Raw genomic sequence first — 461,373 nt, 5'->3', positions numbered from 1 at the left:
CTTTAAAGATGGCAGTGTTTCATTTGAAATTGAAACAACAGTCTCAAAAGGAACGTATATCCGAACACTTGCAGTCGATATTGGCAAGGCACTTGGTTATCCAACACACATGTCAAAGTTAACGCGAACGGCTACTGCAGATTTTAATCAAGCAAATGCTCTGACGTTTAAACAGTTAGAACAACTAAACGAAGAACAACTTCAATCTGCTTTATTACCACTGGAAGCGGGACTATCTCATTTACCAAATTATCAAGTAGACGAAGAAACAGCTAGAAAAGTTTCCTACGGTCAAAAATTAAATCGACCAACTCATTGGTTAGAAAATCAACCTTATAGAATCGAGTATAATCAAAAGACGTTGGCAATTTATCAAGTCCATGAAGATAATAAGACACAAATTAAACCGTTACGTGTTTTTAATTAGTCTTGTTCTAGTCGATTCAAATTAGTTTATCTAAATTCGGAATTTAATCTTATCGGTTTTCGTTTCTAACGTAAAAAGGTATGATATAGAGAGACGTCTTATGACAAAGTTAATCGAGGAGAAATATGATGAAAACTGTAGATTTAAAATATCCTATTCTAGACAATCAAGATCATACAGGTGATGCAGTCTGTGCGATTGGTTTTTTTGATGGGATCCATAAGGGTCACCAATATGTTTTACAGACCGCTAAGGACATTGCGAAGCGCTTAAATAAGAAATTAGCTGTGATGACCTTTACCCCGCATCCATCTGTCGTTATTAGAGGGAATCAAACTAAATTTACTTATTTAAATACATTTGATCAAAAAAAGAAAATCTTATCAGATTTTGATGTAGATATATTATATGTCATTCATTTTGATAGTACAGTTGCTCGTTTAGAGCCACAAGTATTTATTGATCAGTACATTGTCGGTTTAAATATCTCACAGCTAGTCTGTGGTTTTGATTTTACTTATGGTTATCGTGGTGCTGGCAATGTTAATACACTAATTAGCCATTCAAAAGAAAGATTCGGTATTCATGTTGTGGAAAAATATCATGAAGATAATGAGAAAGTTAGCTCTACACGAATTAGGAACCTGTTGACGGAAGGTAAAGTAGAAGAGGCTAGTATTTTGCTAACGAGACCATTAATGACCGAAGGAACTGTTGTACATGGCTATAAAAGAGGGCGAGAAATTGGTTATCCAACTGCAAATATCGCCGTAGATCCAGAGCAATTGATGCCTAAAAATGGTGTCTACTACGTTACCGTTATTATTAATGAACAAACGTATCATGGTATGGCGAGTCTAGGTCATAATCCAACTTTCGAGTCTATGGATAGTGAGATAAAATGTGAGGTTCACATTTTTGACTTTAACCAATCAGTTTATGATCAACGTATTACTGTTTGTTGGCAAAAATATATACGACCAGAGTATAAATTTGATCATGTTGATCAATTGATTGAACAATTAAAAGATGATGAGAAGCAAATTCGTCAGCTTTTTTAGTGAATTTGTTAAGAATACTTGCTTTTTTGTCTAAAAAGAGTTAATCTAATTATCGGAAGCCGTCAGCTTGGCTAGTCGAATCTCCAACGACAGCTAGGGGACTGGTGTTTTCAAATGAATATAGGAGGTGAAATGGATGGCAATTTCACAAGAACGAAAAAATGAAATTATTAATGAGTTCAAAGTACATGAGAATGACACTGGTTCATCAGAAGTACAAATCGCTATCCTAACCGAAGAAATTAACAACTTGAATGAGCACTTACGTACTCATAAAAAAGATCACCACTCACGTCGTGGTTTGTTAAAAATGGTTGGGAAACGCCGTAACTTATTAAATTATTTACGTAACAAAGATATCGCAAGCTATCGTGAAGTTATTGCAAAATTAGGTTTACGTCGATAATAAACATTAAAAGCGGGAGTATTCCCGCTTTTTCTGTATGTTTATTTTACAATTAAGAGACAATAAAACTGCCAATACCTTTTGCTCGATTCTGATCAAAGTGCAGTAGCACATACTGCATTTTGATCAGGATGGAGCACGATTTAATAACTTGTGCAAAGGTTATTGCAGTTACTAACATTAATTAGTTGTATAAATCTCTTTCTTTAGTCGTAAATTAATGGAAAACAATATAACGAGTGGGATAGCTAGTAAGAAGAGAGGGGTAAGAAAATAATATGTCAAATAAACAAGTTTTTAAAACAGAAATAGCAGGAAAACCATTTATTGTGGAAGTTGGAGAATTAGCTAAGCAAGCAAACGGTTCTTGTATGGTTCACTATGGTGATACATCGATTTTAGCTACAGCTACAGGCTCAAAAGAACCTAAGGACTTACCATTTTTCCCATTGACAGTAAACTATGAAGAACGTCTTTATGCAGTTGGAAAAATCCCTGGCGGATTTATCAAACGTGAGGGACGTCCAAGTGAAAAAGCAGTTTTAGCTTCTAGATTAATTGATCGACCAATCCGACCATTATTCCCAGAAGGGTTTAGAAATGATGTTCAAGTAATCAGCATGGTAATGAGTGTAGATCAAAATGCACCATCAGAAATTGCTGCGATGATTGGCTCATCAATCGCATTAGGTGTTTCAGATATTCCATTTAATGGACCGATCGCTGGCGTTAACATTGGCCGAATTAATGGAGAATTCATCATTAACCCAACAGTTGAAGAACGTGAAAAAAGCGATATGGAGTTAACAGTTGCTGGTACAAAAGATGCGATTAACATGGTTGAAGCATCAGCAAATGAAGTTCCTGAAGATGTTATGTTAGAAGCAATTATGTTTGCTCATGAAGAGATTAAGCGTTTAGTAGCATTCCAAGAGGAAATTTATCAAGCAGTTGGTAAAGAAAAAATGGAAGTTGCTCTCTTTAATTTAGATGAAGAACTAACTTTAGAAGTTGAAAAGTTAGCAAAAGATCGTCTAGTTAGTGCGATTCAAACGCATGAAAAATTAGAGCGTGAAGCATCGATCGAATTAGTTAAAAAAGAAGTTATTGAAACATTTGAAAATAACGAGGCTGATGAAGAAACGATCAATCAAGTTAAAGACATTCTTGATCAAATCGTTAAAGACGAAGTACGTCGCTTAATTACAGTCGAAAAAGTTCGACCAGACGGAAGAACTCCGGAAGAAATCCGACCATTATCATCTCGAGTAAATCTATTACCACGTACACACGGATCAGGATTATTTACACGAGGTCAAACTCAAGTATTGTCAGTATGTACTTTAGGTGCACTAGGAGATGTGCAAATTCTTGATGGTTTAGATTTAGAGGAAACAAAACGATTCATGCACCACTATAACTTCCCACACTTTAGTGTTGGTGAAACAGGACCAATCCGTGCTCCAGGAAGACGTGAAATTGGTCACGGTGCATTAGGAGAGCGTGCCCTTGAGAAGGTTATTCCATCTGAAACAGAATTCCCATATACAATTCGCTTAGTGTCAGAGGTTTTAGAATCAAATGGTTCATCTTCACAGGCAAGTATTTGTGCGTCAACATTAGCATTAATGGATGCAGGTGTTCCTATTAAAGCACCAGTAGCTGGTATTGCAATGGGTCTTGTAAAACAAGGCGATGATTATACTGTTTTAAGTGATATCCAAGGAATGGAAGACTTCCTAGGAGATATGGACTTTAAAGTTGCAGGTACTGAAAAAGGAATTACAGCATTACAAATGGATATTAAGATTGATGGTCTTGCACGTGAGATTTTAGAAGAAGCCTTACAACAAGCACGAGTTGGACGTTTGCATATTTTAGAGCATATGACAAGTGTTATTGCTGAACCAAAACAAGAATTGTCTACGTATGCACCGAAGATAATTACAATGACAATTAATCCGGATAAAATCCGTGATGTTATTGGACCAAGTGGTAAGCAAATTAATAAGATTATCGATGAAACAGGCGTTAAAATTGATATTGAACAAGACGGTAGCGTGTATATAGCATCTGCTGATCAAGAAATGAATGAAAAAGCTAAGAGCATGATTGAAGAGATTGTTCGTGAAGCTCAAGTTGGCGAACTATACTTAGCCACAGTAAAACGTGTCGAGAAATTCGGTGCATTTGCTGAGCTATTCAAAGGTAAGGAAGGACTTATCCATATCTCTGAATTAGATACAAAACGAACAAATAAAGTTGAAGATGTAGTTAAGGTTGGCGATCAAGTGATGGTTAAAGTTATTGAAATTGACCGTCAAGGCCGAATTAATTTATCAAGAAAAGCAGTCTTAGTAGACGAACAGAAAAAGCAAGACGAAGCTAAGAAGTAAAATAGCAAGTAACGACTCAATTGGTGATTCAAATCCAATTGTGTCGTTTTTTTATGGTTCAATGTCAAATAGTGTTGGTAGGTTTTATAATTAGTCGAGAATAAATTTATATTAGTTTTAATAAAGATACAACTTGTTCACCGCAGGTGAAATACACTCGCTTTCTTACGTTTAGTCAAGTGTTTAAATCCCTTTTTTTAATTAATTCCCGGAGGGGTACCCCTCCGGGAATTAATTAAAATTTTGCACTTCGAATAGACCTTGTGTTTTTTGTCTTTTTTCAAGGTCTATTGTGTTATAATTAAATCATAGTATGATTATTGTTGGCTTGAAGCTTTCTCATAATCATACAATAGGTCGTTTTGAATAAGATGAAATGTGACTTTCAAGAATTTATTCATACAAGCGACTACTGCAACCTTATGATGCTTATTATAGGGTTGTTTTTTTAATTTATAATAATAATCAACTAAATGATTTATTTGTTTTCCTTTAGCAGAAAGCATTGAGACAATCATAAAATACAAAATACCACGCAGTCTACTATTACCTCGTTTATTTATACGATCTTTATACTCCATATTTCCAGACTGATATCTTACGATATCTATACCGGCGTATGCATTTAGTTGTTTATTATTTTTAAAACGTGTTAAATCCCCTAGTTCAGCTATGATTCTACAGGCTAATTTATCTTTTATTCCGGGAAATGACCGAAGGATCCTGTATTCTTTACGGTCTTTTGACATTTCTGTCATTCTTTGAATGATTTCATCTTGCTCTTCCTCCATCTCTAATATTTTCTTGGCATAATCCCTTACTAACTCACAAGAATAGTCTGTTTCATCAACTGCTGGAAATGAATCCTTTGCGATTTCAATCAATAAAATTGCTCTTTCCTCTAACTTTTTTAATGAATAGTTTTTCTTAGTGCATTTTTTAATACGATTTTTAATAACTGTTTTAGATCGTTTTAATATCAAGTTTGGGTGAGGGAATACTTGTACAAGATTATAATAAAGTTTTGATTTGTTAATAAAAGCCGTATCAAAGTCTGGGAAAGATAATTGTAATGATGCATGTAGTCGATTTTTGTACTGAATCTTCTCTTTCATAATCTCATCATAGCGACGTGACATTGTACGCATCTGTTCGTAATAAGAATCTTCGCGATAAGTTTGGAAATAATCGTTTTTAAAATGATTCTTAGCCAGTTGATGCGCATCACTTATATCTGTTTTGTTTCTTCTTAGAGATTGGGTGTTAAGGTGTGCTAATAAAGGATTTAAAGAATAATAAACGAGATTATTCTCTCGTAAGAATCGTTCTAAAGCAGCCGAATATACTCCAGTCGCTTCAAAAACAAATTCTAAGGTATAATTATTCTTTTCACTTAGATCTTTAATGATTTTACTTAAATTAGAGAATCCCGTTTTTGAATGAATTAACCTCCCTTCAAATTCACAGTTACCTTGCTCGTTGTAAGCGGCCATGGTACTACTCTTTCGACTAACGTCGAAAGCAATAACGCATCTCATTTTCTTCTCCTCCTTAATATTTTTGTAGAAGTCTCCACTTTACCTTATCGATTCCACTTTCTTATACACGGTCTCTGGGGACCCAACATACTAAGCTGATTCAAATAAGGGAGTGAAGTTAGCCAGTTTCCGATCGTCGAACTCAAGGTCCTTAGCGTGATTCGGCTTTACTTCACTTCTACTATAAAAAAATAGTAGCACAAAACCTGGCCTAGGTCTTGTACTACTAATCTTAGTATGTTTCCGCGGGCACGGCTTTTAGCTAACTAAGGCAAGCATAGGGCGCTTACCTTAGTGGATCTTCAGCTCGTGCTGGGACTGCGATTACTCGTCCCACCGAAAAGATTTGTTCCCGCAGGAGTCTCGTGTATTTCACCTGCTGTTTTTCACTTCAAAATTAAATATACTTAAAATAAAAAATAACGTTAGTAAGTTTACAAACTCACCAACGTTATATATTGTATAACCTTTTTTATTCTGCAATTGTGTATAAGTCTAATTGATTGTTCCTATTCATAAAATGGTAATGGGAGGGATGAGATTGCGGTATCAAGAGCTAAGTGGAAAGGAAATTGTTAATTTAGAAGATGGTAGACGTTTAGGTTTACTCGGTCAAACTGATTTAGAACTAGACCCAAAGACAGGTCAGATTAAAGCTTTTATTATACCTAACTATGGTTTATTTGGCCTAAAAAGGGATCAATCACAAATTAGAATTAACTGGGATCAAATTGAAAAGGTCGGTAAAGACACGATTATTATTAGAAAGACAAATGAATAACACCATTTTTCCAATGACTACCTATTTAATTAGGTGGTCATTTTTTTATCTAGTGTTATACCTATTTGTGTTAATGTCCTGCACTGACTTAGACGATAAGCATAAAATAAAGCGAAGTTGTAAACTACATGTTAGTCATGATTATTAAAACATCGTTACACTTCTTATTTTTAAACAGCAGAGGTGAATGGAATGATATTAAAGAAACAAGTAGCGATAATAGGGGGCGATGCCCGCTACTTAGAACTAATAAAAAAATTAATCAGCAAACCTAATTACACTATTAAATTGATTGGTTATGATCAATTGGATCAGGGATTTTTAGGCGTACAATACACAGATTTAGAAGAATTAAATCCTGAAATTTTAGACGTTATCATACTCCCAATTACAGGTGTGGAAGAAGGCGGTTACGTAAAATCAACTTTTTCCAACAGATCAATTCGACTACCAGATGACTTTTTCGGAAAATTGAAATCATCTACCCTCGTGTTTACTGGAATTAACACTAACTATTTAAAGCAAGTCACTAAAGATCATCCTCTTACGCTTATTCCTATGATGGAACGTGATGATGTTGCAATTTATAACTCAGTGCCAACAGCTGAGGGGACGATATTACTAGCATTGCAACAAATGAAAATAACCCTTCAAGATTCAAATGTCATTGTATTAGGGCTCGGTCGTGTCGGTTTAACAGTAGCTGATAAGTTTGCCAAACTTGGTGCTAATGTATATGCGGGTGTTAGAAAAACGAAAGACATCGCTAAAGCTAAAACGTTTGGATTTGAGGGATTTCACCTAAGTGAGTTACCTGCATATATTAAAAAGTGTAATCTATTGATTAATACAGTACCAGCATTAATCGTTGATGAGCCTGAGTTGAACGCATTTTCAGCCGATGCATTAATTATTGATCTTGCGTCAAAACCAGGTGGAATTAATTTTGAATATGCTAAAAAACGAGGACTAAACACAATTCACGCACTAGGCTTACCTGCAAAGGTAGCACCAAAAACTGCAGGAGAAATTCTAGCAACTGTGATAGATCAACTGATTGCAGAGCACCAATAACAAGCAGGGAGGGGAACAGCTTATGTTAAAAGGGAAGGAAATTGGCTTTAGTATTACCGCCTCACATTGTACGTATGAGGAGGTATTTCCAATCATTGAAAAGTTGGTCGCGGCAGGTGCAAATGTTCGACCTGTTGTTTCATATAATGTTCAAACAACCGACACTCGCTTTGGCAAAGCAGAGGATCATTTAAAAAAGTTAGAGGAAATAACAGGTAATAAACCAGTAACAACAATAGTAGAGGCTGAGACATTTGGTCCAAATAATCCTGTTGATTGTATGGTTGTCGCACCTCTAACAGGTAATACTTTAAGTAAGCTTGCCAATGCAATTACAGACACTCCAGTATTAATGGCCACTAAGGCAACAATGCGTAATCAATCACCTATTGTTTTGGCCATTTCGACAAATGATGCACTCGGGTTAAACGGCGTTAACTTAATGAGACTAGTCGCAACTAAAGGAATTTATTTTGTACCATTTGGCCAAGATAATCCAATCGGAAAACCAAATTCAATGATAGCTAAAATGGATCTATTGCCTGAAACTGTAGAAAAAGCACTAGAAGGCAAACAACTTCAACCAATAATTATCACTTATTAGATAAAAATATTAAAATAGACTATACAAACCCCTCTTACCATTATAATATGTTAAAATAGGAACTAAATTTAATTATGCTTGTGGAGAGGGGTTTTTTTATGTCAAATACAGAAAAATATAATGTTGCACTATTAGGCGCAACAGGAGCAGTTGGCCAAAAGATCTTAGAGACCTTAGAAGCAAAAAACTTTCCGATTAAACAATTAAAATTATTGTCATCACCGCGTTCAGCAGGGACAAAAATAAAATTTAAAGATGAAATCATTGTTGTAGAAGAAGCCAAACCAGAAAGCTTTGAAGGTATAGATATTGCGTTATTTTCAGCAGGAGGGTCTGTCTCTAAACGACTTGCACCTGAAGCTGTAAAACGCGGAGCAGTCGTTATTGATAATACAAGTGCGTATCGAATGGATGAACAAGTGCCATTAGTTGTTCCAGAAGTTAATGAAGGTGATATTAAAAATCACAAAGGCATTATCGCTAACCCTAACTGTTCAACGATCCAAATGGTTGCCGCATTAAAGCCAATCGAAGAAAAATTCGGTCTAAAGCGTGTAGTTGTGTCCACATATCAAGCTGTATCAGGAGCAGGAGCTCAAGCTGTTGAAGAACTAAAGCGCCAAGCACAAGCCTTTTTAAATGGTGAAGCTGTTGATGCACAACTTTTACCTGTTAAGAGCGAGCCAAACCATTATCCAATTGCATTTAATGCTCTTCCACAAATTGATGTGTTTCAAGATAACGGATATACATTTGAAGAAATGAAGATGATCAATGAAACGAAGAAAATAATGAATCGAGAAGACTTACACGTAGCTGCTACTTGTGTTCGATTACCATTTTTCACTTCTCATGCAGAAAGTGTTTATATTGAAGTAGAAAAGGATGTAACTGTAGAAGAAATTCAACACGTTTTAGCTCATGCACCAGGATTAGTATTGAAAGATGATATAAAAAATCAACAATATCCAACACCACTAGATGCAGCAGGAAAAACAGATGTATTTGTAGGACGTGTCAGAAAAGATTTAGATAATCCATTAGGCATTCACCTATGGATTGTTTCAGATAATTTGTTAAAAGGAGCTGCATGGAATTCAGTACAAATTGCTGAATCTGTTATAAAAAATAATTGGCTCTAATGTTGGGGTGAGTTTATGGATATTTTAGTGCAAAAATTCGGTGGCACATCACTAAAAGATGCCGAATCTAGAGAATACGCAATTAATCATATCAAGCAATCGATCAATGAAGGCTATAAAGTAGTTGCCGTTGTATCAGCAATTGGACGTTCACCAGACCCATATGCAACGGATTCTCTTTTATCGCTGATTAACTATCCAAATGGCAAGCAATCAAAGCGAGAGCAAGACTTGCTCATGTCTTGTGGAGAAATTATTTCAGCAGTTGTTTTGTCTAATGAACTTAAGCAATCAGGGTTATTAGCGACAAGCTTAACCGGTGCACAGGCAGGCTTTATTACAACAGATGATTTTACTTCGGCAAAAATTAAAGCAATGGAAATCGATCGATTAGTGTCTGAGCTAAGGGCTCATGATGTAGTTGTGGTCGCAGGATTCCAAGGTCAAACAAGAGATCATGAAGTAACAACATTAGGAAGAGGCGGAAGCGATACATCAGCAGCGGCCTTAGGTGCAGCACTACAAGCAAAATATATTGACATTTTCACAGACGTTAATGGCATTATGACCGCTGATCCGAGAATGGTGAAAGATGCACGCACACTTGAAGTAGCTAGTTATACAGACATCTGTAATTTAGCTTATCAAGGTGCTAAAGTCGTTCATCCAAGGGCAGTGGAAATCGCCATGCAGTCAAAAATTCCAATTCGGGTCCGCTCGAATCGATCTAATGAAATTGGTACACTAGTAACTGGGTCAACTGACGATATAGAAGGAATAGAGATTCCTGACCGCTTAATTACGGGTATTGCCCATATGGCAAACATTACTCAAGTAAAAATTGAAGCAGATCAGCCATCTGGTTTACTGCATGCTCAGATTTTTGAAGCAATGGCATCAGCTAGTATTTCAGTTGACTTTATTAATATATTTCCTTCTGGAGTGATGTATACTATTCCAGAGATGTTAAGTGAAAAAGCAGAACGAATATTACTTGATTTAGGCTATCAACCTAAATTGATTCACAACTGCGCAAAAGTATCAATTGTAGGAGCAGGGATGACAGGCGTTCCAGGCGTTACAGCTAAAATGGTACAAAGCTTAGTCAGTGCAGGTATAGAAATTCTACAATCAGCAGATAGTCACACGACTATTTGGGTACTGATAAATGAAAAAGACCTTGTTACGGCAATAAATGCCCTTCATCAAGCTTTTGATTTAAACAATTGATCAGATATAAAAAAGGGGGCTATGTAGATGGATTTTGGTCAAATTATAACAGCAATGGTGACGCCCTTTGATGACAATAATCAAATTAATTTCCCAATGGTAACAGAATTAATGAATTATTTAATCAGTAATGGTACTGACGCTATAATTGTCGCTGGCACTACTGGCGAATCACCTACGTTAACACATCAAGAAAAAATTGATTTATTCAAACATGCAGTAAAAGTAGCAGATGGTAAATATCCAATTATCGCTGGTACAGGATCAAACAATACTAAAGAATCAGTCGAACTATCAAAGGAAGCAGAAGCAATAGGTGTAGATGGATTATTACTAGTCACACCATATTACAATAAGCCAAGTCAAGCTGGTCTATATGAGCATTATACTGCGATTGCTAAAGCAACAAAGTTACCAATTATGCTTTACAACATACCTGGTCGAACTTCTGTGCAACTTGATATTAATACGATTATTGCATTATCAAAAGTTGAAAATATCGTATCACTAAAAGATTCGAGTGGGAACTTAGATGCGTTATCACAAATTATTGAAGAAACTAAAGATAACTTCACAGTCTACAGTGGTGATGACAGTTTAACATTGCCGATCAAATCAATTGGTGGAGCAGGTGTCGTGTCTGTCTCATCTCATATAATTGGTAATGAATTTAAAGAAATGCTTGAATTGTATGAAGCGGGTGAAGTAAAGAAAGCGGCAAAACTTCATCGTAAACTCTTACCGATCATGCGAGGGTTATTCATGGCACCATCACCAGCACCCGTAAAAGCCGCATTAAAAATTAAAGGCCTGAATGTCGGAAACGTTCGCCTACCACTAGTTGATTTAACTGAAGCAGAACAAAAGCTAATTTACGATTTAATTGAATCAAATAAATAATCATTAATAAAGTACAATGTCATATTGATATTGTACTTTATTGTATTTTTAAGATTGTATATTGTATACAGCAAAATACATTCAGTATTTTTATCTTAGAATTCACTCATTTCAGAAAAGCGTGCGATTACTACAAATGGCTAATTTGCTGATATTTTTCCCACCGTATCAACTATTGTATGATATAATTAATTAATCAATTGTAAAAAGTAAGGGGTTTTTTCATGGCACGGAAAAGAAAAAAGAAGAAACTAAAAATTAGTCAGGCGTTTAAGTATGAATTATACGGTATTATCTGTGTATTAATTGCCATATTCGGTAGCGGGGCAGGCTCTATCAGTGATGGCATCATTACGTCTTGGTTAGAAAATAGTTTGCGCTTTTTGTTTGGTTTTTGGTATATGGCAGCGTCTATTACATTATTAATTATCGGGATTTATTTAATGATAAAACGCAAAATGCCACAACTCTTTACTCGAAAAACATTTGGACTACTCATTAGCTTCATTGGATTACTTCTCATCAGTCATATTGATCAATACAGTCACTACTTAACAGAAGAGAGCCAGTCAATTATTCGATTAACTTGGCAGAATTATATCTCTTTCTTAGATCATACAGCGGAAGCTAGTGTGCTTGGTGGCGGTATGATTGGTGCATTACTATATGCCTTTACATATGTGTTGTTTTCAACAACTGGTGCGGTCTTTTTAGCGGTATTTATGATTATAATAGGCACGGTCTTTTTCTTTGATATTTCAATTGATGCATTTATCAAAAATAGAGTCAAACAATTTAAGACTTGGCAAAAGAATAGAAAAAAAGAAAAACGTACAAAGAAAATAGAAAAACCTAAAATAGAACATCAATTACCAATTGAGATTGAGCCTGAAGAACCAATTGAGCAGGAAGGCCCTGTCATTGCGGCGTTTACTGAGGTTGCTTATTCAGAAGAAGTGGGGCAACAAAGTGATCAAGAAGATGATGAACAGGATGAAGACAGTCAGGAAATTGAATCATTAGAAGTAAATGCGATGACAGAGTTAGAAAATGAATCATATGAATTACCTTCGATTCAGCTATTAGATCAACCAAAAAATAAAAAACATCCACAAGATCGAAAGATGATTCAACAAACAGTTCGTAAACTAGAAACAACTTTTGAAAGCTTTGGTGTCAAGGCTAAAGTTGCTAAGGTTCATATTGGACCAGCTGTAACGAAGTATGAAGTTTATCCAGCTGCAGGCGTTAAGGTGAGTAAAATTGTAAGTCTTCATGATGATATTGCGCTTGCATTAGCGGCAAAAGATATTCGTATTGAGGCACCGATCCCAGGAAAATCAGCCGTTGGGATTGAAGTACCTAATCATGAAGTGTCAATTGTTACAATGCGTGAAGTTTTTGAGGCTTTAAATGATCAAGAAGGTTCAAAACTTTCCTTTGTCTTAGGACGTGATATTTCTGGTGACTCAATAATTGCTGAGTTAAATAAAATGCCGCATTTATTAGTTGCAGGTGCAACTGGAAGTGGGAAAAGTGTTTGTATTAACGGTATTATTACGAGTATTTTAATGCGTGCAAAACCTCATGAAGTTAAAATGATGATGATAGATCCAAAGAAAGTAGAGCTTAATATTTATAATGGGATTCCACACTTATTAGCTCCTGTTGTCACTGATCCTAAAAAAGCAGCACAAGCATTACAAAAAGTCGTTGCTGAAATGGAAAGACGCTATGATTTATTTTCAGATACGGGTAACCGTAATATTGAAGGTTACAATAATTTTATCAAGGAATACAATACAACAGCATCTCAAGTAGATCAACAGCCACTATTACCATATATTGTTGTATTAATTGACGAATTAGCTGATTTAATGATGGTTGCTTCAAAAGATGTGGAAGACTCGATTACTAGACTTGCACAAATGGCGCGGGCTGCTGGAATTCATTTAATTATTGCTACACAACGTCCATCAGTTGATGTGATCACTGGGGTCATTAAAGCAAATATTCCATCGCGAATTGCTTTTAGTGTATCTTCTCAAATGGACTCACGAACGATTCTGGATATGGGTGGAGCAGACAAACTTTTAGGGCGAGGAGATATGTTGTTCTTGCCTGTCGGATTATCGAAACCAATTCGTATTCAAGGGGCATTTCTATCTGATCACGAAGTTGAGAAAGTTGTAAACCATTGTATTAATCAACAAAAAGCAAAATATCAAGAAGAAATGATCCCGGATGATGTTGAGGAAACACAAGAAGAACCAGATGATGAGTTATTCGATGATGCTGTAGCTATGGTCATTGAAATGCAAAGAGCAAGTGTATCAATGCTACAACGCCGTTTTAGAATCGGTTACACACGCGCAGCGCGTTTAATTGATATGATGGAAGCTCGCGGAATTGTTGGTCCTTACGAAGGTTCTAAACCGAGAAAAGTACTCATAACAGAGTATCTAGAATCATAACGTAATTTTTTGTCGAAACTTAGAGAATAATATAGAAATTAGAGTTTATTTATTTAATTTAGATTTCAAGTTTAAGTTAGTCACTTAGACAAATTTATTTTTGTGATCTCACAAAGTTATATTGTATGAAATGACGTAAGTCATTTCTATCTTATGTTGGTTGTATCTGTTTGGACTTAAGTCCAAACAGATACAACATGCAACTTCGTTGCTATACCAAGTACTACAGCTGTTTAAGCTGCAAGATTTAACTGTAGTTTTTGCAACTCTAAGACAAATGCTTGATGTGGCGTTTTATAGTCTAGGTTCCTTCTTGGATAGTCGTTCATCCATTGTTGGATCCTTTTCACCTGAGCCTCTGTCACATCTTTTAATGACTGATGCTTTGGTAAGAAACGACGAATGATTTTATGTTGATTTTCACTGGTACCACGTTCAAAGGAAGCGTAGGGATGACAAAAATAGACGTCAATCGCTTCAGATATTTCAGATAAATTGCTAAATTCACTGCCATTGTCCGACGTAATCGTTTTGAAGATATCACCTTCAATACCATTTAACTAACTGAGAAATGTTTCTAAAGTATGATCAACCGATTCAGCTTGCTTGCCGTCTATTTTGAAGATTAATTCAAATCTCGTCTTGCGTTCAACAAGTGTAAGCAGAGCAGGTTCATCGGCATTCTTCTTGCCAATGACCGTGTCAATTTCCCAATGCCCGAATGTTTTTCGCTGATTAACCGATTCAGGACGATCTTCGATCGAGGTCCCGTGGACTTTTTTATTACGACGTGCTTTACCACGTGTTGAACGTGGTTTACGATCAACCTTTTCTAGTAAATCAATGTTCTTTGTCTTCATGATGCCACTCTCAATCCAGTGATAAAGGGTGGTCGTACTTGGAATAATCGATTCATGAAATAGTTCATTTTCTTTGGCGAAATTGACTACAATATCTGGCGACCACCTATCTTTTAGCATTTTTTGATCAGCCCAATCAACAAACTCATGCCCATCAGTCCATTTGGGCCGACGTCCGCAGTGAGAACGGTTCTTTTCATAGACGTCATAATTGACATCTGCGAAATAAACGTCTCTTTCATAAAAATAGGATTTGCCATTCTGTGTCTGCTTACTAACTTGAGTCACAGTCCCTTTTTTAACGTTATTATTAATGGTTTGATAATTTCGACCAAGCAGGCGACCGATCGCGCGGTTTGATAAGCCCAGCTTCTTATAAGCTTCAATTTGATTCATTTCAGCGAAGGTAAGGTGTGTTCCTTTGCGTGATTCTGTGTTATTATTTACTTGGGTCATGTGAATTCACTCCTTATATTGTTTGGTGGTACTCTCAATATAACATGGAATTCACATGCCCTTTTATTTTAGGTGACTAACTTGATTATATAATCTACGGTTTATTTATTTAATGTTAAGTGTTATATTAATAATAATTTAGTTATTCGAATATTTATTGGGGGATTTTAAATGGGGATAGAGGACAATAGCGAATTTATGCAAGCTTTAAGCAAGGTAAGACATGACATAGAAAGAGGTGTCTATTTACCTAACGAAAAGCTACAGCCATTATATGAATTCGCTAAGATATATCAAACTTCACAAGAAATGATGCGAGCAATCGTTGATCAACTTGTGGAAGAGCGTCTTGTTACAAGACGATTAGGCGTTGGGGTGTTTGTCAATCCTAAGCCAATTTATTCTTCAGGAATTGAAGAATTAGGCAGCGTATCAGAAATGATAAAAAAAGCAGGTAAAGTACCTGGAACTCAGTTTGTTGCTGCTGAAATTGTCGAACCGACAAAAAGCGATTATAACAACTTTAATTATTCCGATTTAAAATTAATAGCACGTGTTGAACGTGTTAGAACTGCTGACGGTGAACCAGTTGTCTACTGCATCGACAAAGTTGATAATGATGTCGTTCCCGTTGGACATATTCATAGACAAGATTCTATCTTTAATTTAATTCATACAATAACAGGTAAACAAATTGAATATGCTCATGCTTATGTGGAGCCAATCGGCTACCACGATAAAATTTCACAAATATTAAATTGTAGCCCTGATCAGTCATTGTTACTATTAAGACAAATGCATTACACTAAAGATGATGAGCCAATTTTATATTCAGAAAATTATTTCAGAAGTGATGCTTTTCAATTTCATGTTGTTAGAAAAAGAATGTAGCAAAAAAGCCGTCTAAATAGACGGTTTTTTGGTTGTACAAAATATAACGTTGGTGAGTTTGAGAACTTACTAACGTTATTTTTTTATTTTAAGAAACGAATTATGATTCACTTCAAGTTTAAATCAATAGAAACACGATATGAAGCAGCCATTTAATTTAGAAGTGAAAAACAGCAGGTGAACAAGTTGTATCTTAATTAAAATGAATATAAATTTATTCTCGGTTAATTACAAAATCCTCCAACACTATTTGGCATTGAACCTTTTTTTATTGTTTCGCCTAAGATCCTAAAATTCTGTTATATTATATAGTGGTAATTGTTACCTGAGTAATTATGTTGTAAAATATAATGAAGGAATAGAATATGGACACAATAATGAAGACATTTAGTAATCAAATCTCAATATCACATCAACTATTCCACTACGAAGGAGGCCATTTAAAATGGACATCAATTTAAAAACGATTGAAAAAAAAGGCTATAGATTACATATAGTTGATCATAAAAAATTTAAAACAATTCATTTTACAGCAAAGTTTCGTACCGCATTAAATAGAGAGGATATTACGAAACGTGCGTTACTTCCTTTTGTATTACAGCAGGGGACAGCAAAGTATCCAACCGCAAACCTATTTAGACGAGAATTAGATAATTTATATGGTTCAACATTTTCTATTGATGGTACTAAAAAAGGTGAACAACATATCTTAACAGCTCGCATGACACTAGCTAATCAAGCGTATTTGTCAACTGACGAAAATATTTTACAAGAAGGATTAACGTTTTTTAGTGAAGCAATCTTTAAACCAAAGGTAGAAAATAATCAGTTTGATCCGAAAATCGTTAACAAAGAAAAGCAAACATTGAAACAAAAAATTACATCTATAGTTGATGATAAGATTCATTATGCAAACATTCGCTTAGTTGACGAAATGTGTAAAGATGAACCTTATCAAATTCATGTGCACGGCTATTTAGAGGATATTGATGCAATTAATGAAACTAATTTAGCTCAATACTATGAGAAAGTTTTAACAGAGGATAAACTTGATCTGTATGTAATGGGTGATTTTGAATCAGTTAATGTCGAAGGAATAATTGGTGATTTATTCGATCGCAATCAAGTTTCGACGAATGATGAAGATTTAACGATTGAAGATCGCCATGTTAAAGAGTCTCAAGAAGTAATTGAAGAACAATCAATCCAACAAGGTAAGCTTCATCTAGGTTTCAGAACACATACACGATTTCAAGATCCTGATTATCCTGCATTACAAGTGTTTAATGCGATATTCGGTGGTTTTCCGAGTTCTAAACTATTCATCAATGTCAGAGAAAAAAATAGCTTAGCTTATTATGCTTCGTCACAATTTGAAAGTCATAAAGGTTTACTATTTGTATACAGTGGAATTGCCCCAAATGACTATGAAAAAGCAAAAACGATTATCATTGAACAAATGGATGCAATGAAACAAGGTGACTTTACAGAAGAGCAAATTGAAGAATCTAAACGACAAATTATTAATCAATATAAAGAAACGCTAGACGATCCATTTGGAATGATTGAGGTACTTTATAATCAACGAGTCGGTCAATCTGATCGATCAGTTTTTGAATTAATCGAAGCAATTCAAGAAGTTGATAAGTCAATGATTGTTAAGGTAGCAGAAAAAATGGAACTAGATACGGTATATTTCTTAACAGCGATGGGAGGCCAGAATCATGAATAAAATGACCTACGATCAATTAAAAGAGACAGTATATCGAGAGGTCTTACCAAATGGTTTACAAGTTATTTTAATTCCTAAGCAAGAGATGTTACAAACATATGGAATTTTCACAACACAATATGGTTCAATTGACCAAACGTTTGTCCCTTTAGGTGAGGATGAATTTATTACTGTACCAGATGGGATTGCGCATTTCCTTGAACATAAATTGTTTGAAAAAGAAGATTATGATGTTTTTCAATATTTCACGAAGAATGGTGCATCATCTAATGCCTATACTTCATTTACAAAAACGGCATATCTGTTTTCATCGACGACAGATATCCTTGATAATACGAAGATATTGTTAGATTTTGTTCAAGAACCTTATTTTTCAGATCAAACAGTAGAAAAAGAAAAAGGGATTATTGCACAAGAAATTAAAATGTATGATGATCAACCAGATTGGAGAGCTTTCTTCGGTATCATTGGTGCGATGTATGAAAAGCATCCTGTCAGAATTGATATTGCAGGAACAGTCGATTCGATTAACCAGATTACTAAAGAAGATTTGTATACTTGTTATCACACTTTTTATCATCCATCTAACATGATCTTAACTTTAGTCGGACAATTTGATCCAAAAGAAATGATTGATATGATTAAAGCAAATCAAGAAAGTAAAGAATTTGCACCTCCGACTACGATTAAACGACATTTTGAAGCAGAACAACCAAAAGTATATAAAGAAATTGAAAAAATTAATATGCCAGTTGCCGTACCTAAATGCATGATTGGAATTAAGGAACTGCCTGCAACTGATAGTAAACAATTTATTAAAGAAGAATTGATTGCTGATATGTTATTGGATTATTTTTATTCGAGATCGGGTACGTACTACCAGGAGCTTTACGATCTAGATTTAATTGATGGCGGATTAGGTTTTGAAACAGAACGTCAAAAAGAATTTTGCTACTCTATTATTGGTGGTAATACTCAATATCCAGATCAATTAGCTGAGAAAGTAAAAGAACAGCTTGCAACTTTTAAGGATTATCAAATTGCCGAAGAAGATTTTGAACGAATGAAACGCAAATCAATCGGTCAAATAGTAAGAAGTATGAATCGCGTATCAGATATAGCGAATCAAGTGACACACTATCAGATGCTTGATTTTGATTTCTTTAAATTAATTCCGACATTAGAGGAAATTACATTAGAAGAAACAAATTCGTTTTTAAATAACTGGATCAAAGAAGATAATGTTGCAGTTTTCCAAGTTATCGCTGAGCAAAAGTAATCAATTCAGAACTTATAATCATGTAACTTTTTGATGTTTAACAGAGTCTATTATATTAATTGGAACAAATTTTAGGTAATTGAGTGAAAAATTAGCTAGAATTAGTGAAAATTAAGATTTCCTCTTTAATATATGGAGAAAATCATTTATTATAGAAATAGTGGTCTGGACTTAGATACAGAAAGTAATATTGTTAAACGGATGGTGTTATAGATGCAAATTGGTGAAAAATTAAGAGAAGCCCGTTTGGAAAAAGGGTACAGCTTGGATGATGTTTCTCAAAGAACAAAAATCCAAATAAGACATTTGAAAGCGATTGAAGAAAATAACTTTTCAATGATTCCAGGTAATTTTTATGCCCGGGTATTTATTAAAGAATATGCAAATGTAGTTGATCTGGATTTTAAAGCTCTGTTGGATGAGCATCAGCATGAAATTCCGAGTTCTGAACAGCAAGTTGATTACACACAGTTATCTCGAACACGAAGAAAATCAACTTCGTCTAAACCATCACCATTTGCAACAATTATGCCAACAATTATTGTGTTTGTGCTACTATTTGGTGTAGTATTCTTTATTTGGCGCACATCTCTTAATCCAAATAATTCTGATCCGGGAATTACTGATCAAGTAGATAGTGATCAATCAGCAGGCGATAAAGTGTCAATTCCTTCAAACGATAGTGATGATCAATCTAATCAGGAGTCAGATGATACCAATGATGACACTAGCGAGAACGAACCAAATAAAGAGCTTGATGAGGAACCAGAGTTAGCGCTCATATCATATGAAAATGCTGAATCAAAGTATTCTTATAAATCAAATGAGGAATCAATTGAATTGATTATTGAATCCTCAACTAGTAATTGGCTAGAGGTTGAAAATGATCAAGGTGAACGGTTATATTATGCAACATTACAGTCAAATGCCTCTCCGATTACTTTTGATATTTCAACAGAAGATTTTATTTACTTAAGGTTCGGTAATCCTCAAGATATTAAAATAATGATAAATGATATAGAAGTTGAACTATCAGAAGAAATATCACCTACTGCGGTACAAGTTCTATGGCTTTATTTAAATGAGGAAACGGAATAAGTCGTCATGACCCCGCTCATCATGTGATGGGTGGGGTTTTATGATGATAATTTGATAAACATGAAAGGATGGATAAACATGAATATCCCAAATCGAATTACTTTATCAAGAATTTTTTTAATCCCAATTTTTATTATTTTATTAACAATTGATCTTGATTGGGGAAGTTGGACGATCGGTGCAACTACTCTTCCTATCGATCATTTTGTTGCTGCATTAATCTTTATACTAGCATCTGGAACAGATTGGTTAGATGGTTATTATGCTCGAAAGTACAATTTAGTTACAAATCTAGGGAAGTTTTTAGACCCGATGGCTGACAAGCTATTAGTAACTGCAGCTTATGTGTTGTTAATTGAACTTGGTTCAGCACCAGCTTGGCTTGTCATCATTATATTATCTCGTGAATTTGCAGTGACTGGGCTTAGAATAGTGGCTGCTGGAGAAGGTTTAGTATTAGCGGCTAGTCCTTTGGGTAAATGGAAAACGACATTTCAGTTATTATCAATCATTTTCTTATTATTGCATAACTACCCATTTTCTTATTTAGATTTTCCAATGGGTCAAGTATTACTTTATATAGCTTTAATTTTAACTGTGATTTCAGGTGTAGACTATTTTATTAAGAATTGGCATGTAATGAAGGAGTCTAAATAATGGATATGCAGGCTGAGATTGTTGCGGTTGGTACTGAATTATTACTCGGACAAATTGCTAACACCAATGGTCAGTGGATTTCATCACAATTAGCTACTAAAGGGATTGGTGTGTATTTTCACCAAGTAGTTGGCGACAATCATGAAAGATTAAAATCGGTGATTATACAAGCGCTAGAGCGATCGAATTTAATCTTAATTACGGGTGGTCTCGGCCCTACAGATGATGACTTGACGCGAGAAGTCGTTTCAGAGGTTGTAGGGAAAAAGTTAATTGAAAACGAAGCAGTTCTAGCAGATATAAAGGATTACTTTAATCGAACAAATCGTCCTATGTCAGAAAACAATTCAAAACAAGCACTTGTCATTGATGGTGCGGTTGTCATTCGAAATCCAATTGGAACTGCTCCAGGCATGCTAATTGAATATCAGCAATCGCTAATCGTTTTAATGCCTGGTGTACCAAGTGAAATGAAAAATATGGTGACAGATTCAATCTTGCCCTATCTTGAGGAAAAATATCAGTTAAATGATGTGATAGAATCTAAAATGCTTCGATGTATTGGAATAGGCGAGTCACAGCTTGAAACTGAAGTGAAGGATCTAATTGAAAATCAAACTAATCCAACAATTGCTCCACTCGCTGCAGACGGCGAAGTAGCTCTAAGAATTACAGCTAAAGCAAGTTCAAAAGAATCTGCAAAACAATTGATTGAAACGATGGAAACAGAAATTCATAACAGGATTGGTCAATATATTTATGGTTCCGATGATCAAAAATTAATTGATGTGATTATTAATCAATTAAAAAAAGAAAATGCAACAATTGCTGGTGCAGAAAGCTTAACTGGTGGAAAATTTGCTGATCAGTTTGTATCAATTCCAGGATCAAGTCAAGTTTTCAACGGTAGTTTAGTTAGTTACAGTAATAGTGCCAAAATAAACGCGTTAGGCGTGAATCAAGCAACAATTGATCAATATGGTGTCGTAAGTAAACAAACAGCCTACGAGATGGCAAAACAGGCCAAGCGAGCCTTTAATTCAACTTATGCACTAAGCTTTACTGGCGTTGCTGGACCAGAGCCATTAGAAGGACAGCCAGTTGGAACTGTGTATATTTGTTTATATCACAATGAAAATGACTATCAAACACATACATGTCATTTTTCAAAGCCACGTAATATCGTTCGTGAATTAGCTGTGAAGAGAGGATTGGAATTAATCTATAAATATTTAAAGTAGCCATTTTTATCGGCTGTTTTATTGGAATGAAAATAAAAATCAAGAAAACAGTGTAATTTTATATATAAAAATAAGAGAACATTCATTCGCATTTTGCTTGTGTAATTCTTTGAAAAAAGGTATGATAGGAGTAGCTTAAATTTGAGGAGGAATTCGGATGAGCGATCGTAAACAAGCCCTTGATCAGGCTTTGAAATCAATAGAAAGACAGTTTGGTAAAGGCTCAATTATGAAACTTGGTGATCAAGCTGAACATAAAATAGCGACGGTTTCTAGTGGATCATTAGCACTTGACATTGCGTTAGGAATTGGGGGCTATCCTAGAGGTCGTGTAATTGAAATATATGGTCCAGAGTCATCTGGTAAAACGACAGTATCCTTACATGCGATTGCAGAGGTACAAAAACGAGGTGGTACAGCAGCTTTTATTGATGCTGAACACGCTTTAGACCCAGTATACGCTAAGAACTTAGGCGTTAATACAGATGAGTTGTTACTTTCTCAACCAGATACTGGTGAGCAGGCTTTAGAAATTGCTGAAGCTCTAGTTCGTAGTGGCGCAGTAGATATTGTAGTAGTGGACTCAGTAGCTGCACTAGTACCTAAAGCAGAGATAGAAGGGGAGATGGGCGACTCACATATGGGGCTTCAAGCACGATTGATGTCTCAAGCCCTACGTAAACTTTCAGGTGCAATAAACAAATCACAAACGACGGCAATTTTTATTAACCAAGTTCGTGAGAAAATTGGTGTTATGTTTGGTAATCCTGAAACAACTCCAGGGGGTCGAGCATTGAAGTTCTACGCATCTGTTCGCTTAGAAGTACGTCGTGCAGAAACGATTAAGCAAGGTAATGAGATGGTAGGTAACAGAACAAAAATTAAAGTTGTTAAAAATAAAGTAGCCCCGCCTTTCAAGCAAGCAGAGGTAGACATTATGTATGGAGAAGGTATATCTCAAGAAGGAGAACTTTTAGATATTGCTTCAGATTTAGATATTGTGCAAAAGAGTGGTGCATGGTATTCATATAACGAAGTACGTCTTGGTCAAGGTCGAGAAAATTCTAAGGAATATTTACGTGAGCATCCTGAATTGATTGATGAAATTAATCGAGCAGTTCGAGCTCATTATAATTTAGATGGTGAAACTACAGAAGTAATGGATGAATTAATTCCAGAAGAATAAAAAATTGATCTATTGGTCGAGTTTGTTCATACAATCTCGACCAATTTTTTTCACGATTCGATACGAAAATTGTCGAAAAAAATTACTTGTTCATGTTTTCTTGACATTGCCTAATTACACCAGTAATATTAATAATGTATAATTATTTAAATTATACTATAAAATTAATGACGCATTTCAAATAGGTAATACAAAGTACATGCCGACTTAAAAAGACTTACAAATGAATAGCAAGAGGAGGTGAAACCATGAATTATGTGGATATTTTCGTTATCATCATCTCCAGTTTAGCTATCCTAATCGTCGGTATTGTTGTTGGCTATCTAATTCGTAAATCAATTGCAGAGAAAAAGATTTCTAGTGCAGAAGAGCTGGCAAAACAAATTGTAGCCGAAGGGCGTCGGAATGCTGAGGTTGCTAAGAAAGAAGCCTTATTAGAAGCGAAAGATGAAAATCATAGACTTCGACAGCAAGCAGAAGAAGAACTACGTGAACGACGTGCAGAGCAACAAAAACAAGAAAACAGACTCCTGCAAAGAGAAGAAAACCTTGATCGTAAAGATGAAACGTTGGTTAAACGTGAGCGTATGCAAGAAATGAGAGAACTAGCTCTAGCAGAAAAACAACAACAAATTGAAGAAATGGAAGGCAAAGTAGAAGCTTTGTTGGCTGAACAACAGGCTGAACTGGAGCGCATTTCTGGTTACACATCGGAGCAAGCAAAGCAAATTATATTAGAACGTGTACAAAAAGAAGTCAATCATGAATCAGCTCTAATTATTAAAGAAGCAGAAAATCGTACAAAAGAAGAAGCTGATAAGAGAGCAAAGGATATTTTATCATATGCGATGCAGCGTTGTGCGGCTGATCATGTCGCAGAAACAACTGTATCTGTAGTTAATCTCCCTAATGATGAAATGAAAGGCCGAATTATTGGTCGTGAAGGTCGAAATATTCGGACTTTAGAAACATTGACAGGAATAGATTTAATTATTGATGATACACCGGAAGCTGTAATTTTATCAGGTTTTGACCCAGTTCGACGAGAAATTGCAAGAATTGCTTTAGAGAAATTAGTTCAAGATGGCCGGATTCACCCAGCTCGAATCGAGGAAATGGTTGAGAAATCAAGACGTGAAGTCGATGATTACATCCGTGAGGTTGGTGAAGAGACAACCTTTGAGGTTGGGGTACACGGTCTACATCCTGACTTAATTAAGATTCTAGGTCGTCTGAAATATCGTACAAGCTATGGCCAAAACGTATTGAATCATTCAATCGAAGTGGCTCATCTAACTGGAATATTAGCTGCTGAATTAGGAGAAGACGTGACATTAGCTAAACGTGCTGGACTACTACATGATATTGGTAAAGCAATTGATCATGAAGTTGAAGGTAGCCACGTTGAAATAGGTAAAGAACTTGCGATTAAATATAAAGAGAAAGATGTTATTGTAAACGCAATTGCCTCACACCATGGTGATGAGGAGCCTACTTCTATCATTGCCGTTTTAGTAGCTGCTGCTGATGCTTTATCCGCTGCAAGACCAGGTGCAAGAAGTGAAACGTTAGAAAATTACATTAAACGACTTGAAAAGTTAGAAGAAATTTCTGAATCCTATGATGGTGTAGAAAAGTCATTTGCCATTCAAGCTGGTCGTGAAGTCCGAATCATGGTTAAACCAGATGAGATTGATGATTTAGAAGCTATTCGTATTTCACGAGATATTCGTAAGCGAATAGAAGATGAATTAAATTTCCCTGGACATATCAAAGTAACTGTAATTCGAGAGACTCGCGCAGTTGAATATGCAAAATAACTAATGTGTTAATAGAATCAGGGTGACCGTTAAAATTGACGGCACCCTGTTTCTTTTTGACAAGTTTTGATCATTGTGCAACACTAAATTTTATAAGGAATATATAAATGCGAGAATTTGTGAATTTTATGATGAAGGAGTAAATTTATGAGAATTTTATTTATCGGTGACATTGTTGGTTCTCTAGGAAGAGAACAGCTTGAGTCCTATTTACCGAAATTAAAACAAAAATATCAGCCTCAACTTACCATTGTGAATGGAGAAAATGCAGCAGCTGGTAAAGGGATTACTGAAAAAATCTATAAGCAATTACTTAACTATGGTGCAGATTTTATCACAATGGGGAATCACACATTCGATAAAAAGGATATTTTTGATTTTATTGATGATACAGATAAACTGATAAGACCGGCCAACTATCCAGAAGGTACACCAGGAAAAGGTTATGGGTTTGTCAATGTTAACGGAACGGAAGTAGCGATTGTCAATTTACAAGGGCGTACTTTTTTACCGGCAATTGATGATCCGTTTCGCTACGCAGATCAATTAATTGATGAGATTAGAAAGAGAACACCAATTATTTTTATTGACTTTCATGCAGAAGCAACAAGTGAAAAATTAGCACTTGCCTGGTATCTTGATGGGAAAATTAGTGCATTAGTTGGTACGCATACACACGTGCAAACCGCGGATAACCGTATTTTAGACAATGGAACGGCATATATAACAGATGTAGGAATGACTGGCCCATATGATGGGATTATCGGAACTGATCGAGACGCAGTTATTAAACGCTTTTTAACACAGATGCCAGTCAGATTTGAAGCAATTAAAAAAGGTAAAGCTCAATTGAGTGGTGTTGTTATTGATATTGATAACAAAACGGGTAAGGCAACGAAAATCGAGCGAATCTTAATTTCCGATGACCAACCATTTTTCGAGTAAACATTATTAGCTAACTGAATACTGGAATTTTAGTTTTTTTAAGGCCAAATTATTTGATCTTAGCATATCAGAAAATATCACGAATATAGTAAAAGTGGTAGGAACTTAAGAAACTAATGGGAGGTAGCAAAGATGGACGTATTAAAAGTGTCATCAAAATCAAATCCAAATTCAGTAGCAGGTGCGTTAGCGAATGTATTACGGGAAAGAGGTACGGCAGAAATTCAGGCAATTGGTGCAGGGGCGCTCAATCAATCTGTAAAAGCAGTTGCCATTGCTCGTGGCTTTGTAGCACCGAGTGGTGTTGATTTAGTTTGTATCCCAGCTTTTACAGATATTAAGATTGATAACGAAGAACGGACTGCAATCAAGCTAATAGTTGAACCGAGATAAAGTGAGATAAATCAGTGTGGTGGAGGTCATCCCCACACTGATTTATGTTGATATATAGATTGAAAAATTAATTGGGGGTGTTAGTTATGATAGATGCTCACTGTGATTTACTTTATCAATTGTGGCTTCATAACTATGATGTTAATTTTAGCGATAATCTTCAATTTGATTTAACTAAATGGAGAAATAGTCCAGTCAAAATACAAGCCTTCTCAACCTTTGTCCCCGATAATGTCCCCGCCAATCAACAATTTAATGTAGCACTGAAGATGGTAGAAATTTTTTATGAAAAAATTATTTACCCTAATCCTGATATTATTCCCATTCAATCAAAATCTGATATAGAAAACTTAGAAGAGAATCAATTAGGTGCGATTTTAACTCTAGAAGGTTGTCATCCGATTGGTAATGATATAAATAAGCTTATACGACTAATTGATGAAGGTGTACGTATTGTCGGTCTTACATGGAATAATAGTAACGCTGTTGCTGATAGTATCACAAGCCATAACAATAAAGGCGTGTCTCGATTTGGTGAAGATGTTATTCAACTGTTAAATGAAGAAATGATTTGGACTGATGTATCTCATCTATCTGTCCAAGGATTTTATGATGTCATTGAACAGGCTGATCATGTTATTGCATCTCACAGCAATGCTGCTCATATTTGTCCACATCCACGTAATTTAACTGATCATCAGATCAAATCAATCATCGACCGGGATGGACTTATTGGTGTCACATTTGTCCCTGAATTTACGAAAGAAGCAGATATCGTTACAATACCTGATTTAATACGTCATATTGATTATTTTATTGAGATGGGTGCCTCAGATCAGCTTTGCTTCGGTTCTGATTTTGATGGTATTACAAATACAATTGTCGGACTAGAAAATGTTTTAGGATTTCATCGTATTAAAAGCTACTTAACTGAACATTATAGTAAAAGTATTGTAGAAAAAATTACTAGGCAAAATTTTATTAACAAATTTCCTAGAATCAAATAATATCTTTAATTTCTACTCCATAAAGTTTGTAATCATGTTAAACTAAAAACAGAACTTAATCATATCAAATCAAAACAATTTGATGATAAATATACAGTTGAGGTGTAAGATATCATGGCTTATTCAAAAGAAGAAATCTTAAATAAAGTAGAAGAAATTACAAATCGATTAGATCAATTAGAAGAGGTTGAACGATATAAAGCACTAGAAGCAAGATTAAATGAGAATCAAAAAGTAAAAGACCTCATTGAAGAGATTAAAAAACTACAAAAACAAGCAGTTAACTTACAAGCTTATGGGAAAGTTAATGCGGTGAAGGAAATAGATCAGAAGATTGATGCTATTCAAGCTGAAATTGATGCAATTCCTATCGTCGATGAGTTTAAATCAACTCAAGTTGTCGTCAATGACCTATTACAAACGTTAATGTCAAATATCGATGTCAAAGTGAATGAAAAGTTTAGAGCGATTGAATAGTTTATAATAAATACAATAGTTTTTTTATTTTTTACCTCCAGTTTTGTAGCACATCTTAGGCAAATGCATAGGATGAATTAGGTGATGCGAGTCACTTCGCCTAGCCATCATGCATAAGCTAAAGTATCAAGAATGGAGGTTAAAAAAATATGTCATTTTTGGATCAAGACTATCGTGAAATAATTACCAAAGCGGTAATTGGTAAAGGTCGTAAGTTTAACGAAGATACACATATTGTAAATCCAACACATCAACCATCAAGTATTTTGGGCTGCTGGATCATTAATCATTTATATAATGCTAAACGTAAAGGTGAAGACAAGGTAGAAGTTAATGGTAGCTACGATATTAATGTTTGGTATTCATACAATGACCATACAAAAACAGAAGTTGTCACAGAACGAGTCACTTATACAGACGTGATTGATTTATCAGCAAGAGATAAGCAAACAGTTGGAAATAAAGTTGATGTCTATGCAAAAGTATTGCAACAGCCAAAATCTACATCATGCACAATCGACAAAGCCACAAATAAAATTAAAACAGAAGTTGAACGCGAATTCTTAGTAGAAGTTATCGGTGATACTAAAGTATCTGTTCGGGTTGATCCAACAGCAACACTTGGTAGTGACGATGACGATTGGATTGATGAATTAACTGATGAAGAGTTAATCAATTTAGACCCAGAATTAGAATGATAGTAGTTGTAAGCGTACAGTTACACTGTACGCTTTATTTTTTTGTATGAGTAAAATTATTGTGGGCGCAAAAATATATTAACCCCTTCACTAAGTGAAGGGGCCAGCAAGCGATAGCGCGGTAGGAAACAAAGCAAAAGTCATGAAAAAAGGGACACTCCTTGGTAAAATGATAGTCGACTAAAACACCATTACCGAAAGGAGAATCCCTCATGGAAAAGAATATCATAAAATACCCAAATTTAAAACAAATTGAGCAATTGGTTTGGAGACAATTACAAGAAACCTTTGGTTTCGTTATGAAACAGGTCTTGGAGGATATGGACCAACAGATTGCCGATGAACGTGATAAAAAGCGCTATCGTCTTATTGATAAAAGAAAGTTTAATATAGCTAGTCTCTTTGGTGAGATTGAATTATATCGCAATTATTACCTTGACCGATCAACTGGGGAATATGTCTATCTTCTTGATCGTTATCTAGAGTTTGAGGAGGCCGGTTCTTTTAGTCCATTGATTGAGGAAGCTGCCATTGAGCTAGCTGTTAAGGGTCGCTCCTATCGAAATGCAGCTAATACATTACAAACTCTATTAGGTTACCGGGTTATCAGTCATGAGGCAATTCGTCAACACCTATTAGAGGTTACGTGTAAACCTAAAAAGCGTGAACCTATACTCCAACCCGTCTTATTTGTAGAAGTAGATGGTTTATTTGTAAAACGCCAAGGTAAATGGAAAAAGGGAAAAGAAGAGAAAATAGCAGCTGTCCATCAAGGATGGGAAGTCAATGGAAAACGGGTTAGCCTTAAGAACAAACGTCATTTTATTCACAAAGGAAAGCAACCCTTTTGGGAGGCTTTTGAGGACTTTCTAATTGAAAACTTCGAATATGACCCGACTTTTCACAAGCTGGTTATAAATGGAGATGGTGCCAACTGGATTACATCCTGTCGTGAGTATTTTAAAGGTCGTGTATTCTTTTCTCTTGATCGCTTTCATGTGGCACGAGAGGTTAAGAGTATATTCAGTAAGCATCCTCGTTATCGGTCCATTCGTAAAGCCCTTGCGGCATACAAATACAAAACGTTCTTAACAGAGCTTAACAGTGCCGTAGGAACGCTTGAGGATGAGGAGAAGGAGGAACGACTTGTGTCGTTTATCCGCCAATTAGAAAAATATCCAGAAGCATTGGGAGATTATAGAATATGGTTAAAAGAACAGGGAATTGATACAACTGGTATGCGTCCAATGGGAAGCGCAGAGGGAACCATGAGTGTGTTTGCCAAAAGACTAAAAAATGGCCGTAGTTGGTCGGATAAAGGTGTAAGTGCCATGGGCACTGCATTAGTGGCCTTCTTGGATAATTTGTCCCTAAAGACTTTATTCGGGCGAATAGATAAATGGACAGAAATCGAGCTGGAAAAGAAACCACCAAGACATTATAAAGAAAAGGTTAAAAGAACCATTGGTCAGGTTACCAGAGACAATCTTATGTACCTAAAAGGAAAGGCAAATATTCCGATATACAACGTGTTAAAGGAGTTATCTGGTTTTTAAAAAAGGCAAAAACTTTATCAAGGGGTCACCTTAAAATGATGAATCCGCTTTCATTATTAACGTAGAAAAAATTGCCTACAAATACTTGACTCAAACTATTTTTTTGAATGATTTTATCCCCTCACGGTCTCTATGTTATAATAATAAGGCTACATGAAATAATAAACGCTTACGGATTGATTTTTCAATCATTCATTATAGTAAGTTTAAGGAGTATTTGTTTATGACTAAATATACGCCGATGATTGAGCAATATTTAAAAATTAAAGCACAGCACAAAGACAGTTTTCTGTTTTTTAGATTGGGAGATTTTTACGAATTATTCTTCGATGATGCCGTTAAAGCAGCTCGAGAATTAGAGATTACATTGACTAGTCGTGATGGTGGTGGGAAAGAACGGATTCCAATGTGCGGCGTCCCACACCATTCTGCAACAAATTACATTAAAAATTTAGTGGAAAAAGGCTATAAAGTTGCTATCTGTGAGCAAGTAGAAGATCCAAAAGAGGCTAAAGGCGTCGTCAAAAGAGAAGTTGTTCAGTTAATTACGCCAGGAACAGTGATGGACGGTGTTATGCTAGATGAGAAAGAAAATAATTATTTAGCTAGTTTAGCTAATTTTGATGAAGATACATATTCAATAGTCTACATTGATTTATCAACTGGTGAGACGAGTGGTGCGCTTGTTACGACAGGTTGGGCTCAAGTATTAAATGAGTTATATAATCGTCCAGTAAAAGAAGTCATTATTTCACCTCAATTACCAGAATTAAAAAGACAAAGTTTGATTGATCGTTTAAATATCACCATTTCATATGGAGAGCAAACAGAATTAAAAGCGTCATATGACCATTTAGTTGAACGAATCGATAGTAAACAGATCATAACGGGCTTCAGTCAACTCATTAGCTACTTAGAAATGACACAAAAAAGAGCACTAGATCATATTAAACCGCTAAAAGTTATTGAACTTCATCAATATCTTGGTCTTGATATGTACTCAAAACGTAACCTAGAGCTAACAGAAACGATTATTAAAAAAACTAAAAAGGGTAGTTTATTATGGGTGCTTGATCAAACTGTAACCGCAATGGGCGCAAGAAAGTTAAAGTCATTCTTAGAACGTCCTCTCTTAAATCAGTCAGCGATCGAAAAACGCTATCAATTTGTAGATGGTTTAATGGCAGATTACATTCAACGAGAAGAATTACGTGAGCACTTAAAATCTATCTATGACTTAGAGCGATTATGTGGAAGGGTTGCATTTGGAAATGTTAATGCACGTGATCTCTTACAATTAAAAATCTCTTTAACAAAGGTACCAGCAATTAAAGAGGTATTAGCAAAATTTTCAGAGATAGAAATAGTCAATCTAAGTCAAGCTCTCGATCCGATTACTGATTTAAAGCTATTGCTCGAGAAGAGTCTAGCAGATGATCCACCATTAACGATTAAAGAAGGTAACATTATTCGCGATGGATTTAATGAAGAATTAGATAAGTATCGAGATGCGTCGAGAAATGGTAAACAGTGGATCGCAGAGCTAGAAAATCAAGAAAAAGAAGCAACCGGAATTAAATCATTAAAAATTGGTTATAACAGAATCTTTGGCTATTACATTGAAGTAACTAAAGCAAATCTACATCTTTTACCTGAAGGGAAATATGAGCGTAAGCAAACATTGTCAAATGCAGAGCGCTTTATTACCCCAGAGCTAAAAGAAAAAGAAAACTTAATTTTGTCAGCAGAAGAAAAAAGTATCGAACTTGAGTATCAATTATTCCTTAAATTGCGAGAACAGGTACTTGAATATATTCCACGCTTACAAAAGCTAGCTGATCAGATTAGTCAATTAGATGTATTTCAAAGCTTTGCTACGATTAGTGAGCAGCAAGGCTACTGTCGACCACAATTAACAACTGACGGTAAAGTTGAAATTATTAAAGGAAGACACCCTGTCGTTGAAAAAGTCATGAATGATACAACATACGTTCCAAACGATGTCTATTTAGATCAAGACAATCAAATATTACTTATTACAGGACCTAACATGTCAGGAAAGAGTACGTATATGCGACAGGTCGCTTTAATTGTGATTATGGCCCAAATCGGCTGTTTTGTCCCAGCAGATAAAGCGGTATTACCGATTTTTGATAAAATATTTACTCGAATTGGTGCATCAGATGATTTAGTTGGTGGACAGAGTACATTCATGGTAGAAATGTTAGAAGCAAAACACGCATTAACTTATGCAACAAAGAACAGTTTAATTTTGTTAGATGAAATTGGACGTGGGACAAGCACTTATGATGGTATGGCGATAGCACAAGCAATTATGGAATATGTCCATGATCATATTGGTGCTAAAACATTATTCTCTACTCACTATCATGAATTAACGAGTCTATCTGAGCAATTAACAAGGTTGAAAAATGTTCATGTTCGCGCTGAGGAATTTGAAGGCCGTGTTGTGTTTTTACACCAAATAAGAAAAGGTCCAGCAGATAAGAGCTACGGTATACATGTCGCTAAATTAGCAGAATTACCAGATGTCTTAATTGAAAGAGCGAATGTTATTTTGGAACAACTAGAACAAAATAAACAATCGGAAATAAATACGAGTCAATCAGATCAGTTAAGCTTTTTTGTCAATGAGGCCGTTGAACAAGAACGCCCAATAGAACAATCAGCGGTTGAGAAGAAGCTTAAATCAATTAACATTATGGAATTAACACCAATTGAAGCGTTAAATGAACTTTATCGATTACAACAGCTGCTAAATAAGGAGGACTAAATCGTGAAAATTTATACGATGCCTGATATTTTAGCAAATAAAATTGCAGCAGGAGAAGTAGTTGAACGACCAGCATCGGTAGTGAAAGAACTCGTTGAAAATAGTATTGATGCTGGTAGTACAACGATTAAAGTTGAAGTGGAAGAAGCGGGACTGCGAAAAATTAAAATAACAGACAATGGTTCAGGTATGTCTGCTGACGATTGCGAGCGTGCTTTTTTACGACATGCCACAAGTAAAATCCGCTCAGAAAATGATCTGTTTCATGTTAAAACATTAGGTTTTAGAGGAGAGGCTCTTGCTTCAATTGCAGCAGTAAGCAGATTAACGATAAAAACATCAACTGGTGAAGAAGCAGGTACACAATTGATTCTAGACGGTGGGAAAATAGTTGAGAAAGATCGTACAGATGCCCGACAAGGCACAGAAATCTCAGTAGAGCACTTATTTTATAATACGCCTGCACGTTTAAAACATATGAAAACAATTCATACTGAATTAGGGCATATAACCGATGTTATGAATCGTCTTAGTCTTGCTAATCCACACATTAGATTTGAGCTTTATCATAATGATAAACAATTATTTCAATCAAATGGTCGTGGAGATTTAATTCAAATCATCGCCCAAATATACGGGGTGTCAGTAGCTAAAAAGATGCTAAAAATTGAATGCAAAACACTTGATTATCAGATAACCGGCTATATATCTAAACCTGAAGTGACTCGATCATCACGAAATTATATGTCAACAATTATTAACGGGCGATATATTCGAAGTATCCCGCTAAATCATGCCATCCTTAAAGGCTATCATACGTTATTACCAATTGGTAAGAGTCCGATCGTCGTTTTACAAATCGAGATGGACCCGATACTAGTAGATGTCAATGTACACCCAGCGAAACTAGAAGTTCGATTTAGTAAAGAAAGAGAATTGTATCAAGCAATTGAAGAAACTGTTCGAGAAGTATTTCGCAAGGAAACGTTAATCCCAAGAGTGTCGTTAAATACACCAAAACATACGCGAACTGAACAAGAAAGTTTCCAATTTGAACATAGAAAAACAACAATACAGGACGATTCAGCGACTCAAACTGTTCCTCAAAAGCTAGAATCACTAGATCCTGAACCAATAAGCGAACCAGAGTCAAACCAAGCAAATGAAGACTATCAAAACTATGACTTAACTGAAACTACACAACAGGTTGAAGTAGATATTGATACACCGCTAGAAAAACCGATTAACCGTGTACCAGTGATGTATCCAATTGGCCAGCATCATGGTACGTATATTATTGCTGAAAATGAACAGGGCTTGTATTTAATCGATCAGCATGCTGCGCAAGAACGAATTAAATACGAGTATTTTCGAGATAAGATAGGTGAAGTAGATCGTGAGCTTCAACAATTACTCGTTCCATTAACATTTGATTTCTCTCAGCAAGAAGCGTTAGTCATTGAGCAGTATCAGGCAGAATTAGAATATGTCGGCCTATATTTTGAGCATTTTGGACAATCAACTTATCTTATTCGTTCACATCCAACATGGTTTCCAGTTGGAGAAGAGGAAGAAATAATTAGAGATATGGTTGATCAGATCATTCGAGATGGTCAAATAAATATTAGTAAATTAAGAGAAGAAGCGGCAATCTTAATGTCATGTAAACGGTCGATTAAAGCCAATCATCATTTAAATAAAGATGATATGTTTAAATTACTAGAAGATTTACGAGGGACAGAAGATCCATTCACATGTCCTCATGGTCGACCAATTATTATCCATTTTTCAAGTTATGAGATGGAGAAGCTGTTTAAGCGGGTGATGTAAATGAAAGAGAAATTAGCGCAAGATCGTGTTCTTGTCATTGTTGGACCAACAGCCGTTGGTAAGACTGCACTGAGTATATATTTAGCAAAGCAGTTTAATGGTGAAATTATTAGTGGAGACTCGATGCAAATTTACCGAGGGATGGATATTGGTACAGCAAAAGTGACAGAGGAAGAAAAAGAAAATATTCCACACCATATGATTGATATTAAAGATCCAAGTGAGTCATTTTCAGTTGCAGAATTTCAAGAGAGTGTCCAAACTCATATTGCTGAAATTAATCGGCGAGGGAAGTTACCGATTATTATCGGTGGCACTGGACTATATATAAATGCAGTATTGTATGATTATCAATTTTCCGACCAAAAAAGAGACCTTTCATATCAAGCAAAAATTGAGCAAGAAATTGAGCAATTTGGTATCGAAAAAGTATACCAAAGATTACAGTCGCTTGATCCAATCCAAGCAAGTCAAATACATCCGAATAATGTCCAACGCGTTATTCGAGCTTTAGAGGTAATTGATCGGACAGGCCATACAATGACAGAGTTACATGTGAATCAACCTAAAATCCCACGCTACGATTCAACCATTATTGGCTTGAATATGGAGCGTACATTATTATATCCTAGAATTAATCAGCGTGTCGATTTAATGGTACAAAAGGGATTAATTGACGAAGCGCGCTTTTTCTATGATAATGGATTAAGAGATGCTCAATCTATGAAAGCAATTGGCTATAAAGAATTGATTCCTTTCTTTGAAGGTGAATGTAGCTTAGAAGAAGCAATCGAAATATTAAAAAGAAATTCACGTCGTTATGCAAAAAGACAGTATACTTGGTTTCGTAATAAACTAAATGTAGATTGGTATTCTATCACTCCTGACAATCAAGAATTAGTTTTTGAAAAAATTTCAGCTGATTTAGCAGGAATTTTTGAAAATATAGAGAATTAATAATATATAGAGAGAAAAGAGGAGGAAATACAATGGCTCAATCAGTAAATATTCAAGATCAATATTTAAATGCATTAAGAAAAGATTATATTCAGGTGACTGTCATTTTGACGAATGGTTTCCAATTAAGAGGACTAATTAAAGGCTTTGATAACTTTACCGTTTTAGTCGAATCTGATGGAAAGCAACAACTGATTTTTAAACATGCAATCTCTACATTTTCCCCGTCTAAAAATGTTACTTTAGACATTGAATAAACGTTAGTTTTCTTTGGGGGTTAATAGTTTCATAACAAAACAGGTGTAGATAAAGAAATAACTCTACACCTGTTTTGTCTATTTATAGCTGATTTTGAATCGAAAAATTTCCTTCTTCATGCGTATACATATATTATGAAGGAGAGTGATCGATCAAATGACATCAAGAGCTAACCGAATTAATATTATTTTACATGATACGAAACAAAAGCAAATACAAGAAAATGATCGTTTGAGTCAAGTATTTGTAGGCAATTTTTCTACGTTAATAATGAAAGCGGATTCATCATTTTAAGGTGACCCCTTGATAAAGTTTTTGCCTTTTTTAAAAACCAGATAACTCCTTTAACACGTTGTATATCGGAATATTTGCCTTTCCTTTTAGGTACATAAGATTGTCTCTGGTAACCTGACCAATGGTTCTTTTAACCTTTTCTTTATAATGTCTTGGTGGTTTCTTTTCCAGCTCGATTTCTGTCCATTTATCTATTCGCCCGAATAAAGTCTTTAGGGACAAATTATCCAAGAAGGCCACTAATGCAGTGCCCATGGCACTTACACCTTTATCCGACCAACTACGGCCATTTTTTAGTCTTTTGGCAAACACACTCATGGTTCCCTCTGCGCTTCCCATTGGACGCATACCAGTTGTATCAATTCCCTGTTCTTTTAACCATATTCTATAATCTCCCAATGCTTCTGGATATTTTTCTAATTGGCGGATAAACGACACAAGTCGTTCCTCCTTCTCCTCATCCTCAAGCGTTCCTACGGCACTGTTAAGCTCTGTTAAGAACGTTTTGTATTTGTATGCCGCAAGGGCTTTACGAATGGACCGATAACGAGGATGCTTGCTGAATATACTCTTAACCTCTCGTGCCACATGAAAGCGATCAAGAGAAAAGAATACACGACCTTTAAAATACTCACGACAGGATGTAATCCAGTTGGCACCATCTCCATTTATAACCAGCTTGTGAAAAGTCGGGTCATATTCGAAGTTTTCAATTAGAAAGTCCTCAAAAGCCTCCCAAAAGGGTTGCTTTCCTTTGTGAATAAAATGACGTTTGTTCTTAAGGCTAACCCGTTTTCCATTGACTTCCCATCCTTGATGGACAGCTGCTATTTTCTCTTCTTTTCCCTTTTTCCATTTACCTTGGCGTTTTACAAATAAACCATCTACTTCTACAAATAAGACGGGTTGGAGTATAGGTTCACGCTTTTTAGGTTTACACGTAACCTCTAATAGGTGTTGACGAATTGCCTCATGACTGATAACCCGGTAACCTAATAGAGTTTGTAATGTATTAGCTGCATTTCGATAGGAGCGACCCTTAACAGCTAGCTCAATGGCAGCTTCCTCAATCAATGGACTAAAAGAACCGGCCTCCTCAAACTCTAGATAACGATCAAGAAGATAGACATATTCCCCAGTTGATCGGTCAAGGTAATAATTGCGATATAATTCAATCTCACCAAAGAGACTAGCTATATTAAACTTTCTTTTATCAATAAGACGATAGCGCTTTTTATCACGTTCATCGGCAATCTGTTGGTCCATATCCTCCAAGACCTGTTTCATAACGAAACCAAAGGTTTCTTGTAATTGTCTCCAAACCAATTGCTCAATTTGTTTTAAATTTGGGTATTTTATGATATTCTTTTCCATGAGGGATTCTCCTTTCGGTAATGGTGTTTTAGTAGACTATCATTTTACCAAGGAGTGTCCCTTTTTTCATGACTTTTGCTTTGTTTCCTACCGCGCTATCGCTTGCTGGCCCCTTCACTTAGTGAAGGGGTTAATATATTTTTGCGCCCACAATAATTTTACTCATACAAAATGATCAGTACAATCCATTTGCGCATATTGAAAAAGTATTAGCTGATCTTATTGGTCTAGACTTTATTTATGATAAGATGAAAGAAATATATGCACTCATTGAGATGAATAAAAGGAGAGAAGCGGTTAATTTAAAAGTCGAACGTCAGAGCCTAAATATGCTATTCAAAGGTAATCCAGGTACTGGTAAAACAACAGTGGCACGTCTACTTGCTAAGTGGTTCGCTGAATTAGGCATATTGGAGAAAGAAAAAATAATTGAAGCAGATCGTTCAGATTTAGTTGGCGAATATATTGGCCAAACCGCACATAAGACTAAGGCATTAATTAAACGAGCCCATGGTGGATTATTATTTATCGATGAAGCCTACTCATTGGCTCGTGGTGGTGAGAAAGATTTTGGCAAGGAAGCAATTGATATGTTAGTCACCCATATGGATAATCAAAAAGAAATGTTTATTTTAATTTTAGCAGGGTACCCTGAACAAATGGATGAATTTCTCGAAACAAATCCCGGTTTACGTTCACGCTTTCCATTTATCATAGATTTTCCTGATTACGATGCTGATCAATTATTAGCTATTGCCAAAAATATGGTCAAAAATCGAGATTATAACTTAACAAAAGAAGCAGAAAATAAGCTATATAATTTGTTTACAAAACAATTACGCGAAACTAACATGGATAATTTTAGTAACGGTAGACATGTAAGAAATATAATTGAACAAACGATACGAAATCAATCGATACGTTTAATTCAACAAAGATTATATGATGTAAATGCACTCATTCAATTAACAGCAGTAGATATACCAACATAAGCAATATGTAATTGGAAGTTTAGAAATGAGGGAGTACAATTGGCAGAAAAGATTTTAATCATTGCTGTACAAAGACAAACTGATGACGATTTACACTTCCATTATTCAATGGAAGAAATAAAGTCATTATCAAAAACTGCACGAGGGGAAGTCGTTGACGTTATAACACAAAAACGTAATCAACCCCATCCAGCAACATATTTAGGTAAAGGTAAAATAGAAGAAATTGATTTAATCATTGAATCAGAGGAAATTGATTTAATTATAGCAAATGATGAGCTATCAGCTTCACAAATGCGAAACCTTCAAAATCGAACAGGTGTATCAGTAATAGATCGAAGTCAATTGATCTTAGATATCTTTGCAAGTCGAGCAACTTCAAACGAAGGTAAGCTGCAAGTAGAGCTTGCGCAATACCAATATTTATTACCTAGATTACACGGCCAAGGTTTGGCATTATCACGATTAGCCGGTGGAATTGGAACACGTGGCCCCGGTGAAACGAAATTAGAATCTGATCGCCGACATATTAATCGTCGTATTAATGAGATTAAACGTCGATTACAAACGGTTGTAAATCAACGAGAGCAATACCGAAAAAGACGACGCTTAAACCATACATTTAATATTGCTATCGTCGGCTACACAAATGCAGGCAAATCAACACTTTTTAATCGACTTACAGATAGTGATAGCTTTGAGGAGGATCAATTATTTGCAACGCTTGACCCAATGTCAAGAAAGCTTAAATTACCATCTGGCCTATCGGCTATCATCACTGACACAGTTGGTTTTATGCAAGACTTACCAACAGAACTAATCGCCGCCTTTAAATCAACTTTAGAAGAAGTATCTGAAGCCGATTTAATATTTCATGTAGTTGATGCATCCCATCCAGACCATGACCAGCAGCAAGCGACTGTATTAGAGTTGTTAGAGGAATTAAATGCTGATCATATTCCAATGTTGACGATTTATAACAAGAGGGATCAAATTGAGGGAGATTTTATCCCAATGTTAAAACCGTCAATTGTCGTTAGTGCATTAGTCGAAAGTGATCGCCAAGATATTTTAGTTGAAACAGAAAGACTGATTAAGAAAATCTGGAGAAAATATCAGATTACACTACCAGCAGATCAAGGAAAAATTCTACAACAATATAAACAACATTCTCTGATGATTAGCGAAGTGTTCCTTGAAGAGCAACAAGCCTACCAAATTGAAGGGTACTTACCAGAGGATCATCCACTAATTAGATAGATAAAATATCTAAAGAATGAAATTAATTATTTTCATTCTTTAGTTTTTTTTATTACAATAGGTAAGCATATACTTAAGCCCTTTAATGAAAAAGTGATAAGCTTATAGATGAGAGAAAAAAGGAAGTGAAATAATGACGCAAATTAATATTCCTGTTTCTGTGTTAGATTTAGCACCAATCAGACAAGGAGAGGATCAACGACAAGCCATTCAGTCAGTAGTTGATCTTGCAAAAGAGACAGAAAAACTAGGCTATGAGCGTTTTTGGATCTCTGAACATCATAACACACCAAATTTAGTTAGTTCAGCAACAGTTATTTTAATAAAGCATGTCCTTGAACATACTGAATCCATTCGCATTGGTGCAGGAGGTGTCATGTTACCCAATCATGCTCCGCTTGTTGTAGCTGAACAATTTGGCACAATGGAAACAATCTATCCTGGAAGGCTTGATTTAGGCTTAGGTCGTGCTCCTGGGACAGATATGCTTACAGCGAGTGCATTAAGACGATCAAAAGGTCACGATACAGTATATACATTCCCTAATGATGTTCAATCGTTATTAACATACTTTGGTCCAGCCGCCCAACAAGGCCATGTAAAGGCAATTCCAGGTGTAGATACAAAAGTTCCTATATATATTTTAGGCTCATCAACTGATTCAGCGAGATTAGCCGCTAATTTAGGTTTACCATATGTTTTTGCTTCACATTTTGCACCAAGACATATGGAAGATGCGATCTCTTTATATCGCGAAAATTTCAAGCCTTCACCATACTTAGATAAACCGTATGTGATGATTTGCTTAAATGTTGTTATCGATGAAAATGACCAAGCAGCAGAACGTGAATTTACGACAACACAGCAATTTTTCCTTAATGTCATTCGTGGTGCTGCCCAACCATTACAACCACCAGTAGACGATATTGATGCAATTTGGACACCACAAGAGAAATTAGCAGTAGAATCAATGACCAATGAAAGTTGGGTTGGCAGTAAAGATACAGTGAGAAATAAAATGATTCAATTCCAAAATAAATATAATGTAGACGAGATTATGGCAGTATCGTATATCTTTGATCGAGATAAACAATATGAATCATATCGTCAATTAAAAAACATTACTAAATAAATTTTGATTGCAAAAATTGTCGCCCCCTTACATAATTGTAAGTGAATATATTTAAAATGGAGGAAACATGATGAAAAATTTACTAGGAACAAATTTAATCACACAAATTGGAATTTTAGTTCATGACGTAGAAAAAACTGCTCAAGCTTATGCGGACTTTTTCGGGGTTGAAAAACCAGAAATTTATATGACAGATGTTCTAGAAAAGTCACAAGCAGTTTACAAGGGTGAACCAATGCCAGCTAGAGCTAAACAAGCATTTTTTGATTTTGGCCAACTTCAAATTGAATTAATGGAACCAGATCATAATCCAAGTACATGGCGTGATGAGTTAAATACAAATGGAGAAGGCCCACATCATATCGCATTTACGATTGAGGGCATGAATGAGAAGATCACTTTAATGGAGCAAAAAGGAATGAAGTTAATCCAAAAAGGTGAGTATCCAGGTGGTCGTTATGCATACTTAGATACTTTTGATCAACTTAAAGTGATGATCGAACTATTAGAAAACGATAAGGAGTAATTTTGATGAATATATTAATTACAGGAGCAAATCGAGGGCTAGGACTAGCTCTTGTTAACCATGCTTTAAGTAATGGAGATAATGTGATTGCGACAGCACGATCAATGAATGAAGATCTTGATAGATTACAGACAAAATATCCTGATAAACTTCATGTGTTACAATTTGATGTTACAAATGAATCCGCTATCATTACTGAAAGAGATCGAATTGCTAAAGAAATAGATTATATTGATGCCATTATTAATAATGCAGCAATTCTAAATGGTCGCGATCAATTAATCGAGAATTTAAGTATTGAAGATTGTTTACTAGCTTTTGATATTAATACACTAGGTCCAATTAGAATTATTAAGCATTTCCTACCGTTATTACGCAAAGGAAATGAAAAGTCTATTATCAATATTAGTTCAGAAGCGGGTAGCCTTACAAATGCTTATGCCGGCGATTATCCATACGGTTTATCGAAAGTGGCATTAAATATGTTAACGGAAAAACTAGTTAGAGAGTTGAAGGATGATCAGATTAATGTTATGTCTGTTCACCCAGGCTGGATGCAGACGGATATGGGTGGAAATCAAGCACCAACTAATCCAAATGATACGGCAAAAAATATCTATCAATTTATTACAAATCCACCTAAATCAACTACTGGATTCCATTTCTTCGAACATTCCGGTAAAATGATGGACATTTAAAAACAAAACTCTAGACATTATTTCGAATTCAAGATATAATAATAATTGTATTGAATTCGAGATAATTTTAGGGAGGAATTTTAGATGTTAAAGATAGGTATTGTTTTAGGTAGTGTTAGAGAAGGTAGAAATGGTGAAGCTGTAGCAAACTGGATGTATGAATTTGCTAAGAATAGAAATGATGCAGAATATGAAATTGTTGACCTTGCAGATTATCCTTTACCTTTACTTGGAGCTAAAGTTGACGAAGCAGACCAAGCAAAAGCAGAAGCAACAATTCAAGCATGGAAAGATAAAATGGCTTCATTTGATGGTTACATTTTCATTACGCCAGAATATAACCACGCAATTGGTGGTGCATTGAAAAACGCAACTGATTACTTAAATGCAGAGGTAAATAATAAAGCTGCTGGATTTGTCGGTTACGGAAGCTTAGGTGGTACACGTGCACATGAAAACCTACGCTTAATTTTAGGCGAATTACAAGTTGCTGATGTTAGAACTGCTGTAACATTCTCATTAATGAGTGATTTCGAGAACTTCTCAGTATTTAAACCAGCAGATTACCATGCGAATAATGCTAACGAAATGTTAGATCAATTAATCAAATGGAGTGGCGCACTAAAAACAATTCGCTAAATTTATATTTAAACAAACACTTAGTTAGAATTTCATTTTCTAACTAAGTGTTTTTTATTGAAAAAAATAGAATATTAGAAAAATAATTAAATTAAAAGACTACTATTGCCAATTTAAGAGATTAGTTTTATAATAGTATGTGAAGTGTTGAACAATCAAATTTAGAATTTGGAGGGATATTCATGAGAGCTGTCGTTGTTTCAGATTCAAAAGACAAATTAGTAGAGGTAAAAGAAGTTGAATTAAGACCAATCCAGAAGGGGGAAGCATTGGTTGACATTGAATACTGCGGGGTCTGTCATACTGACCTACACGTGGCTAAAGGGGATTTTGGAGCTGTTCCAGGAAGAATTCCAGGTCATGAAGGAGTAGGTATTGTAAGAGAAGTAGCAGATGACGTTACTAGTTTGAAAGTAGGGGATCGTGTTAGTATCGCTTGGTTCTTTGAAGGGTGTGGTCGTTGTGAATATTGCTTAACTGGCCGTGAAACATATTGTCGACAAGCAAAAAATGCTGGATACTCTGTTGATGGAGCGATGGCAGAACAATGTATCGTTAGTGCAGATTATGCAGTAAAAGTTCCTGAAGGATTAGATGCAAGACAAGCAACAAGTATTACTTGTGCCGGAGTAACAACATACAAAGCAATTAAAGAAGCAAAAATAGAGCCAGGCGAATGGATTGTTATTTACGGTGCCGGAGGACTTGGTAACCTAGCAATTCAATATGCTAAAAAAGTATTTAATTTTAAAGTTATTGCAGTTGATATAAATGATGATAAATTAGCATTAGCAAAAGAGACAGGTGCAGATTTAATCTTTAATTCAACAGATCAAGATCCAGCAGAATGGATTCAAAAAGAAGTAGGTGGCGCACATGCCGCAGTTGTAACAGCTGTTTCAAAAGTTGCATTTAAACAAGCTGTTGATTCAGTACGTCCTACTGCTAGAGTAGTAAACGTTGGTCTACCACCTGAAACAATGGATTTAGATATAATTAAATCAGTACTAGACGGCATTCAAGTAGTTGGTTCATTAGTTGGAACGCGTAAAGATCTTGAAGAAGCATTTATGTTTGGCGCAGAAGGTAAGGTTGTCCCAGTTGTCCAAACGCGTCGATTAGATGAAATCAATGAAATATTCGAAGAAATGGAAAAAGGAACTATTAATGGCCGTATGGTTCTTGACATGTCACTAAAATAATCTTAATCAAAAGAAGCAGGTTCAATGTCAAATAGTGTTGGTAGGTTTTATAATTATTCGAAAATAAATTTATTTTAGTTTTAATAAAGATACAACTTGTTCACAGCAGGTGAAATACACTCGCTTTCTTACGTTTAGTCAAGTGTTTAAATTCCTTTTTTTAATTAATTCCCGGAGGGGTACCCCTCCGGGAATTAATTAAAATTTTGCACTTCGAATAGACCTTGTGTTTTTTGTCTTTTTTTCAAGGTCTATTGTGTTATAATTAAATCATAGTATGATTATTGTTGGCTTGAAGCTTTCTCATAATCATACAATAGGTCGTTTTGAATAAGATGAAATGCGACTTTCAAGAATTTATTCATACAAGCGACTACTGCAACCTTATGATGCTTATTATAGGGTTGTTTTTTTAATTTATAATAATAATCAACTAAATGATTTATTTGTTTTCCTTTAGCAGAAAGCATTGAGACAATCATAAAATACAAAATACCACGCAGTCTACTATTACCTCGTTTATTTATACGATCTTTATACTCCATATTTCCAGACTGATATCTTACGATATCTATACCGGCGTATGCATTTAGTTGTTTATTATTTTTAAAACGTGTTAAATCCCCTAGTTCAGCTATGATTCTACAGGCTAATTTATCTTTTATTCCGGGAAATGACCGAAGGATCCTGTATTCTTTACGGTCTTTTGACATTTCTGTCATTCTTTGAATGATTTCATCTTGCTCTTCCTCCATCTCTAATATTTTCTTGGCATAATCCCTTACTAACTCACAAGAATAGTCTGTTTCATCAACTGCTGGAAATGAATCCTTTGCGATTTCAATCAATAAAATTGCTCTTTCCTCTAACTTTTTTAATGAATAGTTTTTCTTAGTGCATTTTTTAATACGATTTTTAATAACTGTTTTAGATCGTTTTAATATCAAGTTTGGGTGAGGGAATACTTGTACAAGATTATAATAAAGTTTTGATTTGTTAATAAAAGCCGTATCAAAGTCTGGGAAAGATAATTGTAATGATGCATGTAGTCGATTTTTGTACTGAATCTTCTCTTTCATAATCTCATCATAGCGACGTGACATTGTACGCATCTGTTCGTAATAAGAATCTTCGCGATAAGTTTGGAAATAATCGTTTTTAAAATGATTCTTAGCCAGTTGATGCGCATCACTTATATCTGTTTTGTTTCTTCTTAGAGATTGGGTGTTAAGGTGTGCTAATAAAGGATTTAAAGAATAATAAACGAGATTATTCTCTCGTAAGAATCGTTCTAAAGCAGCCGAATATACTCCAGTCGCTTCAAAAACAAATTCTAAGGTATAATTATTCTTTTCACTTAGATCTTTAATGATTTTACTTAAATTAGAGAATCCCGTTTTTGAATGAATTAACCTCCCTTCAAATTCACAGTTACCTTGCTCGTTGTAAGCGGCCATGGTACTACTCTTTCGACTAACGTCGAAAGCAATAACGCATCTCATTTTCTTCTCCTCCTTAATATTTTTGTAGAAGTCTCCACTTTACCTTATCGATTCCACTTTCTTATACACGGTCTCTGGGGACCCAACATACTAAGTTGATTCAAATAAGGGAGTGAAGTTAGCCAGTTTCCGATCGTCGAACTCAAGGTCCTTAGCGTGATTCGGCTTTACTTCACTTCTACTATAAAAAAATAGTAGCACAAAACCTGGCCTAGGTCTTGTACTACTAATCTTAGTATGTTTCCGCGGGCACGGCTTTTAGCTAACTAAGGCAAGCATAGGGCGCTTGCCTTAGTGGATCTTCAGCTCGTGTTCTTCCCGCAGGAGTCTCGTGTATTTCACCTGATGTTTTTCACTTCTAAATTAAATGACTGCTTCATATCGTGTTTCTATTTGCATTTTTTTACTCGAATTTGTTTCTATTGCTTTAAACTTGAAGTGAATCATAATTCGTTTCTTGAAATAAAAAATAACGTTAGTAAGTTTTCAAACTCACCAACGTTATATATTGTACAACCAAGAAGCAAAGGTATAATCATGCCTTTGCTTCTTTTTAATAGTAAGCTGAATAATTTATGAAAATTTCGGCAACCAATCTCCGTGTGCTTCAATTAAGTCATCACATAGCGAGATGATGTCGTCCATAGATAATTCTGCTGCCGTATGCGGATCTAATAATGCTGCTTGATAAATCTTTTCTTTCTTTTCAGTATATGCAGCTTCAATTGTTAATAATTGAGTATTAATATTCGTCCGATTTAGTGCAGCTAATTGTTCTGGTAATTCACCAACATATGTAGGTTGAACACCACTTGCATCGACTAGACAAGGTACTTCGACAACTGCTTTTTCAGGTAGGTTTGAGATTATGCCACCTGTATTTAATACGTTTCCACCAATTTTTATCGGCTGATCTGTCTCCATAGCTTCGATGATATATGATCCGTATTCATTCGTCCGAGTGTGCGTAAGGTCTTTATTATTAACAATGGAATCGCGCATTTCTTTCCAACCTTCAATTTGAGCAACACAGCGTCTTGGATATTCATCAAGTGGAATGTTTAACTTGTCAATTAATTCAGGGTAATTTTTCTTAATAAAGTAAGGGTGATATTCTGCATTATGCTCAGATGATTCAGTCACATAATAGCCAAACTTGTCCATCAGCTCAAAACGTACCATATCAAGGTGCTTTTGTTTTTGCTTTTCTTTAGCTCTGCGCTTAATTTCAGGATACAAATCTTCACCATTACGTGTAATTTCAAGCAACCAAGCCATATGATTAATTCCAGCGATATGCCATTGTACATTATCTTTTGACATGCCGAGAGAATCTAATAAATGATCAGCACATACTTGTACACTATGACAAAGTCCAACAGTCTTAATCCCTTCTTGGAGCATAACTGACGTTAAAACAGCCATAGGATTCGTATAATTTAAGAACCAAGCATCTGGACAAACCTCACGCATATCTTTAGCAAATTCACGCATTACAGGAATTGTTCGTAAATTTCGGAAAATCCCCCCGATTCCCAATGTATCAGCAATCGTTTGGCGTAACCCATACTTTTTAGGAATCTCAAAATCTGTAATGGTACATGGGTCATACCCACCAACTTGAATAGCATTAATAACATACTTAGCACCACGTAGTGCTTCTTTACGATCTGTGTAGCTTTTTATCGTTACATTTGAATTTAAATTTTTCTTTAGATGATTTAACATCATTTCTGATTCATTTAAACGTTCATGATCAATATCATAAAGAGCAAATTCGAAATCTTGAATCGCTTCAACTGTCATACAGTCTCCAAGTACATTTTTGGCAAAAACTGTACTACCAGCTCCTAGGAAAGTAATTTTACTCATCAAAGTCATCTCCTTTAACCTTGTTAACTATCATTTTAGCAAGAAGGTAATGCATTTCAACCGTAAATAAAACTAAAAAGGGTAATATATTGCTCTTTAATTTATAAACCAATGATCGACAGGCATAGATGAACGTGCATTACGATAAGACCTAGGAGATTTACCTGTATGTTTTTTAAAAACTTTAGCAAAATAGTTGCCATTTTGAAAACCAACTTTTTTTGCAACATCCTCAATAGGATCAGAATCATTTAACAATAATTCAATCGCTTTTTGGATTCGAATATGTGATAGGTATTGAATGGGCGTCATCCCAACATAACGACTAAATTGTCTGGTAAAATAGTATTTAGAAAGCTTAGATTGTTTGACACAATCATCTAAACTAATATCTTGATTAAAATGATCGTTAATAAATTTGAGTACATGATTGATAGACGAAGGTATTTTTTTATTAATTGATTGTTCTTCTGATGAATTTTCTAATAATGTCATTAAAAATTGATAGCTACGTGCCGATGCCTGGTAGCTATTGGTAATTTTATTTTGATTAACCTCGTTTAAAGTTGATTGAATTAATTGGATAACTGGCGATTGTTCTGCATAAGTTAGAATATGTCCATGTGTTTGAGTCAATTGCTGATATATTTGATGCACCGTATCACCAAATAACGTTATATAGAGAAACTCCCAATGATTAGAATCTTTCGGTAAGTAATAACAATGATCACTAGGCACTTCAATCCAGAATGCTTGATTTTTAGTTAAATGATAAATTTGATCGGCAATTTTTATCGCCCCTGATCCACTTAACGTATATTGAAAGACAAAGCAATGTTGATCAGAACGGTGCTTGCCATCCCAACGATAACTTATTTCTGTTTGGGTTTCGTGCCCTATAGCATACAAGCCAACAGATTGCTCTTGATGTTGTCCTTGAAGTTGAAAACCATATGTTAGATTCAATCAGAACACCTCCTAGTTGCATAATTGATTCTCATTTTAGTAGATTAATAAAAAAATGTATAGTAAGGCTTTTATCTTATGCAGCGAACCAGTTAGATTAATTCTAATTATAAGTGAATTGTATATAATTGGCATGATGTTACTATAAGACTAATTATCTGAAAATTATAGAATTATCTAAAAAGGTGTTGGCTATTTATTGTTTTATGCTTATACTAGTAATTAGACATTTATAGAGGAGGGAACAACATGGTAAAAAACCGTAATGTAGGGGTAGTGATTATTTTATCACTGATTACATGTGGGCTTTACAATATTTATTGGATGTATGCGATTACGGAGGAAATTAGTTACTTAATCGATGATCGCTCATTCAGAGGTGGGAAAGTGATTCTATTCTCACTAATCACATGTGGCATTTATACTTTCTTCTGGTATTATACTGTAGGCTCTAAATTAATGATTGCCCAAAGAAATCATAACAAAATGGTAAAAGATAATAGTATTATTTACTTAATCTTAGCTATCTTTGGATTAGGAATTATCTCAAATGCAATCATTCAAAGTGATATGAATAATTTCGCTCAATAATATTTATTAAATTGACTATTGTGACCCATTTACAACCTAATCGTTGAAGTATGGAAGCAGTAGTCAATTTTCTTTTAAAATGATATAGAAGGTTGGATAAGATGAAAGATATATTTATTAGATTTCAGAAAAAAATATTCCTTGGATTATTTTTAGTTGGTAGTGGAGTCTTTTATCTAAAAGTACTATCTCCTACGTTAGGTATCTCAATACCTTGTATTTTTAGAAAATTTACCGGTTTTTACTGTCCAGGTTGTGGCATGACACGCGCTAGTTTAGCGCTATTAGATGGTGATATTTATCAATCTTTTCGTTATAATATGTTAATTTACATATTAATTCCGTTAATGCTTCTGTTTTATATTTTAGATAAAAAGGGAAACAAAAAGTATAGTCAGATTATCATGACTTCTATGTTAATACTTACATTTTTATTTGGAATATTAAGAAACCTTGATGGATTTAGTTGGCTAGCACCAGTCTTAATTTAAGTCAAAGTTAAGGGAGTGTACGGTTATGACGAAAAGATTAGTTTTAATTTTATTAGTATTTGTCGGTATATTGATAGGTTGCCAAGATTCAGATTCTGTAACTGAAATAGACTATGAAGGTTATGGTGAGTATTGGAGAGCTGATTTGAACTACGAGGTAGAGCAGCGTAATAATGGCGAATATGCATATGAGATTCAACTAACAATTACTCAGAATGGAAAGTTAGGGGAACATATTAAGGCTGATCAGATGGGTTACATACTTACGCTAGGAAATGTAGCCATATATGAAAATCATGAAGAATATGATGAAACCCAAGAAGTTAGTGCATTGTATATAAAAGGTGAAGGTGTGAGTGATACGCCATTATCAGAAACTGCAGAAATAAGTTTGGAGGTATTCTGGGATCAACAAACTGAGATATTCCAACTAGATGTAGTAGAGGTGGAAATTGATAACTAATCAAAAATTAAAGGACTCACTCATGTGTGAGTCCTTTTCATTATTTTTAATATTTATATGATTGACCACCGTCAATTACGAGTACTTCAGCATTGATAAATTTAGCCTCATCCGATAGTAGAAATGCAACAGCGTAACCTAATTCCTCAGGTTCACCAAAACGCTTCATCGGGTTTGGTTTAACAAATTCCTTACCAACCTCTTCCCAATTATCTCCACCCATTTGACGTAATGATCCTTCCACCATAGCAGTCATAAATGCACCAGGTGCAATAGCATTAATATTAATGTTATATTGTCCATATTCAATCGCTGAGTTTCGAGTTAATCCGATAACGCCGTGTTTACTTGCAGCATAACCTGATTGGTTTCCAACGCCACGGATTCCACCCACAGATGCACAGTTTAAAATTGAACCGAAGCCTTGTTTTTTCATTACTTTCAAGACATAGTGCATACCATAGAAGACTCCATTCAAGTTAACGTCTAGAACCCATTTGAATTCATCTGAACTATAGTTTTCTGTTAAGTTTTGTTTACCTTCAACTCCAGCATTGTTGAAGAAACCATCGATCTTACCAAATTTAGCAACTGTTTCATCTACATAATTTTTAACTTCTTCTTCTACAGCACAGTTTGCTGTTATGAGAAGTGTCTCGCACTCAGGTGCTACTTCTAAAATTAATTCCTTTGTTTCTTTCAATCCATCTTCATTTAAGTCTACTAAAGAAAGACTTGCTCCTTCTTTTGCTAATTGAAGCGCAGCCGCTTGACCTAATCCTGCTCCTGCACCAGTAATAATTACAACCTTATTATCATATCTTTTTGTCATTTCAACAATCCTCCAAATTATTTATATAGTTTGTTAGTTAAAATGAAAATCTTTTTAATATGATGTATTTACTGAGCTGTATAGCCACCATCAATTAAGATGTTTTGGCCAGTGATTAATTCATTTTCACATAAGAAAATAACTGCGTGAGCAATTTCATCTGCTCGTCCAAGACGTCCAATCGGGTGTTTATCTACTAATTTATCATAGAACTTCCCTAGAGCCTCTTTGTTAACCATGCCTGAATCAACATATCCAGGGCACACAGAGTTAACGCGAATGCCTCGATCAGCATATTGTAATGCCAGTGATTTTGTCATTAAGTTTACTGCCCCTTTTGATGCATTATAAGGAAACGCTCCAGGTTCTCCAACAGAACCAAGAATGGAAGAAGTGTTTACAATCACGCCGCCACCTGTTTTCAGCATTTCAGTAATAGCATATTTAGCACCAAAGAACACTCCATCTTGATTGATGGCAATGACTCTTCGATATTCATCGTAAGTTAATTTGTGTGCTTCGCAAAGTATGCCAATACCAGCGTTATTAAACATGATGTCGATTTTCCCGAACTGTTTAACAGTCTCAGAGATTAAATGCTTCACATCTTCTTCTTTAGAAACGTCAGCCTTTATAAACATGACTTCTGCGCCACTGTTTTTTAAGCGTTCAGTTTCTGCTTGTCCATCTGCTTCATTATAATCAGATAGTACAACTTTAACACCTTTGTTAACGAATGCCTCTGCTGTTGCCAAACCGATTCCTGATGCGGCACCTGTAATTACTGCGACTTTACCTTTCAATTCCATTAAAGCACCTCCTTTAGACTTAATTTGTGATGAAGAGCAAATACATATATCCATAGTTATGTAGAATAATGATTAAGTTTGCTCAACAATTCACAATATAATCATATAACTAATTCTAGTTTCCGTCAATGGATTTCAATGTAATTCTATTACTCTGCTATTTTAAACATAAATAGCCTTTTAATTGAAATCTAATTAACTTATAAGAACCCATAAGTTGTTAACGATAGATAATATGATATACATTTATAAACAATGACGATTAGTGTGCTATTAAGTGAATTTTCCTTTATAATGTGAATAATAGTGTTTATTTTTGTGCAATTAACAGGAGGAGTAGTATTGACTAGTATTAATAAAGAAACTTTTGAAACAACAATTACTTACATTGATAAAAAAGGGGTAGGACGTGCAGAAGTATGGCGCGATACCGGTCAAATAAATCCGAAAAAATTAAAATTAAATATACCTCACACAATACCTGGTGAAAAAGTTAAAGTAACAGTCGAAAACCCAGACCGAAAATGGGCACGAGTAACGGCTGATGAAATCTTAGAACCATCAGCAGAGAGAATTGAAGCAAAATGTCCTCATTTTGAGCTATGTGGTGGATGTGTTTTCCAACACTGGCACTATAACGGACAATTAAGAGCTAAAACAGAATACGTGCAAAAATGTTTTCAAGATCAAGGATTTGATAAATCTCTAGTCCAAGATACGATTGGTACAGATTCACCATGGCGCTATCGTAATAAAATGGAGTTTACTTTTGGTAGTGATGGTTCTCTTGGTATGCATGAGCAAGGTAACTTCCGTCGAATTATCGACTTAGAAACGTGTCTGATAGCAGGGGCAACGACTGAAGCAACAATGTTAGAAATCTCTGACTGGGCCAAAGCACATCAACTGCCAGGATACAATAAAGACAAGCATGAAGGTTTACTTAGACATTTAATGATTCGTGAATCTTATGCTACAGGTGAAGTGATGTTAGGCGTATTCGCAACAGAACCACCAACTGGTAAACTACAAGCAATAGCAGATGATTTAACAAACCGAATCACTTCTAAATTTAAACAAGTTAAAAGCCTAATCTGGTTTGTTAATAAAGACTGGGCAGATCGTACACAAGCAGAAGAACAGTTTGTCCTAGCTGGTCGTGATTTTATATATGATGAAATGTCTGGTTACCGTTATCGTCTCTGGTATGATACATTTTTCCAAACGAATCCTAGACAGGCGGAAAAGTTAGTAGAGTTGGCTATAGAAATGGCTAATCCAACAGAATCTGAAACAATGATTGATCTGTTCTGTGGTGTCGGTACATTCTCATTACCTTTCGCTAGTCGAGTCAAAAAGCTTATTGGGGTTGAAATAGTCGAAAAATCTATCGAATCAGCAATTAGAAACGCTGAGGATAATGGCATTCATAACACGCATTTTATTGCTAAAGATGCTCGTCGTGGATTCGATCAAGTCATCGAAGAATTCGGTAGTCCTGACTTACTTATGCTCGATCCACCAAGATCAGGAGCAGGCGGAAAAGTAATGCGCAGAATCGGCCGCGCACAACCAAATCGTATCGTATATGTATCATGTAATCCAGAAAGCTTGGCTATTGATCTTAAAGAACTGATTCAATTTGGTTACCAAATAGATCAAGTCCAACCAATCGACCTCTTTCCGCATACGGTGCACGTTGAGTGCGTGACATTGATGTCAAGAGTGGAGAAATAAAATGCAACGAAAGCATTGATATATAAGGGTTTTCAAGTATTAGTGAAAATGCAGAGTTCATTTGTATGACGAACTAATCTTGAAAACCCTCATTTTTATTGTTTGAGGAAACAGGTCAAGAATTATAGAAATTTTAGGGTTGAGTATGTTAGTTAGATGAATTAGTGGGGTGGGTATACAAGATAGATGTAAATAGTAAAAATACGGACAAAAATGAATAAAAGGGGTTGCTAAATCAAACTTCATATGCTATACTTTTCAATATAAGATCAGAGCAAAGGGGCGTTATAATGCGTGGAGGAAAACGAAATGGTGCAGGAAGAAAAGTTATTCCTGACTCAGAAAAAAAGAAACGAAGAAGTATATATATTACAGATGATTTATACGATAAAGTAATGGAAACTACTATTGATGACTATAATACTTTTAGCCAAAAATGCAATTCGTTAATTGAGTTAGGTTTATCGACTATTGATAAAACAATTCAAGAATATGAAGTAGACAATTGTAATATTTTTGTTATTAAAGAGCATAAAAGTATTTTTGGTATCAAGGATAGGGATAAGAAAACTCAAAGTAAGTTTAATGTATTGAAATTTATTGACCTATTTGCAGGTATTGGCGGGATAAGAAAAGGATTTGAAGATGAATTTACCAAATGTGTGTTTAGTTCCGAGTGGGATAAATATGCGGTAAAAACATATGAGGCTAATTATGGTGAAAAACCACATGGCGATATTACTAAAATTAATGAAAAAGACATCCCTGATCATGATGTTTTACTAGCGGGATTTCCTTGCCAACCATTTAGCCATATTGGCAAACGAGAAGGGTTTGCACATGAAACTCAAGGAACCTTATTTTTTGATGTACTTCGAATTTTAAAAGAGAAAGAACCTAAGATGTTTTTACTTGAAAATGTCAAGGGTCTCTTGACTAATGATAATGGTGAAACCTTTCGAATTATCCTAGAAAACCTTAAGAGCTTGGGGTATTCAGTTTTTTACGAAGTTTTGGACGCACAGGATTTTGGACTCCCTCAAAGACGTGAAAGGGTATTAATTGTTGGATTCCATCCACAGTTAAAAGTGGATAGTTTTAATTTTCCCAAGGGCAATCCAGAGGTAAGAGTTCCAATTAATTCAATTTTAGAACATCAGCCGAAAGGGTATTCGATTTCTAAACATTTGCAAGAAAATTATCTATTTAAAAAGGATGATGGGAAGCCGCAAGTAGTCGATTTTAATAGTACGATTCAAGTAAACACCTTAGTAGCCACCTATCATAAAATCCAAAGATTGACAGGTACATTTGTAAAAGATGGAGAAACAGGACTTAGACTGTTTAGTGAATTGGAATTGAAACGCTTGATGGGCTTTCCTGAAGACTTTATAGTACCTGTATCGAGAACACAAATGTATAGACAGTTTGGCAACTCTGTTGCTGTCCCAATGATAAAAGCTGTTGCGGATGCTATGAAAAGTAGGCTTATTTCAGCTGAAATGGAAATTGAAAAAAAGAAAAACCCAATAGCACTATGAATAATAAAATAAGAAAGACTAATACCAATAACAATTTTTTTGAGTATTAGTCTTTCTTTTCTTAATTATTTGCAAACCCCTTAATTTGAATTTTTTGACCTCGCTTCTTGCTTGGATACGTCCATCTAAAAGGAGTACCAAACTGACCTTTTGTGCAATATTCATTTATATAGTAATCAATATACTCATCTTGACTCCAAATAGCAAAATTATTTGTGAAAATAATCAAATCTGCAATTTGTGCATTATTGTTTACTAAAGGACTGTGTAATCCAAAAATAAACAAACCAACAAGCTCTTTGTTATAATATTTAAGTTTTTCATCTAGAATTCTACAAGAATCTGGGTGCTTAAGTAATAGATTTTTTTTACTACCAACTTTCTCGAAATCTTTAAGTGCTTGAGTTAATGGATTACTCTCTAGTAGATTCAATGCCTTAATTATATCAGATACATTACCTTCATGAACTGTAACGGTCTTTTTACTTGTGTTTTTTACACTGATACTACTACATATCTTTAGTTTTTCAGTTTTTATTTTTACATAAATATCAGTTTTAGGTTTCCCTCTATTAGAAAGTAGCGGGATATTATCGGTAGCACTTACCTCTATTATCTTATCTATACCCTCAGAAAGGTTTAATTTTCCCAGTATTGATTTATATATATGGTAAGTAGATGATTTTACTGTATGCTTTAGAGCTTCATAATCATTCCACAAATTCGCATTTCTTTTATCGTTTAGTAAATTGACAATACTTGTCTCAGCATCACTTCCAAGGATATTAGAGCGCAAACCTTGTTCAATATTTTGTGTAGCCTTCTCAATTATTTTTTGTCTTAATTCATTTACTGTCAAAATATCCGTTAAAAAAGAAGTATAGGTCTGGCTTTTGATTTTTGTAGAATAATTGATTTTATTTCTCATTTCTTTTTCTGAAAGAGAATCAGGCACAATCACATAAATTTTAGAAACATTTTTATTTATTTGTCTAATGTTTTGTGCAAAAAATTCTGTTCCATATATACGATCTCTGATAGAGCTAGTTGATTTTAAAAGCCATTGCTCTTTGTTGAAATCTATAAATTCAATTAAAAAGTCCATTTTAAACTGTTTTTCTTGATTTGGATAACCAATAGAATACCCATTCTCAATTTTTACATTAATATCTAAATCATTTATTAAATCATATAACATTTCAGAAATGAGAATTTTAGCTTGTTTTCCGGATTTATTCTTTAACTTATTACCTATATCCATAGTAATATTATACCTCCATAAAAAGCATTAACCACGGTCGATCTCCATAATATCTTCTAGTTCACAATCTAGTGCTTTACATATCTTAAGTAGCACCTCTGTGGTGATATTATCACCTCTCCCAAGCTTGGCCATTGAAGCAGTACTAATACCAGATGCTTCTATTAAGTCTTTCTTTTTCATGTCTCTATCAATAAGAAGTTTCCAGAGTCTTTTATAACTTATTGACATATTATCACCTCGCTTAATAAATAATTGTATCACAAAAAGAAAAACGACACAAATTTAATTTACAATCACATAATATGTGTTTATTGTGATAAATATTTATTATGCTATAATTTACATATAGACTATTGCGAAAAATAAAAATATAGACTCTCATATTAAAAGGAGGTGTTGATAGTGCGATGGGATAAAGCAGGTGTTCCCCATAAGGGGTGGCAGTATATAGGTGTGGAGGATTTAGGAGAATATGTGGAAGCTGGAGAACCCATAAATTATGAACAATGCGAGATGTGTGGCAATGAAAAGATTCGATATGTACATCTATTAGAACATCCAGATTATCATGGAGAGATACGTGTGGGGTGTGTATGTGCATCTAATATGATAGATGATTATATTGACCCTAAAGAATCTGAAAGAGAACTGAGAAATCGAGCTAATCGGAGAAAGAATTTTATGAAGCAAGAGTGGCGTTTTAAATCAGATACAGGTAACTATACCCTTCGATATAAGGGCAACTATATTACCATTATGAAAAGTAAGTTTAATTCTAATTGGGGTGTTATCTTTAAAGGTAAGCAACTATGGAAATATAATGGAAGGAGAATTACTGATCTTCATACTGCAAAAGCTGTGGCATTTAATTTGTTTGATGAATTATATGAGTCTCATGAGCAAATACAGCCACATTGGGATGGTGAACGTTGGGTTTATTATTAATATTGCTATTTTAAATTAATCGTTATTGTAGGATGGGAGGATTATTTATGGCGAATACTCGATCATTTACAGAATACGTGGCAAAGACTTTTGACAATCAATTCTGGGTAGCAGCCGAGACGTATCTTGATGAAAATATAGAATCATTAGATATAGAATTGTACAGAATCCGTAAAGCTGGAGAACCAGAAATTGCTGATGTTAAGGTTGAACATGTATGGGTTGATGATTTGCCAGAAATGAAAATCCAGTTTGATGTGGCTTTGTCAGTTACATTTGAAATCCCTGAAGCAGATTATCACTATGATGATTCGGAGGAGAATACAATATGGCTAATGGTACGTTGTTCTGGTGATATTGGATGTAATCTAGAAGACTTTAATATTTTTGAAGTATCTTCATATACAGGAAAAAACTGTGCCAAAAATCCTTTAGATGATTCCCTTGTTCCTTATATCCCTTATGAAAAGCTAGATGAAGTGGCTACAGCATTTCTTGAAGAATATTATCCCGAGGCTCTTAAGATAACTCAATATGGACAAGACCCTATTTGGGTTGACCCTAATATTCTTACTGAGAGATTAGGCTTAACAATAAAAAACCAGCGAATAAGAGAAGATTCATCAGTATTTGGTCAGATTTACTTTGTAGATACTGAAGCTGAAATGTATGATTCAAATATTCAAAGCAATGTAACTATGCATATTGAAGGGAAAACTATTGTAGTCGATCCCTATATGTACTTGCTTAGAAATCTAGGTTCTGTTAATAATACAATAATACATGAGTGTGTCCACTGGGTAAAACACAGAAAAGTATTTGAACTGGAAAAACTATATAATGAAACAGCCTCTCATATAAGCTGTGAAGTAAAAGGTGGGGCAATTTCAACAGTATCAAAAAAATCTACAGAGTGGATGGAAAAGCAAGCTAACCAATTGACCCCACGGATACAAATGCCCGCAGAACCCTTTAGGATAAAGGCCAATCAATATATAGCAAAATTTATGCGTGAATCAAATGCGAGGCATACAGTAGATGTGATGGAGCAAGTTATCACAGCATTAGAGACTAGCTTTGCAGTATCTAAGCAAGCAGCTAAGATTAGGCTTGTAGAGTTAGGTTTCGAAGAAGCTATCGGTACATACACATATCTTGATGGTCATTATGTAAAACCTCATGGTTTTCGCAAAGGAGCAATTAAGATAAATCAGACTTTTTCTTTAAGTGCTCAAGATGCAGCCATTGAAAGATTTGTTAATCCTGAACTTCGTGCCTTAACCGCTAATGGTGATTATCTTTTTGTAGATAATCATTTTGTATATAATGCACCACTTTATGTAGAGTACGATGAAAATGGAAGATTAGCTTTAACAGGGTATGCTCGTTCTCATATGGATGAATGTTGTCTCGTATTTGACATGAGAATCACTAGCAAAATTGAGAACATTTATCATACGGCATGTTTCTTAAATCGTGAAGCAAGCGATATTACATTTGAAATAAAATATCATAATGGCTACCAAAATGCTCCGCAGGAAAGACAAATAGCCATGAGAAAAAAGCAACAGGAAGAATATATTGAGATTCGCAAAAGAATGACGGATGACCCAGAACAATGTATGCAATTGCTTCTTGATTGGAGAAAGATGTCATATACTGATTTAGGCTTGGAAATAGACCGTGATCCAAAAACAATAAGTCGTACAGTTAAAGGTTTAACATCACCAAAGGTAGAAACGGCCGCCCTTATATGCTTTGGACTTCGTCTGCCACCAATTATCAGTGAAAAGCTTATGTCTGTACTACAATGCCCATTAAATCATTTGAATACTGATCACCAATGGATTAATGAAGCCTTACATATTAAATATCCCGAACCTTTATGGGCAGTTCAAGAATATCTTTCACAATATGGAGTAGAAATTTAAAAATTATTTTATGAAAAACGGACATGGGATGTCCTTTTTAGTAGATTTTCATAAACAGACCTTTATTTTATTAAGGGTCTGTTTTTTATGTCGCAAACATCAAACTCATACTAGTGAATTGAAACATAATTCAATACATAAATACATATTGACGCATAGGTAAAATTATGATATTATATTGAAAAAGTAGTAGAAAGGAGTGAGTGGAAATGACGGAAGAGTTTAATAAAAAGATAATGTTAGACAACATTTCTTTCCTTTTAAATGAATCTGGGAAGAAAATAGGCGAGCTAGAAACAGAAGCAGGTGTAAGTACTGGATATATTTCGAGAATAAGTAAGGACGAGAAAACTAAACCAGGGATAGAATTTATTATGAAAGTCGCTGAGTCTTTAAATACTAGTATAGATACCTTATTAAAAGTAGAACTTGGAGAAATGACACCTACTGAGCGATATCTTGTATCTTTCCTTGAGAAATTAAACAAAGATACTTTGGATGATAGGCTAGATTGGAACATTGAATCTGCAGATGAATTACAGCGAGTAGAAACAGATATGAACGGTTATGTAGACCATCCTCTTTTAAGCTACGAAACTTTTTATGAAGAAAGTGAATGCGAGTATCCAGAAGAGGTTTCTAGAGTTGTTTTTATATCAAAATCATTTGACTGTAGAACGGCAATTAATGGTGATTGTTTTAACCTACGTTTAAAAAATAATTCATATCTCTATATAATGAATATAAGTAAGAGTGTCCACAATGTTAATGATTTGGATGCTTTTGCTAAGGAAATTTGGATGTACACACCTGGAGTAGGTGCGAGCTATTTATGTAGTAATAAAGATGTGTCGCCATTAGCGCTATTGGTAGAGAATCTATATCTAACAGTAAGTGAACGTACGAAACACCCGAGGATAAAAAATGAACTTAAGTATATCATTGATTCATTTATGGAAGATGACATAAGTGATGATGAAGAAGAACTTCCATTTTAATTAGGAGGGAGATGCATGATAAAACAACCCATTAGAGATTTAAGTACTTCTAAACCAGTGCCACCACGATTTTGTGATGTGGTTGTCGATGGTGATAAAGTTTACTTAGAACAAAAAATCAGTAAAAACAAATATGTAACAATTCATTGGGATGATATCGTTCATCAAGTAGAATCGGTTATAGAAAGAAGTAAAGTAAGATAATAAAGAGAAATTACCGCAATCTGCCCCGTAACCAATCGAGGAGCAAACAGCCGGAGTTATCTATAAAGCCTAAGAAAAGGCAGAATAGATAGCTCCGGTTTTTTGTTTTTATGGGACATAGCGTGTCCATTTTCAAAAAAATATTCGTGATATATCTATTAGTAAGCAAGTCCTAAAGACTTCTATATAAAAATTCAAAGTCCGAGATGGCCATCAGGACGGAGGATGCATAAAGAATTTTAAATATAGCGATAAAGGCTGTATTTAGAAGGAAATGCACCCACCGTTACTTCGTGTACCTATTTTTAGGAACTAGTAGCCTGTGGCCATCTTCATAATAGATTCTTTTTGCATCCTTCCGTCAAGTTTCGGACGGAAAGGATGAAAGATGAAATTAAAAATAAGATTTGATAAGTATTTTCAATCTATTGAGTTAAATGAAAAAGAAACTGAGGAAATGTGGATCAGCTTATCAATAGAAGAAGAGTATGACTCACAAGAAGACAAAGAAAAACTAATTCAAGAAAAATTCAATGAAGAATTTAATAAGCCTGAGTTTAATAATTGGAGAAAACACAATAGACGAATTTCTATGCCAGAGATGCCCTTTAGAAAAGACGATCAGGAGGAAGACCTTACGGACCATATGGACTATATTCCTGATTACACAGATTTAGAAAATCGAGACAGAAAAGCTGACTATGAATTTTACTGTGAACTACTTCGCAAGAACTTAACTACCAAGCAAGCAGAAGCTTTCATAGCTGTGCATCTTGACGGAGTACCAGCAAATGAGTACGCAGATAGCGTTGGCACTAGTAAAAGCAATATATCTCATCATTTAGCTGTAGCAAAAAAGAAATTAAAAAAGATTTTTCCAAACACCTCAACTTTCCCCTCTTCTCTTGGCTTATAAGTAGGGGCTAGAAATTAAAGCTCTCAGAAAGAGGTGAAACCTATGAAGCATAATTTAAAAATTAGTGTTTCAAAAAAACCTCAAGATGGAGGAATAGTATCCTGTCGGAATATCACCATTAGAGAACGACTTTTTCGTTTCTTCTTAGGTGAAAAACAGAAAATTACTATTCTAGTTCCTGGGGATACGGTACAGGAACTTGCCATTAGTGAGGCAAAGGAAGGAGGGGTGAAGCATGAGCAAAATAAAGCTACTTCTTGATGTGGTTTCAGATATGCGTTCGCTTGCAGATAGTATAGAGGTTGTTGCAAATGCAATAACCAGTGGTGATGGCGAAAATGTAGAGATAACCGCTACAAAAGTAAAAGAGGCAAAGCCAAAGAAGATTACTTTAGAAGAAGTTAGAGGAGTGCTGGCTAAGAAGAGTCAAGCAGGTCTAACTTCTGAAGTAAGAGATTTAATTAAGAAGTATGGTGGTGAAAAGTTAAGCGAAGTTGATCCTAGCCACTATGGTTCCTTACTAGAAGATGCGGAGGTGTTAGGTAATGGGTAAACACGCAATACTTTCAGCATCTGGAGCACATAGATGGTTAGAATGTACGCCTGCAGCTAGGCTTGAGTTAGAGTTTAAAGACCAAGAGTCAACTGCAGCTGCACAGGGCACTGCGGCCCATAACCTTTGTGAGCATAAGCTTAAAAAGGCACTCCATATAAGAAGTAAAAGACCAGTTTCAGAGTTTAATGATGATGAAATGGAAGAACACAGTGATGCTTATGTGGAGTATGTCTTAGAGCAACTTGAGGAAGTGAAGAAGAATTGTAAAGATCCACTAGTATTAATAGAAGAAAGATTGGATTTTTCCTGCTATGTTCCAGAAGGATTTGGTACGGCAGATACAATAATCATCGGTGATAAGAGTCTGCATATAATTGACATGAAATACGGACAGGGAATACTTGTATATGCAGAAGACAATCCACAGATGAAACTATATGCCTTGGGAGCTCTAGCATCTTATGAAAGTTTATATGACATTGAGGAAGTGACAATGCACATTTTCCAACCTAGAAGAGAGAATGTTAGTGCCTGGACTATTTCAGTAGATGAACTCAAAAAGTGGGCAGAAAATGATTTAGTACCGAAGGCTAAATTGGCCTTTAAAGGCGAGGGAGAATATCTTCCAGGTGACTGGTGTACTTTTTGCCGAGCTGCAGTTAAATGTAGAGCAAGAGCCGATGAAAAATTAAGACTAGCACAGTTAGAATTTAAACTCCCACCTCTACTTACAGATAATGAGATAGAAGAAATTTTATCCAAACTATCGGACCTTACTAAGTGGGCAAATGATATTGTGACCTATGCTACAGATGCTGCAGTCAATCATGGTAAGGAGTGGAGTGGTTTTAAAGTTGTAGAGGGTCGGTCCAATCGCAAATATAAAGATGAAGATAAGATAGCTGAGGTTGCTAAAGCCAATGGTTATAAGGACATATACCGAACCAGCCTTATTACTCTTACAGAAATGGAAAAACTCATGGGTAAACAAAAATTCAAGGATATACTAGGTGACTTTATTATCAAACCGCCTGGTAAGCCTACCCTAGCTCCATTATCAGATAAAAGACAAGCCTTAAATGTATCAAGTGCGAAAACTGAATTTAATAAAATTATGGAGGTATAAGAATATGATTAATCAAAGCAAAACAAAAGTTATTACAGGTGTAGATACCAGACTAAGTTACTTCAATGGATGGGAACCAGTATCCATAAATGGCGGAGCAGAAAGGTATAGCGTGTCAGTCTTAATCCCCAAAACTGATACAGAAATAATTAACGCTATCCATGTGGCGGTGGATGCAGCTATTGAAGAAGGACTTCATAAGTTCGGAGGAAAGAAGCCTAATAAGGCGGCTATAAAGCTACCCCTTAGAGATGGAGATGCGGAGCGAGACGATGAAGCTTATAAGGGGCATTATTTTGTAAATGCAAATAGTATGACTGCTCCTCAAATTGTGGACAAAGCAGTGAGACCGATTTTAGATAGAAGTGAAGTTTATAGTGGTTGCTACGCAAGGGTATCTCTTAATTTCTATGCTTTTAACTCTAATGGAAACAAGGGAGTGGCCTGTGGACTTGGAAACATTCAAAAGATTAAGGATGGTGAACCTCTTGGTGGCAGAACTAATGCAGCTGATGAATTCACCACAATAGAAGATGATGATTTCTTAGCATAAAAGTTAAGGCAAAATTATAAATAAGGTGGTGGTGTGTGCTGCCACCTTATTTATATTGGAAAGGACGGTAAGAGATGAAATCTATTTCAATAGATATAGAGACTTACTCAAGTATTAACTTAGGGAAATCTGGGGTTTATCGCTATGCCGAGAATGATGATTTTGAAATACTTTTATTTGCTTATTCGGTAGATGGTGGAGAAGTAAAGGTTGTAGATTTAGCCAATGGAGAGAAAATTCCTAGAAGTATTATAGATGCCCTTAAAGATGATGAAATTATCAAATGGGCCTTTAATGCCATGTTTGAAAGGGTGTGACTCTCTAAGTTTTTAGGCTTAGAAACAGGCAAATATTTAAATCCTTCATCCTGGAGATGCTCCATGGTTTGGTCTGCCTATATGGGTCTACCTCTATCCCTTGAAAGTGTAGGTGCAGTACTAGGTTTAGAAAAGCAAAAATTGACGGAGGGCAAAGATCTAATAAGATATTTTTGCATACCCTGTAAACCTACAAAAGCAAATGGTGGAAGAACTCGTAACTTCCCAAAACATGATAGAGACAGGTGGCAGAGGTTTAAAGAATACAATGCCCGTGATGTAGAAACTGAGATGTTAATTCAAGAAAAACTATTTAAATTTCCAGTGCCTGATTTTATTTGGAAAGAGTATGAGATGGATCAAATAATAAATGACCGTGGGATTGCCATAGATATGGATTTTGTAAAGCAAGCTGTTTATATAGATGGGGTTTCTAGTGAAAATCTAATGACTGTTATGCAGGATATTACCAAACTAGAAAACCCTAACTCGGTGCAACAGATGAAAGGGTGGCTTCTAGAAAATGGAATAGAAACAGAGAGTCTAGGTAAGAAGGCAGTTGCAAAACTTCTGGAAAGTGCCAAGGAGCCTTATAAAACAGTATTGGAACTTAGACAAAAGCTTGCTAAATCTTCTATAAAGAAATATGCAGCAATGGAAAATGCAGTATGTGGTGATGGACGGGCAAGGGGGATGTTTCAATTCTATGGTGCTAATAGAACAGGCAGGTTTTCAGGAAGGCTTATTCAATTACAAAACCTACCTCAAAACCATATGAAAGATCTAGGAGAAGCTCGGTCACTAGTTAGAAGTAAAAATACTGAGGCCTTAGAATTACTCTATGAAGATGTTCCAGATACATTATCCCAGCTTATTCGCACCTCATTTATACCTAAAAAAGATAAAAAGTTTATTGTTGCAGATTTTTCAGCTATTGAAGCTAGGGTTATTGCATGGCTAGCAAATGAAAAATGGAGAATAGATGTATTTGCAGATGGCGGAGATATATACTGTGCTTCAGCTTCACAGATGTTTAATATTCCAGTAGAGAAAAATGGGATAAACGGACACCTTAGACAAAAAGGTAAAATTGCAGAACTGGCACTTGGCTATGGCGGAAGCATAGGAGCCTTAGACATGGGTCTTAAAGAGGAAGAATTACAGCCTCTGGTATATGCCTGGCGGCAATCAAATCCAAAAATTACTAAGCTTTGGTGGGATGTTGACAGAGCAGCAAAGAACTGTGTTAAGGAAAAAACCCCTACTGAGACTCATGGAATAAAATTCATTTATCAAAGTGGAATGCTTTTTATTGTTTTACCATCAGGTAGAAAGCTTGCCTATGTGAAGCCTAGAATGGGCGAAAATAAATTTGGTGGGGAGGCTGTGACCTATGAAGGGGTCGGCGGAACTAAAAAATGGGAACGAATAGAAAGCTATGGACCAAAAAAGGTTACTATATTGTGGCCCATGTCCATGATGAAATAATAATAGAAGCAAACATGGATGCATCTCTTTCACAGGTTTGTGAGGAGATGGCAAAAACACCTAGCTGGGCAAAGGGTTTATTATTAGGTGCAGATGGCTTTGAGTGTCTGTTTTATCAAAAAGATTAAATTAAATTTTATAAAAGCTCAACTTTCCCTTCCTCCTGTGGCTATTAAGTAGAGGCACTTACCTCTAAATAAAATCGGTAGTGTAAAAAGTTCTATGAAAACTACCCGATAATAAAAACTCTCATCTATTTTGAAGGAGAAAAATAACCGCCATCGCCCTTGACAAACACGACAACGATTTACCTGTGGGGTGTCAAGGGCGAAGGGAACAAAAGTAGGCATGACAAATAGCCCTTGACTTTTACTAGTATAAATCGCTGTCTAGTTCGGTTTGTCAAGGGTTCGCTTCGCCGGTGGCTGAATGGTCGGGCTCAGCTAAACAAAAGCTAGGCCGCTTGCTGCTCCGCCAAAAAATCCTGAGCCATTGATATAAGTTTTGTCCATCTTTCAGGCATGTTGGGCATCATTTCAAGCTCTGGAATCATTACAGGAACTTTGTTTTCCAGTGAAGCATGTGGACGTAGGAAGTTAAAATAAGCCACAAATAACGTCACATAGGAAACAGATCCTTCTTGGGAGCCAAAGCCAGTTGTAGCTCTATAGTTGCCTTTGAACGAGCGATTGAGCCGTTCAATGATTTGTTTCAAGGGACGGTACTCCTTGGATACAGGGTCTTCATTGGTTAAGCCAATCACCTTGTGAATGTCAAAGTGTATCCCATGTTGCGCAAAATAATGTTGCGCCAAAATGTAGATGGGATTACCGTCTACGACAAACATTAAGTCTTCAGGAATCTCTTTAAATTTCTGAAGTACTTGATCCAAGGCTTTAATGGCTGATGGTGTATCCCGATTAGGTGAAACAGGATAAGACAAAATAATTTTCTTTACGGCATCAAAAAAGAAAAACAGATAGTGCCATTTCCCTTTTACACGAATGTATGTCTCATCTCCACAGAAGCTATTAGAGAGCTCATAAGGATAATGATCGACGAAGGGCTTTGTGATAAGGGCAACACTATTCATGTAGTTTAGGATAGTTTGATGCGATATTTTCACACCGTGAACATCGTACATTAATGCAGCCGTTTTACGGGCTGAAAGCCCATAGTTAACATGGTAGGTCAGAATAAGCCCCAACGTGTGTGGTGACACATAAATCTTTGAAAGATCTACTTTCGGGCTTATAGGTGACTCCTTCGCTAAAGGCTTAAAATCAAAGTTAAACTCACGGAAGATATAACGAACTTTAAACGCTTGAGGGTCATTTTTAAATTGTTGTTTCTCTTCCTTAGTCATCTTACGTAGATTTTTCTTATAAAAGGAACAGTTATTGTTTTTACACTTGTAAACGTAAAAATCTCTACGTTCCTTAATTCTCTCTAAAGTCTTTAAACAATGTGGACATTTGATAATGGCTTCCTTGAGGAAACGATTTTGTTTACTAAATAAGCACGCACACACTTTACATTTGTACTGTCCGCTATTACCGTTATTCGCGTAAAGGTATTCGGACGGCGCTGAACATTTTGGACACGTCAGTGTCTCTGGCACTGTAACCACACTATTTTTACGGCGAGTGATTGGTTTTAGGACTTTACCGTGTTCAACTTTGTAATCATGGATAAGCTTTTTATAGTCTAGCTTTTCAAGGGTTTCAATGACAGGCATATCATCAACTTGTAACTTTCGATAAGGTTTGTTGACAGGCTCATCGAATGGAGCTTTCGCAACGGATTTGCCTAGCAGAATCCCTAATAATGCATAAATTATTTTTTCTTGAAACTTGATAAATTGAAGCAAATAGGTTATAAATTGAGGGTACAACTTGTCACTTCCTATCTTGGATTTGGTGTGAGTCTGGTAACCTCATCAAACACCAAGATTCGGGGGGTGGCAAGTTTTTTGCATTTAAAGACTATTAAACCAAGGTTTTAACAAGTTTTTACTATAAAACTTTTGACAATACGATAAAATCACAGGAGGTTTTTTTATGAAAGAACTGATACCTAAAGACAAATATAGTGTGTTTGCTGACACCAATGATACAGCAAGAGTAGATAGTCTTTTTGTAGCAGAGTTTTTTGAAAAACAACACAAACACGTCCTGCGGGATATATCTAGAATTACTGAGCCCAAATCTGGGCTGAGTGAAGAATTTATTAAAACTAATTTTAAAGCTGGTTTTTATAAGGATTCTACTGGAAGAAAGCTACCTTGTTATTTTATGAGCAGAGATGGTTTCACTATGTTAGTGATGGGATACACAGGACCAAAAGCTATGAGATTCAAGGAGATCTACATCAAAAGATTTAATGAGATGGAGCAGTTTATCAAAACTCTTGTATCTGCTAGAAAAGAATTCCCCTTGCTTACAGATAATATCAAGTTACTTCATGAAAATCCAAAACCATATCATTTTAGTAATGAATGCGACATGTTAAATCGAATTGTAACAGGTATGTCTGCTAAACAATTTAGAATAGCCAACGGGATAGAAAAGGGAAAAAGTATCCGTCCATATCTATCAGAATCACAAATTAAGATGTTAGAAACATTACAAAAGGTAGATGTTGGACTTTTGGTAGCTGTTCCAGAATATCAGCAGCGAAAGCGTTATTTAGAGTGGTACAAAATGAAAATTGAAAACAGCGAGGAGGTTAACAAGGGTGACAAAAAAGATTAGTAAGTTTAATGCTGAGGGTTATCATGATCCCACTCCCCATGAAGCTTTAACAAATATTTCGAAGGAAGAAAAGAAATCTAAGTTTAGACCATTAGTATATATAGCTTCCCCTTTCTCAGGAGATATGAAAAGAAATGCGGAAAGGGCTAGAGGTTATTGTAGACTGGCAGTTTCTAAAGGCTATATTCCACTAGCACCGCATCTTCATTACCCTCAATTTATGGATGATGAGGACAAGGAAGAAAGAGAGCTGGGTCTGTTCTTCGGCCTTGTTCTCTTGGGAAAATGTAATGAAATGTGGGTCTTTAATAAAATTTCAGCTGGTGTAGCCAAGGAGATAGCTAAGGCAAAAAAGCGTGGTATGCCTATTAAATATTTCAACGATAGGTGCGAGGAGGTCGATGGTCTATGAAAATTGCTATAGGTAATAGTCGCATGGATAAAAAGTGGAAAAACAAAGATATTTCATGGACTGACTTCTGTGCCAGAGTAAAAACAACACAAAGAACAACTGAGACCGTTGAAGAATATAGAAAAATGAAAAAAGGCATGCAGGATGATATTAAAGACGTGGGCGGTTTTGTTGGAGGATATTTAAAAGGAGGCAGACGGAAAAAAGGCAATGTCTTATGTCGGTCTATACTTACTCTTGATATGGATTATGGCACTCCTGATATTTGGGACCAGATTACTATGTTCTTTGATTTTAAATGTCTTGTCTATTCTACCCATAGACATACTCCAGAGAATCCAAGACTTAGACTTATTATTCCACTTTCCCGTGAAATAAGTGAAGAAGAATATGCAGCTGTGGGTAGGATGGTTGCAAAAGAAATAGGAATAGACCTCTTTGATGATACAACCTATGAAGCACATCGTCTTATGTATTGGCCTTCAACCTCTTCAAATGGAGAGTTTGTATTTAAAGAACAAGATGGAGATTTATTAAATCCAGATGACTTTCTTTCAAAATATATAGATTGGAGGGATACTTCAACTTGGCCAGTATCGAGTAGGCAATCTGAAATTGTAAAAAGAACTGTAAAAGAGCAAGCGGATCCTTTATTGAAAGAGGGTATTGTAGGAACCTTCTGTCGTGCTTATGGAATTCGTGATGCAATTAAGAAATTTCTAGCTGCAGTTTATGAGCCATCTGCCTTAGAAGGACGCTATGACTATATTCCAGCGGATAGTAGTGCTGGAGTAATAATTTATGATGATAAATTTGCATATAGTCATCATGCTACAGATCCTGCTAGTGGTCTACTCCTTAATGCCTTTGACCTTGTTAGAATTCATAAATTTGGCTCTTTAGATGATAGGGTCTCTACAACCACATCCCCAGGAAGGATGCCTTCATTTAAAGCTATGTCAGAGTTTGTCATAAAAGATGAACTGGTAAAGGCTGAGTTTGTAAAAGAAAGACAAGCACAAGCCAAAGAAGAATTTAGCGATGAAGACTGGCAGACTTCTTTAGAACTAGATAGACAAGGAAAGATAAAAGACACCTTGGATAATTTTGTTTTAATCATAAGGCATGATGATGGCCTACAGCATATAGCTTTTAACTGCCATCGAGACGGGATTGATGCTAAAGGAGGCCTTCCTTGGGAGCAGATAAAAGGTGGCTGGAATGATTCTGATAACGCCTTGCTTAAAGTTTATCTAAGTAATAAATATGGAGTTTATTCACCTACGAAAACTAAGGATGCAATTCTAGCGGTTGCAACGGAAAGAGCCTACCATCCTATAAAGGATTTTTTAGAATCGCTTCCAAAATGGGATGGTATTAATCGAGTAGAAAATCTGTTAGTAGACTATTTTGGAGCTGCTGACAATTCCTATACAAGAGCAGTTATATGTGTTCATAATTCATGTCGAAGTCAAATAGCCGAGGCACTTGGTAAGCACTTTGCAGGAGATATATTTGAAAGCTACTCTGCTGGTACAGAAACAAAACCTCAAATTAACCAAGATGCTGTGCGCCTTATGAAAGAGCTTTATGATATAGATATGGAGAAAACTCAACATTCAAAGTTGATTGATGATATACCTCCAGTAGATATTGTTATTACAATGGGGTGTAATGTGGAATGCCCTTACCTTCCATGTAAACACAGGGAAGATTGGGGGTTGGATGATCCTACAGGTAAGAGTGATGAGGAATTTATAAAAATAATATCAACAATAGAAGCAAAAATAAAAGAGTTAAAAGCAAGACTAAAATCATAATAATTATAACGCCAATTACAAATCTAGTAGTTGGCGTTATAATTATATGTCGTTATGTTCCCGCCTACTGATAGTGTAAAAAAAGCCTTGATATAAGGGCAAGTCCAGGTTTCTACCATGAAAAACCTCGCTCGGGAACTGCCTTGTTTTTACTTTGTGCGAACAGGTTGAAATAAGCAAATTTCCTTTTGACAGAGAGATTTAGATGTCAGTGCTCGTCGAGTGTACAGGTTAGATGTACACATAATAAGATCAAAAATTGGCTAATCATCATTCTTATAATGTTTATTAGCCTATACAGTAGAATAGTTAAGTATGATTATGTAGGGGAGCGAATTAATAAATGCTACAATTCAGCTTTATTTCTAAAGAACCTATTAACAAAGGTTGGTCATGCGACAAAAAATATTGTGTTACAACAGCTACTGGTGTTAAATACCTCTTGAGGGTTACTCCAGAAGAAAAAAGCGCTAATCGTGCAGATATGTTTCGTCTGCAGAAGCAGGTAGCGGATCTCGGTGTTTCTATGTGTAAACCAGTAGAGTTTGGGAAGTGTGATGAGGGTGTTTACACTATTTTGACGTGGATTGATGGCAAGGATGCTGAAGAAGTTATCCCCTTTCTTGAAGAATCAGAACAGTATACTTATGGTCTTGAAGCAGGTAGAATACTTAAAGTAATTCATTCGATTCCTGCTCCAGAAGGTCTGCCTGATTGGGAATCTCGATTTAATGCAAAAATGGATCATAAAATCAAAATGTATAATGAGTGCCCCATCAAATTTGATGGAGCAGAAAACATCATTGCCTATATAAAATCTAACCGTCATTTACTCGCAAACAGGCCACAGTGCTTTCAACACGGTGATTATCATATCGGCAATATGATGATTGAAAATAATAATATAGTTATTATTGATTTTGACCGTTACGATTTTGGCGATCCTTGGGAAGAATTTAATCGTATTGTATGGTGTGCGCAAGCTTCCCCTATATTTGCTTCAGGTATTATAAATAGTTATTTTGATAATGAAGTGCCGCTTGAATTTTGGAGGTTGCTTGCATTATATATTAGCAGTAATCTTCTTTCTTCTATACCATGGGCTATTCCATTTGGTGAAAGTGAAGTATATACCATGATCAATCAAGCCAAGGATGTGCTGAGTTGGTATAACAATATGCAAAATCCTATTCCAACTTGGTATATCAAGCAGATATAAAAACTTTAGTATAATAACGTTTATATGTTATGTGTAATCTCGTTATATGGATGCAAAAAAATCTCACTAAAATTAAGGAATTACTTAAATTTTGAGATTTTGTGCAGTTTCTGTGTTAGGCATCTAAATCTCTACCACTTTTCGCTTCGGAGATTGGCTATAATAGATTCTAATAAAGACACAAAAAAGGAGTCAATAAAATGTCAGAAGCTAAGATGATGGAAAACGACAATAGTGTTATTGATTTTATTGAACAGATAGATAATGAAAAGAAAAAAGCTGATGCCTACAAGCTATTAGCCATTTTCGAAGAAACAACTGGTTTTGAGGCGGAAATGTGGGGATCTAGTATTATCGGATTTGGTAAGTATCATTACAAGTACGCATCAGGACGTGAAGGTGACGCACCTTTAGTTGGCTTTTCTCCTAGAAAAGCTAAACACAGTTTGTACTTACTCCATGAAAGTGAGGAAAGAGATAAACTGCTCGAAAGCTTCGGTAAACATAAGACAAGTAAAGCATGTATTTATGTAAATAAGCTTGATGATATTGATATTAATATTTTGAAGGAGCTTATCAAACGTACTGTTGAAACCTATCAAAATCTTTATCCTGAAAATTAATATGATGATCTAAATGGAATGGAAATATGTAGATGTCTAATTATTGTGTCTTCATAAAATTCTATTCGCTAAAGTAACGATATGCGTAAGTTAATCTTTATCGTGGCAGGTGATGTGATAATGCAATTTAAGCTGTATACAGATGTGCATGAGTTTTACCAAGATACCTACGATGTATTGATGCGTCATGAGGCGCAAAATATGATTCCCCTTGGTAATCTTATAATCGGGAATGAAGGAAAAGATAAGACAGATTGGCGTGATCCTAAAAATTGGTTGATGGCAACCATTTCGGATGATAGAGGTATAATACTTACAGCATTAATGACACCACCGCATAACATGACACTCTATGCAACGGACAATATAGTTGACCTAGAAGCAATTAATTGTCTGATTGATGGAATTGATGATTATGAAATTCCTGGTGTTACGACGGAAAAAATCCTAGCAGAATGTTTTGCTAAGGCGTATACCTCTCGTAAAGGATTGAGCTATTCTACAACTATGAGTCAACGCATTTATGAGCTTAAGGCTGTAAATCCAAACATCAAGCAAAATGGTGAGGTTCGTTTACTGGATGAAAGAGATATGTACTATTTCCCTTACTGGGTTGAAGCATTCTATGCAGCAAGTCATTATGGAAATACAGAGATGTCTATACCACAGAAAGAAGTAACATACCATTACCTATTATCAACAAAAAAACTCTACGTTCTGGAGGTCAATGGGGTACCTGTCTCAATGGCAGGATATACAAGAACAATGAAAACAGCGATTGGAGTAGCATTTGTTTATACACCACCATATTTTCGTGGTAAAGGCTATGCCAGTTCTTGTGTCGCTCAAATTAGTCAGATGGCGTTAGATAAAGGATTTACTAGATGTGTCTTATACACAGATTTATTAAATCCCACATCAAATAGTATTTATCAGAAAATTGGCTATGAGCCTGTTTGTGATTCTTTAATGCTTAAATTTGAATGATATTTATCAATAGCAACCTCTAACAATATTTAAGTCCTTGATATGTGTTTTAGTACATATCAAGGATTTTTTTATAAAAAACTGATACTACAGTATTGCAGATAGCAAAAAAATTATGAATGTGTATTGAGTAATTAAATTATTTAGAACTAATTAATAATACTTTGTTTACAATAGTGTGTGTCGCACACTATAATGTAATTGGAAGGTGATTGCATGGAAAATAATAAAGCTGATTTAGAAAATGGAATTATTCAAGAACTTAGGAGAGGAACTATTACTTTGGCTGTATTAAGTCAACTTAAACAGTCACAATATGGCTACTCCTTGATTGTTCTTATGAATGAAAAAGGCTTTGATATAGAAGCTAGTACATTATATCCTCTCTTGAGGAGACTAGAAAAACAGGGAATTCTAGAAAGCTCTTGGAATACTGATGGATCGAAACCAAGGAAGTATTATCAGCTAAGTGAGCTAGGCAAAGATGTATATTTAAAGCTTTGTACTGCTTGGTCTGATCTCAATACAGTAGTGAGTAACTTAATTAATGAGGAGGATGAATGATGATAGAAAGATACATTTACGCAGTAACTCAACAATTGCCAAAAAAACTAAAGGATGAAATTGGAATTGAATTGCGATCATTAATTAACGATATGATTGATGCGATGGATAATACGCTGTCTGAAGAAGAGAAAATAGATAAAGTATTGCGAGAACTTGGAGATCCAAAGGAACTAGCCAATCGATACAAAGGAAAAGAGAGATATTTAATCGGTCCAAATTACTATGATAAATATATTTTCGTAGTGAAAATTGTTGCTTTTGCGATTTTTATTGGAATATCAATTTCCACAGGATTAGGAATTATATTCTCTTCTAGTAGTATAACCGAAATGATTGGTGGATATATAAGCGTGCTATTTTCCGGTACAATACAAGGAATAGCGTGGGTAACAGGTATTTTTATTTTATTAGAGTATAAAGACATTCCTGTTGAAACTGGTTTTGAACATGATAAATGGGAGCCTAATCAATTGCCAGAATTACCTGATCAAAAAGCTGTGATTTCAAGAAGTGAATCTGTCTTCGCCATTATGGTATCAACAGCTGCTTTATCATTTGTTTTTTTCTTACCGGAGTTAATTGGCGTATATTATGAACCTGGAGAGGCAGTTAATATCATTTCGATTTTTAATATTGAAGTGCTGTCTTCATTTAAGTTAATTATTTTTCTAATCTTTGCAATTAATATTTTGGTCGAGCTAATAAAAATTATTAAAGGCAAATGGACAGTGAATATTGCTGTTATTACTAGCGTGTTAAATTTAATTTCTGCTGCTATGTTTATTTCTATCATTTATAAGGCAAATATTTGGAATAGTGAAGTTGTTCAAAAGCTTGAGCAATATACAACGATATCTTTCGAAAGATTACTATTTATAACAGCGGCAATTATTATCATCATTACGATCAGTGAGTCTGTAACAGCTCTTTATAAGGGAATAAAATATGGGGGTAAAAAATAATATAGAAGGTAAGTTTATTACCAATACATTGATGGGGATTTAGCAGTTGACATAGTAATGTATAAAATTAAATAAAAAACAAGGTAATGGCTAGTAGGTGAATTGAAGTATTTTACTTACTGGCCATTTTTCTCGCTTTATAATTGAAAGAAATGTAAGTATAATGATGAGCAAGAAGATAAATTGTTTTCATTTAAAGCTATTAAAATCATTTAGAGAGAAGTGAACGTATGAGTGAGTATAAAATAATTAAATTATCTAATAAACAAGAGCTTAAAGATGAAGCGGCAAAATGGTTTCATAGTAAATGGGGGGTCCCTCTAGAAGCGTATCAAGAAAGTATAGAAGATTCGCTAAAACCAGAAGCTGCTATTCCATCTTGGTACGTTTGTTTGGATAATCATAATATTATTGGAGGACTTGGTGTTATAGAAAATGATTTTCATAATAGAAAGGACCTCACTCCAAACGTATGTGCATTATATATTGAAAAGGACTATCGAGGTCAAGGGATAGCTGGTGAATTATTAAACTATGTATGCGCAGATATGGCTGAACAAGGGATCTATCAACTATATCTTTTAACAGATCATACAGAGTTTTATGAAAGGTATGGTTGGGAATTCTACTGTATGGTTCAGGGGGATGGAGAACCCAATCAGTCACTTATGTATATTCACAGATACAAAGAATAATAAAATTTAAGGATTGATCACAATGAATAGAATAATAAAAACAGTTACTGATGAATATAAATCGACACTTGATACATTTGTGAAGCGAAATATTGAAATTTTAGGTGAGAACCTAGTTGGCATCTACCTTCATGGTTCTGCGACACTAGGTTGCTTTAACCCAAATATTAGTGACCTAGATTTGATTATAGTCATTAACTCTAATATTTCAGATCAAATAATGAAGTTAGCAAGGAGAATAAAAATGCAAGAAAATAAATATGATCATCCTCTGTTCTTTGAAAAATACAGTCAAATGGAACGCTCTAAAAATGGTTTGGCTGGTGCTGGGGAATGGGAGACACTTAAACGAATTCTTCCTAAATTTCAAAATAAACACGTCCTTGATTTAGGTTGTGGCTATGGTTGGCATTGTATCTATGCGATGGAAAAAGGTGCTTCCTCAGTAATAGGTGTTGATCTATCACAAAAAATGCTGGAAGTAGCAAAGCAAAAAACCAAATTTAAAGAAGTTGAATATATATGCCAATCGATAGAGGATGTTGAGTTTCCAATTGATAGTTTTGATATCATTATCAGCTCATTAGTATTTCATTATATATCTGATTATAAAGCCTTAATAAAAAAGATTTATCAAATGCTTAAGCCAGGTGGAGAGTTGGTATTTACATTGGAGCATCCAATCTATACTGCGCATGGCTCACAAGATTGGTATTATAATGAAGCGGGAGAAAAAGCGCACTTTCCTTTGGATCATTACTTTTATGAAGGGAAGCGAGAAACGACATTTTTAGGTGAAAAAGTTTTGAAACAACATCGAACACTGACAACTTACTTGAACACGCTTATTTTAGCTGGCTTTACTATACAGCAGGTTGTAGAACCAGTACCTTCAGATAATATGTTACACGATCCTGAAATGAAAAATGAATTACGTCGCCCAATGATGTTAATTGTGTCTGCTATAAAATAAATGTTTGATAAAAGAGATTATTTTAATTAATAGAAATGGTTGGCTATGTATTATTATTGTGTTTTTATGTCATTTATTTTATTAGTGCAGAGTTAATTAGGTTCCGCTACCTCCCCTTGTCGACACTAGAGCAATCTGAATAAATATGTTAGTATGGTTAAGATATGTAAAATAGGAGGTGCAAGTTATGTCAGGATTACCAAACTGTCCAAGCTGTGGTTCTGAGTATACTTATGAAGATAGAGATTTAATTGTTTGTTCATTATGTGCACACGAGTGGAGTTTAGACGCTGAGTCAACTACAAATGAAGAGACGATAACTGATTCAAATGGAAATCCTTTAAATGATGGGGATACTGTTATTGTGATTAAAGACTTAAAAGTTAAAGGTAGCTCATCAGCAGTTAAAAAAGGTACAAAAGTTAAAGGAATCAGGTTAATACTTAATGCTAAAGACGGACACGACATTGATTGTAAAATTGATGGTTTCGGTGCAATGAAATTAAAATCTGAATTTGTGAAGAAATCTTGAGAAAAATTGAACTAAAAAAGGCTCCCTTTTTGTAAATTCTTTAATTAGTTAAGGAATACGAAAGGGAGTTTTTTTATCAGGATAAATAGGTTAATCGAAATGTAAACGTGTAATTTTTATAAAGGAGTAATGATTAAAAGTAAAATCATCAAAATTACAAAAAAATTTCAGTGTTATCGAACTAAGTTGTTAATATATTTTATGGATATTATTAGATAAGTGCATTTTTAGGAGAGTGACGGAATATGGATTAATGAATTAACTAAAATATTTATATGAAAGGTGAGTTTTATATTGCAGACTTGTTCAAATTGTAATGAGTTAAATGGTAAAAACCGAACGGAATGTTTTAGGTGTGGTGTTCCATTAAGTGCAGTTAAAACATATAAGAAGATTTGTCGTCAGTGCGGATTAATATTTCCATAAATAGCTGAAAATTGTAGTGAATGTGGTGGGAGATTGTCTGTGTATGCAGAAGAAAATCATTATAATCATGTAAGCGATGATGACAGTGGATGTTGGATGTATATAGTATCAATTTTTATTCCTTTCATAGGAATTATTTTAGGGTTGACATATATCGCAAAAAATGAAGATATTGACTTAGATCCATTGCATAAATACTTTTTAAATTAAATTAATTAATGTTATTGAACTATATAGATGAACATGCTAAACTTTTAATTAGTTTAATAGTAAGAACATGAAATAATTTTAATTAATAAGTGTGATTAAAGGAGGAAATGTAATGAGTAATAATGAGGTAAAGAAGTCATCAATCGCAACATCAAGAACAGCACCAGCAGTTCTGTCAGACGCTGAATATATGTTTCCAGCGTTTACAAATGATAAAGTACTTCTAAATAAAAAGAAAGATAGACTACCTGCGATGGGGTGGAATAGTTGGAATGCTTTTGGGAGCAAAAATAGTGAAGCGCTAACAAAAGCAATGGCAGATGCAATTATTGATTTAGAATTAGATAAGTTAGGTTATAAATACGTTGTTCTGGATGATGGATGCTATAAATCAGAGCGTGTCGATGGTTTATTATCAAATGAGACTGTGAAATTCCCGAGCGGTTTTAAGTCATTATCTGATTACATCCATAGTAAAGGACTATTATTTGGTATGTATAATGATATCGGTACAAATCTATGTGCAGGTGCAGCAGTGGGAACATGTGGTTATGAAGATGTAGATACACAGTCATACGTTGATTGGGGTGTTGATTTCTTAAAGGTTGATAACTGTTACTACCTATGGGACAATGCTACATTTTCTGATGAGACAAATGCTAAATATACATATGCTCCAAACATTAGAAGCATCACAGTATCTGGAGCTGATGTGGACCAAACATTAAGCGCAGTAAACGATGGTAAGCTTTTAGGAAATGGTGCAGTGAAGTCTGAAGATGATTATGTTACAAATATCGGAACATTTGATGGGACTCATGGTGATGTGACGCCAATAGGTGAATTATGGTCTGAACTTGCATTTACTGTAGATGTACCAGAGGCAGGAGAATATGCTATCACAGTTAATTATGCAAGCGGAGAAGAAGTTGGAACTGGTCGCTGGTTACAACTTGCTGTTGGTAATATCGAAAATGAAGTTAGATATTTTGATGATTTACTTCCTCTAACTGAAACAAAAACAAGCTTTATCAACTCAGAAGAGATCATAGTTTCTCTAGCAAAAGGGGAAAATGTTATTCGCTTAATGAATCATAGAAGACAGGAAAACACCTTAAATTCTTATGCAGCATTTTTAGAAGGATTAAATGCAGCTGATCCAAATCATGAAATCGTACTTTCTATTTGCGAATGGGGAAAAACACACCCACATCACTGGGGCTATAAAGTTGGTGATTCATGGAGAATTTTAAATGACATTACCTTTAATGTAGGATCAGACGGTGATCCAGGTAAAGCAGTTTGGAGTGATGACTATACAGCAAGTATTACATCACAATATAATAAAGCTGTTATTATGGATGAGTTCGCAGGCCTTGATAAAGGCTGGAATGACCCTGACATGCTCGTAATAGGGATGGATGGATTAACACAAACTATGAACGAAACGCATATGGCAATGTGGTGTATGATGAATGCTCCACTTATGCTTGGTATGGATTTAAGACGAGTGAAAAAAGGTGATGAGATCTGGAATATCATTGCAAATAAAGAACTTATTCAATTAAACCAAGATCCATTAGGTATTCAAGCAAAAAGAATTTACTGCTCACTTGATCAAGAAAATCCTGATACAGTATATGTAAAAGACAATAACCGTGTAGATATTTTAGCTAAACCACTAGCAAATGGGGATATTGCACTTAGCTTTATTAATTTAAGTGATGAGCTAGAATCAAATGTTCATCAAGTAGATGTCGAGCTAATTATTAAGTATATTGGAGATAAAATGGTTAATGCTGATCAATTTAAAAATGCACGTAACTTCACCGTAACAGATTTGTGGACAGGCAACCAAGAGACTAATGACAATGGCATTTTCTCAGTTAAAGATCTTAACGCTCATGATAATCTGACGGTAAGAGTAACGCCAAATTAATAGTGATAAATAATGACTGAAAATCTAAATCAATCCAATGCAGTAGATCAATTGTTTACTAGTGTAGATAATCCCTTAGAAAAAGAATCGATTTGTAAATTGGTCCAGCTTAATATTCTTCAGGAAAATGATCTAGCATTATATAAATCTGAAGAAAAAATTACAACTGAACAATTCGTTATTTGGCTGATAAGAAGTGTTGTATATTTTAAGGGGAAAGAAGAGTCAACACACGAGATTTATACACGTGATGCTATGGACTATTGTATTCAAAAAGGGATTATTGAAGATTATGACATGCTTAATCGGCAAAATCCAATTGAGCGTCGTCAAGTAGCTAGAATTGTTCATGATACGCTTAGACTTGAATTATATGAAAAAGATGAGCATGGCTGGTCAGCCGCGAAAAAATTAACAGATATTTACAGTTGTAGAACTTGCGTCCAGCATATCGCACAGGTCTATGAAAAAGGGATTATTGAAGCCGATCAGCCTAATATTTTTAATCTGATGGGGAATATAACTCAAGCTCAAGCTACGGCAATCATTTTGAGAATGGTCGATAGATCATATCGTAATCCAAAAACAAACGTTAGTTTAGTTAATAGTATTGAATTAACTCCTGAACAGGCTGATAATTTGCTTGTTAATAATGATGGCGTGTTATTAATTGATGTTCGTTCAAATGAGGCATATAAAAATGGACATATAGCAGGGAGCATCAATTATCCATTATTAATCATTAATCAAAACCCTAATATAATCAGTGATGATAAGAATCAACCAATTATTTTATACTGCCAAAAAGGGTACCAAAGTAAACTAGCTGCTGATCTATTAGTTAATGCTGGTTATACAAAGGTTTACACAATTCCAGGCGTTGAACAGAATGGTTATGATTTAGTTTACTGATGGTATATAATTGATTAATTTCAAACAGATGATAATCTTTTAAGGTGTTAGTTCATTTATACAATGACTAACACCTTTTTTCTAATGAGTATTTTCCGATATATAACAATCCATGCTTATGTAATAAAATTCAAAATAGAATTAATGATAGAAATATAGTATACTAACTAGGTTATTAACGTTTAAGGAGAATGTTTGACGATGTTTTTTTGAATAGTAGACAGAATAAAAAGTATTGTTAAAAAAATATTTGAACTGATCTTAGCAGTAATAGCTATCATCTTTGAACTGGGGTTCTATGGGACTATTGGGTTATTAATTATTGGATTTTTACTTGTAACTATTATTTCGTTATATTGGGCTGAAATAATAAAATACGGCGTTATCATTGTATCGATTATTATGGGGATATCTTTAATTGTAAGTACATATAGCAAGCGTAAGCGTCAATATGTGAGCCAAGGTGTTAATAAAATTATTAATCAGCGTTTTTCCAAGTATGAAAATGCTGTTTCACCATTGAAAGGCGATTTATCTATCATATTAGAAGGAAAATATAAAAGTCCTACTACAATAAAATTACCTTTAGATAAACAAGAAAACTTTTTAGCAAATCAAATACAAACTCTTGATAACATTGGTGTTGATAAGCTACGAAAAATAACAATTTATCTTGACCCGATTATGGAATACTATTATAACGCCATAATAGATAAGGCTATGAAGTTTGGGATGTCTAACGACTTTATCAAGTATTATGATCGTCATTTGAAAAAATTCACTGATTATTATCGTGAGATTTACAATGAACAAAGAGCTAAGCTTAATGGTGTCCAGTTGGGGAAAATAGGCGAGGACCGAATGGAAAAAGAACTAAAATCATTTGAAAAGGTACAAGGGTTTAAAACTTTATCAAATGTGCAATTACAGTTTGGTAATAAATCATTCGAAACTGACTTCTTAGTTTTTTCTAAGCATGGTATATTTTCAATCGAAGTGAAAAACATAGGAGAACATGCTAATTATTCAATTCAAATCAATCCTGATGGACAATGGCTTAAGGTATTTGATAACGGTAATAAAGTACCGATGCAGGATATATCTTCTCAAGTAAACTATCATATGAGTATGACAGATGGGCTATTTGCGCAATACATTGAGGAAACAGGTAATCAAGTTCCAGAAGTTAAACCAATTATCATTATTGCCAATAATAATGTCGTTGTTGATAATTTAGCGAATTTACCAATCTATCGTGTAAGTCAGTTTATACACATTATGAGAAATGAACCAGTGATCATGAATGATACTGAAATTGAACAGCTATACAATTGGATTTCACAATTCCAAGTACCGACAAAAAGTTATGAAGTATTAGACTACACAGAATGTATCAAACAAGGATATCAAGTCTTTGAAGAAATTAGCGTACACTTAAATGTAATTGATGAATTAGTCAATGATTTGGCATTTAATACAGATGATTATTTCAAAAAAGAAATAAAAAAATCGATTAAACATTGATATAGCTCATAAATCAAAGACTTCTCATACAATATGAGGAGTCTTTCTATTTAAATTACAGCTATTAAAGTTAGTCTAAAATGGGTATATAAAATATACGATGACAAACGAAACATAAAAGATGAAATGAACTATTTGAACTTTATTATGAGAAGTTTTTACAAACAGTCGTAATTTATTTCAAGAAATTTCAGATAATTTACTTGAAATTTTAAACTAAATCGTCATAATTGTTTTATAAGTCATTTTAATTTAAACTTATAAAAAATGAAATTGGAGGAACTGATTAGTGACACAAGATAATTATAATGCTTATCAAACAGCACAAGAACAATTTGATCATGTTGCAGACTTAATTAACTTAAACCAATCTGCTCGTGAAATGCTTCGTGAACCAAGTCGAGAATTTCATTTTACTATACCAGTGAAAATGGATGACGGAACAACAAAAGTCTTTAAAGGATACAGAATTCAGCATAACGATGCAAGAGGCCCTTCTAAAGGTGGGATTCGCTTCGATCCAAATGAAACAGTCGATACAATTCGTGCTCTATCAATGTGGATGACTTGGAAGTGTGCCGTCGTTGATATCCCTCTAGGTGGAGGAAAGGGTGGAATTGTCTGTGATCCAAGACAATTATCTGATGCTGAACAAGAACGACTCTGCCGAGGATATGTCAGACAATTAGCAAGAAATATCGGAGAAGTGATTGATGTTCCAGCTCCAGATGTGATGTCAAATGCACAACATATGTTATGGATGTTAGATGAATATGAAACAATTCGTGGTGGACATTATCCAGGAGCAATTACCGGTAAACCAGTCGGTATGGGTGGTTCATTAGGTCGAACAGAAGCTACTGGATTCGGTGTTATTTATACACTTCGTGAAGCACTAAAAACTCAAAATATTGATATTACAAAAACGACAGCAAGTATTCAAGGCTTTGGTAATGTAGCGGAATATGCAGCTCGCCTATATTCTGAAATGGGTGGTAAAATTATCGCTATTTCTACATGGGATAATCAAGATAAAAAAGCCTATACTTATCGCAATTTAAAAGGAATTAATGTTGAAGAATTGGTGTTGATCAAAGATAAGTTTGGAACGATCGATAAAGAAAAAGCTGTTCAAATGGGCTATGAAGTATTAGATGGAGATGCTTGGTTAGAACAAGAAGTAGACATTTTACTTCCATGTGCACTTGAAAATCAAATTACAGCTGACAAATTCCCATTAATTAATCAGTCTGTAAAAGTAATTTGTGAAGGCGCGAACGGTCCAACAACTCCTGATGCTGATAAATTAATTAAAGAACGAGGAATTTACTTAGTTCCTGATTTCCTTTGTAACGCAGGTGGAGTAACGTGTAGTTACTTTGAGCAAGTTCAATCAAATATGAACTATTTCTGGGATAAGGCTGAAGTACTTGAAAAGTTAGACAGTAAAATGACAGCTGCGTTTCACGCAGTTCATGAATTAGCAGAAGAAAAGGAATTATATATGAGAGATGCAGCATACGTTATAGCAATTGAACGAGTTGCAAATGCAGTAAAACTTCGTGGCTGGATCTAATTAATGATTGAAAACCTAAGTTTGTAACTAAACCAACAAGCTTAGGTTTTCTTGATATTATAGGAGGCTATATAAAATTGGGGTGAGTAACTAACGATATAGACTATTACTTTAAGTTGCTTTAAATATAACAATAATGATCATGATGAAAATAAAAAGATAATATTGGAGGTTAAACGATGTATATTTTATTTCTTGTAGGCCTTATCTTAATCTTATTGGGATTCATGGTTCATATATTAAAATGGTATTTTTTAATTTCAGGATACAACACAATGTCAAAGGAGAAACAGAAAAACGTTGATACTGAAGGACTTGGACGATTCATGGGAATATATTCATACGTAAATGGAGCCGTATTTATTCTAGCAGGAGCTTTGTATGGATTTGGTTATGAAAATTCCATAATACCAGCTACTATATTTATCATCGTGTCTACAATATACTTCATTATCAGAGCACAGAAATTTGATCATAACAAGACTAATAAAAGTAAATAATAATAGTACATAATAAATATCTGTCATATCATCATGCTTTCGATTGTCCCGACAATTTAGTGTGGAAAAATAATTAAAAAACTTGATCTCGGTCAAGTTTTTTTTGTTATTGTTCAGTTATGCTTAACTTAAATAAGTGAAAGGGGCAATGGATTATGACTAAGACATCTTTTACAAAAACTATTAACGATGATTTTCCATTACTAGAAAAATACACACCTATACTCGCGAGAGTTCATGGTGACGGACATCCTGAATTAGCTGAAGTGCGTGATATCTTTAAAGCAATCAATGATAAAGTGAAACAAAATGATTTTAGCCAAATAGATTTATCAGCTGATTTTAAACAATTACGGATAATAACGAATGACTATACGGTACCAAGTGATGGATGTGAAACGTATAAAGCAACTTATGAGATGTTAGCAAGAGCTGATCAAGCTTATCATGATTAATAATAAGATTAAGACGGTAAGATAATTAATGGAAATTATCTTACCGTTTTTTTATGTTAATTTTTCTTTAATAGGTCAAGATAATCACGATACTATCACGAAAATGAGATAGCATTTAGCCCGAATTTCTAGTAAGATTGAAGATGGACTTTTTGACTTGAGCGGATAGTGTGAAATGGTTAAGAGTTACTTTTTTGAAAATGAGGAATAGATTAGATGGATAATAATCAGACAAACATGAAAAAAAACTTAAAAACAATTGATTTAGTCTTATTAGGTCTTGGAGCAGTTGTTGGTACTGGTATCTTTGTAATTACTGGTACAGCTGCAAACGAATATGCTGGTCCAGGATTAGTTTTTTCATTTTTAATTGCTGGTATCGTCATCATTATGATTGGCTTATGTTATGCGGAGCTGTCATCACGGTTACCATTAGCAGGTGGGCCTTATGCATATATGCTTGCGATAGCGGGAAAGCGCATTGCATGGATTGCTGGGTGGTTGACGATTTGGGAATATCTGCTTGCATCAGCTTCAGTAGCTTCTGGTTGGTCAGGCTATGTAAATGGATTTTTAGAGGGTTTAGGTATGCCATTACCAACAATCTTTCAAGCTTCATTTAATGCAGAAGCTGGTACGTACGTAGATTTAATTGCCATTATCATGACGTTACTTGTTACTTGGCTTGTCAGTCAGGAAACGAAGAAAGCCTTAAGACTTAATAACATGCTATTTTTCTTAAAATTTATTATCATTGCCTTATTCATATTAATAGGTATGTTTTATATTAATCCAGAAAATTGGACACCAGTTATGCCTTATGGTTTATCAGGTGTCACATCTGGTGCTACATTAGTATTTTTTGCATTTTTAGGTTTTGATTCAATCAGTATGTCGGCAGAAGAAGTGAAAAATCCTCAAAAAAGCTTGCCAAGAGGTATATTAATTGCGATCGGGATTTCTACATTATTATATATATTAGTTACACTAGTCTTAACTGGAATCGTTCCATATACAAATCTAGGTGTAAAAGATCCAGTAGCATTTGCACTTCGTTATGTTGATCAAGGATTGATTGCTGCTGTTATTTCTGTAGGAGCAATTATTACTTTGTTAACGGTGTTGATTGCTATGTTATATGGATTAGCTCGACTTCTTTATGCAATGAGTAAAGGTAAGCTTTTGCCTAGTTATTTGAGTCAACTTAATCAACAAACCCAAACACCACAAAAAGCAACATGGGCAGCTGGGTTAATTGCGGCAGTATTTTCTGGTGTTATTCCATTGCAATCTTTAGCTGAGTTAACTAATTTAGTAACACTTGTTGTGATGATGATGCTAGCGATCGGGTTAATCTATCTTAGAAAGCAAAAAGGTGAGCCGACGAAAGATGAATTTAGAGTGCCTTGGGTACCATTTATTCCAATTATAACTGTTTTAATAACATTTTATTTAATTTTACAACTAAGCTACACTACATGGGTCATGTTTGGTTTTTGTATGTTGTTGGGCATCATGATTTATTTGATTCATGTTAAAAAAATAGATAATGTGTAAGCAATAGCGTATCATTCTGAAAGGAGCGATCATGATCGAAGTAAAAGAGATTGGTTGGCAATTTGAGGATAGCTATACTACTTTAGCAGACAAATTTTTTACCTTTACAAATCCCAATCCAGTTAAATCACCAGATTGGGTAATGATTAATGAGGATTTAGCAAATGAGCTCGGTCTAAACATTAATCATTTGAAGAATGTTGAGGGCTTGAGGGCATTATCTGGTAATCAGATTCCACGCGGTTCAAAGCCAATTGCGCAAGCCTATGCTGGTCATCAATTTGGTTATTTTACAATACTAGGTGATGGACGGGCAATCCTTTTAGGTGAACAGATTACACCAAATAAAAGTAGATTCGATATTCAGTTAAAAGGAGCAGGTAAGACACCATACTCAAGAGGTGGTGATGGTCGGGCAGCGTTGGGGCCAATGTTAAGAGAATATTTAATTAGTGAGGCAATGTATGGATTAGGTATTCCGACCACAAGGGCGCTCGCAGTCGTCACAACTGGTGAACAAGTGATGCGTGAACAGGCATTACCAGGTGCAGTTCTAACCAGGGTAGCGTCAAGTCACTTGAGAGTGGGAACATTTCAATTTGCGAGACAGTTTGGTACAATTCAAGAATTAAAACAGTTGGCTGATTATGCAATCAGTAGACATTACCCGCACCTGACTGAACTACGAAACAAATATATATTATTCCTGAAAGAAGTAATAGAAAATCAAGCAAAATTAGTTGCAAAATGGGATTTAGTTGGCTTTGTCCATGGCGTAATGAATACAGATAATATGACAATTAGTGGAGAGACAATAGATTATGGACCTTGCGCATTTATTGATCAATACAATCCGAGTACGGTTTTTAGTTCAATTGATCAACATGGAAGGTATGCATATAATCAACAAAAGCCTGTTGCAATTTGGAACTTAGCCCGTCTTGCAGAATCTTTATTACCCATTTTAGCTGAAGACAAGAGTCATGCAATAAATCAAGCTCAGTCTCTACTAAAATCTTTTTCTGACGTTTATGATCATGCTTGGACTGTTGGAATGAAAGCAAAATTAGGGTTTTTTGAAGTAACGAACGTTGAACAATCGTTTATTGAGGAATTTCTAAATCTGATGAATAAGTTTCAAGCAGATTATACAGATACATTTCGAGCGTTAACTGTAAATGATTTTAGTAGGCAAAAATGGTTTAAGTCAAAGGAATTTAAGCATTGGTTTAGTAAATGGGAACAAAAAATAGCTCAACAAACTGCTTCAAAAGAAGATATCACAAGATTGATGAGACGTTCTAACCCGATGATTATTCCAAGAAATTATTTAGTGGAAGATGTACTTGAGAAGGCTGTTAAAGATGGGGATTACGAACCATTTACAAAGTTACATCTAGCTTTAAAAAATCCCTATGCATATTCAAATGAGCAATTGGCGTATATCAATTTACCACCAGAATCAGATCAACGATACCAAACATTTTGCGGTACCTAATTTAGTAATTAGAAAAGACCTACTCAATTGTCAAAATTGACAACTGAGTAGGTTATTAGTCTTCAATAATGTCTGCTACAATTGTTTTAACTTCGGAGCGCGTCATTTTTTCGCGACCATTTTTCATAACAGATAATGTTTTATCAGCTAGCTTATATGGAATTAGACAAAAAATCTTGATATTGTTATTCGTAAGTGTTTCAATATATTGTTTTGCTAATTGGAGATTCTGATCGGCATAGTTAAATAAATCTCCTCGAGTCCAATCATTCGGTAAGAAATTCACGCCACGATCATAATCTTCATCTTGATTACGAAGAATATTCACGCATTGTAAAGCCCTGCCGAAGCCAATAGCGAGATCTTGATCAGTCTTAACATCGTCATACCATTGCCATATTTCTGAAAGCATCACACCTACAAGACCAGCAACATAAAAAGTATAATCATCAAAGTCTTCTTTCGTTATAATGTCCCAATTCCTCTTCGCCCATTTTGCCATACCATTTGCCATGACACCAGTATAATGCATAACTTTACCAACAACGTCATTCGGACAAAAGTCAAGCCAGTCTGCTAAGCGAATCGTAACCTCAGGTAATTTATCATGATATGGTTGAATTAATTCTTGATATCCTGATCGGCTAAAATGACTCTCGAGCATGTGACTGATTCGAGTGAGTAAACAGCTCTTTACGTCTATTGATAATTCTTCATGATCTTCAATTTCATCAATTGCTCGCATACAAAGATAAGCCGAAGCAACAGTTTTCTTTAACTTAGGCTTTAATAATGTAATAGGGATATAAAAAGTTCGACTCGTATCTTTTAATACGCGTAAAGCATCCTGATATAACTTTTTTGGTTCATTATTCAAAGATAATCCTCCTCTTGATACATACAAAAGCAATTATATATTAGTCTATCAGTTTAATCACAATAAACGCAAGAATGAGCTAGAATCGAAATTAAGTTTATTTGACTAAGAACATTTGAAAGTAACTTTTGTCTATCCAAGATAACAATCAAAACCTCAAATTTAACGTTATTAGGCAGGGGAGAAGCAAACTTTTCTGTATATAAAAAGGATCCGACAAAATAGTCAGGATCCTTTAATTAATTGAGTATTTATGATTCAAATCTTTCAATACTTAGATGTAATTTCTCCGCAATTGTTGCTAACTCTTTGGATGCTGCATAAATATCTTGCATCATAATTGTTTGTTCTTCACCAGATTGATTGATTTGACTTGTGTTTTTAGCTGAATGTTGAGCAATCGCCGTAATTTCATTAACTTCGAGTACTAAGCCATTAACTTGTTCTCTAATTAAATCAATTTCCTCTAATAGATGTGTAAGTTGTTCAGCATTTTGAGCCGTTGTTTTAGAAATTTTGTCAAATGATTCTGTAGTAAGAGCAATTAATTTATTACCTTGACTAACAGATTGATAACCTTGATTTGTTTTTTCTAATGAAACTTGAGTTTCTTTTTGAATTTCATTAACTAGTTGTGCGACTTCATCAACTGCAACGCTAGTCTGTTCAGCTAACTTACGGACTTCATTTGCAACAACAGAGAACCCTTTACCATGCTCTCCAGCTCGTGCCGCTTCAATTGATGCATTTAATGCAAGTAAATTAGTTTGTTCTGAAATACTAGTAATCAAATTAATAATTTGATCAATTTCCTTCGATTGTTCATTAAGTCGTTTTGAAATTTGGTTCATTTCATTCGTGTTTTCATTAATCTTGTCCATTTGTTCCATTGTTTCTTTGACAATTTCTTGTCCTGAGTTCGCGATTTGATCAGCGTTTTGTAAAGCTTGACTTAATTCATTAATCTCACTTGAGATATTTTGAATTGATTGAGCCATATTGCTTAGATTTTGATTAGCTGTTTCAGTTGATAGTGATTGCTTCTCAACGCCCGTGGCTAACTCACTAATAGCGTCATGGATTCGCTCCGTTGAATGATTTGTATCATCCGCTCGGGCAAATAGTTCCTCTGAAGTTGCTAAAATAACTTCAGAATTCTCTACGACTTCTTGAATTAATATCTTTAATGAATCAACCATCTCATTCACATCTCGAGCTAATTGGCCAAGTTCATCCTTTGTATTAATGTTTAAAGGTTCAAGATTCAATTTTCCTAATGATACAAGATTAACATGTTTACTGATGGCTTGAATCGGTTTAATTGTTCGTCTAACAAACAAGCTTGTTACAACTGCAGCTACAATTGGTAATAAAATGCCGATAATTAATGTTGGTTTAACCATTTGCCATGTTCGTTCGATGACAATTGAGCCTTCAAAATCAATCGCATTAATAGCTATGACCTCATTTTTGGGATTGTGATCTTTAAAAATTGGGGCATATCCAGTCAATCGCTTCATCCCGCCAAATTCATAAACTTCTGTATAGTAAGTATGTCCCGAAAGAATATGTTCAATTGCTTCATCAGGTAAGAAGAAATCATCTGACGCACTAAAACCTTGGGCTTTTAAATTGCTATCTGCTGCTAGCACCTTACCATCCAAAGATAATATGTAATGTGTTTCAAAGATTTCTTTTTGAATAACAGTCCATTCAATTTCTTCTTCAATTTGACTCAAGCGATCCTCATTACCGTTTACTAATTCATATAAGGCTTCGGAATCAATAATTCCTGTAGTAATATTAGCACAGCCTGTTAACTCGACTCCAGCTGCTTGCAGTACTTCCCGATAGCTAGATCGGTAATTCATGAATGATAGCGCACTTACACTTAAAAACACGATAATTGTTGCAATTATAGTGATTTTTCTAGTCACATTCATCTTCATCTTTTTTATATCCTTTCCGTATAACAATAATAAGTCTAATCAATTAATTATATCTATCAAATTTATAAACTGTCAAGCTAACCAACCTGGACAAAAGAACTACAAAATGAAACATAAAAAACGACCAATAAAAAGTAGCATTATCAGTCGTTTTAATAAATAAAAGTTTATGCACCGGTTTTTACAAAAGTCAACGAATATGTAATTAGAACCTATTGCTTAATTGGATCAGGATATTCTACACCTTTTGTATCAACTGTAATTGTTTTAATAAAGTAATCTTCTAGTGGTTTATCATTTTTGTCACGTTTTAAATACGCAATTTGATCAACTACACTCATACCTTCAATAACCTTTCCAAAGGCTGCATAGTCACCATCTAAACCAGGTACAGAATCTTGCATAATAAAAAATTGTGATCCAGCTGAATTTGGAGAGCTAGAACGTGCCATTGAAATGACTCCACGTTCATGAGTGATGTTATTTTCAAAGCCATTGTTTGTAAATTCACCAGGTATAGAGTATCCAGGACCACCTAAACCATTCGCATGTGGATCTCCACCCTGAATCATATAATTCGGTATTACACGGTGAAATGTCAGTCCATCATAAAAGTTCGATTGAATTAATGAAATGAAATTAGCGACTGTATTTGGTGCGATATTTGGATATAGTTCTATTACCATTTCTTGATCATCTTCCATTGTAATTGTGACAATTGGATTTTCTTCAACTACTGGGAAAACGACTGTATCGTCAATATCGTTATGATCTTCTAGCTTTGTATCACCAGAGTCACCACAGGCAGAAATAAAAATTAATAAGATTAAAAAGATAAATAATTTGCTCATTTTTTTCATAGAAACCATCATTTGTATCCTCCACATAATATCGTAAATATAGCGATATTATACACAAAAATATTAATAAAGTCATATGTGTATTAATAAAGTCCAAACTCTTTTTAATAAATTTCATATCAATACTATGAGAGGAGGTCAATTAATGAAAAAAGTGTTTATTGATCCCGGACATGGTGGGAAAGACCCAGGCGCTGTCGGGAATGGATTATTAGAAAAGAATATAACTTTAGATATTAGTCAAAGAATTAAGAATTATTTAGTTAGTAACTATGAAAATATTAGTGTGAAGATGTCAAGGACAAAAGATCAAACAGTCTCATTATCAGAGCGTACAAATCAAGCAAATCGGTGGAAGGCTGATTTATATGTTTCCATTCATATTAATGCTGGTGGAGGGCAAGGTTTTGAGAGCTTTATATATAATAGACAATTTAAGAATAAACCACAAACCGAAAAAATCCGTACAATGATTCATAACGCAGTAATGGATAAAGTTAACTGGACTGATAGAGGCAAGAAGCAAGCTAATTTCCACGTTTTAAGAGAAACGACAATGGCAGCAGTATTAACTGAAAGTGGTTTTATTGATAATCGTGGAGATGCAAGAAATATGAAGGATAGTAGTTGGTTACAAATTGTAGCTGAAGGTCATGCGATCGGGATAGCTAATGCACTTAACCTAAAGAAAAAGTCACTACCTGATAAAACTGGTCGATTATATCGTGTAGTATCAGGATCTTTCTTAGAGGAGGATAATGCAAGAAAGAGAGTTCATGCTTTAAAAAGAAAAGGATATGATAGTTTTATCGTGCAGCAGATGAGTCAAAAAGAGCGCTATTATCGAGTCATTGTTGGTGCGTTTAGTCAGTTTGAAAATGCTGAAAATAGAGTGAAAGATTTAAAGAAAGACGGCTTTGACAGTTTTATCGTTCAAATGTAAATAAAAATGGTTGTACAATATATAACGTTGGTGAGTTTGAAAACTTACTAACGTTATTTTTTTATTTTAAGTATATTTAATTTTATAACTCACGTTATAAACCGCAGTTAGCCGAACCTCCGCGTTCCATGGGCACGTCTTTTAGCTAACTCAGTCAAGCAAAGTATGCTTGCCTTAGTTAGCTAAAGGCCGTGCCCGCGGAAAGCGAGTGTATTTCATCTGCGGTGAACAAGTTCTATCTTTATTAAAACTAATATAAATTTATTCTCGACTAATTATAAAACCTACCAATACTATTTGATTTTTATTAGATTGTTTGTCTAAATAAACCGATCACTTTTCCTAAGATTGAAACAGAGTCCAAAATAATTGGCTCCATAGTTGCATTTTCTGGTTGCAGACGAATTTGGTTAGCTTCTTTATAGAAACGTTTAACAGTAGCTTCATCATTCTCCGTCATCGCAACAACTATATCACCGTTATTAGCAGTTTGTTGTTGTTTAACAATGACGATATCACCATCTAATATACCAGCTTCAATCATACTTTCTCCTACGATAGTTAGGGCAAAGACGTTCGCATCTGTATGTGACACTGAAGATGGAAGTGGAATAAATTCCTCGATATTTTCTACTGCAGTAATTGGAAGTCCTGCTGTAACCTTACCAATGACAGGAATGAAAGTTGTTTTTTCTCTCGGTATACCATCGAAATTGTCTTCTCTAATTATTTCAATTGCACGTGGTTTTGTTGGGTCTCTTCTAATATAACCTTTTTTCTCAAGTCGAGCTAAATGACCGTGCACAGTCGAACTTGACGCAAGGCCAACAGCTTCTCCTATTTCTCGGACAGCTGGAGGGTAGCCTTTTGTTTCAACATGTTCTTTAATATATTGTAAAATTGCTTCTTGACGCTTAGATAAGGATTGCACGATTAATACCTCCGTCCAAATTTTTATTTAATTATAGCATGTACGAACATATAAGGCAAACGTTAGTTCGCTGTTGATTTTGTTAATAAAATCATTGAAGTTGTACAAAATGTTTTATATTAGTTAAAATGTATAGTAGCAAATTTTAAAAATTATAAGGAGTTAACAATGTTATCAAAAAATAAATTAGCACGCATTAATGAATTAGCAAATAAAGCAAAACAATCTGGTCTAACAGCTGAAGAAAAGAAGGAACAACAGCTGTTAAGAGAAGAGTATCTTAAAACGCTTCGACAATCTTTTAAAAACCAATTAAGTAGTGTGAAGATCATTGATCCAGAGGGTACCGATGTGACACCAGAAAAAGTAAAGAACTTAAGGTTTGAAAATAAAGATAATTAAAGAAAGCGTTTAATATGACTTGTATATTATCCTATTTCATTATAGGATAATAAATGTAGATAAATGTCCGTACATATCTATGTACATAAATGAAAGGGGATACTTATTAAATGGTTAATCAAATTAAACAGACATCTATTAATACGATTCGTACGTTATCAATTGATGCTATTGAAAAAGCAAACTCAGGACACCCAGGTTTACCAATGGGAGCTGCTCCAATGGCATATACATTGTGGACTGAATTTATGGATCACAACCCAAAAAACTCTAGCTGGGTAAACAGAGACCGCTTTGTTCTATCAGCTGGACACGGTTCAATGTTACTTTATTCACTACTTCATTTATCTGGATACGATGTAACACTTGATGACTTAAAGAATTTCCGTCAATTAGGTTCAAATACTCCAGGACACCCAGAAGTAACAGATACTGATGGTGTTGAAGCAACTACTGGTCCATTAGGACAAGGTATTGCAATGACTGTTGGTATGGCAATGGCAGAAGCACACTTAGCTGCTAAGTATAATCGTGAAGGATTTAACATTGTTGACCACTATAGTTATGCATTAGTTGGTGATGGTGACTTAATGGAAGGTATTTCACATGAGGCAGCATCATTAGCAGGTCACTTAGGATTAGGTAAATTAATCGTACTTTATGATTCAAACGATATTTCTCTAGATGGTGATTTAGATAAATCATTCTCTGAACAAGTACAAAAGAGATTTGAAGCATATAACTGGCAAGTTATTCGAGTGGAAGATGGTAATGACGTTGACGAAATTGCTAATGCAATTAAAGAAGCAAAAGCAAATAAAGATCAACCTACATTAATCGAAGTTAAAACTGTTATTGGTTTTGGTTCACCGAATAAAGCAGGATCAAATACATCACATGGTGCTCCATTAGGTAAAGATGAAGTTCTACTTACAAAACAAACATACAAGTGGGAGCACGAAGAATTCTTCGTACCTGAAGAAGTATATGCTGACTTTGAAGAAAAAGTTATTAAGAATGGTCTAGATCAAGAAGAAAAATGGAACAAACTATTTGCTGAATATAAAGAAGCTTATCCTGAACTAGCTCAAGAATTTGAAACAGCTCAAAAAGGTGAATTACCTGACGGATGGGATAAGGATCTTCCAGTATTCACACCTGGTGAAGATACATTAGCAACTCGTGCATCTTCTGGTAAAGTATTAAATGCAATCGCTAAATCAGTACCAAATCTATTTGGTGGAAGTGCAGACTTAGCAGGTTCAAACAATACTCGTATGGAAGAAGACGAAGACTTTGATAAGACAAACTATGCTGGTCGCAACATCTGGTTTGGTGTTCGTGAATTTGCTATGGCTGCAGCACTAAACGGTATGGCTCTACATGGTGGTCTAAAAGTTTACGGTGGTACATTCTTCGTATTCAGTGACTATCTACGCCCAGCAGTTCGTTTATCTGCAATTCAGAAGTTACCAGTAACTTATGTATTAACTCACGATTCAATCGCAGTTGGTGAAGATGGTCCAACACACGAGCCAATCGAACAATTAGCTGCATTCCGTGCAATGCCAGGAATTACTGTATTAAGACCAGCTGATGGTAATGAAACACAAGCTGCATGGAGAATTGCAATGGAATCTAAAGATCGCCCAACTCTTCTTGTATTAACTCGTCAAGGTTTACCAACACTTGAAGGATCTAACTATGAAGGTGTTAAAAAAGGTGGTTACGTTGTTAGTCCATCTGAGAAAGAAGAAGCAGACGGTATTTTAATCGCAGCTGGATCAGAAGTTCAACTAGCTGTTAGAGCTCAAGCAGAATTGAAGGCTAAAGGTCATGATGTAAGCGTTGTAAGCTTACCAGCATGGGATCTATTTGAAGCTCAAGATCAAGCTTATAAAGATTCTGTATTACCAAAACATATTAATAATCGCTTAGCTATTGAAATGGGATCTTCACTTGGTTGGGATCGCTATGCAGGAGATGAAGGTGACATTCTAGCAATCGATCGCTTCGGTGCTTCTGGAGAAGGAAACCAAGTTATGGCTAAATTCGGCTTTACAGTTGAAAATGTTGTTGAGCGCTATCTAGCAGTTGCAAATAAATAATAATATTTTAAAGAGACTTAATTAATTAAGTCTCTTTTTTTGGTTCTACAATTTTTGGTGTTGGTGAGTTTTTTTCGAATTCATGGTCACCTTTAATTTGGAAGTGAAAAACAGCAGGTGAAATACACGAGACTCCTGCGGGAAGAGCACGAGCTGAAGATCCACTAAGGCAAGCGCTCTTTGCTTGCCTTAGTTAGCTAAAAGCCGTGCCCGCGGAAAGCGAGTGTATTTCACCTGCGGTGAACAAATTGTATCTTAATTAAAATTAATATAAATTTATTCTCGACTAATTATAAAACCTACCAACACTATTTGACATTGAACCCTTTTTTTATGTAATCGTTGGAATTGATGGTAATCTGACAAAAATAGATGATATTTATGACAGAGTGTGACACAATTTATCCATATATTACGCTATAATAGGGTAAAGGAGGTTGTCTTCGAATGATTCGTTATCATATATTTTTAGTAGAAGATGATGTATATTTTGATTTTTTCTATAAAACTGATCTCTTAAATCAATTCTTTACAAATTATATGTCTGATCCTAATCGAGAGGATTTAAGAAAACAATTTAATTACATAACCTGTCCAGTCCCTCGTGACCAAATTAATACGACAAAACAAAATATTTACATCACTGAACGTATCATTACTGTATTTTCAAATCAACAATTGATCTTGGACAACCATTTTTTAAACCAACTAGAGAAGTTAGACCGACATTGTTTTATTGTCGATCATACAAATAAAAAATATGGTTGGTTAACACCAAAAAAACTTAAATTTAATTGGTCAAAGCTTTCAGGAACTGATGAATTAGACAATTTATTAAATCAATCAATGTGAAATTAATGTCATTTAATACATGAAATTAGACTAAGCAATAGATAAATTCGAACATTATTACTTCTAATGTTGTAAAATAGGTTGATGTTTTATATACTAGAAAAGAGATAAATTGAAGGAGGCAAATGATTTATGGCAACAGGATGGGTTATACTAATTGCCGTTATTGCATTACTTGCTGGTGCGGCACTTGGTTTTTTTATTGCGCGAAAATATATGATGTCATACTTAGAGAAGAACCCGCCAATTAATGAACAAATGTTAAGAACATTAATGATGCAAATGGGTCAAAAACCATCACAAAAGAAAATTAATCAAATGATGCGTGCTATGAACGCACATACTAAAAAGTAAATCTGAATTAATAAATCCCTTATACCATATGGTGTAAGGGATTTGTTTATGAGAAGAAGAAATAATCACTTGGGATTATCTTGTTTTTAACGTATTTTATGACTATAATTAATTATAATCGTTATTTTCCGTCTTATTCTTAAGAATTTTATCAAAATTGGACTAAAATTACTAATAAACTCATAAAATGACTATATCTTTGATATGATTAAATAGTAGTGGTAGCTGATTTATGATCGAGAGGGGAATGTGTGTGTATTCTCAACGAAAAATTGAATATTATCACGTAAAGCAAGACGAAATTCGTTTGACGATGGACACGCAACTCGCAGACTACCAATTAGCCAATTTACCAGAGCAAACACTTAAATGGATTGAACATCATGGATTTGATTTTATGGGTGTGAGTAGTTCAAAAGGCGAAATACTCTATGTCTCATCGTCTGTGGAAAAAGTACTAGGTTATCAATCTGATGAGTTAATAGGTCAGTCATTTTTGAACTTCATACCAAAACAAGTCAAAAAAAGCTTTTTAGATACATTTCAATTAGACATATATTATCGCCAAAGATTTACCCTTCAGTTAAAAAGTTTCACTGAGAAATTGATTTGGGTCGATTTAATTATCAAACCGATCTACATTAATGATCCTAAATCTGTTGTTTACCTTTTCTTAGCGAAAAATATAACACCAAAGAAGGAATCAGAAGAACTCTTAATCCGCTCGGAAAAAATGTCTGTGTCAGGGCAATTAGCATCAGGAGTGGTTCATGAAATTCGTAATCCGCTCACATCGATAAAAGGTTTTATTGAACTTTTACAAGCTGGAATAGATCGAAAAGAAGAGTATTTTAAAATAATGATAGAAGAAATCGAAAAAATCGAAAAATTATCGACTGAATTATTGTATGTTTCTCGACCATTAACACAAGATCATTCCTATCAATGGCTGAAACAAATGATAGAAGATGTCATTGTGTTGCTAAATACACAAGCAATGAAAAAGGGAATCAATATCATACTTGATTGTCCTCAAGATGTCGTCGTATATGCTGATAAATCACAAATTAAACAAGTATTCATTAATTTAATAAAAAATGCAATTGAAGCTATGACGGAATCGGGAAATATTTATATTAAAGTCCAAGTTTCAGGAGAGTTTAGCTTAATTTCCGTAATTGATGAGGGACCAGGGATTCCTAAACATTTAATTCATCAAGTGAAAGAACCTTTTTTCACAACCAAAAAAGAAGGCACTGGGCTAGGATTGATGATTACAACGAGCATTATTGAAAATCATAATGGTATCTTTAGTATTATCCCAAATCAAGGTAAAGGAACAACTTTTAGTATAAAACTCCCACACTATGATTCAGCAATGATAGATTCATAAAATAATAGAAAAAGACAGGAAACTGTCTTTTTTTGTTCAGAACTTTTAGATTATTTAGTCTTTTAAACAAAATGTAAGCCCTATATATTTTACTTATTTGCCGTTTTACATTAAAATAGGGAAGTATATCGGTACGTTGCACTTGTATTTTATCTAAATATTCTGAACGTACACAGATTTAAAGGGGGTATGCATGATGTCATTGAATACCAAACGATCGTTTGAACTAAATGGCCAAAAGTATCATTACTATCAATTAAAAGCATTAGAAGATGCAGGGAAAGGGACAATTGATCGGTTGCCTTTTTCTATTCGAGTTTTACTAGAATCATTGATTAGACAATATGATGGCCGAGTTATTACTGAAGAACATATCGATGGATTAGTAAGATGGGGAAAAACTGAAAAAACAGATGTACCATTTAAACCTTCAAGAGTAATCTTGCAAGATTTTACTGGTGTACCTGCAGTAGTAGATCTAGCTTCACTTAGAAAGGCAATTGTTGACTTAGGTGGAGAGGCTGATCAAATTAATCCAGAAGTTCCTGTTGATCTAGTCATCGATCACTCTGTACAAGTTGATGAATTTGGTACAGCGACAGCATTAAGAGCAAATATGGAGCTTGAATTTGAGCGTAATAAAGAACGCTATGAATTCTTACACTGGGCTCAGAAAGCATTTGATAATTATCGCGTGGTTCCGCCAGCTACAGGGATTGTCCACCAGGTAAACTTAGAATACTTGGCAAGTGTCGTCCATCAAGCTAAAACTGAAGATGGAGAAATTGAAGTTTTCCCTGATACTTTAGTCGGAACGGATTCACATACGACAATGATTAATGGTATAGGTGTACTAGGTTGGGGTGTAGGTGGAATTGAGGCTGAAGCAGGCATGCTTGGTCAACCGTCATACTTCCCAGTTCCTGACGTTGTTGGTGTGAAGTTTACGGGAACGATGCCAAGCGGTATTACAGCAACTGACTTAGCACTTAAAGTTACACAAGTTTTACGTGAAAAGAAAGTAGTAGGGAAATTTGTTGAATACTTCGGTCCTGGTTTGAAAGAAATGCCACTAGCCGATCGTGCAACAATCTCAAACATGGCCCCTGAATATGGCGCAACATGTGGATTCTTCCCTATTGATGATGAATCATTAGATTATTTACGCTTAACTGGACGTAGCGAAGAGCATATTGCCTTAGTCGAGAAGTACTGTAAAGAAAACAATTTATGGTATGATTCAAATGCTCCAGATCCTGATTTTACTGAAATAGTAGAAATTAACCTTTCTGAATTACAACCAAGTTTAGCTGGTCCAAAACGACCACAAGACTTAATTGAATTATCTGATATGAAAAAATCGTTTAATGAAGCAATTACTGCTCCAGCAGGAAATCAAGGCTTTGGTTTAGACGAATCAGAATTCGATAAAGAAGTTAAGGTTAAGCATCCAAATGGTGAAGAATCAGTTATGCGTACAGGATCATTAGCAATTGCTGCTATTACATCTTGTACCAATACATCAAACCCTTATGTAATGCTTGGTTCAGGTCTTCTTGCTCGAAATGCAGTTGAAAAAGGCTTAACAGTACCTGAGTACGTCAAAACATCATTAGCACCAGGATCTACTGTTGTTACTCAGTACTTAGAAGATGCTGGATTAATGCCATATCTAGAGAAACTAGGCTTTAGTTTAGTTGGTTACGGCTGTACAACTTGTATTGGTAACTCAGGACCTTTAGCTAAGGAAGTTGAGGATGCAATTATTGAAAATGATTTAACAGTAGCCTCTGTCTTATCAGGTAACCGTAACTTTGAAGGGCGAATTCACCCATTAGTTAAAGCTAATTACTTAGCCTCACCTCCTTTAGTTGTAGCGTATGCTTTAGCTGGTACGGTTGATATTGATATTCATAAAGATCCGCTAGGCTATGACCATGATGGCAAGCCCGTGTACTTTGATGATATCTGGCCTTCATCTGCAGAGATCCGCGAGCAAGTGCATAAAGTTGTTACACCTGAAATTTATGAAAAAGAATATAAAAATATTTTCACATCAAATGAAAAGTGGAATGCGATTGAAACAACAGACGAACCACTATATGAGTGGGACGATAAGTCAACATATATTCAAAATCCACCATTTTTCGAGAATCTTTCAATTACACCTGAAAAAATAAAGCCGTTAACTGGTTTACGTTTAATCGGTAAGTTTGGTGACTCGGTTACAACTGACCATATTTCACCGGCAGGTGCGATTGCTAAAGATATGCCAGCTGGCCGTTACTTACAAGAACAAGGTGTCACACCGCGTCATTTTAACTCTTATGGATCAAGACGTGGTAACCATGAAGTCATGATGCGTGGTACATTCGGTAATATTAGAATTAAAAACCAGTTAGCTCCAGGCACAGAAGGTGGATATACAACTTATTGGCCAACAGGAGAGGTTCTTCCTATCTATGATGCAGCAATGAAATATCAGGAAGAAGGAACAGGTTTAGTCGTTTTTGCAGGACATGATTATGGCATGGGGAGTTCACGAGATTGGGCGGCTAAAGGTGCTAGCTTATTAGGCATTAAAACAGTTATCGCACAAAGTTATGAAAGAATTCACCGTAGTAACTTAGTAATGATGGGGATACTTCCACTTGTATTTCCTGATGGCGTTAATGCTGAAACATTAAATCTGACTGGTCGTGAAACGATTAATATTGACATTGATGAGTCAATTCAGCCTAATCAAAAGGTTAAAATTACTGCGACTGCAGAAGACGGAAAAGTTACAGAATTTGAGGCTATCGCACGCTTTGATAGTGATGTAGAAATTGAATATTACCGACATGGTGGTATTCTCCAAATGGTATTGCGTGAGAAGCTTAAAAAGTAAGTACTTGTCCTTACACGAAGCAATAATCAACCTATAATTTATTAAAACACCTTTTACTAAGTTTAAACACTTATAAAAGGTGTTTTTTCTTGAACCAAGTTTCTGTATGGCAAGTTTGAATTATGCTAAACTATATATTGAGAGAAAGGAGCCATCCAATTGACAAACCATTTAATTTTTTCAAAAGTTAAAGAAACTGAGTTACTTCAATGGACTAATATAGAAGAATCACCTCCATATACTGAAATAGAGGTTTTACGAGCGTTAGATCAATTACAGGCAGAACCAGATCATTACTCTAAAGAGGCTGAAACAATTTTGTACACAATGCTTGCTTATCACCGTTTAAGGAGAAATCAAGCTTCAGATAAATTAACGAAATTATTGTTGGATCGTGGAGAAAAACTAGGTGGCGATGTAACAATACAGAAGTCATTACATTCAATTATCTATTACCAAGCAGTTATGGATCATTTATCAACATTAGACTTGGAAAATTGGACGATTCGAGAAACTGATTTTGACGCAACGAAATTAAAGATGATTGAAGAATGGCATCAAGCATTAAATCAATATTTCATAGATGCTAAGCAAAATAATAATGACCGTAATGTGGTAAATATCGATCTAAGTAAAATCGATCAAACGATTCAAACAGAATTAGCAGAATTGAATCAGCTTTTAATTAATTCGATTGAAATGCTAGAAAATAGAAGATCAGGCGTACCAACGCGTGAGATTAACAAATCAATTCGAAGATTAATTGAATTAAAACTTGAATTTAATCAAGCTTTCCCAAATTTATTTAATACTGATATTGCTAGAAGCCCATTACAAAAGCTCGAAGGTATGGTTGGGTTAGAACAAGTTAAAAAATATATGAATCAATACTATCATTATTTAAAATATCAACAAGATCGAAAGCAAATTGGTTTTCAAATGATTGACGAGCCGGGATTACATATGATTATTACTGGAAATCCAGGCACTGGAAAGACAACAATTGCCCGATTACTTGCTGAGATTTATCATGAATTAGGCTTATTGGATTCAAATAAGATTATCGAAGTGAATCGTTCACATCTTGTCGGTTCATTTGTTGGTCAAAGTGAAGAAAAGACGATGAACTATATTAAAGAAGCAGTTGGTGGCGTACTCTTTATTGATGAGGCCTATAGCTTACACAGACAAGACGCTAGTGGAAATGATTACGGTCAAGCGGTTATCGATACACTTGTTTCAGCGATGACAAGTGGGGAACTTGCAGGAAAATTTGCCGTAATTTTAGCAGGTTATCCAGAGGAGATGAGACAGTTCCTCTGGTCTAATCCAGGGCTTAGAAGTCGTTTTCCTGAACAAAATATGATTCATTTACCAGATTTTAAGATCATTGAGCTATTAGATATTGCTGAAGCTACTGCATTAGATAATGATTACTTTTTTACAGAAACGGCTTTAAATAGTTTTTACGGTTTAATTGAGCGTGCAAAAGTTGATGATACTTTTGGGAATGCAAGAACTGTTAGAGATCTTGTTATGAAGGCAATCTTTAAAAAAGGAGCTGCAATCACAATCGAAGAAAGTGATGATTGGCTTGATCATATGCGAATTGAATCAAAAGATTTAGCAGTTATGACAGATAAAAAAGACGATATTGAACCAATTGAGCAATTAAATCAGCTAATTGGCTTAAATAATGTAAAAGATGAAGTGAAAAAACTTTCTTCATTCGTTAGAATCCAACAAGCAAGAAAGAATCAAGGATATCCAACTGTTCCGATCCAACTACACGCTGTATTTTCAGGTAATCCTGGTACAGGTAAAACAACTGTTGCAAAAATATACTCAAAGCTATTAAAAGAGTGTGGTTTGCTAAAGCGTGGCCATTTTATTGTGGCATCTAGAAGTGATTTAGTTGCCGGTTATGTCGGGCAAACAGCAATCAAGACTAAAAATAAAATTCGCGAGGCTTTAGGTGGCGTATTATTTATTGATGAGGCTTATGCATTATTCCGTGGTGAAAATGACTTCGGTAAAGAGGCCATCGATACATTAGTAGATGAGATGACAAAGCATAATGAGAATTTGGTTGTCATTTTAGCTGGATATAAACAAGACATGGTCCGTTTTATAAATAGTAATCCAGGTCTTGCTTCACGATTTAAAAAGTATTTTGAGTTCCAAGATTACGAAACTGAGGAATTATTACAAATCGCGAATTACCAAATTAATCGTTATAATTATCAAATGACAAAAGATGCAGAAGATTACTTAAAACAAGCATTTAACAGTGAAAAAGTTTCCGGTAATGCTAGATTTGTTGTTAATCTTGTTGATGAGGCGATTCAATTTCAAGCACTTAGATTAGAGGATATCATCATCCAAGCTGATGATACACAGTTCTTAACGCTAAATAAAGAAGACTTTAAAAATGCTTGGCAAGCAGTGAAGGGAGCAGACCATGATGAAAAGGATTAAAACGCCAATTCAGGTGCGCTATCAAGAAACCGATCAAATGGGTGTCGTGTATCATGCGAATTATCTCGTATGGTTTGAAATTGGTCGAACTGCATTCATCGAGGCTTTAGGACTATCTTACGCTGAAATGGAGCAAGAGGGCGTTGTATCACCAGTAACTCGAGTCGAAGCTGATTATAAGAAGCCAATTCGATATGGAGAGTCAGTATATGTTGAAACATGGCTTGATTATTATGATGGACTGAGAACGACATATGCATATCACGTACTTAACGAAAAAGGGGATATTGCTGTTAGTGGTAAAACAGATCACGTAATCGTCAATCTAGAAAATTTCCGACCATTATCTGTTAGACGAAGATTTCCGTTATGGCATGAAAAGTATTTAACTGCTTTAGGAGCTGAGGAGTAAATGGCATTTGGTATCAGTCGAAGTGAGTTGAAAAATTGGCAACAAGCAGTTTTAGCCGGTGAGATTGCATTTCTCACCCATTACTGGCTTGATGATCGTTTTCCACAATCGACTAGTGTAACTAAAGTTGGTTGTGCAAATCTCGATAAATTAATCGAGTGGGGTAAGCAGTACCAATTAGATCCTGCTTGGATCGATATGGATCCAAAGTATCCACATTTTGATTTATTTGCGCCGATTCAGAAAGAAATATTAGCAAAAGAAGGCTATACAGATCAAATTAAACGCTTTAACCTTTAGACATTTACGGTATCCATCAAACTGTAATAAGCATTAAGTTGCGATAGATAGAAAATATAGGTTGTAAAAAAACGTTGGTGAGTTTGAGAACTTACTAACGTTATTTTTTCATTTTAAGTATATTTAAATTTATAACTCGCGTTATAAACCGCAGTTAGCTGAACCTCCACGTTCCATGGGCACGGCTTTTAGCTAACTCAGTCAAGCAAAGTCACATACGGTTATCGTAATTTTTGTAATTTCAAGTAACAAATTATGATTCGCTTCAAGTATAAATCAATAGAAATGAATTCGAGTGAAAAAATGCAAAAAGAAACGCGATATGATGCAGCCATTAAATTTAGAAGTGAAAAACAGCAGGTGAAATACACGAGACTCCTGCGGGGACAAATCTTTTCGATGGGACGAGTAATCGCAGTCCCAGCACGAGCTGAAGATCCACTAAGGCAAGCGCTCTATGCTTGCCTTAGTTAGCTAAAAGCCCTGCCCGCGGAAACATACTAAGATTAGTAGTACAAGACCTAGGCCAGGTTTTGTGCTACTATTTTTTTATAGTAGAAGTGAAGTAAAGCCGAATCACGCTAAGGACCTTGAGTTCGACGATCGGAAACTGGCTAACTTCACTCCCTTATTTGAATCAACTTAGTATGTTGGGTCCCCAGAGACCGTGTATAAGAAAGTGGAATCGATAAGGTAAAGTGGAGACTTCTACAAAAATATTAAGGAGGAGAAGAAAATGAGATGCGTTATTGCTTTCGACGTTAGTCGAAAGAGTAGTACCATGGCCGCTTACAACGAGCAAGGTAACTGTGAATTTGAAGGGAGGTTAATTCATTCAAAAACGGGATTCTCTAATTTAAGTAAAATCATTAAAGATCTAAGTGAAAAGAATAATTATACCTTAGAATTTGTTTTTGAAGCGACTGGAGTATATTCGGCTGCTTTAGAACGATTCTTACGAGAGAATAATCTCGTTTATTATTCTTTAAATCCTTTATTAGCACACCTTAACACCCAATCTCTAAGAAGAAACAAAACAGATATAAGTGATGCGCATCAACTGGCTAAGAATCATTTTAAAAACGATTATTTCCAAACTTATCGCGAAGATTCTTATTACGAACAGATGCGTACAATGTCACGTCGCTATGATGAGATTATGAAAGAGAAGATTCAGTACAAAAATCGACTACATGCATCATTACAATTATCTTTCCCAGACTTTGATACGGCTTTTATTAACAAATCAAAACTTTATTATAATCTTGTACAAGTATTCCCTCACCCAAACTTGATATTAAAACGATCTAAAACAGTTATTAAAAATCGTATTAAAAAATGCACTAAGAAAAACTATTCATTAAAAAAGTTAGAGGAAAGAGCAATTTTATTGATTGAAATCGCAAAGGATTCATTTCCAGCAGTTGATGAAACAGACTATTCTTGTGAGTTAGTAAGGGATTATGCCAAGAAAATATTAGAGATGGAGGAAGAGCAAGATGAAATCATTCAAAGAATGACAGAAATGTCAAAAGACCGTAAAGAATACAGGATCCTTCGGTCATTTCCCGGAATAAAAGATAAATTAGCCTGTAGAATCATAGCTGAACTAGGGGATTTAACACGTTTTAAAAATAATAAACAACTAAATGCATACGCCGGTATAGATATCGTAAGATATCAGTCTGGAAATATGGAGTATAAAGATCGTATAAATAAACGAGGTAATAGTAGACTGCGTGGTATTTTGTATTTTATGATTGTCTCAATGCTTTCTGCTAAAGGAAAACAAATAAATCATTTAGTTGATTATTATTATAAATTAAAAAAACAACCCTATAATAAGCATCATAAGGTTGCAGTAGTCGCTTGTATGAATAAATTCTTGAAAGTCGCATTTCATCTTATTCAAAACGACCTATTGTATGATTATGAGAAAGCTTCAAGCCAACAATAATCATACTATGATTTAATTATAACACAATAGACCTTGAAAAAAAGACAAAAAACACAAGGTCTATTCGAAGTGCAAAATTTTAATTAATTCCCGGAGGGGTACCCCTCCGGGAATTAATTAAAAAAAGGAATTTAAACACTTGACTAAACGTAAGAAAGCGAGTGTATTTCACCTGCGGTGAACAAGTTGAATCTTTATTAAAACTAAAATAAATTTATTCTCGACTAATTATATAACCTACCAACACTATTTGACATTGAACCAATTTTTATTGATATACATACTCATTGTTTTTTAGATTTCTTCTCTGGAACCGGGTCATATCCGCCTGAGTGAAATGGATTACACTTTAAAATTCGGACAATGGTTAAATATGATCCTTTTATCGCGCCAAACCGTGATATCGCTGTTAATCCATACTCAGAGCAAGTTGGATGAAATCGGCAGCTCGGAGGTGTATTAGGACTAATATATTTCCGGTAAAATTGAATGATTTTTAGTAATAGCCATTTCATTATTGGATCGCTCGTTTATCAAACGAAATAGAAGCAATTGCATCATGGAGATGAATCGATTCATGGTTTTGACATCTTACTTGGAAAGCTACAACATCGTCAGATTCATAGAGATCAGCTGCTACTAATCTAACCATGTCCTCAACAAACCGTGGATTCTCAAATGCTTGTTCAGTCACCATTTTTTCATCTGGACGCTTTAATACAGGGTGTAATCTAGCACTAGCATTACTTTCTGCAGCTTCCAATAAGAATGCTTTCCAATCAAGCTTTGATTCATCGAAATCATCACGTAGTTCAATCTCCATTTTTACTTCACCGCGTTGATTATGCGCACTATACTCACTAATTTCTTTAGAGCAAGGGCATAATGTAGTAACGCTACCTTTTAAACCAACTATAATATTAAATTGATCTGGAGCTAAATAGCTTATCGAAACCTTAATATCGGCATAATTTAGTCCAGCTAGACCAGAACTAGGACCTTTACGCTCGAAAAACCAAGGTGCTTTAATCTCTAATTTGGCATCTTTGGTTTTTAATCGTTGTGCTAATTCTTTGGTAAATATTTTCAAGTTATTTAAATCAAATGATAATAAATTCCGTTCATAAAAGTCATGTAACTGCTCTGTAAATCGACTCATATTCGTACCTTTATTGTATTGATCTACAGTTGAGGAAAATGTAAACGAACCAACTGAAGACTGTTGATTCGGTAAAAGTTCACTATTTATGAGAATCGGATGCTTAACATTTGTGATTCCGACTTCATCAAGTTTAAATAAAAAATCAGCCTGTGTATTTTGTAAATCAGCCATATCTTCCTTGTTACTTGGCTTTGTTTTATGACCTGGTTTAACAGAACCAAATAACCGTAACCGATCTTCTTTATTCGGTAATTGACGGAATTTTCGCTCTTTATGATCCATATATAGCAAGCTCCTCTCAAAACAACTTTTAACAAGTATACTGAATATTTATTCACGATTCAATTGATTTGTTTATCGGATAAATGGATTCAGCGTCTTAGCTTATGGCCAAGGGACTTTCGGCTCTGTTTTATTAATGATTCGTTTAATATTTGCGCGATGTCGATAAAAGATAAATACGGTAAGTATAGAAGCAACAATTAAGAGCTCATATTCCTTTAAAATAATTGTCGTTAACACACCAATTACTCCAGCAGACATTGATGATAACGAAACATATTTGCTAATCATTAACATAACAAAAAAGCTCAATAGCACAATTAAAAATACAAGAGGATTAATCCCAAGTATTAGACCACCAGAAGTAGCAACTGCTTTTCCACCTCTGAAATTAGCGAATATTGGATACATATGCCCAATTACAGCAAATACTCCGACTATTAACGGATTGATTTCAGGAAAGCCTAAAATAATTGGTAACGTGACAGCAAGCGTTCCTTTTAATATATCAGCAAGAGTAACAATAAACCCTGCTTTTTTCCCTAATACGCGAAATGTATTTGTTCCTCCAAGATTTCCACTTCCATGTTCACGTATATCTGTTTGATAGAATAATTTTCCTACGATTAGCGCTGATGGAATCGAGCCAATCAGATAGGATAGAATAATTAATAGTACATAAGGCCACATAGTAAATTACCTCTTTTCATTTAGCAACATTAGAATGTCATTATTCTAACATGATTTAACCAATTGTGAAACAGTTTGTCAATTAACGATACAGATTATGAACTACAATTTAACGCTTCTATAAAAATTTGTCAGCTAATAATTAGTAAATTAAGTTTAGATTATCATCGAATTGATTTGTACTTATTCAATTTTGATTTGACCAAATCAGCTATTTAATCGTAAACTAATAGATAGACTGATCATTTATAAGGAGGATATATAATTGAAACCATATTACCCTAATCCTAATAAACTAAAAGAGATATTTAATAATACAAAAACAATTGCTGTAGTCGGATTATCAGATAACGAAGAACGGACATCTTATAAAATTAGTAAATATATGCAAGATTTCGGTTTCAAGATCATCCCTGTTAATCCTAAAGTCGATGAAGTATTAGGAGAGAAGGCATATACTAGCTTAGCAGAAATCCCAGTGCCAGTTGATATTGTCAATATTTTTAGACGTTCTGAGTTTCTCGCAGGAATTGCAAAAGAAGCGAAAGAAATTAACCCTAAAGTATTCTGGGCTCAAAAAGGGATTGTTGATGAATCGGTTTATGAAACTTATAAAGATGATTTTAGTATCGTAATGGATCGCTGTATATATGTTGAATATTTAAACGTTAACAAATAAATGCCGTTTATTTAACGGCTTAACTAAGTAGAATCTATTTCTATTTAGTTAAGCTGCTTAAATAGTGCAAGCGGTGAAAAGTTCTGTTATGATATATTATTTCAGTTGATACAGAATGAGTGTGGAACCAGAGCACGTTTTGGTATAGATGTTTGTAGAAGGAGAAGATGAGTTTTGAGTAGTAGAGAAACATTGTATACAGATGATTCAATTCAAGTATTAGAAGGTTTAGAAGCCGTTAGAAAAAGACCAGGAATGTATATCGGTTCAACAGATGCAAGAGGATTACACCATCTTGTTTTTGAAATTGTCGATAATGCTGTTGACGAAGCGTTAGCTGGTTTCGGAAATAAAATTACAGTCACCATTCATAAAGATAATCGCATTTCTATTTCTGATGAAGGAAGAGGGATGCCGATTGGTATGCACCAGTCTGGGAAATCAACGCCGGAAGTTATTTTAACCGTACTTCATGCTGGTGGTAAGTTTAGTGAGGGTGGTTACAAAACTGCTGGAGGGCTTCATGGCGTTGGAGCTTCTGTCGTGAATGCGTTATCAGAAGAACTTATTGTAACCATTCAGCGAGATGGGAAAATCGTTCAACAAAAGTTTATTAATGGTGGACAAGTAGCTAGTCCATTGACGCAAATTGGTACAACTAAAAAGACAGGAACTACTATTCAATTTAAGCCTGATGCGTCAATTTTTTCGACAACTAGTTTTCAATATGAAATATTAGCAGAACGGCTACGAGAATCTGCCTTTTTATTAAAAGGTATTCAAATAGAACTTAATGATGAGCGTACTCAAAATAAAGAGACTTTTCAATATCCAGAAGGATTAAAATCATTTATTGAATATTTAAATGAGGAAAAAGACAGCCTTCATTCGGTCGTCTATTTTGAAGGAAAGCAACAAAATATTGAGGTTGATTTTGCCTTTCAATTTAATGATGGTTATGCTGAAAATATGCTATCGTTCGTTAACAATGTGCGAACTAAAGATGGCGGTACTCATGAGGTTGGAGCAAAAGCAGCGATAACTCGAGTATTTAATGACTATGCAAGGAAAAATAATTTACTAAAAGAAAAAGACAAAAACTTAGAAGGAAACGACATCCGCGAAGGCTTAACTGCAGTCGTATCAGTTCGAATTCCAGAGGAAAGCTTACAGTTTGAAGGGCAAACGAAAGCAAGATTAGGTACTTCAGAAGCACGTTCTGCTGTTGATGCAGTTGTTTCTGAGCATTTAGCGTATTTCCTTGAGGAAAACGCTAATAAAGCTGTGGTATTAATTAAAAAGGCACTTCAAGCGCGAGAAGCGAGGGAATTAGCAAGAAAAGCTAGAGAAGATGCACGATCAGGCAAGAATCGGAAGCGACGTTCTTCTTTATTAAGCGGTAAACTTACACCTGCTCAATCCAGAAGGCCAGATCGTAATGAATTATATTTAGTCGAGGGTGATTCAGCAGGCGGTTCAGCTAAGCAAGGCCGAGATCGTAAGTTCCAAGCCATTTTGCCATTACGAGGTAAAGTAATTAATACGGAAAAAGCAAAAGTAGAAGATATCTTAAAAAATGAGGAAATTGCTACAATCATTCATACAATTGGTGCAGGAGTAGCAGGAGATTTTAATTTAGAAGACGTACAATATGACAAAATTATCATTATGACGGATGCCGACACTGATGGTGCCCATATTCAAGTGCTTTTATTAACATTCTTCTATCGCTATATGCGTGAGCTTGTTGAAGCAGGTAAAGTGTATATTGCCTTACCACCTTTGTATAAAATCTCTAAGGGTAAAGGGAAGAAAGAAGAAATTCACTATGCATGGAACGAAGAAGAACTTAGACGAATTACTAATAACATTGGTTCAGGATATACTTTACAAAGATATAAAGGTTTAGGAGAAATGAATGCTGATCAATTATGGGATACGACTATGAATCCAGAAACGAGAACGCTAATTAGAGTTACAATCGATGATGTTGCGCGTACAGAAAGACGTGTAACAACATTAATGGGGAATAAAGTAGCGCCAAGACGTAAATGGATAGAGTCAAATGTTGAATTTGGTCTCGATGAAGAAACAAATATTATTGATAATGAAAATATCCATAGTTGATTTTTGAGGAGGAAACATTTTGTCAGTAACAAGAAATTATTTAGATTTGTCTTTAGAAGAAGTCATTGGTGATCGATTCGGACGATACAGTAAATATATTATTCAAGATCGTGCTTTACCGGATGCTAGAGATGGTCTAAAACCAGTACAAAGACGGATATTATATGCGATGTATAAAGATAAAAATACACACGATCAAAATTTCCGTAAATCAGCTAAAACTGTTGGGAATGTTATTGGTAATTATCATCCACATGGTGATAGCTCTGTATATGATGCGATGGTTCGATTAAGTGCAGATTGGAAAATGCGTAATCCACTAATTGAAATGCATGGTAACAACGGAAGTATTGATGGTGATCCTCCTGCAGCGATGCGTTATACTGAAGCAAGATTATCAGCAATTGCTGGTCAGCTATTGAGAGATATTAATAAAGATACTGTTGATTATATTCCGAACTTTGATGATTCTTTAGAAGAGCCAGTCATTTTACCGGCGCGCTTTCCAAATTTACTCGTCAATGGTTCAACTGGTATATCAGCAGGTTATGCAACAGATATACCACCACATAATTTAACTGAAGTGATCGATGCAGTCATTAAATTGATCGACAAACCTGATGTCACTGTTGAAGAATTAATGAACGTCGTTAAAGGACCGGACTTCCCTACTGGTGGGATCATTCAAGGTAAGGATGGACTTCTAGAAGCATATCGAACAGGTAAAGGGAAAATATACTTACGAGGTCGAGCAGAAATTGAAGAAATGCGCAGTGGCAGGAAGCGAATTGTCATTGAAGAGATCCCATATGAAGTTAATAAAGCAAACTTAGTTAAGAAAATTGACGAATTACGTTTGGATCGAAAAGTAGAAGGTATTGCTGAGATCCGTGATGAAACTGACCGAACAGGAATGAGAATCGTTATTGAATTAAAAAAGGATGCAGATAGTACTGGTGTCTTAAATTATCTATATAAGAATACGGAATTACAGGTTTCATATCACTTTAACATGGTTGCAATCCAAGATAGAGCACCAAAACAGCTTGGTTTAATTCCGTTATTAGAAGCTTATCTTGAGCATCAAAAGGAAGTTATTCTTAGAAGATCGAAATTTGATTTAAAGAAAGCCAAAGAACGTGCTCACATTGTTGAAGGATTAATTAAAGCTATTTCAATCCTAGATGAGCTTATCAAGGTTATTCGTGCTAGTAAAAATAAAGCTGATGCTAAATCAAGAATTAAGCAGCAGTTTGGTTTTACAGAAGCTCAAGCGGAGTCAATCGTTAATTTACAACTTTATCGTTTAACAAATACTGATGTAACCCAATTAGAAAAAGAATCGGTTGAATTAAAGAATACAATTGAACAATTAAGCGAAATAATTAACGATGAGTTTAAGTTAGCTTCTGTAATCAAAAAGGATTTACAGCAAATCAAAAAAGATTTCCCAACACCTCGTCTTACTTCTGTAGAAGCAAAAGTAGAAGAATTAAAGATAAACCTTGAAGTAACTGTTGCAAGCGAAGATGTTTTAGTATCGGTTACGAGAGATGGCTATGTTAAGCGAACTAGTTTACGATCATATGCGGCCTCGAATGAGGAAGATCTTGAAATCAAAGAAGGCGATTATTTAGTTGGTCTTTATGAGATGAACACAACGGATGATTTATTGATCTTTACTAATCAAGGTAGATATATCTTTGCACCGGTTCATCAATTACCTGATATTCGTTGGAAAGATCTCGCTCAACATTTATCTAGCTTAGCAAATCTTGAAAAGGGCGAAAAAGTAGTTAATGCGATTCCGATTCGCGATTTTACAACTGGTCAATATTTAGTCTTCTTCACGCGTGAAGGCATGGTTAAACGTAGTGAATTGAGTTTATATGAGGCCCAGCGTCATTTTAGACCACTAGTTGCACTAAACTTAAGAGAGAATGATCAATTGATTCATGTTGCACTGTCTAATGGTTTACAAGATTTATTTGTTGTTTCAAATCGAGGGTTTGGCTTACGCTACAATGAAGCTGAAGTTACACCGGTTGGCCAACGTGCTGCTGGAGTGAAGTCAATTAATCTTAAAAAAGATGAATATGTCGTTAGTGGCCTTGTGTTAGAAGGTGAGGCGGTTGATACTCACTTTACACTTGTAACACAAAGAGGTGCAATGAAACGAATGAAAGTAACTGAATTTGAACAAGGTTCACGAACGAATAGAGGTCAAGTTATGCTTAGGGAATTAAAAGGCAAGCCTCATCGTGTTGTTGGTTTTATCGAAGTTCGACCTGAAGATGAAGTAAATGTCTTAACTGAAAATGGTGTTTTACAAACTGTTCATCCAATGGAACTAAGTATTAGTGATCGATACAGTAACGGCTCATTTATTCTCGATACTGATGAAGTAGGAGAGGTTACACAAGCTTGGAAAAAGGTAACATATCAAACACCATTTAAGCTCGAAAATTAGTTTATCTATTACAAACTGCTTACCTAGACTAGATAAGCAGTTTGTTTTTCAATTTATTTCTGTCATGCTATGCTTTCTAGTAATTATATTAAATAGACAAGGAGTTTTATAAATGATTGATTCAAAGTTATTCCGTAAGGCTATGGGACGATTTGCAACAGGAATAACAGTTGTAAGTACATTAGATCAGAAAACCGAAGAAGTTAAAGGAATTACAGTTAATGCATTTATGTCTATATCGTTAGATCCATATTTAATTGCAATTTCAATCAGAAATCAATCATCGATGATCACTCAATTAAACGAAAATGATCAATTCGGTGTTAGTGTTCTTGGAGAAGATCAAGAAAAGTATTCTATGATTTTTGCAAATCAGATCAAATCAGATCAACCAGTTGAATTTGACTGGGTCGATAATACCCCAGTTTTACCAGACGCGTTAGTTCAATTAGTATGTGAGAAAGAGTCTGAAGTTGTCGCAGGGGATCATACTGTATACATAGCGAAAGTGAAAAAAATTGTCACCAAAGAAGGCGACCCATTGATTTATTATAATGGAGAGTATCGAGAATTAAATTAATTAATAAACGGTTGTATTCACTTGAATGTAAGTACAACCGTTTATTTTATGTTGGAAAGATTATCGTTCAAATCACTTTATATTTATATAAAGAAATGCTTAATATTTCCAAAACCTCTTGCAATTGTTGATGATTCATGACTATCTGAACCAGGAATTAATCGTATACCTAACTGAATCGCTTTCTTAACAATTTGCGTATTAGGATAAATTGATTGGCATAATGGTTTGTATAGTCCAGCTGTGTTTAAATCTAGCGTGTAACCCTTTTGCTTAATCAATAACAATATTTCATCTATTAAATCATGATCATTGAAAGACGTTGGATATGTTTTTTTAAATTTTTCCACTAAACTTAAATGCCCAATTCGAGTGGGCTTATACTGGCCTAAATCTGACTTAACTGCTAATTTCACCGTTTGATAATAAGCCCTATAAACCGCTTCAATGGAACCGAATCGTTTAACTAGTCTACCAAACTCCTCATCGCTAAAATCCAAACAGAAATATTCATCATTATGTTTTAACATATGCACTGATAAAATCGCATCATCTATCATTTCACCATAATCATTTAAAAATTCCGTAATTTCTTTTTCATAACCTTCAATATAATCAACTTCGAATCCAATATTTACTTTTATCTCATTTTTATATGCTACTTTTAACTGTTGACCAACTTTAAAATACTGATCGAGATTGCTATAACTCATTGAACTATCTTGTTCTGGAACCGGATCAATAAAATTCCTCGGTAATGGAGCATGCTCTGTAAAACTAATTTCCTTTAATCCCGCTTCAATTGCTTTATTTATGTAATTCTCCCATTTATCATTTGAGCCGTGCGGACAAAATGGAGTATGTACATGATAGTCACCAATAATATTCATAAATATTCCTCCTTAAAACCATCATATAATGAACGCAATGAAATTAAAAGAAACTATTGACAAATATTAAAGTTAGTTGTAAAGTAAATCAAAAGACTTTATTACTTTATCGTAGTAAAGTGATAAAGAACGGAGTGAGCACATGTTTTTACCAGAGGGTAGTCAAGATCAAATCGGAGAAAAACTGGATGCACAAGCAAAGGTAAATGAAATATTCAGGAAGGTAGTCAAGCGCCGTAATTACTTGGCAATTGAAACGCCAGTCGTTGAATACGCACAAACCTTTACTAATCCAACTGTCGGTATGGAAGCAAATAAATTATTAAAATGGTTTGATAGCGATGGTGAAATTGAAGTTTTACGTGCTGATTGGACAATTGCAATAGCACGAGCATTAATGACTAAAAATCCGAAGAAAACGAAATGGTTTTATCAAGGATCTGTCTTTCATAAAGATGAAAATGGGATTGAGAGTCAACAGGCTGGGATAGAAATCATTAGAACAGATGTTTTACTTGGTGAAATGGAGACACTCTTTACAGCAATTGATGTGTTAAATGAATTAAAAATTAATGATTACTTAATTGAACTTGGTCATACTGGTATATTTGATTACCTGATAAAACCTTTATCATTAAGCCAAAGTGAAGAAGAAAAATTACGGATTGCGATGGATGATAAACAAGAGGATGTTGTATTTAGCATTGTATCTGAGCGTGGAAATAAAGCAATTGCTTATGAACTTGTTGACCTGATTCAAGCATATGGTGGCGACGATATTTTAGAAAAGTATCGTCAAAAGTGGAATGGTACAGATGATCTTGTCGAAATTATTAACCACTTAGATCAATTAATGACATCATTAAAAGAATTAGGAGTCGAAGATGTAATTGTTGATCTCGGGAGTGTAAGAAAACTTCGTTATTATAGCGGTACGATGTTTAGTGGATATTTAAAGCAAAATGGTGATATATGCTTCTCAGGAGGTAGATACGATCGCTTATATAATCAATTTGACCGTAATATATCTGCTGTTGGATTAGCGTTTTACGTTGATGTATTATCAAAAATAATTAATCCAAATGTTCAGCAAGAACAAATATGTATTGTAGCATCACCTCAAACACATGTTAAAGCAGAACGGATGAGAGCGAAATTTCCTAACGCGCAGATTGATATTCTTTATAATTATCCGACTGACGAACAGTATGATAAGATTATTAATTTAATAGATGAGGTGTCACTATGAAACCAGTAATAGCCTTAACTAAAGGAAGATTGGAAGCTCAATTTTTAGCCTTTTTTGAAGCTTTAGGCTTTGATATTGAACCATTAACAGAAAAAGGGAGAAAGCTTAGAGTCGAAACGGATCAATTTGAATTTATCTTTGCCAAAGGTGTTGATGTCACGACATATGTTCAATACGGCATTGCTGATTTAGGTGTTGTTGGTGGTGACATTTTAGCTGAATTTCAACCGGATGTTTATGACTTGTTTCCTTTACCATTTGGTCAGTGTCGAATGGCACTTGCTAAAGAAAAAGGCAAAGAATGGCCGGAAGGTAAAAAAACAATTGCGAGTAAATTTACGAATATCACTAAAGCTTATTTTAAAGAAAAAGGCGAATCAGTTGATATTATAAAGCTTGAGGGATCTGTAGAACTCGCGCCAATTTTAAATTTAGCTGATGGTATTGTTGATATTGTTGAGACAGGGACAACATTAAAGGAAAATGGCTTAGTTGTTGATCAGGAGTTTATGAAGTTTAGTGCTCGACTTATTGCTAATCGGTCCGCATTAAAAATAAAACGAGCGCAACTGCGGCCTGTTATAAATGTGTTAAATCAAAAGGAGGAGCTTTAAATGGTAACCATATATCAAGCGAAAGAGTTTGAAGAGTTTTTAAGTAAGCAAAAGAAAACGAGTTTACAATCAGACCAAGCCTATCAAGTTGCCAAAGAAGTGATTGCTGCGATTCAACAGGATGGTGATAAAGCATTAGACAAATATGTTGAAAAGTTTGACGGACGTGTACCTGATAATTATCTCGTGTCGGAAGCGGAACGTAAAGCTGCTTGGGAACAAATTAGTCCAAAAACGATTGATGCGTTAAAACGAGCTGCTGAAAATATTAAGGCTTTTCACGCAAAGCAAATAAGAGAATCAAAGTTTATGCAAACAGAGCCAGATATTATTTCAGGTCAAATTTATACACCAATTGATAAAGTCGGTATATATGTTCCTGGTGGTACAGCGTGTTATCCATCATCAGTATTTATGAATGCCATTCCTGCAATCATTGCAGGCGTAAAAGAGGTTGTGATGGTTACACCTGCAAGAAGTGGTGAACAGATAGAACCGATCTTATCTGTAGCTGCTGATATATGTGGTGTAACGAAAATTTATAAAATAGGTGGAATTCAAGCTGTTGCAGCTTTAGCGTATGGAACTGAAACGATCGAGCCAGTCGATAAAATTGTTGGACCAGGTAATGCATATGTTGCGGCTGCAAAGGCACTTGTCTATGGTGATGTTGGAATTGATATGATCGCTGGTCCTTCTGAAGTAGCTATTATTGCGGACGATTCAGCAAATCCTGTATATGTAGCAGCTGACTTAATCGCACAAGCTGAACACGATACACTAGCACGAGCATTTTTAATTACTACTTCAGATCAATTAATTAAACAAGTAGAAGTTGAGCTTGAAAAACAATTATCTGTCTTACCTAGAGTTGATATTGCTAGTGAGGCAATTAGAAATTATGGTGGTCTAATTAAAGTTGATAGTATCGAGGAAGCCTTTAGAATTTCAAATTTAATAGCACCTGAACACTTAGAAATTCAGTTAGATGATTCTTTAAGCTATTTAGGCTATGTTAAACATGCTGGTTCTGTCTTTTTAGGACACTATACACCAGAATCATTAGGTGACTACTATGCTGGACCGAACCACGTTTTACCGACATCAGGAACGGCTAAATTTTCTTCTGGTTTATCTGTTGCTGATTTTGTTAAATCAACAACATTCTTATACTACACAGAGAAGGCACTAAAGAAAGCAGCAGATGATGTCATTCAAATTGCTGAAGAGGAACAATTATCAGGTCATGCTCGAGCGGTATCAAAACGGTTAAATAACGAAAGTTGAAATGGGGATAACAATGAGAGAAGCTACAAAACAACGAAAGACTTTTGAGACAGAAGTTAATATAACAGTTAATCTAGATAATCCTGAACGAGTAGAGATTAATACGGGTGTTGGTTTTTTCGACCATATGCTAACGTTATTTGCTAGACACGGTCGCTTTGGTTTAATTGTCAAAGCAAACGGTGATCTAGAAGTAGATAGTCACCATACGGTAGAAGATGTTGGAATTGTTATTGGACAATTAATTAAAGAGGCACTAGGTGACAAACAACAAATTAATCGTTATGGGACTGCATATGTTCCAATGGATGATGCATTAGGCTTTGTGTCACTTGATATTAGTGGTCGTCCATATTTAGTTTATGATGTGGATGATTTAACTCAAAAAGTGGGCACATTTGATACAGAACTTGTACGGGAATTTTTACAATCATTTTCAACCCATGCTGGTATCACGTTACATGCCCGTGTATTGTATGGCGTTAATACACACCACAAAATTGAAGCGATATTTAAAGCACTTGGTCGTGCGTTAGGTGAAGCGATAACAATTAATCCAGAAATTAAAGGGGTCAATTCGACCAAGGGAGTAATAGAAAATTAACTAGAAAAGATAATAATTTACAGTTGATGAGGTGTTAATATGATCGTAATTCCAGCGATTGATTTGTTAAATGGAAAGTGTGTACGACTCTATCAAGGCGATTTTAATCAGACGGAAAAAGTTGCAGATGATCCGTTTAATCAGTTAGACCGATTTATTAATGATGGTGCTGAAATTGTTCATATTGTTGATTTAGATGGTGCACGTGACCAAACAAAAAGACAATACGAACTTATCAAGCAATTATGTGAAAGAGCGACAGTACCCATTCAAATTGGCGGAGGAATTCGATCAATTGAAACGGTGGAGCAACTAATTGAAGCTGGTGCGAGCCGTCTTGTTATTGGAACAGCTGCTTTAGAGAATTTAGCCTTTTTAAAAGAAGCCGTTAAAAAGTATCCAGATCAGATTGTCGTAGGTATTGATGCGAAAAATGAGAAAGTAGCAACGCACGGTTGGGAGACAGTTTCTTCAATTGACTATATTGAATTTGCCAAAAAGATTGAATCACTTGGTGTAAAAACAATTGTATTTACTGATATTTCTAAAGATGGCACGATGTCTGGGCCAAACTTAGATCAGTTAGATAAATTAAATCAAGCAGTCAATTGTAAGATCGTTGCATCTGGTGGAATAAGTCAATATGATGATTTAATTGCAGTTGCGAATCTTGGAATTGAAGAGGCAATCGTTGGAAAAGCCATTTACCAAGAGAAAATCACATTAAAAGGTGCGAGACAACTATGGACATAAAACGGATTATTCCTTGTTTAGATATGAAAGACGGTTTTGTTGTTAAAGGTACACAATTTATTGATTTAAGACAGCTAGGAAATCCAATCGAAATGGCTAAGAAATATTCAGATGCTGGAGCTGATGAACTGGTTCTCCTGGACATTTCTGCGACAGATGAAAACAGACAAACAAGGCTTGATCTCGTTAAAGAGATTAAGCAAGTCATCTCAATCCCTTTAATTGTTGGCGGTGGGATTAAATCTTTAACAGATATTGATGCTGTATTAAATGCTGGTGCAGATAAAGTTAGTATCGGTTCAGCTGCTGTAAATAATCCAAATCTTATTAATCAAGCATTTGAAAAATACACATCTACTCGCATCGTAATAGCGATTGATGCTAAGAAGCAGCAAAACAATTGGACAGTTATGACTAAAGGTGGGAAAAATGATACTGGGATTGATGCAATCAAATGGGCGCAGGAAGTTGAACAAAGAGGAGCAGGGGAAATATTACTAACGAGTATGGATCGTGACGGTGTCAAATCAGGATATGATATTGAACTGACGAAAGCAATTGCTAACGCAGTTGCAATCCCTGTTATTGCATCAGGTGGTGTTGGCTCACCTGATGACTTTGTTGAGGTATTTAAGCAAACAAATGCTTCAGCTGGACTTGCGGCATCAATTTTCCATGAAGAGACCTATACAGTAGCTGATGTAAAACGCTTATGTAAAGCAAGTGAGGTGATGATTCGTGAAGCCGGACTTTAGTAAAGGATTAGTCCCAGCCATTGTCATTGATAGTCGCACAAAAGCTGTGTTGATGTTAGCGTATATGAATGAAGAATCTTATCAGAAAACACTTGAAACAAATCAGACATGGTTTTATTCACGTTCAAGACAGTCACTCTGGAATAAAGGGGCGACATCAGGAAATACGCAAGAAGTTATCTCGATTAAACTTGATTGTGACCAAGACACATTACTGATTGAGGTAATTCCAAATGGACCAGCCTGCCATACTGGTGAACCTACTTGCTTCTATAAAGATGTTAAAGCAAATGATAATGAGTTAGATTATGATGAAGACATTATCGATCAGCTATTAGTAGAAATTAAGGAAAGAAAGCAAACACGAGTTGCTGGTTCTTATACTAATTACTTATTTGATAAGGGCGTAGACAAAATTGGTAAGAAAATTATTGAAGAAGCAGGGGAAGTCGTTATCGCTGCAAAAAATAATGATCAAAAAGAATTAATACTAGAAGTAAGTGATTTACTATATCACACGTTTGTAATGATGGAGCAGCAAAATGTAACCATCGTTGATATTAAAAAAGAATTGACACGCCGATTTGGAAAAAAAGGCAATAATAAAGGTGAAAGAGCAAATATTGAAAAATGGTAGTTTGTTTACGATAATAATATTATGTAAACTAGATAGAGATTATTAAAAAATAACTCCCAGACTATTAAAAATGAGTGAGGGAGTTATTTTTTTATGCTATGCTTGCCAATTTGCTTTAATAAACTGGTCACGACCCGATAATGCACGATCTTTTTCGTATTCAGTTTTATTTTTCTTATAAAAATCCTGGTGATAGGATTCTGCTGGATAAAATGTTGCGCTCGGTAATATTTCAGTCACAATTGGCTGGCTAAACCGACCACTAGCTTCAATTTGTCGTTTTGATTCAATCGCGAGCTGCCTTTGCTCCTCGTTATGATAAAATATCGCTGTTCGATATTGTGGACCACGATCATGGAACTGTCCACCAGCATCTGTTGGATCTATTTGTGGCCAATAGAGTGACAAAATTTTCGAATATGAGATTATTTCTGGATCATATGTGATCTGAACAGCCTCATAATGACCAGTTGCCCCGGTTTTAACTTGTTCATAAGTTGGATTTTCCACGTGCCCGCCTGTGTAACCGGATATGACTGAAATAACACCGTCCCATTGGTCAAATGGTTTCACCATACACCAAAAGCAACCACCTGCAAATGTTGCAATTTCTTTCTTTAACAATCAGAACACCTCAATTTTATGCTAAATGATTATCTAAATCTGAAAGTCTGTTTTTAAAATAATCAACCGTAAACTGATAGAAAACATATTCAGATGGAGCTAGTTTACGATGTTTTGATCTAATAAGTCCAATACTACGCTTTAAATCTGGAAAACTAATTGGAATAATTGTTGTAAATTTTGAATCAGTATTTCCGATCGCGCTCTCAGGTAAAATCGTTAAGCCCATACCTGCTGCTACCATCCCTTTAATAGCATCTAAATCCTCAGCCTCAGCAGCTACTTTAGGTTCGAAGCCAACTGAATAGCATGCATCAGAGACTAATTTTTCAAATATAGAACCTTTAGGGAATAGAACGAAGTCTTCTTCTTTGAGCTCATTTAAATAGAGACTCTTCCGCTTGGCTAAACGATGATGCTGTGGGAGCAGTAGAACCATTTTTTCATAGAAAAGTGGCTCTCCACTAATTAAAGGATCATCAAGAACAACGGGTCCCAGTATTGCGATATTCAGTTCTCGCTCCTTTATAATATCGATTAATTCATGATAAGTCCCTTGTTGTAATTGGATTTTTATATTAGGATAAGCCTGTTTAAATTCAGATAGAAGTTGCGGTAATACACTGTTTGCTAAACTAGTTGGGAAACCAATTTTAATCGTCCCGCGTTCTGGATTAATATATTCATCCATTTGTAATTTAGCATACTCAATTGTACTAATTGCTTCTTTCACATGGTTTAGGAACACTTTACCGATTGGTAACAGTTTCACATTTCTGCCTTTACGTTCAAATAATTGAACACCAAGCTCCTTTTCTAAATTCGTAATTTGTCGACTGATTGCAGACTGGGCAACATTTAAATATTCAGCAGCCTCTGACATGTGCTCTCGCTCAGCTACTTCGATGAAATATTTTAATTGTCTTAGTTCCACATGTATCCCCCTCTTAACCCAATGATGATCTCTATATATTTTTTTTCGATTGATATTTCATTATATTATAGCGATGTTTAATAGATTTCACAATCCATTTAAACTAAATTTTTTATATTTTTAGAATTTTCAAGAAAAAAGACTTGTCATTTATACACAAAAAGTAATAGAATAGATGTTAAATAGAAAAATCATTAATATAATTATGAATTGAGGGAAGGGCATGAGCCAGTATAATTTTACATTTTCAGAAGTGATGACTAAAAAAACAAAACCATATGGAAAAGATCTAGCATTTGGTCGATATTTCACAGATCATATGTTTGTAATGGAGTACCATCATCAGAAGGGTTGGTATGATGGGAAGATTATTCCGCATCAACCGTTGACATTAGATCCTGCTTCGATGATCTTCCACTATGGTCAAACAGTATTTGAAGGACTAAAAGCCTATGCTACTAAAGATGGAGAAATTCAACTTTTTCGACCAGAAGAAAATATTGCTCGTCTAAATCGGTCTAACGAAAGAATGTGTATACCACAAATTGATCCGGACTTAGCCCTTGCAGCGATAAAGGAATTAGTTCGAATTGAAAAAGATTGGATTCCTAAACAAGAAGGGACTTCACTATACATTCGTCCATTTATTATCGCAACAGAACCATATTTAGGTGTTGCTCCAGCTAAACAGTATAAATTCATTATCATCTTATCACCTGTTGGTGCATATTATAAGGAAGGTATAAATCCAGTCAAAATTGCTGTGGAAACTGAATATATCCGAGCCATCAAAGGCGGTACTGGAGAAGTTAAAACAGCAGGAAACTATGCCGGTAGCTTAATCGCGCAACAGAAGTCTGCTGCTAAAGGCTATACGCAGGTGCTTTGGCTAGACGCATTAGAAAGGAAATATATTGAAGAAGTAGGTAGCATGAATGTATTCTTTAAAATAGATGGAGAAGTGATCACTCCGGAATTAAATGGGAGTATATTACCTGGTGTGACGAGAAAATCTGTTATTCAATTATTGAAACATTGGAATGAGCCAGTCACAGAAAGAAAAATTTCAATTGACGAAGTTATTACAGCACATAAAGAAGGCAGACTTGAAGAAGCCTTTGGTGCAGGAACAGCAGCTGTGATCTCACCAATTGGTGAGCTAGTTTGTGAAGATAACAAATTAGTTATAAATAATGGTAAAACAGGTGAGACTGCTAGAAAGCTTTACGACACATTAACAGGCATTCAATATGGCGAATTACCTGATCCATTTAATTGGATTAATAAAATTGATGTTTGATAAGTAAAGTGCAGACTATTCTGACTAATTACTTGACAGATGAATTTTGCTTATAGATAATTAAGACAATCTAATAGTTTAAACAATGATGATGAAGATCAAGTAAATAATGATGCGATAAAGAGATCGGCATGCATGGGCTGAAACATACCGAATCGACCACTCTTATTGAAACCTATCTTCTGAATTGTTAGCAAGCGCTAACCGCTTATCTTGAGCGTTATCAGAAAAGAAGTGGATAAGATTTTGCCTTATCAATGATGGTGGTACCACGGAACTGTTTTCGTCCATTACATTAATTTGTAGTGGGTGTAAACAGTTTTTTTGTATAGAAAGAGGGCGTTATGACGATGAAAAGGAAACGAGTAGTTGTGAAAATCGGGAGTAGTTCTTTGACACATCAAAATGGTGAACTATCAAAAGAAAAGCTAAAAGAACATAGTGAAGCATTGATTCATTTAATGAATCAAGATGTAGAAGTTATCTTAATTTCTTCTGGAGCTGTATCAGCTGGATTTAGACAAATTGGTTATTCTAGTCGGCCAGTTACAGTTGCTGGTAAACAGGCTGCAGCAGCTGTAGGACAGGGATTATTGATTGAAGCCTATAATCATATTTTTAAAGAGCATGGTTACACAACAGCACAGCTTTTATTGACACGAGATAATTTTACTGAAGAAGTCCAATTTACGAATATTTATCAAACGATTACTGAATTATTAAAGCGTCGTGTTATCCCAATTATTAATGAAAATGATTCTGTTGCAATTGAAGAATTAACGTTTGGTGACAACGATATGTTATCTGCACTAGTTAGTGGACTAGTGAATGCTGATGCACTTATATTATTAACAGATATTAATGGGATTTATGATCAAAATCCAAATGAAGTTAAGGATGCAAAGCGTGTTGATAAAATTGATTATGTCTCATCAGAAATGATTGAACAGATGAGTCAAAGTTCAAGTTCAAAAGTAGGCACAGGTGGTATGAAGTCGAAATTGATGGCTGCCAAAATGGCCACCACTTTAGGCGTTAGTTGTTTTATTGGAAAGGATACAGGTGTTGATAAGCTTATCCGTATATTAAATGGTAAAGGTGATGGTACTTATATCGGTGACCAGCATCTCCCACATGTAAGAAAGCATAAGCAATGGATTGCCTTCCACTCAAAGCCGAAAGGAAAGCTGTATATAGATGAAGGTGCAAAGCAAGCACTTTTAAATGATGGCAAGAGCTTGCTTGCTGTAGGAATTGTCGATATTGCTGGTCAATTCTATGAAAATGATGTTGTTGAAATCTGTATGAGTAATCAAGTGATTGCAAAAGGACAGGTAAACTACGCACATGATCAAATTAAACAGATAAAAGGTTTATGTAGTGACGAAGCGATGAAAATTACGGGAATTAAAAAACCTGAAATTATTCATCGAGACAAATTAATTATATCAATTAAGGAGGAATAAAAATGATTGGATTAGAACAACTAGGTCAACAAGCAAAAGAAGCTAGTATTCATTTAAGTCGTGCATCTACAAAGGATAGAAATGAAGGATTAACTCTAATTGCAAAGCAATTGCTTGAAGAACAAGAAGCGATCTTAAAGGCTAACGAAGAGGATTTATTAAGTGCAGAGCAAAATCAAATTTCCAAGGCCGTGATGGATCGAATTCGTCTGACACCTGAAAGAATTAAAGCGATTAGTGATGGATTATTAGATTTAGTAGAGCTACCAGATCCGATTGGTCGAGAATTAGACAGTTGGACACTTGAAAACGGGATTCAATTAAGTAAAGTAGCGGTACCAATTGGTGTTGTGGGAATAATTTATGAAGCACGGCCAAACGTGACAGTTGACGCTGCTGCATTATGTTTAAAATCAGGTAATGCTGTATTACTTCGAGGTAGTTCATCAGCGATACATTCAAATATAGCGATTGTAAAAGCCATTCGTTCTGCCTTAGAACAATCAAACATGCCAATTAATAGTGTTCAATTGTTAGAGGATACGAGTCGAAAAACGGCAGAACAAATGTTTAAGATGAATAAATATTTAGATGTGTTAATTCCTCGTGGAAGTCAGAGGCTAATTGATACGGTTATTGAAAAATCATCAATACCAGTATTAGAAACAGGAGCGGGTAATTGTCATATGTATGTTGATCAGAGTGCCGATTCAAGTATGGCCATTCAACTAGTGATCAATGCAAAAACGCAGAGACCATCAGTATGTAATGCGATCGAAACAGTCCTAATTCATAAAGATTGGTTTTATTCATTTGGCAAAGATCTGATTGATGCGTTAAAAGATCATCATGTTGAACTAAGGGGTGATCAACAAGTTGTGTCAATTGATCCATCTATTAAAAATGCGACTGAGGACGATTGGAATACTGAATATTTGGATATGATTTTAGCAATGAAGATTGTTAATTCAGTAGAAGAAGCAATTGAACATATTAATCATTACGGAACAAGCCATTCAGAAGCAATTGTGACAACTAATCCTGACCATGCTGTGAAATTCTTAAATGAAGTCGATGCGGCCTGCGTCTATCATAATGCCTCGACCCGTTTTACGGATGGATTTGAGTTTGGTTTTGGTGCCGAAATTGGTATCAGTACTCAGAAATTACATGCTCGTGGACCAATGGGACTAGAAGCATTAACTTCGACAAAATATAAATTAAGTGGGGAAGGACAATACAAAAAGTAATTTTTTGATGAAAGAATTTACTTTTTGCGTTAGAATATATAGAGATAGAAATTCTAGCGATTTAATTGAAGGAGAGATATTGTGAGTAAGAAATTAATTTTTGGTCATAAAAATCCTGATACTGATACGATTGCTTCAGCAATTGCATACAGTTATTTAAAAAATAAACTTGGTGAGGAGACGGAGGCCGTTGCATTAGGAGAACCAAATGGTGAAACTCAATTTGCATTGGACTATTTTAAAGTAAGTGCGCCACGCGTTGTAACAACAGTTGCGAATGAAACAAATGAAGTTATCCTCGTTGATCATAATGAAAAACAACAAAGTGTTAGTGATATTGAAGAAGTAAGAGTTAGAGAAGTCATTGATCATCACCGAATTGCTAACTTTGAAACTGCAGACCCACTTTACTACCGAGCAGAGCCTGTCGGCTGTACAGCAACAATTTTAAACAAATTATATAAGGAAAATGGTGTTGACATTCCTAAAGATATGGCAGGATTGATGCTATCAGCAATTATTTCTGATTCATTATTATTTAAATCACCTACATGTACTGAAGAAGACGTTACTGCAGCAAAAGAACTAGCAGAAATTGCTGAAGTTGATCCTGAAATTTACGGACTTGACATGCTAAAAGCTGGAGCTGATTTAAGTGGTAAGACAATCGAAGAGTTATTATCAATTGACTCTAAGCAATTTGAAATGGGAGATAACCTAGTTCAAGTAGCTCAAATTAATACAGTTGATCCAAATGAATTACTAGAGCAAGAAAGTGAAATTAAACAAGTAATCTCATCAATAATTACAGATAAGAATCTAAATCTGTATGTATTAATGATTACAAATATTTTAACAAATGATTCAGTTATTATGAGTCTTGGTGACAGAGTCGATGCTGTTAATCAAGCTTTTAACGTAACACTGGAAAATGATAAAGTTACATTACCAGGCGTTGTTTCACGTAAGAAACAAATTGTTCCTCAATTAACAGATGTATTAGCTTAATTCAAGTAGAGGCAACAACAAACCATGTTGCCTCTTTATTTCGACATAGCCATTTACCATAGAAATGGTTAAATGTATTACTTATTAGCAGAAGGGATTTTTAACAATGAGCGAATCTGTAAAGTCAGTAGCTATAAAAGATATCATGATTGCCTTTCAAAGAATTAAAGATGTAGTAAAACGTACACCACTACAACTCGATCCGATTTTGTCTGATCGATATAATTGTAACGTCTACTTAAAAAGAGAAGATTTACAAGAAGTCCGCTCTTTTAAAATTCGTGGGGCTTATAATTTTATGCAAAGTTTAACTGAAGAAGAAATGAAAAAAGGTGTTGTATGTGCTAGCGCGGGGAATCATGCTCAAGGCGTTGCCTACTCCTGTAAAGCTATGAAGGTTAAAGGGATGATCTTTATGCCAACGACAACACCAAGGCAAAAAGTTGATCGTGTTGCATTTTTTGGTGGGGATTATGTCGATATTATCTTAACCGGTGACACATTTGATGATGCTTCAGATGAATCAAAAGCGTATTGCGAAAAACATGGCATGACATTTGTTCATCCATTTGATGATTATCGTACGATTGTTGGACAAGGGACAATTGGATTAGAGATACTAGAAGACATGGATGAGCCAATTTCGCACGTGTTTATGTCTGTTGGTGGAGGGGGTCTCATTTCTGGTGTTGGTTCTTACATTAAGGAAATTAGTCCAGAGACTAAGGTTGTCGGAGTAGAGCCTGCAGGTGCAGCCTCAATGCAAGCTGCCTTTAGAGAAAATCAAGTTGTTAAACTTGATGAGGTCGATAAATTTGTTGATGGTGCGAGTGTAAAACAGATCGGAGATTTAACTTATAATATAGCTAGAAATGTAGTCGATGAATTTGCGACAATCCCAGAGGGTAAAATATGTCACACAATTCTAGATTTATATAACGAAAATGCAATTGTTGCAGAACCAGCGGGTGCGATGCCTGTGACAGCACTTGATGATTTTAAAGATGAAATAAAGGGCAAAAACGTAGTAGTTATTGTCAGTGGAGGCAACAATGATATTGATCGTATGCAAGATATTAAAGAACGTGCCTTGATCTATCAAGGGTTAAAACATTATTTTATCGTTAATTTCCCACAACGGGCTGGAGCATTGAGAGAGTTTTTAACACTAGTACTAGGAGAAAACGATGATATTACCCGTTTTGAATATACTAAGAAAAATAATCGCGACCGAGGACCTGTGTTAGTAGGAATCGAGTTACAAAGTAAAAAAGACTACCAGCCATTGATTGATCGAATGAGAAAGAATGAATTTTCATTTATCGAGTTAAATAAGGATGAAGATTTATTTCACTTCCTTATTTGATGATCAATATACATCCAAATAGGTGTGGTGTGATCAACACCCACCTTATTTTTGTGCAAAATTACATCACTAAAAAGTATTTATAAAGCCAAACTTAGTAAATAGCTTTACTAAAAACACGAATAAATTGTTGTCGATCTTCTTCTGTATAAGGAGCTGGTCCTTTAGTACGACCACCACTTTTTCGTATTTGTGCATTTTGATGTCGGGTTAGTAATAATCGATCAATATTACGATTCGTGTAATGAAAGCCTCGTGGATGAATTACTTGACATTTCTTCTGGAGGACAAATGAAGCTAATCCGTAATCTTGAGTAACGACTAAATCATTTTCTTTTGCCATCGCGGTTAATTTATAATCTACTGCTTCACTTTCACTATCAACATAGATTTCTGTCACGTGATCAGGTTGTTTATCATGAGAAAAGTGAGCATAACTTTTTAGGATCACTACAGAACGATTGTGTTTTTGTGCAAGCGAGATAATCTCTTTATTAACAGGACATGCATCTCCATCTACATATATAATCATGAATTATTCTCCTTATTATGTTTAATTACATATTTTTATTTAAATAGGGAAAACAGTTTATTAATGTCACACATAATTATTTAATTATACCAGAATTGAAAGGGAGCGAAAAATAATGGCTAAATATAGATCTGGAGACAGAGTTAGCTTAACGATTCAACAACAAACAGAAGAGGGTTACATACTATCAGATGGATCAAATCAAGTTATGTTAAAAACAGATCAACAATTAAAACTAGGTGATCAAGTAGAAGTATTTTTATATCATGATCAAAAAAATCAACTGATCGCAACAGATCAGATTCCAACTGTAAGCTTTAGTGCATTTGATTGGGCGGAAGTTGTGAGAGTACATACAACTTTAGGCGTTTTTGTTGATATTGGTTCAAATATTGAAGTGCTTGTATCTACTGATGATTTACCTCAACACATGACAGCTTGGCCTATTGTCGGTGATCAATTATATGTCACATTAAAACGCGATAAAAAAGATCGCTTGCTTGCTCAACCGGTGAAAGAAAGTGATTTTGAAGATAATTGGGACCGTGCGCCAGAATCATTATTTAATCAAGATATTAAGGGACGAGTCTTCCGTTCAGGCAAAGAAGGAGCTGTTATCATTTCTGAGGAGGGATATCGCGGCTTTATTCACTATACTGAGCGGAAAAAAGAACCTCGTGTAGGTGAATGGGTTGAAGGGCGTGTCATAGAAGTAAAACAAGACGGTACATTAAATGTCTCATTACTGCCAAGAAAACAAGAAGCACGTCTTAATGATGCGGACATGATTTTAACTTATTTAAAAGAAAATAATGGTGAAATGTTACTTGATAATCAATCTGATCCTGAAGAAATTCAAAAAGTATTTGGGATCAGTAAATCTGCATTTAAACGAGCGATTGGAAAACTATACAAAGATCGTTTAATTAAACAAGCAGAAGGCAAAACATATTTAATCTTAAATGACCAAGACCAACAATAAAAATCGGGTATAAAGTCATAAAGTTTGTCTAAATAGATAATAATTTGTCTAAAAAAATTGAATGCAAGAGTTTTAATCGTTATAATAACTATGTTCGAGGCTTTTAAAATATTTTGAATGATGCTTGCTATAAGTAGAGGGGGTGTCAAAGGATGAGTGTTAATACGATAGAGAAAGTTAAAGAAATTGAACGTCAAGCAGAAGCTCTTGAGCGTGAATATGATAATCAACTTCAAGATCTAAAAAAAGCCACAGCAAGTAAAATTGCTCAGTTAGAAGAAGCCTATCAAACTGAGATAAACAAGTTTAAAGCGCTAGAATTAGAAAAACTTGAAGATAAATTGCAAACTTTGCAGAACACAATTCAACAAGAAGAAGTGGAGCAAATCAAACAATTAGAAAGTCGATTTAGTAAGAAGGAACAAGAGCTGGTTGAGGAAGTTGTTAAGGAGGTTATGAGACGGTATGGCAATAGCTAAAATGAATAAATTGACACTCATATCTTTCCATGAACAGAAAGACCAGTTATTAGAGTCAATACAAGAATTACAAAACTTAGAAGTTGTTGACTTGCATGCAACTGATTTAGGAGATCTAGAGGTATCTACTAATGATGTTGAAAAGCTACAGACAACTATCAAGAATTGTGAAACTCAAATTGACCAAATCGAATCTGCTTTAACTTTTCTTCAGTCATTTTTACCAAAAACGTCACTGATAAAAAAGTTACGAACTAATAAGCAATCATACTCATTAGAAGAACTTGCAGCTGAAGTTGAGCAATTTTCAACTACTGACTTGGTGCATGAATTGTTAAATATGCAATTAGAACTCGAAAAAAACGAAGAACTTCGCTTAGAATTAGAAAACGAGCATGCATTTTTTACGAACTGGACTAAGTTAAACTTCAGAGTGCAGGATGTGCAGAATACGAAATATATAACTGGACGTGTCGGTACGGTTCCACAACATATTCAAAATCAATACATTAATCTATTAAAAGAGGCTGATAACCTTTATGTAGAAGAGTTATATCAGACTAAAGATGAACATGGTATTTTCATCTCTTATGTTCGTTCTGAAGAGGATTTAATCCAACAATTACTTAACGAATGTCATTTTGATGATTTAACATCTAAATTTGTTAACAACTCAAAAGACTCATTAGCAAAAATCAATGAAGAGTTAACAAAATTACAAAAAGACAATCAACAAATCACGAATAAGCTTGAAACGATGAAAACTGAAGAATGGCAATTAATGATAGCTGACGAGTATTATAGGGCGATGCTTGAACGTGAAAAGAGTAAGCTGTTTGTTGTTGATGAAAAGCACTTATTTGTAATGGAAGGCTGGCTAGAGGAAGCTGAGGTTGACTCTGTAAAGAATGCATTAAATGCACTATTTAAACCAATGGACTACGCCTTACTCATCGATGACGTTAAAGAAGAAGATTATGATCGAGTTCCGATCGTGTTAAAAAATAATGGTTTTATCGCTCCTTTTGAATCTGTTACGAAGATGTATGGATTACCTAAATACACAGAAATGGATCCAACTCCATTTATAGCACCATTCTATTTTGTTTTCTTTGGCATGATGGTAGCTGATATGGGTTATGGCTTAATTTTATGGCTAGCAACTTTTCTTGCACTTAAATTGTTTAATTTCGATCCATCTATGCGAAAAAACTTGAGATTCTTCCATATCTTATCTTACCCAACAATCATTTGGGGATTAATATATGGATCATTCTTAGGATTCGAATTACCATTTGTACTATTATCGACATCGGATGATGTTATTACGATTCTAATTTTATCAGTAGTTTTCGGTTTAATTCATATACTTGTTGCTCTAGGTCTTACAACATACTTGAAGCTGAAAGACAATGATACATTAGGTGCAATTAGTGATGGTTTAGGTTGGATTGGGATATTAGTTGGTTTAATTGTCTTATTACTAGGTTCATTAATTCTAAATAATGAATTCGTATCACAATTTGGAATCATTATTGCGATTTTAGGAACTGTAGGAATACTTGGAGCAGCTATTGCAAGTTCTAAAAATAAAGGTCTTGGATTAGGGTTAGGGCTATATAACCTATATGGTATTACGGGTTACATCGGAGATATCGTTAGTTACTCTCGATTAATGGCTTTAGGAGTATCAGGTGGAAGTATCGCCTTAGCGTTTAATATGATCATTGATTTTATGCCACCAATAGCAAGATTATCGATAGGCGTTCTTTTATTTATTGCGTTACATGCTGTAAATATTGGTCTGTCGTTACTAAGTGCTTATGTTCATGGTGCGAGATTAATTTTTGTTGAGTTCTTTGGTAAGTTTTATGAAGGTGGAGGTAAGGCGTTTGAGCCTTTAAAAGCCTCAGAAAAATATATTCATTTAAAAAACAATAATAAACAGTACAGAGACGGAGGAATTTAATTATGGAAAGCTGGTTACAATTTTTTATCGAAAATAGTGGTGGATTTTTATTTGCAGCATTCGGAATCGCTTTAGCAGTAGGTTTTGGCGGTTGGGGATCATCTAAAGGTGTTGGAATGACAGGTGAAGCAGCAGCTTCATTAATTAAAGAGCAACCAGAAAAGTTCGCTAAGTCACTTATCCTACAATTACTACCTGGTACACAAGGGCTTTATGGTTTCGTTATTGGGTTCTTAATTTTCTTAAACATGGATTCAGGTATGGGTTTAACAGATGGTATTTACTTATTAATGGCAGCTATTCCTGTTGCAGTAACAGGTTTCACATCTGCAATTGCACAAGGTCGTGTATCAACAGCTGCTATTCAAATTTTAGCTAAACGTGAAGAGCACAATACAAAAGGAATTATTTATGCTGTTATGGTTGAAACTTACGCAATTTTAGGATTCGTTATGTCCTTCATACTTATTTTATTAGGCTAAGATTATAATAGTGAAAGGATGATAGCGATGGAAGATATTAAAGCTTTGTCTAAGCAAATCCTAGCTCAAACTAAAGAGCAAGGAGAAAGTAAATTAGCTGAATATCGAAAAATTGCTGATGACAAACTTGAGGAAACTCGTCAGAAACTTCAACAAAATGAAGAGAAACAAAAAGAACTTATTGTTCAAAGTGTCAACAACGATTACGAACGTCAAGCACAAACAATGAAGAATAATTTAAGAAATAATATATTAGCTAAAAAACAGGCTTTATTGAATACAATCTTTGACAAAGCTATTGAAGAAATTCAAAATTGGGACGATAACCAATTTGCAGAATTTATCTCAGGCGTATTAAAACAAATTGATCAAAATAAGAGCTGGTCAATTGTTCCTGGTGAGCATTCAATAGATAAGATTAAATCAAAACCTGTACAAGAAGTATTAGCTCAATATTCAGTTGTTACTGTATCAGACGAAATCGTTAAGAATAAGGCTGGATTTATTTTAGAGCAAGGCGGAATTGATTACAATTTCTGCTTTGATATTTTAATAAATGAGCTGAAAAAAGAATTTTCTCCACAACTTGCATCCTTAGCTTTTTAAAACTTGACTGATCGTCAAGCGCTTGTGGCGACCGTCAAAGTTTTGCTTATACTATCAGAGGAAAATTAACAAAATAGACTGATAGTACACAATACTCAGTAAGGAGGGAGAATAAATGCACGATACTGAATATAAAGGCATTAACACACAAATTCGCGTAGCAGAAACGAGATTGTTTACGCGTGATGATTTTGAAAAAATGCTTCGAGCTGAAGGGCTTCGTGGTGCTTTAGATGTTCTAAAGGGCACTGACTATTATTTTGATGAACAAGAAGTGTTACATACGAAGAACTTCGATCAGTTTTTAATGACTCGTTTGCAAACTGTTTATAATGAGCTTTTTCAGACTACGCCAAATAGTGAAGTCATACAAATATATACGCTACGGTATAGCTATCATAATTTGAAAGTTTTACTGAAGCAAAAAGTTAAAGAAATTGATCTTGAACATTTATTAATTCCGATTGGAAAAGAGTCGATTTCAAGTTTACGTAATTTAGTTAAAACAGAACAATCAGAAGTTCTTGATCCAATTATGATTGAAGCGGTTCAACTTGCTTTGGATGATTATCAAACATTTGAGCGGATTGAAGCAATTGATGTTTTTATGGATACTTACTATTACAAGCATATTCGTGCAATCGCAGATGAATTAGATAATCCGACAATTTCAAAAGTCGTTGATGTCATGATAGATTTAGATAATTTATCGACTGTCATTCGAAGTTTAAATCAGAATAAATCTCGATCATTTATGCATACTGTTTTATCTAGTTCAGGGTCTATACCTAAACAAACACTCATCGATGCAGCAGATCAAGGAAAAGCAGCATTAAGTGAGCTTTACTTAAGTCAACCTTATGCTAAATATCTAAATGAAGTTTTTTCAGATTCTAGATCTGACTTTAATCCAATGATGATTGATTTAATAATTGAAGAAATTATCAACGAATTAATGGATGAGGGTAAGTATCAAGCTTTCGGCCCTATGCCTGTAGTGGCTTATATTTTTGCTGTCGAAAGAGAAATTACTAATATTCGATTAATTCTAGTCGGTAAAGACAATCAAATTAATGAAGATATCATTAGAGAAAGGATGCGACCTATTTATGGCTCTTAAAATTGGAGTAGTTGGCGATAAAGATTCGGTACTTCCTTTCAAAATACTTGGATTTGATGTATTTGCAACAGATAACGGTAATGTAGCCAGGGAAACAATTGATTCATTAGCTGAGCAAAATTATGGCGTCATTTATTTAACTGAAGCAATTGCAAAAGAAATTCCAGATACTATTAAGCGATATGATGCTGAGATTAAACCAGCAATCATATTAATTCCGAATCATAAGGGATCACTTAATATAGGGAAGAACAGAATCCAACAAAACGTTGAAAAAGCAGTAGGACAAAATATTTTATAACTAGGAGGGGACATATTTGAAAACAGGGAAAATAGTCAAAGTTTCCGGTCCTTTAGTTATGGCAGAGGGAATGGAACATGCGAACATTCATGACCTTTGTTATGTAGGGGATATGAAGCTAGTAGGCGAAATCATTGAGATGCGACATGATGTTGCCTCTATCCAAGTATATGAAGAAACCTCTGGACTTGGACCTGGTGAACCAGTTGAAACTACTGGAGAAGCCTTGTCAGTAGAATTAGGACCAGGAATCGTCTCACAAATGTTTGACGGAATTCAACGTCCATTAGATGCATTTAAAGTAAAGACAGAAAGTAATTACTTAGTCAGAGGCGTTAATATATCAAATTTAGACAGAGATAAAAAATGGGCATTTACAGCAACTAAATCAGTAGGTGATCAAGTCATACCTGGTGATATTGTTGGAACAATCCAAGAAACAAAAGTTATTGAGCATCGTATTATGGTTCCACATGGTGTTAAAGGTACGATTAAGTCAATTGAAAGTGGCGAATACACTCTAAATGACGTAATCTACACTGTTGAGACTGAAGATGGAATTAAAGAATTAACGATGTTACAAAAATGGCCAGTTCGTCGTGGACGTCCATTTAAGAAAAAGTTAAATCCAAATCAACCGATGGTAACAGGTCAACGTGTTATCGATACATTTTTCCCAATTACAAAAGGTGGAGTATCTGCGGTTCCAGGACCATTTGGTGCTGGTAAAACAGTTGTTCAACACCAAATCGCAAAATTCAGTGATGTTGACCTTGTAGTATACGTAGGTTGTGGTGAACGTGGAAATGAAATGACAGACGTACTTAATGAATTCCCAGAACTAATTGATCCAAACACTGGTGAATCATTAATGGAACGAACAATTTTAATTGCTAACACGTCAAACATGCCAGTTGCTGCGCGTGAGGCATCTATTTATACAGGTATCACAATTGCAGAATACTTCCGTGATATGGGTTATAGTGTTGCGATTATGGCTGACTCTACATCTCGTTGGGCGGAAGCACTTCGTGAAATGTCAGGTCGTCTTGAGGAAATGCCAGGTGACGAAGGTTACCCAGCTTACCTAGGAAGCCGAATTGCAGAATATTATGAACGTGCAGGTCGCGTTATTTCAGTGGGATCAGAAGATCGAGAAGGTAGTATTACAGCAATCGGTGCGGTATCACCTCCAGGGGGAGATACGTCTGAACCAGTTACTCAGAACACATTACGTGTTGTTAAGGTTTATTGGGCACTTGATTCATCACTTGCACAAAAACGCCATTTCCCTTCTGTAAACTGGTTAACTTCATATTCTCTATACCTTACAGAAGTTGGAGAGTATATGGATAATGAACTAAAAGTAGATTGGTCTAATATGGTTCAACATTCAATGAACATCTTACAAGAAGAAGCAGAGCTTGAAGAGATCGTGCGTTTAGTTGGTATTGAATCATTATCAGAGAAAGATCGTCTCACAATGGTTATTGCTCAATCATTAAAAGAAGATTATCTCCAGCAAAATGCTTTTGACGATGTTGATACATATACATCGCGTCAAAAACAATTCTTAATGCTCGATTTAATTTTATCATTTGAAAAAGAGGCTCGTGAAGCGATGAAACTTGGTGCTTACTTCAATGAAATTATTGAAGGCACTGATGAAATTCGTGATCGAATTGCTAGAGCTAAATATATAAGCGAAGATCAAATTGATCAAATTCGTCAACTTAAAGAAGATATTAAAGAAACGATTCATCAAATTGTTTTTAGAGGAGGCGTGACAGATAATGCTGAAGGAATATAAAACAGTTAGTGAAGTCATTGGACCTCTGATGGCAGTAGAGCAAGTTGAAGGTGTAAAATATGATGAACTAGTTGAAATTCAAATGCAAACTGGTGAAATTCGCCACGGTCAAGTACTTGAAGTTGACGGCGATAAAGCTATGGTTCAGATTTTTGAAGGACCAAGTGGAATTAATATTAAAGATACAAAAGTCCGTTTCCGCGGACGCCCACTTTCAATTGATGTTTCAGAAGACATGGTAGGTCGTGTCTTTGATGGAATGGGTCAACCAATTGATAATGGACCAGCTATCATTCCAGAAGCTAGTCTAGATGTTAACGGGCAAGCGATCAACCCAATTGCTCGTGACTATCCAGACGAATTTATTCAAACTGGTATTTCTTCAATTGACCATTTAAATACACTTGTACGTGGTCAGAAGCTACCGGTATTCTCTGGTTCAGGTTTACCACATAAAGAATTAGCTGCACAAATAGCACGTCAAGCTGCTGTTTTAAATAGTGATGAAAAATTCGCGGTTGTCTTTGCAGCAATGGGGATCACATTTGATGAAGCTGAATTCTTTATGGAAGACTTCCGTAAAACTGGCGCTATTGACCGTTCAGTTATGTTTATTAACTTAGCTAATGACCCAGCAATTGAGCGTATCGCAACGCCTAAGATGGCACTTACAACTGCTGAGTATTTAGCGTTTGAAAAAGATATGCACGTACTCGTTATTATGACTGATATGACATACTATTGTGAGGCATTACGTGAAATCTCTGCTGCAAGACGTGAGGTTCCTGGTCGCCGTGGTTATCCTGGTTACCTATATACTAACCTCTCAACATTGTATGAGCGTGCAGGTCGTTTAGTTGGTAAAAAAGGATCAGTAACTCAAATACCGATTCTTTCAATGCCAGAGGATGATATTACTCACCCAATTCCTGACTTAACAGGATATATTACTGAAGGACAAATTATTCTTTCACGTGATTTACACAATGCAGGGATTAAACCACCGATTGATGTTTTACCATCTTTATCACGATTAAAGGATAAAGGAACAGGTGAAGGTAAAACTCGAGTAGACCATGCACCAACAATGAACCAATTGTTTGCTGCATATGCAAAAGGTAAAGAAGCGAAAGAATTAGCGGTTGTATTAGGTGATTCTGCTCTATCTAAAACTGATCGATTGTATGTAGAATTTACTGATCGATTTGAAGCAGAATACATTAATCAAGGTTTCTATACAAACCGTACGATTGAAGAAACTTTAAACCTTGGTTGGGAACTACTTTCGATCTTACCAAAATCAGAATTGAAGCGAATTAAGAGTGATATGATTGAAAAGTTTATGCCGGAAGGAGAGTGATTAGGTCATGGCGCGATTAGATGTCAAGCCAACAAGGATGGAATTATCCAAACTTAAAGACCGTTTAGCTATTTCAACCCGTGGTCATAAGCTTTTGAAAGATAAACAAGACGAGCTGATGCGACAATTCATTTTATTAATTCGTGAAAATAATGAATTACGTTCTGCAGTTGAACAAGAACTAACAGAAGCAATGCGTGCTTTTGTAGTAGCAAAATCATTATTGAATGAAGCATTTATTGAAGAATTATTTGCCGTTCCTAATACGACAGTTTCATTAGATATTCAAGAAAAGAACATTATGAGTGTTATCGTACCTCAAATGAATTTTACGGTCGATGAATCTGTAATAGAGCCTGAGATGCAATACGGTTTTCTGAATTCAAATAGTGAATTAGATCAAGCAATTGAACGAATTAAGACAATTTTACCGAAGTTACTTAAACTATCTGAGATCGAGAAAACTTGTCAACTTATGGCTGATGAAATTGAGAAAACGAGACGCCGTGTTAACGCACTTGAATATTTAAAGATACCAGAACTAAAAGAAACGATATATTATATCGAAATGAAACTAGAAGAAAATGAACGTGCTAACATCACTCGGATTATGAAAGTTAAAGATATGGGGCAGTAAACTATATAAAACCATTCGTTAAAATTGACGAATGGTTTTTTTCATTTGAATATACACTCAGCGATTATTCAAAAATCGGTTGTACAATATATACAGAATAGTTTTATTCACACATACAACAACGGTCGAATTGAAGGGATTAACTACAAGATTAAGTTACTAAGCAAAGTCGCATACGGTTATCGTAATTTTTATAATTTCAAGAAACGAATTATGATTCACTTCAAGTTTAAAGTAATAGAAACAAATTCGAGTAAAAAAATGCAAAAAGAAACACGATATGAAGCAGCCATTTAATTTATAAGTGAAAAACAGCAGGTGAACAAGTTGTATCTTTATTAAAGCTAATATAAATTTATTCTCGGCTAATTATATAACCTACCAACACTATTTGACAATGAACCCAAAAATCTAGATATATTACCAAAACAATTTTGTTGACACCAATCAAGTTTATGATTACAATATCATTTAACTAAATGTATGATAATTCATATTATTCAGTTAATTCAAACAAAAGGTGGTGTCAAAACATGAGTCCGCAAGAATACAAAAAGGTAATGGTCGGTGATTGGGTTAAGCTTAAGTCAAGTAAAGGAGAATTGATTCACGGATATGTTGAAAAGACAATTGATAATAATGAGGTTGTTCAACTACGTGTTGTAACAAGTGATAATCAATTCCTTTCTGGTCAAAGTATCCAAGTAGAATTAAATAAAGTAACTGTAGATCAGGAAAATGAACAATTTAGTGTAGCTGAAATTAAACAGTTAATAGACCTTGCCTTATTAACTAATGATAAAGCATGGTTTGACTCATTAATGATAAAGTATCAAGCATTAAAGGTAAAACAAAACTAGTTATTATAGATTTATAACATCTTATTATTACTAAGCTTAACACTAGCATATAGCTAGTGTTTTTATTTTGAAAATATCATCATCTTGTCGGATTATCACTTCAATTGACATCACTGTAATTCTATGATAAAAAATATATGTTAGCACTCTAGGCCTTCAAGTGCTAATCAATGAATTTTGAAAGAGGAGATAGATATGGTAATGCAACAATTTGAAGCAGAATCAAAACGACTATTAGACTTGATGATTAATTCAATTTACTCTAAAAGAGAAGTTTTCTTAAGAGAACTAATCTCTAACGCAAGTGATGCAATTGACAAGATGTATTACAAAGCTTTAACTGATGATTCAATTACATTTAACCAAAGTGACTATTACATAAAAATAGACGTTGATAAAGAAAAACGTCAATTAACAATAACTGATACTGGAATTGGTATGACGAAAGAAGAATTAGCAACTAATTTAGGTGTTATTGCTAAAAGTGGTTCATTAGCATTTAAAAATGAAAATGAGATTAAAGATGGTCATGATATTATTGGTCAATTTGGTGTTGGTTTTTATGCTGCATTTATGGTAGCGGATAGTGTAACTGTCAAATCTAAAGCTCATGGCGCAGATCAAGCATACCAGTGGTATTCTGAAGGAGCAGAAGGGTATACGATTGAGCCATGTGATAAAGAAACGGTTGGTACGACGATTATTTTAACTATTAAAGAAAATGAAGAAGACGAAGATTACGATCAATATTTAGAAACATATCGTCTGCAATCAATTATTAAAAAGTATTCGGATTTTATTCGTTATCCAATTAAGATGGAAATGAGTGAACAAAAGCTTAAAGAAGGATCAAAAGACGAGTATGAAACAGTTATCGAAGAAAAAACAATCAATAGTATGGTGCCAATTTGGAAAAAGAACAAGACAGAATTAACTGATGAAGATTATGTGAAGTTTTATGAAGAGAAGCATTATGGATTTGATCAGCCACTAACACATATTCATATTAGTGTGGATGGTAATATTCGTTATCAAGCGATTTTATATATCCCTGAAACGGCCCCATTCAATTATTATTCAGCAGAATATGAGAAGGGCTTAGAGTTATATTCAAATGGTGTTTTAATTATGAATAAGGCATCTGAACTACTGCCAGATCACTTTAGCTTTGTGAAGGGTTTGGTTGATTCAGAGGATCTATCATTGAATATCTCACGTGAGATGCTTCAGCATGATCGCCAACTCAGCTTAATTGAAAAAAATCTAACCCGTAAGATTAAACAAGAATTATTAAAGATGTTGCGTAATGACCGTGGCAAGTACGAGAAGTTTTATAAAGCGTTTGGTCGTCAGTTGAAATTTGGCGTCTATAACAATTTCGGACAGAATAAAGACGATTTACAAGATTTACTACTATTCTATTCTTCAACTGAAAAGAAACTCGTTTCGCTTGCTGAATATGTTGAACGAATGAAAGAAGGACAAGAAGTCATTTATTATGCAACTGGTGAAACGAATGCCAGAATTGAGCGCTTACCTCAAACTGAAATGGTTCAAGAGAAAGGCTTTGAAATACTGTACTTAACAGAGGATATCGATGAATTTGCAATTAAAATGTTAAATGAATATAAAGGTAAGACATTTAAATCTGTATCGAGCGGAGATCTTGACCTAAATGATGAGCAAGACGAAAAAGAAGAAAAGTTAACAGACGAAGAGAAAAATCTTTTTGATCAAATGAAAGAGGTTCTTAAAGATAAAGTAACTGATGTTCGACGTTCTAAACGATTAAAATCACATCCTGTCTGCTTAACAAATGAAGGTGAAATTTCGATTGAAATGGAAAAAGTATTAAGCATGATGCCTGATAATCAAGGTATTAAAGCTAATAAGATCTTAGAAATTAATACGAATCATGATATTTTTGAATCTCTAAAACTTGCCTTTAATAAAGACAATCAGAAATTTGAGAAACTAACAAACATTTTATATAATCAAGCGTTACTAATTGAGGGATTGCCTATTGAGGATCCACTAAGCTACACAAATGATATTTGGGAAGTATTAAAATAAGCAACATTTTACTCCTTGTAAATGTATAAATTTGTCGAACTGTGCCATCCTAATGCTATGGAGGTGATAGGATGGCACATATAAAATTATTAAGCATCAAGTATGCTGCTACATTAATCTTATTATATTTAGTTTTAGGAATAGCTTATGGAATATCAATCAGTCAAATTATCTTTGTAAGTTTGATTAGTTTACTGATTTATTATGTTGGCGATATTATTATCTTAGGACGAACAAATAATTTTATCGCAACGATGTTTGATCTTGTCGCTAATTTTGTGCTAATTTTTTCAATGCTAGGACTGATCAAGTTTGGCGGTGATCAACTTATAGCAGCGTTTATTTCAACGATTGTGCTCAGTTTTTATGAAATCTTTTTTCATTTCTATGTTGTTGATGAGCTTAATCTACGACAAGACAATATATTTACCAGTAGTTATGATTATTTAACGGAGTTCTCTTCGGAATTTGACCCTATATTTGATGATATCGATGATTTTTTTTGACAAAATAAAAACTACGTCTGACAAGCGCACTGAGTTTAACTTTAAATTCATAGTGCGTTTTTTTTATGATTAAATTTATGTTAGATATCACTTTATTAACCTATAATTCGATACTATTTGACATTCGAGTCATTAATCCGTAAGCTTTTATTAGTATTTAAATGATAAAGAAAAGATAGTTAGGGGGATGATGTTGAAAATTTATCTGGATTTATTTTTAACTTTTTCACGTGTAGGCTTATTAACGTTTGGTGGCGGTTATGCAATGCTACCAATCTTACAAAAAGAAGTGGTAGAAGCAAAGAAATGGGCAACAGAAGAAGAAATGATTGACTATTTTGCGATTGGTCAGACAACACCGGGTATCATTGCAGTTAACACAGCAACATTTATCGGACAAAAACAGCGAGGGGTGTTAGGCGGAATCATTGCAACACTAGGTTTAGTATTTCCTTCATACATAATCATTACATTAATAGCAATGTTCATGCGTAATTTCTCAGATTCTACCGTTATACAAAACGCATTTGCTGGAATCCGTGTTAGTGTTTATATTTTAATTTTAAATGCTGTATTAAAGCTATGGAAAAGCTCAGTTGTGGATAAAGTAGGACTTTTAATCTTTCTCCTTGTATTTTCACTTTCCATTTTCACAACCTGGTCCCCGGCATTATTTGTTGTTATGGCTGGAGTACTTGGTGTTATCGCAAAATGGCAAGAAAGGAGACTTGAAAAATGATATATTTACAACTGTTTTATGAGTTTTTTAAAGCTGGTTTATTTGCAGTTGGTGGTGGTCTAGCCACATTACCGTTTTTATACGATATGTCTGATAGAATGGGCTGGTTTAGCCATGAACAGCTTGCTGATATGATCGCTATATCTGAATCAACTCCAGGAGCGATCGGCATTAATATGGCTACATATACAGGTCATCTAACTGCAGGCTATTTCGGTGGAATTATTGCTACATTAGGACTAGTAACACCATCCATTATAATAATTTTAATCATAGCTCGTTTTCTAACGAGATTTAGAGATAATCATATTGTAGATGCTGCATTTTATGGATTAAGACCCGCTTCAACTGCTCTTATCGCTGCAGCGGGGTTCTCGGTTGTTTGGATTGATTTATTCGATTTCAATCAATTAAGAGAATTTAATGATTGGGTAGGATTTGTTAATTGGAAGGCACTTGTCTTGGCGATTGTTATTTTTCTCTTAATGAGATATAAGCGAATAAAACATTTACATCCAATCTTTTTTATTGCATTATCAGCTATCATCGGAATTGTCTTTAAATTTGCGCAATAACTGTACAATGGGAGCATTAAATCATTTAGATTTATTTAAAGGGAGAGATGAAATGTCTCAGACCATGATTCATTACACGACAATTAATATCCAAGATTATCAATTAACATTATATAAGACAAAACATGGGTTAACGCTAATTGAGACAGACATAGATAGGGCGAATCATTTTGCAGATAACTGGTTTAAAAAAAGATTTAATCATTTTCAACTGATTCAAAATGACCAGCTATTTGTAGCCGAAACTGAACAATTAGTTAAATATTTTGCTGGCGAGCTTAAAACATTTGATTTCGCAATCGATCAAAAAGGTACTGACTTTCAAAAAAATGTTTGGCGTTATCTTCAGGACATTCCATATGGTGAGACATTGAGCTATAGTGAACTCGCACAACGTATGAATCGTCCAACCGCAACTCGAGCAGTCAGTCGTGCGATTGGACAAAATCCACTCCTTATCGTTGTGCCTTGTCACCGTGTAATTGGTAAAAATAATAAATTAACAGGTTTTCGTTCAGGTCTAGCATTAAAGCAAGCTTTACTAAACATTGAAAAATCTGATCATGAAAAAAGCTAAAGATTAATATTTATCAATCTTTAGCTTTTTACTATTTTATCGTTCAACAAGCATAGATACACCAATTCCGCCACCGACACAAAGACTAGCGATTCCTAATTTTCCATCCGTCTTATTCATTTCGTGAAGGAGTGTCACGACGATTCTTGCTCCGGAAGCACCGATAGGGTGACCAAGAGCGATTCCGCCACCATTTACATTGACTTTGTTAGGGTCAATCCCTAAATCGCGAACAACTGGAATACTTTGTGCTGCAAAGGCTTCGTTAATTTCAAATAAATCAACTTGATTAAGATCGATTTGAGCTTTTTCAACGAGTTTGTTAATTGATAGATAAGGGCTATAGCCCATTAAGCTTGGATCCATACCAATCTCAGCGTAATCCTTAATTGTTGCAAAATAGTTTAGTCCTCGTTTCTCGGCTGTTGATTTTTTCATTAAGATTAATGCTGCTGCACCATCGTTAATTCCAGAAGCATTACCAGCAGTTACAGTACCACCTTCAAGAAAAGGAGTTCTAAGTTTAGCTAAATCTTCTATTTTAACATCTTTTCTAATATGTTCGTCTTGATCAAATAGTACCTCATCTCCAGTCTCAGATATAACAGGAACAGGGACAATCTCGTCTTTAAACTTACCTGTTTCTTGAGCACGTTGAGCTTTATGTTGAGAATTTAGTGCAAATTGATCTTGTTCTTCTCTAGTAACATTATATTTCTTTGCTACATTTTCCGCAGTAATACCCATATGCATGTGACTAAATGCGTCTGTCAAACCATCATGAATCATTGAATCAATCAGATTTTTTTGTTCTAGCTCTTTGGTAAAGCGGTAATTTGGTAGGATATGAGGGGCATTGCTCATACTTTCAACACCACCAACGACAACTATTTCTGCTTGGTTAAGTTGAATTTGTTGACTACCTAGAATGATAGCTTTTAATCCAGAGCCACAAACTTCATTGATGGTCATCGCAGGCTTTGAGTAAGGAACATCTGCATCTACTAATATTTGACGAGCCACATTTTGACCTGATCCAGCTTGTAACACTTGTCCAAAAATTCCTTGGTCAATATCAGATGGATCTAATTTAGCGCGCTTAATTGCTTCTTTAACTACAATTGCACCTAATTGTCGCGCAGAAATATCTTTTAAAGCACCACCGAATTTTCCAATTGGTGTACGTACAGCACTAACTATTACGATTTCTTCCATTATAAACAACTCCTTTTTCAGCTTAGAAGTTACTATTCAATTTTAACAGATTTTCGTGAGTTATTCATTTAATATATTTAAATTGCTTTTTATCTATAAAACCGTAATAATAATTAGTGAAATTTATTTATTCATGTTAAAGTATACTTAAGAATTTAATTTAGCCTGTTATAATTATCGTTTTACTTTATTTATGAAGTAAATATTTAAAGGAAGTGACCGAAATGAAAATTGGAATTGACAAAATAGGCTTTTATACACCAGCAATGTATATTGATACTGGTGATTTAGCTGAGGCTAGAGGTGTTGAGCCAGGTAAATTTAAAGTAGGTATTGGACAAGAAAAAATGGCAGTAGCACCCAAAACACAGGACTCAGTAACTTTAGCTGCAAATGCGGCATTGAGAATTTTAACTCAAGATGATATTGATAAAATAGATTATGTTATTTTTGCAACTGAAACGGGAGTCGACCATTCTAAAGCTGCCGGAATATTTGCGCATGATTTATTAGGCTTAAAAAAATCAGCTCGTTCAATCGAGATTAAGCAAGCATGCTATAGTGCTACAGCTGGCATTCAAATAGCTAAAGGGCATGTCGCCTTAAATCCAGATAGCCGTGTATTAGTACTTGCTTCAGATATTTCTCGCTATGGTTTAAATACAGGTGGAGAAATCACTCAAGGTGCAGGGGCAGTAGCGATGGTTATCGCTCGTGATCCGAAACTAATGACAATTGAGAGTCCAAGTGTATATCAGACAGACGATGCGATGGACTTTTGGCGACCTTTATATTCAGATACAGCATACGTTCAAGGTAAATTCTCTGTTATCCAGTATATCAATTTCTTTAAGGAATTGTTTGCCCAATATCAAGAAAAAACACAGACAAGCTTAAAAGATTTTGAAGCATTAGTTTTTCATACACCGTATACAAAAATGGGCTTAAAAGCACTTCAAGCTGTATTAGAAGATGCAGATGAAGCTGATAAGAAGCGACTATTAGACTATTATGAAGTAGCTAAACATTATAATGCAATTGTTGGTAACATCTACACAGGTTCTTTATACTTAAACCTGATTTCATTGCTTGAGCAAAATAACTCGCTTGAAGATGGAGCAACTATTGGGCTATTTAGCTATGGATCTGGTTCTGTTGGTGAGTTCTTTACAGGTGTTCTACAACCTGATTATCGAAATCATTTATTAACCGAGCAACATGTACAAATGCTTGAAGATCGTAAGCAGATTTCAATTGATCGCTATGAAAAAGTATTTATGGATACGATCCCTAATGGAATCGGAGATATTGAATTAGATATTGAAGCGGATCCTGCACCAATTTGCTTAGCAGGTATTAAAGATCACATGCGTCAATATGTGAATAAAAACCATTTATAAATTTTAATTTATAATTAAATCAACACCCCTAACTTCTAGATCAAAGTTAGGGGTGTTACTTTTAATGACGTAATTCTGCCAAGATTTGTTTTGCAGTATTTAAATTCATATGTTTTTCTTTACGAAGACGGCGAGCGACTTTTTGAATTTCTTCTCCTTTTGCACCTGCATTAATCGCTAAAGACTTCGCTTGTAATGCCATATGACCTTTTTGAATACCATCTGTTACAAGCGCTCTTGTTGCGGCAAAGTTTTGTGCTAATCCTACTGATACGATAATTGACTCTAATTGTTTTGCATGAGGTGAACCTAGAATATGATGGGCGAATTTTGCACCTGGGTGAATCGTAATCGATCCACCAACTGTACCAACTGGTAAAGGCATTGTTAGTTCACCTAATAAATCACCATTTTCAGCTTTTGTCCATTTTGTTAGTGAACGATATTGCCCGGATCTTGCTGCATATGCATGCGCACCTGCTTCAATTGCACGCGTATCATTACCTGTTGCTAATACGACAGCGGAAATACCATTCATAATCCCCTTATTGTTTGTAGTTGCTCTATAGGGATCAGCTAGAGCAAATTGATTAGCTTCAATAATTCGATCACGCACCTCTTCACCTGAAAGGCCGCGACGTTCCAATATATTCACTGGAATTTGGCATCTCGCAGTTGCTAAACATTCAGTCGCATAGTTTGATAAAATCCCCATAACAGCTCTCGCACCTGTAAGTTGCTCTAAATAAGGCTTAATAGCTTCGGCCATTGTATTAATCATATTTGCACCCATTGCTTCTTGAGTATCAACATGAAGATGAATAACTAGAAATGGGGGAGTACCATACTCATCATCTTTATCGATCCAACGAAGATCAATTTTCTGAGCTCCTCCACCACGTTTAACGATAGAAGGGTGGGCGCTATTTGCAATTGAGATGATTTGATCTTGATTTTTTATGATTTCTTCGATTGCCACTTCTTTATCATCTATATCTTTAAGTGCCACTTGACCGATCATCACTCGCGATTTCGCCTCTGTAGTAAAGCCACCAGCTAGTCGAATTGTTTTAGCAGCAAAGCTTGCAGCTGCCACAACTGATGGTTCTTCAGTAGCCATTGGGATTAAATAGTCCTGTCCATCAATTAAAAAGTGTAGTGCTAATCCTAGTGGAAGCTGATAAGTTCCAACTACATTTTCAATCATATGATCGCTAATTTCTTCCGGTAAGATTAAATCTGCTTTAAAATCTGCTACTGAACGATGGTCTGCCTTATTAAGTTCTATTAGAGCTTCAATCCGCTCTTCAATTGTTTTCATATAAAATTTATCTAATTGATTTTTTTTCATCATTTAACCTCCAAACTTATGTGAATAGATATGAGTTATCTATTGATCTGCTTATATGCTAACAGTATTGTAACACAATTGACAAACAGTAACTGTGAAGATGATTTCCATAGTATGAAAAGGACCGATCAGTTCAAAATATAGTAAGTTATTTAAAATGATACTGAATGGATGATAATGAATGAAACGAAAAAAACTTGATTTACTTGCACTTGCCTCTATCCCGTTGGTCATGACGCTTGGAAATTCTATGTTAATCCCCGTACTACCGATTTTACAGTCTAAAATTAGTATTACTCAATTACAATCAAGCCTTATTATAACGATTTATTCCGTCGTAGCCATCGTATTTATCCCCATTGCTGGCTACTTGTCTGATCGATTTGGACGAAAAGTCGTAATTATACCAAGTTTGATCATTGTCGCAATAGGTGGAGCGATCTCTGCTTTTGCTTCCTGGAAGCTTAACGATCCATATTATTTAATAATGATTGGACGGTTTATCCAAGGTGTTGGAGCCGCTGGTGCGTTTCCCGTTGTCATACCGACAGTAGGTGATATGTATAGGGATGAGGATGATGCAAGTCAAGCACTAGGTATCATCGAAACATCAAACACATTTGGGAAAGTTTTAAGTCCTATCATCGGGTCATTATTGGCTCAATTTCTTTGGTATCTACCATTTATTTTTGTCCCGATATTTTCAATTACTGCTCTGTTGTTGATTATATTTTTAGTGAAAGTACCGAAAAGGACTGCTGTCGATCATCAAGCTTTCAAGGCTTTTAAGAAAAAAATTAACAAAACATTTAGAAAAGATGGAAAGTGGATTATTTCCGTTTTCATTATTGGTGTATTAAATATGTTCGTGCTATTCGGATATCAATTTAACTTTTCAAATCTACTTGAAAATGAGTACGAAATTAAGGGAGTATATGGCGGACTTATATTGGCAATACCTTTATTGATATTATGTATTTCATCGTTTCTGTCTGGAAAAATTATTGGTGACAATAAAGTCCTAATGAAGCGGATAATTTTTGGTGGGAACCTTTTGGTTAGTATTCCGTTTTTATTTATCTTTAAGGGGATTGGACTTGTATTAATGACGATATTTTTGTCTATTTCAAGTATAGGAATAGGACTTTCATTGCCATGTCTAGATACCTTAATAACTAAGGGCGTCAAGAAAAATATTAGAGGAAGTGTAACGTCAATATATAGTAGCATGAGGTTTTTAGGTGTAGCTACAGGTCCACCTATAGTAGCGATTATTGAAAGCGATTTCAAACTGTTATATTTTGTATTAGCGGGATTTAGTGCTTTAGCAGCATTGGTTGGTGCATTAGCCATTAAACCAAACTAAAGGATCCATCATTTACGATTGATAAATTATCTGATTTGTATAAAAATTATCATATTAAAAGATGATTTATGTCAAAATATCAGTTAGAATTAGACTACAATACTTATCAATTAAAGGGGAAAAATGTCATGGATAATTATAAACGAATTGATAAATTAATTATGAAATATTTAATTATTGGGGCGATTGTAATCTTATTAATTACAAATTACAAACAAGTCCTTCAATGGCTGTCTGTTCTGATGACGGTTTTACAACCGATCATTATGGGAGCAGGGATTGCCTATATTATTAATCTTTTAATGGTCCAATTTGAAAAAATATATTTTCCTAATAAACATGCAAAGTGGGTAAGAATGACTCGGCGACCAGTCAGTATCCTTTCTAGTTTTATTGTTGTGCTGTTCATTATTGTGTTTGTCATTAGTTTAATTGCACCACAGCTCATTTCAGTGTTCGCTACAATGATTGAAAAGGCCCCTGAATTGTTTACAATGGTTGAAAATTGGATCCTTCAATATAATGATTTATTTCCACAACTTGCAGATTTCGTCCAAGATGTTGATATTGATTGGCAAGGATTTGCGAGTCAATTCTTAAATATGATCAATAATTTTACTGGAAATGTCATTGAGACAACTGTTTCAACAATTGGATCTGTATTTAATTTTATTGTTAATATATTTTTAGCGATTATTATCTCTATTTACATTTTGTTAACGAAAGAAAAATTAGCAGGACAATTTAAACGTGTCTCAAAAGCGTTTTTGCCAGAACGTTTGGATCAGAACCTGCGTTATGTATTAAATGTGCTGAATGATTCATTTAGTAGCTTCTTTGTTGGAGAAACTATTGAAGCGGTTATTCTTGGTTCTATGGTCGCGCTTGGTATGTGGATTTTCCGTTTCCCATATGCCGGTATGATTGGTGCTTTAACAGGTGTCACTGCCTATATTCCTTTTGTCGGTGCATATATCTCAGCATCAGTTGGTTTTCTCTTAATCCTAGTTGAATCACCAATTCGTGCTTTATTATTTTTAGTATTAATTATTGTCATTCAGCAGATTGAAGGAAATATTATTTATCCGCGTGTCGTAGGTCAATCAATTGGCTTATCGGGATTATGGGTTATCGTCGGTATAACAATTGGGGGCGGACTTTGGGGCGTACCGGGAATGTTATTTGGTGTACCGATCTCATCAGCAATTTACCGTTTGATCAAAGATAATGTCGTCTTAAAAGAAAAATATAAAGGTAGATTGAAAGTTAAAGGATAAAATCAGTGATTAAGGGGGAGCGACTATGCGAATTTTAGTATTAGGTGCAGGGGGAATTGGTGGCTATTTTGGTGGCCGCTTAGTTGAAAAAGGGGAAGATGTTGTTTTCCTTGTTAGGGAAAAAAGAAAGCAACAACTAGAACAATCAGGATTAGTTATCAAGAGTACAAATGCTAATTATTCATTTAAACCACAATTAATGACTAAAGACCAGCATTCAGATCCATTTGATGTTGTGCTACTTTCAACAAAGGCATACCATTTGGACGAAGCGATTAAGGATTTAAAACCATTTGTTGGTGGAACCACAGTTATTATCCCTTTATTAAATGGGATTTCTCACTTAGATCAATTAATTAATGAATTTGGTAAGGAACGAGTAGCTGGTGGCCTATGTCAAATTGAAACGACATTAAATGAATCAGGAGAAGTCATACATTCAAGTTCTTTTGATAAGCTTGTGTTTGGAGAATTGAACAATGAAATGACAGAGCGAATTCAATGCGTAGCCACTGCTTTTAGTGGGACGAAAGCTGATTTTATTTTAAGTACACAAATATTACAAGATATGTGGCATAAATATTTACGCATTACCATTCTATCAGGACTAACGACATTAATGCGCGCACCAATTGGGCCGATTCGAGAGAGTTTAGGAGGCAGAGATTTCATTAAAGCCTTGTTTGACGAAGTTACCCAAATTATGAGAGCACATCATGCACCAATTGCTGATCATGTTGAAGATGGCCAATTATTAGCAATCGACGAGTTATCATATCATTTTAAAACCTCAATGCAACGCGATATGGAAAAAGGATCATTGATTGAGGGAGATCATATCCATGGCCATTTATTAACTCTTGCTGAACAAGCGAACCTAAAAGTTCCGTATCTAAGAGCAATTTACCAAAACCTTAAAGTTTACGAACAAAGTCTTTTGCACAATAACTAAAAAATAATAATTATATTACATTCAAAACATGTCTGTCAATAGCTAATTTGAAATTAAAATAAAATTGTGATAAAATAGAAATAGAAAGGTTATTAGCCAGCTAACGATTCAAATCGTACGCATACTTCTTTCGATTAGAAACTGCGTACGTTTTTTATTAATTTTACAAGCACATGTGTTTTCAGAATATATTTTATAGGGGTGTGAATGAGTGAATTTAATTAATGAAAAAATAACTCATGAGGTTTTTGGTAAGGGGAAAATTATTGATCATGACGAGACGTTTATTACCGTTGATTTTGAGGATGATACGAAAAAATTCGTATATCCAGATGCTTTAGGTAAATTTATCAAATTAAAAGATCGTGATGTTGCTGAATCTATGAAAGATATTCTAACAAAGGAAAAAGCAGAAAAAGAGTTAGAGCAGCAAAAACTTGATGAAGAACAAAGAAAACAAGCGGAAATTGCCTATCGGAGAAATAAGCTGAAGGATATAAAAATTCACGAAAGCTCACAAGTTGTTTTCTGGATCGAGGAAGAAGAGGTAGATGCTATATTTACAGATTGGCAAGTCTCAACAGGTACGATCCAAAGCGGTAAGAATGAAGGTCAACCAAATAAAGTTGCTCGTCTACGTCCAAATAGTGCAGTTTTATTAACCGTTAGAGCTAGTGATGAAGAGGAAGTTGATAGGAAAATTATTGGCCTCTATATGGTGAATGAAACATTTTCTGGTGAGTTAAACGATGAAGGTATGATTACTGCACATGAGAGTTATCGAATTACATTAACTAAAGAGGAATCTGACAAGATGTTGTTCTGGAACTACTATATTAATAAGAATTATCCGCACCGAACAACATGGAATTCCGGTCGATATCGATATTATGACAATGTTATGACGGCACAAATCTTAACAGATCTTATTTCCTTAAAAACAGACGAAAATGAAAAAGAATTAGCTGAGAGATTTCTTGCCTATTTCATTGAAATGAATTTACTTGATGATACGGAAATACCCAAACCAAATGGAGCACTTAAGCAGTAAAATTAAAAGTTATCTGATAAGTTGTACAATTTATAGCTATCGCTATTGTTGTACAGCTTTTTTAGTTTCTATAATTTTTGGTGTTGGTGAGTTCTTTTTTTCGAATTCGCTGACACCTTTTTGTGTTTTAATAGAAAAAGGCCAGCAGATTCCTTTATAATTAAGAAGTGAAAAACAGCAGGTGAACAAGTTGTATCTTAATTAAAATTAATATAAATTTATTCTCGGCTAATTATAAAACCTACCAACACTATTTGACATTGAACCCTTTTTTATTGATTTTCTAAAGTAATTTATTAAAACAATCGAGTAGGAGGAGGTAATTAACCGCCTTCTACTCGATTATAAAGTAGATCGTTATCAATCAATTTTTGATTTTAATGATTTAAAAATTATAGTCATCCTCATCCATAGCCTCTGATTCACCAATCAAATAGCTATTGCCAACTTGAGAGAAAAAGTCATGATTTGATGATTCAGTTGAAATACCATTCATCACAATCGGATTTACATGCTCTGGCATCCCATCTTGATAAAAAGCTTCGAATCCTAAATTTTGTAGTGCCTTATTTGCATTATATTTTACAAAAGTCATCACATCATATGTCCAACCAACTTGTGAATAAACTTCTTCGGTGAATTTCTCTTCATTTTTCATTAGGTCAAAAAGAAGTGCATAAATCCAATCCTTTAGTTCATTTTGTTTATCCTCAGATAGTTCATTGAAACCAAGTTGAAACTTATAACCTAAATATGTGCCATGAACAGATTCGTCACGAATAATAAGCTTAATAATTTCTGCGACATTTTCAAGCTTGTTGTTTCCTAAATACCACAGTGGTGCATAGAAGCCGCTATAGAATAAAAATGATTCGAGAAATACACTAGCTACTTTTTTTTGTAAAGGACTGCCATTTTGATAGATTTCATTAATACGCTTAGCTTTATATTGGATTAACAGGTTATTATTGCCCCAGTCGAAAATCTTGTCTATTTCATTTGTTGTATTTAAAGAAATGAAAATAGTCGAATATGATTTTGCATGTACGGATTCCATAAATAAAATATTGTTTAATACAGCTTCTTCATGTTGTGTTCGTACATCATCTCGCATCGCATTTGCGCCTTCTTCAGATTGTAATGTATCTAATAAAGTTAAACCAACAAATGCTTTATTTATAACATCACGCTCTTGATCAGAGAGCATTCTCCAGTCATTACGATCATTACTAACCGGAATTCGTGTGTCTAACCAAAATTGGCTCGTTAACTTTTCCCAGGTTGCTTTATCTAATCCATCTTCAATTTGATTCCAATCGATTGATTTATAGTAATGAACAGAATGACGATTGTCTTCACTGGCTAGAATCTCATTAAAATATTTTTTTCTCATTCTACATCCCTTTCCTAGTTCCTAATTATATAATGCAACTTTCACAGTGATTAACACCAATTTCTTGTGAATAGTTACCAGTATGTGTTCGAACATAATAGATCGTTTTAATTCCCTTTGTCCAAGCATAATTTCTTAATCGATTCAAATCTCTTGTCGTCATATTTTGCGTTTTTCCATTCTTCCATTCGTAAAGTCCTTCGGGGATGACAGAGCGCATAAATAACGTTAGACTCATACCTTGATCAATGTGCTTTTGAGCCGCTGCGTATGTATTAATTACATCACGCATGTCTGTATCATAAGCAGATTGATAATATTGAATCGTTTTATTATTTAAATGAGGGGCAGGGTAATAAACTGAACCGATATTTTCTTCTTGTCTATTTTCAATTAAATTCACAATAGGATGAAGTGAACTTGATGCCTCGTTAATATACGAAATACTACCTGTTGGTGCTATCGCAAGTAAATATGCATTATAAAGCCCATGCTTCATGATATCATCATTCAATTCTTTCCAATCCTCGATTGTAGGCATTGGAACATTTTTAAATATTTCCTTCACTTTTTCTGACTTAAAAGTAAACTCTTCTTGATCGATGTATTTTGTCCTTAAATATGATCCATCAGCATATGCAGATTTCTCAAACTCAAAAAATGTCTCTTGTTTTTCTTGGGCAAGTTTATTACTTGTCTTTAATGCATAATATCTTACAGCTCTAAAATAAGCATCAGTAAATTCAATCGCTTCATCTGATCCATAATGAATTTGATTAGTAGCTAAAGCTGTATGTAATCCCATTGCTCCTAGCCCAATTGAATGATATGATCGATTACCTTTATCAACAGTCGGAACGGCTTTAATACTTGTCATATCTGAAACAGATGTTAATGCACGAATAGCGGTATCAATTGATTCTTCAAAGTTATCTGACTTAATCATCTCGGTAATATTTGTTGATCCTAAATTACAACTGATGTCGTGACCAACTGCTTTATATGAAATATCTTCATTTAATTCAGAAGGGGATTGAACTTGTAGAATCTCACTACATAAATTACTCATAATAATTTGACCGTTAATTGGGTTATCATTATTTACAGTATCAATATTCACAATATATGGGTAACCAGATTCTTGTTGAAGCTTTGAGATTTCTTGTTCTAGCTCGCGAGCATTAATTCTATACTTTTTAATGTTATCGTTTTGCACTAGCTCATCATACATTTCAGTAATATTGATATAAGAAAATGGCTTACTATAGATTCGTTCAATATCATACGGACTAAATAGATACATTGGTGCATTTGTTTTTAATAATTCATAATATTTGTCTGGCACAATAAGACCTAATGATAATGTTTTCACACGAATTTTTTCATCAGCGTTTTCCTTTTTAGTAGATAAAAACTCATAAATATCTGGATGGAAAACATTTAAATATACAGCACCTGCACCATTACGCTGTCCAAGTTGATTTGCATAACTGAAGCTGTCCTCGAATATTTTCATCACTGGAACCACACCTGATCCAGCGTTAGCAATCTTTTTAATTGGTGCACCAGCTTCTCTTAGATTAGTTAAGTTAATACCAACGCCGCCACCACGCTTTGATAGTTGAAGAGCAGAATTAATTGTCCGACCAATTGATTCCATATTATCTTGTATGTCAAGTAAGAAACAACTGACAAGTTCACCACGAGATGTTTTACCAGCGTTTAAGAATGTTGGTGTAGCTAGTTGGAAACGTTTGTTAATATGCTCTTTTGCAATATTCCAAGCTAACTTTTCATCACCTGTAGCTAAATATAAAGCAACAAATCCAATGCGATCCTCATATCTTTCTAAATATTTACTACCATCATTAGTTTTAAGTGCATATTGGTTATAAAATTTATAAGCTCCCATAAAACTATTGAATCTAAATTTTTGTTCGTATAAAAAGTTAAATAACTGCTTTATAAATTCAAAATCATATTTTCTTATAAATGCTTCCTCAATATAATCATTTTCAATTAAGTAATTTATTTTTTCTTCAAGTGTGTGGAAGAACACTGTATTGGGATTAACATGTTCTAAAAAGTAAGCCCTGACAGCCTCTTTATCCTTATTTAATTGAATTTCATTATTTTCACTCGGTATATTAACCTGATTATTTAATTTGAAGTAAGTAATATCTTTAGTTTTTTCTATTGCTTGAATATTATATTTGCTCAATTAGTTTCAACTCCTCTTCTAATTTTGTGACATCTGACGCGGTTCCTTGGAATTCTAATTGATGTAATAAAGGAAGATTGTATTCCTTTGCTAGAACTTTAGCAGTAATACAAAACAAGTTAGCGAAATTCCGATTACCAACTCCAAATAACCCTTTACATAAAGTAAGATTACATTTTGTTTCTAAAAATTCAGCTGCCGTATCCGTTACAATAGGATGAATGTTAGGTTCGTATGAGGGCATAACAAGAATAAAAGGTTCGTTCATCTCAATCTCAAAATTTGACGGGGTAATTTCAATTGCTTGATATTGTTTTACTTTATGAACGTATTTTCTTGTTTGACCCGTTTGTGAGTAGTATACAATTTTAGCCATTATTACACCAACGTTTGTAATTTATCAGGTTGATAGCCTGAAAAAATTTGATCTCCTATCTTAACGACGGGTAAAGAACTAAATCCTAATTCTATAACTTCATCTAAATACGCTTTATTTTGATCAACTCTTTTTTCCTTATATAATATATTTTCTTCCTCAAGAAATTTTTTCGTAAAGACGCATTCAGGGCAGCCGCTTTTTGAGTAAACTATTACTTCCATGATAAAATTCCTCCGTATATATAAGTTGTATATGAAAATTTAGTTTTATTTGAAGATAATTTTGGGTGTAGTATATGCAAGCATTAAATTTCCCTCCCTTTAAATAATAAAAAACCATTCATTAGAGCATGAATGGCGTAAAACGACAGAAAGGTAGTGATAATGTTCTATCGTTTCTGCTTTTTCATCCCCGAAAAATAGAAACTATAAGTATTGGCAGGTCTCCTGGCTAGTGTTTCATCCTACTATAGCCCTTCCCATATCAAAGAAATGATACAGTGGTTTGCTAGTTCGTCAACACTTACAGTTGCGGGGGCAGCTTCAGATTTGACTGAATTCCCTTTTAAGACATATAAATGTCACCATTACTCAAGATACTATATTTTGTGTTATTTTATTGTTAATTACAACTCGATATACTACATATTGAATTATAACACATAATTTTTATTATACAACTAGATTGACTTACATAACATTTGTATTCGTTTACCATAAACACAAGTTATTTAAAAGGGAAGGGGTCAACCGTAAATCGTTAATTCTAATATTACTTATACTAGAGGCGCTGAGAAAATTAGTTGCTTTATAAAGTGGTATAATCGCTTATTAATCAGGAATGCTAATTATGTAGAGCAACAATATTGGAGGAAAAATTAATGGTTAATAAATATAGACAAGATAAACTACCCGAATCGCCAAATTCTTATTGGACTAATTATGATGAATTACCTAATTTCCCGAAGCTAAATACAGATATTCATGTTGATGCCGTTATCGTTGGTGGTGGTATCACAGGAATTACCACTGCCTATTTATTAACGAATGCTGGTTTGAAAGTTGCCCTATTAGAATCTGACCGGCTATTGAATGGTACCACAGGACATACGACTGCGAAAATAACAGCACAACATGATCTGATTTATGATGAATTGATTCGTAACATAGGTATAGACAGAGCAGGTATGTATTATGAATCCAATATGGAAGCACTGAATTTTATCAAAAAAACGATTGAATTACATGAAATTGATTGTGATTTCAGCCCTCAAGACGCCTGGCTTTACGCAACAACAGAAAAATATCAAGAAAAAATTGAAAAAGAAGCTATTGCCTATGAGAAGTTAAATATTAAAGGAAGTTTGGTTGATTCTATTCCATTTGGTATTGAGGTGAAAAATGCCTTAATCATGAGTAATCAAGCACAGTTTCATCCAGTAAAATATTTAACTGCGTTAGTTAAACAGATAATAAGTAAAGGTGCGCAAATTTTTGAGCAGACAACTGCTGTTGATGTGGAAACAAGAATCCAACGAACTGTTTATACTAGTGAAAAGTTTTCTGTAACAGCTGATTATATATTAGCTTGCAGTCATTTCCCATTTTATGAAGGGATTGGACTATATTCAGCTAGAATGCATGCAGAAAGATCATATATTATTGCTGCAAAATCAAATATTAAATATCCTGGAGGCATGTACCTTAGTGCCGATGAACCGAAACGATCATTAAGATCTGTAACGATTAATGATGAAGAGATGATTTTAATTGGTGGGGAAAGCCATAAAACAGGGCAAAGTGAAGATACACTGAAGCATTATGAAGCATTAGAGGTTTTCGGAAAACATCATTTAGGTCTTGAAGCAATTTCTCATCGATGGTCAGCTCAGGATTTGATTACAATCGATAAAGTACCATATGTCGGTAAGATAACCCAAGGACAAGATCGAATTTTAATTGCTACGGGTTATCGGAAGTGGGGTATGACTAATGGTACTCATGCAGCTATACTGTTGTCTGATCTCGTGTTAAAGCGAAAAAATAATTATCAAGATCTTTATAGGCCGTCAAGATTTTATCCGATACCAAGTATAAAAAACTTAATTGTTCAAAATGCGAATGTAGTAGAACAATTAATTAAAGGAAAGCTGCAATTAAGTCATATAACAACTGAATCTATCGCAAATGATGAAGCGGCTATTTTGACTATAGATGGAGAAAGAAAAGGGGCGTATAAGGATAAAGAGGGGAAGATTCATATTGTAGACACCACATGTACTCATATCGGTTGTGAAGTTGATTGGAATAGAGGTGAGAGGTCGTGGGATTGCCCATGTCATGGATCAAGGTTTTCTTACACAGGTGTAGTCTTGGAAGGCCCTGCAGAAAAGCCATTACAAAAATATGATTATAAGATGATAGACAATCTAACCTCTGACGATTCGGGCTATTAAATAAATATGATGTTCAGCACGTGTTATCTTTTATAAATCTAATGTTTCTCTTTAATAAGCACCGTAACACGTAAATTAACTTAATTCGTGTTACAATATTATCAGTAGTGTTATTCGTAATTGAGAGAAAGGGGTATCACCGTGAACAAACATAAAATTTATACAATGAGTTTTGCAAAAGTGTATCCACTTTATATAAAAAAGGTAGAACGAAAAGGACGGACAAAGGAAGAAGTCGATCAAATTATTACTTGGTTAACGGGCTATAGCATGGATGAAGTAAATAAACATATAGAACTTGAGACAGATTTTGAAAACTTCTTTACACATGCACCTAAATTACATCCAAATAGATAGTTAATTAAAGGTGTACTTTGTGGTGTCAGAGTAGAAGAAATTGAAGAACCAATTATGCAAGAAATTAGATACATGGACAAGTTAATTGATGAATTAGCAAAAGGTAAAGCAATGGAAAAGATACTAAGGAATTCATAACATTGAAACGTGACATCTGTTTATTAAAATGTCACGTTTTTCTTGTTATTCTGCTATAAGACCTTTAGTATCATTAAATATGATAAACTAATATAAAGAGATCAGAATGGAGGATCAGTAATGAGTATTGCAATTGTGACTGATACAGGCTGCAATATTACACCTGAACAAGCTGAAGAATTAGGAATATACATATTACCAATAGAAATTGTATTTGAAGACAGGACTTATAAAGATGGCTTTGAGATTACCAATCAAGAATTTTATGCGAAAATGGCTAACTCAAGTAAAGTACCGTCAACTTCGCAACCTCAACCTAATGAAGCCTTTCAATTATATAATAAATTAAGTCAAGAATATGATGAGATATTAAGTATTAGTTTAGGATCGACAGTTTCAGGAACAGTTCAAACATTAAATCTAGTCGCCCAGGAAATTGATCAAGCAAAAGTAACTGTTTATGACACTAAACTTGTTTCAATTCCGGCTGGTCACTTAGCAATTGAAGCTAAACGCTTAGCAGATCAAGGCAAAACAGTTGATGAAATTATGACCCATTTAGACGAATTAAGAGAAAAAGTAATCGCTTTTGCAGCAATATATGATTTGCAAAATTTAGTTGAAAGTGGAAGAGTACCAGCAGTTCTAGGAACAGTGGCTAAATTAGCAAAAATTAAACCAATTATTCGGATTGAAGCAAAGAATTCAAAAGGTTTAGAAATAGCAGAAAAAATACGAACAAACAAACGTGCAACTAATAGATTAATTGAATTAGTTAAGGAGCATATTGAATCAATTGATTATCCGGTTCAAATTGATGTAGCGCATGGTAATATTCCAGAAGTTGCTGAAGAAGTGCGTCTTCAATTATTAAATGAATATCCTGATATGAACATTAATATTCGTCTACTCACAAGTGTAATCGGTGCTCATTCAGGACCAAATATTGTTGGTGTTTTTATTGCACCAAAGTAACTTAGCAATTGGTTATGTAGAAACTCGTAGAGCTGACTTTCCTGAAAGTAAATTTACGCTTGTATTTCTAGCTTTACCAGGAGAATCTTATGAGCTTGAACTTACTTATAATTACGACCGTGAAGAACCATATGACTTAGGTAATGCATATGGTCATATTGCATTAGGGGTTGAAGATTTAGAGGCAAAGTATAAAGAATTATCGGATAAAGGTTATGAAGTAACGGAATTAAAAGGACTAAATCAGGTGGTGATCATATGATTAAGCGATTTTTGAACGATAGACTTATTTTTATACGAATATTAGTTGTAATCGTCGTACTGGCAGCATTAATATTGCCGTATTTAGATTTAATGTCGCATAGTAAGACACCGGTAATCATTATGATGACAGTCTTAATATTTCATATCATTGATGATATGTTCGGTGAAAATAATTAAACTACAAAAACAATGTATTTAAGGATATTTATTAGGGTAGAGTTATCTAAATCTGATAGTAGCTGTCTTATTTCTTTTTCTTCACTCTAGTTTACATAATATAAATTATAGGAAGTTATATGTTTGTTGGTATTTAATATAGATAGTTATCATCTTAGCGAATAAAATCATCATAGTAGTATAATTTTTCAAGATTAAATGCTTAAAACTTTTAAGGTATTTTCTAAATCGTCATTTTAACGCATTTACATGTATCGTTGTTCATCATTCTATTTCTAATTGCGTTTAAATGGCTTCTAGCAACACGTAAAAATGTCGTTAACAAACAAAAAAATCCTTACTCATCATTTATATAACGAGTAAGGATTTTTAATTAAAAATTAAATTAATGTAAATGAAGCTAAGCTTGGTCGACCGTGTCCTCTATATGTGATATAGATTGACTGGATGCCGTTCGGCATATTAATATCTGATTCTACTTCAGTCCAAATATTTTTATTGCTTACCGGGAACGTTGCAAGTACTTCGCCATCCCATGTAGTTTTCACTTCAAAGTGACCATTACAATAGCCTCTATATTTAATTCTAAACTTAGTTACATCTTTAATGTCAAAATACTTAAATCCTGCTGTTGAAGAATCAGTCATATTTTGAATATAGCCGATTTCCTCATCGCCATCTTTACCATCTTGAGTAATGCGTGGGAATTGAGTATTCATCCACAGATCTCCTGAATAAGCTTGTTCATCTTTATGGAATAAATTACAAGCGATATAAGTAGGATACTCTCCGCGTCCTTCCAATGGTCCACCATTAGGACCGCATGATGTCATCTCTACCTGTGGAATTGAACCATCCTCTAATACTTCAATTGGTTCTAAGCATGCTTGGCGGCTAAAGTTTGAACCATTTGTATGTCTATGGTAGAAAATATACCACTGGCCATTAATTTCAACAATACTTCCGTGGTTATTTCCACCGTAAGCCATTGGTTTATTAGCTGGCTTATAAGTATCAATGTGCATATCATTATTACTTACAATAACACCTTGGAACTCATAGCCTTTTGTTGGATGCTTACTTGTTGCATAGCATAGTTCATGAAATACAGTTGAAGAATAAATAATATAATATGTGTCGCCAATTTTTCTTGGTGAAGGTGCTTCGAAAAACTCATGACCTTCAAAACCACTACCTTTAGCATATGGTTCGCTTGGCAATACAGTAACTGTTTCTTCAACAATCGTAATCATATCTGGTCCAAGTACTGTTGCCATAGCACCTGTACGTGATTTATCACCAACTGCACAGAATCCAGTTAATAATAATGTCTTATCTCCTTCAGTTAATACACCTGGATCAAATTGTGGTTCATCTCCAGGTCTTTCACCTAGACGATTTCCGTCTTTATCTTGAACATAACCATAAAACTCGAATTTCCCTGCTGGTGAATCAGATACTGCTACTGATACTAGAGGTGTTTTATCTAGGTTATAGTATAAATAATAACGACCATCTGGACCAATTGTCACATCCGGTGCATAAAGACACATGCTACCATCCTTGTTCAGTGGATCGTCAGTTTTCTTATAAATAACACCTTCATAGCGCCAGTCTGTTAAGTCATCAACTGGTGCAGACCAAGTAACATAATCGTTTAAGCAATAAACATCTCCGTTAAAACGATCATGCGAACCATAAATATAAACGCGATCATTAAATACATAAGGTTCTGCATCAGGGATATATTCCCATGATGGAAGATATGGATTAAACCCTTGTTTTTTCATAAAATATACACCACCAAAATTTTTATTATACTAAACATTGCTATATCTTTAAGCTAGAGATTCAAATCTCTTATACTCTATTGTAATTGTAAAGCGCTTGCATTAACAAGTCAAATTTCATAGTATAATAGACAATTTCTATATTCGATGGCATAATTAATGCGATTTTGTCAGATTTTAAGAATTAATAATTATCCTTCAGGAAGTGCTACATATTTTAATATCGATTCGTTTTTTATCACAAACAAGTTATCATAATCATCTAATATATAAACTTTCGTTTTTTTCTAGATTAGTCGAGGATATAATTGTTCTATCGACGTCTGCATTATACTCTGCTTCTGCGGAACAACCAACTAAAAAGCTAAAAATCATAATCAGTAAAAAAATCTTTTCATCATACATCTCCTCTGTAATAATATTTTTCCATATATGTTTATAATATGATTTTTTTGAATAAAAAAAACCAGTTAATTCTTTACTTTTAAGATAATGACAACTTCTTTTTACTTATTTTTGATTAAATATTGATAAACATAATCATCCATATAATAGCCGTTACCGATATCAATTTTCTCCTCAGTAATCCGAATTAAACCCAATCTTTCATAAGCACGAATGGCAACTAGATTTTCCTTATTTACATTAAGTACAATTATATTAAAGCCTAATGCTTGTGCTTTACTTTTTACGAAATCAAACATTTCACTTGCTATGCCTTGACCACGGTACTCTTTTTCTAGATAAAATTTACTTAAATATAGATCGTCTCTCCTAGGGTAAAAAGCGATAAACCCAATTTTTCTATTATGATAATCTGTGACGAAATAATATTGATAATTCTGTGCTAATTGCTCAAGAATTGATGTAACCGATTGGAACTTTTCGATCATATAATCATTTTGAGCTTTACCTATAATCGGATCATAATGTTCTTTCACAATTTTAGATGCTAAACTAGACAATTCATGTATTGCCTTCATGTCAGTTTTTTTAATTTCAATGTATTTCATATGTCCTCCCCATAACCTTTCTATTGCCATTTTCGTTTTATTTCCACTCTAGTAATTCAATTCTATTACCAAATGGATCATTGATATAGATTCTATTGGCTCCAGGTAGTAGTGTATCAACTTGATATTCGATATTGTGTTTAGATAAATGTGCTTTTAAGTGATTAAGATTCTCAACAACAAATGCAGGGTGAGCCTTTTTAGCTGGATTAAACGGTTCTTCAATATCAATATGAACTTGTTGATTGCCAATTAAAAACCAGACTCCACCACGTTTACTTAATATTTCGGGTTTTTCTATTTCTTTTAGTCCTAAAACGTCTGAATAAAATTGTCTTGCACGGTCATCAGAACCCTTTGGAGCAGCTAACTGAACATGATCAATCTTCAACAATGAAAAACTCATATATTAACCTCCACCTATTATTATTTGAAAATTTAAAAACTTCTTTTTATAAATATAGTCAATCTATTAATTTTAAGCAACTCATATTTATGAAAATAAAAAATCATACCTTTTGTATCGTAAACTTTACAAAAGGTATGATAAGTGATTTATTTGCCTTTACGCATCATATTATATTTTTCAACTGGTTGGTCTAGTCGTACTTTTGTAATCATCATCGCATGTTTAGCGCGGTCAATTGGTTCATCGTTCTCATCCCAAAGTTCAGTGATTGTTTGCTTAAAGTGATAGAAGTTTGGCCCGAAGAATTCAACTTCATCACCGACACCGAAGTTATTTCTTTGTTGGATTGTTGCAATTTTCGTATTTTCATCATAATCCAAAACTAATCCAGCAAAATCGTATTTAGGAATTCTAGCAGGTCTACCGAAAAGCTGGTCTTTTTCAGTTGGTTCATTATAGTAAAAGCCACTCGTTAATGAACGTTGCGCTGCTTTCCAAATTTCATCAATCCACTCTGGATCAATTTTGTAGTTCTCAGGATCTTCGAAGTAAGTATCAATTATTTTTCGATAGACGTTCACAACAGTTGCGACATAGTGAATACTCTTCATTCTACCCTCGATTTTAAATGAATCTACACCTGCCTCAATTAAATCAGGTAAATATTCTACCATACTCATGTCTTGGGAGCTCATGCTGTATTGTTCGTTAGCTAATTCTGAGATTGGCTCTGTACCATCAATTCCATCCTCAAATAGGTCATACTTCCAACGACATGACTGGGCACATCCCCCTCTATTTGCATCTCTAGCAGACATATGATTTGATAAAACACAGCGACCTGAATATGAAATACACATCGCACCATGAATAAATGCCTCTATTTCAATATCAACCTTTTCCTTCATTTCGCGAATTTCTTCAACAGAAACCTCTCTAGCGAGAACAACACGTGGAATACCTTCATTCTTCCAAAATTCTGCTGTTTTCCAGTTAGCAACAGATGCTTGTGTACTAATATGCACTTCTAAATCTGGTGCTGCTTCACGACAGGCTTGGATTAATGCTGGATCGGCAACGATAACAGCTGCTATCCCAATATCATATAATTCTTTAAAATATTCATGTAAACCTTCTAAGTTTTCGTTGTGTGCAATGATGTTAGCAGCAACATATACTTTTGCACCATATTTATTAGCAAATGCTACACCTTCACGCATTTCATCAAAAGTAAAATTACCCGCATTCGATCTTAAACCGAACTGTTGTCCACCAATATAAACAGCATCGGCTCCATAATGTATAGCAAATTTTAGTTTTTCTAAATTACCTGCGGGTGCAAGTAATTCTGGTTTTTTTCTAGTTATCATCTATATAACCCCTCTTATTAATAAATCTGTTCTTTAAAATAGAATCCGGTGTTAAGTCTACGACTCTCTGGTTGAATTTCATCAATAGCTTGCTTATAGTCTGCTTTTTTAAGCGCATAAGCTGCTGGATCATCTAAATAAGTATCAATTGCTTCTCGGTATAATGAAACAATTTGCTCATTGTAATCTATTGTCTTAAGGATCCCCTCAATATACAGTCCGTCAATCTTCGCATCAAGAATTTGATCAAGATACTCAATCATTGCTAAGTCCTCATTACTCATAATGTGTGTGCCATTTACGTCTTCAAATATTGGATAATGAGTTTCGGGCTTCTTATTTTCTTTAATATAACGTTGAACGGTTGAATCATATGCTTGATCGATTTGATTGTAGTAGTTTCTAATTAACTTTCGCTTAGAATGAAAAATATTAGTCATACCGTGAACTTGAATATTAATTGGAAAATTAACTTTCTCTTTCATCTCAAACACAGCAGTTAAAGACAGCTCATTAGATAATGTTGCTCGTTTTAAACCTCTATTAGCCCAGAAATTCAATGTTTGATAGTTCGTTGATAATGTTTCTGGATCCCAAGTTAGAGGTAAAGAACTATTAATATCAGATAAAATTTGATAAATAGATTGATCTCCTGCAATAATGCCATCAACATTGATTTCTTCTAACTCTTTTAAATAACTTGGTAATTCGGTTAAATGTTGATTGTGGTAAATCGCATTGACCCTAACATATACTTTCTTACCTTGGTTATGAAGCCATTCGGTTGCCTCACGAATGTCAGACAGTTCAAAATCGCCAGGTACACGGTTAGCAAATTGTTGATGACCAATTAATAATGCATCAGCACCAGCAAGAGCTAATCGTTTTACTTCATCAATATTTCTTGCAGATGCTTGTAATTCAGGTATATATAACGTCATTGTCTTATCTCCTTTAAAAAATCACTAACTTCTATTATAAACAGAAAAAAATTTTAGCTGATTGATAATTAGCTAAAATTAACTCCGTCCTGATTAAAAATAAATTGACTACAATTATTATGAAGCAATCAGATATAAAATCAGTGACATATATCACACTTTTTCTTACTTATTTATATTTTAAACTAGTAAATATGACGAAATTGTGTCAATAATAAAAAAGTCCAAAATCTTAGTAAGTTAAGATTTTAGACTAGTTCTTATAGTTAGCGCCAAAATGTAGTTGTATCTAATTTATCCTCAATATTAAATTTAATTATCTCTTCAAGTAACTTATAATCAACTTCCTGTTCCCACCCAATTCGAAATAGCCCTTTAGTGTGAGAGTATCCAGAATTCTTAATTTGATCTGAGAATTTAGCAATCGTTACTTCCTCAGGAGCAACAGCTAAATGTTTTTTTGCAGTACTAAAGCCTATAATATATGTGCCATGATCAGTAAACATTGGTTGATTCCATTTAATTTCTGGTTTTAAGTTTGGAAATGTCTTCAATATCCAGTCTAATATTGCTTCAGTTCTTTCACGGTGATTTACGTTATCAATTTTTGCTAAAAAATCAGAAAAAGTATTGATTACAACCACTCCTCTCTTTGCTTAAATTTTATCGTATAATGTATTCATAGTCTAATCTTAAACACTGATTTTATCCGATTGTTATATATTTTTTTATAGTCGTTGTTTAGGCGGTTGAAAAATAGTTATGATAAATATTGAGGTGAGAAAATGGCGAAGTTACATGCACATATGATTATTTCTGGTCGGGTCCAAGGAGTTGGATTTCGTTTTACAACGTTGCAGCTCGCTGATAAATATGGTATTACTGGTTGGGTTAGAAATTTGCCTGATAGTACTGTTGAAATAGAAGCAGAAGGAAAAGCTGAGCAGTTATATCAATTTATTGATCAGATTAAAGCAGGACCAAGTCGAGTTGCTAAAGTTAGAAACGTAGAACTTTCAATTTCTGATCAGTTAATTAATTATCGAACGTTTAATTTAAAACATTAAACATAAAAAAGTCGTGTAGCAAATGTACTACACGACTTAAAATTTTTACTCTTCACTTACTTTACTTATTTAATCAAAAAATGCAAAGGAATATTTATTAAATATTTTATATATATTACAAATTTCAATGGATACTTTGTTATAACATCACATGATTTTTCAGTGAGCAAATAAAAACCGCCACCTTTTTCTAGGTAACGGTATAACAGGTTATATTATTTTTCTTCAAAAAAACGACGGTTTAATGCAATGTATTCATGTTCCTCATCAGGAACTTCACTTTCCATAAAGATTGCCTCGACAGGGCAAACCGCTTCACAAGCTCCACAATCAATACAAAGATCTGGATCAATGTAAAACATCTCTTCCCCTTCTTCAATACAATCCACTGGACAAACTTCTGCACACTCACCGTATTTCTCTCCAATACACGGTGATGTAATGACAAATGCCATTATTTTTCCTCCCCCAAAAATAAAATAACAATTACCAAATATGTTGAAGCTGACAATTTTCTTGATCATACTCAATAATAAAAACATCAGGTTTTCTTAATAATCGCCACTGTTTAAATCCATAGCTATGATCAAAATGCCTCAAAAGTATTGATAGTAAATTACCATGTGTTACAAAAGCAACAGTTTCACAGTCATCTTCATCTTGTTTAATTTCCTCTATTAATTCTAATACACGGTTAAGTGCATCATTAGAAGATTCTCCACCTGGCAAAGCATAATCCAAGTCCTCAAAAGAAGTTTCAATAGCATCTAGCCAATCCTCAACAGGCTCTGAGCTTAGAATGCGTTCTGACAAGCGTGAATCCACCACGATTTTAACCCCGGTTTTTAAAGAATAGGGCCTAATTGTTTCGAGTGAACGCATATAAGGGCTAGAAAAGACTTTATCAATCTGATAATCCTTTTCTTCTAAGAATTCAGCCAAGCGATGGGCTTGGTTTATCCCATGGTATGTTAGAGGTGAATCTCTATGCCGGCCTTCAGCTTGACAATGTCTAATCAAAACGAGCTTCTTCATTGGATCATCTCCTAAACAAGCATTATACTTACCGTCGTTATCAGAAAGTCATATGTTGATGGAAAATTAATTCAATTCTGTGAAGTATTCTTTTTTGAAACCGCCAATCCGGTTAGAATTGTCAATGATAAAATAAAATTCATCGGTCTCATTTTTTACTGGGTAACTCTTACCTGGTGTTAGCATATTGTTGACTACAAATTTCTTTGCGTCTGCATGCACACACTTGATTGTTTTAATGGTATCTTTATTTTCCCAATTTTTATGAATCAATGTGTACAGCCCTCCTTATTATGTCTCTTTACTTACTATTTTAGCACGTTTTTACTAAAAAAATAACCATTGTTAGCAATATATCGACATAATAGTTTAATTATTTATGTTTTTCCTAGATAACTCAGCAAAACTTGTCTGATTAGTAACTAAATTTAGATTTCCTATTTATCAAATAAACGTTTATACCTTCCATAGCCCTCTGCTTCTAATTTATCCTTAGGAATAAATCTCATCGCAGCTGAGTTAATACAATATCGCATACCACCTTGTTCAATAGGACCATCATCAAAAATATGCCCTAAATGACTATCAGCAGTTTTGCTTCTTACCTCTATTCGTCTCATACCATATGATGTATCTAATAATTCTTCTAATTCATTTTTATTAATTGGTTTAGTGAAGCTTGGCCAACCACAGCCGGCATCATATTTATCCAATGAAGAGAATAATGGTTCACCACTTATAATATCAACGTAAATACCATCTTCCTCTAGATCGTAATATTCATTCTCGAACGGACGTTCAGTTCCATTTTCTTTTGTCACATGGTACTGAATCGGCGTTAATTTCTTCTTTAATTCTGCTTGAGAAAACTTTGGCTTCCAATGTTGATTAATAAAGTCCTCTCGACCAGAGCCCTTCTTATAAAGCTGGTAATGGAATCGATTTTTCTTATAGTAGTCTTGATGATTATCTTCAGCACGATAAAAGGTCTTCGCCGGTAGTATCTTCGTAACAATCGGTCGATCAAATTTCCCCGATGCTGCTAATGCTTTTTTTGATTTTTCTGCTATTTCTTTTTGTTCTTCATTGTGATAAAAGATAGCTGTTTGATATGATTCCCCACGGTCGTTAAATTGACCTCCAGCATCTGTGGGATCAATTTGTTGCCAAAATAATTCTACTAACTTCTCATATGGAAAAAGATTTGGATCATATGTGATTTGTACCGCTTCATAATGACCTGTTGTATGACTAGCTACCTCTTCATAAGTTGGGTGCTCTTTATTTCCCCCAGTGTAACCAGAAATGACTGAAATAATACCTGGTTGTTCATCAAACGGCTCAACCATACACCAAAAACAACCACCAGCAAATGTAGCGATCGCATGATTATTCATTGACATATTGTTTTCCTCATTTCCTAGAGTTTCTCTTATTGTATGTGGATACCATTCAATTATCAAACAAATAGCATAGGTGCATGATAGTTTACATTATTCTCTTCAGACATCGTTTCAATTTTAAATAAATTATCGCCCTTGGTATTCTTGTCTTCAATTTTGATTGCTACCGCTTCTTGCTTTTTTGTTGTTTTTGGTTCTTCTTTTACTTCTTCTACTTCTTCTATACCTAAAATTTGATCAAGTAGATCTGTATCGCCATCAGTATTCTCAGCAAGATCACTGTTTGCTACTTCATTAGTTTCCCCTTCATCATCATCTTCAAACTCTTTCATCAGTTCCAGCATCGTTGGTAAATTCTTTATCAGTGGTGCGTACTCTTGAATTTTTGGAGCAATTGATTGAGACATCTTTAAGAAATGTTGAATCTTATCTAAAGTTTCAAATAATCCACCACCAGAGGGATTTAATTTTTTCAATAAGCCTAATAAACCTGAACTAGAACTTTTAGTAGAGGCTGAACCAATTTGCTGTGTATGTTGAATAGCTTGTTGTCCAAGAGTTTGATAAGGTGACCATCGTGGTTGCATTGGTCTCATAGGTTGGAATGGCATTGGAGTATGATAATTTACAGGCATTTGTTTCATGACTTTCCCTCTTTTCATTTTTCCCGTACAATAGTCTACGTGAAATCAATGAAAATGTGATTAAAATCTAATAAGTTAACAAGTCATCATTAAAACAAATGCCTGATTTATTTCCCAGGCAAGCGCATAATAATCAATCAATTGACAGTCTTAGGATACTTAACTGTCACTAATTGACGCTTTGAAGAGAAGTCAGTCGATAGATGCAAGTAGTTTGTTGCTTATGCCAACGTAATTCAAGGATCTCACCAAATCCGATATGTCCTTTTTCTTTATGACGTTTAATCTCAATAGTCTGTTCGATGGGAAATAAATGATAGCCATCAAGCGTAATTTTATAACTATTTGGTTGATCAGGAACGCGTTCTTGCTTACCTTCTGTAACAAGTACCCATTCAAAAGTAATCGGCATTGACATTAACCTTACCTCCTAAATGAAATTATTCTTCTTATAAATTAAATCTAGCAAATGAACCATTAGGTGTTGAAGTAATCTCCAATTTTGCATGAATCTCTTCTTTTAGTTGATTGACGTGTGAAATTATTCCTAATACTCTGTTTGATTGTTGTAATGCTTTTAATGTGTTAATTGCTTGTTCAAGTGTAATCTCATCAAGTGTTCCAAAACCTTCATCAATAAATAATGTATCTAATTGAACCCCACCTGCATGTGCTTGAACAACATCTGCCATGCCTAGTGCTAAACATAGTGATGTTTGAAAGCCTTCCCCACCTGATAGCGTCTTAATCGATCGTTGTTTACCAGTATGTTGATCAAATACTTCTAAATCTAGACCACTTTTCGCACCGTGTTTAGCCAGCTTATCACTGATTTTTAGCTCATATCGTTGATCTGTTAGCTGATTAAGCCGTAAGTTGGCTTGATATAAAATTTCCTCTAAAAATGCTGATAACACATATCGTTCAAAAGACAACTTCAAATGATTATCACCATTTGCCATCTCAGCTAATGCCGACATATCACGGTAATCTTGATCTAATTCAGTATATGCCTCTTTTAAGTCTAATGCTTTATTCAATATCTTTAAATGCCTACTGTGCTTTTCAGCTAATTGTTCTAATAAACGAATAGACGTTTCATGCTCGTTTTTAATTTTCTCTAATTGTTGTTCTATCTCTGTTAGATTTGGTTGTTTGAAGTCTTTTAACTTACTTTCCAATGTATGAATCGTTGTATTTAGCTCATTGACTGATGCGTCATATTGTTTAATTTGAACATCCAATTGTTGACGCTCGTCTTCTTTTAACTTAGCAAGAGAATATGTTTGGTAATCTTTAAATCCAACTCTTCTTAACTGCTCTTTGAATGTATTCTTGGCAGTTAATTGGTTTCTTTGCAGTTGCTCTGTAAACTGTTTTTGCGTTTCGTATCGTGCTTTTAACGTATTTACTTGATCAGTCAGTTGATTCAGTAATTTTTCGTGCTCAGTGTAGTTGCTAAACCATTTTTCTAGTTTGTCTTGCTGATCGTTTAATTTTAATTCCCACTCTTGAAAACTTAACTCCGTATCGGGTTTGTATTGCTTGTAGCTATTCATCTCACCTTCTAATCTTGAGATATCTTGCACTACTTTATTTACTTCAGCTGCTTGTTGTTCAATTACTCGTTCAATCTCTGATAATTGTTTATTTAGCTGTGACTTTGTCTCTTTCAATGATTGGTTTAGTTTAACTGATTCTTCAATCTGTTGTATTTTTAGTGTCAGCTCTTTAACTTTATCTTGAGCTGAATTTAAGATTTGTTCAATTGTTTCTTCTGTTATATCTTCGTAATTTTGATCAAACAATTTAGATAGTTCAATTACGGATTGTTCCATGATGCGATAATCAGCTTGATGATCTATCCATTGACTTTTAAATTTGCTAATTTGTTCTTCTATATGTTCCTTTTTACTAATTAATATTTCTTTCTCTTGATCATGGACTGGATCGTGAGTCGCAATTGCTAACATTGGATGATCTATCGATCCACAAACAGGGCAATGCTCTCCTTCTTTTAATTGTGAAGCTAGGTGACTTGCCACATGCTGCTGATAATTTTTTTCATACGCTTGTAAGTTATCTTGACAGTCCTTTAGTTCCTGTTCAAGCTGTTGACTCTTAAATGATAATTTATCGGTAATTTTTTCTAGCTCGACTAGCTCAACATAATTTTTCTTGAGCTGTTGTGCTTTTTTTAAGCTTTCGTTTGCTAAAGTATATTCATGAGTTAACTTTAGTGATTCTTCTTTATGCTCAATTTGTTTATCTAGCTGTTGATTCGTCTGATTTAGGGTTAGTTTGAGCTGTTCATAATTGGCCTTTTCTACATTAAGTTGCTTAGTCAAACGATCATGGATTTGTTGTTGGGCTCCAAGCTTTGATTCTAAATCAATATATTTTACCCATGCTTCTGTCTGACGTTGCTCCTCCCGTAAAATCTCTTGCTCTTTTAATTTTTCAGGATAAGTTACTTGGATTTTTTCAAACTGTGCTTTGCTTTGAGTGTAATTTTCTTGTATACCTTTGAGCTCTTGTTCTAATTGATTTAGCTTTGTTGTTTCTAATTCAGCTTCTTCTGTTCTTATATTAAGTTGTTCTTCATACACTTCTAACTTGGCTGCTTTTTCAGCTAGTTGAAATTTATCCCTCAAGCCATTAATCATTTCTGCTTGCTGTTCTAACTCAGTTTTCTTATTAATCGCGTCATTTAGTCTTTGAAATTCATCATTTAATTTCATTTGTTCATGATAATATGATTCGGCATCAGCTAGAGCTGCTTTTTGTTTTTGATAATTTTCGGTTGCTATTTGATGATTTGTATCCAAGTGGTTAATCAATAGTTTTAATTGATTGATTTCTTCATCTTGTGTCCACTGTTCTCTAATGACTTCATCTACATCCCATTCAACAAAACTAAGTTGATCAGTTATTTGGTTTTGGAATGTTTTTAATTGCTGCATCATATCCTTTGACTTTGTTATTAATGTATTTGTGATGCTCTGATAAACATGAGTTCGAAAGATTTTTTGTAGAATTTTTTCTCGTTCGTTACTATTTTCACTGATTAGCTTTCTAAACTCACCTTGTGGGATCATAATCATTTTTAAAAACTGATCATAATCGAGTCCAATAATATTTTCTATCGTTTCATTGACATCTTTAATTCGACTCGTGATTAAATGCGATTCTTCATCTCTTATTTGATAAAGACTTGCTGATTGTGGTTCTTCAACAAAACCTTCACCACGACTTTTCGGGCGTAGTTGTTTAGGTTTTCGGTTAATTATATAAGTCGTATCTTTAATCGCAAATGTTAAACTAACTTCCGTATGATCTTCAACAGAAGCAAAGTCACTTCTCAAATTATCGTGATCACGATCGCTTCCACTAGCTCGACCATATAAGGCATAGCATATGGCATCAAAAATTGTTGTTTTTCCAGCTCCTGTTGGACCAGTAATTAAGAAAATTGATTCATTTCCTAGTCGTGTAAAATCAATCGTTTGTTTCTCTTTAAAGGGTCCAAATGCTACAAATGTTAAGTTAATTACTCTCATATTATTGTTCCCTTTCCTTTTGATTGATTTGATTAATTACTGATTGAAGCATTTGTTTTCTCTTTTCCGTCAGTCGTTGATCAGTGAGTTCAAAGTAAAAGTCTTCGAACAATTCTAATTCAGAACGTTTTTGTCTTTGTTTCATTCGTTCAAGCTCATTTAATCCTCGGGCAGATTGTTTAGTTATCTTTTCGAGTCGCAATATATTCGGGAATTTCTTTCTTAACTGTGTAATGGGATCAAGAATTTGTCCATCGTCTAACAATTGAATATGTAAATAATCTTCGGACGCTTCGTATTCTGGACCATTAAGTAATTGATCAAAATAATCAGTTAAAACACGAAGATCGTGCTTTGGTTTCAGCGGAATTCGTTCAAGGCTGATCTCACCTTGGTCATCGAGTTCAATTATTGTCATTGATTTTGTTTGGTTTGCTTCTGAAAATGAATATTTTAACAGTGATCCACTATATTGAATGTGGTCAGAACTAATTTTTTGCGGTTGATGAAGATGACCTAATGCAACATAATTAAAGTCTTTAAATAGACTAACTTCTATATATGGGCTACCACCAATCATTGATAAACGGTCTTCAGAATCAGACGACATACCACCTGCTAAAAAGGCATGCGCTACACATACATGTCGTTCATTTGGATTCAGACTTTCTTTTATTGACTGAATGACTGATTCCATTGCAATTTGATGTGTAGTGATTTCTTCATCTGGATAATATTTTTGAACATCAGCAGGTTCAAAATATGGAATTAAATAAAAATGAACAGGTCCAAATCGATCATAAATCGTTATCGGTTCAATTGGTAACACAAATTTCGACTGTATATATAATTGATGATCGCGAAATAGCTGACTACCAAAATGTAGTCGATCTGGACTATCATGATTGCCTGAAATCATTAAAGTTGGTATTTTAAAATCTGTCATTAATCTCGTTAAAGTTTGATCTAATAAATCGACCGCTTCTTTTGGTGGTATCGCACGATCATAAATATCACCAGCGTTTATAATCAGATCAGGCTTATAATCTTCAATAATTTGAAAGAACTGCTCTATGACATAGCTTTGATCATCGGTCATATGTACGCCATTGACGATTTTCCCTAAATGCCAATCAGCAGTATGTAAGATACGCACCATTACTCAATCCTCTCATTTTTAAACTTATAGAAAACAATGGCTTCAGCGCGTTTAACATCAATTAGCTGAAGCCATTTGTATCTTAATTATAAATCTTTTTTACTGACTAACTTCTATATAGTCGTCCCACAACTTCTCAAACAAATTGATTGCTTCATTGAATGGACTACTCCATTCCAGATAATCACTGATTTCATTATATGAAGTACTATGTTTAGGAAATCCATGATCATCATAAATCCAATCGGCTAATTGTCGCTCTAAAGAGGCTTTTTGCGCACCACGATAGCGCATCATATATTGGTAAAATGATTGCATATTGAACCTCCTATCCTTTAATTGCGATCATACTGTAAAAAGTAATAATCATAAGGGTTCTCAGCGTTTTTTATACCTTTTTCCTTAGACGTTAATCGCCAATCAGACAAATCAAACTTAGGTAAATGAGTATCACCTTCAAATTCGTGATCAATATATGTGATATATAGTCGATCCGCATACGGGAAAAATTGCACGTAAATTTCCGCACCACCAATGACGATAACTTCTTGATCTTCAAATTGTTTGATATATGCTAATACATCATCAATATGATGGAAAACATCACAGCCTTCTGCTTTAAAATCACGATTTCTTGTTAAAACAACATGATGGCGATTTGGTAATGGTTTTTTAAATGATTCGAACGTTTTACGACCCATTATAATCGTTTTACCTGTTGTCATTGCTTTAAAGAATCCTAAGTCATTAGGAATATCCCACGGAATCCAATTGTCTTTTCCAATTAGATAGTTTTTATCGTTGGCAAATATCATTGACAGCATATGCTCAACTCCTATACAGCAATAGGTGCTTTAATTGCTGGATGTGATTGGTAATTATTTAACGTAATATCTGAAAGCTCAACATCAAAAACTGATTTAAGCTCAGGATTTATTTCAAGACTTGGTAATGGTAGACTTTCTCTTGATAACTGCTCTTTAATCTGCTCAACATGGTTTGAATAAATATGTGCATCTCCAAGTGTATGAACAAACTCACCTACTTCAAGGCCACATTCGTGTGCGATTAAGTGTGTTAATAATGCGTAACTTGCGATATTAAATGGTACACCTAAGAAGACATCAGCACTTCTCTGGTAAAGCTGACATGATAATTTACCATCAGCTACGTAAAATTGGTAAAGTGCATGACATGGGGGTAATGCCATGTTTTTTGGTACATCTTCAGGATTCCATGCAGTGACAATATGTCGACGTGAATCAGGGTTAGTCTTAATCTGCTCAATGACATTTTTTAATTGATCAATTGTCTCATTTGTTGAGGTACGCCAATCTCTCCATTGCTTTCCATAAACAGGACCTAACTCACCATATTTTTTAGCAAATTCATCATCTGCAATAATGCGCTCTTTAAAACTTTTCATTTCTGCTTGATAAAGCTGATTAAATGCTTCATCTGCTAAACTTCTATTCCCAAAGTCCGTCATATCAGGGCCAGTATATTCATCACTTTCAACCCATCGTTTAAATGCCCATTCATTCCAAATATTATTATTATTTTTTAGTAAATATTGAATATTTGTATCGCCACGGATAAACCAAATAAGTTCAGTAGCAATTAATTTAAAATTAACTTTTTTAGTTGTTAATAATGGGAAACCTTCCTGTAAATTAAAGCGCATTTGCGCACCAAAGATAGAATACGTTCCCGTTCCAGTTCGATCATCTTTTTTAGTACCTTTGTCGAGAATTTGTTTACAAAGGTCTAAGTAAGCTTGTTCATTTTTAGACATCTATTTTCCTCCCTAAATCAAATACCATACATTCATATTACAGAAGTTTAACATTACGTTCAAGAATCATTTATTATTAGATCAATGAATACACTTAAATTAACAAGTATTTTATCATGATCATGACAAAGGAGGCATTTAAGTTTTATGGCTAAAAATATTGTTAAGCAATCTGTTGCTTACAGTTATATTATCAGTCAACCATTTGCCACTTATATCGATGCCTATCCCATGTTACAAAGTCAATGGTTAGCTGAACAAGAACTTCAACATATGTCATACGGTGACCATAGTCAAGTTGTCCGTGTCATCCAGCATAAGTTAAATGATCTCAAATATTATGATGAATCAATTGACGGTGAATATGGTTTATTTACTGAGTATGCATTAAAAAAATTTCAAGCTGATCATGCGCTCATACCTGATGGCTCAATCAATCAAGAAACTGTAGAAGCAATTATTAAAGCTGAGCAGAATTATTATTTAGAAAAACTCTCATCTATCGACTACCCTCTCTATTATGGCACCTCTTCTGACGAAATTAAAGCTTTACAAAGAGCCTTATTTTATCTTGGTTATTATGATGATCAGTTTGACGGTATTTTCGGACCTATTACCGAAACAGCTTTATTAAATGCGCAACGTGCGTTCGGACTTGAAGAGACACCAGCTGTGACAATAGAGCTTGTTGAAACAATTCAACAAGAAACTCAGATTACAACACAAATAAAAGAAGATATTAGCAATAATATCGCTCAAGACAATACAAATGAATCCGTTAAAAAAAATACAGGAAATAATCAAATTGAGCACGTTATTCAAAATGCAAAGGATCAAACGGGAGTTCGGTATCAATGGGGTGGAACTTCTCCTTCTGGATTTGATTGTAGTGGGTTCGTTCAATATGTCTTTAATCAACAGTCGATCTCGGTACCGAGAACCGTATCAGAAATGTGGAATCAAACGAAATCTGTTGATCAACCATCAGTTGGTGATTTAGTATTTTTTGAAACTTATAAACAAGGCCCTTCCCATGTCGGCATTTACTTAGGAAATGGCCAATTTATTCATGCGAGTGAGTCAAAAGGTGTCATGACTTCAGCACTTAGTCAAGATTATTGGCAAACAAGATATTTAGGTAGCAGACGAGTTCAAATTGAATAAGACCATATATTTGTCTTTATTGACTAATTAAACCGAATTATAGTTAAAAAAATACTCAATCAGCTTGACGTACGGCTGTGAGTGCGCTAACATTATGATAAGCAAAGAAGATGACTGGGATCTATTTTTAAGCCTTAATTGAAGTGGTGTAGGAATCGATCCTACCCTTCATTAGGGCTTTTTTTGGTTATCTTATTTGTACTACAGATCTCAAATAGCAATGGTTTGAGAAAATTAGGAGGATTATTTACATGCAAAACGGTGTAGTAAAATGGTTTAATGCAGAAAAAGGGTATGGTTTTATTCAATTAGAAGAAGGCGATGATGTATTCGTTCATTATTCTGCAATTCAAGAAGAAGGTTTTAAAACGCTTGAAGAAGGCCAAGAAGTAACTTTTGAAATTGTTGAAGGTGATCGTGGTCCTCAAGCAGCAAATGTTGAAAAAAGATAATACAACTTCACGGTGGCTATATAGTCACCGTTTTATTTTGAATCAAAGGTTGTGGTTATATGTTGGAAATATATATTGATGGAGCTTCAAAAGGTTATCCTGGACCAAGTGGTATTAGCTTTATCATAAAAAGTGGTAAAGTAAGAGTTGAAGGTCAAAAATATATCGGTGAAAGTTCGAATCATGTAGCAGAGTTTCAAGCATTACTGTTTGTGCTTGATTATTGTCAGCAGGAGTTTTTAAGTGAAATCTTGTCAATTCGCTCTGATTCCAAACTTTTAGTTGATTTAATTGATAAAGGTAAATATAAAAAAGAGCCCTTTGCTACATTAGTCGAACAAGCGATTGCAAAAATGGCACATTTTCCTTATTGTTTTATTAAATGGATTCCAGAAAGTCAAAATAAGCATGCAGATCGTCTAGCAAAACAAGCGATTCATTTAAAGGCAGAATCAATTAGAAAATACCCTTCTGCTTAAGAATTTGAATGACTTCTTGTTTTGTTTTAACTTGATGTTCGTTTAATACTTCTAATAAGCTAATATAAAACGAACCATTAAAAGAGAATTTTAATTTTAAAGTCTTTTCCAACGCGATACAGGCTAGCCACTCATCAGCGTTAGTGTATTTCTTGGCAAAGTAAATAAACCGAACCTGTTCATCAGTCAGCTTAAATCCTTTATCCCATAGTTTCTCAATGTAATCTGCTAGAGATTGATAGTATTTCACAATCGATCCCCTACTCCCAAACACATTTAATCTCTAAATCTACTTTTAGTATAATATAGTTTATTAAAAAAGAAAAGATCTACAAACATGTGTTCTTAACAAAAAAGTTTTAGCTCAATCAAGTCAATTTAACCTGTTGAGCTAAAATAATCATTACTTAAAGTTGATAAATATCTGTATATTTATTCGTTAAATATTTGATTAGATAATCTGGATTTAGACCTTCTCCTGTTACCTCTTCAATAAGTTCTAACGGTTGTTTCATCTTGCCATGGCGATGGATTTTCTCAGTTAGCCAAGCCTTTATTGGTTCAAAATCACCTAAACGGATCATCTGGTCCATAGAAATATCTTTTTCAATCGCATTAAATATTTGCGCAGCATACATATAGCCTAAAGCGTAAGTTGGGAAATATCCAATATCGCCTGCAGCCCAATGAATATCCTGTAACACACCTTCAAGATCATTCTCTGGACGAATGCCTAGATATGCCTCCATTTTGTCGTTCCATGCTTTTGGTAAGTCTTTAACCTTTAAATCACCATTGATTAGTTCTTTTTCGAGCTCATAACGGATAATGATGTGTAATGAATACGTTAGTTCATCTGCTTCAATCCTAATCATGCTCGGTTTTACTTCATTAATTGCTTTAAAGAATTCATCAAAGTCTACTGATTGGAAACTGTCTGGTGCATGTTCTTTAAATAACTTAAAGTGACTTTCCCAGAAAGAGCGACTTCTTCCAATAAAATTCTCCCAAAATAGCGATTGCGACTCATGAATCCCCATTGATGCGCCCTTTGCTAATACGGTTTGATGCAAATCAGGATCAATATTTTGCTCATAGAGTGCATGTCCACCTTCATGAATCGTTCCAAATACAGCTGTTCTAAAATCATTTTCATCATAGCGTGTCGTTACACGAACATCATTTGGGTTAATGCCGATTGCAAATGGGTGGATCGTTTCATCTAAACGACCTGCATCAAAATCATAGCCCATTTTATCAAGCACTGCTAAAGAAAATGCTTCTTGAGCCTGTTTAGGAAACGGTTTTTGTAATAAACTTGCATCCACAGTTACATTAGCGTTGTTAATTTGCTTTACTAATTTGATTAAAACTGGTTTTAATTGATTGAAAACACGATCTAATATTTCAGTCGTTAAACCTGGCTCGAAATCATTTAACAAACCATCGTACAGATTTTCTGTATAACCTTGATATTGAGCGAATTTTTTATTCATTTCAACTAATTTTTCTAAATATGGTGCAAGAATCGAAAAATCACGTTTTTCTCTTGCTTCCTGCCACGCTGTTTCTGATTTTGAACTGAGTCGAATAAACTCAACTACTTCTTCAGTCGGAATATTCTTTTGTTTATTATAGATTCTTTCACATTCTTGTACTGACTTTTCAATAATCGGTGATATATTTGATGTCTTTAGTTCAGTAATTAATTGTTTCATTAAATCTGATCGTTGTAGCTCGGTAACTTTCTCAGAGAGTAAGCTGATTGTTTCTGAACGTTGATCCATACCCTTTTTTGGTGCATGCGTTCTTAAATCCCAATGAATTAATGCGATTGCCTCTGAATATGCAGTAATTTGTTTCATCAAATCAATAAATTTTTGTTCAGACGTTGACATATTAATCATCCTCTCTTATATGTTTACCAAAGTATTGGTAGTAATCTACTTTTATAAAGCCATTGAACAGCTTCCGTTTTTTGGTCGCTTTTTTGCCATAAAGTTTTTCGAAATTTTCGTTAGAGGTTAAAATATAATTACTCCAACTTTGATTTCTATTCATCGCTTGACCAAGTTGTTGATAGATCGTTTCGACTTCCGCTTGATTATTTAATCGTTCTCCATATGGTGGATTAGTAATTAAGTAACCATTATTTTCTTTCGGGTGGAAGTCCGCTGCATTCATTTGCTTCCAATTAATTAAATCGGCAAGTCCTGCCTCTATCGCATTTTGTTTCGCAATCTCAATCATTTTAGGATTAAGATCTGAACCAGTAATATTAAGTTTCTGATCATAATTAGCTAACTGCTCAGCTTCTTCAAATGCTTCGTCCCATAATTTCTGATTAATAAAGCTCCATTCTTCACTGGCAAACTCCCGATTAAAGCCCGGTGCAATATTTTGACCGATTAAAGCGGCTTCAATTAAAATGGTTCCTGAACCACAGAACAAATCAACTAATGGAAATTCTGGACGCCAATTAGTTAATTGTACTAGTGATGCTGCTAGAGTTTCCTTTAATGGCGCCTCCCCTTGTCCTACACGATAGCCACGTTTATGCAAGCCTTGTCCAGATGAATCAAGGGTTAAAGTGACCTGATCTTTTAAAAGCGCCACTTCAATGCGATACATCGCACCAGTTTCAGGCATATTTAATGCAACACCATGTTTTTGTTTTAATTTTTCTGCTACAGCTTTTTTAACGATTCTTTGGCAATCAGATACACTATATAATGTAGACTTGACTGATTTCCCGATTACAGGGAAAGCACCATCTTCAGGAATGTAATCTTGCCAATTTAATGCTTTTGTCGATTCAAATAGCTGATCAAATGTTTTAGCCTCAAATTCACCTACAATTACTTTAACACGGTCAGCTGACCTTAACCAAAGATTACAACGTGGAATCGCAGCTAAGTCTGCTTCAAAAATGACTTTTCCATTATCAACTGTAACATTTTCATATCCTAATGCACGAACTTCATTCGCAACAACTGCTTCTAAGCCCATTGCTGAAGTAGCTAGTAGTTTTACTGTTTTTATCATTATTTCACTTCTCTTTTCAAAATTTTTAATAAAAAACCTTCCATCTGACTAGAATTGTCATTGGAAGGTTTTAATCAATATCGTATGACCAATGAATGTTTTATAAGCCATGTTCTGTACTAACGTACTATTACGGTGGTCAACCTTGTACAGTTAGTCGTAATCATCTATCTACGGAATCATTCTCACATGATCCGTCCTTGTTTCGGTTCATTTCCCTAATCCAAGATGCCCCTACCATAATTTGGGTTGCTCGCTCGTGGGGTTTACCCGTTCCACCTAAATCGTTTCCAATTTAGCTACGTCACTGTGGCACTTTTATGGATCAATTGCATATCTATAAAAAGACTTAGCTAATGATCCTGCCGTCAGTTGATTAACAACTGCCTTGATTTATGAATTCATCAAGCACGAACACTACAAGCATCTCAGCCTGTGCGAGCATGGACTTTCCTCTATAAATACTTAGTATTTATAGCGATTACGCAAACATTCATTTATGCGATCTCTCTAACGTCAGCAATAATTATAACATAGGCTTTTGTATTTATCACCTAGTAAATACTACCATATGTTATTCATCGCTATATTTCTTTCCAAAAACTGCTTTTTCTAGATTTGAAACTCGTTTTAATATGTCATAATTCACTTGATGATTAGATGGTGTTACTCGCTTTCTTGGTTGTTCACTTCTAGCTTTTAAGATTTCGTTTTCTCGTTTTAATTGTTCGATCGTTTGATTAAAATATTCGTAATCTTGGATGATGATATCAAGAAATTCATCTACTTCTTCTTGATTGTACCCTCTCATAGCGGTTTTAAAATTTTTATCTAAAATATCTTTAGTTGTCAATTGACTTTGCGCAGCCATAATTTCTCACCTCATATTTTACATAACTCTTCCTTCATTTTTTCAAACTTTAATGTAAATGTCAATGACATTTAAAACGATTGATTATTTTCCTGCATTTCTCGTATGGTGTCATTTAAGTCATCTGACGTCATGTAATAAATCGCATAATCATTTGATTCTCGGTATTTTTTTGCCCTGTCTAGGAAAAAACCTACACTGCCAGGAAATTCTTCGTCAACTACAAGTAGACAACAATCACTTTTTTCAATTAACCAACTATCTCTAGCAGCAAATTGATATGGACCTTTATAATTATCTTCATATAATAATGCATAGTAATCTGCTTCATTAACTAAATGAAAATAAAGCTCTTGGTCTTGCTCTTGCCATCTTACTTCTTGTTGATTGTACGGTGGGATAATCGCATACTTGATATCATAATCAGCTTTTAACTCAAGGACGACTTCACAAGTCCATAATTCAATTCCTATTTGACCAGAGGTTAAAACCCATTCTCCACCATTTTCAATAAATCCAATCAGTCTGTCCTTAATCGCTTTCTTAATATAAGGTAGGCGATCATCCTTAGCTGAACGGATATTCATTTCATAAGCTTTATATCCAGTCACTACCATTGTTTTTTCCATCATATGTTTCCTTTCGTTACCTTCTTCATCTATTTTAACATATCTTATGTAGACATTAAAAAGAGCTGGTTAATGCCAGCTCCTTTTAGACGTCTATAGGAAATTGAACCTGTTTCTAGGTTGTTGGAATGGTTGAACACCCTGACCTTGTCCTTGAGGCCACGTTTGTCCTCCAAATACATTAGTTTGATTAACGACTTGCTGCCATGACGTCGTTTGTGGATAAAAGTGTGTGTTTTGGACTGTGTGATAATCAGTAATCGTTGTATGCGTCGGATGAACGTAATTTACGTTACTAAAGCTTTGTGTATTCATACACTTGTGTTTAGTCGGGCAAACAATTGTTTTTACTGGTCCTTGGCAATTTGGTCTCCGCATTTTAATCCCCTTTCTTATGTTAATTCATAATAGCTTATGATCAACTGTCCTTGAGGTAGCGGGCTATTAGCCATAAAATCAATAAATTACTTAGTGATTAATATTTAATTTGTTGGCACACATAATCAATCGCTTGTACAAGCTCCATAAATTTTTTTGGTTTTTCATCTATATAATAACTATGCAACAAAATGAGTTCGAAATTCTCTCTTGTTGCTTCAATTTGTTGCGGATGAACGATGACTTTTCGACTTTTGACAGCGTCTAAGGCAAGTTCTTCCCATTTTGCAACAAGATTAAAATATGGTTCAGTTTCTGCCTTAACCATTTGAAAAAAGTCTGAATCTCTTGGATCTTCTGGTGCTTCATGATGTAAAAATCGATCTCTTAATTTCAAACTGGCGACTTGCAATTGATCAGTTAGTTTATATAACATCGGCATCTTTCCTTTCACACAGATTCTAACATGTTCGTGAAATTAGGTAAACATGAACAATACAAAAAAGCCAGAAAGAAAAATCTGTTACTGACCTATTATAAAACTTGCTATAATTTTAAGGAGCTTCATTTAATTTTAAGTTGAATATATCTAACTAATACGCTAATTGATCATAGTGCTTCATTATTTGATCGATACATTTTTGATGATTTAAACAAATCATGTAATCGGTATTATAGGAAAGTTTTTTTTCAATTTGAATTAATTGCGTATTTAGCTTAACGAGTCGTGATTTAAATTTTTTTATTTCATTTTTATTTGTCATACATACCCTCTCCTTTTTTGTGCGTATATATTGTATTAATCATCACTTAGCTAAATACCTGCATCATGACAAAACTAGTGAACGTTCAACAAAACTAGTGATTTCTTTACAGATAATTTATCGTAAGTTTTCTTATATATAATTGAAATTATGTTAATAATGCTATTAACTCAACATTTATATGATTCCCTGAAATTATTACTCTATCTTTTTATTTCTCAAAAGAGGTAGTAATCTGCTATGATAGGATCATGCAGGAGGAGATTTAAATGAATTACCCAAATGGAAAAAAACGCTCGGTTCAACTATCACGCAACTTAAACAGTCATAAACAATCATATAGTAATCGAGGTATGTCATTAGAAGAAGATATTAACGTGACGAATCAATATTATCTCACTCATGACATATGTGTGATTCATAAGAAACCTACCCCTGTACAAATTGTCAAGGTTGATTATCCTAAACGTAGTGCAGCTGTCATTAAAGAAGCATATTTTAAACAAGCATCAACAACTGATTATAATGGTTTATATAAAGGGCACTATCTTGATTTTGAAGCTAAAGAAACAAGAAATAAAACATCCTTTCCACTTCATAATTTTCATGAGCATCAAATAGAACATATGAAGGCCATTGTAAAACATAATGGAATTGCTTTTGTTATTGTACGGTTTAAAACATTAGGAAAAACTTTTTTATTAGAAGCAACGAAACTTTTTCCTTTATGGGATCGTCAATATGATGATGCAGGTCGAAAATCAATACCGTATCATTATTTTTTAGATAACGGTTTTGAAATCCCAATCAATTATCCTGCAATCGTTGATTATATTAAAATAATTGATCAACTGTTTTTTTAAGAATGGAGGTCGATGTGCATGACGGAAAATAGTCAATCGCGTGTCGCAAGACGTAAAGCACAACAAAACGAAAAGAAAAATAAAAAATCAGTATGGAAATTAATATTCCAAATTTCAGCAGCTGTAGCAGGTCTCGCTGTCTTGGCGGTCATAATCATAGTTAGCTACTTTATAATTACCACACCAAAATTAGATCATTCATTACTTGGAGACCCTGCGTCAACTAAAGTACTAGATATAAATGGTGACGTGTTTGCTGATTTAGGACAAGAACGACGGACAAAGATTAGCTATGAAGATTTACCAGACATCTTAGTTGATGCTGTTTTAGCAACTGAGGACGTGAGATTCTTTAGTCACTCTGGTGTTGATATTAAAAGAAGTATCGCCGCTGTAATTGCAAACTTAACCGATGGCTTTGGTGCCGAAGGTGGTAGTACAATCACACAACAAGTTGTTAAGAGTTCATTTTTAACACCAGAAAAAACAATGAAACGAAAAATCCAAGAACAGTGGTTAGCACTTCAATTAGATCGAGCGTATGAAAAAGAAGAAATACTAGAAATGTATTTAAATAAAATCTTCTATGGTAACGGTGCATATGGTGTCGCAACAGCTGCTGAGGCGTATTTTGGAATTACCGACTTAGATGAATTAACATTGCCACAAGCAGCATTACTAGCTGGATTACCACAACGTCCTTCTGCGTATGATCCAACCGTTAATCCGGATTTAGCTCAAGAACGTATGAATACAGTTTTAAAATTGATGGTTCGTCACGAGAAGATTACTCAAGAAGAAGCAGATGAAGCTGCTCAAGTTAAAGTAGAAGATATGTTGAATCTACCAGAAAGAAAATCAACTCCCTATCAAGCTTTCCTAGATCAAGTTAGAATTGAAGTTGAAGAAAAGCTTGATGCTGATATTTATAATGATGGTTTAGTCATTCATACAACTTTAGTACCTGAAGCTCAGGAGCATGTTGAATATTTATTATCAGAAAATAGTCCAATTGCTTATCCAGATGAAGAACTACAATCTGGTGTGGCAGTGATTGAGACAACAACTGGTGCAATTCAAGCAATTGGTGGGGGTAGAAACCGTCAAGCTGGTGGCTTTAATATGGCCATTCAAGCTAAACGCCAGCCTGGATCAGTGATTAAGCCCATTTTAAGTTTTGGCCCTGCAATTGAATACTTAAATTGGTCTACTTATCAGCAAATTACTAATGATGGTCCTTTTGAGGTTGCTGGTACAAAACCAGTTACAAACTGGAACGATGAATATGGTGGTACTGTATCTGCACGCTACGCAATGCAACGTTCTTTAAACGTTCCAACACTTCATACCTTGAGTGAAGTTGGCATTGGCCAAGCGACTGAATTTGCTGAACGATTAGGTCTACCGATTCCAGAAGAAGGTCTAAATATTCGTGATGGTATTGGTGGATCAAAATTAAGTGTCTCTGCATTAGACATTGCTGGGGCTTATGCTGCTTTTGGTAACGCAGGTATTTACAACGAACCATATGCAGTAACTAAAGTTATCTTTGGTGATGGTCGTGAAGAAATATTAAAATCTGAACCAGTTGCGGCAATGTCAGATGCAACAGCTTATATGGTAACTGATTTACTTCGTTCAGTCGTTCAAGGTGATGCTGGTACAGGTAGAGCAGCAAATATTCCTGGATTGCCAATGGTAGGTAAAACTGGTACAACAGATAAGAATGTTGACTCATGGTTTGCTGGTTATACAACTAAATTTACTATATCAGTTTGGACTGGATACAGTGATCCGTCTAAATCAATACCAAGTGGATATACGTCAATTTCAAGAGAATTATTTAGACATATAATGGGTGAGTTATCAGCAAACATCGAGACTGAGGACTTTAAGATGCCAGATTCGGTTGTAAGAGTTACAATTGAACGTGGATCAAACCCACCTAAGTTACCAAGTGAATATACACCAGACTCACAAAAGGTCACAGAATTATTCAAACGTGGGTATGAACCAACTGAGCAATCAACTCAATATGAGCGCATTGACCCTGTTAAGAACTTATCAGCAACTTATGATGGAGAAGCGGATCAAATCTTAATTGAGTGGTCACACCCTAACGATGAAGATGTTAATTTTATTGTCAATTATGGTGTTGAGGATGGTTCAAGTAATGAATCACAGACATCAGAGCTTTCATTTACAATTAGTAAGATTGAAAAAGGCAAGACTTACACTATTGAAGTAACTGCTGTTAGTGCTGATAATCCTGATTCTACAAGTGAAACAAAACGAATTGAGATTAGGATTCCAGATGAAGTTATCGAAGAACCTGAAGAACCAGAAGAACCAGAAGATACAGAAGAACCAGAACAAACTGAAGAACCGGAACAGCCTGTGAACCCTGAACAACCTGAGCAACCAGAGAGTCCAGATCCTAACGACGCTGAGAACAATGAACAGCCGGATAATTCAGAAGATGAGACTGAAGATGATGACTTTGGTAATTTTACTAATATAGGTGGAAATGCTAGTTAACTTATTATCAAACTCGCTTAAATATATGATATAAATCAATAAAAACATCTCGACTAAACTTTCAGTCGAGATGTTTTATTTTTGTATAAATGATTAAAAATACTTTTAACACTTGGATTATTTTCTTTTGCCAACTTATTTTATCAATATACATGAGAAAATATTATTAATTATTCTCTTTTTGTCTCATTCTTTTCTGACCTTCACGACAGAGACTTAGTAATTCACAATCATCGCAGTTAGGTGTTCTCGCTTTACAATGATAACGTCCAAAAAAGATTAGTCGATGATGCGTTGCACTCCACTCCTCTTTTGGAACTTTTCGCATTAAAGTCTTTTCAACTTCGAGCGGTGTATCCTTCCAGCGACAAATACCTAAACGTTTTGTAACTCTTTCAACATGTGTATCGACCGCAATTGCAGGGACACCAAATGCTACAGATAGAACGACATTAGCTGTTTTACGCCCTACTCCGGCTAACGATTCTAATTCTTCAAAGGTTTGAGGTACTTGTCCATTATATTCATTTATTAATGTCTCGGACAGCTTTTGGATATTCTTTGCTTTATTCCTAAATAATCCGATTGACTTAATATCTTGTTGTAATTCTTCTAGTGGTACTGATATATAATCATATGGCGTTTTATATTTTTTAAATAAGTCTTTAGTTACCTTATTAACGTGTTCATCAGTTGCTTGAGCAGATAAAACTACCGCAACTAATAGTTCAAATGGATTATCATGTACGAGTTCACACGCTGCATTTGGAAACATTTCAGTCATTACGTCTAGACAATAACGAATTTGCTTTAAATTTAGCATCGGTTCTCTCCTTAAAAATACTGTTAATCCTCTTCTTCTAGCCAATTATAGTAAATTGATGGATCAGCTTTTGGTCTGATGCTTTGAGGATTTTGTTGTGCTTGTCGAAACTGTTTAGAGTGTTCTCTTGCCTGGTCAACTGTACAAATTCCCTTTCTTGACCATTCACTCAAAATCCGATCAATGTATCTAAAGTTTAATTTATTCATCAAAACAGCCTCTCTTAAAGCTGCCTTTATTAAGCTTGGTTCAAGTACTTCATCATCTAGCCATATATTAATCGTCTCAATTTCAAATGGTGATAATGGACGACCAAATTCCTGTTCAAATAAAACAAAAATATTCATTAATTGATCACTTGTATCAATCGTTTCTTTCGGTTCTTGTTGTTTTTGATATAATTTTTTCCACAATGGCTCTAATGAATAACGTTCATTTACGATATCATTTTCTGTATGAAATTCTATAATTGTTAGTAAATCTTTTTGAATCAGCTGTCTAAGGATTTGACTACATTTCTGTTCGTCAATTGACATTAATTCTGCAAGTTTGTATGGAGTTGGGAAATGGACTCCCTCTTGACTAAATCGATGAATATGTAAGATTACAGCTAACTCCTCTTCATCAATTGATAAATATTTATATTTTAGAAATAATGTTTTTGGTATCATCATTTGATCTGACAGCACTAATTGATATAATTCATTCATAATTGTCACCTCTCCCCCATTCTATCACATCTTCTGATTAAAGAACTATATTGACAAGCTCCTGTTTGAGAATTATATAAAAACGCTAGAGAATGATTTAATCACTCACTAGCGCTAGATAATACATTTTATTTTTATGGATATAATCTGTTTAATAATCTTGGGAATGGAATCGTTTCACGTACGTGTTTCACTCCTGAGAACCAAGCAACAGTTCTCTCTAAACCGACCCCGAAACCTGAATGTGGTACACTACCGTATTTACGTAACTCTAGATACCACTGGTACGATTCACCAGTTAAGTTATGTGTTTGATAGCGTTCTTCCATCAATTCAAAATCATCAATTCGTTGTGAGCCACCGATAATTTCTCCGTAGCCTTCTGGTGCAATTAAGTCTGCACATAAAACGACTTCTGGTCGTTCTGGATCTGGTTTCATGTAAAATGCCTTTAATTCAGCTGGGTAGTGTGTAATAAACACTGGTTTATCAAAGTCTTCAGAAATTGCTGTTTCATGTGGTGCACCAAAGTCATCTCCCCACTCAATGTCATCGAAGCCTTTTTCTTTCAAGATCTTAATTGCTTCATCATAAGTGATTCTTGGGAAAGGTGCTTGAATGTTTTTCAGTTTATCAAGATCTCTATCAAGTGTTTTTAATTCTAATTCACAATTTTTTAGTACTGATTGAGCAATATACGTAATATAATTTTCTTGGACCTCTAAACTCTCTTCATGCTCAACAAACGCCATCTCTGGTTCCATCATCCAAAACTCAATTAAATGGCGACGTGTTTTTGATTTTTCTGCTCGGAATGTTGGACCAAATGAGAAAACTTTACCAAACGCCATTGCCGCTGCTTCTAAGTATAATTGTCCACTTTGAGATAAATATGCCTCTTGATCAAAGTACTCTGTATGGAATAAGTCTGTTGTTCCTTCGGCAGATGTAGCAGTTAAAATTGGTGGATCGATTTTGATAAAGCCATTATCATTAAAGAATTCATAAGTTGCACGAATAATTTCATTTCTAATTTTCATTACGGCATGCTGTCTCTTTGATCGTAACCATAGATGACGATGATCCATTAAGAATTCTGTTCCATGCTCTTTTGGTGTGATTGGATAATCAACAGCTTCATGGATCACTTCGATATTTTTCACTTGCATTTCATAGCCGAATGGTGAACGTGTATCCTCTACAATTGTACCAGTAACATATACTGATGATTCTTGTGATAATCCTTTTGCAATTGTAAATACTTCTTCTGTCACTTCAGCTTTTACAACAACTCCTTGGATAAATCCTGTTCCATCACGTAATTGTAAAAATGCAATTTTTCCACTTGATCTTTTATTGGCAAGCCAACCACCAATTGTTACTTCTTTGTTTAGATAATTTTTTACTTGATTAATTGTTGTTTTCACTAGTTCTTCCTCCAAAACATTATTGATTCTATACAATCATTACTTTTGATTATTTAGTAAAAATCGCTCAATTCGTTTAATTGCTTCTAAAAGTTGGTCTAAGTCTGTTGCATACGATAAACGAACATTATTTGGTGCTCCAAAGCCTGACCCTGGAATGATCGCAACTTTCTCTTCTTCAAGTATCGCTGCTGCAAAATCATCAACATTGTTAAAACCAGTTAATTTTAATGCTTCAGTCACATTTGGGAATAAATAAAATGCACCTTGTGGTTTAATACATTTAAATCCTGGCAGTTTATTCAGCATTTCATAACCTTGTTCTAATCTGTCTTTAAATGATTTTTTCATTAACTCAATCTCATCGTCATTTGCCTGATATGCTGCTAATGCACCATATTGTGAAATTGTCGTTGGATTCGATGTTGAATGTGATGCATAGTTTGTCATTGCTTTAATGATTTTCGAATCTCCACAAGCGTAACCAATACGCCATCCAGTCATGGCATGAGACTTAGATACGCCATTGATTACTATTGTTTGTTGTTTTAATTCGTCTGATAATTGTGCGATTGAAACATGTGGTCGATCTGTATAAGTTAATTTTTCATAAATCTCATCAGAGATAATCATTAAATTATGTTTTAAGCAAACCTCACCAATAGCTTTTAGTTCAGCCTCTGAATACATCATACCAGTTGGGTTATTTGGTGAATTAATAATGAGCGCTTTAGTCTTATCAGTTATGACAGCTTCCAACTGTTCTGCTGACAGTTTGTAATCATTTGATTCTAAACAATCAACAATAACTGGAGTACCCTCTGCTAATTTAATTTGTTCTGTATAACTTACCCAGTATGGGGCAGGTACAATCACTTCGTCCCCTTTGTTTAATAACACCTGAAAAAGTGTGAATAAAGCGTGTTTCGCTCCAGTTGTTACAATAACTTGTTCTGGCTGATAGCTAAGCTGATGATCTCTTAGCATTTTATTTACTATTGCCTCCCGAAGCTCAAGGATACCTCCTGAAGGCGTGTATCGTGTTAGGCCATTTTTCATTGCATACTCAGCTGCTTCAATTATATAATCTGGTGTGTTGAAATCTGGTTCACCAGCACCTAAACCAATCACATCATGTCCTGCATCTTTAAGAGCCTTAGCCTTTCCTGTAATAGCTAGTGTTGAAGAAGGTGTTAAAGTTTGTACTCGATTTGATAATTCCATGGGATCACCTACCTGTAATTTGATTTATTTGCAAATGATATACCACTATCATACTCGCCATTTTCTAATCGATAATAATCATAGCTGAGTCGATTATTTTGATCAAGATAAACTATCTCTAATAACGGAATATCATCTCTTAATCCATATTGGATATGATAAATTTCTTGGTAATTCACATCTAATTTCCACTGATTGATAATATCATTGTCAGCGATCCAATCAGATTTTGAATAAACAATTAATTCTTTTAACTCATCAGTCTGATCAACAAAAACTACAATTGCTTCATTATCTATTGTTTCAGCTTCCACGACATGATAAAAAACGGTACCATGGTAGCGTGAAATCTGCTTAATAGAATCTAGTTTCAATTCATTATTGACCCGGGCTAATGTGTTGTCGAACATGTCAGCTTTTGATTGATTAATGTATTGATATAAATAGATACAGTATGCAAGCAACATAACTACAATGCCTATAAGAAGTCCAATAAATATTTTCAAGCGATTGATTTTGATCGATTGATCGGTATGATTAATCATAGTCTTACCAACTCTTTTTCATATTTTTGATCAAAATGTGATCTTAGTCTTGCTTTGAATTATATTAAATCTAGCTACGATCATTTAATATTCCTAGTATTAATTTAAAGCAAATCGACTTGTCAGTTAATCCTATTATATTATAACAGTTTTTTTCTTGTTCGCAGTAAAAAACTAAATGAATATGGGATACTTAACAATTGATCGTTAATTGTTAAAAAACCAATCATTTGTTATATCCAATAATTCATTTGTTCGACGATGATGGATAGGTACATTAGGGATCGAGTCTGTAAATGCTTTACCATATCTTTTTGTCATAATTCGATCATCACAGACAACTATTATCCCACGGTCAGATTGTGAACGAATTAATCGACCAAAACCTTGTTTAAACCGAATAACTGCTTTAGGAAGTGAATATGATACAAATGGATTTTTTCCATTTTCAGCAATAAGTTGATGTTTCTGATTTACAATTGGGTGATTAGGTGATTCAAAAGGTAATCTAACCATCATCACAACAGATAAATCATCTCCAGGTATGTCTAACCCTTCCCAAAAGGCATTTGTACCAAGTAGAATTGACTTATCAAAACTTTGAAAGTTCTTTTTAAGACGTTCATGACTTCCACTTGTAATACCTTGCGCAATTAATAAGTACTGCTCATCAAATATTTCTTTTAATAAGTAATAGGCTTTTCTAAGCATATCATAAGAATTAAATAAAATAAGCATACGACCACTTGTTATATCAGCCATTGTAAAGATTAATTCACAAGTTGCCTCAATAAAAGGATCAAAATTTTCATAATCAGCAATTGGGAAATCGTTTGGAATTAAGAGTTGAACTTGCTCATGAAATGGAAATGGTGAGATTATATTTGACTCCAATAAATGCTGATTATTCAAACCTAGCTCATTCTTGATAAAATCAAAATTCCCTGATACTGATAATGATGCACTTAAGTAAACAATGCTCTTTATTCGATTATTTAAATCATCAGCAATGATTTGATTCGTATTGAGTGGTTGTTGATATAAATAGACGACTTTCTGCGTTCCTAGTCGTTCAGTTTCAATCCATTTAACTTGTTTATTGAATACATTTGATCTGAAAAATTCGCTAATTGAGTTTTTCATAGTTAGCAAATCCTCAGTAAATAAAATTTTCCGCGCTTGATTTAAATCATTGAAATTCAGTTGATCAAGCTGCCTAATTAAATCATATAAAGCAAATTCTAACCGTTCTGCCATTTCAATAATTAGGAGCCAATCAGAATGGTCTTTATTTTCGATTAAAACTTGAGATCGACCTAACTCATTTTTACTAGAATTATTCTTTTTATACTTATCAACGTAATGAAATAGAAAATTAAATAATAATTCACTTGATTCAATTGCCACATTAACGAAATTTTGCAAGCTTCGCTTAATTTGGTTATTTTCAATTAAACTATTCTCGATAAAGTGCTCAATAGATTTAAGCTTCTTATGATAAACAATTGAATTAATTTGTAAGCCATAATGATTTGCCACAACCCGTTCCAAATGATGTGCTTCATCGACAATCAGATGATCGTGAGATTGAATAATACCATCATCTTGCTTCATTGCATCAGCTAATAATGAGTGATTTATGATTAATACATCGGCAGTTTCTGCTTTTTTACGCGCTGTTTGATAATAAATATTTTCATATGAATCTTGTTTAACATGTTGTACTTGATTTCTAGCTGAAATCCGTTTAAATAGTTGTTCTCCACTAGCCGGCAATTGAATTTCATCAATATCTCCCGTATTAGTTTCGGTCAACCAGATAAGTAAAATAGCTTTTGTTAGCACTTGATCATAATTATAACTCTCTTCATGTAGTGCTTGGCTAAACTTGGCCAGATTTATATAATGATCTTTCCCTTTTAATACGGCAATGTCACATTCAAAAGGGAGTGCCTTCTGTAATTGTGGCCATTCATGTAGTAATATTTGTTGCTGTAAATGAATCAAATATGTACTAATTAATACTTTTTGGCGTTGCTTTGTTGATTGATAACAAGCAGCTATCAGATATGCTAAAGTTTTACCCGTTCCAGTCCCTGCTTCAATTAATGCGTGTTGTTGACTTTGAAATGCATGATAAATAGACTCTGCCATTTCCTTTTGGCCAGGGCGTTCCTCATAGTTAGCGATTTGATTTCTTAACTCAGATTTCTCACTAAACAAAGTATCTAAGTACTCACCAAATGATAGAGTTTGATCTATTGTATTGTCTCGAACACTCGCTTCAATTGGTTTAAATGCAATGTTATAAGCATAATTAAATCGATCATTAATTGCCTTATTTTGTTTTGCTGCTTCTTGTTGCTCTGACAATATTTCATTTAATTGGCTTTTAAAATCTGGTGCTAGTCTTTTTAAGTGCTTGATCGTTGTTAACGGTAAGCAGTTTAATTTCTTTAATAAATAATCTAGTAATTTTGTTGTTACAAGTGCGTCTGATAAAGCTCTATGTGGATCGTCATGGGAAATTCCAAGCCACTCTGATAAATGACCCAATTTAAAGCTTGGCGCTTGAGGCAATAAAATTCGGCTAAGCTCGACAGTGTCGATAACTGGTTGAGTAATAGCAGGTAAACCTGCATTCTTTAATTCATAATTTAAAAATCCGAGATCAAAAGGTACGTTATGTGCAACAAAATATACATTTTCAAAATGCGAATATATCTCATGAGCGACCTCAGAAAAAATAGGTCGATCAACGACCGTTTCATTTGTGATGCCTGTTAAATAGCTAATAAATCTTGAAATATGTGTTTCAGGATTGATGAGTTGATTATATTGCTTGATGATTTTACCATCTCGGTAAATTACAATAGCAACTTCAATAATTCGGTCCCCTTTATGTGCTGAATTACCAGTTGTCTCTAAGTCTACAATCGCAAAAGTCTTCATCAAATCAACTCCATCTAAAAATTAAACCATTTATTATAAATAACAATAAAAATAATTGATCGTTTATTATTTTATCCATGTTAGATTGTTTCTGTTAATGGTGGTTCTGTATCAATCATTTTAACTATCCGATTAAATTCATCTACAAGTGCAACTTTAGGTGTAAAACTTGGTAGCTCGTCATCTGAAATGATTGCATAAGCAATAATAATCACGATATCTCCTACTTGAGCTAGTCGAGCTGCTGCACCGTTTAAACAAATGACGCCACTTCCTCTTTCACCTGGAATCACATATGTCTCAAAGCGAGCCCCATTATTATTATTTACAATTTGCACTTTCTCATTTGGAAGAATATCAGTTGCATCAAGTAAATCCTGATCAATTGTAATACTTCCGACATAATTTAAATTGGCTTCACTTACACGTGCTTGATGAATTTTTGATTTCATCATTGTCCGAAACATAGGAAGACCCCCAATCTAACTATTACAGGTTAATAATAAGATTATCTATTAATCGTACGCGTTTAAATTGAACAGCTAAAGCAATTATAACTTGTTTATCATCGGTTGTAATTGGTTCTAAGCTTGGGAAACTTAAAATTTCAACATAATCCACTTTACCAGATATACGCTGATTTAAATAGTCGGTTAAGTCTCTTTCTATTTTATCAATAGAATGTCTGCCGTCAATGATTCTTTGTTTACCGATTAAAAGTGATTGATATAAATTTATCGCTTCTTTTCGTTCAGCGTCGGATAAATTTACATTTCTACTACTTTTCGCTAAACCGTCCGCTTCTCTGACCGTTGGAACCATACGTAATTGAATTGGAAAATTAAAATCATTAATTAATAGATCAACAATCGCTACTTGTTGAGCATCCTTTAAACCGAAATAAGCGTATGTTGGTTGGATGACATGAAATAGTTTAGTTAATACAGTCACGACACCAGAAAAATGACCTGGTCTACTTCTATCGCATAAAACTCCGATTCTTTGATTAACTTGCATAGATATACCAACAGATTTAGGATACATCTCTTTAACCTGTGGCATAAAGACATAATCAACATGATTTTCTTGCGCTAATAAGAGATCATGGTCTTCATTTCTTGGATAATGACCAAAATCCTCATTTTCACCAAATTGAAGCGGATTGACAAAAATACTTAATACGACAATGTCAGCTTCTTTTCTCGCCTCTTTAAGCAATGATAAATGTCCTTCATGTAGATAACCCATAGTCGGAACAAAACCAATTGAGCGTTCAATTGATTTAAGCTTTGAAATCACTTGCTTCATTTCATCGATTGATTTTATGACTTTCATATTCATCACCCAGTTACTTATAATTTTGTATCAGGATTTAGTGCATAAGTATGCTCTTGAGCAGGAAACGTTAATTGCTTAACATCATTTATATATGCTGTTATAGCTTGTTCAATAGTATGATTCATGTCAGCATATGTTTTAACAAAACGCGGCAGACGATCAACGCCATATTTTAATAAATCATGATAAACTAGCACTTGTCCATCACAATCAATACCAGCTCCGATTCCAATTGTCGGAATCGATAATTGGTCTGTTATCACTTTGCCTAATTCGCTCGGAATACCTTCCAATACACAGGCAATGGCTCCCGCTTGTTCAACTGCGCGTGCTTCTTTGATTAAGCGCTCAGCATTTTTTTGATCTTTTCCTTGAACTTTAAATCCACCTAACACGTTAACTAATTGTGGTGTAAGGCCAATATGAGCAACAACAGGAATACCTGCTTCTGTTAATTTCTCTATAACAGCTATAACCGATTCAGAACCGCCTTCTACTTTTAAGGCCTGAGCGTTAGTCTCCTGAAATAATCTCTTTGCATTTTTTAATGTATCTTCGATTGAAACATGATAAGTCATAAATGGCATATCAACAACGATAAATGTGTTTGGTGCACCTCTTCTAACTGCTTTACCATGATGAATCATATCATCTAACGTTACATTAACAGTTGAATCGTATCCAAGAACAACCATCCCAACAGAGTCACCAACTAGGATCATATCGATATTAGCTTTTTCACTTAGTTTTGCTGATGGATAATCATAAGCGGTGATCATCGTAATTTTATCATTTGCTTGTTTCATTTTTAAAAATTCAAATTGAGTTTTCATTATTAAGCTCCTCCTCTAAAACCAATGGATTTTAGCTGTGTAAAGCTTTTCTTGCTGTCGATCATCATTTTCAATAATTAAACAGCCATCATCACTCAAATCAATAAACACACCTGATTTTACTTCACCATTAATACTATATTCTAAGCGTTCACCCAAACGATAAGCAGATTTAAGCCATTTCGTTTTAATTGATTTAAAACCATCTTTAAGATAGTTAAAATAGACTTCTTCAAAACGATTTAATATCGTTTGAATCACCAGTTGCTTTGAATAGGATTTACTTGTTTCAATTTGTAATGACGTTGCGGAATGCTTAATTGGATCAGTTAACTCGCTCTTTTCTTGGTTAACATTTAAGCCTATTCCAATAACAGCATAATGGACTTGATCATGTTCAGCCTGTGCTTGTGTTAAAATTCCTGCAACTTTTTTGCCATTAATTAAAATATCATTAGGCCACTTTACTTCTGGTTTTAATTGTGTAATTTCTTCAATTACATCCAATAAAACAGTTGCAGTTAATAAAGTTAATTGGGGTGACTGGATCGGCATAATGTCCGGTCTTAAGACCAAACTTAACCAAACCCCTTTGTCATGATTTGAATCCCAATGACGTGCACGTCTACCTCTTCCAGCTATTTGTTTTTCAGCGATAATTACTAATCCTTCGTCACAGCCTTCCTGTGCACGCTTGATAGCTAGCGTTTGTGTAGACTCAATTTGATCATAATGCTCAATTTTCTTACCAATAGATTTTGTTTTTAGTCCCCAATAAACTGTATTTTTACTAACTTTATCAGGGATATATGTTAGGCGATAGCCTTTATTCGGAACAGATTCAAATCGATAGCCATCTTCCTCTAACTGCTTGATTTGTTTCCATACGGCTGTTCGAGATATAGATAGCTGATCAGATAACCATTGTCCTGAAACAAATGTATTTGCATGGTGTGATAATAATTTAATTAATTGTTCACGGGTGGATGACATTTTAAAATCCACTCCTTTATTTTTTCAAAATCATTTTCTAAACTACCATCGATAATTTGTTCTTCAATTGAAGTTAAATAATCTCTTATCCATTCTCCTCTTGGTTTTCCAGGGTACAGTAATTGTAAGTCATGGCCATTCATTTTAATCTCACGACGATTAGTAATCGGTAATTGTCTCCTGATTTGATCAATCATGGCTTGCGAGACAGAATGTTGATACACGCGTTGAATTAAAGAAATAAAACGATCATCTAACTCGCTCGGCAAATGGTATACTAATTGTCGTGAAAGCTGCTCGTGTTTATATAATTGAATGAGATGTTTTAATGATTCACCACTGTTTTTTGCCTTATTTGATAGTTTATAAGCCTGACACCATTGATTTATTGTAATCTCTTCATTAGTAATAATTGTTAAGTAAACAAATAAATCAATTAATTCAATGAATGGTTGCTCTACGGTTAAAATATGATCTATCATATTTTCTTTTGGCTTAAAAATAGGCAAATGACTAAATAACCTTGCCTGATAACAATAATCAATCGCTTTTTTTAGTGCTTTCCCTAGAAACATTTTTTCAATTTCTACTGTTATACGTTCAATTGATAATTTTTCAATTAGAGCAGCATTGTTTTTTATTTCTTCCCACGTATTTCGATCTAAATTAAAATTCAATTGGCTCACAAATCGAATCGCACGTAACATTCTTAACGGATCTTCAGTAAAACGTTCAACGGGATTACCTACTGCCTTTATCATTTTAGATGCCAAATCAGCTTGTCCATCAAATGGGTCGACTAAAACACTATCTTCTGTCATCGCAATTGCATTGATCGTAAAATCACGTCTAGCTAAATCATCTGTAATTGAATTGACAAAAGTTACGCGATCTGGCCGTCTGTAATCAGAATAGCCTTGTTCTGATCTAAATGTTGTCACTTCGAACGATTGATGCTTGTAGCGTACAATAACTGTCCCGTGCTCAATGCCTACAGGTATCACTTGATCAAATATTTCTTGAATTTGCGTTGGTGTTGCTGAACTAGCGATATCTATGTCATTAACCTCTTTATTTAATAAATAATCTCTGACAGCTCCTCCAACGACATAAGCTTGAAAACCTGCTTTCTTAATTGTTTCAATCATTTCAAATGCAAGTTGAAACATTATCTTACTCATTTGTCATCTTCACGGACTAACTCTCGCCAGCTAAAAAATCCAGCCTGTAAAGCCCTAATCATCACTTCGGCACCAGCAAGGTTCGTTACGAGTGGAATTTGATAAACATCACATAGACGCATCAATGCACTAATATCCGGTTCATGTGGTTGTGCCGTTAAAGGATCTCTAAAGAAAATAACTAGATCCATTTTATTTTCAGCAATTTTTGCTCCAATTTGTTGATCACCACCAAGAGGTCCTGATTGAAAACGATGGACTTTTAAGCCTGTTGCTTCTTGGATTCGTTTACCTGTAGTTCCTGTCGCAAATAGATCGTGTTTTGCTAAAATGTGTTGATAAGAAGTTGCAAATTGAATCATTGCTTCTTTTTTCTCGTCATGTGCAATTAATGAAATTTTCATTTTCTTAATCTCCCTTAACAGTTCATTCATCTATTAGTCTAACATTAAATGTTCTAATCCATAAATTAATTCAGTTAAATTTACAACTTGATCAATTGCAAAACGAATTCCTGACATAAATGACTCACGATGATAGGAATCATGCTTAATCGTCAGGGTCTCACCAGGGCCTGCAAAGATGACTTCTTGATGTGCGATGAGACCAGGTAAGCGGACACTATGAATCTTCATACCATCATAGTTAGCACCTCTTGCTCCTTCAATGATCTCTTCTTCATCAGAGCGACCTTGTTGCTTGCTTTGTCGTGTTTCTTGGATCAGTTCAGCAGTTTTAATTGCCGTTCCTGATGGTGCATCTACCTTTTGATCATGATGTTTCTCGATAATTTCAATATCCGGGAAAAATTTCGCTGCCATTTTAGAGAATTGCATCATTAAAACAGCACCCATAGCGAAGTTCGGGGCAATAATTCCACCGATTTGTTTTTCTTTTGCAAGCTCAGTTAGTTCTTCTAATTGTTCAGTTGTAAAACCAGTTGTCCCAACAACAGGACGAACACCATGTAATAAAGCTGCTTTAGTATGTTTATAACCAACTTTGGGACTTGTTAAATCGATAAGCACATCTGCTTTAACTTCTTTAAAACATTGGTTAATATCGTTATAAAATTTAGCATCTAATTTAGGCAAGCCATCTATCTCACTTACTTTTTGCCCATTATATCTTAAATCTACACAACCAACTAAATGCAATGTTGGATCTTTTTCAATCATTCTTAGTGCTTCACTGCCCATTTTACCGCTTGCACCTGCTACAACAATATTAATTCGACTCATTTTCTTCACACACCTTCTCAATTTTAGTCCATCGATTTTTATCTCGAGATTCAATCTTTGTCAATGATTGATGAAATGCCTCAGCTATATCGATATTTAATGAATTTGCAAATGTGAGCAAAACAAACATTAAATCTCCAAGTTCATTTTCAATTGAATTGTCATCTTCTGTATCCTTTTTTGGTTTTTCACCGTAAACATGGTTAACTTCACGTGCAAGCTCTCCAACTTCTTCAGAAAATCTTGCGATCATCGCAAGCGGACTAAAATAGCCTTCCTTATATTGTGATATGTATTGATCTACTCTTTTCTGAAGTAAACGAAGATCAGTTTCAATTGACTTAGTCATAACTTAACCTCTCTCTTTTCTGAAAATTTAGACCTGTCAAACAAATCTAAGTTCTATTATAACGATCATTTAAATCATTGTACAAAAAAAGACATAGTCTGACAAACATCAAACTATGTCTAGGGCAAAATTTTATTAAATTTCCTTAAGTAACTAATCAACTACATCATCATGATCTTGTAATTGATGCTTTTGATTATTTGAATGTGTCGCTCTAAATAATTTAAATAATACATAACTTAGACAAACAAAAATAAGTGAAAAAACAATTAAGGCAACATTTATAAATTCCAAGCCTTGAAATGAAACATTAAATAATAAAGCTTGATAAAGAGGATAATTTGTTAATAGTTCAAGCATATGAATGGCCTCCCCATCCTTTTGCTATAGCCTATTCAAATATGCTTAAACTCGTGCTTTCCTTATAGTTAAATGTTAATTTGTTTTTTACAACTAATAAGTATGCAATTCCAAGAGAAGCAATACTTAACCAAAATGTGAAATAACCAATTTGACTCATATATTGATCTAATTTCCCGTAATGTGGCATCATCGCAAAGACATAGTCGATAATATCATTATGTAGCGTCCAGAGCCCTGCAACGACTAAATGTCTTAACTTAAATCGATAATATGGTGCATAGAGTAAACCTTGAATTGCCATAGCTCCGTGAGAGGCGATTAACATATACCCTTGTGGTGAAAGTGATCCGTCCATTAGTAATGTAAGTATGTTCATTACTACCGCCCAAATCCCATACTTAAATAATGTAACCATTGCAAGTGCCTCAATATATGGCACATGTCGACCAAATATGTAGAAGCCTAAAAATATCGTGAAAAACAGACTCGCTGTCGGGCTATCAGGAACAAAAATCAAAAAAATCTTTGGCGTTCGCAAAAGTTGATTTTCATACCAGATATAACCGTAGATTGTTCCTAAAAAATTAATGATAAATAATAGCACTAGGAATGTGCGATTCTTTAAGATCTGATAAATCCAGTACATGACTAAAAATTCCTTTCAAATAAAGTTTCAAATTATTAATAAATCATTCCTTAAATATCTATTAATCATACAATGAATATCTTGCTTATTCAATCATATCATGGATGTTTGACTAAATAAAAACTACCTAGAGAATTAAACTCTAGGTAGTAAGAATAATACTTTTTAATCGTTATCTGTGATATGTCTAGATGCATCATAACTATTCTTTAGTTGATTCAGCTTTTTTGTTAATTCATTAAACATCTTTTTATCTTGATTGTCTAGAGCATGATCAATTTGCTTCAATAACTGTCGTTTTTCTGCTTCAAATAATGTATAGTTTAAGAACTCTTTTGCTAACTGCTTTTCTTTTTTTGTAATAAAAAAGTCATCTGGTAAAAATGGATTATCTTCTAATACTGCATTATATTCAATACTTTGATGTGAATTTTTAAATGATAGCTGAATATAAATTGGTTCATGACGATTTAGTCGGATATCATGAAATGACTTCTCTGCATCTGTCGTAACAATATGATCTTTATAAAAGCGAAATGGAACTTCATCAGAACATTGTGCTGAGATAATCATTCCTCTAGGGCAAAATCTTGCTTCTCTAATGAAATGAACATTTGACAATAGACTTTCATGATTGATTAAATAATTTAAAATCCAGACACTTTCTCGTTTCTTTAATTGGTAATTAGTTAAAAACCAATTAATAAAAGTTTTCTTGTCTTGAATAGATATTGACGTACTCATTTAATCTTTCCCCCCTATTCATTAGGAAAGTTGTTAATCATTTAAACGTGCTAAATAACTCTCGATTTCAACATCACTCGGGTCGATTGACAAGTAACGAGTAAAGATTTCTACTGCCTCTTCTCTCATACCCTCCTCAACTAAAAAGTATCCATATGCTTTGAGAAAGTCATTGTCATCTTTAAAGTCATCGTAAGCTTCTCGGTAATATTTCAATGCTAAGTCATAAGTCTCTTCTTGTTCATATGCTTTAGCAAGTTCCCATTTGTAATATCCATCAGTCTCGCCTTGTTCTATAATATGTGTGAGCAGATCAATTATTGCCTCAAAATCGCCCTCTTCTCGATAATTTTCAATTAAAAATAAAATTCCGGCTTTAAAACCAGGATCAATAGCTATCGCATGTCTTGCTAAACGGTAGCTTTCATCATACTCGCCTACTTTTCTAGCCAAAGTTGCAGCTGTTAAAAGTAATTCTTTATTTAATGGATCCATTTCTAATCCTTGCTTAGCTGTTTGATAACCTTGATCAGTCAGGCCTTCTTCTTGATAAGCCTCTGCTAAGTATTGATATACAGATCCATATTCATCATCTTGCTTAAGTAGCTCTTCCCATGTATGGATCGCGATATCCATTCGATTTGCTTGAAAAGCAATATAGCCATACCGAAACAGTACATCAGGATCATCAATTTCTGCATCTTTATAATAATTTAATGATTCTTCGAATTGACCGACAGAAGCTAAAGATTCTGCAATCCGTAATGAAATATCAACGTCTGCAATTTTGTCTGTTTGATGATATATTTTTTGATAGTTAAACAATGCATCATCATATTTACCTAAAGAAAATGCAAGCTCTGCTTGAGCAAAATCGATTAGTGGTTCGTTTGGTGCCAATCGTTTTGCTTCGATCAGTTTAAGCTCTGCAACTTCAAATAATCCTTGAGTCTGATAAAGGTCCGCCGATACCATTAAGGACGCAATATATTCGTCACTTGACGGATCAATGGCTTCTAAGTGGTAAATTGCTTTTTCATCATCTTCTAAATCAATATAAATTTCTGCCAATACAAGCCTGATGTCTGATTCATCTGGATATTTTGTAACTAATGATTCCAAGATAGAACGTGCATCTTCTAATAAACCTAATTCGATAAAAAGATCAGCAATTGAAATTAGATCATTATCGTTAGCTTGCTTTATGTAATCACGTAATATACGAATAGCTTTATTTATCTCATCTTGCTCAATTAATTGGATCGCTTGATCAATTGGATTCATATTTATAACAACCTTTCAAAGAAACTTTAGAATAGCTTTATCATAGCGAAATACTTTATTGATTTCAATTCTTTAGCAGTATTTAGCAAAAGAAAAACATCATAGTTACTCATTTAACTATGATGTCAAATATCCGTTATAAATTAATGTAATTTACATTAAAATAATTTGCAAATTTCTTTAGTAATTAATTAAGTATACTATTAAATTATCACTTTTGTCATATTAAAGATTCTATAGCTAATCTGATTCACTTATCTATAACGAAGTTGCTATAAAAATAATATAGAAAGTAACCATTTAGAGCTAGCATAACTATGATAGAAATACCCGCTAACATAGGGAAATAAGTAAAGAAAAAGAGAATGCCTGAAATTATAAACACGAACGTCATCACATTGTTTAATTGTTCTAGCGTCCTTAACTTTAAGAATAGACTTGATTCATCTTTTAACGTTTCAATTAAGAAATGAATGATGTAATATACGATAATCATTCCGACAATAACAATCACAAGTCCTGATATCGCTATAAATGTATCGATTGTTGATGATAGCGGCATCATCAACGGGGAATAATTGGTTAGGTTTAAAATAAAAAATATAACACTATGAAAAATCATTACGATAATTAACGGTTTAAGTTTTGAAAGTTTTTGATAAGTTATTTCAAGTCTACTGATTCCAACTAAAATTAAGCAATAACCTAATGCATTACTAAGATAATAAATAATCCCGAGATCGATGAAGCTAATATTTATTCTAAAAAATATAAATAGTAATCCGAAGAAGATTGTGTATGAGTAAAATTATTGTGGGCGCAAAAATATATTAACCCCTTCACTAAGTGAAGGGGCCAGCAAGCGATAGCGCGGTAGGAAACAAAGCAAAAGTCATGAAAAAAGGGACACTCCTTGGTAAAATGATAGTCGACTAAAACACCATTACCGAAAGGAGAATCCCTCATGGAAAAGAATATCATAAAATACCCAAATTTAAAACAAATTGAGCAATTGGTTTGGAGACAATTACAAGAAACCTTTGGTTTCGTTATGAAACAGGTCTTGGAGGATATGGACCAACAGATTGCCGATGAACGTGATAAAAAGCGCTATCGTCTTATTGATAAAAGAAAGTTTAATATAGCTAGTCTCTTTGGTGAGATTGAATTATATCGCAATTATTACCTTGACCGATCAACTGGGGAATATGTCTATCTTCTTGATCGTTATCTAGAGTTTGAGGAGGCCGGTTCTTTTAGTCCATTGATTGAGGAAGCTGCCATTGAGCTAGCTGTTAAGGGTCGCTCCTATCGAAATGCAGCTAATACATTACAAACTCTATTAGGTTACCGGGTTATCAGTCATGAGGCAATTCGTCAACACCTATTAGAGGTTACGTGTAAACCTAAAAAGCGTGAACCTATACTCCAACCCGTCTTATTTGTAGAAGTAGATGGTTTATTTGTAAAACGCCAAGGTAAATGGAAAAAGGGAAAAGAAGAGAAAATAGCAGCTGTCCATCAAGGATGGGAAGTCAATGGAAAACGGGTTAGCCTTAAGAACAAACGTCATTTTATTCACAAAGGAAAGCAACCCTTTTGGGAGGCTTTTGAGGACTTTCTAATTGAAAACTTCGAATATGACCCGACTTTTCACAAGCTGGTTATAAATGGAGATGGTGCCAACTGGATTACATCCTGTCGTGAGTATTTTAAAGGTCGTGTATTCTTTTCTCTTGATCGCTTTCATGTGGCACGAGAGGTTAAGAGTATATTCAGTAAGCATCCTCGTTATCGGTCCATTCGTAAAGCCCTTGCGGCATACAAATACAAAACGTTCTTAACAGAGCTTAACAGTGCCGTAGGAACGCTTGAGGATGAGGAGAAGGAGGAACGACTTGTGTCGTTTATCCGCCAATTAGAAAAATATCCAGAAGCATTGGGAGATTATAGAATATGGTTAAAAGAACAGGGAATTGATACAACTGGTATGCGTCCAATGGGAAGCGCAGAGGGAACCATGAGTGTGTTTGCCAAAAGACTAAAAAATGGCCGTAGTTGGTCGGATAAAGGTGTAAGTGCCATGGGCACTGCATTAGTGGCCTTCTTGGATAATTTGTCCCTAAAGACTTTATTCGGGCGAATAGATAAATGGACAGAAATCGAGCTGGAAAAGAAACCACCAAGACATTATAAAGAAAAGGTTAAAAGAACCATTGGTCAGGTTACCAGAGACAATCTTATGTACCTAAAAGGAAAGGCAAATATTCCGATATACAACGTGTTAAAGGAGTTATCTGGTTTTTAAAAAAGGCAAAAACTTTATCAAGGGGTCACCTTAAAATGATGAATCCGCTTTCATTATTAACGTAGAAAAAATTGCCTACAAATACTTGACTCAAACGAAGATTGTTTCCAATTTGACTTTGGCTCCTAAACATTTATTATGATAAAACTGTTAATTAAACATTATACTAATTTAAGTATCTATTACCCCCTAAATAAGGTCAAGTTAATTAATAAAAAAATAGCTACAATTACCCAGTGGTCATTTGTAGCTATTTTAACAGTTCTCATTCTAGATCATTTGTAACTTCTTTAAATCATCAAAAAAGTTAGGATATGAAATGTTAATCACATCTGGATCGACTAAAGTAACGTCTTCTTGACAGATGAGTGATGCGATTGCAATCATCATACCAAGACGATGGTCGCCATCAGAGTTTACTTCTCCACCAATTAACGGAGATTTTCCTTCAATGATCATCCCATCATCAGTTCCCTTTACTTTAGCACCAAGTGTATTTAATATATTGACAACACTTGAAATTCGATCTGTTTCTTTATGCCTTAACTCTTCTGCATCTCGGATAATTGTTTTCCCTTCTATTTGAGTTGCTAATAAGGCTAGAATTGGAAATTCATCAATCATTCGTGGAATAACATCCCCATCAATTTCAATTGCATTTAATTCACGATATTGAACAGTAATGTCACCGATTGGTTCTCCACCAATTCGTCTCGTTTCGACAATCTTAAGATTAGCACCCATCTGATTTAAGACATCTAACAACCCTGTTCTTGTTGGATTTAATCCAACATTCTTAATTGTTATCTGACTCCCTGGCACAAGTAGTGCGCCAACAATAAAGAATGCAGCTGATGATATATCTCCTGGTATTTCAATTTCAGTGCCTGTTAAAGATTGATTACCTTTAACCGTGACTGTATTACCATTAACAGTGATCTCTCCACCAAATGCAGAGAGCATTGTTTCAGTATGATCTCGTGTTTTAGTTGTTTCGATAACAGTTGTCTCACCTTCAGCAAGCAACCCCGCTAATAATACACCAGATTTTACTTGAGCACTTTTTACCGGAGGCTTAAATGTGATCCCTGTTAAAGATTGTCCTCTAACAGCAATCGGTAATAGGCTACCATTATTACGCCCATCAATTTTTGCTCCCATTTCGATTAATGGATCACGAATCCGATCCATTGGTCGTTTAGTTAATGACGGATCACCATATACAGTTGTATGAAATGGTAATCCAGCTAATAAGCCGAGCATTAACCTTGCAGTCGTACCTGAATTACCAAAATAAATAGGTTCTAAAGGTTCCTTAAAGCCAGTAACACCTTCACTATCAATAACTACATTATCATCCTTGTGATCGATTTTCACACCCATGGATTGAAATGCTTTAATTGTCATTAAACAATCTTCTCCATTTAAAAAGTTTGAAATCTTAGTCTTTCCACGAGCTAATGAACCGAAAATGATCGCTCTATGTGAGATTGACTTATCACCAGGAACCGATAAATTGCCAGTTAAGGGCACATTGACAGGCTTTAATGTAACTTTTTTCATGTTGTCTTTCCCCCTAATCCTCAATCATTGTTTCATATCCATTTTGAATCAGTAAGCGATGACTTGCTAGTTGATCTTCTTTCGATACGAAACTAATACGAAGCACTCCAGTAATGCCTTCTCTTATTTCTAATATCTCAATATTCTTGATACTAATTTCTTGTTCGGCTAATAGTCCAATTACTTTTAAAATCGCACCTGGTTGGTCAAATATATCTACAAATAAATCGTAAAATGATGGAATTGCACCTCTTTTAGTTTTGTCTAGACCATCTCTATACTCACGTGCTTCTTCTAAATAATGATAAATAGATACTTTATCATTCGTGTCTAATAAGTTTTTTAAATTCTTCATCTCATTAATCCAGTCATCCAGTAAACGAGCTAAGACATTTTTATTTTGAAAAAAGATATCTTGCCACATACTTGGATCGCTTGAAGCAATTCGGGTAATATCACGAAATCCTCCAGCTGCTAAGCGGGGAATCTTATCATGCTTTTGTTGCCACGTTTTTGCTTGTTGCACTAATGAAGATGCGATTAAATGTGGGAAGTGTGAGATCACACTCGTCATTTCATCATGTTCTTCTGCATCTAGGGTTATAAACGTAGCCTTTGTAGTTGATAATAATGACTTTAATTCTGAAATGGCTTCTTCGGCTGCAGTTTTTGTTGGTGTTAAAATATAAATTGCATTTTCGAATAAATGTGATTTTGCTGCTTCGATACCTTGTTTATGTGATCCTGCCATCGGATGACCACCGATAAATGTAACTTGAGCCTGATCAATTGATTCGGCAATCTTCATCACATTTGTCTTTACAGAAGAGACATCGGTAATTAAAATGGTTTTTTCAAACTTCAATTGTTTGATTTGTTCAATTAATTTAATCGTCTTTGAAACAGGAGCAGCTAATATGCAAACATCAACTGTAGTGACTATCGCTTCAAAATCAGTGGATACTTGATCAACAATCTGTTTATCAATCGCATAGCTTAATGTCTTTTGATTAATATCATAGCCAATCAAATAATGATCAGTATATTCTTTTAAGTTTAGCGCAATTGATCCACCTATTAAGCCTAATCCGGCGATTAAAATTCGCTTTGTCATTTTTATTGATCACCTGCTTGTTGATCTAAGAAATCTGCGATCTTTTCTGCTAATAGCTTCATATCATCAGCGTTCCCAATCGTAATTCTAACGCCATTTGGATGACCTAATGCTTCACCTGATCTAACAATAAAGCCTTGCGTAATTAAATAGTCAAATAAACTATCACCAGATACAGGCAATTTAACAAAAACAAAATTCGCTTCAGAATCATAGTATGATAAATTCATGTTATCCAGTGCTTTTTGAAAAGCATTTCTATTCTTAATCGTCTCATTAACTGTTGTTTGAATAAAATCTTGATCTTGATAGGCTACGATAGCTGCTTGTTGTGCTAATCGTGTCGTGTTGAATGGCCCTCTAGCGATATTCAGTTTTTCACTTACTTCTAGATGTGCAATACCGTAACCGATCCGCAAACCTGCTAACCCATAAACTTTTGAAAATGTTCTAACAATAATTAGATTAGCGTGGTTATCTAACATATCAAGTGAATTGACCTTTTTATCCTCTACGACAAAATCCATATATGCTTCATCAACGACGACTAGGACATCTTTGGGACAATCTTGGAGGAATTTTTCTAGTGTCTGTTGATCAATTAAACTGCCTGTCGGATTATTAGGCGAACATAACCAAATGATCCTTGTTTCTGAATCTATAGCCTTGAGCATTGCATCTAAATCATGATAACCATCGATTAATGGGATTTCCTTAACCGTTGCACCTTGAATTAGCGCATTATGCTTATATTGTGGGAAAGTAGGTGTTGCTACAATAGTGTTCGTACCTTCTTCTAAATAAGTTCGACAGATAATATCAATCACTTCATCCGCACCACAACCAAAGATTAATTGATCTGGATCTACTTTTAAGCTCTCACTTAATAGCTGTCGTAATTCTGTTGCGTAGCCATCAGGATAGATTTCAAAATGGTTAGCTGTATCACGAACGATCTCATCAACCTTTTTTGAATAGCCAAACGGGTTTTCGTTTGATGCTAATTTAACAATTCGTTCAAGCCCAAATTCACGCTTAACTTCATCTACTTGTTTACCTGGTTTATATGGTGCCATTGATTGAAATACTTTTTTCGCCTTCATAATTAATCCCCCTACTTAAGTAAATCTGGTCTTAACTTACGCGCGTCGTTGTGATAGATATGATGAATATCTTCTTGAGCAATCGACGTATTAATCGTCATCATAATACGAATACAGCGTGGTAAACCATGCGGTACTTTAATTTCTTGCATACACATAACAGGAACGTATGTCCATCCTGGTAACTGTCTTATTGGTTTAGCAGGGAATGTAGCCGTTAAATCATCCGTTACGGTTACTAAGACAGAACTCACATCCTCCGCCTGTACATTATTCTTTTCAATCATTTCTAAGACTAGTTGTCTCGTATTTTCAATTATTTCTAGTTCATTATTTTCTGTTACTGTAGTAGCTCCTCTAATTCCTCTAATCAATGACATTTCAACTCCTGTAAAAATTCACCTAACCATAGATGAATAGTCTGATCATCTAATTGTTCTATTAAGGGTTTACCTACTTCCCTTAAAAGAACCATCGTTATTTTTTGGCTTTTAGATTTTTTATCTCGCTTCATTCGTGTAACGAGTTTGTCGGTAGCAATTTCTTGTATTTTTAATGGATATTGATTTGACTTCAACCAATTAATCAGTTGCTCGTATGGTAATTTTATCTCGTATAACTTCTCACTTACTTGAAAAGCAAATAGCATCCCAATTGCAACTGCCTCACCATGTGTTATCTCGCCATATCCAATTTCTGATTCTAAAGCGTGACCTAACGTATGACCAAAATTTAAAAACTGTCTTATATTTGACTCGTATTCATCTTGTTCAACAATCTGAGCTTTTACTTCAATACCCTTTAATAAATGGTTCACTAATTCAGTATCATTTATTGCTTCGATTAAATTAACTTGACTAATTGTCGACCAAAATGATGATTCATGGATGAAGCTGTGTTTTACTATTTCAGCATAGCCTGAACGGATTTCCTTAAATGGTAGAGTATGCAACGTTTCCACATCATAGATTACTGCCACTGGTGGATAAAAGCACCCGATTAAATTCTTGCCTTCATCATGATTAATCGCTACTTTACCACCAACGCTACTATCATGGGCCAAAATAGTTGTAGGCATTTGAATAAAATCAATTCCTCTCATGAACGTTGCTGCTACAAATCCGGCTAAATCACCAACCATACCACCACCAAGTGCGATAATTAAACTATCACGATCAAGCCCTGCTTTAATAGCATCAGACATTAAATCATAATATATTTGAATACTTTTGGATGCTTCACCAGCAGGGACAACAGCGTAATCCACTGGAGAAGCACCATTAATAGAATTAATCACATCATGTAAGTAAAGTGGTGCAACATTACTGTCTGTAATAATAAATATTCGACTGTATTGTTTGGGCAAATACTCAAGTACTTGATGTCGTAAACCTTCCCCGATCGTAACATCATATTGATTTGTACTCGTTTGAATCGTTATCTTCTTCACTTAAAAACACCTGACTTCTTCACGATACTGATCAATTGCCTTTTTCAGTTTTGGAAACTGATCGTTCGGGAACTGTTCTAAAATCGCTTTAGCTAGTTCAAATGCAACGACATGTTCCATTACAACTGCTGCAGCTGGTACTGCACACGAGTCAGAACGTTCGATACTTGCGTTAAATGTTTCTTTTGTTTCAATATCAACACTCTGTAATGGTTTATATAATGTTGGAATAGGTTTCATAACACCTTTAACAACAATTGGCATACCAGTAGTCATACCACCTTCAAAACCACCTAAATTGTTTGTACGGCGTCTAAACCCTGTTTCCTCTGACCAAATAATTTCATCATGGACCTCGCTACCATGACGTCTAGCTGCCTCAAATCCAATTCCAAATTCAACACCTTTAAATGCGTTAATGCTTTGGACTGCAAAAGCAATTCTAGCATCTAGCTTTCGATCATAATGAACATATGATCCAATTCCTGCAGGCATCCCTTCAACATAAACCTCACAGATACCACCGATTGAATCTCCATCTTTTTTAGCCTTATCAATTGCATCCATCATTTTTTGGCTAGCTTCTGGGTCCAACGAGCGAACAGGTGATTCTTCAGAAATCTTCATTTTATCTTCTATCGTTAACTCCGGATAGTCTTTAGCCTTAATTCCTGCAATTTCATTTACATAACCGACAATATTAATACCTAGATTTTTAAGCAATGCTTTTGCGACTGCTCCTGCTGCTACACGTGCAGCAGTCTCTCGGGCAGATGACCGCTCAAGAATATTTCGCATATCTCGATGACCATATTTTATTGCACCATTTAAATCAGCGTGTCCAGGTCTTGGTCTTGTCACAACTCTGCGTAATTTTTTATCTTCATCAATTGGGTCTTCACCCATAATATCCGTCCAATGCTTAAAATCATCGTTTTTAACGATTAATGCAAGCGGTGAACCTAATGTATAACCATGACGCACACCACCCGCAATATCCACTAAATCTTTCTCAATCTGCATCCGTTTACCACGGCCGTGTCCTTTTTGTCTTCTAAGAAGAGATTCATTTATTTCATCGCTAGTCAATGGCATCAATGCAGGGACACCCTCAACAATTGTCGTTAATTGTTTACCATGCGACTCTCCAGCAGTTAAATAGCGCATAAAATTTCCTCCTTATGTAGTCTATATTTTAATTAATATACCATAACAGATTGATTCTGTCTTTATAAATAGATAGATAATTCTTTTTTTTCAAACTTTTCAATAGATCTTACACCTTAATTAAAGCAAAAAAAGAAGGTTGTACAATATATAACGTTGGTGAGTTTGAAAACTTACTAACGTTATTTTTTTATTTTAAGAAACGAATTATGATTCACTTCAAGTTTAAAGCAATAGAAACAAATTCGAGTAAAAAAATACAAATAGAAACACGATATGAAGCAGCCATTTAATTTAGAAGTGAAAAACAGCAGGTGAAATACACGAGACTCCTGCGGGAATAAATCTTTTCGGTGGGACGAGTAATCGCAGTCTCAGCACGAGCTGAAGATCCACTAAGGCAAGCGCTCTTTGCTTGCCTTAGTTAGCTAAAAGCCGTGCCCGCGGAAACATACTAAGATTAGTAGTACAAGACCTAGGCCAGGTTTTGTGCTACTATTTTTTTATAGTAGAAGTGAAGTAAAGCCGAATCACGCTAAGGACCTTGAGTTCGACGATCGGAAACTGGCTAACTTCACTCCCTTATTTGAATCAGCTTAGTATGTTGGGTCCCCAGAGACCGTGTATAAGAAAGTGGAATCGATAAGGTAAAGTGGAGACTTCTACAAAAATATTAAGGAGGAGAAGAAAATGAGATGCGTTATTGCTTTCGACGTTAGTCGAAAGAGTAGTACCATGGCCGCTTACAACGAGCAAGGTAACTGTGAATTTGAAGGGAGGTTAATTCATTCAAAAACGGGATTCTCTAATTTAAGTAAAATCATTAAAGATCTAAGTGAAAAGAATAATTATACCTTAGAATTTGTTTTTGAAGCGACTGGAGTATATTCGGCTGCTTTAGAACGATTCTTACGAGAGAATAATCTCGTTTATTATTCTTTAAATCCTTTATTAGCACACCTTAACACCCAATCTCTAAGAAGAAACAAAACAGATATAAGTGATGCGCATCAACTGGCTAAGAATCATTTTAAAAACGATTATTTCCAAACTTATCGCGAAGATTCTTATTACGAACAGATGCGTACAATGTCACGTCGCTATGATGAGATTATGAAAGAGAAGATTCAGTACAAAAATCGACTACATGCATCATTACAATTATCTTTCCCAGACTTTGATACGGCTTTTATTAACAAATCAAAACTTTATTATAATCTTGTACAAGTATTCCCTCACCCAAACTTGATATTAAAACGATCTAAAACAGTTATTAAAAATCGTATTAAAAAATGCACTAAGAAAAACTATTCATTAAAAAAGTTAGAGGAAAGAGCAATTTTATTGATTGAAATCGCAAAGGATTCATTTCCAGCAGTTGATGAAACAGACTATTCTTGTGAGTTAGTAAGGGATTATGCCAAGAAAATATTAGAGATGGAGGAAGAGCAAGATGAAATCATTCAAAGAATGACAGAAATGTCAAAAGACCGTAAAGAATACAGGATCCTTCGGTCATTTCCCGGAATAAAAGATAAATTAGCCTGTAGAATCATAGCTGAACTAGGGGATTTAACACGTTTTAAAAATAATAAACAACTAAATGCATACGCCGGTATAGATATCGTAAGATATCAGTCTGGAAATATGGAGTATAAAGATCGTATAAATAAACGAGGTAATAGTAGACTGCGTGGTATTTTGTATTTTATGATTGTCTCAATGCTTTCTGCTAAAGGAAAACAAATAAATCATTTAGTTGATTATTATTATAAATTAAAAAAACAACCCTATAATAAGCATCATAAGGTTGCAGTAGTCGCTTGTATGAATAAATTCTTGAAAGTCACATTTCATCTTATTCAAAACGACCTATTGTATGATTATGAGAAAGCTTCAAGCCAACAATAATCATACTATGATTTAATTATAACACAATAGACCTTGAAAAAAGACAAAAAACACAAGGTCTATTCGAAGTGCAAAATTTTAATTAATTCCCGGAGGGGTACCCCTCCGGGAATTAATTAAAAAAAGGGATTTAAACACTTGACTAAACGTAAGAAAGCGAGTGTATTTCACCTGCGGTGAACAAGTTGTATCTTTATTAAAACTAAAACATATTTATTCTCGACTAATTATAAAACCTACCAACACTATTTGACATTGAAACAAAAAGAAACGGTCATCGACTTTACAGTTGATTTTCGTTTCTTTAATCTTTTAACCTTGTTTTGTATAGAAAAATGTATCTAGTAATTTAAAATTATACTTTTCAGGGGAGAAGATTTGCTCTGTACTTCCAACGAAGAACACCCCGTTATCAACTAAAGCATCACTAAATTTGTGGTAAATCTGATTTTTAGCCTCATCAGTAAAATAAATCATAACATTTCGACAAACTATCAGATCAAATCCGTTAGGGTAAGGATCAGAAAGTAAGTTATGCTGTTTGAACGTAATAGGTTTTTTTAATGAATCATCAATTACATATAAAGAATCCTTATGTACAAAAAACTTATCTTTAAAATCTTGCGGTACTTCTTTCAGTGCTCGTTCAGTATATATCCCTTGCTTTGCACGTTCGAGGATTTTTTCATCAATATCCGTTGCTAGAATACTAACATTATTTAAATCAATATATTGTTTTAAAATCATCGCAATCGTATAAGGTTCATCACCAGTAGAACAAGCAGCACTCCAAATTTTTAATTTCGATTTTTTCTTTAACATATCAGGAAGGATTTTTTTCTCTAGTACTTCCCAGCGTTTAGAGTTACGGAAAAATTCTGATACGTTAATCGTCATTTTATCTAAAAATTCTTCCATTAAAGCTTGATCTTTATCTAATGCAGCAAAGTAACTTTTAAACGTGTTGAAGCCTCGTTTATCTCTGAGTGATGTTAAACGCCTTTTCATTTGTACTTCTTTGTATAAATTTAAATCAATATTTGTCTTATCTTTGATCAATTGCGTAAATGCTTGATAATCTGGCATAATCATTTCTCCTCACTTGTTCATTACTGTTCTATATTATCATCACAAGTAAAGCAATCAGTAATTAAACAGTTACATTGTTAGTACTTCCGTTTGCTTAAATAACCGATTAGTTGCAAGAAGATATATTTTTCTGCTTGATCGGGTAATTGATTTATTTTCTGTCGAGCTTTTTCTAAATACCATTGGCTATATTGATAAGCTTTGCTAATTGCGTCACTATTCTTTATATCGGCAATTAGATCTTCAAAATCAAGCACATTCCCTTGATTGGATTGTTTAAAAAGGTTATGCACTTTTTTATATATTTGATCATCATTCATTGCAAGTAATGTTGGTAAGGTTAAATAGCCCTCACGTAAGTCTTGTCCAATTAATTTTCCCATCTCATCACTATTTGAAGAAAAGTCTAAAATATCATCTACAATTTGATATGACATCCCTAAATAATAGCCGATCAAATATAAATGTTTTTGAAGCTTTTTATCTGCTTGTGTGGCGATGGCACCTAATATACAAGACAATCCAATAAATTTTGCTGTTTTGTTACGATTTTTCTTAAAATATGTTTTTAAAGAACGCTCTAATTGATAACGATTCTGGTATTGGATCAGTTCACCGATTGCCAGTTGTTTTAAAGTATTTGAAAAAAGCTGATGAGCTTGTTTATCCTCTACTAAAGCCATTATTTCTAATGCCTCTGCCACTAAATAATCACCAACCATAGTCGCAATAAGAGTATTATATTGGAGATGGATCGTTTTTTTCCCTCTGCGCAATTGGGCATTGTCAATCATATCATCGTGTATTAGGCTACTCATATGTATTAACTCAATTGCACTAGCCATATCATATGCTTTTGTACGATCACGCTCTCCAAAGGAACTAGATATTAAACAAAGTAAAGGTCGAGAGCGTTTTCCACCAGCTTGGAGCAGTTGAATTGCAGCTGATCGAATCGGTTCATCTGCTTGAGAAAGTCGACCATATAGAATTTGATCGATCTGCTTTATTTCATTTTCCAAATCACGATATTGCAATAAAAGATTCATCAAATCATCCTATACAAATATGTATTTACAGTCTAGTTTTCAAGCTAGATAAGCCAAATGAAAGTGGCGTTTTAACTGTTTTTTAATCATGCGTACTAAGCCTTGATATCTGACATGAATCTGTCGTTCTGTATTATTTAATGAAGATCTCCTAAAAGGAATCATTAACTTAATTTCATCAACAGATGATTCTATTTGACTAAATGATATCAGTGAATAATAGTAACTGGCTTCAGTAATAAATAAGTTTAATTCAGCTAAATTAAAATACTTTAAAAGTTGATTAATAATCAATGTATCAATTTGAGCATTAATCTTAATAAATTGATTGAAATTATGTGGCATTAATTTATCAACATTTATATTTAATTGATTAATTGATTTGGTTACTGATGCTAGTGCCTTAATTAATTGATATTCTGAATGACTGGCCAATAAATCATAATGTTGGGCACTTAAATAATCACCAATTAAAATAATTTCAGTTTTTCGTTCAGACGTTTGACTTAAAACTTGTCTGTGAAGGTCAAGTGACAGTTGTAATAAGTGGATTGAAACAATTATATCAACCTTTTTTGCTTCATCCCAATCCGCAAGTGTAATAAGGTCTCGGTAAATTAATAAACGTGGATCATCTTTTAATAATAGGTCTTTTACTGCTGAATTAATAAACGGTTGGAATTCTTGATTTATCTTATCTGTAATTAAGTCACTAATCATCTAACTAGACCTCCACTGTATGTTCAATCAATATTAGTTAAAAGTATTAATTTCTCCATGACGCGATTGAACAGTTGCTTTACCTTTAATTTTTATTGCAGAAGTATGTTCAGTGAATTGAACAATTAATAGTTCACCTGCATCAAGCTTTTCGGCATGATGAAACTTAGTTGATTCTCCCCTAGTTAAACCAATAACTTGTACACCATTTTCCTCTGCCTTAATTATAACGAATTCTGCATCCATTTGTTATCACCCATTCCATTCGTATTTTTACAGATAGAATTATATAAATGAAAAGAGGGTGCGACTTTGCACCCTCTTCGGCCCTATGTAGGTATTATTTTACGATATCTTTAAGGGCTTTACCTGGTTTGAAAGCAGGAACTTTGCTTGCTGGAATTTCAATTTCAGCTCCAGTTTGTGGGTTGCGGCCTTTACGAGCAGCACGATCACGCACTTCAAAGTTACCAAAACCGATAAGTTGTACTTTTTCACCATTTTTAAGTGAATCCATGATAGATTCTAAAACTGCGTCTACAGCTTTTGCAGCATCTTTTTTAGAAAGCTCACTTCTCTCAGCTACAGCATTAACTAAATCTGTCTTGTTCATGACATTCACCTCCTCCGTTTTTAAATTCTTGAAGCATTAGAATTAAAACGGTTATATTCCATTTGTTCACCAAAACTAATTATTCTATACTTCTAATCATCAAATAAAATGATGACAAAGCCTATAATATACGACTTTTACCAGAAATTCAACAAAAAATACATGATTAATTAAATTTATTAAAAAAAAGTATAAAAGTATCAGTAAAATACGTTTTGATGAACGATATAGGTTGCTATGACAAGCTTTAACCAGATAAATCGTAACATAGACAATATAATAAAGCAAGATTTGGAATAAAAATAATCTGTTTATTTATCGGCTTTTGTCAAAATATATTTATTAGTATTTGAGTATCACTTTATCAATTGAGAATATTAATATTGCAAAAAAAATAAACGACTTGATTATCAAGTCGTTATAGTATAATCGCGATCATGCCGCCTGATCCTTCGTTAATAATTTTTTCTAACGTATCTTTAAGCTTATGACGAACATTTTCAGGCATTAAAGTTAATTTACCTTGAATACCTTCTCTCACAATCGAACTTAGCGAGCGTCCAAAGATATCCGATTGCCAAATCGATAATGGATCATCTTCAAAATCTTGCATTAAGTAACGTACCAGTTCTTCACTTTGCTTCTCCGTCCCAATGATAGGTGAAAATTCAGACTCTACTTCTACTTTAATCATATGAATTGAAGGAGCAAGTGCTTTTAGTCTAACGCCATAACGGGAGCCTTGACGAATTATTTCTGGTTCTTCTAATGTCATATCACCAATGCTCGGTGAAGCTACACCATAACCTGTTTGCTTAACCATTGCAAGCGCATCAGCGATTTGATCATACTCTCGTTTTGCTTTAGAAAATTCTTGCATAAGCTGTAAGAGATGGTCTTTACCTGTTATCTCGACACCGACTATTTCTTTCAAGACTTGATCATATAGATAATTCGGTGCATCTAAATCAATTTCTGCAATTCCTTCACCCATATCAACACCATGAATTTTAGCTGATTCAATAAAATCATACTCAGCAAAATGACCAATAATTCTATCGACATCTCTCAATCTTCTAATGTCTTTAACTGTTTCTTGAATCGCTTCTTGATAATTAACTTTTAACCAATGATCTTCCTCTAGAACCATAACCCAACTTGGTAAGTTAACATTTACCTCTAAGACAGGGAATTCAAATAGCGCCTCTCGAAGCGCATTATAAGCATCGTCTTCGTTCATGTTTTCTGCACTCATTGCGATTACTGGAATATCATATTGTTCATTTAAAGACTGTCTTAATAATTCTGTCTCTTGACTGTACGGTTTTGTAGAATTTAAAATCATAATAAAGGGTTTGCCAACTTCCTTTAATTCATCAACAATTCTAGCTTCTGCATCCAGATAGTCTGAACGAGGAATATCACCAATTGTACCGTCAGTGGTTACCACTACACCAATCGTAGAATGTTCCTGAATAACTTTACGAGTACCAATTTCAGCCGCTTCATTGAACGGTATCGGCTCTTCATACCAAGGAGTATGAATCATTCTAGGACCATTTTCATCTTCAAATCCTTGTGCACTTTCAATCGTATAGCCTACGCAATCCACCAATCTAACATTAACAAAAAATCCATCATCCACTTCTAATTGAACAGCTTGGTTTGGTACAAATTTTGGTTCTGTCGTCATTATCGTACGACCTGCTGAGCTCTGTGGTAATTCATCCTGAGCCCGAGCACGATCATTTTCATCCTCCATGTTTGGCAGAACTATATTCTCCATGAATTTCTTAATGAAGGTTGATTTACCAGTTCGTACTGCTCCGACCACACCAAGATAGATATCACCATTTGTTCGTTTAGAAATATCTTTAATTAGATCTACATTTTCCACAAAATCCCCTCCCGATCTCCTTCAACACAACAACGTGCGCTTCTTCTGACACTATGATTCTATGATGTTGTCCCAATAGAATATGACAGTTGATTCAATAATATTTCTATGAAAAATAAAAAATCCTATTGTTCAATTTATATGCACTAGTTTTTATTTCATGTGTGTAAGTTTGGGAGACAATTTAACTAGATCATAAAAGATTATCCAACACAAATAAAGCCGAGTTAGAGGGGCATTCTAACTCGGCTTGACTCAGGATTAATACCCAGAAGCAACTTTAAAGTGAGTACTTGTGCATAATAGTTTATGCTTGAAATTAATTAATGTATATACAAACACCCATTACGAATCACTTTTTAAACTGTTGTCCTAGTGTATTCATATCCTTTGGTAATTTATTTTGCGTAATGACTTTAACCAATTTATCTTCTTTTTCTTTAGAAATTGGTTTATTTGCCATTTGACTTAGTTTTTTAACAAGATCCCTAACAGTTGTCTCATCAGAAAAATCAGCATTCTGAACGGAATTAGCTACTTTAAAGATATCTGTTGGATTAATATTTGTTTTCTTTTTGATCTGACTAAAAAGATTCGATTGCTTTTCACTCACCTAGTTTCCTCCTTGCTAAACCTTTTACAATACTATATGCAAGGAAGAGATTTGGCGTTCATCATCAATTTTGTTGATAATACTGCTTTAGCATATTATGAATTTCATCAATTTCATTTCTTTTCGTTCTTGTCATCAGTTCATCAACAATTTCACGTGCGTTCGCATTTTCAAATAACACTTTATAAATTCCAGCAGTAATCGGCATTTCGATATTTTTTTCTTTTCCTAAATGATAGGCTGCTTTTGCAGTTCTTACACCTTCAACAACCATATTCATTTTAGCTAGTACTTCATCTAATGAATAACCTTGTGCTAATAGATTTCCAGCATTCCAGTTACGGCTATGTTTACTTGTTGATGTAACGATTAAATCACCGACACCTGTAAGTCCAATAAATGTTAACGGATCAGCACCCATCGCTGTACCAAGACGAGCAATTTCAGCTAAACCTCTCGTTACTAGTGCGGCCTTCGCATTATCACCATAACCAAGACCATCTGAAATACCTGCACCTAAGGCAATAATATTTTTTAATGCACCACCTAATTCAACACCAATTACATCGGTACCAGAATATACACGGAAGCGTTCATTCATAAATAAATTCTGGGCATGTATTGCTGCTTTTTCGGATTTTGATGCAGCTGTTACTGTTGTTGGATGACCAATACTCACTTCTTCAGCATGACTTGGTCCTGATAGTATGACAATTTCATCATAAAGTTCTCTAGGTAGTTCTTCTTCGATCATCTCTGAGACACGCTTAAATGTTTCAGGTTCAATTCCCTTAGTTCCATGAATAATAGTAACTTTATGTTTTAATACTTCTCTAAGTTGTTGACAAACAAGTCTAATTACCTCAGTAGGTAAAACGAGTAAGATTGCTGATACGTCCTCTATTGCTTCCTCTAACTTGAAATAGGCTTTAATTTCTTCTGGAATGACGACATCTTTCAAATACATTGGATTACGATGCGTTTGATTAATTTCATTTGCATGTGCTTCAATATGTGTCCATAATCTAACATCATGACCATTATCATTTAATACCATCGCCAGTGCTGTTCCCCAGCTACCAGCACCTAAAACAGCTATCTTTTCCATTTGAACAACTCCTTAACTACGTTTTCTAGCAAGAATTTTAATTGGTGTACCTTCAAATCCGAAAGCTTCTCGAATTCGATTTTCTAAAAAGCGTTTATATGAAAAATGCATAAGCTCTGGATCATTAACAAAAACCACAAATGTAGGTGGCTTAACTGCAACCTGAGTCGCGTAAAGGACTTTCAATCGTCTACCACGAACAGTTGGAGTTGGATTAAGAGCTACTGCATCCATAATAACATCGTTAAGTACACTTGTTTCAATTCTTCTTGTATAGTTTTCACTAGCTAATCGTACTTGAGGCATTAACGTATGAATTCTTTTTTTAGTTAATGCAGACAAGAAGACAATCTGTGCATAGTCTAAAAATACGAACTGTGCTCTAATTTCATCTTCAAAATTCTTCATTGCTTGCTGATCTGAATCAACTGTATCCCATTTATTCACAACAATAACAATCGCTTTACCTGCTTCATGTGCATGTCCGACAATACGTTTGTCTTGCTCTAAAATTCCAGTTTCAGCATCGATCACAATTAGCACTACATCAGAACGATCGATCGCTTTCATCGCACGCAACAAACTATACTTTTCTGTAGATTCGTATATTTTCCCTCGTTTTCTCATCCCAGCAGTATCAATAATGACATAATCATCACCATCATATACAAAAGGAGAGTCAACTGCGTCTCTTGTTGTACCAGCAATATTACTTACAATGACACGATCTTGTTGTAATAATGCGTTTACTAATGATGATTTACCAACATTCGGTCGACCAATCACACAAAAATGTAAGGCTTCATCTTCCTCAGAAATCCCAATATGTTTAGGAAATAATTCTACGACTCGATCGAGTAAATCACCTAGGCCAAGACCATGCGATCCGGATATAGGATAAGGTTCACCGAATCCTAGACTGTAAAATTCATAAATTTCCTCACGCATTTCTGGATTATCAACCTTGTTTACTGCTAATACAACAGGTTTATTAGATTTATAAAGAATCTTAGCAACCTCTTCATCAGCAGCAGTTATACCTTCTCTTACATTTACCATAAAGATAATGACATCTGCTTCATTTATGGCAATATCAGCCTGTTCTCTCATTTGAACAAGTAAAGGTTCATCGCCTAATTCGATTCCCCCCGTATCAATCAAATGAAACTCATTTGATAACCATTCAACTTTTGAATAAATTCGATCTCTTGTTACTCCTGGTATATCATCTACAATTGAAATTCTTTCACCGACAAGTCGATTAAAAATAGTTGATTTCCCGACATTTGGTCGTCCAACTATTGCTACGACAGCTTTTCTCATGAAAGGGTCATCCTTTCTATAATTTACTTATTTATTTTCTGTTGACGATTTACTCACATAATCGATAATTTCTGAGTAAATGGTATCTAACTAATATAGTTTAGCAAAATTTGTTCCTTTAAACAATATTTTATATACGCGCTAAAATACGGCGACTAAATAACCATTGTACAAGATAGCAAATAATGATGGCAAGATATATTGAAGTAAAGAAATTAATCTCACCGATTGTTACTTGCCAATCAAACACTTTTACCTGATATGCGTACAATAATTCCCCAGTCAAGCATGATGTAATCAGTAAATAAATTCGATCGATTGGGTCTTGAACAAGTATCAAAAGAATTATGATAATAACACAACTAATCATTATTGTTTCATTAAAAAAGATCCAAATCGGATTCGTAATTAATATATACTTTATTCCGTTATATATCATAATCAGACAAAATAATAATAAATAATTAAAATAAGCCATTTTTTTAATTAATATGAGTAGCCAAAAGATAATTAACGTATAGAGATAAGGTAAAGTTAGTTTAAATTGTAGACATTCCACTTCTATTTCTATAAACAGTATATTTAACAATACAAGCCACAAAAACAAGTATGTTAGGTCGTTCTTTTTGCGGTCTACTAGCAATAAGTAGGTAATGGCAATCCAACTGATCCAATAATATACCATACTGATCCCCCCTATTTTACTTATCAGTATGGCTATAATTGAAAAAAGCTAAACAAAAAGCATGTAGCTAAGTTTACACTACATGCTTTTGAATCTTATTTAAATTTATCTAGTTGATCCCCAATTACATCACTAATTGAGAAACCTTGATCTTCATCTTTTTCATATGATTTTAGCTCTTGCTGGTTTTTATCTGCTTCTAACTCACGAATACTCAATGAAATTCGTTTCTCGTCTTCATTTACATCAAGTACTTTTGCTTCGATTTCTTGATCTACCTCTAATACTTCATGTGGTGTACCGATATGCTCTGTTGAAATTTGAGAAATATGAACTAATCCTTCTACTCGAGGGAAGATCTCCACAAAAGCACCAAAGTTAACTAATCGCTTTACAGTACCTTTAACGATATCACCTGGCTTAATTTTATCTTCGATTCCAGCCCATGGTCCAGGTAATGTTGCTTTAATTGATAATGAGATTCGCTCAGATTCTACATCAACAGATAGTACTTTGACTTTTACCGTTTCGCCTTCACTAATGACATCACTTGCATGATTAACATGTTCATGTGCTAGCTCTGAAATATGAACAAGCCCATCAATTCCACCTAAATCAATGAAGGCACCAAAATCCGTAATTCTAGCAACTTTACCTTCAACAACTTGTCCTTCTTCAAGACTTGCAAGTCTTTGTTCTTTTAATTTTTCAGATTCTTCTTCTACAACCGCACGGTGTGAAAGAATCACACGATTTTTTGAACGATCAAGCTCTACTACTTTTAAAGTTAACTCAGTATCTAAATAAGTAGAGAAATCTTCTACATAGTGAACTTCAACTAATGAAGCTGGAACAAAACCTCTTACCCCAACATCAACAACTAGTCCACCTTTAACAATTTCCTTAACAGTTGCCTCAAATACTTCACCAGATGCTAATTTATTTTCTAGATCAGCCCAAGCCTTTTCAGTATCAACTGCTTGTTTTGATAAAATGACTTCATCATCTGTAATTTTATTTATTTTTAATGTTAGCTCATCATCTAGATTAACAACTTCACTAGCACTTTCAACATGAAGATGAGTTAACTCGTTGAGTGGCACAATGCCATCTGTTTTCCAACCAATATCAACTAGAACTTGGTTATCCTCAACCTTAACTACTTTTCCTGTGACTTCTTGTCCTACAGAAAAATCTTTCAATTCAGATACTTCTTTGTTCATTTCATCCATTAGAAACTGCCTCCTTCAATTTGCAACAATAAAAATAACTATCTTTTTCTAACTTCTATCATTTAAGTGATTTTGTCAAGTGTTAGACGGAATTTATGCATGTTTTTTTTGCAATTTACTGATTTCTTGCATTATTTGCTCTGTCGTTTCTTTAGCTGAAGCCTTTTCCTCGCGTAATTTGTCCATTTTTACTGGTTCACCGTAGACTATTTTTAATCGGCGACCAACTTTATATGGTCCAACAATAACACATGGGACAACGGTCGCTTCTGATCGAAGGGCGAAAAAACCGATTCCTGATAAGCCTTCACCTAATTCACCAGTCTTACTTCTTGTTCCCTCTGGGAATAGACCAAGAACTTTTCCCTCTTTTAATATGTTAAGTGCTTGTCTTAACGCTTGTCGATCCTTCATACCTCGCTTAATTGGAACAGCATTTAATTTAGAGAATAAAAATTTACCGAATTTACCTTTAAATAATTCTTCTTTAGCTAAAAAATGAACGACTCTCGGTGCTGATCCACCAACTACTGGGGGGTCGAAGTTCGAAATATGATTTGAACAAATGATTACTGGTCCATCTTTAGGGATATTTTCAACCCCGATAACTTCCATTCGATATAATGGCTTTAATGCATACCAGACCAGATTTTTTGCTACTTGGTAGAGTGTCATCAAATCCCCCCTTTACGTTCAACTATTTTTAGAATTTCTTCCACTACTTCATCAATACTTAATGATGTTGTATCTAGCTCTACGGCATCCTCTGCCTTAACCAATGGTGAGACCTCTCGTTCAGTATCAAAACGGTCTCGTTCTGCGATTTCTTGTTTTAATTTTTCTAAATCCGGATTGAATCCTTTTTGCTTATTTTCGATGTAACGTCTTTGTGCTCTTTCTTCTACTGATGCGATTAGAAATACTTTCACATCAGCATCGGGAATAACGTGCGTGCCAATATCACGACCATCCATCACTATATTATTTTCTTGTACAAATTGTCTTTGTCTTTCTACCATCTCTTCACGAATTAATCGATGTTTAGCAACAGTTGAGACATTATTCGTTACTTCTTCATTTCTAATTGCTTCTGTCACATCGGTATCATCCAATAAAACTCGCTGAGTCTGTTCTGCTTGAGTTAATTTTATAGTTGTATCTAATAGTAATTGATATAGTTCATCTTCATTGTTTGGATCGATGTCATTATTTAACGCTTTTAATGTTAATGCCCGATACATGGCACCAGTATCTATGTATATATAATTTAATTTATCAGCAATCTTTCTTGCAACAGTACTCTTTCCTGCAGCTGCTGGTCCATCAATTGCTATCGCTATTCCTTTATGTGTCATTATCTTATCTCCTTATTAAAACTTCTATTCATAACATCTAATTAATTGTCTAATCCTTTTCTTCTAGCTTTTAATTGCGTTTCGAAGCAAAATTGAATAATTTTCTGACGATCTTGTTCATAAATATTAATAAATTTCATTGATAACAGTTGTTTCGAATCTTCTGATTGATTAAATACGCGGATCGCCTCAGCCTGGGTAAAGACATAATCAATTTTATCATCCTTCATACGTAAAACAATCACTAGATCCAGTGGCATTGCTGGTCTAACTTCTACATCGGGTGGTAATATTACGGCAAGACCGCCTCCACTTATATCTTTTGTAATTGTTGTAAAAGTATCCAACTCTCGTTCAGGATCAGAGATAGAAACGTCTAAATTTGCATTAACCCTAACATATTCTCTCCGCTGAATTTTGGTTAATTTATTTTGATCAAATCTAATTAATAGCATCGGAACCTTTTCTCTTTTTCGATCAACGATCTCTGTATAAAATTTATAAATCGATTGATCTTCACCGACAAAATATGCAAATAAAAATGTGCCGTTAGGGAAAAAATCAGTTCGACCTGTTTTTGTATTAATTGGATAATCAATATATAAAGTTGATCCTTTCTTTTCGACAACTCGACATCTAAATTGTTGTAATTCCTCATCATCTGCTTGTTTTTCGAGTGTTATCATTGTACCTATCTTGATCATCAACCTATCCACTCCTATATTGTCACTATATATATTATTGCAACAATACCCCTTTTAGGCAAGGATAAGATGATATAAATAGAAAATCGAGTAGGAGGATAATCATTATTTGATTATCCGTCCCCTCACACCACCGTATGTACGGATCCGTATACGGCGGTTCAGTTTTATATTAAGCATGTATTTGATTGTAGTGTTCTAATCCTGAGACTAGTCCGAAGCGGGCAAGTCTTTCATTAGTAATCGTAGTCGCTAATATCCACGAGTACGCGACTCGCGTCGCACCTTTACTTGAATGGCTATATTCATATGCTTTATTTCGCTTTAACCCCAATTTTATGAGGTTCTTTCGACGGTTTTTCGCCGTCTTCCATTTTGTCCATATACATGCACGCAATCGAACACGCAGATGGGCATCAATGTTCATCAGAAGCTTTTTCATGTAGCCAATTTTAAAGTAGTTAACCCAACCTCGTATCACTTGATTGATTCGTCCGACACGATACTTTGTGTCAATGCTCCAATTCCTCTTGGTTAATTGTTTCAGTTTATATTTGAAACGCTCTACTGATTTATGATGCGGTTTCGCTTTATATTGCTTTGCATAGTAATCTTTGTAGAAACCAAAGCCGAGAAATTTAAAGTCCGTATTGTTTGGATTCGTTACTTTTGATTTGTCTGCATTTACAATTAAACCTAACTTTTCTTCTATAAAACGGGTGATCGAACGCATAATTCGATTCGCTGCCATTTGGCTTTTGGCAAAGATGATGCAGTCATCTGCATATCTCACAAACCTAAGTCCTCTATTCTCAAGTTCCATATCAAGTTCATGAAGCATGATATTACTTAGTAAAGGTGAAAGGTTTCCTCCTTGCGGGGTGCCAATGATCGTTTCCTTGTATTCCTCATCAATCTGTACACCACTGACAAGAAATTTTCGAATGAGTGAGATGACATCCCCGTCCTCCACTGTTCGTGCGACAAGATTCATTAATCGGTCATGGTTCACCGTATCAAAGAACCGTTCAAGATCAATATCGACAATCCACTCATAACCATCATTCATATACTCTAGTCCTTTGATAATTGCCATTTCCGCATATCGTCTTGGTCTAAAGCCATAGCTATAGTCACTGAATTGTCTATCAAATAGTGGAGTTAGGATTTGTGCTATTGCTTGTTGGATCACTCGATCTTTAACTGTGGGTATGCCAAGTAATCGCACACCGCCATTAGGCTTTGGTATTTCCACCCTCAGGACAGGTTCTGGTTTGTAGGTTCTATTTCGAATACTTTTTAAAAGGTCATCTTTATTTAACGCTAGATAACCCTGTATTTGTTCGACCGACATTCCGTCGACACCTGCGGAGCCTTTATTCCTCTTCACCTGTTTTATTGCTAAGTTAAGATTTCCTTCGTCTAGTATTTGATTTAGTAATTTTCTCTCATACATGCTGGTTATATCCTTTCTTTCTCGTAAAGTAGGTATCCACTTTTGCGCTTTATGCCAGTGGTCTTGTGTCCTCTTTCAATCGAGATGATTATAACGATAAAACTGTTCAGCCCTTCGCTCGTTCTAACTTTCGTTAGTTCTCTTCACTACTACGGCTTCTGCTGACTTCTCACCTGCCAGTCTTGTATCACTACAAGGTTTTGATGTAGCTAGGTGAGACCTCCCCAGTTAAGGTACGAACGCTTTTCCTCCATCCATCTGCCATATATACGCCATATGCTTTTGTAATAGCTATTGGACTTCAACTTCTTTCGCAGTCTTATCCACATATGTCGCCTCTTATATGATTTCTGTTCGTCAGACCGAAGGTTTGCCTAGGATTTCCTTCAGATTCCACGTCACCATGGACACCCTTATCTTTGGCTATGTGCTTACCGCTATTAGGTCGCACTAGGGACTTTCACCCGTTAGCGTTCGCCCATGCTGGGCGAACGAAAAAAGTATCCTAATGTTGATTAGGATACTTCATAATGTTATATATTTAACCCCATTTACTCTCTACATCATGCATTAATTCAACAAAAATCTCTTTTCCTGTATCTGCATCGATAAAAATTTGATAAGTATCATGATTTAGCGTGCCGAAGAATGCATAAGTTAATATTTCATTTCCAGCCTTATCTTCAATAATAGCTAAATGCTGATCTTCAATATTTAAAGAAGGACTAACAAATTGTTTTGCTTCTTCAAAAGATAGTTTTGGTTGTTTTATTTCTCTGTCATGATGGTTTCGATAATAGTCAGTTGCATTAAAACCAATTATATCACCGTTATCTAATGCGACCTTGACTGTTATTCTATCTGGATAAATCCAAACATCGTCGTTAGTAACAGCAAATTGAAATAGTCCTGTTTCGTCATATTGGCTAGACTTTAATCGTCTTACATCTTCAAATCCTTCTTGTTTTAATACTTTCTCTGCTTCTTTCTCAGCATCATGTAAACTAATTTTAGCCTTACCTAGATCACGATTAATCATATATGACAAGACATGGCCACCAGACTCAGTAACTTCTATATAACCACGTTCATCTTCGTGGGTGAAGCCACCACTGTACGTAGGTAACTGAGCACCATCGCCACTTTTTTGTAGTTCAATATCTAAATCGGCGGTTAAATCAAATTGCTTCATAATGAGTTCCTTTACCTCTTTCTCAGTGATCGGATCGCCATCAACATAGCGAAAACGATCTTGCTGAGAAGGTAAATCTGCCGATAAGTTATCAAAGTGTGATTCATCAAAACCGGACGTATAATCTTCTACAGCAGTAAAACCGTCAATAATGTGATTCGGTGTCTCACGATCGTTTTTGGCTAGAGCCATTTCAACTTCGACCCATTTCAGCCCATCAGAGAAAACTTTATGTTGTACGGATCTTAATTCTTTCCGTATTTCATTGGCCGATTCATATAATGAACTTAAACGATCAATTTCTTCATCATTTAATGGTTCATTGTCTAAATCACGTATTGCGACATGATAAGTAAATTCTCCGATATCTGCTAAAAATGTTTCTGTTTTAGTAAATGGCAGTAATCCTAGTGGCAATTGACTAACATCACTTTGTGCTTGAGATGATAAAGTCCAGATCTCAATCATCTGCGGTGAAAGTGTATCTTTTGAATTTAGTGCCAGAGTAGTACCGATCTTATCATATAGAAGATCGATATGATATGTTAGATCATGGAATGCACGTTGATAATTATTTTCAGCTTGAACAATTAACAATTCTTTATCATTAAATTGTCGATAACCCCAAAACGCTGTGAATACAAGAGCAATTGAGAGCACGATAATGCTGATCCATCTTCTCATTTTGATTCCTCCGATTTATTTACAGAAAATATGTTTTCCGATTTGCTTTATTTGTGGTCGAGACCAGATCCAAGTACTTGTTGCGGTATTTGGATTAAAGTAATAAATTGCTTCTCCTGTCGGATCCCAGCCATTAATAGCATCTAACACTGCTCGTTTAGCTGTTTCATCTGGGTCTAAGTAAATTTGACCATCTGCAACAGCCGTAAATGCAAGAGGTTCGTAAATAACGCCGGCCACTGTATCTGGGAAGATTGGACTTTGTAATCGATTAAGGATAACCGATGCAACAGCTACTTGCCCTTCATAAGGCTCGCCTCGTGCTTCACCGTATACAGCTTGAGCCATAAGTTGAATATCATTTTGTGAAAATCCGTTAGGTACGTTCACTGCTGTCGGTTCAATTGGTGTCGCCTCAACGATTGCAGAATCATCTGTTGTTTCTTGATTCGTATTTGCTTGATCATAAGCACTTTGATTTTGTGCTTCATCTTTTTGAGCTTGCTCTTTTTGTTGTTTATCTTGTTCAGCTTTTTTATCTGTTTGTTTTTGCTCTTTTGATTTTTGTTCAGTTTGCTTTTGTTTATCAGTTTGTTTCTTGTCCTTCGGTGAATCGTATCTAACTTGATGCTCTAAATTCATTCCACCATAATGAGTAAAGTGTCTTCCCGCTTCTAAATGTTCTCTAACGAAGTCTTTATGATATTGTGTACGATCTAGTAGCATATTCTTCACTTGCTCACCAGCATAGCCATCAACCTTCATACCGAACTCATCTTGAAAATGTCTTAACGCCCAATAAGTTCCCCAACCAAACACACCATCGATTGGACCATGATAGAATCCGATATATTGTAACCTTGCTTGCAACTCAACGACATCCTCACCAGTTGCTCCGTGCTGGATAACTTGTTCACTAAACGCATATGATGGTTGGTGAGTGTTTAAGCCGATTCCAGCTACTATTAATATGACAAATAAGTATTTGATAATTTTTTTCTTCATATAATCGCCTCCTAAATCCACATGATAATAACTAGTTACACTTTAGCTTAAATTAAAGTCTCTTTTTTATACATAAATTTAACTCAACTAAGCAAATTTCATTTTTTGTTGTGTGAATTAAGCGTCATTGTTTCAATTTAATTATAGATATCATATAATGATAGCTAGACGGATTTTTTCGATTAACGTCTGATATTTATGGAGGTGATTGACATGCGTTTAGAGAGGATTTCATCAAACAAGTTTAAAATCTTTTTAACATTTGATGACTTGATTGAAAGAGGAATTACAGAAAATCTCATGTTAGAGGATTTGCCAGCTATGCAAATGGAATTTCATGAAATGATGCTTGAAGCAAGTGATGAGTTAGATATTGAACTATCTGGTATATTAACCGTACAAATCTATATCATTCAAGCACAGGGCATGTTAATTATCGTCACTCAAGAAGATGAGGATTATGATGAAGACTATCTTGAAATGAAGGTCACGTTATCTGAGCGACATTCATTACTATTTGAGTTTGATGACTTTGAAGATATCATCCAGTTATCTAAAGTCATGACGCGTTTAAATATCGACGCAGGCTCTATTTTCTATTATGACGATAGCTATTACTTACATTTACCTGATCATCTTCAAGAAGATCATATTAAAGAGGACATCATTGCTTTATTATCGGAGTATGGAAATCCTACACTCCTTTCACCAGAACAGCTTTATGAATATGGTAAGGTTATTATGAGTGAAAATGCATTGCTACAAATTAGAAACTATTTTAATTAATCAAAAAAATAAACCGTATCAACTAAAATATGTTGATACGGTTTATTCTTATAATAGATTTGAATCATAATTAAAATAGCACTTGATTAGAAAAAATATTGCTTCCAGTAGTTAAAGCTCAATAATAATATGAGAATAACAAAAATAAGGATCGTTATGAGGCGCAGAAAAGAACCACTCATTTTCATCCGGAGCTTAAATTTGTCTTCCTGATGGATCTGGCTTCTAGGCGGTAAATTCAAAATATCAATTTCTTGATCATCACGCTTATTGAAAGATTTAGTCGATTCTTCAGTAGGATTTTGTTGATTAATTTCAGCTAATTGTTGTCTTAGCGCTTCTGCTTGGTCTTCAGTTTTCTTCTCCATCATTAGTCCCTCCTGTTTCAAAAGGTAACAATATTGATTTTAATTGCAATTGCCATGACACCGTGTTTGTTCGTCGTGGTGATGATTCTGGTGACCATTGGTTTAAAGTAAATCCACATTGATCGCAACAAAAATATTTTGCCTCTTTTACGCTTGATTGAAATGATTGATATAATGCCTCACGACGACAATTTGTTGTATATACCCAATTCATCATTTCCCTTAGTTTTCTATGTTTATAAAGTGTTCTTCTTTCTATTTTATCAATCAGCTCATTTTTCCACATTAAATTTATTTTGTTAACGTCAATTTGTTGTTCCAGATCAATTATACCAGTTTGTTCTATATTGTCTTGAATAAACTGTCTTTGAATCTCATTCATTGGTTCATTAATATTTAATACTTGATCAAGAGTTATATTTTGCTTAGTTTTATGTAAATAATCTAAGTTAGTAAACAAACTTTCAATCATTGATTTTGTCGGCAATTCACTTTCGATCAAGTGTCTCGGTAAGTGCTGATCATTTGGTGTGATCAATGTGATGCTAACACTAGCTAATTGGTCACGACCTGCTCGCCCAATTTCTTGAATAAATGATTCTAATCGCGTTGGTATATGATAGTGGATGATTAAGCGAATGTTAGATTTATCAATTCCCATCCCAAATGCACTAGTCGAACAAATAATATCAATTTGATCTTCAATAAATTGTTCTTGAATTAGTAACCGTTCATTTGTCTCTAGACCACCATGATAGAAAGCTACATTTAAGTGACTAAATGTATCATTTAATAAATTAGCAACTCGCTCTGTCTCTTTTTTACTAGAAAAATAAATGATTGTTGGTACAGTATATTGTTGAAATAGATTTATTAGATATTCATCCTTTTCTTTTCGCTGTTCAAAATGTTCAACAATTAAACTAATATTGTCACGATCAATTGGATAGAGATGTTTGTTAAATTCAATAGCTGAAAAATGATTGATTATATCTAATTGAACGTCCGGCGTAGCTGTAGCAGTTAGTGCTAATACCGTTGGATCTCCCAATTGCACGATAACTTGATTTAATTTAAGATAATCCGGTCTAAACTCATGGCCCCATTGCGAAATACAATGTGCCTCATCAACGACAAAGAGATCGATTGTTAACTCTGATAGTCTATTAATGATTGTTTGATTTTGTAACATTTCTGGTGATAAATAGATCAATTGATAATCAGATAAGCGGTTTAATATGTTAGCTCTTTGTTCACCCGAATTAAAGCTGTTGATCGCAACAACACGCTTAAACCCTCGTTTTTTTAATTGTTTAACTTGGTCTTCCATTAGTGAAAGTAATGGAGTTACGACAATTGTATGACCTTTAAAAATCATTGCAGGTAATTGGAAACAAATTGATTTTCCCGATCCCGTCGGCAATGTCGCAAATACATGATTTCCACTTAGAATATCTTGAATAATATCCTTTTGGCCTTGACGGAAGGATTGATAACCAAAGTATTTATATAATAATTCTTCTAAATTCAATCTGACACCAACCCCTATGATAATCGTGCTTTAGCCATGGCTAGACGAATTTGAAAATAACTATATTGATTGTCTAGTTGTTGTTTAATATTTGATAACCTTGTATCACTGATCGCTTGAATTTTATTAATAATCACATTTAATTGATTAGACTCAATAAAATTTGAGATATCAAAGTTTGGAATCGCATATGTTAATTCCACAATATGATCTTCGATTGTACTTTGTTTCAATTTCCGATATGACATGATCTGTTCGATTGAATAGCCATTTTGTAGCATCTCATATGTTTTAGAAGCGGAATGAGTAACAAACTTCTCCACTCCATCTCTCTTGTTTGGTAGGAAATATGTTAACATGTCAATCTGATTTATCAGAATATAATCTACTAATTGATGATAACAAGCATTTAACAACAGATGAGCATCATGTATTGTAATCTGATGCTTAGCAGCGATCTGATGTAAAGTAAGTCCATATCTCCGATAACCTGTTAAACGGTCAACGAAAATTTCGGCTTGTAGTGGATCAATTTTTGATAAAAATTTCGTTAAGTGATGGTACACATCTGTTAACCAGACCTGATAATCTTTAATGTTGTAAAAATATGATTTCACCCATCTTTGAACTTTTAGATCTTCACTAATTGGTTGAAACTGATTGTTTTCAACAGATAAATTTGAAAATGTCTGAATTACTAAAAACAAGCGGTCGATGAAGATTGGAATTCGCTTAACGTAAGCCATTCCTTGAAATAGGTGATCAAGTTTCTTACTCTTTTGATCTTCTAAATATTTCATACCAAGTGGAGTTAAAGTTACCATTCCCTCACCTTTAACGGATAAATACTTATTAGATATTTGTTTTTTTATCTCCTTTTCAAAATCTTCCCGCTTTAATTGTGGATAGATTGAATAAAGTGGAGTTATCTGAAAAAAGTGTGCATCTTGAATTGTTTGTGCTGAACGTCTACCTGTTAAGATATGATAAATAGAAGCGGTACTTCTTTGAACTTGTAATTGATTAATACTATATAGTAATAGATAATTAAACATGATCTACCACTCACTTCATAAAGATTTAGTCTATTACAGCCATCATATCAAATGACAGCTATTCTTGCATAATTATATTATCGGTTTTAAAATAAACCATAGAGTTATGAGAAGGTGAGGCACAATGAATGAAATATTATACACTTGTAGATAAAGAAACTTGTATTGCTTGTGGCTTATGTGGTGCATTGGCGCCTGATATATACGATTATGATGATGAGGGTCTTGCATTTTCAATTTTAGATGACAATAAAGGTCATGTGTCAGTGCCAGATCATCATATTGATGATTTAATGGATGCTCATGAAAGTTGTCCAACTGAATCAATAAAGATTAATCACAAAAGATTTGGTTAAATCACTAGATTGATAAATATTATACAATAATTAGAAAAATAAAAAAAGAGCCTGGTTAGGCTCTTTTATATTAGTGTAAAAGAATTGGATTAACAGCATCTGGCACTCGAATTGGTGCTGTTAAATCAAATTGACTTACTTGAGTTACATGATCATCTAAATGAAGCTCAACATGGCTAAAGCCAAAGCTTTTTGCTGTCATTAAAATCGCTTCAATCATTTCTTTGGTCTCTCGGTTATCCCCAAACTTTGCATTTGGTTCAAACGTAATTCTAACAACATCTTCATCTGATGGATTAACTGTGTACTCTACATCTGCAGGAATACTGGCTGTAATATTGAAATCAGGTTGATCATATTGCATTTCCAATAGGGCTTCATCAATCGTGAAGAATGACTCTCCAGAAATTCGTTGTTGAATTGGAATTAACAATCGTTCCTTATCTTCATATTGATAGATTTTATATGCTAAATTTTTAACAGGTTCTAATTCTAACGATTCCATTGTGCCAATTTGACCTAATTCAATATAATTTTTTGTTTCAGTTTCTAAATTAAGCTCAGTCGCTGGATAATTAGCAAACATAAAATTGACAATGTTAATAAATGACGCCATTTGAGTACTACTATCTGGAAAGACAAAATCATCAGCTACACGCATCGTAATTTCATGAAGATCATCACTAAAGATAAATTCAATTTCATCAAACGGGTATTCATAAACCCCGAACTCATCTTCATCTACAAAAGTTGAAATTCGATTATAAACATCATTAGGGTAACCAATTCCTGTAGCAGCTGTATCAACTAAAGAAATTGGAATCACATACATTGCTTGTAGATCCTGAACGCCAATTGTGTAAATTGGTAAATTATATTCGTCATTATAATAAACCAATCGATTACCTAATACTGTATAATCAAAATCCGCACTATCCATAGCTTCATAATCATCATCTTCAGTTTGCTCAATTTCAAATGCAGATAGTTCACTGCTATCATCTGAAACTTCAGCTATCTCACTAGTACGAATTTCTAAATCTGTTGATTGATCAGCGCTGTAATTTTGCTTAAATAATCCACTTTGAATCATAATAAACGCTAACACAACAACAGCAACAGTCGCAATCGATGGAACAACCCAATTTACTCTTTTTCGTTTTCTCATCATCGTTTCACCCTTTACCTTTTGATTGATTTGTTCAAATAATAGGGCTTTATTTTGTTGATCTTTAACTTTTGGTAGTTGTCCGAGTTGTTCAATTAACTTTTTTTCTTGTTCATTCATGACCGCATCACACCCTTTCTAATCTTCACCTATCAGTTCTTGTAATTTCTTAATCGCCCGATGTTGCGTTGTTTTTACTTTACTTTCTGACCACTCTAAAATTTGAGCTGTCTCATGGATAGATAAAGATTGAATGTAACGGAGGATAAGTACATTTTTTTGATCCAGTGTACAGTGATCTAATAATTGATAAATCCGTTTTAATTCATCATTTAATTGTGCCACTTCTTCGGGCAAAGGATCTTTGTCTTTAATAAGTGTTAAATCTTGCTCCTTGTTGAAAAAAGTAGCTAGTTTCGATTTTTGTCGTTGTTGTTTTCGAAAATAATCCATAGTCGTATGCCTTGCAATTGAAAACAACCATGTTTTTTCACTACTTTCGCCACGAAAATTATGATAAGATTTTAACACTTTAATGTAGACTTCTTGAACAATATCCTCAGCAACATGTTGATTCTTAACCATGTAAAATACATATTGATACAGATCATTATGGTAATGATCATATAGGTGATCAAATGTGGTCTGCAAAGTTAAGACCCCCTATCTAGTTTATTAGTCGAACGTTCAATCAAAAGGTTACATTATAAAAAGGGAATTTAATTAGTTCTTTTTAAATACTAACATATATCTTGTTTATTTTTATATCTAGTGAATGAATTTCATAATGACTTAATTGGCTATAAAACACGAACAATTGGGTTACAGGTGACGCGGTGATTTCCACTCTAGGCGGACGCTTTCCGCGGGATCGGCCTCAGCTAATTGATAAAAGCTTTTCAAGCTTTTATCACTGGATCTTCGGACACGATTGTTCCCGCTGGAGTCGCCGCCTGCCGTTCCAATCACTTGATTAGGCTTCTTTATTTACGTATTATATTGTATTTTCATTTGTAATTGTTCGTGTTCTTAACTAGATTTTTGTATTATGAAATTGACTCAGTAGGTAAAAGAAATTTAAAAGTAGTTCCTTCTCCTAGTTTACTTTGCACACTTATCGTTCCATGATGCCCTTCAATAATCTGTTTAACAATTGACAAACCAAGACCAGTCCCCTTTTTCACTGCTTGGTTCGATGCTCTAGATTTATCAGCCATATAAAAACGTTCAAATACAAATGGTAAGTCCTCTAAAGGAATGCCTTCACCAGTATCTGATAATTCAAAACAGATCTGATCACCGATTTTAGATATTTCTAACAATATTTCACCATTTTCTAACGTATGCTTAATCGCATTATCAATTAAATTTGTCAAAACTTGTTCAAGACGATCATAATCAAACATAAGTTGATCTACATCATGATCGATATGCAATTTAAATGAAAGTTTATTTTCATCAAGCCGTTGAGCAAATTTGCGTAATACTTTTTCAATAAAATCACGAACTGAGTGTGATTGAATATTTAAGTCTAAGTGGCCAGACTTCAATCGGGTTAAATCTAGCAATTCATTGACTAAGCGCCCCATTCTTTCTGATTCACTATGAATAATCTGCGCTAATTCCACCTGCTCATCAATTGTTTCGGCCACTCCATCAATAATTGCTTCACTATATCCTCGCATAAGTGAAATTGGTGTCCTTAATTCATGAGATACATTAGCAATAAATGTTTCTCTTAACTGATCAAGCTGAGTGGATTCTGTAACATCCCTGACAATTGTGACAGCACCTTGTACTATATTATTTCTATGTAATGGTGTAATCACAATGTCCCAATCACGTCCTTGGATATTCACTTGAAAAGTTTGAGCTGTTCCTTTTTCAATTACAGAATCAAATAGTTCGTTCAACTCTTCCGGAAGTTGCTTTTGATTAGGACTGCCTGCTTCAAAATGAAAATCATCAATAAACGCATCTGCTTGTGGGTTAGAGATGATAATTTCACCATCAAGGTTTATTGTTAAGACACCGTCTTTCATTGAACCTATAATGCTGAATAAAATATCCTTTTCTTGTAGTAACGTTTCCATTTGATTTCCTAATTGCCGACTCATTCTGTTAAAGGCCATCGCTAACTGACCAATTTCATCATTTGACTTCATTGGTAATTTTATATTATAGTGACCATCAATAATCTTTCGCGTACTTTGAATGACATGATTAAGTGGGGCTGAAATTCGCTTGGAAAAATAAACACCGAATAGAACTATAATCAAACTACATATTATACCAATAAATATCAATTGACTCCTATGGTTAACACGTATTGAGTGATCATAGTCTATTAAAAAGGTTTCAAGTTTTTCTATTAATAATTCATTTGATTGTTCGCTAATTGTATCATCTCGTTGTGCACTTTCTTGTAACTCTTGTATCACTTCATCTATTGATGTCTTTTGATCATAGGTGTCTGCTATTGATACATACAGAAAAAATATCAAAATAAAAACAGTAGTAAAAGATATTGTATATTTCACAACTCGATTTCGCCAAAACATTATTCTTCATCCACTTCGAATTTATAACCTACTCCCCAAACTGTAGCAATCATTTGAGCAGCCTTTTCATCTGCTTGACCAAGCTTTTCTCTTAAACGCTTAATATGTGTATCTACTGTTCTTAAATCTCCAAAGAACTCATATTGCCAAACCTCTTTTAGTAATGTTTCACGATCGAAAACATGATCCTGGTTATTGGCTAAGAAATATAAAAGATCATATTCTTTAGGCGTTAATGTCAAATCAATATTATTAACAGTTACACGATGGGCATTATTATCAATTTTCAACCGTTTAAATTCTAAGACATCACTTGAAAAATTACTAATATTAGTATGTTCACTTCCGTGTGATCGTTTTAATAAAGCTTTTACTCTTAAAACAACTTCTCTTGGACTAAATGGTTTTACGACATAATCATCTGCCCCTGCTTCAAATCCTTGAATCCGATCAGATTCTTCTCCTTTTGCAGTTAACATTAATATTGGCATTGATTTAGTTTTTCTAATTTCTTGACAAACACTTATTCCATCTAAGGTTGGGAGCATTAAATCAAGAATAATTAAATCATAGTCATTCTCTACTGCAAGTGCTAAACCAGATTCACCGGTTTCAGCTTCAACAGTTGTGAAGCCATCACGTTCAAGGTACATTTTTAATAATCTCCTGATGCGCTCCTCATCCTCAATAATTAAAATGGTCTGTTGATCCTGCATCATTGTTACCCCTCTCTACAACGCTCTTTTCACTAGTTCATGTCTTGTTGGATAATTCTACATTTTTCGCAAAGTGATGAAAAATAATTATAACAATTTTGCATTAAATCATTTTTCATCATTTTGATTGATTTTTGAGTGCTTCTTCTCTTAATTTATGAACTTCTTCTTTCGTTAACTCACGGTAATCACCCGTTTGAAGTCCAGTTAAGTCTAAGAAGCTATACCGTTCTCTTTTCAGTTTGAGCACAGGAAAATCGATTTCTTCAAACATGCGACGAACCTGTCGATTTTTCCCTTCATTTAGAGTCATTTCAACTATAGCAGTATTTTTTTGTTTATTAGCAGAGAGAATTTTAACATGTTTCGCTCTAAGGGTTTCTCCTTTAGATTTTATTCCCTTCTTTAGTAATGTTAAGGCTGCTTTTGAAGGAATACCTTTAACTTTCGCAACATATACTTTGTCAATTTGATGACGAGGGTGCATCAACAATTGTGCAAACTCACCATCATTGGTCAGGATGATTAAACCTGATGTATTATAATCTAATCGACCAACTGGATAAACGCGCTTGTCTAAGTCAGGTACTAAATCAGTTACTACTTTTCTGCCTTTTTCATCTTTAACACTTGATATATATGTTCTTGGCTTATTAACCAAGTAATAGACATGCGATTCTTTCTCAATAGGTACAGAATCAACTTCAATTTCATCATTTTGATTAACTTTCGTTCCTAAAGTTTTAACTACTTTTCCATTTACTTTAACTCTACCATCAAGAATTAATTGTTCCGCTTTTCTTCTAGATGTTATGCCACTTTGAGCAATAACCTTTTGTAATCTCTCATTATTTAATGCCATATAAACCACCAGTCTTTTACTAAATTATGATTCATTATTAATCACTATATATTCTGCCAGATAAACATACGCAATACAACTGTTCTATACTCTAGACAGTTTAGCCAAATAAAATTGTAATTATCATAATCGCAATTATTATACCAATAAGATCTGTTAGTAGTCCAACTTTTAAAGCATCTCCCATTTTTTTTATACCTACAGATCCAAAATATACTGTTATTACATAGAGAGTTGTGTCAGAACTACCTTGCATTGTTGAAGCTAAACGACCAATAAATGAATCTGGACCAAATGATTTTATTAAATCAGCCGTAACAGCTAAAGCTGCTGTACCTGAAATCGGCTTAGTTAAAGCAAGTGGTATAATATCTTTTGGAATTTGGACAAATGATAGAATTGGAGCAAATAAGTCTATCATATAGTCAAGGACACCTGAGCTCCTGAAAATTGCAATTGATACGAGCATTCCTAATAAGTGTGGCAGTAAAGAAACAGCCATGGATAAACCTTCTTTACCACCTTCAACAAACAAATCATACGTTGGTAACTTTTTATACGTGCCAATTGCTAAGACGATTAGAACAAATAAAGGGATAACAACCATACTAACCATCGAAATAAATTCAATCATCTTATTTTCTCACTCTCTTATAATGAAATAAACGATCAATAATTATAGCAAAAGTTGTTGTTAAGATTGATACGATCATCGTTGCAGCAACAGTTTCAGTTGGAGCAACTGAGCCGTGCTGAATGCGAAGTGCGAGGACTGTTGTAGGAATTAATGTTACCCCTGCTGTATTAATCGCTAAAAATGTAACCATTGATCTAGAGGCTTGTTCTGATGGCTCTAGCTGTTTCATTTCTTTCATTGCCTTTAGCCCTAATGGTGTTGCTGCATTACCTAAGCCAAATATATTAGCAATAAAATTTGATGTAATATAACCCATCACAGGGTGGTTTCTTGGTAAATCGGGAAATAACTTTGAAACTACCGGTCTAAACAAACGACTTAAACCAGCAAGAATATTTGCTTTTTCAGCTATTTTCATTAGTCCTAACCAAAAAACTAGTATACTTGTTAATCCAATAACAAGTTGGATTGCTTCATTTGCACTTGAAAAAATGGCTTCGTTAACGTCTCCAATTGTACCGTTAAACAAAGCATATACGATCCCAATACAAGCTAGTCCAGCCCAAATTAAGTGCACCATTTATAATCCCACCATTTTTAATAGATAATGATATGCTACTTCTAAAAATGTTGGTCTAGTTAACTGATCAACATTACCTAGAGTCAATAAATCTAATTGTTCTATTTGGTTAAAACCCCATTCATATAATTGCATATGATCAAACCAATCATTTGGATCATTAATTGTAACCGCAATTAATTGACGATTATTCTTTTGAGCGACACTCACTAATGTACGTCCAGCTGCTTTGGTGTAGCCTGTCTTTCCACCAATTGTGTATGGATAATAATTTGTTAGTAATTTGTTTTTATTGTGCCAACTATAAGTACGTGACGATGATCGATAACTCTTTGTTTGATTAATTTCTGCAAATACTTCGTTTTCCATTGCATATCGCATAAGAAGAGCGATATCTTTTGATGTCGAGTAGTGATGCTCTGAATCTAGTCCATGTGGATTTTCAAAATGAGTTTGTTCAAGTCCTAGCCAGTTAGCCTTTTCATTCATTAAATAGACAAAACCATCAACACTTCCACCAATATGTTCTGCTATCGCAATAGCAGCATCATTACCCGACCGGAGCATTAATCCGTATAATAAATCCTCTAGTGACATTTTTTCATTCTCTTCTAGATAAATCGATGAGCCTTCTACTGTTACAGCTTCTCTGCTTATCTTAACTTGATCTGTTAACTCACCATATTCAATCGCAATAATTGCCGTCATTACTTTTGTTATACTGGCAATTAATTGAGGGTTGTCCGCATTTTTTTCATAAAGTACAGTACCACTATCTTGATCAATTAGGATTGCTTGCTCAGCAGATACAAGCGGTTTTGCGTAAATCATTTCATTATTAATCAAAATGAAATGAAGCATAAATATCAATAAACATATTAGTCTAATTGTCCGACTTCTCATACGACACCTTCTTTATCCGTTATAAGTATTTGTACTAAATCTATGCAATTCATAATATGGATATGCTTTCTCAAAAGTGGATTAAAGTTAATTACTACAGGATCAATGCATTAAATGGAAAAATGATTATTGATCACAAAAATAATGTAACGATAAAGAAACAGCCAACAAAAAAGTGATCTAACCTAACAGTAGGTCAAATCACTTAATCATTATTCATCTTTTAATTTATCAAAATAAAGACTTGCTTCATCATTGATCTCATCTTCATTAATTTGATCATTTAATGGTGGTAGTTCATCTATTGAACGCAAACCAAAATATGTTAAGAAATCTAAAGTTGTACCGAACATCATCGGACGTCCAATCGTATTTTTACGCCCAACTTCCTCAATTAACCCTCGAGAAAGAATCGTTTGAATTGGACGGTCACTTTTAACACCACGAATTTCTTCAATTTCAGCTCTTGTTATTGGTTGATTATAGGCAATAATAGCTAGCGTCTCTAGGCTTGCTTGAGTTAGCTTAGAAGTATGTACGTCTGCTCTTAGCTTTCTAAAGTATTCAGCATGCTCAGGCTTTGACGCTAAATAGAAGTGTTTTTCCGATTCTAATATTTGAATGCCTCGTGAAGCATTTTCATAATCAAACTTTAATTCATTTAATAAATGCTCAATTGTTTTTGAGTCTAGTTCTGTAATTGATGACATTTGATTAATTGTTAATCCGTCAGAACCAGAAACAAAGAGTAAACCTTCAACAATTGCTTTATAATGACTTAAATCCACTTTTTATTACCTCCATCTATATAAAATCAACCGATCAAAAGTCCGTTCTTGTTCACAATATATTAAGTTTTGCTTCATAAGCTCAAGCATCGCCATAAATGTTATAATAATGTGTGGTTTCGAATAATATGGAAACAAGGCGTCGAAAGGAACACCATTTTCACTTAATTCAACAATTTCTAAAACTTCTTCCATACGTTGTTGGATTGGAATTTCAGTTTTTTCAATAGTAGTCGTGATCGGTCGATTCCACTTTTTTCGATTAAAAACATTTTGCATTGCTTGTAACATATCATAAACTGACGCTGCATTTTCTTTAATGGGTGGTTTAATTTTCTTAATATCTTCTAAAATTTCAGGAGATCTTGTAAAGCTTTCCTTTTCTTCACCTTCAATTTCTTTCAATTGTTCAGCAGCCTCTTTATATTTGCGATATTCTATTAATCTAGCGACAAGTTCCGCTCTTGGATCATCTTCTTCATAATCATCTTCTTCAATTATTTCTGAATTTGGTAAAAGCATCTCACTTTTAATGGCGAGTAAAGTTGCAGCCATCACTAAATATTCACTAGCAACATTTAGGTCTAATTTTTGCATGGTTTCTATGTATTCCAAATATTGTGTCGTAATAAGGGCTACAGGTATGTCGTAAATATCAATTTCATACTGTTTAATTAAATGGAGTAAGAGATCTAATGGACCTTCAAAACCATCAAATTTTACCTGATATGATTCAATCATTTTGAGGACTCCTTCATAGTATCACTAGACTAACAAGTATTATAACATATTATCATTTTAACTACTTTGAATTTATGAAACTATCAAAGATAATGCATAAAAATTGAAAAAAGAGCTATTTCTCCGTAACGAAAGAAATAACTCTAAAAAATCACGTTGTAAGAATTGGTTAGACACATTTGCTTAGAAATGATTTCGTGAGTTCATTAGCAACAATTTGATAGTCGCTATAATAATTTTCACGAACATCGTGAATCATTTTTTGTCCAATTCCTTGTTCTCGATGTGATGGATTAACAGAAATATGCTGTACAATGACTTCACCATTTGCTTCTTCAACTTTTACACCAATGGCTCCTAATACGTCGTCATTCTCTTTCCACAAATAAAGTTGCCAGTTCTCATTTTCTTCGTATGCTCTTATAGTTCCTGTTAATTTTTTAACATCTTTCTCTTCAGGCATAAAAGATAATAGACCCATTGCAATCTTTTCCATCGACTTTTTATATCGGATTAACATATTTACCCCTTTACTAGATCTTCATCAAGATCTGATGACTTTACTATTGTTTCACAATTATTATATGCAAACAGCGCATCATTGTTAAACTTCTTCAACAACCACTGATTGCATAACGTCACCTTGTCTAATACGTAGGACGACATCCATGCCTTCGATTACCTGTCCAAATACAGTATGAACACCATCTAAATGTGGCTGTGGTTCATGAACAATGAAAAATTGACTACCACCTGTATCTTTTCCAGCATGAGCCATTGATAAAGCTCCAGCAACGTGCTTGTGAGGGTTACCTTCAGTTTCACATTTAATTGAATATCCAGGACCACCTGCACCTGTACCTGTCGGATCTCCACCTTGTGCTACGAAACCAGGAATGACACGATGGAATGTTACACCATCATAGAATTTTTCGTTTGCTAATTTTTCAAAGTTTGCTACAGTACCTGGTGCAGCGTCTTCGAATAATTCAATAACAATTTTTTCTCCATTTTCAAATGTAATTGTTGCTTGTTTTGACATATTAATTCCTCCATCTACTCATACGATAAGTCATATCGAGATACATCTTGATAAGTTTCTCGTTTTACGACTAATTTATCTATTCCGTTTTCTATAAATACTACTGCTGGTTTGGCAAATCGATTATAATGGCTAGCCATTGAATAACCATATGCCCCAGTGCTAAACATTGCTAGTATATCACCCGCTTCAATTTCTGGCAATCTTAAATCCCAGATTAACATATCACCAGATTCACAACACTTACCAGCAATAGAGCCTTGATAAGTTTTAGGAGCATTGACTTTATTAGCAATCACAGCATCATATTTAGCATCATATAAAGCAGGTCGAATATTATCCGTCATGCCACCGTCCACTGATATATAATTGCGAACATTTGGAATTTCCTTTTTAGAGCCTACTTCATATAAAGTTATTCCTGCGTTCCCCACAATTGCTCGACCTGGCTCAATCCAAATTTCAGGAAAGTCCATTTGATACTTATTTGCTTGTGTATTTATCTCTTCGACTAGTGCAGTAACGTAATGCGATAGTGGCAATGGTTGATCATCACTTGTATAGCGTATACCAAAACCACCACCAACGTTTAAAACTTCTGGATTAAATTGATATTTAATCTTCCACTCATTCATAAGGGAATATAATCGTTGAACAGCTAAAATAAAACCATCCGTTTCAAAAATTTGCGATCCTATATGGCAATGTAATCCTTTTAAGTGCATCCGTTTAGACTTAATGATAAGATTAAACGCTTCTTCAGCCTGTCCGCTTGCGATATCAAAGCCAAATTTAGAATCTTCATTACCTGTTAAGATATAGTCATGAGTATGTGCTTCAATACCTGGTGTCACTCGGATTAAAACATCGATTTGATGATCGTGTTCATTTAATAATTGCTCAAGTAGTTTAATTTCATGGAAGTTATCTATTACGATACAGCCAATTTTATTTTCAATCGCCATTCTTAATTCATCTATACTCTTATTATTTCCGTGTAGATGAATTTTCTCTACTGGAAAATCAGCTTTAAGTGCGGTATACAATTCACCTTGTGAAACAACATCTAGACTTAAACCTTCTTGTTTTGCTACTTGTAGCATAGCTACAGAAGAAAATGCCTTACTTGCATATGCGACTTGTGCTTTAACGCCTAGCTTATTAAATTGATTGACAAAAGCTCGTGCATTTTGACGTATTTTCTCGACATCGTAGACATATAATGGAGTTCCATATTTTTTTGCTAATTCAATCGTATCGATGCCCCCAAAAATAAGGTGGTCTTTTTCGTTTGTCTTTAATTGTTCATTCACCTTATGATCCCCCTATTAATTAAACATGACATTTATCTGATGATGTAAAAAAACATCCCTTAAGATTGTATTCTGAGACATTTAATCAAGGGATGTTTAAAAGTTTGGTCTTTGTCACGTTCTCCCTAACTAATGACACTTTAAAGTTGTAGCAAATGTCTTAGTACCGGTTAATTTGATAAAATCAATTTATCACATGTTATTAATGGAATCAACTTTAATGTCATACTTAGTCTTTTTTCTGCTTTGCGTGTGTAATGCTCGGACGAGTCTCTTTCGCAGGTACACTGTATCTAATTAAGATTTGTCGCAATGCTCTAAAATTAAAAGGGATAAACGGCCATAAATATGGTGTATTAAATGATTTTACACTAGCTAAAGACAAAATGTAGAGTGTTGTCGTAATAACAAACCCTGGCAAATTAAATGCAAATGTTGCAAGTACAATAATAATCCGCGCTAATTTATTAGCAATACTTAATTCATAGCTCGGTGTTGCATAAGAACCTACTGCAGCAACTGCAACATATAGAATAACTTCTCCTGTAAATAGCCCTGCTGAGATGGCAATATCACCAATTAATACAGCTGCTATAAGACCCATTGCAGTTGATAGAGGTGTAGGCGTATGAATTGCTGCCATCCTCAGTAGTTCCACCCCAACATCTGCTAGGATAATTTGTAGGAACAACGGTACATTACCTGTGTTTTCATTAGGACCAATAAACTGAAGTGCTTCTGGTAATAGATTTTGTTCAATTGAAAGTAAATACCAAAAAGGTAGAATAAAGATCGAAACAAAGATCCCAATAAACCGAATCCATCTCACAAATGTACCAGATGAAGGCGTTTGACGATATTCTTCAGCATGTTGGACATGGTGAAAAAATGTCGTTGGCGTAATGATCATACTTGGTGATGTGTCTACCATTAAGATCACATGACCTTCAAATAAATGGACAGATGCTACGTCTGGACGTTCCGTGTATCTTACAATTGGAAACGGGTTAAAGCCTTGCTTTACTATATATTCTTCTAAAGCTTTATCAGCCATTGATAGACCATCTGTTTTAATCGATTTTAACTCTTGCTTAATAATGTCTATCAATTCTGGATCAGCTAAATCCTTAATGTAAGAAATACAGATATCTGTTTTTGAACGATCACCAACTTGAATGATCTCATTTCGTAATCTTGGGTCACGAATTCTCCGTCTCGTAAGCGCGGTATTTTGAATAATGTTTTCAGTATAACCATCTCTAGAACCACGTACCACCCGCTCGGTATCTGGTTCCTCAGGAGACCGGCCCGGGTATGATCGTACATCAACTATCATCACTTTGTCATAACCATCGATAAAAATGATGACCAAGCCAGATAACAATTTGGTAATTGCTTCATTAATATCATCTAGCTCCTCAAATTGTTGATGGACAATGCGATTTCTAACTATATCTACTACTTTCATTGATTCAGATTCATGATCATTGATACGCACTAATGACTTTAACAATTCAACAAGTATTGTCGTATCACACAATCCATTGACAAAGTATAGTTGAACTTTTGTTCCTAAAATGATGACTTCACGAAAGTCCGCATCAAATGATACACCAACACCGACGTGTTCTCGCATGTAACTTTCAACCTGATTAATTTGCCCAATTTTCAAAGAAGATTTTCGTTGTCTAAAAATGTCGTCACTTCCTTTACAATAAACTCCCGTTTAGTATGAGAATTTACCATAAAAATATACGAGTAAAGGTTATTGTAGAAGTGATATAATCAGATCGACACTTAGACAATCTACTAAATGCATGATCTAAGTTTGAGACATTTGTTGTTTCATTGTTTTTAGTATTTTCTTTTCTAATCTTGAGACCTGAACCTGAGAAATCCCAATTCTTTTAGCTACTTCAGCTTGAGTTTGGTCTTGGTAATAGCGTAAATATACGATTAATTGTTCTCTTGGCTCTAAATTTTTTATCGTTTCTGAAATCAATAACTTATCAAACCAATCAGCTTCTTCCTCAGCCAATTGATCAAGTAGAGTAATTGGATCGCCTTCATTCTCATATACTGTTTCGTGAATTGAATGAGGCTGTTTTATCGCATCTTCTGCATGGATCACCTCTTCTGGGGTAACGTCTAATGCACATGCGATTTCAGAAATAGTTGGTGATCTGCCGAAAGATTTCGATAACGCCTCTTTCTCTCTACGAATCTTATTACCCAATTCTTTAAGTGAACGACTTACTTTTATCGAACCATCATCACGAATAAATCGTTGGATTTCACCAATTATCATCGGAACTGCATAAGTTGAAAACTTTACCTGATAAGATAAATCAAACTTATCGATCGATTTAATGAGTCCGATACAACCGATTTGAAATAAATCTTCTTGATCATAGCCACGATTTAAAAATCGTTGAACAACTGACCAAACAAGACGAACGTTTCTCTCTACTAAAATATCCTTTGCTTCTTGATCACCTAATTGACTTTGCTTAATATAATGTTTAACTTCTTCATCAGTCAATTGCCTTTGTTTTTTCACTTCATTTAATGACATGTCTCTCACACCCTATTGATGAATCGAGCGCGATTTTTGAAATGTTTTCTCTAGAGTAACTTTCGTTCCGTGTCCTAATGAAGATTCAACTAATACATGATCCATGAAGTTTTCCATGATCGTAAAGCCCATACCTGAGCGTTCTAATTCAGGTTTAGATGTATAGAGAGGTTGTGTTGCTTCTTCAATATCATCCATCCCAACACCAAAATCCTCGATCACAATTTTTAGATGGTGATCATTTATTTCACAGCTTAAATAAATATCAAAATCGCTCGCTTGCTCATAACCGTGAATAATCGCATTCGTTACTGCTTCAGAAACGACAGTCTTAACCTCAGCCAATTCTTCAAGAGTCGGATCTAATGGTGCAAGAAATGAAGCGACAACAATTCTGGCGAAAGCTTCGTTTTCACTAATACTTTTAAACGATATCTGCATGTGATTGTTCATTACGCTACCCCCAAATAGCTAAATGCCTCTTCTTCACCCTGAGCACGTCGCATTATCTTAAACATCCCCGACATTTCAAATAATCGATTAACGATAGGAGAAATTGAACAAATAACCATCTCTCCTTCGATTTGTCTAATTTGTTTATAACGACCTAAAATCACACCCAAACCAGAACTATCCATAAAAGTGAGTTGTTCTAAGTTAAGAATGATATGACGAATTCGGTTCCTCTCCATTTCGTTTTGCCACATTCGTCTTAGCTCATTAGCTTCATGATGATCTAGTTCACCCTTTAATCGGACTAACAAAATATCACCATGTACTAGAAATTTCTTTTCTAACATTGTCATTCCTCCCTAGCCTTTGCTTTTTCATTTCAAAAAAATGAGATACCTACATCATTCTTGATTAAAGCATGCAATTCCTTCTTATCGACAAAACTAGAAAAAACTAGGTAACATTCGACACAAATGCTATTCGTCTATTATGATTTGCCAACTTTAACTAATCTTCTAAATGAATCAGCCATTAGTTGCCAAACATTGGCGCGTTCAACATTTGCTCCAGCAACTAAATCAACTGAATCAATTAATTGGTCATTCAAATATATTTCTAAGCTTCCGACTACTTCGTCTTTTTTAATCGGTGCCATTATTTGATCATTAATCTCAATTTTAGTTTCAATTAAACTTAGATCTTCGCCCTTTTTAGTTAAAATAGATGCATTTTGTTTTGGATATACATCAATTCGATTGACTTCACCTTTAATAATTTCCATATCTGTTACAGTTTGTTCAGTCGTATATAATTGTTGAAGTTGAAATTGCGCATAGCCAAAATCTAACAAACGTGAGATCGTTGCATTTCTTTCTTTTGGTGATTCAGCACCCATAACGACAGCAATTAATCGCATATTGTCTTTCTTAGCCGTGGCTGTTAAGCAATATTTAGCCTCTTGAGTAAAGCCTGTCTTTAATCCATCGACACCTGGATAAAATTTAACTAGTCGATTCGTATTAACTAACCAAAATTCATCTTCAGTATCTTTTCTTAGATAATCTTCATAAATAGACGTATAATCTGTGATAAACTCATATTTTAATAGTTCCCTTGCGATCATAGCCATATCGTAGGCAGATGAGTAATGATCTTCCGCAGGTAAACCGGTCGTATTTTGAAAATGGGTCTGTTCTAAACCTAATTCTGCAACTTTATCATTCATCGCTTGGATAAAAGCTTGTTCACTACCATAAATGTATTCAGCTAATGCAACACTTGCATCATTAGCTGACGCGATAGCAACTGCCTTTAATAGATCATCTACAGACATTTCCTCATTGGGCTCTAGGAAAATCTGAGAACCCCCCATTGATGCTGCATGCTCACTGACGATGACAGTGTCATTTATACTTACTCGAGCCTCTTCTAATGCTTCAGCAACGAGTAATAATGTCATCATTTTAGTCATACTTGCTGGCGGCAATGGTTGATCACTATTATTTTCATACAAAACTTTCCCTGTATCTTGTTCAATAAGAATCAGACTTTTCCCTTTTAAATCTAAGTTTGGTTGACTTTCTTCTGCTAACAAACTACTTGGCTGTGCCAAATACATAAACAAGCACAAGAACAAAAAGATTCGTTTCATTGTACTAGCCTCCTCAATATTAATAATTTCATTTTTTCCAATTTTTCATATTTTTATAACAAAAAAGAGTGATATCGTATTATAATTACGAAATCACTCAATAATATTGTTCTTGCATATAAATAATAATTTTGATTAAGCCCGTGGATGGTGCTGACTGTAAATATCTTTTAATCGTTTTCTTGAAACATGTGTATAAATTTGCGTTGTGGATATATCAGCATGGCCTAGCATTTCTTGAACCGAACGTAAATCTGCACCGTTTTCTAGCAAATGTGTTGCAAACGAATGTCTTAACATATGTGGTGTTATATTTTTCTTAATGCCACTTTCACTAGCAAGGGTTTTTAATATTTTCCAAAATCCTTGACGTGATAAAGGTCTACCATGATGATTAACAAATAGTGCATCGACAGCCTTTCCCTTGACTAGAAATTCCCGAGAAGAATCTAAGTAGAATTCAATTGCCTCTTTAGCCATATCGCCTAATGGGACGATCCTCTCTTTGCCACCTTTACCGAAGCAACGAATAAAGCCCATCATCAAGTGTAAATCATTTATCGTTAAGTCAACTAGTTCAGAAACTCGCAAACCTGTCGCGTAAAGCGTCTCTACCATTGCCTTATTTCGAATTGATAATGGATCATCAGTTTGAATGGCTAATAATTGATCAACTTCTTCAGCAGATAAAACTTTCGGTAGATGACGTGCTTTCTTTGGTGACTCGATATGAATAGTTGGATCAACTGCAACTATTCTTTCCATTACTAAAAATTGATGAAATTTCCTTAGTGATGATAAAGTACGAGATATCGTCGTAGATTTTGCTCCATGATCATTTAAATGATATAAAAAACGAGTAGCTATAGCATGATCGACTTCTTCCCATTTTGTTATAAGCTCAATTTCATTTAAATAGCTTAAGTACTTATTTAAATCACGTCGATAAGCTTGAAGTGTATTATGTGAAAGGCCACGTTCAATTTGTATATAATGAATAAAATCTTCAATTTCGTACTTCATCCATTTCACCCCAACTATTAATTTAAGAAAAAATTAAAAATACTGACATGTTCAGCTGCTTTTTCAGGCTCAATCTTGCGTAATTGTTGTTGATATTCATTTCTCATCATACTAATTCCATACAATAGTATATAAAAAGTAATTGAAAAAATAATGATGACTTTACATAATTCTATTAAGATGATCTTGACTCGTTTCATTTTTAGGCATCCCTTCAATTAAAATAACATTCAGCCAGATTAATTGTTAATCAGTTTTAACAGGATGAATTGAGATTAAACCTAAAAATGATAAAAGAGCTATTTAATAACAGCTCTTTTTAATTTGATTACAGATTATTTAGATTGATTGCTTGAACGACAATTTCGACATATCCCATGAAAAGTTAGTCGATGATCTTTCACTTCAAATCCCCAATCGCGTTCAATAATTGCTTCAACATCTTCAAGTAAATCCTCTACGATTTCTTCTACAGTACCGCACTCCATACATACTAAATGATGGTGGAAGTGGGTAGCCCCCTCTTTTCGCAAGTCATATCGTGACACGCCATCGCCAAAATTTATTTTATCAATAATTTTTAATTCTGATAGTAATTCTAATGTTCGATATACTGTCGCTAAACCGATTTCAGGTGCTTTATCTTTAACTAGCAAATATATATCTTCAGCACTTAAATGGTCTTCCTCATGTTCAAGTAACACTCGTACAGTCGCTTCACGTTGTGGAGTTAGTTTATAACTTTGAGCATGTAGTTGTTTTTTTATCCGTTCAATACGATGTTCCATGATGGAATCCCCTCCCACTTTCTCAATTATAATCAGAGAGTGAGAAACTGTCAATTACAATAATTATAATTTGAAAATAGTTGTTAGCTAACTAAATAATAATGTTTATTAATTAATAAACTGTTTAACAATCGGAATAAGATAACTGGTACCGTATCCTTCAATCAGAGCTGCAACGATGCAAAAACCAAATAATACGACAAATACTAGTAAATATTGAATGAGCGGTTCTATTGTAAATCGAATCATTCTACGTCCAGACAATTTTTTTAGTAGTTGACCAGAAAAAAGCATCGCAATCGTCGCACCAAAAAGATAAACAGGAATGATAATCAAGTTTTGTGGTAAGATCGTAGTACTAATAAACATTAACCCTTTAAAACCATACTGCTGAACAAAATAACCTACTGTAAAACCAATAAATGTCCCTTTTACAAACACCATGACCCAAATAATTGGTAAACCTATTATAGATAGGCCTAGCAGAAAAATAATCAGCAAATATTGAAAATGTGAGAATAATGCTGATTTAAATAAATCTGAGTTGATCAAAATTTGTTGTTCATCAATTCTTGTGAAATATTGATTAACATAAAACAACAGATCTTGCTTCTGAGTAAAGTGCATCGCTAGGACAATGACCGCTCCAAAAATGAGACCGACGATAAATAAAACTATGATAAATAGATAACTTAATTGATTCGTTTCAATGTGTTGACCAATTTCTTTGCGAAATTTTAAGTTCATCAATCGTTTCACCACACATTCTATAATAAAGTTTTGATCAACTATATCAAAAGCTATACTAAAAATATGTAATGATAGAACGAAATAGAACTATTTTGATGATAAAAATTGAACTAGGCAGTTTAATATAATTAAACTCAATTTCATAATAAAAAAACTTGATTACTCACTGATTTTACCATATCGACCGCCACCACCTGTATGAATGGTAATCTTACCAGTTCGAATCTGTTCAATTTGAGCCGCGATTCGATTTCCTACTAGATGCTCTATTTCACTTATATCCGCTTCATGTAAAATAGCCATTTCTGTTCCGAAATGTTTAAGTAATCGTTCATATGTCTTCTTACCAAGTCCATGAACATAATCTAGAGGGACATGATAATAATATGGTGGCCTTATCCGATCATCTACTTCGCTAGAGCTTATTTCTAAAATTCTTTCTGAAACGCCTTTAATTTTGCCCGAACGACCACACGATTTATACTTATCTTCGGTAAATGAGGTACCTTCACAATATTTACAAATTGATTGATAGTATTTACCTAGCCGTGGGTGCATACCATAGTTGGCAATAATCCTCCGTCCATCCTTCTCTTTTAGGGCTTTTTCAAATTCGATAAAGCTACTATCTCTCATTTGTATCAATTGATATTCTCGCGCCATTTTGACTAAAGAATGTGCGTCTGAATTTGTTAAAAATGGATAATTCGTTAATTCATTTATTTGCTTAACCATATATGTGTCTGAACTTAATCCTAATTCAATCGCATCGATCAATTCTGGATTTAAAACTTCCGTTAACGACTTTTTAACCCCTTTACCATAGAGACTCTTAAAAGGCGTAAAAACATGAGCTGGTATAAATAAGCCACCAAGTTCTTTGACTTTTTCCTGTAGAGTGATGGCTGAGACATAAACTCTTTGTGAACTGAGTTGAATATTTTTCATCCGGTCCTTTAACCAATCTGTAAAATTGATAATCGTGGCCAAATACGGAAAAAAACATAATAAGTGGATCGGACCTAATGCACCATGATCATAAACTTCTAACTCAACACCTAAAAGTAATGTCACCGATTCAAATTGAATCCCACCTTCATCTAATTCATATGCTTGATTACTACTAATTAATTGCATCATTTCATCTTGAACTGATGGTACGTGACAATCAACAATACCGATTAAATCTAACCCCTTATTTCTACTGGCCTCGGCTAAGATATTAGTTAATGTTAAGTTTTTAGAACCGGTTATTTTTACAGGTCGATTAAATTGATCTCTACCAATATGAATATGTAGGTCAGCATAAAATGACGTTAACATTGTCTGATTCCTCTATTTCAGATGTAATTTTAAATATTGAATCGCATAACTTGTTTTAATATCATGAATGCGTTGTGACTTTTCGAACATTTCTAATTCTTCAATCGTATATTCATATACTTCAACAAACTCATCTTCATCAAGCTGTCGCCCATCTTCAACCAATGTTAATTGTTCTGCTAAATATAAATAAAGAATTTCATTAGCAAAACCTGGTGACGTGTAAAATGAAGTCAAATACTTCAACTGTTTTGCTTGATAGCCCGTTTCTTCTTCTAATTCTCGTCTAGCTGTCTCAGCAGGATCTTCACCGGCATCTAATTTGCCAGCTGGAATTTCAAGCAATGTCTTTTCTAACGGTTTACGATATTGCTCTACAACGACAACTTTTTGATCATCCGTTAGCGCAATAATGGCAACTGCTCCTGGGTGTGTAACTATTTCTCTAGTTGAAGTTTCGCCATTTGGTAAGCTAACTGTATCAACTTTTAGATCAATCATTCTACCAGAGAATATGTGTTCACTACTTATTGTCTTTTCCTCAAACTTTTTCATTGTTAGTCTCCCCCTCATTCAAGATACGATTACCTTTACTTTTTACTAAATTGTGATCTAAATAATCTTTCAATTAGTGTTGGAAATAAATAATGAATCTTTGTACCAAACGCCATCCACCACGGAAGGTTAATTTCTCGTTTTCTTTTAAATAAAACTTTTATGATCTTATTTGCTACATCGTCAGGTGTTAACATATAACGTGCGACTTGCTTTTGATAACTTCCACTTGGGTCAGCTCGTTTGAAAAAATTAGTTTTCACAGGGCCTAAATTTACTGTCGTAATGAATAGTCGATCTGTTTCACTTTCTAATCTTAGTGCGTTTGTATAAGCGATTAATGCACTTTTTGATGCACTATATATGCTAGCTTTCGGTGTAGCCATTTTCCCCGCAATTGACGCAATATTGATAATATGTCCAAAAGATTGTTTCTTAAAAATAGGAAGCAAGATTTTAATCGATTCAACAATTGAAAATAAATTTAATTGAAACATATGTAACATATCTTCGGTTTGCGTTAAATGTGCATATTCGAATACACCAATACCAGCATTGTTAATTACTGCATCAATTTTATGATGATCGTTAATAATTTTTTCAAATACTGCTTTACATGCATGGCTATTTGTTAAATCTGCTGCATAAACATAAACTGTCTTAGCTGATTTACTAGTTAACTGATCGTATAATTGATTAAGTTTCTTTTCTGATCGACTAATTAAAATTAGCCTCGCATTCATTTCTGATAGATTTGTCGCAAGTGCTCGGCCAATCCCGCTAGTTGCGCCAGTAATAATAATCGTCTTATCTGTAAAATCTCTCATTTTCAAACCCCCTGATACCACATTCTTCTATATTATGCTATGATTCATGTGGAATCGCAAATAATTATATGGTGGTGATCATTATCATACCGCTAATCATTGCCCATCGCGGTGCAAGTTACTATAGACCTGAGAATACGATGTCCGCTTTTCAATTAGCATACGATCAACATGCTGATGGGATTGAAACTGATATTCATTTGACAAAAGATCAAGTACCCGTTTTAATTCATGATAAAACGATTAATCGAATCACTAATGAACATGGACCTGTTAATGAGTGGAATTTCAAAGACTTGAAGCAATTAGATATCGGATCATGGTTTAATTCTGAATTTAAAGAGGAAAGAATTGTAGCATTAGAAGAATTATTACAATGGGCTCAAGCAAAAGATATTTTGATAAATTTGGAGTTGAAAATACATAAATCAAGTCATACTCAGATGGAAGATATCGTTTATGACCAGGTCAAGCACTATAATCTACTTGATCGTGTTATTTTTTCAAGTTTTAACAGCTTAAGTATTAAAAAGTTAATGGAGATAGACCCTTTGACTAAACGTGCCCTATTAACCAAAAGACATAATTTAAAGTTAATTGATTTATCAAAACAGTTAAAGACTGTTGGAATTCATATTAAGCATCAAAACACTAATCAAACAATTATTAATAAATATCATCATTATCAACAATACGTAGGTGCCTATACGATCAATCATCCCCAAGTAATGAGGAGATGTTTCCGGTCCAAATGTGATATGATTATTACGGATCGTCCTGACTTGGCTATTGAGAAACGCCAATTATACTTAAAGCAAATTACACAATAATTAATGAGAATTAAATGAGGTATTTTAAATGAAAATCACATTTTTAGGAACGGGAGCTGGATTACCATCTAAGCAAAGAAATGTTAGTTCAGTTGCCTTGCATTTATTAGACAACAAAGGATCAATTTGGTTATTTGATTGTGGTGAAGCGACACAGCATCAGATATTGCATACAACAATCAAACCACGTAAAATAGAAAAAATCTTTATTACTCATTTACATGGCGATCATATTTATGGTTTACCAGGTTTATTGAGTAGCCGCTCTTTCCAAGAAGGTATAAGTCCATTAACGATTTATGGACCAAAAGGGATCAGAGATTATATCGAAATGAGTTTATCAATTAGTCAAACTAAATTAGGTTACCAGCTTAATTTTGTTGAGGTCTATCATGGTTTTCAATTTGTTGAAAACGATTATACGATTGATGTGATTAAATTAGATCATGGTGTTGACTCATTTGGCTATCGAATAATTGAAGCGGATCAGATCGGAGAGCTTCAGGTAGACAAACTTAAATCACTTGGCATAAAGCCCGGTCCAATCTATCAACAAATTAAATCAAACGAAGTGACTCAACTACCTAATGGGGAACTGATTTACAGGCAAGATGTAGTCGGTTCAAATAAAAAAGGCCGTAAAATCGCAATTTTTGGTGATACACGTTATCCATTAAAAAACGTCGATTTTATTTATAATTGTGATCTTTTAATTCATGAAGCAACTTTTCACGGAGAAGATCAAAATTTAGCTGATCAATACTATCATAGTTCAAATGTTCAAGTTGCCGAACTTGCGAAACAGGCACAAGTTAAACAGTTAATTCTGACTCATATATCTGCACGATATCAAGAGCATGATCTCGAGGATTTTTTACGTGAAGCAAGAGCTGTATTTAAACAGACATTATTAGCACAAGATTTCCTAACAATAGATGTGCCAAAGGATACGCGCATAAAATAATGACGATCAGAAACGAGCTAGATTTGTATAATAGAATTAGAGCCACCTGGTAAAGTAGATCTCTATACCAGGTGGCTCTATTGCTTACATTAAGATTTTTTTGCCTGTCTCATTTAACTTTTATAGTCATCTAAAAAGTCTTTTTGGAAACTTGTCGTTGGTCTATCATTATTTACAGGTTGTTTGATTTTTTTAAACGGATTTTCACCGTATTTTTCACTCAACTGATCTATTACTTTTTGTAACGCTTCATCTTCTAAATGATCCTGATAAGTAAATAAATTCAATTGTTCAACGGCTTGTTCTTTTTCGATTAAATTTTGTGCAGTAATTCCTAATAATCGAATTGGTTCGCCATTCCAATTTACATCAAACAATTCATTAGCAATTGCAAATATTTGATCTTCCATAAAAAAGTATTCATCATGTGTCAGACTTCGAGTAATCGTTCTACGATCATGATATCGAATCATAATTTGTAGTGTCTGTGCGACAACCTCTTTTCTCTCTAAACGAACAGCAACCTTTCGAGCGAGTCTTCGAAGTAATGTTGCAATCACCGTTTCATCAGTCGTATCCTCACGTAAAGTTTCTGAATTACCGATACTTTTAAAATCATAAATTGCATCTGGATCTACTGGGCTCGGATCAATACCTTTTGCCCGCTCCTGTAGGCGCTCACCATTAACTCCAAGAATTCTCCTTAATGTAAATCGATCTGCTTCCACCAGGTCACCAATTTTATTAACGCCAATTCGCCTAAGTTTATCAGCTGTTTTTTCTCCAACGCCATACATTTCTTCAATTTGTCTTGGCCATAATTTTTTCGGTAAATCTCGTATTCGTAAAACTGTAATGCCCATAGGCTTCTTCATATCAGAAGCCATCTTCGCTAAAAATTTATTTGGTGCTATTCCAATACTACAAGGTAAATCTAGTTCATTTTTTATTCTCATCTGCAAATTATAGGCAATATCTAATGGTGATCCTAATTCATAACAGTCTGTGATATCAAGATAGCCCTCATCAATTGAGACAGGCTGAACAAGTGGTGTAATTTCTGCCATTAATTTAAATATTTCTTGTGATGCATGACGATAGCGGTCAAAGTTAGGTGGTAATACGATTAATTCTGGACATAGATTTTTCGCCTGCCATAATGGCATAGTTGTTTTAATCCCTTTTGCTCGGGCTTCATAGCTACTCGTCACGATAATTCCTCGACGCTCTTCTGGATTACCTGCGATTGCAAGCGGCTTTCCTTTTAATGATGGATTATATGCAGCTTCAACAGATGCATAAAAGCTATTGATATCGACGTGGAATATGACTCGTCCGTTTTTTGGATACCAAACTGACATATGATCGCTTCCTTTGTTGTCAGAAATAATAATATATCAACCTATGCTTGACTTGCGACTACTTTAATGATCTCAATCACAAGTTCTGTTAATTTAACCAGTTCTGAAATTGGCATTTTTTCATTAGTTGTATGAATGTCTTCATAACCAACAGCCAGATTAACAGTCGGAATACCAAACCCTGAAATAATATTCGCATCGCTTCCTCCACCACTTTGTTGCAATGCACTGTTTCTACCAATGTTTTTCACTGCTTGTTCTGCTACTTGTACAACGTGATCACTCGCTGATAGTTTAAAACCTGTATACATCACTTCAGTATCTAGCTCAACTTTACCGTCAAGCTGACTTGCTGCATCAATAAACGCCTGTTCCATTGTAGCGGCTTGTTTTTTAACTTTATCAGGACTTAGTGATCTTGCTTCTGCAAGAACCTCAACATAATCGCAGACGATATTTGTCTTTTGACCACCTTCAAAACGACCAATATTTGCAGTCGTTTCTTCATCAATTCGACCTAATGGCATTTTGGCAATAGCTTTAGCAGCAATCGTGATTGCAGAAACCCCTTTTTCTGGTGCCACACCTGCATGTGCTGTTTTACCTAATACTTTAGCTAACATTTTAACCTGTGTTGGAGCTGCTACAATAATATCGCCTACTGGACCATCACTATCAAGTGCAAAACCAAACTCTGCATCAATTAATGAAGGGTCTAATGCTTTTGCACCGACTAAACCTGATTCTTCACCGACTGTAATGACGAATTGTATTTGACCATGTGGGATATTTTGTTCTTTCAAGCAATGAATAACTTCAATCATCGTTGCAAGTCCAGCTTTATCATCAGCACCTAGTACAGTTGTACCATCTGTTTTAATAATGTCATCCTCAATGATCGGCTTAACATTTTTACCCGGGACAACTGTATCCATGTGAGACGTGAAATATATTGAAGGTGCATTGATGTTTGCTGGTAATGTACAAATGAGATTGTTAGCTCCAAAGCCAGTTTTTTCTTTTGCATCATCCTCAACAACCTCTAGGCCTAACTCAGTAAATATATTTTTTAGCACACTAGCAATTTCTGTTTCTTCGCCTGTTTCTGAATCGATTTGTACGAGTTCTAAAAATTGATTAATTAATCGTTGTTTGTTTATCATTGAATAAATTCTCCTTTATGTCTAATAGTTAACTTGATTCGATATTTTATAAAAGGCTTGTCACTTACTATAAATCACGATACAATAGTTCTATGATTTCCTGTTTGAAGGAGGTATTTTTTATGGCTAAAAAAAGAAAAGTAAAGAAAACAAATCATAACATGCAAACAGAGCGTAAGCCTTCGAAAAAAGAAAAGCGTAATAAATTAATAGTTTACTTAATGATTATTATTATGCTAGGGTCTGCATTAACTACTGTGTTAGCACAGATCTTTTCATAAGAAGAGTAGCTTAAGAATTAGCTACTCTTTTTTTATGCACAGTTTTCAGTTACTGCGCGGTTCTTAATTTGTAAATAGTGTTCAATTTCGAAGAGTAATTGAAATAAATTTGCTCTAATTTCAAACTCTTGTCTAGTAGTAGGGAGCTGTTCTCTCTCAAAGTATGATTTTAACCACTTGACCTGATCAAGGTGGTAATTTACCGCATTATTTGGATAAATTGCATCTGCAAGGTCAGTATACAGATCGGCTATTTTATGCGATTGCTTAATGGTCATTTCTAATGGCTCGATAATTCTAATCATTTGTTCTAAACTATCTAATTGGACTTTTCGCATTGTGAAATAATCTTTATGTCGATGTGCCTGTTTACCAAAAGTATTACCAATACTCCGCTCTACCCATTCTTCAGCTTGGTGAATTTGAGTCTTCAATGCATTATAACGTTTTATAGGTAATTCTTTACTTTCCCCTCTTAAATATGAAGCAAAATGACGGAACATTTGCTGATAATTTGCTTCTATCTCTTTTTTATATTGCGTCAATTTATGATCCAAACTTGGCATATATAAATTTAACACTAAAGCGACGCCTATTCCCAATATCATAATCACAATTTCATTAAAGATAATTTGTTTATTTATCGTACCTAAGTCATAAAAATGAAAAATCACAACTAGACTTGTGACTATTCCTGGCGCAATTTTTATGATCTGAGCAGTTGGGATAAAAATAAGTAATAATAGACCGACTGTCCATGGTTCATAACCGAATTGTTCAAAAATAAAGTATGCAAAGACAATCGACAATAAACCAGCAGCGAATCGTTGGCCGGCGATTAAGAATGATTGTTTCCGAGTTGGCTGAATACATAAAACAGCAATAATACCAGCCGACCCAGCGAAGCTTAAATTAAATGTCTCTGCAATTAAGACTGCAATTGGAACAGCCAGAATCATTTTAAGCATTTGATAATTAAATTTCACAGCGCTCTGCTCCTCACCCACAAAAAATATAAAAAAGTTATGTAATCATGATGATTTGTTACAACCCTATCTTTCATTATAATTTATAATGCTGGATTATTCAAAACCCATTAGAAAACCAGAATAAAACATTCCTATGAACTATCGAATGTTCTATTCTGGCTTTTTGTAATTTTTAATAGATAGGGGTTGTATCACCTGATATATTTTCTAATATCGTCTTAACATGGGACATAAATCTACCACAGATTACTCCATCTAATATGCGATGATCTAGTGATAAACATAGATTGACCATGTCTCTTGCAGCAAACATATCATTGATAATAACAGGTTTTTTTACTATCGATTCAACTTGTAAAATCGCAGCTTGTGGATAATTAATTACACCCATTGACTGAACTGAACCAAATGTACCTGTATTATTAACTGTGAATGTTCCACCTTCCATATCAGCTTGTGTAAGCTGATTATGCTTTGCCTTATAGGCTAATTCATGGACACTTTTCGCGATACCTTTAATACTCTTTTCATCAACATTATGAATCACCGGAACGTATAATTCAGTTTCATTACCGACGGCAATAGATAAATTAATATCTTTATGTTGAATAATTTTATCGCCTTGCCATGAACTATTCAATTCAGGGAATTCTTTTAAAGCTTTTGCTACAGCATTTAAGAAGAATGCAAAATACGATAAGTTATAACCCTCTTGTTCTTTGAATTTATCTTTTTCAGCATTACGGTATGCAACTAAATTGGTGACATCTACCTCAATCATCATCCATGCATGTGGGATTTCTGTTTTAGAACGGACCATATTTGTTGCAATTGCTTTTCTAATTCCTGTTACCGGGATTTCACGATTAATAGACTGAATGATTTTAGTATTTTTCTTAGCTGATGTAATGTTAGCAGGTATTTTGTTAATAGATTGGTTTGACTTTGCTTTATTTTGCTTTATATAGTTCATAACATCTTTACGAGTAATTCGACCTGATAAACCAGTTCCAGTTAACTCGCTTAAATTAATCTGATGTTCTTGAGCTAACGTGAGTACAGCGGGTGAATATCTATTTTTCATTATTTCTTGCTTTGTTTCAGCTTCGCTTTTATCTGTTTGCAAAGTACCAGAACTATTAGTATTCTCCACTGTTACTTCATCTTGATTAGATTCAATCAATATTTCACAAATAGGGGTACCGACGTCGACAGTTTCATTTTCATTTGCAAGTAATCTGACAATTTTACCTGAATATAATGCAGGGACTTCAGCATTTACTTTATCTGTCATCACTTCTAACACTGGTTGATACTGTTCGATTGTATCACCAGCTTGAATCAGCCATTGACTAATCGTTCCCTCTGTGACACTTTCACCTAATTGCGGCATTGTCATCGTTTTTATCGTCATTTAAATCCCTCCAATCTCTTAGAATGACGACAAGTCAAGCATAGCTTGTTTAATTGAATCTTGATTCACCATAAATGCTTTTTCTAATGTTGGTGCATACGGCATGGCGGGAACATCTGGACCAGCTAGTCGCTTTATCGGTGCGTCTAAATCAAATAAACAGTATTCGGCAATAATAGCTGCTACTTCACTTATAATGCTGCCTTCCTTGTTATCTTCTGTAATGAGTAAAACTTTACCTGTCCTCTTCGCAGCGTCAATAATCGCGTTTTGATCTAGTGGGTAGACAGTTCTTAAATCAAGAACATGAGCATCTACCCCTGATTCTTCGGCTAATTGATCCGCAATTTCCTTGACGTAGTGTAACATGAGTCCATATGAAATGACTGTTATGTCTGATCCGTTTCTCACAACATTTGCTTTCCCAATTGGAATCACTTCATCAGTTGATGGAACTTCTTCTTTAAGTAATCGGTAAGCACGCTTATGTTCAAAGAATAAAACTGGATCTGGATCTCTAATTGCAGCTTTTAATAGACCTTTAGCATCTCTAGGACTAGAAGGCATAACAATTTTCAGGCCCGGTTGATTAGCAAAGACAGCCTCTATTGATTGTGAATGATAAAGTGCTCCATGCACACCACCACCATATGGTGCTCGTATCGTAATTGGACTACTCCAATCATTATTAGATCTATAACGAAGCTTAGCCGCTTCTGAAATTATTTGATTAACTGCAGGTAAAATAAAATCAGCGAATTGAATTTCAGCAATTGGAATCATGCCATACATCGCTGCGCCAATGCCAACACCAACTATGGCCGATTCAGCAAGTGGTGTATCAATGACCCTCTGTTCTCCAAATTTCTCATATAATCCATCTGTAGCTCTGAAAACTCCACCACGTTTTCCAACATCTTCACCAAGAATGAATACTCGTTCATCCCGTTCCATTTCTTCTTCCATTGCTAATTGAATCGCTTCAATATATGATAATATGGGCATATTTTCCTCTCCTCATATATGATGAATTTTCATTTACTAAAATCATTGTTCATAAAAATATGACCAAATGTTTAATTACTGATACACACCATCAAATAGTGTTTCAGGTGCTGGATACGGTGCTTTCTCTGCAGCCATTGTTGCTTGATCTATTTCATGTTTTATTTTTGCTTCCATTTCTTCTTCTAACTCAGTAGTTAAAATATTTTGATCTGATAAATATTTTTTAAAACGGAGAAGTCCATCTTCTTTTTTAGCCGTCTCAATTTCTTCTTTCGTTCGATACGTTAAATCATCATCATCACTTGAGTGAGCTGTTAAACGATAACTAACAGCTTCAATTAATGAAGGTCCTTCTCCATTGATTGCACGTTCTCTCGCTTGCTTAATCGCTGAATAGACAGCCAATGGGTCATTTCCATCTACTGTTTCACCGTACATTCCATAACCAATGGCGCGGTCTGAGATGCGCTCACAAGCCACTTGTTTATTAAGTGGAACTGAAATGGCATATTGATTATTTTCCACCATGATGATAACTGGTAATTTATGAACTGCTGCAAAGTTAGCTCCCTCATGAAAATCACCTTGATTAGTTGAACCTTCTCCCAAAGTTACAAATGAAACCGCACGATCATCGTTCATTTTACACGCTAACCCTACTCCTACTGCATGTGGGACCTGGGTAGATACAGGTGATGAACCAGATAACATCCGTAATCGTTTCGATCCGAAATGACCGGGCATCTGTCTTCCGCCTGAATTTGGATCAGCTGCCTTAGCAAAAGCTTGTAACATTAACTCTTCTAGTGTCATACCTAATGTTAAAACGACTCCAAAATCCCGATAATATGGTGCTGAATAGTCATGGTCTCGATCTAGTGCGTACGCCGCGCCTACTTGTAATGCTTCTTGGCCTTGACAAGAGACTAAAAATGGTATTTTTCCAGCTCGATTTAACAACCACGTCCGTTCATCAAAACGTCTTGCTGTTAGCATTAGTCGATACATTTCTAAGCAATCACGATCTGTTAATTGTAAATCTTTATGATTTAACATCATATCCCCCCTCATATAGTGTGTACTGGTTGATTTTCCATCGCTAAAGCAACCTCTTGGATTGCCTCGCTTAATGACGGATGTGGATGAATATTTAATCCAATCTCTGATGCTGTTGCATCTAGTAGCATCGCTAAACTAGCTTCAGCGATTAACTCTGTCACATCTTGGCCAATTAAGTGAATGCCGATAATATCATTTGTCTCTACATTAATAATCATTTTTATAAAGCCATCACTATGTCCGTTAATTAATGCTTTACCAATTGATTTAAATGACAATTTTTTTATTTTAAAATTAATATTTTGTTCTTTTGCTTGTTGTTCAGTTAAACCAACTGTTGCGACTTCTGGTTGGCTATATACACAACTAGGTGTAAATGTTGTATGTTGAAACTTTTCAAGTACACCAGCCATATGCTCAACCGCTAATTTCCCTTCATGAGCTGCGACATGCGCAAGTTGTGCTCCACCTATGCAATCTCCAACAGCATAAATGTGATCTTCTTTCGTTTGATAATACTGATTAACCGTTATAAAACCAGCATCATTAGTTTGTATTGATGTATTGTCAAGTCCAATATCATCAGTATTTGCAGATCTTCCAATCGCGACAAGGACTTTTTCAGTCGAGATTGAAAGAGTACCTTCGTTTGAAACAATTTCTAAATCAACAAGTTGCTTGTGATTAATCTGCTGATTAACAATCTTAGTACTTGTTAATATTTTTACACCTTTTTGTTTTAACTCTTTCATTAACTGCATTGATAAGTCTTGATCAAATGATGGTAATAGCTTTGATTCAGCCTCAATAATCGTAACATCGACACCAAAATCGTGAAAAAGTGAAGCAAACTCCACACCAATAACACCACCACCAATAATAACGATTGATTTAGGTAATTCTTTAAGTGCTAATATGTCATCCGAAGTGAGAATGTAATCACCATCAATCGGCAGAACATTTAGTGTCCTTGCCCTAGTTCCCGTTGCTAGTAAAACATGTTTACCAACTAGAACCGTATGATCTCGCCCATCATCATACTGCACTGATATCGTTCCAGACATTGGTGAAAATATAGATGGGCCGAGTAATCTACCATATCCATTTATAATCTCTATTTGATTTCGTCTCATTAAAGTTTGTAATCCTTGATAAAGCTGATTGATGATTTTATCCTTACGAGCTAATACTTCTGAATAATGAAGTAAAGGATGTGATGTTTCAATTCCGAATTTCTGGCTATTAACAATTGATTGAAATACAGAAGCACTTTTTAATAAACTTTTTGTTGGTATACAGCCTTTATGCAAGCATGTTCCACCAATAAAATCCTTTTCAACTATTGCCACTGTCATTCCCAATTGACGAGCACGAATTGCAGCTACATAACCTCCCATACCACCACCTAATATTACTAGGTCATAATTATTACTCATAAAAAAAGCTCCTTTTTCAAAAATTTAGTCTATAACAGATTACTCACTTTTATCTTAACGCTTAATTTAAACATAATCAAGTAATTTATTATATGATATTAGCACCTAGTTATAATTATTAAACAAAAAAAAGACTATTGCTAGTCTTTTTTAAAGGTTCAATGTCAAATAGTGTTGGTAGGTTTTATAATTAGTCGAGAATAAATTTATATTAGCTTTAATAAAGATACAACTTGTTCACCGCAGGTGAAATACACTCGCTGTTTTTCACTTCTAAATTAAATGCCTACTATTTTAACTAAGCAGTTTCATCTTGCTTTCGTTCCTCTATAAATGTAAGGGATCTAACCCTTTGTCTTTAATATTAAATGCTTTTCGTCGACTTAATTATTAGTGAATCTACTGGCCTTTTTCTATGGAAACAGAAAAAAGGTGTCAGCGAATTCGTAAAAAACTCACCAACACCAAAAATTATAGAACCTTTTTAAATTGTCTTATTCAAAGAATGCTTGATATAAAGATTTAACCGCTGCGTTTACTGCTTCTTCTTTGATACCAAACATGAGTGATACTTCAGATGAGCCTTGATTAATCATTTCAATGTTAACATTAGCATCTTTTAGAGCTTTAGTAGCAATATAGGCAGTCCCTATTTGTCTTTGCATGCCCTCGCCTACAATCATAATTAGTGCTAAACCTCGTGCAACATGAACTTGATCTGGTTTCAATTCAGCTTTAATTCGCTTAATTACATTTCGTTCTTTTCGCTCATCCATTTGATTTGCGCGCATAATTACTGACATATCATCAATTCCTGAAGGTGTATGCTCATATGATATACCTTCATCCTCTAAGATATGTAATAATCTGCGTCCAAAACCAATTTCTCTATTCATTAGGTATTTACTAATGTATAAACTCATAAAACCTTCATCACTTGCTATCCCAACAACTGGATTTTCACCTGTCTGAATTTCTTTTTTAGCAACAATCATCGTGCCAGGACAATTAGGGTTGTTTGTATTTTTAATACAAACAGGTATCTCAGCTCTTACAGCAGGAATTAATGCTTCAGCATGAAAGACTGAGAAACCAGCATATGAAAGTTCACGCATCTCTTTATACGTTAGCGTTGCAATTTCTTTCGGATTATTAACAATTGTTGGGTTAACACAATATACAGAATCTACATCTGTAAAGTTCTCATATAAATTAGCCTTAACACCTGCAGCTATGATTGAACCTGTAATATCAGATCCACCACGTGAAAATGTCACCAGTTTTCCTGTAGATGTATAACCAAAGAAACCTGGAATCACCAGAATTCCATCGTATTCTCTTAATCGATAGATCTTATCAAAGCTTTCCTCAAGAATTTGAGCCCCACCAGGTTGATCACTTAGTATCAATCCGGCATCTTTTGGATTTAGATATCTAGCATTCATACCTAATGAAGTTAAATACTCACTCAAAATTTGAGCTAAAGTATCTTCACCGACAGCTTTTAGTGCTTCTAATTTTGAATAAATTGCTTCACTACTTGCAAAAATATTTTTAATCTCAGTTTCAATTTTGTCAATGACTTGATCAGATAAGTTTAGATCAGTGACGATCGAGCGAAATCGCTCAACAACAAGAGACAATTCACGTTCATATTGTCTATTTTCTTTGTATGATTCACCTAAGTTAATTAATAAATCTGTTACTTTAACATCATTAGCGAATCGTTTTCCTGGTGCTGATACAACAATAATTCGTCGTTCCTTATCAGATTGAATAATTCTCGCAACTTTTTCTAATTGTTCAGCATCTGCTACTGAACTTCCCCCAAATTTTGCTACTTTCATCATACACATCTCCAATATTTTTTTCTATATCAAATCTTACCACAAAACAGTGAATATTGTTATAGAAATTTTCGATTATTTTCTGAAAATTGTGTATAATGTCAGTGTTTTATTTATGCTAGCTTATCGTTTAATGAACATTTGAGTCCAATACTTCCCATCTTCTACATAACCTACACCAATATGACTAAAATCCCCTAATATATTTGCTCTATGGCCAGAGCTATTCATCCAAGCTCTAAACACATCATGCGGTGTTTGTTGTCCACGTGCGATATTTTCAGCAGCACTTCGATAATGGAGCCCAAAAGCTTTAATCATATCAAATGGCGAACCATAAACTGGACTATTATGTGAAAAATAATTGTTTTCTAACATATCAGCCGATTTTATTCTTGCTACTCTTGATAATTCCCAATCAGGTCTAAGCTCACTTAAACCGTGACGTGCTCTTTCCTGATTAACTAGCTGAATTACTATGTGTTCAATATGTTTAATCGCATCAATATTTGGTATATTAATTTTATCTTTCGGGTAAATGAGATCAGGATTTTTCAGCTGTGGATTTGCCTCAATTATCTCTGTCACACCAATTTGATACTTTAATGCAATTTTCCAAAGGGTATCATTCGGTTGTACAGTATAAGTTGAATCTGCATTTACGCTAATGGGGATCATCATGAATAACAATCCAGCGACAATAATTATTTTTTTCATAAAAAAACCTCCTTTTTTGTATAGTTTGTAACAATAAGGAGGTTTTTATTCGAAAAGAAATTTACTTATTAAATATATATTTTTATGTTGCCCTGATAAAAAATTTAAACAGATTTTCATATAATTAAAACGGATCGATCTACTCTTCCGATGAGTTTTAACGACCAATAAAATCAATCTCATGTTATGTGCAAATAATGGTAGTTCTGTCAGCATACCATTATTACCATTTATTGATAATTTTTTATCTTATATATCTGTATTTTATATAAAAATCCTCTCTTAAGTTGATTTACTTTATTAAGAGAGGATCATTAATTTTAAATATATAGATATTTCTAAAAATTAGAACGACTTGTGTTGAATCTTGATAATAAAAAATTATTGGGAAATATAAACAGTGTTGTTATCCTGATGTAATAAATTCTAAATTAATTTAACTCGCACGATATTCTAATCGTAGATGATCAGCAACCATGGCGATAAATTCACTATTCGTTGGCTTAGCTTTGGAACTGCTGACTGTATAACCGAATAATTCTGAAATTGAATCAATATTACCACGACTCCAAGCGACTTCAATTGCATGACGAATCGCACGTTCTACACGTGAAGGCGTTGTATTGTATTTCTTAGCGATATCAGGATAGAGAACTTTAGTGATAGAGCCCAACAGTTCAACATTATTGAAGATCATCGCAATCGCTTCTCTTAAGTACATATATCCTTTAATATGAGCTGGTACACCAACTTCATGAATAATATTTGTAATACTTGCTTCCAAATCAAACTTCTTCTGTTTATGGTCTGGATGCTTAGCCGTTTTACGCTCGATCCTTGGCTTACCATAAACCTGACGGACTTGATCAGCTAAATATTCTAAATCAAACGGTTTCAATATAAAGTATGAAGCACCTAGGTCAGCTGCTTTTTTCATTACGTCTTCTTGCCCAAAAGCAGTTAACATGATAACTTGTGGTTGCTTCTTCAAATTCAGATCTCTCATTTCTTTTAAAACAGCTAATCCATCCATATGTGGCATGATAATATCTAATATAACAACATCAGGGCTAGTATTTGTTAGTACATCCAAACTTTCCCTTCCGTTATTTGCCACACCGACAATTTCGATATCTTGTTGAGTTTCAAAATAATCTTCCATCACGCGTACTAATTCCTGATTGTCATCAACCAAACAAACTCTAATTTTTCCCACTATCAATTCCTCCTTAAATTCCCGAACTTCTCTTAACTATGATTCGACGTAAAATTGCGTATACCTTTTAAAAAAAGCAAGAAAATTTTTATTCGCTAAAACTTCTTAAGTTTCGCTAAATTCGGTAAAATTGACAATAATCTCATTCCAGTATTTTTCTTTTTTGTCGAAAATAATTTATGTTTATTATATCACAAATATCATTAAGTCAATATGTAGTTAACGATTTTAATCATTAAAAAAAACCTGAACATATATTATTCAGGTTTTTTTATAACATGATCATCAACTTACTTTAGCGAATGCCCCTTTATAGTTAATTTCAGCTTCATCAAGCATCCATTCAATATGAATGCCATAGCCTGATGTTGGATCGTTTACAAAAACATGGGTTACAGCTCCAATTAACTTGTTATTTTGAATAATCGGACTTCCGCTCATACCTTGCACAATTCCCCCTGTCTTTTCTAACAGGCGTTCATCAGTCACCTTAATAACCATACCTTTAGTTGCGGGATTCTTTTGTTCAATGGTACTGATGATTTCAATATCAAATGCTTCTACTTTCTCATCATCGATCACAGTTAAAATTTGTGCTGGACCTTCAACCACTTCATGGCTATAAGCAATTGGGATTGGTTCTGTTAAATCTTCCTTAGATAAATCAATATCTAACTCACCGAATACCCCAAATGAGCTGTTTTTCGTGATATTACCTAATAAATTTTCATTTTTATTAAATGTTGCTCGTTTTTCACCGGGAAGACCGCTATTTCCTTTTTGAATTGAAGTTATCTTCGATTTTACTATTGTACCTGATTTAATTTCAATTGGTTCTTTAGTGTCAATATCTGCTATGACATGACCAAGTGCTCCATACATGTTAGTTTGTGGGTCAAGAAATGTCATCGTACCGATCCCAGCTGCAGAATCGCGAATATATAATCCGATTTTATAGCTGTCTGTTTTTTCATCATATACTGGAATCAGTTCATCCTCAAAGACTTTGTGATCTCGTTGATATTTTATCTGAATCGATTCATTGTTTTGCCCTGCTTCTGCTACAATTGGCCCAATATCCTCAATGGATTGAATCGAGTGTTGATTCATTTCTAAGATGTTATCTCCAATTTTAATTCCGATTTCTCTACCTGGTGATTGATTATCTGCTTCGTCACCAATGTAATGATAACCAACTACTAAGACACCAAGCGTTTCAAGACTAACTCCAATTGATTGACCACCTGGGATGACTTGATATTGATGATCAACATTGACGTTTATCTTTTTCAAAGGAAAATCATTATATTGATATTGAAGCTCTGTTTTACCTTTTTCTAATGGTGTTAAGTAGTTATCTTCTATTTTTATGATTTGTTGATCTTGTTGATCAATGATTGAAAAAGACGGATTGGAAGTTGAAATTTCAATTGTTTCAGGTTGATTTGTATATAAATTAATTTGCGTTGGAATGGCTAAATACTCTTTAACCGGTGGAATAAAAGGTAAGATTAATAAAGCAATAATTAATGCGATCCCACACAAATTTTTGAATATTTGTCTATTCACATTTCACTCTCCTTTTTTCTGTTTTATTTCTTTCTGTACCTTTACTTTGGCCTTCTAGAGACATTTTTAAACCAAGCAAAGTTCTCAAAAACTTGAGAAGATTTCCTTCTTTAAATAAAAAAAAAGAAGCTTAACCTATATAAGCTTCTCACCATCCAAATTTGACTTTTATAATGTCAAATCAATAATTATTGAGTTATTTTAAATTGTTTAGCACTACTGATTAACTCTTTGGCATAGCTAACTGATGTATCAGTTAACGATGTTCCAGTTGTCATTCTTGCTAATTCTTCAATTCTTTCCTGTTCAGTTAGCTGTTTAACACGCGTATATGTCTCTTGTTGTGATGCTATTTTTTCGATCAATAAATGATGATCTGCCATAGCTGCAACTTGTGGTAAGTGAGTAATGCATAACACTTGAGAGTCAATTGAAATCGTATGTATCTTTTCCGCAATCGCTTGAGCGACACGACCACTTACACCAGTATCAACCTCATCAAATATAACACTTGTAACTCCTTGATGTTTTGCAAATACCTTTTTAAACGCCAACATTATCCTAGATAGTTCTCCTCCTGAAGCCACCTTATCTAATGGTTTCACAGGTTCACCTGGATTTGTGGAAAGTAAAAATCGAACTTGATCAAAGCCATTTTCACCTAAATGGACTGGTTTTCCTGATAACTCTGGATCTCCTGGCTTTCCTGCACGAATTTCAATCTCAGTTTCAAACTGTGTTTTCTCCATATAAAGATCTATTAATTCCGCTTTTATTACATCAATTAAGCGTTTTGCGCCTTGTACTCTGCGATCATGGAGTTGCTTAGCTTCTATCAATGCATCCTCAGATAATTCATTAATTTCATCAGCCATTTCCTGTAATGATTGATCTCGATTTTCTAACGTTTCAATTTCATCTTCAATTTCTGCGGCGTATTCGATAATTTCATTAACATTTGATCCATATTTTCTGATCAGCAACTGAATTTCATTTAATCTTGATTCAATTTCAGCTAGGCGCTCTGGTTCATAAGACATTTGATCTAAGTAATTCCGTAGTTGAATGCTAATTTCTTCAAGCATATAATATTGATTTGAATAGGATTCACTTAACTTTTCAAGCTCTGGCTCAAGACTGCTAGCTGTTTCTAATGCTGCTGAGCCCATTGATAGCCAATCTAATCCTTTATGTTCTCCTCTTAATGAATTATACGCTTCAGTTACATTTTCATAAATTTGTTCAAAATTAACTAATTTCTCACGTTCTTGTCTTAATTCGATATCCTCATTTACTGAGAGCTCGGCTTGAGTAATCTCATTTAATTGAAACCGTAGTAAATCAAGACGCTGAATTGACTCTTGCTCGTTGTTCTTTAATGAATCGTAAACAACCTTTGCCTTTTTTAATTTGTTATATACTCTCTGATAATCATTGAATCGATCGTTTTCATGTTCTTGATTAAACATATCCAACAAACTAAGATGTCGACTAGAATCTAATAACGATTGTGTTTCGTGTTGTGAATGAATATCAATTAAGGTCTGGCCAAACTCACGCAAAATAGCTAAGGTTACTAATGAACCATTAACGCGACAGATACTTTTACCTTTTGCACTAATTGTACGGTGAAGAATGATCATACCTTCTTGATCATATTCAATACCATATTTATCGAAAAGTTTATAAATGGCATGTTTCGGATTGTCAATTGTAAATAAGCCTTCTAATACAGCCTTATTCTTCCCATGTCGAACATATTCAACTGATCCTCTTCCGCCTGTAAGAAGTTCAATAGCATCAATAATAATTGATTTACCAGCTCCGGTTTCACCTGTAAGAACTGTTAATCCGTCGTTAAACGAAATGGTTAATTGATTAATGATCGTAAAATTTTGAATTGAAAGTTCACTTAACAAAACCATTCACCTCGAATCAGTCGCATAATTTTTATAGCATATTTAAAAATCTCTTTTCAAGATCATGTGTTACGGCTTCATTACGACAAATAATTAATATGGTGTCATCTCCACAAATTGTCCCAATTATTTCTTCCCATTGTAAATGATCAATTAATGCACCTAACGCATTAGCATTACCCGGCAATGTTTTTAATACTAGGAAGTGAGTTGCTTTATCTAAGCTAATAAAAGAATCTTGCATTAATCGTTTTAATTTTTCCAGTGGATTAAAACGGCGATCAGCAGGTAAACTATATTTATAAGAGCCATTCTCAGTTGGAACCTTTATTAGGTGTAATTCTTTAATATCTCTTGATATTGTAGCCTGAGTTACGTTATAGCCTTCACTTTTTAAAATATCGACTAGCTCTTCCTGCGTTTCAATATCGTGATTAGCGATATATTCACGTATTTTCATATGTCGTTGCCCTTTTTTCATACCCTTTACTCCTTCCATGGATAAATGATTACAATGTCTGATGTGCATCCTTAACTACTTTTTCAATTAAGCTTGAGTAATCAATTGTATCTAATGAAATATTTGGTGTAAATTTAAAGTGAGCTAAAAATTCAATATTACCATCGCCACCTGTAATAGGAGAATATGTTAGGTCTACAAGCGATAATTGATTTTCGCTGGCTGCTGCAATTGTATCACGTAATACTTCCTCATGTACTTTAGCATTGCGAACAATTCCACGTTTCTCTACTTTATCTTTTCCTGCTTCGAATTGTGGTTTAATAAGCGCGACAACGTCTGAACCTTCGCTCAAGATATCCTTTAATGGTGGGAAAATTAATTTTAACGAAATAAAGGAGACATCAATTGTTGCAAAATTAGGTTCACCATGAGTAAATAATTCTGGTGTAGCATGCCTAAAATTAGTTCTCTCCATCACAATTACGCGATCATCATTTCTTAATTTCCATGCTAATTGATTATATCCAACATCAATAGCATAACAAAGACTAACACCATTTTGTAGGGCACAATCAGTAAATCCACCAGTAGATGCACCAATATCCATCATAATCCGATCTTGAATCTCAAGATCAAAATATTTTAGTGCTTTCTCTAATTTAAGCCCACCGCGTCCTACATATGGAATTTCTTTACCTTTTATTTCGAGAGGTATATCTTCTTTAACCTTAACACCAGGCTTATCCATTCGATTCGAACCTGAAAAAACAAGCCCAGCCATAATACTGCGCTTTGCTTGTTCTCGCGTTTCAACTAAACCTCGTTCAACAACTAAAACATCTAGCCGTACTTTCTTTACTGTCATTACCTTCTATCCTCTACTTATACAAGATTTCGACTTGTTTATTTTATTCATCACTAATTAAAGTGATCAGATCGAGCAAAATTTATGATTCACGGTTACTAATATAATCAATAAAAGCATGAAGTGTTGAGTTAGCAATTTGAGCTTGATTTAGCGATGCTTCAGCTTGTTTAATATTAGCTGCTTTAGCCTGTAATGCACCTTCAATTCCTAATAACTTCGGATAAGTACTTTTCTTATTTTCCTGGTCACTACCGACTGCTTTACCAAGTTTCTGCTCATCGCCTTCTATATCAAGTATATCATCTTGAATCTGAAAAATTAAACCAATATGATGACCGAATTCTCGGATTGCTTTTAGTTGTTCTTGTGCTGCACCTGCAAGATATGCTCCTATTTCAACTGCGAAAATAAGTAGCTCTCCAGTTTTTAATCGATGTATTTGCTCTAATTCTGATAAATTTACTTGTCTTTCTTCTGCTTCAAGGTCTAAAATCTGGCCTGCAACCATTCCTGTTGGACCAGACGCCATGCTTAATCGCTTGATAATAGTGACCTTTTGTTCCGCTGTAAGGTTTTCAGCTTCACTAATTACCTGAAAGGCAAGTGTTAATAAAGAATCACCCGCTAAAATTGCTGTAGCTTCGCCAAATTCAATATGATTCGTTGGTTGTCCTCTACGTAGATTATCGTCGTCCATTGCAGGTAAATCATCATGAATTAAAGAGTATGTATGCACTAACTCAAGTGCGATAGCGGCAGGAAGTACATCTTCTTTCTTACCACCAAATGCCTCTACGCTTGCTATCATTAAAATTGGTCGGATTCGTTTACCACCAGCTTTAATCGAGTATAGCATCGAGGCTTTAAGTGTTGACGGGATCGATAACTTTTCAATTGATTCAATTAGGGAATGATTAATAAATTCAAGATTTGCCTCTAAATAATTTCTAAAATTAAAGTTCATCTCTATTCCTCCTCAAGATCAATTGGTTTTATCTCACCTTCTTCAGTAATAATGTTTGCCATTTGTTTTTCAACTTGGGCCAATTTTTCATCACACCATTTAGATAGTCTCATGCCTTTTTCATAATAAGATATCGCATCTTCCAAAGGTACATCATCAGCCTCAAGTTTCTTTACGATTGCTTCTAATTCAGCCATTGTTGATTCAAAGGTTCTTTTATTATCAGTCATTTGAATTCTCCTCAATATGTGTAATTTCGGATTCGATTGTTCCGTCAGCTAGCCTCAACGTCATACGATCACCTAATTCAACATGATTAACTGATTTTATAATATTACCTGATTGATCATAACCAATTGAATAGCCACGTTTCATCGTATGTAGTGGGCTTAATAGCATGAGCTTGTTTAAATACCGATCAAATTGTGTAACTTTATGATCAAATTGTTTTTGAAAATGATTGTGTAAATTCTGTCTTAGAAAGTTCATTTTTTGCTGATAGGACTTTAATTGATGCTCAGGATTATTTAGTTTAAATCGTGTTCTTGTCTCTTGATAAATATCCTTTTTATTTTGAATCAGTTGAGTCGTGTTCTTTTCTAGCCTCTCAACTAGACGATCTAATTCTTGTTCCTTTTGGAAAATTAACTGTTTTGGATATTGAAAAGCAGTACTTGATTTTAATTTATTGAGTTGCTCATGCTTTTTATTAATTATTGTACTAAATTGATTATGGAGCACTCGTTTTAGATTATTTGTTCGATCAATTAAATCTACCAAGTTAGGAACAGCTAATTCAGCGGCTGCTGTCGGTGTAGCTGCTCTTAAATCAGCAACAAAGTCAGCAATTGTAGTGTCAGTTTCATGACCAACTGCTGAAATTATTGGGATTCGTGAATTTGCGATCGCTCGAGCAACTATCTCTTCGTTAAAAGGCCATAATTCTTCTATCGATCCTCCACCACGTCCAACAATTAATGTATCGATTGACTCCATTTGATTAGCTTGATTAATTTTATTAACCAGATCAAATTTGGCTTGTTCGCCTTGAACAAGCGCAGGAAAAACGGATATCTTTACAATCGGAAATCGTCTGTTAATTGTCGATAAAATATCCTTGATTGCAGCTCCTGTAGGTGAAGTAATGATGCCAATGTGTTCTGGAAATGAAGGAATTGATTTTTTTCTTGTCTCATCAAATAATCCTTCATTTGAAAGCTTTTGTTTCAATTGTTCAAAAGCTAAATGTAATGCACCTACGCCGTCAGGGATCATATCATGAACGTAAAGCTGATATTGGCCTGCTGCTTCGTAAACACTTACCTCACCTTTAACAATGACATGCATACCGTCTTCAGGTTGAAATCTCAATGAACGATTATAACCGGCAAACATTACGGCTAAAATTCTTGATTGATCGTCTTTTAGCGTAAAATACATATGCCCTCTACTATGGAGCTTAAAGTTTGATATTTCTGCTTTTAACCAGACGGTAGTTAAATGTTGGTCAAGTTCGAATTTTCTTTTTATGTAACGAGTTAGTGCTGTTACAGTTAAATATCTTTCTGACACATTGATCACACCTTTATTATTCATGCGAGCATTGGTTAAGAGCTGCTTTAATTGTATTCTTTAACAGCATTGTAATCGTCATCGGTCCAACACCTTTAGGAACTGGTGTTAAATATCCTGCCTTTTCTTTGACAGAATCAAAATCAACATCACCAGTCAATGTTCCATCTTCTAAACGATTAATACCAACGTCAATGACAACTGCTCCTTCTTTAATGTATGATGCGTCGATCATATTAGCTCGTCCAACAGCAACGATAACAATATCAGCTGCTTGAACCAACTCTTTCATATTAGTTGTCCTCGAATGGCAATAAGTTACCGTAGCATTTTCATTTAATAGTAATTGGCCAACAGGTTTTCCAACGATGTTACTTCTTCCAATGACAACTGCATGTTTACCTGCTATGTCAATTTTGTTCATTTGTAGCATAGTTAAAATTCCGTAAGGCGTACAAGGTAAAAATGTTTCTTGATTAGTCATCATTTTCCCAATATTAATAGGGTGAAAACCATCAACATCTTTAATCGGACTTATTGCTTCAATGACACGTTGTTCATTAATATGAGTCGGAAGTGGTAGCTGTACTAAGATGCCGTTAACACTATCGTCTTGATTTAACTCATAAATTAAACTAAGCAATTCTTCTTCTGTCGTTTCAGATGAAAGCTGTAATAATTCCGAGTCCATACCAATATATTCCGCAGCTTTTTGTTTTCCCGAAACATATGAGCGCGATGCTGGGTGATCTCCTATCAAAATAACAGTTAACTTAGGATGAATACCTTTCTTTTTCAAATTAGCGAGCTCTGTTTTCATTTGATCACGTAATGTTTGTGAAAGTTGATCACCATAAATTATTTCTGCTGACATATAAAACATCCCCTTTATTTATTAATTTTTGCTAATACACCATTAATAAATTGGCCTGACTTCTCATCTCCGTAAATATGAGCAACTTCAATGACTTCGTTAATGACAACACCTTTTGGTGTATCAAGATCAGAAAACATTTCAAACACCGCCATACGAAGAAGTGCTTTTTCTACATATGCTAACCGATCTAGCGTCCAATTTTCTAAATGCTCAGTGATTTTTTTATCTATTGATTCTTTTTCTCTAACTACTCCATAAATTAGCGTTCTAACAAATTCATTAGGTTCTTCCTCTAAAATATGTTCAATTGCGCTATCCACATCAAAATCTTCATTATCTAATGAGAAAAGCACTTGAAAAGCTTTTTCTCTTCCAAGTCTACGATTCATTTGTATTCTCCTTGCTCACGTCTATTCTTGTTTGTATTATAAACGATACTATAAAATATTATCATAGCACAATGCTTTATATTAAAAAATAGATTTTGCAATAATATATCAATCAAAAAGATAAATTTACCTTGAATTGGCACGTTCTAAAAAGCAACGAAAAGACCCTTAGAATAAATCTCTAGGGTCCTTTAGCATCACTAATGTTATTCACTTTGACTTTCTTCTTTATCCATGTGAACACCAACGACATGAACATTAATTTCTTCTATTTCTAATGCAGTCATTGTTTTTAATTGTTGTCTAATATTTTGTTGAACTTTTTGAGCAACTAGTGGAATTGTAACACCATAATTAAACACAACATATACATCAATTGTTACGCCTGTGTCTGTTAGCTCGACTTTAATACCTTTAGTATGTGTCTTTAAACCAAATCTTTCTGCAACGTCTGTTGCAAAATTTCCTCTACGTGAGTATACACCTTCAATTTCAGTCGTTGCTATTCCTGCAATAACTTCTATCACTCCAGGTGCTATCTCTACTTTACCTAAACTTGCGTCTTCACTGACATTTAAAATTGTTTCTTCGCTCAAAATGCTCCACTCCTTTAACATTATCAGCACTGCACATATGCCCTTATTACCTTACATCATCGAGAATCGGATTTAATTCAAGGAATTTCGTATTAAAATTACCTGATAGGAATACCGAATGTTCCATAACTTTTTGATGGAAAGGAATTGTTGTTGAGATACCCTCAACATAAAATTCACTTAACGCTCGTTTCATTCGCTCAATTGCTTCATCTCTCGTTTGACCATAAGTAATGAGTTTAGCAATCATTGAATCGTAATAAGGTGGGATAATATATCCCGGGTACGCAGCAGAATCTACTCTAACACCTAAACCACCTGGCGGTAAATACAGCTCGATTTGCCCTGGATTCGGTAAGAAATCACGATATGGGTCTTCTGCATTAATCCGGCATTCAATTGCCCAGCCACTTAGTTTAACATCCGATTGTTTAAAATCTAGCGGCTGATTATTTGCAATTTTAATTTGCTCTTTAATTAAGTCAATGCCTGTCACCATTTCTGTAACAGGATGCTCAACTTGAATTCGCGTATTCATTTCCATAAAATAGAATTCATTAGAACTTTTATCAAAAATGAATTCAATTGTTCCGGCACCAGAGTAGTTTACAGCTTTGGCTGCTTTAATAGCGGCCTCTCCCATTTGTTTGCGAATTTCCTCATTGATTGCGGGAGATGGTGTTTCTTCAATTAACTTCTGCAATCGGCGTTGGACTGTGCAGTCTCTCTCACCTAAGTGTATCACATTACCATAGTTATCAGCTAGTATTTGTATTTCAACATGTGAGAAATCTTCAATAAATTTTTCTAAATAGACACCTGGGTTCCCAAATGCTTGTTCCGCTTCTTGTTCAGTTACTTTAATCGCTTTGATTAAGTCTTGTGGATCTCTTACGACACGAATTCCCTTACCCCCACCACCAGCAGTCGCCTTAACAATTACTGGATAGCCAATCTGCTCAGCAAAATCGCTCGCCTCTTTAATATCCTTAATCACTCCATTTGTTCCTGGAACAATAGGTACACCAGCGTCCTCCATCGTTTTCCTTGCAATATCCTTTGTTCCCATTTTTTGAATCGCATATACACTAGGACCAATAAAAGTGATATTGCATTTATCACACAGTTCAGCAAAATCAGGATTCTCTGCTAAAAATCCGTAACCAGGGTGAATCGCTTCTGCTCCTGTTAAATTAGCAACACTCATAATTGGAGTGAAATTCAAATAGCTCTCAGAACTATTTGCTGGACCAATACAATACGCCTCGTCAGCTAACTGGACATGTAGTGCGTCAGCATCAGCTTCTGAGTAGATTGCCACAGTTTCAATACCAAGCTCTTTACATGCTCTAATAATCCGAACAGCAATTTCACCGCGATTGGCAATTAAGATTTTCTTAAACACATTACCAACCTCCTACTTTAGTTTAATTCTAAATAGAGGCTGACCATATTCAACAAGCTCTCCATTTTCAGCAACGACTTCTACAACCTCACCGTTCACATCTGATTCAATTTCATTAAACAATTTCATCGCTTCGATCATGCAAACAATCGTGCCTTTGCTTATTTGTTCACCAACAGAAATATATGGACCACTATCTGGAGATTCAGATCGATAAAATGTCCCAACCATTGGAGAAGTAATTTCATAATCATAATGTGCCTCAGCTTCTGTCTGCTCCGATGCTGCTTGATAAACTTGATTATCTTGATTGCTTTGAATCGGCTCAATCACTGCTTGTGGTAAATATTGAACAGTATCTTGTTTATAAGCTGGTGCCGTATGTTTTTTTAATTTTAACTTTTGATTATCTGCTTCATATACCATTTCATCAACAGATGATTCATCTAATGCTTTTATTAACGCTTTAATTTCATCAATCGATAACATTGTTCCACCTCTTTGATTGAATTTTATGATAGACTAATATTAATAACAGGTACTAAACATTACTCTTAATATTCTATTAGAATATTGATAAAACTTCAACTATTCTTTTAATTAATAAAAAAAGTAACCACAAATCACTTGTGATTACTGATTTTGTATCCTTATCATAAATGTTTTTATGAATTTGATGGTTGGAACTTCACTTCAACTTGTAATGCACCAAATTCGTCATAAACAGTTCTCATTATTTCATTTGCTTCTTTATCGGACAATTGATCTGTTTTAACTGTTACAATAACCGTATCTTCCATTGATCTAACCAAGACATCTGGATAACCGTATTCAGCTTTAAGGCTTTCTTCAACGATTAATTCCTTTGTTGATAGTTGATTTATTCTTGTTAATTCTTCAAATGCTGTATTTTTCTCATCAGCTGATGCTGTTCCTGAAGCAACTACAGATTCTAATTTTTCCATTTGGCTACTTCTAGATTGTGCTAATTCCATACGAATTAATGTAAACAAATCATCTTCTGTTGAAACAGATGAAACCATATCCTCAAGGTCCGTTCCTTCTAAATCTGATGTAGATGTTAGATTTTGGTTAAGATCAGAAAGATCACCAGCTGTCTTCTCTGTATCCTCTTTCGACTTTTCCTGAAACACAAAAGAAAAATCATCTGAATCTGGCGAATTCATGTAAAAAACGCTTAATACAATTGTTAAACTTAGCAATGTTAATAACCATACCGTTTGTTTTTTTAACATTTAACTCTCTCCTTTGCTTCTAGGCATAATAGATATTCGATGAGGAGGGACATTTAAAACACGTGAAACTGCTTCAGTTGCCCATTGTTTTATTTGGATTTCCTCAACTCCATTTGCTACAACTAGGACACCCCTTACTGTTGGTTTTTTATTTTGAACGATTAATGGTACCTCCTGATCGCCTTGTCTAATAATGACTACTTGTTGTTCTTCTGTTAAGTCATCAATGTTACGGGTCCCGCCACCTTGATCTGACTCAACTGTAGTTTGTGTTCCAACAATTAAATTCTTTTCATAAATCGTTTCCCCAGTAGCATCTAAATTTACCATTACTTCAACATTTGAAATTCCAGAAATTTTTTCGAGCATTGCAGCTAAATCTGCTTGATAGGCTTGTTCCAATTCAATAAGTGGATCGTTACTTTTTTGTTTCGTAGCAGCTTCTATTTCTTGTGTGTCTGTTTGTATTAATCCATACTCTTCGACTTCAGGCTGATTAGGCTTAGAGAATAATTGACTGATGATCAGCATGATTACCCCAATGCATGCTAAAATGATTAAGTAGTTTGATTTGCTCATATTTGAATCCGAAGTTTTTTTGAACCATTCTGTTATTTTTTTGATAGGATTGTCCAACATCATCCCCCCTCCCATGAAATTTGCACTTGATCTTGAGTAATACCAAGCTCATGACTTAACCAAGCTAGTATTAATTGATCTTGACTGCTCAATTCGTTTTCTTGTTCAATCGTATGATCAATTGTAGAAATAATGACTGGTTTAACTTCTGAAATATATTGGTTTGATTCTGCTAGAGTAAAATGAAAGATAATCTCATCTGGGTTAATGTCATGCTCGTCTTCTACAAAGATATCTACATCGATTATTGAATAGTTAAATTGATGAGCAAATTCGTCTTTCATTTGTTGCATCAGTTGTTTTTCCATCTCATCTATAACATATGCATCATGTGTAGCTTGTATTTCTTTTTTTTTCAGATCTACTTCATTTTCTAAATTATCTTTTGTAATCGTACCAAACAATGACTCAACCATTTTTGCTGATTCATGCGAGAAATTGACATTAAAAATTGCAGAAACGGGTTGGATAAAGAGAAAGATAAACATGAGAGATAAACTAAATTGCGCATATTTTTTCATGTGTTTATCCGGTAAGATCATTGTTGTGATCATCATAATGAGCAATAGAATAATCATTTGAGTAATCCAATTAGTTAATAGACTCAAGTGATCATCCCCCTACCTAATCATTAAAGTTAAATTACTAGCAATTAATAAAACGACGATTATCATTAAAAACATAAATGATACGACAACGAGAATAGCTAATAAATAGAAAACGTGATCTGAGATAATTGAAATACTTTTTACGACTTGATCGTCACCAATTGGCTGAAGTATCGCTGCAGCAAACTTATAAAATCCACCGATTACAGCTACTTTTATTATTGGTAAACAGACGACTAATAAAATTGTTATTAGACCAAATAGACCTAATCCATTTTTAATCACTTGAGTAGTAGCGAAGATCGTATCAGTTGCTTCAGAAAGCATCCGTCCAACAACAGGAATAAAATTATTTGTAACAAATTTAGCTGTTTTGATTCCCAAACCATCTTGAACCGCAGTAATCGTTCCTTTGGCTGATAAAATCGTTAAAAAAATTGTCAGACTCATAAACAACAAGCCTAAGCTTATTTTCCTTAGTAGATCTGCTAATTTAGTCAGTTGAAATGTTTGATTCATTTGACTAACTAAATGTAATACTAACGATAAGAAAATTAGCACTAAAACGACTTTATCAACAAGTACAACTATGAAATATAAAAAGGAAATAATCAGTGGATGAAAAAATGATGCTGAAAACACACCACCTAACATAGCCATTAATCCTAAAATTAGTGGTAAGATCGCAATAATAAAATTGTGCATTTTGCTAATCGTGTCGATAATAAGCTCACTAATGACGGTAAAGCTAGAGACGGCTATTGTTGTTAAGATCATCATTAAAACAAAGTTTGCAACAACTGTTACTGTATTTGATTGGAAAGAAGATTGAATGTTTTTTAGTAGTGCGGAGATAATTGCAATTAAGATTAGCTGACCAAGTAATTGTCCATTTAGGAAGATCTCTTGTCCAAGTAGTTGTATGATCGCTATTACCCAATCGATGAATGTAAGCTGACCTTGATTTGTGATTAAGTCTCTTACTGTTAATCTATCAACATTGGGAATAAATTTAGAGTAGTCACTCCTGACGTCAGACCAATAGGACTCTAATTCACTAACATCTATTTCATCTAGTAAACTATCTGGTTGTATACTCACATCATTTGAATCAACAGACTCTGCCTGTACATCAATTTGAAATATTAAACAAAGTAGAATACAAAAAATCAACACATTAAGACATTTCGTCATAATAGCCTCCTGTAAGAACTATTCGTTAAGGAAGTAAGTGAATGATTGTTTCAATAATTGCTGTTAGTATGGGGATTGATACAAATATAATTGATATTTTCCCAACTAGCTCTATTTTGCTTGAAATTGAGTTCAAGCCAGCATCTTTAGTTAATTGAGATCCTAATTCCGTTAAATAGGCTATTCCGACAATTTGAAACACTGTTTCTAAGTAAAGCGAATCTATTCTAAATCGACTAAATAACGATCTCATCAAGTCGATAATTTCACCTAGCGGTACAATAATAAAATAAAATAAAAATAGAGAGGTAATCATCACTAATACCAAAGCAAATGTAGGTTGATATGACTTTATTAATGTAATTAATAGCGTTGTAACAATTCCAATTAATATCACTTGGATAAGTTGCATGAGTTTACCCTTTAAATAAAAAGATTGTTCTAATTTGCTGGAATAGATCAGCAATTCGATCAATCACCATCATTAAGACGATGATAAACCCAACTAATGTAATAAATTGCGCATACTCCTCTTTACCCATTTGCTTTAATATCGTATGAATCATCGCAACAATGATCCCTATTCCTGCAATTTGAAATATTATGGAGGCGTCCTGATACATCTCGTTTTGCTCCTCTCTACATCAATATTAGTGCAATTAATATGCCAGATAAAACACCTATTCCACGATAAACTTTACTAAAAATTAAGTACTCATTTTGAGCTTCTATTAAAATTCGATCTAAATGCACAATCGCTAATTGAATTTGCTTTTGTTGATTAATTAAATCAAAATGCCCAAGTGTCTGTCCAAATTGTTTTAACACATTTATTTCATCATGTTTTAGAGCTGAATAACTTAAGAGGTGCTTTAATTCATCAATCCAAAGCTTTGGCAAATCATGGTGATGCCCTATTTCCTCCCCTATCTTTCTGAAAAAGTGTGATACGGGTGCGGGAATTTGAGTTGATATTTGTAAACAGACATCAGCAAGTAATCGTTGACTATAGAGAATTTCCGCTTCCATCACTTGCAATGCACCTTTAAATTGTAGGATTTGATCAGGTCTTTTTTTTAATCGTGCTGCCTTCTCAAATCCAATTAGTGAGGTTGCGATGATTAAAAGAATTGCCCCAATCAAGTTCATTAGTTAACCTCCGATTTAAGCCTAATGTTTTCCCCTCATGATCTAAGATGGTAATCTTTTTATTTCTTGATAATACTAAATATCTTTGAAAGAATTGATTTTCAATTATTGGCTTAAGATGCTTGCTTTGTTTAATAGATTGATAACTATCACTGTGCAAAGTACAAACTAATCCAACACCTGAACGAATAACCTCTTGGATTGCCTCTATATCGCGAACAGAACCTATTTCATCAACTATAATGATGTCGGGTGACATTGATCGGATCATTAACATCATCCCTTCTGACTTAGGGCAATTATCCAAAACATCTGTTCGTTTACCAACTTGGTAAAATGGTATACCATTCCTGGATCCAGCAATTTCAGAACGTTCATCAACAATTCCTACTTTTTTTGCTTCCATATGTCCCCAGCCTGTCCCAATTAATCGTGAAATATCTCTAATCAAGGTTGTTTTTCCAGATTGAGGTGGTCCAACAATCAATGTGTTATAATAGCTACTTTGTTTGACTAAGGAATTAATGATCGGCTGAGCGATACCAATTTTTTCAGAAGCCATTCTTATATTGAATGATGAAATTGATTGAATTTGTTTAATTGATCCTTTTTCTAATACAGTTCGTCCAACGATTCCTACTCGATAACCACCAGCAATCGTAATATACCCCTGCTTTAATTCTTCTTCAAATTTATATCGTGAATAACCACTTAATTGATTTAATATATATTGTCCATCAGACTCATCAGGTATTAATTCATCTAACGTGGCATAACCAGATTTTAAGACTAATTCAAGTGGACGATTTAGTCTCACCCTGATTTCTTCCATATTGTCTCTATGTTCTTGAATAGCTAGTAAAATTCTTTGGCGATACTTTTCCGGAAATAATCTTGCTATACTCTGTTCCACATTTCTACCCTCACTTAGCTAGCATCTTTACTCATTCTAATATATGAACTTTGGCTTTGATTATGACAATCCAGATCATGCAATTAATAAAAAAATAGATTAAGTAGAGTTAATGTCCTTCTACTTAATCTATTTAATCAATTAGTTAACGCGTGAAATATATTTTCCATCTGAAGTGCTGACGATTACTTTATCGCCTTCATTAATGAACATTGGTACTTGAATGGTAAGTCCTGTTTCTAATACAGCTGATTTTGAACCACCGCTAACTGTGTTCCCTTTTACGTTTGGATCGGCTTCAACAATAGTTAATTCAATGTTGTTTGGTAAGTTAACGCCTAAGATTTCTCCATGGAATGAAATAACGTTAACTTCCATATTTTCTTTTAAGAAATTAACTTCATGTTCAATTTGATTTTTTGGAATTTCAATTTGCTCATATGTTTCCATGTTCATAAATGTGTACAAGCCACCTGATTCATATAAATATTGCATGTCTTGTCTATCAATATGTGCTCGTGCTACTTTCTCTCCTGCGCGGAATGTTTTATCTTGAACATGTCCATCTCTTAAGTTCTTTAATTTTGAACGAACGAATGCAGCACCTTTACCTGGTTTTACGTGTTGGAATTCAATAACTTGCCAAATATCATTTTCAACCTCAATTGTTACGCCTGTTTTAAAATCGTTTACTGAAATCATTTAATAATCCTCCCTAAAGCCTTTTCAAATTAATAATTATAGAATAATTAACTGTTTTGGTGCTTTGTTTAAGCTCTTATTTCCTTCGGTAGTAATTACAATATCATCTTCAATACGGCAACCACCGACATTTGGTATATAAATTCCTGGTTCAACAGTCACAACCATATTTTCTCTTAAGACCATTTTTCCAGTTGGTGATAATCGAGGTTCCTCATGTACTTCTAAGCCTAAACCATGTCCTGTACCGTGACCAAAGTATTCACCAAAACCTTTGTCTTTAATATAATTACGAGCAAGAGCATCTGCTTCCTGACCAGTCATACCAGCTTTAATTCCACCTAAAGCATTTAAATGGGCCTGTAACACAGTATCATATATTTCGTGTAGCTGTTCTGAAATTTCCCCAACTGCAAATGTGCGAGTAAGATCAGAGCAATAGCCATTATACAATGCACCAAAATCAAGCGTAACCAATTCACCTTCTGCAATTCTTTTGTCACTAGCTACACCATGTGGTAATGCAGAACGATATCCTGATGCCACAATAATATCAAAACTTGATTCAGTAGCGCCATGCTTTCTCATTTCAAATTCAAGCATATTGGATACTTCAATTTCAGTCATACCTGGTTCAACAGTTTTTAAGACATGTTCATAAGCAAGATCAGCAATTTCTGCTGCTTTATACATGATTTGTAATTCTTCATCAGTTTTAATCATGCGAATCCCTTCAACAATTTGTGATGTAGGTACTAATTCTGCTGAGATAGCCTCTTTATATTGTTGATAAGTTGCAAAAGAAATATCATCTTGTTCAAAACCTACTGTTTTAAGTGACCGTTTTTTAATTTGTTCTGAAAGTTCTTGAACAATTGATTGTTTATGTTGAATTATTTCAAATCCAACAGCTTGCTCAGCTGCTTGCTCAGTATAGCGGAAATCTGTAATGAATAATTGTTCATCTTTAGTGATTAAAGCAATTCCCGCTGTACCAGTAAAACCTGTTAAATATCGACGATTATATGCATTTGTTATAATTAAACCATCTAAATTGTGTTCAACTAATGCTTGTCTAAATTTTGTTAGCTTCGTCATGTATGTGTCCACCCTTCAATTTAATCCTAAGTCACTACATGTTAGTGTACCATATTAGACATAATTTTGACGATAATTTATGGCATAATCTTCAGATAAATTTTTATGATTGATCTAAAAAATCATAAGAGATCGTATAGCCAACAAATACTCCATATAAAATAAACAAAGCTAACATTGTGACAATAGTGTTAACATTTTGCTCATTTAGACTTGGTATATGGACAAATAAGCTTGAACTAATTAGAATAAGAAGTAACCAGAGCACAACCCCATAAATTATCCCTGGTAAAATACCAGTTAACTTCCTAAATAACCAATAATAAATATAAGCTACTAATATTGACATTAGACTTAGAAAAAGTATGGATATAATTTGGCCATACCAACGACTAATCCACTTTGCATCAAACACTAATTCAAGCACAAATGAACTCGGTGATAATTCCGTAAAATTAAAATAGTTTAATATTGCCCACAGTGTTGGCCAAATGATACCTGCAAAAAATCCCGTTATCGCTACTCGCTTGATTAAATCTATATTAGACTCTTTTTTCTTTTTTAACTCTTGCATCACTATCACCTCAAATTTATTTTTACCAAGTTATAAATTGATATGCATTTGATGGTGATATTTGTATAAAGTTTAACGATCTGTCAATACTAGACAATAGTTAATCATAAAATAACACGATAATAATCAAATATGAATCGATCAAATTGTAATATTAGTCACTAACATTTTAAGAAAAGAGGTTTTGAGATGAGGAACAAAACACAAATTTCTCCGATTATTTTAATTATAATGCCATTTGCCTTGCTTGGATTGTTGACTTTACTATTTTCAAGTTCAATGACATTCTTAAAAGGCACATTAATCATTGCGACTATCGTCGGTTCAGTTTTCTTATTTCGATACTTGTTTTTATATCGTCGAAGGATTAACCAAGATGAATTAAGAAAGTACCGGAAAGCAGCAAAGCAATCACGAAAACGATACCAACACAAAAGCAAGCAACAAATGGTTAATACTCATTTAAAGAAAGTAACCTCTATTTCTAATAAGAAAAAGCCAAATCCCCCGCATTTACGTGTTATTGACGGAAAAAAGTCAACGAAAAATGATCCTTTATCTTTATAGTTTTAAATGAGCTACACAAAAATAACTCATTTAATCAAAAAATAAACTAACCTATACAAAAAACTTAGGTTAGTTTATTTTTTTGTGTCACAAGGACGTTTTTAAGAATTCCATCGTTTTTAACTTTCCTGTTTCAATCATTTTTTCACGATCTTGTTTTGATAAACTAAAATCAGCGACATTAACATGGTCTGTATCAAGAAATACAATATTAGGTTGGTCGATTTTAGAAATGTAACGTAAATCTTGTGCATGTCTCATCGTTCCGATTAGTGTCTTACTAAATTGCAAACCATTATTTATCTCAAAGTTAGTAAAATATTTTTCCTTTGATTGTAGTTGAAATCCTATTACAGGACGTAGTTGTTTTCTCCCTTTTCTTTTAAAGAGCCATAATGGCAAGCTACTAAGTAAAGCTCCATCAACCATGAGATGCTTTTTTGCTTCTTGATCATATATTTTGATTGGACGGAAAAAATAAGGTAATCCAGCACTAATTCGGATGGCCTTCGCAACAGAAAAAGTATCAGGAGATAATCCATAAACCTCTCTTAAATCATCAGGAAGAATGACTAAGCGACCAAGTGATAAATCCGCAGCAGTTAATTTGAGTTGACCTTCCTCTAAATCAGCGAAAGTACGAACACCCTTTTTTGCTAACATCTCTTCGAGCCATTTCTCAAATAAATGACCTTTATATAGTCCATAACTTCGATAAAGTGCAATCCATTTTAAAAATGGAAGGTAGCGTTCTAGCCTTGTACTGTCTAACAACTCTTTTAGATCTTTATTGAGCATGATCTGATTCAATTCACTAACTTTATATCCAGCAGCCAATAATCCAGCAACGATTGCACCGGCCGAACTCCCTGCACATCGAACAATTTGATAATTTTTCTCCTCTAACGCTTCTAACGCACCAATAAAAGCAAAGCCTTTTACCCCACCACCTGAAAATACAGCATCAATTTTCATACTCATGCTCCTTTAATTAGCTAATAATAAAATTTATGCATGAGCTGAGGTTTAAAGCACAAAAAAGAGGTGATTACTTATTGGTATCACCCCATTTATTTGACTAATCATCTAATTGATTCCATGACTGCATTAATTCATCTCTACGATCTGGATTGGACTTGAAGTATTGGACAAGATCACCAATTCGATCAATTGCATTCCAACTTAAGTGGTGCTCAATCCCCTCAACATCCTCATATATGTTATCATCATCAACACCAATAATCTCCAAAAATTGCTCTAACAAATCATGACGATACACAAGGCGTTCGCCTATCTTCTCACCACGTTTTGTTAATACTAAGCCACGGTATTTTTCATAATTTAAATAACCATCTTTATCTAATTTTTGAACCATTTTAGTAACTGATGAAGGATGAACATCAAGTGCTTCCGCAATGTCAGATACTCGTGCATAGCCCTTTGTATCAATTAATAAATATATTTGCTCTATATAATCTTCCATACTAGGTGTTGGCATAGACATCCTCCAATTTTTAAATGATAAATGATGAATAAAAATTCAATTATCACTTAAAGGATACATGAAATTTACATTTATGACAAGTTAGATCTAGGTGTGTAACGAGTTTCATTTTGAAAAATCATAATTTTATCGTATAATAGAACCAGTTTATAATAAAGGGGAAGTCAATATGTTTTTTACTTTAGGAATCTCTTGGGATTGGATTGTAATACTATCACTATTACTTATTTACATCGTCTATCTTGGCTATCGCTATTTTAGAACAAAGAAAATTTTAACAACTTTATCAGAGGAAGAGTTTAAAAAAGGATACCGTAAGGCACAATTGATTGATGTTCGTGAAAAAAATGAATATGAAGCGGGTTATATTTTAGGTGCAAGAAATATTCCTGTAACTCAATTAAAACAACGTACAAAAGAATTGCGTAAAGACTTACCGGTATATTTATATTGCCAATCTGGATCAAGATCTGAGCGTGCTGCGTGGATTCTTCATAAAGAAGGCTATCAGGACATTTCTCACTTAGATAAAGGTTTTAAACATTGGAATGGGAAAATTAAAAAGGTAAATAAGCCTAATTATTAATCGTATTATCCATTAATTAAATCCAACTAATTAGAGAGCATTACATTATTTAATCCAATTTCTAATCTAAACAATGAATAAAGGGACTCACATTGATGAGTTCCTTTTTTTTTGCTTAAAAACTACTCAAATTAAAACGAGAAATACATTGATTATTACAAACTGGATATAATAAATCTAGTTTATGATAAAGGTAGGTTGGATGATATATGCATATTGAATTAATCAGAGATCGAACATTTATGGATGAATTATTAAATCAGTTAGATCAAAATCAAGCTTTAGCTAATTGGGATTGGTTTCAACGTGCATATCAGATTTCTGACACATTACTTATACCTGACTCTACTCAATTAACAGCATTAGATCTGCTGAAAAATGTTAGTTTTCTCCCCCATCAAATCAATACAGCAGAGAAAGTCATCAATGAAATGAATGGTAGAGCAATACTAGCAGATGAGGTGGGTTTAGGAAAAACAATTGAAGCAGGACTAATTATCAAAGAATATTTAACAAGAAGATTAATTAAAAAGGCACTGATAATTGTCCCTGCGTCTCTAGTCAACCAATGGCAAAGTGAACTTTATGAAAAGTTCTTCATTAAAACAACTATTGCTAAGAAAAATCCAGACTGGACGCTTGATAACATTCAAATTACATCAATTGACTTAGCCAAAAGAGATCCACATCGGCAAATTATTTTGGAGCAACATTATGATTTACTATTAATTGACGAAGCACACAAGTTGAAAAATAAACAAACAAAAAACTATCAATTTGCTCAAGCCATTTCAAAGAAATACTGCTTACTGTTAACAGCTACACCAATTCAGAATAAATTAGATGATCTATTTAATTTAGTCAGTCTATTAAAGCCTGGTCTCTTAGGAGATCAAGATACATTTTTAAAAACATATACCCAAGGTTCGAAAGAACTCGATCAAGAACTAAAAAAGCTAATCCAAAAAGTCATGGTACGTCATTTACGACAAGATACACAATTAAAGACGAAATCTCGGTTAGTTGAAAATATCACGATTTCATTTTCGGATGAAGAAAGAGCATTTTATCAAGAACTTGAATCAGCATCAATTTTTTCAAATAATGCGACAAAAATTTTACATTTACGTGAATTTTGTTCATCTAGAGAAGCACTTTATATGACATTAAATAAATCAGAACTAGACGAAGCAAAATATTTGATCGATCAGTTACAGCAATTACCACATCATGCAAAGGCGCTTAAATTGGTTGAACTAATTAAATCGATTAACGATAAATGTATTGTCTTTACAGAATATCGTGCAACACAAATCTACTTACAATGGCTTTTAAAAGAACATGGTATTAGTTCTGTTCCTTTTCGTGGCGGATTTAAACGTGGCAAAAAAGATTGGATGAAACAATTATTTAAAGATAAAGCACAAGTGTTAATTGCAACAGAGGCTGGCGGAGAGGGAATTAACTTGCAATTTTGCCATCACCTTATTAATTATGACCTACCATGGAATCCGATGAGAATCGAACAAAGAATCGGCCGAATTCACCGTTATGGCCAGCAGCACGATGTGAAAATCTATAACTTTTCAATGGCAGATACAATAGAAGATCATGTATTAAGCTTATTGTATAACAAAATTAATTTGTTCGAGCGAGTTGTTGGTGATCTTGATCAAATTCTAGCAGACTTGAATTTAAACTCATTCGATGAAGAGATCACACAAATCATGAATCAGTCACAAAGCATTGGAGAAATTAAAATTAAACTTAATAATTTAGCAGAGGTAATTCAAGAATACCAATATGAAGGTATTGAGGATGATGATGATGCAAATCGAGAATCTTCATGATTTTTTAGTTGATTATTTTACAGCAAGTCAGTGTCAAGTTGAAGTGATTAATGATACCATTTCGATTCAATTAACAGAAGAAATGGATGAACGACTTATGAATCGTCCGTTTTATTGGCACTATGTTCGTAAATTAAATCAAACCGGTCAACCATTACAATTAAAAATAACAACCAATCACTCATCTGCAACAAAAGAAATTGATTATATTTATTACACAACAGATCGGTTTCAAAAAATTGCAGAAGATACTATAATAAAAGGGCGATATTGTAAACTTTATGAAAATATTAGGCCAACGAAGCAAACACCGTTGTATCCATGGTTAGTTATTAATATTAAACAGACCTATTTAGGCAAAAAACAAGCAGAACAATTGTTATCATTAGGCATTAATCTCATTAATGGAACAATTATTGATCAAGCAATATTTATGTTAAAAACGAAACAATTTAATAACACTGTGCCTGATCTCTGCTATTTAATTACGCCAATTATCAAACCGACAAATGGCTATGATCGAATTGAAAATTATTTAATCAATCAATTACAAAGACAAGCACATGAATGGGCCAGTGATTCTTATCGTAGTTTGACAGAAGAAATCAAATTACTAAATTACTTTAAAGAGCGCAATCCAAATATGGATGAAGACCACTATGAAAAAGAAAAAGAAAATTTACAAGCCATTTATCAACCAAAAATTAAATTAGAAGTCATTAATGGTGGTTTATTTTATTTACAACAAAATAGTTAACATTAGCTTTTCTTTCGATAATCTTTTTTAATTTCTTTTAACATAGTTGGTAGCATACCAAACCATTTATGAGAATAAGGAGAGTGAAGATTTTGTTTCCTCTCCTCTCTTTGTCTTATCCGCTCTTCTTTTGGTTTTTGATAATAATCTACTGTTAAGTCAATGATAAATTCGATAAAAGTCTGATCAGCCATAATTAAAAAACTCCTTTTAGCTTTATCCTTACCGACTTTATCATCATTTATGCAAATGCAAGTTAATTTCAGCGACTATTTGATCAATTGAGCGTTGGTCGGTATTTACAATTATTTTTGCGATTTCTCTATATTTCGGATCTCTACTTTGCATTAATAATTGCTTATCTTTTGATTGATCTTGCCAAATTGGCCGGCTTTGATCATGGGCTAACCGATTTTTAATTGTGTCCCAGCTCGTATTTAGATAAACGACCTGCTTATTTAAGAGCCATTGTCTATTCTCTTTCCTCTCAATAATTCCCCCACCAGTTGAAACAACATATCCCTGTTTTGGTGTTTCCGTTAAGATTTTATGTTCAATATCTCGAAATGCTTGTTCGCCCTCTTCAGCAAAAATAGTTTTGATTTGTTTTTTTGTAGTCTGCTCAATTTGTTCGTCCATGTCTATGTACAATAAATTTAACTTTTTAGCTAATTGTTTACCTATTGTAGATTTACCGCTTCCCATAAAACCAACTAAATAAATACTCTCCATCAATATCCCCCACTTTAAAATATTTTTTCTTGTATATATTATAACGAGTTTATAAGAAAAATCATTCAATACTCATAATTCCGAATATTTTTGCCTTCATTTTGTAAAAATGAGCATTACAGCTTCAGTTGATCCGTTACAAATTTCAAGTTATATTACTAATGAGAGTGAGGTGATCAAAATATTTTCAGCTATTGCTTATATTGAGAAATTATTAAAAACGGCTGTATCTAAAGAAGCAACTGATATCCATTTCTACCCTGGCAGTGATAAGACAAATGTTTTCTTTAGAATTCATGGTAATCGGCAATATTATCACGCTATTCATGCAGATAACTATACATTAATTCTAAATTATTTTAAATTCTCAGCTGGTATGGATATTGGTGAAATAAGAAAACCACAAGATGGAGCAATTACACTTCAGATTGATTCAGAAAAGCTGAACTTACGTCTCTCAACATTACCCACAAACAAAAGTGAAAGCCTTGCCATACGCATCCTTCCAAAACAAGCTGCGTTAAAATTATTTGACCTATTAATTTTCCCCTATCAAGTAAATCAATTACGAAAATCCATTGCTAAACGAAATGGTGTCATACTATTGACTGGTCCAACAGGATCCGGCAAAACAACCCTACTGTACGCTTTATTGGAGGATTTATTAACAAGTCAAGATTATCAAATCATTACACTTGAAGATCCAATTGAAAAAGAATTACACAACGTACATCAAGTTCAGGTTAATGAAAAAAGCGGTATGACATACCAAACAGGTTTAAAGTCCGCTCTAAGACATGATCCAGATATTTTAATGGTCGGTGAAATACGTGATCAGGATACAGCTAAATTTGTTTTCCATGCTGCATATACAGGTCATTTGGTCCTAACTACTCTCCATGCAAAAAACGCACTTGGTACAATTCATCGTTTAATTGAAATGGGGATTAAACCTATTGATATTGAACAAAATTTACTCACTATTGCATCGCTAGAACTCATTCCAATCATGAAGGATCAAAGCATTGAAAGACGTGGGGTCATTTTAGAATTATTAGATAATCAATTAATCACTACTTATTTACAGACTTTTGATCGCTCAAAAATTTACTTCCCTACTTTTGCTCAATTAAAAAGAAAGGCAGTTACTTATGGTTATTCAAATTGTTCAATTCTTGAAGATGAAGAAACGACGATTATCGATTCATGATCAGACATTATTGTTAGAAAAATTAGCGGAGCTATTAGAACAAGGCTACTCCATCTTAGACGCTTTAAACTTATTAAAATGGCAGAATAACTGGGGTTCTACTATTACCATCATCATGAACAGACTTGAGTATGGACAATCTTTTGATCAGATTTTAGCTCAACTTAATTTTGATCGTCAGATCGTGTCATTTATTTATTTCGCATTACAACACGGTAACTTAACTGATGCTATAAAAAGAAGTGTACAATTAATTAACATTCAAATAAACCTCATGAATAAATTTAAACAAGCTATCCGCTATCCTCTCATCTTATTGATCAGTTTTTTTATTATTTTGTTTTTCATCGATCTATATGTTTATCCAGCATTCCTTCAACTATATGCAACACAAGCACAACCATCATCATTGTTAATGATATCAATTAACCTAGTTAAATTGATTTTTTCCGGTTTGAAACTAATACTATCCTTCTCTGTCATCATACTCATAAGTTTTATGATCTTAAAATATAGACTAACCATTAAGCACAAGCTTAAATTAATCCAATCATTCCGCTTATCTTCATGGATTGCTAAAAAACTTAATAGCTTAACATTTGCAATTCATCTTAGTTCACTTTTAGGTGCCAATTTATCTTTTAAAGATTGTCTATTGTTAATGGTCGATCATAATCACGAGACATTTATCAGCTATATTTGCTCAGAACTATTAATCGATGTTAGTCAAGGAAAAAGCCTACCTATCGCCATCAAAGACAGAGATTTCTTTGACCAACAACTTATTAGTATATTTGAAAATCATGCAAATTCCCTAACAATCAAACGTGATCTATCAACATACGCATCCCTAATACTCGAACAAATTCAAATAAGGATTCTAAAACTTATCAAAATTATTCAACCAAGTATCTTACTCTTAATTGGCATAAGTGTTATTCTCATTTATTTATCAATTTTATTACCAATGTTACAACTTATACAAACTATCTAGGAGCTGATATGATGTTTAAAAAACAAGATGGATTCACACTAATTGAAATGCTTATCGTCCTTTCAGTTATTACTTTATTATTAGTTCTTGTTGTCCCAAATTTAGCTGCACAAAATCACGATATCCAAAATAAAGGAGAACAAGCACTCATACAAATGGCAGAAAATCAAACCCAAGTATACTATATTGATCACGGTAGACACCCTAGTTCAATTAAGCAATTAGTTAATGAAGGATATCTATCCACTGATGAAGTAGCCAATGGCCAAAAAAAATTAATCTATGTCGATGGCGATCCAACAAAGATTGCAATAGTAGAAAATGAAGAATAATAAATCCGGTTTTACATTAGTAGAACTTCTCATCGCATTATTCGTGTTACAACTTATTTTGGTTATTGGTTATTACAACGCTCAAAAAGCAACCGATTATTCATTCACATTATGGTACGAGCAATTTGAATTAGATATTCTATATTTGCAAAAGCATACGATGAATACATCAACGCGATACGTATTGCAATTTTATCCAGAAAATAATTATTATCAAATTAAACCAAGTCCTGTTAGGCCAGCGATTATTCATAGAGACCTTCCACCTAATTGGAAGGTCTCTGTCCTCACATTAGGTAATCCACTTTCATTTGCACATACAGGCCAAATTAGACAACCCGGAACGATAAAAGTTGAAACTAAAGATGAAATTTATTTTATCTATTTCCCATTCGGAAAAGGAAGAAGTTACTATGTTAAAAACCAATGAGTCTGGATATGTATTGCTTGAAATGATTGTCTGTCTTGCCTTAACTACACTATTAATTAGCATTTGTGTGCCGATTATTATACACATAAAAACAGAACTAATCGTATTAACTGATCGTACCGATGTCTACCATTATCTTTATAATGACATTCAATCACTTAATCAAGAACAGTTACCAATTACAAAAACAAAACAAATCAGATCAACAACAGCCAATTTTAGTTTTTACTTAGATGATGACTTAATAGTTGGACGAGGTGTATGGGTAAATGCAAAGGAACGAACAGAACAAATTTATGTCTATTACTACCCTAAATCAGACTGATGCGTTTACGATTGTTGAATTACTAATCGCCCTCACAGTTATAAGCTTAATTTTGGTGATTTCTCCTACTGTATGGACAAATTTAAATCATCAACCACAAACAGAACGTTATTCTGTACAACAATTTTTCCATGCTATTACAGATGAAATTCAAACTAATCGCTTAGCTGAACAAGCTCATGACAAACTAGTTTTGAGTAACTTAGCAAATGAACAAATTGTTATCTCTAAATATCAAGACTTAATTAGGCGCCAAGTCAATCGTACCGGACATGAAATTTTACTTAGAGATGTTAAACAGTTCTTAGTTTATTATTCAGATGATTATGTTGAAGTAATGATTACAATGAACTCAGGAGAAGTTTATGAAAAAACAATTACTATATTTGTACAAAAATGAAAATGGTAGTATGTTTATCTATCTTTTCTATCTTTCGCTCATTACATTGCTACTTACCTTCACAATGATCAATCAATTAGCGAATGAGCAATCACTATCTAATTTAGAAATAGAAGCGCTTCAACTTAATATGATTCACCAACAAACATATCAAACAGTGATGAGTCAATGGGATGAGATCGATTTTAGTCAAACATTACACTTTCAATTTCCAAATGGTGAATCAAGCGTCCTGTTTACTCGAAAAAGTGAAGAACAAGTTAATATGACAATTACAGCGTATAGAGGAGATCAGTATCGAAAAACAAAAGTATACCAATTATCTATTCCAAATGAACAAAAAGATACTGAGATATAACAGCATTAAGATTAGAACATTGCTCATATCCTAAAAGTTATTAAATGCAAGTTAGATCTCAGTATCCTCTAGTACAAGCTAAGCTCTAATAAAAGGATTAGTCTGCGTTTCATATCCAATTGTAGTCGATGGACCATGACCTGATAAGACCCGATAATGATCAGGCAATTGATATAATTTCATAATTGAATCATATAGATCTGCTTGATTACCTCCAACTAAATCGGTTCTACCGATACCAGATTGAAATAGGCAATCACCTGAAATAATCGTAGCTTCTGAATCAAAGATAAAGCTTACTCCACCAGGTGAATGGCCTGGTGTGTGGATCACATTAAACTTGAAATCTTCAATTTCTGTCTCACCCAGTTCAATTGTTTGATCAGCTGGTTTAATAATAACATCTCCTAATGGAAAGATACTTGAACTATTTAAATGCGGATCTGACAACCAATTAGCCTCTAATTGATGTATGGAGACAGGGATTTGATAGTAATCTCTTAACTGATCAACAGCACCAATATGATCAAAATGACCATGCGTCAATAATATAGCAATTGGCGTGTAATTATGCTGAGTTAAAAAATGTATCACACGGTCAGCTTCTTCGCCGGGGTCAAAAATTAAAGCGCGATTGTTGTGTGCGACAATATAACAATTAGTTTGAAGTTGTCCTAAACTTAGTTGGTGAAATTCCATTAATATACCTCCAATAATTAAAGCTCCTTACAATGTAAGGAGCTTAAGTTGTTATTTTTCAAAATTATAAAATCTGAATAAATCACCATAGATAATTTGATCTGAATAAGTTAATTCTAATTCAACTTGTTCATTAAGTTTAACTAATTCATCTGGAATGATCAACTCTGATTCATCATCTAATGCTTCATTTAGATTTAGAATTTCTTCACCGGTCAAGCGGTTATAATATATGTCTTTCGTGAAAATTAATTCATCTGTAATAAAGCTACCATCTCTTAATGCAACAAATTCTTTACGATTTGGTGCAAAAAGACTCGTTCCGAAACTTAAATCATTTGAATCATCAATGCCTAACAAATAAAGTAATGTCGGCTTAATATCAATTTGACCTGCAATATCGGAAATTGTCTCTCCTTCAAGTCCAGGAATATGAATAAATAATGGAACTCGTTGCAATTGGATATGATCATAAGGCGTAATCTCATCCTTATCTAAATACATGGCCATTGAACGATTGTGGAAATCACTAATACCATAGTGATCACCCAAAAGAATAATGATAGAGTCTTCATAAATACCAGATTCTTTAAGTTGATTAAAGAACTGTTCAACAGATTCATCTAAGTAGCGAACAGTTTGAAAATATCGATTTAATGTTCGTGAATTAGAATGATATTGACCAATTGTTGCGTCTTCTTCATCCAATTCAAATGGATGGTGATTCGTTAACGTAATAAATCTCGTGTAATATGGTTCTGGTAAATTCAACAGATATTTCATAGACTGCTCAAAAAATTCCTTGTCTTTTAAGCCCCAACCAACACTATTTAAATCATTAACTTCATACGCTTCAATATCATAAAAATGATCGATACCTATTGTTGCATACATATTATTTCTATTCCAAAAGCTACCAGTATTAGCGTGGAAGACAGCTGAAGTATAGCCTTCATTACCTAATATCTCTGGTGTAGCCATGTACGTGTTACTACTGTGCGTGAAATATGCTGCCCCACTTGGTAATGGATATAATGAGTTTTCTATAATAAACTCATGGTCTGATGTTTTACCTTGTTCAGTTTGGTGATAGAAATTTTCAAAGTAAAAGCTTTCTTCAACTAACTGATTTAAGAATGGCGTAATTTCTTCACCATATAACGTATTGTTAATGACGAAGCTTTGCACTGATTCTAGCGAAATAACAATGACATTCTTACCTTCTGCAATGCCAAAGTACTCATTTTTTTCTTGATCTGTTGTATTTTCCTTAACATATGTCACTATATCGTATAATTGGTTACCATCAGCAAACACGCGTTGAGCCTGTGAGTGTGACTGTTGGAAAATATCATAAATGTGGAAATTAAACAAACCAATATTTTTCACTAAATATTCACGATCAAACCCACGCTGTAACAGCTGAGGTCGTTCAATTTCCGCTAAGATATAATTACCTAATAACATTAATATCGAAATACTTAATACGAGTTTTTTCTTTTTACTAACAAATGACACAGTCAAATCAGTTCGATTTTTTCTAGTCAATCTCCAGATAAGAACTAGATCAATAAAAATAAGTAAATCCTGTAACCTTAATGAAGCAAACGTACTTGCTCCAAGATCACCGGCGTTACTGCCTTGAAATAGAACTGGTAATGTAATAAAATCGCCAAAGTTTCGATAGTATAGTAGATTACAATACAATATTAGGGTTCCAATTAAATTAGCGTAGCGAATAAATCTTAATTGTTTCGATTCTTTAAGCCATACACTTAAACCAAATACAAGAAAAGCAGTCACAAAAGGATTGATTAACAAAATCAATTCTTGCATGAAGTTTTCTAAATTTATAGTGAAAAAGAATCGGTAGACCATATACGTTTTAGCACCAAATAATATGCTAGCTAAAATATATAAGTCCACTTTTTTATTGTTCTTAAACATGATAAGAAGCCCCCTTGAAATAAAACACATTCATCTCTTTGTATACAAAGTAAGACTATATTTAGACACACAAAAAAATAAAATTAGTCTACTACATTACTAGACGATTTAAAAATCAAAAAGTTTCATAACTTCTATCATATTATTTCTATAGTGAATGCTGCTTGACTAAATAAGCACCGCCAATAATACCAGCGTCATTACCTAAACGGGCAATTTCTATTGTACTTCCCTGATGAATTCTCGGTAATGCATATTTTTGATATGATGCTTTAAGTGGATTTAGAAGTACATCTCCAGCTTTAGAAACACCACCACCAATTAATATTTTTTCAGGATTTAAAACTGTTGTCATATTAGAAATTGCTAGACCTAAAACATCAAGCACGTAGCTAACTACCTCTTTAGCACATGGATCATTTTTCTCATATGCTTTAAATACATCTTTTGCAGATAACTTATTTTTCTTTTGATATGTTGAATAAAGGATTGAATCTTGATATCGATTCACTTTTTCTTCAGCTAATCTACTGATACCCGTTGCAGATGCAATTGTTTCTAGACAACCTGTTCTACCACAATTACACAAATGACCATCATGTACCATCGTCATGTGGCCGATTTCACCAGCAGTTCCATTTGTTCCACTGATAATCTTACCATTAGTGATAATACCACCACCAACACCTGTTCCTAGAGTAATCATGATTAAATCATCTGATAAATCACCAGCTCCTAACCAGTTTTCACCTAATGCTGCGATATTTGCATCATTCTCAACATAAACTGGTAAACCTGATAATTGATTTAATCTCTCTCCTAGCGGGAAATTCTTCCACCCTAAGTTAACAGCTTCCGCAATGACTCCTGTGTCAGCAATAACAAAGCCAGGTGCTCCTGCTCCAATACCTATTAGTTGATCCTCTGTTATTTGATGTACTGATAATTTCTCTTTAATTGAATTCCAAATATCATTTGGAATTTGATCAGCTTTATCATTTATTTGTGTGGGAATTTCCCATTTATCAATCATCTGTCCGTCTACATTAGTAATCCCCATTTTTATAGTTGTGCCACCAATATCAACACCAAGTAAAATATTTCGCATTAAAAATGCCCCCTTTTATCACCATTATCATTTTAAACTCAATAACGAACTAAAGATAACATTTCAGAGTTAATTTGTAAGTTTTTTATTCGTACATCTTTATAATTATACCATACTTACCCATAATTGAAACGAATACTGTGAATTTACAGTATTGTTTGTTGAGAGTGATATTTATACACTCTCAATGTTAAATGACTAAATATAGCTTCTGCGTCATAACTATAATTAATAAATAGACTAGCTCTTCCTTAATTATAGAACTGGGGTGAATTTATGAAGAAATATAAAGTTATCATCTTATCATTATTTTTATTGATTGTGATTTACTATCAATTAAGTCAATTAACAGTTGCGACAATCAAATACTTTCCTCTAAATACCGAGGCAGAATTTTCAAATGTATCAACTACACTAAATCTAATTGATCAAGACAATCAAATTCCAAAGCTCCAATGGAAAATTCAATCTCAACATCAACAAGATTCATATCTTGATCAAAATGTCGGGCTACTTTACGAAAATGGTCGCCTAATTGGGATTCAATCTAAATGGAGCCAATCTAACGATCCATTATCACAAATGACTGAATTAAATGCAGAGCCAGATAGTCTTTATCAAGCAATCAGTTATCATTATCTAGAATTACATCAACCGTCACAATCAATAACAAGTAATTATCAAATGACGACTGACCAACTTTATGTAATAAAACAAGATCCACTACAATTTTTCCACTATCCAAAATCATTAAAAGATCAAACAATCGCATCAAACATTGATGATAAAATCAATCAAGATCTCAACAAAAATTGGTTAGATTTGATAAACCATTATCAAATTGACCAGGACAGTTATTACGCTATTCCATTCATTGATTTATATCGTTTTCAGGATGAACCGCTTCCTGGATTAAATTTGGATGACTCAAAACGAGTGATCGCTCAAATTTGGGAAGGTTTATATAAAAACTACATTTTACCAGCATCTCAACAACAGACACAAAATGAAATTATGCCACTTATACTATTAGCCAAAGATGGTGATCATTTATTAATTCTGTTTTATGATCATAAAGGCGATCCTGAACAACTTATGCAAAAAATTAATATGAGTGAATAATCAATTAACAGTCGAAACAATTAATTTCGAGACTGGCTGATCATATTGATTGATTTCGATCTTATCAACTAATTGCCCTTGCCAAACAAGGCTAATTGTTTGTAAGTCGACTTTACTTAAATAACGATCATAATAACCTCCGCCGTGTCCTATTCGATAATGATTATGATCGAAAACAACACCAGGAACGATTAGTAAATCAATTTGATCAGCTGATACTTTTTTTGTTTTTGATTCAATCGGTTCCATCAAATGATAATATTGGACCTCAAGATCGTCCTTTGAGCTTATTTGATGAAATGTCATTGATCTGTCGATTGGATTACATTTTGGCACAACAACATTCTTCTTTTCTTGCCAAGCTTTTTCGATTATAGGCCATGTATCCCATTCATGATTAAGTGAAATCGTTATTCCAATTGTTTTAGCTTGTTGCCAATCTGATTGAATGAATAATTGCTTATGCAAATCAGTGTTGATCTCTTCTCGTTTAGATTTTGACAAGTTTTTTAATCTAGACAACATTTTTTCTCGAAGTACCTTCTTTGAGTGTACCATCATAATCACTCCAATCGTTAAAAACAAAAAACTCTTATCACTTCCGATAAGAGTTAAGTTATGTCTTACGTTCAAAGAATAAATTATTTAGTTTCTCTATGAAGTGTGTGTCTCTTCAAGCGTGGGCTATACTTCATTAATTCAATTCGATCTGGATTATTACGTTTGTTTTTAGTCGTAATATAGTTACGGTCACCCGTTTCAGTACAAGCTAATGTAATATTTTCTCTCATGTTCATCCCTCCAAACTTTTCAACTATCAATAAATAAAAGTCATATTCAGACTTAATAATATTATCAAAAATATTGTCAATTGACAAGTGGAACTATATTTAAGTTTGAGTCAAGTATTTGTAGGCAATTTTTCTACGTTAATAATGAAAGCGGATTCATCATTTTAAGGTGACCCCTTGATAAAGTTTTTGCCTTTTTTAAAAACCAGATAACTCCTTTAACACGTTGTATATCGGAATATTTGCCTTTCCTTTTAGGTACATAAGATTGTCTCTGGTAACCTGACCAATGGTTCTTTTAACCTTTTCTTTATAATGTCTTGGTGGTTTCTTTTCCAGCTCGATTTCTGTCCATTTATCTATTCGCCCGAATAAAGTCTTTAGGGACAAATTATCCAAGAAGGCCACTAATGCAGTGCCCATGGCACTTACACCTTTATCCGACCAACTACGGCCATTTTTTAGTCTTTTGGCAAACACACTCATGGTTCCCTCTGCGCTTCCCATTGGACGCATACCAGTTGTATCAATTCCCTGTTCTTTTAACCATATTCTATAATCTCCCAATGCTTCTGGATATTTTTCTAATTGGCGGATAAACGACACAAGTCGTTCCTCCTTCTCCTCATCCTCAAGCGTTCCTACGGCACTGTTAAGCTCTGTTAAGAACGTTTTGTATTTGTATGCCGCAAGGGCTTTACGAATGGACCGATAACGAGGATGCTTGCTGAATATACTCTTAACCTCTCGTGCCACATGAAAGCGATCAAGAGAAAAGAATACACGACCTTTAAAATACTCACGACAGGATGTAATCCAGTTGGCACCATCTCCATTTATAACCAGCTTGTGAAAAGTCGGGTCATATTCGAAGTTTTCAATTAGAAAGTCCTCAAAAGCCTCCCAAAAGGGTTGCTTTCCTTTGTGAATAAAATGACGTTTGTTCTTAAGGCTAACCCGTTTTCCATTGACTTCCCATCCTTGATGGACAGCTGCTATTTTCTCTTCTTTTCCCTTTTTCCATTTACCTTGGCGTTTTACAAATAAACCATCTACTTCTACAAATAAGACGGGTTGGAGTATAGGTTCACGCTTTTTAGGTTTACACGTAACCTCTAATAGGTGTTGACGAATTGCCTCATGACTGATAACCCGGTAACCTAATAGAGTTTGTAATGTATTAGCTGCATTTCGATAGGAGCGACCCTTAACAGCTAGCTCAATGGCAGCTTCCTCAATCAATGGACTAAAAGAACCGGCCTCCTCAAACTCTAGATAACGATCAAGAAGATAGACATATTCCCCAGTTGATCGGTCAAGGTAATAATTGCGATATAATTCAATCTCACCAAAGAGACTAGCTATATTAAACTTTCTTTTATCAATAAGACGATAGCGCTTTTTATCACGTTCATCGGCAATCTGTTGGTCCATATCCTCCAAGACCTGTTTCATAACGAAACCAAAGGTTTCTTGTAATTGTCTCCAAACCAATTGCTCAATTTGTTTTAAATTTGGGTATTTTATGATATTCTTTTCCATGAGGGATTCTCCTTTCGGTAATGGTGTTTTAGTAGACTATCATTTTACCAAGGAGTGTCCCTTTTTTCATGACTTTTGCTTTGTTTCCTACCGCGCTATCGCTTGCTGGCCCCTTCACTTAGTGAAGGGGTTAATATATTTTTGCGCCCACAATAATTTTACTCATACTATATTTAATCAGTTAATTTTTTTAAATATCGTCAATCCTATATGATCTTCTACTAAATCATTTTCCAATTTGAGAATATATGATATAAATATAAGAGAAGAAATGGAGGTTTGTAAATGTTATTTCCTATTATTAGTTTACTTATTATCGGTATAGTTCTATTTGTGATTTCATTTTTTGTAAATGATCGATTTAAAAATATAGAAAATCAAATCGAGCAAATATCACTGTCTAGCTTACAAGATTCCTATCAAATGAAGAAAAAGCTAAAAGTTTTAGAAGAGGAATTATTACCGACTCAATTTGATTTTTCTAATCAAACGGGATTAAAATCTTCAGTAGAAAAACATGTCGAAGCACTCTATCGACAAGGCTATAATATTCAACAAATAAGCCAAGCTACTCAAATCAGTGAATATGATATTGAAGCTTTAATCAAACAACTTTAAATTTAGGATGATTATTTAAACAATAACTTTGGAATGACTGAAGATAAGAGGGATATTGATGAAACACTTTTTAAGAACTTACGCACTAGGATTAATAACTGCTTCACTTATCATGGGGATTTATGTTCAGTTCTTTTATCAGGAAGAAGTAGAAGTAATTGTTGAACCTATTACGATGACTGAGTCAGAAATGATAAAAACACTTGAAGAATCCGGGTATTTCATCTATGAAACGGAACCAACTAACATTGATTCTGATCTAACAGATGATAAACAAGATGTGAGTGTGGATGAAGATATAACGGTTGATGAAGGTGCTACTGAGGATAACTTAGCTGCAAATAATGAATCAGACGAATCTAATGATGACTCCTCTTTTACATTAATTATTGAGCCTGGAATGACAATTACTCAAGTATCAGATTATTTAATTGCAGCAAATATTATAGATAGTAGAAATGAATTAGCCAATTATTTGATCAACAACAACTATGGAAATAATATTCAGATTGGTGAATTTGAACTTAGTCGGAATATGACAATTGAAGAAGTTGTTGATATTATCGCAAAACAAAACGAGTAAAAATAATAGCATTCTCACCTATTCATAGGTAAGAATGCTATTTTTATTCTTCTAGATCTTCTTCTGCTTCGTCTTGATTTGATTCATCATTATTTGCATTTTCTTGTTCTTGCTTTCTTTCGAAGTATCGATTAACAATGCGGTTACCGATATTGTGATGAATACCACTTTGGTTAGTACCAATACCGGTTCTTGGTACAACAATTGCAAATGCAATTTCCGGCTCTTCATATGGAGCGTAACCGACTAAGGTTAAGTTGTTCGTTTCTCGCTTAACCCCATTTTCATAAAAGTGGTTTTGCGCAGTACCAGTTTTTATAGCAACATTGTACTTGTTGTTCGCCCAATGCCCTCTACCGGTTCCTTCTGTTGCTACACGTCTAAAGCTGTCTTGAATAATTTCAACATATCTTTCATCCATTGTGACACGATTTAATACATTTGGTCCAAATCGTTCAATAACAGGTCCTAATGTGTCTTTGTTACCGTTGGCTTGACGTATTTCTTTCACGATTCTTGGACTAACGCGATAACCATCATTAGCAATTGTTGATACGTATTGCGCTAATTGTAGTGTGGTGTAGTTATCATACTGTCCAATGCTAAAGTCAAGTAATAGACCTCCATCTTGAACATTACTACCTACAAAACCTGTCGCTTCATAAGGTAAATCAATACCAGTACGACTACCTAAACCAAATTGGTGGAAGTAATTACGCATAATTTGAAAACCTTCAGAATTAAAACCGCGTAATGGCTCATTTTCTCGATATTGAGCTCCAGATATTCGCATCGCTATTTCAAACATGTACACGTTTGACGATTGAATAATCGCAGTCTTATCATTGATATAGTGCATGTTTCTCCATGATCGTTTTGTCGGTGTACCTGCAATCTTAATCGGTCGATCTAATAATACAGTCCCAGGAGCTACTACTCCACTGTCATATCCACTTAACATCGTTGCACCCTTGACAACAGATCCAGGGATATGAGAATCATAAATGACTCGATATGCTTGATCAACAAATTCATTATCCTCTCGATCATAATGCGCTCCACTTAAAGCAATCACATCACCTGTTTGTGGATCAAGAATTGCCACTAAGGCATCTGACATATATCGATTTTCATACGGGTTTGATTTAATATAGTTTTCAAGTTCTTCACGAACAATTTCATCTACTTCTTTTTGAAATTCTATATCAATCGTTAAGACTAAGTCGTTACCACTTTTCCCTTCTTTAACTGTTTCAGTACCTAAAATATTCCCATTATTATCTGTCGTGTATTGAATGATTTCCTTTTGACCAGATAATACACTTTCATAGTATTGTTCCAGGCCACTTGTACCGACTCTGTCATTGCGACTATAGCCCATTGTTAAGTAATAATCCTGATTTTCCCTAGGAATACCTTCATTTGACGTCGTAATGTTGCCAATAAAACTTGAAAAAGTTTGACCGTATGGTTTTACTCGATTCCAATCAATCTTCGCATCAATACCAGGTAATTCATTTAAGTTTTCTGATACTAACGCGTACTCTTCCTCAGTAACACCTTCATTTTTAATTGTATGCGGAGAAAGCTCAAAACCTTGATCTAGCTCTTTTTTAATTGCAACAACGTTTAATAAATATGGATCACTCCAGTCAAACTCATTATAATCCTCTGGTCCAATATGATTTAAAATAGCGCGATACTGTTCGCTAGTAGATAATTCTCGCTCTTCTTCAGTTAATCGTTCATTTGCTTCTTTACTATTAAATAAGTACCAGTACTCTTTTTTATCTCTTTCTCTTACCATTGACTGTAATGATTCAAAATCCTCATCCATTGTGATTAATTTGGCTAATTTCTCAGCAATTTCTAATCGTTTTTTAGATGAGTCACCATTTTTAGGTGGCGTATACGTAATTGAACGCTCTGGTTCATTATCTAAAATAATCTTCCCGAATTTATCATACATAATCCCACGCGGTACGGCGATTGATGCTGTGGTATTCTCTGTTTCATTAACCCGTTGTCTTGCTTCTTCACCATTTAAAATTTGAACAACACCGAGTTGGAGAATTAATACTGAGAATAAAATAAAGACAAATAAAAAAAGCACATTAAGTCGTACTGGAATTTGTGCACGATTTCTCTTTTTATTTGACAAAGCGTTCACTCCCTTCGTTTACTCATTATTCAATTATAGCACGACTATCAATGTATAATAAAGGATTGTTATCTATATTTTTGACATAAAAAAGCCTGAGGCAATAATTTCACTCAGGCTGTAAATATATTATTTAGCTTCTTGGTACAGTTCCGCTACCTTATCCCAATCAACTACATTCCAAAATGCAGAAATATAGTCAGGACGTTTATTTTGATATTTCAGGTAATATGCATGCTCCCATACGTCAATACCTAATATAGGTGTCTTACCTTCCATTAATGGAGTATCTTGGTTAGGAGTGCTAGTGATGGCTAATTCTCCATTATCGACTACTAACCATGCCCAACCTGAACCAAAACGGCCTGTTGCGGCAGCAGCAAATTCTTCTTTAAATTTATCAAAGCTACCAAACTTAGCATCAATCGCTTCAGCTAGGCTACCCTGAGGACTTCCACCGCCATTTGGTGACATCAATTTCCAGAATAGACTGTGGTTTGCGTGACCCCCACCGTTATTTCTAACAGCAGTTTGAATTTCTTTTGGTAAATTGTCTATGTTTGCTAATAATTCTTCTAATGATTTATCTTGTAGTTCGCTACGACCTTCAAGTGCACCATTTAAATTCGCAACATAAGTATTATGGTGTCTCGTATGGTGTATGCTCATAGTCTCCTGATCGATGTGTGGTTCCAACGCATCATATGCGTATGGTAATTCTGGTAATTCAAATTTTCCCATTAAAAACGCCTCCTTAGATATTAAAGTGAAAGTTCACAAAATGTTCACTTTCTAACTAATTACACCTTATCAAATTCTAAATTTTTTAGCAATATTTATGCTTATTGTCATTAATATATCTATACACCAATTAAAACATGATTAAACCTAATTTTTACTTAATGATATCTTGTTCAGAATACTGATCCATTCCTTCATCTTCTTCATTTTTTGTCGTAAGCTGATTATAATCACTGTGATCTGATCCGAAATCTGATGGACTTTCAGATGTCCCATACTCTTCTAATGTTTGCCAACTATCTGTATCATCCATTTCTAACGAGCTCATAGAATAATCCATCTCTTCATCAAAATACCGCTGTTTTTGCGCATGTTCTAAGCAATGTGTAGATTCAGGACGAGCCTTTAGACGATCAAGATCAATTACTTCGCCACATGTTTCGCAGACACCATATTGGTTATTTTGAATTTGATTAAGTGCATGATTAATCGAATCTAACTCGGCCATTTCATGTGCTGCTAGAGCAATATCCTTCTCACGCTCATATAATTCAGTTCCGTGATCTCCAGGATGATTATCATAGTCAGATAATTCAGTTGAGAACTCTTCTTCCATTGCTCTTTGTTTATCTCTTTGGATCTTCTTTTTTAATAACTGTGCACGTGCTTCCAAATCTCGCTTAAATATATTTAAATCATTCTTACTCAGCAATTTCAGTCACTCCCATGACAAGATGATATATGTATTTTGCCTGATTTAAAATAACTTAAACATTAATAAAAATTTTAAATACAAAAAAACAAGTCACTGATATAAGTGACTTGTTTAAGGATGGCTCAAGACGGAGTCGAACCGCCGACACACGGATCTTCAGTCCGTTGCTCTACCAGCTGAGCTATTGAGCCAAGTATAAAATATAATGGCGGAGGAAGAGGGATTCGAACCCCCGCGGGCCGTGAAGCCCCTGTCGGTTTTCAAGACCGATCCCTTCAGCCGGGCTTGGGTATTCCTCCGCGAAATCTAAATGGTGGACCCTGCAGGACTCGAACCTGCGACCGATCGGTTATGAGCCGATAGCTCTAACCAACTGAGCTAAGGGTCCTGTATTTATAATGGGGCGACCGGTGGGGATCGAACCCACGCGTGTCGGAACCACAATCCGATGTGTTAACCACTTCACCACGATCGCCATTATGTAATCTAAAAAGAATGGTAGCGGCGGAGGGGATCGAACCCACGACCTTACGGGTATGAACCGTACGCTCTCGCCAGCTGAGCTACGCCGCCATAAAATGGCTCCACAGGTAGGATTCGAACCTACGACCGATCGGTTAACAGCCGATTGCTCTACCACTGAGCTACTGTGGAACATTTATATTGTCGCTATCAAATGTATGTATGAACTTCAGCGACGATATATAATATATCACAATAAAAATAATGAGTCAATAGATTTTATTATAAATTTTAAATATATTATTATATATTTTAAATAGGGGCACTCAGTAAGATTTACCTACTGAGTGCTTATTTTTTTAATGAATTGCTTCTGGAATCTTTTCACCAATGACTTCTTCAGCAATATTTAACGCATGATCACCGATACGCTCTAGGTTACTAATAATATCAACATAAATCATCCCTGAGTTCGGTGCACAAATACCTTCATTCAAGCGAATGATATGTTTTTTCCTAAACGTTTTTTCCATCTGATCAATTTGTGTTTCATATTCGACAACTTTTAAAGCCATTTGACGATTTCGGTCAAGCAATGATTCAACTGCCTCTTTAGTAGATTTAATTGTAATCTCAAACATCTCTTCTAAATCTTCTTTAGCTTGATCTGTTAAGATTGTTTTATTTGAAATCTTAAATTGAATTAATTCAATGATATTTTCAAAGTGGTCACCCATACGTTCAATATCACGAACACAATCAAGTAATGCAGAGTGTTTCTCACTATCTGAATCGGATAGTTGAGTTGCTGCTAAATCAATTAAATAATCTGTAATTTCTTGATCCATACGGTTAATTGTATTTTCAAGTTGTAAGGCATTGTCAGCATGTATTGATTCATGCGTTGATGCAAATAATGCTGCTTCTTCAAGTCCACGTACAGCATACATACCCATACGCACAACTTCTTCTTTAGCTTGATCCAATGCAACTGACGGAGATTGTTGAATAAAAATTGGATCAAGGTGTGTTGGCTCAATACCGAGTGATGAATCTTCACCAGGTACTAACTTTGTTACAATAAATGCTAAAACTCCGATAAACGGTAGTAATAACAATGTATTTGCGATATTAAAAATACCATGTGCAAATGCAATTGTCATTTCCGCATTTAATCCTAATGCATCTCTAATCATCGCAATTAAGTTTGTATAGGGTCCTAATAATATCATAATAATGACAGAACCTACTAAGTTAAAGACAACATGAGTTAATGCTGCTCTTCTTGCCGCAACCGCAGCACCAATCGAAGCTAGTACAGCTGTAATTGTTGTACCAACATTATTACCGAATAATACAGGTAAAGCACCCTCTAATTCAATTGCTCCCTGACCAAATAGGTTTTGTAGTATACCAATAGTTGCAGATGAACTTTGAACTACAAAGGTAAAGATCATTCCAACAAGAAAACCTAGAATTGAGTTTTCCGACATATCAACCATTAACTCATGAAATGCTTGAACCTCTCGTAATGGAGCAAGTCCATCACCCATTAATTTCAATCCGAAGAAAAGCGCACCGAAACCAAAGATAGCTTCACCAATGTTAACAATTTTTTTATTTTTAACGAAAAAGATGATTAATGCTCCTACTGCGAGGATTGGTAAGGCGTAATTTTCTAATTTAATACCAATAATAAAAGCAGTAATCGTTGTACCGATATTTGCCCCCATAATGACACCAATTGATTGTTTTAATGTCATAAAGCCAGCATTAACTAATCCTACTGTCAATACAGTTGTTCCTGAACTTGACTGAATTAATACAGTCACAATCATACCTGCAATAACACCTAGGATTGGATTGCTTGTAAATTTATCTAATATATCTTTTAGGCGATCTCCCGCTGATTTTTGTAAGCCATCCCCCATTGATTTAATACCTAATAAGAAGATTCCAAGGCCACCAAAAAATTCAAATATAATCGACATAATGTCAATTTCCATACTAGTTCATCCCTTCAAAATTTTTTACTACTATGTATGAGCAAACCAATGTCTATTATTAATTATCTATTAACAGTTTGTAAAGAGTTTTCGTGAAAAATTTACACGATCTTAACATTACTCAGTTTTTTATGAATTAACATGATTTTTGTCAATAAAAAACCCCCTAAATGAAATAGAATTCTTATTCTATCCATTTAAAAGGGTAATATAAATCGAATTAACTGATTTATAATTTATCTCATTTTTTTAATACATCTACTAAAATACGCGTTCCATCTACTTGTTTAACAACAATATCTGTTCCTTTTTCTATCCAATATCCATCAGATTGTGCACTATAATGCGTTTCACCAATTTTTACTGTCCCTACTGGCCGTAAATTTGATAATGTTACACCGGTTTTCCCAACTAACTCTTTATAATCAGTATTCATAGTCGTATAACCTTGTTCATCTGTTAATCTATCTAATAGAGCAATTTTGGTCCACATATTTCTTTTAGGTAATACTTTAAGCCAAAGCAATGAAGAAGCAGCACCAATCACAACACCAATTATAGCGTATAAGCCTATAACCCAATTAGGAGAGCTTACCCCTACTGAAATAATCATTAAAATAATACCAATACCAGCTAATGTACCGTCATTTACAAATTCACCATCAATAAAGATTAGTAGAATACCTAAGAAGTAGAGAATCATCATCGTTATAATCATAGATGGGTCAAGATAGGCATAAAAATATAGTGTAATTAATGAAATTCCAAGGATAGCAAATAGACCTTTTGCTTTAACAAGTAATTCACCAAGTAAAAACATTGTTCCGAAACCAATAAACAGAAAACTAACCCAATACAATGAAGAAAGTCCCAATTGTATAACACCTACTTTCATCAGCTTATATTTTAGAACTAAAAAGGGAGGTAAACAGGATTGAATAAAGTAAGATTTCTAGGTTATGTATTTATTATTCTATTATTGATAGCTGCTTACCATGACTTAAACGATCATCCTAAAAATTCTAACCAGTCTGATCAACTACCCTCCTATTCTAATTATGAGCGTAAAAGTATAAATTTTCAAGTTGTATCTTATCAGATTAATGACGGCGAAAATTTCATGTCAATTATTGAAAAACTAAATCCACAGCCAACAATTAATATCGAAAGCTATATTTCAGATTTTCAAGCACTAAATCCAAAAGCTGATATTTATCAACTAGAAGTTAGTCGGATCTATCTTTTCCCTATCTATGACTAAATAAACAAAAAAAGCTAAAGACATAACGCTTTAGCTTTCTGCCATTGCAACTGTATGATGAGCTTTGGCTTTTGATTGAATAATATGTGCGTACTGACTTTTAGCAGTACCGTTTCTCTCGAGATAGTTCTCCATACCAGTCATACCACGATTATATGCAGTTAATGCTTTGTCCCAATCTTGGTACTTATGATGCAAGAAATCCAAATATACAATTGCTAATTTCATTGAATAATATGGATCAAAAAGTAATTCATCACTATAAGGTAAGTCTGCCATATCTGCGATCCATGGTGCTGTATTTTTCATAAATTGTGCCATACCATAGGCGTGCCCATATTTAGTTTCGGGACCAATTAATTGTGGATCAAAAGTGTGACCAGTCTCAACCTTTATTAATTCATAGATTATAAATGGATCTATATCATATTGCGCCGCTTCATTCGCTAGATAAATCGCCCATGTCTTTTTAAACTGAGCATCACTATCCTGAACCATTTGTTCTGCAATATCTTCAATATATGCCCAATGTTCATGATCATCATTTGGCTCAATTAATTCTACTTCATAAGTTGACACTGCTTTTAAATGCTTATTTTCAGCAGCTAAGATTTGATTTTCTGCTAATAAGTCTTCTATCTCTATTTGTTTGTCATAATAATTTCGTTGCACCATTAAAATTGCTACAGCAGATAAAATTGAAAGACAAGCAATGATAACTGTCTTTTTCATATCTATTACATCCTTTCTCGTAACATCGTTATGTTACAAATGGATATGCTAAGCGATCTTTTTTGAAAAAGCAACTAATTAGCATTAAAATCTGCAAATTTATAAACATTTTGTGGTGAAAACATATAGTATTTATAGTGAGGAATAACAAAGGAGAATAATGATGAATCCATTTTTAAAGAATATCGTTCGGAAAAAGTTAACTGAAGTCACGCCAAACGAATTAATTATTCAAGCTAGAAATTATAACGTTGAATTAACTCAAGTTCAAGCTGTGCAAATTGTCAAAATATTAAGCAGAAAAGATCTTGATCCTTTCAAAAAAACTGATTTAGCTAGTTTACTTAAACAATTAGAGCAAATTACAGATCAGACAACTGTAAAAAAGGCTAAAATAATCCTTAATCAATTTATTAAACAATATAATGTAGCTGACTGGTTTTATTAAAAATATCAATGGTTATAGTCATTTTTATTAACGTCAAAGAACCCGAGTCATATGATTGATTCGGGTTCTAATTTGTTAAATTAACAATTACTGTAAGGTGATTTTTTCTTTTAATTGTTCATCAAATATACCTTGTTTAAGCATTTCAATTTCAAACTTATAAGGTGGTTTCTTATTCGTTTTATCTTCCCCAACATAAGGTGTCTCTAGGATTTTCGGAATTTCTGTTAATTGCGGATGATGAACAATGTTATGTAGAACATCAAAGCCAATGTGACCGAATCCAATATTTTCATGACGATCCTTATGTGCACCTCTACTATTTTTACTATCATTGACATGTACTACTTTTAAGCGATCCAAACCAATAATACGATCAAATTCATCTAATACATTGTCGAAATCAGTCACGATATCATATCCAGCATCATGAACGTGACAAGTATCTAAACAAACTGATAACTTATCGTTATGATTAACACCGTCTATGATCATCGCTAGTTCCTCAAATGTGCGACCAATTTCAGTTCCTTTACCAGCCATTGTTTCTAGTGCGATTTGAACATTTTGATCAGATGTCAACACTTCATTTAAACCTTCAATGATTCTAGCTATACCTAGTTCTACTCCTGCTCCAACATGCGCACCAGGGTGTAGTACAATTTGTTGTGCTTGTAATGCTGCCGTTCTCTCAATTTCACTTCTTAAAAAGGAAACTGCAAGCTCAAATGTTTCTGGCTTTGTTGTATTACCTAAATTAATAATATATGGCGCATGAACGACAAGATCTTCAATGCCATTTTCCTTCATATGTTCAAGTCCAGCAGCAATATTTAATTCTTCGATTGGTTTTCTTCGTGTATTTTGTGGCGCTCCAGTATAAATCATCATCGCTGTTGCGCCATAGCTCGCTGCTTCTTCACTTGAGCCTAACAGCATTTTCTTACCACTCATTGATACGTGTGAGCCTATTTTCAAGTTCTCCACTCCTCTACTTTCGATATTTGTCTTTTTTTAATTTACGCTTGATCCGTTCTTGTTCCTTACGTAGTTTTACCTTATATCCTGGTTTAACTTTTTTCGGTCTTTTAACTCTTTTCCACGCTTCTTGATCTAAATCATCTTTTTGATTTCCTCTTAATTTTCGATTATTCCAAGCTTTGACTTCTCGCCATTCGCCTTTAATAATGTCATAATTAGAAAATTCAATACCATCTTCTGTTAATTTAGATAGAAGTGCGCGATCTTGATCGGTATATAAATGAATTGCAGTTCCTTCCATTCCCGCACGTGCTGTTCGGCCAACTCGATGGACAAAGAATTCCACTTCCTTAGGTAATTGTGCGTTAATGACATGACTAACACCTTCAATATCAATACCTCTTGCAGCTAAATCAGTTGCAACAACATATTGATATTTTAGAGATTGAATATCTTTTACAACACGTTTTCTCTCTCTTGCGGAAAGACCACCATGAAGAATACCAACATTTAATCCACGCTGTGATAATTCATGATAAAGCTCATCACAAGCCTCTTTACCATTAGCAAAAATAATAGCCAAGTATGGGTGAATGGTTTGAGCAATTTGACTAATTATTTCTGCTGGATTACGGTGACGTAACGGTACTAAGCGGTTTTCTAATAAATTGGGTGATATTTGATCTTTAATCTCAATAAAAGTCGGGTTCTCCATATATTTCTTTAAGAATGGTTGTAATCGTTTTGGAATTGTTGCAGAGAAGACGAGTAATTGTATGCTAGGACTAGCTTTCACTAAAATTTGATCAATTTCATTGATTAGGCCTAAATCTAGCATTAAGTCAGCCTCATCAACAACAAATGAACGAGCTGTGTATATACTAATTGCGCCTTCGTTCATCAGGTCTAATAGACGTCCTGGAGTTGCTACGATAATATCAGGCTGTTCCGTTAGTTTCTCAATTGTACGTTTTTTATCTGTTCCACCAATAAACAGTTTAGCTTGGATTTGATGTTCTAATCCTGATAATGCCAAGATTTTTTTAACTTGATCAAAAATTTGACTAGCTAATTCTCTTGTTGGTGTTGTAACGACAAATTGTACTTCTTTTTTATTTAATTCTAATTGATTAAATAACGGTAAAAGGAATGCATGCGTTTTTCCTGATCCCGTCTGTGATTGTCCAATAATACTTTCTCCTGTTAAAGCGACTGGGATAACTTGTTGTTGAATTGGTGTCGGTTGCTTAAAACCAAGCTGATCAACAACTTCTTCTAGCCATGGATTTAAGTTAATTGCTTTAAAATCGTATTTTTTCATTGTGAACTCCTTATCTTAAAACGATTTGTCTTACTTATTATAGTCAAAACGACTAAATAATGCACATGATCAAAACAAAAAACTTCAATTCATCTCATTGGAGTAAAATGAATTGAAGTAATACTTTAGATAAATTGAAAAGGTTCAGTGCTTATCTTTGACTCATTCACTTTAATTGCTGAATCCAGTTGTTCTCTTAAATATTCTGATACAGCCTCAACCATTATCACTTCAATGTGGTGCCCAGGGTCAATAATCGATAATCCTTGCGCTAAGGCATCTTGTGCAAAATGAAACGATACATCGCCTGTAATGTAAACATCTGCACCTAATCGTTTAGCATGGTGATAATATTTTTCACCACTCCCACCTAAGACGGCAACTTTCTTAACGATTCGATCTAGTGAGCCTGTTACACGTAAGCCTTCTAACTGGAAAATTTCCTTTAACTCTGCTGATAATTGTCTTAAAGTTTTTTCTGTTTTTAATGTTCCGATACGACCTAATCCATACTTAATACCATCATTTTCTAATTTGATAATATCAAATACTGGCTCTTCATATGGATGAGCCTTTTTGATCGCGTCAATTGCTTGATTTCTTAAATGACTTGGTAATAAATATTCAAGCTTTATTTCATCAACAAAGCTGCGTTTATTTTCCGAACCAATATACGGATTAGCATTATCCATCGGAGTGAATGTTCCCGTTCCTTTTAGACGGAATGAGCAATCTTTATAATCACCTAATTGTCCTACACCTATTTTGGTTATCGCTTGATCAACAACATCTAGATGCGTCTCAGGCACATAAACAAACAATTTATAAAAAGGTTCTTCTACCTCTGGAATGAGTATTTTTGTGTTTTCCAGTTTTAATTTACTCGCCAGTAAATCATTTACACCACCGATCACTACATCCAAATTAGTATGGGCAGCATATACTGTAAGATCATGTTTAATAATCTTTTGAATCAGTTTACCAAGTGGATCTTGATAATTAATTTGCTTTAATGATTTAAAAAGTAATGGATGGTGTGAAATAATTAAGTTTGCACCGATTTCAATCGCTTCATCGACAACTTCTTCTGTGACGTCTAAGCTAACTAAGATTTGCTTGACAGGGTGACTTAAACTACCAATTTGTAAACCAACATTGTCCCAATCAGCAGCTAATTTCTTGGGTACCCAACTCTCTAGTAATTGAACGACCTTACCAACTGATATCTCTTTAGTCATGTTTTATCACCTGCTCAATCCATTTTACTCGACGATTGTATTCAGCTATTTTTGCTACGTCTAAAACCTTAGCTTGCTCCATTTGGTTAATAATTCGTTGATAATTAACTAATTCTCTCTGCCACTTTTTCTTAAATGTATCATTACGTTTCTCCAATAAAAATGGACCAAATAAGCATACTTGATCTGATAAGAATGTAGACTTTGCTTGATCAGATTTGTCTAGCACTAAGATTTCATAAATGTGGCCATCTTCCTCGAGAATATCTTCATCTACTAAGGAAAAATCATTGGCGTTGGCCCACTCACGAATATATTGACTATCTACATTAGGTTGTAGTATAAGTCTTTCAACAGTTTTTAGTGTGTCTTTACCTCGTTCAAGTATTGAACGAATTAAGCCGCCACCCATTCCAGCGATAACTATTTGCTTGACAGGGTGATTTCTAATAACATCTAAACCATCACCTTGAATCACCTGAATTCGCTCTGCTAATTGATATTTTTCCACGTGTTCAATAGCCGCTAAATAAGGTCCTTTATTTAATTCGCCCGCAATTGCCCGAGCTGAATCATCTCGCTGGCAGACTGCAATCGGCAAATATGCATGATCACTACCTATGTCAGCAAATATAGCCTCTTTAGGTAAATATTTTGTAATTGTTTCTAAGCGTTTTGATAATGTAAGTTGTTCTATCATATTTACTAGACACCTGTCCTTTAAAATAAAAATGCAATGAATCCAATAATAAATCCAAATAACGCTAATAAAATTAACAATAGATTTTTTTGTTTAAACCCTAAAATTATCCATAGCAATAGTTGACCAAAGATTATCGTAATAATTAGCCAATATTGTGTAATCCATTGATAGATGACAATCAATGTTAATATAAATAAATTTAGCAAAAAAACTAACAATATGTATTTCAGATTAATTCGATATCGTTTCCACGCGATAATGGATAAGGCCGCAGTTATCAGAAACGTTATCGAAAGTAAAAGTATAATTGATCCAAAGTTTAGATTACTATAAATGATTATAAAAGCAACAATTGGAGTAATCAAAGCATTAAGCAGGATAAACAACAATGTGATAATCTCTGATTGTCTTTTTTTGTTTTCTGTTAATCCAGCTGCTTGCTCGTCCTCTTCACCTTTTGTATACAAGGCAAGTAAATAATCACAATATGCCTCAGGTAGTAGACGATTATCTTTCCAATATTTTATCTCACTAACGATAATTGCTTTTCTCTGCCAATCCACTTAAATTCACCTCTATTTGTAGGTATCAATCAAAAATTAATTACTAATAAAAAAAGTCAATCAAAATCAATTAAAGCTCAACTGATCATGATTGACTTAGCCGAGCTAACAATCAGTTACCCTAAACTAACTAATTGAAAACTCTTGATTACTGTATACGATTTATTCTAGAAAATCTTTAAGTTGCTTACTTCTGCTTGGATGGCGTAATTTACGTAATGCTTTCGCTTCGATTTGTCGAATACGTTCTCGTGTTACACCGAAGACTTTACCTACTTCTTCTAATGTACGTGTCCGTCCATCATCTAAACCGAAACGAAGTCGAAGAACATTTTCCTCACGATCTGTTAACGTATCAAGAACATCTTCTAATTGTTCTTTTAACAATTCATAAGCGGCATGGTCTGATGGTGATGTTACTTCTTGGTCTTCAATAAAATCACCTAAATGAGAATCATCTTCTTCACCAATCGGCGTCTCAAGTGATACAGGCTCTTGAGCAATTTTTAGGATTTCTCTAACTTTTTCAGGCGTTAAATCCATTTCTTTACCGATCTCTTCTGGAGTCGGTTCACGACCTAGATCCTGTAAAAGTTGTCTTTGAATTCGAATTAATTTGTTAATCGTTTCTACCATATGAACAGGAATTCGAATTGTTCGAGCTTGATCCGCAATAGCTCTAGTAATTGCTTGACGTATCCACCAAGTTGCGTAAGTACTAAATTTAAAGCCTTTTCGATAATCAAATTTCTCTACCGCTTTAATTAGCCCCATATTCCCCTCTTGAATTAAATCAAGGAAGAGCATACCTCTACCAACGTAACGTTTTGCAATACTTACTACTAAACGTAAGTTTGCTTCCGCTAATTGCATTTTAGCCTCTTCGTCATTTTGTTCAATTCGTTTTGCTAGTTCCACTTCTTCTTCAGCAGTTAATAAATCAACACGACCGATTTCTTTTAAATACATTCTCACCGGGTCATTAATTTTGATGCCTAAAGGAACACTAATATCTTTAAGATCAAATTCTGCATCATTATTTAAATCCTCTTCATCAGCATCATCTTCACCGAGGTCACTAACCACCTCAATTCCTTGCTCTGATAAATATTCATAAAATTCATCAATTTGTTCAGACTCTAGTTCAAATCGAGCTAGTCGATCCACCACGTCTTCATATAAAATCTCACCTTGTTTTCTACCGAGCTCGACAATTTGTTCTTTCGTCTCATCTAAGGTTAAATCCAGACTATTTGAGTGATCTGGTTGTTTTTTAACCATTAGAAATCCCTCCTTCCAACTTATCCAATCAATTACCATTACTTTTCTTTAAGTTCTTTTTGAATCCGCATAATTTCCATACCTATTTTTGCTGCTTCTAAATAATCTCGATTCATCTCTGCTTGTTTTTGTTTGGCGATAAGTTCACGAATGATACTCTTATCGTCCTGCTCTAAGCGGATAATTCGGATATAATCAGATATTTCATCAGATGAAACATCTGTTGTTATAGGTTCCATCGCTATTTCAATTACTTCACTAATTATTTCATTATCATTTAGGCGTTCAATAAACTGACTTACATTTGCTTGATTACCGTCCTCATAAAACGCATATAGATAGGTAACAATAATTTTGTGCTTCTCAATATTAAATGAAGCCCCTAATGTATGTTTAATTTGTTCAGCAATTGTCCGATCATGTAACATATAAGCAATTAATCTTTTTTCAGCATTGTGATATGCTGGTAATAAGCGTTTCGGCCTATTTTTCAATACGCGCTCATTAGTATGGCTCTTTAAACCCACATTATCCCTAGTTGAGCCTTGTTTTTTCCTTATCTGATCAACATCTTCCAAAATTGCCCCAGGAGAAAGGTCAAACATCTTGGCTATTTCTCGAACATATCGATCACGATCAAGTGCAGATTTTAATTGAGCAATTTCTTCAACAATTAAGCGCATATAAGCAATTTGGTCAGCTTCAACTTTTAAATTAAATTGTCGCTTATGAAAGTTAATGATAAAGCCCATGTAAGTAGAGCTTGCCTCGATCACTTCTTCTTTAAACCTTTTCCCGCCATATTTTTTTATAAACGCATCTGGATCAAGTTGATCTGGTATTGTTGCGACTCTAACTTGGCAGCCGACTTTTTTAAGTAGCTTGGCGACTTTAAATGTCGCATTAATTCCTGCGTCATCGCCATCAAAGCAAATAACGACAGTATCGACATAGCGTCTAATTAAGGCTGCTTGATGTTCAGTTACTGATGTGCCAAGTGAAGCAATGACATTTTTTATACCAGCTTGATACGCTGAAAATACGTCCATATAGCCTTCAAAAAGGATCGCTTGTCCACTTTTTTTCATTTCGCTTCTTGCTAAATCAAAATTAAATAGCATTTTTCCTTTTTGAAACAAAGCAGATTCTGGACTGTTTAAATATTTTGGTTCCAGATTTGTGATCGAGCGTCCAGCAAAGCCGACTGTCTTCGCTAAGTGATTCCGAATTGGAAACACGATCCGCCCTCTCATTCGATCATAAATTTGATTTTGATCACTTCGGGCAAGTACATTCGAAGATACTAATTCCTGTAGATTAAATGCTTTCTTTTCTAAAAATTGTGTCGTAATCTCATTAGAATCCGGGGCAAAGCCAATCTGAAATTGTTCAATCGTTTCATCTGTCAATCCACGATCATTAATATAATTTCTAGCTGTTTCCGCTTCTTTAGCATGAGAAAAAATATGATGATAGAATTTGGTCAAAAGCTCATGTGCTTGTAAACTAACTTGGTCCACAGAATGATTCGAACTGTTGACTTGATTTAAATACCGTTCAGGTAATGAATGACCACTTCTTTGTGCTAAATGAGTGACAGCCTGTTGAAATGTAAAACCTTCTTGCTCCATTAAAAATGTGAATACATTACCACCTTTTCCGCAACCAAAACAATGAAAAATTTGTTTTTCTTGGGTAACAGAAAATGAGGCTGTTTTTTCTCCATGAAACGGACATAAGCCAAAATAATTACGTCCTTGTTTTTTTAATGAGACATATTCACTAATCACGTCAACAATATCATTTGCTTGACGAATCTCATCAATTAATTGTTCGGGAATTTGCGAGACCATATTTTATCACCAACATTTAATTTCTATATAAAATCTAAAAAACCTGCAAGATTCGACAAAAAATTAAAAAATGAATCTAATGGTTCATTTTTTAACTAACAAGTAATAATCACACTCCTAATCGCAAAGATCGTTAATTATTATCTAATATTCTACGTGTATGCCTAACTTTCCTGCAAAAAAAGATGATAACTTATATATCTATCAATCTAGCTTTGCATTAAGGCATCTAAGTTTTTTCCACAAATAATAATTATAGTACATTTATCTTAAAAAAGCTATGGTTCTATCTGAATAATATCGGTTTTATCTTGTCATTTGGATTTGCAAAATTAAATTAGCTGTTTCTTCAACCGCTTTATTTGTCACATCAATGACCGGACAACCTAAATATTCGACAATATTTTCAAAATAATCCAATTCTTCTCTTATACGATTTACGTTAGCATAATTTGCACTAGGTCTTAAGCCTAGGGTTTTTAAGCGTTCTTTACGAATTTCATTTAATTCAACAGGACTAATTTTTAGGCCATAGCATTTACTTGGGTCCGTTTGATAAAGTTCTTTTGGTGGATCCACCTCTGGTACAATCGGAACATTCGCTACTTTATAGCTTTTCATAGCTAAATATTGTGATAAAGGCGTTTTAGACGTTCTTGACACACCTATTAAGACAATATCCGCTTTTTCAATTCCACTTGGGTCTCGTCCATCATCATAGCGAACTGCAAATTCAATCGCTTCAATTCGTTTAAAATAGGATTCATCTAACTGATAAGCAAGGCCTGGTACCATTTTTGGTTTTTGTTTTAACAAGCGACCAAGCGCATCAATAATGGGTCCATTAATGTCTATCACCTCAACACCAAGTTCTGAAGCCAAGTGTTGCGTGTATTGACGTAATATTGGATTCACAAGTGTATAACAAACTAGAGCTTCGTTCTTTGAAGCTCTAGTTAATATTTGATTAATTTGTTCTGGTTTTTCTATATAAGGTGAACGAATGAGCTGGTAGCTTTCTGTACGATTAAATTGCAATAAAGATGATTGAATAACTTTATCGACAGTTTCTCCAGCAGAATCAGAAATTAGAAAAATATACGGTTTAGTCATCATCTCACCTCTAGTCTAAAAATGCTGCTTCCACTCAATATCTTTAAAATTAGCTAATTGATTAATTAAACGAGCAATGCCATTTAACAATGCAATTCGGTTATTTTTAACTGCCTCATCATCAACCATCACAAGCGTCTGATCAAAGAATTGTTCGATTTTTGGTGCTAATTGTTCTAATAGTTGTAGTGCATCTTCAAATAGCCCTTCGTTTACCTTCGATTCATAGCTAGACTTAATTTCGTTAAACGCTGAATACAATGCTTGCTCACTATTATTTTCAAATAGTTCATCAGTTACTTGATAATCTAATTCAAGCTTAGCGATATTCACAACCCTACCTAGTGCCTCTTGACTTTGTTTAAAAGACTCATCTTGACGTTTTCTTTCCAAAAGCTTGGCTTTATTTAACAGATGTGAAATCACTCCAATTTGTTGATGAGTGACTGCTTTAATAATGTCATGCGATACGTTTTCTTCTTTAACTAAATAACTAATTCGTCCTTGAATAAAGTCCATCACTGATGCTCTAACTTGATCGTGTTGATCTAAGTCAATTAATCCTTGTTTAAATTGATCTAATGCAATATCTACAATCGTTTCAAAATTAATTAGCCAATTCTGTTGTTCAAGAATTTGGATAATGCCCATTGCTTGACGTCTTAATGCGTATGGATCTTGTGAGCCCGTTGGAATAAGGCCAATTCCAATACAACCAACGATTGTATCAATTTTATCGGCAATACTTAAGATTGAACCTATCGTTGAATTCGGCAATTGATCATTCGCATGACGTGGCATATATTGTTCATTAATTGCTTTTGCAACTTCTGGATCTTCACCAAAAATTAAGGCGTATTTTTCACCCATTACACCTTGTAATTCAGGGAACTCATCTACCATTTGTGATACTAAATCAAATTTACTAATTGTTGCAGCGCGTTCCACTTGATTGATTTCACTATTCGATAATCCAAGTTGGTCTGCAATTGCAACAGCATTAGCAGTTACGCGCTTTACTTTCTCTGCAACTGTGCCTAATTGCTGTTGGAAAATAATTTTCGTTAATTTTTCATTATTTTCTTCGATAGATTTCTTTTGATCTTCCTCATAGAAAAATAAACCGTCAGCTAAACGTGCATTTAATACTTTCTCATTTCCTCTAGCGACATTCTCGATAAAATCTTTATTTCCATTTCTCACACCAATAAAGAACGGGAGTAATTTTCCATCATGATTACGAACAGGGAAATAACGCTGATGTACTTTCATTGACGTAATTAATACTTCTTCAGGAACAGTTAAATAATCTTCACTAAATGTACCGTAGAAAATTGTTGGAAATTCAACTAAATCAGTGACCTCTTCAACTAAATCATTATCGAGATCTATTTGCCAATTGTTATGATCAGCTAATTCATTAAGCTGAGATAAAATATCTGCTTGACGATTGTTTCGATCTGCAATAACAAATTGCTCACGTAAAATGGATTCATAGTTTAAAGGATCGTTAATTGTAACTTTCCCACCTAAGAATCGATGTCCAACAGTTACGTTACCTGTCTTCACGCCTTCAATCTCAAAATCAATGATCTGATCATTCTGTAAAGCAATAAGCCATTTAATCGGGCGAATATATCTTAATTTGCTCGTTCCCCAGCGCATATTTTTAGGAAAGTTCATTGATAAAATAACATCTTTAAATGTTGGCAAAATGTCATTTACGTGTTTTCCAGGAGTAAACTTTTTAACAAAGATATATTCAGTTCCTTTAACATCTTGAAAATAAATATCATCGACAGATACACCTTGACCTTTAGTAAAACCAATTGCTGCTTTTGACCAGTTACCAGCTTCATCATGGGCAATTTTTTTAGCTGGACCTCTTACTTCTACTTCTAAATCTGGTTGCTTACCAATTAAATCAATAATTTGAATAGCAAAACGTCGTGGTGTAATAAATGTTTTCAGCGTGCCATAAGTCAATCGATTATCCTCTAACCATTCGATTGTTCGATTTTTTAATTGTTTTTCTGTTTCGATTATATATCTTGCTGGCATTTCTTCTAAGCCAACTTCAAATAATACATTAGTTGTTGACATGTGAATCACCTTCCTCTTTCAACATTGGAAAGCCTAACTTCTCTCTTTCCTGAACATATAACTTTGCAATTTCCCGTGCTAAATCTCGCACTCTTCCAATGTAACCTGTTCTTTCAGTTACTGAGATCACACCTTTTGCATCAAGTAAGTTAAATGTGTGTGAGCATTTTAATACATAGTCATAAGCTGGAAAAACTAAACCTTTCTCCATTAATTGTTGAGCTTCTTGTTGATACTGATTAAATAAATTAAAGAGCATCTCAGTATTCGACTCTTCAAAAGTATATCTAGAATGTTCATATTCAGGTTGATAAAAGATATCTCTTACAGTTACACCTTCTGTCCAAGTTAAATCAAAGACATTTTCTTTGTCTTGAATATAAGATGCGAGTCGTTCAATTCCATAAGTTATTTCTACAGAAACAGGGCTTGCCTCTAAACCACCAATTTGTTGGAAATATGTGAACTGGGTAATTTCCATACCATCTAACCATACTTCCCAGCCTAATCCTGCAGCACCAAGTGTTGGGTTTTCCCAGTTGTCTTCAACAAAACGAATATCATGTTTTAACGGATCGATATTTAATGCTTTTAGCGATTCGAGATAAAGTTCTTGAATCTCGTCTGGTGAAGGTTTCATTACTACTTGAAACTGATGGTGCTGATAGAGACGGTTTGGATTATCACCATATCGTCCATCATTAGGACGTCTTGAAGGTTCCACGTAAGCAACATTCCATGGCTCTGGTCCTAAACTACGCAATAACGTCATTGGTGACATCGTTCCTGCACCTTTTTCAGTATCGTATGCTTGCATTAATAGACACCCTTGGTCACTCCAAAACTTTTGCAATGTTATAATCATCTCTTGAATATGCATGATTTTTTTCCTCCAATTTTAACACTCAATTTTAAAAATAATTAATGAGAAAATCCCGTCTCTATGCCTTATAAATTAAGACATAGGGACGGGATTTCCGCGGTTCCACCCTATTTACTAAAGATATTATCTTTAGTCACTTTTAAAGTAAATGTTCCAGAGCGCCCTTCAATCAATTGTTATCTCTGGCTCTCACCGTCCCAGATTCGCTAAAATAACAAATTAGATCAAATCTTCTCTTTCATCACATATAATAAAATTATAGTTAATTTTGTAAGCTTTGTCAATTCTCTAACGATATTAAAGCATCGCTTAATTTTTGTTAAAAGAGACGAGTCACTTTAAATTTTAAAAATGACATAGCTAACATTTGCAGGATAACTGCACATGCATTCAGTTTAGATTGCTCGTCTCGTTACTTTCAGTTAATGATTTAACTAGTTCTTTGTTTTCTTTAACCTTAACCAAAATATGATACTTAGGCCTAATACTACAAGTAATAACACTAGAATTAACAAGTAATATCCATTACTACTGTTTTGATCAGTTGAAGATTCAACGATTTCATCAGTAACACTATCAGAAGCTTCATCTAATTCGCCATCTGCATCTTCGTAATCATTAACTTGTTCGGATGACTCTATTGTTGAAAGTGAAAGACCATCGTCATGAGTATCTACATTGTATTTAGTAGCCAATATTTGCTCTACACTATGCATTGGCATATAGACAGCTTCCTTATATAAAATCGGTTCACCTGATAAAATAAATTCTTCTCCATCGAAAATAGCGTTGTTACTTCCCACCGTTAAATTAATTGTTTCATCAATATCAATAACACCGTTTTTAAAACTTTGTACCGGCAAATCTAATTGTTCAAATAGCGCTAATGGTAAATACATATCATCTTTTAATTGATACACATTTTCAATTATTACTGATGTTTCATCAACTGTTAGATGAAAATCTTCCGGCTTAAGGTGCGCTATTTCTTCAACAAAATATGACCGAATTGGCTTACCTGGTTTCTCAACGTTGACTAAGCCGTCTTTATTTTTAACAACAACACCATTAACTAAAACATATTCTACTCCTACCGAGTGAGTGCCAGGAAACTCTACAGTGGCCTTATCAATAATTGTTTCCGGATTAAATATAGTAATATCAGCATCAGCACCCACTTCAATTCGTCCTTTATAATGCATCGCTGGCGCAGCACTTTCCATTCTTTTTGCTGGAAAGTATGATGTTTTTTTGATTGCATCCATCATACTTAAAACTTGTTCTTCTCTAACATATCGTCCAAAAAGTCTACTATAAGCACCCGCTCCTCGAGGATGATTATTATGACTCGGCTCAATGATTGTATCACTTCCAATCATTGTATCTGGATCTTTCAAAAGCATATACAATTCATTCATAGGCATTGATCCATGAGCGGCTACTAATAAGTGCTGTTTTCTATATTCGTCAAAAGTATCTTTTGTAATTCTTATATCAGTTGCACCAATTTGTAGATCTTCGTAAGTGATTTTGAATCGTTCTTGCCAACCTGGTCTAAATCTAGCAGAGTTAATATAAGTTGCCCAAAAATCATACGGATAAAAATCAGTTGTAATATCTAAACCGCTTTTTTTTGCGTTTTTAACCATATCTAGGGCTTGATCCATTACGAAAGTTCCACCAGTACTATTAATATGCATGATATGTATACTAGCACCCGTTTCATTTCCGTAATCGATTACTTCTTGAATACCTTCTAAACCCTTTTCTTCATCAGAATATCTCAAGTGATAAAAAGTAGGAACGTCATACTCGGCAGCTAACTCTAATAATGGTTTAACTTCATGTTTTACTCCTGGTACATATTCAAAACTAAAAGATATACCTAGAGCACCATTTTCAATATTTTTTCTTGTTTCCTCTACTAATCTCTCAATATCTGATTCGTTAACCATTTCCGTATCAATTCCAGCTCCAACAATTGGCCATCGAAGTCTAGTAACAAAACTTGAAGCACCGAAATTTGTGATGACACCTTGTTTTGCCCAGTTTGAATACCAAGTTTCGGCATCTTCTGTACCGCCATGCATGGCTAAATTACTAGTAACACCGTCAAAAACTTTAAATTCAATTCCAACATGATTGGGATCATAAGATACTAAATCAATAAAGCCTGGTGATATTACAAGGCCACTTGCATCTATTTCTGTAATTCCGGATAAATCCTCTTGAGTTATTCGCTCAATTTTTGATTCATTAATTCCAATATTATAATTATGTAACTCGTGGTCTGTTGAAGGATTATAAATCGTTCCTCCTTTAATAACTACATCAAATGTTGCTTCTACAGCATGTGAAACTGGAATCAAATTAAAAAATAAAAGAAAAACGATAATAGTAATAAACAATTTTTTTTGCTTTTTCTTCATACTAAATTTCCTCTCTTTATCTAGCAAACATAGAATTACTATGAATACGCAATGGATCTATTTAATTTTTTAAAAAATAATAACGTTAACTATCAATAATAATAATCGTTGACTGATATTTTCCCTTTTTCACTTCAATAAATGAATCTGTTTTAAAAATTTCCTTGATTTTAGTGTTAAGCCACCGTATGTTTCGTAATACTGCTCAAGAATTTGACGAATGACTTCTTTATTCTCAGCTTTAACATTAATATTAGCAACCCTATTCATATCGATTTCAGAAAATAATTTTAATAATTTATATTGCGTTTGATTAATAGGACGATGATTTGGATCAATAGCCAAACACCTTTGACAAAGTACTCCTGCTTCTTTAATAGAAAATGCATTAATTTGATCTGTTCGTTGGCAATTTTGACATCGATCTATGGTCGGTGCAAACCCGGCAACATTATATAATTTCATTTCATACATCAGTGTTAATACTAACGGATCTTTAAAATCAGTGATTCCTTGTAAAGTTAATAATAACTGTTGGTATACATAATAATTAGGTTGCTTTTCATCAACTAAAACATTTGTTAATTCCGCTAAATAACTAGCATATGCTGTTAAAAAAATATCTTCTCTTATTTTCCGATGTGAATTAACAACATCACCTTGCTCTAAAATACTCAAACCTCTTCCTAACCGCACAAGATATTCACCATGAATAAACAACTGTGTGACAGCTGCCATTCTACTTCTCGGCTTTTTAGCTCCTCGTGCAAGTACACCTATTTTTCCAAGCTTATCAGTTAAAAGTGTTGCAATAAGATGTGTTTCCCCATAGTTTTGAGTCCGGATAATAACACCCTCTACCTTTTCTAGCAATTTTCTATCCATCCTTTAATCAACAGGTTCTGTTTGATCTGAATTTGTTTCTTCATTTATAATTAATTCTTCACTGACTTCAACATCATAGTCCTTCATCAGTAGATATGTTTCGATATTTCCAGTTTTACTAAAAACGATCCAAGGTAAATTATGCATTGTAGCCCCACCTTCCTCCTTTTAGTTAAAATATCTACATACTTAGAATGACCAATGTTTATCAATCAATGTTGATAAATTATTACCATGAATATTTCAATTTGCCCCTTAATAATTGTCTTCATTATAGCCAAATTCGTGTAAATAATGAGCTCGGTTACGCCAATTTTTCTGTACTTTAACCCACAAGTTTAGATATACTTTTGAACCCAGCAAGCGTTCAATATCCTTTCTTGATCTCATACCAATTTGTTTTAGCATAGAGCCTTGTTTACCGATAATTATCCCTTTTTGGGAGGGTCTTTCAACAATAATTGAAGCATGAATTTGGACTTTTTCTCCTTCTTGACGCTCAATTTTATCAATGACAACAGCTAACGAATGAGGGATTTCTTCTTTAGTTAATTGAAGCGCTTTTTCTCGAATAAATTCACTAATAATGAATCGCTCTGGGTGATCAGTAATTTGATCATCAGGATAAAATTTAGGACCTTCATTCAATTGTTCTTTCAATAATGATAATAAATGGTCAACATTATTACCCTCTAATGCAGAAATCGGTACAATCTCTTTAAAGTCATATTTATCTTTATACTCGACAATTAAATCGAATAGCTGATCAGGATGAATCTGATCAATTTTGTTAATGATTAAATAGACTGGCTTATTGACTTCTTCCAAACGGTCAATAATAAATTGATCACCTCGACCATAGCCTTCTTTCGCATTGATCATAAATAAAATAGCGTCAACTTCATTTAATGTATTTGTTGCAATTTTCACCATGAAGTCACCGAGTTTATGTTTCGGTTTATGAATACCAGGTGTGTCGATAAAAACAATTTGTGCTTCATCATCAGTATAAACACCTTGGATTGTATTTCGTGTTGTCTGTGCTTTATCACTCATTATGGCAATCTTTTCTCCAATAACACGATTTAAAAAAGTTGATTTCCCAACGTTTGGTCGTCCGATAATTGTGATAAAACCTGATTTGTATGTTTCTTGATGCATGTTCTAGCCTCCATATTTATAAAGTAAACCATTCAATAAACTTTGGGATGAAAATAATGATCCCGACAATAAAAGCAACGATACTGCTTACCAACACAGCGCTAGCAGTTAAATCTTTAATCGATCCTACGACTGGATGCCAGTTAGGCGCTAAATGATCCAACATTGTTTCTACCGCTGTGTTAATAAGTTCTGCGGTAATCACAAAGCCAATCATTAAAATTAAAAGTACCCACTCAAGTAATGATATAGAAAAAATAAAACCACCGATTATAACAAGTAAAGCAATCGTAAAGTGAATTCTAATATTAATCTCATTTTTAAATGCAATTTTCAAACCGTTAATCGCGTAGCTAAACCCAACACGTTTTTTTTTATTTTCTCGGAAGCCCAAACGCATTTAAAATATCCTCTTGTTTTTTAAACATTTCCTGTTCTTGATCATATTCAATATGATCATAGCCGAGTAAGTGTAAAAATCCATGTAAAGCTAAAAATCCATATTCTCTTTCCAAGCTATGCTCATATTCTTCGGCTTGTTCTTCGGCTTTATCCACGGAAATAACGATGTCACCAAGGTTTAGTGGTGGTAATTGATCACCTTTAATTTCGATCTCCCCTTCAACTGAATCTTGTAATGCAAATGAGATGACATCTGTCGGTTTATCAATACCTCGATAATTACGGTTTAACTCTTGGATCGTGTCGTTATTTACAAATGAAATAGACATTTCAGCATCCGGACTAACGCCTTCTTCTTTTGCGGCAAAAATAATGAGATCTTGAATAAGCTTTATATAACTTTCATCAATTAAATTTGTTTCATCAATAAACTCTATATTCATTTTACTATGCCTCCTTTGACTCTTTTGGATATTGAATTCTAGTATGATATATACCTGTCAATGTTTCACTTATCGTTTGTTTAATTTTCGTTAGTTCTTTAAAAGTTAAATGACTGTCATCTAACTGGCCGTCTTGCAAACGATCTTTAATAATATTATTAATTAATTGATCAATTTTCTCTTTTGTTGGCTGTTCCATTGATCGAACAGCTGCTTCAATCGGATCACATAATGAAACGATGGCTGATTCCTTTGTTTGCGGTAGTGGTCCTGGATAGCGATATAAAGATTCAGAAACATCTTTATTTATTTCTTTCTCTTTGTAATAAAAATATTTTAATAGCGACGTACCATGATGTTGTTGAGCAATATCAATAATCTCTTTCGGCATTTTATGCTCTTTTAATATCTTAGCTCCATCGTATGGATGAGCAATAATAATTTCAGCACTTTGCCATGGATCAATAAAATTATGCGGGTTATCCATTCCCATTTGATTTTCGATAAAATAATGTGGTCGCTTCGTTTTACCTAAATCATGATAATATGACGCTACTCGAGCTAGTAATCCATTTGCACCTATTGCTTCACACGCTGCTTCACTTAAGTTTGCTACCATTACACTATGATGATATGTTCCTGGTGCTTCTGTAAGAATTTTTCTTAATAATGGGTGATTTGGATTTGCTAATGTTAATAATTTCGTATCAGATAATAATTTAAGTACGGTTTCAAAAAATGGTAATGCTCCAATAGCTACAATACCTGAAATTAAGGCTGAAACGTAAGCAAATATGACAAACTTAAGTATATCTGATAACTGATAACTATCATAAGATAGAAAAACAAAACTTAAGATTACCAACACGTTTACAATACCAGAAATCGCAACTGTTTTAAATATTGCAATCCGATCTTTTATCGCAATCAATGTAGCGATACTACATAATTGTGCAGCTAAGAAGTACATACCAACCTCTAAATTTAACGAACCGGGTATTTGTTCGTTAAATATGATCGTACCAACAACTGAAAAAACAATAGAAAATAAAATGGCTAAACGTTCTCTAAATAAAATTTTAATCAATATTGCTCCAGTTGCAATCGGCATCAGTAAAAATAGCTTATTAGCATCGACACTAAACAAACTAACACCTTTCATTAAGCCAATTGTCACGACTGAAATAATAACAAGTGTAAATAAGTGGTTGAATTGTAGGTGCTGTTTATCCAAATAAGCGATTAAACCATAGCAGATTAATGATAATAATAAAATGACAAAAACAACAAGTCCGATTACCGGGAATAAATTGCGGTCACTATTTAATAAACCAACTAATTCTAATTTATCATAAATTTCATTTGTAATCGTTTGCCCTTCTCGTACGATTATCTCACCAGCACGAATCATGGCCGGCTCTACATTATTGATGGCTTGACTTTCCGCTTCTAATGTATCCTCTAATGAAAAGAATGAATTTTCAACTAAGGCAAATTCACCTACACTTACTAAACTGTTTTTCAATTCGTTATTAAGTGATGAATATTGAAAACGTTGAGCTAGTTGTGCCTTAGCATCATCCAAATTTTCTTGCTTTATCCCTTCATTGAAGATTTCATTTAGAGTTGTAGTTAGTAGTTCATACGCAATTCCCTTTTCTCTGTCACTAGCAGTGATTAAAAGGGTGAGAGCCTCATCTGTCAAATTCTCTACTAGTTCTTGGCTTGCTAACTGCTTAAACTCTATTATCTTATCTGCTGTTGTTTTTCCAGGCGGAGCAGGATCATTTTTAATTACACTGTTAGTTGATAATTGATCATCTTGTTCTGTTTGATCATCTTCTTGTTCAACAGTTTTCGGCGGTTGATTAACTGTTTCAATAACTTCAAATAGTTCATTAATATATTTAATTCTTTCCTCTGCAACCTCTGGTGAAATTAGATAGCGATCTTCAACAGCATTTAGTGCCTCTCGCTTTCTACGTTCCGTTTCTCTCGTATCTTCAATACTTATCGGCGATTGGATCGTATCGTTTGAAATGCTATACCTTTCAATTTCATAAGTTTCTGTATAGACATTCGTTAACGTCGAAAGGAAAATAGTAATGCCAATGATTAATAAAGTAATTATGACTTGAAGTGGTCTATTTATTTTTTTAAATTGATTGATTATATTTTTCATCGTTAAGGAACTCCTTAAAAACTATTTACTTATAGTTTATCACAGAATCAACTAAAATTTATCTAGATCATTAGAAATTATTTCAATATTAAGCAACGAGAGCTAATTATTCACTAAGGATATGGTTGTGTATATTTTTACGATCAAGTATTAATTGTACTAATAAATCCTGACTCATTTAGTAAGCGATTCCGATCATAATTGTTGGACAAAAAGAGCAGGTGAAATATGTGTTAACCTTACGGGATGGCAATTACCGAAGTTCTGCTAAGGCAAGAGATCATTACTTGACTTAGTTTACTGTGGCGCTACCCGAGGAAAATAAACATATTTCACCTGCGTAAGTCATTTACACTTTAAGTTATTAAATATAACCTCACTTAGTTTATTAATTGAGCGTGATCATTTAATAATCTTGTTTTTATAAGCTTACATATCCTTTGATTCATATGCAGCAATGATTTTCTGCACAACTGGGTGACGAACAACGTCTTGTTGTTTTAGATAAACAAAAGAAATCCCTTTTATATCGGCTAGGATTTGCTGAACTGTTTTCAAACCAGAGACAGTTCGATTTGGTAAATCTACTTGAGTTAAATCACCCGTAATAACCATTTTAGAACCGAAACCTAAACGGGTTAAAAACATCTTCATTTGCTCTGGTGTGGTATTTTGAGCCTCATCTAGAATAACAAACGCATCATCTAGCGTACGACCACGCATATAGGCAAGAGGTGCAATTTCGATCGTTTCACGTTCAATCAAGCGTGTTGTATGTTCATAGCCTAATACGTCGTGTAAAGCGTCGTACAGCGGTCTTAAATAGGGATCTACCTTTTCTTTAAGGTCACCTGGTAAGAAACCCAAACTCTCACCAGCCTCTACTGCAGGTCTGGTTAAAATAATTTTCTTAATATCTCCGGATTTTAATGCGCTAACAGCCATTACAACGGCTAAATATGTTTTTCCAGTCCCGGCTGGACCGATACCAAATACTAAATCGTTATTTTTAATTTCTTTAACATATTCACGTTGCCCTAATGTCTTCACACGAATAGCTCGTCCTAGTGCATTTCGCATAATTGTTTGATCAAATAAACTATAAAATTGATCAACTTTCCCTTGCTTCGCCAATTCAACAGCATAAATGACGTCTCTTTCAGAAATTGATAATCCACGTCTAATTACCGTTAATAGTGCATTAAGCACATCAGTTACGAGTAGGCGTTTTTCAGAATTTCCTTGGACCATAATTTCTTGTCCTCGTGTAACGATTGAAATATCAAGTTTTGCTTCAAGTTGTTTTAAATGAGCATCATTTGTTCCGAATAAACTCATTGCTTCTGCTGGATCAGAAATTGTTAAATCAATTCGTTGTAATTCATCTGACATACATTAATCTCCTTGAATAGTCTCGATTGTATTCACGATATTTTCTTTAACTGTGAAGTATACGTGTAAGTTTACTTTACCATTCTCAAAAGATTGATGCAAAATTTTTTCGTTAATTATTGAACTCGTTTGGTCTAAATTTCGAAGTAAATTCTGACGAGCTTGTTGTAAGCCTATTTCTACTGCTTGTTCTACAGATCGTTCTTGATTTATAATTTCTACTTCTTTATGGGTTTGACTTAGAAATGCTATCGGTATTGTCCAATCAAAGACAGTAAGTGTATGCTGATCGAGCTCAATCTTTTCCTGTTCAAAGTTTGTTGAACCAAAACCCCAAATAGGCATTTTAAATGAACCGAATTGAAGATAATATTTATTTTTAAATTCACCTGTTTCAATGTGATAGTTTCCTTCTAAAGCGACTTCTAACTTTGTCTCATACCAGGTCGTTGCATAAATTTCTGCCTCAACCTCGATTAATTGTTCATCTTGATTCTCAGTATTATCATCTTCATCATTTTGATTTAAATGATTTAGCTGACCTGTCACTAGAAGTTGTCCCTTTTTAACAAAATCATTGACTTCAACTAATGGTCTTCCTTTAGCAACAAACATTTCACTAATGACTCCATCTTTTTTAGCATAGATATGCGTTCTTTGTTGTCTCTCTTTAACCTCTGGTTGCTTCTTTGTGATGACTTCGAGCTGATAATTGACTCCATTAGGCGTAATACCAACCCAAAGGATATTAGGATAGTCAGTCAAAATCTTAGATTGAATTTGATCTGGCTTGTCCATTAAAAGCTTTAGCTTTCCTTTTTTGATGCCATAATTGTTCAGACTCGTTAAAAGTTGTTTTTCCATTTCAGTCGGAACACCTTCGATTTGGATAAATAATATTGATTGTGTTAAATAGAGAAATACTAAGCAAGCTATGAATAAACTTATTAATAGTTGATGAAAATTTTTTAACCGTTTTATGAAAAAAGGCATTCCTTTTTTACGAACAAACGATAATTTGTAATGTGTCTGGCGACGAATCTTTCTAAGCTTATGAATATCATCCACGTAAACATCTGCCAGACATTCAAGTTCAGACTGTTTTCTAATTGACCAGACCGGAATATTACGACGAGCACATAAATCAAAAAAACGCTCTGGATAATGTCCCATTACTTTAATTGTCACGTATCCTTTGAACCATAATGGTTTTAACTGTTTCATGATTCCACTCCATTTTTATCAGTTCTATGATTCATTTCTAGTGAAGTGATTTTACCTTCAACTAACATTTCAGCAGTAAGGAGCATCTTGATTACTAATCCTCGTCCTTTTATGACTAACTGACCATTTGAAATGTTAAGAACTATCTCAGTTGAAGTAAATCTAACGATTCCATGATGATTTTCAATATATACGTGGATATCACCAATCATCGTAATCCGTGGCAATTCCAAATGGGATGTAATTAGCATACTAGCATTTGTTTTTTTCATTTTATCGAAAATTGATCGTAATTTCCGCACGGAATCGCCTCCCTCACTTTTCAAGATATGATCTTAAGCCGATAATCAGAACTATTCATGATTAAAAATATTGATTAACTATATGTCGTTTAGACAAAAAAACTGCACGATAATTGTTGATGTTACTTTTACAATTATCGTGCAGTTAGATTTATTTTGATAAATAGTTTTACCTATTGCGCATATGATACGGACGTTTAGCTAATGGTTGACCTAATATTTCTGCCATCACAAAGCTTCTTGCTAAATTCTTCTTTGTCATGTATTTATCTAAGCCTAAATTTTCTTTAGGGATAGCCTTATTTCGTGACGCAGAAACTAGACGATTTTCTAAATTCTCATACTTAGGTGTGTCATCATTATTTATACCGCTAATTGTCGAATCAATTGAGATATTTAAATCTTTACGTAATTTTTCAAATGGGTTTTGCTGTTGATCTTCACTTTGCCAATTGTTACCTTCAAATCGCTCAAACCGTTCTAGCTTTGGTTGTGAAACCGGCTGATTCGTTTGGTATTTAATCTCGGGTATTGATTTTGGTTTATGTTGAGCGCTTTTATTTGTTTCCTGCTTATTTTTTTCATTTTTTGACTTAAGCACAGAGCTACCGATAACGAAGGCAAATGTCAATACAGCAATAATCAAATCTTCCATATTGACACTCCTTTCTGAATCAAAGTTTATTCTTGATCGGAGTCGTCAGATATCTTTCCGATAGAGTCGCGCATAACAGTGTCAGCATTTATATTTTTATAGTTCATATAATCCATGACACCCATATTACCTGTACGTAATGCTTCTGCAAGCGCTAATGGAACTTCAGCTTCAGCTTCAACAACTTTGGCACGCATTTCTTCAACCTTCGCAACCATTTCTTGCTCTTGAGCGACAGCCATTGCACGACGCTCTTCAGCTTTAGCTTGAGCAATATTTTTATCTGCTTCGGCTTGGTCAGTTTGTAAAATCGCACCGATGTTCTTACCAATGTCAACATCTGCAATATCAATTGACAGAATTTCAAATGCAGTACCTGAATCTAAACCTCTGTTTAACACGTTATGAGAGATTGAATCAGGGTTTTCTAGAACTTTCTTATGTGATTCTGAGCTACCAATTGTACTAACGACACCCTCACCTACACGGGCAATAATCGTTTCTTCACCAGCCCCACCAACTAAGCGATCAATATTAGCTCTAACCGTAATTCTTGCTTTGGCTTTTACTTCAATACCATCAATCGCTATACCTGAAATAAATGGTGTCTCAATAACTTTAGGATTAACACTCATCTGAACTGCTTCTAATACATCTCGACCAGCTAAATCAATTGCTGCACCACGTTCAAAGCTTAAATTAATATTTGCACGCTGAGCTGCAATTAGAGCGTTAACGACTCGATCGACATTACCACCTGCTAAGTAGTGACTTTCTAACTGGTTTGTCGTGACATCTACCCCTGCTTTATGTGCTTTAATCAATGGATTAATCACTCGACTAGGCACTACGCGACGTAATCGCATTCCAATTAGTGTGAAAATCCCAACCCTTACACCTGCAGCTAATGCACTAATCCAAAGTGCAACAGGGATAAACGTTAAAATGACGATAATCGCGATCACGATTAAACCAATTATGATCATTGGTAATAAAAATTGTAAATCATTTGTAGTTTGACCCAACATTAACTCTCCTCCTTATTTTTCATCTCACTTACGACTACTCTTGCACCAGTAACAGAGATAATTTTAACTAATGATTGCTGATGGATAAAACCACCTTCTGTTACAACATCTATTCTTTCATCATCAACCACAACTGTACCTGATGGTCTTAGTGGTGTGATGGCAGTGCCAATTTTACCAATTAAATCTGTTCGTTCTTCTACAGCTGTATAGCCTTGTTCAGCTGTTGCTTTATCACTTAAAATGATATGTCTAAATAAACCTTTTTCCAGACCAATTCGCCTATATAATAAGACTGCAACACCAATCGTAATAAGCAGTGCAATTAAGATACTATAACTTAAATGTACAATGTTCGGTACGGACAAATAAAGTGCTACTAAAATACTCAATGCACCTAGTCCACCTATAATCCCACCTGGCACAAAAAATTCTAGTATAATTAAACCGATACCGAGTGCGAATAAAACTAGTACTTCATAACCGGCAAAACCAGCAACAAGGTGGCCGTAGAAAAACAAAATTAATGACACAATTCCAACCGATCCAGCAACACCAAAACCTGGCGTATATAATTCAACGATTAACCCCAAGCCAGCTAGCGTTAACAAAATCGATACTACGACAGAATTGGTTAGAAAGCGGGCAAACTCTTCAGCTGGAGTAATTTTAACTTCCACAATCTCAGCATCTGATAGGCCTAATTCTTCTAATAATTCTGTACGATGATTAACAGTACCTTCTGAATAGCCTACCTCTAGTGCTGCAGTTGGTCCAAGTGTTAAATATTTACCTGCAGGGGCATTATATTCTGGTAAATCAATATCTTTATCCGCCATTGCCTCAGCAAATAATCGGTCTCTACCTTTTGCTTCAGCCGCACTTCCCATTGCTTCTCGCCAATAGGATTGAGCCTTTTCATCAGCTTCATTGCCATCACTTGTAATGATTCCACTTGCACCAAGAGTTGCTTGTGGATTCATATAAATATGATCTGCAAATAATGCAATATATGATCCAGCAGACAATGCTTGACTTCTTATGTACGCCGTTTTAGGAATGCTAACACTTTGAATGATTTCGCCAATATTGTTAGCCGCATCTACTCGACCACCAGGTGTGTTAATTTCAAAAATAATATGGTCAACATTTGCTTCCTCTGCTTCGTGTAATGTACGCTTTAGAAATGCTTCTAAGCCTCGTTCAACCTCTTTTTCAATTGGGATGACATGTACCAATTTCCCAGCTCCATCTGCTTGCACAGTACTATAATTGATATTTATGAAACTTAGAAATAGTACAAAAATTAGAAAAAGTTGCGTAATCGAACGCCGCATCACACCACCTCCTTATATCAATTTCTCAATTGGTAAAAATATGACTTGTCTATTTAATTATATCATGAACATGGCAAAAAATCCCCTTTCATTTATTAAATGATAAGGGGATTTTCATTTTTATAAGTTTTCTAATCTTATGATAAATGTTTGAGCACGAGTTGATTAACCTTTGCTCCATCTGCTTTGCCTTTTACTTTTGGCATAAGCACACTCATCACTTTACCTATATCTTGTTTTGTTGTTGCATCCACTTCTTTAATGGTTTCAACAACAATTTGCTCAAGCTCTTCACTTGAAAGCTGTTTAGGCATATAGACTTGTAAAAACTCGATATTTTGTTCGGTTTTTTCTACCAGGTCAGTACGTTCAGCTTGTTTAAATTCTTGGAGGGAATCTTTTAGCTGCTTAAGTTCACGAGCTAAAACAGTTAATTCTTCGTCTTGAGATAACTCTTCTTTACCAAGCTTAATTGCTTCATTTTGTAACGAAGCTTTTACCATACGTATCATACTCAGCTTTTGCTTTTCTTTATTACGCATAGCTAATTTCATATCTTGATTCAAAGATTCTACTAATGACATTTCCTTTTCTACACCCTCTTAAATAAGAAAACACTAATTTCTTATGCTTAATTACTTACGCTTTCTAGCTGCTTCAGATTTCTTTTTACGTCTAACACTTGGTTTTTCATAATATTCACGCTTACGATATTCTGATAATGTACCTGACTTAGATACATTACGTTTAAACCGACGAAGAGCATCTTCAAGCGACTCGTTTTTACGAACGCGAGTAGTATTTGACATGCTATTTTCCCTCCCTCCGGAGCATCAACAATTTAAAAGACAATCTAAATAGTAGCTTTGTCTCTATGACATTATAATATAATGAATTTTATAGGTCAACTTTAACTTTAAGTTAAATCATCCTGTAATCAAGATACTTTACACGATCCTAACCTTAATTCATTGATAGATTAATAGCGCTACAATCATAGTTGATCGATGATAGTCTTTATGATTCTTCAAAAAGTAACGACATAACAGATAAAAAGTAGAGTGGTGCTGTTTCTGTTCGTAAGATTCTTGGTCCAAGTCGAACTGCTTTAAATTGTGCTGCGTATAGTTGCTCTATCTCTTCCTCTGTTAAACCACCTTCAGGACCGATAACAATTGCAACAGATTGACCAGGTTTAATATTTTCTAGATAAGTATATAATTTATCCGTTTTTATTTGTCGTGTCGTCTCTTCATAAGCAACAAATAAATGGTCAAATTCTTCTATTTGAGCTGATAGTTGTTTAATCGTCATTAATGATTCAATAATTGGCTGGTCAGTTCGATGCGATTGCTCAGAAGCTTCTTTAGCAATTTTCTTAAGTCGATCAATTTTTTTCGCTTGTTTTTTTATATCCCACTTAACAACAGATCGCGCAGTATTGAGTGGAATAATCTTCTTTACGCCTAGCTCAGTTGACTTTTGTACGATCCATTCTAGCTTATCGCCTTTAGGTAAGCCTTGAATCAGTGTAATGTCAACTGGTAATTCCACTTGATCTGTCATGCGATTAATCTTATTTAAATAAATGGCTTGTTGATCGATTCGATCAATTGAACAAAGATAAGCTTCTTTATCTGGATGATTACAAATAACTTCATCCCCAACCCTCATCCGCATTACGTTTACAATATGGTGATAATCATCACCTTTGATGACGACTTGTTCATCAAGCCAATACTCTTTATCTACAAAGTATCGTTGCAATATATTCACCTCAATAAATTATGCTGGTTTCTTCGCAACAATTAGTACCCAATCTTTCATATAATTAGTTTCTACTATTTCAAATCCAGCATCAATTAAAGCATTTTTAACATCATCTTCTTTTGCTTTAATAATACCTGATGTAATGAATAACCCACCTGGTTTTAATAGAGCAAAGGCATCTTTTTCGAACCTCATAATAATTTCCGCTAATAAATTTGCAACTATAAGGTCTGGTTCGACTGTTACTCTATCTAATAAATTATTCTGCTTCACAGTAATTTTAGATTCAGTTTTATTTAGCTTAATATTTATCCCTGCTGCTTTTACTGCAATAGCATCTAAATCATATGCATAGACATGTTCTGCACCGAGTAATGCTGCAGTAATACTAAGCACACCTGAACCAGTTCCAACATCTACTACTGTTTGATTCGATTTTAAATATTGTTCAATTGCTTGAATACATAAAATTGTAGTAGGATGAGTACCCGTTCCAAATGCCATACCTGGATCTAGTTCGATCACCAATTCATCAGTAGACTCAGGTTGATATTCTTCCCAAGTTGGTGTAATCGTAATATGATCAGATACGCGGATTGGTTTATAATATTTCTTCCAAGCAGTTGCCCATTCTTCTTCATTTACTTCACTAAGCGTAATTTTGTTATGTCCGATATCAATATCATAAACAAGTAACTGATTTATTGCTTGTTTGATTTGCTCAACTGCTTCTCCTAAAAAACTATTCATTGGTAAATAGGCTTTTAAATAAACTCCCTCTGATATGTAATCAGCAGGGTCAAGTTCATACACTTCACCTAACTCCACGGATCGTTCTCTATGAAAATCGTCTGCATCTTCAATCACAACGCCACTAGCTCCTGCTTCATGTAAAATATTTGAGATAGGCTCAATTGCTTCATTTGTTGTATGAATACAAATTTCAGACCATTTCAAATTGATCACTCTTTTCTTAGGTAAATTTTCTTGAATTTAATCGTTTTTAAAAGCACGCTTTACCCGACTAAAAAAAGATTCTTCAGATTCGTCAGCGGGATCATTGCCACTCAATTCGTTAAATTCTCTAAGTAGTTCTTTTTGACGTTCAGATAAATTCGTAGGTGTAACAACGCGGATTCTAACATTTTGATCACCATGACCATAACCCCGTACGTTAGGTACCCCTTTACCTCTTAGTCTAAACGTTTTTCCAGTTTGAATACCTGCAGGAATCTTTAATTTTACTTTTCCATGGACAGTTGGGACTTCTATTTCATCTCCTAATGCCGCTTGCGCAAAAGTTATCGGCATATCACAGTAGATGTCATCACCATCTCGTTGGAAAAATTCATGCTGTCGAACTTGAACAACAACATATAAATCACCTGGAGGACCACCATTAATACCCGCTTCACCTTTACCAGCAACTCTAATTTGTTGACCGTCATCAATTCCAGCAGGGATTTTGATATGAATTTTCTTCTGTTTCTTTACAGTTCCTTTGCCATGACATGTTGGGCATTTTTCTTTAATTTCTTTTCCTGTACCACTACAATAGTGACAAACACGCTTGTTTACTACACGGCCAAATGGAGTATTTTGTTCAATATTTAACTGACCTGTGCCGTGACAGTTTTTACACGTTTCTGGTTTCGTACCTGGTTTTGCACCGTTACCTTTACATGTGTGACAATTTTCATCACTTGGAATTGAGATATCGGCTTCCTTACCAAAGATAGCCTCTTCAAAAGTTAAAGTCATCGTGTACTGGAGATCATTTCCTTGTCTAGGTGCATTCGGGTCTCTTCTGCCACCGCCACCAAAGAACATATCAAATATATCACTAAAGCCACCAAAGTCATCAGCACCAAAGCCACCGAAACCTTGACTCTGCGCACCTGCATGACCGAAACGATCATATTGTGCTCTCTTTTGGTCATCACTTAATACTTCATAGGCTTCTTTTACTTCTTTAAACTTATTAGCTGCATCTGGCTCTTTATTGACGTCTGGATGATATTTACGGGCTAGTCGGCGATAAGACTTTTTAATTTCTTCTGCCGTAGCATTACGCTCTAAACCTAGCACTTCGTAATAATCACGTTTACTCATAAAAGCCATCACTCCCATCTCTTTTTCTACACTACTTCAAATAATAATCATATCATTAATATTCACAACTAAACAACGTAATTTAATATAAGGACAAAAGTCAAAGCCAAGTAAAACCTGACTTTGACTTTTTAAAAAGGTTATTATTTATCGTTTTCGTCGTCAACTTCTTCATATTCAGCATCAACAACATCATCAGCTGCATTATTACCTGCTGCTTGCTGAGCTTGTTGCGCTTGTTGAGCTTGCTCATAAAGTTTAACTGATAAAGCTTGAACTTCTTGCTCAAGAGCTTCTTTCTTCGCTTTAATTGCGTCGATTTCTCCGTCTTCTAGAGCTTTTTTCAATTCATCTTTAGCTGCTTCAGCTTTTTTCTTTTCATCTTCTGATACTTGGTCTTTTAGATCCTTAAGTAATTTGTCTGTTTGGAAAACAAGTTGGTCTGCTTCGTTACGAAGATCAATTTCTTCACGACGTTTCTTATCTGCTTCTGCGTTTTCTTCAGCATCTTTAATCATTTGTTCAACTTCTTCATCACTTAAACCAGAAGAAGATTTAATCGTAATTGACTGTTCTTTATTCGTACCTAAGTCTTTTGCACGAACATTTACAATTCCGTTTGCATCAATATCAAATGTTACTTCAATTTGTGGAATGCCACGTGGTGCTGGTGGAATGTCAGTCAATTGGAAACGGCCTAGAGTTTTGTTATCTGCAGCCATTTCACGTTCACCTTGCAAGACGTGAATATCTACAGCCGTTTGATTATCAGCGGCAGTAGAGAATACTTGTGAATGACTTGTTGGGATTGTTGTATTACGCTCGATTAATTTTGTCGTAACACCGCCCATTGTCTCAATTCCTAATGAAAGTGGTGTAACGTCTAATAGTAGAACGTCTTTTACATCACCTTGTAAAACTCCACCTTGAATTGCAGCACCTAATGCAACAACTTCATCAGGGTTAACACCTCTTGAAGGTTCTTGGCCTGTTTCTTTTCTTAACGCTTCTTGCACTGCAGGAATACGTGTTGAACCACCAACTAAAATAACTTTATCAATCTCTGATGCTGACAAACCTGCGTCAGATAGTGCTTGACGTGTAGGTCCCATCGTTCTTTCTACTAATTCTGCAGAAAGTTCTTCAAACTTAGCTCTTGTTAGAGTCATCTCTAAGTGTAGTGGGCCAGCCTCACCCGCTGTAATAAATGGTAATGAGATTTGTGTTTGCCCAATACCTGAAAGATCCTTTTTAGCTTTTTCAGCAGCATCTTTTAATCGTTGTAATGCCATGTTGTCTTGTGAAAGATCGATACCATTTTCTTTACGGAATTCAGCAACCATATAATCGATAATGACTTGGTCAAAGTCATCTCCACCAAGACTATTATCTCCAGCAGTTGCGACAACTTCAAAAGTACCATCGCCAATATCTAGAATTGAAACGTCAAACGTTCCACCACCAAGGTCATACACTAATACAGTTTGATCTTGGTCAGCCTTATCAATACCATATGCTAATGCAGCTGCAGTTGGCTCGTTAATGATACGTTCAACTTCAAGTCCAGCAATTCTTCCAGCGTCTTTCGTAGCTTGACGTTGTGAATCATTGAAATATGCTGGTACAGTTACAACTGCTTTATCAACTTTTTCACCTAAGTAATCTTCCGCATAGCTCTTAATGTATTGTAGTAGAATCGCAGAAATTTCTTGTGGCGTATACTCTTTACCTTCGATTTCTACTTTATAATCAGTCCCCATATGACGTTTAATAGATTGAATCGTATTTGGGTTCGTTATTGCCTGACGCTTGGCTACTTCACCAACTTGTCTTTCACCATTTTTAAATGAAACAACTGATGCTGTTGTTCGATTTCCTTCTGGGTTAGGGATAATAATCGGTTCCCCACCTTCCATTACTGCAACACATGAGTTTGTTGTTCCTAAGTCAATTCCAATCATTTTACCCATTTAAAATTCCTCCTTCAGTTCACTAAATATCGCTATTGATTAACCTTTACCATTGCTGGACGTAAGACACGGTCTTTTAAGCGATAGCCTTTTTGTAATTCTTCAACTACGATGTTCGAATCGTATTGATCATCTTGAACTTGCATAACAGCTTGATGCATTGTTGGATCGAATGCTTCACCTACTGCCGGAATAACTTCAATTCCCTCTGCCTCTAAAACTGTTAGTAGGTTTCGATAGATCATTTCCATACCTTCAAAAAAGCTCTTAACTGCCTCATCGTCAGATGACGTTTGCAGCGCACGCTCAAAGTTATCAATTACTGGTAACAACTCAGTGGCTAATTTCTGAGATTTATATGTTAAGTCAGCAGCTTTTTCTCTTTGTGTACGTTTTCGGTAGTTATCGTATTCTGCTTGTAATCGTAAATATTTTTCAAATAGCTCAGTTTTTTCAGCTTCAAGTTGTTGATATTTCGCTTCTAAAGATTCATCTTTATCTTCTTCAGGTTGATCATCAACTAGTTCTTCCTCAACTTCTGCAGACTCTTGATTTTCCAAAGTCTCTTCGAGTTGATCTTCTTGAGCTACATTTTCTTCTTTATTTAGTTCTGCCATCGAATTCACCCCCAAGTTAACCTCATACATTTCATTAAAATATCATTAATCATTATTTCCAAATATTAATGTGATTAAATCCAATTATTATCTAGTATATTACACAAAATTTAAGTGAGAGAATGGACTCAACTCTCACTTAACCAATCATATAATAAAGCAATCAGTTGTCTTTTTCAACCAATCTGATAAGTAGACTAAGATTTGACTCGTTATATCCTTCTCTTAATTACCAGTCAGTAAATGTTTTTGACATATGTTGAGATAACAGACTAATTAATGATACAACTCGTGAATAATCCATTCGCTTAGGTCCCAATAGTGCTATCGTGCCTAATTGTTCTCCGGATAATGAGTATGTCGCTTTAATCAAACTTAAATCTTGCATTTCGTCAATTTTATTTTCCTGACCAATTGAAATTTTAATTCCTTGTTCTTTAGCCCGAAGTAATTTAATCATTAAATCTTCTCTCTCAATAATCGAGTAAATTGAATGAATTTTTTCGAGATCATTAAATTCTGGTTGTAACAGCATATTTGCCATACCACTCATATAATAGTTATCTGGTTGTTGACTAAATAGTGCTCCGCGTAAATATTTGAGTGCAAGGCTCACATTATCAATATAGCTATTTAAAATGCTACTCAATTCTGCTTCAATTTTATTATGAAGCTCGATTATAGGCACATTATAAAATTTCTCATTCAAGATATTAACTAATTTCTCTAAGTCTGAAGCTTTAATTTCTGCTGGAATTGTAAAAGATCGATGTTCAACATGACCTTTATTCGTAACTAAAATGGCTACAGCTGATGTCTTCGTTAGTTGAATGATTTGAAGTTGCTTAAGCTTCGCTTCAAAAACTTCAGGTCCTAAAATAATTGACGTATAGTTTGTTAAGTCAGACAATACTTCTCCGGATTTTTGGACAACCTGTTCAAAATCAACATACTCTTGGTCAAAAACAGTCGAAATAAGTGCATGCTCTTCTTTTGACATATGAAATGGAGATAGCATATGATCGACATAAAATCGATAGCCTTTTTCAGAAGGAATGCGTCCTGATGAAGAATGTGTCTTCTCAAGATAGCCCATTTCTTCTAAATCTGCCATTTCATTTCGTATTGTCGCAGGACTATATGAAATGCCAGGTTTTTTTGATATTGCTCGTGAACCTATTGGTTGAGCTGTTTGAATAAACTCATCAATAATCACCTGTAATATCAAAAGTTGTCTACCAGATAATACCATAGATGATCACCTCTGTTAGCACTCTTATCATTCGAGTGCTAATTCTATTATTAAATTATCAAATCAGCCCATGATTGTCAACGATAATACATTGTATTTTAAGAAAAAAATCCAATCTAACACGATTATAATGATTATTTAAATAAATCATTAAATTCTTGATCATCAAGTAAAAAACGTTGAAATACTTCATTACCAAATAACTGCCCTTTTTCTGTCATACGAACATAGTCGCTAGTTTCTTCTAGCCAATTACGTGCAATTAAGTCATGTATCTGCTCTTGATAAATTTGATCAATAGTTACATTATATTTTTGTTTAAATGCGTTCTTATTTACTCCTGTGCGTTTGCGCAGGCCTAAAAACATTTCTTCCTCGATTTGTTCTTTCTTTCCGACTTCATCGATATGCAAAATCGGTTGTCCAGATGCATTCGCTTCTTTAACATATGCAGGAAATGGACGGAGATTTATATGTCGTTTGCCTGGTAAATAACCACTAGCTCCTGCACCGAATCCATAATAGTAGTTATTGTCCCAATATGTTAAATTATGCTTACTTTCATAACCTGGTTCAGCGAAATTGCTCACTTCATATTGAAACTTTCCATGCTGTTTCATTTTCTCAATTAATAATTCAAACATACTTGCTTCAACTTCTTCAGGTGGTTTATGAAGCTTACCTTTCTGATGTCGTTGATAAAAAACAGTTTTAGGTTCAATCTGCAGTGAGTATGTTGAGTAATGGGGTAAATCAAAAGACAGAGCTTTTTCAATTGAATCATTGAATATTTCTATCGTCTGATTCGGCAATCCATACATTAAGTCGATACTGATGTTAGTTAAACCATGTTTAATTAAATGATTAATATTTTCTTCAACATCTTTTACTCGATGTAAACGACCTAAGTCTTCAAGTAATTGATTATCAAAAGATTGTACACCCATCGATATCCGATTGACACCATACATGCGTAACAATTTGATTTTATCCTCATTTAAATCACCAGGATTGGCCTCAAACGTATACTCTTCTACATTCGGAACATCCATGTGTTTATCAATGGTTTGGAGTAAGTACTCTAATTGAGCTAAATTTAAAGCAGTAGGTGTACCACCACCAACAAAAATTGTTCTCATAGTATGTTTTTTATCACTTAAATAAAAATTAATTTCATTAGCGAGTGCTGCCAAATACTCATCAGCCATTTTTTCTTGATAGAAAAACTTTGTGAAATCACAGTAATGACAGATCTTTTCACAAAATGGAATGTGTATATATGCAGATGTGATCATATGGCTTCCCTCTCTTCAACTATTCAAAAATAAAGGAGCTGTTATAATATCAGCTCCTTAAATTATACATTAATTCAAAGTAGATCTCGAAATTATTTAATTTTAATCATCGTCCATCTTCAGAACAGACATGAATGCTTCTTGCGGAATTTCAACTGAACCAACCATTTTCATCCGCTTCTTACCTTCTTTTTGCTTCTCTAATAATTTACGCTTACGAGAAATGTCCCCACCATAACATTTTGATAGTACGTTCTTACGCATCGCTTTAATTGTCGAGCGTGCGATAATTTTATTCCCAATTGCCGCTTGAACAGGTACTTCAAATTGTTGTCTTGGAATAAGTTCTCTTAATTTATCAACTATATATTTACCTCGATCGTACGAAAAGTCTCGGTGAACAATAAATGATAACGCGTCAATTTTCTCATTATTAAGTAAAATATCCATCTTGACTAATTTCGAAGGTTTGTATCCTTCAATTTCATAATCTAATGATGCATAGCCTTTCGTATTCGATTTTAGTGCATCAAAGAAGTCGTAGACAATTTCAGATAATGGAATGCTATAGATAACATTAACACGAATATCGTCTAAGTAATCCATTCCGATAAATTCTCCACGCTTACGCTGACATAGCTCCATTACAGCACCTACATAATCATTCGGCACCATAATATTTGCTTTAACGTATGGTTCATAAACTGCTTCAATCACCTGAGGATCTGGCATGAAAGAAGGGTTATCAACTGAAACTGTCTCTCCATCGGTCTTTTTAATTTGATAAATAACACTTGGTGCTGTTGTGATTAAATCAATATTAAATTCACGTTCAATTCGTTCTTGGATAATCTCCATATGGAGTAGTCCTAAGAAACCACATCTAAATCCAAAGCCAAGTGCTTGAGATGTTTCTGACTCGTATTGTAAGGCTGAATCGTTTAATTCAAGTCTTTCTAACGCTTCTCTTAAATCATTGTATTTATTCGGATCGATTGGATAAAGTCCACAGAACACCATCGGATTCATTTGACGATAACCTGGTAGTGGTTCTGCAGCTGGATTTTGCGCTAATGTAATCGTGTCCCCTACGTGTGAGTCACCAACATTTTTAATTGATGCTGTTAAATAACCAACATCTCCGACTTCTAGCTTATCTGTTGGCGTTAATTTAGGATTAAATACACCAACTTCATTTACTTCAAATTCCTTACCAGTTGCCATCATTCGAATTTTATCGCCAACTTTAACTGATCCATCCTTAACACGGATGTAAGCAACAACACCACGATATGAATCATAAAGCGAGTCAAAGATAAGCGCTTTAAGTGGTGCATCTGGATCTCCCTCTGGCGCAGGAATTCGATCTACGACCGCTTCTAAGATAGATTCTATTCCAATTCCTGATTTCGCACTGACGAGTAATGCCTCATCACCATCAATTCCAATAACATCTGTAATTTCTTGTTTCACACGCTCTGGATCTGCACTTGGTAAATCAATTTTATTAATAACTGGAATGATTTCTAAGTCATTATCCAAAGCCAAATAAACGTTCGCTAACGTTTGTGCTTCAATCCCTTGCGCAGCATCAACGACTAATATAGCCCCCTCACAAGCCGCTAAACTACGAGATACCTCATAAGTAAAGTCGACGTGACCCGGTGTATCGATCAAATGGAAAATATACTCTTCACCATCATGATGACGATATTTTAATTGAACTGCATTTAATTTAATTGTTATCCCACGTTCACGCTCTAAATCCATTGCATCAAGAAATTGTTCCTTCATCTCTCTTTGCGTTAAAGCTTGTGTTTTTTCTAAAATTCGGTCTGCTAATGTCGACTTCCCATGATCAATGTGGGCAATGATTGAAAAGTTCCGAACATTTCTCTGTCTTTGTTCTTTTGTCACTATCTTCACTCCTATATAACGGACAATATACAAACATGATTATAGCAGTGAATACAGATGGTTTCAATTATTTTAAGAGTTGAACGAAATATCGTTTAAAAAATGTCGATTCTAACTAGATTACTTTCGCTAAATCAGTAAGTATAGTGATGATCCCCTCATAAATCATTAAACCTGACTTTTCTACCCATTGAGCAATAAAATATGTGACAGATTGATCTTCATCAACTTGATTAACTAATTCTTCTTCGACCTCTAAATCGGATTGTTCAGTTAAATCAGTATAGAGAGCGTTTGAGGTTAAGATGATTTGCGGATCACTCATCTCAACTTGATTGCTAGGTATGTCATTTTGTTGCTGGAGAAACGTTATGATCAAGATCACACAAAACGTAATCAATATTAGCTTTCCAATAAATCTCATCATTTGCTAATTCCACTCCTTTATCAGTTTTTCGCAACTGCTTCAGCTTCCCAATAATAATCTGCAAATACCTCAGCCAATGCTTCAGCTGTTCGGTATAATTCATCTAATGTACTGTCTACACCACCAAATTCAATTAGAATCGCATTTTCAGATAAATCTTGATTATAGACACCATTTCGCCCTGCGCCACCCATTTCTGCAACACCACGACTTAATCCCGGATAGTTTTGTTCGAGATTTTCATGTAACGTGCGTGCAAGATCAATATTCTTTTGATTACCTTCATAATCAGCACCAATGACGAAAAATACTTGTGCATAGGCTTCTCCGTTTATCGTCACAGTTGTATCATCTTTACGACGACTATCACGGTGAATATCAAATAAGTAGTTAATTTTTTCATTTTGTGCGACAACTGTTTTAACAACTTCTCTAGAGGCTTGATATGATTGCCAATACTCCCAACCTTTATCATGTAAAACTTGTGTAAAATCTGTTTGATCTACGATTGAGCCAATTCCATGTTTAGCAAGTGCTTTATTTAAATGCTGACTTACTAATGTCACATTCACTTCAGAGTGGAATGCTTGATTAGGATCCGTCACATTATCTAAATGCGGTAAAAATGATTCCCGATTGTGCGTATTATAAATCATCACTGCAGGTTCTGTCGTTTGGTCTTGATGTCCCGGCATGTCTTGATCATCCTTAGGTGGATCAATAACGTTATGATCTTCAAGTACAACCTCTAGTGGTGGCGATGATTCAATAGGTAAATTTGAGTAATTCGTGTTTGCCTGCCCGATAATAATCCGGTTTTGATATGGATAAAAGCCAGGGATCTCATTACCAAATAGTGTGCGAATATCTGTACGATTTAATTGTGTCGTTAATTGAAGGATAAAATCTGATACTGAGAATTTTTGAATTTCTGATTGATCGAAACTTTTTAACGTTCTAAACTCAGAAGAAAGTAATGTTAAATAAAAATCCGTACTAACATTTTCACTCCCTGATAATATGAATGACTGGTTTGTTTTTTTCCCGATCGGTAAAGAAGCAATAGCACCGATAATAGAAAATACAATAAAACCAACTAGAATCCAATAAAATAGTAGCTTAACGAAAATAGGTACAGCATATTTAGTTTGCATTAATGGCTTCTTTGACATAAAAAATCCTACTTTCTCTCATCATTAGTAGACTATATGATAGAGGTAAGTAGGATAGAACTGTAAATCATCTTATCGCGTAAAACTATTTGCTAACTCACTATTGACGTTTTCATGTAATGCACCATTTATACCTGTCGCTATTAGATGCGCTAAATCATGAATATAACTATCAACTTCTTTAGGTGTTACCATTAAATTATAACCGAGTGGACTTAGCACTTCCTTGATTAATTGTCTTTTTTCAGTTTCATCTAGTTTTCCAATCATGCCGAATAGATTTGCCTTTTCAGTTTGACTTGGCATATCACTTTCAGTTAAGGTCTTTTTACCAAAAGTGAGTGATGCAGGTGCTAGTCTTTTTGATGGTCGATCCTTTTCTTTAAATTCACGTCCGAAATGCTTAAATACATAATCGATTGTATCGCTAGTAATCGTGACCGCATCGACGACCGTAGGCACACCAATTGAAATAACTGGTATCCCGAAATTTTCATAACTAAGTGCTTTTCGCTTATTATTAACACCTGATCCTGGATGAATCCCCGTGTCAGAAACTTGTATCGTTGAATTGACACGATCAATCGATCTTGACGCAAGCGCATCAATCGCAATAATAAAATCTGGATTAAGTTCCTTAACAATACCTTGAATGATATCACTTGTTTCCATACCCGTTACACCCATAACACCTGGCGAAAATGCAGATACTGGTCGGTAACCTTCTGCAACCATCTCTGGATGATAAGTGAATAAATGCTTTGTAACTAGAATTTTCTTAACTGTCTGAGGTCCAAGCGCATCTGGTGTCACATAGTCATTACCTAAACCAACGACTAGACACTGAGCTGATTCATTAATGTTATTTTCCTTTAATAAATCAGCTAATAGAACACTAAGTACTTCTGCAGTAGCCTGCTGTTGATTACTGTCGCCATTTTTAATCGCATCTGTTTCTAATGTAATATATCTACCGGCTTTTTTATCAATCTTTTTTTCACCAGTTTTATCAACACGAACATCCGTCACTTGAAATCCTTTTATTTTTTGCTCTTTTAATAGAACACCTTCTATATCTTCTGTTTGTTTTTCTTCTTCAACATACATTTCTCTAGCTTCAACAGCTAAGTCTGTACGAATTTGAAAGTATTTATCTTCATTCACTTTTGATCACCTTTTCTAGTGTTTTTTCTATGATTAAGTTTTCCTTGAACAGTTTTTTCATACATTTAGGGCTGAATAGTCATTTTTTTATTGAATTATTGTTCTGGCTTTGGTAAAATATCTTTTGTCCTATAATAATTGCTATAATGGACTTATACAGGTGGAGGTGATAATGATGGCTAATATAAAATCAGCTATTAAACGTATTCGTGTTAACGAAAAAAACCGTTTAAACAATCAAAGTGTTAAATCAAACATGCGTACAAACATTAAACGTGTTGAAGCATTAGTTAATGAAAACAATGTTGAAGAAGCAAAAGCTGCTTTAAAAACAACAGTAAGAACAATTGATAAAGCCGTTCAAAAAGGTGTAATTCACAAAAACAATGGTGATCGTCAAAAATCACGTTTAACTAAAAAAGTTAACGGACTTGGCGCATAATCAATTATAGTTCAAATAAAAAACGACCCTACTTTTATAATAGGATCGTTTTTTTATGTGCTAATGAGTTGATAAAGTAGCGACTCGAATGCTAGCTCCTTTTCCATCTTCCCTATTTTAATCGCTTGATCAATTTCCGAACAGGCTGTTAAGCAACGATAAAGCATGTCTAAACTAAATTTTCGCTCTCTTTCTAATGACATTTTCACTACATAAGGGTGTACTTTTAGTTCTCTTGCCATTTGCTGTTGATGATATCCCTTTTGCCTTAATATTTTCACTTGATAGATCGTTCTTAGTTGTGATGCTAGTAGGCCAATAAGTGCGATAGGTTCTTCATTTAGCTTCATTAAATCTCGATAAATTTTAATCGCTCCAGTTAAATCCTTGGAAATCACCATATCGACAAGATTCAAACCTGTAGCCTGACCTTGATGTGATACGAGATCACGAGCTATTTCAGCTGTCACTTGTCCATTCTCACCGACATATAACGCTAACTTTTCGATCTCACTTTGTAGCAAACCGAGGTTAGTTCCTGTTTCATTTAATAAAATTTGTTCAGCTGATTTATCAAGATAGATTTGATATTGCTTCGCTAAATGAGTAAGCCACTGATCTATTTCCCAACTTTTCACTTCTTGACAGTTGATTGTCATCGCTTGTTTTTTCAATTGCTTTGTAACTTTTTTTCTTTCATCTAGCTTCTCATATGGCACTACTATTATTAACGTTGAAAAATCAACAGGTTGTTCTATGTATTCAATTAACCGATTAAGGTCATGTTCAACTTGTGATTTAGTTTGTTTTGCAGTTAGAAAAAAAGCTTTTTTGGCAATCACAATTTTTTGCTCAGAGAAAAAAGGATAAGTTTCTGCTTCCATAATAACATCATCAATCGTCGTTTCTTCTAAGTCATATTGAATTAGCGTATCCTCTGCATCGCCTTTGTTAAAAATCCGGTCAGAAATTTGATTAATTGCTGATTCAATTAAGAACTGCTCTTCACCGTAAATTAATATTACCGATGGGATTTCTTTAGTTTTTAATGCTTTCATTGCTTCAATATAATTCATTCTCTCATCCCCGTTATTACAATCTTACCTACTATCGTATAGCTTGACTTAACTTTTGACAAGAAAAAAAGAAAGGGAAAAACCTACTCCCTTTCTAAATCTATATAAACGATTAATGACCAGACCTAGGTTCTGACCATTAATCGATATTCGCTCGTACTTCTTCTCTCTATGTCATTACTTTAGCCATTGCGACAAATATTAAGCCTGTTAACTGTTGCTAACTAAGGTAATCATAACTACAATCACTTATTTGTTAATAGCTTATGGTAAATGAGTTGAAAAGGTTCCTACCTTTTGATGTTTTTTGAAAATGAATTGAATCGCCCCGTCTTGATCTGTTCGATATACCTCGATTTTTAACTGATTTAAACGATCAATGACAGTTTGACTTGGATGTTTGAAATAATTATTTCGGCCGACAGGAATAAGCGCATGTTGTGGGTTGATCTGTTCTAAAAAACGTTGCGATGTTGAAGTTTGACTACCATGATGAGCAACGATTAAAGTATCAATTGATAAGTCAGGATAATCACGCAAAATACTTAGTTCAACTTGTTCTGATATATCTCCAGTTAATAACCAGCTATTTTCTCCAAATGTCGTAACAAGAACAAGTGAATTATCGTTAGGGTTTTGCCAATCTCGAATAGGACTTAGACAATAAAAAGTTTGTCCTCCAATTGAAAAAGATTCCCCAACAGTAACACGCATATGTCTAGTTCGTTCATCATCGATAAATTCCTCAAATCCTTCTGGCCATTGAAAGTAATTAGAAGTTATCACTGTATCTACGGTAAAATCAGCTAATAAATACTGTAAGCTGCCGAGATGATCATAATCTTCATGAGACAAGATGATCGCATCAATATGATCAATTCCAGAGTAATGTAAAAATGGTTTGATAATTTGTTGATATGCACGTTCTGATGGCGTGCTGAAATCCGCCGCTAATGTAGATCCTACGTCGTACAAAATAACTCCCCTACGATACGGTAATTCAATAACAAGCGCATTCGCCTGTCCGATATCCAACATAGTGACAGATCCAGTTGGATTTAGATAAGGAATTGCTTGTTGTACGATAAATATAGTGATAAACATCATAGAGCCATAACGAACTTGTTTAAATTGCTTTTGCTCAAAATGAACTAAAATGTAAATTAAGCAAAGATAAAAGAGCAAGATTAAAAGTGGTTTAAGTGGACCTGTTACGATTGGATAGTAGAAAAAGTGATCAAAAAATTTAATAAAGACTAAGAATATATTATGTGCATGATTTACCAATGTTACAAAAACAAATAATAATGGTTGTAAGATCAAGCTAGCTATATATGTTGTAAAAATAAGCGGTATAAAAATTGTACTAAAATAAAAAGTCACGGCTAAGTTAACAATAATACTAATCGGGTTAAACAGATAAAATGTATTTAATTGAATAGGAATAATAACAGTTATACACAATCCAGAAACAAACCACATTTGTGACCAGCGTGATTTTAGATTGGTAAGAATTTGTTTTGATAATAGTAATGAAAATGAAATGAGGTAAGAAAATTGAAAACCGAGGTGAAAAATCCATTCCGGGTTTAAAAATAGGAGCAGAACAAAGGATATACTTAGAAAATCAAGTGAGATAGCCCGTTCTCGTTGATACCATGCCAAATAATTAAAGATCATCACTAATGATGCACGCCATATTGATGGTGCACCACCACCTAACACTGGATAAATTAACATAAAGCCAATTAGAATTTGATAAGTCGTTTCTTTTGTGAATCGACAGCAATAAATGAATATAACATGCAAAATTGTTACAATAATACTGACATGCAAACCGGAAATAGCCAGTAAATGTGTCAGATGCCATCTTTCAAAAAGTAATTCTAATTGTTCATCGAGTTCCGATCGATCACCAAAAATTAATGACTTCATCCAAGCCGAAATCGTTAGATCAAATTGTTGATCAACATGTTCAAACTGCAAATCTCGTATTCGGGATAGACGACCTACTAGACTCGAACCCTGACAAGCCAATTGATCCTCATTATTAATGGTCATCAGATAATGAATCTTTTGATTAGCTAAGTAATCATGATAATTAAATTGTCCTGGATTTGTTGCGTGTTCTGGAAATTGCAATTCACCTATGATTTGGCATTTCGCCCCTTGGTTTGGCGCTGAATTTAATGGAGTAAAGACATTTATTTGAATATGAGTATTTGTCTTCGTTTCTTGAAGGATAAACGAGGTGTGATTTTCAGTAGATTTGATTAATTTATTTACGGTTCCAGTAAGCTGAACCTCACCTTCTAAAGAAGGTAACGCATCAGATGGATCGTGCACAAAATGCTGTGAGAAAAAAAGGGCAACAAGTAGCAAAACAATTAATTCATAGGATCTCAATCGTCTTCTGTAATAGTAAATTAACAAAAACAATTGCCAAGATAAACAGACGATTGGCCAGAATGTCAATTGATTTGCTGCATAATAACCTATGAGTAATGAGACTACAAGTAGATACCCTTTTCCTCTCACAAAATTCCCCCCTTGCCCTCGATTAATTATTTAATAATTGAATCGACTCATTTTCAAGTGGAATAAATTGTACATTAACATTCGCATCTTTAAATAGTTCGCTGGCATATGGATGATTTCGATAATCTGCTGCATAATAAACCGTATTAATCCCTGCTTGAATAATCGCCTTACAGCATTGTAAACAAGGATAATGAGTGACATAAATTTCTGCTCCCTCTGTTTGGACACCAAATTTTGCACATTGTAAGATTGCATTCATCTCTGCATGTACAGTGCGCACACAATGTCCATCAATGACGTAGCAACCCTCATCAATACAATGGTCACTTCCTGATACACTACCATTATAGCCACCTGCAATAATTCGATTGTCTCTTACTATCGTTGCACCAACGGTTAATCGTTCACATGTGCTTCTTAATGCGATTAGATGACTTTGTGTCATAAAATATTGCTCCCAAGATATTCGTGTCATAAGCTCTCTCCTTACAATTCTTAAAATTCACGGAACGATGATAAACTCTTTTATTTGCTCAAAAGTTTTCGCACCAATTCCTGAGACATTTTGTAGTTCCTCCGCCGTTTTAAACGGACCATTATCTTCACGGTATTGAATAATCGCTAATGCCTTAGTTGCTCCAATACCAGGTAATTGTTCAAGCTCAGTTTGTGTCGCTTGATTGATTCTTATTTTACCATCATTTGATTGGGTTTGGACAATTAATTCACTATAATCTGATACCGACGGAACATAAATGACCATAGCATCATATACCTTCTCAGCTAAATTAATCTGATTTTCATCAGCATCATCCGTAAACCCACCTGCTGATTCAATGACATCAATAACACGGTCATCAGGCTCTACTAAATAAACACCAGGTTTGTAGATGGCACCTTTTACATCAACATATAATTTTTCTTGAGTGGTAGATTGATTTATTTCTATCGGTAATTGTTGTGTGTCTATTGAAGAGTCAACCTCTGCGGAATGAAAAGGAGTAGTTTCAATTGAAGGCTTAAATAATTCTGAAATAAGTAAATCCCAAAACAAGCTAATAACGACCAATGCACCAATTAGCAATAAAATATAATTATTTTTTATCCATTTCACTGTATTCCTCCTAAATTGTCATATTGTTGTTAATTCAATCTACCTATTTCGACAATCATAAAGAAATATCCTGCTATTTTAAAAAAATAATTACTATCAACAATCAGTGTAAAATCTCACACTGATTGTTGATGTGTCTAATTGGCCAATCTTTTAATGTGATTAAAATTAACTATTTTCGACATGCGAAAAAGAATCGATCACCCTCCGATTCATCAAAAGGCTCAATTATTTCTTCATCGAATTGAAAATCGGCAAACACTTTAATGTCTTTAAATCCTACTTCTTTGAGCATCGTTAAATAAGTTGAAATTGGATAAGTTCTTTGATGGTGGAACTCATCGAAGCGTTGATACTGATCTGAATCTTTAATAAAGAATGTTAACTCGTGAGTCATTTCTCCTTCAAATTCACCTGGATAACAGAACCAAATATATGATAAATCATCATACACTTCTGAAAATAGTTGATCTACCATTTCATTTTTCACATGGTTCATACTATGAACATCAAATAAGAAAACACCTGATTGATCAAGACTATCATAAATTCTCTGAAATCCCTGCATGAGCTTATCGGGATCAGTAATATAATTGATTACATCACAATAGCTAACAATAACGTCATAATCATATAAGCCTTCCAGTTCAGTTATATCCTGCTGTAACCACTGAACGTGCAAGTTTTTTTCATTAGCGAGGGCCGATGCTTCAGTTAACATATCCTCAGATAAATCAACTCCAGTCACCTGATAGCCTTTTTCAGCTAGTCGCCAAGTTACTTGTCCAGTCCCGCATCCTAAATCTAAAATACTAATCTGATTTGCTGGTTTTTTTTGATCAATAAATTGCTTAGTAAAACTCGTCCATTGATCATAAGGTGCATCCTTCATTAAAAAGTCATAAAGTTTTGCTAATTGACGGTATGTCATTGTGAATCCTCTACATCTTCGATATCAATTTCTACAATTGGTGCGTCACCCCATAAGCGCTCTAAATTGTAGTAATGACGATCCTCTTGATGGAAGACATGGCAAACAACGTCACCTATATCGATCAGAATCCAGCGCGCTTGTTCAAAGCCTTCCATTCTTTTTACTTCTCCACCATGCTTCTCTACTTCTTCTTTGATTCCTCTAGCGATCGCTTGAACTTGTCGCTCATTCGTACCCTCACAAATTACAAAATAATCAGCGATATATGATACACCTTTCATATCTAATGTAATAATATCTTCAGCGCGCTTATCATCAGCTGCTTTAACAACGTATTTAACTAATTGATTATTGCTCATAAATTTGATTCCTCCAAAATTCGTTTTAAGTGGTTATACATATTAATTGTTTCTGGATAGATTAACCGTTCTCGTTCTAATAAAAACTGGATTGTATTGCGAACTGCCATAAAACAGGCCTCGTCTAAGTCTTCTTTCGCTTTCTTTTGAATTAGACTTAGTCCAGGAAAGCTGCGTCCTGGTTCTATGTAATCAGCCAAATATACTACCTTCTCTAACTCTGACATATTTCCTCGACCTGTTGTGTGCCAGTAAATGGCGTCTTTAACTTGTTGATTCGTAATACCAATTTCTGTTTCAACTAATATAGAGGCAACTGGGCCATGCCAAAGTTCATGGTGGAAACTAAGTAGATCTATCGGTAACTCGTTTTGCTTAATAATATGACTCATTTCATCTAAGGGACGATATTTTGCATAATCATGAAATACTGCAGCTAACATCGTCTCTTCTTCATCAACATCATATCGTTGAGCTAATTCTAATGCCGTTGTTAGCACGCGTTTTGTATGTTGATAACGCTTTTGACTTAAATGGGGTTTAACTAACTTAAGAGCTTGTTCCTTGTCCATATAACCCCTTCTCCTTTATAAGTGATAATACACGTTCAGGAATTAAATACCTGACAGATCGATTCAGTTTTAATCGCTCTCGGATCATTGTCGAAGAGATATCTAGACCGGGTGTATCTAATATGATCACAGGATATGATGTATCTAGTTGATAATCCGGTCGTTTTACTCCAACAAATTGAACAAGTTCAATCAACTGATCAATCTTATACCAGTTAGGTAAATACTCTACCATATCTGCACCAATGATAAAATAAAATTGATAGGTAGGGTATTGTTCCTTTAATGCTTGAATCGTATCGTAAGTATAAGATTTCCCTTGGCGCTCTAATTCAATCGTATTTATCTTAAAGTAATTAACTGGCTCTAGTGCAACTTTTAACATTAATAGTCGATCAACAGCGGACACTTTAGCTTGCTCTTTATGTGGTGGCTCTGCAGAAGGGATAAACCACACTTCATCTAGGTTAAGCTTTTCATAGGCTTCTTCTGCCATTGTTAAATGACCAATATGCGGCGGATCAAACGTGCCGCCTAATAATCCGATTTTTTTCATTGTTTATCTCCTACGGTAATTCAATCGTCTTGTGTTCCTCTGATTCTCTATACAAAACAATTGTTGCACCAATAATTTGAACAAGTTCAGCGTTCGTTCCATTCACTAGTTGTTCAGCTACATCTTCTTTATCTTCTAAACAATTTTGTAAGACATTGACTTTAATTAATTCTCTTTTTTCTAACGCTTCACTTACTTGAGTTAACATATTCTCATTAACTCCATCTTTACCAACTTGGAAAATTGGCTTTAAATGATGAGCCTTTGCTCGTAAAAATCTTTTTTGTTTTCCTGTTAACATATTAATCATCCTTTTTTCATTAGCTAAGCAAATCGTGCTTGAGCTTATCTTTTAATAGTTTAGCATTAACCTGTTTTCCTGACCACATTTCAAAAGCCAGCTTTGCTTGATAAATTAACATTTCATGACCATGATGAACGCGTCCACCACGCGCTTTGGCATCACGCAGTAATTTAGTCCAAAATGGTTGATAGACGATATCACTTACAACTGCACCTGGTTTCAACCGACTCAGATCAATGACTTGTTCCTCTATATGAGGTGTCATACCTACAGATGTCGTTTGGATGACAAGATCAAATTGATTTAGTTTTGCTTCAGCTTCACTAAATGAGATTGCCGCACTACTAATTCCTGACGGATTAGCATCGATCAATGCTTGCGCACGGATAACAGTACGATTTGCGATAACAATTTCTTCAAATTCCTCATTTAGTAGAGCATAATAAATCCCACGACTAGCACCACCAGCACCTAATATCAATACTGACTTATCACCAGTAAATAATTCCGGGAACTGTTCTTTTAGTGCAGTTACAAGACCACGCCCATCAGTATTATCACCATACCAACGATTATTTCTACAAACCACGGTATTAACTGCGCCTATTTTTTGTGCAGCAGGACTGATCTCATCTAAGTAGGGGATGATTTTCTCCTTATATGGAATCGTGACATTAAAGCCTGATAAATCACTTGCTTTTAATTTCATAATTTCCTCATCAAATTGATCTGGATGAATTTCAATCAATTGATAGTTTCCTGTTAAATTCGTTTCTGATAAAAAATGCTGATGAATCCACGGTGATTTTGAATGTTGAACAGGATAACCAATTAAACCTAGTTCCATCTCATCTCACCTCCAGTTAAATGATTGAATTACGTCTTGAAACCGGCACATCAAAAGGACTGTGTACAGCAACTGTAGCTGGTTCCCCTGATAATGAAATCCAACCTAATCCCGGAAAGACGAGATCAACCTTTTCACCAGAAAGTTTAATTGTCTGCTCTACCAATTTAGGATAATCCTTAGCTGTATTTTCTCCTGGTGGTGTTAGCATAGTCCCTAAATGATCAAGATATAACTGATCAGCTTTTTCTAGTTTTGTTCGGTGAAGCTCGACTCGGTTTGGGAAATAACAAGTAAACGATTGACGTTCCCCTTTAATAAAATCAAATCGGGCTAGTCCACCAATAAAAAGCGTTTGCTGGCTATTCAATTGATATGTTCTTGGCTTAATTTCTTTATTAGGCGTAATTAACTTAATATCTTCCTTAGCTAAATAGTGAACTAACTGTCCACGATTAACAACACCAGGTGTATCATATAAAGATGAATGATCATCTAAAGGTATATCAATAAACCCTAATGTTGTACCTGGGAAGTAAGAAGTCGTAATTGCATCTTTTGTACCAACAGAATCATTAATTAAATAATTTATAAAAGTTGACTTACCAACATTCGTACTTCCAACGACATATACATCTTGTCCTTCGCGGTGATATTCAATCGCTTGTTTAACTTCATCAAAACCTTGCCCTGTTTTTGCTGAGATTAAATATACATCTTGAACAGTAACACCGAGATCTGCTGCTTCTTTTTTGATCCATTGTCTAACACGGCTCAAATTTGTTGACTTTGGTAAGAGATCAACTTTATTTCCAATAATAATAACTTTATTATTCCCTGTTAAACGATGTAAGCCTCTAATAAAACTTCCATTGAAGTCAAAAATATCGACCATTTTTACAATTAGACTTTTTGTATTCGCAATCTGGCTTACCATTTGTAAAAAGTCACCGTCTGTGTACGGTACGTCTTGAACTTCATTATAATTCTTTAAGCGAAAACATCTCTGACAAATAATAACTTCATTCTCAAGTGCTGAATTAGGCACATAGCCTGGTTCTTGTTTATTTTCCGTTTGAATGGCGACTCCACAGCCTTGGCAAAATAATTCTTCTATTTTTCCCATTTTAATAACCCCTGTTTCTCTAATTTATGTAGAATAATTCGTTCAATTCGTCGATTAAATTTAGTAATTTTATCATCGGTCTCTACAATTGGTACAACTAAAATCGTCGGAAAGCCTGCTCGATTGCCTCCGAGAACATCCGTCATAACTTGATCACCGATTACAACAACTTCATGTCGTTCTAAATTCATCATTTTAGCCGCTTTAACAAATGAACGCTTTAACGGCTTTTTAGCTTGGTAAACAAACGGACGCTTTAAAGGGGTTGAAAAAAGTTCAACTCGATCTTTTTTATTATTTGAAATAATCGTTACAGCAATACCATGATCCTCCATATCTTTAAACCATTGATGCACTCGATCATTGGCATGCGCTTCATTCCAAGCAACTAATGTATTATCAAGATCGGTAATAATACCTTTAATACCTTTTTCAATTAAATCTTTAGGTTGAATCTCGAAAATACTTTTAACATATTCATCTGGTAAAAACAATTTCAACAAAGACTGTCCACCCCTATTTATATTTAAGTTATGGTTTTACCTTACCATCATAAACAATTTAGCGGTTAGTTTCAAAATATTTTCATAAAAAAATGCGTAATTAATATTATATGTTAAGAAAAACGGCATTTATGCGAAAGAATCGTTCGACAAATTCTATTATTTTTCGCATCTGTGGATAAGTCTATTCACAAAGAAATCATTGATAAATTAATCTTATCAATAAAATATTAACAGATATCCACAACTTATCTACAAGTTATGTACAGGTTATGTAGATAATAATCAACTTGTGTCGTATGTGAAATAATGTTAAAGTAAGCATATGGAAACAAGGTCAGCATTCACAAGAAACAGGAGGGATTATAAATGGATAAGCTAACAAATGAATTGTTACTTGAATGTTATGAAAAAGCAGTCGAACTCAATTTAGATGAAGCTTTTATTCGTTTAATCGAACAAGAAATTTACAGCCGATCGCTGACCCACATGATCTCAGGTTTTTCTCATATAAGAAATAATTAATCGTAAATATAGTTGGACAGACACTTTTTCATTTTCATTTTCATAAAGTGATGATATAGGCTTTTGTCTAAATTTATGGAGGTGAAAAAATGTCTGCCATATTAAGTGCTCTTTCCATGTTAATTAAAGATGCGCTTTTTTTTGTTTCTTATGTTAAAAATCATGCATTTCCTCAACCACTCAGTCCGGAAGATGAAGCCCTCTATATTCAAAAAATGCTAGATGGCGATCTTGAAGCACGAAATAAATTAATTGAACATAATTTAAGACTTGTTGCCCACTTAGTTAAAAAATTTGATAATACCGGTGAAGATAATGAAGATTTAATCTCAATAGGCACAATAGGCTTAATTAAAGGAATTGAGAGCTTTTCACCTGATCGCGGTACAAAACTTGCTACATATGCAGCAAGATGTATTGAAAATGAAATATTAATGTATTTAAGATCAACAAAGAAATCAAGAAAAGATGTTTCGTTACAAGACCCTATCGGTCAAGATAAGGAAGGTAATGAGATTAGTTTATTTGATATTTTAGAAGCTGAAAACGAAGATATTATTGAGTATATTCAATTAAATATTGAAGTTGCTAAAATTAATAAGTACTTATCTGTACTTGATGATCGGGAAAAACTTGTTTTAATTAGTCGTTACGGACTTGATAATAAAAAAGAGCGGACACAAAAAGAAATTGCCAAAACTCTCAATATCTCACGAAGCTACGTCTCTCGAATTGAGAAAAGAGCACTAATGAAGGTTTTTCATGAATATTATCGACAAGAGAAACGTTAAAAATCCGAGTTGTGTAATAACTCGGATTTTTTTCGATTATAGTTGTTTGACGACTTTAATAATTAATTCAGCAGCATGTCTTGCTGCTTGGTCTATAAATTGATCAAAAGACTGGGCAGATTCTTTGCCAGCAATATCAGATAATGCACGAATGACAACAAACGGTGTTTGATACTGATGACAAACCTGAGCGATAGCAACTGCTTCCATTTCAGCTGCAATCACATCTGGGAACTGTTCTCTAATCTTTTGAACCGCTTCAGGCTTTTGAATAAATGAATCACCTGTTGCAATTAGTCCTTGCTTACAGTTCACTTGATTAATTGATTGAATTGTTTTTTCAACAATATTGATCAAATTTTGGTCAGATTCAAAATATAATGGCATGCTTGGAACTTGTCCATATTGATAATCGAATGCTGTCACATCAACATCATGATGAACCACTCGGTCACTGATTACGATATCACCAATTGATAAGCTCGTATCTAAACCACCTGCAGAACCAGTATTAATAACGGCAGTTGGTTGATAACGTTCATGTAAAATTGTTGTAGCCATAGCTGCATTAACTTTACCAATACCTGATTTTAACAGAACGACTTCTTTTCCTTCTAATTTACCTTGAATAAATCTACTATTTGCAATCATTTCATCTGATTGTACTTCTATTTTTGTTAATAAGAGGGCAATTTCCTCATCCATTGCGCCAATAATAGCTATCATAAATAATTTCCTTCTTTCTATTCTTCACTTGAACTTGGCTGAAAACGATGCATTTGATCATGTTCATAAAGGATATCAACTTGATCAGGACGCCAGCCTTGCTCTTCTACCCACGTAATATAAACCCGAAAATGCTCATCCATCGCAGAATTTGAAAATGTTGCGATCACGCTCTGCGGTCCATTACCTGATACCCATAAATAATACATCTCATCTACATTAACACCTGTCGCTAGTTCAGCTGCCTTCATCATTTCTTTCCAGTCAACCGAGCTTTGCTCCCAAGTAATTTCATGTGGTTCCTCTTGTACCGTTGGAATTGGCTCCCACGTTGATGTATAAGCATACATGACATTTTCATCAGAACTAGCTACAGTTTCTAAAACAAAATCATCCGGATCTTGTTCAACTGGCTGCTCTAAATCAGGTTCTTCATCTTCATCCGATAACTGATCACTAGTGTCTAAATTTTGATCTCCATGATCTCCTTCATCACCTGCTGGACTCTCTGTATCACTATCTTCAGTTGTAACATCTGGATCTCTAAGCGCCGCTTCTTCATTTGAACCACTTAACGCAAGTACAACAACTAAACAGACTGCTAAAGCAAAACCAGCAATAGCAAAGAACAATAACCAACGTGTGTTTTTTCGCTTTTTTTGATATCGATTTAGTCGACTATATGTAGGATATTCACTTTCCATTATTTTATTGCTCCTTTCCTGATCATAATTACATCGTTAATAAATCATGATTCTATATATGAAGTTTATCATAGACAGACTTCAATATGTATACTTAGGTTGAGGTCGAAAACATTTATAAAAAATTAGATGCTAAAAATTGTCAATACATAAAGTAAAAGTGACGAAATTAATCGTCACTTTTAAACTAACGTACAGAAACAATTCTAACTTGCATTTCTCCAGCTGGAGTTGGGACAGTTACCTCTTGGCCAACTTCATGACCTAACAAACTTTTAGCAATTGGTGAATCATTTGAAATCTTACCTTCAAATGGATCAGCTTCAGCACTACCGACAATGATATATTCTTCTTCATCGCCGTCTGGTAACTCTTTAAATACCACAGTTTTTCCTAATGATACAACATTAGGGTTTTCTTCAGTATTTTCAATGATTTTTGAATTACGAATCATCATTTCAATTTGTGAAATACGTGATTCAACAAATGCTTGTTCATCTTTTGCCGCATCATACTCTGAGTTCTCAGAAAGATCGCCAAAATCTCTTGCTATTTTAATCCGCTCAACAACCTCAGGTCGTCTCACAGTTTTTAAATATTCAAGTTCTTTCGTTAATTTTTCTTTCCCCTCTTTAGTCATATAATAACTCTTGTCTACCGCCATTTATAACACTCCTTTTAACAATTTCCCTATCCACATTACTGCTATTCATATTCTATTTATATTATTTCTATGCTCTTTTTTAGCAAAACATGGTTTGCTTTCAAAAGATACTTAATCAATACTATGGCAGAAATTTTGGAAAAATTCAATAGTTTTTTAGAAAAATAAAACGCTTTATTTGTAAAATGATATAAACTTTACTATTTTTTCACCTGTGAAAATCTTAATTAACCTTGACTTTATGGCTTTTTAACCGAAATTGCGATACCATCTCCAATTGGAAAAAACTCTGTATCGTATTCAGTCTGATTAACTAACCATTGATTATACGTGTTAATTTTTTTAGCCAGATTCCCAATTCGTTTAGACGCAGTTTGGGCATTAATAACATAACCATGAAATAGAACATTATCAGTAATAATTACACCATTATCAGTAAGCATAGATGAGTATAGTTCAAAAAAGCGTTGATATTGTCCTTTTGCTGCATCAATAAAAATGACATCATATGGGCCTTGGTATCTTACTTGTTCGGCTACATCAAAAGCATCTCCTTCAATGAGCTCAATTGTTTGATCTTGATTGTACCGATTAAAGTAATACTTAGCCCTTTTTGCACGAGCTTGATCACGTTCAATTGTAATTACTCTTGCGCTTGGTACAGCATCTATCATTTGTAATGCAGAGTAACCTATTGCTGAGCCTATTTCAAGGATTCGATCTGGACGCTTTAATCTAAGCATCTGTTTTAAAAAGTCAATCCCATCACGTTCCATAATAGGAATACGATCTTTAATCGCTTCATCAATCATTTCAACCTGCCAGCTAGTTGGTGGCTGCTTCAATGTATCTAAATATTCCCTAACCTGTTCGTCGTTCAAAAACTTTCCTCCTCAATCTATATAGAAAATCAGGGATAAGCGATTGCTTTTCCCTGATTAGATTATTGTACATCTCGATCTAAATGTTCATTAGCCAATTTTCTATGTTGTTCAAATGTTTCTGAGAAATAAATTTCTCCATCTGGTGCTGCTACGAAAAATTTATAATTCGTTTCAGTTGGGTAGAAAACAGACTCCAATGAGCTAACACCAAAGTTAGAAATTGGACCAATTGGTAAACCATAAACATAATAAGTATTATACGGAGATTCAATCTCTAAATCTTTAAATAGAACCCGATCTTTATGTTGTCCGTGAGCGTACAATACAGTTGGATCCGTTTCTAAACGCATCCCCTCTTCTAAACGATTGTAAAAGACACCTGCAATTAGTTTTCGTTCTTCTTCATTTCGAGCTTCTCTTTCAACTAGAGATGCAAAAGTAATAATATCATGAACTGTAAATTGTTCAAGCTCAAGAATTTCACTATAATACTGTGCAATCACTTCATTAGATTTATCAAGCATCATCTTAACAAGATCGTCAATTTCCGGAACTTCTTCATAGATTGGGTAAGTCGCTGCAAATAAATAACCTTCTAATGGATAGCGAATTTCATCTTGCAAGATTTCTTCAGATAATAAATTTGGATATAAGTCAATTAATCCTCTAATATATTCTTCATCCAACATTAAGTCAATAAACTCTTCAGCATCAATATTTGCATTATTCTCTAATAATGTAGCAATTTCCTCAATCGTTCGTCCTTCAGGAATTGTCACTGTATATAGTGATGGTTTAGCTACAGTACCTGTCTGTAAAAGTTCTGAAATTTCCGCTAGAGTCATCGATGGAGATAGTTTATATTCTCCTGCTTGGAAATTAGCATAATTATTTACTTTAATAAAAAGGCGATACATTAGCTCATTATTAATAATTCCCTCTTCTTCTAAAATAGTAGCAATCCTACTAGTAGAAGAACCTAAAGGAATTTCAACCTCAACAATTTCATCACTCTCTGGATCTACTGGTGATAAGCCTGATGAAATAAAATCATATGCTGACTTTGCACCAATGATAATTAATACTGTAATTATTACGATTAGTCCAAAGACAATTTTCCTAACAATACTTGCATCTCTACAGCGCTCTAGATAATTTTGTTTCCACTTATTTATTGATTTTTCGCTGGATATTTCGTTTGATTCTCCATTATTTTTCGTTTGTAGTTCTTCATCTTTTTGATGATTACGATCATTTGAATTGGACATTATCAGACATCCTCCCCTCATCCGCTACATTATACTATAAAACCATGTCAAATATCTACAAGTAACAATAAATTGTTGTTGAATCTATCTGTTGGTCAAATTAATATTGATATTATCAATCTATTCGATAATCATCTTTTGTTATAATATAGAGTAAGCATAAGTTTAGGAGGTAAGAGATGAACAAAACGATTGGGATACTTGCTCATGTAGATGCAGGTAAAACGACCTTCTCAGAGCAATTACTTTATCATACAAACTCGATTAAAGAACGGGGACGAGTCGATCATCAAAATGCCTTTCTTGATAATCATGAGATTGAGAGAGAACGTGGCATCACAGTTTTTTCTGATCAAGCAAGGTTCAAATTTGGCAATTCAGTTTATTATCTCATCGACACTCCTGGTCATATCGACTTCTCACCAGAAATGGAACGAGCGATCCAAGTGTTGGACTATGCCATTATACTAATTAGTGCGATTGAAGGCATTGAAGGACATACTGAAACTGTTTGGAAATTATTAAAAAAACACAATATCCCGACTTTTTTCTTTATTAATAAGACGGATCGTCAAGGTGCGGACATTGAGCGTGTCTTGTCTGATATTAAAAGCCATTTTACAACAGACGCCTGTGACATAACTTCAAGCTTTCAACAAGAAGAAATGACGGAATCATTAATTGAATTTCTAGCAGAACGAGATGAGACACTCCTTGAAACTTATTTAAATAACGGGTATGACAAACAATTATGGCTTGACTCATTTAAAAACATGATCAATGAAAATAAAGTATTTCCTGTTGGATCAGGTTCAGCATTACAAGACATTGGTATCAAAGAATTTTTCACAAAGTTTGATCAATTAACTGAGACTAATTATGACAATCATGCACCCTTCTCAGGCTATGTCTATAAAATTCGCTATGATCAAAATAATACTCGAATCACATACATAAAAATATTATCTGGTAGTTTACGAGTTCGTGATCAACTAAATTTTGGTGACTCAAACCATTTAATTCAGGAAAAAATTACACAAATGCGCATCTATCATGGTGAAACTTTTGAACAAATAGATGAAGCGGAAGCTGGTCAGATTGTTGCATTAATTGGCCTTTCTACTCCTAAAATCGGTGACTGTGTAGGTGAGCTAAAACAGACATCAACATTTGAGATGGTTCCAATCTTAAAGTCTAAAGTGAATTTTGATTCAAGTATTCCGACTAAAGACATGTTAGCCTGCTTTAGAATTTTAGAAGCTGAAGATCCTTCTTTACAAGTCGTCTGGGAGGAGAAATTTCAACAAATTAACATTCATGTCATGGGTAAAATTCAATTAGAAGTGTTAGAGAAAATTGTAGAGGAACGGTTTAATTACCAGATTTCATTTGAAAAACCTGAAATCATTTATCAAGAAACGATTAACACTACTGTTACAGGCTATGGACATTTTGAACCATGGAAGCACTATGCAGAAGTTCATCTGAAAATTGAGCCAGCTAAACGTGGTTCAGGGATTACTTTTGAGAATCTATGTCACCCGAATGATTTATCGATCGGCAATCAAAATTTAATCCGCAAGCATATATTCGAACGTCATCATCATGGTATTTTGACGGGTTCAACATTAACTGATGTTAAAATTAGCTTATTAACTGGGAGAGCTCATAATCAACACACTAAAGGTGGAGATTTTCGTGAAGCAACATTTCGAGCTTTAAGACAAGGATTAGAACAAGCAGAAAACGTCTTACTAGAGCCATATTATGACTTCACGATAAAAGTTGACTTAGACAAAATCGGAAGAGTAATGGCCGATATTCAGCAAGCGCACGGTACATTTTCGCCTGCTGAGACGGTCGGTGACAAGGCGATTTTGACTGGAAGTGTTCCAGTCGCAACATTTATCGACTATCAACAAATCTTTATGTCATATACTCACGGAAAAGGAATACTAATTCTAAAATATGGCGGTTATGATCTTTGTCACAATTCAGAAGAAGTTATTCAAAGAATTAATTATCAAAAAGATGCTGATCCAGAGTACTCTTCGTCTTCGATCTTTGTTGCAAAAGGTGGTAAGACGAATGTCATACCTTGGTACGAAGCTAAAGCCGCTATGCATGCGCTTTCTAAAAATTAGATAGTCTAAAAAAGGAATAAATCATACGGCTTAAGCTCCCTTCATAGGCTGCCATTTATAGTTTACATTTTCATAAAAAAAGGTATAATAAAATTAGAGATACTAAAAATATAAAAAGGCTGAAGTAGTGCTGCAACACCACTTCAGCCGTTGTGCAATAGCCCTTTAAGGGGGCGACTCACTCATTTAGGTAGAAAAATAACCACCACAAAAAGCTTGTCAGGCCAAGGGGTGGTTATTTTTTATGGTGAAATGACAACACTGCGACAATTAATGTGCTAAAAGAAATCGCAACAACTAATGCTTCATATACTGTCATCCGCTCACCCCCTTTCAAAATAAAAGGGAGAAAGCCACCACCCATAAAAGCCTTATTACACTATTATGATTATACCACAATAAGAACGTACGTTCTATTATGCGTTGTAATAAACTTGATAGAATTCAATAAACCGATAGATTAAATAAATCAAAAAAGGAGCGGCATCTTATTTGCCAGCTCCTCTAATTTTATTCAGGAAATTTCTCGTCAATTAATGTGTTTAGCATTTCTTCAACTAGATCCCACTCTTCATCTGTTTCAATTGCAAATAGCTTGAAGTCATCCTCATTATCTTCTTCTTCATAACGAAATGCGAATACTTCTTGCTCTTCTTCTTCACCCTGTTCAACTGGTACAACAGCAATATATGACGTGTTATTTTCTTCTACATCAAATGTGAAAAGCACTTCAAATAGATGCTCTTCTCCGTTTTCATCAGGAATTATAATGCGTTCTTCTTCAGATAGTGACATAGTCTCTACCTCCTTATTGTTTTCCATTTAAATAGCCTTGCAAAATCATGACTGCTGCCATTTTATCGATTACTTTTCTTCGTTTGTCGCGACTTACGTCAGCTTCTAATAGGACTCGCTCTGCTGCCATAGTTGATAAACGCTCATCCCATAGAATTGTTTTTACTTTAAACTTATCAGTTAAATATTCTGCATATTTTTGTGAGATTTCCCCACGTTCGCCTATTGTACCATTCATATGCTTGGGTAAACCAATTACAATTTCAGATACTTCATACTCACTGATAATTGCTGCGATCGATTGATTGGCAGTCGTAAAATCATTTTCGTTCCATTTAAGTGTTGTCAGGCCTTGTGCGGTCCAACCAAAAGCATCGCTGATAGCCACACCGATTGTCTTTGACCCGACGTCTAATCCCATTACTCTCATATTACTCCTCTTTGTTATGCTCGATATAGAATTTAACAAGCTCCTCGATTAACTCATCACGATCAAGTCTACGAATTAAGTTTCTTGCATCTTTGTACCGTGGAATATAGGCCGGATCACCTGATAATAAGTAACCCACAATTTGATTAATTGGATGATAACCTTTTTCCCTTAATGATTGATAAACAGTCAAGAGTACATCTTTCACATTTTCTTCGATTGGATCTTCAGAGAAACTAAATTTCATCGTTTTATCCATTGAATCCATGCATAACACCCCGCCTTATTCTGTAAATTAGCTTTACATACTCATTCGTTGTCTATCTCTATTATACCTTTAAATTCTTTCAAATAACAAGTTACTTAACTGTTGAAATGAATTTTTTCGCATCTTCTAAAGCTTGTGCTACCATTTCAGGTTTTTTCCCTCCTGCTTGAGCCATGTCTGGACGGCCTCCACCGCCACCGCCACAAATCTCAGCAGCTTGCTTAATTAATTTTCCTGCATGGTATCCTTGCTTAACTAAATCTGCAGAAACCCCTGAAGCTAATTGTACTTTCCCATCATTAACGGCTGCAAGTAAAATTATACCTGATTCTAGCTTTTGTTTTAAGTCATCAACCATTGAGCGCAGTTGATTCATGTCACTCACATTTACTTTTTCAGCTAATACACGAACACCGTTAATTTCCTCAACTTTACCTAGAATTTCGCTCGCTTCATTGTTTGATAATTTCTGCATTAATGATTCGTTTTCACGCTTCACTTGTTTAAGTTCTTGGAATAGTGCTTCCACTTTTTCATTTACTTGAGTTGGTTTTGTTTTTAATAACTGAGCTGACTCAGTTAAAACCTGCTCGCGTTCGTTTGTGTATTCAAAAGCACCTTTACTTGTTACTGCTTCAATTCTACGAATACCTGCACCAATACCTGATTCACTTATTAATTTGAATACGCCTATTTCTGCCGTGTTTTTCACATGGCATCCACCACAAAGTTCTAAACTATAGTCACTGATTTGAACAACTCGGACAATATCACCATACTTTTCTCCAAAGAGCGCCATTGCTCCCATTTCTTTTGCCTCTTCAATTGGATAAAGTCCTGTTGAAACCGGAATTGTCTCCCAGATTTTTTGATTAACTTTTGATTCAATTAATTTTAATTCGTCATCAGTAACTGCGCTAATATGTGAGAAGTCAAATCGTAAGCGTTCTGCTGTTACTAATGAACCAGCTTGGTTTACGTGCTGACCTAACACATCTTTTAATGCTTGGTGTAATAAGTGTGTTGCTGTATGATTTTTTTCAACAAAACGACGTTTAGTATCATCAACATTCACATCAACAAAATCGCCTACTTTTAATTGACCTTTTGTGATTTTAACACGATGTAAATGTTGGCCTTTAGGCGCTTTCTGTGTGTCAAGTACTTGAGCCATTGTCATTTCAGTCATAATTGTTCCTGTATCAGCAATTTGACCACCGCTTTCAGCATAGAAAGGCGTTTTTGCTAATACAACGAGTACTTCATCAGCAGTTGATTCATTAACGAGTTGCTTGTCCTCAATAATTGCCTCAATTGTAGTCGTTAACTGTAGCGTATCGTATCCAACAAACTCACTTGATACAGTTAAGCTTTGATAAACATCATCTTGAACTTGCATTGAATCAACCTTTTGACGAGCCTCTCTAGCTCTTTCACGTTGAAGTTCCATCTCTTGTTCAAAACCTGCTTCATCTATTGTAAAGCCGAATTCAGCAACATATTCTTCTGTCAACTCTTTAGGGAAGCCATACGTATCATAGAGTTTAAATACTTCTTTCCCTGGAATAACTGTTGATTGTTTAGCTTGTTCATCGTTAATAATTGATTCTAAGATGGTGATTCCATCATTTAAAGTTTCATGGAATCGCTCTTCTTCCTTTTGAATGACATTGATTATAAAATCACGTTTTTCTTTAACTTCAGGATAGAAGTCTTTCATGATGTCTCCAACAACATCAACTAATTGATACATAAATGGCTTTTCAATTTGCAATTGTTTCGAAAATCTGACTGCACGACGAATTAAGCGTCGTAATACATAGCCTCTTCCTTCATTAGAAGGTAATGCACCATCACCAACAGCAAAAGCTACTGTACGAATATGATCAGCAATCACTTTGTACGCTGTATCTGTTAAATCATTATCACCATATTTAATTGATGTAATGTTCTCAACTTCATTAATAATAGGTAAAAATAAATCAGTTTCGAAATTCGTTTTTGTTCCTTGAATTACTGAAACGATTCGCTCTAATCCCATTCCTGTATCAATATTTTTCTTAGGTAAAGGTGTGTAAGTATCATCTGGGTTATGGTTATATTGAGAGAACACAAGATTCCAGATTTCTAAATAGCGATCATTTTCTCCACCTGGGTATAGCTCAGGATCATTCGGGTTATTCCCATATGCTTCACCACGATCGTAGAAAATCTCTGTATTAGGTCCACTTGGCCCTTCACCGATATCCCAGAAGTTTTCTTCTAATCGAATAATTCGTTCTTCTGGTAATTGAATAATATCTTTCCAGATTAAAAATGCCTCTTCGTCTTCGGGGTGAACAGTAACAGATAGTAGCTCTGGATTTAATCCAAGCCATTTCTCATCTGTTAGAAACTCCCACGCCCACTCAATCGCTTCTTGTTTAAAGTAATCACCAATTGAAAAGTTACCTAACATTTCAAAAAACGTATGGTGACGCGGTGTATAACCAACATTCTCAATATCGTTTGTTCGGATAGATTTTTGGGCATTTGTAATACGTGGATTCTCCGGAAACATCCGTCCATCAAAATATTTTTTCAACGTAGCTACACCACTATTAATCCATAGTAATGTTGGATCATCTACTGGAATTAATGATGCACTTGGTTCTACTTGATGGCCTTTTTGCTTAAAGAAATCTAAAAACAATTGTCTTACCTCTGATGATGTTAATTGCTTCATCAATTATTCCTCCTGTTTCTATCGACTTAATCTTACTTGAGTACGTGACACTAAAAAACTCTCGTCTCTGCAGTATGTGCAGGGACGAGAGCTATCTTCGCGGTACCACCCTGATTATAGTCTAAAATAGACTATCATCTTTATCACTGTTAACGGTGTGAGCCGACAAGTTTTACTTGTACTCGTAACGAGCTTCTGTAACCCTTCGTTTAATTTATCTTTCAGCCAAGGATAAATCTCTCTAAAAACGGACTGTTACATACTAGTGTTAGTCATTGTTTTTTACTTATGATATCTCATGCTATTATATTGAAAAGTATATCGCCTGTCAATTATAGTACAATTAAATTTCAGCTTTTTTTCATTTAGACTAGATAATCACTCATGTTAAGTCGATTGAAATGGGTTAAATGTGATCACACTTCTTATCACAACTAAAACAGGTACAGCAATAATCATCCCAAAGATTCCTGCTACTTCACTCCCAATTAATAAAACGAGGATAACTAATACAGGATGTGTTCGAAGATTGTACCCTAATATAAAGGGTGATAAGAGATTACTTTCAATAAATTGGACTACTACTATCCCGATTACTAAATAGAGTACGATTTGAGGTGATTGCATCAGTGCGATTAAGACTGCTGGCGCAGCACCTAAAAATGGACCAAAGTAAGGAATGATATTCATGATCATCATGAATATGGCAAGCAAAAATGCAAATTCAATTTTTAGAATTAAGTAAACAATAAACGTGGTAAGTCCAACAAAGAAGCTAATGATTAATTGAGCTCTAATATAGTGTGCTAAATCTTTATTTAAGTGGTAAATTAATTGCTTTGTTTTTTTTAGATAACGCTTTGGAATCCAATTTAAAAATTTCATTTTCATTTTATTTTGATCAAGTAAAAAATAAAACAACAATACAGGTACGACAGCTAAACTAATAAAATATTCACTAATCGCACCCATACTAATCATTTTATTTTCTAACCATGACGAGCTTGATTCAGAAATTACTACAAATAACTCATCAATTTCGTGATGAATTGGGTCAGGTAATACATGTACAACTTCATCGATTCGATTAATCCAGTCACGATAGGTTTCTAATAGATTAGGAACTTGATTAATAAAATGGATCGCTTGTTCACGGATTGTAGGATAAGAGACATACACCAATAAAGTTATCCCAACAATAAATACCGCATAAATGATCAAAATCGCTAACCATCGCGGTATCCATCGGCACGTTAATTTATCCACTATCGGATTTAACACATAAGTCAAGACGATTGCTAATATAAACGGAAGCGAAACTTTAAATATTCCAGATAAAAACTGTCGATAATTCGGAAAGGTCCTTACTATGAGAAATAGAATGATTAAAGTAAGAATAGCTAGCACACCGTAGCGAACTAGCTTTTTAAATAATAAATCCTTGCTGGAAACTTCTTTGTTACTGGACACGGCGTTCCGCTTCAGTGAACAAGTCATCTAATGATAGTAGGCTTCCATCCAAATCAACTTCATCAATATGGAATATATCATGTTTCTTTCTTAACTCAATAAAACAGTTCCAGCAATAATAATGATCTGGTGCTATTTTACCTAAGTTTTTAGATTGACAATTAATACAATGCAAAACAAAAACACCCTTTCATACTTAAGATAATCATATTATGGTACGAAAAGGTGTTGTTTAAACATATATTTTCAGATTAAGTTAAAAAATCATATGGTGATAAATGATGGTCTTCCTCTGTTGCTGAAGCAAGCTTTTCAGCATAATCTTCATCCGTTAATACTTTAGTTAACCGTTCTTTTAAAGTCGTGTTACGAATATTCGTATCCACTTCACGAACACCAGCTAAAAAGGCTGCTTCATTACCACAAATAATCAACGACTTTTTCGCACGGGTTATCGCTGTATACAATAAATTCTTCCTTAGCATCCGACGATAGCTACGATCAACCGGCATAATAATTATCGGAAATTCACTACCTTGTGATTTATGAATTGAAATACAGTAAGCATGTGTAATATTTTTCAAATCATTTCGGTTATATACAACGTCAATATCATCATAAGTGACAACGACTTGTTCTTCTTTTTCAACATTTTCATTTGCTTTAAATATTGCTGTAATTTGTCCAATATCTCCATTAAAAACACCATCTTCAGGTTGATTTACAAGCTGAATAACTTTATCACCTGTTCTAAAAATAGCATCTTTCGTTTTTATCTCTCTTACACTAGATCGTTTAGGATTAACAATCTGCTGAATTTCTTGATTAATCCGATGTATACCAATGTCTGTACGATACATAGGTGCTAGTATTTGCATGTCCTTAATATCTACATCACGTTCTAATGCTTTTTGGACAATTTGCTTCAATGCGTCGATAATGTCATAAGACTGGCACCGTATAAAGTTAAAGTCTTTTGCTCTTGTTAGAGTATTTGATTCAACTCTATCGTGCTTTATTTGGTGGGCAAGCTCAATAATTTTAGAACCTTCCTTTTGTCGATATACTTCTTTAAGCTCTACTGCCTTAATTTGATTCGATGCTAATAAATCTGCAAGAACATGTCCAGGTCCAACAGAAGGCAATTGATCTTGATCCCCAACTAATAATACGTGCATATTCGTAGGAATCGCTTTGAAGAGTTGATTCGCAAGAAAAATATCAACCATGGAAAATTCATCAACAACGATTAAACGGCCTTCCAACTGATTGGCTTCATTTTTTTCAAAGCCATCGCCACCATCCCAGCCTAATAGTCTGTGAATTGTCATTGCTTGTAAGCCTGTTGACTCAGACAATCTTTTCGCAGCCCGCCCTGTTGGTGCTGTTAAAATAAATGGAAATTTTGATTTACTCTCATAGTCAGCTAAATCAAGTGAAACATCATGAATACTGCTAAAAGCTCGAAGGATTCCTTTTATGACTGTTGTTTTCCCTGTTCCAGGTCCACCTGTCAGAATCATGACCTTTTCATGTAAAGCCTGTTGAATCGCTTCGTATTGTTCTTTACCATAGCTAAGCGTTTCTTCTTCTTCAATTTCACCGACTATTTTTAATAACTCTGCCTCTGGAACAGCTTCAATTGGCTCTTGTTTCAAAATTCGCTTAATATGTGTTGAAAAGCCTGCCTCAGCATAATACAGATAAGGTAAATATGCTTTTTCATCGTCAAGAACAATGCTTTCTTCTTCCGCCATCTCTACTAGCTGTTGATTAATTTCCTCATTTGTAATTTGATTTTGAGTAGCATTTAAAAGACGATCAGCTTCTTGGCATAGCTGGTCTACCGGTAAGAACACATGCCCATCTTGCATTGATTCATAAAGTATGTATAAACAGCCAGCGCGAATTCTTGATGGGTGGTTTAATTCGAGTTTATTTTGTCTTGCGATTGTATCAGCTCGATGAAAACCAAATCCTTTAATATCAAACACATATTGATAAGGATTAGACATAAGTAAATCAATCGCTTGATCTTTATAGACCTCATAAATTTTTTGTGCCATTTTAAGACCAATGCCATATTTCGACAAGTGTACAACGACATGATCAAAGCCTTGGTGTTCACTCAACTGTTCGACTAACGTTTTTTTCCGTTCTTCTGTTAATCCAGGTATTTGATCAAGTACTGCTGGATTATCCATAATGGTTTGAATCGCTGTTTCTCCCAATTGATCAACAATTTTTAGTGCTGTTTTTTCACCAATTCCATAAAATAGATCACTTGATAAATAAGCAACAAGTCCCTCTTTTGTGTCTGGTAAGTATCTTTTAAAGTGGCTTACATCGTATTGTAAGCCGAATCGTTTATGTTCAACAATTTTCCCGTAAAACAAATAGGCTTCACCTGGTTGCAGTTCGCTAAAATAGCCTTTTACTACAATTTCAGGCTCTTGATACACTTCATTTGTCTCAAGGATTTTAATTTTTGCAATGGAAAAGTGTTCTGCAGGATTTGAGTAAATCGTATAAACCAATTCTCCTTTAATAAAATTTTCAGTTTGAATTACTAATTGTTCTTCCATCACAAAAAGCTCCTTTATTTTTACCATTCATTTAGATTACTCTTATCATTATAACTGATTTGTGGATGAATTTTAATTAAAGTATTAAGATTGCTCTAAAAGCGCACTTAAATATATTTTTTACTGCCCATAGCTTAATCAAATATTATCATTGTTTTTTCCTAGCAACAACTTGATTAAATATACTTCCTCCCCAATCCTTTCACGTTCATAAATAACTTATAAATGTATGATCAAGCAGTGATTGGTGCACAATAATGTTGTGCGTAAAAGTGAGGTGGCACAATTGATGAACTTAATTAGGAGGATGACAATGGGCGTTTTAAGTGGAAATCCTAAGGATCAGCCGATGCACTATGGTGAAGTCTTTGGTTTATGGTCATTTCTTTTAGCTGCTAAAGGATCAATAGCTGGATTTCAAACAAATTTCAACCATGCAGGTGATGCAGATTTAAAAAAGCTAATAGAAGAAGCAATTCAAGCGCTATAGAAGAGGTCAAGCAGATTGAAGTAATTTTAAAAGCAAACGGTATTGGATTACCCCCAACACCACCCGAGCGTCCTGATGCAATAACAGAAGAGATACCAGCAGGTGCGCGCTTTTCAGACCCTGAAATTGCGGCGATGCTTTCCGCTGATATTGCGAAAGGATTAGTCGCATGTAGTACAATTATGGGACAATCGATCCGTGAAGATATCGCGATGATGTTCGGTCAATTCCACAGTCAAAAGGCAACACTGGGTGGAAAAGCACTAAGAATGAATAAAGAAAAAGGTTGGTTAGTTCCACCACCATTACACTACTTTAGACCAGAAGAAGAATAACTGTTTCAACTCAGAAGGGAACAAGTTTAGTGCTTGTTCCCTTCTTTTATGAGACCTATTGAAAGACGATTATAAAGTTCCTTTAAATCTAGCTGGCTTTTCCACATATTGATCAATGATATAACCACAATCTGTACAAAGTATATATATTACTGCTGATCCCATCCCGAGAATTTTTTTAAATGGATTAAGAACAGCATAACCACTCTGTTTCCCTTTCCCCAAGTCTTTCCCACCACATCTTGGACACTCATGAACCAGATGATTTTGAATCATTTGACGACCTCCAATACAGTTATATTTTTAACCACCCATTAATCAGACAAGATTCATACATTTTTTTAACTAAACATATATCCTAATTATAACATGTATTTCTATTTTTTAGTTTATTCCCTTATTTGCATAAAAGAAGTAGATCGGGAAAAAATACGCTTATAAACGTAATAAGGATGATAACGATGGATAATCAATTTAAACAAGAGGATATTGAAACATTTAGACAATTAATTAAGGGTATTGATATTGCAATGGTGACAACTCAGAGTGAAGAAGGACTTGTTTCTCGACCAATGAAAACCCAAGAAGTTGAATTTGACGGAGACTTATGGTTTTTTACGAAAAAGCAAACAGATAAATATGATGAAATCAAACACGATTCACATGTAAACGTGGCTTATGTTGGTAAATCATATGTTTCCGTTCGTGGAAAAGCTGAAATAGTAGACGATCTTGAGAAGAAAAAAGAATATTGGACCAAAGCACATGAAAAGATTATGCAAACTAATTATGATGATCCAAATGTTATTTTAATCAAGATAAAAGCTGAAGCAGCAGAATATTGGGAAACAGGTAATTTTATAAAAAATATTGCATTTATGTATAAACGCTTGACAGGACAAAAAGCTGAAACAGTTGACATAAACGAAACAATTGAATTAAAAAAATAAAATTTTATGGGTTACGCAAAAAACATGCAACCCTTTGTAACAACTAATTCAGCAACGTGTTTTTAATTTCTAAATAAAAAGGATAAGTAATGCTGATATCCTTTATCAGCATCGCTTATCCCACATAGTCTAATTTTACTTGATCACGGAAGATTTCACTAATTGTCCCGCCACCAAGGCAGACATCTCCATCATAGAAGACGACTGATTGACCTGGTGTAATCGCAGATTGTTGTTCATCAAAATCAACTTGAACTTTACCATCGTCAAGAATCGTTACATGAACATGACTGTCTTTTTGACGGTATCTAAATTTAGCTGTACATTTAAATGACTTATCTTCAGGTTCATTAATCCAGTTAACGTCCTCTGCTATTAATTGATCAGACATTAAATAAATATTATTTTCTTCATTTTCAACTAATAGTACATTTCTTTCTAAATCTTTACCTACTACAAACCATGGGCCACCTGGGCCACCAATTCCTAAGCCTTGACGTTGTCCAATCGTGTAATACATTAAACCATCATGTGTTCCTTTATCAACACCAGACATCGTCTCGATTCGACCTGGCTGAGCCGGCAAATACTCACTTAAGAATGTTTTAAAATCGCGTTCACCAATAAAGCAAATTCCTGTACTATCTTTTTTATTTGCCGTTACTAAACCATGCTCTTTGGCAATTTTACGAACCTCACTCTTATCTAAATGACCGAGTGGGAACATGACTTTTTCCAGCACATCACTTGATAATTGATTTAAAAAGTATGTTTGATCTTTATTTTGATCTGCCCCACGTAAAAGTTCAACTTTATCACCAGTTCGACGTATTTGAGCGTAATGACCTGTTGCTACATAATCAGCTCCAAGTGATAAGGCATGATCTAAAAAGGCTTTAAACTTAATTTCTTTATTACACATCACATCCGGGTTTGGTGTTCGGCCTGATTTATACTCATCTAGGAAATACGTAAATACTTTATCCCAATATTGCTTTTCAAAGTTAACGGCAAAATACGGAATCTCAAGTTGATTAGCAACTCGAATGACATCATCATAATCCTCAGTTGCGGTACAAAATCCGTCTTCATCTGTGTCATCCCAGTTTTTCATAAAAATACCGATGACATCATAGCCTTGTTGTTTTAATAATAATGCAGTGACAGATGAATCAACACCACCACTCATCCCTACTACTACACGTATATCTTTATTTTCTCTCATTTCTGTCCCCTCCCTTCGCTACTTCGTCAATCGTTTAACTACATTTATCACACGTTTTGCCGCTTCAATCATTTGAGCTTCATCGTTAGCAAAACCAAAACTAAAGCGAATTGAATTTTTTGTCTTTGGATGATCTGATCCGTACATCGCAGTTAAAACGTGAGATGCTTCGATTGACCCAGCGGTACAAGCACTTCCACTAGATACGGCAACTCCTTCAAGATCTAAACTCATTAACATTTGTTCAACATTTGTATTGGCAAAACTAATATTTAATATAGTCGGTGCTAATTCTTCAAACTTACCATTAACTGAGAAATCAATGCCTGACTGTTGTAGTTCTTTGTAAAATAAATCTCGATATAATTTATATTTATCATAGGTTTGATAATTATTGGCTTCGATCTGTTCAATTGCTACTCTCATTCCTACAATCCCCGGTAAACTTTCCGTACCTGGTCGCTTCAATCGTTCTTGGTTTCCACCGTGTTGCAGTGCATTAAATTTAACATCTTGCTGTGCATATAGAAAACCAACACCTTTAGGGCCATTTAATTTATGCGCAGATACCGACATTAAATCAACACCAAGTTGTTTGACATCTAACTTTATTAAGCCATAAGCTTGAACCGCATCCGTATGAAAATATGCTTGATGATCCTTTAATACTTTTGCAATCTCTTCAATTGGTTGAATGGTGCCAACCTCATTATTAATCATCATGACTGAAACTAATATAGTATCAGGACGCAATTGTCTAACTACATCTGATGGTTGAACGTACCCAGCTTCATTAACCGGCAAATATGTTACCTCAAAACCAAGAGATTCTAAATGTTCAGCTGCGTGAATATTAGCATGATGTTCAATTGCTGTTGTAATAATATGCTTACCCTTATGTTGGTTGGCAAGTGCAACTCCAATTAATGCAAGGTTATCTGCCTCTGTTCCGCCACTTGTAAAATAGAGTTCCTTCTCATCTGCTCCAATGGATTGTGCTAAGTATCTTCTATTCTCATCTAGGATTGCACGTGCACGACGACCAAACTGATGAATACTGGAAGGGTTGCCGTAAACCTCCCCCATCACTTCTTGCATTGCTTTAATCACATTAGGATGCATCGGTGTAGTCGCTGCGTGGTCTAAATAAATTGGTTCCAATTGTCGTCCCTTCCTTCTCTTGATCAATTAAATGTAAAACATATAAGGCTCATTCTCGTGATCTTCATCATAGTTCGACAAGTCTTCTAGAGTAGTCGTATCAAGTACATCTTTTACCGCATCGCGAATTCTTATCCATAATGATTGTTGAGCGGGTTCTTCATCTTCAATTCCTTCAACAGGAGTTATCGGTCCTTCTAAAGTTCTAATAATATCACCAGCAGTTATTTGATCTGCAGGTTTTGCTAATAAATAGCCTCCGTAAGCACCTCTAATACTTCTTACTAAACCGGCATTTCGCAATGCTGGTACTAGTTGTTCTAAATAATGTTCTGATAAATCATGATTTTTAGCGATACTTTTTAATGATATCGGAGTTTGCTCTTTATTTTTTGCTAAATCGATCATAATTGTAAGACCATAACGGCCCTTAGTAGATATTTTCATGTTAAAAACGCTCCTTTATTGAAACAAAATTGCCTAGATAAATCAATCTTTCGACTGCTTATTACATTATAACATGAATATTCGTTATCACTTGCATTTCAAGATTAAACTACGTACGATAAAGACAATTAAGTTATTCTGATTTATAACAGCAAATGTTTGTTATTTTAAATGATTTTGCCTTCAAAAGTCAAGTCAGACTGCTTACTCAAACGTCCAACTCGTAATCTAATAGACATTTCTTACAAATATATACTTTAGTAAGAATTAACTTAGTAGTTATCATATCTGTACAATGATAAAATCTACGTTAAATGAAGTTACCATTATTACAATATCATTATTTTTATTACATATTTAATCGGCAATAATTTTTAGTAAAGGAGTTTTCATCATGGCAAAACAACCTCTCGCCTTTCGTTTAAGGCCTAAACATATTGGAGAAATTATTGGGCAAAAGCATCTTGTCGGTGAAGGAAAGATGATTGAACGGATGGTTAGTGCAAAACGATTAGCTTCAATGATTCTATTTGGGCCTCCAGGAACAGGTAAAACTTCAATGGCCATCGCGTTAGCGAAATCTATCGGTTTAAGATATAAAATTCTTAATGCCGTCATAGATAAAAAGAAAGATATGGAAATTGCAGTTGAAGAAGCAAAAATGTTCGGTTCCCTTGTCATTATTTTAGATGAGGTTCATCGCTTAGATAAGGCAAAACAAGATTTTCTTTTACCACATCTTGAGAGTAATCTAATTACATTAATCGGCTGCACAACTAGTAATCCATATCACTCTATTAATCCTGCAATTCGAAGTCGTGTGCATTTATTTGAACTAAATAAATTATCAGTAACAGAGGTACAAGAAGCATTAACTAGAGCGATTAATGATAAGGATGAAGGATTAGGCAATATGAAGATTAAAATCACTGATGAGGCTCTTGAGCATTTCGCTAATGCATCTGGTGGTGATTTACGCGCTGCTCTTAACGGATTAGAATTAGCCGCCTTCTCTACTAAGAAATCAGCTGATGATACAATCGTCATCGATCTTTCTGTTGCAGAAGCATGTATGCAGAAAAAAAGCTTCAATCACGATAAAGGTGGCGATGCTCATTACGATGTCCTGTCTGCTTTTCAAAAATCAATTAGAGGAAGCGATGTTAACGCAGCATTACACTATCTGGCTCGACTAATTGAAGCTGGGGATTTAGATAGTATTGCCAGAAGAATGACGGTCATAGCTTATGAAGATATTGGGCTAGCTAATCCATCTGCTGGTATGCGCACACTTGCTGCAATTGAAGCAGCAGAGCGTGTTGGTTTTCCAGAAGCAAGAATTCCATTATCTGTTGCATTAGTTGAATTATGTTTATCGCCTAAATCGAACTCCGCCTATAAAGCTCTTGATCAAGCGATCTATGATGTTAGGAATAGTGATATTGGCGACATTCCACCACATCTTAAAGACAGCCATTATTATGGTGCAAGTAAGTTAGGTCGAGGAATTGGTTACAAATATCCTCATGATTATCCAGGTGCATGGGTTAAACAGGATTACTTACCTGAACCACTAAGAAATAAAAAGTATTATCAACCAGTTGAAACAGGTAAATTTGAACGTGCATTAAAGCAAATATATGATCAAATTAATAATTATGAATAAATTTAACAAACATTGACCATACTTTCCTTATAGATAGCCTACTGATCTTTTAAAAAATAATAATAAAATAATAGTAGTCAGGAGTGAGAGTATGGCAAAGGTTAGACAAGATGCATGGTCACATGAGGATGACCTTTTATTAGCTGAAACGGTTTTACGACATATCCGACAAGGTAGTACTCAATTAAACGCCTTTGAAGAAGTTGGTGACAAGTTAAATCGAACATCAGCTGCATGTGGATTTAGATGGAATGCCGAAGTTAGACAAAACTATGAACAAGCCGTAGATATTGCTAAACGACAACGAAAAGAAAACAAACGAAAGCAACTATTAGCACAAAAGAAAAAAATATCACAAGCTCAGTTATATCAACCAACAGTATCAGTTGGAGATGACAAGAATACTAGTTCATTAACTGAGCAAGCAGTTAACTCTACACAATTACTAGATTTAGATCATGTAATAAATTTTTTAATTGAATTAAAACATAAAAACATTCAATCTAATCAACAACATGCAAACTATCAAAAACTAGAAACAGAGCATCGTGAGCTACTAAACGAAAATGAACAACTTAAAAAGCAAGTCAAATCATTAGAAAAACAAGTAGAAACGATTCAAGAAGATTATCAAGCATTTCTGCAAATTATGGACCGCGCCCGGAAAATGGTCGTTTTTGAAGATGATGATGATACGAAAATGCCTACATTCGTTATGGACAAAAACGGTAACTTAGAGCAGGTTGCACGTTAACTTAATCAAAAACACATTCTAAACATAAAAACGCATTCACCAAATTGAGTGAATGCGTAATTTTTTTATATCTATGTATTAATCCCGATCGTGCCGTCTCCTAAAAAAAGTTTTGAACCCGCTCGTAAGCAGGTGGGTGTCTTATTCATTACTTTTTACGTCCTACTAAATAGGCTTGTAAGCCATAACGAAACAGTCAGACTCCCGAATTTATAATGTTCGGTCAAAACATAATAAATTCAACGAACACATCAGGATTAACTCATAAGTTATCTTTAACTTATGCATTTATGTTATCACATCTTTTTTTATGAATCAAGGTTTATGAAAGGGTTTACACCTATTATTCGTGTTTATTTTTTGGTTCTAAAACCGATAAATGTAAATCCGTTAATTGGCTTTGACTTACAGTACTTGGCGCCTCTGTTAGCGGATCTGAAGCAGAAGCTGTCTTAGGAAATAGTATCGTATCACGTAAATTTGTCTTACCAGCTAAGAGCATGACTAAACGATCAAATCCTAAGGCAATTCCACCATGTGGTGGTGTACCATATTCTAACGCTTGTAGTAAAAAGCCAAATTGACTATTTGCTTCTTCCTCTGAAAAACCTAACACCTTGAACATCTTTTCTTGAAGATCTCTCTGATAAATTCTTAAAGATCCTCCACCTAATTCAAATCCATTCAGAACTAAGTCGTAAGCAGATGCTTTAACCTTCTCTGGTTCTGCTAACAGTCTGTCAATATCTTCTGCGACTGGCAAAGTAAATGGATGGTGTGCTGCAACATAACGACCGTTATCTTCGTCATATTCAAGTAGCGGCCAATCTGTTACCCATAGGAAGTTAAACTGTTCTTCATCAATTAAGCCTAAGTCTTTTCCAAGCTTCTGTCTTAATGCACCAAGACTATCATAAACAATTTGTGTTTGGTCAGCGACAAATAATAGTAAGTCATCTGCTGATGCGTTTAGGCGTTCGCTAATTGATGCTTGTGCTTCTTCATTAAAGAACTTAGCAATCGGTCCTGAGAAACCATTTTCATCAACTTTAACCCAAGCTAAGCCTTTAGCGCCATAAATTTTCACAAAATCAGTTAGTTTATCAATGTCTTTTCTTGAGAACGATGCCGCTTCACCTTTCACATTAATTGCACTTACCTTACCGCCATTAATGACAGCATTTGCGAAGACTTTGAAATCTGAGTCCTTCACAAGATCTGATAAATCAACGAGTTCTAAACCGAAGCGCGTATCCGGCTTATCAGATCCATATCGAGACATTGCTTCATCATAAGTCATTCGTGGTAATGGTAATTGAAGCGCGACACCTTTAATTTCTTTCATAACTAACTGCATCATACGTTCTGACATTTCCATAATTTCGTCACTCGTCATAAATGATGTCTCAATGTCAATTTGAGTGAATTCTGGTTGTCTGTCTGCGCGTAAATCTTCATCACGGAAACAACGAGCAAATTGATAATAACGTTCAAATCCAGCCACCATGATTAACTGTTTAAATAGTTGTGGTGATTGTGGTAATGCATAAAAATGCCCCGGATGTACACGACTTGGCACTAAATAATCTCGTGCCCCCTCTGGTGTACTCTTAGTCAGCATTGGCGTTTCCATTTCTAAAAAGCTCTCTTGATTTAAAAATTGACGAATCACTTGAGCAGTTTTGTGACGTAATTTAATCGTTTTTTGCATCGACTCACGTCTTAAATCAATATATCGATATTTTAGACGTGTATCCTCACTAATTTCTTTATCTTCAAACACATTTATTGGTGGTGTTTTTGATGCGTTTAAAATAGAAATTTTATCTGCAGTAACTTCAATCTCGCCTGTTTTCATTTTTTCATTAATCGTTCCTTGAGCACGAGCAACAACTGTACCTTCAACCTGTAAAACATATTCATTTCGTACTGTTTCAGCAATTGCTAGCGCCTCTTCAGATAGAGCAGGATTAAAGACGACTTGAACAATGCCTGATCTGTCTCTTAAATCAATAAAAATTAAGCCACCTAAATCTCGTCGTTTCTGAACCCATCCTTTTAAAGTAACATGCTGATCAATATTTGCTTTTGTTAATGCTCCTGCTAAATGTCGTGTTTCAATCATACGGATTACCCCCTTATATTCGTTCTTTTATATAGTTAATAATTGCGTCAAATGAAACTTGTTCTTGTGTACCATTTGACATATCTTTAATTTCAACAATGCCTTGTTCCAATTCATGATCGCCGATAATGAGAACAAATTTTGCATTTTCTCGGTCAGCTGCTTTAAATTGTGCTTTCATCTTCTTGCCTAAAAAGTCTTTATCTACTTTAATATCAGCCATTCTTAATGATTTCATTATACCACTTGCTTTTAACTCGGCTTCTTCACCAAGTGCAACGATATAACAATCTAATGCATGCTCAACAGGTAATTCAATTCCTTCAGCTGCTAGTGCCATTAATAATCGTTCTACACTTAAAGCAAAACCGATTCCAGGTGTATCAGGTCCATCTAATTCCTCAACAAGACCATTGTATCGGCCACCACCAGATAGTGTTGTAATCGCGCCAAATCCTTCAGCCTCACTCATAATTTCAAATGCTGTATGGTTATAGTAATCTAATCCACGAACTAGATTTGGATCAACAACATATTCAACACCTAGTTCATCTAAATATTTTTTCACTTGTTCAAAATAATCTTTAGAATCTTCTGTTAAATAATCAAGAATCTTAGGTGCTGTCTTCATTGACTCATGATTACGATCCTTTTTACAGTCAAGCACGCGTAATGGATTTTTCTCTAGACGAACTTGGCAATCTGAACACAATTCTTCTTTAACCGGTGTAAAGTGGTTAATCAGTGCCTCACGATGTGCTTCTCTACTTTGTTGATCACCTAACGTATTTAAAACAAGTCGCAGTGATTTTAACCCAACACTTTGATACAGCGTCATCGCAAAGTCAATGACCTCCGCATCAATAGCTGGATCAGCACTACCTAATGCTTCAACGCCAAACTGCACAAACTGACGCATTCTTCCTGCTTGTGGACGTTCATAACGGAACATCGGTCCATGGTAGAACAATTTTTGTGGTTGTTTAACATGTCCATGTAATTTGTGCTGAACATATGCACGTGCAACAGAGGCTGTTCCTTCCGGTCTTAAAGTTAGTTGTCGATCCCCACGGTCAGTAAAAGTGTACATTTCCTTCTGAACGATGTCTGTCGTATCCCCGACGCCACGTTGAAAGACCTCTGTATGTTCAAAGATAGGTGTGCGAATTTCTTGGTAATTGTAAAGCGAACAAAGTTCAATAAATTTTCGTTCAAGGTACTGCCATTTCTCTGATTCCCCAGGTAAAATATCCTGAGTACCTCTAGGTAAATTAATCATAATCATTTCCTCCATTTTTCATCAATTAAATTTACATATAAAAAAATTGACAACAAAAAATACGCCTCCCAAAATAAGGGACGAGCGTATACCCGTGTTGCCACCCTAGTTGAATTAATTAGTTGATTAATCCCACTTAAACAATTAACGCTTGTAAACGGCTTTGCTTACTTATGTTCAACAAAGCATCTCCAGATCGTCTTTCATTAAAACGCCTGATAGAGATCCTCTCAGCTAATAGATCTCCTCTCTTAATCCGCATATTTTAACTACTTTTTCCTTCATTGATTTTAATAACCCTAAATTATTTGAATTGTTTATAATATTACTGTTTACAGCTAATAATGTCAAGTTGAAACTAAAGATCTTAAGCTTTTCTCTTTTTAACTTTAAAATTAGTGATTATTTGTGGTACGATGAAATTAATTCGACATACTAAAAAAATATCAAGTTTTGAAAGGAGACATGGTCAAATTAATTATTCATTGACCTATACATAATATGAAAAGAGTCTTTAAAGTTTTAAGTTTCACATTCATCATTATATCCATGCTTACTTTATCTCAGTCTATTAGCTTTGCAAAAGTAGTTTCTATCGATGTTGACGAGTTGCGAGTTAGAACTGGTCCTAGTACAGCTCATGAACTAATTGGACACGTCAATCAAGGTGAGCAATATACTTTTCTGGATGAAACAGATGAGTGGGTAGCAATTGATTATAATGGAGGAACAGGATGGGTAAGTCGAGATTATGTGACGATTACTGACGACCAAACCGTCACAATTCCCTCCAATTCTGATACTACATCAGACGACACTAACAACCAAAATAACATCTCATCTACATTCGATTTCAAAATTCCTGTTGATAAGCTTCATTTAAGAGAAGCGGCAACAACTGAATCAGAGATTTTATCAATTTTAACAAAGGGCGATAGCGTTGTAGTACTTGAACAATCAAATGACTGGGTTAAAGTCAATTTTCAAGATACTGAAGGCTACATCCCTTCTTGGATACTTAACGAACAAATAAAAATTAATTTAAACCAAACACCATTAAGAAATAAAGTAATAGTAATTGATCCTGGTCATGGTGGCTATGATGTTGGAGCGATTAGTGTTCATAATAACTACGAGAAGAATTTCGCATTAAATACAGCAAAACATTTGCAAGATCAACTAGAATTGCTAGGTGCAAAAGTTCATCTTACAAGAAGTGATGACTACTATTATGCGCTTACACCAAGAGCAATCTTAGCAAATTATCACGGTGCTGATGTTTTTCTAAGTATTCATTACAATAGTGAGCCACAATATCCATCAGCAAACGGCATAAATACTTACTATCGAAAATCAGCCGATTTAGCACTAGCAGAGTTTGTTCATCAAGGTATACTTGAAACAACAAAGGCAAATGATCGAGGTGTTTTAACAGGCGATTATCTTGTTCTGCGCAATTCAAAACGACCGAGTCTTCTTTTAGAACTTGGCTTTCTTTCAAATGAATCTGAAGAAATGTTGATTCAATCACCTGGTTATCAAGATGATATTAGCCGCGGTATTATTATCGGGTTGGAAAATTACTTTTACAATTAATAATAAATTAAAATGGTCTCACCCTAAATTAATCGGGCGAGACCATTTTAATTATAGTGCTCATTCATTGAGATCTAATATTTCACCTTTAACCAAATATAGAATACTTTCAGCAATATTTGTTAAGTGATCACCAAAGCGCTCGATGTAACGAGCTGTATAGGCGATATGCATAACGTGTTGAACTTTTTGCGGGTTGTTTGCTGAAAAATCTAACATTCGTTCTAAAACTTGATCAAACATATCGTCTATCGAATCATCTAATTCAGATAATTGCTTCGCTAATTTATAGTCTTCTTCTTTGTAACCTTTAATTGCCAAGTCTAACATTTCATATGCTACTTCGCACATATCTTTTAATGCTAAATCAATTTCAATATCATGATTTTCACCTAGAGCTAATGTAGAACGGGCAATGTTTCTAGCATTGTCTGCCATTCTCTCCAAATCTGTAGCAATTCGAATGGCTACGATTAACTTTCTTAAATCAGAAGCTACTGGTTGTTGTTTTGCTATTAATAAAATGGCTGAATCGTTAATATCCAAATCTAACTGGTCAATTTCAGCATCTGCTTCAATAACATCTTTAGCTAGTTCTAAATCTGATTCATAAATAGATTTTACCGCTCTTTCAAGCTGGTTACGTGCCGCTTTTGCCATTTCAACAATCTTTTGTTGTAAAGTTTCTAGTTCAAGATCAAACTGTCGTCTAATTGCCATTTTATTTTCCTCCTAATTAACCGAATCGACCGGTAATATAATCTTCAGTTCTTTGATCACTTGGTGTAGAAAATAATGTATTAGTTTCATCATACTCAATTAATTCACCATTCAACATAAATGCTGTACGGTCCGAAATTCGTGCTGCTTGTTGCATATTATGAGTAACAATTACAATTGAATAGTTTTCTTTTAATTCGTTAATTAATTCCTCAACTTTAATAGTTGATTTAGGATCTAACGCAGATGTTGGCTCATCCATTAAGATTACATCTGGTTCAATGGCTAATGCACGCGCAATACAAAGTCGTTGTTGTTGTCCTCCTGAAAGCCCAAGCGCAGAGTCTTTTAAGCGATCTTTTACTTCATCCCAGATTGCTGCACCTTTTAAACTACGTTCAACAATTTCATCCAGCTGTTTCTTATCTTTTAATCCGTGGATTTTCGGACCGTAAGCGACGTTGTCATAGATTGACTTAGGAAAAGGTGTTGGTTTTTGGAAAACCATTCCTACTTTAGTTCGCAATTGTTCAACTTGAAAGTCCTTACCTAAGATTGAACGTCCACGATACTCTACTTTACCTGAAATACGAACAGATGGAACGAGTTCAACCATCCTGTTTAGAGTTTTTAATAATGTTGATTTCCCACAACCAGAAGGTCCAATTATTGCAGTCACTTCTTTTTCATAAATTGGTAAGTTTACATTTTTTAATGCTTTAGTTTCATGGTACCATAAATTTAAATCAATTGTTTCATATACCTTTGGCTTTGTTACTTGTCTATCAGTACGACTTGTCATTGCTGTACTATATCGCATGACTCCACTCCCTTTTATAACTATATGAATACATATACACTCTCTTTAGAAGAAGTACTCATATTATTTAAAGTCTCAATACTTCTATTGTATTTATTATAGCGTTGGAGTATAAATTCATTATTAAGTATCTGTTAACTTTTTGTAAAGTTCATATCAATAAACTTTCGCAAATTAAAAAAGATAGGCATGACTTAATCATACCTATCTACATTTAACGTTGTTCACTATCAATAATAATTGTTACAGGACCTTGATTTATCAACGACACATCCATCATTGCACCGAATTCTCCTGTTTCTAATTTAACACCATACGATTCAATCTGTTGATTGAAATATTCATATAATTGATTAGCCTGTTCAGGTCTAGCAGCATCTGTAAAGCTTGGACGGCGGCCCTTTCTCGTATCACTATATAGCGTGAATTGCGAGATAGAAAGAACTGATCCTTGAACATCTAACAAGGATAGATTCATCTTCTCTGCTTCGTCTTCAAAAATTCGCAAATGGCAAATTTTCTTAGCTAAATACTCAGCATCTTCTTCAGTGTCATTATGCGTGACACCTAACAATACGACAAACCCATGATCAATTTGCCCAACGATCTTATTCTCTACTTTTACACTTGCTTGACTTACTTTTTGAATAACAGCTCGCATCTTATAAATCTCCTTTTATTGAACAACACGTTTAACAGTATACACATCTTTAATTTGCTTAATTTGATCAACTGCTTTTTTCAAGTGATTAATATTGTTAATCAGGATTGATAAGTGTATCATCGCGATCTTGTTTCGATCTGTTTTACCATTAACACCAACAATATTAGCACCTAATTCATTAACAGTTTGTAAAATATCATTTAACAATCCACGTCTATCGTAAGCTGAAATCTCTAAGTCTACCTGGTATTGCTTTGTCTCACTATTACCAGCTTCCCAAGTAACTTGTAGTAATCGATCTTTAATGTCATCATCATTTAAATTTGGACAGTTTTTTCTGTGAACTGACACACCACGTCCCTTAGTAATGTAGCCGATTATTTCATCACCAGGTACAGGGTTACAGCACTTAGCTAAGCGAACAAGTAAATTATCGACGCCTTCTACAACTACACCTGTTTCTTTCCTACGGTGTGGCTTTGATAGAGGCTTTTTCTGAACTTGATCTAACGTTGAGCTTAAATCTTTCTTTTGCTCTCGTAATTTATCTGTTAACCGAGTGGCAATTTGAGAGGCTGTAATACCTTGATAGCCAACAGCTGCCCACATATCATCGATACTAATAAAGTTAAATCGATCAGCTACGCGTTGTAGATTTTCCTCTTTTAAAACTTCTTTCAAGTCATAGCCTAAATTTCGTAATTCTTTTTCAATTAGTTCTTTACCCTTAATCACATTTTCTTCTCGTTGTTGCTTCTTGAAAAATTGCTTAATTTTATTGCGCGCTTGAGAAGTTTGTGTCATATTCAGCCAATCTCGAGATGGACCATATGAATGTTGCGATGTTAATACCTCAACGATATCACCATTTTTCAATTGATAATCTAACGGCTCCATCTTTCCATTTACTCGGGTTCCAATCGTATGATTACCAATTTCAGTGTGAATTTTGTAAGCGAAGTCAATTGGAATTGAGCCTTTAGGTAATTCAATAACATCTCCCTTAGGCGTAAACACATAGACCATATCAGCGAATAATTCAACTTTAAGTGACTCCATAAATTCTTCTGCATCATTCGTTTCACTTTGCGATTCAAGGATTTCTCTAAACCAAGCAAGCTTTTCTTCTGGATTGCCTTTACCTGGCTTAACAGATTTACCTTCTTTATACGCCCAGTGAGCTGCAATTCCGTATTCAGCAATTTCGTGCATTTCTTTCGTTCGAATTTGAACTTCTAAAGGTGCACCTTTTGGTCCAATTACGGTTGTATGAAGTGATTGATACAGGTTAGGTTTCGGCATCGCAATATAATCTTTAAAACGGCCAGGCATTGGTTTCCAACACGTATGAATAATACCAAGCACTGCGTAACAGTCTTTAATACTATTAACAATAATTCTTACTGCTAATAAATCATAAATTTCATCAAATTGTTTATTTTGTAACATCATTTTTCGATAAATACTATAAATGTGTTTTGGTCTTCCTGAGAATTCAGCTCTTATATTAACTTGTTCTAGTTGCTTTTGAACTTCAATCATAACCTCTTCAATATAATTCTCACGTTCTTCACGTTTTTGTTTCATCAGGTTAACAATCCGATAATACTGCTGTGGATTTAAATACCTTAAAGCAACATCTTCTAATTCCCATTTGATTGCGGAGATACCTAAACGATGAGCAAGTGGTGCAAATATTTCTAACGTCTCATTTGCAATCCTTCTCTGTTTTTCTGGTGGTAAATATTTAAGCGTGCGCATGTTATGAACACGATCTGCTAACTTAATCAAAATGACCCGTATATCTTTAGACATTGCAATAAACATTTTTCGGTGATTTTCAGCTTGCTGTGCTTCTTGTGACTTATACTGAATTTTCCCTAACTTCGTGACACCGTCAACAAGCATTGCAATCTCTTCATTAAATGCTTCTTCAATATCTTTTAATGTCTTATCTGTATCTTCAACAACATCATGTAAAAAACCACCTGCAATTGTTTCAGCATCTAAGCCTAACTTAGCTAAAATGCTTGCAACTTGAACAGGGTGAATAATATACGGTTCACCAGAACGTCTATATTGATTTTCATGAGCTTTATATGCATACTCAAAAGCACGACGTATCAGTTTAATATCGTCGTCCGAGAGATATGATGCAATCTCGATAACATCCTCCAGTGTCAATATCTTTTCTCTTGACATTTTTAAATCACCCTAATTCTTGTATTAATAAGTTGCATTATTTAAAAAATCAGACAATCAATTTACGATTGTTTTACATATTATTCTTATAAAAAGTATGAGTTCTTTATATTTTAGCTCAATTTAGAAAAACATTTCAAGATTATATTAATTAATAATATATTAGATTAAATAAATGATAAGAGCAACTATAACTAATATAAAAGGAAAGCGCACCTATTCAAGGTACGCCAAAATGTCTCTTAATTGTATTCCATTAATGTTAAAACATCATAACCTTCAAGCTTATCTCGTCCATTTAGATATGATAATTCAATTAAAAATGCACAACCAACTACAACCCCGCCTAGTTCTTCTACAAGCTTGATTGTTGCTTCAATCGTTCCACCAGTAGCTAACAAGTCATCTGTGATTAAAACACGTTGTCCTGGTTTGATTGCATCTTTATGAATGGTTAACACATCTTTACCGTACTCTAAACCATAATCTACCTTAATGACTTCACGTGGTAATTTACCTTCTTTACGAACAGGCGCAAAACCAATTTCCAATGCATATGCAACTGGACAACCTACGATAAATCCTCTAGCTTCTGGGCCGACAATAATGTCAACTTGTCTATCTTTAGCATATTGGACGATTTCATCTACAGCTGATTTATAAGCTACACCATTATCCATTAACGTAGTAATGTCTTTAAATTGAACGCCTTCTTTTGGCCAGTCTTCGACCAATGTAATAAATTGTTTATAATCCATTAACTTCTTCCTCCTTGACTCTATCTTCAACTTGACTTATGAACCATGACTTCAATTGTTGATAGTTTGAATAATAGAGTACTTCCTGTAATTCTTTTTGTTTTAATCCTTGTTGATAATATGTTGAATCAGTTAACTGACGTTTTTCTACCGAATCATTTAATGAAACAACTTCATTATCTATTTTAACAAACTTTAGTTCATAAAACACATTTATGATAAATTCAATCTTTTCTACTCGCCAACCAGTATGGCCAGCCACTTGTTTCTGTTCCAATTTATGATTATACGCTTTACGTTTTATTAAGAAACCGTAAAACCATTTAAAATCATCTCGCGTTGGAAAAGCAGTCCAATCTTTCTGCCCTGCTAAATTATAGCATGCATACAGATTTTTTGGTTTGATTTTTGATAATAATTGTGATAATTGCTTTAAATCTTTTGGTAAATCAAGTAAAACTAAATCTGTTACCTCAGGAATTTGATTCTGATCTAATTGATCAAACTGAGTTATTTCTAATTCAGATTCAATCGGATGATTTTGAAACTGGAGACACAGATATTCTTGGTCAAATAAATGTTGAATTTGATTATGCCAAAATTTAGAGCCTCGATAATCAAAAAGCTGATAGCCTTGAACCTGAAAATCTTTGACGAGCAATTGTAATGAACGCGTGCCATTCCACTCATTGATTTGTAATTCACCAACAACTTCTAATTGATCATGTGGTGAAATGCGTGAAGAGTAGTCACCGTAACCAAAAGCAATTGCTGATAATTTTTGATCGTCTTGCGCCAATGTAAATTTTAAGTGATTGTTTTTCGCACCTATTTGTTTCAGTTCTTGCGGATGGCCTTTCAAGTAGAAATAAGGCCTAGGGTTCCCCATTCCAAAAGGAGCTAATTGATTAATCTCATTTACAGTACTTAACGTTAATTGATCAATATCAAGACTTAGCTCTATATTCAATTGCTCTTTAAAATCTTCTGGTGCTAACTGATTGGCCGCATCATTATTTAATAGTGTGCGTAATTCATCAACTTTATCCAGTTCAATTGTTAATCCAATCGCTTGAGCATGACCACCAAACCGTATAAATTGATCTTGTATTTTCATCCCACTATCAAATAGATCAAATGCAGCAATACTACGACCAGAACCCTTTGCAATCTGATCTTCAGGTTTTAGCGCTAAACAAATAGCTGGTCGTTGATAGATCCGAACCAATCTCGATGCTACTATACCTAGAACGCCTTCATTCCAGCCTTCCTTAGCAACAATAATTACAGAATGATTAATATCTTGCGTTTGATTTACCATTTCTATTGCTTCATCAACAATTTCACTTACTATTTCTTGGCGTTCTTGGTTAATTAAATTAATCTCCGTAGCCAAAGCTTGTGCTTCTTCTGGGTCACGGGTAAGTAATAATTGAACAGCAGGATAGGCCGTTTCCAATCGACCGGCTGCATTTAATCGTGGTCCAATACCGAAGCCAATATCTTGCTCGTCTACTTCACCTTTTATTGAAGCCACTTCTTTTAAGGCTCGCAAACCAGGACGATCTGTGTTTGTTAAGGAATCCAAACCATACTTTGTTAAAATTCGGTTCTCACTAAGTAAAGGAACAAGATCGGCTATTGTTCCAATGGCAACCAAATCAAGAAATTGAGTTGGAAAATAACCTAACAGATACTCCGCTAATTTAAACGCGACGCCTACACCAGCTAAATCTTTGAAAGGATAGTTTTCAGATAGCTTTGGGTGAATAATAGCATACGCAGTAGGTAATTCTTCTTGAATTTCATGGTGGTCTGTAATAATAAGATCTAATCCAATTTCTTTTGCAGTATCAGCCGCTTCGAACGCAGCAATTCCAGTATCAACTGTAATAACTAAACTAAACCCTTGATTTTTGGCTTGTCTAAATGCTTCTGGATTAGGACCATAGCCTTCTGTAAAACGATTAGGAATATAGTAGTCACACATTGCGCCAAGCTCATTTAATGTTTCTACTAATATCGTTGTTGCTGTTACACCGTCAGCATCATAATCACCAAAGACTAAAATACTTTCACCTTCATCAATTGCTAGTTCGATTCGTTGTTTACTTTCTACTAGACCATTTAACAAATGCGGTTGATGTAGATCAGTTAATTGGGGATTTAAAAACTGGTTCGTTTCTTTTGTTCCAGTAATTCCACGGTTCTTTAACAATTGTTTTACTATATTAACCTCAGAATCAACTTGATCCTTGCGATCATCTTCCATATATGTAAAATTCCACTTCATTTGACTCGCTAACATAAATTCACCCCTGACCTACCTATTATACTAAAGTAAGTCGAGGGGTTCAATGATCTTATAAATTCCATCCTTTAAGGTTATTCCTCAATCAATTCAATCTCATCGATTTCATCAGCTTCAATATGTGATTGAAATACTTGATTCGTCTTTAAATTTCTATTTTCTTTTTCTAATAATCTCATATGCTTGCGTAACTTAATCAAGTGATAAATACTAAATCCTCCAGTCATTAAACTGCCGAATAATGCTGAACTTAAAATAACGATAATGAGTGGTGAATCAGTTGTGACAAATAAATAATTTACTGATACAGGTTCAACGTTAATCACCGCAAAAACGGCAATAAGTAAAGCAAAAACAAGAGCTGAAATAATGTAAACCTGGCTTTTCATACTGCACACCTCTTACAATTTTATCAATTAAATCAAATTAAAATCTGATATAGATATCTATTCCACCAAATCGTCATGTTTAAACAAAATTAAACTTGAGGTCCAGTCATTCGTTTTTTCTCCTCGAATACGATTGGTTTTTCCTTAATTGACTTACCACGCCACGCTGCCCAAATTGGACCTACGATTAGCATTGAAGAGAACATACCCGCAATTAATCCAACAAGTAATGCAATTGTGAAGTTAGTAATTGCACTTGCACCTAAGAACAAAATACTAACTACTGTGAAAATAATTGTTAAGCTAGTATTTAGGCTTCTAAAGAATGTTTGACTTAAGCTTTTATTAACAACATTTCTTAACTGTTCATATGAGCGTATTCTCTTCTCAGCCTTCATATTTTCCCTGATTCGGTCAAAGTTAACAATTGTTGCATTTATCGAGTAACCGATTATTGTTAAAATAGCTGCAATGATCGTTTCATCAAATTCAATTTGAAATATACTAAAAACTAAAATCATTATAACAACGTCAAAAACTAATGCCGAAACAGCAACTACAGCTGAATAAAATTCAAAGCGAATCGCGATATAAATGATTATAAATATTGATGCGATCATAAGTGACATTAGTGCATTTCGAACAAGTTCTCGACCTACAACTGGTGAGACTGTACTAGCATTTATCTCAGCGTCATAACCTGAATCAAAATGTTCTCTTACTTCTGCCACTGTTTCCTGATCAAGTGGCTCACTGAAACGAATAACTGCGATTTCGTTATCATTTCCTGAATATGATAGTGAATGGTATTCCAATTCTAATTGGCTAAATTCTTCACTTATCACTTCTTCAGTTAAAAACTCATCACTAGTAATATCAATTCTAGTTCCTGATGTAAAATCAACACTTAAGTTTAGTCCCATAATTAAGAATGATCCCAATCCCAATACAACTAAACTTAATCCAATTAATAAATACTTCTTCCAATGACCAGCGATATCAAATGTTTTACCAAATAGTTTTGGTTCTACCTCTGAAGTATCACTAATATCTCTAATTGCAGATTTCCTTAATCCGAACCAAGAATAACGATCATTTACTACGCGACTCTTAACCAATAAGTCTAATAAGAATCGTGAGACATAAACTGAAGTAAAGAGACTTAAGACAATACTGACAATCAGTAATGTTGCAAAACCTTTAACAGAACTTGTACCGAATGCAAATAGTACTCCTGCAGCGATCAGCGTTGTCAGGTTTGCATCAATAATCGACGATAGTGAGTTTTTGTTAGCCGATTCAAACGCTGTGACCATGCTTTTACCAAGAATAAGTTCTTCCTTCATTCTTTCATAGGTAATAATATTCGCATCAACAGCCATTCCTACCCCTAATATTAGAGCAGCAATTCCAGGAAGTGTTAAGACACCATTCATCCAACCAAATACCAATATCACCAAATAAACATACAGACTTAAAGTAATCACTGAAATAAAACCTGGTAATCGATAAACAACAATCATAAAGATAAATATTAATAATATACCAATTGCACCAGCAAACACAGTTTCATTTAGAGCATCAATTCCAAATTGTGCACTAACAGAACGAGAATATTCTTCAACTAAGTTAACCGGTAACGAACCTGCATTTAAAATATCAGCTAACTGTTGCGCAGATTGGACGGTAAATCCACCGTCAATTTGCACATTGGTTTCATTAAGAACATTGCGAATCATTGGTGCAGAGATAAATTTCGGGTTAGCTTTCTCTGCTTCTACATAAAAATCATCGCCTTCTTCATAATCAAGCCAGATCACTAATATATTTGGTAAATTAGGATCCTCTAAAATTGTTCTAGTCACTGCCCCAAACTTATTACCATCTTTTAACTGTAAAGAGACAATCGCTTGATTAGTCGTTGGGTCAAAATCTTGTCGTGCTCCACCTTCAACTAAATCTGATCCATCTAAATACTCTTTACCTTCAACATCACGAAATGACAATCTTGCTGATGTAGCTAATAATTCACGGGCTTCTTCTTCATTATCTATCCCAGCCAATTGAACCCGAATTCGGTTAGGTTCTTCAATTGTAAAATTCGGTTCATTCACACCTAATACATCTACACGCTGGCGTAATGATTGTACCGTTGCTTCTAACACAGAGAGATTTATCTCTTGATTTTCATCTGATTCTTCCCCATCATTAATCGGCTCAACCTCGTAGAGTATCTCGACGCCACCTTGTAAATCTAGTCCTAGTTTTAAATCAGCTGCCGCATCAAACATTGTTATGCCGATCACTACTGCTAATGTAATAACGATAATAGCAAAACTAATCAGACGATTTTTCTTAACCATCGCTTTTTCCTCCTAAATAAACCAAAAATACTAAAGTCATTGGCACTAATTTGTATTGGTTTACTGCTAAATAATTTATTCCATATTCGTAACTGCAGCAATTGAAGCCATTAAATCATCTGATTGATACGTTTCCATTGTTATGTATGACATATAGTGATGGCCACTTAAATGAAAAACATCTTCGACGACTTGATGAAGTTTCATTACTTTTTCTTTCCGCCAGACCTTTTTTAATAAACAATTCCAAACAGCTTCAGTTGTGACGTCACCATATCCTAATAGTCGAAATTCGGCTGCTTTACTTTCAATTACCCTATGTATTAGCGGTTTCCAATCCTCAACATGTTTTTCAATCATCTTATGCCCTCCTCTAAGATAAATTAACGAACTTGTCATGCTTGTACAGCTACCGTGCATATAATTCATTGTATATGAATTTTATAACTTTGAGAAGGTAGGATTTTAGAATTATGTCGAAGCAATCTTTTTTAAAAGGAACAGTCATTTTAATTGGCGCGGGCCTAGTCACACGTGTTATTGGCTTCTTTAATCGAATCCTTATGGTGAGATTAATGGGAGAAGAAGGTATTGGTTTATACAATATGGCGATACCAACCTTATTTCTCGTTTTTACGTTATCTCAAATAGGATTACCGACAGCTATTGCAAAACGAGTAGCAGAAGCAAATGTAAAAAATAATCAAAAACAAGTAAAAAGCATCTTAATCACATCACTTATTATAACTAGTCTTTTGAGTTTATTTTTTGTTGCACTTATTCTTTTCACAGCACCATATATCGCTAAGTATTTATTAACTGATACAAGAACAGTTTACCCGTTAATGGCGATGACACCGATGATCCCAATTACCGGTTTGACCTCAGTACTACGAGGCTATTTTCAAGGCTTACAAAATATGAAGCCTCAAAGCTACGCACAAGTGATTGAACAAATCGTGCGTACTGTGACTATCTCTTTTTTCGTTAACCTCTTAATTCCTTATGGTATTGAATTTGCAGTAGTTGGCGCCATGATTTCGGGGATTGTCGGTGAATTAATTTCATTCCTCTATTTATTAAGTTATTTTAAATTTAAGCGAGCAAAAAATTTAAGAAATCAATTTTTAATCTCATTAAAGAGTGGGCAGAAAACGATTCGATCATTATTTTCAATTGCAATCCCAAGTACAGGGAGTCGTTTAATTAGTGCATTATCGAGTTTTTTAGAACCAATTTTAGTGGCTCAAAGTCTTGCCTTTGCTGGTTTTAGTACAACCTTTATTACAAAACAATATGGACTGTTAACTGGATTCGCTATGCCGTTACTATTCTTTCCTACTTTTATTACACACGCTCTAGCGATCGCATTAATTCCTAATATTAGTGAAGCAGATGCAAGAAGTGCTCATGTAACTGTTCATTACCGGATTAACCAAGCCATTCGGATCTCATTCGCATCAGGAGCAATTGCAACTGTCATTCTACTGTTATTTTCCGAACCAATTCTCGAGCTAATGTACGGTAGTAGTCAAGCAAGTCATTTAATAAAATTCCTAGCACCATTTTATTTATTTGTCTATTTACAATTCCCATTGAACTCAGCTTTACAAGCACTTGACTATGCTAAAGTAGCGATGTGGAATACATTAATCTCCACAATTATTAAATATGTTATTTTAGTGCTGTTTACGTCACAAGTTGCATTCGGAATTTTTGGAACTGCGTTAGCATTAGCTGTAACTGCGATATTAACAACATTATTGCATTATGGCAGCTTAAAAAAGTTGATTGGTTATGATTTTGGTTTAGTAAATATGATAAAAATGCTATGTCTAGTTTGCCTAACATATTTTTCTGGCAAAGGACTAATGAGTTTATTGCCAAACTACCAAGTGAATTTTTCAAGTTTATCTCTAATAATCGCTCTATTATGTATGATTTATCTTATTTTTGTATTTGGATTAAAAATCATTACCTTTGAAGAATTAAAACCTTTATTTAAAAAACGCTAATCCTTATGATTAGCGTTTACTTGTGTCTAGATCAATATACCAACGGTTCGCACCATCAAGCGTACAGTAAAGAATTTGTTCAATCTGATCAAAACCTTGTTTACTCAATTCAGCTTTTAACCATTCCTTCGTTTTATCAATCATTTTTAATGAGTCCTCCATGATTTCACCGTCTGCAATCAAAAGATGGACAAATCCGGTTGATTCTGGTTTCTCTTTTGGAAATACAGACAGTTTTCCTGAAGGTTCTAATATTGCATACTCCACGTCTTGCACACACTTCACTCCTTTTTCATGAAGTTGCAAGATTAAATCATCAAAGTTATACCGATGGTTTTGCATCTCTTTTTTATCAATTCTCCCGTTTAAAATGATAATGGATGGTTTACCCTCAAACCAATCGCGAAATTTTTTACTTTTTAATGAAATATATGCAGTTACACGCTGGATCACTACTAGAACTAACATCGGAACAATTGAAGCAAATAAGTGCTTTGATGTATCGCCTATTACAATAATCGCGAGTTCCGCCATCATAATTGAAATGACAATATCAAGTAAACTTAGCTCACCAATCTCTCTCTTTCCCATTAGACGAAAGAAAAATACAACAAAGAAATAGATTATAAAAGTCCGACTAATAATCAACCACATAAATGAGCACCTACTTTTATCTTACCTATCGTAACAATTAACTTCCCCTAATTAAATAAAATTATTTAGGTTGAAGTGGATAGACAGTCTATTTTAACTGGATCACTCATATAGTAGTGGTAGAGAGGTGGACAAGATCCGGGGAGGAGATATTGTGAAAAAAAGTTTAACTGCCGTCATGTATGGCTGGTTATCTATTATTATTTTACTGGTTATAACAAGTATGATACTCGCTATTTTTTTACGTTTTACTTCACTAACCAACCCTTTATTAAATCAACTAGCGATGATTTTAAGTTGTTTAATTATGTTTATTAGCGGATTAGTGAGCGGAATTAAAGCTAAACAAAAAGGTTGGATCATTGGACTAATGTTAAGTGTAAGTTATAGTTTTGTTATTTATTTATTTTCGTACTTAGGATACGGTGAACATTTCTCAATGATTCAATGGCTTACACACTTAGGTTTTCTAATTGTTACAATGATAGGGGCAATTTTTGGTGTTAACATTGCAGGTGATAGAGGATCAAATTAAATAAGAGGATGGGTATTAATAGCCCCATCCTCTTTTAATAAACTTTAAATTAAGAATAGTGATGCAAATATTCCTAATAAACCAATAATCGACAAGATTAATACAGGTAATTTAGGCATTTGTTCATCATTATCCATTGCCTTACCAAACATATAGAAAACAAATGGGTGAACGAGGAACGTCATTGAGAACGTAAATGTAATTAAGCCAGCCGCTTCAGCTCCGAACATTCCCTCTTGAACTCCCGCAAATAAACCAAAATGCGAAATAGCGGATGCTTTAGCCATTACACTAAACTCAAGACCCATTGAGCTTAAACTTAATAGTAATAAACCACCGAAAATCGCAATAATTTGCCATCCAAAACCAAACTGAAGCAATGATTTCATTTCGGCACGATCGTCTGAGTTAGTTTGTTTAATATTTCGTAGTCCAAGTATCACTAAGACGACACCGATTAACAACATAATGATCGACGGTATAATTAGTAATGAACCACGATTCATACTTATACCAAGAATTGAGAATACAAAGATATGCATAGCAAAAGGAATATTAACAAGCATTGGTGCACGATTAGCAGCACGATCACCTAAGTCACCAGCTGTACACGCACCAGTTAAACCAGTGTGAGATAATGCGCCTGCCATTCCTGGTGCTAAGTTACGAACAGCGTTTGTTTTACCAAAGTAAATTAACAGCGCCATTCCCCCGAACATCCAGAAGATTTGGCCAAAGAATCCATAACCTAAAACTGCGGCCGTACCTTCCATTTCAAATACTTCAATAATTCTTGAACCACCGACTGTAAATGTACCAGCTAGTACAGCAGGGATACCTGCGAATAATAGTGCTTTGATCGTTGGACCAAATACATACTTGTAAAAAACTGCACCTAATGCTGTAGAAATAACCATTGCAAAGAATATCGATGGTAATGATACCAAATCTCTAATAAATTGTGATAAATGATATGAGGCAATTAAAATTCCTACAATGACAATGATCTCAAGTACACCTTTACGAATATACAACGGTTTATTAATGATTTTAGCCTTATTATCAATTAAAATAATTGCTCCAACCAATCCTAAATAAGCTAAAATTGGATAGTAACTACTTAGACTACTTTGGTTTAAACCTAAGAGTAAGCGAGCCGTTGCTTCAATACCAATTAACAGTAAGAATGAACGTACCGTCAGAACTAATTGAGTTCTAGTTGTCCCTAAAACAGTTTCTTCTTCATTATGTATGAGTAGTTCTTCTGTTTCAAAAGATTTATTTCCAAATATTTTTCTAATCTCCTGACCTCCGACAAAGAATGTCACAATTAAGGCTATATTTGTTGTTTGTGATACTAGTTCTAAGACTGGAAATTCTTTTAATCCAGGAGTTGCAACACCACTTACGACTAAAATAAAGCCCATTAATAAGCCAAAAATAACAATGATCAAAATTGGCGAATATCGAGTGCCTGCAACAACTGTTCTAGCAATTAAAATCATAGGTATTAGTATCAATAATGTTAATATAAAATGATTTAACAATTGTAAACTTTCAACTTGTTGGATAAGTTGTTCCATTATACTTCCCCTCTCATATTTTTAATTGAATGCATATTCCGTTTAATATTACTTTGTTTCATCACGATAGTAAATATAACTATTATGAAGTTCGAAAATTGTTCACAATTACTCATTTTTATTTTAAAAATGAAATTCGAGTATTATTTTTTCTCTTATGTGAGTTATAAAGTTTTGAATAATCCGCATAAAAAAAGTAGTTAGCATCAATTTGCTAACTACCTTGTTAATTATTCTGCTGTTGTTTCTTCTACTTCAACAACATTTTTAATAGCTGATCGGTCATATGTAAGCTTACGACCACCACCTACGTCGATTTGAATTGTTGCTTCATCTAATGCATGAATCACACCATGAAGGCCACCAATTGTAACAATTTTATCGCCTTTCTTCAAATCTGCTTGCATTTGATTTACTGCTTTTTGACGTTTTTGCTGTGGGCGGATCAATAAGAAGTAAAATACAACTGCCATTATGATAAATGGTAGTAATAAACTGAAGATTGATGGCGCCTGTTCAGCTCCTGCATTTAAAAGAATTAAGTTTTCCATTTATATTTCACCTGCCTTCCTTTAGAAATTTTTTGCGTTAGGTTTATTAAACCCATAACTTTCAAAGAATTCTTCCCTGAAATCACCAAGTCGATCTGCTTTTATTGCTTCACGTACTTGCTCCATTAAGTTTAACAGAAAATAAAGATTATGATAAGTAGTAAGTCGTAATCCGAAAATTTCATCTGTTTTTATCAAGTGACGAATATATGCGCGACTATAATTTTTACATGTGTAGCAATCACAATTTGGATCCAATGGTGAAAAATCACGGGCAAACTTAGCATTTCTGACAACTAAACGGCCTTGTGATGTCATCAATGTACCATTTCGTGCAACACGAGTAGGTAGGACACAGTCAAACATATCAATACCACGAATCGCCCCATCAATTAGTGAATCTGCCGATCCAACCCCCATTAAGTAACGTGGTTTATCACTTGGTAATAGTGGTGTCGTAAATTCGAGAATATCATTCATTATATCTTTTGGTTCACCTACTGATAGTCCCCCAATTGCATAACCTGGGAAATCAAGTGATGTCAGATCTTGTGCACTCTGTTTACGTAAATCTTTATATTCTCCTCCTTGAATAATACCGAATAAGCCTTGGTCTTCAGGACGTTCGTGTGCTTCTAAACAACGCTCAGCCCAACGACTTGTTCGTTCAACAGAGTTTTTCATATACTTATGTTCTGCTGGATAAGGTGGACATTCATCAAACGCCATCATAATATCAGAACCAAGGGCATTTTGAATTTGAGTTGCTTTTTCTGGTGTTAAGAATAGCTTCTCTCCACTAATGTGGTTTCTAAAATGAACCCCTTCTTCTTCAATTTTGCGTAAATCACTTAGACTGAATACTTGAAAACCACCAGAGTCAGTTAAAATTGGACGATCCCAATTCATGAATTGGTGTAATCCACCCGCTTCTTTAATAATATCTTCACCAGGTCTAAGCCATAAGTGGTATGTGTTAGATAAAATAATTTGCGCATTTATTTCTTTTAATTCCTCAGGACTCATCGTTTTAACAGTTGCAAGCGTACCAACTGGCATGAATATAGGTGTCTCAAATGAACCGTGTGGTGTGTGAACACGACCAAGACGTGCACCTGTTTGTTTACATGTTTTAATTAATTCATATCTAATTGCTGTCATTCTCTCACTACTTTCTTGTTAAAATATTAAACAATTAACATTGCATCGCCAAAGCTAAAGAATCGATATTCTTGCTTAATCGCTTCATGATAAGCATCGAGAATAAACTCCCGACCTGCTAAAGCACTGATTAACATGATCAATGTGGACTTTGGTAAATGGAAATTGGTAATCATCGCATCAACCGCCTTAAATTGATATGGCGGATAAATGAAGATCGAAGTCCATCCGCTTGTCGGAACAATTTCTCCATTATTCTCACTAGCTATCGCTTCAAGGGTCCGGGTTGATGTCGTCCCAACTGCGATAATTCGACCATCTTGACTTTTCACGCGATTAATTTTTTCAGCTTCTTTACTTGATAGGTGATAATACTCACTATGCATATCGTGCTCTTCAATCCGATCAACACTTACTGGTCGAAATGTCCCTAATCCAACATGCAATGTAACAAAAGCTATTTCAATTCCTTTTGCTTTAATTTCTTCAAGTAAATCATTGGTAAAATGTAATCCAGCCGTCGGTGCTGCAGCTGAACCTTCAGCTTTTGCGTACACCGTTTGGTAACGATCCTGATCAGCCAATTGCTCTTTAATATACGGTGGTAATGGCATTTCACCTAACTCAGTTAAAACCTCTAAGAAAATACCATCGTAATCAAAACGAACAATTCGCCCCCCATGCTCGAGGATTTCTGTACAAGTTGCTGTTAGTCTTCCCTCACCAAAGCTTAGCTTTGTACCAAGCTTTACTTTTTTCGCTGGCTTCACTAAAACTTCCCAATGATCATTCTCTTTTTGGTGTAATAATAGCACTTCTACTTTAGCACCTGTATCTTCTTTTACACCATATAGTCTTGCCGGAAGAACCTTAGTATTATTCAAAACTAGGCAATCGCCAGGTTTAAGATAATCAAGTATATCACTAAAATGGCGATGTTCGAGACTTTTATCATTCCGATTTAATACCATTAATTTAGATGCTGTACGATCTTTTAATGGTGTTTGAGCTATTAAATGTTCTGGTAGGTCAAAATCAAACTCTTCTATGTTCATAATTATCTCCTATAACTAAATTAATCCATTTGATTCGGTAATGGACGATTAAAATGTTGATATGTTTTTTCAGTGGCGATGCGTCCACGAGGTGTTCTCTGTATAAAACCATTTTGTAGTAAAAATGGTTCGTAAACATCTTCAATTGTTTGTGGCTCTTCACCTATTGTCGCAGATAAAGTATCTAAGCCTACTGGTCCACCTTGAAATGCATCAATGATCGCAATTAACAGCTTATGATCGATATGATCTAAGCCAATCTTATCAACTTGTAGCATGCGTAGTGCATGTTGAGTAGTTTCTAATGAAATCGACGTCTCACCCTTCACTTGAGAAATATCACGTACTCGTTTAAACAAACGATTGGCAATCCGTGGTGTACCACGTGAGCGCCTTGCTATTTCAAGTGCGGCTTCTTTATTAATTGGCATATCAAAAATCATCGCTGTACGCTCTACAATTTCACGTAAATCATCAATTTCATAATATTCTAAGCGGCTTAATACCCCAAAGCGATCTCTCAAAGGAGCAGTTAATAGCCCTGCTCTAGTCGTTGCTCCAATTAAAGTAAACGGTGGTAAATCAAGCCTGACAGATCTAGCTGACGGGCCCTGACCAATCACAATATCTAAACAGAAATCCTCCATCGCTGGGTATAGGATCTCCTCAACTGCACGTGGTAAACGATGAATTTCATCAATAAATAACACATCTCCAACTTCAAGCGACGATAAGATTGCCGCTAAATCACCTGCTCGCTCAATTGCTGGTCCAGAAGTCGTTCGAAATTGGACATTCATTTCATTGGCAATTATCGACGCCATCGTTGTTTTCCCTAAACCAGGAGGTCCATATAACAACACATGATCAAGCGGCTCGTTCCTTAATTTTGCCGCTTCGATAAAAATGGCTAAATTTTCTTTAGCTGTCGTTTGTCCAATATATTGCGCTAACCATTGCGGTCTTAAACTAAATTCAATTTCTTCTTCATCTTCAAATTGCTCGCCAGTAACCATTCTTTCTTCCACAATTCTCACCTCAATTACGATTTGATTAATAATGCTAAGCCTAATTTAATCAGTTCATCTGCATTGACTTTACCTGATTGTTTTAATTGTGGCGTAATCGATTTTAACTCACGTTCACTATATCCTAAAGCCTTTAATGCCTCTATCGCTTCATCTATTGTTTGTTGATTGACTGAATCATTCATACTAACTAGTGAGTTCATCATCTGGTCAGATCCTTGTCTAATTTCAAATGGTAACTTGCCTTTTAAATCTAAAATCATTTGACGAGCAGTCTTTTTACCGACACCAGGAAATTGCGTTAAAAACTTTTCATCTTCATTTTCAATTGCAATGACAAAATCATCAACCGAGATATGGCCTACAATTGATAAACCACTCTTAGGCCCAATCCCTGACACTGTAATGAGACGACTAAATAATGTTTTTTCATCTTGATTTCTAAAACCATATAAAATCTGCGCATCTTCACGAACATGATGATATGTATTTATTTTAACATCTTGATTTATTTTATCTTGAAAATAAAAGGGATTTGCACAAACAATCTCATAGCCAATGCCATTAACATCAACAATGACAACCCCTTCTGTTACCTCAACTAGTTTCCCCTTAACATAAGCAATCACACTAAATCCGCTCCTAACGTTTTACTATACCTGTTTAAAAACTATTTTACCACACAATCGTATGTTCGCCTAGAAAACACCTTAAAAACAGAAAAAAGAGCCTGATTATTCAGGCTCACCGTGAACTTGTTTACTAGGTATTTGATGTCGAAACACATCAATAACTTCTTGATAGGTACTTTTCGAATCAATTTTTATCCCTTTTTCCAATTGCTTTTGCTCTGCTTCTGATAACATATTAATATCTAAATCAAAAACAGTTTCAATATTTTGATTATATTGTGGCTCTCCTTCATAAATAACCAATTGGTTATCGGCTAAACCGAAGTAACCCACTTCTTTTAAGTAAGGAGAAATATCATCTATATATTCTCTAAAAACCATTTGTCCTACTCTTTGATCAATCAACTGGTAACTTTCATAAGCGTACCAGAAATCTTCCATCGCTGTAATTGTTTCAGTATATGTCTTTGTATCCATACGACCGTCTAAATATTGTGATTGCAATACTATTTCAATAGTCGCCAAATCATTAGGATACGGTGACGTTTCAGTTTCAAGATTACTTACTAAAATTACATCATTTTCATCAGATTCTGTGCTCTCTTGATTAAATTGACCATTATAAATGAGAATCGCTAAAACTAAGAAAATATTTAAACCAATTAAATATTTCAATTTATCCACCTCATATAAAGTGTGTATTTACTTTATAGGATAGACAAAAAAAAATATTTTACACCAAATAAATAGAAACAGAGCAAAAATAATTGATATTATTATCCCTTATCTTTGCTCTGACTCTAATTTATCGTTTATATTTATAATCTTTAACTCTACTCAGCGTTATGATGAACATCTTGAACATCATCTAAATCTTCTAATCGTTCGATGAGTCGCTCCATCTTAGCTTGGTCATCTTCACTTAATTGAGTATACGTCGTCGGAATTAATGTCAGTTCTGCAGTATCAAACTCAAAACCTTCATTAGCTAAAGCATCACGAACTTCTTTAAAGTTCTCAGGCTCAGTATAAATTTCATATACTTCATCTGTTGTTTCCATTTCTTCTGCACCAGCTTCAATTGCTGCTAACATAACTGTATCTTCATCAGCATCCGTTTTTGAGCGTTCAATAACTAAGTAACCTTTTCGATTAAACAGGAATGACACACAGCCATTCTCTCCTAGGTTTCCACCACTCTTTGAGAAAGCGTGACGAACTTCAGCTGCAGAACGGTTCTTATTATCTGTTAATAATTCTACCATGACAGCTGATCCACCAGGGCCATAACCTTCATAAATCACTTCTTCATAACTTACACCATCAAGTGTTCCTGTAGCCTTTTTAATATTACGCTCTATATTTTCATTCGGCATGTTTTGTGCCTTTGCTTTATCGATTGCTAAACGCAAAGCTGGATTCGTCTCAGGATCTGCTCCACCTTCTTTAGCAGCAATATAAATATCTTTCGCTGCTTTCATAAATATTTTTCCACGCTTGGCATCCTGAGCATTTTTTCTTCTTTGAATGTTTTTCCACTTGGAATGTCCAGCCATTAATAAAACCCCTTTCACATAAAAAAATAAATAAACTATGCTTATATTTTATCACATTAAGTCAATACTTGATTCTGTCAATGTAAAGAATATCTTAAAAAAATCATCTAGACGTCGATTCATATATTACGTAAATTACTCAAACTTATCAGGAGTTGCAGCAATTTTACGTTTATGTTCTGAACGTTTGTGCATGCGCTCAATAATTTCTCGATCATGATCCGGAATCTGCTCACCTTTTAAATAGCGGTCAATGTATAAATATGTTGTACCCATTTCAGATTCGTCAGTTTGCCCTTCCCAAAGCCCTGCACTTGGTTGCTTTTGTGTAATAGCCTCTGGTACACCCAAGTATTCAGCCATTTCTTTTACTTCACCTTTGGTTAGATGTACAAGTGGATTAATATCGACACCACCATCGCCATACTTAGTAAAGTATCCCGTATACCACTCAGCTGCGTTATCAGTACCGACAACTAAATATTGATGATTTGTCGCAATTGTATACAATGTCGCCATTCTCAAACGAGCTTTTAAATTCGCACGCGCCAGCTGATCAAATTGTTCATTAAATGTTGCATTTGTTTTGATTTGGTGATTAATCGTTTGATAGAGATTTTGATAACTATCCGTTAAGTCAATCGTTAAACTGTTAATATTCGTTTGACTAACAACCGCTTCTGCATGATCAAGATCCTCTTGTTGGCTTTCACAAGGCATGATCACGGCTAGTGATTGTTCAGGAACAGCACGCTTAATTAAGTTTGCTACTAAAGCAGAATCAAGTCCACCACTTAATCCAACGACAAGTCCCTTTACTTTTGCTTGTTCCACTTGTTCACGTAACCAATTTACTAAATAGTCTACTTTGCGCTCCATGGTGAAAACTCCTTTGATATAAATAGAAATGTTTTTCACATATTATTATTACTTAATTGCATTATTAATGCAATCTTCTTAAAATTTTTTAGCATAAGAAAATGAGTAACACATATTTGTGCTACTCATTTAAATGATTAATTATTCTTCTTCGTTATCTCCATATGGATTAGTTCTTGGTGCATACGTGGCATAATTTACATATCCTTGATATCCATTCCCCGGGTAATAGTATGGATTTTGCTGATATCCCATTTGTTGCATTGGCCATTGTGTTGGGTACTGCATATTATAATAATTATTATTCATGTCAAAATCGTCATTATTGTTATCATTATCGTCATCATCATGATCGTTTACATCTAATTCGCCCCATTGTGTATTTGGATTATTGCCATACATTTGGTTTGCTTGCGCAACTTGCCATTGAGCATTTTGATAAGCATAATTTGCATATAGCATATTTGGATCTTGATACACATCGCACAAGTTCATACCATTAGGGAAACAAGGTTTTGGTGGACACGGCATCATTTGACATGGTAAGCATGGGATCCACATCATATTTGGTTGTGGCCAATAAGCAGGTTGTTCAACTGGTTGTTCTACAGGCTGTTCTTTGATTGGTTCTTGCTCCACTGGCTGAGGTTGAACTGGATGATGATGATGTGTTGTTTGCTCTGCTTTTATTGTTGTATCGTGATCATCAATATCAAAATCAACATCAATATTGTATTGATTAGCATAAATGTTAGGTAATTTAGGCATTTGAATTGATACTGGTGGTAATTTTGGTAATGGGATTTTCTTTTCAACTTTTTGCTTAGGTTTTTTGTCATCTTCTTTAATTACTGGTTGTGCTTTTTGTGGTACATGTTTGAATGGTGTCATGACTTTTTCTTTAGGAGCAGTGCCCGTTTTAGACTGAACTACTTGTTTTTTTGCAGTTGGGATTCTTATTTTCATTCCTGGCATAATCATATCTGGATTGGCGAGATGAGTATTCGCTGCTTTTAACGCTTCAAAATCAACATTATACTGCTTTGCTAACTTCCAAAGCGTATCTCCTTTTTGAACAATATGAATTTTCACTTGGTTGACTCCTTTCTATATTGAAGTGTACTAATGACCATTTGGCCGCTAGTCACACAATAAAATAACCCTATAATTTAACTGATAAAGCCTAAATCTGTAGTATTTTTTTTAGCTACAAAATAGGCAAATAACAGTATTAGTCCTTATCAACATATGCAATCACCTAGAAATGTTGATTGTTTTTTGAAAAAAATCTCTTTCTTCTTTTCTTTAGATCACTAAAGGTAGTCATTTAAGACAAAATATGAGAAAATAATAAGCAATAACTCAATACAGGGATTTTTATTGATTATTAATAGGAGTGGCTTTAATGAGTAAAAAAGAAAAACTAATTGGAAAAGAACGACGTGAAGCTATTATAGAGTGGTTGAGTAATAGTGAAGAACCGTTAACAGGAAGTGAGCTTGCAGAGCGAGCAGGCGTAAGTCGCCAAGTTATTGTTCAAGATATTTCTTTGTTAAAAGCAAAAAACACTACAATCATATCAACTAGTCGTGGCTATTTATTATTGAAAGACATAAATGATATTGAAAAGTACGAACGGGTCGTTGTCGTTAAACACCGACCAGAGCAAACGAAAGAAGAATTAGATTGTATTGTTGATCAAGGGGTAACAGTAAAAGATGTCATCGTCGAGCATCCATTTTACGGTGAACTTAGAGCGCAAGTTATGGTAAGTGATCGTCATGATGTGAAGCAATTTATTAAAGATATCCATGACAAAAATGCCTCTTATCTATCTGAATTAACAGACGGCATCCACCTTCATACGCTAGAGGCTGAATCTGAAGCAAAGCTTGATGCAGCTTACCAAGCATTAAAGCAAAAAGGTTTTATCGTTAAAGAATAAAAACACTGTGTGACTTGATCATTCACACAGTGTTTTTTTAAGTTATTTTGAGATTGAATAGTAAGGATAGCTCCCAAGTAGCTCTACATGACAGCCAATCGCTTCTATCTCTGCAATTGTATTTGGAATTAAAATATCATCCATTTTTTGATCGATGTCAATAATGAAATAATAGCGTCCAAGCCCTGTCTTCATTGGGCGCGATTCGATTTTTGACAAGTTGATTCGTCGCCAGGCAAATGCAGATAACACTTGATGAAGAGCTCCTGCATGGTCAGTTGGTAACGAAATCATCACTTTGGTTTTATAACCTTTTAACACTAATCCATCCATGCTTATCTCGCTACCGTTTTTACTAAGAACAATAAATCGCGTTTCATTATTAGCAAAATCATGAATATTTGCTTTAACAATCGATAAATTATATTCTTTCGCCGCCTGATCATTTGCAATTGCGGCGATTTCTAAATCTGGATTTTCGCTCACATATTTAGCCGCAGCTCCAGTGGAAGCAAAGGTTTCAGCAGTCGCATGTCGCATGTCATTATTTAAGAACTGGTGACATTGAGCAAGTGCATGTGGATGTGAATAAACAAATTTCATCTCTTGCCAACGATCTTTATGCTTTGGATGAACCATAAAATGTTGTTCAACAGGCACGACTAGTTCACTGGCAATTTTTAAGCTCTTTTCAATGATTAAATAATCTAGCGTTAAATTAACAGTGCCTTCAAGTGTGTTTTCTAATGGTACAACACTATATTTTACATGACCATGCTTAACTGCATCAATGCATGCGGGTATCGTTTGATAGCTAACCGCATCTTGATCAGGAAATAAAGCATCGACTGCTTTTTGTGTGAATGTCCCCTTTGGACCTAAATAACCAACGGCATATGGCATCCGGATCTCCCCCTATCCAATTCTCTACATACCCGAACTTAAAATATCGACTCGTTCGACATATTCTTCTTCCTTCAGTTGAATAATTAATTGATCTAGATCAATAGTTAAGTGTTCTACATCTAAAGACAAGGTCACATTAGCCTTGCCATGTATCGGAATCGTCTGATGAATCGTTAAAATATTCCCACCAGCTTTTGCCACGATATCTAATAATCGTGATAACGTGCCTGATTGATCAGCTAAATGAAAAAACAACGTCATAATTTGTGTATGCTGGATTGATTGAAGTGGAAAAACTGCATCGCGATATTTATAAAATGCACTACGAGACAGGTCTGCTTTTTTTACCGCCTCGTAAACCGACTTAGCTTTTCCACGTTCCAATTGTTCTTTAACATCTAAAGTCTTACGCATCGCTTCTGGTAGAAAATCCCCACGAACCAAATAGAATGTTTTACGTTCATTTTCCACGGCCAAATTCCCCCACTACAGTGAAATCAACAGAACGAACCTAGTCAATAAATTCAAACTCATATTCCAACAATCTTACCGTATCCCCATCTTTAGCACCACGCTCACGTAAGGCCTGATCGACACCCATTGTACGTAGTTGTCTTGAAAATCTTTGAATTGACTCTTCATGGTCGAAGTTTGTCATCTTAAATAGCTTTTCAATTTTTTCACCGTATAACACAAACGTACCATCTGGATCACGTGTAATTTCAAACGGAGCTTGTTCTTCTTGATGCTTATAGACAACGTGCTCTGAAATTTCTTCAATTGGTTCAGTATTTTTCGGAATTTGTTCAAGCTGATCAGCAATTGCAAATAACAAATCACGTAATCCTTCTCTCGTAAATGCGGAAATTGGGAAAATCGGATGTGAATCGTTAAGTTGTTCCTTAAATCTTTCTAAATGTTCTTGTGCATCTGGCATGTCCATCTTATTTGCCACAATAATTTGCGGTCGTTCTAATATCGATGGATCGTAAGCCCTTAATTCTTCATTGATCGCTAAATAATCTTCATAAGGATCACGCCCCTCTGTTGCAGCCATATCAATTACATGAACAACAACTCGAGTCCGTTCAACGTGACGTAAAAATTGATGCCCTAACCCAACACCAGCATGGGCCCCTTCAATTAATCCAGGTAAGTCAGCCATAACAAAGCTTCGATTATCCTCGGTTTCGACAACACCTAAATTTGGTACCAATGTTGTAAAGTGATAATCGGCAATTTTAGGGCGCGCAGCACTAACAACAGATAATAATGTTGACTTTCCTACACTTGGAAAACCAACTAAACCAACGTCAGCAATTAACTTCAGTTCGATAATAATATCACGCTCAACACCTGGTTCACCGTTTTCAGCAATGTCAGGTGCAGGATTTTTTGCACTAGCAAATCGAATATTTCCACGTCCACCTCGGCCACCTTTAGCAATTAATGCTCTTTGGCCATGCTCAGTTAAGTCTGCTAAAAACTCACCTGTTGCTTCATCTTTAACAACTGTCCCCGGTGGAACTGACAAAATCATCGGTTCAGCATTTTTACCATGCTTACCCTTACTCATACCATTCTCACCACGTTTTGCTTTAAAATGGCGCTGATAACGGAAATCCATCAATGTATTTAATCCTTCATCAACTTCAAAAATAATATCGGCTCCATTTCCACCATCCCCACCAGATGGTCCACCAAATGGTATATACTTCTCTCTTCGGAATGAAACTAGTCCATTCCCGCCGTCTCCGGCTTTTACGTATACTTTTACCTGATCTACAAACATATTGCCACCTCTTTATTCATGTGCAGTCCAATTAAAACTTAATTTTTCATTTGTTGCTTCTTCTATCTCAATTCGATCGATTTTTTCTAAAGCTGCTATCGTTTGATTTTTCTCCTGAAAATTACCTTCACAAACGAACAATAGTTTAAACGGTTCTGATTTCTTTTGTTGAAATGTTATTGTACCATGATAAACTGATAAATTCATTGTTTGTTCATTGATGTGTTGATGAATTTCATTGATTATTTCAGATACTTGTTGATCATCTGTGATTGGACTCTTTTCACAATCAACAATAGGCGTCCATTCTAAACCGGATTTTTCACTATTTAATTGCAGTATCGTAACAATTGTTTTCGGCAATGGTAAATTGTGAAATCTCTGATCCTCTCCCATAATCTTAATTAAATCTGCTGCTTTTTCCTGAACAACATCTAGTTTCCCAAGTTGAGCGTAACTAATGATTAATTGCAAAAAGTTTGCGTACCGATGTCGATAATGTTTTAACAAATCAATGGCTTCGCGCTCATTCATTTTCCGCACCACCTACGTTATAATAAGAAAATTATAACAAACAATTCATCTTTCGTAAAAATTAATTTAATCGTGTCAATTCTATGAGCAAAATTCTAAGTAGTAGATATTGAGTAGCGAAAATCTTCAACCTTTGGGAAACATTTTGGGCCAAACGTTTAAGATTAATGCGGTATCTTCAACATTTGGGCACTTTTCTGGCTCAAACGTTAATGATTAACGCGGTATCTTCAACCTTTGGGACATTTTTCGGACAAAACGTTTATGATTACGGGTATATCTTTAACATTTGAGTACTTTTTCGAACCAAACGTTTAAGATTATAGGCGTATCTTCAACCTTTTGGCACTTTTTTGGCTTAAACGTTAAAGATTACCGCATTATCTTTAACCTTTGAGCACTTTTTTAGATCAAACGTTTATGATTACTGCTTTATCCTTAACCTTTGAGCTCTTTTTTAGATCAAACGTTTATGATTACTGCTTTATCCTTAACCTTTGAGCTCTTTTTTAGATCAAACGTTAAAGATTAATATATTTTCCATCAAAAAAAGCTTATCTTAAAAATTCATCATTTTAAGATAAGCTTTTATTTATTGTTTTATGCTTCTTGTGCAACTGGGTATACACTTACACGCTTACGATTACGTCCTACACGCTCAAAACGTACGATACCATCAGTTTTTGCATACAATGTATCATCCCCACCACGACCTACGTTAGCACCAGGGTAAACTTTAGTTCCACGTTGGCGATAAAGGATAGATCCACCTGTAACGACTTGACCATCAGCACGTTTTGCGCCTAAACGCTTAGCATGAGAGTCACGACCGTTTCTCGTACTACCTGCACCTTTTTTAGATGCGAAGAATTGTAAATCTAAACGTAACATTGAATTGCACCTCCCTATTTTTCAGAGATGGATATATATTGACCATAATCACGTTCAATGGTTTGTAAGCTTGTTAACATTCCTTCAAGTAATAGACCTGCTTTTTCAAGCGCTTGATCTGTTATATTATCAGGAAGAACGACTTTTAAATAACCACCTTGACCGCCTTGATCAATTATAGGCTCGATCTCAGTTAACTTAATCACTGCGTTTGTCATACCAAAGGCAACCGCGGAAACAGCTGCACAGACCAAATCATAACCATAAGGTCCGCTATTGGCATGCCCGCTCAGTTCATAAGCAGTAATATTTCCAGAATCGTTTCGATTAATTTTAACTTTAATCATTAGAATCAACCTTATGCGTTGATTTTTTCAATTGTCACTTTTGTGTAAGGCTGACGGTGACCTTGCTTACGGCTATAGTTCTTACGACGTTTGAACTTATAAACAGTAATTTTCTTCTGACGACCTTGTTTTTCAACTTTACCTGTAACTGTTGCTCCTTCAACAAATGGTGCACCAACTTTAACATCGTCACCACCTACAAAAAGAACTTTGTCAAAAGTTACAGAATCGCCAGCTTCAGCAGCCAATTTTTCTACGTAGATTTCTTGGCCTTCCTCAACACGAAGTTGTTTTCCACCAGTTTCAATAATTGCGTACATATATTGCACCTCCCTAAAGTAACTAAGACTCGCCATCACAGGTGCGGACTTTCGCTTAAAACCTGTTCTGTGCGGTTGTAGCATCGGGTGCTACTTGCCTTGTATAACATTAAGATAATACCACGTTCTAATTCAGCTTGTCAACTTTAAGTTTTTTATTTTCATAGATAAATTCGTTGATCAATTCAGACGATCCAGAGCGCTTAATATGATAATCTTTAACCCCTTTAGATTCTAAAAAATTCACCTCTGTTTGTACGTGCTGACTAAAGATTTTGCTGTCGATCAATTGATCCCACATTTTTCGAAACTCTCTTGTTACCTCTACAAGCACAGCTTCATCAGTTGTGGCAATCAGCTTGCGCTCCAACTGATAAACTTTACTCTCGAGCGTAAAATCTCTAAGCTCAATTAATCGCTTCGATAAACTTAAGGCATGTGGAGGTGCTTCACGTTTCCTCGTTAGCTCAAATAACCCCAAATCAGTAAAACCGTAAATTTGAGTCCGAACTGGATCAACATTAACCGCTTGCTTAAACTGTTGAACGATTGACTGCTGAGATTTCCTATCTTTCATACGTAAAAAATCGACGACAATCATACCTGAAATATTTCTTAAGCGGATTTGCTTAACAATCTCCTTCAAAGCAATCTGATTTACTTTATAAGAAAAATTATACTGATTCATCTTTCCTGTAAATCCTGATGAATTCACATCGATCACAGTTAACGCTTCAGTGTGATCAATAACTAAAGTAACGCCTGAATCACAAACGACCTCACTTTGAATAATAGACTGAAAAAGTGCGTCGACAGGCATATGTAAAATTGAGTCTATCTGTTTTTCCCAGCTTATTTTATGTTCGAGTTCAGGATAACGGGCTTTAATCTGATTGGCAATTACAGCTTGATCAACATAAATTTGATTAATTTGCTCAAAGGAAAATTTTCTAATCAACCGATCTGTAATGAGATGATCTTCATAAATCATTTGAGGTGGACGCTGTTTATCTGCTTTTGTTAATAAAGTTTGCCAAAATAATCTTAGCTGACTAATCTGATCAGCAAGCTGATCAATCGAATATTGTTCAGCAGCAGTACGAATGACAAGCCCCTCTTCCGCTTCACATATAGGTGCGAGCTGCTCCTTTAAATGATCTGCTTGTGTTTGTTTTAGTTTTTTTGATACAGCTAGATAATTTCCGTATGGTAAATAGACGAGGGCGTGATTTGCTATCGTGATATTCATCGTTAGACGTGCACCTTTGTCTTGATAAGCATCTTTAATAATCTGCACTATGATCGATTGTCCTTCATATAACAAAGATTCAATGGATTGTGTCTGATCTTTACGAAATTGCGGAATTTCTTTCTTCTCTAAATAAGCAAGCTGAGCTTGTCCAATATCGACAAACACAGCTTGCAAGCTTTGGTCAACTGTGACCACTTTTCCTAAAAAAATTGAACCCAATTGTTGTGATTGATCTGGCCGATCGATCGCTAACTCTAAAATGTCATGTTTGTTTTGTACAAGACCAATTTTTTCTGTTGTTTTTGTTAGTAAAATTAGATCGAGCATTCTTTAGTCCTCATTTCTTTGTTTGCTGCGTTAAGTCAGATAGCGTTGCATGATACTGACCTTGATTAAAATAATAGTTTAGACAGTCTAGTTCACTTGTTATGATTTGCTTGTCTCGAATTAAAATTGGATGAAATTTATTTAAATAAAAATGCTCAAATACTGATTTTAGTTTAACGTGACTTAAAAACAGTAGTGGCTGCATTTTTTTCTCTTTAATATGTTGATTCATTCGAGCGAGTAAAAAGCGTTGATATACATATAGTCTCCGTTTCCATTCTAATTTATTTTCCCAGAATAGGAAAGTAATCAATACAGCTACGTTAACTAATGCTTGACTCCATTTAATCATACAAATCAGAAAGATAAAGATACTCATAAAGGAAAAAATTAATGTATATTGATGTGCTCGTTTAAATGGAGATACAATATGAAAAATAAAACTCAATAACTTACCACCATCAAGTGGCCAAATCGGTAAAAAATTGAAGAATAAAATCAATAGATTATATTGATAAGCAAATGCTAGATGCTCTGGAAGTAGAAGAGTTGTCTGTTTTAATAATAATATAATAAGAAAAATCAATAGGTGTTGAACTGGGCCTGCGATTGTAACGAGAAATTGTTCATTTAATGGCTTGTTTAAATGTTCATCAGTTTCCATTACACCACCGAATATCCAAAGTGTAATTCGTCTAATTTCCCAATTAAAAGACTTCGCCATAAAAAAATGTCCAAGTTCATGCCAAGTGACAATAATAAAAATAATTAAAATGTGATAGAACATCCCTGTCAATATCGAAAGAACAACAATAAACCAAAATGTCGGATGTATATATATAAAACGATCGTTAATTTTGCCCATTAATTGAAATAACCTCAATTGGGTCTAGATATTCCTGACCTTTTTGAATCGAAAAATATACAGGCAATTCACTAGATGTTATCCCTATTAATTGACTAGCTTGGACAAATTGATACGGCCTTACTTCAATGTCTTCTAAAAATCCATATGTCGACTTTGTCCGATCAGGATGTTGAATCACAACTGTTTTTTTCGTTTGAGCATCATTTCCAGCAAAAATAACTGTACCTTGTTCGATCGCAAAGACTTCAGGCTGATCAATCGCTTCGATCATAACGCCTTTCCCGTTTAGGTCATATGATGAATTGATTACACCATTTACAGGAAGCACATCATGGTTCGATACCGGTGGTCGGTATTCATCCATAAAAAATCCCAATGGCGATCCAAATTGCTCTTGATACCATACGTTAACAGTTGCAAATGGAAAATCTTCACGCATCTGTCCCATCACCCATTGTCGGACATTACTTTCTGGTGTCGCGAAATGGTTAAAAAATAGCACGACCAAGAAGATGATTCCCGAAGCAATCAATTGTTTAACAAACAGAGGCGTTGATTGTTCTGTTAGTGGATGTTTTGGATTTGCTGTTGCCGGCGCCGGATTAACAGATCGACTAGCGGGGCGATTCTGGATTCGTCTTAATTTTTCAGCTTTCCGCTTTGCTAAAGATCGTCTAACTTCATCAATATTTCGTTTCATCATGACTCACAACCTTCATTAGCACATTTGTACAAGTTTATTCATGTGAGTGAAAATTATGAGTTAAATCAATCAGTCCATTTCAACTTCTAATATAGATATTTTTCCCATAAATCAAAAGAACACAGAATTAACTTTGCAGCTAGATTCTGTGTTTTTTAGTTCTGTATAAAATATTTAGCGGCCGCCACCGAAAAATTTCTTCATTTTCGCGAACATGCCTTTTTCTTCTTCAAATGATTGTAGTGGTACCGATTCACCTAGAATTCGGCGCGCAATATTACGATATGAAATAGACGCTGTTGTATTCGGTTGGAATGCAACAGGCTCACCATGATTTGATGCTTTAATGACTTCATCATCATCAGCAACAATACCTAACAAATCAATCGCCAATACTTGGATGATTTCGTCCACTGAAAGCATGTCACCTGTCTTCATCATATGGTTACGAATCCGGTTAACGACTAATTTTGGTGGTTCAATATCTTCTTGCTCTAAAAGACCAATAATTCGATCAGCATCACGAACACTTGATTTTTCAGGTGTTGTCACAACAATTGCATGATCAGCGCCTGCAACAGCATTTTTATAGCCTTGCTCAATTCCAGCGGGGCTATCGATTAATATGTAATCGAACTCCTGCTTTAACTCAGCAATAATATCAATCATCGCCTCTGGTGTTAAATCATTTTTATCACTTGTTTGAGCAGCAGGTAATAAATAAAGATAGTCAAAGCGTTTATCTTTAATTAACGCTTGTTTTAATTTACATCTACCCAATGAAACATCAATGATGTCATAAATTATCCGATTCTCTAACCCCATCACAACATCTAAATTTCTCAAGCCAATATCTGTATCTAGTAAACAAACTTTTTTATCCATCAGCGCAAGTGCTGTTCCTAAATTAGCTGTAGTTGTCGTTTTTCCAACGCCACCTTTTCCAGATGTAATAACAATAGCCTCAGCCATTTAAAACACTCCTCTCAAACCCATTTAATTCAGGTCTTTTCTTCGCTACGACTTGTAGTCGATCAATCATAATTTTATTTGAATCATCAACATAACCACATTCCATATATACACCCTCTGTTTCGTAATCAGGTGAGCGGCTATATAAATTTGCAATTCTAAGTTGGACAGGATTCATGTAGGAAGCCATAATAACAGCCTGTAAATTTCCGTTGTAACCAGCATGCGCAATCCCTTGTAGACTACCTAGGATAAAGATGTTCCCAGTCGCTTTAACCGTACCACCTGGGTTTACATCACCAACTAAAAGTAAATCACCTGTGATGCTCACCTCTTGTCCAGAACGAATCGTTCGAGCGATGATACGAACTTCATTTTCCTCTTTCCATTTAATTGCATCCTCTTTAAGAATAACATTTGATTCAATGGTTTGAACGACTAACTTTTTCTTCTTCCGAATGAGTTCACGTAAAATTTCTTCTTGCTCTTTATGTAAGTAACGATTACCTAATTGAATATTGATTCGAATTAATGAATCTTCAGTATCTAACTCATCTTGCGCGAGAATCTGATCAAGTTCGTTGATTAAGTAATCAAAAGAACAGGAATCATCAAGATAAAGGGTCAAGCCGTCTCGTGTTCCTTTAATTATAATATGTTGATTTTTCCCCATCAAGTTTGCTCCTCCTATTCTATTAAATCTATCAAATGCTAATTACTCGTAGAATTCTCTCCCTCAAATCGATCGTTAGACCATCTGATAAGTACTTTTCTGAAAAACAAATAAAAGATAAAAAACAAAACCAGATTTATAGCTAAAGTTGGAAACATGCGGAATTTGAAATATTCGCTGATTTCCATTTGAGTAACGTCAATGAAGTAATATAGTAAATATAGTAAAAAATCAACTAAACTTACACTAATTAATGTTAATAAAGAAGCGACATAAAAATTTGATTGTAGCCATTTACGCATCCCATGTACAAAATAAATCATCAATGCATAAGAAAACATATATACACCTATTATATCGGTATAAATAATATCAATAATAAGCCCTGAAAAAACAGCGCCTAACAGAGCATAGTATGTTGTTTCTAGATCATAGTAGAGCTTAATCATGACTAAAAATAGAAATACCGCATGAATAACTATGATCAAACCCGCTTCCAAAGCACTATTAGGAATAAAATTAGCTGTCGCTCCTTGTAAAATAATGAGTAATATGAGTATTAGCGGGATGTATATTCTAGACATTAATCATCCGCCTCTCCTTCATCTACATCCAAAATTGACTCAATATCTCTGTCTACTATGATAACATGACGTAGGTCGTTCATATTTGCAGACGGCTCAACGTAAGCTATTTGAGTTAAACCATATTGGTCAGTAGTAACCTCTTTAATTTGACCAATTTCTAATCCATCTGGAAAAACACCACCAAGTCCTGAAGAAAAGACAAATTCTCCTTCAGGTATTTCATCATAGTATTCAGTGAATTCTAGTAACAACTGTTCTTTCTCCTCGTGATAACCGAGAATAAATCCACGTGCAGTTTCTTCGCTATCTGGTAATTTTACATTAACAGCAATTCGATTTGAACGATCAAAACCATTTAACAATAGAACACTAGATGTAAACTGAGAAGCTGATTGAATCTTCCCGATCATACCTTCTGCAGTAATGACCGCCATATCTTTTCTTACACCATCTTGCTTACCTTTATTAATCGTCACTTGTTTAAACCACTCTTCTGGACTTCTTGCAATGACAGTAGCATGAATGGGTGTATAGTCTCGAATACTTTCGGTTTTTTCAACAATTGCCATTAATTCATCATTTTCTTTTCTAAGCTCTTGTACCTCATATAAAACTTTTTGATATTGTGCTAAATTTTCCTTTAATACTTGGTTTTCTTCGTACATATTTTTCATATCGTCGATATTTGAAACAATATCAGTCACATAATTAATCGGTTTTAAAACAATACTTTGGGCCCAACCGAAAGTATCCTGTAAAAATTCTTCAATAGTCGTCTTTTGGTCTCGATCAACTAACGAAAAACCTATTAAGCCGACTAAAATGATTAATGCTAATAAAATCGAAAATAAACGCTTTCTTCGAAAAAAAGACATCACAAATCCTCCAATAAATTAAAACTAAAAATCAGATGAATGATTAGCATGTGATTTAAATTGATCGATATACTCAAGGGCTTTGCCAGTTCCAATCACAACATTATCAAGTGGGTTTTCTGCAACAAATGTTGGCAAGTTTGTTTCTTCAGCAATCAATTTATCTAAACCTTGTAATAACGCCCCTCCACCTGATAGTAAAATTCCACGTTCCATTACATCGCCAGCAAGTTCTGGTGGTGTTTTTTCTAAAGCATCCTTAATTGCTTTAATAATTGCGTGAATCGTATCTAATAATGCCTCTGTAACCTCATCAGGTGTCATGATAACTGTCTTAGGTAAACCAGTTAATAAATCACGTCCACGAACATCTAGTTCAGGTAAGGTTGCATGGCCATTAGCCGATCCTAACTGAATCTTTACTTCTTCGGCAGTTCGATCACCAATCATCAAGCTATATTTTTTCCTAACATATTGAATAATCGCATCATCCATATTATCGCCAGCGATTCTTACCGATGTACTTGTTACGATACCACCCATTGAAAGAACAGCAACTTCAGTCGTTCCGCCACCAATATCGACAATTAAGCTACCAGTAGGCTCCCAAACTGGTAGTCCAGCACCAATCGCTGCTGCAAATGGTTCTGTAATAGAATACGCATGCTTTGCCCCCGCTTGCTTAGCCGCATCAATAACTGCACGTTCTTCTACCATTGTAATACCTGATGGTACACAGATCATCACATTTACTTTACCAGCGAATATAGAGCGATACTGCTGGGCTAACTTAAGATAATACTTCATCATAATAGCAGTCGTATCATAATCTGCGATCACGCCACCTTGCATTGGACGAACTACTGTAATATTACCTGGAGATCGACCAATCATCTGACGTGCATTACTTCCAACTGCTTCAATTTTTTTACTGCGATTATTAATCGCGACAACAGTTGGTTCTTTCACAACAATACCTTTACCTTTTAGATAAATCAGTGTATTTGCTGTTCCTAAATCAATTCCTAAATCCTGACTTAAACTAAAATTCGCCACTCTAATCGTCCTCTCTAAGATAGAATCAATACACTTTATTGACCACGCTCACGAGATAACTAAAAAACAACCTAAACGTCAAAAAACCAAAATAATTATATTAAACAGATTTTTAAAAATTACGAGTGGAAATTTTAAATTCTCTATAAGTTTACCATAATAAGAAGCACCTTACGCAAGAAATATTCTTAGCGTAAGGCGCTAGTTGTCATTACTTGCATATTTAATTATACGAGAATTAGTCAGAAATAGATAGTGTTAGACGTATCCTTTTTCCTTTAATGAGACAAATCGATGATCACCAATAATTAAGTGATCCAAAAGTTCGATGCCAATCATTCTCCCACAATCAGCAAGTCTTTTTGTAACATGGATATCTTCTTGGGATGGAGATGGATCGTAGGGTCGGCTATCTTGATGTTACAACCGCTAACCTCCCTCAGAACCGTACGTACACCATTTCGATGTATACGGCTCGCCAGTTGTCAATAATCACTTGAACAAGTTATTTGTCCTTCCTCCTTTGGATGCGTAAGCGAGGCAATTTAAGCTCGTTAATTCTTACTTTCGCTTGTCTCATCGTACAACTATATTTAAGAGCGATCGTTTTAACAAAACTTAATTGTGCAAAATAAGCCAATTGACCTAAACAAGAAAAATTGTCTGCATAGCGGTATTTACGTGCTATTTGATTTAATTCTGCTTGATAAACTGAGTGAATCTCAAATACCGATCGATGAACTAATCCTCCTCTCGCTTTCGGCACTTGATTATGAAAATCTCCATATTGAAACAGCTTTGCATATTCGATCAGTCGCTGTTGAGGTACTTCAATACGTAGACTTTTCATATTTTTATCTTGTTTAATTTGATAGTTATTTAAAATGAGTGGATGTGAGAAATGTTTGAAGTAACAGTTATCGTTATTTTTTAAACTAGAACATAGTTGTTGATAAAGGTGATTAATATGCTGCTTAGTTGTGGAAAATCCGATATGCAGCTTCTGCTCTTCATAGATCATTGGCAGATCTTTATTTCGCTCTTTGAGATTGGTTAGATAAAATGAGAGGAAAATTTCCCTTGCGAATTGTTGAAAACGAGGATTATCATGTTGTTGAAGCCAGTCTATTACAGAGGAAAGTAAACCATTAAAACGCAAATCATCAATTAATAAATTCAGTAATTTTTTAAGTTCAGATCGATCAATATGAAATGTCTCAATCGTTATCATCCAATTAACTTTGTGAAATTGCTGCTTAATCTCGTTGATTTGATCAATTGATGTTAATTGTATTTGAGGTGGTATTTGATCTGTACTAAAAATCTCGTCAAGTAAGAACAGACAAGTCTCACTAATAATCTCTAAATCTGCATTAGCTAATTGGCTAAACCACTGAGATGTTGACTTATTCAACTTTAGAGCTAATTGTGTCGCTAAAACCTGTTCCTTTGTGTAACCAAGCCTGTTACAAGCTAGAAACCAGGTCTGTTCGTATTTTAAGAGCTTATAACAGTCTTTAATTACGCGCTTACTAGAGATTCGATCTTTCATTATTGCTAATTGTTTTAAAGGTTTAGTTGTCATATTCATAACACCTTGATCAAGTCTCATATTGCCAACCTGTCCCCCTTCCCCATGCTAAACACATTACTGCAAACGTTGAGTACTATGGGGACTCCGTTACCATATCGTAAGTATAATACGACTTAGGTAATCCCTACCTTTAGTTAAGTGAAGATACGTGATGGTTAGGTTTTCCGTTCGACTTTTTCCTTTACTTAAGGATTGCTGAATAAGCCTTATTATAAAAGCAATCTGGCGTATCACTTTTATCTTATTCATCATGATTAACATGATTCCACCCTAAAAGCATCAGTCTAGAATTCAAGCAGTCTAGCTTTAACCATACATCACTTGACCAATCACATCATGCTATTTTCCTTCAGTCACGTTTCCGCTAGAAGTAAGATGCTGGTCATAGAATCTTATAAGGAATCCTAAGCATTATTGCCACTTCAATTAACTACTGTGTAGGCGCACGCCAGAAGGGTGATTATGCACACAAATAATTGAGGCAGCTGAGCGTTTAACCGCTTCACGGAAGATTTCCCGAGGATGGACGATAGATGCGTTTAAAGACCCGATAAAAATCGTTTGCCGATGGATGATTTGATTTTTCGTATTTAAAAATAACGCTACAAAGTGCTCCTGCTTCTGCAAGCGTAATTCTTCCATGACGTAATCAGCCCCATCCTTCGGTGAGCGAATCACATAGCGTTCAGGTACTTTAAATTGATTAATCCGATTACCTAACTCAATTGCTGCTAAAATTCCGACTGCCTTTACCATCCCAATACCTTTAATCGTCATTAGTTCTTCTAATGAAGCTTCGCGTAACAATTCTAATCCTTCAAAATGAGAGTAGACACGTCTTGCTAAATCTTGAACACTCTCCTTTCTTGTCCCACTCCCGATAATAATTGCTAGCAATTCTTGATTTGATAGAGCCGTAGCACCATACTTCATTAGTCGTTCTCGTGGACGATCGTGCTTTGGGATATCCTTCATTTTGACATGAAGTTTTGTCATCAAAGACCCCCTTTCAAACAGTATTCACCTCTATTGTATATGTTTTGTATATTCAGACAACTGTCCCTTTTTTATGAAACAAATGTAGTTTCAATAGGATTTTAAGCTTTTCAATCATTAAACGATAAAATCGACGTGAAAAATAGCGTCCTTTAACAATCGTTCAGAACTTTTTTCATATTACGTGGCCAGTTGTTGATAATGGTACCACAACACTAATAAATCATATGGACGACTTCTCTCATTAAATTCAGCTAGCACTGCTTTGACCTGCTGACAAAAATCGTTAAGCTCCTCTGATAATTGTTTTTCTTCAACATTGAACCATTCAAGCCATTCCTGTTTGATTGAATCCGAATAACCAGCTAAAGAATCTTGCCATAAAGACTTAAACTGATTGAGCCATTCTGCTTCGTTTTGACTAACAGATACTGAATCAGATTGCCAATCGCGTGCATAGACATCAAATCCACCATCAATAAACTGCTCTCCGACTTGCTTGGCGATTTCTTTGGTCGGATAGGCTGCTAAAAATACACGATAGTCTGTGTCAGTTTCCCAAATAACAGAAGGATACTTTTCAAGCAAAAAGTTCTCCTGAGCTATTTTTGCTTGCTCCAAACTTTGAAATGCGCCCGCTTGAATGACGAAGGCTGATAAACGACCTACATCAGTTTCAATATCATCACTATCTTCACCTTCTTCATCAACATCAGTGATCACCGCTTGATCCTGATTAGGCTGAAATAAATCATCTGGAACTATTTGACCTTCACCTTGTTGACGAAAAATTGATACTAGAATCAAACCGAACACAGTACCAACTAAGACGGCAGAACTAACTGTGAGGATAAACTTTGTCCACCATCGCTTGCGTTCTCGATTATATTTTGATGAGCTTTGTCCATATTGATATGTCTCTAATTTGGTAACACTTGCTGCTGTTTCTTGATAAGCACTACTCTCTTTTTCTTGATCATCTGAACGTCGATATGTTATTTGATATTTCGAATCCAATTCTCTCACTCCAATCTAGTTAATCTTTTTCTACTCTAGCATGAAAGGAGTGAAAAAAAAGCCGACTCTTGACAACAAGAGCCGGTTACTTATCGGGAAATTATCTAATTGTTTAATTAATCTTGACACCATCATCATAAAAGAAACGAATTGCAACAGATCCTGATACAGCTTCTGTCGATGTTTGTTGGACTTTCAACTCATCAATCTCCACTGCACGTTCCTGATCATTTAACGCCAGTAAAAATGCTTCGAACTCTGCAAAGGTTTCTGCAGTGAAATCAATTTGATAGCGAACAGCACTGATTTCATCAGGGTAATAATCTAGGTCCGTTTTTAATTCTGAATCTGATAAATTGACCAAGTCAAGGATGACACCAGTTTCACGTTCAATTTCTTGAAGTGTGACAATAATTTGATCGAGATTCTTCTCTGTTGGAAGATTGACGCGAATTAAATCAGCTTCTCTTTCAATCGACTCAATTGATAATTTGCCTAAATCCGCTAAATCAAGTAACACTTGATGCTCTGCTAAAGTTACCTCTGAATCGCGGATCGACTCTCTAGCTGGCTCAAGTAAGTAGAGCTGGCTATAATACCAAATCAGAATTAAGAACAAGACGATCAGAATTGATAATAGCGTGTAAGTGCGATTCCATTTAATCATTCTGCGTCACCTCACTTAACTGATCACGATCAATCCCTATTTCAATGTTTGCTATATAAAGTGACTCATTTTGATTAACTAAGTCTACCGTCTGCAAATCAACTGAAGTGACAAAAGCTAATTCGGTTAAATTCCGTGTCAATTCAGTCACTTGGTCTAATCCGGTCAATTGAACTGATAAGGTAAGTCCCCCATCAATTGAAAAAGTATAATCATACAGATAAAGACCATCAGATTGTGGTAGTAAATCTCTAATAGTTTCATAGAGAAATGGAGTTGGATATTGATTTTTATCTAATTGTTCATATTTATTTGTTAATTCATTTACTTGCTTTGAAAGTATTTGATTTAGTTTTAATTCACTAACAAGCGATTGCTGTTGATTAATTTTTGATATATTGTCTTGATATTGGCTTTGTAAGTTACTATTCATTATCAGTACATATGCACCGATTACTAATAAGCCAACAATAAATATAGCGACTAAAATTAATGGGCTATAATTTTTCTTTTTGCGTTCAAAAAAGTTAATTTCAATCATTGGTTTAACCTCACAATCAAAGAACGATCACCATTATAATTCAAATCGTTCACCTCTCAATCCTAACCCGTAAAGCGAACAAAATTTGGTCGGCAGATCATGAGGTAAAGCAATTTTCTTAACTGGTAGATCAAATCGATTTGATAGGGATTGCTCTATTAATGCATGATTTGGAAAATCTCCTGTTAAAAGCAGTTGATTTATTTGGCCTTCATCATTCATAACAGAATATCTGTAAAAGTCCATGAACCGTTCAATTGGAATCATCTGCTCCTCAACAAACTCTGGTAATGTAACGAGATTAGATTGCCATTCTAACTGCTTACTCTCTTCATCTTTCCGCCAATCTTTTGGTGCATTTGAAAAATAAATATGACGTGAAAACATTGGAATATGTTGATGAAAGACAGTCAACGTTAAGTCATATTTATTCCATTGGACCATTAATAAATGCTCATCTCTAGTAGCTAAATCTGCTTGTAAATATGCTCTGTAAGTACTTAAATAAGAAATATCAGCTACGTGTGACTGTAAACCAATTTCCTCAAATAATTGATCAAATGGTTTTAGGTGTTCAGAAGGATAAGCAAATAACATAATTTGATTAGTCTCCTCACCTTCAGAAAGGAGGTGATAATCTAAATATGGATCTTTAAACGGTAGCCGAATACTTCCCTCCATATGAAGTTTAATATAAGCGGCTACTTCTTCATTTGTTAGCTGTTTGGGAATTGATTCTTGTCGCATCGTGACAAAATTGTCTGGAACAATAAATGATATTTTCCTACGTTTCCATTTCTTCTGCTCAATTAATTTTATTAACATTGACTTAAGCAAGTCTAAATTAATGATTCGGCCATCTTCAATAATTAATGAATCTAAAATAAATTCACCATAATCCGCATTTTGACTCATCTGACGACCTGACCAAGTCAAATAGCGAATTGTCCGTTCTGTAAACAAGACGAATACCTGTTCTTTGTTAAATAAGCTCATATTCTTCATCCTCTAGTATCGATAGAATTCTAACTAAATAATGATAAATACCAATTAATAATCTGTTCACCAAAATAGATGACTGTTATTGCCGAAAAACTGATATATGGACCAAAAGGTACCCGGGATTTTCTTGAGACTTTCTTCATTAACAACAAAAGTCCACTTACGACAGCACCGTATAGCGTTGATAAGAAAAAAACTAATAAAATTTGTGGAAAACCGAAAACAATTCCTAATAAACCAAAATATTTCATATCACCAGCACCCATGCCACCTTTACTTACAACGATGATAAGTAATAATAAACCAAAGCCGACGATACTTCCTAATATCGGTGACCACCATGGATCTAACGGCAAGATGATTCGCATGATCACAAGGATAGGCAAGAAAAACAACAGAACTTTATTAGGAATAATTGAATATGTAATGTCGGTAACCACAATAATCATTGCCAATGACACAACAATGAGCGCAAGTAATAAATTTAAGCTAAGTTGGAAGCGCCAGTAACTGATCGCAAAAAACAAACCTGTCAACAGCTCAATCGTTGGATAGAGCTTCCTAATCTTTATCTGACAGCTGCGACATTTACCTTTTAATAATATATAAGACACGACCGGAATTAATTCATACCATTGTAATTGTTTCTCACAATTCGGACAATATGAGCGATCATTGGTAAAGCGCTCACCCTTCGGACCTCTTAAACCGACTACATTGAAAAATGAGCCAAAGACCGTTCCTAAGATGAAAAACAAACTATAATAAGCGATTTCCATAACAAGCTCCTTATATAACGAGAGACCCCTCACGGGGAGGAGTCTCGATTGTAAATTAATTGTCAATAGTGTTAAATCACCATTAAAATTAGAAATATTGAATTAACCTTCACCACCGGTTTCTTCAGCACCAACTTCTTTTCCATCAAATAACATTACTCCATCTGATGCACGTCTTGATACTACTTTATCATGTAAATCTTTTAAATCTCCTTGTCTTTCATCAATATATTTTTCATCAATAAGTTTTTTGACAGTAACTCCTGTTTCCGTTAATTCACCATTTTGAACCTCGTAAAGTCTTGCTGCATCAACAATCATTGAAATTTCTGCTTTGTCAGCCTCATCACCAGCTTTATTAATCACATTCCCAATCGCCGGTATCGCGATTGCTACGATGATACCTAAAATAACGATAACTGCAAGTAACTCAACTAACGTAAAACCTTTTTCTTCTTTAATCATCTTTTTGATCATTGCTTTGTTCCTCCTTGATAATTTTTTGTATATTAGTGCAAAACATAAAGGTCTTATATGTAAAAAAAAGACTCACAACATAAATAACCTTTATGATGTCAGCCGGTTGCACTACTAACTCAAATCCATCAAAGTGCCCAAATTAAGATGAATTCTCATCGTTTCTGAAATATTTATCATTATTATACTATATCATTTCAAAAAGTCTAGCATTTTTTTGAAAATAATAGATAATATTTAGAATGATTGGAATAATGAAAACATCGGGATAACAACAGCTAAAACTATCGCACCAACGATAAATGATAGAAAGACAATCATTACTGGTTCAATTAATGCTTTGAGCTTTTCTGATGCTTCATCAAGTTCCTGTTCGTAAAAGTCAGAGACTTTTAATAACATTTCATCAAGTGCACCGGTAGCTTCTCCTACTGCGATCATTTGTGTAATCAGCTTCGGGAATACCCAATGCTCTACCATTGGTTTAGCTAACGACTCTCCCTCTTCTAAAGCCACTTTACAATTTTGCAATACTCTTTTTACAACGCGATTCGTAATCACTCTTTCTGTAATTTCTGTCGACTGAATAATCGGCACAGAACTATTTAATAATGAGCTTAATGTTTGTGTCATTCTAGCTAGAACTGCTTTTTGAATAAACGAACCGAAAATCGGGATTTTAAACTTAATATGATCAAAATAGTAAGCAAACTTTTCTTGTTTATTAAGCAATCCAATAGTTCCAACAACTGCGGTTATAACTAAAAGAATCAACCACCAATAACGTTGGAAAAAGCCACTAATCTTTAGTACAAAAGCTGTATATGCTGGTATCTCTTGATCAAATGACAAAAACATATCCGTAAATACTGGCACAATAAATGTAAGTAGGATCATTGAAATTAGCATTGCAAACACACCAATAACAATTGGATAAGTTAGCGCAGTCTCTATTTTCTTCTTTAATTGGTGTTGTTTTTCATAATAGTTAGCCATGCGATCTAAAATTTCATCAAGCCGGCCACTTACCTCTCCAGCATTGATCATACTAATCAACAATTCGGGGAAGATCTTACTATGTTTTGCTAGTGCATTAGATAGTGCGATACCTTCTCTTAAATCGTCTCTAGTTTCTAATAAAGCATTTTGAAGTGGTTTACTATTTGATTGCTCTGCTAAAATTTCCATCGAGTCTACTAAGGAAATCCCTGCATCTACTAACGTTGCAAATTGTCGTAAAAAGATCACAAAATCTTTATTCTTTACCGGATTTCCAATATAAATTTCGCCATATAGAATGGGGTTAAGTTTTTTTATTTGATAAACAAGCAGATCCAACTGTTGAAGCTCTGATAGTGCTTCTTGTTCGCTATTACTTTTAACTTTCCCTTTTGTCAACTTTCCATCCATTGTCCGTGCTTGATAAGCATATAAAGGCATTGATTTCACCTCATTTTAGTATGGTTTAGTTAAATATGGTTCTGCATGCTTTTGACTAATCAATCCTTCAGCAACTTTCTGACGGATATCCATTTCCATTGTGTGCATTCCATGTTCCTTCGATGTTTGCAATATATTAGGGATTTGGTGCATTTTCTCATTTCGAATCAAGTTCTTAATCGCTGAATTATTAATTAGTATTTCTGTACTCGCGATACGACCACTTTCTTGCGCTAACGGGAACAAGCGTTGAGAAATAATCGCCTCAAGTACATTTGCAAGCAAAATTCGAATTTGATCCTTTTGATGAGATGGAAAAACATCGATAATTCGATCCATCGTTGATGAAGCATCTTGTGTATGGAGAGTTCCAAGCACAAGGTGTCCTGTCTCTGCCGCTGTAATCGCAGTTGAAATCGTTTCTAAATCTCGCATCTCACCAACTAAAATCACATCTGGATCTTGTCTTAAACATGCTCTTAAACCTAGTTGGAATGAAGTTGTATCAAAACCAATTTCTCGTTGATCAATGATCGATTTATTATGCTTATGCAAATACTCAATTGGATCTTCTAACGTAATGATATGACGGCTCATCGTACGATTCATATAATCTATCATAGATGCTAAAGTCGTACTTTTACCACTTCCAGTTGGTCCAGTCACTAATACAAGTCCGTGTGGTTTTTTAGCGATGTCCTTCAAAACTTCAGGTAATTTCAGTTCCTCAAGTTGGGGAATATTTCTTGGAATCACACGAAATGCTATTGATAGGTTATTACGCTGATGAAAAATGTTCACTCTAAAGCGTGATACACCTGGAATGCCATGCGACAAATCGACTTCTCGTTCCCTCTGTAGTCGTTCCCAAAGTTCATCAGTTAAAATTGAACGGGCCATTATTTTAGTATCTTCTGGCTTAATCACCGTATCATTATGTGCGATTAATTGACCATCAACACGAAACACCGGTACTGAGCCGACTGTTAGATGGATATCTGATGCACCTTTTTCAAATGCTGTCGTTAAAATATTTGTTAGTCTGTCCAACTCAAAGTCCCCCTATTCTACAATTGCTACACGCATGACTTCTTCTAATGTTGTAAAGCCTTGTTTAGCTTTTGCTAAGCCATCATCAATTAAGAACGCCATTCCTTGCTCTTTTACATGTTCTTTAATTTCACTCATACTGACGCGTTCAAGCATCATCTTTTTAATCGTTTCATCAATAATTAATAATTCATGAATGGCCATTCTTCCACGATAACCTGTGCCACGACAACTGTTACAGCCTTTTCCTTCAGATAGCACACTAATTTCAATACCTCGTTTTTCGAATATCTCGGCTTCTAATGGAGCAGCTGGGCGTGTTGTTTTACAATCTTTACATATCTTTTTCACTAAACGCTGTGCCATAACCCCTGTTAATGATGAAACGACCAAGTACGGTTCAATCCCCATATCAAATAATCGTGGAATGGCATCAATCGCACTATTAGTATGTAAAGTACTGAATACTAAGTGACCTGTCAGAGATGAACGAATTGCGATTTCTGCCGTTTCTTTGTCTCGAATTTCACCAACCATTATAATGTTAGGGTCTTGTCTTAAAATTGAACGTAATCCTGCCGCGAAAGTTAAGCCTACATTTGAATTAACCTGTACTTGATTAATTCCTTCAAGTTGATACTCTACTGGATCTTCAACTGTAATAATATTAACACCTTCTTGATTGAGTTCATTAATTGAGCCATAAAGTGTTGTTGTTTTTCCTGACCCTGTTGGACCCGTTAATAAAATTAATCCTGAAGGACGCTTAATGATTTCTGAATATTGCTCAAGCGTTTTTTGATTAAAATCTAATTCTGTTAGTTTTTTAAAAATATTCGTTAGATCGAGAATTCGGATAACGACTTTTTCGCCAAATACAGTAGGTAGCGTTGAAACACGTAGATCAATCGGCTTTCCATCAATAACCATACGAATTCGACCATCTTGAGGTAAACGCGTTTCAGTTATGTTTAAATTGGCTAAGATTTTCACGCGAGCAATTAACGCATTTTGAATTCGTTTAGGGAGGGTACGATCACTACGAAGTGTGCCATCAACACGATACCGAACATTTACATTCGCCTCAGTTGGATCTAAGTGAACATCACTTGCTCTTAAAGTTACACCCGTTTGAAGGATTTGATCTAAAATTTGAATTGCTGGTGCTTGGTCATCATCATTTTGATCAATTTTTCCTTTATCATAATATTTATTAATTGCTTGTAAAATATCTTCTTTTGTCGCCATTACTGGTTTGACATTATAGCTAGTTAATAGTTCTAAATCATCAATAGCAAAATAGTCTAATGGATCATTCATTGCTACGGTTAACGTATGATCCTGTAACTCAAGTGGAATTAAAATATTTGAACGCGCAACTTCTTTTGGAACTAATTCAACCAATTGCTCATCAATTGGATAGCGATATAAAGATATAGTGGCAATTCCTAACTGGATCTCTAATACTTCAATTAATTGCTTTTCAGTAATGTACCCTTGTTCAACTAGCGCGTCACCTAATTTCTGGCGATCCTTCTTTTTCTCTAAAGCTTCAAGAATCTCAGCTTCTGTAATCAGATTAGCCTCTTTTAAAATATCACCAAGCTTACGCTTTTGTCGAGTAGCCATTGTTTAACCCCCTTTAATTAAATTATTCTATATTTGGTTTTGGTATTAATAGATCTCCACTATCTCCACTGCCTGGATTAGAAGGCTCGTTCGGTACTGTAATGAAGTCGAATGGGAATTTTGACGTATCAACTTGCTTGTATTCTAATTTTGTACCACCGGTTATTTCTAATTCTTCAGCTATGACAACGCCTAAAGTTTTATTACCTGAAAGATGAACTTTAGCAAATGGAGCAACAATAATTGAATCCATTTCTGCTCCATTAGCAACAGAGACATAGTTACCACCACTGACTAATAGCCCTTCTCTACCTCCACCTGCGCCATAAGTAACATCAGCACGTTTAACTAAAATATTCGCATTGATATCCACTGTTGTAAAATCTACTTTTTCTGCTCCTTCATAATAAATCGTTAGTTGATCTGTTCTACCACCAAAATTCAATCTAGGTCTTGAACCGAATTTAAGCTCATTCTTAACAAAGATGGTGAGATTACCCGTACCGATAATTTCAATGTGACCATTAGTTAAATGAAGTTCATCAAAAACTAATACCCGATCACTATTTCCAATATTAATTTTCAATGTGTAGTTACCACCAAATGTTGCACGATTGAAATGATAATTCTGATCTAAGTTAAGGACAAAATTTTCATCCCTTATCAAATAGTTATTAATGTATAGATTACCATTTTTAATTACGTCGTGTTGATTACTACCAGCAACAATCTTAACATCTTCATGTAATGGTAATGAAGGAGCAGTAGGAAAACTATCGAAAAATCGCTCTAGTTTCTCCCAATCAAATTCGAAACCAAAGTAATTGAGCGTTGGTTTTGTCATCCAGTCAGGCATATCAAAAATCGCATCATTATTCGGATCCTTTACATATATATCACCCGTTATCCCTGCACCACCATCTACTTTAATTCGATTATTTAGCTCTGTATCTAAATATAGGTCACCATCAATCGTACCACTACCACTTAAATTAACATTATTTTTAATGATCGCGGCGACGCCTTCTGGAAGAGCAGGCATCGGTGTACCTCCACCAGCTTTAGGTATCCAATTTACAGTGAATTCCTTTGATACTGTTCGGTGACGTTCACCAATTTGTCCTTCAGAACTTATCCGATAAGTCCGTGGGTTTCCATCATCAATTTTCGTAATAGAAATATTAGCTGTAGGTTTCTCGCCAAAACTAGGTTCAAAATTAGTAAGGACAGAATTATTTATATCTGCCAATAAAACAGGTTCAACTGCAGCGTAGAAGTCAACTTCAGTATTGGTATTGTTATAGCTTGAGATAATTAAGTCCTTTATTTCAGCGTAGGTTTGATTCACACCTGCTTCAGCGATGTAATAAGTCGATTGATACTCCCGATCTGTAGTTGATAGCTTAATATTTGCAAAAGTAACAGTTGCGATAGTTACCCCAATAATGGACAATACAAATAAAGTCATCACAGCTACGATTAAACTAACGCCTGACTCACTATTAAATATTTGCTTCCGCTGGATGGATCTGAACATACCTCACTCACCTACTTTCTAAAGTATATAGCTGTTTCAACTGTCGTTTGAGAACCTTGACCACCTAACAGACTCTCTATAACAATATCGACACCGACTAAAACATCTGCATCATCTTTGATTGGCGCTAACTCAAATCTAGCAATATTATCACTTAACTTTTCCCCATTACGGAAAACCGAAGATTCATTGAACTTGTAAACATGTGAGCCTAAATGATAACCCTCAGCATCCTCAATATACTTATCTGCCGTCGTTGATCGAAAATCCGTTGTTAATTGACTTACGACTAGTCTAACGTCATTTTGTTGATTTACTTCATCAGTTTGATAAACTAATTGCTTTTGACCGAATATATGTGCTGATCCGATTAGGAGTAAAATGATTGATAAAATCGCCAGCACACCTAATAATTCAACTAATGTTATCCCATGCTGATTATCCCTCATCAACCTCTACCTCGTTAAAAAAGAATTTTGTTTCCATTTGGGCACTCTGCCTATTCTCTGAATCAAACACCTTCACTAAAAGCGTGTGTAAATCTTCAATCACATCTCCACTATCATGATAAACGGGATAAAGTTTTACATCGACACGATATGTATCTATGTGAATAGAAAATTCGTGAGTTTCGCCAGATCGAAGGTGAGTGTAACCTTGCGCTTGCAAATATGATACGAGCTGATCAACGCCTTGATCAGTCGATAAATGATAAATTGCTTCTAACTCTTGCTGAGCAATATATGAGGCATCAATAATATCCTCTGACACCTTTGTTGTTTTCGCTGATTGAATAAAGAAAGCTAAAAAAGATACAACTATAATCGATAAAATAACAATAGACCCTAGTAATTCTACTAAGGTTAGACCATCTTGGTTGTTAATAGTGTTATTTTTTATCATGGCATCAATTCCTTTATATAAAAGAAAAAGGTTACCGTAAGATAAATTTATCTGCATCTATCTATAATGATGTCATAAATTTCTTGGTAACCATTTCGTCAATATTATCATGTTGTATTCGTCGATTGTGTTTGCTTAAATTTTAGTATAATTGTTTTTTATGGAAGAATCAAGTCTATTTACTTAAAATATTCCCTAACTTTACCAACAAAATCAAGTGAACCAACGACAAAAGTCACTTTTTTCGTTAACTTATCTTGACGAACACTATTTAGTAACTCTTTCCAATCATCAAACTTTTGCTTGTTTTGATGATTGGAGATGTTAAAGAGCTGATCTGCTGATGCTGCACGCGCGTGTTCAAATGTCGTGATACTCATCTGATCAAAATGTGGTTCAAGCGCTGTTAGCATTTCCTTAATCGGCTTATCTCTAAACGCTGCAAAAATTAAGTGTTTCTCTACGTTCTTATATAACTTATTCACCGTATCAAGAAAGGCTTGAATACTTTCTAAATTATGCGCGCCATCAATAATAATAACTGGATGATCCGAAATTTGCTCGAATCTAGCTGGTAAATGAGCTTGCCTAATGCCAAGCTTTATTTGTTCTTTAGAAATAGGTCGATTCATTTCATTTAATAGCGCAATGGTTTTTATCGCAAGCGCGGTATTTAAGAATTGGTGTTCACCTAACAATCGTAGCCTTAGTGGAATCGTTTGATTCTCATCTTTATAGTATGGTCGATTTTCAATCCATATCACTTGAAAATCAGTACCTAGTTGATGAAGTGGTGCATGATTCGCTATTGATACTTCTTTAATAACCTCTGCTGCTTCAGGAACCATCTTCCCTACGATAATTGGTTTATTAGGCTTAATAATCCCAGCCTTGTGCTTAGCAATATCTGCAATTGTCTCGCCAAGAAAGGCTGTGTGATCATATCCAATTGATGTAATAATTGAAACAATTGGATCGACTAAGTTTGTCGCATCCTCTAATCCACCCATGCCTGTCTCAACTACTGCAATACTTGAATGATCGGCGAAAAACATAAATGCAATCGCGACAATTATTTCAAAGAGACTTGCAGGATTGTTTTCTTGATCTAATTTCGTTAATTCAGGTGCAAGTTGATTAGCATACGATAATAACACTTCATCTGAAATCGGTTCACCATTTAGCTGAATCATTGCTTGTCGATTAGTTAAACTAGGTGAAGTAAATGTCCCTACTTGATAACCCGCTTCTTGTAAAATTGATGCTAAATATGTGACTGTTGACCCTTTACCATTTGTTCCTGCAACATGAATCATAGGTACTTTAAGTTGCGGATTTTGCACATCGTTTAATAATTGCTCCATTCGATCTAACCCTGGCTTAATACCAACCGTTTCACGCGCTTCAAAAAACTGATCCAATGCTTCGAGTGAAGAAAACATACTCGTCAACTCCTTTGCTCTCTACTATCTAACTAAATTGTAGCTGATAGACTCAAGGATTAAAAGTTTATTCATAAACTAAGTTTAAGACTGATACGCCGCTACTTTATTTCGACCTTCTCGTTTTGCCCCTAGATACATCGCACGATCGGCAATGCGGAGTAATTCATTAATGTCATCCGTTTTTTCTGGATAACTTGCGACTCCAAGGCTTGCTGTCATTTTTAACGAAATTTCAGGACGATTTAATACCATATAGTTATGACATATAAATTCAGTCTGTTCAAGCTGCTTTCTAATTCGCTCTGCCAAATCTAATGTACTCTCATGTGAATAATTTGGTAAGAAAATAATAAATTCCTCACCACCATACCGATAAACTGTTCCCTTATTTGTAAAAAATAAATCTAATAATTCTGCGACTTTAATTAATAATTCATTGCCACACTCATGTCCGTATTGATCATTTATCTTTTTAAAGTGATCAAGATCGAGAATAATTATTGATGTATTTACAGTAAAGTTAATTGTCGTTGCCAAATGATTTTGATAATTTCTAAGATCATATTCAAAGTGTCTTAAATTAGGTAAGCCTGTTAAGTGATCAGTTTTACTATCTTTTCTAATTTCCTCATAATATCTAGCATTTCCTAACGCAATTCCGAAATAAGTATTGATAACTGAAAGGGTTGAAATGAGACTTTCTTCAAAAGCATCTCGTTTGTTTTTAATAATTATTAAGATCGCAATGACTTGATTATCACGTTTAATCGGCATCGCTAGTAAACTTTCGCCCGTTTTATTTAAATCTGGTAAATTATAAAACTGCCATTCCTTAGCCCGTCTGTAATAAACATAATTTGAATCATTATTAATGAGTTCGCGGATAAATGATTGACGATCAATCGTAAACGGATTTGCCTCAATTTCAATAACTTTACCCTTATCATAAAAGTGTGTCAATTGAAACTTCTCTTCATCAATAAGATCGTAAAGCGCAATTTTACCTAAAGAAAAGTGATTTGTTAATTTATCCAAATACGTATGGACTACACAACCTTTAGTTAATTGCTGTGCTAGTTCTTTGGCCATATCATTGACAATCTGTAAGTAACGATTTGTTCTAACGCTTCGATAATAAAGTTTAAAACTAATTAATGTCGTAATCATCAAGACTCCAATGATTGCAACACCGAGTAAGTCATACATTTTATAGAGATAGACAGTTAAAATACCTGTTGGCAAAGTATATGTCATACTGATCAACAAGAAATAAAAACCCTCATCTAAAAATGATGATTTCTTTCCATAAAAAAAACACTTAATCAAATAATATATCAACTGGTTAACTAAAAAGTAAGTAACCATATAAGCTAGAATCTGAATGATATTAACATTTAAAAACATCAGACGATACGGGATATATATGCCTACAATTTGATAGCTTGCTGCTGATAAAATCGATACAAATAAAAAAGACAGTGAATTTAATGCCACACGATGATGTTCACATTTATTTTTGATTAGTTTAAGAATAACAAAGACAACTGCAACTTGCGTAAACATAACTTCAATATATAAACCAAACAGTAAATAAACCGCTAAACTAACTCCGAAAATCGGAAAAATTGACGATTTATTTATTTGAATTGGAAATACTGCCGTAGTAAGTGCTAATAAGATAAAGATTACTAGATTAGATAAATCGAATGTCTCCGTTGGATAATATTTATAAAATAGCGTTGTAATGATCGGTGGCCAAATAAACAACCAGATTCCCCATACTGCTATTTGTTTTTTCCTTGATATCATAAATTCACCTCAATTATGGCTAACAAAACGCTCAATTGAGTGAATACGTTTTGTTCATACTAAGTATAGTAGTTTATCATAAAATTCGCAATCCAAACTACTCATAAAAAAGGAATATGTTTCCTTTGTATATAACAAAAGTCATAATTTAGCCAAAAAAAACTGGCTACCCTGTTTTTGGGTAGCCGAGTTCCACTTACTTCCTTAATTCATTTAATCGATTAACAACTTTTTCTCGTTGCTCTAAATATTCTTGTTCTTTCGCTTTTTCTGCTGCGACTATTTTTTCCGGAGCTTTACTAACAAAACTCTCATTGTTTAATTTCTTCTGAACACGGTCAACTTCTTTATTTAATTTGACTAATTCTGCTTCAAGACGTGCAATTTCTTTTTCGTAGTCAATTAACCCTGCAAGAGGTAAGTACAATTCAGCGCCTGAAACAACTGCTGACATTGACTCATCTGGTGCAATCGCATCAACTGCGATTGTCAAATTGCCTGTATGACAGAATTTCTCTAGATAATGTTGATTATTTTTTAATTCATCAGCGATTTGTTCATTATTCGCTTTAATGACTAAATCTACAGGTTTAGACATTGGTGTATCAACTTCTGCACGAATATTTCTTACTGAGCGAATAATATCAACTAGGTGCTTCATTTCAGTTGCAGCTTGTTCATTAGTAAGCTCCTCGTTTACTTTCGGCCAGCTCGCTTGAGTAATCGATTCTCCTTCATGCGGAATATGTTGCCAAATCTCCTCTGTTACAAATGGCATGAATGGATGTAGCATACGTAAGATTTGATCTAATACATAAACGAGAATAGATCTTGTGGTTAACTTCGCTTGCTCATCTTCTCCATAGAGTGGGATTTTCGCCATTTCAATATACCAATCACAGAAATCATCCCAAATGAAGTTATACAGGTAACGACCTACCTCACCATAATCATAACGTTCACTATGGCGGTTAACTTGAGCAATTGTTTCATTTAATCGTGTTAAAATCCACTCATCAGCTACATTTTTCTGACCCTTAAGATCAATTGATTCTGTTGTTAAACCATCAAGGTTCATAATTACAAAGCGTGAAGCGTTCCAAATTTTATTAATAAAGTTCCAAGTAGATTCAACCTTTTCCCATTGGAAACGAACATCTTGGCCTGGTGATGAGCCTGTCGCTAAGAAGTAACGTAATGAGTCAGCACCATACTTTTCAATTACATCCATTGGATCGACACCATTGTTTAATGACTTACTCATTTTGCGTCCTTCTGAATCCCGCACTAATCCGTGAATCAATACATCTTTAAATGGACGTTTTCCAGTGAAATGTTTCGATTGGAAAATCATTCTCGCTACCCAGAAGAAAATAATATCATAGCCTGTAACGAGTGTATCAGTTGGGAAATAACGTGTAAAATCTTCATTCTCTACATCTGGCCAATTTAATGTTGAGAATGGCCATAATGCAGATGAGAACCACGTATCTAGAACATCTTCATCTTGCTTCCAGTTTTCGATATCAGCTGGTGCTTCTTTACCAACATATACTTCACCTGTTTCTTTATGATACCATGCTGGGATGCGGTGTCCCCACCATAATTGACGAGAAATACACCAATCTCTAATGTTTTCCATCCAACGTAAATAAGTACCTTCGAATCGTTCTGGGACAAAGTTAACCTTTTGCTCAGGATCTTGCTGCATGTTAACAGCTGCCTCAGCAAGTGGCTTCATCTTCACGAACCATTGTGTTGATAAATATGGCTCTACAACAACGCCAGTTCGCTCTGAATGACCAACAGAATGGACATGCTCTTCAATCTTAAACAACGTACCATCCTCTTGAAGATCTTTAACAATTTGCTTACGGCATTCAAATCGATCTAAGCCTTGATATTTACCAGCGTTTTCATTCATCGTACCATCTTCATTCATCACGAGGATACGTTCTAAATTGTGACGGTTACCGATCTCAAAATCATTTGGATCATGTGCTGGTGTAATTTTTACTGCGCCAGAACCAAATTCACGATCAACATAATCATCAGCAATAATCTCAATCTCACGACCAACGATTGGTAAAATTGCTTTCTTACCAATTAGATGTTGATATCGCTCATCTTTAGGATGGACTGCAATCGCAGTATCACCTAACATAGTTTCTGGGCGTGTTGTAGCTATTTCAATATAACCAGAGCCATCTTTAAGCGGATATCTCATATGATAGAAATGTCCAGGTACCTCTTCGTGAATAACTTCAATATCAGAAAGAGCCGTTTGTGTTGATGGATCCCAGTTAATAATATATTCACCACGATAAATTAAGCCTTCTTCATACAATTTAACGAAAACTTCTTTTACCGCTTCTGATAATCCTTCATCAAGAGTAAAGCGTTCTCGAGAATAATCTAAACCTAAACCGAGATTTTCCCATTGCTCACGAATATGATCAGCATAAATGTGCTTCCATTCCCAAGCTTTTTCAACAAACTTTTCACGGCCTAAATCATAACGACTAACGCCTTCTTCTCTTAACTTCGCCTCAACTCGTGCTTGTGTCGCAATACCTGCGTGGTCCATTCCAGGTAGATAAAGGACATCATAGCCTTGCATTCTTTTCATTCTTGTAATGATATCTTGTAAAGTCGTATCCCATGCGTGACCGATGTGTAGTTTTCCAGTTACGTTTGGCGGTGGAATCATAACTGTAAAAGGTTGTTTATCTGGATCTCCTGTTGCTTCGAAAAATTTACCCTCTACCCAATATTGATAACGACCTTTTTCAACAGCGGCTGAATCATATTTGGGTGGCAAATTATGTTGTTCTGTCATTTGCTATTCCTCCTATTAATTAAACACTTCAATTTTTTTCATTAAAAAACCCAACTCATCCATATAGAAAAAGGACGAATTGGGTTGATCATTCCGTGGTACCACCTTTGTTTACAGCATAAATAAGCTGTACACTCAATTGATTGATAACGGTTTTAAACCGGTTTAACCTACTGATCAGAGACGTTCAGCTAAACAACATCCAAGGCTACCTTCTGCGATAAATGACTTAGAAATCTTTCAGCATTTGATTTCCTCTCTAAAAGCTTTATTCGCATACTCTTCCTCTTCATCGTTATTAGTTAATTTGTAATCTAACAGTTATTTTATCCAATAACCACATGAAAAGTCAATATACTAACTCAAAAAAGTGATAACATCCGGTCATTCATGCATATAATACACCATTAGGTCAATGAAAGGGTGAGAAAATGTTTCGTAACAGACGTTTCAGAATCCCACCAGAATACCGTGAGTATCTCATAATTATCGAGAAAAGTTTAGTTCCAATCACAATTGTACAAATCGTTCGTGCAATTCTATTCCCTTCATTATTAGATATTGTACTATTAGGCATTTTTATTGGGGTATATATGCTAATATACTTAGATCTAATTTAATTAATACAATATAAATCCATTAAAATAAGTGTCGAAAATAATTTCCACACTTATTTTTCTTATATTTAATTAGGAATGTATAAAATTTGCCCTTGATTAACATCAGTCGTATCAAGACGATTAATTCGTTGTAATTTCGTTAAATTTACTTGATATTTTTCTGAAATGCTTTCTAACGTATCATCATTCTGTACAATGTAAATCTTTAATTGGGAGAAGCGTTCTTCAGCTTCATCAGGTTGTTCAAATAAATCAAGTAAGTATGTTGGATGCTCAATACGTTCTTCTTCTTGTTCAACATCATCACTATCAAATTCATCATCAAACGATGCTGTACGCGCTTCTTCTAGTACTTCCTCTTTTTTATCTACCGTGACACTCACTTCTGGTTTGACTTCTTCACGAGGTTTAAATGGCAGAACCTTTTCTTCAACTTCTACTTTTTCCTCTTTTACATCTATTTCTTCCTCTTCTACAGGCTCTGGCTCTTCTTCCTTAATTTTTAGATCGAATTCAACACGCTCATCTTCTTCAGTAACTTCATCGACTGCTTCGATAACTTCTTCAATTACCTCATCTAATGGTTCTTCTGTTTCAACCTGTCGATCATATTCAAGACCACCTATCTCAATCGTAGCCTCCAATATCATTTTTCGAGGATCTGGAATTTTGTAATCAAAGTGATCCACACTTACAGTTAAGTCTGATAGCTGACGAATTCGCTCATGAGGGATCGAGATATCAATTGGAAAATGATGAAGAAAATCACAAATGCCGTCCTCATCACGCTCTACTCGCTTAAAGTAACGCGCTTGAATTTCCTCTTCATCTTCAACATCTCGATCATCATCAACAAATACAGGTAAATACTCTCCTGTTAATGCAATAATTCCACGAATTGACACATAATCTGGATGTGATTCAATTGTAATCTCCGGATCAAGTCCAATTCCTAACATTTCTGAGACGCCTTCATTTCTATGAAAATATAACGTTTCAGTTAAATCAAAATGAAATGGCCTTACTTCTTTATCTGCCATCACCCTTCCTCCTTCTTTAAAAATTCCGCAGTTCCGATTTAAGTCAGAATACGTTCATTTCTCAGCTTAAAGACGTCGAGGATGTTTACAACAAATTAAATATAATTTAATCGGAATGTAGTATTATCAATCATTACAACAGTACACGTCTTCTATATCAGATATATGATTTTTACACAATAATATGCTTATCATCCCTATCAAAAGCTGATTTTCTTAATAAAAATATGAATCTTATATTTTAACTAATTGGGCAAATTACTATCAATCTGGTAAAATATACGATGATTAACCCCATCAGTTTGGAAAAATCCTTAAAAAAAGTTAGGTGATTAACTTGCGTAAACAAAACAGTATGGTTGCTTACTTATTAATTGGGATTGGTTTTTACTATTTATTAGAGCAATTATCTATCCCATTTCTTGAACCTTTAACAACTTGGCCAAGCTTATTAATTATTTTCGGAATTAGTTTACTCATACATAGTTACTTAAAGCGAGATTATGATAAGCTTTTTCCTAGTATTCTTGCATTAGGATTCGGTATTCACTACCATGCACTGACACTGTACCCTAATTGGCTTGATCATTGGAGTGTCTATGCAGTAATCCTTGGGATTGCATTTCTTTTGCGTTATCAGAAAACAAAAACAGGACTATATCCTGGTTTATTTTTATTATTGATTGGTTTATTTATGATCATTTCACTTACAAATAATCCATTTTCTGATTCTGTTGATGTATTGATCAAAGTTCTCGAGGATTACTGGCCAGTTGGCTTAATTGTATTTGGTGTTTATTTATTATTTAAAAAACGATAAGTCTAAAATACAGCTAAAATATAAAAACAGGAATCCAGTTTAATACTAGATTCCTGTTTTTATTTGCATTGGATTTTAAAATTGCTTGAAGGATAGTTTTTAAAGAGTTTAATTTATATTGCTACTCTCAGCAATATCAACTAAAACTTTTTACAAGCTAGACGTTTTTATGCTAAATATGCTTGAATCGCGTTCCAGGCTGCTTCTTTCCCCTGTGCTGTTTCGGATGAAAATGGGATAACTTGATCTCCTGGTTCGATTGATAAAGTTTCTTTAATTAACTTCACTTGCTTGTTAACTTGTCCTTTTTTAATTTTATCTAATTTCGTTGCGATGATAATGACTGGAATGTCGTAATGTTTTAAGAAATCATACATCATCACGTCATCATTTGTAGGTTTATGTCTAATATCAACGACTAAAATCGTTGCGCGAAGCGGTTCACGTTCAGAGAAATAGGTTTCCATCATTTTACCCCAAGCTTCACGCTCTGTTTTAGAAACTTTCGCATAACCATATCCAGGAACGTCAACAAAATAAAAGAATTCATTAATTAAATAATAATTTAATGTTTGGGTTTTTCCTGGTTTTGAAGAAGTTCTTGCTAAAGCTTTTCGATTGATCATTTTGTTTATAAATGATGACTTCCCAACATTAGAACGACCTGCTAGTGCGATTTCAGGTAAGTTTTCAGTTGGATATTGATTTGGTGAGACCGCGCTAATTGTAAATTCTGATTGTGTTACTTTCATTCTACACCTCCTTAAGTGCGTGTTCTAATACTTGATCTAGATGACTCACTGGAATAAAGTCAAGACTCTTACGAACACTGTCTGGAATGTCGACTAAGTCCTTTTCATTATCTTTTGGTAAAATTATTGTTGAAAGTCCAGCTCGATGTGCACTTAAAGCTTTTTCCTTTAGCCCACCTATTGGCAATACACGACCTCTAAGCGTAATTTCACCTGTCATACCAACTTCACGTCTAACTGGTCGGTTCGTTAAACTTGAGACAAGCGCCGTTGCAATTGTAATACCTGCTGACGGACCATCTTTAGGTGTTGCCCCTTCAGGAACGTGAATATGGATATCATGGGTTTGATAAAAATCAGGATCAATTGAAAGTTCCGTTGTTCGTGATCTAACATAACTTAAAGCTGCTTGTGCAGATTCTTTCATCACGTCACCTAATTTACCTGTCAAAGCAAGCTTACCTTTACCTGGAACAATACTCACTTCAATCGATAATGTATCGCCACCTGCAGCTGTATATGCTAAACCTGTTGCAGCACCAACTTGATCTTCAGTTTCCATCATACCATAACGATAGATCGGTTTACCTAATAAATTTTCTAACTGTTTTTTCGTAACGATAATACGTTTTTTCTCTTCTGATACATATAGTTTAGTTGCTTTGCGGCAAACAGATGCGACTTGTCTCTCTAATTGACGAACGCCTGCTTCTCGGGAATAACGACGAATTAACTGTGTAATCGCTTCATCACGAATTTGCAGTTGCCCTTTTGTTAATCCATGTGCAGCTATTTGTTTCGGAATCAAATGCTCCTTAGCAATGTGTAATTTCTCTACTTCAGTATAACCAGCAATTGAAATAATCTCCATTCGATCAAGAAGAGGTGCTGGAATCGTCTGTAAATTATTCGCTGTAGCAATAAACATGACATTACTTAAATCATACGATTCTTCAATAAAGTGATCACTAAACTGATGATTCTGTTCCGGGTCTAGTACCTCAAGCATAGCCGCAGAAGGATCACCACGAAAATCATTGGTCATCTTATCAATCTCATCTAACAAGATAACCGGATTTATCGTTCCTGCTTTTTTCATACCTTGAATAATCCGACCTGGCATTGCACCAACATACGTTCTACGGTGTCCTCTAATTTCAGCTTCATCACGGACACCACCTAGTGAGATCCGAATAAAACGACGATTAATTGCCCGGGCAATAGATTTCGCGAGTGATGTCTTTCCTACACCTGGCGGACCAACTAAACACAATATAGGACCGCGCAAACTATTTGTTAACTGCTGAACAGCTAAGTGCTCTAAGACACGTTCTTTAACTTTCTCTAAACCATAGTGATCTTCATTTAAGATACTCGTTGCGCGGTTAATATCTAGATCGTCTTCTGTTTCTTCAGTCCAAGGTAATGAAATTAACCAATCTAAATAATTCCTTATTACTGAGCTTTCCGCAGATGTTTGTGGAATTCGCTCATAACGGTCGAGCTCTTTCATTGCGACTTTTAAGACCCGATCTGGCATTCCACTTTGTTCGATTTTTTCTTGTAGATCAGCAATCTCACCAGACTTCCCATCTCGAGAACCTAATTCTTTTTGGATCGCTTTCATTTGTTCACGTAAATAATATTCCTTCTGTGTTTGCTCAATCGATTTCTTCACACGGCGATCAATTTTTTGTTCAAGTCGAAGGACTTCTTGTTCATTTGAAATTAACTCAATTAAGTCTTGCGCTCGTACTTCTACCTCTATCGTCTCTAATAATTGCTGTTTAATTGTAGATTTTAATGGTAAATGTGAGCTAATCACATCAGTTAAGCGTGATAAATCATCAATATCCATCAAACTACTATATGTCTCAGTGGAGAGTTTTTTTGATAAGCCCACGTATTTTTTAAATTGTGACATTAATGTTCGTACTAAAGCAATCCGCTTCGGTTCATCCAATAATGGTAAATCCGGCAGAGTTTCAGCTTCTACTGACATATACGGCAATTCTTGTTTATATGATAAAACTCTAGCTCTACTTGTACCTTCTACTAAAACTCGAACTGTTCCGTTTGGTAATTTAAGCATTTGTTTTACATATGATACTGTTCCAATTGAATTTAAATCTTCTTTCTTCGGCTCTTGAATCGCACTTTCCTTCTGAGAAACAAGTAAGATTTGTCTTTGTTCCATCATAGCCATCTCAAGCGCTTCTACAGACGCTTTTCTACCAACATCTAAATGCATCACAACTGTTGGAAATACAACCATCCCTCTTAATGGAAGTAACGGGATCGTTAATCGGCTTGCTTCACTCATTTTGATAACCTCCATCTATTGGTCAAGCTAGAAAGGAAAATCCCTTGCTTTATCACAACAAGGGATTTTTTAACATTAATTAAGCACTTTCTTTTGGTTTTTCTTCTGAAACAATTGTGCCATCTTGCGTGATTAAAGTTGGACGACCATTTTCAGTATCAATTGTTCCTTTAGTAATGATACACTTTTTAATATCTGATCGTGATGGTAATTCAAACATCACATCTAACATGATTGTTTCAATAATTGAACGTAGACCACGTGCACCTGTTTTTCTTTCCATTGCTTTTTCTGCAATTGCTTCAAGTGCCTCTTGGTCAAATTCTAATTCAACATTATCCATTTGGAATAAACGTTGATATTGCTTAACAAGTGCATTCTTAGGCTTTATTAAAATTTGAACCAATGCATCTTGATCAAGCGGCTCTAAGCTCGAAATAACCGGTAATCGTCCAATAAACTCAGGGATTAAACCGAACTTCAGTAAGTCTTCTGGTAGCACTTTTTGTAGTAATTCAGCTTTTGTCAATTCACTTTCAGAAGCCTCTGCATCAAAACCGATAACCTTTTTACCTAGACGGCTTTTAACGATTTGGTCGATACCATCAAATGCCCCACCAACGATAAATAGGATGTTCGTTGTATCAATTTGAATAAACTCTTGGTGCGGATGCTTACGTCCCCCTTGTGGCGGAACGCTTGCTGTTGTACCTTCAAGAATTTTCAAGAGCGCTTGTTGTACCCCTTCACCTGATACATCTCGAGTAATTGATGGGTTTTCTGATTTTCGTGCGACTTTATCAATTTCATCAATATAGATAATACCTTTTTCAGCTTTTTCAATATCATAATCAGCTGCTTGAATCAATTTAAGTAAAATGTTCTCAACGTCTTCACCAACATAACCTGCTTCTGTTAGTGATGTCGCATCAGCAATAGCAAATGGAACATTTAAAATTCTCGCTAAAGTTTGGGCAAGTAATGTTTTACCACTACCCGTTGGTCCGATCATGGCAATGTTACTTTTTGATAATTCCACATCGTCTCGATGATCTAATGTATTAATACGTTTATAGTGATTGTAAACAGCTACTGATAAGCTCTTTTTCGCTTTATTTTGGCCGATTACATATTCATCTAAAATTGCAGCAATATCTTGTGGTTTGGGTACATCAGTAAATTCAATATCTTGATCGATGCCTAGCTCTTCTTCAACTATTTCAGCACAAAGATCGATACATTCATCACAAATATAAACACCAGGTCCAGCTACTAGCTTACGAACTTGTTCCTGAGTTTTACCACAAAAAGAACATTTAAGTTGTCCTTTATCTTCATTAAACTTATACAAAATTCTTCACCTCTCTATAGAAACTAACCTTCACTATTATTGGATAGACAATCTTGATTCTCTATTTTTATATTTCCAAAGTTTAGATTTTAGCTTTAACTTATCATAACAAATAAGAAAACAGATTTAAAATATTTACTCTTCTTGTCCTTATTTTAGTCTTTCCCAATTGATAAAAGCTTAAACGAATTAAAGAAAGTCTGTGTATAATAACATATGTATGTAAAAAAACGTAGTGAAAAGTATTAGGGTGTCACTTATGTAAGTATATTTATTATGAGTTAGAGAAAACAAGGAGTTGTTGCTCCTTGTTTTCTCTGTTTTTATAAATTATTTAACTTTGCTATTTTCTAATAAGAAATCAATTGCTTTAGTGAATTTTAGATCTTCTTTTAACATGTCAACATTTCCGCCAAGCATTTGTTTAATTTGCTCAACTTCCATTTTGTACATGTTAGCCATTGATTCAAATTCTTTTTCAACGTCTTCATCAGTAACTTCTAAACCTTCTTGCTCATAGATAGCTTCTAAAACAAGGTTTGTTTGAACACGTTTGCCTGCATCTTCACGCATTTGCTCTTTAAGTTGGTCTTCATCTTGACCTGAGAATTGTGTATACATTTCAAGAGTCATACCTTGTTGTTGAATGCGTTGTTCGAATTCACGTAACATACGGTCAACTTCATTTTCAATCATAACTTCTGGAATGTCGATTTCTGCATTTTCAGAAGCTTGATTAATTAATGATTCGCGTTTTTTGTTCTCAGCAGTTGTTTTCTTTTGATTTTCTAGGCGTTCTTTAATTTTTTCAGTAAGTTCTGCTAATGTTTCAACGTCTTCATCAACATCTTTAGCAAACTCATCATCTAATTCTGGTAATTCTTTAGCTTTAATTTCATGAATTGTTACTTTGAAAACTGCTTCTTTACCAGCTAGGTCTTCAGCGTGATAATTTTCTGGGAAAGTAACATTTACTTCTGTCTCAGCATTGTTTTCTTTACCGATTAATTGATCTTCAAATCCTGGAATAAATGAACCTGAGCCAATTTCTAGTGAGTGGTTTTTACCTGCTCCACCTTCAAATGCTTCATCACCGATAAAGCCTTCAAAGTCGATAACAACTGTGTCGCCTTCTTCAACAGTTCCTTCTTCTTTTACAACTAATTCTGCTAGACGTTGACGCTCTTTTTCGATTTCAGCATTAACATCTTCGTCAGTTACTGTAGTGTCTTCTTCTTCTACTTCAAGGCCTTTATAGTCACCTAATTTTACTTCTGGTTTTACAGTTACTTCTGCTGTAAAGATTAGTGGTTGACCTCTTTCAATTTGAGTAATATCAATTGATGGTTGATCTACAGGTGAAATTCCTGTTTCTTCTACGGCAGTTGTGTAAGCTTCTGGTAAAACAATATCAACTGCATCTTGATACAATGATTCAACGCCAAAACGTTGTTCGAATAGTCCTCGTGGAACTCTTCCTTTACGGAAACCAGGTAATTGTACATCCTTAACTACCTTTTTGAATGCTTGGTCTAATGCTTCATTAAATTTATCTGCTGAAACTTCAACAGTTAGGGTTCCTAGATTACCTTCTTTTTTCTCCCATGTAGCTGTCATTCTTATTCCCTCCATTAATACGTATATAAATTCTATTTGCCGTTCATTCATGGTTCTACAAAATGAGACGATTCCGAACGCAAATTACAACCATTCCATTATACCACAAACATGTTGCGATTCAACAATTAGAATTAACAAAGATTTAGGTCATTTTCAGATTATATTCTTCATTCTTCTATTATTGAAAAGTAGATTTTTTCTAGTTCGATAATTTGATTTGCCATCGTCAATATCTCTTTTGAGTAATATTCTTCTGTCAGTTGAGATTTGGATTCAAACGAACTCTCGACGATTGCAATCATGGCATCTCTAGTTAACATTAAATCAGACATTTTCGGCGTTAGTGGATACAATACATAGAAAAAGCGATCAATTAATTGTTCACACAATTGATAAAAAGTTGGATTTTGTTGTTCATACTCTTCCATTACTTCCCCGAAGGCAATTCGAAACGGGTGATCGTTTTTAAATGGAAACGTACTAGGATTAATTTCTACCTCAGTATTAAATTTAATCACTTTAAACGATTGATCAATTGATTTTGCTTGTAACAAGCCTACAATGACTGTTTTTATCACTGGGTTTACTTTCTGATCTATCAACATTTTTTCGAACAATGATATGTAAGGTGTGATATCAGCATTTTGTAAATGATTAACTAAATGCCACTGTGCTAAACTGTCATTCGCCTGAAAAGCCTCAATTAATTCACGTTTTGTAATTTTTTCTTCTTGTTCAATTTGTTCATTTACTAATGGACGATTTACTTCATATAATTTTTCAAACTGACTTCTTAATATAGAAGGAATTTTTTCAGTGCTTAAAGTCTCTTCCAATAATTTTGCTACATCTTTATGTTTATGAAATTGAAACAACAAAGTGGCGTATACATTTATGTATGAAAAGTAATGTTCATCTTTTCTTGCGATTAAGTCTTCACATAGCTCTTCAGCTTCATCTTGTCTTCCCAGTTCAATTAAGCTCGTCAATTTCCCTAACAATATCGCTTGATCAGTAATTCCGAAGTCTAGCAGCTCTTGAAAGTAATCGATCGCTTTTTCATAATTTCGTTCGTGCATTGCATGAAAAGCTTTTTCCTCAAGATTTTTCTTTTGTTTAGGAAATAGAACTATATTGTCATGTCGTTCCCGCATTATAACCCTCCTTTCATTAAAAGCATCTTTGTCTTAAAGTTATTCTTCCCTTTGAAAGAAAATTCAAACCAATCGCCAATTTGTTACTTCCCTCTTGATGAAAATATTATGTATATTATTTTTACAATAGTCTTTAATTTACTATTTCATGAAAATAATTTCAATTCAATAGTTACACTATTATAGCTTATTCTGAATTACACCTGCAATAAA

General features: G+C 34.6%; 462 protein-coding genes, 6 tRNA genes, 2 other RNA genes, 6 pseudogenes, 2 riboswitches and 5 other annotated features (1 of these 483 only partly in view). Of the genes and pseudogenes, 170 read left to right on the top strand and 306 right to left on the bottom strand.

All coding sequences use genetic code 11. The features are described from left to right. The 4 genes from truB to pnp form a co-directional block, all read left to right on the top strand. Nucleotides 1–427 carry the final stretch of a tRNA pseudouridine(55) synthase TruB gene (gene truB / locus AXY_RS07440; protein ID WP_015010186.1) on the top strand. Its footprint begins 473 nt before the window's first position, so the window shows 427 of its 900 coding nt (coding positions 474–900); its start codon lies beyond the left edge, outside the window; the stop codon is at nucleotides 425–427. 128 nt (nucleotides 428–555) lie between these two features. Then, nucleotides 556–1,488 (top strand): riboflavin biosynthesis protein RibF, encoded by a 933-nt coding sequence (gene ribF, locus AXY_RS07435; RefSeq protein WP_015010185.1) that lies wholly within the window; start codon nucleotides 556–558, stop codon nucleotides 1,486–1,488. A gap of 136 nt (nucleotides 1,489–1,624) precedes the next feature. After that, nucleotides 1,625–1,894, top strand: a complete 270-nt coding sequence (rpsO, locus tag AXY_RS07430) for a 30S ribosomal protein S15 (RefSeq protein WP_015010184.1) — start codon at nucleotides 1,625–1,627, stop codon at nucleotides 1,892–1,894. 278 nt (nucleotides 1,895–2,172) lie between these two features. After that, nucleotides 2,173–4,290, top strand: coding sequence for a polyribonucleotide nucleotidyltransferase (pnp, locus tag AXY_RS07425; RefSeq protein ID WP_015010183.1), 2,118 nt, complete (start codon nucleotides 2,173–2,175; stop codon nucleotides 4,288–4,290). Nucleotides 4,291–4,607: 317 nt separating this feature from the next. On the opposite strand, the gene AXY_RS07420 is transcribed toward pnp, so the two are convergent. Further along, nucleotides 4,608–5,828, bottom strand: a complete 1,221-nt coding sequence (locus AXY_RS07420) for an IS110 family RNA-guided transposase (RefSeq protein WP_015009979.1) — start codon at nucleotides 5,826–5,828, stop codon at nucleotides 4,608–4,610. 541 nt (nucleotides 5,829–6,369) lie between these two features. Between AXY_RS07420 and AXY_RS07415 the strand changes: the two genes are divergently transcribed. The 7 genes from AXY_RS07415 (at nucleotide 6,370) to AXY_RS07385 (ending at nucleotide 14,033) form a co-directional block, all read left to right on the top strand. Then, a complete protein-coding gene (locus AXY_RS07415; RefSeq protein WP_015010182.1) occupies nucleotides 6,370–6,609 on the top strand; it encodes a YlmC/YmxH family sporulation protein in 240 nt (79 codons plus the stop codon). Between the two features lie 192 nt (nucleotides 6,610–6,801). Further along, nucleotides 6,802–7,683, top strand: coding sequence for a dipicolinate synthase subunit DpsA (gene dpsA, locus AXY_RS07410; protein ID WP_015010181.1), 882 nt, complete (start codon nucleotides 6,802–6,804; stop codon nucleotides 7,681–7,683). A 22-nt stretch (nucleotides 7,684–7,705) separates the two neighbouring features. Beyond that, on the top strand, nucleotides 7,706–8,287 hold the full coding sequence (locus AXY_RS07405; RefSeq protein ID WP_015010180.1) for a dipicolinate synthase subunit B: 582 nt from the start codon (nucleotides 7,706–7,708) through the stop codon (nucleotides 8,285–8,287). A 98-nt stretch (nucleotides 8,288–8,385) separates the two neighbouring features. After that, nucleotides 8,386–9,429 (top strand): aspartate-semialdehyde dehydrogenase, encoded by a 1,044-nt coding sequence (locus AXY_RS07400; protein WP_015010179.1) that lies wholly within the window; start codon nucleotides 8,386–8,388, stop codon nucleotides 9,427–9,429. A 15-nt stretch (nucleotides 9,430–9,444) separates the two neighbouring features. Continuing rightward, nucleotides 9,445–10,659, top strand: coding sequence for an aspartate kinase (dapG, locus tag AXY_RS07395; protein WP_015010178.1), 1,215 nt, complete (start codon nucleotides 9,445–9,447; stop codon nucleotides 10,657–10,659). Between the two features lie 27 nt (nucleotides 10,660–10,686). Beyond that, nucleotides 10,687–11,559, top strand: a complete 873-nt coding sequence (gene dapA / locus AXY_RS07390) for a 4-hydroxy-tetrahydrodipicolinate synthase (RefSeq protein ID WP_015010177.1) — start codon at nucleotides 10,687–10,689, stop codon at nucleotides 11,557–11,559. A gap of 224 nt (nucleotides 11,560–11,783) precedes the next feature. After that, the gene (locus AXY_RS07385; RefSeq protein ID WP_015010176.1) at nucleotides 11,784–14,033 is read left to right on the top strand and encodes an FtsK/SpoIIIE family DNA translocase; all 2,250 of its coding nucleotides are present in this window, start codon (nucleotides 11,784–11,786) and stop codon (nucleotides 14,031–14,033) included. Between the two features lie 233 nt (nucleotides 14,034–14,266). On the opposite strand, the pseudogene AXY_RS07380 reads toward AXY_RS07385, so the two are convergent. Next, nucleotides 14,267–15,349 (bottom strand): annotated as a pseudogene (locus AXY_RS07380) (IS30 family transposase). A 171-nt stretch (nucleotides 15,350–15,520) separates the two neighbouring features. Here AXY_RS07380 and AXY_RS07375 point away from each other — a divergent pair. The 19 genes from AXY_RS07375 to AXY_RS12790 all read left to right on the top strand — a co-directional run bounded on the left by AXY_RS07375 (nucleotide 15,521) and on the right by AXY_RS12790 (nucleotide 36,462). Further along, nucleotides 15,521–16,240 carry a GntR family transcriptional regulator gene (locus AXY_RS07375; RefSeq protein ID WP_015010173.1) on the top strand — a complete coding sequence of 240 codons (720 nt, stop codon included), beginning with the start codon at nucleotides 15,521–15,523 and terminating at the stop codon, nucleotides 16,238–16,240. 445 nt (nucleotides 16,241–16,685) lie between these two features. Beyond that, on the top strand, nucleotides 16,686–17,972 hold the full coding sequence (gene yfmF / locus AXY_RS07370; RefSeq protein ID WP_015010172.1) for an EF-P 5-aminopentanol modification-associated protein YfmF: 1,287 nt from the start codon (nucleotides 16,686–16,688) through the stop codon (nucleotides 17,970–17,972). Further along, a complete protein-coding gene (yfmH, locus tag AXY_RS07365) occupies nucleotides 17,965–19,251 on the top strand; it encodes an EF-P 5-aminopentanol modification-associated protein YfmH (protein ID WP_015010171.1) in 1,287 nt (428 codons plus the stop codon). Before yfmF ends, yfmH begins: the two co-directional genes overlap by 8 nt. 213 nt (nucleotides 19,252–19,464) lie before the next feature. Continuing rightward, nucleotides 19,465–20,349 carry a helix-turn-helix domain-containing protein gene (locus AXY_RS07360; RefSeq protein ID WP_015010170.1) on the top strand — a complete coding sequence of 295 codons (885 nt, stop codon included), beginning with the start codon at nucleotides 19,465–19,467 and terminating at the stop codon, nucleotides 20,347–20,349. 78 nt (nucleotides 20,350–20,427) lie between these two features. Beyond that, nucleotides 20,428–21,006 carry a CDP-diacylglycerol--glycerol-3-phosphate 3-phosphatidyltransferase gene (gene pgsA / locus AXY_RS07355; protein ID WP_015010169.1) on the top strand — a complete coding sequence of 193 codons (579 nt, stop codon included), beginning with the start codon at nucleotides 20,428–20,430 and terminating at the stop codon, nucleotides 21,004–21,006. After that, nucleotides 21,006–22,247, top strand: a complete 1,242-nt coding sequence (locus AXY_RS07350; protein ID WP_015010168.1) for a competence/damage-inducible protein A — start codon at nucleotides 21,006–21,008, stop codon at nucleotides 22,245–22,247. The genes pgsA and AXY_RS07350 overlap by 1 nt, the downstream gene beginning before the upstream one ends. Before the next feature lie 157 nt (nucleotides 22,248–22,404). Next, entirely contained in the window at nucleotides 22,405–23,433 is a 1,029-nt protein-coding gene (gene recA / locus AXY_RS07345) for a recombinase RecA (RefSeq protein ID WP_015010167.1), read from the top strand. Nucleotides 23,434–23,681: 248 nt separating this feature from the next. Next, nucleotides 23,682–25,253, top strand: coding sequence for a ribonuclease Y (gene rny, locus AXY_RS07340; protein WP_015010166.1), 1,572 nt, complete (start codon nucleotides 23,682–23,684; stop codon nucleotides 25,251–25,253). 147 nt (nucleotides 25,254–25,400) lie between these two features. Next, nucleotides 25,401–26,198, top strand: a complete 798-nt coding sequence (locus AXY_RS07335) for a TIGR00282 family metallophosphoesterase (RefSeq protein ID WP_015010165.1) — start codon at nucleotides 25,401–25,403, stop codon at nucleotides 26,196–26,198. A gap of 132 nt (nucleotides 26,199–26,330) precedes the next feature. Then, complete coding sequence (locus tag AXY_RS07330) at nucleotides 26,331–26,591, top strand: stage V sporulation protein S (protein ID WP_015010164.1); 261 nt, start codon at nucleotides 26,331–26,333, stop codon at nucleotides 26,589–26,591. Nucleotides 26,592–26,677: 86 nt separating this feature from the next. Next, entirely contained in the window at nucleotides 26,678–27,598 is a 921-nt protein-coding gene (locus AXY_RS07325; RefSeq protein WP_015010163.1) for a dipeptidase, read from the top strand. 114 nt (nucleotides 27,599–27,712) lie between these two features. Beyond that, nucleotides 27,713–28,075 carry a RicAFT regulatory complex protein RicA family protein gene (locus tag AXY_RS07320; protein ID WP_015010162.1) on the top strand — a complete coding sequence of 121 codons (363 nt, stop codon included), beginning with the start codon at nucleotides 27,713–27,715 and terminating at the stop codon, nucleotides 28,073–28,075. A 149-nt stretch (nucleotides 28,076–28,224) separates the two neighbouring features. Then, on the top strand, nucleotides 28,225–28,773 hold the full coding sequence (locus AXY_RS07315) for an outer spore coat protein CotE (RefSeq protein ID WP_015010161.1): 549 nt from the start codon (nucleotides 28,225–28,227) through the stop codon (nucleotides 28,771–28,773). A 212-nt stretch (nucleotides 28,774–28,985) separates the two neighbouring features. Then, nucleotides 28,986–30,329, top strand: a complete 1,344-nt coding sequence (locus tag AXY_RS07310; RefSeq protein ID WP_015009875.1) for an ISLre2 family transposase — start codon at nucleotides 28,986–28,988, stop codon at nucleotides 30,327–30,329. Nucleotides 30,330–30,552: 223 nt separating this feature from the next. Then, entirely contained in the window at nucleotides 30,553–33,123 is a 2,571-nt protein-coding gene (gene mutS / locus AXY_RS07305) for a DNA mismatch repair protein MutS (protein ID WP_015010160.1), read from the top strand. Between the two features lie 3 nt (nucleotides 33,124–33,126). Next, nucleotides 33,127–34,953, top strand: coding sequence for a DNA mismatch repair endonuclease MutL (mutL, locus tag AXY_RS07300; RefSeq protein WP_015010159.1), 1,827 nt, complete (start codon nucleotides 33,127–33,129; stop codon nucleotides 34,951–34,953). Beyond that, entirely contained in the window at nucleotides 34,954–35,910 is a 957-nt protein-coding gene (gene miaA / locus AXY_RS07295) for a tRNA (adenosine(37)-N6)-dimethylallyltransferase MiaA (RefSeq protein WP_015010158.1), read from the top strand. Nucleotides 35,911–35,942: 32 nt separating this feature from the next. Then, the gene (gene hfq, locus AXY_RS07290) at nucleotides 35,943–36,167 is read left to right on the top strand and encodes an RNA chaperone Hfq (RefSeq protein WP_015010157.1); all 225 of its coding nucleotides are present in this window, start codon (nucleotides 35,943–35,945) and stop codon (nucleotides 36,165–36,167) included. A gap of 157 nt (nucleotides 36,168–36,324) precedes the next feature. After that, on the top strand, nucleotides 36,325–36,462 hold the full coding sequence (locus tag AXY_RS12790) for a hypothetical protein (RefSeq protein ID WP_155835481.1): 138 nt from the start codon (nucleotides 36,325–36,327) through the stop codon (nucleotides 36,460–36,462). A 30-nt stretch (nucleotides 36,463–36,492) separates the two neighbouring features. Here the strand turns inward: AXY_RS12790 and AXY_RS07285 are convergent, their stop codons facing one another. Then, complete coding sequence (locus AXY_RS07285; RefSeq protein ID WP_015009875.1) at nucleotides 36,493–37,836, bottom strand: ISLre2 family transposase; 1,344 nt, start codon at nucleotides 37,834–37,836, stop codon at nucleotides 36,493–36,495. A gap of 248 nt (nucleotides 37,837–38,084) precedes the next feature. Between AXY_RS07285 and AXY_RS07280 the strand changes: the two genes are divergently transcribed. The 7 genes from AXY_RS07280 (at nucleotide 38,085) to adhP (ending at nucleotide 44,285) form a co-directional block, all read left to right on the top strand. Further along, a complete protein-coding gene (locus AXY_RS07280; protein WP_015010156.1) occupies nucleotides 38,085–38,828 on the top strand; it encodes an AAA family ATPase in 744 nt (247 codons plus the stop codon). 39 nt (nucleotides 38,829–38,867) lie between these two features. Further along, nucleotides 38,868–40,088: a GTPase HflX gene (gene hflX, locus AXY_RS07275; protein ID WP_015010155.1), complete on the top strand. Its 1,221-nt coding sequence runs from the start codon at nucleotides 38,868–38,870 to the stop codon at nucleotides 40,086–40,088. A gap of 133 nt (nucleotides 40,089–40,221) precedes the next feature. Next, entirely contained in the window at nucleotides 40,222–41,220 is a 999-nt protein-coding gene (locus tag AXY_RS07270; protein WP_015010154.1) for an LLM class flavin-dependent oxidoreductase, read from the top strand. Between the two features lie 67 nt (nucleotides 41,221–41,287). Then, the gene (locus tag AXY_RS07265) at nucleotides 41,288–41,746 is read left to right on the top strand and encodes a VOC family protein (protein WP_015010153.1); all 459 of its coding nucleotides are present in this window, start codon (nucleotides 41,288–41,290) and stop codon (nucleotides 41,744–41,746) included. A gap of 5 nt (nucleotides 41,747–41,751) precedes the next feature. Continuing rightward, on the top strand, nucleotides 41,752–42,444 hold the full coding sequence (locus AXY_RS07260) for an SDR family oxidoreductase (RefSeq protein WP_015010152.1): 693 nt from the start codon (nucleotides 41,752–41,754) through the stop codon (nucleotides 42,442–42,444). 84 nt (nucleotides 42,445–42,528) lie between these two features. Beyond that, the gene (locus tag AXY_RS07255; RefSeq protein ID WP_015010151.1) at nucleotides 42,529–43,083 is read left to right on the top strand and encodes an NADPH-dependent FMN reductase; all 555 of its coding nucleotides are present in this window, start codon (nucleotides 42,529–42,531) and stop codon (nucleotides 43,081–43,083) included. Between the two features lie 182 nt (nucleotides 43,084–43,265). Beyond that, nucleotides 43,266–44,285, top strand: coding sequence for an alcohol dehydrogenase AdhP (adhP, locus tag AXY_RS07250; protein ID WP_015010150.1), 1,020 nt, complete (start codon nucleotides 43,266–43,268; stop codon nucleotides 44,283–44,285). Nucleotides 44,286–44,566: 281 nt separating this feature from the next. Here adhP and AXY_RS07245 read toward each other — a convergent pair whose 3' ends face one another. The 3 genes from AXY_RS07245 to AXY_RS07235 form a co-directional block, all read right to left on the bottom strand. Then, on the bottom strand, nucleotides 44,567–45,787 hold the full coding sequence (locus AXY_RS07245) for an IS110 family RNA-guided transposase (RefSeq protein WP_015009316.1): 1,221 nt from the start codon (nucleotides 45,785–45,787) through the stop codon (nucleotides 44,567–44,569). A gap of 573 nt (nucleotides 45,788–46,360) precedes the next feature. Then, the gene (melA, locus tag AXY_RS07240) at nucleotides 46,361–47,659 is read right to left on the bottom strand and encodes an alpha-glucosidase/alpha-galactosidase (RefSeq protein WP_041450135.1); all 1,299 of its coding nucleotides are present in this window, start codon (nucleotides 47,657–47,659) and stop codon (nucleotides 46,361–46,363) included. A gap of 96 nt (nucleotides 47,660–47,755) precedes the next feature. Further along, a complete protein-coding gene (locus tag AXY_RS07235; protein WP_015010148.1) occupies nucleotides 47,756–48,625 on the bottom strand; it encodes an AraC family transcriptional regulator in 870 nt (289 codons plus the stop codon). 249 nt (nucleotides 48,626–48,874) lie between these two features. Between AXY_RS07235 and AXY_RS07230 the strand changes: the two genes are divergently transcribed. The 3 genes from AXY_RS07230 (at nucleotide 48,875) to AXY_RS07220 (ending at nucleotide 50,170) form a co-directional block, all read left to right on the top strand. After that, on the top strand, nucleotides 48,875–49,216 hold the full coding sequence (locus AXY_RS07230) for a DUF4234 domain-containing protein (RefSeq protein ID WP_015010147.1): 342 nt from the start codon (nucleotides 48,875–48,877) through the stop codon (nucleotides 49,214–49,216). 101 nt (nucleotides 49,217–49,317) lie between these two features. Then, nucleotides 49,318–49,707, top strand: coding sequence for a DUF2752 domain-containing protein (locus AXY_RS07225; protein WP_015010146.1), 390 nt, complete (start codon nucleotides 49,318–49,320; stop codon nucleotides 49,705–49,707). Nucleotides 49,708–49,732: 25 nt separating this feature from the next. After that, nucleotides 49,733–50,170, top strand: coding sequence for a hypothetical protein (locus AXY_RS07220; RefSeq protein ID WP_015010145.1), 438 nt, complete (start codon nucleotides 49,733–49,735; stop codon nucleotides 50,168–50,170). Nucleotides 50,171–50,216: 46 nt separating this feature from the next. Here the strand turns inward: AXY_RS07220 and AXY_RS07215 are convergent, their stop codons facing one another. Both AXY_RS07215 and AXY_RS07210 read right to left on the bottom strand, forming a co-directional pair. Then, complete coding sequence (locus tag AXY_RS07215; RefSeq protein WP_015010144.1) at nucleotides 50,217–51,002, bottom strand: SDR family oxidoreductase; 786 nt, start codon at nucleotides 51,000–51,002, stop codon at nucleotides 50,217–50,219. A gap of 68 nt (nucleotides 51,003–51,070) precedes the next feature. Continuing rightward, nucleotides 51,071–51,811 carry an SDR family NAD(P)-dependent oxidoreductase gene (locus AXY_RS07210; protein WP_015010143.1) on the bottom strand — a complete coding sequence of 247 codons (741 nt, stop codon included), beginning with the start codon at nucleotides 51,809–51,811 and terminating at the stop codon, nucleotides 51,071–51,073. A gap of 342 nt (nucleotides 51,812–52,153) precedes the next feature. On the opposite strand from AXY_RS07210, the gene rlmD reads away from it, so the two are divergent. Continuing rightward, the gene (gene rlmD / locus AXY_RS07205; protein WP_015010142.1) at nucleotides 52,154–53,548 is read left to right on the top strand and encodes a 23S rRNA (uracil(1939)-C(5))-methyltransferase RlmD; all 1,395 of its coding nucleotides are present in this window, start codon (nucleotides 52,154–52,156) and stop codon (nucleotides 53,546–53,548) included. Nucleotides 53,549–53,838: 290 nt separating this feature from the next. Further along, complete coding sequence (locus tag AXY_RS07200) at nucleotides 53,839–55,089, top strand: DNA cytosine methyltransferase (protein ID WP_015010141.1); 1,251 nt, start codon at nucleotides 53,839–53,841, stop codon at nucleotides 55,087–55,089. Nucleotides 55,090–55,150: 61 nt separating this feature from the next. Here AXY_RS07200 and AXY_RS07195 read toward each other — a convergent pair whose 3' ends face one another. Both AXY_RS07195 and AXY_RS07190 read right to left on the bottom strand, forming a co-directional pair. Further along, a complete protein-coding gene (locus AXY_RS07195; RefSeq protein WP_015010140.1) occupies nucleotides 55,151–56,350 on the bottom strand; it encodes an MspI family type II restriction endonuclease in 1,200 nt (399 codons plus the stop codon). Nucleotides 56,351–56,377: 27 nt separating this feature from the next. Then, the gene (locus AXY_RS07190) at nucleotides 56,378–56,581 is read right to left on the bottom strand and encodes a helix-turn-helix domain-containing protein (protein ID WP_015010139.1); all 204 of its coding nucleotides are present in this window, start codon (nucleotides 56,579–56,581) and stop codon (nucleotides 56,378–56,380) included. Between the two features lie 174 nt (nucleotides 56,582–56,755). Between AXY_RS07190 and AXY_RS07185 the strand changes: the two genes are divergently transcribed. From AXY_RS07185 to AXY_RS07140, 10 genes and pseudogenes are all read left to right on the top strand, one after another. Next, nucleotides 56,756–57,298 carry a hypothetical protein gene (locus tag AXY_RS07185; RefSeq protein ID WP_015010138.1) on the top strand — a complete coding sequence of 181 codons (543 nt, stop codon included), beginning with the start codon at nucleotides 56,756–56,758 and terminating at the stop codon, nucleotides 57,296–57,298. Between the two features lie 47 nt (nucleotides 57,299–57,345). Beyond that, nucleotides 57,346–59,229, top strand: coding sequence for an ImmA/IrrE family metallo-endopeptidase (locus AXY_RS07180; RefSeq protein WP_015010137.1), 1,884 nt, complete (start codon nucleotides 57,346–57,348; stop codon nucleotides 59,227–59,229). A gap of 209 nt (nucleotides 59,230–59,438) precedes the next feature. Next, nucleotides 59,439–60,227, top strand: coding sequence for a helix-turn-helix domain-containing protein (locus AXY_RS07175; RefSeq protein WP_015010136.1), 789 nt, complete (start codon nucleotides 59,439–59,441; stop codon nucleotides 60,225–60,227). Between the two features lie 15 nt (nucleotides 60,228–60,242). After that, nucleotides 60,243–60,431, top strand: coding sequence for a hypothetical protein (locus tag AXY_RS07170; protein WP_015010135.1), 189 nt, complete (start codon nucleotides 60,243–60,245; stop codon nucleotides 60,429–60,431). Between the two features lie 388 nt (nucleotides 60,432–60,819). Next, nucleotides 60,820–61,347: a hypothetical protein gene (locus AXY_RS07165; RefSeq protein WP_015010134.1), complete on the top strand. Its 528-nt coding sequence runs from the start codon at nucleotides 60,820–60,822 to the stop codon at nucleotides 61,345–61,347. A 42-nt stretch (nucleotides 61,348–61,389) separates the two neighbouring features. Then, nucleotides 61,390–61,608, top strand: a complete 219-nt coding sequence (locus AXY_RS07160) for a hypothetical protein (protein ID WP_015010133.1) — start codon at nucleotides 61,390–61,392, stop codon at nucleotides 61,606–61,608. After that, entirely contained in the window at nucleotides 61,583–61,900 is a 318-nt protein-coding gene (locus AXY_RS07155) for a hypothetical protein (RefSeq protein WP_015010132.1), read from the top strand. Before AXY_RS07160 ends, AXY_RS07155 begins: the two co-directional genes overlap by 26 nt. Next, complete coding sequence (locus AXY_RS07150) at nucleotides 61,893–63,029, top strand: DUF2800 domain-containing protein (RefSeq protein ID WP_015010131.1); 1,137 nt, start codon at nucleotides 61,893–61,895, stop codon at nucleotides 63,027–63,029. Before AXY_RS07155 ends, AXY_RS07150 begins: the two co-directional genes overlap by 8 nt. A gap of 4 nt (nucleotides 63,030–63,033) precedes the next feature. Continuing rightward, nucleotides 63,034–63,582: a DUF2815 family protein gene (locus tag AXY_RS07145; protein ID WP_015010130.1), complete on the top strand. Its 549-nt coding sequence runs from the start codon at nucleotides 63,034–63,036 to the stop codon at nucleotides 63,580–63,582. A 74-nt stretch (nucleotides 63,583–63,656) separates the two neighbouring features. Next, nucleotides 63,657–65,515: pseudogene (locus AXY_RS07140) on the top strand (DNA polymerase). Nucleotides 65,516–65,841: 326 nt separating this feature from the next. Here the strand turns inward: AXY_RS07140 and AXY_RS07135 are convergent. Beyond that, nucleotides 65,842–67,281: a DDE-type integrase/transposase/recombinase gene (locus AXY_RS07135; protein WP_015010126.1), complete on the bottom strand. Its 1,440-nt coding sequence runs from the start codon at nucleotides 67,279–67,281 to the stop codon at nucleotides 65,842–65,844. Between the two features lie 166 nt (nucleotides 67,282–67,447). On the opposite strand from AXY_RS07135, the gene AXY_RS07130 reads away from it, so the two are divergent. From AXY_RS07130 to AXY_RS07035, 21 genes and pseudogenes are all read left to right on the top strand, one after another. Next, a complete protein-coding gene (locus tag AXY_RS07130; RefSeq protein ID WP_015010125.1) occupies nucleotides 67,448–68,140 on the top strand; it encodes a Rha family transcriptional regulator in 693 nt (230 codons plus the stop codon). Further along, nucleotides 68,124–68,552, top strand: a complete 429-nt coding sequence (locus AXY_RS07125) for a DUF7768 domain-containing protein (RefSeq protein ID WP_015010124.1) — start codon at nucleotides 68,124–68,126, stop codon at nucleotides 68,550–68,552. Before AXY_RS07130 ends, AXY_RS07125 begins: the two co-directional genes overlap by 17 nt. Continuing rightward, complete coding sequence (locus AXY_RS13250) at nucleotides 68,549–70,372, top strand: arsenate reductase/protein-tyrosine-phosphatase family protein (RefSeq protein ID WP_015010123.1); 1,824 nt, start codon at nucleotides 68,549–68,551, stop codon at nucleotides 70,370–70,372. The genes AXY_RS07125 and AXY_RS13250 overlap by 4 nt, the downstream gene beginning before the upstream one ends. A gap of 343 nt (nucleotides 70,373–70,715) precedes the next feature. Then, nucleotides 70,716–71,591, top strand: coding sequence for an aminoglycoside phosphotransferase family protein (locus AXY_RS07115; RefSeq protein ID WP_015010122.1), 876 nt, complete (start codon nucleotides 70,716–70,718; stop codon nucleotides 71,589–71,591). A 200-nt stretch (nucleotides 71,592–71,791) separates the two neighbouring features. Continuing rightward, on the top strand, nucleotides 71,792–72,214 hold the full coding sequence (locus tag AXY_RS07110; protein ID WP_015010121.1) for a DUF1801 domain-containing protein: 423 nt from the start codon (nucleotides 71,792–71,794) through the stop codon (nucleotides 72,212–72,214). Between the two features lie 120 nt (nucleotides 72,215–72,334). Then, on the top strand, nucleotides 72,335–73,201 hold the full coding sequence (locus AXY_RS07105; protein ID WP_015010120.1) for a GNAT family N-acetyltransferase: 867 nt from the start codon (nucleotides 72,335–72,337) through the stop codon (nucleotides 73,199–73,201). Between the two features lie 216 nt (nucleotides 73,202–73,417). Further along, nucleotides 73,418–73,765 carry a PadR family transcriptional regulator gene (locus tag AXY_RS07100; protein WP_015010119.1) on the top strand — a complete coding sequence of 116 codons (348 nt, stop codon included), beginning with the start codon at nucleotides 73,418–73,420 and terminating at the stop codon, nucleotides 73,763–73,765. Next, a complete protein-coding gene (locus tag AXY_RS07095) occupies nucleotides 73,765–74,730 on the top strand; it encodes a hypothetical protein (RefSeq protein ID WP_041450134.1) in 966 nt (321 codons plus the stop codon). The genes AXY_RS07100 and AXY_RS07095 overlap by 1 nt, the downstream gene beginning before the upstream one ends. A gap of 230 nt (nucleotides 74,731–74,960) precedes the next feature. After that, nucleotides 74,961–75,425 carry a GNAT family N-acetyltransferase gene (locus AXY_RS07090; RefSeq protein ID WP_015010117.1) on the top strand — a complete coding sequence of 155 codons (465 nt, stop codon included), beginning with the start codon at nucleotides 74,961–74,963 and terminating at the stop codon, nucleotides 75,423–75,425. A 22-nt stretch (nucleotides 75,426–75,447) separates the two neighbouring features. Beyond that, a pseudogene (locus tag AXY_RS13245) lies at nucleotides 75,448–75,663 on the top strand (nucleotidyltransferase domain-containing protein); the annotation flags it as partial. A gap of 6 nt (nucleotides 75,664–75,669) precedes the next feature. Continuing rightward, the gene (locus tag AXY_RS07085) at nucleotides 75,670–76,398 is read left to right on the top strand and encodes a class I SAM-dependent methyltransferase (RefSeq protein ID WP_041450306.1); all 729 of its coding nucleotides are present in this window, start codon (nucleotides 75,670–75,672) and stop codon (nucleotides 76,396–76,398) included. Nucleotides 76,399–76,585: 187 nt separating this feature from the next. Then, a complete protein-coding gene (locus AXY_RS07080) occupies nucleotides 76,586–76,930 on the top strand; it encodes a zinc ribbon domain-containing protein YjdM (RefSeq protein ID WP_015010115.1) in 345 nt (114 codons plus the stop codon). A gap of 465 nt (nucleotides 76,931–77,395) precedes the next feature. Next, nucleotides 77,396–77,566: a hypothetical protein gene (locus AXY_RS12785; RefSeq protein ID WP_015010114.1), complete on the top strand. Its 171-nt coding sequence runs from the start codon at nucleotides 77,396–77,398 to the stop codon at nucleotides 77,564–77,566. 112 nt (nucleotides 77,567–77,678) lie between these two features. Beyond that, on the top strand, nucleotides 77,679–79,505 hold the full coding sequence (locus tag AXY_RS07070) for an alpha-galactosidase (RefSeq protein WP_015010113.1): 1,827 nt from the start codon (nucleotides 77,679–77,681) through the stop codon (nucleotides 79,503–79,505). 12 nt (nucleotides 79,506–79,517) lie between these two features. After that, nucleotides 79,518–80,417, top strand: coding sequence for a rhodanese-like domain-containing protein (locus tag AXY_RS12285; RefSeq protein ID WP_051007533.1), 900 nt, complete (start codon nucleotides 79,518–79,520; stop codon nucleotides 80,415–80,417). A gap of 402 nt (nucleotides 80,418–80,819) precedes the next feature. Beyond that, entirely contained in the window at nucleotides 80,820–81,941 is a 1,122-nt protein-coding gene (locus AXY_RS07060; protein WP_015010111.1) for a nuclease-related domain-containing protein, read from the top strand. Nucleotides 81,942–82,230: 289 nt separating this feature from the next. Then, a complete protein-coding gene (locus AXY_RS07055) occupies nucleotides 82,231–83,517 on the top strand; it encodes a Glu/Leu/Phe/Val family dehydrogenase (protein ID WP_015010110.1) in 1,287 nt (428 codons plus the stop codon). 179 nt (nucleotides 83,518–83,696) lie between these two features. Continuing rightward, entirely contained in the window at nucleotides 83,697–84,017 is a 321-nt protein-coding gene (locus AXY_RS07050; protein ID WP_015010109.1) for a DUF3784 domain-containing protein, read from the top strand. A 155-nt stretch (nucleotides 84,018–84,172) separates the two neighbouring features. Beyond that, on the top strand, nucleotides 84,173–84,472 hold the full coding sequence (locus AXY_RS07045; RefSeq protein WP_015010108.1) for a hypothetical protein: 300 nt from the start codon (nucleotides 84,173–84,175) through the stop codon (nucleotides 84,470–84,472). Nucleotides 84,473–84,688: 216 nt separating this feature from the next. Beyond that, nucleotides 84,689–86,029 carry an amino acid permease gene (locus AXY_RS07040; RefSeq protein ID WP_015010107.1) on the top strand — a complete coding sequence of 447 codons (1,341 nt, stop codon included), beginning with the start codon at nucleotides 84,689–84,691 and terminating at the stop codon, nucleotides 86,027–86,029. 31 nt (nucleotides 86,030–86,060) lie between these two features. Beyond that, a complete protein-coding gene (locus AXY_RS07035) occupies nucleotides 86,061–87,527 on the top strand; it encodes a protein adenylyltransferase SelO (protein ID WP_015010106.1) in 1,467 nt (488 codons plus the stop codon). Between the two features lie 55 nt (nucleotides 87,528–87,582). Here the strand turns inward: AXY_RS07035 and AXY_RS07030 are convergent, their stop codons facing one another. From AXY_RS07030 to AXY_RS07020, 3 genes are all read right to left on the bottom strand, one after another. Beyond that, nucleotides 87,583–88,404, bottom strand: coding sequence for a squalene/phytoene synthase family protein (locus tag AXY_RS07030; protein ID WP_015010105.1), 822 nt, complete (start codon nucleotides 88,402–88,404; stop codon nucleotides 87,583–87,585). A gap of 251 nt (nucleotides 88,405–88,655) precedes the next feature. After that, a complete protein-coding gene (locus AXY_RS07025; RefSeq protein WP_015010104.1) occupies nucleotides 88,656–90,353 on the bottom strand; it encodes a methyl-accepting chemotaxis protein in 1,698 nt (565 codons plus the stop codon). Between the two features lie 212 nt (nucleotides 90,354–90,565). Continuing rightward, nucleotides 90,566–91,225, bottom strand: a complete 660-nt coding sequence (locus AXY_RS07020) for a peptidylprolyl isomerase (RefSeq protein WP_015010103.1) — start codon at nucleotides 91,223–91,225, stop codon at nucleotides 90,566–90,568. A 133-nt stretch (nucleotides 91,226–91,358) separates the two neighbouring features. Between AXY_RS07020 and AXY_RS07015 the strand changes: the two genes are divergently transcribed. Beyond that, nucleotides 91,359–92,156 carry an N-acetylmuramoyl-L-alanine amidase gene (locus tag AXY_RS07015; RefSeq protein ID WP_015010102.1) on the top strand — a complete coding sequence of 266 codons (798 nt, stop codon included), beginning with the start codon at nucleotides 91,359–91,361 and terminating at the stop codon, nucleotides 92,154–92,156. A gap of 307 nt (nucleotides 92,157–92,463) precedes the next feature. On the opposite strand, the gene lexA is transcribed toward AXY_RS07015, so the two are convergent. Next, on the bottom strand, nucleotides 92,464–93,087 hold the full coding sequence (lexA, locus tag AXY_RS07010) for a transcriptional repressor LexA (protein ID WP_015010101.1): 624 nt from the start codon (nucleotides 93,085–93,087) through the stop codon (nucleotides 92,464–92,466). A gap of 168 nt (nucleotides 93,088–93,255) precedes the next feature. On the opposite strand from lexA, the gene AXY_RS07005 reads away from it, so the two are divergent. The 10 genes from AXY_RS07005 to AXY_RS06955 all read left to right on the top strand — a co-directional run bounded on the left by AXY_RS07005 (nucleotide 93,256) and on the right by AXY_RS06955 (nucleotide 106,233). Beyond that, nucleotides 93,256–93,489: a DUF896 domain-containing protein gene (locus tag AXY_RS07005; protein WP_015010100.1), complete on the top strand. Its 234-nt coding sequence runs from the start codon at nucleotides 93,256–93,258 to the stop codon at nucleotides 93,487–93,489. Nucleotides 93,490–93,599: 110 nt separating this feature from the next. Further along, entirely contained in the window at nucleotides 93,600–95,597 is a 1,998-nt protein-coding gene (gene tkt / locus AXY_RS07000) for a transketolase (RefSeq protein WP_015010099.1), read from the top strand. A gap of 447 nt (nucleotides 95,598–96,044) precedes the next feature. Beyond that, nucleotides 96,045–96,449 carry a sporulation inhibitor of replication protein SirA gene (gene sirA / locus AXY_RS06995; protein ID WP_015010098.1) on the top strand — a complete coding sequence of 135 codons (405 nt, stop codon included), beginning with the start codon at nucleotides 96,045–96,047 and terminating at the stop codon, nucleotides 96,447–96,449. A 132-nt stretch (nucleotides 96,450–96,581) separates the two neighbouring features. Next, on the top strand, nucleotides 96,582–96,803 hold the full coding sequence (locus tag AXY_RS06990; protein ID WP_015010097.1) for a YneF family protein: 222 nt from the start codon (nucleotides 96,582–96,584) through the stop codon (nucleotides 96,801–96,803). Between the two features lie 247 nt (nucleotides 96,804–97,050). Further along, entirely contained in the window at nucleotides 97,051–98,196 is a 1,146-nt protein-coding gene (locus AXY_RS06985) for an ATP-binding protein (RefSeq protein ID WP_041450132.1), read from the top strand. Nucleotides 98,197–98,392: 196 nt separating this feature from the next. After that, nucleotides 98,393–101,086, top strand: a complete 2,694-nt coding sequence (acnA, locus tag AXY_RS06980) for an aconitate hydratase AcnA (RefSeq protein ID WP_155835480.1) — start codon at nucleotides 98,393–98,395, stop codon at nucleotides 101,084–101,086. A 159-nt stretch (nucleotides 101,087–101,245) separates the two neighbouring features. After that, a complete protein-coding gene (locus tag AXY_RS06975; RefSeq protein WP_015010094.1) occupies nucleotides 101,246–103,564 on the top strand; it encodes an AAA family ATPase in 2,319 nt (772 codons plus the stop codon). After that, nucleotides 103,551–103,976, top strand: a complete 426-nt coding sequence (locus AXY_RS06970; RefSeq protein WP_015010093.1) for an acyl-CoA thioesterase — start codon at nucleotides 103,551–103,553, stop codon at nucleotides 103,974–103,976. The genes AXY_RS06975 and AXY_RS06970 overlap by 14 nt, the downstream gene beginning before the upstream one ends. Further along, nucleotides 103,977–104,276: a hypothetical protein gene (locus AXY_RS06965; protein WP_015010092.1), complete on the top strand. Its 300-nt coding sequence runs from the start codon at nucleotides 103,977–103,979 to the stop codon at nucleotides 104,274–104,276. A 736-nt stretch (nucleotides 104,277–105,012) separates the two neighbouring features. Continuing rightward, nucleotides 105,013–106,233: an IS110 family RNA-guided transposase gene (locus AXY_RS06955; RefSeq protein ID WP_015009316.1), complete on the top strand. Its 1,221-nt coding sequence runs from the start codon at nucleotides 105,013–105,015 to the stop codon at nucleotides 106,231–106,233. Between the two features lie 284 nt (nucleotides 106,234–106,517). Here AXY_RS06955 and yidD read toward each other — a convergent pair whose 3' ends face one another. From yidD to plsY, 3 genes are all read right to left on the bottom strand, one after another. Continuing rightward, on the bottom strand, nucleotides 106,518–106,748 hold the full coding sequence (gene yidD / locus AXY_RS12580) for a membrane protein insertion efficiency factor YidD (protein ID WP_081585440.1): 231 nt from the start codon (nucleotides 106,746–106,748) through the stop codon (nucleotides 106,518–106,520). Further along, nucleotides 106,748–107,677: a GTP cyclohydrolase FolE2 gene (gene folE2 / locus AXY_RS06950; protein ID WP_015010090.1), complete on the bottom strand. Its 930-nt coding sequence runs from the start codon at nucleotides 107,675–107,677 to the stop codon at nucleotides 106,748–106,750. The genes yidD and folE2 overlap by 1 nt, the downstream gene beginning before the upstream one ends. Nucleotides 107,678–107,779: 102 nt before the next feature. Then, nucleotides 107,780–108,367 (bottom strand): glycerol-3-phosphate 1-O-acyltransferase PlsY, encoded by a 588-nt coding sequence (plsY, locus tag AXY_RS06945; protein ID WP_015010089.1) that lies wholly within the window; start codon nucleotides 108,365–108,367, stop codon nucleotides 107,780–107,782. 265 nt (nucleotides 108,368–108,632) lie between these two features. On the opposite strand from plsY, the gene AXY_RS06940 reads away from it, so the two are divergent. The 4 genes from AXY_RS06940 (at nucleotide 108,633) to AXY_RS06925 (ending at nucleotide 114,223) form a co-directional block, all read left to right on the top strand. After that, complete coding sequence (locus AXY_RS06940) at nucleotides 108,633–109,046, top strand: CoA-binding protein (protein ID WP_015010088.1); 414 nt, start codon at nucleotides 108,633–108,635, stop codon at nucleotides 109,044–109,046. 174 nt (nucleotides 109,047–109,220) lie between these two features. Beyond that, the gene (gene parE, locus AXY_RS06935) at nucleotides 109,221–111,173 is read left to right on the top strand and encodes a DNA topoisomerase IV subunit B (RefSeq protein ID WP_015010087.1); all 1,953 of its coding nucleotides are present in this window, start codon (nucleotides 109,221–109,223) and stop codon (nucleotides 111,171–111,173) included. A gap of 19 nt (nucleotides 111,174–111,192) precedes the next feature. Next, nucleotides 111,193–113,643 (top strand): DNA topoisomerase IV subunit A, encoded by a 2,451-nt coding sequence (gene parC, locus AXY_RS06930; protein ID WP_015010086.1) that lies wholly within the window; start codon nucleotides 111,193–111,195, stop codon nucleotides 113,641–113,643. A gap of 112 nt (nucleotides 113,644–113,755) precedes the next feature. Next, nucleotides 113,756–114,223 (top strand): flavin reductase family protein, encoded by a 468-nt coding sequence (locus AXY_RS06925; RefSeq protein WP_015010085.1) that lies wholly within the window; start codon nucleotides 113,756–113,758, stop codon nucleotides 114,221–114,223. 83 nt (nucleotides 114,224–114,306) lie between these two features. Here AXY_RS06925 and hisJ read toward each other — a convergent pair whose 3' ends face one another. Then, on the bottom strand, nucleotides 114,307–115,113 hold the full coding sequence (gene hisJ / locus AXY_RS06920; protein ID WP_015010084.1) for a histidinol-phosphatase HisJ: 807 nt from the start codon (nucleotides 115,111–115,113) through the stop codon (nucleotides 114,307–114,309). Nucleotides 115,114–115,255: 142 nt separating this feature from the next. Here hisJ and AXY_RS06915 point away from each other — a divergent pair, with 142 nt between their 5' ends. The 7 genes from AXY_RS06915 to hisIE are packed head-to-tail and all read left to right on the top strand — an operon-like array spanning nucleotide 115,256 to nucleotide 121,012. Then, a complete protein-coding gene (locus AXY_RS06915; RefSeq protein ID WP_015010083.1) occupies nucleotides 115,256–116,362 on the top strand; it encodes an ATP phosphoribosyltransferase regulatory subunit in 1,107 nt (368 codons plus the stop codon). Continuing rightward, on the top strand, nucleotides 116,359–116,976 hold the full coding sequence (gene hisG / locus AXY_RS06910; protein WP_015010082.1) for an ATP phosphoribosyltransferase: 618 nt from the start codon (nucleotides 116,359–116,361) through the stop codon (nucleotides 116,974–116,976). Before AXY_RS06915 ends, hisG begins: the two co-directional genes overlap by 4 nt. Then, on the top strand, nucleotides 116,977–118,263 hold the full coding sequence (gene hisD, locus AXY_RS06905) for a histidinol dehydrogenase (protein WP_015010081.1): 1,287 nt from the start codon (nucleotides 116,977–116,979) through the stop codon (nucleotides 118,261–118,263). A gap of 13 nt (nucleotides 118,264–118,276) precedes the next feature. Continuing rightward, a complete protein-coding gene (gene hisB / locus AXY_RS06900; protein ID WP_015010080.1) occupies nucleotides 118,277–118,867 on the top strand; it encodes an imidazoleglycerol-phosphate dehydratase HisB in 591 nt (196 codons plus the stop codon). 39 nt (nucleotides 118,868–118,906) lie between these two features. Further along, nucleotides 118,907–119,620, top strand: coding sequence for a 1-(5-phosphoribosyl)-5-[(5-phosphoribosylamino)methylideneamino]imidazole-4-carboxamide isomerase (gene hisA / locus AXY_RS06895; protein ID WP_015010079.1), 714 nt, complete (start codon nucleotides 118,907–118,909; stop codon nucleotides 119,618–119,620). Beyond that, nucleotides 119,611–120,375, top strand: coding sequence for an imidazole glycerol phosphate synthase subunit HisF (hisF, locus tag AXY_RS06890; RefSeq protein WP_015010078.1), 765 nt, complete (start codon nucleotides 119,611–119,613; stop codon nucleotides 120,373–120,375). Before hisA ends, hisF begins: the two co-directional genes overlap by 10 nt. Next, complete coding sequence (hisIE, locus tag AXY_RS06885; protein ID WP_015010077.1) at nucleotides 120,359–121,012, top strand: bifunctional phosphoribosyl-AMP cyclohydrolase/phosphoribosyl-ATP diphosphatase HisIE; 654 nt, start codon at nucleotides 120,359–120,361, stop codon at nucleotides 121,010–121,012. The genes hisF and hisIE overlap by 17 nt, the downstream gene beginning before the upstream one ends. A 96-nt stretch (nucleotides 121,013–121,108) precedes the next feature. Here hisIE and msrA read toward each other — a convergent pair whose 3' ends face one another. Both msrA and AXY_RS06875 read right to left on the bottom strand, forming a co-directional pair. Further along, on the bottom strand, nucleotides 121,109–121,636 hold the full coding sequence (gene msrA / locus AXY_RS06880; RefSeq protein ID WP_015010076.1) for a peptide-methionine (S)-S-oxide reductase MsrA: 528 nt from the start codon (nucleotides 121,634–121,636) through the stop codon (nucleotides 121,109–121,111). Nucleotides 121,637–121,652: 16 nt separating this feature from the next. Beyond that, a complete protein-coding gene (locus tag AXY_RS06875; RefSeq protein WP_015010075.1) occupies nucleotides 121,653–122,570 on the bottom strand; it encodes a LysR family transcriptional regulator in 918 nt (305 codons plus the stop codon). A 223-nt stretch (nucleotides 122,571–122,793) separates the two neighbouring features. Here AXY_RS06875 and AXY_RS06870 point away from each other — a divergent pair, with 223 nt between their 5' ends. From AXY_RS06870 to ilvA, 5 genes are all read left to right on the top strand, one after another. Next, nucleotides 122,794–123,870: a branched-chain amino acid aminotransferase gene (locus AXY_RS06870; RefSeq protein ID WP_015010074.1), complete on the top strand. Its 1,077-nt coding sequence runs from the start codon at nucleotides 122,794–122,796 to the stop codon at nucleotides 123,868–123,870. A 350-nt stretch (nucleotides 123,871–124,220) separates the two neighbouring features. Continuing rightward, nucleotides 124,221–125,336, top strand: a complete 1,116-nt coding sequence (proB, locus tag AXY_RS06865; RefSeq protein WP_041450299.1) for a glutamate 5-kinase — start codon at nucleotides 124,221–124,223, stop codon at nucleotides 125,334–125,336. Between the two features lie 2 nt (nucleotides 125,337–125,338). After that, complete coding sequence (locus AXY_RS06860) at nucleotides 125,339–126,586, top strand: glutamate-5-semialdehyde dehydrogenase (RefSeq protein WP_015010072.1); 1,248 nt, start codon at nucleotides 125,339–125,341, stop codon at nucleotides 126,584–126,586. Between the two features lie 81 nt (nucleotides 126,587–126,667). After that, nucleotides 126,668–127,594 (top strand): manganese-dependent inorganic pyrophosphatase, encoded by a 927-nt coding sequence (locus tag AXY_RS06855; RefSeq protein ID WP_015010071.1) that lies wholly within the window; start codon nucleotides 126,668–126,670, stop codon nucleotides 127,592–127,594. Between the two features lie 106 nt (nucleotides 127,595–127,700). Beyond that, nucleotides 127,701–128,960 carry a threonine ammonia-lyase IlvA gene (gene ilvA, locus AXY_RS06850; RefSeq protein WP_015010070.1) on the top strand — a complete coding sequence of 420 codons (1,260 nt, stop codon included), beginning with the start codon at nucleotides 127,701–127,703 and terminating at the stop codon, nucleotides 128,958–128,960. A gap of 94 nt (nucleotides 128,961–129,054) precedes the next feature. Here ilvA and AXY_RS06845 read toward each other — a convergent pair whose 3' ends face one another. Further along, nucleotides 129,055–129,492: a YaiI/YqxD family protein gene (locus tag AXY_RS06845; RefSeq protein WP_015010069.1), complete on the bottom strand. Its 438-nt coding sequence runs from the start codon at nucleotides 129,490–129,492 to the stop codon at nucleotides 129,055–129,057. A gap of 115 nt (nucleotides 129,493–129,607) precedes the next feature. On the opposite strand from AXY_RS06845, the gene AXY_RS06840 reads away from it, so the two are divergent. The 17 genes from AXY_RS06840 (at nucleotide 129,608) to AXY_RS06765 (ending at nucleotide 144,568) form a co-directional block, all read left to right on the top strand. Then, entirely contained in the window at nucleotides 129,608–130,474 is an 867-nt protein-coding gene (locus AXY_RS06840; protein WP_015010068.1) for a CvfB family protein, read from the top strand. 152 nt (nucleotides 130,475–130,626) lie between these two features. Further along, on the top strand, nucleotides 130,627–130,953 hold the full coding sequence (locus AXY_RS06835; protein ID WP_015010067.1) for a hypothetical protein: 327 nt from the start codon (nucleotides 130,627–130,629) through the stop codon (nucleotides 130,951–130,953). Next, nucleotides 130,940–132,922: a V-type ATP synthase subunit I gene (locus AXY_RS06830; RefSeq protein ID WP_015010066.1), complete on the top strand. Its 1,983-nt coding sequence runs from the start codon at nucleotides 130,940–130,942 to the stop codon at nucleotides 132,920–132,922. Before AXY_RS06835 ends, AXY_RS06830 begins: the two co-directional genes overlap by 14 nt. A 2-nt stretch (nucleotides 132,923–132,924) precedes the next feature. Then, nucleotides 132,925–133,404, top strand: a complete 480-nt coding sequence (locus tag AXY_RS06825) for a V-type ATP synthase subunit K (RefSeq protein WP_015010065.1) — start codon at nucleotides 132,925–132,927, stop codon at nucleotides 133,402–133,404. A 27-nt stretch (nucleotides 133,405–133,431) separates the two neighbouring features. Next, on the top strand, nucleotides 133,432–134,010 hold the full coding sequence (locus AXY_RS06820; RefSeq protein WP_015010064.1) for a V-type ATP synthase subunit E: 579 nt from the start codon (nucleotides 133,432–133,434) through the stop codon (nucleotides 134,008–134,010). Nucleotides 134,011–134,125: 115 nt separating this feature from the next. Then, a complete protein-coding gene (locus AXY_RS06815) occupies nucleotides 134,126–135,130 on the top strand; it encodes a V-type ATPase subunit (RefSeq protein ID WP_015010063.1) in 1,005 nt (334 codons plus the stop codon). Beyond that, complete coding sequence (locus AXY_RS06810; protein WP_015010062.1) at nucleotides 135,120–135,431, top strand: V-type ATP synthase subunit F; 312 nt, start codon at nucleotides 135,120–135,122, stop codon at nucleotides 135,429–135,431. The genes AXY_RS06815 and AXY_RS06810 overlap by 11 nt, the downstream gene beginning before the upstream one ends. Nucleotides 135,432–135,447: 16 nt before the next feature. Continuing rightward, nucleotides 135,448–137,241 (top strand): V-type ATP synthase subunit A, encoded by a 1,794-nt coding sequence (locus AXY_RS06805; protein ID WP_041450130.1) that lies wholly within the window; start codon nucleotides 135,448–135,450, stop codon nucleotides 137,239–137,241. After that, a complete protein-coding gene (locus tag AXY_RS06800) occupies nucleotides 137,225–138,601 on the top strand; it encodes a V-type ATP synthase subunit B (protein ID WP_015010060.1) in 1,377 nt (458 codons plus the stop codon). The genes AXY_RS06805 and AXY_RS06800 overlap by 17 nt, the downstream gene beginning before the upstream one ends. Before the next feature lie 7 nt (nucleotides 138,602–138,608). Next, complete coding sequence (locus tag AXY_RS06795) at nucleotides 138,609–139,238, top strand: V-type ATP synthase subunit D (protein ID WP_015010059.1); 630 nt, start codon at nucleotides 138,609–138,611, stop codon at nucleotides 139,236–139,238. Between the two features lie 24 nt (nucleotides 139,239–139,262). Continuing rightward, nucleotides 139,263–139,535 carry a transposase gene (locus tag AXY_RS12575; protein WP_081585439.1) on the top strand — a complete coding sequence of 91 codons (273 nt, stop codon included), beginning with the start codon at nucleotides 139,263–139,265 and terminating at the stop codon, nucleotides 139,533–139,535. A 236-nt stretch (nucleotides 139,536–139,771) separates the two neighbouring features. Then, nucleotides 139,772–140,098 (top strand): IDEAL domain-containing protein, encoded by a 327-nt coding sequence (locus tag AXY_RS06790; RefSeq protein ID WP_015010058.1) that lies wholly within the window; start codon nucleotides 139,772–139,774, stop codon nucleotides 140,096–140,098. A 195-nt stretch (nucleotides 140,099–140,293) separates the two neighbouring features. Continuing rightward, nucleotides 140,294–142,171 carry a molecular chaperone HtpG gene (gene htpG / locus AXY_RS06785; RefSeq protein WP_015010057.1) on the top strand — a complete coding sequence of 626 codons (1,878 nt, stop codon included), beginning with the start codon at nucleotides 140,294–140,296 and terminating at the stop codon, nucleotides 142,169–142,171. 71 nt (nucleotides 142,172–142,242) lie between these two features. Then, on the top strand, nucleotides 142,243–142,677 hold the full coding sequence (locus AXY_RS06780) for a YndM family protein (protein ID WP_015010056.1): 435 nt from the start codon (nucleotides 142,243–142,245) through the stop codon (nucleotides 142,675–142,677). 190 nt (nucleotides 142,678–142,867) lie between these two features. Next, a complete protein-coding gene (locus tag AXY_RS06775; RefSeq protein ID WP_015010055.1) occupies nucleotides 142,868–143,416 on the top strand; it encodes a chromate transporter in 549 nt (182 codons plus the stop codon). After that, nucleotides 143,413–143,991 carry a chromate transporter gene (locus tag AXY_RS06770; RefSeq protein ID WP_015010054.1) on the top strand — a complete coding sequence of 193 codons (579 nt, stop codon included), beginning with the start codon at nucleotides 143,413–143,415 and terminating at the stop codon, nucleotides 143,989–143,991. Before AXY_RS06775 ends, AXY_RS06770 begins: the two co-directional genes overlap by 4 nt. Before the next feature lie 52 nt (nucleotides 143,992–144,043). Further along, on the top strand, nucleotides 144,044–144,568 hold the full coding sequence (locus tag AXY_RS06765) for a methylated-DNA--[protein]-cysteine S-methyltransferase (RefSeq protein WP_015010053.1): 525 nt from the start codon (nucleotides 144,044–144,046) through the stop codon (nucleotides 144,566–144,568). A gap of 36 nt (nucleotides 144,569–144,604) precedes the next feature. Here AXY_RS06765 and AXY_RS06760 read toward each other — a convergent pair whose 3' ends face one another. Then, nucleotides 144,605–145,783: an acetyl-CoA C-acetyltransferase gene (locus tag AXY_RS06760; RefSeq protein WP_015010052.1), complete on the bottom strand. Its 1,179-nt coding sequence runs from the start codon at nucleotides 145,781–145,783 to the stop codon at nucleotides 144,605–144,607. A 224-nt stretch (nucleotides 145,784–146,007) separates the two neighbouring features. Here AXY_RS06760 and AXY_RS06755 point away from each other — a divergent pair, with 224 nt between their 5' ends. Further along, nucleotides 146,008–147,183: a hydroxymethylglutaryl-CoA synthase gene (locus AXY_RS06755; RefSeq protein ID WP_015010051.1), complete on the top strand. Its 1,176-nt coding sequence runs from the start codon at nucleotides 146,008–146,010 to the stop codon at nucleotides 147,181–147,183. 61 nt (nucleotides 147,184–147,244) lie between these two features. Here AXY_RS06755 and AXY_RS06750 read toward each other — a convergent pair whose 3' ends face one another. Next, nucleotides 147,245–148,534: a hydroxymethylglutaryl-CoA reductase, degradative gene (locus tag AXY_RS06750; RefSeq protein ID WP_041450129.1), complete on the bottom strand. Its 1,290-nt coding sequence runs from the start codon at nucleotides 148,532–148,534 to the stop codon at nucleotides 147,245–147,247. Nucleotides 148,535–148,715: 181 nt separating this feature from the next. Here AXY_RS06750 and AXY_RS06745 point away from each other — a divergent pair, with 181 nt between their 5' ends. From AXY_RS06745 to AXY_RS06730, 4 genes are all read left to right on the top strand, one after another. Beyond that, on the top strand, nucleotides 148,716–149,900 hold the full coding sequence (locus AXY_RS06745; RefSeq protein ID WP_015010049.1) for an MFS transporter: 1,185 nt from the start codon (nucleotides 148,716–148,718) through the stop codon (nucleotides 149,898–149,900). Nucleotides 149,901–149,968: 68 nt separating this feature from the next. Continuing rightward, the gene (locus AXY_RS06740) at nucleotides 149,969–151,177 is read left to right on the top strand and encodes an AI-2E family transporter (protein WP_197536009.1); all 1,209 of its coding nucleotides are present in this window, start codon (nucleotides 149,969–149,971) and stop codon (nucleotides 151,175–151,177) included. 25 nt (nucleotides 151,178–151,202) lie between these two features. Continuing rightward, nucleotides 151,203–152,129, top strand: a complete 927-nt coding sequence (panE, locus tag AXY_RS06735; protein WP_015010047.1) for a 2-dehydropantoate 2-reductase — start codon at nucleotides 151,203–151,205, stop codon at nucleotides 152,127–152,129. A 211-nt stretch (nucleotides 152,130–152,340) separates the two neighbouring features. Beyond that, nucleotides 152,341–153,180, top strand: a complete 840-nt coding sequence (locus AXY_RS06730) for a hypothetical protein (protein ID WP_015010046.1) — start codon at nucleotides 152,341–152,343, stop codon at nucleotides 153,178–153,180. A 385-nt stretch (nucleotides 153,181–153,565) separates the two neighbouring features. Here AXY_RS06730 and nrdF read toward each other — a convergent pair whose 3' ends face one another. Genes nrdF through AXY_RS06710 form a run of 4 tightly spaced genes read right to left on the bottom strand, consistent with a single transcriptional unit; the run spans nucleotide 153,566 to nucleotide 157,394 of the window. Beyond that, nucleotides 153,566–154,573, bottom strand: a complete 1,008-nt coding sequence (gene nrdF / locus AXY_RS06725; RefSeq protein ID WP_015010045.1) for a class 1b ribonucleoside-diphosphate reductase subunit beta — start codon at nucleotides 154,571–154,573, stop codon at nucleotides 153,566–153,568. 25 nt (nucleotides 154,574–154,598) lie between these two features. Continuing rightward, complete coding sequence (nrdE, locus tag AXY_RS06720) at nucleotides 154,599–156,794, bottom strand: class 1b ribonucleoside-diphosphate reductase subunit alpha (RefSeq protein WP_015010044.1); 2,196 nt, start codon at nucleotides 156,792–156,794, stop codon at nucleotides 154,599–154,601. After that, a complete protein-coding gene (gene nrdI / locus AXY_RS06715) occupies nucleotides 156,781–157,170 on the bottom strand; it encodes a class Ib ribonucleoside-diphosphate reductase assembly flavoprotein NrdI (RefSeq protein ID WP_015010043.1) in 390 nt (129 codons plus the stop codon). Before nrdI ends, nrdE begins: the two co-directional genes overlap by 14 nt. 2 nt (nucleotides 157,171–157,172) lie before the next feature. Beyond that, a complete protein-coding gene (locus AXY_RS06710) occupies nucleotides 157,173–157,394 on the bottom strand; it encodes a glutaredoxin family protein (protein WP_015010042.1) in 222 nt (73 codons plus the stop codon). A gap of 198 nt (nucleotides 157,395–157,592) precedes the next feature. After that, a riboswitch (cobalamin riboswitch) is annotated at nucleotides 157,593–157,776 on the bottom strand. A gap of 277 nt (nucleotides 157,777–158,053) precedes the next feature. Between AXY_RS06710 and AXY_RS06705 the strand changes: the two genes are divergently transcribed. From AXY_RS06705 to AXY_RS06685, 5 genes and pseudogenes are all read left to right on the top strand, one after another. Then, nucleotides 158,054–159,628: an FAD-dependent oxidoreductase gene (locus AXY_RS06705; RefSeq protein ID WP_015010041.1), complete on the top strand. Its 1,575-nt coding sequence runs from the start codon at nucleotides 158,054–158,056 to the stop codon at nucleotides 159,626–159,628. Nucleotides 159,629–159,769: 141 nt separating this feature from the next. Further along, nucleotides 159,770–160,123, top strand: a pseudogene (locus tag AXY_RS06700) (DUF2200 domain-containing protein). A 120-nt stretch (nucleotides 160,124–160,243) separates the two neighbouring features. Beyond that, the gene (locus AXY_RS06695) at nucleotides 160,244–161,098 is read left to right on the top strand and encodes a DegV family protein (protein ID WP_015010038.1); all 855 of its coding nucleotides are present in this window, start codon (nucleotides 160,244–160,246) and stop codon (nucleotides 161,096–161,098) included. Further along, complete coding sequence (locus AXY_RS06690; protein ID WP_051007532.1) at nucleotides 161,085–161,360, top strand: VOC family protein; 276 nt, start codon at nucleotides 161,085–161,087, stop codon at nucleotides 161,358–161,360. Before AXY_RS06695 ends, AXY_RS06690 begins: the two co-directional genes overlap by 14 nt. Continuing rightward, entirely contained in the window at nucleotides 161,357–161,539 is a 183-nt protein-coding gene (locus AXY_RS06685) for a hypothetical protein (protein WP_015010036.1), read from the top strand. The genes AXY_RS06690 and AXY_RS06685 overlap by 4 nt, the downstream gene beginning before the upstream one ends. Nucleotides 161,540–161,919: 380 nt before the next feature. On the opposite strand, the gene AXY_RS06680 is transcribed toward AXY_RS06685, so the two are convergent. The 6 genes from AXY_RS06680 to AXY_RS06655 form a co-directional block, all read right to left on the bottom strand. Further along, the gene (locus AXY_RS06680; protein WP_015010035.1) at nucleotides 161,920–163,329 is read right to left on the bottom strand and encodes a family 43 glycosylhydrolase; all 1,410 of its coding nucleotides are present in this window, start codon (nucleotides 163,327–163,329) and stop codon (nucleotides 161,920–161,922) included. Nucleotides 163,330–163,835: 506 nt separating this feature from the next. Then, the gene (locus AXY_RS06675) at nucleotides 163,836–164,342 is read right to left on the bottom strand and encodes a GNAT family N-acetyltransferase (RefSeq protein WP_015010034.1); all 507 of its coding nucleotides are present in this window, start codon (nucleotides 164,340–164,342) and stop codon (nucleotides 163,836–163,838) included. Between the two features lie 37 nt (nucleotides 164,343–164,379). Continuing rightward, the gene (locus AXY_RS06670) at nucleotides 164,380–164,748 is read right to left on the bottom strand and encodes a VOC family protein (RefSeq protein WP_015010033.1); all 369 of its coding nucleotides are present in this window, start codon (nucleotides 164,746–164,748) and stop codon (nucleotides 164,380–164,382) included. 149 nt (nucleotides 164,749–164,897) lie between these two features. Further along, nucleotides 164,898–166,121 (bottom strand): peptidase U32 family protein, encoded by a 1,224-nt coding sequence (locus tag AXY_RS06665; protein WP_015010032.1) that lies wholly within the window; start codon nucleotides 166,119–166,121, stop codon nucleotides 164,898–164,900. Between the two features lie 17 nt (nucleotides 166,122–166,138). Beyond that, on the bottom strand, nucleotides 166,139–167,062 hold the full coding sequence (locus tag AXY_RS06660) for a peptidase U32 family protein (RefSeq protein WP_015010031.1): 924 nt from the start codon (nucleotides 167,060–167,062) through the stop codon (nucleotides 166,139–166,141). A gap of 266 nt (nucleotides 167,063–167,328) precedes the next feature. Further along, nucleotides 167,329–167,697, bottom strand: a complete 369-nt coding sequence (locus AXY_RS06655; protein ID WP_041450294.1) for an iron chaperone — start codon at nucleotides 167,695–167,697, stop codon at nucleotides 167,329–167,331. A gap of 150 nt (nucleotides 167,698–167,847) precedes the next feature. Between AXY_RS06655 and AXY_RS06650 the strand changes: the two genes are divergently transcribed. Further along, a complete protein-coding gene (locus tag AXY_RS06650; protein ID WP_015010029.1) occupies nucleotides 167,848–168,129 on the top strand; it encodes an acylphosphatase in 282 nt (93 codons plus the stop codon). Nucleotides 168,130–168,344: 215 nt separating this feature from the next. Here AXY_RS06650 and AXY_RS06645 read toward each other — a convergent pair whose 3' ends face one another. The 11 genes from AXY_RS06645 to AXY_RS06595 form a co-directional block, all read right to left on the bottom strand. Further along, on the bottom strand, nucleotides 168,345–168,584 hold the full coding sequence (locus tag AXY_RS06645) for an indolepyruvate ferredoxin oxidoreductase subunit alpha (protein WP_015010028.1): 240 nt from the start codon (nucleotides 168,582–168,584) through the stop codon (nucleotides 168,345–168,347). A gap of 31 nt (nucleotides 168,585–168,615) precedes the next feature. Beyond that, nucleotides 168,616–169,164, bottom strand: coding sequence for a histidine phosphatase family protein (locus AXY_RS06640; protein WP_015010027.1), 549 nt, complete (start codon nucleotides 169,162–169,164; stop codon nucleotides 168,616–168,618). Between the two features lie 66 nt (nucleotides 169,165–169,230). Continuing rightward, entirely contained in the window at nucleotides 169,231–169,437 is a 207-nt protein-coding gene (locus AXY_RS06635; protein ID WP_015010026.1) for a DUF6501 family protein, read from the bottom strand. 164 nt (nucleotides 169,438–169,601) lie between these two features. Continuing rightward, on the bottom strand, nucleotides 169,602–170,567 hold the full coding sequence (msrB, locus tag AXY_RS06630) for a peptide-methionine (R)-S-oxide reductase MsrB (protein WP_015010025.1): 966 nt from the start codon (nucleotides 170,565–170,567) through the stop codon (nucleotides 169,602–169,604). Nucleotides 170,568–170,623: 56 nt separating this feature from the next. Continuing rightward, nucleotides 170,624–171,211 (bottom strand): VrrA/YqfQ family protein, encoded by a 588-nt coding sequence (gene vrrA, locus AXY_RS12280; protein ID WP_015010024.1) that lies wholly within the window; start codon nucleotides 171,209–171,211, stop codon nucleotides 170,624–170,626. 169 nt (nucleotides 171,212–171,380) lie between these two features. Continuing rightward, nucleotides 171,381–171,629 (bottom strand): DUF2584 domain-containing protein, encoded by a 249-nt coding sequence (locus tag AXY_RS06620; protein ID WP_015010023.1) that lies wholly within the window; start codon nucleotides 171,627–171,629, stop codon nucleotides 171,381–171,383. Nucleotides 171,630–171,660: 31 nt separating this feature from the next. Continuing rightward, nucleotides 171,661–174,771, bottom strand: a complete 3,111-nt coding sequence (locus AXY_RS06615; RefSeq protein WP_015010022.1) for an AAA family ATPase — start codon at nucleotides 174,769–174,771, stop codon at nucleotides 171,661–171,663. 1 nt (nucleotide 174,772) lies between these two features. Then, the gene (locus tag AXY_RS06610; RefSeq protein ID WP_015010021.1) at nucleotides 174,773–175,930 is read right to left on the bottom strand and encodes an exonuclease SbcCD subunit D; all 1,158 of its coding nucleotides are present in this window, start codon (nucleotides 175,928–175,930) and stop codon (nucleotides 174,773–174,775) included. Nucleotides 175,931–176,029: 99 nt separating this feature from the next. Then, nucleotides 176,030–176,248, bottom strand: coding sequence for a YozE family protein (locus AXY_RS06605; protein ID WP_015010020.1), 219 nt, complete (start codon nucleotides 176,246–176,248; stop codon nucleotides 176,030–176,032). Between the two features lie 17 nt (nucleotides 176,249–176,265). Then, nucleotides 176,266–176,754 carry a dihydrofolate reductase gene (locus AXY_RS06600; RefSeq protein WP_015010019.1) on the bottom strand — a complete coding sequence of 163 codons (489 nt, stop codon included), beginning with the start codon at nucleotides 176,752–176,754 and terminating at the stop codon, nucleotides 176,266–176,268. Between the two features lie 11 nt (nucleotides 176,755–176,765). Continuing rightward, complete coding sequence (locus AXY_RS06595; protein WP_015010018.1) at nucleotides 176,766–177,725, bottom strand: thymidylate synthase; 960 nt, start codon at nucleotides 177,723–177,725, stop codon at nucleotides 176,766–176,768. A gap of 147 nt (nucleotides 177,726–177,872) precedes the next feature. Here AXY_RS06595 and AXY_RS06590 point away from each other — a divergent pair, with 147 nt between their 5' ends. The 3 genes from AXY_RS06590 to AXY_RS06580 all read left to right on the top strand — a co-directional run bounded on the left by AXY_RS06590 (nucleotide 177,873) and on the right by AXY_RS06580 (nucleotide 179,820). Next, on the top strand, nucleotides 177,873–178,889 hold the full coding sequence (locus AXY_RS06590) for a C40 family peptidase (protein ID WP_015010017.1): 1,017 nt from the start codon (nucleotides 177,873–177,875) through the stop codon (nucleotides 178,887–178,889). Nucleotides 178,890–179,140: 251 nt separating this feature from the next. Next, complete coding sequence (locus AXY_RS06585; RefSeq protein WP_015010016.1) at nucleotides 179,141–179,341, top strand: cold-shock protein; 201 nt, start codon at nucleotides 179,141–179,143, stop codon at nucleotides 179,339–179,341. 59 nt (nucleotides 179,342–179,400) lie between these two features. Further along, nucleotides 179,401–179,820 (top strand): ribonuclease HI family protein, encoded by a 420-nt coding sequence (locus tag AXY_RS06580; protein ID WP_015010015.1) that lies wholly within the window; start codon nucleotides 179,401–179,403, stop codon nucleotides 179,818–179,820. On the opposite strand, the gene AXY_RS06575 is transcribed toward AXY_RS06580, so the two are convergent. The 9 genes from AXY_RS06575 to AXY_RS12780 all read right to left on the bottom strand — a co-directional run bounded on the left by AXY_RS06575 (nucleotide 179,798) and on the right by AXY_RS12780 (nucleotide 185,507). Next, on the bottom strand, nucleotides 179,798–180,070 hold the full coding sequence (locus AXY_RS06575; protein ID WP_015010014.1) for a DUF6123 family protein: 273 nt from the start codon (nucleotides 180,068–180,070) through the stop codon (nucleotides 179,798–179,800). The two genes, AXY_RS06580 and AXY_RS06575, sit on opposite strands and share 23 nt — an antisense overlap. A 157-nt stretch (nucleotides 180,071–180,227) precedes the next feature. Further along, nucleotides 180,228–181,718 (bottom strand): carboxypeptidase M32, encoded by a 1,491-nt coding sequence (locus AXY_RS06570; protein WP_015010013.1) that lies wholly within the window; start codon nucleotides 181,716–181,718, stop codon nucleotides 180,228–180,230. A gap of 1 nt (nucleotide 181,719) precedes the next feature. Next, nucleotides 181,720–182,865, bottom strand: a complete 1,146-nt coding sequence (locus AXY_RS06565; protein ID WP_015010012.1) for a THUMP domain-containing class I SAM-dependent RNA methyltransferase — start codon at nucleotides 182,863–182,865, stop codon at nucleotides 181,720–181,722. Between the two features lie 98 nt (nucleotides 182,866–182,963). Next, nucleotides 182,964–183,358: RNase P RNA component class B (gene rnpB / locus AXY_RS12395), an RNA gene on the bottom strand. An 81-nt stretch (nucleotides 183,359–183,439) separates the two neighbouring features. Continuing rightward, complete coding sequence (gene gpsB, locus AXY_RS06560) at nucleotides 183,440–183,736, bottom strand: cell division regulator GpsB (protein ID WP_015010011.1); 297 nt, start codon at nucleotides 183,734–183,736, stop codon at nucleotides 183,440–183,442. A 71-nt stretch (nucleotides 183,737–183,807) separates the two neighbouring features. Beyond that, nucleotides 183,808–184,365, bottom strand: a complete 558-nt coding sequence (locus tag AXY_RS06555; RefSeq protein ID WP_015010010.1) for an SLOG family protein — start codon at nucleotides 184,363–184,365, stop codon at nucleotides 183,808–183,810. A gap of 93 nt (nucleotides 184,366–184,458) precedes the next feature. Next, complete coding sequence (locus AXY_RS06550; protein ID WP_015010009.1) at nucleotides 184,459–184,743, bottom strand: CotD family spore coat protein; 285 nt, start codon at nucleotides 184,741–184,743, stop codon at nucleotides 184,459–184,461. A 97-nt stretch (nucleotides 184,744–184,840) separates the two neighbouring features. Then, a complete protein-coding gene (locus AXY_RS06545) occupies nucleotides 184,841–185,179 on the bottom strand; it encodes a YppE family protein (protein WP_041450128.1) in 339 nt (112 codons plus the stop codon). A gap of 157 nt (nucleotides 185,180–185,336) precedes the next feature. Next, the gene (locus AXY_RS12780; protein WP_015010007.1) at nucleotides 185,337–185,507 is read right to left on the bottom strand and encodes a hypothetical protein; all 171 of its coding nucleotides are present in this window, start codon (nucleotides 185,505–185,507) and stop codon (nucleotides 185,337–185,339) included. A 269-nt stretch (nucleotides 185,508–185,776) separates the two neighbouring features. Here AXY_RS12780 and recU point away from each other — a divergent pair, with 269 nt between their 5' ends. Continuing rightward, nucleotides 185,777–186,370: a Holliday junction resolvase RecU gene (gene recU / locus AXY_RS06540; protein ID WP_015010006.1), complete on the top strand. Its 594-nt coding sequence runs from the start codon at nucleotides 185,777–185,779 to the stop codon at nucleotides 186,368–186,370. Nucleotides 186,371–186,388: 18 nt separating this feature from the next. Then, on the top strand, nucleotides 186,389–188,908 hold the full coding sequence (locus AXY_RS06535; RefSeq protein ID WP_015010005.1) for a PBP1A family penicillin-binding protein: 2,520 nt from the start codon (nucleotides 186,389–186,391) through the stop codon (nucleotides 188,906–188,908). 166 nt (nucleotides 188,909–189,074) lie between these two features. Here AXY_RS06535 and nth read toward each other — a convergent pair whose 3' ends face one another. The 19 genes from nth to AXY_RS12775 all read right to left on the bottom strand — a co-directional run bounded on the left by nth (nucleotide 189,075) and on the right by AXY_RS12775 (nucleotide 206,126). Further along, on the bottom strand, nucleotides 189,075–189,731 hold the full coding sequence (nth, locus tag AXY_RS06530; RefSeq protein WP_015010004.1) for an endonuclease III: 657 nt from the start codon (nucleotides 189,729–189,731) through the stop codon (nucleotides 189,075–189,077). A gap of 23 nt (nucleotides 189,732–189,754) precedes the next feature. Continuing rightward, on the bottom strand, nucleotides 189,755–190,441 hold the full coding sequence (locus AXY_RS06525) for a DnaD domain-containing protein (protein ID WP_041450127.1): 687 nt from the start codon (nucleotides 190,439–190,441) through the stop codon (nucleotides 189,755–189,757). Nucleotides 190,442–190,575: 134 nt separating this feature from the next. Beyond that, nucleotides 190,576–191,868: an asparagine--tRNA ligase gene (gene asnS / locus AXY_RS06520; protein WP_015010002.1), complete on the bottom strand. Its 1,293-nt coding sequence runs from the start codon at nucleotides 191,866–191,868 to the stop codon at nucleotides 190,576–190,578. 39 nt (nucleotides 191,869–191,907) lie between these two features. Next, nucleotides 191,908–193,092, bottom strand: a complete 1,185-nt coding sequence (locus AXY_RS06515; protein WP_015010001.1) for a pyridoxal phosphate-dependent aminotransferase — start codon at nucleotides 193,090–193,092, stop codon at nucleotides 191,908–191,910. A gap of 8 nt (nucleotides 193,093–193,100) precedes the next feature. Beyond that, complete coding sequence (locus AXY_RS12275; protein WP_015010000.1) at nucleotides 193,101–193,637, bottom strand: cell wall elongation regulator TseB-like domain-containing protein; 537 nt, start codon at nucleotides 193,635–193,637, stop codon at nucleotides 193,101–193,103. A 207-nt stretch (nucleotides 193,638–193,844) separates the two neighbouring features. Continuing rightward, nucleotides 193,845–196,589: an ATP-dependent DNA helicase DinG gene (gene dinG / locus AXY_RS06505; protein WP_015009999.1), complete on the bottom strand. Its 2,745-nt coding sequence runs from the start codon at nucleotides 196,587–196,589 to the stop codon at nucleotides 193,845–193,847. 80 nt (nucleotides 196,590–196,669) lie between these two features. Next, nucleotides 196,670–197,056, bottom strand: coding sequence for an aspartate 1-decarboxylase (gene panD / locus AXY_RS06500; protein WP_015009998.1), 387 nt, complete (start codon nucleotides 197,054–197,056; stop codon nucleotides 196,670–196,672). A gap of 22 nt (nucleotides 197,057–197,078) precedes the next feature. After that, nucleotides 197,079–197,924, bottom strand: coding sequence for a pantoate--beta-alanine ligase (gene panC / locus AXY_RS06495; RefSeq protein WP_015009997.1), 846 nt, complete (start codon nucleotides 197,922–197,924; stop codon nucleotides 197,079–197,081). A gap of 17 nt (nucleotides 197,925–197,941) precedes the next feature. After that, nucleotides 197,942–198,760, bottom strand: coding sequence for a 3-methyl-2-oxobutanoate hydroxymethyltransferase (gene panB / locus AXY_RS06490; protein ID WP_015009996.1), 819 nt, complete (start codon nucleotides 198,758–198,760; stop codon nucleotides 197,942–197,944). A gap of 15 nt (nucleotides 198,761–198,775) precedes the next feature. Next, entirely contained in the window at nucleotides 198,776–199,753 is a 978-nt protein-coding gene (locus tag AXY_RS06485; protein WP_015009995.1) for a biotin--[acetyl-CoA-carboxylase] ligase, read from the bottom strand. Further along, nucleotides 199,729–200,934 carry a CCA tRNA nucleotidyltransferase gene (locus AXY_RS06480; RefSeq protein WP_015009994.1) on the bottom strand — a complete coding sequence of 402 codons (1,206 nt, stop codon included), beginning with the start codon at nucleotides 200,932–200,934 and terminating at the stop codon, nucleotides 199,729–199,731. Before AXY_RS06480 ends, AXY_RS06485 begins: the two co-directional genes overlap by 25 nt. Continuing rightward, on the bottom strand, nucleotides 200,931–201,338 hold the full coding sequence (gene mgsA / locus AXY_RS06475) for a methylglyoxal synthase (protein WP_015009993.1): 408 nt from the start codon (nucleotides 201,336–201,338) through the stop codon (nucleotides 200,931–200,933). The genes AXY_RS06480 and mgsA overlap by 4 nt, the downstream gene beginning before the upstream one ends. 33 nt (nucleotides 201,339–201,371) lie before the next feature. Continuing rightward, nucleotides 201,372–202,175, bottom strand: a complete 804-nt coding sequence (gene dapB / locus AXY_RS06470; protein ID WP_015009992.1) for a 4-hydroxy-tetrahydrodipicolinate reductase — start codon at nucleotides 202,173–202,175, stop codon at nucleotides 201,372–201,374. Then, nucleotides 202,162–202,524: a nucleotide pyrophosphohydrolase gene (locus AXY_RS06465; protein WP_015009991.1), complete on the bottom strand. Its 363-nt coding sequence runs from the start codon at nucleotides 202,522–202,524 to the stop codon at nucleotides 202,162–202,164. The genes dapB and AXY_RS06465 overlap by 14 nt, the downstream gene beginning before the upstream one ends. A gap of 153 nt (nucleotides 202,525–202,677) precedes the next feature. Further along, nucleotides 202,678–202,884, bottom strand: a complete 207-nt coding sequence (locus AXY_RS06460; RefSeq protein ID WP_015009990.1) for a hypothetical protein — start codon at nucleotides 202,882–202,884, stop codon at nucleotides 202,678–202,680. A gap of 31 nt (nucleotides 202,885–202,915) precedes the next feature. Beyond that, nucleotides 202,916–203,533, bottom strand: a complete 618-nt coding sequence (gene lhaT / locus AXY_RS06455; RefSeq protein WP_015009989.1) for a lipoprotein heptaprenylglyceryl N-acetyltransferase LhaT — start codon at nucleotides 203,531–203,533, stop codon at nucleotides 202,916–202,918. Nucleotides 203,534–203,698: 165 nt separating this feature from the next. After that, nucleotides 203,699–204,277, bottom strand: a complete 579-nt coding sequence (locus AXY_RS06450) for a ReoY family proteolytic degradation factor (protein WP_015009988.1) — start codon at nucleotides 204,275–204,277, stop codon at nucleotides 203,699–203,701. Nucleotides 204,278–204,310: 33 nt separating this feature from the next. Further along, nucleotides 204,311–205,561: a tetratricopeptide repeat protein gene (locus AXY_RS06445; RefSeq protein WP_015009987.1), complete on the bottom strand. Its 1,251-nt coding sequence runs from the start codon at nucleotides 205,559–205,561 to the stop codon at nucleotides 204,311–204,313. Between the two features lie 250 nt (nucleotides 205,562–205,811). Continuing rightward, nucleotides 205,812–206,126 (bottom strand): hypothetical protein, encoded by a 315-nt coding sequence (locus tag AXY_RS12775; protein WP_155835476.1) that lies wholly within the window; start codon nucleotides 206,124–206,126, stop codon nucleotides 205,812–205,814. 399 nt (nucleotides 206,127–206,525) lie between these two features. On the opposite strand from AXY_RS12775, the gene AXY_RS06440 reads away from it, so the two are divergent. Beyond that, nucleotides 206,526–207,869 (top strand): ISLre2 family transposase, encoded by a 1,344-nt coding sequence (locus AXY_RS06440; protein ID WP_015009875.1) that lies wholly within the window; start codon nucleotides 206,526–206,528, stop codon nucleotides 207,867–207,869. 270 nt (nucleotides 207,870–208,139) lie between these two features. Here AXY_RS06440 and aroA read toward each other — a convergent pair whose 3' ends face one another. From aroA to aroC, 6 genes are read right to left on the bottom strand one after another with little or no spacing between them, the layout of a single operon-like run. Next, nucleotides 208,140–209,432 carry a 3-phosphoshikimate 1-carboxyvinyltransferase gene (gene aroA, locus AXY_RS06435; protein WP_015009985.1) on the bottom strand — a complete coding sequence of 431 codons (1,293 nt, stop codon included), beginning with the start codon at nucleotides 209,430–209,432 and terminating at the stop codon, nucleotides 208,140–208,142. Nucleotides 209,433–209,445: 13 nt separating this feature from the next. Continuing rightward, nucleotides 209,446–210,546 carry a prephenate dehydrogenase gene (locus AXY_RS06430; RefSeq protein ID WP_015009984.1) on the bottom strand — a complete coding sequence of 367 codons (1,101 nt, stop codon included), beginning with the start codon at nucleotides 210,544–210,546 and terminating at the stop codon, nucleotides 209,446–209,448. Nucleotides 210,547–210,548: 2 nt separating this feature from the next. Further along, on the bottom strand, nucleotides 210,549–211,649 hold the full coding sequence (gene hisC, locus AXY_RS06425; protein WP_015009983.1) for a histidinol-phosphate transaminase: 1,101 nt from the start codon (nucleotides 211,647–211,649) through the stop codon (nucleotides 210,549–210,551). Between the two features lie 11 nt (nucleotides 211,650–211,660). Then, nucleotides 211,661–212,029 carry a chorismate mutase gene (gene aroH, locus AXY_RS06420; RefSeq protein WP_015009982.1) on the bottom strand — a complete coding sequence of 123 codons (369 nt, stop codon included), beginning with the start codon at nucleotides 212,027–212,029 and terminating at the stop codon, nucleotides 211,661–211,663. After that, the gene (aroB, locus tag AXY_RS06415) at nucleotides 212,020–213,099 is read right to left on the bottom strand and encodes a 3-dehydroquinate synthase (RefSeq protein WP_015009981.1); all 1,080 of its coding nucleotides are present in this window, start codon (nucleotides 213,097–213,099) and stop codon (nucleotides 212,020–212,022) included. The genes aroH and aroB overlap by 10 nt, the downstream gene beginning before the upstream one ends. Further along, on the bottom strand, nucleotides 213,100–214,266 hold the full coding sequence (gene aroC / locus AXY_RS06410) for a chorismate synthase (RefSeq protein WP_015009980.1): 1,167 nt from the start codon (nucleotides 214,264–214,266) through the stop codon (nucleotides 213,100–213,102). It lies immediately after the preceding gene. A gap of 690 nt (nucleotides 214,267–214,956) precedes the next feature. On the opposite strand from aroC, the gene AXY_RS06405 reads away from it, so the two are divergent. Next, the gene (locus AXY_RS06405; RefSeq protein WP_015009979.1) at nucleotides 214,957–216,177 is read left to right on the top strand and encodes an IS110 family RNA-guided transposase; all 1,221 of its coding nucleotides are present in this window, start codon (nucleotides 214,957–214,959) and stop codon (nucleotides 216,175–216,177) included. 312 nt (nucleotides 216,178–216,489) lie between these two features. On the opposite strand, the gene AXY_RS06400 is transcribed toward AXY_RS06405, so the two are convergent. The 17 genes from AXY_RS06400 to sleB form a co-directional block, all read right to left on the bottom strand. After that, nucleotides 216,490–217,263 carry a CheR family methyltransferase gene (locus AXY_RS06400; RefSeq protein WP_015009978.1) on the bottom strand — a complete coding sequence of 258 codons (774 nt, stop codon included), beginning with the start codon at nucleotides 217,261–217,263 and terminating at the stop codon, nucleotides 216,490–216,492. 80 nt (nucleotides 217,264–217,343) lie between these two features. Continuing rightward, nucleotides 217,344–218,315, bottom strand: coding sequence for a polyprenyl synthetase family protein (locus AXY_RS06395; RefSeq protein WP_015009977.1), 972 nt, complete (start codon nucleotides 218,313–218,315; stop codon nucleotides 217,344–217,346). 39 nt (nucleotides 218,316–218,354) lie between these two features. Continuing rightward, nucleotides 218,355–219,035: a heptaprenyl diphosphate synthase component 1 gene (locus tag AXY_RS06390; protein ID WP_015009976.1), complete on the bottom strand. Its 681-nt coding sequence runs from the start codon at nucleotides 219,033–219,035 to the stop codon at nucleotides 218,355–218,357. A gap of 33 nt (nucleotides 219,036–219,068) precedes the next feature. Next, on the bottom strand, nucleotides 219,069–219,281 hold the full coding sequence (gene mtrB / locus AXY_RS06385; protein ID WP_015009975.1) for a trp RNA-binding attenuation protein MtrB: 213 nt from the start codon (nucleotides 219,279–219,281) through the stop codon (nucleotides 219,069–219,071). Between the two features lie 94 nt (nucleotides 219,282–219,375). Next, nucleotides 219,376–219,648, bottom strand: a complete 273-nt coding sequence (locus AXY_RS06380; RefSeq protein WP_015009974.1) for an HU family DNA-binding protein — start codon at nucleotides 219,646–219,648, stop codon at nucleotides 219,376–219,378. Between the two features lie 418 nt (nucleotides 219,649–220,066). Next, on the bottom strand, nucleotides 220,067–221,545 hold the full coding sequence (gene spoIVA, locus AXY_RS06375; protein WP_015009973.1) for a stage IV sporulation protein A: 1,479 nt from the start codon (nucleotides 221,543–221,545) through the stop codon (nucleotides 220,067–220,069). Nucleotides 221,546–221,897: 352 nt separating this feature from the next. Next, the gene (locus AXY_RS06370) at nucleotides 221,898–222,158 is read right to left on the bottom strand and encodes a stage VI sporulation protein F (protein ID WP_015009972.1); all 261 of its coding nucleotides are present in this window, start codon (nucleotides 222,156–222,158) and stop codon (nucleotides 221,898–221,900) included. Between the two features lie 64 nt (nucleotides 222,159–222,222). Then, the gene (locus AXY_RS06365; RefSeq protein WP_015009971.1) at nucleotides 222,223–223,266 is read right to left on the bottom strand and encodes an NAD(P)H-dependent glycerol-3-phosphate dehydrogenase; all 1,044 of its coding nucleotides are present in this window, start codon (nucleotides 223,264–223,266) and stop codon (nucleotides 222,223–222,225) included. Nucleotides 223,267–223,278: 12 nt separating this feature from the next. Next, nucleotides 223,279–224,589, bottom strand: a complete 1,311-nt coding sequence (gene der / locus AXY_RS06360) for a ribosome biogenesis GTPase Der (protein WP_015009970.1) — start codon at nucleotides 224,587–224,589, stop codon at nucleotides 223,279–223,281. A 130-nt stretch (nucleotides 224,590–224,719) separates the two neighbouring features. Beyond that, nucleotides 224,720–225,274, bottom strand: coding sequence for a YphA family membrane protein (locus AXY_RS06355; RefSeq protein ID WP_015009969.1), 555 nt, complete (start codon nucleotides 225,272–225,274; stop codon nucleotides 224,720–224,722). Nucleotides 225,275–225,369: 95 nt separating this feature from the next. Continuing rightward, nucleotides 225,370–226,506, bottom strand: coding sequence for a 30S ribosomal protein S1 (gene rpsA, locus AXY_RS06350; RefSeq protein WP_015009968.1), 1,137 nt, complete (start codon nucleotides 226,504–226,506; stop codon nucleotides 225,370–225,372). 93 nt (nucleotides 226,507–226,599) lie between these two features. After that, complete coding sequence (locus AXY_RS06345) at nucleotides 226,600–227,181, bottom strand: lysophospholipid acyltransferase family protein (RefSeq protein WP_015009967.1); 582 nt, start codon at nucleotides 227,179–227,181, stop codon at nucleotides 226,600–226,602. Beyond that, nucleotides 227,181–227,861 (bottom strand): (d)CMP kinase, encoded by a 681-nt coding sequence (gene cmk, locus AXY_RS06340; protein ID WP_015009966.1) that lies wholly within the window; start codon nucleotides 227,859–227,861, stop codon nucleotides 227,181–227,183. The genes AXY_RS06345 and cmk overlap by 1 nt, the downstream gene beginning before the upstream one ends. Nucleotides 227,862–227,902: 41 nt before the next feature. After that, on the bottom strand, nucleotides 227,903–228,565 hold the full coding sequence (locus AXY_RS06335) for a flagellar brake protein (RefSeq protein ID WP_015009965.1): 663 nt from the start codon (nucleotides 228,563–228,565) through the stop codon (nucleotides 227,903–227,905). Nucleotides 228,566–228,737: 172 nt separating this feature from the next. Continuing rightward, nucleotides 228,738–230,021, bottom strand: coding sequence for a group II intron reverse transcriptase/maturase (gene ltrA, locus AXY_RS06330; RefSeq protein WP_015009964.1), 1,284 nt, complete (start codon nucleotides 230,019–230,021; stop codon nucleotides 228,738–228,740). Between the two features lie 541 nt (nucleotides 230,022–230,562). Then, complete coding sequence (gene ypeB / locus AXY_RS06325) at nucleotides 230,563–231,897, bottom strand: germination protein YpeB (protein ID WP_015009963.1); 1,335 nt, start codon at nucleotides 231,895–231,897, stop codon at nucleotides 230,563–230,565. A 15-nt stretch (nucleotides 231,898–231,912) separates the two neighbouring features. After that, the gene (sleB, locus tag AXY_RS06320; RefSeq protein WP_015009962.1) at nucleotides 231,913–232,902 is read right to left on the bottom strand and encodes a spore cortex-lytic enzyme; all 990 of its coding nucleotides are present in this window, start codon (nucleotides 232,900–232,902) and stop codon (nucleotides 231,913–231,915) included. Nucleotides 232,903–233,115: 213 nt separating this feature from the next. Between sleB and AXY_RS06315 the strand changes: the two genes are divergently transcribed. Beyond that, nucleotides 233,116–233,688, top strand: a complete 573-nt coding sequence (locus AXY_RS06315; protein WP_015009961.1) for an adaptor protein MecA — start codon at nucleotides 233,116–233,118, stop codon at nucleotides 233,686–233,688. A gap of 86 nt (nucleotides 233,689–233,774) precedes the next feature. On the opposite strand, the gene AXY_RS06310 is transcribed toward AXY_RS06315, so the two are convergent. The 3 genes from AXY_RS06310 to AXY_RS06300 are packed head-to-tail and all read right to left on the bottom strand — an operon-like array spanning nucleotide 233,775 to nucleotide 236,642. After that, entirely contained in the window at nucleotides 233,775–234,056 is a 282-nt protein-coding gene (locus AXY_RS06310; RefSeq protein WP_015009960.1) for a hypothetical protein, read from the bottom strand. After that, nucleotides 234,040–235,587: a RecQ family ATP-dependent DNA helicase gene (locus AXY_RS06305; protein ID WP_015009959.1), complete on the bottom strand. Its 1,548-nt coding sequence runs from the start codon at nucleotides 235,585–235,587 to the stop codon at nucleotides 234,040–234,042. The genes AXY_RS06310 and AXY_RS06305 overlap by 17 nt, the downstream gene beginning before the upstream one ends. A 14-nt stretch (nucleotides 235,588–235,601) precedes the next feature. Continuing rightward, entirely contained in the window at nucleotides 235,602–236,642 is a 1,041-nt protein-coding gene (locus tag AXY_RS06300; protein ID WP_015009958.1) for a helix-turn-helix domain-containing protein, read from the bottom strand. Between the two features lie 128 nt (nucleotides 236,643–236,770). On the opposite strand from AXY_RS06300, the gene AXY_RS06295 reads away from it, so the two are divergent. After that, nucleotides 236,771–236,998 (top strand): ferredoxin, encoded by a 228-nt coding sequence (locus tag AXY_RS06295; protein ID WP_015009957.1) that lies wholly within the window; start codon nucleotides 236,771–236,773, stop codon nucleotides 236,996–236,998. Between the two features lie 70 nt (nucleotides 236,999–237,068). Here the strand turns inward: AXY_RS06295 and AXY_RS06290 are convergent, their stop codons facing one another. The 25 genes from AXY_RS06290 to AXY_RS06170 all read right to left on the bottom strand — a co-directional run bounded on the left by AXY_RS06290 (nucleotide 237,069) and on the right by AXY_RS06170 (nucleotide 258,254). Further along, nucleotides 237,069–238,286, bottom strand: a complete 1,218-nt coding sequence (locus AXY_RS06290) for a hypothetical protein (protein WP_015009956.1) — start codon at nucleotides 238,284–238,286, stop codon at nucleotides 237,069–237,071. Nucleotides 238,287–238,304: 18 nt separating this feature from the next. Further along, nucleotides 238,305–238,817, bottom strand: coding sequence for an RNA polymerase sigma factor SigX (locus AXY_RS06285; RefSeq protein ID WP_015009955.1), 513 nt, complete (start codon nucleotides 238,815–238,817; stop codon nucleotides 238,305–238,307). Between the two features lie 395 nt (nucleotides 238,818–239,212). Then, nucleotides 239,213–240,727 carry a HAMP domain-containing sensor histidine kinase gene (locus tag AXY_RS06280; RefSeq protein WP_015009954.1) on the bottom strand — a complete coding sequence of 505 codons (1,515 nt, stop codon included), beginning with the start codon at nucleotides 240,725–240,727 and terminating at the stop codon, nucleotides 239,213–239,215. After that, nucleotides 240,727–241,443 carry a response regulator transcription factor gene (locus tag AXY_RS06275; protein WP_041450126.1) on the bottom strand — a complete coding sequence of 239 codons (717 nt, stop codon included), beginning with the start codon at nucleotides 241,441–241,443 and terminating at the stop codon, nucleotides 240,727–240,729. Before AXY_RS06275 ends, AXY_RS06280 begins: the two co-directional genes overlap by 1 nt. Before the next feature lie 118 nt (nucleotides 241,444–241,561). Further along, nucleotides 241,562–242,305, bottom strand: coding sequence for a pseudouridine synthase (locus AXY_RS06270; protein WP_015009952.1), 744 nt, complete (start codon nucleotides 242,303–242,305; stop codon nucleotides 241,562–241,564). A gap of 100 nt (nucleotides 242,306–242,405) precedes the next feature. Beyond that, nucleotides 242,406–242,936 carry a spore maturation protein gene (locus AXY_RS06265; protein ID WP_041450287.1) on the bottom strand — a complete coding sequence of 177 codons (531 nt, stop codon included), beginning with the start codon at nucleotides 242,934–242,936 and terminating at the stop codon, nucleotides 242,406–242,408. A gap of 4 nt (nucleotides 242,937–242,940) precedes the next feature. Beyond that, nucleotides 242,941–243,522: a nucleoside recognition domain-containing protein gene (locus AXY_RS06260; RefSeq protein ID WP_015009950.1), complete on the bottom strand. Its 582-nt coding sequence runs from the start codon at nucleotides 243,520–243,522 to the stop codon at nucleotides 242,941–242,943. After that, nucleotides 243,523–244,368: a D-alanyl-D-alanine carboxypeptidase family protein gene (locus AXY_RS06255; protein ID WP_331708993.1), complete on the bottom strand. Its 846-nt coding sequence runs from the start codon at nucleotides 244,366–244,368 to the stop codon at nucleotides 243,523–243,525. 269 nt (nucleotides 244,369–244,637) lie between these two features. Further along, nucleotides 244,638–245,213, bottom strand: coding sequence for an SMC-Scp complex subunit ScpB (scpB, locus tag AXY_RS06250; protein ID WP_015009948.1), 576 nt, complete (start codon nucleotides 245,211–245,213; stop codon nucleotides 244,638–244,640). A 6-nt stretch (nucleotides 245,214–245,219) separates the two neighbouring features. Further along, a complete protein-coding gene (locus AXY_RS06245) occupies nucleotides 245,220–245,954 on the bottom strand; it encodes a segregation/condensation protein A (protein ID WP_015009947.1) in 735 nt (244 codons plus the stop codon). A gap of 169 nt (nucleotides 245,955–246,123) precedes the next feature. Beyond that, the gene (locus AXY_RS06240; protein WP_015009946.1) at nucleotides 246,124–246,474 is read right to left on the bottom strand and encodes a GNAT family N-acetyltransferase; all 351 of its coding nucleotides are present in this window, start codon (nucleotides 246,472–246,474) and stop codon (nucleotides 246,124–246,126) included. An 84-nt stretch (nucleotides 246,475–246,558) separates the two neighbouring features. Further along, entirely contained in the window at nucleotides 246,559–246,996 is a 438-nt protein-coding gene (locus tag AXY_RS06235) for a peptidylprolyl isomerase (RefSeq protein ID WP_015009945.1), read from the bottom strand. A 14-nt stretch (nucleotides 246,997–247,010) separates the two neighbouring features. Next, nucleotides 247,011–248,309 (bottom strand): diaminopimelate decarboxylase, encoded by a 1,299-nt coding sequence (gene lysA / locus AXY_RS06230; RefSeq protein ID WP_015009944.1) that lies wholly within the window; start codon nucleotides 248,307–248,309, stop codon nucleotides 247,011–247,013. A 229-nt stretch (nucleotides 248,310–248,538) separates the two neighbouring features. Beyond that, nucleotides 248,539–249,945, bottom strand: coding sequence for a spore germination protein (locus AXY_RS06225; RefSeq protein ID WP_051007531.1), 1,407 nt, complete (start codon nucleotides 249,943–249,945; stop codon nucleotides 248,539–248,541). Between the two features lie 186 nt (nucleotides 249,946–250,131). Next, nucleotides 250,132–250,884, bottom strand: a complete 753-nt coding sequence (sigF, locus tag AXY_RS06220; protein WP_015009942.1) for an RNA polymerase sporulation sigma factor SigF — start codon at nucleotides 250,882–250,884, stop codon at nucleotides 250,132–250,134. Between the two features lie 12 nt (nucleotides 250,885–250,896). Beyond that, nucleotides 250,897–251,337 (bottom strand): anti-sigma F factor, encoded by a 441-nt coding sequence (gene spoIIAB / locus AXY_RS06215; protein WP_015009941.1) that lies wholly within the window; start codon nucleotides 251,335–251,337, stop codon nucleotides 250,897–250,899. After that, nucleotides 251,337–251,684 carry an anti-sigma F factor antagonist gene (gene spoIIAA / locus AXY_RS06210; RefSeq protein ID WP_015009940.1) on the bottom strand — a complete coding sequence of 116 codons (348 nt, stop codon included), beginning with the start codon at nucleotides 251,682–251,684 and terminating at the stop codon, nucleotides 251,337–251,339. Before spoIIAA ends, spoIIAB begins: the two co-directional genes overlap by 1 nt. 140 nt (nucleotides 251,685–251,824) lie before the next feature. Then, nucleotides 251,825–252,988 carry a D-alanyl-D-alanine carboxypeptidase family protein gene (locus AXY_RS06205; RefSeq protein WP_015009939.1) on the bottom strand — a complete coding sequence of 388 codons (1,164 nt, stop codon included), beginning with the start codon at nucleotides 252,986–252,988 and terminating at the stop codon, nucleotides 251,825–251,827. Nucleotides 252,989–253,123: 135 nt separating this feature from the next. Next, the gene (xerD, locus tag AXY_RS06200; protein ID WP_015009938.1) at nucleotides 253,124–254,011 is read right to left on the bottom strand and encodes a site-specific tyrosine recombinase XerD; all 888 of its coding nucleotides are present in this window, start codon (nucleotides 254,009–254,011) and stop codon (nucleotides 253,124–253,126) included. A gap of 17 nt (nucleotides 254,012–254,028) precedes the next feature. Then, the gene (locus tag AXY_RS06195) at nucleotides 254,029–254,211 is read right to left on the bottom strand and encodes a hypothetical protein (protein WP_041450123.1); all 183 of its coding nucleotides are present in this window, start codon (nucleotides 254,209–254,211) and stop codon (nucleotides 254,029–254,031) included. A 135-nt stretch (nucleotides 254,212–254,346) separates the two neighbouring features. After that, on the bottom strand, nucleotides 254,347–254,799 hold the full coding sequence (gene fur / locus AXY_RS06190; RefSeq protein ID WP_015009937.1) for a ferric iron uptake transcriptional regulator: 453 nt from the start codon (nucleotides 254,797–254,799) through the stop codon (nucleotides 254,347–254,349). A 108-nt stretch (nucleotides 254,800–254,907) separates the two neighbouring features. Next, complete coding sequence (gene spoIIM, locus AXY_RS06185) at nucleotides 254,908–255,546, bottom strand: stage II sporulation protein M (protein WP_015009936.1); 639 nt, start codon at nucleotides 255,544–255,546, stop codon at nucleotides 254,908–254,910. Nucleotides 255,547–255,708: 162 nt separating this feature from the next. Then, complete coding sequence (locus tag AXY_RS06180) at nucleotides 255,709–256,872, bottom strand: endonuclease Q family protein (protein WP_015009935.1); 1,164 nt, start codon at nucleotides 256,870–256,872, stop codon at nucleotides 255,709–255,711. A 12-nt stretch (nucleotides 256,873–256,884) separates the two neighbouring features. Then, nucleotides 256,885–257,427, bottom strand: a complete 543-nt coding sequence (locus tag AXY_RS06175) for an NUDIX domain-containing protein (RefSeq protein WP_015009934.1) — start codon at nucleotides 257,425–257,427, stop codon at nucleotides 256,885–256,887. A gap of 35 nt (nucleotides 257,428–257,462) precedes the next feature. Then, nucleotides 257,463–258,254, bottom strand: a complete 792-nt coding sequence (locus AXY_RS06170) for an SDR family NAD(P)-dependent oxidoreductase (protein WP_015009933.1) — start codon at nucleotides 258,252–258,254, stop codon at nucleotides 257,463–257,465. Between the two features lie 68 nt (nucleotides 258,255–258,322). On the opposite strand from AXY_RS06170, the gene AXY_RS06165 reads away from it, so the two are divergent. Together AXY_RS06165 and rnz are read left to right on the top strand one after the other, a co-directional pair. Continuing rightward, nucleotides 258,323–259,084: a glycerophosphodiester phosphodiesterase gene (locus AXY_RS06165; protein ID WP_015009932.1), complete on the top strand. Its 762-nt coding sequence runs from the start codon at nucleotides 258,323–258,325 to the stop codon at nucleotides 259,082–259,084. Between the two features lie 28 nt (nucleotides 259,085–259,112). Next, nucleotides 259,113–260,048 carry a ribonuclease Z gene (rnz, locus tag AXY_RS06160; protein ID WP_015009931.1) on the top strand — a complete coding sequence of 312 codons (936 nt, stop codon included), beginning with the start codon at nucleotides 259,113–259,115 and terminating at the stop codon, nucleotides 260,046–260,048. A 113-nt stretch (nucleotides 260,049–260,161) separates the two neighbouring features. On the opposite strand, the gene AXY_RS06155 is transcribed toward rnz, so the two are convergent. Together AXY_RS06155 and AXY_RS06150 are read right to left on the bottom strand one after the other, a co-directional pair. Continuing rightward, complete coding sequence (locus tag AXY_RS06155) at nucleotides 260,162–261,409, bottom strand: DNA polymerase IV (protein ID WP_015009930.1); 1,248 nt, start codon at nucleotides 261,407–261,409, stop codon at nucleotides 260,162–260,164. Nucleotides 261,410–261,450: 41 nt separating this feature from the next. Further along, entirely contained in the window at nucleotides 261,451–262,572 is a 1,122-nt protein-coding gene (locus AXY_RS06150; RefSeq protein WP_015009929.1) for a M20/M25/M40 family metallo-hydrolase, read from the bottom strand. 122 nt (nucleotides 262,573–262,694) lie between these two features. Here AXY_RS06150 and AXY_RS12570 point away from each other — a divergent pair, with 122 nt between their 5' ends. Beyond that, on the top strand, nucleotides 262,695–262,853 hold the full coding sequence (locus tag AXY_RS12570) for a DUF4044 domain-containing protein (RefSeq protein ID WP_015009928.1): 159 nt from the start codon (nucleotides 262,695–262,697) through the stop codon (nucleotides 262,851–262,853). 32 nt (nucleotides 262,854–262,885) lie between these two features. Here AXY_RS12570 and AXY_RS06145 read toward each other — a convergent pair whose 3' ends face one another. The 31 genes from AXY_RS06145 to AXY_RS05995 all read right to left on the bottom strand — a co-directional run bounded on the left by AXY_RS06145 (nucleotide 262,886) and on the right by AXY_RS05995 (nucleotide 291,294). Next, the gene (locus tag AXY_RS06145) at nucleotides 262,886–263,839 is read right to left on the bottom strand and encodes an aromatic acid exporter family protein (RefSeq protein ID WP_015009927.1); all 954 of its coding nucleotides are present in this window, start codon (nucleotides 263,837–263,839) and stop codon (nucleotides 262,886–262,888) included. Between the two features lie 175 nt (nucleotides 263,840–264,014). Then, nucleotides 264,015–265,256, bottom strand: a complete 1,242-nt coding sequence (locus tag AXY_RS06140; protein WP_015009926.1) for a dihydrolipoamide acetyltransferase family protein — start codon at nucleotides 265,254–265,256, stop codon at nucleotides 264,015–264,017. An 18-nt stretch (nucleotides 265,257–265,274) separates the two neighbouring features. Further along, nucleotides 265,275–266,261: an alpha-ketoacid dehydrogenase subunit beta gene (locus tag AXY_RS06135; protein WP_015009925.1), complete on the bottom strand. Its 987-nt coding sequence runs from the start codon at nucleotides 266,259–266,261 to the stop codon at nucleotides 265,275–265,277. Nucleotides 266,262–266,336: 75 nt separating this feature from the next. Next, nucleotides 266,337–267,335 carry a thiamine pyrophosphate-dependent dehydrogenase E1 component subunit alpha gene (locus AXY_RS06130; protein ID WP_015009924.1) on the bottom strand — a complete coding sequence of 333 codons (999 nt, stop codon included), beginning with the start codon at nucleotides 267,333–267,335 and terminating at the stop codon, nucleotides 266,337–266,339. Beyond that, nucleotides 267,332–268,759, bottom strand: coding sequence for a dihydrolipoyl dehydrogenase (lpdA, locus tag AXY_RS06125; RefSeq protein ID WP_015009923.1), 1,428 nt, complete (start codon nucleotides 268,757–268,759; stop codon nucleotides 267,332–267,334). The genes AXY_RS06130 and lpdA overlap by 4 nt, the downstream gene beginning before the upstream one ends. Nucleotides 268,760–269,253: 494 nt before the next feature. Next, nucleotides 269,254–270,606 (bottom strand): aspartate kinase, encoded by a 1,353-nt coding sequence (locus tag AXY_RS06120; protein ID WP_015009922.1) that lies wholly within the window; start codon nucleotides 270,604–270,606, stop codon nucleotides 269,254–269,256. Nucleotides 270,607–270,729: 123 nt separating this feature from the next. After that, nucleotides 270,730–271,323, bottom strand: coding sequence for a SafA/ExsA family spore coat assembly protein (safA, locus tag AXY_RS06115; RefSeq protein WP_015009921.1), 594 nt, complete (start codon nucleotides 271,321–271,323; stop codon nucleotides 270,730–270,732). A gap of 436 nt (nucleotides 271,324–271,759) precedes the next feature. Further along, a complete protein-coding gene (gene spo0A / locus AXY_RS06110; RefSeq protein ID WP_015009920.1) occupies nucleotides 271,760–272,539 on the bottom strand; it encodes a sporulation transcription factor Spo0A in 780 nt (259 codons plus the stop codon). Between the two features lie 285 nt (nucleotides 272,540–272,824). Next, nucleotides 272,825–274,108 carry a SpoIVB peptidase gene (gene spoIVB / locus AXY_RS06105; protein ID WP_015009919.1) on the bottom strand — a complete coding sequence of 428 codons (1,284 nt, stop codon included), beginning with the start codon at nucleotides 274,106–274,108 and terminating at the stop codon, nucleotides 272,825–272,827. A 188-nt stretch (nucleotides 274,109–274,296) separates the two neighbouring features. Beyond that, a complete protein-coding gene (gene recN, locus AXY_RS06100; protein ID WP_015009918.1) occupies nucleotides 274,297–276,027 on the bottom strand; it encodes a DNA repair protein RecN in 1,731 nt (576 codons plus the stop codon). A gap of 31 nt (nucleotides 276,028–276,058) precedes the next feature. Beyond that, the gene (gene ahrC / locus AXY_RS06095) at nucleotides 276,059–276,508 is read right to left on the bottom strand and encodes a transcriptional regulator AhrC/ArgR (RefSeq protein WP_015009917.1); all 450 of its coding nucleotides are present in this window, start codon (nucleotides 276,506–276,508) and stop codon (nucleotides 276,059–276,061) included. Between the two features lie 28 nt (nucleotides 276,509–276,536). After that, nucleotides 276,537–277,355 (bottom strand): TlyA family RNA methyltransferase, encoded by an 819-nt coding sequence (locus AXY_RS06090; protein ID WP_015009916.1) that lies wholly within the window; start codon nucleotides 277,353–277,355, stop codon nucleotides 276,537–276,539. Nucleotides 277,356–277,437: 82 nt separating this feature from the next. Continuing rightward, complete coding sequence (locus AXY_RS06085; RefSeq protein WP_015009915.1) at nucleotides 277,438–278,322, bottom strand: polyprenyl synthetase family protein; 885 nt, start codon at nucleotides 278,320–278,322, stop codon at nucleotides 277,438–277,440. A 2-nt stretch (nucleotides 278,323–278,324) separates the two neighbouring features. Continuing rightward, on the bottom strand, nucleotides 278,325–278,552 hold the full coding sequence (xseB, locus tag AXY_RS06080) for an exodeoxyribonuclease VII small subunit (protein ID WP_015009914.1): 228 nt from the start codon (nucleotides 278,550–278,552) through the stop codon (nucleotides 278,325–278,327). After that, a complete protein-coding gene (gene xseA, locus AXY_RS06075) occupies nucleotides 278,545–279,894 on the bottom strand; it encodes an exodeoxyribonuclease VII large subunit (RefSeq protein WP_015009913.1) in 1,350 nt (449 codons plus the stop codon). Before xseA ends, xseB begins: the two co-directional genes overlap by 8 nt. Nucleotides 279,895–279,910: 16 nt before the next feature. Continuing rightward, on the bottom strand, nucleotides 279,911–280,768 hold the full coding sequence (gene folD / locus AXY_RS06070) for a bifunctional methylenetetrahydrofolate dehydrogenase/methenyltetrahydrofolate cyclohydrolase FolD (protein ID WP_015009912.1): 858 nt from the start codon (nucleotides 280,766–280,768) through the stop codon (nucleotides 279,911–279,913). 14 nt (nucleotides 280,769–280,782) lie between these two features. Beyond that, nucleotides 280,783–281,160 (bottom strand): transcription antitermination factor NusB, encoded by a 378-nt coding sequence (nusB, locus tag AXY_RS06065; protein ID WP_015009911.1) that lies wholly within the window; start codon nucleotides 281,158–281,160, stop codon nucleotides 280,783–280,785. A 206-nt stretch (nucleotides 281,161–281,366) separates the two neighbouring features. Continuing rightward, nucleotides 281,367–281,756, bottom strand: a complete 390-nt coding sequence (locus tag AXY_RS06060) for an Asp23/Gls24 family envelope stress response protein (protein ID WP_015009910.1) — start codon at nucleotides 281,754–281,756, stop codon at nucleotides 281,367–281,369. A 46-nt stretch (nucleotides 281,757–281,802) separates the two neighbouring features. Further along, nucleotides 281,803–283,161 carry an acetyl-CoA carboxylase biotin carboxylase subunit gene (gene accC, locus AXY_RS06055; RefSeq protein WP_015009909.1) on the bottom strand — a complete coding sequence of 453 codons (1,359 nt, stop codon included), beginning with the start codon at nucleotides 283,159–283,161 and terminating at the stop codon, nucleotides 281,803–281,805. Between the two features lie 12 nt (nucleotides 283,162–283,173). After that, entirely contained in the window at nucleotides 283,174–283,650 is a 477-nt protein-coding gene (gene accB / locus AXY_RS06050) for an acetyl-CoA carboxylase biotin carboxyl carrier protein (RefSeq protein WP_015009908.1), read from the bottom strand. Nucleotides 283,651–283,826: 176 nt separating this feature from the next. Continuing rightward, nucleotides 283,827–284,417 (bottom strand): SpoIIIAH-like family protein, encoded by a 591-nt coding sequence (locus tag AXY_RS06045; protein ID WP_015009907.1) that lies wholly within the window; start codon nucleotides 284,415–284,417, stop codon nucleotides 283,827–283,829. Next, on the bottom strand, nucleotides 284,418–285,056 hold the full coding sequence (gene spoIIIAG, locus AXY_RS06040; RefSeq protein WP_015009906.1) for a stage III sporulation protein AG: 639 nt from the start codon (nucleotides 285,054–285,056) through the stop codon (nucleotides 284,418–284,420). Next, nucleotides 285,056–285,664 carry a stage III sporulation protein AF gene (gene spoIIIAF, locus AXY_RS06035; protein WP_015009905.1) on the bottom strand — a complete coding sequence of 203 codons (609 nt, stop codon included), beginning with the start codon at nucleotides 285,662–285,664 and terminating at the stop codon, nucleotides 285,056–285,058. Before spoIIIAF ends, spoIIIAG begins: the two co-directional genes overlap by 1 nt. Nucleotides 285,665–285,676: 12 nt before the next feature. Continuing rightward, a complete protein-coding gene (gene spoIIIAE, locus AXY_RS06030) occupies nucleotides 285,677–286,858 on the bottom strand; it encodes a stage III sporulation protein AE (protein ID WP_015009904.1) in 1,182 nt (393 codons plus the stop codon). Nucleotides 286,859–286,883: 25 nt separating this feature from the next. Beyond that, nucleotides 286,884–287,270 (bottom strand): stage III sporulation protein AD, encoded by a 387-nt coding sequence (gene spoIIIAD / locus AXY_RS06025; protein ID WP_015009903.1) that lies wholly within the window; start codon nucleotides 287,268–287,270, stop codon nucleotides 286,884–286,886. Between the two features lie 4 nt (nucleotides 287,271–287,274). After that, on the bottom strand, nucleotides 287,275–287,481 hold the full coding sequence (gene spoIIIAC, locus AXY_RS06020) for a stage III sporulation protein AC (protein WP_015009902.1): 207 nt from the start codon (nucleotides 287,479–287,481) through the stop codon (nucleotides 287,275–287,277). 16 nt (nucleotides 287,482–287,497) lie between these two features. Beyond that, complete coding sequence (locus AXY_RS06015; protein ID WP_015009901.1) at nucleotides 287,498–288,007, bottom strand: stage III sporulation protein AB; 510 nt, start codon at nucleotides 288,005–288,007, stop codon at nucleotides 287,498–287,500. Beyond that, nucleotides 287,952–288,920: a stage III sporulation protein AA gene (gene spoIIIAA, locus AXY_RS06010; RefSeq protein ID WP_015009900.1), complete on the bottom strand. Its 969-nt coding sequence runs from the start codon at nucleotides 288,918–288,920 to the stop codon at nucleotides 287,952–287,954. The genes AXY_RS06015 and spoIIIAA overlap by 56 nt, the downstream gene beginning before the upstream one ends. 141 nt (nucleotides 288,921–289,061) lie before the next feature. Further along, entirely contained in the window at nucleotides 289,062–289,622 is a 561-nt protein-coding gene (gene efp / locus AXY_RS06005) for an elongation factor P (RefSeq protein WP_015009899.1), read from the bottom strand. A gap of 36 nt (nucleotides 289,623–289,658) precedes the next feature. After that, nucleotides 289,659–290,720, bottom strand: coding sequence for a M24 family metallopeptidase (locus AXY_RS06000; RefSeq protein ID WP_015009898.1), 1,062 nt, complete (start codon nucleotides 290,718–290,720; stop codon nucleotides 289,659–289,661). A 103-nt stretch (nucleotides 290,721–290,823) separates the two neighbouring features. Beyond that, nucleotides 290,824–291,294 (bottom strand): YqhR family membrane protein, encoded by a 471-nt coding sequence (locus AXY_RS05995; protein ID WP_015009897.1) that lies wholly within the window; start codon nucleotides 291,292–291,294, stop codon nucleotides 290,824–290,826. 189 nt (nucleotides 291,295–291,483) lie between these two features. Between AXY_RS05995 and AXY_RS05990 the strand changes: the two genes are divergently transcribed. Continuing rightward, nucleotides 291,484–291,861 (top strand): SA1362 family protein, encoded by a 378-nt coding sequence (locus AXY_RS05990; protein ID WP_015009896.1) that lies wholly within the window; start codon nucleotides 291,484–291,486, stop codon nucleotides 291,859–291,861. Between the two features lie 87 nt (nucleotides 291,862–291,948). Here the strand turns inward: AXY_RS05990 and AXY_RS05985 are convergent, their stop codons facing one another. Beyond that, nucleotides 291,949–292,836, bottom strand: a complete 888-nt coding sequence (locus AXY_RS05985) for a patatin-like phospholipase family protein (protein ID WP_015009895.1) — start codon at nucleotides 292,834–292,836, stop codon at nucleotides 291,949–291,951. Nucleotides 292,837–292,939: 103 nt separating this feature from the next. Then, nucleotides 292,940–293,359 (bottom strand): transcriptional regulator MntR, encoded by a 420-nt coding sequence (gene mntR, locus AXY_RS05980; RefSeq protein WP_015009894.1) that lies wholly within the window; start codon nucleotides 293,357–293,359, stop codon nucleotides 292,940–292,942. A gap of 175 nt (nucleotides 293,360–293,534) precedes the next feature. Between mntR and AXY_RS05975 the strand changes: the two genes are divergently transcribed. From AXY_RS05975 to AXY_RS05965, 3 genes are all read left to right on the top strand, one after another. Then, nucleotides 293,535–293,951: a rhodanese-like domain-containing protein gene (locus tag AXY_RS05975; protein WP_015009893.1), complete on the top strand. Its 417-nt coding sequence runs from the start codon at nucleotides 293,535–293,537 to the stop codon at nucleotides 293,949–293,951. A 209-nt stretch (nucleotides 293,952–294,160) separates the two neighbouring features. Then, nucleotides 294,161–295,801, top strand: coding sequence for a DEAD/DEAH box helicase (locus tag AXY_RS05970; protein ID WP_015009892.1), 1,641 nt, complete (start codon nucleotides 294,161–294,163; stop codon nucleotides 295,799–295,801). After that, entirely contained in the window at nucleotides 295,779–296,558 is a 780-nt protein-coding gene (locus AXY_RS05965; protein ID WP_015009891.1) for a YqhG family protein, read from the top strand. Before AXY_RS05970 ends, AXY_RS05965 begins: the two co-directional genes overlap by 23 nt. 2 nt (nucleotides 296,559–296,560) lie before the next feature. On the opposite strand, the gene AXY_RS05960 is transcribed toward AXY_RS05965, so the two are convergent. Both AXY_RS05960 and AXY_RS05955 read right to left on the bottom strand, forming a co-directional pair. Further along, nucleotides 296,561–296,752, bottom strand: a complete 192-nt coding sequence (locus tag AXY_RS05960; protein WP_015009890.1) for a YqzE family protein — start codon at nucleotides 296,750–296,752, stop codon at nucleotides 296,561–296,563. A 43-nt stretch (nucleotides 296,753–296,795) separates the two neighbouring features. Then, on the bottom strand, nucleotides 296,796–297,290 hold the full coding sequence (locus AXY_RS05955) for a shikimate kinase (RefSeq protein ID WP_015009889.1): 495 nt from the start codon (nucleotides 297,288–297,290) through the stop codon (nucleotides 296,796–296,798). A 109-nt stretch (nucleotides 297,291–297,399) separates the two neighbouring features. Between AXY_RS05955 and comGA the strand changes: the two genes are divergently transcribed. The 7 genes from comGA to AXY_RS05920 are packed head-to-tail and all read left to right on the top strand — an operon-like array spanning nucleotide 297,400 to nucleotide 301,339. After that, a complete protein-coding gene (gene comGA, locus AXY_RS05950) occupies nucleotides 297,400–298,500 on the top strand; it encodes a competence type IV pilus ATPase ComGA (protein ID WP_015009888.1) in 1,101 nt (366 codons plus the stop codon). Continuing rightward, the gene (locus AXY_RS05945; protein WP_015009887.1) at nucleotides 298,472–299,494 is read left to right on the top strand and encodes a type II secretion system F family protein; all 1,023 of its coding nucleotides are present in this window, start codon (nucleotides 298,472–298,474) and stop codon (nucleotides 299,492–299,494) included. Before comGA ends, AXY_RS05945 begins: the two co-directional genes overlap by 29 nt. A gap of 11 nt (nucleotides 299,495–299,505) precedes the next feature. After that, on the top strand, nucleotides 299,506–299,826 hold the full coding sequence (gene comGC / locus AXY_RS05940) for a competence type IV pilus major pilin ComGC (protein WP_155835474.1): 321 nt from the start codon (nucleotides 299,506–299,508) through the stop codon (nucleotides 299,824–299,826). Beyond that, entirely contained in the window at nucleotides 299,816–300,256 is a 441-nt protein-coding gene (comGD, locus tag AXY_RS05935) for a competence type IV pilus minor pilin ComGD (RefSeq protein WP_015009885.1), read from the top strand. Before comGC ends, comGD begins: the two co-directional genes overlap by 11 nt. Continuing rightward, entirely contained in the window at nucleotides 300,240–300,581 is a 342-nt protein-coding gene (locus AXY_RS05930) for a hypothetical protein (RefSeq protein ID WP_015009884.1), read from the top strand. The genes comGD and AXY_RS05930 overlap by 17 nt, the downstream gene beginning before the upstream one ends. Further along, on the top strand, nucleotides 300,526–300,981 hold the full coding sequence (locus AXY_RS05925; protein ID WP_081585436.1) for a competence type IV pilus minor pilin ComGF: 456 nt from the start codon (nucleotides 300,526–300,528) through the stop codon (nucleotides 300,979–300,981). The genes AXY_RS05930 and AXY_RS05925 overlap by 56 nt, the downstream gene beginning before the upstream one ends. Next, a complete protein-coding gene (locus AXY_RS05920) occupies nucleotides 300,947–301,339 on the top strand; it encodes a hypothetical protein (RefSeq protein WP_041450119.1) in 393 nt (130 codons plus the stop codon). The genes AXY_RS05925 and AXY_RS05920 overlap by 35 nt, the downstream gene beginning before the upstream one ends. 78 nt (nucleotides 301,340–301,417) lie before the next feature. On the opposite strand, the gene AXY_RS05915 is transcribed toward AXY_RS05920, so the two are convergent. The 3 genes from AXY_RS05915 to AXY_RS05905 form a co-directional block, all read right to left on the bottom strand. Then, a complete protein-coding gene (locus AXY_RS05915; protein ID WP_015009881.1) occupies nucleotides 301,418–302,038 on the bottom strand; it encodes an MBL fold metallo-hydrolase in 621 nt (206 codons plus the stop codon). Between the two features lie 51 nt (nucleotides 302,039–302,089). Next, a complete protein-coding gene (locus AXY_RS05910; protein ID WP_015009880.1) occupies nucleotides 302,090–303,985 on the bottom strand; it encodes an LTA synthase family protein in 1,896 nt (631 codons plus the stop codon). Between the two features lie 148 nt (nucleotides 303,986–304,133). Then, entirely contained in the window at nucleotides 304,134–305,093 is a 960-nt protein-coding gene (locus AXY_RS05905) for an ROK family glucokinase (RefSeq protein WP_015009879.1), read from the bottom strand. Between the two features lie 276 nt (nucleotides 305,094–305,369). Between AXY_RS05905 and AXY_RS05900 the strand changes: the two genes are divergently transcribed. After that, on the top strand, nucleotides 305,370–306,215 hold the full coding sequence (locus tag AXY_RS05900) for a hypothetical protein (protein WP_015009878.1): 846 nt from the start codon (nucleotides 305,370–305,372) through the stop codon (nucleotides 306,213–306,215). Here AXY_RS05900 and AXY_RS05895 read toward each other — a convergent pair whose 3' ends face one another. The 3 genes from AXY_RS05895 to AXY_RS05885 form a co-directional block, all read right to left on the bottom strand. Next, complete coding sequence (locus AXY_RS05895; protein ID WP_041450118.1) at nucleotides 306,216–306,773, bottom strand: 5-formyltetrahydrofolate cyclo-ligase; 558 nt, start codon at nucleotides 306,771–306,773, stop codon at nucleotides 306,216–306,218. Nucleotides 306,774–306,856: 83 nt separating this feature from the next. After that, on the bottom strand, nucleotides 306,857–307,006 hold the full coding sequence (rpmG, locus tag AXY_RS05890; RefSeq protein ID WP_015009876.1) for a 50S ribosomal protein L33: 150 nt from the start codon (nucleotides 307,004–307,006) through the stop codon (nucleotides 306,857–306,859). 198 nt (nucleotides 307,007–307,204) lie between these two features. Then, complete coding sequence (locus tag AXY_RS05885; protein ID WP_015009875.1) at nucleotides 307,205–308,548, bottom strand: ISLre2 family transposase; 1,344 nt, start codon at nucleotides 308,546–308,548, stop codon at nucleotides 307,205–307,207. A 285-nt stretch (nucleotides 308,549–308,833) separates the two neighbouring features. Here AXY_RS05885 and AXY_RS05880 point away from each other — a divergent pair, with 285 nt between their 5' ends. Both AXY_RS05880 and AXY_RS05875 read left to right on the top strand, forming a co-directional pair. After that, the gene (locus AXY_RS05880; protein ID WP_015009874.1) at nucleotides 308,834–309,166 is read left to right on the top strand and encodes a hypothetical protein; all 333 of its coding nucleotides are present in this window, start codon (nucleotides 308,834–308,836) and stop codon (nucleotides 309,164–309,166) included. 58 nt (nucleotides 309,167–309,224) lie between these two features. Then, complete coding sequence (locus tag AXY_RS05875; protein WP_015009873.1) at nucleotides 309,225–309,749, top strand: DUF806 family protein; 525 nt, start codon at nucleotides 309,225–309,227, stop codon at nucleotides 309,747–309,749. 43 nt (nucleotides 309,750–309,792) lie between these two features. Here the strand turns inward: AXY_RS05875 and AXY_RS05870 are convergent, their stop codons facing one another. The 11 genes from AXY_RS05870 to AXY_RS05820 all read right to left on the bottom strand — a co-directional run bounded on the left by AXY_RS05870 (nucleotide 309,793) and on the right by AXY_RS05820 (nucleotide 316,729). Further along, nucleotides 309,793–311,919, bottom strand: coding sequence for a peptidoglycan D,D-transpeptidase FtsI family protein (locus AXY_RS05870; protein ID WP_015009872.1), 2,127 nt, complete (start codon nucleotides 311,917–311,919; stop codon nucleotides 309,793–309,795). A gap of 120 nt (nucleotides 311,920–312,039) precedes the next feature. Then, nucleotides 312,040–312,651, bottom strand: coding sequence for a superoxide dismutase (locus AXY_RS05865; protein WP_015009871.1), 612 nt, complete (start codon nucleotides 312,649–312,651; stop codon nucleotides 312,040–312,042). 154 nt (nucleotides 312,652–312,805) lie between these two features. Next, on the bottom strand, nucleotides 312,806–313,363 hold the full coding sequence (locus AXY_RS05860; protein ID WP_015009870.1) for a TraR/DksA C4-type zinc finger protein: 558 nt from the start codon (nucleotides 313,361–313,363) through the stop codon (nucleotides 312,806–312,808). Nucleotides 313,364–313,484: 121 nt separating this feature from the next. Next, nucleotides 313,485–313,557, bottom strand: a tRNA-Phe gene (locus AXY_RS05855). A gap of 15 nt (nucleotides 313,558–313,572) precedes the next feature. Then, nucleotides 313,573–313,665, bottom strand: a tRNA-Ser gene (locus AXY_RS05850). 12 nt (nucleotides 313,666–313,677) lie between these two features. Then, nucleotides 313,678–313,754, bottom strand: a tRNA-Ile gene (locus AXY_RS05845). A gap of 11 nt (nucleotides 313,755–313,765) precedes the next feature. Further along, nucleotides 313,766–313,841: transfer RNA gene (locus AXY_RS05840), tRNA-His, on the bottom strand. Nucleotides 313,842–313,862: 21 nt separating this feature from the next. Continuing rightward, nucleotides 313,863–313,939: transfer RNA gene (locus AXY_RS05835), tRNA-Met, on the bottom strand. Nucleotides 313,940–313,945: 6 nt separating this feature from the next. Next, nucleotides 313,946–314,020 (bottom strand) — tRNA-Asn (locus AXY_RS05830). Between the two features lie 167 nt (nucleotides 314,021–314,187). Beyond that, nucleotides 314,188–315,834, bottom strand: coding sequence for a Na/Pi cotransporter family protein (locus tag AXY_RS05825; RefSeq protein WP_015009869.1), 1,647 nt, complete (start codon nucleotides 315,832–315,834; stop codon nucleotides 314,188–314,190). A gap of 241 nt (nucleotides 315,835–316,075) precedes the next feature. Further along, nucleotides 316,076–316,729 carry an NfeD family protein gene (locus AXY_RS05820; RefSeq protein ID WP_155835473.1) on the bottom strand — a complete coding sequence of 218 codons (654 nt, stop codon included), beginning with the start codon at nucleotides 316,727–316,729 and terminating at the stop codon, nucleotides 316,076–316,078. Nucleotides 316,730–316,768: 39 nt separating this feature from the next. On the opposite strand from AXY_RS05820, the gene AXY_RS05815 reads away from it, so the two are divergent. After that, nucleotides 316,769–317,095 (top strand): hypothetical protein, encoded by a 327-nt coding sequence (locus AXY_RS05815; protein ID WP_015009867.1) that lies wholly within the window; start codon nucleotides 316,769–316,771, stop codon nucleotides 317,093–317,095. A gap of 30 nt (nucleotides 317,096–317,125) precedes the next feature. Here the strand turns inward: AXY_RS05815 and AXY_RS05810 are convergent, their stop codons facing one another. After that, complete coding sequence (locus AXY_RS05810; RefSeq protein ID WP_015009866.1) at nucleotides 317,126–317,827, bottom strand: transglycosylase SLT domain-containing protein; 702 nt, start codon at nucleotides 317,825–317,827, stop codon at nucleotides 317,126–317,128. Nucleotides 317,828–317,990: 163 nt separating this feature from the next. Between AXY_RS05810 and AXY_RS05805 the strand changes: the two genes are divergently transcribed. Next, nucleotides 317,991–318,275: a DUF2624 domain-containing protein gene (locus AXY_RS05805; protein WP_015009865.1), complete on the top strand. Its 285-nt coding sequence runs from the start codon at nucleotides 317,991–317,993 to the stop codon at nucleotides 318,273–318,275. A gap of 87 nt (nucleotides 318,276–318,362) precedes the next feature. Here AXY_RS05805 and AXY_RS05800 read toward each other — a convergent pair whose 3' ends face one another. The 36 genes from AXY_RS05800 to gpr form a co-directional block, all read right to left on the bottom strand. Further along, the gene (locus AXY_RS05800; protein WP_015009864.1) at nucleotides 318,363–319,253 is read right to left on the bottom strand and encodes a deoxyribonuclease IV; all 891 of its coding nucleotides are present in this window, start codon (nucleotides 319,251–319,253) and stop codon (nucleotides 318,363–318,365) included. 13 nt (nucleotides 319,254–319,266) lie between these two features. Next, nucleotides 319,267–320,577, bottom strand: coding sequence for a DEAD/DEAH box helicase (locus AXY_RS05795; protein WP_015009863.1), 1,311 nt, complete (start codon nucleotides 320,575–320,577; stop codon nucleotides 319,267–319,269). Between the two features lie 125 nt (nucleotides 320,578–320,702). After that, entirely contained in the window at nucleotides 320,703–321,815 is a 1,113-nt protein-coding gene (locus AXY_RS05790) for a Nif3-like dinuclear metal center hexameric protein (protein WP_015009862.1), read from the bottom strand. Next, entirely contained in the window at nucleotides 321,808–322,515 is a 708-nt protein-coding gene (locus tag AXY_RS05785; RefSeq protein ID WP_015009861.1) for a tRNA (adenine(22)-N(1))-methyltransferase, read from the bottom strand. The genes AXY_RS05790 and AXY_RS05785 overlap by 8 nt, the downstream gene beginning before the upstream one ends. Nucleotides 322,516–322,535: 20 nt before the next feature. Then, complete coding sequence (locus tag AXY_RS12270; protein ID WP_015009860.1) at nucleotides 322,536–323,081, bottom strand: hypothetical protein; 546 nt, start codon at nucleotides 323,079–323,081, stop codon at nucleotides 322,536–322,538. 162 nt (nucleotides 323,082–323,243) lie between these two features. After that, nucleotides 323,244–324,362 (bottom strand): RNA polymerase sigma factor RpoD, encoded by a 1,119-nt coding sequence (gene rpoD, locus AXY_RS05775; RefSeq protein WP_015009859.1) that lies wholly within the window; start codon nucleotides 324,360–324,362, stop codon nucleotides 323,244–323,246. 38 nt (nucleotides 324,363–324,400) lie between these two features. Continuing rightward, nucleotides 324,401–326,215 (bottom strand): DNA primase, encoded by a 1,815-nt coding sequence (gene dnaG, locus AXY_RS05770; RefSeq protein ID WP_015009858.1) that lies wholly within the window; start codon nucleotides 326,213–326,215, stop codon nucleotides 324,401–324,403. Between the two features lie 306 nt (nucleotides 326,216–326,521). Further along, nucleotides 326,522–327,328, bottom strand: a complete 807-nt coding sequence (locus AXY_RS05765; RefSeq protein ID WP_015009857.1) for a pyruvate, water dikinase regulatory protein — start codon at nucleotides 327,326–327,328, stop codon at nucleotides 326,522–326,524. Between the two features lie 15 nt (nucleotides 327,329–327,343). Beyond that, nucleotides 327,344–329,431 carry a glycine--tRNA ligase subunit beta gene (gene glyS / locus AXY_RS05760; RefSeq protein WP_015009856.1) on the bottom strand — a complete coding sequence of 696 codons (2,088 nt, stop codon included), beginning with the start codon at nucleotides 329,429–329,431 and terminating at the stop codon, nucleotides 327,344–327,346. Next, entirely contained in the window at nucleotides 329,418–330,311 is an 894-nt protein-coding gene (glyQ, locus tag AXY_RS05755; protein WP_015009855.1) for a glycine--tRNA ligase subunit alpha, read from the bottom strand. The genes glyS and glyQ overlap by 14 nt, the downstream gene beginning before the upstream one ends. Before the next feature lie 81 nt (nucleotides 330,312–330,392). Continuing rightward, nucleotides 330,393–330,565 (bottom strand) — a binding site (T-box leader). Nucleotides 330,566–330,748: 183 nt separating this feature from the next. After that, on the bottom strand, nucleotides 330,749–332,743 hold the full coding sequence (locus tag AXY_RS05750; protein ID WP_015009854.1) for an amidohydrolase family protein: 1,995 nt from the start codon (nucleotides 332,741–332,743) through the stop codon (nucleotides 330,749–330,751). Nucleotides 332,744–332,872: 129 nt separating this feature from the next. Next, nucleotides 332,873–333,616: a DNA repair protein RecO gene (gene recO, locus AXY_RS05745; RefSeq protein WP_015009853.1), complete on the bottom strand. Its 744-nt coding sequence runs from the start codon at nucleotides 333,614–333,616 to the stop codon at nucleotides 332,873–332,875. A 15-nt stretch (nucleotides 333,617–333,631) separates the two neighbouring features. Continuing rightward, entirely contained in the window at nucleotides 333,632–333,775 is a 144-nt protein-coding gene (locus AXY_RS12565) for a YqzL family protein (RefSeq protein WP_081585435.1), read from the bottom strand. Between the two features lie 108 nt (nucleotides 333,776–333,883). Beyond that, complete coding sequence (gene era / locus AXY_RS05740) at nucleotides 333,884–334,789, bottom strand: GTPase Era (protein ID WP_015009852.1); 906 nt, start codon at nucleotides 334,787–334,789, stop codon at nucleotides 333,884–333,886. A 16-nt stretch (nucleotides 334,790–334,805) separates the two neighbouring features. After that, nucleotides 334,806–335,189 (bottom strand): diacylglycerol kinase family protein, encoded by a 384-nt coding sequence (locus AXY_RS05735; protein WP_015009851.1) that lies wholly within the window; start codon nucleotides 335,187–335,189, stop codon nucleotides 334,806–334,808. Then, nucleotides 335,164–335,634: an rRNA maturation RNase YbeY gene (gene ybeY, locus AXY_RS05730; RefSeq protein WP_015009850.1), complete on the bottom strand. Its 471-nt coding sequence runs from the start codon at nucleotides 335,632–335,634 to the stop codon at nucleotides 335,164–335,166. Before ybeY ends, AXY_RS05735 begins: the two co-directional genes overlap by 26 nt. Before the next feature lie 4 nt (nucleotides 335,635–335,638). Further along, nucleotides 335,639–337,816: an HD family phosphohydrolase gene (locus AXY_RS05725; protein WP_015009849.1), complete on the bottom strand. Its 2,178-nt coding sequence runs from the start codon at nucleotides 337,814–337,816 to the stop codon at nucleotides 335,639–335,641. Nucleotides 337,817–338,245: 429 nt separating this feature from the next. After that, entirely contained in the window at nucleotides 338,246–339,208 is a 963-nt protein-coding gene (locus AXY_RS05720) for a PhoH family protein (protein ID WP_015009848.1), read from the bottom strand. A gap of 3 nt (nucleotides 339,209–339,211) precedes the next feature. Further along, nucleotides 339,212–340,432: a sporulation protein YqfD gene (gene yqfD / locus AXY_RS05715; RefSeq protein WP_015009847.1), complete on the bottom strand. Its 1,221-nt coding sequence runs from the start codon at nucleotides 340,430–340,432 to the stop codon at nucleotides 339,212–339,214. Then, the gene (locus tag AXY_RS05710) at nucleotides 340,429–340,734 is read right to left on the bottom strand and encodes a YabP/YqfC family sporulation protein (RefSeq protein WP_015009846.1); all 306 of its coding nucleotides are present in this window, start codon (nucleotides 340,732–340,734) and stop codon (nucleotides 340,429–340,431) included. Before AXY_RS05710 ends, yqfD begins: the two co-directional genes overlap by 4 nt. A 169-nt stretch (nucleotides 340,735–340,903) precedes the next feature. After that, a complete protein-coding gene (locus tag AXY_RS05705) occupies nucleotides 340,904–341,389 on the bottom strand; it encodes a hypothetical protein (RefSeq protein ID WP_015009845.1) in 486 nt (161 codons plus the stop codon). Between the two features lie 26 nt (nucleotides 341,390–341,415). Continuing rightward, a complete protein-coding gene (gene floA / locus AXY_RS05700; protein WP_407919037.1) occupies nucleotides 341,416–342,375 on the bottom strand; it encodes a flotillin-like protein FloA in 960 nt (319 codons plus the stop codon). A 41-nt stretch (nucleotides 342,376–342,416) separates the two neighbouring features. Then, nucleotides 342,417–343,754, bottom strand: coding sequence for an NfeD family protein (locus AXY_RS05695; protein WP_041450115.1), 1,338 nt, complete (start codon nucleotides 343,752–343,754; stop codon nucleotides 342,417–342,419). Nucleotides 343,755–343,891: 137 nt separating this feature from the next. Continuing rightward, nucleotides 343,892–344,338: a GatB/YqeY domain-containing protein gene (locus AXY_RS05690; RefSeq protein ID WP_015009842.1), complete on the bottom strand. Its 447-nt coding sequence runs from the start codon at nucleotides 344,336–344,338 to the stop codon at nucleotides 343,892–343,894. A gap of 51 nt (nucleotides 344,339–344,389) precedes the next feature. Continuing rightward, entirely contained in the window at nucleotides 344,390–344,563 is a 174-nt protein-coding gene (gene rpsU, locus AXY_RS05685; protein WP_015009841.1) for a 30S ribosomal protein S21, read from the bottom strand. A 208-nt stretch (nucleotides 344,564–344,771) separates the two neighbouring features. Next, nucleotides 344,772–345,530 (bottom strand): 16S rRNA (uracil(1498)-N(3))-methyltransferase, encoded by a 759-nt coding sequence (locus AXY_RS05680; RefSeq protein ID WP_407919032.1) that lies wholly within the window; start codon nucleotides 345,528–345,530, stop codon nucleotides 344,772–344,774. A gap of 9 nt (nucleotides 345,531–345,539) precedes the next feature. Beyond that, a complete protein-coding gene (prmA, locus tag AXY_RS05675) occupies nucleotides 345,540–346,481 on the bottom strand; it encodes a 50S ribosomal protein L11 methyltransferase (RefSeq protein ID WP_015009839.1) in 942 nt (313 codons plus the stop codon). Nucleotides 346,482–346,517: 36 nt separating this feature from the next. Next, complete coding sequence (dnaJ, locus tag AXY_RS05670; protein WP_015009838.1) at nucleotides 346,518–347,636, bottom strand: molecular chaperone DnaJ; 1,119 nt, start codon at nucleotides 347,634–347,636, stop codon at nucleotides 346,518–346,520. Nucleotides 347,637–347,779: 143 nt separating this feature from the next. After that, nucleotides 347,780–349,606: a molecular chaperone DnaK gene (gene dnaK / locus AXY_RS05665; protein ID WP_015009837.1), complete on the bottom strand. Its 1,827-nt coding sequence runs from the start codon at nucleotides 349,604–349,606 to the stop codon at nucleotides 347,780–347,782. Between the two features lie 32 nt (nucleotides 349,607–349,638). Further along, the gene (gene grpE / locus AXY_RS05660) at nucleotides 349,639–350,223 is read right to left on the bottom strand and encodes a nucleotide exchange factor GrpE (protein WP_015009836.1); all 585 of its coding nucleotides are present in this window, start codon (nucleotides 350,221–350,223) and stop codon (nucleotides 349,639–349,641) included. Nucleotides 350,224–350,452: 229 nt separating this feature from the next. Further along, a complete protein-coding gene (gene hrcA / locus AXY_RS05655) occupies nucleotides 350,453–351,475 on the bottom strand; it encodes a heat-inducible transcriptional repressor HrcA (protein ID WP_015009835.1) in 1,023 nt (340 codons plus the stop codon). A 134-nt stretch (nucleotides 351,476–351,609) separates the two neighbouring features. After that, entirely contained in the window at nucleotides 351,610–352,770 is a 1,161-nt protein-coding gene (gene hemW / locus AXY_RS05650) for a radical SAM family heme chaperone HemW (RefSeq protein WP_015009834.1), read from the bottom strand. A 102-nt stretch (nucleotides 352,771–352,872) separates the two neighbouring features. Then, on the bottom strand, nucleotides 352,873–354,696 hold the full coding sequence (gene lepA, locus AXY_RS05645) for a translation elongation factor 4 (protein ID WP_015009833.1): 1,824 nt from the start codon (nucleotides 354,694–354,696) through the stop codon (nucleotides 352,873–352,875). Between the two features lie 106 nt (nucleotides 354,697–354,802). Beyond that, nucleotides 354,803–355,114, bottom strand: coding sequence for a hypothetical protein (locus tag AXY_RS05640; RefSeq protein WP_015009832.1), 312 nt, complete (start codon nucleotides 355,112–355,114; stop codon nucleotides 354,803–354,805). 20 nt (nucleotides 355,115–355,134) lie between these two features. Then, nucleotides 355,135–356,286: a stage II sporulation protein P gene (gene spoIIP / locus AXY_RS05635; protein WP_015009831.1), complete on the bottom strand. Its 1,152-nt coding sequence runs from the start codon at nucleotides 356,284–356,286 to the stop codon at nucleotides 355,135–355,137. Between the two features lie 72 nt (nucleotides 356,287–356,358). After that, nucleotides 356,359–357,450: a GPR endopeptidase gene (gene gpr / locus AXY_RS05630; RefSeq protein ID WP_015009830.1), complete on the bottom strand. Its 1,092-nt coding sequence runs from the start codon at nucleotides 357,448–357,450 to the stop codon at nucleotides 356,359–356,361. A 175-nt stretch (nucleotides 357,451–357,625) separates the two neighbouring features. On the opposite strand from gpr, the gene rpsT reads away from it, so the two are divergent. Next, entirely contained in the window at nucleotides 357,626–357,892 is a 267-nt protein-coding gene (gene rpsT, locus AXY_RS05625; RefSeq protein ID WP_015009829.1) for a 30S ribosomal protein S20, read from the top strand. 53 nt (nucleotides 357,893–357,945) lie between these two features. On the opposite strand, the gene holA is transcribed toward rpsT, so the two are convergent. From holA to AXY_RS05565, 12 genes are all read right to left on the bottom strand, one after another. Next, nucleotides 357,946–358,968, bottom strand: a complete 1,023-nt coding sequence (gene holA, locus AXY_RS05620) for a DNA polymerase III subunit delta (RefSeq protein WP_015009828.1) — start codon at nucleotides 358,966–358,968, stop codon at nucleotides 357,946–357,948. A gap of 264 nt (nucleotides 358,969–359,232) precedes the next feature. After that, a complete protein-coding gene (locus tag AXY_RS05615) occupies nucleotides 359,233–361,506 on the bottom strand; it encodes a DNA internalization-related competence protein ComEC/Rec2 (protein WP_015009827.1) in 2,274 nt (757 codons plus the stop codon). 22 nt (nucleotides 361,507–361,528) lie between these two features. Beyond that, nucleotides 361,529–361,984 (bottom strand): ComE operon protein 2, encoded by a 456-nt coding sequence (locus tag AXY_RS05610; RefSeq protein ID WP_015009826.1) that lies wholly within the window; start codon nucleotides 361,982–361,984, stop codon nucleotides 361,529–361,531. 27 nt (nucleotides 361,985–362,011) lie between these two features. Further along, nucleotides 362,012–362,623, bottom strand: coding sequence for a helix-hairpin-helix domain-containing protein (locus AXY_RS05605; RefSeq protein WP_015009825.1), 612 nt, complete (start codon nucleotides 362,621–362,623; stop codon nucleotides 362,012–362,014). Nucleotides 362,624–362,795: 172 nt separating this feature from the next. Then, nucleotides 362,796–363,554: a class I SAM-dependent DNA methyltransferase gene (locus AXY_RS05600; protein WP_015009824.1), complete on the bottom strand. Its 759-nt coding sequence runs from the start codon at nucleotides 363,552–363,554 to the stop codon at nucleotides 362,796–362,798. Continuing rightward, a complete protein-coding gene (gene rsfS / locus AXY_RS05595) occupies nucleotides 363,551–363,916 on the bottom strand; it encodes a ribosome silencing factor (protein WP_015009823.1) in 366 nt (121 codons plus the stop codon). Before rsfS ends, AXY_RS05600 begins: the two co-directional genes overlap by 4 nt. Further along, a complete protein-coding gene (gene yqeK, locus AXY_RS05590) occupies nucleotides 363,913–364,488 on the bottom strand; it encodes a bis(5'-nucleosyl)-tetraphosphatase (symmetrical) YqeK (protein WP_015009822.1) in 576 nt (191 codons plus the stop codon). Before yqeK ends, rsfS begins: the two co-directional genes overlap by 4 nt. Beyond that, on the bottom strand, nucleotides 364,466–365,044 hold the full coding sequence (locus AXY_RS05585; RefSeq protein ID WP_015009821.1) for a nicotinate-nucleotide adenylyltransferase: 579 nt from the start codon (nucleotides 365,042–365,044) through the stop codon (nucleotides 364,466–364,468). The genes yqeK and AXY_RS05585 overlap by 23 nt, the downstream gene beginning before the upstream one ends. A 10-nt stretch (nucleotides 365,045–365,054) precedes the next feature. Then, entirely contained in the window at nucleotides 365,055–365,345 is a 291-nt protein-coding gene (yhbY, locus tag AXY_RS05580) for a ribosome assembly RNA-binding protein YhbY (RefSeq protein WP_015009820.1), read from the bottom strand. Between the two features lie 19 nt (nucleotides 365,346–365,364). Further along, nucleotides 365,365–366,195, bottom strand: coding sequence for a shikimate dehydrogenase (gene aroE, locus AXY_RS05575; RefSeq protein ID WP_015009819.1), 831 nt, complete (start codon nucleotides 366,193–366,195; stop codon nucleotides 365,365–365,367). A 16-nt stretch (nucleotides 366,196–366,211) separates the two neighbouring features. Further along, complete coding sequence (gene yqeH, locus AXY_RS05570) at nucleotides 366,212–367,321, bottom strand: ribosome biogenesis GTPase YqeH (RefSeq protein WP_015009818.1); 1,110 nt, start codon at nucleotides 367,319–367,321, stop codon at nucleotides 366,212–366,214. Further along, on the bottom strand, nucleotides 367,309–367,824 hold the full coding sequence (locus tag AXY_RS05565; protein ID WP_015009817.1) for a YqeG family HAD IIIA-type phosphatase: 516 nt from the start codon (nucleotides 367,822–367,824) through the stop codon (nucleotides 367,309–367,311). Before AXY_RS05565 ends, yqeH begins: the two co-directional genes overlap by 13 nt. A 369-nt stretch (nucleotides 367,825–368,193) precedes the next feature. Here AXY_RS05565 and AXY_RS12560 point away from each other — a divergent pair, with 369 nt between their 5' ends. Beyond that, on the top strand, nucleotides 368,194–368,349 hold the full coding sequence (locus tag AXY_RS12560) for a sporulation histidine kinase inhibitor Sda (protein WP_015009816.1): 156 nt from the start codon (nucleotides 368,194–368,196) through the stop codon (nucleotides 368,347–368,349). A gap of 89 nt (nucleotides 368,350–368,438) precedes the next feature. Then, nucleotides 368,439–369,140, top strand: coding sequence for an RNA polymerase sporulation sigma factor SigK (sigK, locus tag AXY_RS05560; RefSeq protein WP_015009815.1), 702 nt, complete (start codon nucleotides 368,439–368,441; stop codon nucleotides 369,138–369,140). Nucleotides 369,141–369,176: 36 nt separating this feature from the next. On the opposite strand, the gene mtnN is transcribed toward sigK, so the two are convergent. From mtnN to mltG, 5 genes are all read right to left on the bottom strand, one after another. Further along, nucleotides 369,177–369,866 (bottom strand): 5'-methylthioadenosine/S-adenosylhomocysteine nucleosidase, encoded by a 690-nt coding sequence (mtnN, locus tag AXY_RS05555; protein WP_015009814.1) that lies wholly within the window; start codon nucleotides 369,864–369,866, stop codon nucleotides 369,177–369,179. A gap of 17 nt (nucleotides 369,867–369,883) precedes the next feature. Beyond that, nucleotides 369,884–370,570: a YrrS family protein gene (locus tag AXY_RS05550; RefSeq protein ID WP_015009813.1), complete on the bottom strand. Its 687-nt coding sequence runs from the start codon at nucleotides 370,568–370,570 to the stop codon at nucleotides 369,884–369,886. 187 nt (nucleotides 370,571–370,757) lie between these two features. Continuing rightward, a complete protein-coding gene (gene greA / locus AXY_RS05545) occupies nucleotides 370,758–371,234 on the bottom strand; it encodes a transcription elongation factor GreA (RefSeq protein WP_015009812.1) in 477 nt (158 codons plus the stop codon). Between the two features lie 239 nt (nucleotides 371,235–371,473). Continuing rightward, complete coding sequence (locus tag AXY_RS05540; protein WP_015009811.1) at nucleotides 371,474–372,115, bottom strand: O-methyltransferase; 642 nt, start codon at nucleotides 372,113–372,115, stop codon at nucleotides 371,474–371,476. A gap of 62 nt (nucleotides 372,116–372,177) precedes the next feature. Further along, nucleotides 372,178–373,386 (bottom strand): endolytic transglycosylase MltG, encoded by a 1,209-nt coding sequence (mltG, locus tag AXY_RS05535; protein ID WP_015009810.1) that lies wholly within the window; start codon nucleotides 373,384–373,386, stop codon nucleotides 372,178–372,180. Nucleotides 373,387–373,565: 179 nt separating this feature from the next. On the opposite strand from mltG, the gene AXY_RS05530 reads away from it, so the two are divergent. Then, nucleotides 373,566–375,530, top strand: a complete 1,965-nt coding sequence (locus AXY_RS05530) for an elongation factor G (RefSeq protein ID WP_015009809.1) — start codon at nucleotides 373,566–373,568, stop codon at nucleotides 375,528–375,530. 235 nt (nucleotides 375,531–375,765) lie between these two features. Here AXY_RS05530 and AXY_RS13185 read toward each other — a convergent pair whose 3' ends face one another. The 8 genes from AXY_RS13185 to recD2 form a co-directional block, all read right to left on the bottom strand. Further along, nucleotides 375,766–375,849, bottom strand: a complete 84-nt coding sequence (locus AXY_RS13185) for a putative holin-like toxin (RefSeq protein WP_407919036.1) — start codon at nucleotides 375,847–375,849, stop codon at nucleotides 375,766–375,768. Between the two features lie 191 nt (nucleotides 375,850–376,040). Further along, nucleotides 376,041–376,325, bottom strand: a complete 285-nt coding sequence (locus AXY_RS05525) for a DUF1292 domain-containing protein (protein WP_015009808.1) — start codon at nucleotides 376,323–376,325, stop codon at nucleotides 376,041–376,043. 13 nt (nucleotides 376,326–376,338) lie between these two features. Beyond that, nucleotides 376,339–376,755 (bottom strand): Holliday junction resolvase RuvX, encoded by a 417-nt coding sequence (gene ruvX / locus AXY_RS05520; RefSeq protein ID WP_015009807.1) that lies wholly within the window; start codon nucleotides 376,753–376,755, stop codon nucleotides 376,339–376,341. 1 nt (nucleotide 376,756) lies between these two features. Then, on the bottom strand, nucleotides 376,757–377,023 hold the full coding sequence (locus tag AXY_RS05515) for an IreB family regulatory phosphoprotein (RefSeq protein ID WP_015009806.1): 267 nt from the start codon (nucleotides 377,021–377,023) through the stop codon (nucleotides 376,757–376,759). A gap of 91 nt (nucleotides 377,024–377,114) precedes the next feature. Continuing rightward, nucleotides 377,115–379,748 carry an alanine--tRNA ligase gene (gene alaS, locus AXY_RS05510; RefSeq protein ID WP_015009805.1) on the bottom strand — a complete coding sequence of 878 codons (2,634 nt, stop codon included), beginning with the start codon at nucleotides 379,746–379,748 and terminating at the stop codon, nucleotides 377,115–377,117. Between the two features lie 77 nt (nucleotides 379,749–379,825). After that, nucleotides 379,826–380,033 (bottom strand) — a binding site (T-box leader). 102 nt (nucleotides 380,034–380,135) lie between these two features. Further along, the gene (locus tag AXY_RS05505) at nucleotides 380,136–381,245 is read right to left on the bottom strand and encodes an AI-2E family transporter (protein ID WP_155835471.1); all 1,110 of its coding nucleotides are present in this window, start codon (nucleotides 381,243–381,245) and stop codon (nucleotides 380,136–380,138) included. Further along, complete coding sequence (locus AXY_RS05500) at nucleotides 381,208–381,393, bottom strand: hypothetical protein (protein WP_015009803.1); 186 nt, start codon at nucleotides 381,391–381,393, stop codon at nucleotides 381,208–381,210. Before AXY_RS05500 ends, AXY_RS05505 begins: the two co-directional genes overlap by 38 nt. A gap of 76 nt (nucleotides 381,394–381,469) precedes the next feature. Beyond that, nucleotides 381,470–383,803, bottom strand: coding sequence for an SF1B family DNA helicase RecD2 (gene recD2 / locus AXY_RS05495; protein WP_015009802.1), 2,334 nt, complete (start codon nucleotides 383,801–383,803; stop codon nucleotides 381,470–381,472). 313 nt (nucleotides 383,804–384,116) lie between these two features. Here recD2 and AXY_RS05490 point away from each other — a divergent pair. Further along, nucleotides 384,117–384,628: pseudogene (locus AXY_RS05490) on the top strand (DUF3231 family protein). A 69-nt stretch (nucleotides 384,629–384,697) separates the two neighbouring features. On the opposite strand, the gene AXY_RS05485 reads toward AXY_RS05490, so the two are convergent. After that, nucleotides 384,698–384,904, bottom strand: coding sequence for a hypothetical protein (locus AXY_RS05485; protein WP_015009799.1), 207 nt, complete (start codon nucleotides 384,902–384,904; stop codon nucleotides 384,698–384,700). 185 nt (nucleotides 384,905–385,089) lie between these two features. Here AXY_RS05485 and AXY_RS05480 point away from each other — a divergent pair, with 185 nt between their 5' ends. Continuing rightward, nucleotides 385,090–385,578, top strand: a complete 489-nt coding sequence (locus AXY_RS05480; protein WP_015009798.1) for a pyridoxamine 5'-phosphate oxidase family protein — start codon at nucleotides 385,090–385,092, stop codon at nucleotides 385,576–385,578. A gap of 115 nt (nucleotides 385,579–385,693) precedes the next feature. Here AXY_RS05480 and mnmA read toward each other — a convergent pair whose 3' ends face one another. The 3 genes from mnmA to cymR are packed head-to-tail and all read right to left on the bottom strand — an operon-like array spanning nucleotide 385,694 to nucleotide 388,411. After that, nucleotides 385,694–386,803 (bottom strand): tRNA 2-thiouridine(34) synthase MnmA, encoded by a 1,110-nt coding sequence (gene mnmA / locus AXY_RS05475; protein ID WP_015009797.1) that lies wholly within the window; start codon nucleotides 386,801–386,803, stop codon nucleotides 385,694–385,696. A gap of 18 nt (nucleotides 386,804–386,821) precedes the next feature. Then, nucleotides 386,822–387,964, bottom strand: a complete 1,143-nt coding sequence (locus AXY_RS05470) for a cysteine desulfurase family protein (protein WP_015009796.1) — start codon at nucleotides 387,962–387,964, stop codon at nucleotides 386,822–386,824. Nucleotides 387,965–387,991: 27 nt separating this feature from the next. Continuing rightward, nucleotides 387,992–388,411 carry a cysteine metabolism transcriptional regulator CymR gene (gene cymR, locus AXY_RS05465; RefSeq protein WP_015009795.1) on the bottom strand — a complete coding sequence of 140 codons (420 nt, stop codon included), beginning with the start codon at nucleotides 388,409–388,411 and terminating at the stop codon, nucleotides 387,992–387,994. Nucleotides 388,412–388,805: 394 nt separating this feature from the next. On the opposite strand from cymR, the gene AXY_RS05460 reads away from it, so the two are divergent. Together AXY_RS05460 and AXY_RS05455 are read left to right on the top strand one after the other, a co-directional pair. Next, complete coding sequence (locus AXY_RS05460) at nucleotides 388,806–390,077, top strand: replication-associated recombination protein A (protein WP_015009794.1); 1,272 nt, start codon at nucleotides 388,806–388,808, stop codon at nucleotides 390,075–390,077. Between the two features lie 91 nt (nucleotides 390,078–390,168). Further along, nucleotides 390,169–390,831, top strand: coding sequence for an RsfA family transcriptional regulator (locus AXY_RS05455; protein ID WP_015009793.1), 663 nt, complete (start codon nucleotides 390,169–390,171; stop codon nucleotides 390,829–390,831). 77 nt (nucleotides 390,832–390,908) lie between these two features. Here AXY_RS05455 and ssrS read toward each other — a convergent pair. The 3 genes from ssrS to hisS form a co-directional block, all read right to left on the bottom strand. Further along, nucleotides 390,909–391,092: non-coding RNA, 6S RNA (ssrS, locus tag AXY_RS12390), on the bottom strand. An 82-nt stretch (nucleotides 391,093–391,174) separates the two neighbouring features. Continuing rightward, complete coding sequence (gene aspS, locus AXY_RS05450; RefSeq protein WP_015009792.1) at nucleotides 391,175–392,956, bottom strand: aspartate--tRNA ligase; 1,782 nt, start codon at nucleotides 392,954–392,956, stop codon at nucleotides 391,175–391,177. Between the two features lie 13 nt (nucleotides 392,957–392,969). After that, complete coding sequence (gene hisS, locus AXY_RS05445) at nucleotides 392,970–394,250, bottom strand: histidine--tRNA ligase (RefSeq protein ID WP_269447586.1); 1,281 nt, start codon at nucleotides 394,248–394,250, stop codon at nucleotides 392,970–392,972. 58 nt (nucleotides 394,251–394,308) lie between these two features. Then, nucleotides 394,309–394,529 (bottom strand) — a binding site (T-box leader). A 255-nt stretch (nucleotides 394,530–394,784) separates the two neighbouring features. Between hisS and AXY_RS05440 the strand changes: the two genes are divergently transcribed. Beyond that, nucleotides 394,785–395,831, top strand: a complete 1,047-nt coding sequence (locus AXY_RS05440) for an N-acetylmuramoyl-L-alanine amidase (RefSeq protein ID WP_015009790.1) — start codon at nucleotides 394,785–394,787, stop codon at nucleotides 395,829–395,831. A gap of 60 nt (nucleotides 395,832–395,891) precedes the next feature. Here AXY_RS05440 and phoU read toward each other — a convergent pair whose 3' ends face one another. The 9 genes from phoU to AXY_RS05395 all read right to left on the bottom strand — a co-directional run bounded on the left by phoU (nucleotide 395,892) and on the right by AXY_RS05395 (nucleotide 406,418). Next, nucleotides 395,892–396,551: a phosphate signaling complex protein PhoU gene (gene phoU, locus AXY_RS05435; RefSeq protein WP_015009789.1), complete on the bottom strand. Its 660-nt coding sequence runs from the start codon at nucleotides 396,549–396,551 to the stop codon at nucleotides 395,892–395,894. 16 nt (nucleotides 396,552–396,567) lie between these two features. Then, on the bottom strand, nucleotides 396,568–397,371 hold the full coding sequence (gene pstB / locus AXY_RS05430) for a phosphate ABC transporter ATP-binding protein PstB (RefSeq protein WP_015009788.1): 804 nt from the start codon (nucleotides 397,369–397,371) through the stop codon (nucleotides 396,568–396,570). A 214-nt stretch (nucleotides 397,372–397,585) separates the two neighbouring features. Next, nucleotides 397,586–398,032: a D-aminoacyl-tRNA deacylase gene (gene dtd, locus AXY_RS05425; RefSeq protein ID WP_015009787.1), complete on the bottom strand. Its 447-nt coding sequence runs from the start codon at nucleotides 398,030–398,032 to the stop codon at nucleotides 397,586–397,588. 15 nt (nucleotides 398,033–398,047) lie between these two features. Further along, entirely contained in the window at nucleotides 398,048–400,237 is a 2,190-nt protein-coding gene (locus AXY_RS05420; protein ID WP_015009786.1) for a RelA/SpoT family protein, read from the bottom strand. A gap of 242 nt (nucleotides 400,238–400,479) precedes the next feature. Further along, a complete protein-coding gene (locus AXY_RS05415; protein WP_015009785.1) occupies nucleotides 400,480–400,995 on the bottom strand; it encodes an adenine phosphoribosyltransferase in 516 nt (171 codons plus the stop codon). Further along, nucleotides 400,985–403,303 (bottom strand): single-stranded-DNA-specific exonuclease RecJ, encoded by a 2,319-nt coding sequence (recJ, locus tag AXY_RS05410; RefSeq protein WP_015009784.1) that lies wholly within the window; start codon nucleotides 403,301–403,303, stop codon nucleotides 400,985–400,987. The genes AXY_RS05415 and recJ overlap by 11 nt, the downstream gene beginning before the upstream one ends. A 77-nt stretch (nucleotides 403,304–403,380) precedes the next feature. Continuing rightward, the gene (locus AXY_RS05405) at nucleotides 403,381–403,695 is read right to left on the bottom strand and encodes a LapA family protein (protein ID WP_015009783.1); all 315 of its coding nucleotides are present in this window, start codon (nucleotides 403,693–403,695) and stop codon (nucleotides 403,381–403,383) included. 89 nt (nucleotides 403,696–403,784) lie between these two features. After that, a complete protein-coding gene (gene secD, locus AXY_RS05400; protein WP_015009782.1) occupies nucleotides 403,785–406,058 on the bottom strand; it encodes a protein translocase subunit SecD in 2,274 nt (757 codons plus the stop codon). A 75-nt stretch (nucleotides 406,059–406,133) separates the two neighbouring features. Beyond that, nucleotides 406,134–406,418: a post-transcriptional regulator gene (locus AXY_RS05395; protein ID WP_015009781.1), complete on the bottom strand. Its 285-nt coding sequence runs from the start codon at nucleotides 406,416–406,418 to the stop codon at nucleotides 406,134–406,136. Nucleotides 406,419–406,531: 113 nt separating this feature from the next. Between AXY_RS05395 and spoVB the strand changes: the two genes are divergently transcribed. Continuing rightward, entirely contained in the window at nucleotides 406,532–408,073 is a 1,542-nt protein-coding gene (gene spoVB / locus AXY_RS05390; RefSeq protein ID WP_015009780.1) for a stage V sporulation protein B, read from the top strand. A 9-nt stretch (nucleotides 408,074–408,082) separates the two neighbouring features. On the opposite strand, the gene AXY_RS05385 is transcribed toward spoVB, so the two are convergent. Then, complete coding sequence (locus tag AXY_RS05385; RefSeq protein ID WP_231841384.1) at nucleotides 408,083–408,664, bottom strand: DUF421 domain-containing protein; 582 nt, start codon at nucleotides 408,662–408,664, stop codon at nucleotides 408,083–408,085. Nucleotides 408,665–408,881: 217 nt separating this feature from the next. On the opposite strand from AXY_RS05385, the gene AXY_RS05380 reads away from it, so the two are divergent. Further along, nucleotides 408,882–409,262, top strand: a complete 381-nt coding sequence (locus AXY_RS05380) for a TIGR04086 family membrane protein (protein ID WP_015009778.1) — start codon at nucleotides 408,882–408,884, stop codon at nucleotides 409,260–409,262. Nucleotides 409,263–409,306: 44 nt separating this feature from the next. Here AXY_RS05380 and AXY_RS05375 read toward each other — a convergent pair whose 3' ends face one another. The 10 genes from AXY_RS05375 to safA (AXY_RS12265) form a co-directional block, all read right to left on the bottom strand. Further along, nucleotides 409,307–410,845, bottom strand: coding sequence for a hypothetical protein (locus tag AXY_RS05375; protein WP_015009777.1), 1,539 nt, complete (start codon nucleotides 410,843–410,845; stop codon nucleotides 409,307–409,309). 230 nt (nucleotides 410,846–411,075) lie between these two features. Next, nucleotides 411,076–411,396, bottom strand: coding sequence for a preprotein translocase subunit YajC (yajC, locus tag AXY_RS05370; protein ID WP_015009776.1), 321 nt, complete (start codon nucleotides 411,394–411,396; stop codon nucleotides 411,076–411,078). Nucleotides 411,397–411,417: 21 nt separating this feature from the next. Beyond that, the gene (gene tgt, locus AXY_RS05365; RefSeq protein ID WP_015009775.1) at nucleotides 411,418–412,557 is read right to left on the bottom strand and encodes a tRNA guanosine(34) transglycosylase Tgt; all 1,140 of its coding nucleotides are present in this window, start codon (nucleotides 412,555–412,557) and stop codon (nucleotides 411,418–411,420) included. A 26-nt stretch (nucleotides 412,558–412,583) separates the two neighbouring features. Next, a complete protein-coding gene (gene queA, locus AXY_RS05360; protein ID WP_015009774.1) occupies nucleotides 412,584–413,612 on the bottom strand; it encodes a tRNA preQ1(34) S-adenosylmethionine ribosyltransferase-isomerase QueA in 1,029 nt (342 codons plus the stop codon). Nucleotides 413,613–413,632: 20 nt separating this feature from the next. Then, the gene (ruvB, locus tag AXY_RS05355) at nucleotides 413,633–414,628 is read right to left on the bottom strand and encodes a Holliday junction branch migration DNA helicase RuvB (RefSeq protein ID WP_407919035.1); all 996 of its coding nucleotides are present in this window, start codon (nucleotides 414,626–414,628) and stop codon (nucleotides 413,633–413,635) included. Nucleotides 414,629–414,654: 26 nt separating this feature from the next. Next, nucleotides 414,655–415,269 (bottom strand): Holliday junction branch migration protein RuvA, encoded by a 615-nt coding sequence (ruvA, locus tag AXY_RS05350; protein ID WP_015009772.1) that lies wholly within the window; start codon nucleotides 415,267–415,269, stop codon nucleotides 414,655–414,657. Nucleotides 415,270–415,374: 105 nt separating this feature from the next. Then, entirely contained in the window at nucleotides 415,375–415,956 is a 582-nt protein-coding gene (locus AXY_RS05345; protein WP_231841382.1) for an intercompartmental signaling factor BofC, read from the bottom strand. A gap of 149 nt (nucleotides 415,957–416,105) precedes the next feature. Then, nucleotides 416,106–416,828, bottom strand: coding sequence for a YebC/PmpR family DNA-binding transcriptional regulator (locus AXY_RS05340; RefSeq protein WP_015009770.1), 723 nt, complete (start codon nucleotides 416,826–416,828; stop codon nucleotides 416,106–416,108). 135 nt (nucleotides 416,829–416,963) lie between these two features. Beyond that, on the bottom strand, nucleotides 416,964–417,707 hold the full coding sequence (nadE, locus tag AXY_RS05335; RefSeq protein ID WP_015009769.1) for an NAD(+) synthase: 744 nt from the start codon (nucleotides 417,705–417,707) through the stop codon (nucleotides 416,964–416,966). A 141-nt stretch (nucleotides 417,708–417,848) separates the two neighbouring features. Then, a complete protein-coding gene (gene safA / locus AXY_RS12265) occupies nucleotides 417,849–418,799 on the bottom strand; it encodes a SafA/ExsA family spore coat assembly protein (protein ID WP_015009768.1) in 951 nt (316 codons plus the stop codon). Between the two features lie 313 nt (nucleotides 418,800–419,112). Here safA (AXY_RS12265) and AXY_RS05325 point away from each other — a divergent pair, with 313 nt between their 5' ends. Continuing rightward, on the top strand, nucleotides 419,113–419,652 hold the full coding sequence (locus AXY_RS05325; RefSeq protein ID WP_015009767.1) for a transcription repressor NadR: 540 nt from the start codon (nucleotides 419,113–419,115) through the stop codon (nucleotides 419,650–419,652). A 42-nt stretch (nucleotides 419,653–419,694) separates the two neighbouring features. Here the strand turns inward: AXY_RS05325 and pheA are convergent, their stop codons facing one another. The 33 genes and pseudogenes from pheA to AXY_RS05165 form a co-directional block, all read right to left on the bottom strand. Next, nucleotides 419,695–420,555 carry a prephenate dehydratase gene (pheA, locus tag AXY_RS05320; RefSeq protein ID WP_015009766.1) on the bottom strand — a complete coding sequence of 287 codons (861 nt, stop codon included), beginning with the start codon at nucleotides 420,553–420,555 and terminating at the stop codon, nucleotides 419,695–419,697. A 24-nt stretch (nucleotides 420,556–420,579) separates the two neighbouring features. Then, entirely contained in the window at nucleotides 420,580–421,029 is a 450-nt protein-coding gene (locus AXY_RS05315) for an ACT domain-containing protein (RefSeq protein ID WP_015009765.1), read from the bottom strand. Nucleotides 421,030–421,069: 40 nt separating this feature from the next. Next, nucleotides 421,070–422,350, bottom strand: a complete 1,281-nt coding sequence (obgE, locus tag AXY_RS05310) for a GTPase ObgE (protein ID WP_015009764.1) — start codon at nucleotides 422,348–422,350, stop codon at nucleotides 421,070–421,072. A gap of 12 nt (nucleotides 422,351–422,362) precedes the next feature. After that, a complete protein-coding gene (locus tag AXY_RS05305; RefSeq protein WP_015009763.1) occupies nucleotides 422,363–422,884 on the bottom strand; it encodes a Spo0B domain-containing protein in 522 nt (173 codons plus the stop codon). Nucleotides 422,885–423,484: 600 nt separating this feature from the next. Further along, nucleotides 423,485–423,775 (bottom strand): 50S ribosomal protein L27, encoded by a 291-nt coding sequence (rpmA, locus tag AXY_RS05300; RefSeq protein ID WP_015009762.1) that lies wholly within the window; start codon nucleotides 423,773–423,775, stop codon nucleotides 423,485–423,487. Nucleotides 423,776–423,789: 14 nt separating this feature from the next. Then, nucleotides 423,790–424,122: a ribosomal-processing cysteine protease Prp gene (locus tag AXY_RS05295; RefSeq protein ID WP_015009761.1), complete on the bottom strand. Its 333-nt coding sequence runs from the start codon at nucleotides 424,120–424,122 to the stop codon at nucleotides 423,790–423,792. Nucleotides 424,123–424,133: 11 nt separating this feature from the next. After that, complete coding sequence (gene rplU / locus AXY_RS05290; RefSeq protein ID WP_015009760.1) at nucleotides 424,134–424,442, bottom strand: 50S ribosomal protein L21; 309 nt, start codon at nucleotides 424,440–424,442, stop codon at nucleotides 424,134–424,136. Between the two features lie 15 nt (nucleotides 424,443–424,457). Beyond that, nucleotides 424,458–424,529: a sequence feature (ribosomal protein L21 leader region), on the bottom strand. 40 nt (nucleotides 424,530–424,569) lie between these two features. After that, nucleotides 424,570–426,021: a ribonuclease E/G gene (locus AXY_RS05285; protein ID WP_015009759.1), complete on the bottom strand. Its 1,452-nt coding sequence runs from the start codon at nucleotides 426,019–426,021 to the stop codon at nucleotides 424,570–424,572. Between the two features lie 10 nt (nucleotides 426,022–426,031). Beyond that, a complete protein-coding gene (locus tag AXY_RS05280) occupies nucleotides 426,032–426,808 on the bottom strand; it encodes a site-2 protease family protein (protein ID WP_231841380.1) in 777 nt (258 codons plus the stop codon). 64 nt (nucleotides 426,809–426,872) lie between these two features. Next, complete coding sequence (locus tag AXY_RS05275; RefSeq protein WP_015009757.1) at nucleotides 426,873–427,589, bottom strand: M23 family metallopeptidase; 717 nt, start codon at nucleotides 427,587–427,589, stop codon at nucleotides 426,873–426,875. A gap of 177 nt (nucleotides 427,590–427,766) precedes the next feature. After that, entirely contained in the window at nucleotides 427,767–428,564 is a 798-nt protein-coding gene (gene minD, locus AXY_RS05270; RefSeq protein ID WP_015009756.1) for a septum site-determining protein MinD, read from the bottom strand. Further along, nucleotides 428,557–429,237, bottom strand: coding sequence for a septum site-determining protein MinC (gene minC, locus AXY_RS05265; protein ID WP_015009755.1), 681 nt, complete (start codon nucleotides 429,235–429,237; stop codon nucleotides 428,557–428,559). Before minC ends, minD begins: the two co-directional genes overlap by 8 nt. Nucleotides 429,238–429,275: 38 nt before the next feature. Then, on the bottom strand, nucleotides 429,276–429,821 hold the full coding sequence (gene mreD, locus AXY_RS05260) for a rod shape-determining protein MreD (protein WP_015009754.1): 546 nt from the start codon (nucleotides 429,819–429,821) through the stop codon (nucleotides 429,276–429,278). Beyond that, entirely contained in the window at nucleotides 429,821–430,699 is an 879-nt protein-coding gene (gene mreC, locus AXY_RS05255) for a rod shape-determining protein MreC (protein WP_015009753.1), read from the bottom strand. The genes mreD and mreC overlap by 1 nt, the downstream gene beginning before the upstream one ends. A gap of 24 nt (nucleotides 430,700–430,723) precedes the next feature. Beyond that, on the bottom strand, nucleotides 430,724–431,755 hold the full coding sequence (gene mreB, locus AXY_RS05250) for a rod shape-determining protein (RefSeq protein WP_015009752.1): 1,032 nt from the start codon (nucleotides 431,753–431,755) through the stop codon (nucleotides 430,724–430,726). A gap of 258 nt (nucleotides 431,756–432,013) precedes the next feature. Then, nucleotides 432,014–432,154: pseudogene (locus tag AXY_RS12555) on the bottom strand (JAB domain-containing protein); the annotation flags it as partial. A gap of 106 nt (nucleotides 432,155–432,260) precedes the next feature. Further along, nucleotides 432,261–433,367 (bottom strand): group II intron reverse transcriptase/maturase, encoded by a 1,107-nt coding sequence (locus AXY_RS05245; RefSeq protein WP_041450112.1) that lies wholly within the window; start codon nucleotides 433,365–433,367, stop codon nucleotides 432,261–432,263. A 408-nt stretch (nucleotides 433,368–433,775) separates the two neighbouring features. Further along, nucleotides 433,776–434,345 carry a RadC family protein gene (gene radC, locus AXY_RS05240; protein ID WP_015009749.1) on the bottom strand — a complete coding sequence of 190 codons (570 nt, stop codon included), beginning with the start codon at nucleotides 434,343–434,345 and terminating at the stop codon, nucleotides 433,776–433,778. Nucleotides 434,346–434,525: 180 nt separating this feature from the next. Beyond that, nucleotides 434,526–435,362, bottom strand: a complete 837-nt coding sequence (locus AXY_RS05235) for an SPOR domain-containing protein (protein ID WP_041450111.1) — start codon at nucleotides 435,360–435,362, stop codon at nucleotides 434,526–434,528. A gap of 112 nt (nucleotides 435,363–435,474) precedes the next feature. Then, complete coding sequence (locus AXY_RS05230; protein ID WP_015009747.1) at nucleotides 435,475–436,029, bottom strand: hypothetical protein; 555 nt, start codon at nucleotides 436,027–436,029, stop codon at nucleotides 435,475–435,477. Then, nucleotides 436,022–436,570 (bottom strand): PilN domain-containing protein, encoded by a 549-nt coding sequence (locus AXY_RS05225; protein WP_015009746.1) that lies wholly within the window; start codon nucleotides 436,568–436,570, stop codon nucleotides 436,022–436,024. Before AXY_RS05225 ends, AXY_RS05230 begins: the two co-directional genes overlap by 8 nt. Before the next feature lie 33 nt (nucleotides 436,571–436,603). Then, nucleotides 436,604–437,566 (bottom strand): type IV pilus biogenesis protein PilM, encoded by a 963-nt coding sequence (pilM, locus tag AXY_RS05220; protein ID WP_015009745.1) that lies wholly within the window; start codon nucleotides 437,564–437,566, stop codon nucleotides 436,604–436,606. A 29-nt stretch (nucleotides 437,567–437,595) separates the two neighbouring features. After that, nucleotides 437,596–438,351: a prepilin peptidase gene (locus tag AXY_RS05215; protein WP_015009744.1), complete on the bottom strand. Its 756-nt coding sequence runs from the start codon at nucleotides 438,349–438,351 to the stop codon at nucleotides 437,596–437,598. 102 nt (nucleotides 438,352–438,453) lie between these two features. Then, a complete protein-coding gene (locus AXY_RS05210; protein ID WP_015009743.1) occupies nucleotides 438,454–438,828 on the bottom strand; it encodes a competence type IV pilus major pilin ComGC in 375 nt (124 codons plus the stop codon). Between the two features lie 91 nt (nucleotides 438,829–438,919). Continuing rightward, nucleotides 438,920–439,003: riboswitch (cyclic di-GMP riboswitch) on the bottom strand. 62 nt (nucleotides 439,004–439,065) lie between these two features. Further along, the gene (locus AXY_RS05205) at nucleotides 439,066–440,268 is read right to left on the bottom strand and encodes a type II secretion system F family protein (RefSeq protein ID WP_015009742.1); all 1,203 of its coding nucleotides are present in this window, start codon (nucleotides 440,266–440,268) and stop codon (nucleotides 439,066–439,068) included. A 15-nt stretch (nucleotides 440,269–440,283) separates the two neighbouring features. Next, on the bottom strand, nucleotides 440,284–441,318 hold the full coding sequence (locus AXY_RS05200; RefSeq protein ID WP_015009741.1) for a type IV pilus twitching motility protein PilT: 1,035 nt from the start codon (nucleotides 441,316–441,318) through the stop codon (nucleotides 440,284–440,286). Nucleotides 441,319–441,330: 12 nt separating this feature from the next. Beyond that, nucleotides 441,331–442,947 carry a GspE/PulE family protein gene (locus tag AXY_RS05195; protein WP_015009740.1) on the bottom strand — a complete coding sequence of 539 codons (1,617 nt, stop codon included), beginning with the start codon at nucleotides 442,945–442,947 and terminating at the stop codon, nucleotides 441,331–441,333. 22 nt (nucleotides 442,948–442,969) lie between these two features. Then, entirely contained in the window at nucleotides 442,970–444,484 is a 1,515-nt protein-coding gene (locus AXY_RS05190; RefSeq protein ID WP_015009739.1) for a pilus assembly PilX N-terminal domain-containing protein, read from the bottom strand. An 11-nt stretch (nucleotides 444,485–444,495) separates the two neighbouring features. Further along, complete coding sequence (locus AXY_RS05185) at nucleotides 444,496–444,933, bottom strand: prepilin-type N-terminal cleavage/methylation domain-containing protein (protein WP_015009738.1); 438 nt, start codon at nucleotides 444,931–444,933, stop codon at nucleotides 444,496–444,498. Further along, nucleotides 444,923–445,387 carry a prepilin-type N-terminal cleavage/methylation domain-containing protein gene (locus tag AXY_RS12260; RefSeq protein WP_015009737.1) on the bottom strand — a complete coding sequence of 155 codons (465 nt, stop codon included), beginning with the start codon at nucleotides 445,385–445,387 and terminating at the stop codon, nucleotides 444,923–444,925. Before AXY_RS12260 ends, AXY_RS05185 begins: the two co-directional genes overlap by 11 nt. Before the next feature lie 179 nt (nucleotides 445,388–445,566). Further along, entirely contained in the window at nucleotides 445,567–446,829 is a 1,263-nt protein-coding gene (locus AXY_RS05175) for a bifunctional folylpolyglutamate synthase/dihydrofolate synthase (protein ID WP_015009736.1), read from the bottom strand. 84 nt (nucleotides 446,830–446,913) lie between these two features. After that, nucleotides 446,914–448,641 carry a sensor domain-containing diguanylate cyclase gene (locus tag AXY_RS05170; RefSeq protein WP_015009735.1) on the bottom strand — a complete coding sequence of 576 codons (1,728 nt, stop codon included), beginning with the start codon at nucleotides 448,639–448,641 and terminating at the stop codon, nucleotides 446,914–446,916. 196 nt (nucleotides 448,642–448,837) lie between these two features. Beyond that, a complete protein-coding gene (locus tag AXY_RS05165) occupies nucleotides 448,838–451,480 on the bottom strand; it encodes a valine--tRNA ligase (RefSeq protein ID WP_015009734.1) in 2,643 nt (880 codons plus the stop codon). 67 nt (nucleotides 451,481–451,547) lie between these two features. Further along, nucleotides 451,548–451,782, bottom strand: a binding site (T-box leader). 129 nt (nucleotides 451,783–451,911) lie between these two features. Between AXY_RS05165 and AXY_RS05160 the strand changes: the two genes are divergently transcribed. Further along, nucleotides 451,912–452,100 carry a hypothetical protein gene (locus tag AXY_RS05160; protein ID WP_015009733.1) on the top strand — a complete coding sequence of 63 codons (189 nt, stop codon included), beginning with the start codon at nucleotides 451,912–451,914 and terminating at the stop codon, nucleotides 452,098–452,100. 65 nt (nucleotides 452,101–452,165) lie between these two features. Here the strand turns inward: AXY_RS05160 and spoVID are convergent, their stop codons facing one another. After that, nucleotides 452,166–453,140 carry a stage VI sporulation protein D gene (spoVID, locus tag AXY_RS05155; RefSeq protein WP_015009732.1) on the bottom strand — a complete coding sequence of 325 codons (975 nt, stop codon included), beginning with the start codon at nucleotides 453,138–453,140 and terminating at the stop codon, nucleotides 452,166–452,168. A 337-nt stretch (nucleotides 453,141–453,477) separates the two neighbouring features. Here spoVID and AXY_RS05150 point away from each other — a divergent pair, with 337 nt between their 5' ends. Beyond that, nucleotides 453,478–453,960, top strand: coding sequence for a LiaI-LiaF-like domain-containing protein (locus AXY_RS05150; protein ID WP_015009731.1), 483 nt, complete (start codon nucleotides 453,478–453,480; stop codon nucleotides 453,958–453,960). A 167-nt stretch (nucleotides 453,961–454,127) separates the two neighbouring features. On the opposite strand, the gene yihA is transcribed toward AXY_RS05150, so the two are convergent. From yihA to AXY_RS05125, 5 genes are all read right to left on the bottom strand, one after another. Next, nucleotides 454,128–454,712, bottom strand: coding sequence for a ribosome biogenesis GTP-binding protein YihA/YsxC (yihA, locus tag AXY_RS05145; protein WP_015009730.1), 585 nt, complete (start codon nucleotides 454,710–454,712; stop codon nucleotides 454,128–454,130). A gap of 1 nt (nucleotide 454,713) precedes the next feature. Next, nucleotides 454,714–457,035: an endopeptidase La gene (gene lon, locus AXY_RS05140; protein ID WP_015009729.1), complete on the bottom strand. Its 2,322-nt coding sequence runs from the start codon at nucleotides 457,033–457,035 to the stop codon at nucleotides 454,714–454,716. Nucleotides 457,036–457,114: 79 nt separating this feature from the next. Continuing rightward, nucleotides 457,115–458,386 (bottom strand): ATP-dependent protease ATP-binding subunit ClpX, encoded by a 1,272-nt coding sequence (gene clpX, locus AXY_RS05135; RefSeq protein WP_015009728.1) that lies wholly within the window; start codon nucleotides 458,384–458,386, stop codon nucleotides 457,115–457,117. Nucleotides 458,387–458,716: 330 nt separating this feature from the next. Continuing rightward, on the bottom strand, nucleotides 458,717–460,003 hold the full coding sequence (tig, locus tag AXY_RS05130; protein WP_015009727.1) for a trigger factor: 1,287 nt from the start codon (nucleotides 460,001–460,003) through the stop codon (nucleotides 458,717–458,719). A gap of 170 nt (nucleotides 460,004–460,173) precedes the next feature. After that, nucleotides 460,174–461,160, bottom strand: coding sequence for a DUF3196 family protein (locus AXY_RS05125; RefSeq protein ID WP_015009726.1), 987 nt, complete (start codon nucleotides 461,158–461,160; stop codon nucleotides 460,174–460,176). Between the last annotated feature and the right edge of the window lie 213 nt (nucleotides 461,161–461,373).

The sequence above is a fragment of the Amphibacillus xylanus NBRC 15112 genome (genome assembly GCF_000307165.1).
In the GTDB taxonomy this organism is placed as follows: domain Bacteria; phylum Bacillota; class Bacilli; order Bacillales; family Amphibacillaceae; genus Amphibacillus; species Amphibacillus xylanus.
The sequence above is the reverse complement of the archived record's forward strand: the minus strand, read 5'-3'. Positions and strand labels throughout refer to the sequence as shown.

Bases quoted from the DNA above. Each gene is read 5' to 3' on its own strand.
- rsfS (WP_015009823.1), bottom strand. From the start codon at position 363,916: ATGAGCAATAATCAATTAGTTAAATACGTTGTTAAAGCAGCTGATGAT.
- AXY_RS05280 (WP_231841380.1), bottom strand. From the start codon at position 426,808: ATGTTCTATCACATTTTAATTATTTTTATTATTGTCACTTGGCATGAA.
- AXY_RS06280 (WP_015009954.1), bottom strand. From the start codon at position 240,727: ATGTTTTGGCGAAATCGAGTTGTGAAATATACAATATCTTTTACTACT.
- AXY_RS06680 (WP_015010035.1), bottom strand. From the start codon at position 163,329: ATGAAAAAACAAGGGTTTAATCCATATCTTCCATCATGGGAATATATC.
- AXY_RS06565 (WP_015010012.1), bottom strand. From the start codon at position 182,865: ATGATAAAAACAGTAAAACTACTAGCTACTTCAGCAATGGGCTTAGAA.
- AXY_RS07280 (WP_015010156.1), top strand. From the start codon at position 38,085: ATGAAAGAAATATATGCACTCATTGAGATGAATAAAAGGAGAGAAGCG.
- AXY_RS07285 (WP_015009875.1), bottom strand. From the start codon at position 37,836: ATGGAAAAGAATATCATAAAATACCCAAATTTAAAACAAATTGAGCAA.
- AXY_RS06535 (WP_015010005.1), top strand. From the start codon at position 186,389: ATGACGGAAAATAGTCAATCGCGTGTCGCAAGACGTAAAGCACAACAA.
- AXY_RS05895 (WP_041450118.1), bottom strand. From the start codon at position 306,773: ATGGTACACTCAAAGAAGGTACTTCGAGAAAAAATGTTGTCTAGATTA.
- AXY_RS05925 (WP_081585436.1), top strand. From the start codon at position 300,526: ATGCAAAGGAACGAACAGAACAAATTTATGTCTATTACTACCCTAAAT.
- queA (WP_015009774.1), bottom strand. From the start codon at position 413,612: ATGAACATAGAAGAGTTTGATTTTGACCTACCAGAACATTTAATAGCT.
- AXY_RS06015 (WP_015009901.1), bottom strand. From the start codon at position 288,007: ATGAACTTGATTGGGGCAATTCTTTTAATCATCGCAACCTCACTAATT.
- AXY_RS06155 (WP_015009930.1), bottom strand. From the start codon at position 261,409: ATGTCAGTTTGGTATCCAAAAAACGGACGAGTCATATTCCACGTCGAT.
- mntR (WP_015009894.1), bottom strand. From the start codon at position 293,359: ATGCCAACACCTAGTATGGAAGATTATATAGAGCAAATATATTTATTA.
- secD (WP_015009782.1), bottom strand. From the start codon at position 406,058: ATGGTTAAGAAAAATCGTCTGATTAGTTTTGCTATTATCGTTATTACA.
- AXY_RS06545 (WP_041450128.1), bottom strand. From the start codon at position 185,179: ATGTTATATAAACTAACTGATCAATTGCAAGTCGCCAGTTTGAAATTA.
- floA (WP_407919037.1), bottom strand. From the start codon at position 342,375: ATGATCATAATTGGTTTAATCGTGATCGCGATTATCGTCATTTTAACG.
- AXY_RS07130 (WP_015010125.1), top strand. From the start codon at position 67,448: ATGAAAGAACTGATACCTAAAGACAAATATAGTGTGTTTGCTGACACC.
- AXY_RS07375 (WP_015010173.1), top strand. From the start codon at position 15,521: ATGGGGATAGAGGACAATAGCGAATTTATGCAAGCTTTAAGCAAGGTA.
- AXY_RS06045 (WP_015009907.1), bottom strand. From the start codon at position 284,417: ATGTTAAAAAAACAAACGGTATGGTTATTAACATTGCTAAGTTTAACA.
- hrcA (WP_015009835.1), bottom strand. From the start codon at position 351,475: ATGGTATTATCTGGTAGACAACTTTTGATATTACAGGTGATTATTGAT.
- accB (WP_015009908.1), bottom strand. From the start codon at position 283,650: ATGTTATCGATTGATGAAATTAAAGCGTTAATAAAAGCATTAGATGAA.
- AXY_RS06380 (WP_015009974.1), bottom strand. From the start codon at position 219,648: ATGAACAAGACAGATTTAGTTAATGCTGTAGCTGAGAGAAGTGAGCTT.
- AXY_RS06240 (WP_015009946.1), bottom strand. From the start codon at position 246,474: ATGTTAATCCGATATAAAAAGTCGATGGAAAAGATTGCAATGGGTCTA.
- AXY_RS07110 (WP_015010121.1), top strand. From the start codon at position 71,792: ATGTCAGAAGCTAAGATGATGGAAAACGACAATAGTGTTATTGATTTT.
- xerD (WP_015009938.1), bottom strand. From the start codon at position 254,011: ATGAAGTACGAAATTGAAGATTTTATTCATTATATACAAATTGAACGT.
- AXY_RS06755 (WP_015010051.1), top strand. From the start codon at position 146,008: ATGAAAATTGGAATTGACAAAATAGGCTTTTATACACCAGCAATGTAT.
- lhaT (WP_015009989.1), bottom strand. From the start codon at position 203,533: ATGTACTGGATTTATCAGATCTTAAAGAATCGCACATTCCTAGTGCTA.
- mutS (WP_015010160.1), top strand. From the start codon at position 30,553: ATGACTAAATATACGCCGATGATTGAGCAATATTTAAAAATTAAAGCA.
- AXY_RS05765 (WP_015009857.1), bottom strand. From the start codon at position 327,328: ATGACTAAACCGTATATTTTTCTAATTTCTGATTCTGCTGGAGAAACT.
- AXY_RS12570 (WP_015009928.1), top strand. From the start codon at position 262,695: ATGGCTAAAAAAAGAAAAGTAAAGAAAACAAATCATAACATGCAAACA.
- AXY_RS07040 (WP_015010107.1), top strand. From the start codon at position 84,689: ATGGATAATAATCAGACAAACATGAAAAAAAACTTAAAAACAATTGAT.
- ilvA (WP_015010070.1), top strand. From the start codon at position 127,701: ATGAGCGAATCTGTAAAGTCAGTAGCTATAAAAGATATCATGATTGCC.
- AXY_RS06795 (WP_015010059.1), top strand. From the start codon at position 138,609: ATGGCGCGATTAGATGTCAAGCCAACAAGGATGGAATTATCCAAACTT.
- AXY_RS05920 (WP_041450119.1), top strand. From the start codon at position 300,947: ATGAAAAAACAATTACTATATTTGTACAAAAATGAAAATGGTAGTATG.
- minC (WP_015009755.1), bottom strand. From the start codon at position 429,237: ATGGGGAAAAATCAACATATTATAATTAAAGGAACACGAGACGGCTTG.
- pgsA (WP_015010169.1), top strand. From the start codon at position 20,428: ATGAATATCCCAAATCGAATTACTTTATCAAGAATTTTTTTAATCCCA.
- AXY_RS06840 (WP_015010068.1), top strand. From the start codon at position 129,608: ATGGCTAAATATAGATCTGGAGACAGAGTTAGCTTAACGATTCAACAA.
- AXY_RS06825 (WP_015010065.1), top strand. From the start codon at position 132,925: ATGGAAAGCTGGTTACAATTTTTTATCGAAAATAGTGGTGGATTTTTA.
- recA (WP_015010167.1), top strand. From the start codon at position 22,405: ATGAGCGATCGTAAACAAGCCCTTGATCAGGCTTTGAAATCAATAGAA.
- yfmH (WP_015010171.1), top strand. From the start codon at position 17,965: ATGAATAAAATGACCTACGATCAATTAAAAGAGACAGTATATCGAGAG.
- yqfD (WP_015009847.1), bottom strand. From the start codon at position 340,432: ATGAAACAGTTAAAACCATTATGGTTCAAAGGATACGTGACAATTAAA.
- AXY_RS06705 (WP_015010041.1), top strand. From the start codon at position 158,054: ATGGTTAATAAATATAGACAAGATAAACTACCCGAATCGCCAAATTCT.
- der (WP_015009970.1), bottom strand. From the start codon at position 224,589: ATGAGAAAAGCTGTCGTAGCAATAGTTGGACGACCAAATGTCGGGAAA.
- vrrA (WP_015010024.1), bottom strand. From the start codon at position 171,211: ATGAAACAAATGCCTGTAAATTATCATACTCCAATGCCATTCCAACCT.
- nadE (WP_015009769.1), bottom strand. From the start codon at position 417,707: ATGGAGCGCAAAGTAGACTATTTAGTAAATTGGTTACGTGAACAAGTG.
- acnA (WP_155835480.1), top strand. From the start codon at position 98,393: ATGTCATTGAATACCAAACGATCGTTTGAACTAAATGGCCAAAAGTAT.
- AXY_RS05905 (WP_015009879.1), bottom strand. From the start codon at position 305,093: ATGCGAAATATTTTACTTGGTGTTGATATTGGTGGCACAACTATAAAA.
- AXY_RS05750 (WP_015009854.1), bottom strand. From the start codon at position 332,743: ATGAAGAAAAAGCAAAAAAAATTGTTTATTACTATTATCGTTTTTCTT.
- AXY_RS05525 (WP_015009808.1), bottom strand. From the start codon at position 376,325: ATGTCACTATCTGAAGAAGAACGCATTATAATTCCTGATGAAAACGGA.
- dapA (WP_015010177.1), top strand. From the start codon at position 10,687: ATGGATTTTGGTCAAATTATAACAGCAATGGTGACGCCCTTTGATGAC.
- AXY_RS06300 (WP_015009958.1), bottom strand. From the start codon at position 236,642: ATGTTTAATTATCTATTACTATATAGTATTAATCAATTACAAGTTCAA.
- greA (WP_015009812.1), bottom strand. From the start codon at position 371,234: ATGGCGGTAGACAAGAGTTATTATATGACTAAAGAGGGGAAAGAAAAA.
- yihA (WP_015009730.1), bottom strand. From the start codon at position 454,712: ATGAAAGTAACACAATCAGAATTTACAATTAGCGCGGTCTCACCAAAT.
- AXY_RS05295 (WP_015009761.1), bottom strand. From the start codon at position 424,122: ATGATTAAAGTTAAAATTAATCGAAACGATTCTGGAAATATTACTGCT.
- AXY_RS06555 (WP_015010010.1), bottom strand. From the start codon at position 184,365: ATGGAAAAAACAATGGTAGTGACTGGATATAAAGCTTATGAAATGAAT.
- AXY_RS05405 (WP_015009783.1), bottom strand. From the start codon at position 403,695: ATGAAAAGCCAGGTTTACATTATTTCAGCTCTTGTTTTTGCTTTACTT.
- AXY_RS06695 (WP_015010038.1), top strand. From the start codon at position 160,244: ATGAGTATTGCAATTGTGACTGATACAGGCTGCAATATTACACCTGAA.
- hfq (WP_015010157.1), top strand. From the start codon at position 35,943: ATGGCTCAATCAGTAAATATTCAAGATCAATATTTAAATGCATTAAGA.
- AXY_RS06645 (WP_015010028.1), bottom strand. From the start codon at position 168,584: ATGGCATTTGTCATTACATCACCGTGTATTGGAGAGAAATACGGTGAG.
- hisJ (WP_015010084.1), bottom strand. From the start codon at position 115,113: ATGAATATTATTGGTGACTATCATGTACATACTCCATTTTGTCCGCAC.
- AXY_RS06685 (WP_015010036.1), top strand. From the start codon at position 161,357: ATGATTAAGCGATTTTTGAACGATAGACTTATTTTTATACGAATATTA.
- rnz (WP_015009931.1), top strand. From the start codon at position 259,113: ATGAAAATCACATTTTTAGGAACGGGAGCTGGATTACCATCTAAGCAA.
- AXY_RS05530 (WP_015009809.1), top strand. From the start codon at position 373,566: ATGAACAAAACGATTGGGATACTTGCTCATGTAGATGCAGGTAAAACG.
- AXY_RS06180 (WP_015009935.1), bottom strand. From the start codon at position 256,872: ATGTTAACGTCATTTTATGCTGACCTACATATTCATATTGGTAGAGAT.
- dtd (WP_015009787.1), bottom strand. From the start codon at position 398,032: ATGCGAGCTGTTATTCAAAAAGTAAGTCAAGCAAGTGTAAAAGTAGAG.
- nrdI (WP_015010043.1), bottom strand. From the start codon at position 157,170: ATGGCTAAAATTGTATACTACTCACAAACGGGTCAAACAAGAAAATAC.
- spoIIIAE (WP_015009904.1), bottom strand. From the start codon at position 286,858: ATGACGAAATGTCTTAATGTGTTGATTTTTTGTATTCTACTTTGTTTA.
- AXY_RS05230 (WP_015009747.1), bottom strand. From the start codon at position 436,029: ATGATTAAATGGAATCGCACTTACACGCTATTATCAATTCTGATCGTC.
- AXY_RS06775 (WP_015010055.1), top strand. From the start codon at position 142,868: ATGTTGAAAATTTATCTGGATTTATTTTTAACTTTTTCACGTGTAGGC.
- AXY_RS07190 (WP_015010139.1), bottom strand. From the start codon at position 56,581: ATGTCAATAAGTTATAAAAGACTCTGGAAACTTCTTATTGATAGAGAC.
- AXY_RS05970 (WP_015009892.1), top strand. From the start codon at position 294,161: ATGCATATTGAATTAATCAGAGATCGAACATTTATGGATGAATTATTA.
- folD (WP_015009912.1), bottom strand. From the start codon at position 280,768: ATGTCAGCAGAAATAATTTATGGTGATCAACTTTCACAAACATTACGT.
- AXY_RS06205 (WP_015009939.1), bottom strand. From the start codon at position 252,988: ATGAAACGAATCTTTTTGTTCTTGTGCTTGTTTATGTATTTGGCACAG.
- AXY_RS06710 (WP_015010042.1), bottom strand. From the start codon at position 157,394: ATGGAAGTAATAGTTTACTCAAAAAGCGGCTGCCCTGAATGCGTCTTT.
- AXY_RS05785 (WP_015009861.1), bottom strand. From the start codon at position 322,515: ATGATAGAACAACTTACATTATCAAAACGCTTAGAAACAATTACAAAA.
- nrdF (WP_015010045.1), bottom strand. From the start codon at position 154,573: ATGAGAAAAAAATATTTTAATGAGATTCTAGCCAGTGAAGACAATCGT.
- AXY_RS05440 (WP_015009790.1), top strand. From the start codon at position 394,785: ATGCTTACTTTATCTCAGTCTATTAGCTTTGCAAAAGTAGTTTCTATC.
- AXY_RS06390 (WP_015009976.1), bottom strand. From the start codon at position 219,035: ATGATTAGTGACTTAATTACAGATAAGATAAATCAAGAATTCCAACCG.
- AXY_RS07160 (WP_015010133.1), top strand. From the start codon at position 61,390: ATGAAGCATAATTTAAAAATTAGTGTTTCAAAAAAACCTCAAGATGGA.
- AXY_RS06090 (WP_015009916.1), bottom strand. From the start codon at position 277,355: ATGACAGTAAAGAAAGTACGGCTAGATGTTTTAGTTGTTGAACGAGGT.
- AXY_RS05420 (WP_015009786.1), bottom strand. From the start codon at position 400,237: ATGTCAAGAGAAAAGATATTGACACTGGAGGATGTTATCGAGATTGCA.
- AXY_RS05930 (WP_015009884.1), top strand. From the start codon at position 300,240: ATGTTAAAAACCAATGAGTCTGGATATGTATTGCTTGAAATGATTGTC.
- AXY_RS07265 (WP_015010153.1), top strand. From the start codon at position 41,288: ATGATGAAAAATTTACTAGGAACAAATTTAATCACACAAATTGGAATT.
- AXY_RS05640 (WP_015009832.1), bottom strand. From the start codon at position 355,114: ATGATGAGATTTATTGGAAAGCTAATATTGATTACGTTTTGTGTGATC.
- AXY_RS05885 (WP_015009875.1), bottom strand. From the start codon at position 308,548: ATGGAAAAGAATATCATAAAATACCCAAATTTAAAACAAATTGAGCAA.
- fur (WP_015009937.1), bottom strand. From the start codon at position 254,799: ATGGAACATCGTATTGAACGGATAAAAAAACAACTACATGCTCAAAGT.
- lon (WP_015009729.1), bottom strand. From the start codon at position 457,035: ATGAGTGAAGCAAGCCGATTAACGATCCCGTTACTTCCATTAAGAGGG.
- AXY_RS05945 (WP_015009887.1), top strand. From the start codon at position 298,472: ATGAAGAAACGACGATTATCGATTCATGATCAGACATTATTGTTAGAA.
- sigK (WP_015009815.1), top strand. From the start codon at position 368,439: ATGTCTGCCATATTAAGTGCTCTTTCCATGTTAATTAAAGATGCGCTT.
- AXY_RS05480 (WP_015009798.1), top strand. From the start codon at position 385,090: ATGGATAATCAATTTAAACAAGAGGATATTGAAACATTTAGACAATTA.
- AXY_RS05395 (WP_015009781.1), bottom strand. From the start codon at position 406,418: ATGATTGAAAAACATGTTGAGGATTGGAAACCGCTAATACATAGGGTA.
- panE (WP_015010047.1), top strand. From the start codon at position 151,203: ATGCGAATTTTAGTATTAGGTGCAGGGGGAATTGGTGGCTATTTTGGT.
- AXY_RS07115 (WP_015010122.1), top strand. From the start codon at position 70,716: ATGCTACAATTCAGCTTTATTTCTAAAGAACCTATTAACAAAGGTTGG.
- AXY_RS06465 (WP_015009991.1), bottom strand. From the start codon at position 202,524: ATGACTAAGTCAATTGAAACTGATCTTCGTTTACTTCAGAAAAGAGTA.
- AXY_RS05515 (WP_015009806.1), bottom strand. From the start codon at position 377,023: ATGGATTCAATGGATAAAACGATGAAATTTAGTTTCTCTGAAGATCCA.
- AXY_RS07050 (WP_015010109.1), top strand. From the start codon at position 83,697: ATGTATATTTTATTTCTTGTAGGCCTTATCTTAATCTTATTGGGATTC.
- AXY_RS05810 (WP_015009866.1), bottom strand. From the start codon at position 317,827: ATGAAAAAGACAGTTATCATTGCTTGTCTTTCAATTTTATCTGCTGTA.
- lpdA (WP_015009923.1), bottom strand. From the start codon at position 268,759: ATGAGTAATAATTATGACCTAGTAATATTAGGTGGTGGTATGGGAGGT.
- AXY_RS05245 (WP_041450112.1), bottom strand. From the start codon at position 433,367: ATGAGACTTGATCAAGGTGTTATGAATATGACAACTAAACCTTTAAAA.
- rpsU (WP_015009841.1), bottom strand. From the start codon at position 344,563: ATGTCAAATACTACTCGCGTTCGTAAAAACGAGTCGCTTGAAGATGCT.
- AXY_RS06870 (WP_015010074.1), top strand. From the start codon at position 122,794: ATGAGCCAGTATAATTTTACATTTTCAGAAGTGATGACTAAAAAAACA.
- alaS (WP_015009805.1), bottom strand. From the start codon at position 379,748: ATGAAGCAATTAACATCATCAGAGGTAAGACAATTGTTTTTAGATTTC.
- AXY_RS07150 (WP_015010131.1), top strand. From the start codon at position 61,893: ATGGGTAAACACGCAATACTTTCAGCATCTGGAGCACATAGATGGTTA.
- AXY_RS05790 (WP_015009862.1), bottom strand. From the start codon at position 321,815: ATGACTAAAGAGATATCAGTTGGTAAGGTCGTTCAATTACTAGAGAGT.
- AXY_RS06745 (WP_015010049.1), top strand. From the start codon at position 148,716: ATGAAACGAAAAAAACTTGATTTACTTGCACTTGCCTCTATCCCGTTG.
- AXY_RS05340 (WP_015009770.1), bottom strand. From the start codon at position 416,828: ATGGCTGGACATTCCAAGTGGAAAAACATTCAAAGAAGAAAAAATGCT.
- AXY_RS05285 (WP_015009759.1), bottom strand. From the start codon at position 426,021: ATGCTCGATCTAATTTTACTAACAAAAACAACAGAAAAAATTGGTCTT.
- AXY_RS06135 (WP_015009925.1), bottom strand. From the start codon at position 266,261: ATGCCCATATTATCATATATTGAAGCGATTCAATTAGCAATGGAAGAA.
- AXY_RS06925 (WP_015010085.1), top strand. From the start codon at position 113,756: ATGATTGATTCAAAGTTATTCCGTAAGGCTATGGGACGATTTGCAACA.
- rpsT (WP_015009829.1), top strand. From the start codon at position 357,626: ATGGCTAATATAAAATCAGCTATTAAACGTATTCGTGTTAACGAAAAA.
- aroA (WP_015009985.1), bottom strand. From the start codon at position 209,432: ATGAAAAAAGTTACATTAAAGCCTGTCAATGTGCCCTTAACTGGCAAT.
- spoVB (WP_015009780.1), top strand. From the start codon at position 406,532: ATGTCGAAGCAATCTTTTTTAAAAGGAACAGTCATTTTAATTGGCGCG.
- AXY_RS07005 (WP_015010100.1), top strand. From the start codon at position 93,256: ATGTTATCAAAAAATAAATTAGCACGCATTAATGAATTAGCAAATAAA.
- sirA (WP_015010098.1), top strand. From the start codon at position 96,045: ATGATTCGTTATCATATATTTTTAGTAGAAGATGATGTATATTTTGAT.
- AXY_RS06675 (WP_015010034.1), bottom strand. From the start codon at position 164,342: ATGAAATACATTGAAATTAAAAAAACTGACATGAAGGCAATACATGAA.
- ruvX (WP_015009807.1), bottom strand. From the start codon at position 376,755: ATGAGAGTAATGGGATTAGACGTCGGGTCAAAGACAATCGGTGTGGCT.
- hisS (WP_269447586.1), bottom strand. From the start codon at position 394,250: ATGGAGGAAATGATTATGATTAATTTACCTAGAGGTACTCAGGATATT.
- AXY_RS05705 (WP_015009845.1), bottom strand. From the start codon at position 341,389: ATGGAAGATTTGATTATTGCTGTATTGACATTTGCCTTCGTTATCGGT.
- pheA (WP_015009766.1), bottom strand. From the start codon at position 420,555: ATGCCATATGCCGTTGGTTATTTAGGTCCAAAGGGGACATTCACACAA.
- spoIIAB (WP_015009941.1), bottom strand. From the start codon at position 251,337: ATGAACAATCACATGCAGATATCGTTTAAAAGTATTAGTGAAAACGAA.
- AXY_RS06800 (WP_015010060.1), top strand. From the start codon at position 137,225: ATGCTGAAGGAATATAAAACAGTTAGTGAAGTCATTGGACCTCTGATG.
- hisA (WP_015010079.1), top strand. From the start codon at position 118,907: ATGATCGTAATTCCAGCGATTGATTTGTTAAATGGAAAGTGTGTACGA.
- dnaJ (WP_015009838.1), bottom strand. From the start codon at position 347,636: ATGAGTAAACGTGATTATTACGAAGTGCTAGGTTTAGAGCGTAATGCT.
- AXY_RS05415 (WP_015009785.1), bottom strand. From the start codon at position 400,995: ATGGATTATAAACAATTTATTACATTGGTCGAAGACTGGCCAAAAGAA.
- AXY_RS05805 (WP_015009865.1), top strand. From the start codon at position 317,991: ATGAATCCATTTTTAAAGAATATCGTTCGGAAAAAGTTAACTGAAGTC.
- AXY_RS05190 (WP_015009739.1), bottom strand. From the start codon at position 444,484: ATGTTCAGATCCATCCAGCGGAAGCAAATATTTAATAGTGAGTCAGGC.
- AXY_RS06000 (WP_015009898.1), bottom strand. From the start codon at position 290,720: ATGACGAAGCTAACAAAATTTAGACAAGCATTAGTTGAACACAATTTA.
- AXY_RS07245 (WP_015009316.1), bottom strand. From the start codon at position 45,787: ATGAGATGCGTTATTGCTTTCGACGTTAGTCGAAAGAGTAGTACCATG.
- rpmA (WP_015009762.1), bottom strand. From the start codon at position 423,775: ATGTTACGTTTAGATTTACAATTCTTCGCATCTAAAAAAGGTGCAGGT.
- AXY_RS07180 (WP_015010137.1), top strand. From the start codon at position 57,346: ATGGCGAATACTCGATCATTTACAGAATACGTGGCAAAGACTTTTGAC.
- AXY_RS06150 (WP_015009929.1), bottom strand. From the start codon at position 262,572: ATGATAAACAAACAACGATTAATTAATCAATTTTTAGAACTCGTACAA.
- AXY_RS06310 (WP_015009960.1), bottom strand. From the start codon at position 234,056: ATGGAGAAGAAAACTGAAGACCAAGCAGAAGCGCTAAGACAACAATTA.
- AXY_RS07165 (WP_015010134.1), top strand. From the start codon at position 60,820: ATGAAATTAAAAATAAGATTTGATAAGTATTTTCAATCTATTGAGTTA.
- AXY_RS05165 (WP_015009734.1), bottom strand. From the start codon at position 451,480: ATGACAGAACAACATAATTTGCCACCCAAATATGATTCAGCCGCTGTT.
- AXY_RS06810 (WP_015010062.1), top strand. From the start codon at position 135,120: ATGGCTCTTAAAATTGGAGTAGTTGGCGATAAAGATTCGGTACTTCCT.
- mtnN (WP_015009814.1), bottom strand. From the start codon at position 369,866: ATGATAGCTATTATTGGCGCAATGGATGAGGAAATTGCCCTCTTATTA.
- AXY_RS05955 (WP_015009889.1), bottom strand. From the start codon at position 297,290: ATGGAGAGTATTTATTTAGTTGGTTTTATGGGAAGCGGTAAATCTACA.
- panC (WP_015009997.1), bottom strand. From the start codon at position 197,924: ATGAAAGTCATAAAATCAATCGATGAAATGAAGCAAGTGATTTCAAAG.
- tgt (WP_015009775.1), bottom strand. From the start codon at position 412,557: ATGACAGCAATTAGATATGAATTAATTAAAACATGTAAACAAACAGGT.
- AXY_RS05695 (WP_041450115.1), bottom strand. From the start codon at position 343,754: ATGCGGCGTTCGATTACGCAACTTTTTCTAATTTTTGTACTATTTCTA.
- AXY_RS06570 (WP_015010013.1), bottom strand. From the start codon at position 181,718: ATGTCAACGTCTGAACAAAAATTTATTGATTTGATGAAACAAATTACT.
- mltG (WP_015009810.1), bottom strand. From the start codon at position 373,386: ATGTCCAATTCAAATGATCGTAATCATCAAAAAGATGAAGAACTACAA.
- AXY_RS07230 (WP_015010147.1), top strand. From the start codon at position 48,875: ATGGTAAAAAACCGTAATGTAGGGGTAGTGATTATTTTATCACTGATT.
- tig (WP_015009727.1), bottom strand. From the start codon at position 460,003: ATGACAGCTACATGGGAGAAAAAAGAAGGTAATCTAGGAACCCTAACT.
- xseB (WP_015009914.1), bottom strand. From the start codon at position 278,552: ATGACTGATAATAAAAGAACCTTTGAATCAACAATGGCTGAATTAGAA.
- spoIIIAD (WP_015009903.1), bottom strand. From the start codon at position 287,270: ATGCAACTTATCCAAGTGATATTAATTGGAATTGTTACAACGCTATTA.
- rplU (WP_015009760.1), bottom strand. From the start codon at position 424,442: ATGTACGCAATTATTGAAACTGGTGGAAAACAACTTCGTGTTGAGGAA.
- AXY_RS07100 (WP_015010119.1), top strand. From the start codon at position 73,418: ATGGAAAATAATAAAGCTGATTTAGAAAATGGAATTATTCAAGAACTT.
- AXY_RS06820 (WP_015010064.1), top strand. From the start codon at position 133,432: ATGGAAGATATTAAAGCTTTGTCTAAGCAAATCCTAGCTCAAACTAAA.
- hisG (WP_015010082.1), top strand. From the start codon at position 116,359: ATGAAACCAGTAATAGCCTTAACTAAAGGAAGATTGGAAGCTCAATTT.
- AXY_RS05460 (WP_015009794.1), top strand. From the start codon at position 388,806: ATGGCAAAACAACCTCTCGCCTTTCGTTTAAGGCCTAAACATATTGGA.
- yqeK (WP_015009822.1), bottom strand. From the start codon at position 364,488: ATGGACAAGGAACAAGCTCTTAAGTTAGTTAAACCCCATTTAAGTCAA.
- AXY_RS12260 (WP_015009737.1), bottom strand. From the start codon at position 445,387: ATGATAAAAAATAACACTATTAACAACCAAGATGGTCTAACCTTAGTA.
- AXY_RS13250 (WP_015010123.1), top strand. From the start codon at position 68,549: ATGAAAATTGCTATAGGTAATAGTCGCATGGATAAAAAGTGGAAAAAC.
- AXY_RS06245 (WP_015009947.1), bottom strand. From the start codon at position 245,954: ATGATTGAATCATATCAGGTAAAATTTGATGGTTTTGAAGGTCCATTA.
- AXY_RS07155 (WP_015010132.1), top strand. From the start codon at position 61,583: ATGAGCAAAATAAAGCTACTTCTTGATGTGGTTTCAGATATGCGTTCG.
- aroC (WP_015009980.1), bottom strand. From the start codon at position 214,266: ATGCGCTATTTAACTGCTGGAGAGTCGCATGGTAAACAATTAACGACA.
- AXY_RS12565 (WP_081585435.1), bottom strand. From the start codon at position 333,775: ATGCATAATTTACCTTGGATCGTTTTTAGTAAAACTGGAAATATCGAA.
- dapG (WP_015010178.1), top strand. From the start codon at position 9,445: ATGGATATTTTAGTGCAAAAATTCGGTGGCACATCACTAAAAGATGCC.
- proB (WP_041450299.1), top strand. From the start codon at position 124,221: ATGAAAAGGAAACGAGTAGTTGTGAAAATCGGGAGTAGTTCTTTGACA.
- AXY_RS05910 (WP_015009880.1), bottom strand. From the start codon at position 303,985: ATGTTTAAGAACAATAAAAAAGTGGACTTATATATTTTAGCTAGCATA.
- nusB (WP_015009911.1), bottom strand. From the start codon at position 281,160: ATGAATCGTAGACTTGGAAGAGAAAAAGCTTTTCAAGTGCTTTTCTCA.
- AXY_RS05875 (WP_015009873.1), top strand. From the start codon at position 309,225: ATGAAACACTTTTTAAGAACTTACGCACTAGGATTAATAACTGCTTCA.
- recU (WP_015010006.1), top strand. From the start codon at position 185,777: ATGAATTACCCAAATGGAAAAAAACGCTCGGTTCAACTATCACGCAAC.
- efp (WP_015009899.1), bottom strand. From the start codon at position 289,622: ATGATTTCAGTAAACGATTTTAAAACAGGCGTAACAATTGAGGTTGAA.
- AXY_RS06485 (WP_015009995.1), bottom strand. From the start codon at position 199,753: ATGTCATCCACCCGTGAACAATTAATTAAATTATTATCACACCATGCA.
- AXY_RS06365 (WP_015009971.1), bottom strand. From the start codon at position 223,266: ATGGAAAAGATAGCTGTTTTAGGTGCTGGTAGCTGGGGAACAGCACTG.
- AXY_RS06770 (WP_015010054.1), top strand. From the start codon at position 143,413: ATGATATATTTACAACTGTTTTATGAGTTTTTTAAAGCTGGTTTATTT.
- rpmG (WP_015009876.1), bottom strand. From the start codon at position 307,006: ATGAGAGAAAATATTACATTAGCTTGTACTGAAACGGGTGACCGTAAC.
- miaA (WP_015010158.1), top strand. From the start codon at position 34,954: ATGAAAGAGAAATTAGCGCAAGATCGTGTTCTTGTCATTGTTGGACCA.
- AXY_RS05125 (WP_015009726.1), bottom strand. From the start codon at position 461,160: ATGCGGGAACGACATGACAATATAGTTCTATTTCCTAAACAAAAGAAA.
- ypeB (WP_015009963.1), bottom strand. From the start codon at position 231,897: ATGAGAAGATGGATCAGCATTATCGTGCTCTCAATTGCTCTTGTATTC.
- dinG (WP_015009999.1), bottom strand. From the start codon at position 196,589: ATGAAGACTTTTGCGATTGTAGACTTAGAGACAACTGGTAATTCAGCA.
- yqeH (WP_015009818.1), bottom strand. From the start codon at position 367,321: ATGGGAAAAATAGAAGAATTATTTTGCCAAGGCTGTGGAGTCGCCATT.
- AXY_RS06270 (WP_015009952.1), bottom strand. From the start codon at position 242,305: ATGGCATTAAATAATGAGAGATTACAAAAGGTTATTGCTCAAAGTGGC.
- AXY_RS06165 (WP_015009932.1), top strand. From the start codon at position 258,323: ATGGTGGTGATCATTATCATACCGCTAATCATTGCCCATCGCGGTGCA.
- AXY_RS07260 (WP_015010152.1), top strand. From the start codon at position 41,752: ATGAATATATTAATTACAGGAGCAAATCGAGGGCTAGGACTAGCTCTT.
- AXY_RS05175 (WP_015009736.1), bottom strand. From the start codon at position 446,829: ATGTTTTCTTCACTCGAAGCATTGGATCAGTTTTTTGAAGCGCGTGAA.
- AXY_RS07105 (WP_015010120.1), top strand. From the start codon at position 72,335: ATGCAATTTAAGCTGTATACAGATGTGCATGAGTTTTACCAAGATACC.
- AXY_RS06275 (WP_041450126.1), bottom strand. From the start codon at position 241,443: ATGCAGGATCAACAGACCATTTTAATTATTGAGGATGAGGAGCGCATC.
- AXY_RS05205 (WP_015009742.1), bottom strand. From the start codon at position 440,268: ATGCCTTTATATGCTTATCAAGCACGGACAATGGATGGAAAGTTGACA.
- AXY_RS05990 (WP_015009896.1), top strand. From the start codon at position 291,484: ATGAGGAACAAAACACAAATTTCTCCGATTATTTTAATTATAATGCCA.
- AXY_RS06830 (WP_015010066.1), top strand. From the start codon at position 130,940: ATGGCAATAGCTAAAATGAATAAATTGACACTCATATCTTTCCATGAA.
- recJ (WP_015009784.1), bottom strand. From the start codon at position 403,303: ATGTTAGCGAGTCAAATGAAGTGGAATTTTACATATATGGAAGATGAT.
- AXY_RS07170 (WP_015010135.1), top strand. From the start codon at position 60,243: ATGATAAAACAACCCATTAGAGATTTAAGTACTTCTAAACCAGTGCCA.
- AXY_RS05725 (WP_015009849.1), bottom strand. From the start codon at position 337,816: ATGAAAAATATAATCAATCAATTTAAAAAAATAAATAGACCACTTCAA.
- AXY_RS06290 (WP_015009956.1), bottom strand. From the start codon at position 238,286: ATGAATGAACAAGAAAAAAAGTTAATTGAACAACTCGGACAACTACCA.
- AXY_RS05995 (WP_015009897.1), bottom strand. From the start codon at position 291,294: ATGCAAGAGTTAAAAAAGAAAAAAGAGTCTAATATAGATTTAATCAAG.
- yajC (WP_015009776.1), bottom strand. From the start codon at position 411,396: ATGGAAAACTTAATTCTTTTAAATGCAGGAGCTGAACAGGCGCCATCA.
- hisF (WP_015010078.1), top strand. From the start codon at position 119,611: ATGGACATAAAACGGATTATTCCTTGTTTAGATATGAAAGACGGTTTT.
- dapB (WP_015009992.1), bottom strand. From the start codon at position 202,175: ATGAGTCGAATTAATATTGTTGTAGCAGGTGCAAGCGGTAAAATGGGC.
- hisD (WP_015010081.1), top strand. From the start codon at position 116,977: ATGGTAACCATATATCAAGCGAAAGAGTTTGAAGAGTTTTTAAGTAAG.
- AXY_RS05825 (WP_015009869.1), bottom strand. From the start codon at position 315,834: ATGGAAATTGACATTATGTCGATTATATTTGAATTTTTTGGTGGCCTT.
- ahrC (WP_015009917.1), bottom strand. From the start codon at position 276,508: ATGAAAAAAGGGCAACGACATATGAAAATACGTGAATATATCGCTAAT.
- AXY_RS05720 (WP_015009848.1), bottom strand. From the start codon at position 339,208: ATGTCAGATGAATTACAACGAATTGATTTAACAATTTCTGATCCAGCA.
- dnaG (WP_015009858.1), bottom strand. From the start codon at position 326,215: ATGGTCTCGCAAATTCCCGAACAATTAATTGATGAGATTCGTCAAGCA.
- AXY_RS06780 (WP_015010056.1), top strand. From the start codon at position 142,243: ATGGCACATATAAAATTATTAAGCATCAAGTATGCTGCTACATTAATC.
- AXY_RS06400 (WP_015009978.1), bottom strand. From the start codon at position 217,263: ATGCCAGATTATCAAGCATTTACGCAATTGATCAAAGATAAGACAAAT.
- comGC (WP_155835474.1), top strand. From the start codon at position 299,506: ATGTTTAAAAAACAAGATGGATTCACACTAATTGAAATGCTTATCGTC.
- recD2 (WP_015009802.1), bottom strand. From the start codon at position 383,803: ATGGAAGAACAATTAGTAATTCAAACTGAAAATTTTATTAAAGGAGAA.
- AXY_RS12775 (WP_155835476.1), bottom strand. From the start codon at position 206,126: ATGATGCCGCTATCATCAACAATCGATACATTTATAGCGATATCAGGA.
- pnp (WP_015010183.1), top strand. From the start codon at position 2,173: ATGTCAAATAAACAAGTTTTTAAAACAGAAATAGCAGGAAAACCATTT.
- AXY_RS05820 (WP_155835473.1), bottom strand. From the start codon at position 316,729: ATGAAAGTAGGTGTTATACAATTGGGACTTTCTTCATTGTATTGGGTT.
- AXY_RS06175 (WP_015009934.1), bottom strand. From the start codon at position 257,427: ATGAAAAAGTTTGAGGAAAAGACAATAAGTAGTGAACACATATTCTCT.
- AXY_RS06430 (WP_015009984.1), bottom strand. From the start codon at position 210,546: ATGACAAAGCGAATTTTAATCGCCGGATTAGGCTTAATAGGTGGATCA.
- AXY_RS07045 (WP_015010108.1), top strand. From the start codon at position 84,173: ATGACTAAGACATCTTTTACAAAAACTATTAACGATGATTTTCCATTA.
- hisC (WP_015009983.1), bottom strand. From the start codon at position 211,649: ATGAAGGCGAAAAAAGTATTTCAATCAATGGCACCATATAAACCAGGT.
- safA (WP_015009921.1), bottom strand. From the start codon at position 271,323: ATGAAAAAAATAATTATTGTCGCTGGATTGTTATTCATGATGATCCCC.
- AXY_RS05965 (WP_015009891.1), top strand. From the start codon at position 295,779: ATGCAAATCGAGAATCTTCATGATTTTTTAGTTGATTATTTTACAGCA.
- rny (WP_015010166.1), top strand. From the start codon at position 23,682: ATGAATTATGTGGATATTTTCGTTATCATCATCTCCAGTTTAGCTATC.
- ybeY (WP_015009850.1), bottom strand. From the start codon at position 335,634: ATGAATATAGAGTTTATTGATGAAACAAATTTAATTGATGAAAGTTAT.
- aroE (WP_015009819.1), bottom strand. From the start codon at position 366,195: ATGGAACTAGGTTTAATTGGTTATCCTGTTCAACATTCAAAATCACCG.
- AXY_RS05550 (WP_015009813.1), bottom strand. From the start codon at position 370,570: ATGGAAAGTGAATATCCTACATATAGTCGACTAAATCGATATCAAAAA.
- plsY (WP_015010089.1), bottom strand. From the start codon at position 108,367: ATGTGGCCTTATGTACTATTAATTATTCTATCCTATCTGATTGGCTCG.
- AXY_RS05275 (WP_015009757.1), bottom strand. From the start codon at position 427,589: ATGAAACGAAATATTGATGAAGTTAGACGATCTTTAGCAAAGCGGAAA.
- ribF (WP_015010185.1), top strand. From the start codon at position 556: ATGAAAACTGTAGATTTAAAATATCCTATTCTAGACAATCAAGATCAT.
- mgsA (WP_015009993.1), bottom strand. From the start codon at position 201,338: ATGAAAATTTCATTAATTGCACATGACGAGAAAAAAGAAGCAATGATT.
- AXY_RS07350 (WP_015010168.1), top strand. From the start codon at position 21,006: ATGGATATGCAGGCTGAGATTGTTGCGGTTGGTACTGAATTATTACTC.
- tkt (WP_015010099.1), top strand. From the start codon at position 93,600: ATGGTTAATCAAATTAAACAGACATCTATTAATACGATTCGTACGTTA.
- hisB (WP_015010080.1), top strand. From the start codon at position 118,277: ATGAGAGAAGCTACAAAACAACGAAAGACTTTTGAGACAGAAGTTAAT.
- AXY_RS07035 (WP_015010106.1), top strand. From the start codon at position 86,061: ATGATCGAAGTAAAAGAGATTGGTTGGCAATTTGAGGATAGCTATACT.
- ruvB (WP_407919035.1), bottom strand. From the start codon at position 414,628: ATGGTTACTGGCGAGCAATTTGAAGATGAAGAAGAAATTGAATTTAGT.
- AXY_RS06790 (WP_015010058.1), top strand. From the start codon at position 139,772: ATGAGTCCGCAAGAATACAAAAAGGTAATGGTCGGTGATTGGGTTAAG.
- AXY_RS07085 (WP_041450306.1), top strand. From the start codon at position 75,670: ATGCAAGAAAATAAATATGATCATCCTCTGTTCTTTGAAAAATACAGT.
- AXY_RS07270 (WP_015010154.1), top strand. From the start codon at position 40,222: ATGACGCAAATTAATATTCCTGTTTCTGTGTTAGATTTAGCACCAATC.
- pilM (WP_015009745.1), bottom strand. From the start codon at position 437,566: ATGAGCTTATTTAACAAAGAACAGGTATTCGTCTTGTTTACAGAACGG.
- AXY_RS07090 (WP_015010117.1), top strand. From the start codon at position 74,961: ATGAGTGAGTATAAAATAATTAAATTATCTAATAAACAAGAGCTTAAA.
- AXY_RS06525 (WP_041450127.1), bottom strand. From the start codon at position 190,441: ATGAATGAATTATATCAATTAGTGCTGTCAGATCAAATGATGATACCA.
- AXY_RS12285 (WP_051007533.1), top strand. From the start codon at position 79,518: ATGACTGAAAATCTAAATCAATCCAATGCAGTAGATCAATTGTTTACT.
- obgE (WP_015009764.1), bottom strand. From the start codon at position 422,350: ATGTTTGTAGATCAGGTAAAAGTATACGTAAAAGCCGGAGACGGCGGG.
- AXY_RS06740 (WP_197536009.1), top strand. From the start codon at position 149,969: ATGTCAAAATATCAGTTAGAATTAGACTACAATACTTATCAATTAAAG.
- AXY_RS07175 (WP_015010136.1), top strand. From the start codon at position 59,439: ATGACGGAAGAGTTTAATAAAAAGATAATGTTAGACAACATTTCTTTC.
- rpsO (WP_015010184.1), top strand. From the start codon at position 1,625: ATGGCAATTTCACAAGAACGAAAAAATGAAATTATTAATGAGTTCAAA.
- AXY_RS07225 (WP_015010146.1), top strand. From the start codon at position 49,318: ATGAAAGATATATTTATTAGATTTCAGAAAAAAATATTCCTTGGATTA.
- AXY_RS05485 (WP_015009799.1), bottom strand. From the start codon at position 384,904: ATGATTCAAAATCATCTGGTTCATGAGTGTCCAAGATGTGGTGGGAAA.
- rpsA (WP_015009968.1), bottom strand. From the start codon at position 226,506: ATGGATGAAATGAACAAAGAAGTATCTGAATTGAAAGATTTTTCTGTA.
- AXY_RS05225 (WP_015009746.1), bottom strand. From the start codon at position 436,570: ATGATTGAAATTAACTTTTTTGAACGCAAAAAGAAAAATTATAGCCCA.
- AXY_RS06355 (WP_015009969.1), bottom strand. From the start codon at position 225,274: ATGGTATATTATTGGATCAGTTGGATTGCCATTACCTACTTATTGCTA.
- phoU (WP_015009789.1), bottom strand. From the start codon at position 396,551: ATGGCAATTAGACGACAGTTTGATCTTGAACTAGAAACTTTACAACAA.
- AXY_RS13185 (WP_407919036.1), bottom strand. From the start codon at position 375,849: ATGACAGTATATGAAGCATTAGTTGTTGCGATTTCTTTTAGCACATTA.
- era (WP_015009852.1), bottom strand. From the start codon at position 334,789: ATGCATCAAGAAACATACAAATCAGGTTTTATCACAATTATCGGACGA.
- comGA (WP_015009888.1), top strand. From the start codon at position 297,400: ATGAGCATTACAGCTTCAGTTGATCCGTTACAAATTTCAAGTTATATT.
- spoVID (WP_015009732.1), bottom strand. From the start codon at position 453,140: ATGGCAGATAAAGAAGTAAGGCCATTTCATTTTGATTTAACTGAAACG.
- AXY_RS06335 (WP_015009965.1), bottom strand. From the start codon at position 228,565: ATGATCAAGATAGGTACAATGATAACACTCGAAAAACAAGCAGATGAT.
- AXY_RS06620 (WP_015010023.1), bottom strand. From the start codon at position 171,629: ATGTCAATGCCGATTACTTTTGAATGGGTACTTGTTACAGAAGGTAAG.
- dpsA (WP_015010181.1), top strand. From the start codon at position 6,802: ATGATATTAAAGAAACAAGTAGCGATAATAGGGGGCGATGCCCGCTAC.
- spoIIAA (WP_015009940.1), bottom strand. From the start codon at position 251,684: ATGTTAGAAAAGAAATTTCTAGTACATGGTGATATTTTGTTAGTCCGA.
- AXY_RS07420 (WP_015009979.1), bottom strand. From the start codon at position 5,828: ATGAGATGCGTTATTGCTTTCGACGTTAGTCGAAAGAGTAGTACCATG.
- AXY_RS05975 (WP_015009893.1), top strand. From the start codon at position 293,535: ATGTTTTTTACTTTAGGAATCTCTTGGGATTGGATTGTAATACTATCA.
- melA (WP_041450135.1), bottom strand. From the start codon at position 47,659: ATGAGTAAAATTACTTTCCTAGGAGCTGGTAGTACAGTTTTTGCCAAA.
- AXY_RS06195 (WP_041450123.1), bottom strand. From the start codon at position 254,211: ATGAAACGAGTCAAGATCATCTTAATAGAATTATGTAAAGTCATCATT.
- AXY_RS07080 (WP_015010115.1), top strand. From the start codon at position 76,586: ATGTCAGGATTACCAAACTGTCCAAGCTGTGGTTCTGAGTATACTTAT.
- AXY_RS06760 (WP_015010052.1), bottom strand. From the start codon at position 145,783: ATGGAAGAAATCGTAATAGTTAGTGCTGTACGTACACCAATTGGAAAA.
- rpoD (WP_015009859.1), bottom strand. From the start codon at position 324,362: ATGGTTAAAAAACAACCAGATCACTCAAATAGTCTGGATTTAACCTTA.
- aspS (WP_015009792.1), bottom strand. From the start codon at position 392,956: ATGATTGAAACACGACATTTAGCAGGAGCATTAACAAAAGCAAATATT.
- AXY_RS06585 (WP_015010016.1), top strand. From the start codon at position 179,141: ATGCAAAACGGTGTAGTAAAATGGTTTAATGCAGAAAAAGGGTATGGT.
- spoIIP (WP_015009831.1), bottom strand. From the start codon at position 356,286: ATGTCAAAGAAGCCATTAATGCAAACTAAATATGCTGTACCTATTTTC.
- AXY_RS06295 (WP_015009957.1), top strand. From the start codon at position 236,771: ATGAAATATTATACACTTGTAGATAAAGAAACTTGTATTGCTTGTGGC.
- cymR (WP_015009795.1), bottom strand. From the start codon at position 388,411: ATGAAAATATCTACTAAGGGCCGTTATGGTCTTACAATTATGATCGAT.
- AXY_RS05375 (WP_015009777.1), bottom strand. From the start codon at position 410,845: ATGGAACAACTTATCCAACAAGTTGAAAGTTTACAATTGTTAAATCAT.
- AXY_RS06750 (WP_041450129.1), bottom strand. From the start codon at position 148,534: ATGAAAAAAAATCAATTAGATAAATTTTATATGAAAACAATTGAAGAG.
- AXY_RS05215 (WP_015009744.1), bottom strand. From the start codon at position 438,351: ATGGAAATCGCTTATTATAGTTTGTTTTTCATCTTAGGAACGGTCTTT.
- AXY_RS06965 (WP_015010092.1), top strand. From the start codon at position 103,977: ATGGCATTTGGTATCAGTCGAAGTGAGTTGAAAAATTGGCAACAAGCA.
- AXY_RS06815 (WP_015010063.1), top strand. From the start codon at position 134,126: ATGCACGATACTGAATATAAAGGCATTAACACACAAATTCGCGTAGCA.
- AXY_RS12790 (WP_155835481.1), top strand. From the start codon at position 36,325: ATGACATCAAGAGCTAACCGAATTAATATTATTTTACATGATACGAAA.
- AXY_RS07400 (WP_015010179.1), top strand. From the start codon at position 8,386: ATGTCAAATACAGAAAAATATAATGTTGCACTATTAGGCGCAACAGGA.
- AXY_RS06835 (WP_015010067.1), top strand. From the start codon at position 130,627: ATGAGTGTTAATACGATAGAGAAAGTTAAAGAAATTGAACGTCAAGCA.
- AXY_RS07095 (WP_041450134.1), top strand. From the start codon at position 73,765: ATGATAGAAAGATACATTTACGCAGTAACTCAACAATTGCCAAAAAAA.
- AXY_RS05455 (WP_015009793.1), top strand. From the start codon at position 390,169: ATGGCAAAGGTTAGACAAGATGCATGGTCACATGAGGATGACCTTTTA.
- AXY_RS06860 (WP_015010072.1), top strand. From the start codon at position 125,339: ATGATTGGATTAGAACAACTAGGTCAACAAGCAAAAGAAGCTAGTATT.
- AXY_RS06315 (WP_015009961.1), top strand. From the start codon at position 233,116: ATGCGTTTAGAGAGGATTTCATCAAACAAGTTTAAAATCTTTTTAACA.
- AXY_RS05865 (WP_015009871.1), bottom strand. From the start codon at position 312,651: ATGGGAAAATTTGAATTACCAGAATTACCATACGCATATGATGCGTTG.
- AXY_RS06140 (WP_015009926.1), bottom strand. From the start codon at position 265,256: ATGACGATAAAAACGATGACAATGCCGCAATTAGGTGAAAGTGTCACA.
- yfmF (WP_015010172.1), top strand. From the start codon at position 16,686: ATGGACATCAATTTAAAAACGATTGAAAAAAAAGGCTATAGATTACAT.
- spoIIM (WP_015009936.1), bottom strand. From the start codon at position 255,546: ATGAACTTAAAATTTCGCAAAGAAATTGGTCAACACATTGAAACGAAT.
- msrB (WP_015010025.1), bottom strand. From the start codon at position 170,567: ATGTCAATGAATAATCATGCGATCGCTACATTTGCTGGTGGTTGTTTT.
- AXY_RS06460 (WP_015009990.1), bottom strand. From the start codon at position 202,884: ATGCTTGAACTATTAACAAATTATCCTCTTTATCAAGCTTTATTATTT.
- AXY_RS05170 (WP_015009735.1), bottom strand. From the start codon at position 448,641: ATGATATCAAGGAAAAAACAAATAGCAGTATGGGGAATCTGGTTGTTT.
- sigF (WP_015009942.1), bottom strand. From the start codon at position 250,884: ATGTCATTAAATGAAGTGAAAAAACAAAGGCAATTGACTGATGAAGAA.
- radC (WP_015009749.1), bottom strand. From the start codon at position 434,345: ATGACAAAACTTCATGTCAAAATGAAGGATATCCCAAAGCACGATCGT.
- AXY_RS06590 (WP_015010017.1), top strand. From the start codon at position 177,873: ATGGCTAAAAATATTGTTAAGCAATCTGTTGCTTACAGTTATATTATC.
- AXY_RS12780 (WP_015010007.1), bottom strand. From the start codon at position 185,507: ATGACAAATAAAAATGAAATAAAAAAATTTAAATCACGACTCGTTAAG.
- htpG (WP_015010057.1), top strand. From the start codon at position 140,294: ATGGTAATGCAACAATTTGAAGCAGAATCAAAACGACTATTAGACTTG.
- AXY_RS06170 (WP_015009933.1), bottom strand. From the start codon at position 258,254: ATGAGAGATTTTACAGATAAGACGATTATTATTACTGGCGCAACTAGC.
- AXY_RS06650 (WP_015010029.1), top strand. From the start codon at position 167,848: ATGGCGAAGTTACATGCACATATGATTATTTCTGGTCGGGTCCAAGGA.
- AXY_RS06660 (WP_015010031.1), bottom strand. From the start codon at position 167,062: ATGACGTTATATATACCTGAATTACAAGCATCTGCAAGAAATATTGAT.
- AXY_RS07210 (WP_015010143.1), bottom strand. From the start codon at position 51,811: ATGGAATTGAAAGGTAAAGTCGCAGTAATTACAGGTGCCGCATCAGGA.
- AXY_RS06600 (WP_015010019.1), bottom strand. From the start codon at position 176,754: ATGCTGTCAATGATATTTGCCAACGATAAAAACTATCTAATTGGAAAA.
- AXY_RS06595 (WP_015010018.1), bottom strand. From the start codon at position 177,725: ATGTCTAAAAATGAACAAGCTTACTTAGACCTTTGTAAACAAATTCTC.
- glyQ (WP_015009855.1), bottom strand. From the start codon at position 330,311: ATGCATATTCAAGAGATGATTATAACATTGCAAAAGTTTTGGAGTGAC.
- AXY_RS05385 (WP_231841384.1), bottom strand. From the start codon at position 408,664: ATGGGAAAGAGAGAGATTGGTGAGCTAAGTTTACTTGATATTGTCATT.
- AXY_RS07320 (WP_015010162.1), top strand. From the start codon at position 27,713: ATGGCTTATTCAAAAGAAGAAATCTTAAATAAAGTAGAAGAAATTACA.
- AXY_RS05735 (WP_015009851.1), bottom strand. From the start codon at position 335,189: ATGCGTTTGGGCTTCCGAGAAAATAAAAAAAAACGTGTTGGGTTTAGC.
- AXY_RS06515 (WP_015010001.1), bottom strand. From the start codon at position 193,092: ATGGAATTATCAAATCGAGTACAAACTTTAACACCTTCTTCAACACTA.
- dnaK (WP_015009837.1), bottom strand. From the start codon at position 349,606: ATGGGTAAAATGATTGGAATTGACTTAGGAACAACAAACTCATGTGTT.
- yidD (WP_081585440.1), bottom strand. From the start codon at position 106,748: ATGAAATGGCTATTACTAAAAATCATTCAATTTTACCGGAAATATATT.
- AXY_RS06765 (WP_015010053.1), top strand. From the start codon at position 144,044: ATGTCTCAGACCATGATTCATTACACGACAATTAATATCCAAGATTAT.
- AXY_RS05690 (WP_015009842.1), bottom strand. From the start codon at position 344,338: ATGTCATTAGTAGAATCTTTGAATCAAGATATGAAATTAGCTATGCGT.
- AXY_RS06610 (WP_015010021.1), bottom strand. From the start codon at position 175,930: ATGGTGCGTATCTTACATACTGCTGATTGGCATTTAGGGAAAATCGTC.
- AXY_RS06120 (WP_015009922.1), bottom strand. From the start codon at position 270,606: ATGAAAGTAGCAAAATTTGGGGGAAGTTCAGTAGCAGATGCTGAACAA.
- sleB (WP_015009962.1), bottom strand. From the start codon at position 232,902: ATGAAGAAAAAAATTATCAAATACTTATTTGTCATATTAATAGTAGCT.
- minD (WP_015009756.1), bottom strand. From the start codon at position 428,564: ATGGCTGAGGCTATTGTTATTACATCTGGAAAAGGTGGCGTTGGAAAA.
- AXY_RS06605 (WP_015010020.1), bottom strand. From the start codon at position 176,248: ATGCAATCATTTTACCAATATATGATGCGCTATCGTGGTGCGCAAAAA.
- AXY_RS07220 (WP_015010145.1), top strand. From the start codon at position 49,733: ATGACGAAAAGATTAGTTTTAATTTTATTAGTATTTGTCGGTATATTG.
- AXY_RS05915 (WP_015009881.1), bottom strand. From the start codon at position 302,038: ATGGAATTTCACCAACTAAGTTTAGGACAACTTCAAACTAATTGTTAT.
- AXY_RS07020 (WP_015010103.1), bottom strand. From the start codon at position 91,225: ATGATGGTTTCTATGAAAAAAATGAGCAAATTATTTATCTTTTTAATC.
- AXY_RS07310 (WP_015009875.1), top strand. From the start codon at position 28,986: ATGGAAAAGAATATCATAAAATACCCAAATTTAAAACAAATTGAGCAA.
- folE2 (WP_015010090.1), bottom strand. From the start codon at position 107,677: ATGGATCATAAAGAGCGAAAATTCCGTCAATTACCGAATAAAGAAGAT.
- AXY_RS05305 (WP_015009763.1), bottom strand. From the start codon at position 422,884: ATGAATGAGCGCGAAGCCATTGATTTGTTAAAACATTATCGACATCGG.
- AXY_RS06225 (WP_051007531.1), bottom strand. From the start codon at position 249,945: ATGCGAGAACACGTCGGTGTTGGTGTATCATTTGATGCGGACTTTCGT.
- AXY_RS06235 (WP_015009945.1), bottom strand. From the start codon at position 246,996: ATGTCAAAACAAGCAACAATTACATTTGAAAATGGAGAAAAAATTGTT.
- AXY_RS05185 (WP_015009738.1), bottom strand. From the start codon at position 444,933: ATGAGGGATAATCAGCATGGGATAACATTAGTTGAATTATTAGGTGTG.
- AXY_RS05585 (WP_015009821.1), bottom strand. From the start codon at position 365,044: ATGAAAAAAATCGGATTATTAGGCGGCACGTTTGATCCGCCGCATATT.
- ltrA (WP_015009964.1), bottom strand. From the start codon at position 230,021: ATGTATGAGAGAAAATTACTAAATCAAATACTAGACGAAGGAAATCTT.
- AXY_RS06915 (WP_015010083.1), top strand. From the start codon at position 115,256: ATGTTTTTACCAGAGGGTAGTCAAGATCAAATCGGAGAAAAACTGGAT.
- AXY_RS06085 (WP_015009915.1), bottom strand. From the start codon at position 278,322: ATGAACTTTAATTTTAGAAATTATTTAGAGGCAAATCTTGAATTTATT.
- mnmA (WP_015009797.1), bottom strand. From the start codon at position 386,803: ATGAGAGAAAATAAAGATATACGTGTAGTAGTAGGGATGAGTGGTGGT.
- AXY_RS07070 (WP_015010113.1), top strand. From the start codon at position 77,679: ATGAGTAATAATGAGGTAAAGAAGTCATCAATCGCAACATCAAGAACA.
- AXY_RS06665 (WP_015010032.1), bottom strand. From the start codon at position 166,121: ATGATAACTAGAAAAAAACCAGAATTACTTGCACCCGCAGGTAATTTA.
- AXY_RS05505 (WP_155835471.1), bottom strand. From the start codon at position 381,245: ATGACTTGTTCACTGAAGCGGAACGCCGTGTCCAGTAACAAAGAAGTT.
- gpsB (WP_015010011.1), bottom strand. From the start codon at position 183,736: ATGGCTGCGCAAAGTCAATTGACAACTAAAGATATTTTAGATAAAAAT.
- spoIIIAC (WP_015009902.1), bottom strand. From the start codon at position 287,481: ATGTATCAGGACGCCTCCATAATATTTCAAATTGCAGGAATAGGGATC.
- AXY_RS06445 (WP_015009987.1), bottom strand. From the start codon at position 205,561: ATGAATCCAATTGATCAAGCGATCCAATTAATTGAGCAAGATGAGATA.
- AXY_RS05900 (WP_015009878.1), top strand. From the start codon at position 305,370: ATGAAGAAATATAAAGTTATCATCTTATCATTATTTTTATTGATTGTG.
- nth (WP_015010004.1), bottom strand. From the start codon at position 189,731: ATGCTAAATTTAAAGCAAATTCGTTATTGTCTAGACGTAATGACTGAA.
- holA (WP_015009828.1), bottom strand. From the start codon at position 358,968: ATGAATTATATTGAAGCAATGAAAGCATTAAAAACTAAAGAAATCCCA.
- AXY_RS05210 (WP_015009743.1), bottom strand. From the start codon at position 438,828: ATGATCAAAAAGATGATTAAAGAAGAAAAAGGTTTTACGTTAGTTGAG.
- AXY_RS06450 (WP_015009988.1), bottom strand. From the start codon at position 204,277: ATGAGTACGTCAATATCTATTCAAGACAAGAAAACTTTTATTAATTGG.
- adhP (WP_015010150.1), top strand. From the start codon at position 43,266: ATGAGAGCTGTCGTTGTTTCAGATTCAAAAGACAAATTAGTAGAGGTA.
- AXY_RS06130 (WP_015009924.1), bottom strand. From the start codon at position 267,335: ATGAGGGGGGATATGATGTTAAATCATAAAGATTTACAATTAACAGAT.
- AXY_RS07330 (WP_015010164.1), top strand. From the start codon at position 26,331: ATGGACGTATTAAAAGTGTCATCAAAATCAAATCCAAATTCAGTAGCA.
- AXY_RS05325 (WP_015009767.1), top strand. From the start codon at position 419,113: ATGAGTAAAAAAGAAAAACTAATTGGAAAAGAACGACGTGAAGCTATT.
- AXY_RS07025 (WP_015010104.1), bottom strand. From the start codon at position 90,353: ATGAAGATGAATGTGACTAGAAAAATCACTATAATTGCAACAATTATC.
- AXY_RS07315 (WP_015010161.1), top strand. From the start codon at position 28,225: ATGTCATTTTTGGATCAAGACTATCGTGAAATAATTACCAAAGCGGTA.
- AXY_RS05600 (WP_015009824.1), bottom strand. From the start codon at position 363,554: ATGACATACCGTCAATTAGCAAAACTTTATGACTTTTTAATGAAGGAT.
- aroH (WP_015009982.1), bottom strand. From the start codon at position 212,029: ATGTCATTGATTAGAGGAATTAGAGGAGCTACTACAGTAACAGAAAAT.
- spoIIIAG (WP_015009906.1), bottom strand. From the start codon at position 285,056: ATGTTGGACAATCCTATCAAAAAAATAACAGAATGGTTCAAAAAAACT.
- mtrB (WP_015009975.1), bottom strand. From the start codon at position 219,281: ATGGATGCAGAATTCGTTATAATTAAGGCAGAGGAAAATGGTGTACAA.
- AXY_RS06845 (WP_015010069.1), bottom strand. From the start codon at position 129,492: ATGATTATATATGTAGATGGAGATGCATGTCCTGTTAATAAAGAGATT.
- AXY_RS12275 (WP_015010000.1), bottom strand. From the start codon at position 193,637: ATGATTAATCATACCGATCAATCGATCAAAATCAATCGCTTGAAAATA.
- AXY_RS06640 (WP_015010027.1), bottom strand. From the start codon at position 169,164: ATGAAGAAGCTCGTTTTGATTAGACATTGTCAAGCTGAAGGCCGGCAT.
- AXY_RS07015 (WP_015010102.1), top strand. From the start codon at position 91,359: ATGAAAAAAGTGTTTATTGATCCCGGACATGGTGGGAAAGACCCAGGC.
- pstB (WP_015009788.1), bottom strand. From the start codon at position 397,371: ATGCGATATAGTACAGCAATGACAAGTCGTACTGATAGACAAGTAACA.
- AXY_RS07405 (WP_015010180.1), top strand. From the start codon at position 7,706: ATGTTAAAAGGGAAGGAAATTGGCTTTAGTATTACCGCCTCACATTGT.
- AXY_RS06345 (WP_015009967.1), bottom strand. From the start codon at position 227,181: ATGACACTCTACCAAGTAGCAAAAAATCTGGTCTGGTATGCATTAAAG.
- comGD (WP_015009885.1), top strand. From the start codon at position 299,816: ATGAAGAATAATAAATCCGGTTTTACATTAGTAGAACTTCTCATCGCA.
- AXY_RS12560 (WP_015009816.1), top strand. From the start codon at position 368,194: ATGGATAAGCTAACAAATGAATTGTTACTTGAATGTTATGAAAAAGCA.
- AXY_RS06990 (WP_015010097.1), top strand. From the start codon at position 96,582: ATGGCAACAGGATGGGTTATACTAATTGCCGTTATTGCATTACTTGCT.
- AXY_RS05880 (WP_015009874.1), top strand. From the start codon at position 308,834: ATGTTATTTCCTATTATTAGTTTACTTATTATCGGTATAGTTCTATTT.
- panD (WP_015009998.1), bottom strand. From the start codon at position 197,056: ATGTTTCGGACAATGATGAAATCAAAAATTCATCAAGCACGTGTAAGT.
- AXY_RS07360 (WP_015010170.1), top strand. From the start codon at position 19,465: ATGCAAATTGGTGAAAAATTAAGAGAAGCCCGTTTGGAAAAAGGGTAC.
- AXY_RS06260 (WP_015009950.1), bottom strand. From the start codon at position 243,522: ATGGTGCACTTAATTTGGGCTGGACTAGCTTGTATTGGGATCGTATAT.
- cmk (WP_015009966.1), bottom strand. From the start codon at position 227,861: ATGACACATAAAGGAATAGCGATAGCAATTGATGGACCAGCAGCTGCA.
- AXY_RS05610 (WP_015009826.1), bottom strand. From the start codon at position 361,984: ATGACACGAATATCTTGGGAGCAATATTTTATGACACAAAGTCATCTA.
- AXY_RS06985 (WP_041450132.1), top strand. From the start codon at position 97,051: ATGTGTGTGTATTCTCAACGAAAAATTGAATATTATCACGTAAAGCAA.
- mreC (WP_015009753.1), bottom strand. From the start codon at position 430,699: ATGTCTTTTTTTCGAAGAAAGCGTTTATTTTCGATTTTATTAGCATTA.
- AXY_RS07215 (WP_015010144.1), bottom strand. From the start codon at position 51,002: ATGACAAAAAGATATGATAATAAGGTTGTAATTATTACTGGTGCAGGA.
- AXY_RS06615 (WP_015010022.1), bottom strand. From the start codon at position 174,771: ATGAGAGTAATTAACTTAACATTTGTAGCATTTGGACCCTTTAAAGAG.
- AXY_RS07195 (WP_015010140.1), bottom strand. From the start codon at position 56,350: ATGGATATAGGTAATAAGTTAAAGAATAAATCCGGAAAACAAGCTAAA.
- AXY_RS05160 (WP_015009733.1), top strand. From the start codon at position 451,912: ATGTTTCGTAACAGACGTTTCAGAATCCCACCAGAATACCGTGAGTAT.
- AXY_RS06580 (WP_015010015.1), top strand. From the start codon at position 179,401: ATGTTGGAAATATATATTGATGGAGCTTCAAAAGGTTATCCTGGACCA.
- AXY_RS07335 (WP_015010165.1), top strand. From the start codon at position 25,401: ATGAGAATTTTATTTATCGGTGACATTGTTGGTTCTCTAGGAAGAGAA.
- AXY_RS06480 (WP_015009994.1), bottom strand. From the start codon at position 200,934: ATGAGTAAGATAATGTTTCAACTTGCATTTGAAATGATTGAAACAATT.
- AXY_RS07325 (WP_015010163.1), top strand. From the start codon at position 26,678: ATGATAGATGCTCACTGTGATTTACTTTATCAATTGTGGCTTCATAAC.
- AXY_RS06405 (WP_015009979.1), top strand. From the start codon at position 214,957: ATGAGATGCGTTATTGCTTTCGACGTTAGTCGAAAGAGTAGTACCATG.
- glyS (WP_015009856.1), bottom strand. From the start codon at position 329,431: ATGTCAACAACTAATGTATTATTTGAAGTTGGCTTAGAAGAAATGCCA.
- AXY_RS05960 (WP_015009890.1), bottom strand. From the start codon at position 296,752: ATGGCTGATCAGACTTTTATCGAATTTATCATTGACTTAACAGTAGAT.
- grpE (WP_015009836.1), bottom strand. From the start codon at position 350,223: ATGGCAGAACTAAATAAAGAAGAAAATGTAGCTCAAGAAGATCAACTC.
- AXY_RS06970 (WP_015010093.1), top strand. From the start codon at position 103,551: ATGAAAAGGATTAAAACGCCAATTCAGGTGCGCTATCAAGAAACCGAT.
- AXY_RS07200 (WP_015010141.1), top strand. From the start codon at position 53,839: ATGCGTGGAGGAAAACGAAATGGTGCAGGAAGAAAAGTTATTCCTGAC.
- AXY_RS07255 (WP_015010151.1), top strand. From the start codon at position 42,529: ATGTTAAAGATAGGTATTGTTTTAGGTAGTGTTAGAGAAGGTAGAAAT.
- AXY_RS06550 (WP_015010009.1), bottom strand. From the start codon at position 184,743: ATGCGGAGACCAAATTGCCAAGGACCAGTAAAAACAATTGTTTGCCCG.
- AXY_RS06440 (WP_015009875.1), top strand. From the start codon at position 206,526: ATGGAAAAGAATATCATAAAATACCCAAATTTAAAACAAATTGAGCAA.
- AXY_RS05985 (WP_015009895.1), bottom strand. From the start codon at position 292,836: ATGAAAATTGATGCTGTATTTTCAGGTGGTGGGGTAAAAGGCTTTGCT.
- AXY_RS05195 (WP_015009740.1), bottom strand. From the start codon at position 442,947: ATGGCTACTCGACAAAAGCGTAAGCTTGGTGATATTTTAAAAGAGGCT.
- AXY_RS07060 (WP_015010111.1), top strand. From the start codon at position 80,820: ATGGGGATATCTTTAATTGTAAGTACATATAGCAAGCGTAAGCGTCAA.
- AXY_RS06955 (WP_015009316.1), top strand. From the start codon at position 105,013: ATGAGATGCGTTATTGCTTTCGACGTTAGTCGAAAGAGTAGTACCATG.
- mreD (WP_015009754.1), bottom strand. From the start codon at position 429,821: ATGTCTAGAATATACATCCCGCTAATACTCATATTACTCATTATTTTA.
- hemW (WP_015009834.1), bottom strand. From the start codon at position 352,770: ATGATCACATCTGCATATATACACATTCCATTTTGTGAAAAGATCTGT.
- panB (WP_015009996.1), bottom strand. From the start codon at position 198,760: ATGAAAACTCAATTTGAATTTTTAAAAATGAAACAAGCAAATGATAAA.
- AXY_RS07145 (WP_015010130.1), top strand. From the start codon at position 63,034: ATGATTAATCAAAGCAAAACAAAAGTTATTACAGGTGTAGATACCAGA.
- AXY_RS06670 (WP_015010033.1), bottom strand. From the start codon at position 164,748: ATGAGTTTTTCATTGTTGAAGATTGATCATGTTCAGTTAGCTGCTCCA.
- yhbY (WP_015009820.1), bottom strand. From the start codon at position 365,345: ATGTTAACAGGAAAACAAAAAAGATTTTTACGAGCAAAGGCTCATCAT.
- AXY_RS05795 (WP_015009863.1), bottom strand. From the start codon at position 320,577: ATGAAAAAATACGATTTTAAAGCAATTAACTTAAATCCATGGCTAGAA.
- AXY_RS07385 (WP_015010176.1), top strand. From the start codon at position 11,784: ATGGCACGGAAAAGAAAAAAGAAGAAACTAAAAATTAGTCAGGCGTTT.
- AXY_RS06395 (WP_015009977.1), bottom strand. From the start codon at position 218,315: ATGAATCTTTTATTGCAATATCGTGATTTGGAAAATGAAATAAAGCAG.